The sequence below is a fragment of the Sphingomonas qilianensis genome (genome assembly GCF_039614825.1).
GTDB classification, from domain to species: domain Bacteria; phylum Pseudomonadota; class Alphaproteobacteria; order Sphingomonadales; family Sphingomonadaceae; genus Sphingomonas; species Sphingomonas qilianensis.
The window spans coordinates 288,358-745,410 of sequence record NZ_JBDIMF010000001.1; the positions used below are offsets into that span (position 1 = coordinate 288,358).

General features: G+C 64.8%; 450 protein-coding genes, 9 tRNA genes, 2 other RNA genes and 2 pseudogenes (2 of these 463 cut by a window edge). 205 read left to right on the forward strand and 258 right to left on the reverse strand.

The genetic code is table 11. The annotated features are described in order from the left end of the window. From ABC969_RS01300 to ABC969_RS01320, 5 genes are all read left to right on the forward strand, one after another. Positions 1–527 carry the final stretch of a dicarboxylate/amino acid:cation symporter gene (locus tag ABC969_RS01300; RefSeq protein WP_345862427.1) on the forward strand. Its footprint begins 814 nt before the window's first position, so only the last 527 of its 1,341 coding nucleotides appear in the window; its start codon lies off the left edge, out of view; the stop codon is at positions 525–527. 1 nt (position 528) lies between these two features. Then, complete coding sequence (locus ABC969_RS01305; protein WP_345862429.1) at positions 529–2,001, forward strand: alginate export family protein; 1,473 nt, start codon at positions 529–531, stop codon at positions 1,999–2,001. A 96-nt stretch (positions 2,002–2,097) separates the two neighbouring features. Then, positions 2,098–2,928, forward strand: coding sequence for an aldo/keto reductase (locus tag ABC969_RS01310; protein WP_345863782.1), 831 nt, complete (start codon positions 2,098–2,100; stop codon positions 2,926–2,928). 9 nt (positions 2,929–2,937) lie between these two features. After that, a complete protein-coding gene (locus tag ABC969_RS01315; protein ID WP_345862430.1) occupies positions 2,938–3,207 on the forward strand; it encodes a DUF3253 domain-containing protein in 270 nt (89 codons plus the stop codon). Positions 3,208–3,367: 160 nt separating this feature from the next. Next, the gene (locus ABC969_RS01320; protein WP_345862431.1) at positions 3,368–4,939 is read left to right on the forward strand and encodes a GH39 family glycosyl hydrolase; all 1,572 of its coding nucleotides are present in this window, start codon (positions 3,368–3,370) and stop codon (positions 4,937–4,939) included. 108 nt (positions 4,940–5,047) lie between these two features. On the opposite strand, the gene ABC969_RS01325 is transcribed toward ABC969_RS01320, so the two are convergent. Beyond that, positions 5,048–7,591 (reverse strand): sensor domain-containing protein, encoded by a 2,544-nt coding sequence (locus ABC969_RS01325; protein WP_345862433.1) that lies wholly within the window; start codon positions 7,589–7,591, stop codon positions 5,048–5,050. Between the two features lie 350 nt (positions 7,592–7,941). Between ABC969_RS01325 and ABC969_RS01330 the strand changes: the two genes are divergently transcribed. Further along, a complete protein-coding gene (locus ABC969_RS01330; protein WP_345862435.1) occupies positions 7,942–9,003 on the forward strand; it encodes a serine hydrolase in 1,062 nt (353 codons plus the stop codon). A 51-nt stretch (positions 9,004–9,054) separates the two neighbouring features. Here ABC969_RS01330 and ABC969_RS01335 read toward each other — a convergent pair whose 3' ends face one another. The 5 genes from ABC969_RS01335 to ABC969_RS01355 form a co-directional block, all read right to left on the reverse strand. Further along, positions 9,055–9,795 (reverse strand): energy transducer TonB, encoded by a 741-nt coding sequence (locus ABC969_RS01335; protein WP_345862436.1) that lies wholly within the window; start codon positions 9,793–9,795, stop codon positions 9,055–9,057. A 159-nt stretch (positions 9,796–9,954) separates the two neighbouring features. Then, a complete protein-coding gene (gene rplS / locus ABC969_RS01340; RefSeq protein ID WP_345862437.1) occupies positions 9,955–10,344 on the reverse strand; it encodes a 50S ribosomal protein L19 in 390 nt (129 codons plus the stop codon). Position 10,345: 1 nt separating this feature from the next. Continuing rightward, positions 10,346–11,074 (reverse strand): tRNA (guanosine(37)-N1)-methyltransferase TrmD, encoded by a 729-nt coding sequence (trmD, locus tag ABC969_RS01345; RefSeq protein ID WP_345862438.1) that lies wholly within the window; start codon positions 11,072–11,074, stop codon positions 10,346–10,348. After that, positions 11,071–11,448, reverse strand: coding sequence for a type II toxin-antitoxin system VapC family toxin (locus ABC969_RS01350; RefSeq protein WP_345862439.1), 378 nt, complete (start codon positions 11,446–11,448; stop codon positions 11,071–11,073). The genes trmD and ABC969_RS01350 overlap by 4 nt, the downstream gene beginning before the upstream one ends. Beyond that, positions 11,445–11,720, reverse strand: a complete 276-nt coding sequence (locus ABC969_RS01355) for an AbrB/MazE/SpoVT family DNA-binding domain-containing protein (RefSeq protein WP_345862441.1) — start codon at positions 11,718–11,720, stop codon at positions 11,445–11,447. Before ABC969_RS01355 ends, ABC969_RS01350 begins: the two co-directional genes overlap by 4 nt. 82 nt (positions 11,721–11,802) lie before the next feature. Between ABC969_RS01355 and ABC969_RS01360 the strand changes: the two genes are divergently transcribed. Both ABC969_RS01360 and ABC969_RS01365 read left to right on the forward strand, forming a co-directional pair. Next, positions 11,803–12,708: an NAD(P)/FAD-dependent oxidoreductase gene (locus ABC969_RS01360; RefSeq protein WP_345862443.1), complete on the forward strand. Its 906-nt coding sequence runs from the start codon at positions 11,803–11,805 to the stop codon at positions 12,706–12,708. 248 nt (positions 12,709–12,956) lie between these two features. Beyond that, positions 12,957–13,655: an acyl carrier protein gene (locus ABC969_RS01365; protein ID WP_345862445.1), complete on the forward strand. Its 699-nt coding sequence runs from the start codon at positions 12,957–12,959 to the stop codon at positions 13,653–13,655. 170 nt (positions 13,656–13,825) lie between these two features. Here ABC969_RS01365 and ABC969_RS01370 read toward each other — a convergent pair whose 3' ends face one another. Further along, positions 13,826–14,596: a toll/interleukin-1 receptor domain-containing protein gene (locus ABC969_RS01370; protein WP_345862447.1), complete on the reverse strand. Its 771-nt coding sequence runs from the start codon at positions 14,594–14,596 to the stop codon at positions 13,826–13,828. Between the two features lie 423 nt (positions 14,597–15,019). On the opposite strand from ABC969_RS01370, the gene ABC969_RS01375 reads away from it, so the two are divergent. Beyond that, positions 15,020–15,244 carry a hypothetical protein gene (locus ABC969_RS01375; RefSeq protein WP_345862449.1) on the forward strand — a complete coding sequence of 75 codons (225 nt, stop codon included), beginning with the start codon at positions 15,020–15,022 and terminating at the stop codon, positions 15,242–15,244. 169 nt (positions 15,245–15,413) lie between these two features. Here ABC969_RS01375 and rimM read toward each other — a convergent pair whose 3' ends face one another. The 5 genes from rimM to ABC969_RS01400 form a co-directional block, all read right to left on the reverse strand. Then, on the reverse strand, positions 15,414–15,926 hold the full coding sequence (gene rimM / locus ABC969_RS01380) for a ribosome maturation factor RimM (protein ID WP_345862450.1): 513 nt from the start codon (positions 15,924–15,926) through the stop codon (positions 15,414–15,416). Next, entirely contained in the window at positions 15,889–16,029 is a 141-nt protein-coding gene (locus tag ABC969_RS01385; RefSeq protein ID WP_345862451.1) for a hypothetical protein, read from the reverse strand. The genes rimM and ABC969_RS01385 overlap by 38 nt, the downstream gene beginning before the upstream one ends. A 57-nt stretch (positions 16,030–16,086) precedes the next feature. Further along, positions 16,087–16,599: a 30S ribosomal protein S16 gene (gene rpsP / locus ABC969_RS01390; RefSeq protein ID WP_345862452.1), complete on the reverse strand. Its 513-nt coding sequence runs from the start codon at positions 16,597–16,599 to the stop codon at positions 16,087–16,089. Positions 16,600–16,712: 113 nt separating this feature from the next. After that, complete coding sequence (gene ffh / locus ABC969_RS01395) at positions 16,713–18,221, reverse strand: signal recognition particle protein (protein ID WP_345863783.1); 1,509 nt, start codon at positions 18,219–18,221, stop codon at positions 16,713–16,715. 331 nt (positions 18,222–18,552) lie between these two features. Next, positions 18,553–19,131 (reverse strand): DUF924 family protein, encoded by a 579-nt coding sequence (locus ABC969_RS01400; RefSeq protein ID WP_345862453.1) that lies wholly within the window; start codon positions 19,129–19,131, stop codon positions 18,553–18,555. On the opposite strand from ABC969_RS01400, the gene mtaB reads away from it, so the two are divergent. Genes mtaB through ABC969_RS01415 form a run of 3 tightly spaced genes read left to right on the forward strand, consistent with a single transcriptional unit; the run spans position 19,130 to position 21,983 of the window. Further along, a complete protein-coding gene (mtaB, locus tag ABC969_RS01405) occupies positions 19,130–20,401 on the forward strand; it encodes a tRNA (N(6)-L-threonylcarbamoyladenosine(37)-C(2))-methylthiotransferase MtaB (protein ID WP_345862454.1) in 1,272 nt (423 codons plus the stop codon). The two genes, ABC969_RS01400 and mtaB, sit on opposite strands and share 2 nt — an antisense overlap. Further along, entirely contained in the window at positions 20,398–21,327 is a 930-nt protein-coding gene (ftsY, locus tag ABC969_RS01410) for a signal recognition particle-docking protein FtsY (protein ID WP_345862455.1), read from the forward strand. Before mtaB ends, ftsY begins: the two co-directional genes overlap by 4 nt. Beyond that, complete coding sequence (locus ABC969_RS01415) at positions 21,324–21,983, forward strand: inner membrane-spanning protein YciB (protein ID WP_345862456.1); 660 nt, start codon at positions 21,324–21,326, stop codon at positions 21,981–21,983. The genes ftsY and ABC969_RS01415 overlap by 4 nt, the downstream gene beginning before the upstream one ends. Positions 21,984–22,190: 207 nt before the next feature. Here the strand turns inward: ABC969_RS01415 and ABC969_RS01420 are convergent, their stop codons facing one another. Continuing rightward, positions 22,191–22,802 carry a superoxide dismutase gene (locus ABC969_RS01420; protein WP_345862457.1) on the reverse strand — a complete coding sequence of 204 codons (612 nt, stop codon included), beginning with the start codon at positions 22,800–22,802 and terminating at the stop codon, positions 22,191–22,193. Between the two features lie 63 nt (positions 22,803–22,865). After that, on the reverse strand, positions 22,866–23,915 hold the full coding sequence (pspF, locus tag ABC969_RS01425; protein WP_345862458.1) for a phage shock protein operon transcriptional activator: 1,050 nt from the start codon (positions 23,913–23,915) through the stop codon (positions 22,866–22,868). 173 nt (positions 23,916–24,088) lie between these two features. Here pspF and ABC969_RS01430 point away from each other — a divergent pair, with 173 nt between their 5' ends. From ABC969_RS01430 to ABC969_RS01470, 9 genes are all read left to right on the forward strand, one after another. Further along, a complete protein-coding gene (locus tag ABC969_RS01430; protein WP_345862460.1) occupies positions 24,089–24,220 on the forward strand; it encodes a hypothetical protein in 132 nt (43 codons plus the stop codon). A gap of 79 nt (positions 24,221–24,299) precedes the next feature. After that, positions 24,300–24,968, forward strand: coding sequence for a phage shock protein PspA (gene pspA / locus ABC969_RS01435; protein ID WP_345862461.1), 669 nt, complete (start codon positions 24,300–24,302; stop codon positions 24,966–24,968). A gap of 1 nt (position 24,969) precedes the next feature. Beyond that, the gene (gene pspB, locus ABC969_RS01440; protein ID WP_345862462.1) at positions 24,970–25,236 is read left to right on the forward strand and encodes an envelope stress response membrane protein PspB; all 267 of its coding nucleotides are present in this window, start codon (positions 24,970–24,972) and stop codon (positions 25,234–25,236) included. Position 25,237: 1 nt separating this feature from the next. Next, positions 25,238–25,618: an envelope stress response membrane protein PspC gene (gene pspC, locus ABC969_RS01445; RefSeq protein WP_345862463.1), complete on the forward strand. Its 381-nt coding sequence runs from the start codon at positions 25,238–25,240 to the stop codon at positions 25,616–25,618. Between the two features lie 30 nt (positions 25,619–25,648). After that, the gene (locus ABC969_RS01450) at positions 25,649–25,954 is read left to right on the forward strand and encodes a hypothetical protein (protein ID WP_345862464.1); all 306 of its coding nucleotides are present in this window, start codon (positions 25,649–25,651) and stop codon (positions 25,952–25,954) included. Between the two features lie 10 nt (positions 25,955–25,964). Then, entirely contained in the window at positions 25,965–26,234 is a 270-nt protein-coding gene (locus tag ABC969_RS01455; protein ID WP_345862466.1) for a hypothetical protein, read from the forward strand. A 13-nt stretch (positions 26,235–26,247) separates the two neighbouring features. After that, positions 26,248–26,517, forward strand: coding sequence for a hypothetical protein (locus ABC969_RS01460; RefSeq protein ID WP_345862467.1), 270 nt, complete (start codon positions 26,248–26,250; stop codon positions 26,515–26,517). A gap of 13 nt (positions 26,518–26,530) precedes the next feature. Continuing rightward, complete coding sequence (locus ABC969_RS01465; RefSeq protein WP_345862468.1) at positions 26,531–26,773, forward strand: hypothetical protein; 243 nt, start codon at positions 26,531–26,533, stop codon at positions 26,771–26,773. 23 nt (positions 26,774–26,796) lie between these two features. Then, positions 26,797–27,201: a SufE family protein gene (locus ABC969_RS01470; protein ID WP_345862469.1), complete on the forward strand. Its 405-nt coding sequence runs from the start codon at positions 26,797–26,799 to the stop codon at positions 27,199–27,201. A gap of 3 nt (positions 27,202–27,204) precedes the next feature. Here the strand turns inward: ABC969_RS01470 and ABC969_RS01475 are convergent, their stop codons facing one another. The 13 genes from ABC969_RS01475 to ABC969_RS01535 form a co-directional block, all read right to left on the reverse strand. Continuing rightward, positions 27,205–27,597 carry a hypothetical protein gene (locus tag ABC969_RS01475; RefSeq protein ID WP_345862470.1) on the reverse strand — a complete coding sequence of 131 codons (393 nt, stop codon included), beginning with the start codon at positions 27,595–27,597 and terminating at the stop codon, positions 27,205–27,207. A gap of 69 nt (positions 27,598–27,666) precedes the next feature. Next, positions 27,667–27,969: a hypothetical protein gene (locus tag ABC969_RS01480; RefSeq protein WP_345862472.1), complete on the reverse strand. Its 303-nt coding sequence runs from the start codon at positions 27,967–27,969 to the stop codon at positions 27,667–27,669. Then, positions 27,966–28,511 carry a J domain-containing protein gene (locus ABC969_RS01485; protein WP_345862473.1) on the reverse strand — a complete coding sequence of 182 codons (546 nt, stop codon included), beginning with the start codon at positions 28,509–28,511 and terminating at the stop codon, positions 27,966–27,968. The genes ABC969_RS01480 and ABC969_RS01485 overlap by 4 nt, the downstream gene beginning before the upstream one ends. A gap of 46 nt (positions 28,512–28,557) precedes the next feature. Beyond that, positions 28,558–30,519 (reverse strand): hypothetical protein, encoded by a 1,962-nt coding sequence (locus ABC969_RS01490; protein WP_345862475.1) that lies wholly within the window; start codon positions 30,517–30,519, stop codon positions 28,558–28,560. A 45-nt stretch (positions 30,520–30,564) separates the two neighbouring features. Then, positions 30,565–30,946: RNase P RNA component class A (rnpB, locus tag ABC969_RS01495), an RNA gene on the reverse strand. A gap of 71 nt (positions 30,947–31,017) precedes the next feature. Beyond that, positions 31,018–31,707 (reverse strand): N-acetylmuramoyl-L-alanine amidase, encoded by a 690-nt coding sequence (locus tag ABC969_RS01500; RefSeq protein ID WP_345862477.1) that lies wholly within the window; start codon positions 31,705–31,707, stop codon positions 31,018–31,020. A gap of 86 nt (positions 31,708–31,793) precedes the next feature. Beyond that, a complete protein-coding gene (locus tag ABC969_RS01505) occupies positions 31,794–32,666 on the reverse strand; it encodes a CheR family methyltransferase (RefSeq protein WP_345862479.1) in 873 nt (290 codons plus the stop codon). Further along, positions 32,663–33,730 (reverse strand): chemotaxis protein CheB, encoded by a 1,068-nt coding sequence (locus tag ABC969_RS01510; protein ID WP_345862481.1) that lies wholly within the window; start codon positions 33,728–33,730, stop codon positions 32,663–32,665. Before ABC969_RS01510 ends, ABC969_RS01505 begins: the two co-directional genes overlap by 4 nt. A gap of 12 nt (positions 33,731–33,742) precedes the next feature. Next, positions 33,743–34,108 carry a response regulator gene (locus ABC969_RS01515; protein ID WP_345862482.1) on the reverse strand — a complete coding sequence of 122 codons (366 nt, stop codon included), beginning with the start codon at positions 34,106–34,108 and terminating at the stop codon, positions 33,743–33,745. A 69-nt stretch (positions 34,109–34,177) separates the two neighbouring features. Continuing rightward, positions 34,178–34,597: a chemotaxis protein CheW gene (locus ABC969_RS01520; RefSeq protein WP_345862484.1), complete on the reverse strand. Its 420-nt coding sequence runs from the start codon at positions 34,595–34,597 to the stop codon at positions 34,178–34,180. Then, on the reverse strand, positions 34,597–36,903 hold the full coding sequence (locus tag ABC969_RS01525; RefSeq protein WP_345862486.1) for a chemotaxis protein CheA: 2,307 nt from the start codon (positions 36,901–36,903) through the stop codon (positions 34,597–34,599). Before ABC969_RS01525 ends, ABC969_RS01520 begins: the two co-directional genes overlap by 1 nt. Before the next feature lie 49 nt (positions 36,904–36,952). Then, complete coding sequence (locus tag ABC969_RS01530; protein ID WP_345862487.1) at positions 36,953–37,597, reverse strand: histidine phosphotransferase family protein; 645 nt, start codon at positions 37,595–37,597, stop codon at positions 36,953–36,955. 104 nt (positions 37,598–37,701) lie between these two features. Beyond that, a complete protein-coding gene (locus tag ABC969_RS01535) occupies positions 37,702–38,121 on the reverse strand; it encodes a M67 family metallopeptidase (RefSeq protein ID WP_345862488.1) in 420 nt (139 codons plus the stop codon). A gap of 17 nt (positions 38,122–38,138) precedes the next feature. Here ABC969_RS01535 and ABC969_RS01540 point away from each other — a divergent pair, with 17 nt between their 5' ends. The 3 genes from ABC969_RS01540 (at position 38,139) to mtgA (ending at position 40,990) form a co-directional block, all read left to right on the forward strand. Further along, on the forward strand, positions 38,139–39,089 hold the full coding sequence (locus ABC969_RS01540; protein WP_345862490.1) for an RluA family pseudouridine synthase: 951 nt from the start codon (positions 38,139–38,141) through the stop codon (positions 39,087–39,089). 52 nt (positions 39,090–39,141) lie between these two features. Continuing rightward, entirely contained in the window at positions 39,142–40,044 is a 903-nt protein-coding gene (gene rpoH / locus ABC969_RS01545) for an RNA polymerase sigma factor RpoH (protein WP_345862491.1), read from the forward strand. Positions 40,045–40,297: 253 nt separating this feature from the next. Continuing rightward, on the forward strand, positions 40,298–40,990 hold the full coding sequence (gene mtgA / locus ABC969_RS01550; protein ID WP_345863784.1) for a monofunctional biosynthetic peptidoglycan transglycosylase: 693 nt from the start codon (positions 40,298–40,300) through the stop codon (positions 40,988–40,990). Positions 40,991–41,033: 43 nt separating this feature from the next. Here the strand turns inward: mtgA and ABC969_RS01555 are convergent, their stop codons facing one another. The 7 genes from ABC969_RS01555 to ABC969_RS01585 form a co-directional block, all read right to left on the reverse strand. Then, entirely contained in the window at positions 41,034–41,357 is a 324-nt protein-coding gene (locus ABC969_RS01555; RefSeq protein WP_345862494.1) for a YbaB/EbfC family nucleoid-associated protein, read from the reverse strand. Between the two features lie 13 nt (positions 41,358–41,370). After that, on the reverse strand, positions 41,371–43,074 hold the full coding sequence (locus ABC969_RS01560; RefSeq protein WP_345862495.1) for a DNA polymerase III subunit gamma/tau: 1,704 nt from the start codon (positions 43,072–43,074) through the stop codon (positions 41,371–41,373). A 236-nt stretch (positions 43,075–43,310) separates the two neighbouring features. Then, positions 43,311–43,406: signal recognition particle sRNA small type (gene ffs / locus ABC969_RS01565), an RNA gene on the reverse strand. A gap of 43 nt (positions 43,407–43,449) precedes the next feature. Then, positions 43,450–43,749, reverse strand: a complete 300-nt coding sequence (locus tag ABC969_RS01570; protein WP_345862496.1) for a hypothetical protein — start codon at positions 43,747–43,749, stop codon at positions 43,450–43,452. A 66-nt stretch (positions 43,750–43,815) separates the two neighbouring features. Further along, complete coding sequence (locus tag ABC969_RS01575) at positions 43,816–44,124, reverse strand: 2Fe-2S iron-sulfur cluster-binding family protein (RefSeq protein ID WP_345862497.1); 309 nt, start codon at positions 44,122–44,124, stop codon at positions 43,816–43,818. A gap of 148 nt (positions 44,125–44,272) precedes the next feature. Continuing rightward, positions 44,273–45,466, reverse strand: coding sequence for a cysteine desulfurase family protein (locus tag ABC969_RS01580; protein ID WP_345862498.1), 1,194 nt, complete (start codon positions 45,464–45,466; stop codon positions 44,273–44,275). Then, positions 45,463–46,563, reverse strand: a complete 1,101-nt coding sequence (locus ABC969_RS01585; RefSeq protein ID WP_345862500.1) for a cysteine desulfurase family protein — start codon at positions 46,561–46,563, stop codon at positions 45,463–45,465. Before ABC969_RS01585 ends, ABC969_RS01580 begins: the two co-directional genes overlap by 4 nt. A gap of 91 nt (positions 46,564–46,654) precedes the next feature. Between ABC969_RS01585 and ABC969_RS01590 the strand changes: the two genes are divergently transcribed. Further along, a complete protein-coding gene (locus ABC969_RS01590) occupies positions 46,655–47,311 on the forward strand; it encodes an alpha/beta hydrolase (RefSeq protein ID WP_261294859.1) in 657 nt (218 codons plus the stop codon). 60 nt (positions 47,312–47,371) lie between these two features. Here ABC969_RS01590 and ABC969_RS01595 read toward each other — a convergent pair whose 3' ends face one another. Beyond that, complete coding sequence (locus ABC969_RS01595; RefSeq protein ID WP_345862505.1) at positions 47,372–47,554, reverse strand: hypothetical protein; 183 nt, start codon at positions 47,552–47,554, stop codon at positions 47,372–47,374. Positions 47,555–47,571: 17 nt separating this feature from the next. Further along, positions 47,572–48,540, reverse strand: coding sequence for a threonine ammonia-lyase (locus ABC969_RS01600; RefSeq protein ID WP_345862507.1), 969 nt, complete (start codon positions 48,538–48,540; stop codon positions 47,572–47,574). Between the two features lie 137 nt (positions 48,541–48,677). On the opposite strand from ABC969_RS01600, the gene ABC969_RS01605 reads away from it, so the two are divergent. Then, on the forward strand, positions 48,678–49,901 hold the full coding sequence (locus tag ABC969_RS01605; protein WP_345862508.1) for a type III PLP-dependent enzyme: 1,224 nt from the start codon (positions 48,678–48,680) through the stop codon (positions 49,899–49,901). 107 nt (positions 49,902–50,008) lie between these two features. Next, complete coding sequence (locus tag ABC969_RS01610; protein ID WP_345862510.1) at positions 50,009–51,058, forward strand: 1,9-bis(guanidino)-5-aza-nonane synthase; 1,050 nt, start codon at positions 50,009–50,011, stop codon at positions 51,056–51,058. An 18-nt stretch (positions 51,059–51,076) separates the two neighbouring features. Here the strand turns inward: ABC969_RS01610 and ABC969_RS01615 are convergent, their stop codons facing one another. Next, a complete protein-coding gene (locus ABC969_RS01615) occupies positions 51,077–52,387 on the reverse strand; it encodes a methyl-accepting chemotaxis protein (RefSeq protein WP_345862512.1) in 1,311 nt (436 codons plus the stop codon). 143 nt (positions 52,388–52,530) lie between these two features. Here ABC969_RS01615 and ABC969_RS01620 point away from each other — a divergent pair, with 143 nt between their 5' ends. Next, positions 52,531–52,971 carry an MAPEG family protein gene (locus ABC969_RS01620; protein WP_345862515.1) on the forward strand — a complete coding sequence of 147 codons (441 nt, stop codon included), beginning with the start codon at positions 52,531–52,533 and terminating at the stop codon, positions 52,969–52,971. Positions 52,972–53,040: 69 nt separating this feature from the next. Here ABC969_RS01620 and ABC969_RS01625 read toward each other — a convergent pair whose 3' ends face one another. The 5 genes from ABC969_RS01625 to ABC969_RS01645 form a co-directional block, all read right to left on the reverse strand. Further along, entirely contained in the window at positions 53,041–53,997 is a 957-nt protein-coding gene (locus ABC969_RS01625; protein ID WP_345862517.1) for a manganese catalase family protein, read from the reverse strand. Positions 53,998–54,120: 123 nt separating this feature from the next. After that, positions 54,121–56,007, reverse strand: a complete 1,887-nt coding sequence (gene asnB, locus ABC969_RS01630; protein ID WP_345862518.1) for an asparagine synthase (glutamine-hydrolyzing) — start codon at positions 56,005–56,007, stop codon at positions 54,121–54,123. A gap of 180 nt (positions 56,008–56,187) precedes the next feature. Beyond that, positions 56,188–57,354, reverse strand: coding sequence for an ExeA family protein (locus tag ABC969_RS01635; protein WP_345863785.1), 1,167 nt, complete (start codon positions 57,352–57,354; stop codon positions 56,188–56,190). Between the two features lie 328 nt (positions 57,355–57,682). Then, positions 57,683–58,909, reverse strand: a complete 1,227-nt coding sequence (locus ABC969_RS01640) for a pyridoxal-dependent decarboxylase, exosortase A system-associated (RefSeq protein WP_345862519.1) — start codon at positions 58,907–58,909, stop codon at positions 57,683–57,685. Positions 58,910–59,102: 193 nt separating this feature from the next. Next, the gene (locus ABC969_RS01645) at positions 59,103–60,596 is read right to left on the reverse strand and encodes an AMP-binding protein (RefSeq protein WP_345862520.1); all 1,494 of its coding nucleotides are present in this window, start codon (positions 60,594–60,596) and stop codon (positions 59,103–59,105) included. A 160-nt stretch (positions 60,597–60,756) separates the two neighbouring features. Here ABC969_RS01645 and ABC969_RS01650 point away from each other — a divergent pair, with 160 nt between their 5' ends. After that, the gene (locus ABC969_RS01650; protein WP_345862522.1) at positions 60,757–61,029 is read left to right on the forward strand and encodes an acyl carrier protein; all 273 of its coding nucleotides are present in this window, start codon (positions 60,757–60,759) and stop codon (positions 61,027–61,029) included. Between the two features lie 53 nt (positions 61,030–61,082). Here ABC969_RS01650 and trxB read toward each other — a convergent pair whose 3' ends face one another. Then, positions 61,083–62,051, reverse strand: coding sequence for a thioredoxin-disulfide reductase (gene trxB / locus ABC969_RS01655; protein ID WP_345862523.1), 969 nt, complete (start codon positions 62,049–62,051; stop codon positions 61,083–61,085). 454 nt (positions 62,052–62,505) lie between these two features. Here trxB and ABC969_RS01660 point away from each other — a divergent pair, with 454 nt between their 5' ends. Continuing rightward, on the forward strand, positions 62,506–63,108 hold the full coding sequence (locus tag ABC969_RS01660; RefSeq protein ID WP_345863786.1) for a peptidylprolyl isomerase: 603 nt from the start codon (positions 62,506–62,508) through the stop codon (positions 63,106–63,108). A 134-nt stretch (positions 63,109–63,242) separates the two neighbouring features. On the opposite strand, the gene ABC969_RS01665 is transcribed toward ABC969_RS01660, so the two are convergent. The 4 genes from ABC969_RS01665 to ABC969_RS01680 form a co-directional block, all read right to left on the reverse strand. After that, complete coding sequence (locus tag ABC969_RS01665) at positions 63,243–63,548, reverse strand: GIY-YIG nuclease family protein (protein WP_345863787.1); 306 nt, start codon at positions 63,546–63,548, stop codon at positions 63,243–63,245. Positions 63,549–63,687: 139 nt separating this feature from the next. Next, positions 63,688–63,764 (reverse strand) — tRNA-Met (locus ABC969_RS01670). 56 nt (positions 63,765–63,820) lie between these two features. Next, positions 63,821–64,354 carry a 2'-5' RNA ligase family protein gene (locus ABC969_RS01675; RefSeq protein ID WP_345862526.1) on the reverse strand — a complete coding sequence of 178 codons (534 nt, stop codon included), beginning with the start codon at positions 64,352–64,354 and terminating at the stop codon, positions 63,821–63,823. Continuing rightward, positions 64,351–66,252 carry a potassium transporter Kup gene (locus tag ABC969_RS01680; protein WP_345862527.1) on the reverse strand — a complete coding sequence of 634 codons (1,902 nt, stop codon included), beginning with the start codon at positions 66,250–66,252 and terminating at the stop codon, positions 64,351–64,353. Before ABC969_RS01680 ends, ABC969_RS01675 begins: the two co-directional genes overlap by 4 nt. 159 nt (positions 66,253–66,411) lie before the next feature. Here ABC969_RS01680 and ald point away from each other — a divergent pair, with 159 nt between their 5' ends. Both ald and ABC969_RS01690 read left to right on the forward strand, forming a co-directional pair. Then, positions 66,412–67,521, forward strand: a complete 1,110-nt coding sequence (ald, locus tag ABC969_RS01685; RefSeq protein ID WP_345862528.1) for an alanine dehydrogenase — start codon at positions 66,412–66,414, stop codon at positions 67,519–67,521. A 156-nt stretch (positions 67,522–67,677) separates the two neighbouring features. Further along, positions 67,678–67,896 (forward strand): DUF3072 domain-containing protein, encoded by a 219-nt coding sequence (locus ABC969_RS01690; RefSeq protein WP_345862529.1) that lies wholly within the window; start codon positions 67,678–67,680, stop codon positions 67,894–67,896. A 9-nt stretch (positions 67,897–67,905) separates the two neighbouring features. On the opposite strand, the gene ABC969_RS01695 is transcribed toward ABC969_RS01690, so the two are convergent. The 6 genes from ABC969_RS01695 to ccmC form a co-directional block, all read right to left on the reverse strand. Continuing rightward, positions 67,906–68,586: a tetratricopeptide repeat protein gene (locus tag ABC969_RS01695; RefSeq protein WP_345862530.1), complete on the reverse strand. Its 681-nt coding sequence runs from the start codon at positions 68,584–68,586 to the stop codon at positions 67,906–67,908. After that, positions 68,547–68,951 carry a cytochrome c-type biogenesis protein gene (locus tag ABC969_RS01700; RefSeq protein WP_345862531.1) on the reverse strand — a complete coding sequence of 135 codons (405 nt, stop codon included), beginning with the start codon at positions 68,949–68,951 and terminating at the stop codon, positions 68,547–68,549. The genes ABC969_RS01695 and ABC969_RS01700 overlap by 40 nt, the downstream gene beginning before the upstream one ends. A gap of 104 nt (positions 68,952–69,055) precedes the next feature. Continuing rightward, on the reverse strand, positions 69,056–69,583 hold the full coding sequence (locus ABC969_RS01705; protein WP_345862532.1) for a DsbE family thiol:disulfide interchange protein: 528 nt from the start codon (positions 69,581–69,583) through the stop codon (positions 69,056–69,058). After that, a complete protein-coding gene (locus ABC969_RS01710) occupies positions 69,580–71,538 on the reverse strand; it encodes a heme lyase CcmF/NrfE family subunit (RefSeq protein WP_345862534.1) in 1,959 nt (652 codons plus the stop codon). Before ABC969_RS01710 ends, ABC969_RS01705 begins: the two co-directional genes overlap by 4 nt. Next, the gene (ccmE, locus tag ABC969_RS01715) at positions 71,535–71,981 is read right to left on the reverse strand and encodes a cytochrome c maturation protein CcmE (RefSeq protein ID WP_345862536.1); all 447 of its coding nucleotides are present in this window, start codon (positions 71,979–71,981) and stop codon (positions 71,535–71,537) included. The genes ABC969_RS01710 and ccmE overlap by 4 nt, the downstream gene beginning before the upstream one ends. A 100-nt stretch (positions 71,982–72,081) precedes the next feature. Then, a complete protein-coding gene (gene ccmC, locus ABC969_RS01720) occupies positions 72,082–72,804 on the reverse strand; it encodes a heme ABC transporter permease CcmC (protein ID WP_345862538.1) in 723 nt (240 codons plus the stop codon). 97 nt (positions 72,805–72,901) lie between these two features. Between ccmC and ABC969_RS01725 the strand changes: the two genes are divergently transcribed. Beyond that, complete coding sequence (locus tag ABC969_RS01725) at positions 72,902–73,648, forward strand: HAD-IIB family hydrolase (RefSeq protein WP_345862540.1); 747 nt, start codon at positions 72,902–72,904, stop codon at positions 73,646–73,648. A gap of 117 nt (positions 73,649–73,765) precedes the next feature. Here ABC969_RS01725 and ABC969_RS01730 read toward each other — a convergent pair whose 3' ends face one another. From ABC969_RS01730 to ABC969_RS01800, 15 genes are all read right to left on the reverse strand, one after another. Then, positions 73,766–74,818, reverse strand: coding sequence for a Glu/Leu/Phe/Val family dehydrogenase (locus ABC969_RS01730; RefSeq protein WP_345862541.1), 1,053 nt, complete (start codon positions 74,816–74,818; stop codon positions 73,766–73,768). A gap of 22 nt (positions 74,819–74,840) precedes the next feature. Next, positions 74,841–74,917, reverse strand: a tRNA-His gene (locus ABC969_RS01735). Positions 74,918–74,975: 58 nt separating this feature from the next. Next, on the reverse strand, positions 74,976–75,518 hold the full coding sequence (locus ABC969_RS01740; RefSeq protein WP_345862542.1) for a phosphatase PAP2 family protein: 543 nt from the start codon (positions 75,516–75,518) through the stop codon (positions 74,976–74,978). A gap of 17 nt (positions 75,519–75,535) precedes the next feature. Next, positions 75,536–76,255, reverse strand: coding sequence for a type II secretion system protein N (locus ABC969_RS01745; protein ID WP_345862543.1), 720 nt, complete (start codon positions 76,253–76,255; stop codon positions 75,536–75,538). Beyond that, positions 76,252–76,731 (reverse strand): type II secretion system protein GspM, encoded by a 480-nt coding sequence (gene gspM / locus ABC969_RS01750; protein WP_345862544.1) that lies wholly within the window; start codon positions 76,729–76,731, stop codon positions 76,252–76,254. The genes ABC969_RS01745 and gspM overlap by 4 nt, the downstream gene beginning before the upstream one ends. Continuing rightward, a complete protein-coding gene (gspL, locus tag ABC969_RS01755; RefSeq protein ID WP_345862545.1) occupies positions 76,728–77,822 on the reverse strand; it encodes a type II secretion system protein GspL in 1,095 nt (364 codons plus the stop codon). The genes gspM and gspL overlap by 4 nt, the downstream gene beginning before the upstream one ends. After that, the gene (gene gspK / locus ABC969_RS01760; RefSeq protein ID WP_345862546.1) at positions 77,819–78,808 is read right to left on the reverse strand and encodes a type II secretion system minor pseudopilin GspK; all 990 of its coding nucleotides are present in this window, start codon (positions 78,806–78,808) and stop codon (positions 77,819–77,821) included. Before gspK ends, gspL begins: the two co-directional genes overlap by 4 nt. After that, positions 78,798–79,418 (reverse strand): type II secretion system minor pseudopilin GspJ, encoded by a 621-nt coding sequence (gspJ, locus tag ABC969_RS01765; RefSeq protein WP_345862547.1) that lies wholly within the window; start codon positions 79,416–79,418, stop codon positions 78,798–78,800. Before gspJ ends, gspK begins: the two co-directional genes overlap by 11 nt. Next, entirely contained in the window at positions 79,415–79,798 is a 384-nt protein-coding gene (gene gspI / locus ABC969_RS01770) for a type II secretion system minor pseudopilin GspI (protein WP_345862548.1), read from the reverse strand. The genes gspJ and gspI overlap by 4 nt, the downstream gene beginning before the upstream one ends. Then, a complete protein-coding gene (locus ABC969_RS01775; protein ID WP_345862549.1) occupies positions 79,791–80,258 on the reverse strand; it encodes a GspH/FimT family pseudopilin in 468 nt (155 codons plus the stop codon). The genes gspI and ABC969_RS01775 overlap by 8 nt, the downstream gene beginning before the upstream one ends. Before the next feature lies 1 nt (position 80,259). After that, positions 80,260–80,727 carry a type II secretion system major pseudopilin GspG gene (gspG, locus tag ABC969_RS01780; protein ID WP_345862550.1) on the reverse strand — a complete coding sequence of 156 codons (468 nt, stop codon included), beginning with the start codon at positions 80,725–80,727 and terminating at the stop codon, positions 80,260–80,262. Between the two features lie 8 nt (positions 80,728–80,735). Next, positions 80,736–81,962: a type II secretion system inner membrane protein GspF gene (gspF, locus tag ABC969_RS01785; protein WP_345862551.1), complete on the reverse strand. Its 1,227-nt coding sequence runs from the start codon at positions 81,960–81,962 to the stop codon at positions 80,736–80,738. Next, positions 81,955–83,469: a GspE/PulE family protein gene (locus tag ABC969_RS01790; RefSeq protein ID WP_380808974.1), complete on the reverse strand. Its 1,515-nt coding sequence runs from the start codon at positions 83,467–83,469 to the stop codon at positions 81,955–81,957. The genes gspF and ABC969_RS01790 overlap by 8 nt, the downstream gene beginning before the upstream one ends. A 294-nt stretch (positions 83,470–83,763) precedes the next feature. After that, the gene (gspD, locus tag ABC969_RS01795; RefSeq protein ID WP_345862552.1) at positions 83,764–85,971 is read right to left on the reverse strand and encodes a type II secretion system secretin GspD; all 2,208 of its coding nucleotides are present in this window, start codon (positions 85,969–85,971) and stop codon (positions 83,764–83,766) included. Then, complete coding sequence (locus ABC969_RS01800; protein WP_345862553.1) at positions 85,968–86,816, reverse strand: type II secretion system protein N; 849 nt, start codon at positions 86,814–86,816, stop codon at positions 85,968–85,970. Before ABC969_RS01800 ends, gspD begins: the two co-directional genes overlap by 4 nt. A 122-nt stretch (positions 86,817–86,938) precedes the next feature. Between ABC969_RS01800 and ABC969_RS01805 the strand changes: the two genes are divergently transcribed. Next, the gene (locus ABC969_RS01805; RefSeq protein WP_345862555.1) at positions 86,939–87,598 is read left to right on the forward strand and encodes a prolyl hydroxylase family protein; all 660 of its coding nucleotides are present in this window, start codon (positions 86,939–86,941) and stop codon (positions 87,596–87,598) included. Between the two features lie 122 nt (positions 87,599–87,720). Here ABC969_RS01805 and ABC969_RS01810 read toward each other — a convergent pair whose 3' ends face one another. From ABC969_RS01810 to lon, 5 genes are all read right to left on the reverse strand, one after another. Beyond that, positions 87,721–90,444 carry a TonB-dependent receptor domain-containing protein gene (locus ABC969_RS01810; protein ID WP_345862556.1) on the reverse strand — a complete coding sequence of 908 codons (2,724 nt, stop codon included), beginning with the start codon at positions 90,442–90,444 and terminating at the stop codon, positions 87,721–87,723. Positions 90,445–90,530: 86 nt separating this feature from the next. Beyond that, positions 90,531–92,153: a hypothetical protein gene (locus ABC969_RS01815; RefSeq protein WP_345862557.1), complete on the reverse strand. Its 1,623-nt coding sequence runs from the start codon at positions 92,151–92,153 to the stop codon at positions 90,531–90,533. Positions 92,154–92,438: 285 nt separating this feature from the next. Continuing rightward, a tRNA-Val gene (locus tag ABC969_RS01820) sits at positions 92,439–92,513 on the reverse strand. A gap of 124 nt (positions 92,514–92,637) precedes the next feature. Next, positions 92,638–92,910, reverse strand: a complete 273-nt coding sequence (locus tag ABC969_RS01825; RefSeq protein WP_345862558.1) for an HU family DNA-binding protein — start codon at positions 92,908–92,910, stop codon at positions 92,638–92,640. Between the two features lie 162 nt (positions 92,911–93,072). Then, positions 93,073–95,469, reverse strand: a complete 2,397-nt coding sequence (gene lon / locus ABC969_RS01830; RefSeq protein ID WP_345862559.1) for an endopeptidase La — start codon at positions 95,467–95,469, stop codon at positions 93,073–93,075. Between lon and ABC969_RS01835 the strand changes: the two genes are divergently transcribed. From ABC969_RS01835 to ABC969_RS01845, 3 genes are all read left to right on the forward strand, one after another. Continuing rightward, positions 95,468–97,288, forward strand: a complete 1,821-nt coding sequence (locus tag ABC969_RS01835) for a M1 family metallopeptidase (RefSeq protein WP_345862560.1) — start codon at positions 95,468–95,470, stop codon at positions 97,286–97,288. The two genes, lon and ABC969_RS01835, sit on opposite strands and share 2 nt — an antisense overlap. Continuing rightward, positions 97,285–97,530 carry a hypothetical protein gene (locus tag ABC969_RS01840; RefSeq protein ID WP_345862561.1) on the forward strand — a complete coding sequence of 82 codons (246 nt, stop codon included), beginning with the start codon at positions 97,285–97,287 and terminating at the stop codon, positions 97,528–97,530. Before ABC969_RS01835 ends, ABC969_RS01840 begins: the two co-directional genes overlap by 4 nt. Positions 97,531–97,607: 77 nt before the next feature. Next, positions 97,608–97,955: a hypothetical protein gene (locus ABC969_RS01845; RefSeq protein ID WP_345862562.1), complete on the forward strand. Its 348-nt coding sequence runs from the start codon at positions 97,608–97,610 to the stop codon at positions 97,953–97,955. Positions 97,956–98,076: 121 nt separating this feature from the next. On the opposite strand, the gene clpX is transcribed toward ABC969_RS01845, so the two are convergent. The 5 genes from clpX to ABC969_RS01870 form a co-directional block, all read right to left on the reverse strand. Then, positions 98,077–99,339, reverse strand: a complete 1,263-nt coding sequence (gene clpX / locus ABC969_RS01850; RefSeq protein WP_345862563.1) for an ATP-dependent Clp protease ATP-binding subunit ClpX — start codon at positions 99,337–99,339, stop codon at positions 98,077–98,079. 88 nt (positions 99,340–99,427) lie between these two features. Then, a complete protein-coding gene (locus ABC969_RS01855) occupies positions 99,428–100,120 on the reverse strand; it encodes an ATP-dependent Clp protease proteolytic subunit (protein WP_345862565.1) in 693 nt (230 codons plus the stop codon). Between the two features lie 72 nt (positions 100,121–100,192). Beyond that, positions 100,193–101,131, reverse strand: coding sequence for a glycosyltransferase family 2 protein (locus ABC969_RS01860; protein ID WP_345862567.1), 939 nt, complete (start codon positions 101,129–101,131; stop codon positions 100,193–100,195). Positions 101,132–101,257: 126 nt separating this feature from the next. Further along, on the reverse strand, positions 101,258–102,958 hold the full coding sequence (gene tig, locus ABC969_RS01865; protein ID WP_345862568.1) for a trigger factor: 1,701 nt from the start codon (positions 102,956–102,958) through the stop codon (positions 101,258–101,260). A 66-nt stretch (positions 102,959–103,024) separates the two neighbouring features. Next, positions 103,025–103,109, reverse strand: a tRNA-Leu gene (locus ABC969_RS01870). Positions 103,110–103,243: 134 nt separating this feature from the next. Between ABC969_RS01870 and ABC969_RS01875 the strand changes: the two genes are divergently transcribed. Continuing rightward, on the forward strand, positions 103,244–103,417 hold the full coding sequence (locus ABC969_RS01875) for a hypothetical protein (protein WP_345862569.1): 174 nt from the start codon (positions 103,244–103,246) through the stop codon (positions 103,415–103,417). A 10-nt stretch (positions 103,418–103,427) separates the two neighbouring features. Then, complete coding sequence (locus ABC969_RS01880) at positions 103,428–103,622, forward strand: hypothetical protein (RefSeq protein WP_345862570.1); 195 nt, start codon at positions 103,428–103,430, stop codon at positions 103,620–103,622. A gap of 3 nt (positions 103,623–103,625) precedes the next feature. Here ABC969_RS01880 and ABC969_RS01885 read toward each other — a convergent pair whose 3' ends face one another. From ABC969_RS01885 to gatC, 8 genes are all read right to left on the reverse strand, one after another. Beyond that, complete coding sequence (locus tag ABC969_RS01885; protein WP_345862571.1) at positions 103,626–104,246, reverse strand: hypothetical protein; 621 nt, start codon at positions 104,244–104,246, stop codon at positions 103,626–103,628. A gap of 8 nt (positions 104,247–104,254) precedes the next feature. Continuing rightward, positions 104,255–105,439 carry a M48 family metallopeptidase gene (locus tag ABC969_RS01890; RefSeq protein WP_345862573.1) on the reverse strand — a complete coding sequence of 395 codons (1,185 nt, stop codon included), beginning with the start codon at positions 105,437–105,439 and terminating at the stop codon, positions 104,255–104,257. Beyond that, positions 105,436–106,179, reverse strand: coding sequence for a hypothetical protein (locus tag ABC969_RS01895; RefSeq protein WP_345862574.1), 744 nt, complete (start codon positions 106,177–106,179; stop codon positions 105,436–105,438). The genes ABC969_RS01890 and ABC969_RS01895 overlap by 4 nt, the downstream gene beginning before the upstream one ends. Before the next feature lie 102 nt (positions 106,180–106,281). Continuing rightward, the gene (gene gatB / locus ABC969_RS01900; RefSeq protein ID WP_345862575.1) at positions 106,282–107,757 is read right to left on the reverse strand and encodes an Asp-tRNA(Asn)/Glu-tRNA(Gln) amidotransferase subunit GatB; all 1,476 of its coding nucleotides are present in this window, start codon (positions 107,755–107,757) and stop codon (positions 106,282–106,284) included. After that, positions 107,754–108,155, reverse strand: a complete 402-nt coding sequence (locus ABC969_RS01905; RefSeq protein WP_345862576.1) for a type II toxin-antitoxin system VapC family toxin — start codon at positions 108,153–108,155, stop codon at positions 107,754–107,756. The genes gatB and ABC969_RS01905 overlap by 4 nt, the downstream gene beginning before the upstream one ends. Next, positions 108,152–108,430 carry an AbrB/MazE/SpoVT family DNA-binding domain-containing protein gene (locus tag ABC969_RS01910; protein ID WP_345862577.1) on the reverse strand — a complete coding sequence of 93 codons (279 nt, stop codon included), beginning with the start codon at positions 108,428–108,430 and terminating at the stop codon, positions 108,152–108,154. Before ABC969_RS01910 ends, ABC969_RS01905 begins: the two co-directional genes overlap by 4 nt. Before the next feature lie 32 nt (positions 108,431–108,462). Then, the gene (gene gatA, locus ABC969_RS01915; RefSeq protein ID WP_345862578.1) at positions 108,463–109,944 is read right to left on the reverse strand and encodes an Asp-tRNA(Asn)/Glu-tRNA(Gln) amidotransferase subunit GatA; all 1,482 of its coding nucleotides are present in this window, start codon (positions 109,942–109,944) and stop codon (positions 108,463–108,465) included. Positions 109,945–110,047: 103 nt separating this feature from the next. Continuing rightward, on the reverse strand, positions 110,048–110,335 hold the full coding sequence (gatC, locus tag ABC969_RS01920) for an Asp-tRNA(Asn)/Glu-tRNA(Gln) amidotransferase subunit GatC (RefSeq protein WP_345862580.1): 288 nt from the start codon (positions 110,333–110,335) through the stop codon (positions 110,048–110,050). Positions 110,336–110,476: 141 nt separating this feature from the next. Between gatC and ABC969_RS01925 the strand changes: the two genes are divergently transcribed. Genes ABC969_RS01925 through ABC969_RS01940 form a run of 4 tightly spaced genes read left to right on the forward strand, consistent with a single transcriptional unit; the run spans position 110,477 to position 114,302 of the window. Next, a complete protein-coding gene (locus ABC969_RS01925; protein ID WP_345862582.1) occupies positions 110,477–111,580 on the forward strand; it encodes a DUF3089 domain-containing protein in 1,104 nt (367 codons plus the stop codon). Further along, positions 111,577–112,038 (forward strand): Holliday junction resolvase RuvX, encoded by a 462-nt coding sequence (gene ruvX, locus ABC969_RS01930; protein ID WP_345862584.1) that lies wholly within the window; start codon positions 111,577–111,579, stop codon positions 112,036–112,038. Before ABC969_RS01925 ends, ruvX begins: the two co-directional genes overlap by 4 nt. A 57-nt stretch (positions 112,039–112,095) precedes the next feature. Beyond that, entirely contained in the window at positions 112,096–113,085 is a 990-nt protein-coding gene (locus ABC969_RS01935; RefSeq protein ID WP_345862585.1) for an aspartate carbamoyltransferase catalytic subunit, read from the forward strand. Continuing rightward, complete coding sequence (locus ABC969_RS01940) at positions 113,082–114,302, forward strand: dihydroorotase (protein WP_345862586.1); 1,221 nt, start codon at positions 113,082–113,084, stop codon at positions 114,300–114,302. The genes ABC969_RS01935 and ABC969_RS01940 overlap by 4 nt, the downstream gene beginning before the upstream one ends. Here ABC969_RS01940 and ABC969_RS01945 read toward each other — a convergent pair. The 4 genes from ABC969_RS01945 to serB all read right to left on the reverse strand — a co-directional run bounded on the left by ABC969_RS01945 (position 114,299) and on the right by serB (position 118,142). Next, complete coding sequence (locus tag ABC969_RS01945; protein WP_345862588.1) at positions 114,299–114,754, reverse strand: hypothetical protein; 456 nt, start codon at positions 114,752–114,754, stop codon at positions 114,299–114,301. The two genes, ABC969_RS01940 and ABC969_RS01945, sit on opposite strands and share 4 nt — an antisense overlap. A 105-nt stretch (positions 114,755–114,859) precedes the next feature. After that, entirely contained in the window at positions 114,860–116,182 is a 1,323-nt protein-coding gene (locus tag ABC969_RS01950) for an SPOR domain-containing protein (protein ID WP_345862590.1), read from the reverse strand. A gap of 165 nt (positions 116,183–116,347) precedes the next feature. Further along, a complete protein-coding gene (locus tag ABC969_RS01955; RefSeq protein ID WP_345862592.1) occupies positions 116,348–117,064 on the reverse strand; it encodes an AAA family ATPase in 717 nt (238 codons plus the stop codon). Between the two features lie 196 nt (positions 117,065–117,260). After that, entirely contained in the window at positions 117,261–118,142 is an 882-nt protein-coding gene (gene serB, locus ABC969_RS01960; RefSeq protein ID WP_345862593.1) for a phosphoserine phosphatase SerB, read from the reverse strand. On the opposite strand from serB, the gene miaA reads away from it, so the two are divergent. The 5 genes from miaA to ABC969_RS01985 all read left to right on the forward strand — a co-directional run bounded on the left by miaA (position 118,135) and on the right by ABC969_RS01985 (position 123,585). Next, a complete protein-coding gene (miaA, locus tag ABC969_RS01965) occupies positions 118,135–119,067 on the forward strand; it encodes a tRNA (adenosine(37)-N6)-dimethylallyltransferase MiaA (RefSeq protein WP_345862594.1) in 933 nt (310 codons plus the stop codon). The two genes, serB and miaA, sit on opposite strands and share 8 nt — an antisense overlap. A 64-nt stretch (positions 119,068–119,131) precedes the next feature. Beyond that, the gene (locus ABC969_RS01970; protein WP_345862596.1) at positions 119,132–120,880 is read left to right on the forward strand and encodes an acetolactate synthase 3 large subunit; all 1,749 of its coding nucleotides are present in this window, start codon (positions 119,132–119,134) and stop codon (positions 120,878–120,880) included. Positions 120,881–121,073: 193 nt separating this feature from the next. Further along, entirely contained in the window at positions 121,074–121,589 is a 516-nt protein-coding gene (gene ilvN / locus ABC969_RS01975; RefSeq protein ID WP_345862597.1) for an acetolactate synthase small subunit, read from the forward strand. Positions 121,590–121,727: 138 nt separating this feature from the next. Beyond that, positions 121,728–122,747: a ketol-acid reductoisomerase gene (gene ilvC, locus ABC969_RS01980; protein WP_345862599.1), complete on the forward strand. Its 1,020-nt coding sequence runs from the start codon at positions 121,728–121,730 to the stop codon at positions 122,745–122,747. 205 nt (positions 122,748–122,952) lie between these two features. Continuing rightward, positions 122,953–123,585, forward strand: a complete 633-nt coding sequence (locus ABC969_RS01985) for a YceI family protein (protein WP_345862600.1) — start codon at positions 122,953–122,955, stop codon at positions 123,583–123,585. A gap of 46 nt (positions 123,586–123,631) precedes the next feature. Here the strand turns inward: ABC969_RS01985 and ABC969_RS01990 are convergent, their stop codons facing one another. Then, positions 123,632–124,045: a BLUF domain-containing protein gene (locus tag ABC969_RS01990; protein ID WP_345862601.1), complete on the reverse strand. Its 414-nt coding sequence runs from the start codon at positions 124,043–124,045 to the stop codon at positions 123,632–123,634. 258 nt (positions 124,046–124,303) lie between these two features. Between ABC969_RS01990 and leuA the strand changes: the two genes are divergently transcribed. Beyond that, a complete protein-coding gene (gene leuA, locus ABC969_RS01995; protein ID WP_345862603.1) occupies positions 124,304–125,968 on the forward strand; it encodes a 2-isopropylmalate synthase in 1,665 nt (554 codons plus the stop codon). 44 nt (positions 125,969–126,012) lie between these two features. On the opposite strand, the gene ABC969_RS02000 is transcribed toward leuA, so the two are convergent. From ABC969_RS02000 to folE, 3 genes are read right to left on the reverse strand one after another with little or no spacing between them, the layout of a single operon-like run. Further along, the gene (locus ABC969_RS02000; protein ID WP_345862604.1) at positions 126,013–126,375 is read right to left on the reverse strand and encodes a dihydroneopterin aldolase; all 363 of its coding nucleotides are present in this window, start codon (positions 126,373–126,375) and stop codon (positions 126,013–126,015) included. After that, the gene (locus ABC969_RS02005) at positions 126,368–127,120 is read right to left on the reverse strand and encodes an SDR family oxidoreductase (RefSeq protein WP_345862606.1); all 753 of its coding nucleotides are present in this window, start codon (positions 127,118–127,120) and stop codon (positions 126,368–126,370) included. Before ABC969_RS02005 ends, ABC969_RS02000 begins: the two co-directional genes overlap by 8 nt. Beyond that, the gene (gene folE, locus ABC969_RS02010) at positions 127,117–127,680 is read right to left on the reverse strand and encodes a GTP cyclohydrolase I FolE (protein WP_345863789.1); all 564 of its coding nucleotides are present in this window, start codon (positions 127,678–127,680) and stop codon (positions 127,117–127,119) included. The genes ABC969_RS02005 and folE overlap by 4 nt, the downstream gene beginning before the upstream one ends. A 285-nt stretch (positions 127,681–127,965) precedes the next feature. Here folE and ABC969_RS02015 point away from each other — a divergent pair, with 285 nt between their 5' ends. The 3 genes from ABC969_RS02015 (at position 127,966) to ABC969_RS02025 (ending at position 131,157) form a co-directional block, all read left to right on the forward strand. Continuing rightward, on the forward strand, positions 127,966–130,500 hold the full coding sequence (locus tag ABC969_RS02015) for a TonB-dependent receptor (protein ID WP_345862608.1): 2,535 nt from the start codon (positions 127,966–127,968) through the stop codon (positions 130,498–130,500). 107 nt (positions 130,501–130,607) lie between these two features. Continuing rightward, positions 130,608–130,811, forward strand: a complete 204-nt coding sequence (locus tag ABC969_RS02020) for a hypervirulence associated TUDOR domain-containing protein (RefSeq protein WP_345862610.1) — start codon at positions 130,608–130,610, stop codon at positions 130,809–130,811. 40 nt (positions 130,812–130,851) lie between these two features. Continuing rightward, a complete protein-coding gene (locus ABC969_RS02025) occupies positions 130,852–131,157 on the forward strand; it encodes an SWIB/MDM2 domain-containing protein (protein WP_345862612.1) in 306 nt (101 codons plus the stop codon). A 48-nt stretch (positions 131,158–131,205) separates the two neighbouring features. On the opposite strand, the gene ABC969_RS02030 is transcribed toward ABC969_RS02025, so the two are convergent. The 6 genes from ABC969_RS02030 to ABC969_RS02055 form a co-directional block, all read right to left on the reverse strand. Next, positions 131,206–131,282: transfer RNA gene (locus tag ABC969_RS02030), tRNA-Arg, on the reverse strand. Positions 131,283–131,355: 73 nt separating this feature from the next. Continuing rightward, entirely contained in the window at positions 131,356–131,595 is a 240-nt protein-coding gene (locus ABC969_RS02035) for a hypothetical protein (protein WP_345862614.1), read from the reverse strand. A 99-nt stretch (positions 131,596–131,694) separates the two neighbouring features. Continuing rightward, the gene (locus tag ABC969_RS02040; protein WP_345862615.1) at positions 131,695–132,156 is read right to left on the reverse strand and encodes a DUF1178 family protein; all 462 of its coding nucleotides are present in this window, start codon (positions 132,154–132,156) and stop codon (positions 131,695–131,697) included. Continuing rightward, entirely contained in the window at positions 132,153–132,974 is an 822-nt protein-coding gene (locus tag ABC969_RS02045; protein ID WP_345862616.1) for a carbon-nitrogen hydrolase family protein, read from the reverse strand. Before ABC969_RS02045 ends, ABC969_RS02040 begins: the two co-directional genes overlap by 4 nt. Continuing rightward, a complete protein-coding gene (gene grxC, locus ABC969_RS02050; protein ID WP_345862617.1) occupies positions 132,971–133,228 on the reverse strand; it encodes a glutaredoxin 3 in 258 nt (85 codons plus the stop codon). Before grxC ends, ABC969_RS02045 begins: the two co-directional genes overlap by 4 nt. 31 nt (positions 133,229–133,259) lie before the next feature. Beyond that, the gene (locus ABC969_RS02055) at positions 133,260–133,994 is read right to left on the reverse strand and encodes a ComF family protein (RefSeq protein WP_345862618.1); all 735 of its coding nucleotides are present in this window, start codon (positions 133,992–133,994) and stop codon (positions 133,260–133,262) included. 43 nt (positions 133,995–134,037) lie between these two features. On the opposite strand from ABC969_RS02055, the gene ABC969_RS02060 reads away from it, so the two are divergent. After that, entirely contained in the window at positions 134,038–134,874 is an 837-nt protein-coding gene (locus tag ABC969_RS02060) for a methyltransferase domain-containing protein (RefSeq protein WP_345862620.1), read from the forward strand. A 14-nt stretch (positions 134,875–134,888) separates the two neighbouring features. On the opposite strand, the gene ABC969_RS02065 is transcribed toward ABC969_RS02060, so the two are convergent. From ABC969_RS02065 to ABC969_RS16455, 3 genes and pseudogenes are all read right to left on the reverse strand, one after another. Further along, the gene (locus ABC969_RS02065; protein WP_345862622.1) at positions 134,889–135,278 is read right to left on the reverse strand and encodes a response regulator; all 390 of its coding nucleotides are present in this window, start codon (positions 135,276–135,278) and stop codon (positions 134,889–134,891) included. 54 nt (positions 135,279–135,332) lie between these two features. Further along, positions 135,333–136,892, reverse strand: a complete 1,560-nt coding sequence (locus tag ABC969_RS02070; protein ID WP_345862623.1) for an ATP-binding protein — start codon at positions 136,890–136,892, stop codon at positions 135,333–135,335. A 219-nt stretch (positions 136,893–137,111) separates the two neighbouring features. Further along, positions 137,112–137,384, reverse strand: a pseudogene (locus ABC969_RS16455) (tetratricopeptide repeat protein); the annotation flags it as partial. On the opposite strand from ABC969_RS16455, the gene ABC969_RS02075 reads away from it, so the two are divergent. Continuing rightward, a complete protein-coding gene (locus ABC969_RS02075; RefSeq protein WP_345862624.1) occupies positions 137,313–137,789 on the forward strand; it encodes a hypothetical protein in 477 nt (158 codons plus the stop codon). The pseudogene ABC969_RS16455 and the gene ABC969_RS02075 sit on opposite strands and share 72 nt — an antisense overlap. Before the next feature lie 77 nt (positions 137,790–137,866). Here ABC969_RS02075 and ABC969_RS02080 read toward each other — a convergent pair whose 3' ends face one another. The 7 genes from ABC969_RS02080 to ABC969_RS02110 all read right to left on the reverse strand — a co-directional run bounded on the left by ABC969_RS02080 (position 137,867) and on the right by ABC969_RS02110 (position 151,197). Beyond that, positions 137,867–139,213: an EAL domain-containing protein gene (locus tag ABC969_RS02080; RefSeq protein ID WP_345862625.1), complete on the reverse strand. Its 1,347-nt coding sequence runs from the start codon at positions 139,211–139,213 to the stop codon at positions 137,867–137,869. A gap of 485 nt (positions 139,214–139,698) precedes the next feature. Further along, on the reverse strand, positions 139,699–141,195 hold the full coding sequence (locus ABC969_RS02085) for a flavin-containing monooxygenase (RefSeq protein ID WP_345862627.1): 1,497 nt from the start codon (positions 141,193–141,195) through the stop codon (positions 139,699–139,701). Positions 141,196–141,269: 74 nt separating this feature from the next. Further along, positions 141,270–145,535: a translocation/assembly module TamB domain-containing protein gene (locus tag ABC969_RS02090; protein WP_345862628.1), complete on the reverse strand. Its 4,266-nt coding sequence runs from the start codon at positions 145,533–145,535 to the stop codon at positions 141,270–141,272. After that, the gene (locus tag ABC969_RS02095) at positions 145,535–147,574 is read right to left on the reverse strand and encodes a BamA/TamA family outer membrane protein (protein ID WP_345862629.1); all 2,040 of its coding nucleotides are present in this window, start codon (positions 147,572–147,574) and stop codon (positions 145,535–145,537) included. The genes ABC969_RS02090 and ABC969_RS02095 overlap by 1 nt, the downstream gene beginning before the upstream one ends. A 162-nt stretch (positions 147,575–147,736) precedes the next feature. Then, on the reverse strand, positions 147,737–149,881 hold the full coding sequence (locus ABC969_RS02100; protein WP_345862631.1) for a malate synthase G: 2,145 nt from the start codon (positions 149,879–149,881) through the stop codon (positions 147,737–147,739). A gap of 207 nt (positions 149,882–150,088) precedes the next feature. Continuing rightward, positions 150,089–150,547 (reverse strand): MarR family winged helix-turn-helix transcriptional regulator, encoded by a 459-nt coding sequence (locus tag ABC969_RS02105; protein ID WP_345862632.1) that lies wholly within the window; start codon positions 150,545–150,547, stop codon positions 150,089–150,091. Next, positions 150,544–151,197, reverse strand: coding sequence for a YoaK family protein (locus ABC969_RS02110; RefSeq protein ID WP_345862633.1), 654 nt, complete (start codon positions 151,195–151,197; stop codon positions 150,544–150,546). Before ABC969_RS02110 ends, ABC969_RS02105 begins: the two co-directional genes overlap by 4 nt. A 109-nt stretch (positions 151,198–151,306) precedes the next feature. On the opposite strand from ABC969_RS02110, the gene hppD reads away from it, so the two are divergent. From hppD to ABC969_RS02130, 4 genes are all read left to right on the forward strand, one after another. After that, positions 151,307–152,380 (forward strand): 4-hydroxyphenylpyruvate dioxygenase, encoded by a 1,074-nt coding sequence (gene hppD, locus ABC969_RS02115; protein WP_345862634.1) that lies wholly within the window; start codon positions 151,307–151,309, stop codon positions 152,378–152,380. Between the two features lie 48 nt (positions 152,381–152,428). Then, positions 152,429–153,712 carry a homogentisate 1,2-dioxygenase gene (gene hmgA, locus ABC969_RS02120; RefSeq protein WP_345862635.1) on the forward strand — a complete coding sequence of 428 codons (1,284 nt, stop codon included), beginning with the start codon at positions 152,429–152,431 and terminating at the stop codon, positions 153,710–153,712. A gap of 193 nt (positions 153,713–153,905) precedes the next feature. Then, positions 153,906–154,613: a guanitoxin biosynthesis heme-dependent pre-guanitoxin N-hydroxylase GntA gene (gene gntA, locus ABC969_RS02125; RefSeq protein ID WP_345862636.1), complete on the forward strand. Its 708-nt coding sequence runs from the start codon at positions 153,906–153,908 to the stop codon at positions 154,611–154,613. Next, complete coding sequence (locus ABC969_RS02130) at positions 154,580–155,203, forward strand: DUF1989 domain-containing protein (RefSeq protein ID WP_345862637.1); 624 nt, start codon at positions 154,580–154,582, stop codon at positions 155,201–155,203. Before gntA ends, ABC969_RS02130 begins: the two co-directional genes overlap by 34 nt. On the opposite strand, the gene ABC969_RS02135 is transcribed toward ABC969_RS02130, so the two are convergent. The 5 genes from ABC969_RS02135 to ABC969_RS02155 all read right to left on the reverse strand — a co-directional run bounded on the left by ABC969_RS02135 (position 155,204) and on the right by ABC969_RS02155 (position 160,586). After that, positions 155,204–156,085 (reverse strand): ATP-grasp fold amidoligase family protein, encoded by an 882-nt coding sequence (locus ABC969_RS02135; RefSeq protein WP_345862638.1) that lies wholly within the window; start codon positions 156,083–156,085, stop codon positions 155,204–155,206. A gap of 63 nt (positions 156,086–156,148) precedes the next feature. After that, positions 156,149–157,570: a coniferyl aldehyde dehydrogenase gene (locus ABC969_RS02140; protein WP_345862639.1), complete on the reverse strand. Its 1,422-nt coding sequence runs from the start codon at positions 157,568–157,570 to the stop codon at positions 156,149–156,151. A 7-nt stretch (positions 157,571–157,577) separates the two neighbouring features. Then, positions 157,578–158,006 (reverse strand): hypothetical protein, encoded by a 429-nt coding sequence (locus ABC969_RS02145; protein ID WP_345862640.1) that lies wholly within the window; start codon positions 158,004–158,006, stop codon positions 157,578–157,580. Next, entirely contained in the window at positions 158,003–158,758 is a 756-nt protein-coding gene (locus ABC969_RS02150) for a prepilin peptidase (protein ID WP_345862641.1), read from the reverse strand. The genes ABC969_RS02145 and ABC969_RS02150 overlap by 4 nt, the downstream gene beginning before the upstream one ends. Before the next feature lie 55 nt (positions 158,759–158,813). Next, entirely contained in the window at positions 158,814–160,586 is a 1,773-nt protein-coding gene (locus tag ABC969_RS02155; protein ID WP_345862643.1) for a putative bifunctional diguanylate cyclase/phosphodiesterase, read from the reverse strand. A 204-nt stretch (positions 160,587–160,790) separates the two neighbouring features. On the opposite strand from ABC969_RS02155, the gene ABC969_RS02160 reads away from it, so the two are divergent. Beyond that, positions 160,791–161,987 (forward strand): acetyl-CoA C-acyltransferase, encoded by a 1,197-nt coding sequence (locus tag ABC969_RS02160; RefSeq protein ID WP_345862644.1) that lies wholly within the window; start codon positions 160,791–160,793, stop codon positions 161,985–161,987. A 39-nt stretch (positions 161,988–162,026) separates the two neighbouring features. Here the strand turns inward: ABC969_RS02160 and ABC969_RS02165 are convergent, their stop codons facing one another. Beyond that, the gene (locus ABC969_RS02165; protein ID WP_345862646.1) at positions 162,027–162,482 is read right to left on the reverse strand and encodes a GNAT family N-acetyltransferase; all 456 of its coding nucleotides are present in this window, start codon (positions 162,480–162,482) and stop codon (positions 162,027–162,029) included. After that, positions 162,482–162,985, reverse strand: coding sequence for an SH3 domain-containing protein (locus ABC969_RS02170; RefSeq protein ID WP_345862648.1), 504 nt, complete (start codon positions 162,983–162,985; stop codon positions 162,482–162,484). Before ABC969_RS02170 ends, ABC969_RS02165 begins: the two co-directional genes overlap by 1 nt. Before the next feature lie 97 nt (positions 162,986–163,082). On the opposite strand from ABC969_RS02170, the gene ABC969_RS02175 reads away from it, so the two are divergent. The 4 genes from ABC969_RS02175 (at position 163,083) to ABC969_RS02190 (ending at position 166,298) form a co-directional block, all read left to right on the forward strand. Then, on the forward strand, positions 163,083–164,078 hold the full coding sequence (locus ABC969_RS02175; protein WP_345862650.1) for a 2-hydroxyacid dehydrogenase: 996 nt from the start codon (positions 163,083–163,085) through the stop codon (positions 164,076–164,078). 3 nt (positions 164,079–164,081) lie between these two features. Further along, the gene (locus ABC969_RS02180; protein WP_345862651.1) at positions 164,082–164,621 is read left to right on the forward strand and encodes a (2Fe-2S)-binding protein; all 540 of its coding nucleotides are present in this window, start codon (positions 164,082–164,084) and stop codon (positions 164,619–164,621) included. A 113-nt stretch (positions 164,622–164,734) separates the two neighbouring features. Beyond that, positions 164,735–165,541, forward strand: a complete 807-nt coding sequence (locus ABC969_RS02185) for an RcnB family protein (protein WP_345862652.1) — start codon at positions 164,735–164,737, stop codon at positions 165,539–165,541. 76 nt (positions 165,542–165,617) lie between these two features. Continuing rightward, a complete protein-coding gene (locus tag ABC969_RS02190) occupies positions 165,618–166,298 on the forward strand; it encodes a prolyl hydroxylase family protein (RefSeq protein ID WP_345862653.1) in 681 nt (226 codons plus the stop codon). Here the strand turns inward: ABC969_RS02190 and ABC969_RS02195 are convergent. Continuing rightward, complete coding sequence (locus ABC969_RS02195; RefSeq protein ID WP_345862654.1) at positions 166,295–167,173, reverse strand: 5'-methylthioadenosine/S-adenosylhomocysteine nucleosidase; 879 nt, start codon at positions 167,171–167,173, stop codon at positions 166,295–166,297. The two genes, ABC969_RS02190 and ABC969_RS02195, sit on opposite strands and share 4 nt — an antisense overlap. A gap of 104 nt (positions 167,174–167,277) precedes the next feature. Here ABC969_RS02195 and ABC969_RS02200 point away from each other — a divergent pair, with 104 nt between their 5' ends. Then, entirely contained in the window at positions 167,278–167,802 is a 525-nt protein-coding gene (locus ABC969_RS02200) for a gamma carbonic anhydrase family protein (protein WP_345862655.1), read from the forward strand. Positions 167,803–167,840: 38 nt separating this feature from the next. Next, entirely contained in the window at positions 167,841–168,812 is a 972-nt protein-coding gene (locus ABC969_RS02205) for an NAD(P)H-dependent flavin oxidoreductase (protein ID WP_345862657.1), read from the forward strand. Positions 168,813–168,818: 6 nt separating this feature from the next. On the opposite strand, the gene thiE is transcribed toward ABC969_RS02205, so the two are convergent. The 8 genes from thiE to gap all read right to left on the reverse strand — a co-directional run bounded on the left by thiE (position 168,819) and on the right by gap (position 174,277). After that, positions 168,819–169,505, reverse strand: coding sequence for a thiamine phosphate synthase (gene thiE / locus ABC969_RS02210; RefSeq protein WP_345862659.1), 687 nt, complete (start codon positions 169,503–169,505; stop codon positions 168,819–168,821). Next, positions 169,495–169,977 (reverse strand): hypothetical protein, encoded by a 483-nt coding sequence (locus tag ABC969_RS02215; protein ID WP_345862661.1) that lies wholly within the window; start codon positions 169,975–169,977, stop codon positions 169,495–169,497. The genes thiE and ABC969_RS02215 overlap by 11 nt, the downstream gene beginning before the upstream one ends. 9 nt (positions 169,978–169,986) lie before the next feature. After that, a complete protein-coding gene (locus ABC969_RS02220) occupies positions 169,987–170,895 on the reverse strand; it encodes a class I fructose-bisphosphate aldolase (RefSeq protein WP_345862662.1) in 909 nt (302 codons plus the stop codon). Between the two features lie 21 nt (positions 170,896–170,916). Further along, positions 170,917–171,249: a type II toxin-antitoxin system PemK/MazF family toxin gene (locus ABC969_RS02225; RefSeq protein ID WP_345862663.1), complete on the reverse strand. Its 333-nt coding sequence runs from the start codon at positions 171,247–171,249 to the stop codon at positions 170,917–170,919. Then, entirely contained in the window at positions 171,240–171,476 is a 237-nt protein-coding gene (gene relB / locus ABC969_RS02230; RefSeq protein WP_345862664.1) for a type II toxin-antitoxin system RelB family antitoxin, read from the reverse strand. The genes ABC969_RS02225 and relB overlap by 10 nt, the downstream gene beginning before the upstream one ends. A gap of 49 nt (positions 171,477–171,525) precedes the next feature. Continuing rightward, positions 171,526–172,719: a phosphoglycerate kinase gene (locus ABC969_RS02235; RefSeq protein WP_345862666.1), complete on the reverse strand. Its 1,194-nt coding sequence runs from the start codon at positions 172,717–172,719 to the stop codon at positions 171,526–171,528. Then, positions 172,716–173,120: an MOSC domain-containing protein gene (locus ABC969_RS02240; protein WP_345863790.1), complete on the reverse strand. Its 405-nt coding sequence runs from the start codon at positions 173,118–173,120 to the stop codon at positions 172,716–172,718. The genes ABC969_RS02235 and ABC969_RS02240 overlap by 4 nt, the downstream gene beginning before the upstream one ends. A gap of 146 nt (positions 173,121–173,266) precedes the next feature. Further along, positions 173,267–174,277: a type I glyceraldehyde-3-phosphate dehydrogenase gene (gap, locus tag ABC969_RS02245; protein WP_345862667.1), complete on the reverse strand. Its 1,011-nt coding sequence runs from the start codon at positions 174,275–174,277 to the stop codon at positions 173,267–173,269. Between gap and ABC969_RS02250 the strand changes: the two genes are divergently transcribed. The 4 genes from ABC969_RS02250 to ABC969_RS02265 all read left to right on the forward strand — a co-directional run bounded on the left by ABC969_RS02250 (position 174,267) and on the right by ABC969_RS02265 (position 176,175). Further along, positions 174,267–174,746 (forward strand): hypothetical protein, encoded by a 480-nt coding sequence (locus ABC969_RS02250; RefSeq protein WP_345862668.1) that lies wholly within the window; start codon positions 174,267–174,269, stop codon positions 174,744–174,746. The two genes, gap and ABC969_RS02250, sit on opposite strands and share 11 nt — an antisense overlap. Further along, positions 174,746–175,045, forward strand: a complete 300-nt coding sequence (locus ABC969_RS02255) for a cell division protein ZapA (RefSeq protein WP_345862670.1) — start codon at positions 174,746–174,748, stop codon at positions 175,043–175,045. The genes ABC969_RS02250 and ABC969_RS02255 overlap by 1 nt, the downstream gene beginning before the upstream one ends. Positions 175,046–175,423: 378 nt before the next feature. Next, positions 175,424–175,954 carry a 5-formyltetrahydrofolate cyclo-ligase gene (locus ABC969_RS02260; protein WP_427916124.1) on the forward strand — a complete coding sequence of 177 codons (531 nt, stop codon included), beginning with the start codon at positions 175,424–175,426 and terminating at the stop codon, positions 175,952–175,954. Then, positions 175,951–176,175 carry a DUF2842 domain-containing protein gene (locus ABC969_RS02265; protein WP_345862672.1) on the forward strand — a complete coding sequence of 75 codons (225 nt, stop codon included), beginning with the start codon at positions 175,951–175,953 and terminating at the stop codon, positions 176,173–176,175. The genes ABC969_RS02260 and ABC969_RS02265 overlap by 4 nt, the downstream gene beginning before the upstream one ends. Positions 176,176–176,336: 161 nt before the next feature. Here the strand turns inward: ABC969_RS02265 and ABC969_RS02270 are convergent. Together ABC969_RS02270 and ABC969_RS02275 are read right to left on the reverse strand one after the other, a co-directional pair. Next, a tRNA-Asp gene (locus tag ABC969_RS02270) sits at positions 176,337–176,413 on the reverse strand. A gap of 67 nt (positions 176,414–176,480) precedes the next feature. Then, on the reverse strand, positions 176,481–177,722 hold the full coding sequence (locus tag ABC969_RS02275) for an AI-2E family transporter (RefSeq protein ID WP_345863791.1): 1,242 nt from the start codon (positions 177,720–177,722) through the stop codon (positions 176,481–176,483). A gap of 102 nt (positions 177,723–177,824) precedes the next feature. On the opposite strand from ABC969_RS02275, the gene ABC969_RS02280 reads away from it, so the two are divergent. After that, positions 177,825–179,312, forward strand: coding sequence for an FGGY family carbohydrate kinase (locus ABC969_RS02280; protein ID WP_345862673.1), 1,488 nt, complete (start codon positions 177,825–177,827; stop codon positions 179,310–179,312). Between the two features lie 8 nt (positions 179,313–179,320). Here ABC969_RS02280 and ABC969_RS02285 read toward each other — a convergent pair whose 3' ends face one another. Then, positions 179,321–181,072: a class I adenylate-forming enzyme family protein gene (locus ABC969_RS02285; RefSeq protein ID WP_345862674.1), complete on the reverse strand. Its 1,752-nt coding sequence runs from the start codon at positions 181,070–181,072 to the stop codon at positions 179,321–179,323. 128 nt (positions 181,073–181,200) lie between these two features. Between ABC969_RS02285 and ABC969_RS02290 the strand changes: the two genes are divergently transcribed. The 6 genes from ABC969_RS02290 to ABC969_RS02315 all read left to right on the forward strand — a co-directional run bounded on the left by ABC969_RS02290 (position 181,201) and on the right by ABC969_RS02315 (position 189,514). Beyond that, positions 181,201–182,421, forward strand: a complete 1,221-nt coding sequence (locus tag ABC969_RS02290) for a serine hydrolase domain-containing protein (RefSeq protein ID WP_345862676.1) — start codon at positions 181,201–181,203, stop codon at positions 182,419–182,421. Between the two features lie 114 nt (positions 182,422–182,535). After that, complete coding sequence (locus ABC969_RS02295; protein WP_345862677.1) at positions 182,536–184,569, forward strand: 3-hydroxyacyl-CoA dehydrogenase NAD-binding domain-containing protein; 2,034 nt, start codon at positions 182,536–182,538, stop codon at positions 184,567–184,569. Between the two features lie 141 nt (positions 184,570–184,710). Then, complete coding sequence (locus ABC969_RS02300) at positions 184,711–185,901, forward strand: acyl-CoA dehydrogenase family protein (protein WP_345862679.1); 1,191 nt, start codon at positions 184,711–184,713, stop codon at positions 185,899–185,901. 102 nt (positions 185,902–186,003) lie between these two features. Further along, complete coding sequence (locus tag ABC969_RS02305) at positions 186,004–187,131, forward strand: acyl-CoA dehydrogenase family protein (protein ID WP_345862681.1); 1,128 nt, start codon at positions 186,004–186,006, stop codon at positions 187,129–187,131. Positions 187,132–187,135: 4 nt separating this feature from the next. Further along, positions 187,136–188,014 (forward strand): acyl-CoA thioesterase, encoded by an 879-nt coding sequence (locus ABC969_RS02310; RefSeq protein ID WP_345862682.1) that lies wholly within the window; start codon positions 187,136–187,138, stop codon positions 188,012–188,014. A 228-nt stretch (positions 188,015–188,242) separates the two neighbouring features. Continuing rightward, positions 188,243–189,514 (forward strand): NRAMP family divalent metal transporter, encoded by a 1,272-nt coding sequence (locus tag ABC969_RS02315; RefSeq protein WP_345862683.1) that lies wholly within the window; start codon positions 188,243–188,245, stop codon positions 189,512–189,514. Between the two features lie 7 nt (positions 189,515–189,521). Here the strand turns inward: ABC969_RS02315 and ABC969_RS02320 are convergent, their stop codons facing one another. The 6 genes from ABC969_RS02320 to ABC969_RS02345 form a co-directional block, all read right to left on the reverse strand. Further along, positions 189,522–189,695, reverse strand: coding sequence for a hypothetical protein (locus tag ABC969_RS02320; RefSeq protein WP_345862684.1), 174 nt, complete (start codon positions 189,693–189,695; stop codon positions 189,522–189,524). Between the two features lie 24 nt (positions 189,696–189,719). Then, on the reverse strand, positions 189,720–190,517 hold the full coding sequence (locus ABC969_RS02325) for an SDR family NAD(P)-dependent oxidoreductase (protein ID WP_345862685.1): 798 nt from the start codon (positions 190,515–190,517) through the stop codon (positions 189,720–189,722). A gap of 109 nt (positions 190,518–190,626) precedes the next feature. Then, on the reverse strand, positions 190,627–191,391 hold the full coding sequence (locus tag ABC969_RS02330; RefSeq protein ID WP_345862686.1) for an SDR family NAD(P)-dependent oxidoreductase: 765 nt from the start codon (positions 191,389–191,391) through the stop codon (positions 190,627–190,629). 131 nt (positions 191,392–191,522) lie between these two features. Next, positions 191,523–192,575: a phosphotransferase family protein gene (locus ABC969_RS02335; protein ID WP_345862687.1), complete on the reverse strand. Its 1,053-nt coding sequence runs from the start codon at positions 192,573–192,575 to the stop codon at positions 191,523–191,525. Beyond that, complete coding sequence (locus ABC969_RS02340; protein WP_345862689.1) at positions 192,575–193,660, reverse strand: Zn-dependent alcohol dehydrogenase; 1,086 nt, start codon at positions 193,658–193,660, stop codon at positions 192,575–192,577. The genes ABC969_RS02335 and ABC969_RS02340 overlap by 1 nt, the downstream gene beginning before the upstream one ends. 97 nt (positions 193,661–193,757) lie before the next feature. After that, positions 193,758–195,035, reverse strand: a complete 1,278-nt coding sequence (locus ABC969_RS02345; RefSeq protein ID WP_345862690.1) for an acyl-CoA dehydrogenase family protein — start codon at positions 195,033–195,035, stop codon at positions 193,758–193,760. Positions 195,036–195,192: 157 nt separating this feature from the next. Here ABC969_RS02345 and ABC969_RS02350 point away from each other — a divergent pair, with 157 nt between their 5' ends. The 6 genes from ABC969_RS02350 (at position 195,193) to ABC969_RS02375 (ending at position 201,719) form a co-directional block, all read left to right on the forward strand. Beyond that, entirely contained in the window at positions 195,193–196,434 is a 1,242-nt protein-coding gene (locus ABC969_RS02350; RefSeq protein ID WP_345862691.1) for a TetR/AcrR family transcriptional regulator, read from the forward strand. A 39-nt stretch (positions 196,435–196,473) separates the two neighbouring features. After that, complete coding sequence (locus tag ABC969_RS02355; protein ID WP_345862692.1) at positions 196,474–197,658, forward strand: acyl-CoA dehydrogenase; 1,185 nt, start codon at positions 196,474–196,476, stop codon at positions 197,656–197,658. Positions 197,659–197,790: 132 nt separating this feature from the next. Next, positions 197,791–198,903 (forward strand): CaiB/BaiF CoA transferase family protein, encoded by a 1,113-nt coding sequence (locus ABC969_RS02360; RefSeq protein WP_345862693.1) that lies wholly within the window; start codon positions 197,791–197,793, stop codon positions 198,901–198,903. A gap of 20 nt (positions 198,904–198,923) precedes the next feature. Next, entirely contained in the window at positions 198,924–200,027 is a 1,104-nt protein-coding gene (locus ABC969_RS02365) for a CaiB/BaiF CoA transferase family protein (protein WP_345862694.1), read from the forward strand. A 50-nt stretch (positions 200,028–200,077) separates the two neighbouring features. Further along, complete coding sequence (locus ABC969_RS02370) at positions 200,078–200,836, forward strand: class II aldolase/adducin family protein (RefSeq protein WP_345862696.1); 759 nt, start codon at positions 200,078–200,080, stop codon at positions 200,834–200,836. 373 nt (positions 200,837–201,209) lie between these two features. Next, positions 201,210–201,719, forward strand: a complete 510-nt coding sequence (locus ABC969_RS02375; protein WP_345863792.1) for a Ros/MucR family transcriptional regulator — start codon at positions 201,210–201,212, stop codon at positions 201,717–201,719. 39 nt (positions 201,720–201,758) lie between these two features. Here ABC969_RS02375 and ABC969_RS02380 read toward each other — a convergent pair whose 3' ends face one another. The 8 genes from ABC969_RS02380 to ABC969_RS02415 all read right to left on the reverse strand — a co-directional run bounded on the left by ABC969_RS02380 (position 201,759) and on the right by ABC969_RS02415 (position 208,006). Further along, positions 201,759–202,112 (reverse strand): HesB/IscA family protein, encoded by a 354-nt coding sequence (locus ABC969_RS02380; protein ID WP_345862697.1) that lies wholly within the window; start codon positions 202,110–202,112, stop codon positions 201,759–201,761. Next, positions 202,112–202,582 (reverse strand): SUF system Fe-S cluster assembly protein, encoded by a 471-nt coding sequence (locus tag ABC969_RS02385; protein ID WP_345862698.1) that lies wholly within the window; start codon positions 202,580–202,582, stop codon positions 202,112–202,114. The genes ABC969_RS02380 and ABC969_RS02385 overlap by 1 nt, the downstream gene beginning before the upstream one ends. 10 nt (positions 202,583–202,592) lie before the next feature. Next, positions 202,593–203,852, reverse strand: coding sequence for an aminotransferase class V-fold PLP-dependent enzyme (locus ABC969_RS02390; RefSeq protein ID WP_345862699.1), 1,260 nt, complete (start codon positions 203,850–203,852; stop codon positions 202,593–202,595). After that, positions 203,849–204,643 (reverse strand): SufD family Fe-S cluster assembly protein, encoded by a 795-nt coding sequence (locus tag ABC969_RS02395; protein ID WP_345863793.1) that lies wholly within the window; start codon positions 204,641–204,643, stop codon positions 203,849–203,851. Before ABC969_RS02395 ends, ABC969_RS02390 begins: the two co-directional genes overlap by 4 nt. A gap of 112 nt (positions 204,644–204,755) precedes the next feature. Further along, complete coding sequence (gene sufC / locus ABC969_RS02400; protein WP_345862700.1) at positions 204,756–205,499, reverse strand: Fe-S cluster assembly ATPase SufC; 744 nt, start codon at positions 205,497–205,499, stop codon at positions 204,756–204,758. Next, positions 205,492–206,022 carry an endonuclease domain-containing protein gene (locus tag ABC969_RS02405; RefSeq protein WP_345862701.1) on the reverse strand — a complete coding sequence of 177 codons (531 nt, stop codon included), beginning with the start codon at positions 206,020–206,022 and terminating at the stop codon, positions 205,492–205,494. Before ABC969_RS02405 ends, sufC begins: the two co-directional genes overlap by 8 nt. Beyond that, positions 206,019–207,503 (reverse strand): Fe-S cluster assembly protein SufB, encoded by a 1,485-nt coding sequence (gene sufB / locus ABC969_RS02410; protein WP_345862703.1) that lies wholly within the window; start codon positions 207,501–207,503, stop codon positions 206,019–206,021. Before sufB ends, ABC969_RS02405 begins: the two co-directional genes overlap by 4 nt. Beyond that, positions 207,503–208,006: an SUF system Fe-S cluster assembly regulator gene (locus ABC969_RS02415; RefSeq protein WP_345862704.1), complete on the reverse strand. Its 504-nt coding sequence runs from the start codon at positions 208,004–208,006 to the stop codon at positions 207,503–207,505. The genes sufB and ABC969_RS02415 overlap by 1 nt, the downstream gene beginning before the upstream one ends. A 164-nt stretch (positions 208,007–208,170) precedes the next feature. Between ABC969_RS02415 and ABC969_RS02420 the strand changes: the two genes are divergently transcribed. The 3 genes from ABC969_RS02420 (at position 208,171) to ABC969_RS02430 (ending at position 212,886) form a co-directional block, all read left to right on the forward strand. After that, a complete protein-coding gene (locus tag ABC969_RS02420; RefSeq protein ID WP_345862706.1) occupies positions 208,171–209,208 on the forward strand; it encodes a quinone-dependent dihydroorotate dehydrogenase in 1,038 nt (345 codons plus the stop codon). Positions 209,209–209,365: 157 nt separating this feature from the next. Beyond that, positions 209,366–211,030: a gamma-glutamyltransferase gene (ggt, locus tag ABC969_RS02425; protein ID WP_345862707.1), complete on the forward strand. Its 1,665-nt coding sequence runs from the start codon at positions 209,366–209,368 to the stop codon at positions 211,028–211,030. 71 nt (positions 211,031–211,101) lie between these two features. Beyond that, entirely contained in the window at positions 211,102–212,886 is a 1,785-nt protein-coding gene (locus ABC969_RS02430; RefSeq protein ID WP_345862709.1) for an AMP-dependent synthetase/ligase, read from the forward strand. A gap of 37 nt (positions 212,887–212,923) precedes the next feature. On the opposite strand, the gene ABC969_RS02435 is transcribed toward ABC969_RS02430, so the two are convergent. Further along, on the reverse strand, positions 212,924–215,881 hold the full coding sequence (locus ABC969_RS02435) for a M16 family metallopeptidase (RefSeq protein ID WP_345862711.1): 2,958 nt from the start codon (positions 215,879–215,881) through the stop codon (positions 212,924–212,926). 147 nt (positions 215,882–216,028) lie between these two features. On the opposite strand from ABC969_RS02435, the gene ABC969_RS02440 reads away from it, so the two are divergent. From ABC969_RS02440 to miaB, 8 genes are all read left to right on the forward strand, one after another. Then, positions 216,029–216,601 (forward strand): NifU family protein, encoded by a 573-nt coding sequence (locus tag ABC969_RS02440; RefSeq protein WP_345862712.1) that lies wholly within the window; start codon positions 216,029–216,031, stop codon positions 216,599–216,601. A gap of 23 nt (positions 216,602–216,624) precedes the next feature. Then, positions 216,625–217,218: a malonic semialdehyde reductase gene (locus tag ABC969_RS02445; RefSeq protein WP_345862714.1), complete on the forward strand. Its 594-nt coding sequence runs from the start codon at positions 216,625–216,627 to the stop codon at positions 217,216–217,218. 75 nt (positions 217,219–217,293) lie between these two features. After that, the gene (gene tsaB, locus ABC969_RS02450; protein ID WP_345862716.1) at positions 217,294–217,926 is read left to right on the forward strand and encodes a tRNA (adenosine(37)-N6)-threonylcarbamoyltransferase complex dimerization subunit type 1 TsaB; all 633 of its coding nucleotides are present in this window, start codon (positions 217,294–217,296) and stop codon (positions 217,924–217,926) included. Then, positions 217,923–218,399: a GNAT family N-acetyltransferase gene (locus tag ABC969_RS02455; protein ID WP_345862718.1), complete on the forward strand. Its 477-nt coding sequence runs from the start codon at positions 217,923–217,925 to the stop codon at positions 218,397–218,399. The genes tsaB and ABC969_RS02455 overlap by 4 nt, the downstream gene beginning before the upstream one ends. Before the next feature lie 109 nt (positions 218,400–218,508). Then, the gene (locus ABC969_RS02460; RefSeq protein WP_345862720.1) at positions 218,509–218,934 is read left to right on the forward strand and encodes a Ros/MucR family transcriptional regulator; all 426 of its coding nucleotides are present in this window, start codon (positions 218,509–218,511) and stop codon (positions 218,932–218,934) included. A gap of 160 nt (positions 218,935–219,094) precedes the next feature. After that, positions 219,095–219,517 carry a Fur family transcriptional regulator gene (locus tag ABC969_RS02465; RefSeq protein WP_345862721.1) on the forward strand — a complete coding sequence of 141 codons (423 nt, stop codon included), beginning with the start codon at positions 219,095–219,097 and terminating at the stop codon, positions 219,515–219,517. A gap of 90 nt (positions 219,518–219,607) precedes the next feature. Next, complete coding sequence (locus ABC969_RS02470; RefSeq protein ID WP_345863794.1) at positions 219,608–220,459, forward strand: lysophospholipid acyltransferase family protein; 852 nt, start codon at positions 219,608–219,610, stop codon at positions 220,457–220,459. Positions 220,460–220,626: 167 nt separating this feature from the next. Further along, positions 220,627–221,961, forward strand: coding sequence for a tRNA (N6-isopentenyl adenosine(37)-C2)-methylthiotransferase MiaB (gene miaB, locus ABC969_RS02475; protein ID WP_345862722.1), 1,335 nt, complete (start codon positions 220,627–220,629; stop codon positions 221,959–221,961). Here the strand turns inward: miaB and ABC969_RS02480 are convergent. Then, on the reverse strand, positions 221,954–222,460 hold the full coding sequence (locus tag ABC969_RS02480; protein ID WP_345862723.1) for a PilZ domain-containing protein: 507 nt from the start codon (positions 222,458–222,460) through the stop codon (positions 221,954–221,956). The two genes, miaB and ABC969_RS02480, sit on opposite strands and share 8 nt — an antisense overlap. A 316-nt stretch (positions 222,461–222,776) precedes the next feature. On the opposite strand from ABC969_RS02480, the gene ABC969_RS02485 reads away from it, so the two are divergent. The 7 genes from ABC969_RS02485 (at position 222,777) to ABC969_RS02515 (ending at position 229,752) form a co-directional block, all read left to right on the forward strand. Further along, positions 222,777–223,775 carry a PhoH family protein gene (locus ABC969_RS02485; protein ID WP_345862724.1) on the forward strand — a complete coding sequence of 333 codons (999 nt, stop codon included), beginning with the start codon at positions 222,777–222,779 and terminating at the stop codon, positions 223,773–223,775. A 44-nt stretch (positions 223,776–223,819) separates the two neighbouring features. After that, entirely contained in the window at positions 223,820–224,074 is a 255-nt protein-coding gene (locus ABC969_RS02490; protein ID WP_345862726.1) for a type II toxin-antitoxin system VapB family antitoxin, read from the forward strand. After that, complete coding sequence (locus ABC969_RS02495; RefSeq protein ID WP_345862727.1) at positions 224,071–224,466, forward strand: type II toxin-antitoxin system VapC family toxin; 396 nt, start codon at positions 224,071–224,073, stop codon at positions 224,464–224,466. The genes ABC969_RS02490 and ABC969_RS02495 overlap by 4 nt, the downstream gene beginning before the upstream one ends. Continuing rightward, the gene (gene ybeY, locus ABC969_RS02500; protein ID WP_345862729.1) at positions 224,466–224,978 is read left to right on the forward strand and encodes an rRNA maturation RNase YbeY; all 513 of its coding nucleotides are present in this window, start codon (positions 224,466–224,468) and stop codon (positions 224,976–224,978) included. Before ABC969_RS02495 ends, ybeY begins: the two co-directional genes overlap by 1 nt. 8 nt (positions 224,979–224,986) lie before the next feature. Further along, positions 224,987–225,907 (forward strand): hemolysin family protein, encoded by a 921-nt coding sequence (locus tag ABC969_RS02505; RefSeq protein ID WP_345862731.1) that lies wholly within the window; start codon positions 224,987–224,989, stop codon positions 225,905–225,907. A 124-nt stretch (positions 225,908–226,031) separates the two neighbouring features. After that, complete coding sequence (gene katG / locus ABC969_RS02510) at positions 226,032–228,278, forward strand: catalase/peroxidase HPI (RefSeq protein ID WP_345862732.1); 2,247 nt, start codon at positions 226,032–226,034, stop codon at positions 228,276–228,278. A 145-nt stretch (positions 228,279–228,423) separates the two neighbouring features. Further along, entirely contained in the window at positions 228,424–229,752 is a 1,329-nt protein-coding gene (locus tag ABC969_RS02515; protein ID WP_345862733.1) for a PQQ-dependent sugar dehydrogenase, read from the forward strand. A 162-nt stretch (positions 229,753–229,914) separates the two neighbouring features. On the opposite strand, the gene ABC969_RS02520 is transcribed toward ABC969_RS02515, so the two are convergent. Together ABC969_RS02520 and ABC969_RS02525 are read right to left on the reverse strand one after the other, a co-directional pair. Next, on the reverse strand, positions 229,915–230,217 hold the full coding sequence (locus ABC969_RS02520) for a polyhydroxyalkanoic acid system family protein (protein WP_345862735.1): 303 nt from the start codon (positions 230,215–230,217) through the stop codon (positions 229,915–229,917). Between the two features lie 10 nt (positions 230,218–230,227). Continuing rightward, positions 230,228–230,644: a VOC family protein gene (locus ABC969_RS02525; RefSeq protein WP_345862736.1), complete on the reverse strand. Its 417-nt coding sequence runs from the start codon at positions 230,642–230,644 to the stop codon at positions 230,228–230,230. A gap of 219 nt (positions 230,645–230,863) precedes the next feature. Between ABC969_RS02525 and lnt the strand changes: the two genes are divergently transcribed. Beyond that, on the forward strand, positions 230,864–232,435 hold the full coding sequence (gene lnt / locus ABC969_RS02530) for an apolipoprotein N-acyltransferase (protein ID WP_345862737.1): 1,572 nt from the start codon (positions 230,864–230,866) through the stop codon (positions 232,433–232,435). 74 nt (positions 232,436–232,509) lie between these two features. Next, the gene (gene metK, locus ABC969_RS02535; protein WP_345862739.1) at positions 232,510–233,727 is read left to right on the forward strand and encodes a methionine adenosyltransferase; all 1,218 of its coding nucleotides are present in this window, start codon (positions 232,510–232,512) and stop codon (positions 233,725–233,727) included. Here metK and ABC969_RS02540 read toward each other — a convergent pair. Further along, a complete protein-coding gene (locus ABC969_RS02540; RefSeq protein ID WP_345862741.1) occupies positions 233,675–234,310 on the reverse strand; it encodes a phosphatase PAP2 family protein in 636 nt (211 codons plus the stop codon). The two genes, metK and ABC969_RS02540, sit on opposite strands and share 53 nt — an antisense overlap. A 74-nt stretch (positions 234,311–234,384) precedes the next feature. On the opposite strand from ABC969_RS02540, the gene trmB reads away from it, so the two are divergent. Further along, positions 234,385–235,065, forward strand: a complete 681-nt coding sequence (gene trmB, locus ABC969_RS02545; protein ID WP_345862743.1) for a tRNA (guanosine(46)-N7)-methyltransferase TrmB — start codon at positions 234,385–234,387, stop codon at positions 235,063–235,065. A gap of 19 nt (positions 235,066–235,084) precedes the next feature. On the opposite strand, the gene ABC969_RS02550 is transcribed toward trmB, so the two are convergent. Continuing rightward, the gene (locus ABC969_RS02550) at positions 235,085–235,798 is read right to left on the reverse strand and encodes an arylesterase (RefSeq protein WP_345862745.1); all 714 of its coding nucleotides are present in this window, start codon (positions 235,796–235,798) and stop codon (positions 235,085–235,087) included. 15 nt (positions 235,799–235,813) lie between these two features. On the opposite strand from ABC969_RS02550, the gene ABC969_RS02555 reads away from it, so the two are divergent. The 3 genes from ABC969_RS02555 to ABC969_RS02565 all read left to right on the forward strand — a co-directional run bounded on the left by ABC969_RS02555 (position 235,814) and on the right by ABC969_RS02565 (position 239,628). Beyond that, positions 235,814–236,512 carry an ABC transporter ATP-binding protein gene (locus ABC969_RS02555; RefSeq protein ID WP_345862746.1) on the forward strand — a complete coding sequence of 233 codons (699 nt, stop codon included), beginning with the start codon at positions 235,814–235,816 and terminating at the stop codon, positions 236,510–236,512. After that, positions 236,509–239,040: an ABC transporter permease gene (locus ABC969_RS02560; protein WP_345862747.1), complete on the forward strand. Its 2,532-nt coding sequence runs from the start codon at positions 236,509–236,511 to the stop codon at positions 239,038–239,040. Before ABC969_RS02555 ends, ABC969_RS02560 begins: the two co-directional genes overlap by 4 nt. 147 nt (positions 239,041–239,187) lie before the next feature. Further along, positions 239,188–239,628, forward strand: a complete 441-nt coding sequence (locus ABC969_RS02565) for a DUF2721 domain-containing protein (protein WP_345862748.1) — start codon at positions 239,188–239,190, stop codon at positions 239,626–239,628. On the opposite strand, the gene ABC969_RS02570 is transcribed toward ABC969_RS02565, so the two are convergent. Both ABC969_RS02570 and ABC969_RS02575 read right to left on the reverse strand, forming a co-directional pair. Then, positions 239,625–241,214: an amidase gene (locus ABC969_RS02570; RefSeq protein WP_345862749.1), complete on the reverse strand. Its 1,590-nt coding sequence runs from the start codon at positions 241,212–241,214 to the stop codon at positions 239,625–239,627. The two genes, ABC969_RS02565 and ABC969_RS02570, sit on opposite strands and share 4 nt — an antisense overlap. Positions 241,215–242,061: 847 nt before the next feature. After that, positions 242,062–242,577 carry a hypothetical protein gene (locus ABC969_RS02575; RefSeq protein WP_345862751.1) on the reverse strand — a complete coding sequence of 172 codons (516 nt, stop codon included), beginning with the start codon at positions 242,575–242,577 and terminating at the stop codon, positions 242,062–242,064. Between the two features lie 114 nt (positions 242,578–242,691). Here ABC969_RS02575 and ABC969_RS02580 point away from each other — a divergent pair, with 114 nt between their 5' ends. Together ABC969_RS02580 and ABC969_RS02585 are read left to right on the forward strand one after the other, a co-directional pair. Beyond that, a complete protein-coding gene (locus ABC969_RS02580; protein WP_345862753.1) occupies positions 242,692–243,960 on the forward strand; it encodes an MFS transporter in 1,269 nt (422 codons plus the stop codon). Positions 243,961–244,010: 50 nt separating this feature from the next. After that, the gene (locus tag ABC969_RS02585) at positions 244,011–244,418 is read left to right on the forward strand and encodes a PRC-barrel domain-containing protein (protein ID WP_345862754.1); all 408 of its coding nucleotides are present in this window, start codon (positions 244,011–244,013) and stop codon (positions 244,416–244,418) included. A gap of 141 nt (positions 244,419–244,559) precedes the next feature. Here ABC969_RS02585 and ABC969_RS02590 read toward each other — a convergent pair whose 3' ends face one another. The 3 genes from ABC969_RS02590 to uvrB form a co-directional block, all read right to left on the reverse strand. After that, positions 244,560–244,781, reverse strand: a complete 222-nt coding sequence (locus ABC969_RS02590; RefSeq protein WP_345862755.1) for a type II toxin-antitoxin system HicB family antitoxin — start codon at positions 244,779–244,781, stop codon at positions 244,560–244,562. Next, positions 244,778–245,032 (reverse strand): type II toxin-antitoxin system HicA family toxin, encoded by a 255-nt coding sequence (locus tag ABC969_RS02595; RefSeq protein ID WP_345862757.1) that lies wholly within the window; start codon positions 245,030–245,032, stop codon positions 244,778–244,780. The genes ABC969_RS02590 and ABC969_RS02595 overlap by 4 nt, the downstream gene beginning before the upstream one ends. Positions 245,033–245,146: 114 nt before the next feature. Beyond that, positions 245,147–247,348 carry an excinuclease ABC subunit UvrB gene (uvrB, locus tag ABC969_RS02600; protein ID WP_345862759.1) on the reverse strand — a complete coding sequence of 734 codons (2,202 nt, stop codon included), beginning with the start codon at positions 247,346–247,348 and terminating at the stop codon, positions 245,147–245,149. A 232-nt stretch (positions 247,349–247,580) separates the two neighbouring features. Here uvrB and ABC969_RS02605 point away from each other — a divergent pair, with 232 nt between their 5' ends. From ABC969_RS02605 to ABC969_RS02615, 3 genes are all read left to right on the forward strand, one after another. Beyond that, positions 247,581–248,399 (forward strand): ferredoxin--NADP reductase, encoded by an 819-nt coding sequence (locus ABC969_RS02605; RefSeq protein WP_345862761.1) that lies wholly within the window; start codon positions 247,581–247,583, stop codon positions 248,397–248,399. Positions 248,400–248,485: 86 nt separating this feature from the next. Then, entirely contained in the window at positions 248,486–249,028 is a 543-nt protein-coding gene (locus ABC969_RS02610; protein ID WP_345862762.1) for a DUF3617 domain-containing protein, read from the forward strand. Then, positions 249,025–249,420, forward strand: coding sequence for a VOC family protein (locus tag ABC969_RS02615; RefSeq protein ID WP_345862763.1), 396 nt, complete (start codon positions 249,025–249,027; stop codon positions 249,418–249,420). Before ABC969_RS02610 ends, ABC969_RS02615 begins: the two co-directional genes overlap by 4 nt. Before the next feature lie 148 nt (positions 249,421–249,568). On the opposite strand, the gene hisN is transcribed toward ABC969_RS02615, so the two are convergent. From hisN to ABC969_RS02635, 4 genes are all read right to left on the reverse strand, one after another. Beyond that, positions 249,569–250,381: a histidinol-phosphatase gene (gene hisN / locus ABC969_RS02620; protein ID WP_345862764.1), complete on the reverse strand. Its 813-nt coding sequence runs from the start codon at positions 250,379–250,381 to the stop codon at positions 249,569–249,571. Then, complete coding sequence (locus ABC969_RS02625) at positions 250,345–251,484, reverse strand: MFS transporter (protein WP_345862765.1); 1,140 nt, start codon at positions 251,482–251,484, stop codon at positions 250,345–250,347. Before ABC969_RS02625 ends, hisN begins: the two co-directional genes overlap by 37 nt. 15 nt (positions 251,485–251,499) lie before the next feature. Next, a complete protein-coding gene (locus tag ABC969_RS02630) occupies positions 251,500–252,291 on the reverse strand; it encodes a DeoR/GlpR family DNA-binding transcription regulator (protein WP_345862766.1) in 792 nt (263 codons plus the stop codon). Positions 252,292–252,573: 282 nt separating this feature from the next. Next, positions 252,574–253,116, reverse strand: coding sequence for a CAP domain-containing protein (locus tag ABC969_RS02635; RefSeq protein ID WP_345862767.1), 543 nt, complete (start codon positions 253,114–253,116; stop codon positions 252,574–252,576). 38 nt (positions 253,117–253,154) lie between these two features. On the opposite strand from ABC969_RS02635, the gene hemW reads away from it, so the two are divergent. After that, positions 253,155–254,327 carry a radical SAM family heme chaperone HemW gene (hemW, locus tag ABC969_RS02640; protein WP_345862768.1) on the forward strand — a complete coding sequence of 391 codons (1,173 nt, stop codon included), beginning with the start codon at positions 253,155–253,157 and terminating at the stop codon, positions 254,325–254,327. A gap of 36 nt (positions 254,328–254,363) precedes the next feature. Here hemW and ABC969_RS02645 read toward each other — a convergent pair whose 3' ends face one another. Next, a complete protein-coding gene (locus ABC969_RS02645) occupies positions 254,364–255,566 on the reverse strand; it encodes a penicillin-binding protein activator (protein ID WP_345862769.1) in 1,203 nt (400 codons plus the stop codon). An 11-nt stretch (positions 255,567–255,577) separates the two neighbouring features. Between ABC969_RS02645 and rsmI the strand changes: the two genes are divergently transcribed. From rsmI to ABC969_RS02665, 4 genes are all read left to right on the forward strand, one after another. After that, the gene (gene rsmI / locus ABC969_RS02650; RefSeq protein ID WP_345862771.1) at positions 255,578–256,411 is read left to right on the forward strand and encodes a 16S rRNA (cytidine(1402)-2'-O)-methyltransferase; all 834 of its coding nucleotides are present in this window, start codon (positions 255,578–255,580) and stop codon (positions 256,409–256,411) included. Further along, positions 256,408–256,761: a YraN family protein gene (locus ABC969_RS02655; protein WP_345862773.1), complete on the forward strand. Its 354-nt coding sequence runs from the start codon at positions 256,408–256,410 to the stop codon at positions 256,759–256,761. Before rsmI ends, ABC969_RS02655 begins: the two co-directional genes overlap by 4 nt. Before the next feature lie 139 nt (positions 256,762–256,900). Next, positions 256,901–257,854, forward strand: a complete 954-nt coding sequence (gene gshB / locus ABC969_RS02660; RefSeq protein ID WP_345862774.1) for a glutathione synthase — start codon at positions 256,901–256,903, stop codon at positions 257,852–257,854. A 113-nt stretch (positions 257,855–257,967) separates the two neighbouring features. Then, positions 257,968–258,570: a DedA family protein gene (locus ABC969_RS02665; protein ID WP_345862776.1), complete on the forward strand. Its 603-nt coding sequence runs from the start codon at positions 257,968–257,970 to the stop codon at positions 258,568–258,570. Positions 258,571–258,578: 8 nt separating this feature from the next. On the opposite strand, the gene ABC969_RS02670 is transcribed toward ABC969_RS02665, so the two are convergent. Then, complete coding sequence (locus tag ABC969_RS02670) at positions 258,579–259,460, reverse strand: tyrosine recombinase XerC (RefSeq protein ID WP_345862777.1); 882 nt, start codon at positions 259,458–259,460, stop codon at positions 258,579–258,581. Positions 259,461–259,592: 132 nt separating this feature from the next. Here ABC969_RS02670 and ABC969_RS02675 point away from each other — a divergent pair, with 132 nt between their 5' ends. The 5 genes from ABC969_RS02675 to ABC969_RS02695 are packed head-to-tail and all read left to right on the forward strand — an operon-like array spanning position 259,593 to position 265,410. Then, a complete protein-coding gene (locus ABC969_RS02675) occupies positions 259,593–261,047 on the forward strand; it encodes a diguanylate cyclase domain-containing protein (RefSeq protein ID WP_345862778.1) in 1,455 nt (484 codons plus the stop codon). Positions 261,048–261,095: 48 nt separating this feature from the next. After that, on the forward strand, positions 261,096–263,267 hold the full coding sequence (locus tag ABC969_RS02680) for a primosomal protein N' (protein WP_345862780.1): 2,172 nt from the start codon (positions 261,096–261,098) through the stop codon (positions 263,265–263,267). A gap of 48 nt (positions 263,268–263,315) precedes the next feature. Then, on the forward strand, positions 263,316–263,507 hold the full coding sequence (locus ABC969_RS02685; protein ID WP_345862781.1) for a type II toxin-antitoxin system VapB family antitoxin: 192 nt from the start codon (positions 263,316–263,318) through the stop codon (positions 263,505–263,507). Further along, positions 263,504–263,905, forward strand: a complete 402-nt coding sequence (gene vapC, locus ABC969_RS02690; protein WP_345862782.1) for a type II toxin-antitoxin system VapC family toxin — start codon at positions 263,504–263,506, stop codon at positions 263,903–263,905. The genes ABC969_RS02685 and vapC overlap by 4 nt, the downstream gene beginning before the upstream one ends. Next, on the forward strand, positions 263,902–265,410 hold the full coding sequence (locus ABC969_RS02695) for a S1C family serine protease (RefSeq protein WP_345862784.1): 1,509 nt from the start codon (positions 263,902–263,904) through the stop codon (positions 265,408–265,410). The genes vapC and ABC969_RS02695 overlap by 4 nt, the downstream gene beginning before the upstream one ends. Before the next feature lie 274 nt (positions 265,411–265,684). Here the strand turns inward: ABC969_RS02695 and ABC969_RS02700 are convergent. The 28 genes and pseudogenes from ABC969_RS02700 to ABC969_RS02835 all read right to left on the reverse strand — a co-directional run. After that, positions 265,685–266,284: pseudogene (locus ABC969_RS02700) on the reverse strand (CPBP family glutamic-type intramembrane protease); the annotation flags it as partial. Positions 266,285–266,338: 54 nt separating this feature from the next. After that, on the reverse strand, positions 266,339–267,394 hold the full coding sequence (gene ada, locus ABC969_RS02705; protein WP_345862785.1) for a bifunctional DNA-binding transcriptional regulator/O6-methylguanine-DNA methyltransferase Ada: 1,056 nt from the start codon (positions 267,392–267,394) through the stop codon (positions 266,339–266,341). A gap of 171 nt (positions 267,395–267,565) precedes the next feature. Continuing rightward, positions 267,566–267,844 carry a DUF1467 family protein gene (locus ABC969_RS02710; protein WP_345862786.1) on the reverse strand — a complete coding sequence of 93 codons (279 nt, stop codon included), beginning with the start codon at positions 267,842–267,844 and terminating at the stop codon, positions 267,566–267,568. Between the two features lie 7 nt (positions 267,845–267,851). Then, positions 267,852–269,492, reverse strand: a complete 1,641-nt coding sequence (locus ABC969_RS02715; protein WP_345862788.1) for a ribonuclease J — start codon at positions 269,490–269,492, stop codon at positions 267,852–267,854. A 118-nt stretch (positions 269,493–269,610) separates the two neighbouring features. After that, on the reverse strand, positions 269,611–270,393 hold the full coding sequence (locus ABC969_RS02720; RefSeq protein WP_345862789.1) for a type III pantothenate kinase: 783 nt from the start codon (positions 270,391–270,393) through the stop codon (positions 269,611–269,613). 9 nt (positions 270,394–270,402) lie between these two features. Then, positions 270,403–271,236, reverse strand: coding sequence for a biotin--[acetyl-CoA-carboxylase] ligase (locus ABC969_RS02725; RefSeq protein WP_345862791.1), 834 nt, complete (start codon positions 271,234–271,236; stop codon positions 270,403–270,405). Next, positions 271,233–272,690 (reverse strand): NADH-quinone oxidoreductase subunit NuoN, encoded by a 1,458-nt coding sequence (gene nuoN, locus ABC969_RS02730; protein WP_345862794.1) that lies wholly within the window; start codon positions 272,688–272,690, stop codon positions 271,233–271,235. Before nuoN ends, ABC969_RS02725 begins: the two co-directional genes overlap by 4 nt. Next, positions 272,687–274,213: an NADH-quinone oxidoreductase subunit M gene (locus tag ABC969_RS02735; protein WP_345862795.1), complete on the reverse strand. Its 1,527-nt coding sequence runs from the start codon at positions 274,211–274,213 to the stop codon at positions 272,687–272,689. Before ABC969_RS02735 ends, nuoN begins: the two co-directional genes overlap by 4 nt. A 109-nt stretch (positions 274,214–274,322) precedes the next feature. Next, positions 274,323–276,419: an NADH-quinone oxidoreductase subunit L gene (gene nuoL / locus ABC969_RS02740; protein WP_345862797.1), complete on the reverse strand. Its 2,097-nt coding sequence runs from the start codon at positions 276,417–276,419 to the stop codon at positions 274,323–274,325. Positions 276,420–276,423: 4 nt separating this feature from the next. Next, complete coding sequence (gene nuoK / locus ABC969_RS02745) at positions 276,424–276,729, reverse strand: NADH-quinone oxidoreductase subunit NuoK (protein ID WP_345862800.1); 306 nt, start codon at positions 276,727–276,729, stop codon at positions 276,424–276,426. After that, positions 276,726–277,337, reverse strand: a complete 612-nt coding sequence (locus ABC969_RS02750; protein WP_345862801.1) for an NADH-quinone oxidoreductase subunit J — start codon at positions 277,335–277,337, stop codon at positions 276,726–276,728. The genes nuoK and ABC969_RS02750 overlap by 4 nt, the downstream gene beginning before the upstream one ends. 147 nt (positions 277,338–277,484) lie before the next feature. Further along, positions 277,485–277,970: an NADH-quinone oxidoreductase subunit NuoI gene (gene nuoI / locus ABC969_RS02755; RefSeq protein ID WP_345862803.1), complete on the reverse strand. Its 486-nt coding sequence runs from the start codon at positions 277,968–277,970 to the stop codon at positions 277,485–277,487. After that, positions 277,967–279,148: an NADH-quinone oxidoreductase subunit NuoH gene (nuoH, locus tag ABC969_RS02760; protein WP_345862804.1), complete on the reverse strand. Its 1,182-nt coding sequence runs from the start codon at positions 279,146–279,148 to the stop codon at positions 277,967–277,969. The genes nuoI and nuoH overlap by 4 nt, the downstream gene beginning before the upstream one ends. A 118-nt stretch (positions 279,149–279,266) precedes the next feature. Then, complete coding sequence (gene nuoG, locus ABC969_RS02765) at positions 279,267–281,285, reverse strand: NADH-quinone oxidoreductase subunit NuoG (RefSeq protein WP_345862805.1); 2,019 nt, start codon at positions 281,283–281,285, stop codon at positions 279,267–279,269. A gap of 1 nt (position 281,286) precedes the next feature. Continuing rightward, entirely contained in the window at positions 281,287–281,517 is a 231-nt protein-coding gene (locus tag ABC969_RS02770) for a hypothetical protein (protein WP_345862806.1), read from the reverse strand. After that, positions 281,514–282,818, reverse strand: a complete 1,305-nt coding sequence (gene nuoF, locus ABC969_RS02775) for an NADH-quinone oxidoreductase subunit NuoF (RefSeq protein WP_345862807.1) — start codon at positions 282,816–282,818, stop codon at positions 281,514–281,516. The genes ABC969_RS02770 and nuoF overlap by 4 nt, the downstream gene beginning before the upstream one ends. Beyond that, positions 282,819–282,983 (reverse strand): hypothetical protein, encoded by a 165-nt coding sequence (locus tag ABC969_RS02780; RefSeq protein ID WP_345862808.1) that lies wholly within the window; start codon positions 282,981–282,983, stop codon positions 282,819–282,821. Beyond that, positions 282,980–283,210 carry a hypothetical protein gene (locus tag ABC969_RS02785; RefSeq protein WP_345862809.1) on the reverse strand — a complete coding sequence of 77 codons (231 nt, stop codon included), beginning with the start codon at positions 283,208–283,210 and terminating at the stop codon, positions 282,980–282,982. Before ABC969_RS02785 ends, ABC969_RS02780 begins: the two co-directional genes overlap by 4 nt. Next, entirely contained in the window at positions 283,207–283,875 is a 669-nt protein-coding gene (locus ABC969_RS02790) for a complex I 24 kDa subunit family protein (protein ID WP_345862810.1), read from the reverse strand. The genes ABC969_RS02785 and ABC969_RS02790 overlap by 4 nt, the downstream gene beginning before the upstream one ends. Then, positions 283,875–284,105, reverse strand: a complete 231-nt coding sequence (locus ABC969_RS02795) for a hypothetical protein (RefSeq protein WP_345862811.1) — start codon at positions 284,103–284,105, stop codon at positions 283,875–283,877. The genes ABC969_RS02790 and ABC969_RS02795 overlap by 1 nt, the downstream gene beginning before the upstream one ends. Then, the gene (locus tag ABC969_RS02800) at positions 284,102–285,316 is read right to left on the reverse strand and encodes an NADH-quinone oxidoreductase subunit D (RefSeq protein ID WP_380808969.1); all 1,215 of its coding nucleotides are present in this window, start codon (positions 285,314–285,316) and stop codon (positions 284,102–284,104) included. The genes ABC969_RS02795 and ABC969_RS02800 overlap by 4 nt, the downstream gene beginning before the upstream one ends. A gap of 17 nt (positions 285,317–285,333) precedes the next feature. Continuing rightward, a complete protein-coding gene (locus tag ABC969_RS02805) occupies positions 285,334–286,182 on the reverse strand; it encodes an NADH-quinone oxidoreductase subunit C (protein ID WP_345862814.1) in 849 nt (282 codons plus the stop codon). After that, positions 286,179–286,727 (reverse strand): NuoB/complex I 20 kDa subunit family protein, encoded by a 549-nt coding sequence (locus ABC969_RS02810; RefSeq protein ID WP_345862815.1) that lies wholly within the window; start codon positions 286,725–286,727, stop codon positions 286,179–286,181. The genes ABC969_RS02805 and ABC969_RS02810 overlap by 4 nt, the downstream gene beginning before the upstream one ends. Further along, positions 286,718–287,092, reverse strand: coding sequence for an NADH-quinone oxidoreductase subunit A (gene ndhC, locus ABC969_RS02815; protein ID WP_345862816.1), 375 nt, complete (start codon positions 287,090–287,092; stop codon positions 286,718–286,720). The genes ABC969_RS02810 and ndhC overlap by 10 nt, the downstream gene beginning before the upstream one ends. Before the next feature lie 230 nt (positions 287,093–287,322). After that, entirely contained in the window at positions 287,323–288,135 is an 813-nt protein-coding gene (locus ABC969_RS02820; protein WP_345862817.1) for an inositol monophosphatase family protein, read from the reverse strand. A 129-nt stretch (positions 288,136–288,264) separates the two neighbouring features. Beyond that, on the reverse strand, positions 288,265–288,828 hold the full coding sequence (efp, locus tag ABC969_RS02825) for an elongation factor P (RefSeq protein ID WP_345862818.1): 564 nt from the start codon (positions 288,826–288,828) through the stop codon (positions 288,265–288,267). Positions 288,829–288,864: 36 nt separating this feature from the next. Then, a complete protein-coding gene (locus ABC969_RS02830) occupies positions 288,865–289,461 on the reverse strand; it encodes a M23 family metallopeptidase (protein ID WP_345862819.1) in 597 nt (198 codons plus the stop codon). Positions 289,462–289,469: 8 nt separating this feature from the next. Then, positions 289,470–290,429 carry a L,D-transpeptidase family protein gene (locus ABC969_RS02835; protein ID WP_345863795.1) on the reverse strand — a complete coding sequence of 320 codons (960 nt, stop codon included), beginning with the start codon at positions 290,427–290,429 and terminating at the stop codon, positions 289,470–289,472. 76 nt (positions 290,430–290,505) lie between these two features. Here ABC969_RS02835 and ABC969_RS02840 point away from each other — a divergent pair, with 76 nt between their 5' ends. Continuing rightward, positions 290,506–291,099: a YcbK family protein gene (locus ABC969_RS02840; RefSeq protein WP_345862821.1), complete on the forward strand. Its 594-nt coding sequence runs from the start codon at positions 290,506–290,508 to the stop codon at positions 291,097–291,099. 10 nt (positions 291,100–291,109) lie between these two features. Here ABC969_RS02840 and ABC969_RS02845 read toward each other — a convergent pair whose 3' ends face one another. Together ABC969_RS02845 and ABC969_RS02850 are read right to left on the reverse strand one after the other, a co-directional pair. Then, a complete protein-coding gene (locus tag ABC969_RS02845) occupies positions 291,110–291,553 on the reverse strand; it encodes a DUF1465 family protein (protein WP_345862822.1) in 444 nt (147 codons plus the stop codon). A 79-nt stretch (positions 291,554–291,632) separates the two neighbouring features. Further along, positions 291,633–291,830, reverse strand: coding sequence for a YdcH family protein (locus ABC969_RS02850; RefSeq protein WP_345862824.1), 198 nt, complete (start codon positions 291,828–291,830; stop codon positions 291,633–291,635). Positions 291,831–292,006: 176 nt separating this feature from the next. Here ABC969_RS02850 and ABC969_RS02855 point away from each other — a divergent pair, with 176 nt between their 5' ends. Next, on the forward strand, positions 292,007–292,162 hold the full coding sequence (locus tag ABC969_RS02855) for a YdcH family protein (RefSeq protein WP_345862826.1): 156 nt from the start codon (positions 292,007–292,009) through the stop codon (positions 292,160–292,162). 39 nt (positions 292,163–292,201) lie between these two features. Here ABC969_RS02855 and ABC969_RS02860 read toward each other — a convergent pair whose 3' ends face one another. From ABC969_RS02860 to ABC969_RS02870, 3 genes are all read right to left on the reverse strand, one after another. Beyond that, entirely contained in the window at positions 292,202–292,597 is a 396-nt protein-coding gene (locus ABC969_RS02860) for a PilZ domain-containing protein (protein WP_345862828.1), read from the reverse strand. An 82-nt stretch (positions 292,598–292,679) separates the two neighbouring features. Then, positions 292,680–293,141: an RNA polymerase-binding protein DksA gene (dksA, locus tag ABC969_RS02865; protein WP_345862829.1), complete on the reverse strand. Its 462-nt coding sequence runs from the start codon at positions 293,139–293,141 to the stop codon at positions 292,680–292,682. Positions 293,142–293,345: 204 nt separating this feature from the next. Next, positions 293,346–293,786, reverse strand: coding sequence for a host attachment family protein (locus ABC969_RS02870; RefSeq protein ID WP_345862831.1), 441 nt, complete (start codon positions 293,784–293,786; stop codon positions 293,346–293,348). 121 nt (positions 293,787–293,907) lie between these two features. On the opposite strand from ABC969_RS02870, the gene serS reads away from it, so the two are divergent. The 6 genes from serS to ABC969_RS02900 all read left to right on the forward strand — a co-directional run bounded on the left by serS (position 293,908) and on the right by ABC969_RS02900 (position 298,818). Further along, on the forward strand, positions 293,908–295,188 hold the full coding sequence (gene serS, locus ABC969_RS02875) for a serine--tRNA ligase (RefSeq protein WP_345862832.1): 1,281 nt from the start codon (positions 293,908–293,910) through the stop codon (positions 295,186–295,188). Continuing rightward, positions 295,188–295,952, forward strand: a complete 765-nt coding sequence (gene surE, locus ABC969_RS02880) for a 5'/3'-nucleotidase SurE (RefSeq protein WP_345862833.1) — start codon at positions 295,188–295,190, stop codon at positions 295,950–295,952. Before serS ends, surE begins: the two co-directional genes overlap by 1 nt. Before the next feature lie 39 nt (positions 295,953–295,991). Further along, positions 295,992–297,065 carry a peptidoglycan DD-metalloendopeptidase family protein gene (locus ABC969_RS02885; RefSeq protein ID WP_380808967.1) on the forward strand — a complete coding sequence of 358 codons (1,074 nt, stop codon included), beginning with the start codon at positions 295,992–295,994 and terminating at the stop codon, positions 297,063–297,065. 78 nt (positions 297,066–297,143) lie between these two features. Beyond that, positions 297,144–298,370 (forward strand): tyrosine--tRNA ligase, encoded by a 1,227-nt coding sequence (gene tyrS / locus ABC969_RS02890; protein ID WP_345862835.1) that lies wholly within the window; start codon positions 297,144–297,146, stop codon positions 298,368–298,370. Between the two features lie 133 nt (positions 298,371–298,503). Next, a complete protein-coding gene (locus ABC969_RS02895) occupies positions 298,504–298,632 on the forward strand; it encodes a hypothetical protein (RefSeq protein ID WP_345862836.1) in 129 nt (42 codons plus the stop codon). 6 nt (positions 298,633–298,638) lie between these two features. Continuing rightward, the gene (locus tag ABC969_RS02900) at positions 298,639–298,818 is read left to right on the forward strand and encodes a hypothetical protein (RefSeq protein WP_345862837.1); all 180 of its coding nucleotides are present in this window, start codon (positions 298,639–298,641) and stop codon (positions 298,816–298,818) included. A gap of 3 nt (positions 298,819–298,821) precedes the next feature. Here the strand turns inward: ABC969_RS02900 and recG are convergent, their stop codons facing one another. Further along, positions 298,822–300,882 (reverse strand): ATP-dependent DNA helicase RecG, encoded by a 2,061-nt coding sequence (gene recG, locus ABC969_RS02905; protein WP_345862838.1) that lies wholly within the window; start codon positions 300,880–300,882, stop codon positions 298,822–298,824. A 113-nt stretch (positions 300,883–300,995) separates the two neighbouring features. Between recG and ABC969_RS02910 the strand changes: the two genes are divergently transcribed. Together ABC969_RS02910 and mfd are read left to right on the forward strand one after the other, a co-directional pair. Next, on the forward strand, positions 300,996–301,262 hold the full coding sequence (locus tag ABC969_RS02910) for an FAD assembly factor SdhE (RefSeq protein ID WP_345862840.1): 267 nt from the start codon (positions 300,996–300,998) through the stop codon (positions 301,260–301,262). Positions 301,263–301,392: 130 nt separating this feature from the next. Continuing rightward, a complete protein-coding gene (gene mfd / locus ABC969_RS02915) occupies positions 301,393–304,857 on the forward strand; it encodes a transcription-repair coupling factor (RefSeq protein ID WP_345862841.1) in 3,465 nt (1,154 codons plus the stop codon). A gap of 46 nt (positions 304,858–304,903) precedes the next feature. Here mfd and ABC969_RS02920 read toward each other — a convergent pair whose 3' ends face one another. After that, positions 304,904–306,886 (reverse strand): putative bifunctional diguanylate cyclase/phosphodiesterase, encoded by a 1,983-nt coding sequence (locus ABC969_RS02920; RefSeq protein ID WP_345862842.1) that lies wholly within the window; start codon positions 306,884–306,886, stop codon positions 304,904–304,906. Between the two features lie 124 nt (positions 306,887–307,010). Between ABC969_RS02920 and moaA the strand changes: the two genes are divergently transcribed. The 3 genes from moaA (at position 307,011) to ABC969_RS02935 (ending at position 308,965) form a co-directional block, all read left to right on the forward strand. Beyond that, positions 307,011–308,021, forward strand: a complete 1,011-nt coding sequence (moaA, locus tag ABC969_RS02925; protein ID WP_345862843.1) for a GTP 3',8-cyclase MoaA — start codon at positions 307,011–307,013, stop codon at positions 308,019–308,021. A 24-nt stretch (positions 308,022–308,045) separates the two neighbouring features. Continuing rightward, on the forward strand, positions 308,046–308,822 hold the full coding sequence (locus tag ABC969_RS02930) for an NAD kinase (RefSeq protein WP_345862845.1): 777 nt from the start codon (positions 308,046–308,048) through the stop codon (positions 308,820–308,822). Positions 308,823–308,890: 68 nt separating this feature from the next. Next, positions 308,891–308,965: transfer RNA gene (locus ABC969_RS02935), tRNA-Asn, on the forward strand. Positions 308,966–309,023: 58 nt separating this feature from the next. On the opposite strand, the gene mgrA is transcribed toward ABC969_RS02935, so the two are convergent. Together mgrA and ABC969_RS02945 are read right to left on the reverse strand one after the other, a co-directional pair. Continuing rightward, the gene (gene mgrA / locus ABC969_RS02940) at positions 309,024–310,079 is read right to left on the reverse strand and encodes an L-glyceraldehyde 3-phosphate reductase (protein WP_345862846.1); all 1,056 of its coding nucleotides are present in this window, start codon (positions 310,077–310,079) and stop codon (positions 309,024–309,026) included. Positions 310,080–310,248: 169 nt separating this feature from the next. Then, positions 310,249–311,328 (reverse strand): glycoside hydrolase family 43 protein, encoded by a 1,080-nt coding sequence (locus ABC969_RS02945; protein WP_345862848.1) that lies wholly within the window; start codon positions 311,326–311,328, stop codon positions 310,249–310,251. A gap of 583 nt (positions 311,329–311,911) precedes the next feature. Here ABC969_RS02945 and ABC969_RS02950 point away from each other — a divergent pair. From ABC969_RS02950 to ABC969_RS02965, 4 genes are all read left to right on the forward strand, one after another. Continuing rightward, positions 311,912–315,058 carry a TonB-dependent receptor gene (locus tag ABC969_RS02950; RefSeq protein ID WP_345862849.1) on the forward strand — a complete coding sequence of 1,049 codons (3,147 nt, stop codon included), beginning with the start codon at positions 311,912–311,914 and terminating at the stop codon, positions 315,056–315,058. Between the two features lie 128 nt (positions 315,059–315,186). Then, a complete protein-coding gene (locus ABC969_RS02955) occupies positions 315,187–315,906 on the forward strand; it encodes a SapC family protein (RefSeq protein WP_345862850.1) in 720 nt (239 codons plus the stop codon). Between the two features lie 5 nt (positions 315,907–315,911). After that, positions 315,912–316,943 (forward strand): cupin-like domain-containing protein, encoded by a 1,032-nt coding sequence (locus ABC969_RS02960; RefSeq protein WP_345862851.1) that lies wholly within the window; start codon positions 315,912–315,914, stop codon positions 316,941–316,943. Between the two features lie 13 nt (positions 316,944–316,956). Then, positions 316,957–318,435, forward strand: a complete 1,479-nt coding sequence (locus ABC969_RS02965) for a tryptophan halogenase family protein (RefSeq protein ID WP_345862852.1) — start codon at positions 316,957–316,959, stop codon at positions 318,433–318,435. Positions 318,436–318,443: 8 nt separating this feature from the next. On the opposite strand, the gene ABC969_RS02970 is transcribed toward ABC969_RS02965, so the two are convergent. Beyond that, positions 318,444–319,742 (reverse strand): glycoside hydrolase family 130 protein, encoded by a 1,299-nt coding sequence (locus ABC969_RS02970; protein WP_345862854.1) that lies wholly within the window; start codon positions 319,740–319,742, stop codon positions 318,444–318,446. A 211-nt stretch (positions 319,743–319,953) separates the two neighbouring features. Here ABC969_RS02970 and ABC969_RS02975 point away from each other — a divergent pair, with 211 nt between their 5' ends. Then, entirely contained in the window at positions 319,954–320,553 is a 600-nt protein-coding gene (locus ABC969_RS02975; protein WP_345862856.1) for a CC0125/CC1285 family lipoprotein, read from the forward strand. A gap of 133 nt (positions 320,554–320,686) precedes the next feature. On the opposite strand, the gene ABC969_RS02980 is transcribed toward ABC969_RS02975, so the two are convergent. Further along, positions 320,687–320,863, reverse strand: a complete 177-nt coding sequence (locus ABC969_RS02980) for a hypothetical protein (RefSeq protein WP_345862858.1) — start codon at positions 320,861–320,863, stop codon at positions 320,687–320,689. Positions 320,864–321,217: 354 nt separating this feature from the next. On the opposite strand from ABC969_RS02980, the gene ABC969_RS02985 reads away from it, so the two are divergent. Next, the gene (locus ABC969_RS02985) at positions 321,218–321,712 is read left to right on the forward strand and encodes a hypothetical protein (protein WP_345862859.1); all 495 of its coding nucleotides are present in this window, start codon (positions 321,218–321,220) and stop codon (positions 321,710–321,712) included. Positions 321,713–321,850: 138 nt separating this feature from the next. Here ABC969_RS02985 and secA read toward each other — a convergent pair whose 3' ends face one another. Together secA and ABC969_RS02995 are read right to left on the reverse strand one after the other, a co-directional pair. Continuing rightward, positions 321,851–324,586, reverse strand: a complete 2,736-nt coding sequence (gene secA / locus ABC969_RS02990) for a preprotein translocase subunit SecA (protein WP_345863796.1) — start codon at positions 324,584–324,586, stop codon at positions 321,851–321,853. A 96-nt stretch (positions 324,587–324,682) separates the two neighbouring features. Continuing rightward, positions 324,683–324,955, reverse strand: a complete 273-nt coding sequence (locus ABC969_RS02995) for a hypothetical protein (RefSeq protein WP_345862860.1) — start codon at positions 324,953–324,955, stop codon at positions 324,683–324,685. 326 nt (positions 324,956–325,281) lie between these two features. On the opposite strand from ABC969_RS02995, the gene ABC969_RS03000 reads away from it, so the two are divergent. After that, positions 325,282–326,409, forward strand: a complete 1,128-nt coding sequence (locus ABC969_RS03000; RefSeq protein WP_345862861.1) for a zinc-binding dehydrogenase — start codon at positions 325,282–325,284, stop codon at positions 326,407–326,409. A 41-nt stretch (positions 326,410–326,450) separates the two neighbouring features. On the opposite strand, the gene ABC969_RS03005 is transcribed toward ABC969_RS03000, so the two are convergent. Continuing rightward, the gene (locus ABC969_RS03005; protein WP_345862863.1) at positions 326,451–327,197 is read right to left on the reverse strand and encodes an SDR family oxidoreductase; all 747 of its coding nucleotides are present in this window, start codon (positions 327,195–327,197) and stop codon (positions 326,451–326,453) included. A gap of 114 nt (positions 327,198–327,311) precedes the next feature. Here ABC969_RS03005 and ABC969_RS03010 point away from each other — a divergent pair, with 114 nt between their 5' ends. Both ABC969_RS03010 and argJ read left to right on the forward strand, forming a co-directional pair. Continuing rightward, positions 327,312–327,701: a winged helix-turn-helix transcriptional regulator gene (locus tag ABC969_RS03010; protein ID WP_345862865.1), complete on the forward strand. Its 390-nt coding sequence runs from the start codon at positions 327,312–327,314 to the stop codon at positions 327,699–327,701. A gap of 38 nt (positions 327,702–327,739) precedes the next feature. Next, on the forward strand, positions 327,740–328,960 hold the full coding sequence (gene argJ / locus ABC969_RS03015; protein ID WP_345862867.1) for a bifunctional glutamate N-acetyltransferase/amino-acid acetyltransferase ArgJ: 1,221 nt from the start codon (positions 327,740–327,742) through the stop codon (positions 328,958–328,960). A gap of 100 nt (positions 328,961–329,060) precedes the next feature. On the opposite strand, the gene trxA is transcribed toward argJ, so the two are convergent. The 10 genes from trxA to ABC969_RS03065 form a co-directional block, all read right to left on the reverse strand. Then, positions 329,061–329,384 (reverse strand): thioredoxin TrxA, encoded by a 324-nt coding sequence (gene trxA, locus ABC969_RS03020; RefSeq protein ID WP_345862868.1) that lies wholly within the window; start codon positions 329,382–329,384, stop codon positions 329,061–329,063. Between the two features lie 80 nt (positions 329,385–329,464). Continuing rightward, positions 329,465–332,872: a double-strand break repair helicase AddA gene (gene addA / locus ABC969_RS03025; RefSeq protein WP_345862870.1), complete on the reverse strand. Its 3,408-nt coding sequence runs from the start codon at positions 332,870–332,872 to the stop codon at positions 329,465–329,467. Between the two features lie 282 nt (positions 332,873–333,154). Further along, positions 333,155–336,247, reverse strand: coding sequence for a double-strand break repair protein AddB (gene addB, locus ABC969_RS03030; RefSeq protein ID WP_345862872.1), 3,093 nt, complete (start codon positions 336,245–336,247; stop codon positions 333,155–333,157). Next, entirely contained in the window at positions 336,240–336,992 is a 753-nt protein-coding gene (locus ABC969_RS03035) for a nucleotidyltransferase family protein (protein WP_345862874.1), read from the reverse strand. Before ABC969_RS03035 ends, addB begins: the two co-directional genes overlap by 8 nt. After that, positions 336,989–337,957, reverse strand: a complete 969-nt coding sequence (locus tag ABC969_RS03040; protein WP_345863797.1) for an aminoglycoside phosphotransferase family protein — start codon at positions 337,955–337,957, stop codon at positions 336,989–336,991. Before ABC969_RS03040 ends, ABC969_RS03035 begins: the two co-directional genes overlap by 4 nt. Continuing rightward, a complete protein-coding gene (tsaE, locus tag ABC969_RS03045; RefSeq protein WP_345863798.1) occupies positions 337,954–338,394 on the reverse strand; it encodes a tRNA (adenosine(37)-N6)-threonylcarbamoyltransferase complex ATPase subunit type 1 TsaE in 441 nt (146 codons plus the stop codon). Before tsaE ends, ABC969_RS03040 begins: the two co-directional genes overlap by 4 nt. Further along, a complete protein-coding gene (locus ABC969_RS03050) occupies positions 338,394–340,673 on the reverse strand; it encodes a sensor histidine kinase (RefSeq protein ID WP_345863799.1) in 2,280 nt (759 codons plus the stop codon). Before ABC969_RS03050 ends, tsaE begins: the two co-directional genes overlap by 1 nt. A 501-nt stretch (positions 340,674–341,174) precedes the next feature. Further along, positions 341,175–344,108: a TonB-dependent receptor domain-containing protein gene (locus ABC969_RS03055; protein ID WP_345862875.1), complete on the reverse strand. Its 2,934-nt coding sequence runs from the start codon at positions 344,106–344,108 to the stop codon at positions 341,175–341,177. Between the two features lie 432 nt (positions 344,109–344,540). Continuing rightward, positions 344,541–345,962: an adenosylhomocysteinase gene (gene ahcY / locus ABC969_RS03060; RefSeq protein WP_345862876.1), complete on the reverse strand. Its 1,422-nt coding sequence runs from the start codon at positions 345,960–345,962 to the stop codon at positions 344,541–344,543. 113 nt (positions 345,963–346,075) lie between these two features. Continuing rightward, positions 346,076–346,636, reverse strand: coding sequence for a YqgE/AlgH family protein (locus ABC969_RS03065; protein WP_345862877.1), 561 nt, complete (start codon positions 346,634–346,636; stop codon positions 346,076–346,078). 108 nt (positions 346,637–346,744) lie between these two features. Between ABC969_RS03065 and ABC969_RS03070 the strand changes: the two genes are divergently transcribed. From ABC969_RS03070 to ABC969_RS03085, 4 genes are all read left to right on the forward strand, one after another. Then, positions 346,745–347,224: a peroxiredoxin gene (locus tag ABC969_RS03070; protein WP_345862878.1), complete on the forward strand. Its 480-nt coding sequence runs from the start codon at positions 346,745–346,747 to the stop codon at positions 347,222–347,224. Between the two features lie 106 nt (positions 347,225–347,330). Continuing rightward, positions 347,331–347,636: a hypothetical protein gene (locus ABC969_RS03075; protein ID WP_345862880.1), complete on the forward strand. Its 306-nt coding sequence runs from the start codon at positions 347,331–347,333 to the stop codon at positions 347,634–347,636. A gap of 90 nt (positions 347,637–347,726) precedes the next feature. Next, positions 347,727–349,178, forward strand: a complete 1,452-nt coding sequence (locus tag ABC969_RS03080) for an AMP nucleosidase (protein ID WP_345862881.1) — start codon at positions 347,727–347,729, stop codon at positions 349,176–349,178. A 128-nt stretch (positions 349,179–349,306) separates the two neighbouring features. Further along, positions 349,307–349,831, forward strand: a complete 525-nt coding sequence (locus tag ABC969_RS03085) for a hypothetical protein (protein WP_345862882.1) — start codon at positions 349,307–349,309, stop codon at positions 349,829–349,831. A 48-nt stretch (positions 349,832–349,879) separates the two neighbouring features. On the opposite strand, the gene ABC969_RS03090 is transcribed toward ABC969_RS03085, so the two are convergent. The 10 genes from ABC969_RS03090 to ABC969_RS03130 all read right to left on the reverse strand — a co-directional run bounded on the left by ABC969_RS03090 (position 349,880) and on the right by ABC969_RS03130 (position 358,556). Beyond that, positions 349,880–351,712 carry a M2 family metallopeptidase gene (locus ABC969_RS03090; RefSeq protein ID WP_345862883.1) on the reverse strand — a complete coding sequence of 611 codons (1,833 nt, stop codon included), beginning with the start codon at positions 351,710–351,712 and terminating at the stop codon, positions 349,880–349,882. Between the two features lie 56 nt (positions 351,713–351,768). Continuing rightward, the gene (locus ABC969_RS03095) at positions 351,769–352,533 is read right to left on the reverse strand and encodes an alpha/beta fold hydrolase (RefSeq protein ID WP_345862884.1); all 765 of its coding nucleotides are present in this window, start codon (positions 352,531–352,533) and stop codon (positions 351,769–351,771) included. Then, positions 352,514–352,963 carry a GFA family protein gene (locus tag ABC969_RS03100; protein WP_345862885.1) on the reverse strand — a complete coding sequence of 150 codons (450 nt, stop codon included), beginning with the start codon at positions 352,961–352,963 and terminating at the stop codon, positions 352,514–352,516. The genes ABC969_RS03095 and ABC969_RS03100 overlap by 20 nt, the downstream gene beginning before the upstream one ends. A gap of 15 nt (positions 352,964–352,978) precedes the next feature. After that, positions 352,979–353,179, reverse strand: a complete 201-nt coding sequence (locus ABC969_RS03105; RefSeq protein WP_345862886.1) for a GFA family protein — start codon at positions 353,177–353,179, stop codon at positions 352,979–352,981. Between the two features lie 27 nt (positions 353,180–353,206). Further along, entirely contained in the window at positions 353,207–353,416 is a 210-nt protein-coding gene (locus ABC969_RS16535; RefSeq protein ID WP_452652466.1) for a GFA family protein, read from the reverse strand. After that, a complete protein-coding gene (locus tag ABC969_RS03115; RefSeq protein ID WP_345862888.1) occupies positions 353,413–353,817 on the reverse strand; it encodes a type II toxin-antitoxin system VapC family toxin in 405 nt (134 codons plus the stop codon). Before ABC969_RS03115 ends, ABC969_RS16535 begins: the two co-directional genes overlap by 4 nt. 19 nt (positions 353,818–353,836) lie before the next feature. Next, entirely contained in the window at positions 353,837–354,058 is a 222-nt protein-coding gene (locus ABC969_RS16460) for a FitA-like ribbon-helix-helix domain-containing protein (protein ID WP_380808729.1), read from the reverse strand. 43 nt (positions 354,059–354,101) lie between these two features. After that, positions 354,102–355,130, reverse strand: coding sequence for an aspartate-semialdehyde dehydrogenase (locus ABC969_RS03120; RefSeq protein WP_345862889.1), 1,029 nt, complete (start codon positions 355,128–355,130; stop codon positions 354,102–354,104). A 234-nt stretch (positions 355,131–355,364) separates the two neighbouring features. After that, positions 355,365–357,032 (reverse strand): MFS transporter, encoded by a 1,668-nt coding sequence (locus ABC969_RS03125; RefSeq protein WP_345862890.1) that lies wholly within the window; start codon positions 357,030–357,032, stop codon positions 355,365–355,367. A gap of 18 nt (positions 357,033–357,050) precedes the next feature. After that, positions 357,051–358,556 (reverse strand): DcaP family trimeric outer membrane transporter, encoded by a 1,506-nt coding sequence (locus ABC969_RS03130; protein WP_345862891.1) that lies wholly within the window; start codon positions 358,554–358,556, stop codon positions 357,051–357,053. A gap of 192 nt (positions 358,557–358,748) precedes the next feature. On the opposite strand from ABC969_RS03130, the gene acs reads away from it, so the two are divergent. Then, positions 358,749–360,638 carry an acetate--CoA ligase gene (gene acs, locus ABC969_RS03135; RefSeq protein WP_345863800.1) on the forward strand — a complete coding sequence of 630 codons (1,890 nt, stop codon included), beginning with the start codon at positions 358,749–358,751 and terminating at the stop codon, positions 360,636–360,638. Beyond that, the gene (locus ABC969_RS03140; protein ID WP_345863801.1) at positions 360,635–361,285 is read left to right on the forward strand and encodes a response regulator; all 651 of its coding nucleotides are present in this window, start codon (positions 360,635–360,637) and stop codon (positions 361,283–361,285) included. The genes acs and ABC969_RS03140 overlap by 4 nt, the downstream gene beginning before the upstream one ends. Here the strand turns inward: ABC969_RS03140 and ABC969_RS03145 are convergent. Beyond that, the gene (locus ABC969_RS03145) at positions 361,275–364,538 is read right to left on the reverse strand and encodes a PAS-domain containing protein (protein WP_345862892.1); all 3,264 of its coding nucleotides are present in this window, start codon (positions 364,536–364,538) and stop codon (positions 361,275–361,277) included. The genes ABC969_RS03140 and ABC969_RS03145 overlap by 11 nt on opposite strands. Before the next feature lie 362 nt (positions 364,539–364,900). Here ABC969_RS03145 and dut point away from each other — a divergent pair, with 362 nt between their 5' ends. The 19 genes from dut to ABC969_RS03240 all read left to right on the forward strand — a co-directional run bounded on the left by dut (position 364,901) and on the right by ABC969_RS03240 (position 384,732). Further along, positions 364,901–365,371, forward strand: coding sequence for a dUTP diphosphatase (dut, locus tag ABC969_RS03150; RefSeq protein ID WP_345862893.1), 471 nt, complete (start codon positions 364,901–364,903; stop codon positions 365,369–365,371). 245 nt (positions 365,372–365,616) lie between these two features. Further along, positions 365,617–366,015 (forward strand): hypothetical protein, encoded by a 399-nt coding sequence (locus ABC969_RS03155; RefSeq protein WP_345862894.1) that lies wholly within the window; start codon positions 365,617–365,619, stop codon positions 366,013–366,015. Then, entirely contained in the window at positions 366,012–366,782 is a 771-nt protein-coding gene (locus tag ABC969_RS03160) for a HesA/MoeB/ThiF family protein (protein ID WP_345863803.1), read from the forward strand. Before ABC969_RS03155 ends, ABC969_RS03160 begins: the two co-directional genes overlap by 4 nt. Positions 366,783–366,814: 32 nt before the next feature. Further along, positions 366,815–367,960 (forward strand): non-hydrolyzing UDP-N-acetylglucosamine 2-epimerase, encoded by a 1,146-nt coding sequence (gene wecB / locus ABC969_RS03165; RefSeq protein ID WP_345862895.1) that lies wholly within the window; start codon positions 366,815–366,817, stop codon positions 367,958–367,960. Continuing rightward, the gene (locus ABC969_RS03170; protein ID WP_345862896.1) at positions 367,938–368,060 is read left to right on the forward strand and encodes a hypothetical protein; all 123 of its coding nucleotides are present in this window, start codon (positions 367,938–367,940) and stop codon (positions 368,058–368,060) included. Before wecB ends, ABC969_RS03170 begins: the two co-directional genes overlap by 23 nt. Before the next feature lie 146 nt (positions 368,061–368,206). Continuing rightward, positions 368,207–369,307, forward strand: a complete 1,101-nt coding sequence (gene gmd / locus ABC969_RS03175; RefSeq protein WP_345862897.1) for a GDP-mannose 4,6-dehydratase — start codon at positions 368,207–368,209, stop codon at positions 369,305–369,307. A 5-nt stretch (positions 369,308–369,312) separates the two neighbouring features. After that, the gene (locus ABC969_RS03180) at positions 369,313–369,945 is read left to right on the forward strand and encodes a class I SAM-dependent methyltransferase (protein WP_345862898.1); all 633 of its coding nucleotides are present in this window, start codon (positions 369,313–369,315) and stop codon (positions 369,943–369,945) included. Beyond that, positions 369,946–370,926, forward strand: a complete 981-nt coding sequence (locus ABC969_RS03185; protein WP_345862899.1) for a GDP-L-fucose synthase family protein — start codon at positions 369,946–369,948, stop codon at positions 370,924–370,926. Between the two features lies 1 nt (position 370,927). Next, positions 370,928–371,884 (forward strand): UDP-glucuronic acid decarboxylase family protein, encoded by a 957-nt coding sequence (locus ABC969_RS03190; RefSeq protein WP_345862900.1) that lies wholly within the window; start codon positions 370,928–370,930, stop codon positions 371,882–371,884. A gap of 10 nt (positions 371,885–371,894) precedes the next feature. Then, entirely contained in the window at positions 371,895–372,596 is a 702-nt protein-coding gene (locus ABC969_RS03195) for a class I SAM-dependent methyltransferase (RefSeq protein WP_345862901.1), read from the forward strand. Next, entirely contained in the window at positions 372,593–373,681 is a 1,089-nt protein-coding gene (locus tag ABC969_RS03200; RefSeq protein ID WP_345862902.1) for a glycosyltransferase family 4 protein, read from the forward strand. Before ABC969_RS03195 ends, ABC969_RS03200 begins: the two co-directional genes overlap by 4 nt. A 100-nt stretch (positions 373,682–373,781) precedes the next feature. Then, positions 373,782–375,605 carry an asparagine synthase (glutamine-hydrolyzing) gene (gene asnB / locus ABC969_RS03205; RefSeq protein WP_345862903.1) on the forward strand — a complete coding sequence of 608 codons (1,824 nt, stop codon included), beginning with the start codon at positions 373,782–373,784 and terminating at the stop codon, positions 375,603–375,605. A 98-nt stretch (positions 375,606–375,703) separates the two neighbouring features. After that, the gene (locus ABC969_RS03210; RefSeq protein WP_345862904.1) at positions 375,704–376,675 is read left to right on the forward strand and encodes a GDP-mannose 4,6-dehydratase; all 972 of its coding nucleotides are present in this window, start codon (positions 375,704–375,706) and stop codon (positions 376,673–376,675) included. An 8-nt stretch (positions 376,676–376,683) separates the two neighbouring features. After that, the gene (locus ABC969_RS03215; protein WP_345862906.1) at positions 376,684–377,958 is read left to right on the forward strand and encodes a lipopolysaccharide biosynthesis protein; all 1,275 of its coding nucleotides are present in this window, start codon (positions 376,684–376,686) and stop codon (positions 377,956–377,958) included. Further along, positions 377,955–379,076, forward strand: a complete 1,122-nt coding sequence (locus ABC969_RS03220; RefSeq protein WP_345862908.1) for a hypothetical protein — start codon at positions 377,955–377,957, stop codon at positions 379,074–379,076. The genes ABC969_RS03215 and ABC969_RS03220 overlap by 4 nt, the downstream gene beginning before the upstream one ends. A 65-nt stretch (positions 379,077–379,141) precedes the next feature. Next, complete coding sequence (locus tag ABC969_RS03225; RefSeq protein ID WP_345862911.1) at positions 379,142–380,500, forward strand: O-antigen ligase family protein; 1,359 nt, start codon at positions 379,142–379,144, stop codon at positions 380,498–380,500. After that, on the forward strand, positions 380,493–382,406 hold the full coding sequence (locus tag ABC969_RS03230) for an acyltransferase family protein (protein WP_345862912.1): 1,914 nt from the start codon (positions 380,493–380,495) through the stop codon (positions 382,404–382,406). Before ABC969_RS03225 ends, ABC969_RS03230 begins: the two co-directional genes overlap by 8 nt. Further along, positions 382,397–383,566, forward strand: a complete 1,170-nt coding sequence (locus ABC969_RS03235) for a glycosyltransferase family 4 protein (RefSeq protein WP_345862914.1) — start codon at positions 382,397–382,399, stop codon at positions 383,564–383,566. The genes ABC969_RS03230 and ABC969_RS03235 overlap by 10 nt, the downstream gene beginning before the upstream one ends. Then, entirely contained in the window at positions 383,563–384,732 is a 1,170-nt protein-coding gene (locus tag ABC969_RS03240; protein ID WP_345862916.1) for a glycosyltransferase, read from the forward strand. The genes ABC969_RS03235 and ABC969_RS03240 overlap by 4 nt, the downstream gene beginning before the upstream one ends. A gap of 30 nt (positions 384,733–384,762) precedes the next feature. Here ABC969_RS03240 and ABC969_RS03245 read toward each other — a convergent pair whose 3' ends face one another. Both ABC969_RS03245 and galE read right to left on the reverse strand, forming a co-directional pair. Then, positions 384,763–385,536, reverse strand: coding sequence for a glycosyltransferase family 2 protein (locus ABC969_RS03245; RefSeq protein WP_345862918.1), 774 nt, complete (start codon positions 385,534–385,536; stop codon positions 384,763–384,765). Further along, complete coding sequence (galE, locus tag ABC969_RS03250) at positions 385,529–386,539, reverse strand: UDP-glucose 4-epimerase GalE (protein WP_345862919.1); 1,011 nt, start codon at positions 386,537–386,539, stop codon at positions 385,529–385,531. Before galE ends, ABC969_RS03245 begins: the two co-directional genes overlap by 8 nt. Before the next feature lie 150 nt (positions 386,540–386,689). On the opposite strand from galE, the gene ABC969_RS03255 reads away from it, so the two are divergent. From ABC969_RS03255 to ABC969_RS03280, 6 genes are all read left to right on the forward strand, one after another. Further along, a complete protein-coding gene (locus ABC969_RS03255) occupies positions 386,690–387,793 on the forward strand; it encodes an acyltransferase family protein (RefSeq protein ID WP_345863805.1) in 1,104 nt (367 codons plus the stop codon). A gap of 46 nt (positions 387,794–387,839) precedes the next feature. Beyond that, on the forward strand, positions 387,840–389,588 hold the full coding sequence (locus tag ABC969_RS03260; protein WP_345862920.1) for a carbamoyltransferase family protein: 1,749 nt from the start codon (positions 387,840–387,842) through the stop codon (positions 389,586–389,588). 22 nt (positions 389,589–389,610) lie between these two features. After that, a complete protein-coding gene (locus ABC969_RS03265; protein WP_345862921.1) occupies positions 389,611–390,345 on the forward strand; it encodes an FkbM family methyltransferase in 735 nt (244 codons plus the stop codon). 43 nt (positions 390,346–390,388) lie between these two features. Next, positions 390,389–391,219 carry a methyltransferase domain-containing protein gene (locus ABC969_RS03270; RefSeq protein ID WP_345862922.1) on the forward strand — a complete coding sequence of 277 codons (831 nt, stop codon included), beginning with the start codon at positions 390,389–390,391 and terminating at the stop codon, positions 391,217–391,219. 143 nt (positions 391,220–391,362) lie between these two features. After that, the gene (locus tag ABC969_RS03275) at positions 391,363–392,385 is read left to right on the forward strand and encodes an SGNH/GDSL hydrolase family protein (RefSeq protein ID WP_345862924.1); all 1,023 of its coding nucleotides are present in this window, start codon (positions 391,363–391,365) and stop codon (positions 392,383–392,385) included. Between the two features lie 3 nt (positions 392,386–392,388). Continuing rightward, complete coding sequence (locus tag ABC969_RS03280) at positions 392,389–393,873, forward strand: MBOAT family O-acyltransferase (protein ID WP_345862925.1); 1,485 nt, start codon at positions 392,389–392,391, stop codon at positions 393,871–393,873. Here ABC969_RS03280 and ABC969_RS03285 read toward each other — a convergent pair. The 5 genes from ABC969_RS03285 to ABC969_RS03305 all read right to left on the reverse strand — a co-directional run bounded on the left by ABC969_RS03285 (position 393,870) and on the right by ABC969_RS03305 (position 401,037). Beyond that, a complete protein-coding gene (locus ABC969_RS03285) occupies positions 393,870–395,189 on the reverse strand; it encodes an O-antigen ligase family protein (protein ID WP_345862926.1) in 1,320 nt (439 codons plus the stop codon). The genes ABC969_RS03280 and ABC969_RS03285 overlap by 4 nt on opposite strands. Before the next feature lie 20 nt (positions 395,190–395,209). Continuing rightward, positions 395,210–396,478 carry a tetratricopeptide repeat protein gene (locus ABC969_RS03290; protein WP_345862929.1) on the reverse strand — a complete coding sequence of 423 codons (1,269 nt, stop codon included), beginning with the start codon at positions 396,476–396,478 and terminating at the stop codon, positions 395,210–395,212. A 6-nt stretch (positions 396,479–396,484) separates the two neighbouring features. Then, the gene (locus tag ABC969_RS03295; protein WP_345862931.1) at positions 396,485–398,722 is read right to left on the reverse strand and encodes a GumC family protein; all 2,238 of its coding nucleotides are present in this window, start codon (positions 398,720–398,722) and stop codon (positions 396,485–396,487) included. Positions 398,723–398,771: 49 nt separating this feature from the next. After that, positions 398,772–399,437 (reverse strand): polysaccharide biosynthesis/export family protein, encoded by a 666-nt coding sequence (locus tag ABC969_RS03300; protein WP_345862932.1) that lies wholly within the window; start codon positions 399,435–399,437, stop codon positions 398,772–398,774. A 205-nt stretch (positions 399,438–399,642) separates the two neighbouring features. Next, a complete protein-coding gene (locus ABC969_RS03305) occupies positions 399,643–401,037 on the reverse strand; it encodes a sugar transferase (protein ID WP_345862934.1) in 1,395 nt (464 codons plus the stop codon). Between the two features lie 196 nt (positions 401,038–401,233). On the opposite strand from ABC969_RS03305, the gene ABC969_RS03310 reads away from it, so the two are divergent. The 4 genes from ABC969_RS03310 (at position 401,234) to ABC969_RS03325 (ending at position 404,115) form a co-directional block, all read left to right on the forward strand. Beyond that, positions 401,234–402,427, forward strand: a complete 1,194-nt coding sequence (locus ABC969_RS03310; RefSeq protein ID WP_345862936.1) for a glycosyltransferase family 4 protein — start codon at positions 401,234–401,236, stop codon at positions 402,425–402,427. A gap of 4 nt (positions 402,428–402,431) precedes the next feature. Further along, on the forward strand, positions 402,432–403,235 hold the full coding sequence (locus ABC969_RS03315) for a metallophosphoesterase family protein (protein ID WP_345862937.1): 804 nt from the start codon (positions 402,432–402,434) through the stop codon (positions 403,233–403,235). Positions 403,236–403,375: 140 nt separating this feature from the next. After that, on the forward strand, positions 403,376–403,816 hold the full coding sequence (locus ABC969_RS03320; protein ID WP_345862938.1) for a hypothetical protein: 441 nt from the start codon (positions 403,376–403,378) through the stop codon (positions 403,814–403,816). An 80-nt stretch (positions 403,817–403,896) separates the two neighbouring features. Then, positions 403,897–404,115, forward strand: a complete 219-nt coding sequence (locus ABC969_RS03325; protein ID WP_345862939.1) for a hypothetical protein — start codon at positions 403,897–403,899, stop codon at positions 404,113–404,115. 103 nt (positions 404,116–404,218) lie between these two features. Here ABC969_RS03325 and ABC969_RS03330 read toward each other — a convergent pair whose 3' ends face one another. Next, complete coding sequence (locus tag ABC969_RS03330) at positions 404,219–404,860, reverse strand: FKBP-type peptidyl-prolyl cis-trans isomerase (protein WP_345862940.1); 642 nt, start codon at positions 404,858–404,860, stop codon at positions 404,219–404,221. 84 nt (positions 404,861–404,944) lie between these two features. After that, the gene (rpsU, locus tag ABC969_RS03335; protein WP_069203433.1) at positions 404,945–405,151 is read right to left on the reverse strand and encodes a 30S ribosomal protein S21; all 207 of its coding nucleotides are present in this window, start codon (positions 405,149–405,151) and stop codon (positions 404,945–404,947) included. 199 nt (positions 405,152–405,350) lie between these two features. Here rpsU and cysS point away from each other — a divergent pair, with 199 nt between their 5' ends. After that, a complete protein-coding gene (gene cysS / locus ABC969_RS03340) occupies positions 405,351–406,775 on the forward strand; it encodes a cysteine--tRNA ligase (RefSeq protein WP_345862945.1) in 1,425 nt (474 codons plus the stop codon). A 67-nt stretch (positions 406,776–406,842) separates the two neighbouring features. Here cysS and ABC969_RS03345 read toward each other — a convergent pair whose 3' ends face one another. From ABC969_RS03345 to ABC969_RS03360, 4 genes are all read right to left on the reverse strand, one after another. After that, positions 406,843–407,352: a tetratricopeptide repeat protein gene (locus ABC969_RS03345; protein ID WP_345862946.1), complete on the reverse strand. Its 510-nt coding sequence runs from the start codon at positions 407,350–407,352 to the stop codon at positions 406,843–406,845. Next, the gene (locus tag ABC969_RS03350) at positions 407,321–409,267 is read right to left on the reverse strand and encodes a hybrid sensor histidine kinase/response regulator (RefSeq protein ID WP_345862948.1); all 1,947 of its coding nucleotides are present in this window, start codon (positions 409,265–409,267) and stop codon (positions 407,321–407,323) included. Before ABC969_RS03350 ends, ABC969_RS03345 begins: the two co-directional genes overlap by 32 nt. Positions 409,268–409,707: 440 nt before the next feature. Next, on the reverse strand, positions 409,708–410,370 hold the full coding sequence (locus ABC969_RS03355; protein ID WP_345862949.1) for a hypothetical protein: 663 nt from the start codon (positions 410,368–410,370) through the stop codon (positions 409,708–409,710). A 513-nt stretch (positions 410,371–410,883) separates the two neighbouring features. Further along, on the reverse strand, positions 410,884–411,231 hold the full coding sequence (locus ABC969_RS03360) for a hypothetical protein (protein WP_345862950.1): 348 nt from the start codon (positions 411,229–411,231) through the stop codon (positions 410,884–410,886). Between the two features lie 209 nt (positions 411,232–411,440). Between ABC969_RS03360 and ABC969_RS03365 the strand changes: the two genes are divergently transcribed. Then, positions 411,441–412,304: an alpha/beta fold hydrolase gene (locus tag ABC969_RS03365; protein ID WP_345862951.1), complete on the forward strand. Its 864-nt coding sequence runs from the start codon at positions 411,441–411,443 to the stop codon at positions 412,302–412,304. 299 nt (positions 412,305–412,603) lie between these two features. Here ABC969_RS03365 and ABC969_RS03370 read toward each other — a convergent pair whose 3' ends face one another. Together ABC969_RS03370 and eno are read right to left on the reverse strand one after the other, a co-directional pair. Beyond that, positions 412,604–412,915 (reverse strand): FtsB family cell division protein, encoded by a 312-nt coding sequence (locus ABC969_RS03370; protein WP_345862952.1) that lies wholly within the window; start codon positions 412,913–412,915, stop codon positions 412,604–412,606. A 62-nt stretch (positions 412,916–412,977) separates the two neighbouring features. Beyond that, positions 412,978–414,255, reverse strand: coding sequence for a phosphopyruvate hydratase (eno, locus tag ABC969_RS03375; protein WP_345862953.1), 1,278 nt, complete (start codon positions 414,253–414,255; stop codon positions 412,978–412,980). A gap of 141 nt (positions 414,256–414,396) precedes the next feature. Between eno and ABC969_RS03380 the strand changes: the two genes are divergently transcribed. From ABC969_RS03380 to ABC969_RS03405, 6 genes are all read left to right on the forward strand, one after another. Continuing rightward, positions 414,397–414,930 (forward strand): hypothetical protein, encoded by a 534-nt coding sequence (locus ABC969_RS03380; RefSeq protein ID WP_345862955.1) that lies wholly within the window; start codon positions 414,397–414,399, stop codon positions 414,928–414,930. Then, entirely contained in the window at positions 414,908–415,291 is a 384-nt protein-coding gene (locus ABC969_RS03385; RefSeq protein WP_345862957.1) for a phage holin family protein, read from the forward strand. The genes ABC969_RS03380 and ABC969_RS03385 overlap by 23 nt, the downstream gene beginning before the upstream one ends. After that, positions 415,288–415,626 carry a DUF3618 domain-containing protein gene (locus ABC969_RS03390; protein WP_345862958.1) on the forward strand — a complete coding sequence of 113 codons (339 nt, stop codon included), beginning with the start codon at positions 415,288–415,290 and terminating at the stop codon, positions 415,624–415,626. The genes ABC969_RS03385 and ABC969_RS03390 overlap by 4 nt, the downstream gene beginning before the upstream one ends. Then, entirely contained in the window at positions 415,623–416,090 is a 468-nt protein-coding gene (locus tag ABC969_RS03395) for a hypothetical protein (protein WP_345862959.1), read from the forward strand. Before ABC969_RS03390 ends, ABC969_RS03395 begins: the two co-directional genes overlap by 4 nt. Before the next feature lie 61 nt (positions 416,091–416,151). Then, entirely contained in the window at positions 416,152–416,382 is a 231-nt protein-coding gene (locus tag ABC969_RS03400; protein WP_345862960.1) for a DUF4170 domain-containing protein, read from the forward strand. 182 nt (positions 416,383–416,564) lie between these two features. Beyond that, positions 416,565–417,251 (forward strand): PEPxxWA-CTERM sorting domain-containing protein, encoded by a 687-nt coding sequence (locus ABC969_RS03405; protein ID WP_345862961.1) that lies wholly within the window; start codon positions 416,565–416,567, stop codon positions 417,249–417,251. A gap of 69 nt (positions 417,252–417,320) precedes the next feature. Here ABC969_RS03405 and ABC969_RS03410 read toward each other — a convergent pair whose 3' ends face one another. The 3 genes from ABC969_RS03410 to carB form a co-directional block, all read right to left on the reverse strand. Beyond that, positions 417,321–417,959 (reverse strand): rhomboid family intramembrane serine protease, encoded by a 639-nt coding sequence (locus ABC969_RS03410; RefSeq protein WP_345862962.1) that lies wholly within the window; start codon positions 417,957–417,959, stop codon positions 417,321–417,323. A gap of 5 nt (positions 417,960–417,964) precedes the next feature. Then, on the reverse strand, positions 417,965–418,441 hold the full coding sequence (gene greA, locus ABC969_RS03415) for a transcription elongation factor GreA (protein WP_345862964.1): 477 nt from the start codon (positions 418,439–418,441) through the stop codon (positions 417,965–417,967). Positions 418,442–418,517: 76 nt separating this feature from the next. Beyond that, positions 418,518–421,850, reverse strand: coding sequence for a carbamoyl-phosphate synthase large subunit (gene carB, locus ABC969_RS03420; RefSeq protein WP_345862965.1), 3,333 nt, complete (start codon positions 421,848–421,850; stop codon positions 418,518–418,520). Positions 421,851–421,907: 57 nt separating this feature from the next. Between carB and ABC969_RS03425 the strand changes: the two genes are divergently transcribed. Then, complete coding sequence (locus ABC969_RS03425; protein WP_345862967.1) at positions 421,908–422,150, forward strand: FitA-like ribbon-helix-helix domain-containing protein; 243 nt, start codon at positions 421,908–421,910, stop codon at positions 422,148–422,150. Beyond that, positions 422,150–422,563 (forward strand): PIN domain-containing protein, encoded by a 414-nt coding sequence (locus ABC969_RS03430; protein ID WP_345862970.1) that lies wholly within the window; start codon positions 422,150–422,152, stop codon positions 422,561–422,563. Before ABC969_RS03425 ends, ABC969_RS03430 begins: the two co-directional genes overlap by 1 nt. 6 nt (positions 422,564–422,569) lie before the next feature. Here ABC969_RS03430 and ABC969_RS03435 read toward each other — a convergent pair whose 3' ends face one another. Continuing rightward, the gene (locus ABC969_RS03435) at positions 422,570–422,944 is read right to left on the reverse strand and encodes a ribonuclease E inhibitor RraB (protein ID WP_345862972.1); all 375 of its coding nucleotides are present in this window, start codon (positions 422,942–422,944) and stop codon (positions 422,570–422,572) included. Beyond that, complete coding sequence (gene carA, locus ABC969_RS03440; RefSeq protein ID WP_345862973.1) at positions 422,941–424,137, reverse strand: glutamine-hydrolyzing carbamoyl-phosphate synthase small subunit; 1,197 nt, start codon at positions 424,135–424,137, stop codon at positions 422,941–422,943. Before carA ends, ABC969_RS03435 begins: the two co-directional genes overlap by 4 nt. Before the next feature lie 117 nt (positions 424,138–424,254). Between carA and ABC969_RS03445 the strand changes: the two genes are divergently transcribed. The 8 genes from ABC969_RS03445 to ABC969_RS03480 all read left to right on the forward strand — a co-directional run bounded on the left by ABC969_RS03445 (position 424,255) and on the right by ABC969_RS03480 (position 433,109). After that, positions 424,255–424,722 (forward strand): GatB/YqeY domain-containing protein, encoded by a 468-nt coding sequence (locus ABC969_RS03445; RefSeq protein ID WP_345862974.1) that lies wholly within the window; start codon positions 424,255–424,257, stop codon positions 424,720–424,722. Between the two features lie 51 nt (positions 424,723–424,773). Beyond that, on the forward strand, positions 424,774–426,669 hold the full coding sequence (dnaG, locus tag ABC969_RS03450) for a DNA primase (RefSeq protein ID WP_345862976.1): 1,896 nt from the start codon (positions 424,774–424,776) through the stop codon (positions 426,667–426,669). After that, positions 426,669–428,696: an RNA polymerase sigma factor RpoD gene (rpoD, locus tag ABC969_RS03455; RefSeq protein WP_345862978.1), complete on the forward strand. Its 2,028-nt coding sequence runs from the start codon at positions 426,669–426,671 to the stop codon at positions 428,694–428,696. Before dnaG ends, rpoD begins: the two co-directional genes overlap by 1 nt. Before the next feature lie 229 nt (positions 428,697–428,925). Beyond that, positions 428,926–429,477 (forward strand): hypothetical protein, encoded by a 552-nt coding sequence (locus tag ABC969_RS03460; RefSeq protein ID WP_345862979.1) that lies wholly within the window; start codon positions 428,926–428,928, stop codon positions 429,475–429,477. Between the two features lie 158 nt (positions 429,478–429,635). Next, on the forward strand, positions 429,636–430,301 hold the full coding sequence (locus ABC969_RS03465; protein ID WP_345862981.1) for a DUF6975 family protein: 666 nt from the start codon (positions 429,636–429,638) through the stop codon (positions 430,299–430,301). Positions 430,302–430,379: 78 nt separating this feature from the next. Continuing rightward, positions 430,380–431,231, forward strand: a complete 852-nt coding sequence (locus ABC969_RS03470; RefSeq protein WP_345862982.1) for an AAA family ATPase — start codon at positions 430,380–430,382, stop codon at positions 431,229–431,231. 100 nt (positions 431,232–431,331) lie between these two features. After that, positions 431,332–431,892 carry a CHAP domain-containing protein gene (locus tag ABC969_RS03475; protein ID WP_380808962.1) on the forward strand — a complete coding sequence of 187 codons (561 nt, stop codon included), beginning with the start codon at positions 431,332–431,334 and terminating at the stop codon, positions 431,890–431,892. A gap of 38 nt (positions 431,893–431,930) precedes the next feature. Then, complete coding sequence (locus tag ABC969_RS03480; protein WP_345862983.1) at positions 431,931–433,109, forward strand: vWA domain-containing protein; 1,179 nt, start codon at positions 431,931–431,933, stop codon at positions 433,107–433,109. On the opposite strand, the gene ABC969_RS03485 is transcribed toward ABC969_RS03480, so the two are convergent. The 4 genes from ABC969_RS03485 to ABC969_RS03500 all read right to left on the reverse strand — a co-directional run bounded on the left by ABC969_RS03485 (position 433,110) and on the right by ABC969_RS03500 (position 435,567). Further along, a complete protein-coding gene (locus ABC969_RS03485) occupies positions 433,110–433,442 on the reverse strand; it encodes a PilZ domain-containing protein (RefSeq protein ID WP_345862984.1) in 333 nt (110 codons plus the stop codon). 130 nt (positions 433,443–433,572) lie between these two features. Then, on the reverse strand, positions 433,573–433,716 hold the full coding sequence (locus ABC969_RS03490) for a hypothetical protein (RefSeq protein ID WP_345862985.1): 144 nt from the start codon (positions 433,714–433,716) through the stop codon (positions 433,573–433,575). A 148-nt stretch (positions 433,717–433,864) separates the two neighbouring features. Beyond that, complete coding sequence (locus ABC969_RS03495; RefSeq protein ID WP_345862986.1) at positions 433,865–435,061, reverse strand: exo-beta-N-acetylmuramidase NamZ family protein; 1,197 nt, start codon at positions 435,059–435,061, stop codon at positions 433,865–433,867. After that, a complete protein-coding gene (locus ABC969_RS03500) occupies positions 435,058–435,567 on the reverse strand; it encodes a DOMON-like domain-containing protein (RefSeq protein WP_345862987.1) in 510 nt (169 codons plus the stop codon). Before ABC969_RS03500 ends, ABC969_RS03495 begins: the two co-directional genes overlap by 4 nt. 155 nt (positions 435,568–435,722) lie before the next feature. Here ABC969_RS03500 and rimO point away from each other — a divergent pair, with 155 nt between their 5' ends. Then, positions 435,723–437,048, forward strand: a complete 1,326-nt coding sequence (gene rimO, locus ABC969_RS03505) for a 30S ribosomal protein S12 methylthiotransferase RimO (RefSeq protein ID WP_345862988.1) — start codon at positions 435,723–435,725, stop codon at positions 437,046–437,048. A 59-nt stretch (positions 437,049–437,107) separates the two neighbouring features. Beyond that, positions 437,108–438,076: a magnesium/cobalt transporter CorA gene (gene corA / locus ABC969_RS03510; protein ID WP_345862990.1), complete on the forward strand. Its 969-nt coding sequence runs from the start codon at positions 437,108–437,110 to the stop codon at positions 438,074–438,076. Positions 438,077–438,130: 54 nt separating this feature from the next. Here corA and ABC969_RS03515 read toward each other — a convergent pair whose 3' ends face one another. From ABC969_RS03515 to ABC969_RS03525, 3 genes are all read right to left on the reverse strand, one after another. Next, positions 438,131–438,502, reverse strand: a complete 372-nt coding sequence (locus ABC969_RS03515) for a response regulator (RefSeq protein WP_345862991.1) — start codon at positions 438,500–438,502, stop codon at positions 438,131–438,133. A gap of 39 nt (positions 438,503–438,541) precedes the next feature. Continuing rightward, the gene (locus ABC969_RS03520) at positions 438,542–440,596 is read right to left on the reverse strand and encodes a PAS domain-containing protein (RefSeq protein ID WP_345862992.1); all 2,055 of its coding nucleotides are present in this window, start codon (positions 440,594–440,596) and stop codon (positions 438,542–438,544) included. A gap of 256 nt (positions 440,597–440,852) precedes the next feature. Next, positions 440,853–440,929, reverse strand: a tRNA-Arg gene (locus ABC969_RS03525). Between the two features lie 77 nt (positions 440,930–441,006). Here ABC969_RS03525 and ABC969_RS03530 point away from each other — a divergent pair. Beyond that, positions 441,007–441,534, forward strand: coding sequence for a hypothetical protein (locus tag ABC969_RS03530; protein ID WP_345862993.1), 528 nt, complete (start codon positions 441,007–441,009; stop codon positions 441,532–441,534). A 3-nt stretch (positions 441,535–441,537) separates the two neighbouring features. Here the strand turns inward: ABC969_RS03530 and ABC969_RS03535 are convergent, their stop codons facing one another. Beyond that, on the reverse strand, positions 441,538–442,065 hold the full coding sequence (locus ABC969_RS03535) for a GNAT family N-acetyltransferase (protein WP_345862996.1): 528 nt from the start codon (positions 442,063–442,065) through the stop codon (positions 441,538–441,540). A 1-nt stretch (position 442,066) separates the two neighbouring features. After that, positions 442,067–443,059 (reverse strand): porphobilinogen synthase, encoded by a 993-nt coding sequence (hemB, locus tag ABC969_RS03540; RefSeq protein ID WP_345862997.1) that lies wholly within the window; start codon positions 443,057–443,059, stop codon positions 442,067–442,069. Between the two features lie 76 nt (positions 443,060–443,135). Between hemB and ABC969_RS03545 the strand changes: the two genes are divergently transcribed. Further along, positions 443,136–444,029: a diacylglycerol/lipid kinase family protein gene (locus tag ABC969_RS03545; RefSeq protein WP_345862998.1), complete on the forward strand. Its 894-nt coding sequence runs from the start codon at positions 443,136–443,138 to the stop codon at positions 444,027–444,029. Between the two features lie 133 nt (positions 444,030–444,162). Here the strand turns inward: ABC969_RS03545 and ABC969_RS03550 are convergent, their stop codons facing one another. Together ABC969_RS03550 and ABC969_RS03555 are read right to left on the reverse strand one after the other, a co-directional pair. Continuing rightward, positions 444,163–445,617, reverse strand: coding sequence for an MATE family efflux transporter (locus ABC969_RS03550; protein ID WP_345863000.1), 1,455 nt, complete (start codon positions 445,615–445,617; stop codon positions 444,163–444,165). Positions 445,618–445,759: 142 nt separating this feature from the next. After that, positions 445,760–448,657, reverse strand: coding sequence for a valine--tRNA ligase (locus ABC969_RS03555; protein WP_345863002.1), 2,898 nt, complete (start codon positions 448,655–448,657; stop codon positions 445,760–445,762). 251 nt (positions 448,658–448,908) lie between these two features. Here ABC969_RS03555 and ABC969_RS03560 point away from each other — a divergent pair, with 251 nt between their 5' ends. Both ABC969_RS03560 and ABC969_RS03565 read left to right on the forward strand, forming a co-directional pair. Beyond that, positions 448,909–450,444: a GNAT family N-acetyltransferase gene (locus tag ABC969_RS03560; RefSeq protein ID WP_345863809.1), complete on the forward strand. Its 1,536-nt coding sequence runs from the start codon at positions 448,909–448,911 to the stop codon at positions 450,442–450,444. Between the two features lie 93 nt (positions 450,445–450,537). Further along, positions 450,538–450,611, forward strand: a tRNA-Gly gene (locus ABC969_RS03565). Between the two features lie 6 nt (positions 450,612–450,617). Here the strand turns inward: ABC969_RS03565 and ABC969_RS03570 are convergent. Both ABC969_RS03570 and ABC969_RS03575 read right to left on the reverse strand, forming a co-directional pair. Continuing rightward, complete coding sequence (locus ABC969_RS03570) at positions 450,618–450,956, reverse strand: hypothetical protein (RefSeq protein ID WP_345863004.1); 339 nt, start codon at positions 450,954–450,956, stop codon at positions 450,618–450,620. A gap of 14 nt (positions 450,957–450,970) precedes the next feature. Further along, entirely contained in the window at positions 450,971–451,726 is a 756-nt protein-coding gene (locus ABC969_RS03575) for a competence/damage-inducible protein A (protein WP_345863005.1), read from the reverse strand. Between the two features lie 64 nt (positions 451,727–451,790). Here ABC969_RS03575 and map point away from each other — a divergent pair, with 64 nt between their 5' ends. The 3 genes from map to glnA all read left to right on the forward strand — a co-directional run bounded on the left by map (position 451,791) and on the right by glnA (position 454,730). Next, complete coding sequence (gene map, locus ABC969_RS03580; RefSeq protein ID WP_345863007.1) at positions 451,791–452,615, forward strand: type I methionyl aminopeptidase; 825 nt, start codon at positions 451,791–451,793, stop codon at positions 452,613–452,615. A gap of 237 nt (positions 452,616–452,852) precedes the next feature. After that, entirely contained in the window at positions 452,853–453,191 is a 339-nt protein-coding gene (locus ABC969_RS03585) for a P-II family nitrogen regulator (RefSeq protein WP_345863008.1), read from the forward strand. Between the two features lie 126 nt (positions 453,192–453,317). Continuing rightward, entirely contained in the window at positions 453,318–454,730 is a 1,413-nt protein-coding gene (gene glnA, locus ABC969_RS03590) for a type I glutamate--ammonia ligase (RefSeq protein ID WP_345863009.1), read from the forward strand. Positions 454,731–454,912: 182 nt separating this feature from the next. Here glnA and ABC969_RS03595 read toward each other — a convergent pair whose 3' ends face one another. Together ABC969_RS03595 and ABC969_RS03600 are read right to left on the reverse strand one after the other, a co-directional pair. Next, positions 454,913–455,887, reverse strand: a complete 975-nt coding sequence (locus ABC969_RS03595) for a quinone oxidoreductase family protein (RefSeq protein ID WP_345863010.1) — start codon at positions 455,885–455,887, stop codon at positions 454,913–454,915. Positions 455,888–455,925: 38 nt separating this feature from the next. After that, positions 455,926–457,053: the 3' portion of an SLC13 family permease gene (locus tag ABC969_RS03600; protein WP_345863011.1), read on the reverse strand. It continues 648 nt past the right edge of the window; only the last 1,128 of its 1,776 coding nucleotides appear in the window; its start codon lies beyond the right edge, outside the window — the gene reads right to left on this strand; its stop codon occupies positions 455,926–455,928.

Here is a 457,053-nt window from a genome sequence, read left to right on the forward strand (position 1 = left end):
CGGAGCTGCTGCTCGTGCTCGGCACGTCGAGCTCGGAAAGCGCGTTGCCCAGCCTGATCGAGAAGATGGAGCGCGCCGGCTGCCCCAAATCGGTTGTCGGGCTGGTCGTGCCGACCGGCTATTCCTTCAATCTCGATGGCACCAATATCTATATGACGCTGGCGGCGTTGTTCATCGCGCAGGCGTGCAACGTCGATCTCACGCTGGGGCAGCAATTGTTGCTGCTCGGCGTGGCGATGCTGTCGTCGAAGGGCGCGGCGGGCGTAACCGGCGCGGGCTTCATCACGCTCGCCGCCACGCTCTCGATCATGCCGAGCGTGCCGATCGCGGGCATGGCGCTGATCCTCGGCGTCGATCGCTTCATGAGCGAATGCCGGAGCCTCACCAACTTCATCGGCAATGCCGTGGCGACGGTGGTCGTCTCACGTTGGGAGGGGCGGATGGATATGGAGCAGTTCCGTCGCGCCATCTGCGGGCAAAGCCCGCGCGTCGACGAAATGGCGGCCGACGCTGTACCGGCCGAATAATATGGCCCTCCAGCACCCGTTCCGCGCTTTCGGCGCCACGGCCCCGATCGCTTTGCTTTTCGCCGCGCCCGCTCAGGCGCAGACCGCGGCCGCCGCCAGCCCCGCCGCCAACGACTATCCCGCCGCGGCGGCCGGCGATGGCGCGACGAGCAACGGCTATAACCTCTCGCGCTGGGCCGAGGATTGGAGCGCGCTGCGCGATCCGGCCAAGCGCGACGATCCGCTCGACCGGCTCAAATTCCTGCCGCTCGACGGTGATGGCGATGTCTATGTCACGCTGTCGGGTGAGGCCCGGTTCCGCGTCAACATGACCAGCAACCCCAATCTGCGCGAGACGCCGCACCAGCGGCAGGACATCAACCGCGTGTTCGTCGGTGCCGATCTACATGTCGGCCCGCACCTGCGCTTCTTCGGCGAAGTGGCGCATGGCGGAATCAGCGGGCGGCAACTCGGCGCCCCTGCCGCGACGCTGCGCAACGATCTCGTCTTCCAGCAATATTTTGCCGAGGCGGACGCGGAGGTCGGCGGCGTCGCGATCGGCGCGCGTTATGGGCGGCAGGAGTTTACCGACGGCTCGAACCTGCTGCTGTCGCAGCGCGACAACAATACGATCCGCTATACGCTGAACGGCATCCGCGCCTGGGCGCGGGGCCACACGGTGCGCGTCGACGTGTTCGATCTCAAGCCCACCGCTTATGGCGATCTGGGCACCGATGACGACGTCAACGATCCGGCGCGGCGCTTTTCCGGCGTCACCCTGGGCGCCGTCGTGCCGACCACTTGGTTCGGCGGCTCGAAACTCTATTTCGATCCCTTCCTGTGGCGCCGGCGCAACGATGTCGGCGCATGGGGTGGCCGCATCGGCCCGGCGCGGCGTTATTATGGCGGCGCGCGCTTGTGGGGCGATGCCGGGCCGCTGACGATCGACTGGTCGGTGAACCATCAATGGGGCAGCTATATCGATCAGGATATCAATGCCTGGCACGGCTTTTTCGCGCAGACCTACCGCATCGGCAAAGGCGCCACCGCGCCGCGTATCGGCTTCCATGCCGATTATGCCAGCGGTGGCGGGGGTTATGGCGGGCGTACGTTGCGCAACGCTTATGCGCCGTTCGGCAACAACATCTATTACAGTTATCAATTGTCGCTGACGCCCTCCAATCTGATCGCGCTGGCGCCCAATGTCAGCTTCACGCCGATCAAGAAGGTGCGGCTCACTGCGGAATATCAGCTCGCCTGGCGGGATGCCGCGGACGACGCGGTCTACCGCGCCAACGGCCAGCCGTTCGCCGGCACGCAGAATGTCGCCAATCGCAAGATCGGCAATGTCAGCCGGCTGCAACTGGTCTGGTCGATCGCCTCGCGGCTGTCGTTCACCGGTCGCTACGAACATCTCGAGGCCGGCCCGTCGCTGACCCAGGCGGGCTACAGCAGTTCAGACTTTTTGGCGGGATGGCTAAGCTTCCGCTTCTAGGGCGATGTTGCCAGCACGGAGTGATTAAATCCGCCGGTCGATGCGTCGGAAGCGCCGACCCCGCGTTCAGCCTCCGTTCGTTTGGCGAGGTGGATGATGAAAAGCGTGATGTTGCCCAGTGGCGAAAAGCTGCCCGCGCTGGGTCAGGGCAGCTGGATGATGGGCGAACGCGCTGACCGGCGCGCCGCCGAGATCGCTGCGCTGCGCACCGGTGTTGAGCTTGGCATGACGGTTATCGATACCGCCGAAATGTATGGCGAAGGCGCCGCGGAGCGGTTGATTGGCGAAGCACTGGGTGCGGTGCGCGAGCGCCTGTTCCTGGTGAGCAAGGCCTATCCGCAAAACGCGTCGCGCGCGCGCCTGGCCAGCGCTTGCGAGGCGAGCCTGAAGCGGCTGGGGACCGATCGGCTCGATCTGTATCTGCTGCACTGGCGCGGATCGGTGCCGCTTGCGGAGACGGTCGAGGCGATGGAGGCACTCAAGGCGGCGGGCAAAATCCGCCACTGGGGCGTCAGCAATCTCGATACCGATGACATGATCGAGCTCGCCGCAGCGGGCGGTGGGGGCTGCGCAACGAACCAGATCCTGTACAATCTCACGCGCCGCGGCCCGGAACACGCCTTGCTGCCATGGCTGCACGATCATGCCATCCCGGTGATGGCCTATAGCCCGGTCGAACAAGGCCGGCTGCTCGGGCACCCCGCGCTGGCGGACGTGGCGCGCAACATCAATGCCACGCCGGCGCAGGTCGCGCTGGCCTGGACGATGCACCGCGGCAGCGTGATCGCCATCCCCAAGGCCGGGACGGTCGATCATGTCCACGAAAACCGCGCAGCAACCGATCTCGACCTGGCGGACACCGATCTGGCGGCGCTCGACGCGGCCTTCCCGCGGCCTTCCCGCCCTCGCCCGCTCGAAATGCTGTGAGCCCCCGCCATGAACGTTGATGATGCCGCGCGTGATGCGACGCTCGCGTTGCTGGCCGGCCGATCATCGGGAGCGACCGTCTGCCCCAGCGAGGTGGCTCGCACGCTTACGCCCACGGATGCGACATCGACCGCCGGGGCCTGGCGCAGTGCCATGCCGCTGGTGCATGCGGCAGTCGACCGATTGCTGGCAGACGGGCGCGTGCAGCTGAGCTGGAAAGGACGCGTGCTCGCGGCGCGCGCCGGGCCGTATCGCATTGGCCGACCGCCGCGCGGCTGAGCATGGCCGCGGTGCAGCGAGGCATCGGGGCAATGTGGCCGCTGGCGGCACGATTACCCTCAGGAAAGCCGACGCAGGCGTTGCCCCACGGCGTTCGGCCTGTATGGTAGCGGTACCGCAAAACGCCGTCGGCGAGAATGTGGATTGGGGAGGAATAAGAATGCGGACGAAATCGCTCAAGATGCTCGGCCTGCTGCTGGCGGCCACTGTTTTGCCCACCGGGCTTCACGCGCAACAGGCGGCACAGCCCGGCCAGCGCACGATCGCGCTGGATGCACACGGCGCGAGCAAGACACGCGATCGGATGGCGCAGATGTCGGTCGGGGCGGACTTTCCCGGCACGCTCGAGCGGGCCGATAGCCTTGCGCAATTGCGCATCGCCGCGCGCGAGCTCGGATTTCGCTACATTCGCTTTCATAACATCTTTGCCGATCAGCTCGGCGTCTATCGCGAGGTAAACGGCAAGCCGCAATACGATTGGACCCGGACCGACGCGCTGTACGACAAGCTGCTCGCCATGAAGATCAAGCCGTTCGTCGAGCTCGGCTTCACCCCGGATGCTATGAAGACGTCCGATCAGACGATCTTCTACTGGAAGGGCAACACTTCGCATCCGCAGCCGGAGAAATGGACCGCTTTGGTCGATGCCTTTGTCCGCCATGTGATCAAGCGTTATGGTGCGGCGGAAGTGCGCAGCTGGTATTTCGAATTCTGGAACGAGCCCAATCTCGCCGGCTTTTGGGAAGGTGCCGACCAGAAGGCCTATTTCGAATATTACGGTCGCACCGTGCGCACCATCAAGGCGATCGACCCTGCGCTGCGCGTCGGCGGCCCCGCCTCGGCCGGTGCGGCTTGGGTGCCCGAATTGCTCGCTTATGCCGCAGCCAACAAGCTGCCGGTCGATTTCATCGCCACGCACACTTACGGCGTCGAGGGCGGCTTCCTCGATGAGAAGGGCGAGGGCGACAACAAGCTCTCGCGCAATCCGGACGCAGTGGTTCAGGACGTCCGCGCCGTGCGCGCGCAGATCGATGCGGCGCGGCCCGGGCTGCCGCTGTTCTTCACCGAATGGAGCACGAGCTACAGCCCGCGCGATCCGATCCACGACGATTATTTCAGCGCCGCCTATATCCTCTCCAAGCTGCGCGGCAGTGAGGGGCTGGCGCAGGGGATGAGCTATTGGACCTATAGCGATCTGTTCGAGGAGCCTGGCCCGCAGACCAAACCGTTCGAGGGCGGCTTCGGGCTGATGACGCCGCAGGGCATCCGCAAGGCCTCGTGGTTCGCGTTCAAATATTTGAACGAACTTGGCGACCGTGAACTGCCGACGGGCGACGCGCAGAGCATCGCCGCGCTCAAGGGCCAGACCGTACAAGTGCTGGCGTGGCGCGACGTGCTCCCCGATCAGCCCGTCAGCAACCGGCCTTTCTTCACCAAGGTCCGCGCGCCCGCCGCCGCGGCCCCCTTGGCGCTACGCGTTGGTGGCTTGAAGCCTGGCCGGTATCGCGCCGCCATCCGCCGGACCGGCTTCCGGCAAAACGACGCCTATACCGTTTATCTCGAAATGGGGCGTCCGGCGCAGTTGAGCGCAGCGCAGGTTCAGCAGCTTCAGGCGCTGACCAGCGACGCGCCGGTCATCAGCACTGTGTCTGTCACCGCCGGCGGCATTGCCACGCTGGACCTCCCGATGCGCGATCATGATGTCGTGATGGTCGAGCTGACGCCGTCCTAACGCCCCCTGCAAGCGCGTTTGCGGGTCCGGCACGGCATGTCGGGCCCGCTGGCGCGCAAGCGCCGGTCATCGCGGCCCGCGTCAGCCGGAACCGCAATGTCGGCGACCTCAGCTCCAGCTGAGCAATTTTGCGATGGCGTCTGCCGGAACGGCCCGCCCGAACAGATAGCCCTGCCCGTACGTGCAGCCCAGCGCGGCAAGATACTCGGCCTGTGCTTCACGTTCGACGCCCTCGGCAACGATTTCCAGCTGCAGTCGATGCGCCAGCCCAATGATCGCTTCGACGATCGCGGCATCGTGGGGCTGCTCGCACACCCTTGCCACGAAACTTCGGTCGATCTTGATAACGTCGACGGGAAACATTTTGAGGTGCGTGAGCGAGGCATAGCCAGTGCCGAAATCATCGAGCGCAATCGTCACGCCCTGATCGTGGAAAACCGCCAGCGTCGCCGCCACCTTGTCGGTGTCGCGCCCCAGCAGCACTGTCTCGGTGATCTCGAGCTCGATCCGCGCCGGCGGCACGCCGTGTCTTTTGAGCGGCTCCAGCACGCGCTCCACCAGCCGGTCATGACGAAAGTCTGCCGGCGACAGATTGATCGCCACCCGTCCCGGATCGAAACCTTGGTCCAGCCAGCACCGCAGATCGCGCGCAACGCTGTCGATCATGCGGTCGCTCAACGCCGCGGCCAGCCGCAGATCGTCGAAAGCGGCCGCGATCGTGTCCGGCCCCTGCACGCCGAGCGCCTCGTGTCGCCACCGCAGCAACGCCTCAAACCCGACGACACGGCCATCTGACAGCGCGATCTTGGGCTGGTAATATGGCATCACTAGATCATCGCGCACCGCGATGCGCGCCACGTTCAGCATCGAGGCGCGTCGTTGCATCCCGGCGCGCATAACGGGTTCGAAGACCGATACTTCTCCGCGCCGTCCCGCCTTGCCCGCATATAACGCGATGTCGGCGGATTTGAGCAGTTCGGCGGCTGTCGCGCCATGCGCCGGGTATAGCGAAAGGCCCGCCGTAGCCTGCGTCTCGCAGGCATACCCGTCATATTCGACTAATTCCCCGAGCACCTCCAGCCCTGCACTCACGCGCTGCGCCAGGTCCTCGTGCAGCCCACCCTCGAGCAGCACGGCAAATTCATCTCCGCCGAGCCGGCCGGTGACGGCGCACGGCGCAAAGGCGCGGTCGAGCCTGCGGGCAAAGGTCTCCAGCAGCACATCGCCCGCATCGTGCCCGATCGTGTCGTTGATCTCCTTCAACCGATCGACATCGAGCAGCACCAGCGCGAGTTGGCGGCCGGGCGTTGCCCGGGCAATCGCCTGTTCTAGCTGATCGGTGAAAAATGCCCGGTTGGCGACGCCCGTCAACGCGTCATGCGTGGCCGTCCAGCGGATGTGATCCTGTGCGTTCCGCTCTTCGGTCACGTCGCGGATAGTCACGAGCACGCGGGTCAATCGCCCGGACGACGCATGCATGCGCCAACCCGCAGTGCGCATCCAGCGTTCCGCCCCGTCGCTGGCGCGACGGATCCGTAAGGTGACTTCAAAGCGCGTGCTGCTGTCCCCGGCTTGGGCCGCCTCGACCAACGCGGTCAGCAGATGTCGGTCGGCTGGAACGACCAGCTCCAGCGCCAGCGCCACATCCGGCCTGGCGTCTGCCGAGAGGCCAAGCATCGTCTTGAAATCATCGGACCACTCGCGCTCATTGCTGACCGCGTCATAGTCCCAGATGCCCAGCTCCGCCGCCTGCGCGGCGAGCCGGAACCGCGCTTCACTCTCGCGCAGGTCATCCTTGGCCAGCCGACGATCATGCACATCTTCCAACGTTCCGTACCAGCGGACCACACGGCCTTCAGCGTCGGTTCTGGCCGCCGCCCGCGCACGGAACCAGCGGAACGATCCCGCGCCGGTCCTCAGCCGATACTCAATATCGATCGGCAGTCCGCTCGCCACCGAGATCGCCCATTGTGCGCGCACTTGTGCAACATCGTCTGGGTGCAGCGCGGATACCCAATATTCCCCCAGCGCGTGCTCGCGCGGAATGCCCGTCACTTCGCACCATCGGGCGCTCACCTCCAGCACCGCGCCGGCCGGCGAAGCGGTCCAGGTGATCTGCGGGTTCAGCTCGACTGTATGGCGAAGATGTTCCTCGCTTTCGCGCAGCTCCTGTTCGGCCGTCCGGCGCGCGCTGATGTCCGATGCGATGACGATGGTGGATTGGGGCTGGCCAGCCGCGTCGACCACAAAGGACACGTGGACCGAACACCACACCACCGAACCATCCGGCCGAATATAGCGTTTCTCGATCTCGAAAGGTTGGGCGGTCGCCAGATGATCGCCATAGATGCGGATTGAGCTTTCTCTGTCCGCAGGATACGTGAACTGTTCGAACGGCAAATACTCAAGCGTCTCGGCGCTTCGCCCGACTAGCGCGCAATATGCCTCGTTGACCACCAGCACATGGCCATCCAGCGCCCGATGCAGGATGCCGACCCGCGCACGCGCCAATACGGTTTCGAGTTCGTCGCGCGCCATCGGCAGGTCGCGACGACGCGACACGGCGGCGATCCTCTCGCGCTCCCCCTCTGCCGGAGAGTCGCGCCCGGTCGACCGCTTGGCAAACGCGTCTTTGGTCAGCAAATGGCGCATAGCTTTGGCCCCTGTACACGCGCTGCACCATAGCGCGTCGTAAGCCTTCCACTGCGCGGATTAAGCGCCGATTAAAGACCCAAAACGGCGCATTTAATGCCAGTCCCGCCGCCGGGCGGCCGGTAATCAAAGCGAAATAGCGACGGCGTATGGGGGGCGAGAGCACATTCGGCTGAGCACCAAAGAAGTGACCGCAGACGGCAATTTCGCCCAATGCGCTTGAATACGCGGTAAAGCGAGCGTGGCACGCTGGTCAGCTCGAGGCGCTATTGGCTAGAACGGCATGGGATGAATGGGGTCGATGTTTGCGTAAATTTGCAGTGAACCGGGCGGCGCTTGCTGGCCTCGGCATGAGTCTTCTGCTCGCGGCCTGCGTGCCGAGCAATGCGCCGCCACGGCCCAGCGCGCCGCCGCCCCGGCCGCTGCCCGCTGCCCCGCCCTTGTCCGTCAGCGCCCAGCCACCCGTTCGCCCGCTGGCCCGGCGCGATCAGCCGCCGGCGGATTTGCTCAACGCCGTCCAGGCGCTGGGCGTCAGTTTCGCCGGACAGGTGGGAATCTCCATCCGCGACGTGGATGATGGCTGGGCGGTTGGCTACAACGCCGATTTGCCGATGCCGCAGCAAAGCGTGAGCAAGCTGTGGGTGGCGATCGCAGTGATGGACGCGATCGATCGCGGAACGCTGTCATTATCCGATTCGGTCACCGTGCGTCGATCCGATCTGACCGTATTCCATCAGCCGATCCGCCCCCTGGTCGGCGCCGAGGGATACCGCACCACGGTCGCCGCCCTGCTCGAAGGCGCGATGACGCGCAGCGACAATACCTGCAACGACGTGTTGTTGTGGAAGGTCGGTGGCCCGGCCACCATCCGCCGCGTGCTGGCGCAAAAGGGCGTGGCTGGTGTTGGCTTCGGCCCGGGCGAGCGCGTGCTCCAGGCCAAAACCGCGGGGCTCGAGTGGCGCCCCGAATGGGCCGGCGGCGCCGGCTTCCTGCAGGCGCGCGCCAACATGAGCTTCGAGGCGCGGGACAAGGCGCTGCAGCGCTATCTCGCCGCGCCTTATGATGGCGCCTCGGCCAACGGCATCACGCTCGGCCTGGCCCTGCTGCAAAAGGGCGCGCTGCTCAGCAATGCCTCGACCGTGCACCTGTTGACGCTGATGCGCGCCAGCAAGACCGGGCCGTTGCGCCTCAAATCGGGTCTTCGCCCGGGCTGGACCTTCGCGCACAAGACCGGCACCGGTCAGGAACTTGGCAGTCTGGCGACCGGCTATAACGATGTCGGGCTGCTGCGCTCGCCCAGCGGCCACAATTACGCTGTCGCGGTGATGATCTCCAGCACGCGCCGCCCGATCCCCGCGCGGATGCAGTTGATGGGCGACGTGACCCGCGCGCTCATCCAGGCGGTCGACTAACCCCCGCCTCGCCCCGCGCATGGCCCCATTATGGGCCATGCGCGGGCGACATCATTGGTTGATGCCGTTCACCCAATCGTGGTTCTGGATGATCATCGACTCCACCGCTCGGCCCGCGGCGTCGAGCGACGGCTTGAAGCGGAAGCGCTCCTCGATGAGCCGACAGGTCAGCAGATCCAGCTGCCGACTGCCGCTGGAGCGCGCAATCTCGCAATCGGTCGCGCGGCCATCTACGGTCACCACGTACCGCACCGATACGCGCCCGCCGATCCCTTCATCGGCAAGATTGTGCGGCCAATCCGAATCCTTCAGCCGCCCGTTGATCTGGCGCGGCGGAGTTTCGCGCCCGCCATCGCCGTCACCATCGCCGGCGCGCCCACTCCCGGTGCCATTGCCGACCCCGCCGCTGCCCGTACCCGGGCCGGGCATGTCGGCATTGCCGGAGGTCGCCTGATGGCCCACGCCCGGCTGCTCCGCCGCCACGATCAAAGGCGGCACCGGCGGCGGCACGATCGGCGGTGGCGCCACCAGCTCGGTGGCCCTGGAGCGCAGATTGGGCGGTGAGGCGGCGCCTTCGGCTTTCTTGCTTACCACACGGTGCGGCACGATCCTTTCGGGCGGCGGCGGTGCTGGCGGCGGCAGCACGGTGAAGGTCTGCAGCGTTTCGGTCACCGCCTGCGGGAAGCCGACCGCCAGCCCGGCGATCAGCGCATAACCAATCACCCCTTGCAGCACGATCGCAATGATCGCGCCCCGAATGCGATCTGCCCGCGATGATTGAACGAACGCCATGTGTACCTTCCGGCCGCTCAACGCGGTGACGCGCGTTTAGGCTGCAGAGGATGAACGCAAGCCTATCCGTAGGCGTGAACAGGCGGCGCCACTCCCAACAAAGAAGGGCGCGGAGACCATCGCCTCCACGCCCTCTTTCCAGCCGTACAGCCCGTCCGATTACTCGGCGACGGTGCCCTTGGCCGGACGCATGTCGCGGCGCTCGGCGATACGCGCCGACTTGCCGGTGCGGCCACGCAGATAATACAGTTTGGCACGACGCACGGCGCCCTTGCGGACCACGTCGATGCTGTCGATGTTCGGCGAATACAGCGGGAACACACGCTCCACGCCTTCACCGAACGAAATCTTGCGCACGGTGAAGTTGCTGCCCATGCCCTTGTTCGAGCGCGCGATGCACACGCCCTCATAGTTCTGCACGCGGGTGCGCTCGCCTTCGACCACCTTCACGCCGACCTTCAGCGTATCGCCCGGGCGGAATTCGGGAATTTTCTTGTTCTCGAGAAACTTGGCAATGTTCTCGGCTTCGATCGTCTGGATGAGATTCATCTCATTCGTCCTTCTTTTGTCGCGCGCCAGAGGGCGACTGGACCCGAGCACCGATATGGCGCTCCCAAAGATCCGGCCGCCTTAGCCGTGTGTCGGTCTCGGCCATCTGCTTGCGCCAGGCCGCGATCCTCGCATGATCCCCCGATCGCAACACTTCAGGGATCGTGCGCCCTTCCCATTCTACTGGTCGGGTGTACTGCGGATATTCGAGCAAGCCTCCTTCGAAGCTCTCGTCCACGCCGCTATAAGCCGCGCCCATTACGCCGGGCAGCAGCCGAATGCAAGCATCGAGCAGCACCAGCGCGCCCATCTCGCCCCCCGACAGGATGTAATCGCCGATCGACACTTCCTCGACGGCACGCCCGTCGAAGATGCGCTCGTCGAACCCCTCGAAGCGACCACACAGGATCGTCACCCCCGGCCCGTCCGCCAACGCCCGCACGCGGGCCTGCGTCAGCGGTGCCCCCCTGGGCGTCATCGCCAGGATCGGGCGCCCGACCGGCACGCTGTCGATCGCCGCCGCCAGCACGTCGGCGCGCAACACCATCCCGGCCCCGCCCCCGGCCGGTGTGCTATCCACCGTGCTGTGCTTGTCGGTGGCGAACTCGCGGATGTTGCGGGCGTCGAGGCTCCACGTCCCCTCGCCCAGCGCCCGCCCGGCCAGCGAGATGCCGAGCGGCCCGGGGAACATCTCGGGATAGAGCGTCAGGACGGTAGCGGCGAAGGTCATAACGTCCAGTTCTCCAGGCGCAGGCCGGGGACGTCGGCAAAGTCAGCCTCATTGTTTGTTATGACGGCAGCACCGAGACTGAGCGCATGCGCCGCGAGCAGCCGATCGAACCGCGCGCGCTTGAACGGCAGCCGCGCATAGTCGCGCGCCGCGCGCTCGTCGAATGGCAGGATCGGGATCACGCGAACGAAGGCATCGAGCACGTCGGGCGTCGGGGGTTTACCCACGAACGTGCCGACCGCGATCTCCGCAAAACTGACCGCGGAGATCGCCACGTCGCCCGGGTGGCACGCCGCCAGCCTGTCGTTCAGCGGCGAGCGCAATGCCGCCATCGCATAGATCGCCATGTCAGCATCGATGAGAAATTTCGTCACGCGTCGCTAGCTGCCTGCCGCTTGGCAATCGTGCTAGGCCGCTCGTCGAAATCGCCATGCGGCACCAGCTTGGCCCCGGGTGCTTTCCCCGCAAAGCCGCTAATGTCGATCGTGCGCCGCGGCGCCGCGATCGCCTCGACCCTGAACGACATGGGCGCTTCCTTGATCATGCGCACCTCGGTGCCTTCGGGAATGCCCATGCCCTTGGGCAGCCGCAAGGCAACCGAGTTGCCCGACTTGAACGTCGTCCCGTGATAAGCGTCGTCGTCCATCTCAGCCTCCGTATACACATGATGTATATACGCCTTCTCCTCCCGTCAAGGAACAACCCCGCGCGCCACGCGTAGCGCGACCATGGACGATTGCATCATTATCGGCGCCGGCCCTGCCGGGCTCACCGCCGCCATCTATCTCGCGCGCTTTCACCTTTCGATCCGGCTGTTCGATTGCGGCAGCAGTCGCGCGGCGCTGATCCCGTGCACGCACAATCATGCCGGCTACCCTGAGGGTGTCGAAGGCACCGAACTGCTCCGCTTGATGTTGGAGCAGGCCGAGAAATACGGCGCGACGCGCGAGCATGCCGAAGTCACCGCGATCGTGCCGGTCGAGGGCGGGTTCGAGGTTCATGTCGGGACGCGCATCGCCAAAGCGCGCACCGTGCTGCTCGCCACCGGCGTGGTCAACAACCGCCCCGAGATGGACCCCGCCGAGCATGACACCGCGCTGCAGCGCGGCCTGCTGCGCTACTGCCCGATCTGCGACGGCTATGAAGTCACCGACAAGCGCGTCGGGGTGATCGGCACCGGCGATCACGGCATGCGCGAAGCGATCTTCCTGCGCGGCTTCACCGCCGACGTAACGCTGATCGCCCCTGGCGCGGCGCACGATCTGGACGACGCCTGCCGCGCCAAGCTGGCCGAGGCCGGGATCACGCATGTCGATGGCCCAAGCGCGCCGATCCACATCGCCGGCGACAAGCTGGCCGTATCGACGCCCTCGGGTACGCTGGAGTTCGACAGCGTCTATCCGGCGCTGGGCTCGGTGATCCGCTCGAAGCTGGCGGTTGCGGCAGGCGCTAGCGCCTCGGATGATGGCTGTCTTGAAGTCGACGCGCATCAGCGCACCACCATCCCCGGCCTGTTCGCGGCGGGCGACGTGGTCAAAGGCCTCGACCAGATCAGCCATGCGATGGGCGAAGCCGGCGTCGCCGCGACGACGATCCGCAATTTGCTCGCGGAGCAACGCCCGATCCGGCGGTAATTCACCAGCGACAGCAATTCTTACTATTCTCACTCCGGACTTGGTCCTGGGTCCACCGGGCCGCGCATGCTGTGGTCACGCCGCTATGCTGTCGCCAGCCGCCTGGTGCACCCCGGACCAGGTCCGGGGTGACGATACATTGATGGCGCGCGTCTCCGGACCAGTGTCTTCCCCGCGATGAGCGGACAGGCTGGAAGCGCCCAATCGCGGACATTGCGCTAGGCTAAGGCTGGAGGCATGATTGCAGGATGCTGACTACCCTCGACCTCGATCCTGAATGGGGAGCAATCGACCTGATTGAAGAGGTTGAGACATTATTCAGCTTCACGATTACCAAAGATGAAGCCGAACGGTGCGCCACCATTGGCGATCTATACGCCGTCCTCTGCGCCCATACGCCCGGTTGGGATACGCAAGGCGGCAAATGCGGCTCTTCCATGACCTTCTATCGGATCAGGCGGTCGCTCGACCCTGATAGATCGCAAGGGGTCAGCCCCGGAACGACTTTGACAGTTTATGGCAGGCCGCTCGATCTGTTTAAGAGAATCGGGCGCGACACCGGCCTCCGCCTTCCATCGGCTCGGCTGACGCCGGTCGGGATGGTCGGCGGATTCCTTCTAACTGGTGGTCTGCTTGCGGCGGTCGTGACACTACTTATTGGTCAGTGGTTATTTAGCTGCGTCGCATTCGGAATTGCGATGTTTGGCATTCTCCCGATGTGGGCGGATCGCGGCAGATTGCCAGCCGGTGTTGAGACAGTTGGCGATCTTGTTCGACGCACCGCTCCGCTGAACGCACGCCAGCTTCAGGCTGACGGTGGACGACCATCCGATCGCTGGGCAATCCTCGTCTCTCTCGCATCGGAGCATGGTTCGTTGATGCCGGATGAGATTGCCCCAGAGACTTTCCTTCACCGGAAAAGCATGGAGCTGGCGGCCGCTGCTTGAACGGCAGCTATCACCAACTTCAGACATGGCGTATGCAATGCCGCAGAAAACGAAAGGTACGACGTAGCTTCTGGCGCGGCGCACGTCGATTATGAGAGAGAACTGTTAAAGCGCGGCGGAGGGGGTTCCGCGGCGCGCAGAAGCCTGAAATATAGTTGTAACGGACACTGCTAAGCTTTCTGAATCCCCTCGTGGAGAGACCGCGACAATTTTAGTGTGAGCAAGCCTCGCGTTCCGCTATAAGGCGACCCGTCCACGATAATCCCTCCGACTGCCCACGAGTATTGCAAATTTTTATTCTCTTGTAATGCATCTAGGGCAGGCTTTACCCGTTCAAAATAAGTTTGAGGGAATGCGTCTATTGGAACGACAGTATCTGCGGGCACCTTTTTTAGGATAGAGAAAAGATGTTCGTCGAGACCGCGCTTGATAAGAACGACATAATTTCCGACCGAAAGGTCGGTGACGTAGCGCTCCGAAAATGCTGCAGCCCGATCGGTGAGAGCCCTTTGGTCAATCGTAGGCGCCCTCGATCCTAACTTTTTAGCGACCATCTCAAAGACCTGCTGGAGGCCCGGCCCGTCAGTCGCCTCGACGCCTTGAAGCAAGCTGATCGGTATCGGTAGATCAACTGGCCGAAGGCCGGAATGACAAACTGGTACCACCTCTATAGCGCGCCCCCAACCAGCACCGCACTCGAAGTTGATCCACGGCCGATTTACACTGTTTGGACTGCAAAAAAGCAAGATAGCTTGGCAATCACGCAAAGCTTTTGTGATATTATCAAGCCAATTTGTACCTATAGGCATACTTTTAGGATAAGATGACTGAAAAACGTCTACCAACCCCAAGAAAGATTCCTCGATTGCCGCGCGAAAAGCGCCCGCAAGATCGGCTTCTTCGTTGATATGACTAAGAAAAATAGTAGGTTTGGCCATCATGTACCCCCGCTTAGCGTTTTTCATTTTAAGCCTGCCGCAAGAGCCGAGGCTACGGCAGAGCGCCACCAGCCTGCTATTGCGGCGGACCGCATTGCAGCAAGTTCGATATTGATATTCCCACCAGCCTGGAGGGCAGATAACGCCCGATTCTGTTGAAAAACTCGGGCTGCGAGATTTTCGGACAGATCAGCGCAGCAGTCGAATACCATCGACGTGAGAATTGAATCAATCGTTCGCCGCAAAAGTAATCAAAGTTCGTGAATTTCGCGGCGCTCGAAACAGCGGCCTTTTTCAACAAAATCGCCCACTAGCAGACATTGCGCGGGCAGAAGATTTAGGCACAATCTTTCAATGAGCATTTCGCCGCCAGCTTTCCGGCCCTTTGTACCACCAACTTCTCCTAATCGATTCGTTGAACGGGTAATGGCGGCTTTCAGCATCATTTTGTTCGGCGCATTTATAGCCCTGTGGTTCTACGTTGCTTTTCCCCTGGACCTACCGCAGGCGCTACCGGCCTTTCTGCCGATGTTGATCATGCCGCTTGGTCTTGCGTGGGCATGGCAAGATGCAAAGAAAAAGCGCCTTGCTGCCGAGGCAGAGGTTGAGCGCTATCGGGCCGGTTTGCAGCAAGCGTTCGCCGAACAATAGACGACCGTTTTCCTCCACCTTTCGCCGTTCAGAACGTGCTGGGGCGATCAAAATGCCCGAAAGCCGACCGGCAGCTAACGGGGCGAAAATCAATCTGGCCGCTCACGCCAATATCCGACGTTAGCGAACTTCCGGCCAGCCGAAAAAGCAGACCGTCAGGCTGGCGATGTCACACGATCCACGCCGGATCGACCAGCATCCGTTCGCCATTCCAGTCCGGCACGGCGTCGGCCGTCATCGGCACCATGAAGCGCTTGCTGTCGGGCCGCTCGACCTCGATCACGTCGCCAGCGCCGAAATCGTCGATCGCGACGACCACGCCAAGCGGCTCGCCCTCGGTCGAGATCACGGGCAGGCCGAGCAGGTCGGTGTGATAATATTCCCCCTCCCCCAGCGGCGGTAGCGCCGAGCGGGGGACGGTCAGTTCGGTGCCGCGCATCGCCTCGGCCGCATTGCGGTCGGTCACTTCGGCGATGCGCGCGATCGTGCCGTTGCTGCCGTGCCGCGTCGATTTGAGCGTCAGCGTGCCGTTGTTGAAAATCGTGTAGGCACCGAGATCCTCGCTGAACACTTTCAGCCGGACCTCGCCCGTCACGCCATGCGCGCCGATCACCACGGCCAGCGTGACCGGCGCTTCAGCGCGTTCAACCGGCTGGCGAGCCGTCGTCTTCGGCGGGGACATTGTCGGATCCTTCAGCGGGATCGGTGGCGGAGACACCTTGATTGGTCGCGTCGCCATCATCTTTGGCATCGGTATCGGTGGTTTCTGGATCGACGATGGGCATCACGCACTCCTGCACTGTTGAAGGTCCTGGAACGCGTGATGCCCATGTTCGTGCCGTTTAGGCCTGGGTCGTCGTCGGCTCGGCTTCAGCAGCGGCAGCAACGGCTTCGCCTTCGGGCGAAGGCGTCTCGGTCGCTGCTTCGACTTCCGATGCCATCACGGCCTCGGTCTCGGCCTGCGCTTCTGGCTCCGGTGCCGGTTGAGCAGCAGCCTCGGCAGCGGCAGCGGCAGCCGCCTCGGCCTTAGTCGCCCGCTCGTCGGCGCGCTCGACGGCCTTCTCGCCGGGCTTGCCCTTGTTCGGGTTGTTGCGGGCTTCGCGCTCGCGCACGCCAGCCACGTCGAGGAAGCGCGCGACACGATCAGTCGGCTGCGCGCCGACGCTCAGCCAATGCTTGGCGCGATCGCTGTCGAGCACGACACGCTTCTCGTCATCCTTGGCGAGCAGCGGGTTATACGTGCCGATCTTCTCGATGAACTTGCCGTCGCGCGGGGCGCGGGCATCGGCCACGACGATCTTGTAATAAGGACGCTTCTTCGAACCGCCACGGGTAAGGCGAATGCTGACTGCCATTGGTATTTCCTTCTTCTCTATTCGTCACCCCAGCGAACGCTGGGGTCTTTTGGTTGTTAGGGTCCGCCCTTGCCGCTTGAGATCCCAGCTTTCGCTGGGATGACGGCGCGGGGTTATTTCTTCTTGAGAAGATTCTCGAAGCCGGGGGGAAGCTTGGCCTGACCGCCACCGAGGCCGGGAAGACCGCCCCCACCGGCGCCGCCCAGCATGTCGCCAAGGCCAGCGAGGCTGCCCGCACCGCCGCCCCCGCCGCCCAGTGCGCCGCCGAGGCCGCCCTTGCCGAACATCGCTCCCAGGCCTTTCAATCCGCCCATCTTGCGAATCTTCTTCATCGCCGATGCCATTTCCATGTGCATCTTGAGCAATTTGTTGACGTCCTGCACGGTCGTGCCGCTGCCCTTGGCGATGCGGATCTTGCGCTTGGCGTTGATCAGCTCGGGCTTGGTGCGTTCCTTCTTGGTCATCGAGGTGATCATCGCGTCCATACGCAGCAGGATCTTCTCGTCGACATTGCCCGCGGCCATGGCCTGTTGGGCCTTTTTCATGCCCGGGATCATGCCGGCCAGCGCGCCAAGCCCACCCATGCGGCGCATCTGGCCCAGTTGCGCGCGCAGATCGTTCATGTCGAACTGACCCTTGGCCATCTTGGCGGCCATCGCCTCGGCTTCGCCTTGCTCAACGGCTTCCGCCGCGCGCTCGACCAGCCCGACCACGTCGCCCATGCCGAGGATGCGCCCGGCGACCCGCCCGGGATGAAACGCCTCGAGCGCCTCGAGCTTCTCGCCGACACCGGCAAACTTGATCGGCTTGCCCGTCACCGCGCGCATCGACAGCGCCGCACCACCGCGCGCATCGCCATCCATGCGCGTCAGCACGACGCCGGTCAGCGGCACCTGGTCGGAGAAATTCTGCGCGACGTTGACCGCGTCCTGCCCGGTCAGCGCATCGACCACGAGCAGGATTTCGGCCGGCTGCGCGACCTCGGCGACGGCGCGCATCTCGTCCATCAGCGCCTGATCGACGTGCAGGCGGCCTGCCGTATCGAGCATCAGGACATCATAGCCCTGCAGCTTGGCGGCCTGCAACGCGCGCCGCGCGATATCCACCGGCTGTTGCCCGGCGACGATCGGCAGTGTCTGCACGTCCGCCTGCGTGCCCAGCACCGCGAGCTGTTCCTGCGCATTGGGGCGATTGACGTCGAGCGACGCCATCAGCACTTTCTTGCGCTCGCGCCCGCCGCGGCCACCGCTCAGCCGCAATGCGATCTTGGCGGTAGTCGTGGTCTTGCCCGAGCCCTGCAGGCCGACCATCATGATCACTGCCGGCGGCGTGACGCCCAGTTCCAGCTCGGACGCCTCGGCGCCAAGCATCTCGACCAGCGCATCATTGACGATCTTGACGACCTGCTGCCCCGGCGTAACCGAACGCAACACGTTCTGCCCAATCGCCTGTTCGGTCACCTTGTCGACGAAATCGCGCGCCACCGGCAGCGCGACGTCGGCTTCGAGCAAGGCGACCCGCACCTCGCGCATCGCCGCACGTACGTCCGCTTCTACGAGTGCCCCACGCCCCCGCAACCGATCGAACACACCGCCAAGGCGATCACTCAGGCTATCGAACAATTCAAAACCTTTCTTTGCGACCACCGCGCCTTTGCCTAAACGCAAAACACGCCGGCGGACGAAACCTCGTCGGCCGGCGTAGCCCTTGGGCTGCCTTTGCGCTTCGTCGGGGACGAGCGATCGCTCAGATCGGTAGCTAATGATTGATGACTTTGCAACCTGACATCGTCACCGTTGCCGCGATCTTAGTCTTCGTTGGTACGGGCAGCAGCGTGCTGTCCCGCGCGCTTACGCCCCCGCGCGACGTTGCCCGCTGCCCGCTGCCCCGCTCGAAAACTACTGGATAAACTTGCCGCAGCCATCGCAGCCCGAGCGAGCACCGCAGCACGGATTACCAATCGCTCCCCCCTTGAGCGAGAAACTCCGCTTCGTCAGCCGTCGTGATTCGTCCCAGCGCCACGTTGCGCCCCGGGAAGCGGCCGAAACGCGCGATCACCGCGGCGTGATCCCGCGCAAAGGCGAGATTGGTCGGATCGCCCAGCGCGGTAAACGCGGCGACGCTTTCCGCCTGCACCTCCGCGTCCTCGGCATGCATCAGCGGCATATACAGAAACGTCCGCTGTGCCGACGGCAAATCCCGATCCCAGCCTTTGCCGATCACTTCCCGGGCCAATTCCAACGCAAGTGCATCGCCGGCAAAGGCTTCGGCGTTGCCGCGAAACAGATTACGCGAGAATTGATCCGCGGCGACGATCGCCGCCAACATTGTCTCGACATCGCCGCGCCAGCCCGCAGCCTGGCTGGCGACCACGTCATCGCGAATCCGAGCAAAGCGATCGGCGATCGCCGCATCGAGCGCGTGATCCCGCGCGAACCATTTCTCCGGCGGCACTTCCTCGAACCAGAAGGTCAGCACTTCCTGGGCGTCGTCGTGGACTTCGTGTGGCTTCGCTTCTAGATCACCGCTCATGTCCATCCCTCCGGCTGTCATCCGCGCCGATCCAGATATTATCAGCCTCGGCTGTCGCCTGAACATCGCGGAAAGCGAAACGATCCGCGCGCTCGTCGCCGGGCGTGACCTGGTGGTGGTCAACAGCTGCGCGGTGACCAACAATGCGGTGCGCGAAACGCGCGATCGCATCCGCAAGGCGCGGCGCGAGCGGCCCAGCGCGGAAATCGTCGTTACGGGGTGCGCGGCGCAGATCGATCCCGCCGCCTTCGCCGCCATGCCCGAGGTGGATCGCGTGATCGGCAATGCCGAGAAGCTCACCGCCCCCGCCTGGCAGACGCATGCGCCGCTGCTGGTCGGCGATATCATGGCCACGCGCGATACCGCGGCGCAGCCCGTTACCGTCTTTGCCGCGCATGTCCGCGCCTTTATCGAGGTGCAGAATGGCTGCGATCACCGCTGCACGTTCTGCGTTATCCCCTATGGCCGCGGCAACAGCCGCTCGGTGCCGGCCGAGGCGGTGATCGAGCACGTGGCTGCCTCGGTCGATGCCGGGCACCGCGAGATCGTGCTGACCGGCGTCGATCTGACCAGCTATGGCCCCGATCTTCCCGGCGCGCCGACGCTCGGCATCCTGGTCGAGCGCATCTTACGGCACGTGCCGCAGCTCGAGCGGCTGCGGCTCTCTTCGCTCGACGGCATTGAGATCGACGACCGCTTGTTCACGCTGCTGACGCAGGAATTACGCATCATGCCGCATGTGCATCTGTCGCTGCAGGCGGGCGACGACATGATCCTCAAACGCATGAAACGCCGGCATACGCGCGCGCAATCCGTCGCCCTGGCCGCGCGGCTGAAAGCGGCGCGCCCCGGCATCGCCATCGGCGCCGACCTTATCGCTGGCTTCCCCACCGAGGACGACGCCATGGCCGCCAACACGCTGGCGCTGATCGACGATTGCGACATCGTCCATGCGCACATCTTCCCGTACTCGCCCCGTGACGACACCCCCGCCGCGCGCATGCCGCAAGTTTCGCCCGCGTTGCGCAAGGCGCGTGCGGCGCAACTGCGCGCAGCAGCCGCACAGCGCCGCGCGGCGTGGCTCGGCGGCATGATCGGCACCACGCAGTCGATCCTCGTCGAACACCCCGGCACGCGTGGCCACTCCGCCAATTTCGCCGAAATACGCTGCGATGCGTTACCCGTCGGCAGCATCCAGGAAGTAAGCATCACCGGCATGACCGATTCCGTTCTCCACGCCACCCCCCTCGCCTTGGCAGCCGCGGCATGAGCACCGCCTGGCACGACAAGCTGCTCGGCGGCTTCAAGCGCACCTCCGATCGGCTGATCGGCAATCTCGCCGGGCTCGGCACGGGGCGACTCGATGAGGCCACGCTTGACGACATCGAGGAAGCGCTGATCGCCTCCGATCTTGGCCCGCACACCGCCGCGCGCATCCGCGCACGCCTCGCGGAAGGCAGTTTCGAGCGCAACATGGAGGAGCTCGGCATCCGCCTGATCGTGGCCGAGGAAATCGAAAAGGTGCTGGCCACGGTGGCCAAGCCGCTCGAGATCGAGGCTTTTCCGCGCCCGCAGGTGATCCTGGTGATCGGCGTCAACGGATCGGGCAAGACGACCACCATCGCCAAGCTGGCGCATCTGCTGATGGAGCAGGATTATGCCGTGATGCTGGCGGCCGGCGACACGTTCCGCGCCGCCGCGATCGGCCAGCTCGCCACCTGGGCCGAGCGTGTCGGCGTGCCGATCATCTCGGGCAAGGAAGGCGGCGACGCGGCGGGGATCGTCTACGAAGCGGTCAAGCAGGCGACCGCGATCGGCACCGACGTGCTCATCGTCGACACCGCCGGCCGCTTGCAGAACAAGCGCGAGTTGATGGACGAACTCAGCAAGATTCGCCGCGTGCTTGGCCGGCTCAACCCCGCGGCGCCGCACGACGTAGTGCTGGTGCTCGATGCCACCACCGGGCAGAACGCGCTGAGCCAGATCGAGGTGTTCAGCAAGGATGCCGGCGTTACGGGCCTCGTGATGACCAAGCTGGACGGCACGGCGCGTGGCGGCGTGCTGGTTGCGGCGGCAGAGAAATATGGCCTGCCGATCCACGCCATCGGCGTCGGCGAGCAGATGGGCGATCTCCGGCCGTTCGATCCCAACGAGGTTGCGCGCATCATCGCCGGCGTGGAAGAGGCGCTTAAATGACCCCGGCCCCCCCAGCCCCTGCCCCGACCGCCCCCGCCCGCCCGCCGATTTCGACCGGCTTGCGGCTTGCCATCGATATCGGCCCGCTGGCCGTCTTTTTCTTGGTCAACATGTTCGCGCCGGGTATCGCGCTGACCAAATTGCTCGCCGCCACCGTCGCGTTCATGATCGCCAGCGCGACCGCGATGATCGTGTCCAAGCTGAAAGCCGGGCATATCTCGCCGATGCTGTGGATTTCGGGGACGCTGGTGCTCGTGTTCGGCGGGCTGACGCTGTATTTTCACGACGGCACCTTCATCAAGATGAAGCCGACCTTCGTTTACACGATGTTCGCTGCGATCCTGGCGTACGGTCTGGCGACGCGCAAACCGCTGCTGCAGATGCTGCTCGATACCGCCTATCCCGGCGTCAACGCAGCGGGCTGGCGCAAGCTGACACGCAACTGGGCGATCTTCTTCGTACTGATGGCGCTGCTCAACGAATATGTCTGGCGGACTTATGCGCCGCTGCCTGACTCAGACACCAAAATATGGGCCGGGTTCAAGCTGTGGGGCGCGGTGCCGCTGACGCTGATCTTTGCCTTCGCCAATGTGCCGATGCTCTTGAAGCACGGGCTGAAGGTGGGGGAAGAGCCGCCGGTGCCACCCGAGGGCTGATGATCGCGTTTGGTCGGCCAACGCGCTGCTCGCTTCGGCGTTAAACGGGCTGCTCATCCTGTCCCCAGCAGTTACGTTGAGCCTCTGCCATGGGCTCAATCGCCCCCCGCGGGACCCAAGATTTTCTCGCAATTGCAGATCAGGTGTGGGGCGGGCGCCGCGCCCGCCCCACGGAAATCCCAGCTTCCGCCAGGATGACGGGGATCGTTACCCGACGGCCTTATCGTACAGCTGGCCGGCGACGTCCCAGTTGACCACGTTCCACCATGCCTTGAGATAGCCCGGGCGGTCATTCTTATAGGTCAGGTAATAAGCGTGCTCCCACACGTCGTTACCGAGGATCGGCGTGCCCTTGTCCTTGGCATCATCCATCAGCGGGTTATCCTGATTGGGCGTCGAGACGACCTTGAGTGCGCCGCTCTCGTCCGCAATCACCCAGGCCCAACCCGAGCCAAACTGACCCGCGCCTTTGGTGTTGAAATCTTCCTTGAGCTTGTCGAGCCCGCCATACGTTTCGATCGCTTGCGCGAGCTTGCCCGACGGCTGGGTCGAGCCCTCTGGCCCCATTATCTTCCAGAAAAAGTCGTGGTTCCAGAACCCGCCGCCATTGTTGCGCACCAGCGGCGGCAGCGTCGAGATCATCGCAAAGATTTCCTCGATCGTCTTGCCTTCCAGCTTGGGATCGGCGGCGACGCCTTCGTTGAGCTTGGCGGTATACGCAGCATGATGCTTATCGTGATGGTAGGTCATCGTCTCCTTGGAGATCGTTGGTTCCAGCGCATCATACGCATAAGGCAGCGGGGGAAGTTCGAAAGCCATGGGAATCCTCCATTATGGTCGGTTGGGCAACGCCTGCCCGCGGAAATGGGTCCGGCGCAATCGTTACGCAACCGATTCGGGTGCGCCGGCGGAAATTAGCCCGTGACGCTTCAGGGCATGACGCAATTGATCGTAGCTGAGGCCCAAAGCTTCCGCGGTCGAGCGCTGGTTGAAGCGGTTTTCGGCCAGCGCCTTTTCCAGCAGATCGCATTCGAATCGGGCAATGCGGGTCTTGAAATCGCCCGTTGGCGGCGCGACAACCGACGTGGGCGCTGCCACAGCTGGCTGTGCGGACGGCACCGCCGCGGCATCGCCGGTCGGGCTGCCCGGGCTGGCCGGCTGATAGGGCGAATAAAACGGATCGAACTCGATCTGTTCGATCGGCCCGACACGCTCCCACCGATATACCGCGCGCTCGACCACGTTGCGCAGCTCACGCACATTGCCCGGCCATTGATAGGCGACCAACGCCTCGATCGCGCCCGGCCCGAAACCGTCCCAATCGTCTCGCCCCAGCTCGGCGGCCATGCGGCGCCCGAAATGATCCGCCAGCACCATCACGTCGCCCGGCCGCGCGCGTAAGGGGGGCAGCGTCACCACCTCGAAGCTCAGCCGATCGAGCAGATCGGCGCGAAATTGATGCCGCTCCACCTTGGCCGGCAGATGTTCGTTGGTGGCGGCAACGATGCGCACATCGACCCGGATCGGGCGTGACGATCCGATCCGCGTGATCTCGCCATATTCCACCGCGCGCAGCAGCCGCTCTTGCGCGCCCATCGAGAGCGTGCCGAGTTCATCGAGAAACAGCGTGCCGCCATGCGCTTCCTCGAACCGACCGACGCGCGCCTTGGTCGCCCCGGTAAACGCGCCCGCCTCATGCCCGAACAATTCCGCCTCGATCAGCGTTTCGGGCAGCGCGGCGCAGTTCATGATGACAAGCGGCTGATCCCAGCGCGGGCTCAGCCGGTGCAGGCGCTCGGCGACCAGTTCCTTGCCCGTGCCGCGCTCGCCGATGACTAGCACGGGGCGGTCAAGCGCGGCGGCGCGACTGGCCCGCTCGAGCACGTCGAGAAAGGCGTTCGACTGACCGATGACCTGCGTGGTGCGCTCCATTCCCAAAGCTTGGCGTATTATCCCAAGCGTTCGCAAGTCGAAAATGGTCGACACTCCGCAGCGCGTTCAAAAACCACGCATTTCAGCCATTTTCGAAACTGGCACGGTCCCTGCAGAGCTGTGGGCAATCGTCGCAAAGACGGGCCGCAACAGTCTTTCAAGGGAGTAATATCATGTTCAGCAAGACCGATCTCCGCCGCAACGTCGCCGCACTTTTCTTCGCCGTCCTGTTCAGCGCCGTCACGGTGGGGGCAGCGGTCGGTCCGGCCAATGTTTCGGCGCCCAGCATCGCCGCCGTCGCCTGACCGCACGGCGAGCGCCCAGGGCGGGCAGCACCCCTATAGCCCGCCCCGGTTTCCCGCGTTTCCTTGAAGGAGTTTTTCAATGGGTATTTTCTCCCGCACCCGCGATATCGTCGCCGCCAATTTTACCGATCTGCTCGACAAGGCGGAGGATCCCTCGAAGATGATCCGCATGATCATCCTCGAAATGGAGGAGACGCTGGTCGAGGTGCGCGCCTCCGCCGCCCGCACCATCGCCGATCAGAAGGAAATGCGCCGCCACATCGACAAGCTCGACAAGCTGCAGGACAGCTGGACCGAGAAGGCTGAACTGGCGCTGAGCAAGGATCGCGAGGATCTCGCCAAGGCCGCATTAGTCGAAAAGCAGAAGGCCGCCGATATGGGCAGCCAGCTGGTCGCAGAGATCACCGTGCTGGATGATGCGCTGCGCGCCGCCGAGGAGGATATCGCCAAGCTGCAGAAGAAGCTCAGCGAAGCCCGCACGCGACAGAACCAGATTTCGACCCGGCTGGAGACGGCGCACAACCGCTTCAAGCTGCGCGAAATGTATGCCGGGCAGAAGGTTGAGGATGCGTTCTCGCGCTTCGACATTCTCGATCGCCGCGTCGATCTGGCCGAGGGCCGCGCCGATGCCGCCGCGCTCGGCGGCCCGCCCAAGTCGCTCGACGAGGAAATCGCGGAACTCAAATCGGCCGAAAAGGTCGATGCTGAGCTCGCCGCGATGAAGGCACGCATCGGAAGGGACAGCTAAGATGGAAGACATCTTTGTCCCGCTGATCGCGATCACCTCGCTGTTCATCGGCATGCCCTGGATCATCCTCCACTACATCACCAAGTGGAAGCAGGCGCCGAAGATCACGCAGGAAGACGAAGGCCTGCTCGACGAGCTCTACTCGCTCGCCCGCCGGCTGGAGGATCGCCTGAACACGGTGGAGCGCATCGTCGCCGCCGACAACCCCGACTGGCAGCCGCGGATCAAATCCGACCAGCCAGACGACTATCTCTCGAGGAGGAACTGAAATGTCCGCCAGCCGCACAAAATTCTATCTCGACAAGCAGAACCGCAAATATCTCGGCGTCTGCTCGGGGATTGCCGATTACACCGGCGTCGATGTCACCTGGGTCCGTGTCGGCACCGTGGTGCTGACGCTGGCCGGGGGCTTCCCCTGGACGATGATCGCCTATTGGCTGGTCGCGTGGATGGCCGACAACAAGCCCGCCGGGCTTTATGAAAGCCGCGAAGAACAGAAGTTCTGGCAGGGCGTGCGCTCCAACCCGAAGCGCTCGACCGCGGAGATCCGATCCAGCTTCCGCGACATCGATCGCCGGCTGGCCGACATCGAAATGCATTACACCAGCCGCAACAGCCGCCTGGCCAATGAAATTGACAGCCTGCGCTAAGGCGCAGGCGGTCAACCGGGGAGAAGAACAATGAATTGGGGTGGACCAAGTTTCGTGATCGCGATCATCGCGATGTCCTATGCCGGGTGGATCATCAACAGCTGGATCCGGGCCAAGCATGGCTATCCACTGGAAGACGAATGGACCGGCAAAAGCCATCGCAGCGACCTGGATGTAGATGCCAAACGCAAGATCGGTCTGCTGTCCTCCGAAAACGAGCGACTGACCGGGCAGATCTCCCGGCTCGAGGAACGCATCGCGGTGCTCGAACGCATCGCTACCGACCCCGCCGAACGCACCGCCCGCGAGATCGACGCGCTGCGCAACACCCACTGAGGAGCAGACCATGAGCCCCTTGCTAATCCCGATCCTCGGCATCTCCTGCGGCCTGCTGGCGATCTTCGGCGGCGTCTTCGTCCGGCCCTGGTTCGCCTACAAAAACCGTCAGATGGAATTGAACGCCAGCATGGTCGCCGAAAAGGCCGCGCAATATGCCGCGCAGACCGAACGGCTCGAACAGCGCGTCCGCGTGCTTGAACGGATCCTCACCGATCGCGGCATGGATCTTAGCGATGAAATCGACCGGTTGCGCGACGACCGCGCGCCGCTCAATTAAGAGGGGCAGCACGATGGACAATCCATTCGCCATGGTCGTCGCGATCATCCTGATCGTCACCATCGGCCGCGTCTTCACAGCGCGCTACCGCCACGAGAAGCGCGACAGTGACGACACGTTCGGCCCGGTCAGCGCAGCTTCGGCAATCGAAACCCAGCGGCTGCGCGACGAACTGAAGGCAATGAAGGAGCGCCTGGCGGTGCTCGAACGACTCGCCACCGACACTAACGATAGCGGCGCCCGGCTCGATCGCGAGATCGAACGCCTGCGCGACCGCAGCTAAAGGAGCAGGGATCATGACCGACCCCAATCTCTATCTGACCCTCGCCACCACCGCCCTTGCTGGTCTCGCCATGCTCACCTTCGCCGCGCTCACCGGCTGGCGTGGCTGGCTGCAGCTTAAGACGCAGGAATTGCATGGCCATGGCGACCTCCCGCTGCAGCAGACCATGCCTAATGCCAGTGCGCGCATCGAGATCGCTGATCTGAAGGAGCGCATCCGCAAACTGGAAGCAATCGCCGCCGGGGTGGACCTCTGAGGTCTACCCGCCTACCGCGAGCCATGCCGAATCTCGCCGATCTGCAAGACGAATACAGCTTCCTCGATTCTGACGATCGCTATCGCCTGTTGATCGAGCTTGGCCGCGAGCTGGAACTGATGCCGGACGCGCTCAAAACCGAGACCACCTTGGTCCGCGGCTGCTCCGCATCGGTGTGGGTCTATCCGATGACCCGGGATGACGGCACGCTGCATTTCCTCGCCGACAGCAACGCCGCTATCACCAAAGGGATTATCGCGCTGGTGCTCCTGACGGTGCAGGATCAGCCCGCCGCCACCATCCTGGCCACCGATATCACCGAGGCGCTTGCCCCGTTCGATCTCAGGAACCAGCTGAGCTCGAACCGCACGCAAGGCATTCCCAACATGATTGCACTGATCCGCGAGACCGCGCAGCGTTACGCCTAAGCCTTATTTAGGCTTGGTGTAGGGTACGAACTGGCCGAGCGAGACGAAGCCGCGTTGGAATTGCGTGTTACGATCGATCAGATTGACCGTGTCGATCGAGCACAGGCTGCCGGTATAGGTCCTGGTCAGCAGAACGTCGTTGCCGTCGAGCGATTCCGCCCCGCCGCGCGGGCGATTGACGTAGAGCGTACGCCCCATGCGATAGACAATCGCCGTATCGTCGATGATCTCGCTCGACCGGATATCGCGCAGGTTGAGGCAGTTGACGGGTTTCCCAGCGACGCGCCCGTCGAGCAGTTTGGCGAGCTTCGCTTCCGGGGTCAGCCGGGTGCGGGCTTCGGTTGCGCCCGCGCCGAACAGCAGGGCGGCACCGATGATGAGATGGATCGATCGCATGGCAATCTCCTTTGGATACCGCGCCATACCACGCGGAGGCTGAACAGTCGCTGACCGGTGGAGCGCCATTCAGTGCGGTGCACGCGCCAGCGCCGCCGCCACCTCGTCGAGCGGCATGCCTCGGTCAATCAACATCCATTCGGCGGGGCGCGCGCCATCCACTACCGTCACGGCGTTTTTCGGGCAGATGCCCAGGCATTTGACCTCGACCACGCCAAGGCTGCTCTTGCGCCCCTTGCCTAGAGCCAGAAAGCGCCGCAGTGCCTTGGCCAGCGGGGTCTTGCCCTTTGGCCCGAACCCGCCATCCAGCTTCTTCGAGCATTTGCGGCACACCAGCACCGTGCCCGCCCAGTCCGCGCGCACCGTCCTCAAGCAGCCGGCTTCCACTCGCGCTGTTCCTCGGCCATGCGCAGCACCTCATAGGCGGTCTGCACCGCCTGGAAGCGCTTGGCCGCTTCGGCATCGCCCGGGCGCAGATCGGGATGGCTGTCCTTGGCCAGCTTGCGCCAGGCGAGCTTGACCGCGGCAAACTCGACATCGGGATCCAGCCCCAATACTTCCAGCGCGCGCATCTCATCGCGCGAGCGGCTGCCATCGCCCGGCCCGGCCCAGCTATTGTGCTTCGATTCGGTATAGCCCTCGGCGGTCTGCGTCTCGGCGCGCTCGCGCTCGGCCGCTTCCTCCGCGGTCAGGCCTTCGAAATAATTCCAGCCACGATTATATTCGCCGGCATGAAGCTGGCAGAAATACCAGCGCTCCGGGCTGTTGGGCGATTTGGGCGCGGGGCAATCGCCCTTTTCCTGGCAGCCATGCCGGTCGCACAGCCGCACCGTTGCCGCAGCGGAGCCCGCCTCGCCATAACCGCGCCATCGCGGGAAGCCCCAATCTGCCGAACGTGAAGATGTACGCGCCATGCGCCCGACATAGGCCGCAGCGCCCAGAGCGCAAGCGCGCGCGGCCTTACGGCATGCGGAACGCGACCCGCTGTACGTTGCCCCCACACCCCAGCCCGCCATCGGGTCGATAGCTTTTTTCGTAGCGGCCACTTTTCATGACCTTGGTCCCCGCATCGGTGAAGACGAACGGTGGATAGGCGATCACGGCGCGCTCATTGACCACGTTGCCGTCAGCGGAAACATCGAATTGCGTGGTGGTGAACCCTTCAAAACCCCATTGCTGTGCTTCCTGCGGAAAATCCTTTGCGCCGGCGCTCACGCCCAAGAAGCGGGGCGCGGAATCCACCAAAGCGCATTGCCGCGCCGACAAACCTGATTGCGCGAAAGCGGCAGCGGCAGCGGCAGCATTGCCGGCATCCTGTTCCAGCGAGGCAAGCCGAACCAGCGCTCCGACGCGCAGCGGATGATTATCCGGCAGACCCACGTCAGAACCGACCGCGAGCAACAATCGCCGCGCCCGAGCTTCATCCTTGCGCACGGCATCGGCCACCAGCAATCGCAGCGCGGATCGCGCCACTGGGTCGCCAGCATAAGGCGCTGCCGTCAATGCCGGTATCAGCAAGCGCGCATAAGCCTCGGGCTTCCAGCTTTCGGCGCCGGCGGTCTGCCACACCGTCGTCTCGACCGCCAACCGCGCGGCCGGTGGCGCGCCATTGGCGATAACGATGGCCAGTTCTCGCTGCGCGGACATGCGGACCTCCTCGCGCCCGACCACGCTGTTCGTCGTCAATTGATGCAGGATCGGCACCAACGCCAAGGCCTCCCGCCCTTGTGCCGCTTCGACGGCGGCAAGCTGAGCGCGCAACATCGGCAGCGTCGTCGCATCGGAGCCGCTCAACAGCGGCGGTAACGCGACCTTTTTGTCCGCCAGCCAGTTACCCAATTCGCCATCCAGATACGTGCCGATGGATGGTCGCTCGAACGCGGTCGAGCAGCGCAATTCGACACGGACGCGATTGCGGAAGAACAACGGCATTTGCTTGACCTGTTCGGCAGTCCACGACCAGTTTCGTGCAGCCCGCGCAAAGTCCAACGCCACGCGCCCACCGCCCGCTGCATAAACTGGCGCACTGCTGCGCACTGCGCCGTCATCGTCGATGGTGAATTCGACCACCGCCATATCGCTCGGTTTCAGCCCGGCTTCCCCCCCACATTCCGGCACTTTCATCTGCGCGCCTGGATTGAAGCTGCCTTTGCTCAGCCGCCCTGCCCCGGTCATCGCCATATAACGCCGTGCATCGTCTTTCCTGCCCGCCAACAGGGCAGCAATGGCATAGTTGGAGCGTACCGGGACGTCGTTGATCTGCGTCCGTGCGGTCAGCCCGCCCAATAATTTGATGGCATCGCCACTGGCGAGGCGCGATGCGTCGAAGGCGCCCTGATTGAGCAATAACTGCCCCTTCAGTCGTTTGATCACCGCTTGGAGTTGGGTGTCCAGTGCATTGCCAGCTATCAGCGCCTCGGCGCGCGTCATGGCTTGCTCGGCGGTCGCGGGATCGATGAATGTATCGGCCTGGATCAAGCCGCGCAGCGCAATCAGGCGCTCGCCTGGCGTATCAGCGATCCTTTCAGCATCGGCATAAGCTTGTGCCGCGCTGGCATAATCCAGCGCCTGCTCGGCGACGCTACCGAGCGTGACGTACGCAATGAAGCGGTCGCCGCGAAGACTGGCATCACTGGCCGGCAAATTGGCGAGCCCCGATCGTGCCGCCGCCACGGCCTCGTCCTTGCGGTCGAGCGCGAACAACGTTTGGCTCTTGCGCACCTGCACCAGCGCTTGGCTGCGCACATTTTTGGTGGCTCGCGCCTGCAACGCCTGCCAGCGGGCCAGCGCGCCGGCAAAATCACCCTTATCGTGCAGCGCCGTTGCCGCCTCGAAATCCTGCTGAACCGTGGTGACGGGCTGTTGCCCCGTCGCCGGCGTGCCCACCGCCGCCACCGCTACCAAAATGACCTGCGCCCGCATCGATTCGCCCCCCGTTTCCGGTAGGTTATGATCCACCACGCGAGAAACGCCAGAGGGTCTGTAAGCCGGGTTCTGTCCCCCCGTTTGACCGGGATGGGCGACCATTCCTCTAGGCCCGCACTTGCATGCGGGCTCAAGCAACCAACCCGGGCGACGAGCAGCAACGATGCTCATATGCCGCCCCTATTCGGTTTTGCTCCCGGTGGGGTTTGCCGTGCCGCCCTTGTTGCCAAGCGCGCGGTGCGCTCTTGCCGCACCCTTTCACCGTGGCGCTGCCGAAGCACTAGGCCGAAGCCGGACGCCGTCTACTCTCTGTGGCACTTTCCCTGGGGTCACCCCCGCCGGGCGTTACCCGGCACCGTCGTTACGTGGAGCCCGGACTTTCCTCGCGGGTGCCAGGCACCCCCGCGGTCGCCCGACCCTCTGGCGAGCGCGGTGCTTAGCGTGGCTGTGCGGTTCCTGCTACCCCCGCTGCGCGCAAGAGAGGAGCGCGCACCGTTAATCGTCCCCTTGCGGTTTCGGCAGCAACAGGCCGAGCAGGATGCAGCGACATTCCATATCGATTTCGCCATCGATCAGCTCGGGCCGGAAACGGCGCTGAAACGCCACCACCGCGGCCAGTTTGTCCGCCACATCATAGCCGAACCGTTCGAGTGCCAGCAGAAAGCCGCCATCGGTCCAGCGCGGATCCATCAAATTCTTCGTCGGGCGGGGCAGCGCCAGGCGACGCTTGGCCAGTTCTGCCCAGGGAAACAGCTCGCCCGGATCCTGTTTGCGCGTCGGGGCGATGTCGGAATGGCCGACCACGTTGCCGCGCTTGATCTCGTGCCGGTCCTTGATCGCGGCGACCAAGGGCAGCAGCGCCGCGATCTGTTGCTCCGGGAACGGGCGATAGCCGAACTCATGCCCCGGATTGACCAGCTCGATGCCCACGCTGGCGCTGTTGACATCGGTGATGCCGCGCCAATGCGACCGCCCCGCGTGCCAGGCACGCTTGGCCTCACCGACCATCTTCAGCACCGTGCCATCCTCGGCGATCAGATAATGCGCCGAGACTTTGGCCTCGGGATCGATCAGCCGCCGGATCGCCGATTCGGCATCCTGCATGCCGGTATAGTGCAACACGATCATCGACACCGGCAGCAACCGTTCGTCGAAATTGGGCGACGGCGTATCGATCAGGGTCATGGCGGCTCCTCGGCGGCATCGCGCCTCCTGCCATGCCGACTAGCATAGCGCGCGTCCGCTGCGAAACGTGGCGATGCGCCGGCTGCTCAGACCCCGGTCGGCTCGTAAAACCCGCGATAGGTCGGGGATGGCCGAAACGCATCGGTCTGCCCGATCACCGTTTCGCCCGCCCCCAGCACGAGCAGCCCGTCAGGCCGCAGCACGCCGGCCAGCCGCGCCAGCACTTCCGCGCGGCGCGGTGGCGACAGATACATCAGCACGTTGCGGCACAGGATCACATCGAAGCGCCCGACCGGCAGTTCATCACCGATCAGGTTTGCCCGGCGAAACGCGATTGTGCGCACCAGATCGGGCTTGGCCATCCAGTCCGATCCCACCGCATCAAACCAGCGCACCATGCGCCGTACGGAGAGCCCCCTTTGGATTTCGAACTGCGTAAACATGCCGCTCCTGGCGCGCGCGAGCGCCGCGCCGGACACGTCGCTGGCCACGATCTCGGGCGCCCGCCCGGCCGCGCCCGACGCTGGCCCCACTTCGGTCTGTTCGGCCACCATCATGGCCAGCGACAAGGGCTCCTGCCCGGTCGAGCACCCCGCCGACCACAGCCGCACGCTGCGTGTCGGAGATGCGATGCGCCGCGCCTGTACCGCCGCGCCGATCAACTCCATCACTGCGGGATCGCGAAAAAACGAGCTTTCCTGATTGAGTAGGGCATCGACGATGTGATCCGCCAGAGCAGGGTCTTCATCGGCCCCGACGCGGGCGGCGAGGTGTTCCAACGTATCGATTCCCCGGTCGCGCAGCACAGGTCCGAGCGCGGTTTCGATCCGCCAGGCGCGGCTGGCGGCGATGATCTGACCGGTGCGTTGCTGCAGCAGCGTCGCAAAAACGGTGAGCGCGTCGACCGGATGCATTGGCGCGGCGGTGGCTGTCCGGCGTGGCGGTGGCGGCAAGGTCATGTCGGGCGTTGCCGCGTGGCGATCAGACGGCCGATTTCCGGCGGCGTCAGCACCGCGCTGGCATCCCCCGCCGCCGCCACCGCGCCGGGCATGCCCCAGACCACGGAACTGTCGCGATCCTGCACGACGATGCAGCCGCCTGCCGCTGCCGCGCGGTGCGCCCCCACGCTGCCGTCACGCCCCATCCCGCTCAGCACGATGCACAAGGCCCGCGCCCCAAACACCTCGGCGACGCTTTCAAACATCGGATCGACTGAGGGCATGCAGCCGCTGCGAGTTGCTTCCCGCGTCAGCCGCACGGCCGCCGCGCCGTCTCCCAGAGCGACGATTCGCAGGTGGCCATCGCCGGGCGCGATAAGCACGCGCCCCGGGACAATGCGCATGCGGTCCGTCGCGACCTCGCATGGGCGCTGCGCCAGCAAGGTCGTTTGCTGCGCGAAATATGGCATGAACGCGCTTGGCAGGTGCTGCGTGATCAGGATCGGCTGGCGGAAACTGGCGGGGATTTCGCGAAGCACCTGGCTCAAGGCATGGATGCCGCCGGTTGAGGCGCCGATCGCGACGATATCGAAGCTCTCGCTGCGATCCGGCGCAATCTTCCGTCGTCGCGCGGCTGGCGCGCCGGCCGTCTCGGACGCCAGTAGAAGACGCAGTTTATCGATCAGATCATCGGCAAAGCGCCCGGCCAGCGCACCATTGGGGGGCTTTTCCAGCGTATCCGCCGCCCCCAGTGCCAGCGCCTGAACGGCCGCCGGGCCGCCCGCTGCGCAGGAGGACGATATTACCAGGATCGGCGCCCCGCCGCCCGCCGCGATCAGATCGGGCAGCGCGCTCAGCCCGTTCGCACCGGGAATATCGATATCGAGCAGAATGAGATCGACCGGCGACCGACGCAGGAACTCGGTCGCCTGCCCTGCCTCGGCCACGGCGGCCACCACTACGAAATTGCTTTTGGCGGCAAGCATGCGGGCGATCACCGCGCGCGCCACGGCCGAATCGTCGACGATCAGCAAGCGAGCATCGCGTCCGTTGGCGGTAACGCGCGTGGTGGATCGGGCGCTCATCGTGGCTAGTCGCTAGGCCATCCCGACGATCAGCAATTTGCTTTCCAGCGTTTCGCGGTCGAACGGTTTCATGACATATTCGTCGGCCCCTGCTTCGATCGCGGCGCGGATATGGGCAATGCCGTTTTCGGTCGTGCAAAAAACGACCTTTGGCCGCGGTGCTACCGCGCTCGAGCGCAGCGCACGCAGGAAATCCATCCCCGACATCACCGGCATGTTCCAATCGAGCAGCACCACATCCGGCGCGGAGGCCAGGCAAGCATCCAGCGCTTCCTTGCCATCGCATGCCTCGGTGACGCTGAAATCGAGCGTTTCGAGGATATGGCGCGCCACTTTGCGGATCACTTTGGAATCATCGACTACCAGGCAAGTCTTCATCAGTTCGTCCCGTATTGTGGCGTCGCAATTGTGACGGGGATGAATGAGCGTCGCGTTAATGGCGCCAAGTCAGGCTGATACGGGCAACAGCGCGCGCAAATTGAGCGCCAGAATCGGCTTTCCATCGCGTGCAACGATGCCGCATCCGGCGGCCCGCCACCCGCCCTCGAGAGCGATCCCCGCCGCCAGCGGCACCAGATCGAACGGCTCCACATCCTCGAGCGAATCGACCAGCACCGCGTAATGCTGCCCTTCCACCACCGTGATCACCGCACGCCCGGCGGGGCGCGAAGGCGCGGTAAGGCCGAGCGCCACATGGGCGTCGATCACGGTCACCACCCGGCTGCGCAGGGCCGCCAAGCCCCGCACCTGCGCCACCGCGCGGGGCACGGGCACTATGGTACCGATATCGACCACCGATTCGACCTGCCCCGACTCGATCGCCACGGGGCGGCCAGCGATCGTCGCGATCAGAAACAAGCTGCTCATCAGCCGGCCCGCCCCGAATGGTACGCCAACGCAGCGAGCAGACCCGGCCGATCGTAACGATAAATGCTGTCGTCATCGCTGCCGCGGATGGGCCGATCCTGGCGCAGCCGGATCACCGAAGCCGCATTCAGCGACAGCGTGGGTTCAGCGTCCATCGTCAGCACGATGGCAGGCGGGTCGCCCTGCTGCAGTTCGGTAGCCACGGTATAACCGGCGTTTTCGAGGGTCGGTTTCAAGAACGTGGTCATCCACGGCGAGCCGCTGCCATCGATCAGCACCAACGGCGCGGGTTCGTCAGTCAAGGCGTCTCCATGCACCGCGAACAGCCAATATACATCGACAATTTCGATCTGGTGGCCATCGACAGTGACGACGCCAGCGACCGGCCCCGCTGTGCGACTGCCGACCCTGACTTCGGGCACGGTGATGATGTCGACCGCGCCATCGATCGCATAGGCAATCTCGCTTCGTCCATCCCGCAATCGGAGCACGGATACGCTCTGGCCCTGGGAAATTTCCGCCATCGCCGCCAAGGGCACGATGCGATCCTCGACGACCAGCCTCAGACGCCCTGCCGCGAATCGAATGTCATGGGGCTGCACGGGCTCGATGCGATCGATAGCAGCCAGCGGCATTGCCCGTCGCACGCCATCGAGATCATCGAACAGCAGCGCCGCTATCCCCTCGATGCGTGCCTCCACGTCGTCATCGTTCGCCAACTCATGGCGGCAAAATTCAAGCCCCGCCACTGCCGCGATCCCTGCGCCATCGAGCAAGAGCATCGGCAAGCCACTGTCGGGCAATGCCTGGCCGGCATAAATTCCGGTGGCCATTACGGCAGGCGTGGCCGGCTTGATGACCAGTTCCTCGTGATCGAGCACGGCGTCGACCGCCAGCGCATAACTGCCACCCGCCACGCCAACGATCACCAGCATCATCGGATCGGCACTGGACGGGCGCATGCGCATGAGGTCGCCAAGATCCACCAGTGGCATGCGCCTGTCCCGTACCGTCGCCGCGGGGCGATCCCCCAGCATATCGACACGGACCTGCGGCGCGCGCACCATCACGATCTCCTGGATCGCTTGACGCGAAATGGCAAAGCGCTGCGCGGCGACGGTAATGATGATGGTGGGGATGATCGACAGGGTCAGCGGCACGTGGAGCGCGATACGCAGGCCCGCGCCCGGCCGGTTGTCTATTTCGATGCGTCCGCCGATTTGCTCGACATTGGTGCGAACGACATCCATCCCCACGCCGCGCCCCGAAATGCCGGTGGCCACATCCTTCGCCGACAGCCCCGGTTGGAAAATCAGATCGAGCCTGGCCTTCGGGCTCAACGCGCGCAGCTCAGGCTCGGGCCGACCAGCGAGCACCAGCTTCGCGATCAGCCGATCGACGTCGATGCCGCGCCCGTCATCAGCAATCTCGATGATAATCTGATTGCCGGATTGCCGCGCCGCCACTGTCAACCGGCCACTTTCGCGCTTTCCAACCCCAATTCGCTCAGCCGGTGTTTCAAGCCCGTGATCGATGGCATTGCGCACCATATGCGTCAGTGGATCACGCATCATCTCGATCATCTCGCGATCGAGTTCGACATCCGATCCTTCGATCGTCAACTTCACCGTTTTGCCGAGTTCTACCGCGATATCCCGCACCATGCGCGGCAGCGCGGAAAAGAGCGCATCGACCTTCTGCATCCGCGTGCGCGTCACCGTATCGCGCATCTCTGCGACCGTCAGCGACAGACGCTCCAACGCGGCCTCGACCGCGGGATCGGCATCTTCGTCGCGCAGCCGGCGGGCGAGCTCGTTGCGCGCCAGCACCATATCCGACATGCCCGACATCATCCGGTCGAGCAGATCGACGCCGAGCCGCACGCTGCGCGCTGGCTGACGCTGCGCTGCCGGATTGGCGCTGAGATCGGCCCCGACAGCGCCTTGGGCGAGCGCGGCGATCAGCTGATCTTCGCCGCTATCATCCAACGACTGACCGCCATCGATGGCCTCGACCAGCGCCCCAATGCGATCGACGATGGCCAGCACGGCATTAACCAATGCTGTGTCCGGCACGCGGGCACCATCGCGCACCGCGGCAAGCGCATCCTCAGCGGCGTGGCTCAGGCGCGCGAGCCGCGGCAGATCGAGGAAACCGCAGCTCCCCTTTACGGTGTGAACAAAGCGGAAGATCGCATCGAGCCGCTGACCGTCCGCCGGAGCGCTTTCCCACGCGACGATCTCCCCGGAAAGCGCATCAAGCGTATCCCGGGTTTCAGCGATGAATTCCTGCAATAGATCGTCCATGGGCCCCCGCGTCGGCGCCAGCTTGGACGATCACTGATTAAGGGGTGGTTTACCCGGCGCGAAAAGCTGCGCCAAACAACAACACCGGCGCATCGGGCGGGGATACCTGAACGGTGCCGCCGCCTTCGGCGACCAAGGCCTGCACCAGATATGCCGCTGCCGCCCGCGGCGTGATCACCGCATCGCCCTGCGTCCCGGCCAGCGCGCCGCGCAGCTCCTGATCGAGCACGATGCGCGGGCCATCGGCGCGCACCACGATCTCCACGGCGCCATCGATGCTTTCTGCGCCGACATCGAGCTGCCCGCCGCGGATCAGCGCGTCTCCCGCAATCAGCGCCAGGTTCAGCAGCACCTTGATCGCCGGCTTGGGCAGGGTCGCATCCTCCACCAGCCAGCCGAACTTGAGCCGTTGGTTGTCGCCGAACAGCCCCTCGATTGCCGCCCGCGCCTCACGTGCATCGACCATTTCGCCAAAACCGCCCGCGGCGCCAAAGGCCAGGCGGAAGAATTTCAGTTTGTTCGCCGAAGCGCGCGCGCTTTCGTTGAGCAGCTCAAGGCAGCGCGCGCGCATTTCGGGATCATGCTCATCGGCAAGCAGTTCAAGCCCGTTGTTGAGCGCACCTACGGGGGAGAGCAGATCATGGCACAGGCGCGAGCAGAGCAGGCTGGCGAAATCGACCGAGGAAATGGTCATTTGATGGGGTCCGCTTCGGGGAAAAGGATGTGATCGCTCTTCTGGCGAGGTGGGGGCGGCTGCGCAACCCACTGCGACCGGCATTCGCCTACCCTACCCGTCCGTCATCCGGAACTCGGTCCGGATGACGATGAAGTCGTAACGAGCGCCACGCCCTCAAACGCCCCAGCCCGCGCTGTCCGCCAGGCGCGCGCCTCATGCCCCGCCAAGATCAACCACACCGCCCCGTCCCCCATCGCGCTTGCCGCGTCGGTCGCCGAGGGCTCGGCGCGGCCCGACGGATGCGAGTGATAGTGACCGATCACTGCCGGCCCGCCTGCCCGGGCGCGACGATGCGCCGCGAACAAGGCGACCGGATCGATCTCGAACGCGCGCGCCGGCGCCGGCGCCACGTTGGCGCACGCTGCCGCCGCTTCGATCCTGTACGTAGTGCCGAACAACAGCCCGCAGATCTCCCGATCAGGCGTGGCTCGCACCTCGGCGAGCAGGCCGGCCAGCAGCGCGCTTGAAATCTCCAACCTCATGCCCACATCGCTAAAGCATGTGCCGGGGGGTTTCCATCATCGAAGCAAGGATCGCGGAGGCCGCGGATGGCTGGCGGCTGGATCGTGCCTTGGCCGACGCGGTCCCGACGCTGTCACGTGAGCGGCTGAAAGTCTTGATCAACAGTGGGGCGGTGAGCGACCCAAGTGGTGCGCTGGCGCGCGATCCGTCGCGCAAGGCGGCGGCGGGCGCCTTGTTCAACGTCGCCGTGCCGGCGCCGACGCCGGCGCACAATGAACCGCAGGATATCGCGCTCAACGTGGTGTTCGAGGACGAGCATCTGATCGTGATCGATAAACAGGCCGGGCTCGTCGTCCACCCCGCGGCAGGCAATCTGGATGGTACCCTGGTCAATGCGCTGCTGCACCATTGCGGCGGCAGCCTGTCCGGCATCGGTGGCGTCGCGCGGCCGGGCATTGTGCACCGCATCGACAAGGACACGTCGGGGCTGATGCTCGCGGCCAAGACAGATCGCGCGCACGAAGGCTTGGCGCGGCAGTTTCACGATCACAGCATCGACCGGCGCTACAAGGCGATCGTTGCAGGCCGCCCCGCGCCGCCCGCCGGCAAGATCGACAAGCCACTGGCGCGCTCGGCGACCAATCGCAAAAAGGTCGCGATCGTCGAGGGCGGCAAACGTGCAGTGACGCATTTTTCGACGCTCAAGTCTCTGAAAAACGCCGCATTGGTTGAGTGCCGCTTGGAGACCGGGCGGACCCATCAGGTGCGCGTGCACATGGCCTCGATCGGCCATGCCTTGCTGGGAGACCCGGTTTATGGTAGAACAAAACAAGCTCATCGGGAGCTTTTGGAAACGCTGAATTTCCACCGCCAGGCGTTGCACGCCGCGCGCTTGGGGTTCATTCATCCAGTGAAAAATACCGTTCTGGCGTTCGACAGTGAAATGCCTGCCGATATGCAGGAACTGTTCAACTTTCTTAACGTATAGCTATCAGGCTTCGCTGCGTTGCGGCATGCCTATTTGAAAGGGAGATCATTACATGGCCAAAAGCAACTTGCCGGCCACGGTCCCCGCTCTTGGCGGAGAGGCCAGCCTCAACCGCTATCTGTCGGAAATCAAAAAATTCCCCATCCTCGCGCCCGAGCAGGAATATATGCTCGCTAAGCGCTTTGAGGAACATGGCGACACCGATGCTGCGGCGCAGTTGGTCACCTCGCATCTGCGCCTCGTGGCCAAGATCGCGATGGGCTATCGCGGCTACGGCCTGCCCACGTCCGAGCTCATTTCAGAAGGCAATATCGGCCTGATGCAGGGCGTGAAGAAGTTCGAGGCGGATCGCGGCTTCCGCCTCGCCACCTACGCCATGTGGTGGATCCGCGCCTCGATCCAGGAATATATCCTGCGCAGCTGGTCGCTGGTGAAAATGGGCACTACCGCCGCACAGAAGAAATTGTTCTTCAATTTGCGCCGGATGAAATCCAAGCTCGATGCGTTCGAGGATGGCGATCTCACGCCCGAGCATCTGACGAAGATCGCCACCGATCTTGGCGTGACCGAGGCAGAAGTCACCAGCATGAACCGCCGCATGGCGATGGGCGGGGATACCTCGCTCAACGTGCCAATGCGCGAGGACGGCGATGGCCAGTGGCAGGACTGGCTGCAGGACGACGCCCCTTTGCAGGACACGGTCGTTGCCGAAGCGCAGGAGGCCGACGTGCGGCATGAGATGCTGACCTCCGCGATGGAGGATCTTAACGAGCGTGAGCAGCATATCCTGACCGAGCGCCGGCTGACCGACGATCCTAAGACGCTGGAAGAACTGAGCCAGGTTTACGGCGTGAGCCGCGAGCGCGTCCGCCAGATCGAAGTGCGTGCGTTCGAGAAGCTGCAAAAAGCGATGATGCGGCTGGCGGGTGATCGCCGACTGGTGACGGCTGCCTGAGAAGAAAAGATTTTTCGCGCGAAGACGCTAAGACGCGAAGAGAAGAAGGTCCACGCCGGCCTTTACCAGCTTTTTGCGCCTTAGCGTCTTCGTGCGAATTACCCTTGTTCTTTCTTCACACGCGGCTCCAGCGGTAACCCCTCGGCGGCGCTCGCGACGAAGGCTCTTTCCCCGTCGCGGCTAATCCGGCACTCCTGCCGAAATGAACGACCGCCCTTTCTCGGCGCGACGGCGCACCGCCGTCCGCGATGCCATGCCCCGCCGCCAGCTCCCACGCCGTATTCTCGGCTGGATTGCAAAGTCGGTGATCGGCTTCGTTTTGCTCTCTGTGCTGTGGGTGGTGATCTATCGCTTCGTGCCGCCACCAATCACGCTGACGATGGTCGGCGATATGCTGGGCGGGCATAGCGTCACCAAGAAATGGGTGCCGCTCTCGGCGATCGATAGCGATATGCCCCGCGCCGCGATCGCTGGCGAGGATGCTCGGTTCTGCACGCATCACGGCTTTGATTTCACCGCGATCGCCAATGCCGCCTATCGCAACGCCAAGGGCGGGCGCATCCGCGGCGGATCGACGATCAGCCAGCAGACTGCCAAGAACGCCTTCCTGTTCCAGGGGGGCGGCTACCTGCGCAAGGCGCTGGAGGCCTATTTCACGGTGCTGATCGAGAATATCTGGGGCAAGCGCCGGATCATGGAAGTCTATCTCAACGTCGCCGAGACGGGCATCGGCACCTACGGCGTGGAGGCCGGCGCGATCCGCTATTTCGGGCATAGCGCGGCACGGCTCTCGCCCTCGGAGGCCGGCCGCATCGCGGCGATCCTGCCGCTGCCCAAGAAGCGCGCCGCCAAAGCCCCGCGCGGCTTCACGCGGCGGCATGGCAACGCCATCACGCGGCGTGTGGGCGTGGTGCGTAATGGCGGGCTGGATGGCTGCCTGAGCTAACGAAAAATGTCACCCCGGATCACATTCGGGGTGACGACACGACTTAGAACGGCAGTTTGAACCCCGGCGGCAACGGCATCCCGCTGGTCATCTTGCTCATCTCGGTATTGGACGCCGTGTCCGCCCGCGCGCGGGCATCGTTGAAGGCGGCGACGATCAGATCTTCGAGCATCTGTTTGTCCGTAGGTACGATCAGCGAATCATCGATGGAAATGCCGATGATGCGGCCCTTGGCGGACGCCCTGACCTTGACCAGCCCGCCGCCGGCGACGCCCTCGACCTCGATCACGTCGAGATTGGCCTGGGCCTTTTCCAGTTCGGCCTGGACGTTCTGCGCCATGGCCATGATGTCTTCGATGCTCTTCATGCGATCTTCCTCGTTACATTTTGGACTGCGCGGCGATCAGCCGATCAAGCTCTTCCTCGGGCAGCACTGCCTCGGGAAACGCCTCGAACGCCGCTTTGACCACCGGGCTGGCAAGAATATCCGCGCGCAGCCCCGCGCGCGCTTCGCCGCGGCGCTCCTTGATCGTTGGCGCGCCGGGCGCATCTTCGGTGGTCACTTTCCACGCGCGACCGGTGCAATTCTTGAGCTCGACGGTCAAATCGCGCACGAGATCGGCGGGCAAGGGCCGCGCCGCGCTCAGCACCAGTTCGGGCGGCGCGAGGCGGATCACGCTGGCGCTGCGCTCCAGCTTCACCGCCAGCCCGAATTCGCCGCTCCGCTCGATCGCCGCGATGATCTCCTCGATCGTGCCGGGCAAGGCCGGTTCGGCAGACGCGGCAGGGGCCGATGCCGGGGCAGCCGGCCCGGCTGCAGGCGCCGCGACCGGCACCGGCCCGCCCGCCGCCAACTGCCGGGCAAGCTCGCCCGGATCGGGCAGCTGCGAGGCATGGACCACGCGCAGCAACGCCATTTCGCACGCCTCGATCGGCAGTGCCGCGCGCGCCACCTCGTCATGCCCCTTGAGCAGCAATTGCCACAAACGGTGCAACGCGGCGAACGACAAGGCGGAAGCCCAGCCCTGCTGCGCCTCGCGCTCCTCATTGGCCTGCCCCGCCTCGGGCGGCGTGCCGAGCTTGACCAGCGTTACGCCGTGGACCGTTTCAAGCAACGCGCGCAGCACCGCCTGCGGATCGACGCCGAGATCATATTGCCGCCGGAGCGCGCCCAGCGCGCCAAGCCCGTCCCCTGCGAGCAACAGCCCGAGCAGGTCACGCACTGCGCCGCGATCGGACAGGCCGAGCATGTCGCGCACCGCGCCGGCCTTCACGCCGCCGCCTTCGATCCCGGCATGCGCGATGGCCTGATCGAGGATCGACAGCCCGTCGCGCGCGCTGCCTTCCGCCGCACGCGCGATCAGCCCGAGCGCTTCGGGCTCCGCTTCGACCCCCTCGGCTTCGGAAACGCGCGCGAAATGCGCCGCCAGCATCTCGGCCGAGATGCGCCGCAAATCGAAGCGCTGGCAGCGCGACAGCACCGTTACCGGCACCTTGTTGACCTCGGTCGTCGCGAACAGGAATTTCACATGCGCCGGCGGCTCCTCCAGCGTCTTGAGCAACGCGTTGAACGCGTTCTTCGACAGCATGTGGACTTCGTCGATGATGTAGATCTTGAACCGCGCCGACACCGCGGCATAACGCGAGGCATCGATGATCTCGCGCACGTCGTCGACGCCGGTATGGCTGGCGGCATCCATCTCGATCACGTCGATATGCCGCCCCTCGGCGATCGCACGACACGGTTCGCATACCCCGCACGGATCGATCGTCGGCCCGCCCTTCCCGTCCGGTCCGATGCAGTTGAGCGCCTTGGCGATCAGCCGCGCGGTGGAGGTCTTGCCGACCCCGCGCACCCCGGTGAGCAGGAAGGCATGCGCCAGGCGTCCGCGCTTGATCGCGTTGCCAAGCGTGGTGACCATTGCATCCTGGCCGATCAACTCGGCAAAGGTCTGCGGGCGATATTTGCGGGCGAGCACGCGATATGCCTCGGGCCTGGCCGGCTGCGCGGGCTCGCCCAAGTCGAAGCTCGGGAGGTCGAGGCTCGGAAGGTCGAGGCTGGGGAGATCGTGGGAGTCGGACATTACCGACTATCTAGGCGGCGATCGCGCCGGATGGTAGGAAAAGGTTTCGCAAGCCCAACGTCATGTGCACCGTCATCCCGGACTTGGTCCGGTATCCGCCGTGCCGCAGGCGATGCGGTGCGCGGAAGAAAGTGGACATAGCAACAAGAGGACTGGCAATAGCGCCGCGGCAAAGCCACGTCGTCGGACGGGGCCCTGCCCCGCCGGCCGCGCTCACCGCAGCTTTGCTGCGGCTCGCGGTGGAAGCCGGAACGACCCGTGGCGAAATCGTTGTGGCTGCTTCCTTCCGGATCTGACCAGGTTGGCGACGACCACGTCCGCCCGACTTCCAAGAGCGCCTCTAGGGAAATCGGGCGGGGTGATCAATCCCCGCGATTAGCGGCGATAGCGCACTGAACGGCAGGTGCGGACCTTGCGACCGTTGCGCCAGCGATTATTGCAGACGCGGCGCGTGCCCCAACGGTTGCGGTTGTTGCGATAACCACGATTATTGCGATAGCCGCGATTGTCACGGCGCACCACGGTGCGCTCGCGCACGACGACTGCCTGCGTGGCGACGGCAGCGCCGGCCACGGCAACGGTGGCAGCGGACGGTGCGGCAGCGGCGCTGGCCGATACCGGGGCCAGGCTCAGCGCGCCGAGCATGCCGGCGGCGATCAATCCCAGAAACTTCATGTTCATCTCCTGTGAGCGCCGTATTCGGCACGGAAGCGGAACGGTCGCTCGCTTTTACTGTTCCGATCAGCCCGGCATTTTTACGGTTAAGCTGGCGGTTACCGCGTCGAGCCGGATCTGGCAGGCCAGCCGGCTGGTCCGCGTCGCGCCGGTGGCGAAATCGAGCATGTCCTCCTCGTCAGCGCTCGCCGGCGGCAGCAGCGCGAAATCTTCGGGCGCGATGATGACATGGCAGGTACAACACGCCATCTGGCCGTCGCACGTGCCTTCCAGCGGCTGGCCGTCGGCCTGGGCAAGATCCAGCAGGCGGTCACCGGGGCGCCCCTCCACCTCGCGGATCGTCCCGTCGGTGGCGATGAAACGGATAAGGATCACTGACAGCCTGCCCTCACATGCGCTTCCCCGACAAAGACCCGGGGCCAGTCGGAAAGGTCGCGACGCTGCGTAGCGCCTATCGCCCGCCGTTTCGCAGCTGGGGCCCGGCCCTCGCCTGGAAAGCTGCGTGTTGATGAAGGCAATACGCTCACCCCGCCACCCGCTGCGCTTCCGCCGCGGTAACGATGCGGTCGATGGCCTCCCGCACCTCCGCTTCCGTCGTGTAGCGCCCGAACCCCAGCCGGATGCTCGACCGTGCTTCCGCCTCGCTCAGCCCGATCGCGCGCAACACGTGGCTGGAGCGCCCCGACCCGCTGGCGCAGGCCGAGCCGGCGGAGAAGGCGATGTCGCGCAATTCGGACATCAGGCGAGCAACATCGAGCCCGTCGCGGCGGATGTTGAGGTTACCTAGGTAACGGTCAGCGATCGAGCCATTCACCAACCACTCTCCGTCACCCCGGACTTGGTCCGGGGTCCAACCCTCCATGGACGCTGGCGTCTGGGGCGCGTTGGCCCCCGGACCAAGCCCGGGGTGACGGCGCAAGGCAGTCGTCGCGGTTTCCCACAAGCGCGCCACATGCGCCGCATCCGCCGCGCGCCGCGCGCCCATCAGCTGCGCCGCGACGCCAAACCCCACACACAGAGCCGGCGACAGCGTTCCCGATCGGCCGCCCGCCTCCTGCCCACCGCCATGCAGCAGCGGTGCCAGCGTCACGCCATCGCGCATCCACAACGCCCCCACGCCCTTCGGCCCGTAAATCTTGTGCCCCGACACCGCGATCAGATCGCACGTCGCCGGAAGTTCGACCCGCCCGTAACCCTGCACCGCATCGCACAGCATCAGCGCCCCCGCGGCATGCGCCCGCGCCGCCAGCGCCGCGATCGGCTGCACCACGCCGATTTCGTTATTGACCAGCATCGCCGCGACCAAGGCAGTACCCGGCACGATCGCCGCCCGTGCCATATCGAGATCAACCAGCCCATCCGCCCCCACCGGCAATACGACGATCTCGCGTCCCTGCCCGGCCAGCGCTTCCACCGTATCGAGGACCGCGGCATGCTCGGTGGCCAGCGTCACGATCCGCCCCGGGGGCCCGTTCACGTTGACCCCCTTGATCGCCCAATTGAGCGCCTCGGTCGCGCCGCTGGTAAAGGCGATGCGGCCGTTCGCGGGCAGCAGCGCGGCGACCTGCGCCCGCGCGACCTGCACCGCCGCCTTGGCCTTGCGCCCGGCGGCATGCGGCGAATGCGGGTTGGCGAAATTGTCGCGCAGCCACGGCAACATCGCCTCGAACGCTTGCGGGGCCAGCGGCGTGGTCGCCTGGTAATCAAGATAGATCATGCCACGAAACGCTGCTTGGCGCGCGCAATGGACCGCCACGCGGCGATTAACGCGCGCACCTCCTCTTCGGTCGTCGCCCGGCCGAAGCTGGCGCGTACCACTTCGCGCTTGGCCGCATCGGGCAGGCCGATCGCGCCCAGCACGTGGCTCGGCTTCATGCTGCCCGAGGCGCAGGCACTTCCTGCCGAGACGGCAAAGCCCGCCGCATCGAAATCGATCAGCTGCACGAAGCTCGCCACGCCCGGCATTCGATACGCGCCGATCGCGGCATGGCGCGGCGATCCCGCGCCGATCACCTCCCCGCCCGAACGCAGCACCGCATCGTCGAGCAACGCGCGCAGCCGCTGATGCTCCGCCAGCGCTTCCGGCTCGGCCAGCGCGGCGGCATAACCGAGTATGGCGGGCACATTCTCCGTCCCCGCCCGATAGCCGCGCTCCTGCCCCCCGGTGGGCGTCAACGTGCCGAGATCGCGCACCAGCAACGCGCCCACGCCCGGTGGCCCGCCGCGCTTATGCGCCGACAGCGCGACGAAATCGGCCTGCGCGGCGACATCCTGATCAGCGCCGGCCGGCATCTGCGCGGCATCGACCAGCAGCAACGAGCCGGCGGCATGCACCGCCGCGGCGATCACCGCGATCGGCTGGCGCACCCCCGTCTCGCTATTGGCCCATTGCACGGTGACCAGCGCCGGCACCCCCGCCAGCGCTTCGGCCAGCGCCTCCACTGAGACGATGCCATCCGCCCCCACCGGCAGCACCACCGTCTCCGGCCCGGCCCAGCGCATCACCGCATCATGCTCCACCGCCGTGATGATCCGCCGCGCCGGCAGCGCGCGCTGCGCGGCGATGGCGAGCGATTCGCTGGCCCCGCTGGTGAACAGCGTTTCCCCTGCCCAGCCATAAGCCGCCGCCACCGCGCGCCGCGCCTCTTCCAGCGCCGCCCTGGCCGCGCGCCCCTCGGCATGCGGCGACGACGGGTTGGCCCAGCGCGCCATCGCCTCGATCATCGCGGCCCGCGCGGCGGGCAGGATCGGCGTGGTCGCCGCATGGTCGAGATACACTCGATCGGGGGAAGAAGCGGTCAGGAGTCGTTCCAATTGCGAAAGTAAGCCGGTTTCTTATATAGCGCGCACATTCCAGCGCTCCACGTCCGTCTGAGGTGGGGCCCCAGATTAGTCAGCAGGTCCCATGCCAGAAGTCATTTTCCCCGGCCCCGAAGGCCGTCTCGAAGGTCGTTTTTCCCCGGGACCGCGCCCGCGCGCGCCGGTCGCCATGATCCTCCATCCGCACCCGACCGCGGGCGGCACGATGAACAACAAGATCGTGCAGGAGCTGTACAAGACCTTCCAGCGCCGCGGCTTCGCCACGCTCCGCTTCAATTTCCGTGGCGTCGGCAAGAGCCAGGGTACGTTCGACAACGGCATTGGCGAGCTCTCCGATGCGGCCTCGGCGCTCGATTGGGTGCAGAGCTTTCACCCCGAAGCCTCGACCACCTGGATCGCCGGATTCAGCTTCGGTGCCTGGATCGGCATGCAATTGCTGATGCGCCGCCCGGAAATCCGCGGCTTCATCTCGGTCGCTCCGCCCGCCAACATGTATGATTTCACGTTCCTCGCGCCGTGCCCGGCCAGCGGCATCATCATCCAGGGCGAGAATGACGAAGTCTCGCCCCCGCTCGCCACGCAGAAGCTGGTCGACAAGCTGCGCACGCAGAAGCACATCACCATCCACCACGACACGATTCCGAAGGCCAACCATTTCTTCGAGCACGAGATGCCCGAGCTGATGGGCAGCGTGGACAAATATCTGGATATGCGGCTCGATCCCAACTCGCCGATCCGCTGACTTTCCCCGTCATCCCGGGCTTGTCCCGGGGTGACGATCGGACGGGTCGGCCAACGCGCGTCACATCGTCCAGATCAGCACGTTGGCGAGCAACACACCCGCCATCACCAGCATCAGCACCGCGCGTTTGCGCTCGCGCCCCGTGGCCAGCAGATACACGCCGCCCACCACACAGGCGAACACGCCAAGCATGGCAATGGCAGGCGCGGCGGCACCGATCCCGGTGAGTGTGTCCGTGTTCATGACGCCCCCTTAGCCGATCAATCCGCGCCGGCCAGCACCCGGCCATAGGCCAGGCGATCGACATTGCCGCCGGACAACACCACCAGCATCCCGGCATGCGGCGCGACCTTGCCCGCCAGCAGCGCCGCCAGCGCCACCGCCCCGCCCGGCTCGACCACCAGCCGCAAGCGCTCCGCCGCCCAGCGTTGCGCGGTGCGAATCTCCGCCTCGCTGACCGCCACGCCGCGCGCGTCGCGCCGCGCCAGCACATCGAAGGTCAGCGGCGAGACGCGAATCGTCTGCAACGCGTCGCACGCCGTCGGCGGGGGATTGGGCTCGACCGGTTCGATCCACCCCGCCTCGAGCGAGCGGCGCATATCGTCCCAGCCTGCCGGCTCGACCACGGTGATCGCGGCATCCGGCAGGCCCAGCGCAATCCCCGCCGCCAGCCCCCCGCCGCCGCATGGCACCACGGCGTGCACCACCGGCCCCAGCCCCAGTGCGTCCATCTGCGCCGCCGCCTCGATCCCGGCGCTGCCCTGCCCCTCGATCACCCAGGGATCATCGAAGCTCGGCACCAGCACCGCGCCGCGCGCCGCGGCGAGCTGCGCGGCGATCGATTCGCGGCTTTCGGTGGCGCGATCGTAACTGACGATTTCGGCCCCCAAGGCGAGCGTACCGTCGCGTTTCGACACGGGCGCATCGGCCGGCATGACGATCACCGCGGGCATGCCCAGCCGCTTGGCCGCCCAGGCCACGCCCTGCGCATGATTGCCCGAGGAGAAGGCGACAACGCCTTTGCGGCGCTGTTCCGGGTCAATCGCGGTGAGCCGATGCCATGCACCGCGCAGCTTGAACGCGCCAACGGGTTGCACACACTCGCACTTGAAAGCGATCTTTATACCGTTGATTTCGCAGGTTAATAATGGGCTTACCGGGACCACCGCGGCGATCTTGGCGGTGGCATCGCGCACCCCGGCGCGCGTCGGCTGTCTTATAAATGTCACTTTTTGCCTCCGGGGGTCCATTACCGCTTTACATCGCCGAAGCACGACCCTATTTCGCCCTTCCGCTGCCCCATGGGACTTCCAACCGCAAGGCAGTGTTTCGTGAACTTGTCTACGGACATTGGAGGTCCCTTGAATTGCACAAGCATCATAACGCGCTGGGGTTAGCGACCACCCATTCGACCGGGTCCCGCTCGGTCATCGAGATCGCCAACACCAAGCCGGTCCAGCCGGTGACCCTGATTCGCCCGCACGCCGCGGCGCGCGCCGCCCGCTTCTTCGTCGAGAAGTTTCCGGGCCGGTCGCTCTATGCCGTGAAGGCCAATCCCTCGCCGGGCCTGCTGCAGGTTCTGTGGGACAACGGCATTACGCATTACGACGTTGCCTCGATTGGCGAGGTACGGCTCGTGGCGCGCACGCTGCCCGAGGCGACGCTGTGCTTCATGCATCCGGTGAAAGCGTCGGAAGCAATCGAAGAAGCGTATTTCACGCACGGCTGCCGCACCTTCAGCCTCGACTCGCTCGAGGAACTGGAAAAGATCCAGATCGCCACGCGGTACGCGGAGGATCTGACGCTGTGCGTTCGCCTGCGCGTATCGTCGGAGCATTCCATGCTCAGCCTGGCCTCGAAGTTCGGCGCCGCGCCGCACGAGACCAAGGAGCTTTTGTTCGCCGCGCGCCAGGCGGCGGATGCGCTGGGCATCTGCTTCCATGTCGGCTCGCAGGCCATGACGCCGGAGGCGTATGCCAACGCGCTGGAGCGCGTCCGCGCGGCGATCGTCGAAGCGGCGGTCACGGTCGACGTGATCGACGTCGGTGGTGGTTTTCCGTCATCCTATCCGGGCATGGAACCGCCCCCGCTGGAGCGCTATTTCGAGACGATCCACCGTGCGTTCGAATCGCTGCCGGTCAGCTATTCGTCTGAATTGTGGGCTGAACCGGGCCGTGCGTTGTGCGCTGAATACAGCTCGTTGATCGTGCGCGTCGAACGACGCCGCGGCGACGAATTGTACATCAACGATGGCGCTTACGGCGCGTTGTTCGATGCCGCGCATATCGGCTGGCGCTTCCCGGTGCAGCTGCTGCGCGAGCCCGACAGCCGCGCGCGCGATATGGCGTTCAGCTTTTACGGGCCGACCTGCGACGATATGGATCACATGGTCGGTCCCTTCATGCTGCCCGCCGATACCGGCGCCGGCGATTATATCGAAATCGGCATGCTCGGTGCCTATGGCTGCGCGATGCGCACCGCGTTCAATGGCTTCGGCTCGGACGAGACGGTGATCATGCAGGACGAACCGATGGTGTCGCTGTACCTCGATGCCGAAGACGAGGTCGCGTCGAACGTCGTTACGCTGTAACAGGCGTCTCCTAAGCTTTACGAATACCGGGCGGCCCAGCACTGGGCCGCCCGTTCACGGGTTCCCGCGTCCCCTCAACGACGGCGGCTCTTGAAGACGGAACTCCCATGACCGAAACCACACTCTCCAACCGCAAGGCGGAACTGCTCTCGACGCCGGTCGAGCATATCGACATCACCAGCTTCGACGCGCGCCCGATCGTCGACGCGATGAAAAAGATGAGCTTCACCAGCCGCGACCTCGGCCGCGCGACCGACATCTACAACCAGATGCTGGCCGATCCCGATTGCTCGATCTTCCTCGTCATCGCCGGCTCGACCTCGGCCGGTGGCTGCATGGATCTGTATGCCGAGCTGCTGCGCAACAACATGATCGACGGCATCGTCGCCACCGGCGCCACGATCGTCGACATGGATTTCTTCGAGGGCCTCGGCCACAAGCATTATCAGGCATTGGAAGTGCCGGATGATGATACGCTGCGGTCGCTGCTGATCGACAGGATCTACGACACCTATATCGACGAAGAGCAGCTCCAGCACGTCGATCACACGATCTTCGAGATCGCCGAGACGCTTGAGCCACGGCCATATTCGAGCCGCGAGTTCATCCGTGAGATGGGCAAGTATCTCACGCAGCACGGCAAAAAGGAGAACAGCCTCGTCAAGCTCGCCTACGAGCATGACGTGCCGATCTTCTGCCCCGCATTCGTCGACAGCTCGGCAGGGTTCGGCCTCGTCAAGCATCAGGTCGATGCCGTGAAGGCGGGCAAGCCTTACATGGTGCTCGACGCGATCGCCGATTTCCGGGAGCTTACCGAGATCAAGATCAAGGCGGGCACGACGGGCCTGCTGATGATCGGCGGCGGCGTGCCCAAGAACTTCATCCAAGACACCGTGGTCTGCGCCGAAATCCTCGGCCATGACGACGTTCAGGTGCACAAGTACGCCGTGCAGATAACCGTCGCCGACGTGCGCGATGGCGCCTGCTCATCATCGACGCTGCAGGAAGCGGCCTCGTGGGGCAAGGTGAACACCGGCATCGAGCAGATGGTGTTTGCCGAGGCAGGCAGCGTGATGCCGCTGCTGGCATCGGACGCGTATCATCGCGGCTTGTGGAAAAACCGCGTCAAGCGTCGCTGGGGTGCCAGCTTCGACTGATCACGCAAGTTTGGCTTATCACTGAGCGGCGGCGACCTCCACAAAGGTCGCCGCCCGCTGGTGCAGCCGCGCGGCTGAGCCAGCCAGCGTATGCGACATGGCGTGCAGCGCTTCGGCATCGCCGCCGATGGCGGTCGCGCCTTCACTGATCTGGCGAATCCGCATCACCATATCGGCGCCCGCCTCGACCGACTGATCGACGCTTGCGGCGATGATCCGTGTGGCATCGTGCTGCTGATCGAGCGCCTGATCGATCAGCAACGAAATGTCCGCGATAGCGGCAATCGCCTGCTCGATGCCGCGATGCCCATCAACGACATGATCAAGCACACCGTGCACTTGCGTGACATGGCCCGCAATATCGCGCGCCGCGACGCTCGTCTGCATGGCGAGCATCTTCACCTCGTTGGCGACCACGGCGAAGCCACGCCCGGCCTCGCCCGCGCGCGCGGCCTCGATACTGGCATTCAGCGCGAGCATATTGGTCTGCGCAGCAATCCGCTGGATAAGCGCCAGCATATCGTTGATTGATTGCGCGGTGGTGCTCAGCGCAACCATTCGTGCGCCCGCCGTTCCGACAGCGCTTTGCGCATCGCGCCGAATCCGCCGCGCCTCGGCGGTCTGCGCGACGATTCCATCGAGCGAGGTAGCCAGTCGCCGCCCGCCGCGGGCAATGTCATCCATCGCGTCGGCCGTCTGGCCTTGCGCAATGGCAACGGAGGTGGCTTCCTGGCTGGTATCCTCGGCGCGCCCGGACAGTTGCCGTGCAACCTGCTGCACCGTGGCGGCGACGCCGCTCAGTTCGCTCGATAGCGCCGCGATATCGGCGGTGAACGCGCGGCTGGCGATATCCAGACGCTCGGCGCGCGCCACCCGCTCACTCGCCAAGGCGAGATCGCGATCGGCGGCGAGGCGCACATAATCACGGTGGTCGATGATCTCGTGAAAAACGCCATGGCGCGTCAGGATCAACCCATCATCGCTGCCCGATTCTGCATAGATGCTCAGCAAACGCTGAACCGACAGCCCCTTATCCGCGCTGGGGCATGGTCGCACCAAGGTATGCAGCGATCCACCGATGGCCGGGTTTTGCATCAGCGCGTGGCCGTAGGGATTGAACAATATCCCCCGCACATCGAGCTCGCGAATGATGCCGACGGGACGGCCGTCGGTGGCGATTACGGGTAAGGAGCGCATATCGGGATGCCGGCGGAACATCTCGATCACCGCTGACAATGCCGCGCCATGCTGGACCGTGGCGAAACGGCCGCTCCCCGTGCCCAGCGATGGCAAAGAGGTGGGGCGCAGGACAGCGGGGTCGAATTTCATGGGGGTCGTTTATGCCGCACAGAGTTAACGGCGGGTTTGGCTTTGATGACGGTTTGATGACCAACGTCATTTTATCTGGCGCGCCCGATCATGATCAACCAAGTTAAAACACGTTCGGAAAGCGCGGCGAAAAGGGGAGCGACATGCACAGCGAAATCTTGAAGCCAATGGTAGCCTTGATCGCCTGGACACTCCTAATGCTGCTGTGGACGATGGCAACACGACTACCAGCGATGAAAGCAGCCGGCGTTGATCTAGGTCGACTGGTCGGTTCCAAACCGGCCGATGCCGACCAGGCACTACCCCGCGAAGTGCAGTGGAAGGCGCATAATTACAATCATCTGATGGAACAACCTACGTTGTTCTATGCCGTGTGCCTGATCATCGCGTTGACCGGCACGGGCAACGGCATCAATGCTTGGATCGCCTGGGCTTATGTCGCGCTGCGCATCGCGCACAGCATCTGGCAGGCCATGATCAACAAGGTATCGGTGCGCTTCGCGTTGTTCCTCGGCTCGTCACTCGCCCTGGTCGCGCTAACGCTCCACGCCGCGATGGCCGTTTTCCAGACGCATAGCGGCTGACACAACTAACGGCGCGGACTCTCGCCCGCGCCGCCATGCCGTCGATCTTTCGGGTTCGCGCCCAAATGATTACTTGACGGTCATCTTATCGGCCATGGCCACGGCATCGTCGATGTCCGCAGCACCGCCCTGATCGCCATCGCTGGTCAAGCCAGCGCCGGGACCGGCACCGAGATCAACACCAGTGCGCGGATCGCTCGTCGGATCGGACATGGTGCGTGCTGCCAATTGCGCCGCAACCTTGGTGTCGTCACTGTCCAGCCCGACGGTCGCCGTGCCGTCACCGCCGTCGATCGGCATGGTCTCGGCCAGATCGTCGATGCGCTGCCACTGATCGCCCGAATTCCACGGGCCTTCCATGTCGCCCTCACCCTGCGAGGTGTTAACGTAAATGTTGGCATATTTCTCGATCGCCGGCAGCTTGCCGGTCGGGAAGTTGTTCTCGATCGCGTACAACGCCTTTTCAAATGACTTCTGATGCGCCACTTCGCGCGTCATCAGGAAGCCCAAGGCGTCCTTGATGCCGGGATCGTCCGTGATCGCGATCAGACGTTCGTAAACGATCTTGGCGCGCGCCTCGGCCGCGATATTTGAACGCAAATCTGCAGTCGGTTCACCGCGGCTGTCGATATAGGCGGCGGTCCATGGCACGCCTGCGGAGTCGCACAGCGCCGGGCCGCCGCCGAACAGCAACGCGCCCTTGGCGGAACTGCCCGATGCACCGATCATGCGATACAGCTCGACTTCATTCTTGGCCGCTTCGGACAATTGCGCTTTCACGCCCTTGTTGAGCATGGCGACGATCGAACCGATCACTTCGAGGTGGCTCAATTCTTCCGTGGCGATATCGAGCAGCAAATCCTTGCGACCCGCATCGTCTTCGCCAAGCCCTTGCGTGAAATAGCGCATTGCCGCGGCCAATTCGCCATCGGCCCCGCCGAACTGCTCAAGCATCATTGTTGCAAGATGCGGATTTGGTTCCGAAACGCGAACGGTATATTGTAACCGCTTATTGTGCATGAACATGGTAAAATCTCCGTGAAGCTCGAATGTCCCAACCGGCCGACGGCCGTTACGTTCCTGCCACCGGCGCCACTACTGACCTAGATCAGCGTGATTTGGCTGTTTCGCAATTCGAGCTGAGCGAGATCAGCCAAAAATGCGGCGCGTGGCGCGATCGAGCATGACCAATTGCCACAGCGTATGCCCATGATCGCCATGGCCGGCACGGTGGTCAGCCGCCAACGTTGCGATGACGGACGGATCGAACCAGTTGGAGAGAATACGCGACTTGGTTAACGCGGCTGCTTCGCCCGCCAGCGGCCCCCGGAACCACGCGCTGATCGGCGTAACAAAGCCCTTCTGGCCCCGCTGCGGGATGTCGGCGGGCAGATAGCAAGCCATGCTCTGCTTCAGAAGCCAATTGCCCTGCCCGCGGCGCACGCGCATCGACACCGGCAGCCGCTGGGCGAATTCGATCAGACGATGATCGAGCAGCGGCGCGCGCGCTGCCAAGCTCACCGCCATGCTCGTGCGGTCGGCCTTGGCAAGAACGTTGCCGGGCAGCCAATGCTGAAAATCGGCATATTGCGCGCGATCGAGCGCGTCGCGCGCCGGCGCGTCGTGCATGCTGCGGACATAGCGATCCTCGGCCCGATGGCCGCCCAGCGCGCGCTTCGCCGCATCGGAGAACAGCCGCGCGCGCAGCGCCGGCGTGGTGACCCCTACCGCATGGGCATAAGCCTCAGCGCCGTCTTCGGCCAGCGCCAGCAAGGTGGATCTGGCGCGGAGCGGCGGCGGCGCCCAATCGGCCTTGGGGTAATGCCGACCAAGCGCGCCGAACACGCGCACCCGCAGCGCCGCTGGCAGTAGCGCGCGGACCCGCTCCTCGGCCCGTTGGAAGCGATAGCGACGATGCCCGGCAAAGCCCTCATCCGCGCCATCGCCCGACAACGCAACCGTCATCTCCTCGCGTGCCAGCTCACACAGACGGTAAATGGCCAGCGCCGAGGCATCGGCAAACGGTTCGTCGAACGCTGTGACCAATGGATCGATCAGCGCGACGTCATCCGCCGCGACAACGCGCGCGCGGTGATCGGTGGCAAAGCGCCGTGCCACCTGCGCGGCGTGGCTACGCTCATCATGCCCCGCCCTGCCATACCCGACCGTGCAGGTCTTGACGGCCTTGGACGACGCCTCGGCCATCAACGCGACCACCGCTGCGCTATCGACGCCGCCGGACAGCAACGCCCCCAGCGGCACGTCCGCGACCATCCGCGATCGCACCGCATCGCGCAGCAACGAGACGAGTTCCTCCTCCAGCGCCTTGGCCGATCCGGTGGCGCGGTTGGAGAAATCCGCGCCCCACCAGCGCGATGGCGCCGGCACCGGTTTGCCGCGTTCGATCAGCAGCGCATGGCCGGCAGCGAGCTTGCGGACCCCGGCGACGATGCACGCGTCATCCGGCACGTACCCCAAGGCCATATAATCTTCGATCGCGCGGATATCGGGTTCGCGCCGCAGCAGAGGATGCGCGAGCAAACCCTTGAGTTCAGACGAAAAGGCGACTGCGCCATCGGATAGCTCGGCATAATGGAGCGGCTTTACGCCCAGTCGGTCGCGCGCCAGGAACAAGCACTGGCGACGGCTGTCATGCAGCGCGAAGGCGATTTCGCCATTGAGCCGATCAAGCATTGCCGGGCCCCATAGCGTCCAACCGTGCAACAACACCTCGGTATCGCCGGTGGTGGCGAACACCGCGCCGCGCGCCTGCAATTCCGCCCGCAGCGCGATGTAATTATAGATCTCGCCATCGCACGTGACGGTCAACGCGCCATCCGCGCTGGACATGGGTTGCGGCGATCCGGCAAGGTCGATGATCGCCAAGCGACGATGGCCGAGCCCGACCCCCGGCGCGGTCCACACGCCCGATCCATCCGGCCCGCGATGCGCCTGCGCATCGGCCATCGCACGAATCCTCGCCGGGTCGACCGGTTTGGGTGTGGCGGGATAGTAAAGACCGGCAAGGCCGCTCATTGATCAGGTTCCAGCACTAGCCATCGTCATCCCGAACGCGCTCCGGAATGCCAGCGCCGTCAGCCGCACCGCGCCATCATCGGTTGGGCTAATGACCGCGCCGGACGCGGGAAACAAGCATGACATGCCCAAACGCGCCAACCTGCATTCAGTTATCGAAGGAGCGCGGATGCCGCTCGATCAGCCCGCCGCGACGGCGCGCACCGCCTTGGCATCGGGGCGCAAGTCTACCTCCACCCAGTGGACCAGCAGCGTCAACACGCGGCGCAGCGCTGCTTCCTGCTCGGCGATCCGTGCTTCGAGCGCCGCGATACGCTCGATCAGGGCGGATTCGTTGCCCGCCGGCTCGGGTGCAGGGACGCGTGCTGGAGTCGCGTGAACCGATGGCGGTTCGCTGGGCGGCGGAGCAGGGAATAGCGGCCGTGGCCCCTGCCCTGGCAAAGGAACGTCCGCGGCCCGCCTCGACGTGTCGGTCGACGCGGCTGGCGGCGATGGCGGGGGCGTTTCGCGCATCACCGGCGCGAGCGGCGGGCGGGCATGCCCGGCAATCTCGGCCAGGACCGCCTCGATCACCTTGCGATCGATGACCTCGATCTGCTCGACCGCCCCAAACAGCAGCACGCGCGCGACCAATTGGTTGAGCCGGCGCGGCACGCCGGCCGAGGCCTCATAGAATGCGCGATAGGCATCTTCGGTAAAGTGTGGATTGCCCCGCCAGCCGACCAGCGACAAGCGATGCACCATATAGGGCTGCACTTCCTCGGCAGCCATCGGATCAAGATGATGCATCGCGATAACGCGCTGGCGCAATTGCTCGAGCCGATCCGAACCGTGCAGGCGTTCGCGAAATTCGGGCTGACCGAGCAGCAATATCTGCAGCAGCGCCTGGCCGCCGGCCTGGAAATTGGAGAGCATGCGCAGTTCTTCGAGGCTTGATACCGGCAGCGCCTGCGCTTCATCGACGATCAACAGGGTGCGCTTGCCCGCGCGCGCCATCGCGTGCAGCGCGCGCTCGATCGCGGTAAGCAAGTGCGATTTGGTCAGCGTTGCCGTCTCGATGCCGAGCCCGCCGGCGCACAACCGCAGCAGATCATCCGCCTCGATCTGCGTCGAAACAATCTTGATGACGTGCAGCCGCTCACGATCGATGGTTGCCATCAGATGGCCGACCAAGGTGGTCTTGCCCGCGCCGACATCACCGGTGATGACGATAAAGCCCTCGCCCTGGCTTAACCCGTAGCCCAGATACGCCATCGCCTTGCGGTGCGTGGCCGTTTCGAACCAGAAGCGCGGGTCCGGCGTTAGCTGGAACGGGCGACCGCTCAATCCATAATGGTCGTCGTACATCGTCACCACCTTGCGCAGGCGGGGGCCATGCCACGCCGACTTGTTAAGATCACGAATCAAGCAAACGCTCACCGATTGCGACGCTGTCGCGACCCCGACCGGGCGCGGGCCGAAGCCTGATCCTATTCGCACTGTCGCATAAAATTATAGGATGCCGAGCGACGCCGTGGGGCCGGTCCTGCCAAATTACGCTATTATAGTCAGTCGTACTGACTGATTTGATGACCAGCTTTGGTACAAGCCGTTTTCACAATGATTGGCAAACACATAGTGTTGTTGGCCGATCTGCTCAAGATTCTGGTCACGCTGCGCTCGAGCTCAGCAAGCGTCAGGACCGCCGAGCAGCGATCAGTTCGAGCGGCCGGGGGTGACCGAGAAAGCCGATAGGGCTCGCGGACAGTCCATAGGCACCGGCGAGGAATACCGCGATCAGATCGCCCGGGCGCGCGACGGGGAGCGTGACCCGGTCGGCAAGCCGGTCGAGTGGGGTGCACAGGCAACCGACGATACTGACGGTCTCCGTCGGGGTGCCGGCAACGGCAGTCGCGACCGCTACCGGATAATTGCGCTTCACCACGGTGCCGAAATTGCCCGATGCGGCCAATTGATGATGCAGCCCGCCATCGACGACGAGGAATGTCTCCCCCCGGCTTTCTTTGCGCTCGATCACCCGTGTCAGATACACGCCGCATTCGCCGACGATGTAGCGCCCGAGCTCGATCGCGAACCTCGCGTCAGCCAAGATGGCCGCACGCGCCTGCAGCGCCGACGCCAACCCCGCGCCGATCGCCGTCAGGTCAATCGGCGTGTCACCGGCAAAATAGGGAATGCCGAACCCGCCGCCGAGATTTACCAGCGGTGGCGGAGCGCCGACCTCTTCGGACAATCGCGCCGCCAGCGCGATGGTCGCCGCCTGCGTCTCAATGATGGCGGCGCTATCGAGCGATTGCGACCCGGCAAAAATGTGCCAGCCGCGCCAATCCGCGCCAGCGGCGCGCAATCGCACCACCACACCGGCCGCCGCGCCGGCATCGATGCCAAACGGCGAGGCGCGCCCGCCCATCTTCATGCCCGAGCCACGAAGCTCAAAATCGGGGTTGACCCGTACCGCCAGCCGGGGCGGCACGCCAAGTCGCGCGCCCGCCGCCAGCGCCCGATCGCACTCGCCGGACGATTCCAGGTTGATTGTTGCCCCGGCACGGATCGCCGCCTCGAGTTCCCGATCCTTCTTGCCCGGCCCGGCAAAGCTGATCGATGATGCCGCCTTGCTTTTCAACGCAATGGCCAGTTCGCCGCCCGATGCGACATCGAGGCCATGGAACAACGGCGCCACCGCCGCCACCATAACAGGGAGCGGATTGGCTTTGATGGCATAATGGATGTCCACGCCGGGCAGTGCCGATCGCAGCGCCGCGGCCTGCGCCGCCACTACCTCAAGATCATAAACGAACAGCGGCGTATCGCCTTCCGCCGCCCAGGCATCCGCCGAACGACCACCAATCATTAGTGGTCCCTCGCCCGAAAACGCGGCCGGGATGGTCCCCATCGGCTTCATGTCGCCAACCCAGCCGTCGCGACGATCGCAGTGCGATAGCGGGTTCTTGCCAAGCTGGCGCCAAATAACCTGCCGCCGACCATTGCGTGCAGCTTGGTTACACGATCCAGGCGCCCGGCGCGCGCGCGCTCGGCAACTCCGCATCGCGGCGCCAACGGTTCTGCGCCGCCGCCCATAACCATATCGCCGATCACTAAACTTCTCCTTTCAAAACAGCGCGATCGAGCTTGCCATTGGCATTACGTGGCAGCTCCGCCCGCCACACATACCGCCCGGGTTGCATGAAGCTCGGCAGTTCGCGCCGCAACCGCGCGCGTAGCGCGTCCTCGGCCGTGCCGTCCCCACGCGCCACGACGACGATGGCCTGCCCAAGTCGCGGATCGGGCACTCCCAAGGCCACTGCCTCGGCCACTTCGCCGCCGGCCAGCACAGCTTCCTCGATCTCGGTGGGGCTGATTCGGTTGCCGGCGGATTTGATCATCTCGTCATCACGCCCGACAAAACGAAACAGCCCGTCCGTTCCCTCGATCACCGTGTCGCCGGACCACACCGCCTTGCCACCCATCGTTGCCCAAACCGGCGCATCGCGAAATCGCGCCGCCGTCCGCTCGGCATCGCGCCAATAGCCTTGCGCAACCAATGGGCCGGCATGGACCAGCTCGCCCGCCTCGCCGGGGCTGGCGCGCGATCCATCCGCCCGCGCGACCATCACGTCGGCAAAGGGGATCGCTTGACCCATCGCATCGGGATGCGCCGCCACCAGATGCGGCGCCAGATAAGTCGAGCGGAACGCCTCGGTCAGCCCGTACATCGGATACAGGTCTGCCACCGGAAAGCGTTCCCGCATCCGGCCAATGAGCCGGGGCGTCAGGGCGCCACCCGAATTGGTCAGGCGGCGCAGGCGGGCCGCGGTCTGCGCGGGCCAGTCCGTCTCCAGCAGTTGCAGCCACAGCGGCGGAACACCGGCCAGCGTGGTCGCCTCGACACGCTCGACCGCTTTCACGACGTCGCGGGCAGTGAGATAATCGAGCGGCGCATAGCAAGCGCCCGCCGCCCAAGTGGAGAAAAGCTGGTTCTGCCCGTAATCGAAGCTCAGCGGCAGCACGCCGAGCACGCGATCCATCGGCGTCAGCTTGAGATAATGCGCGACCGAAATCGCCCCGAGCCACAGATTGGCATGGCTTAGCATCACGCCCTTGGGCCGCCCGGTGGATCCGGATGTATACAGGATCGCGGCCAAAGCGGCAGGATCGGACGACGAGGGCGGGAGCATATCGTCCGAAACGATATGCTCCTCAAGCATCACCTGGCACCCCGCCGGCACGTCACCCGTCTCCAGCGTCGTTGCCCGCCCCGCTTGCGACACCAGGATCGACGCGCCGCTATCGGCGAGGATATGCGCGACCTGGGTGCGCTTGAGCATCGGATTGATCGGCACATGGATCAATCCGGCGCGGGGGACCGCCATTGGCAGCACACAGGCGATCCGCGTCTTGGGCAGCCAGGAGGCGATACGCGCCCCCGGCGGCAGACCGAGCCCGGCGAGCCATGCCGCGGTACGCCCGACCAGCGCCTCAAGCGCTGCGAAATCGAGGCTTCCGGCCTTGTCGAGCACCGCAATGTCGGTCGCGGTGCCGCGGCGCGGCAGATGGTCGATGGGCAGCGGCAGGGGATCTAGCGGGATCATGCGGCCTTGATACGCATGATCCGCGACAATCCAAGCCGTCGTCGGCAAACGACCGATGGCGACGCACAGCCTGCTGCACCGCGACCGCAAGCCTTGGCATCCACCTCGCCAGGCTCTAACGGCGATTCGGAAAAGCGCCGCATCATTAAGGGTTACCCACTTGCTGCCAGACGATATCGACCAGATCGACGCCACCGTGCGCGCCGTGCTCCGTGACGTGCTTGGCCTGTCGCAAGACCGCGTCGATGCATTTCGCAGCGAAACCCCGTTGTTCGGCGCGCTGCCCGAACTCGATTCGATGGCAGTTGCGGGCCTGCTGACCGAGCTGGAAGAGCGGCTCGCCATCCTGATCGAAGACGATGAGGTGGATGGCGAAATGCTCGAAAGCTTCGGCGCGCTGGTGCGCTTTGCGGGCGCCAAGGCGATCCACTAGCCCGCGCTGGCGCCCGCCCCGATGCGGGCCGGACGCCAAGCCAATCCCGCCGATTACTCCGCCGCGACGGCGAGATGATCGAACTCCGCCGCCGCGAGGAAGCGCTCGGCATCGAGCGCGGCCATGCAGCCGGTGCCCGCCGCGGTGACCGCCTGACGGTAGACCTTGTCCATCACATCGCCGCAGGCGAACACGCCGGGCACGCTGGTGCGCGTGCTGCCCGGCTCGACGGCGATATAATGATCCTCGTCGAGCGCGATGTGGCCACGGAACAGCTCGGTCGCCGGATGGTGGCCGATGGCGACGAACCCGCCCTCGACATCGACGCGCGACATTTCGCCCGTCACGGTATCGCGCAACTCCAGCGCGACAAGGCCGCTGGTGCCGCCGCCATCGACGAATTCGACGACTTCCTTGTTCCACAGCACGGTCACGCCCTTATGCGCGAACAGCCGCTCCTGCAGGATCTTCTCGGCGCGGAAACTGTCGCGACGGTGGATCAGCACCACATCGGGCGAATGGTTGGTGAGGTACAGCGCCTCCTCCACCGCGGTATTGCCGCCGCCGATCACGGCGACCTTCTTGCCACGATAGAAGAAGCCGTCGCACGTGGCGCAGGCGCTGACGCCCTTGCCCTTCAAAGCCTCCTCGCTGTCGAGGCCAAGCCATTTGGCCTGCGCGCCGGTGGCGATGACCAACGTGTCGCCTTCATACACGTCGCCGCCATCGCCGATCAGGCGGAACGGCCGGCGGCTGACATCGACCTCGACGATCGTATCCCACATCATGCGCGTGCCGACATGCTCGGCCTGCGCCTGCATCTCCTGCATCAGCCACGGGCCCTGGATAACCTCACGGAAGCCGGGATAATTCTCGACATCGGTGGTGGTGGTGAGCTGACCGCCCGGCTGGATGCCCTGCACGACGATCGGCTCCATGCCCGCACGCGCGGCATAAATGGCGGCGGACAGGCCGGCCGGGCCGGAGCCGAGGATGAGCATCTTGGTCTTGTGCGTGGTCATGAACATTTCCGTGGTAACGAAGCGGCGCTTCTAGGGCGCGGTGGGGTTGGCAGCAACATGGGAGCGGCGGGGCCAAGGTTAAAGCGCCGCGCCGTGCGACGGGCGGGCGATTCGCGCCTCGGGGTGGTGGGACTTGCGCTGGTTAAGTGACTGATTCCGTGTGAGCGACCCGCGCGAATGTTGACAATGTTGAGACGCTGGCGCGGTTTTTCGGGGGGCGTCTCAACATTGGCCGTAGCGGGGCATGGGGCGGGATCGATCGGCATTGTGCTGAGAATAATTGGTGCGCGGCGTGTAGGACAGCATTCTTTCGCGCGCCGCCTCACCCCCGATCATCACCCCGGACTTGTTCCGGGGTCTGCCGTGCCGCACACATCATCTTGTCAATCGTGCGGCACGTGGATCCCGGACCAAGTCCGGGATGACGGCAATAGGGTGGGAAACGATGCTCAATATGATTTTCACGCTGGCAATGGCCGCTCAGGCAGCACCGACCTTAGCGCCCCCGCCCCCGCCCGTGCCCCCACCCCCCGCCACCGTGCGTGTTGCGCTCGATACCGCCGCGGGGCGTATCGTGCTCGCGCTGGAAAAAGAGCGCGCGCCGATCACCACCGCCAATTTCCTGAAATATGTCGATCAGAAACGGCTCGACGGGATCGGCTTCTATCGTACCGCCAAGGGCGGGCCGGCGTTCGGCTTCGTCCAGTTCGGCGTGCAGAATGCGCCCAAGCGCGTGCTGCCGCCGATCAAGCACGAGCCGACCACGCAGACCGGGATCAGGCATCTGAGCGGCACGATCTCGATCGCGCGTTATGCCCCCGGCACGGCCAGCGGCGATTTCACCATCATGGTCGGCGATCAGCCGGCGCTCGACGCCGACCCCGCGGCGCCGGGCGACAATCTCGGCTATGCCGCGTTCGGGCATGTGGTGGAGGGGATGGAAGTGATCCAGCGCATCCTCGACGCGCCGACCTCGGCCACCGCGGGCGAGGGCATGATGAAGGGACAGATGATCGTGCCGCCGATCCTGATCCGGAGTGCCCGGCGGTTGCCGTGACGGGATGGTGGTGGATTGGGCATATTTTTGCCCGTCGCTCCGGTCCAAGCCGAGGGCAGCGAACCCAGACAGCAGGTATGCGGCTGCCCACCCCTTCGTCACCCCGGGCCTGACCCGGGGTCCCGCTTTTTGCCTTATGCAATCGTGTCGAAAAGGTCTCGCCATTCGGGATTGCCCCGTTCGATCAAGGTGATCTTCCACGCACGCCGCCAGCGTTTGAGACGTTTTTCGTGCGCGATGGCATCGTTGATCGATGGTGTATGGTCGGCCCAGACCAGCCGGTGCAGGCCGTAGCGCCGGCAGAAGTCCGACCCATCGCCCCCCCGATGCTGGTTAATTCGTGCCGCCAGATCGGCGGTGACGCCGACATACATGGCGCCACGATACCGATCGGCCATAATATATACCCAGCCGCCGCGATTCCCATCGCGGTAGAGAATTAGAAGCGGGACCCCGGGTCAAGCCCGGGGTGACGTTAGGAGAGGTCTGCTCGTCGCGGATCGAGGGGTTTTGCGCCGTCTGGGGACAGTCTGGTCCCGCCCACGGGACCGAGCCAAAACATCGATCGCAGAAGAAGAATGGTAGCGAAGGAGGGACTTGAACCCCCGACCCCAGGATTATGATTCCCGTGCTCTAACCAGCTGAGCTACTTCGCCACGACAAGCCGTTGTTGCTTGCGAGGCGCGGGCTATAGGAAGCGGTTATCGGGCGGTCAAGCGAACATATGCCGCGACAGCGGCTCCCACGGGCCACCGCGATACCACCAGCTGGCCAGACCGGCGACGGCGACGCTGCGGGGGCGGAAATCCGTGGCCAATTCGGCCTGCAGCGCCTTGGCCTGATACGGCTCGACCTTGTTCTGGATCGTCACGTGCGGCCGCCAGCCGGCGGCGTCCTGCGGGGTCAGCATCGCGGCAAAGGCATCGCGCAGGCGATCGCGGATATCCTCCAGTTCGGGCGATTCGATGCGGAAGGCGACGCCGCGGCCGAGCGACATCAGCCCGGCGATGCGCGCCTGCGGCGCGGGCACGCCGCGCGTTTCCCCCGCCAGGCGTTGCTTGAGCTCGGCCTCCAGCGAGGGCGGGAGATGGTGGAACATGGTGAGGTGCGCGGCGAGCTGGTTGCGCTCGGGCGGGAAATGCGCCTTGCGCAGGCCATCGAAATAGGCGGTGTCCGCCTTGCCGAACACGGCGGTGACGATAATCGGCGCGGGGATCGGCGCGGGTATCGCGGCCGGCGGACTCAAATCTCGACCTGGCTGCCCAGCTCGACCACGCGGTTGGTGGGCAAGCGGAAGAATTCCATCGCGCTTTCGGCGTTACGCAGCATCCAGGCGAACAGTTTCTCGCGCCATACCATCATGCCCGGCCGCTCGGAGGCCAGCAAAGTCTGCCGCGAGAGGAAGAAGCTGGTATCCATCATGCGGAAGTCGGCGCCACATTGGTGAATGCGGGCCAGCGCGGCGGGCACGTCCGGTTCCTGCATGAAGCCGTATTTGAGCACCATGCGATGGAAGCCCTGCCCCAGATCCTCGAGATGGCAGCGCCCGTCATCGGCCTGATACGGCACATCCATGATCTTCACGGTGAGCAGGATGATGCGATCGTGCAGCACCTTGTTATGCTTGAGATTGTGCAGCAGCGCGTGCGGCACGCCCTCGGGCGTCGAGGTCATGAACACCGCGGTGCCGGGCACGCGCGTGGCCGCAGTGGCGGCGGACTGGATGAACACCTTGATCGGCATGGCGCCTTCGCGCAGCCGATCGATCATCAATTTGCGCCCCTTCGACCAGGTGGTCAGGAACGTGAAGATGATGAAGCCGACGAGCAGCGGGAACCAGCCGCCATCGGGCACCTTGGTGAGATTCGCGGCGAGATAGGCGCCATCGACCAGGAACAGGACGCCGAGCAGGGGCACGGCAAAATAAGTCGGCCAGTTCCACAGGCGGAACAGCACGACCGCCAACAGGCACGTATCGATCATCATCGCGCCGGTGACCGCGATGCCATAGGCCGAAGTAAGATTGGACGAGGAGCGGAATGCCAGCACCAGCAGCACCACCATGACCATCAGCAGCCAATTGACGAGCGGAATATAGATCTGCCCGGCGGTGGCGGCGCTGGTATGCTCGATGCGCAGGCGCGGCACGAAGCCCAGCTGGATCGCCTGCTGCGTGACCGAGAAGGCGCCGGTAATCACCGCTTGCGAGGCGATCACCGCCGCCGCGGTGGCGAGGATGACGAGCGGCAGCTGCAGCGATTCGGGCGCGAGCAGATAGAACGGGCTTTCCAGCGCGGACGCACCGACGCGCGACAGCAAGGCGCCCTGCCCCATATAATTGAGGATCAAGGCCGGCAGCACGAAGAACAGCCAGGACACGCGGATCGGATTGCGCCCGAAATGCCCCATATCGGCATACAGGGCCTCGGCGCCGGTGACTGCCAGCACGACCGAGCCCAACGCTAGGAAAGCGCGGAACGGATCGAGATAGAAAAACGCCACGGCATAATGCGGCGACAGCGACCAGAGGATTTCCGGCGTCTGCCATACGCTGATCACGCCCAATGTGGCGATCACCGCGAAATAGAGCAGCATGACGGGGCCGAAGAACAATCCGATCTTGGACGTACCGCTGCGCTGGATCGAGAACAGGCCGATCAGGATCACGACGGCGATCGGCAAGACCAACCCCGCCAGCGCCGGCTGCGCCACCGCCAGCCCTTCGACCGCGGACAGCACGGTGACCGCCGGGGTGATCATCGAATCGCCGTAGAACAAGGCTGTCGCGAAGACGCCGAGCAGGATGATGCCGCGCGTCCAGCGCCGGGTCGTCGTCTTGCCCGAGACGAGCGCGAGCAACGCCAGGCTGCCGCCCTCGCCCTTATTGTCCGCGCGCATGATGATGCTGACATATTTGACCGTGACGACGATCATCATCGACCAGAACATCAGGCTGACCACGCCCATGATGTGCAGCGGATCGAGCGCGAGCTTATGATGCCCGGCAAACGTCTCGCGGAACGCATAAAGCGGGCTGGTGCCGATATCGCCGAACACCACGCCGATCGCGCCGACCGAAAGCTTGATCAGCCCGTCATGATGGTGGCCATGGCCGCAATCTTCAGGCGTCAGGTCGCTGGGCATAGTAGCGCTCTGGCTGCTCACGATGCACGCGCCCCTTTGGCTGATCGACATTGCTGGCCCATGTGGAGCCGCGCCTAGCACCACGCCCCGGCACCCGCAACGGGACAAGTGGCTCGCGCGTTGCTATGATCGTATCATTCGAAACCGGAGTTTACCCACATGCGCGTCGGCGTTCCCAAGGAAATCAAGAATCACGAATATCGCGTCGGGCTGACCCCGCCCTCGGTGGTCGAACTGGTGGCGCAGGGGCATAGCGTGGTCGTGCAGACCGGCGCGGGGCTGGGCATAGACTTCGAGGACCAGGATTATATCGACGCGGGGGCGACGATCGTGGCCGACGCGCCGGCCGTGTTCACGCAGAGCGACATGATCGTGAAGGTGAAGGAGCCGCAGCCGAGCGAGATCGCCTTGCTGGAAGCGCGGCATCTGCTGTTCACCTATCTGCACCTCGCCGCGGACAAGCCGCAGGCGGAGGGGCTGATCCGCTCCGGCGCGACGTGCATCGCCTATGAGACGGTGACGGCGAACGATCGCTCGCTGCCGCTGTTGAAGCCGATGAGCGAAGTGGCCGGGCGCATGTCGATCCAGGTCGGCGCGCATTATCTGGAGAAGGAACAAGGCGGGCGCGGCGTGTTGCTGGGCGGCGTGCCGGGCGTGGCGCCGGCGCGGGTGGCGATTCTCGGCGGCGGCGTATCCGGCGTCAACGCCGCGCAGATGGCGGTGGGGATGCGCGCCGATGTCACGATCTACGACATTTCCAACGCGCGGCTGGCCGAGCTCGACATGTTTTTCGGCAGCCAGATCAAGACCGCTTATGCCAGCAAGGCGGCGATCGCCGCGGCAGTGAAGAATGCGCATCTGGTGATCGGCGCGGTGCTGGTGCCGGGCGCGGCGGCACCCAAATTGGTCACGCGCGAGATGCTCAAGACGATGAAGCGCGGCTCGGTGCTGGTGGATATCGCGATCGACCAGGGCGGCTGTTTCGAGACCAGCCATGCCACGACGCATGAGGACCCGGTGTTCGAAGTTGACGGCGTGATCCATTATTGCGTCGCCAACATGCCGGGCGCAGTGGCGCGGACCAGCACGTTTGCGCTCAACAACGCGACCTTGCCGTTCGTGATCAAACTGGCCAATCTGGGTGCCGAAGCGGCGATGGCGGCGGACGCGCATCTCGCCAACGGGCTCAACGTATCGGCGGGGAAGATCCGGCATGTCGCCGTGGCGGAAGCGCTGGACCTGCCGTTCGAGGCTTGGTCGGCGGGCTGAACAACGGGCGCCCGCTCCGCGTCACCCCAGCGCAGGCTGGGGTCTTCGTGGGGCGGTGGACGCGCCAACCCATTGAGATCCCAGCTTTCGCTGGGATGACAGTATGGAACATATAAGGAACATGGTCGTTCAGCCCTGGCAACCAGGAGATCACCGATGACCGACCAGAACCCCAAGGACCACCCGACCGGCAACGCGCAGAAGGACCCCGACGACTGGACCACCGGGGACGAGCCGATGACCGGCGCGCAGGCGAGCTATCTCAAGACGCTGAGCGAAGAGGCGCATGAAGAGTTCGACGATACGCTGAGCAAGGCGGAAGCCTCGAAGCATATCGATGCGCTGCAAGCGCAAACCGGGCGCGGGGCCGACTGAACCGGAGCGTTACGGCGGGGGCGGCGCCCCTGCCGTTTCGGCCAAAAACTGATCGAGCAGCGCCAGGCGAAGGGCGATCTGCGGCCGATAGGATACACTTTGCGGCGTCAGCGCCAGCGCGCGCGCCCAATAGGGCCGCGCCTTGGCGAACTCGCCGGCGCGGACATAAGCGAGGCCGAGGAAGAAGGGTGGTGCCGGATGCAGCGGGGCGAGCTGCCCGGCGCGGCGGAACGCGAACAGCGCCGTCGGCGAGACCTGCCCGCCGTCATGCGTGGCGAGCGCCGTGCCGAGCCCCGTCCACAAGGCCAGTGAGTCAGGATGATGGCGGATGCCGCCGAGGATCGCGCTGACCGCATAGCCGGGATTGCCGATGCGCGTCATCGCGTCCCCCGCGACGAGATAGGCGGTGTCGGCGCGGAAGCGGCCGAGCATGTCATCGCGCAGCGCGGTAAGCTCGGGATCGACCGGGATCGGATCGGCGTTGGCGCGCACGGGACGGCCGGCGAGCGACGGTTCGCCCTGCAAGGCATAGCCCGCCGCCCCCAGCATCAGCGCCGCGCCGACGAACGACCACAGACCGCGGGCAAGCCCGATGCGCCACAGCAACGCCGCCGTTGCCGCGCCGATGATGGCGAGCGCCGCCCAGCCCATCAGCCGCGCCGCCGCTTGAACAAGCCGCGCGCCAGCCACGCGCCGATGCCGAGCAGGATCAGCGGCAGCAGCCACAGCGGCGCGGTGAGCGCGTTGAACGGCGGATCATAGGTGACGTAATCGCCGTAGCTGGCGATCAGCGACTGGCGAATCTGCTGCGGGCTTTCGCCGGCGGCGATCCGCGTGCGCACCAGCGAACGCATGTCGCCGGCCATTTCCGCATCGCTATCCGAAATCGCCTGCCCCTGGCAGACGAGGCAGCGCAGCGTGGCCATCAGCGCGCGCGCCTGCGCTTCCTGCGCGGGATCGCGGAGTTGCGTATTGGCGTAGCGCGCGGGGGGGAGATTGCTGTCGGCCAGCGCGGGCATGGCGATGGCGAGCATCAGCCCCGCAATCGCCGTCATCCCGGACTTGGTCCGGGATCCAACGGCCCGCAAGCCAACCGTCCGTTGCTCATGCGGCACGGTGGATCCCGGACTGAATCCGGGATGACGGATGTGGACGGAGGTCACCGCGCCTGCTCCAGCGCGGCGAGGATCGCGGGCACGTCATCCTCGCGGATATCGCCGACATGTTGCAGCACGATGCGGCCCTTGCCGTCGATCACGAACGTCTCCGGCACGCCCGACGAGCCGAGCGCCAGCTGCACCGAACTTTCGCGATCATTTCCGATGCGGGCATAGGGATCGCCGTTGCGCTTGAGGAAGCCCTGCACCGCCGCGGGCGTATCGCGGATCGCGACGGCATCGATCGGCACGCCCATGCGCTTCAGCCGCATCAGCATCGGCGCCTCGGCGATGCACGGGATGCACCAGCTGGCGAACACGTTGAGCAAGCGCGGCTGGCCCTGTTGGAACGTGGCACTGCCGAGGCCGGGCTTGCCCGGCACGATCGCGCCCAGCGAAAAGGCAGGCAGCGGCTTGCCTATCAGCGCCGAGCGCACCGTGCGATCGGCCGGCCGCACCAAGGCCATCGCCACGACGGCGAAGACGAGCGCGAAGCCGAGCAAGGGCAGCCAGACGGTCGAGCGCCTCATGCATATCTCTCCCGCAGCACGGTCTTGCGGTCACGCCGGACGCGGCCGAGCAGCGACAACAGGCCGCCGAGCGCGATCAGCCCACCGCCGAACCAGATAAACGTCACGAACGGCTTCCACCAGAGGCGCAGCTGCCAGCGCCCCTGCCCGTCGGGTGCGCCCAGCACCGTGTAAAGCTGGCCGTCGAGCCGCGTGGCGATGGCGGATTCGCTCGTTGTGGTAGGAGGCGAGGAGAAGAAGCGCGATTGCGGGCGCAGCACGAACCAGTCGCCATCGTCGCCGCGGCGCACGCTGAGCCGCGCTTGCAGCGCCGACCAGTTGGCGCCGATCACCGGGGCAATGCCATCCAGCCGCACGGTATAGGGCCCGACCTTGTGTGGTTCGCCGACGCGCGCGGCGACCAGTGTTTCCTGAGTAAAGGCGCTGTCCGAGGCCATGCCGGCGAGGCTGACGGCGATGCCGAGATGCGCGATGACCATGCCCCAGGTGAACAAGGGCGTGCGGCGCAGATTGCGCTTCCACAGCGGCGCAAGGCTGGCAGCGGCCAGACCGGCGGCAAGCCCAAGACCGAGAAACGGCAGGATGCCGATCCCGCCGGTGATCATGAAGATGCCGGCCATGGCCAAGGCGGCAACGGCGATCGGCAGCATCATGCGCTCGAGCGCAGCCTGGCCATCATCGCGGCGCCAGCGCAGCAGCGGGCCGACCGCCATGACGGCGACGAGCAGCAACGCCACCGGCCCCGCCGCCTTGTCGAAGAAAGGTGGGCCGACCGAGAGCTGCACGCCGAACGCGGACGCGACGATGGGGTAGAGCGTGCCGATCAGCACGATGCCGAGGATGACCGAGAGCAACAGATTGTTGGCGACCAGCGCACCTTCGCGGCTGACCAGTTCGAACGTCGAGCCCTGCCGCACCGTGCCGATGCGCAGACCGAACAGCAGCAGCGCGCCGCCGATATAGAGGAGCAGCAAAGCGAGGATGAAGCTGCCGCGCGTCGGATCGACCGCGAAGGCATGGACGCTGGTCAGGATGCCCGAGCGGACGAGGAACGTGCCGACCATCGACATCGAGAAGGCGACCACGGCGAGCATCACCGTCCAGGCGCGCAGGCCATCGCGCGTGGCCAGCACGCTGACCGAGTGGAGCAAGGCGGTGGCCGCGAGCCACGGCATCAGCGAGGCATTCTCGACCGGATCCCAGAACCACCAGCCGCCCCAGCCGAGCTCGTAATAAGCCCAGTAGCTGCCGGCAGTGATGCCGAGCGTCAGGAATATCCACGCACCCAGCACCCAGGGCCGCATCGCGCGGGCAAAGGCCGGGCCGACATCGCGCGTGACCAGCGCCCCGACGGCAAAGGAGAAGGCCACCGAGATGCCGACATAGCCGATGTACAACGTCGGCGGGTGGAAGGCTAAGCCTGGATCCTGCAGCAGCGGATTGAGCCCCTGCCCGTCTTCCGCCGCGGGGATGAGCCGGGCGAACGGGTTCGAGGAGAACAGCAGGAAAGCATAGAAGCCGAGCGCGATCGCCGCCTGCGCCCCGAGCGTGGCGATCAGCGTGGCACGCTGCAGGCTGCGTTCGATAATAGCGATGGTCGTGCCGGAGAGGCCGAGGATCGTCACCCACAGCAGCATCGAGCCTTCGTGATTGCCCCAGGCGCCGGAGAATTTGTACAACAGGGGCTTATCCGAGTGGCTGTTGGCGGCGACCAGCTGGACCGACATATCGGAGCGCACGAAGAGCGTGATCAGCAGCGCCATCGCCAGCAAGGCGAGCAACCCCTGCACCACCGCCACCGGGCGCACCGCCGCCAGGATGTCCGCGCCGATCCCCTCGTCTTCGACTGGCTCAGCGCCGGAAGACAGGCGCAACCCGACGATCGCGAGCAGCAATTGCAATCCCGCCAAGGCGGCGGCAAGCCACAATGCCGCAAGACCTGCCTCGGCGATCACGGCTCGAGCGTCTTCGTCTCGTGCATGGCACCTTGTGCGGTCTTGGCGACCTGCGGCGGCATGTAACGCTCGTCATGCTTGGCGAGCAGATTGCTGGCGGTGAAGCTCCTATCGGCGTTGAACATGCCTTCGGCGACCACGCCCGATCCCTCGCGGAACAGATCGGGGGTCACGCCGCGGAAGCTGACCGGCACGGTGGCCGTGCCATCGGTGACGACGAAGCGTATGGAAACGCCATCGGCCTGGCGGACCAGCGACCCCTGCGCGACCATGCCGCCCAGTCGCACCGCGCGGCCGACCGGCGGGCCGGCCTTGGCGACATCGCCCGGCGCGTAGAAGAACGCGGCCTGATCCTTGAGCGCGGAGAGCGCCAGCCCACTCGCGCCGAGCACGGCGACGAGCGCGAGCAGCGCGAGCGTGAGGCGTTGATGTTTGGGCTTCATGGGCGCTCCGCCCGGCGCATCGCGGCATAGCTGAGCAGCGCGAGCAGCGCGCCCGCGCCGAGCACCACGGCATAAGCGGCGATGACGAACGGCCAGGGGTTCATGCCGCCATCCGCCGCATCCGCGCCTCGGCCTTGGCCAGCGCCAGCATCGTGCGCATGCGCATCAGCACGATCGCGGCGAAAAATAGCGTGAAGCCGATCAGCGTGAGCCACAGCGGCCACAAAATCGATGCGTCGATGCTCGATTGAGTCAGGCCGATGCTCTGGCCCTGATGCAGCGTGTTCCACCATATGACCGAATAGCGGATGATGGGGAGCAATACCGAACCCGCCACGCCGTATAAAGCGGGGATACGCCCATCACCGCCGCGATCGGCATCCGCGCGGGCCAGCGCCATATAGCCGAGATAGACGAAGAACAGCAGCAGCATGCTGGTCAGCCGCCCATCCCATTGCCACCACGTGCCCCAGGTCGGGCGGCCCCAGATCGATCCGGTGGCAAGGCACAGCGCGGCAAATACCGCGCCGGGCAGCGCGATGGCGCGCGCGGCGACGGCGGCCAGCGGATGCCGCCAGACGAGAAAGACGATGCTGGAAATGGCGATGCCGCTCCACCCGCTCATGCCGAGCCATGCGGCCGGCACATGGATATACATGATGCGTACCGTCTCGCCCTGCAGATAATCGGGCGGGGTCAGCGTCAGCCCGGCCCAGCTGCCGAGCAGAATCAGCGCCGCGCCGGCGAGCAACAGCGCCGGGGTCAGCGGGCGCGCGATCTTGAGGAAGCGCGCAGGATTGGCAAGGGCATGAATACTGGGCACTGCGCGCACGTTAGAGCGAGTTTCGATGCTACTCAACTGTGCGCTACGCAATAAGCTGCGCCCCCGAGCATGACGATGATTTGCCGAGGGATGACGCATGAAACGATTGGTCGCGTTCGATCTGGATGGCACGCTGGCCGAGAGCAAGCAGGCGCTGGCGCCGGACATGGCGGCGCTGCTCGCCGATCTGGCGGGCCATGTCGCGGTGGCGGTGATTTCGGGCGGTGACTGGCCACAGTTCGAAAAGCAGATCGTCGCCCGGCTGCCGTTGGGCGCCGATCTCACCAACCTGTTCATCATGCCGACCACGGGGACCAAGCTGTATCGCTGCACCGACGGCGTCTGGCGGCAGATCTATGCTGATAACTTCACGCCCGCGGAGCGCGATCGCATCCTGACGGCGCTGGACGATGCGCGGCAGCAAGCGGGCCTGGCCAACGAAAAGATCTGGGGCGAACAGATCGAGGATCGCGGCAGCCAGATCACCTTTTCCGGGCTCGGCCAGGAAGCGCCGATCGACGCCAAGAAGGCGTGGGATCCCGATTTCGCCAAGCGCAAGACGATGCAGCGCATCGTGCAGGGGCAGCTCAGGGGCTTTGCCATCAATGTGGGCGGATCGACCTCGATCGACATCACGCGCCAGGGCACGGACAAGGCGAGCGCGATGCGGGCACTCGCCGCTCATTCGGGCATTGCCACCGCGGACATGCTGTTCCTCGGCGACGCGATCTATGAGGGCGGGAATGATTATGCCGTGAAGGCGGCGGGGATCGATACGATCACGGTGCGCGATCCGGCCGAGACGATGACCGCGATCGCGGCGATGCTGGCGTTCTTGGGATGATAGCTCCCCTCCCTGCAAGGGAGGGGCTGGGGGTGGGTAGGACCTTTCCGGCCCCCTGGCGTCAGCGCGGGCGTCGACCCACCCCCTGCCCCCTCCCTTTCAGGGAGGGGAATAGGCTTAGCCGCGCCCGATCAGGCGCTGGGCGATCTGGTCGGCGACGTCCGAGCTCGGTGCGCCGCTGCGGTCCGCCTCGTCCCACACTTCGCTGAGGCGCGCCGGGATACGTTCGATGCGCGCGAGCACTTCGGCCTCGTCGCCCTGACCGAGATATTCGAGCCCGACATTGATGATGCCGCCGGCGTTGATCACATAATCCGGCGCATAGAGAATGCCGCGCGCGGCGAGCCGCGCGCCATCTTCGCGAGTCGCCAGCTGGTTGTTGGCGCCGCCGGCGATGATCCGGGTGTTGAGCGCGTCGATCGACTGTTCGGTGAGGATCGCGCCCAAGGCGTTGGGGCTGACCACGTCCGCCTCGACCGCGAGAATGGCGTCGGCCGCCACCGTCTCGGCGCCGAGTTCGGCGGCCAAAGCGGCGGCGCGATCGGCGTTGACGTCCGCCAGCGTGAGCCGCGCGCCATCCTTGGCGAGCAATTTGGCGAGCCCGCCGCCGACGCTGCCGACGCCCTGGATCGCGACATGCACGCCCTGCATCGTATCGGCGCCGAGGCCGCGCTTGGCCGCCGCCTTGACGCCGAGATAGATACCGTACGCGGTGTACGGCCCGGGATCGCCACCCGCGCTGCCCGCCGCGACCGGCAGGCCGGAGACGTGGCGCGTCTGCGTGGCGATGACCTTCATGCGCGCTTCGGACATGCCGACATCTTCCGCCGTCACATATTTGCCGCCGAGCGATTCGACCGCGCGGCCGAACGCCTCGAGCTGACCTTGCGTGATCGTGTCGCCGGGATTGGCGGCGAGCACGACGCCCTTGCCGCCGCCCATCGGCAGCCCAGCCATGGCATTCTTGAAGCTCATCCCGCGCGACAGACGCAGCGCATCGGTGATCGCCTGATCGCTATTGGCATAATGCCAGAAGCGCACGCCGCCGGCGGCGGGGCCAAGATTGGTCGAATGCACCGCAATCACCGCCTGCAGCCCGGACGCGGCATCGGTAAACAGGTGCACGCCTTCGTGCGCGTCGAAGTCGGGGAAGCCCCAATTGGCGGTCATGATATGATCTCTGCGAAAAGAATGGGGCGACCGACGGGACTTGAACCCGCAACATCCGGCATCACAAGCCGACGCTCTAACCAATTGAACTACGATCGCCGCAGAGCGAGCGCCCCTAGCGGGTACGGGGTGGCGGCGTCAAGATTGCGCGGCGTGTTTAGAAGCGCATCGCCACAGAAACACCGCCAGACCTGGTATCGCCCCACGGCACGACGCGGATGTTGGGGTTGAGTTTTTTGGTCAGCAGCAGGCCGGACGCCTCGCCGATCGCCGCGCCGGCCAGCACATCACCCCAGTGGTGACGTTTGGCCTCGACGCGGGAGATGCCGACGAACGCTGCCAGCGCCTGCGCCGGCAGGCCGATTTTCCAGCCGTAGCGATTATGCAGCGTCGCCGCCGCAGCAAACGAGGCGGAGGTGTGGCCCGAGGGGAAGCTGCGCTGATCGCTGCCATCGGGACGGCGGGCTTTTACGGTTTCCTTGAACACGGTGGTGATCAGGAACGCGCTGCCGAGGCTAGCCAGCGCCTGCACATCGCCCTTCCAGTCCCCCTTGACGGCGGGGAGCGCCAGCGCGGTGACGACCAGCGCGTCGCGGGCGATGCTGCCGCTTTTGTCCCAGCCATCCGTGTCGCGCGCTGCGGTGGGGGTTGCCGACATCATGCTCGCCGCGCAGGCCATGATTGTTACCGATGCGCGCATGCCGTATCTTCCGCTTGTTAAAATGTGCCTTCGACAGCCAGCGTATAGCCAGCGGCGGTCGGACGGAAGCCGCTCAGCACCAATTTGGCGCCGGCCGCGGGGTCGCTGGGTTGCACCGAGATTTCGGCGCGAAAGCGGCCGGTTTGCCACAGGCGGATGGTGGCCGCTTCGGTGCCCGACTGGCTAGCGAGCGGGAGCAGCAGCGCGCCCGAATCGCATTTGGCGGTGCCGCTCATGCCCTGGCTGAGCGCAATGCCGCCGATATCGCCTGACAAGGTTGCACGCACCCTGCCCTCGGCACGCGCGCAATTGCCATCCTGAAAACGCACGCTGACATCATCGAGATCGATGCCGGTGACCGGGACCGGCGCAAACACCGTGCCGGCAGAGAGCGACGCCGTCATGTCGTCCAGCCCGATGCTGTGGCGGCTGATGCCGATCGCGCCGTGCAGCGGACGGACGTCTTCGCGCCCGTCGAGCGTGACGCGCGCGCGCCCGACGAGCAACTGCACCGGCGAGAGCTGCGCGCGCAGATCGCCGACCGCGAGATCGCCGAAGCGCGCCTCGCTGAGCGATCCCCACCATACGCTGCCCTCCACCGCCCGCGCGGTGAGGCCCTGTTCGCCAACGCCGATCCAGCCGAGCACCAGCCGCATCGGCAAAAACGCCAGCAGCGCCATGACAAAGGCGGCGGCAAACAGCAGCCCCGGGCCGGTGGTCAGACGAATGCGTCTCATATGCCCCGCGCTCTCAGCGTCATCTGTGCGGCGACGGTCTGATCGCCATTGTTGGTCATGTTGAGCGAATCGACCAGGATGCCGGCGCGCTCAAGCTCGCCGATCCAGCCAAGCAAGGCGCCGGGCTTGGCCGAGGTGATGGCGATCTGCACGCGATCATTACCCATCGGCGTGGCCAGCGAGAGCGGGAAGCCCGCCTCGTTGGCGCGCAGCCGGATCACCGTATCAAGCGGCGCGCCGAGCGCCGCGGGGCGATCGCGCTGCAGATCCTGCAGCACCGCGAGCCGCGCCTGCGTTTCGCCCAGCCGCACCACCGCGCCGGCGTGGCGCTCCCTGGCCGAGGACAAGGCGTCGGTCACGGGCAGGATGATCCCCGCCCAGATCACCGTCAGCAGCGCCAACCCGGCCATGGCGAGCAGCATGCGTTTCTCACGCAACGAGCGCCCATCAAACCAGGTGCGGAATTGTGCAATCATGGCGTGCTCACCGTCAGCGTTCCCGAAACGCGGCCATTGGCGGCCTCCAGCGTGCTCAGCCGGGCCACGAAGCCCTGCGCAATCACGCGGTTGCGCAGATCGGTCGCCGGCCCCTCGCCCGGCGCGGAGATCGTCGCGCGGACGTCGCCATTGGGATCGAAGGCCAGCGCCGTCACTTCGCTGCCCGGCACGGCGCGCACCGCCGAGAGCAAGGCCGCTGCGGTGCGGCTGAACCCTAGCCCCCCGCCGCGCAGCCGCGACAGCCGCTCGGTCAGCTGGCGATCGGCATCGTTGACCGTCTCGCCGCGCGGCAGACCCTGGCGGGCGAGCTGATCGGCGCGCTGCTCCAGAATGTCGGCGGCGACATTGTACTTGAGGATCGACACCAGGCTGATGATCAACGTGACGGTGAGGATGGCCAGCGATAGCCAGCCGAGCCGGCGGATCAGCCCCCAATCGATGGCGAAGCGCCGCCGCCGCGCGAATTGCCCCTGCCGCAGATCGAGCGCGGGATCGGCCACCGCGGCGACGATGGCCGCTTCCAGCGCGTCGCGCTCCAGCACCGTCGGGGCGACGCCGCCGGTGATCAGCTCGGTCAGCCGTGCTTCGTCGGCGAAACCGCTGGTGGGCCCGCGCACGACGCCCTCGCCGCCAAGATCGGCGCGCAGATAGCCATCCTCAGGGCGCGGCAACAGCATGGGCGCGGGCAGGACAGCGGCCGGATCGACGCCTTTGGCGGCCAGCGCGGCGAGCCAATGATGCATCTGCCGCGCCGAGACGACGCCGATCGGACGCTCGGCATTATCGCCCTCGCGCCCGACCGCGACGTGCAACTCGGTGATCGGCGTGGCGCTGGCATCCGCCGCGAGCAGCCGCGCCGCAGCGACCGATTGCGCCGGGGAACGATCCGGCAGCTCTGCCCAATGCAGCGTTACCGCATCGGCCGGCACGACGGCGACGGGCGGCGGCGCATCGGGATCGAGCCCCTCGGGGAAGCCCTCGCCCCGCGCCTGTACGACATCGTCCGCGATGCGCAGCCAGCGCCACGGCAACTCCGCGGCGGGCAGGAACAGGACCAGCGTGTCGCTCATGACGGCTCCCCCCAGGAGCGCGACACCAAACGTGCCGGTAAGATAGTGGCATCGATCATCGAATGTTGCTCAAGCTCGGTGCTGCCCAGCGCGACATCGACCTGCAGCGCAAACCAGCGCGTTGTCACGCTGGTCTGCGCTGTGGCATCAGGCGAAGGCGTGATGGCGCTTTGCGCGGGCAGCTTCCAGAAAGCTTCAGTGCTTTCGAAGCCTTGCGGTGGGCGCTTGAGCAAGAACTGACGCGCGGCTTCCACGCTCAACGTATCGGGAAGCAGCATTGCGAACAAAGGGGCCTGCTCCGGCAAGAGAGTGTTGACGTTGATTTCGGCGGGCTTTGCCACGGGCAACGCGCACAGCCAAGGGCGCAGCCGTGCGTACGTCTCGGGCGTGACGCCGGCGACCGCGCGCAACTCGCTGATATCGGCCATCAGCGTGTTGGCGGTACGATAGGGCACGGCCGCGCCGGTATAGGCATTGTCCTCGGCGCCGGCGGCAAGCGGCGCGGTGTCGCTGTCGATCCAGTCGGTCGCGGCATCGGCAATGCCATCGGTGAGCGATGCTGGCACGCCGACAAGCCGCATCAGGCGCGAGAACTGCACCTGTGCACCGGGATTCATGATATAAGTGCCAGCCTCCGCTTGGCGTACTAAGCCATTGAGATTAAAACAATTTCCGCCATCGCGCACGCGCGCGGTAGCGCGCCCGCCGGGGATCGGCAGGCCGAACGGCTTGCCGCTCCACCCGCCCACCAGGGTCACGCGTTTGCCGGCCTGGCCCAGCATCGTGGTGACGCGCGCGGCGGCCAGCGTTTCCGCGGCGTAGCCATAAGCGCGTGCCTGTTCGATGGCGGCGGCATTGCCGGCGAGGCGCGTGGACAGGCGCAATTTCTCCAGCGCGGTGGCCGCCAGAACGGAGATCACCGCGACGAGCAGCAGCACCATCAGCAGCGCCGCGCCGCGTTCGCGCGGGGGATGATCAGCCGGCATTGGGCGTTACCGTCGGGCGATACCCCGAGCCGACCAGAAAGAGCTGGCGGAATTCGATGCCGTCGCTGCGCAGGATGCGCAGTTCGAGCGCCTGGGGCAGCGGGGCGCGCGGCGTTCCTTGCCAGCGATCGGCCCAGGCCCCGTCGATGCGATAGCGCAGCGCGACCTGGCGGACATTGCCGAGCAACGCGGCTGGCGGCAGGGGCTCGGCGCCATCGAGCATGGGATATGCGATGCGCTCGAGCATAGTGTCGGTCAGTCGATATTCGACCTTTTGCTCGCTGGCGCGGCGAGCATCATCGAGATTGCTCCAGCCGCCACGCACAAAGCGCAGCATCGGCACGGCAGTCGACCCGGATTCGCCGGTGAAGGCGGGGAGCAGATCGCCGGCCTCGTTGCGCGTCTGGCGCAAGCTCGCTTGGGCAAGATCGGCGGACAGCGCCGAGGACAGGCGGTTGAGCGCGGAGACATCGTCGAGCTTGTCGCCGGTGGCACCCTGCGCCCGCACGCTGAACGCCAGGATCGCGACCCCGGCGGCGGAGAGGATGCCGAAGATCATCAGCGAGATGAGCATCTCGACCAGCGTGAAGCCGCGCTCGCCCCGGATCATGACGTGGTGACCGAGGCGGGTTGCGTCGCCGGGCGCACTACGGTGAGGCGGCCCTGCACGGTACCGCTGGCGTCGGCGACGGCGACTTCGATGCGCAGGATGCGGATGTCGCCGGTCGGCGTGGTGACGCGCGTCCACGCCCAGCTGCGGCCGCCATTGGTTTCCTGGCCGCTGGCCTTGCCGATCGCCGGCGGGCCAGTGTCGGTCAGCGCTTCGATCGCCACGTTGCGCGCGACCATCTGCGCTGTGAGCGTGGAATCGAGCATCGTCGCGCCGCGGATCGTGGCACCTTCCAGGCGGATCAGCGCCATTGCAGCCAGGCTGAACACGGCGAGCGCGACCATCATTTCGATCAGGGTGAAGCCGTTTCGCCTAACCACCGACGCGGACCGATCCGTCGATGCCGATATGGACGATCTCGCTCTGATCATCGCGCGTCAGCCGCACATCGAGCGGTTTATCGGCAAGACCGGTGGAATCGAACACGACGCGGTCGCGCTCGGCGGTGAGCGTCGGAATGACGCCCTTGCCCCATTGCGACACGCGCAGCGGCTTTTCGGAAATCGGCTGCCATTGGCCACGGGTGCGCTGATCAAAGCCGTAACCGCCAAGCGACACCCACACACTGACCGGGCGTGCCTCGACGATCGCCGAATCGTGCGCCGCGCGCGTGCGCGCCGCGAATGTCGTCGCCTCGTCGAACAGCCGACCGCGTGGATCAGGCATCGTCAGCACCGCGATCGCCGAGGCGAGGCCGATAATGGTGACGACCACCATCAGCTCGATCAGCGTGAAGCCGCGCTCGGCCCGGCGCATGGATATGGCGCGGCGTTCGTTCACCTTACTGCCAGCTGGTGATATCGGCGTCGGTGCCCTCGCCGCCATCCTTGCCGTCGGCGCCGAGCGACCAGATATCGACCGCGCCGTGCGTGCCGGGCGAGGCATAGAGATAGGGACGATCCCATGGATCGTTGGGCAGCTTCTTGAGATAGCCGCCCTTCTGGAAGCGCGACGGATCGGCCAGCCCCGCGGGCGGCGTGATCAGCGCCTGCAGACCATCCGAGGTGCTGGGATAATTGAAGTTCTGCAGCTTGTACATTTCGAGGCCACTCTCGATCGTGGCGATATCGGTGCGCGCCTTTTCGACACGCGCGCGGTCACCGCTCGGCAATACGTTGATCGCAACGATCGTGGCGAGGAGCCCCAGGATGACGATGACGACCATCAGCTCGACGAGCGTAAAGCCCTCCTCCTGATGGCGACGGCAACGGCGCTGCTGACGATCGGGCGTGGTGGTATCGGTAAGCATGACTAACCTCATTGGCCGGCGAGAGTGTTGAGCTGCAGGATCGGCAGCAGAATGGCGAGCACGATGGTGGCGACGATGCCGCCCATCAGCACGATGATCGCGGGCTCGAGCAGCGACAGCGCGGTGGCGGTGAAGCGATCGAATTCGCGTTCGAGATAATCGGCCGCCTTTTCGAGCATCTCGTCGAGCCGCCCCGCCGCCTCGCCCGAGGCGGCGAGATAGGTCAGCAGCGGCGGGAAGACGCTGGTGCGGCGCATCGCGGCGGAGAGACTGCCGCCGCCACGAATGGCATCGACGATCTCGTCGGACGCGGCGCGCAACCGGCGATTATGGATCGTGCCGGCGGTCAGCGTCAGGCCTTCCAGCAGTGGCAGGCGGCTGGCGACCATCGTCGAGAGAGTGCGCGCCATGCGCGCGGCATGCAGATCGCGGATCAGGCGACCGAGCAAGGGGATGCGCAGCAGCCGCGTGTCGAAGGCCAAGCGGATAGCGGGCTGCTTGAGCGCCTGCCAGGCGAGCAGCCCCCCCGCCACGATGCCGAGCAGCAGCACCCACCAGTAGCCGACCAGGAAATCGGACAGGCCGATGACGAGGCGCGTGAGCAACGGAAGCTCCTGCCCGACCGTGTCGAACTGCTCGACCACCTGCGGCACGACGAACGCCATCAGCGCGGTGACCACGGCGGTGGCGACGAGCGACAGTACGGCCGGATACGCGAGCGTGGTGATGACCTTGCCATTGATCTCCGCCTGCCGCTCCAACAGGATCGACAGCCGTTCGAGGATGATCGGCAGCGACCCCGAGCGTTCGCCGGCCGAGACCATGGCGCGGTACAGTGGCGGGAAGCTCTTCGGTTCACGGCCCATGGCCTCGGCCAGGCGACGGCCTTCCATCACGCCGCTATGCACCGTGGCGACGATCGCGCGGACACGCTCCTGCTCGGTCTGCCGGGTGATGGTGCGGAGCGATTCCTCGAGCGGCGAGACCTGGTTCAGCGTGGCGAGCTGACGCGTGAACAGTGTCAGATCCTTGACGCTCATCTTGTTGCGGCGGAACGACAGGCCGGTGACGAGGGGCTGGCCGCGCGCCGGCGCGCCGGAGCCGGGTTCGATCCTGACCACATACAGCTTACGCCGATCGAGCGCGCTGCGCGCGGCATCGATCGACTCCGCCGCGATATGCCCGCGCTTTTCGGCGCCGGCGGTGTCGATCACGAGATAATCGAAGTCAGCCACCGGCCCCGTCCTCGGGCACCACGATCAGCGGCGCTTCGATATCCGCCATGTCGCGCCGGGACACGCGCACCGCCTCTTCCGGCGTGGTCTGGCCATCGCGGACCAGTTGCCGCGCGGCCGAACCGAGATTGGGCGAATGGAGGAAAGCGTGCCGCGCGATGATCGATTCGTCGCCGCCATCGTTGATCAGGCGGCGGATCGTCTCGTCGATGCGGATTGCCTCGAACACGCCGATGCGGCCCTTGAACCCGGAATGCGAACACTGCTCGCAGCCGACCGGTTCGTACACCACGGTGCCGGGATCGAAACCGAGCAACGCCGATACCGAACCTTCGGCCTGGACCGGCCTGCGGCAATGCTCGCACAACCGGCGCACCAGCCGCTGCGCGATCACCGCGCGGAGCGTGGAGGCGAGCAGGAACGGCTCGATCTTCATGTCGCGCATGCGCGTGATCGCGCCGACCGCGTCGTTGGTGTGGACGGTGGAGAGCACGAGATGGCCGGTGAGCGAGGCCTGCACGGCGATCTCGGCGGTCTCGCGATCGCGAATTTCGCCGACCATCACGACATCGGGATCCTGGCGCAGGATCGCGCGCAAGCCGGCGGCAAACGTCAGCCCGACCTTGGGATTGACCTGCGTCTGGCCGACGCCGTCCATCGCGTACTCGACCGGGTCTTCGACCGTCAGGATATTGCTGCTGCCGTCATTGAGCGTGCGCAGCGCGGCGTACAAGGTGGTCGTCTTGCCCGAGCCGGTCGGGCCGGTGACGAGCACGATGCCGTTGGGCTCGGCCAGCGCTTCCTTGAGTATCTTGTTGATCGCCGGGGACAGGCCCAGCACGTCCATGTCGATCCCGGCATGGTCCTTGTCGAGGATACGCAGCACGACGCGTTCGCCGGCGCGGCTGGGCAAGGTCGAGACGCGGACGTCGAGCAATTTGCCGCCGAGCGTGAGGCCGATGCGGCCATCCTGCGGCACGCGGCGCTCGGCGATATCGAGCCGCGCCATGACCTTGATACGGCTGACCACGACCGGCGCGACATGCGGCGGCATGCGCAGCGTTTCGCGCAGCACACCATCGATGCGCATGCGCACGACGAGGCCGCTTTCATACGGCTCGACGTGGATGTCGGACACGCCGTTGCGCGCGGCATCGGCGATGATGCCGTTGATCAACCGGATCGCCGGGGCATCATCCGCCGTATCGAGCAGATCGTCTGCGGTGGGCATATCGCTGGCGAGCATATCGAGTTCATCGCCCAGCCCCAGCGTGCCCGCGGCGACCGCCGCGGCCTGGCCGTCCATCGCGTATCGATCCGAGAGCAGGCGATCGAATTCTTCTGCGGCGACGAATTCCACGTCGAAGGGGCGCGCGAGATGGCGGCGCAGCTCCAGTAACACCTTGGGATCGGAGCCGGCGCGCATGGCGATCGCCGCATGGCTGCCTTCATGGTCTTGCAGCACGACGCCGAAGCGGCGCGCGAAGGCGTAGGGAATAGCGAGCATTTCGAGCGGAAGGACGAGCGGTTCGGGGATAACGATCGGATCGAGCACCGGAGTGTCAATAAGAGCAGTGGCCGCCCCCATGCTGAGCGCGTCGTTATGCGACGCTGCGATATCTCCGGCGACACTCATGAGACGGCCTTTCTCATCAACGCTTCCCCGGCGCAGGCCGGGGCCCAGTCGTGGAACAGAAATGGGCTGGCGTTGCGCATCTTTACAGCACCCTTACCGACTGGGCCCCGGCCTTCGCCGGAGAAGCGTACCAGGGGCAAGCGCTGCAGGCGATTGCGCATCATGTCACTGCCCCTTCGGACGGATGATCTTAGTCGAATTGCGCTGGATCGGCACGGCAATGCGCGGATCCTCGATCGCGCCATCGCGGCCAGCAGGCGGCAGCGGGGCCGCGGCACCCAGATAATCGCGCACCAACTGATCGATGCTCGGCTCAACATCGGGGTTCTGCCCCGCCTGCTGCAAGCGCAAATAGCCATAGCGCTGTTCGGTCACGCGGCGCTGATCCTCGGCCGAGCGCAGGATCGTCGGACGAATGAACACCATCAGATTGGTCTTGTTGCGTTCCTTGGCCTTGGACCGGAACAGCGCACCGATCCCCGGCAGATCACCGAGCAGGGGGATCTTCTCGATCGTGCGCCGCTCGCTGTCGCTGAGCAGCCCGCCGATCACCGCGATCTGGCCATCGTCGACGGTGAGCGTGGTTTCCACCTCGCGCTTGTTGAGGATCAGATCGCTATTGTCGCTGGAGACGGGACCGGCGATGCTGCTGACCTGCTGATGCAGGAACAATTTGATCGCGCCGGACGAATTGACCTGCGGCTTGACCTCCAGCTGGATGCCGACATTCTCCCGCTGCACGGTGCGGAAGGCATTGTCGAAATTGTCGGACAGCGCCTGGCCCGTGGTGATCGGGATTTCCTGCCCGACCAGGATGCGCGCTTCCTGATTGTCCAGCGTCGTGACCGAGGGCGCCTGCAGCAGGTTGGATGTCGTATCACTTTTGATCGCGTTGATGATCGCGCCGAAAATGGCATCCTTGCCGATGTTGAACGCGCCGCCGCCAAAGCCGCCGGTGGCGCCCAGAATCGAGCTGATCGCCGATTGCGCGAGGGAATCGCTGACCGCCGAGTTGGTGCTGGTGGTGACGGTCCCGCCATTGATCGTCGTCGTCGTGGTGTTGAGCGAGCGGGCGCCAAGCGCGCCGGCGATGGTCAGCAGGTTCGGTGCCGAATTGCTGTAAGTGCTGGCAAAGCTCGGGATACCGCTGCCGGGGAGCCCGGCGAGCAGGAATTGCACGCCCAATTTGCTGGCGGTGGAATCCGACACTTCGGCGACGATCGCCTCGACGAGCACCTGTTCGCGCCGCGTGTCGAGCTGGCGGATGACATCGGCCAATTGCCGCTGCACTTCGGCGGGCGCGGCAATGACGATCGCGTTGGCACCGGCAAAGCGCGTAACGACGGAAGCGGTGCGGCCGCCATCAGCGACAATCGCCGCCTGGCCCGTGCCGCCGCTCGCCGCCTGCTGCTGCGGTTGCGGCTGCGCTTGTTGCTGGATGACGCTTGGCTGATTGGCGGCGCTGTTGCCGGTGCCGCCGAAGTTGGAGCGCGACAGCTGGTTGCCGCCGCTGGTTGGCTGCGTCGGCGTCTGGCCGACGAGCTGCTGCAACACGGGCAGCAACTGCTCGGCATCGGCATTTTCGAGGAACTGCACCTTGATCTCGGTGCCGTTCTTGGCGCGGGCATCGAGATCCTGCGCGACAGCGGCGAGCCTGGCGACGCTCTGGGCATCGCCGCGCAGCGCGATTGCGTTGGAGCTGGTGACGGCCACGACGCTGACGCTGCCGGTGCTGCCGCCCTGCCCGCCCGATTGCCCGCCGGCGCCGGCCAGCGCCGTTAGCGCGGTGGCGATTTCGCGCGCGCCGGCATTTTTCAGCGCGATCACCCGCGTTGCCGCATTATCGGTATCGATGCGGCGCACGACTTCGCGCACGCGCCGCACGTTATCGGCGAAATCGACCACGACGAGACTGTTGCCGCCGCGATTTGCGGTGACCGAGCCTTGCGCGCTGACCAGCGGCCGCACCGTATCCAGCGCCGAGCTGGCATCGATCGCGCGCAGGCGGATGATTTCCGTCACATAGCTGTTGCGCGCGGCACCGCGCGAGCCGATCCGGCTCGGCTGCGCCGCGGCATTATCGGTCGGCTGGATTCGGAACGCGCCGCCCGACGTGGGCACCGCGATGAGCCCGTTGGAGCGCAAGGTGGAGAGGAATATCTCGAAATATTCCGAGCGACTGAGCGGCCGATCGGTAACGACGGTGACCTTGCCGGTTACCCTGCTGTCGATGATGAACGTCCGCCCGGTGACCTTGGCAGCATCAGCAATGAAGGCGCGAATATCCGCATCGCGCACGTTGAGCGTGGTCTGCGCGAGCACCGGCCCGGCCAGCAATACGGCCAGCACCGGTGCCAAAATCAGTTTTTTCATTGGCCCGCTATCGTAAGGGAGAGAGGAAGTGTGTCGGTGCCGCGCTCTACCGTCATCGCCAGCGTGCCGCCATTGCCGAATTGCGCGGCGAGCCGCTCGATATCGCCGGGGCCGCTGACCGCGCGACCACCGATCGCGGTGACGACATCGCCGTCACGCAGGCCGGCGGCGCGGAACGCTGCCCCGGACCCTTGCGAGCGCACGACGAGGCCGCTGACCCGCCCGCCATCGACTCGCGGGATAAAGCCGATATCGCTTTGTAGCTGGCTCAGTTTGACGCCTGCATCCCCCGCCGGCGCACCCGCCGACGCGGGCAGCGCGCCGCCGGCGGGCAGCGCGCCCGGCGCCGGCGGCGTGACCGGCGTGGCCCCGCCCGACTGATCGAGGAACAAATCCTCCGCCACGCCGCCGCGATCCACGGTGACATGATCGAAGGCCACCGCTTTAAGCCGCACGCCGGGGACAATCTCGTCGCCCACCGCGACGCTCATCTGCACGCCATCCGGGCCGGCGATGATCGCCGAGCCGCCGCCCACCGCCTCGTCGATGCGCGTGCCGTACAGCGTCAATTGCAGCGAGGTGACCACGGTTGCCTGGCCGGTGGCAGGCGCCGAGCGGAAGAACGGATCGAAGCCGCGCAGGATCTCGATCGGCGAGCCGGCCACGCCGGGCTGCGCCGGACGCCACGCGCCAAGCGGCCCGACCGGCGTGACAATCACCCACAACAACCGCGCGCATTGCACCGCCAGCACGCCGAGCAACACCAGCTCGAGCGCGCTATACAGATTGGTGCGCGGCCACCGCCGGAGCAGGCGGCGCGCGCGGGCGTCAAGAGCGAGGCGCATGGCGAGAAAAACCCTTCGGAGACGCTGCTACGGGCCGAGTGTTACAATCGCGCGGCAAAAGTGTGAAGCTAATGCGGCACCTGTCTACACTGGCCAGTGCCCGCGCGATTTGGCAGACTGTGATGATGGCAATTGTTCCCGATCATGGCTGCGGCCATCCGAGCGACGAGATGGTCGCGCATCTGCGTGCGCAGCCTGGCATACAGCGCGTGCCCAGCCCGAAACTCGTGCTGTTCGTGCGCAAGGCGTTCCTTGAGCCCGATCTGTGCGCGACCATCGCGGGCCTGGTCGATGCGCAGCGGCGCCCCTCGACGATCGCGGACGCCAATGGCGATCCGACCTTTCGCACCAGCGAGACGTGCGATCTCGATCCCACGCATCCCGCGGTGATCGAGGTGGAAGCGCGGATCCGCGCGCTGACCGGGCTGGCGCCCACGCATGGCGAACCGATGCAGGGCCAGCGCTACGCCGTGGGCCAGGAGTTCAAGGGCCACACCGATTATTTCGATCCCGGCGGCGCGGATTTCGCACGCTATTGCAGCGTGGCGGGGCAACGCACCTGGACGGTGATGATCTATCTGAACGAACCCGAAGCGGGCGGCGCAACGCGCTTCAAGACGATCGACAAGATCGTCCAGCCCGAAACGGGCAAGTTGCTCGCGTGGAATAATCTGCGGCCGGATGGCTCGCCCAATCCGGCAACGATTCATCAGGGGATGAAGGTGCGCAGCGGAGCAAAATACGTGATCACAAAATGGTTTCGCGAGCGCGAATGGGGGTGATGCGCCGATAGCGAAGCGGTTTCGCGCCATTGCTTGCGGCAAAAAGCCCGTCACCATGAATGCGGTTCAGGATGACGGTGGGGGGAGAGGAAGTGCCCCCGCCCCCGCCCCCGCCATCTTTCTTACAGCTTGGTGCTCAGCCCGATCGTGAAGGTACGGCCCAGGCGATAGGTGTTGACGTCGACGCGCGTGCCATTGTCGAACTTCTGAAATTCCTGGAACTTGGTGCCGCTCAGGTTGCGACCTTCCAGCTTCAGTTCGAATTCCGCCCCGCGCAGCTTGAAGCCCTGGCGTGCGACGATGTCGAACTTGACGCCCGGCTTTTCGACGATGTCGGGCAGGAAGCCACCGGCGATCGGGCCACGATTGGTGACACGTTCGCTGGCATACGTGAACAGGAAGGTGAGCTGTGAAACGGTGCCGACCTTGCGGTCGATGCCGATCTGCGCGTTGACAAGGTGATCCGACTGGCCCGTCAGCGGCGCGCCATCGCGGAACAGTTCGTTGGCCGGCAGGAATACCGGCACGCCGCTGCCATTCTGGATCGGGCTCGGCACGAGCTCGGTGCCGACCTTCAATTTCGACTGCGTGTAGGTGTAGTTCGCGATCAGCAGCAGGCGGCGACCGGCGAAGAAATCGCTGCCGAACGCGTCGTCGAGCGGGATATATTTCTGCGCTTCGAATTCAGCACCGTAGAGATCGGCCGCCGGCGCCGAGGAGAAGCCGGTCTGCAGCGGCGACGTATCGTTGGGGAAGAAGCCGATCTGCTCGATCGGGTTCTTGATGTGCTTGTAAAAGCCTGCCGCCGTGAAGCGCTGATCACGCCCGAAGAACCATTCGTAGCGCGCCTCGGCACTGGTCAGCTGCGAATCCTTCAGCTGCGGGTTGCCGAAGAATTGCCGATCGGAATCGAAATCGCGGTACAATTGTGGGGCGAGCTCGCGGAACTGCGGGCGCGCGATCGTCTTGGAGCCATGCACGCGAAACTGCATGTCGGGGGCGAAATTCCACGTCACCGTGGCGGCCGGCAGGAAATAGTCGTTGTCGAGCGTGGTGCCCTGGAACGACGTGCTGCTGGTCGTTACTTCTTCCTTCGCGGTTTCGTAGCGCACGCCGACCGTGGCGCGCAGCCCGTCGGCGATTTCGCCTTCGAGCTGGCCGTAGCCGGCATGGATGCGGAGCGATGCATCATATTGTGCCGCGCCGTCAGCGCCCGATAGGTTGAACAGACGGATGCAGCCGCCGCCATCATTGGCTGCGCAGGCACCGTTGATCGATCCGCTGCTCAGCAGATAATCCGGCCGCTGATAGCTGTACGGCGCCGGCAGCGCGGACTGATCGAACGTGCGATACTGGAAGTTGAGACGGGTCGAGGTACGGTCGCTATCGCTGTAATAATAGCCGGCGGACGCCGTGATCGGGCGCGCGGTGGGCAATTTATAGCTGAAATCGGCCTGTCCGCTGTACAGATCCTCGTTGAGCGAGCTGAACGCGACAAAGGCGCTTTCGCCAAGCCCGTTGAGGTTGTTTTGAAACAGCTGCGCATTTTGATCGAAGCGATAGCTGAACGACCGCTCGTATGGCGAATCTCGCTTGGTATTGGCATAGGAACCACGCAGATCGACGCCGAAATCGCCGAACTTAAACTCGCCGGTCAATTGCGTGTCGATCAGCTGGCGCGCGAACCAGTTGGTATTCTGCTGCATGATGCGATCGCCGCTGCTGTTCGGATAGACCGTGGCAGTGGCGAGGCGGCCCTGCTTCAGCGTGTCGTGCAGATAGATGTTGGTCCAGCGCACCTTGTGCTCGCCGAAATCGGCGCCGAGCCCGAGCAGCGCATTGGCGACGATGCGGTTATCGGTCAGGATCGTGCGGAAATCGCTGCGCAATGCCCCGTTGGCGTCGACCGTGTCCTGCTGCGTCGATTCACGCGTGCGGAAGCCGTTGCTGACGCTGCCCGAGGCGATCACGCCAATGCGCGCGCCACGAAGATCGAAGCTGTGGCCCAGATTGAGCTCGCCCGAAAAGTTCGGCGGCAAATCGTCGCTCTGCTGCAGCAAGGTGGTCGGCGCGCCGGACATCGTGGCGATCTGCGCCGAGCTATATTGCGGTGCCTGCGCGCCGCCCGCCTTGATGAAGCCCGGCACGGTGCGTTCACCGCTATCGAAACCGATGAAATCCAGGCTGCCGCCATCATAGACGTAGCCCAACTGGCCGGTGCTCGCGCTGTCATAGCCGACCGACGCACCGAACGAGAGGAAGCTCTCATCGGGCACGCCCTTGGTCGTCAAATTGATCACGCCGCCGCCGAATTCGCCGGGATAATTGACCGAATAGCTCTTCTGCACCAGTGCGCTGGCGACGATGCTGGTCGGGAAGATGTCGAGCGGCACGGTACGGCGCAGCGGCTCGGGCGACGGCAAGGGCGATCCGTTGAGCAGCGACGACGAGTACCGATCGCCGAGCCCGCGCACGAACACGAAGCCGCTGCCGACGACGCTGAGGCCGGTGACGCGCTGCAGCGCGCCGGCGATGTCGCCTTCACCGGTACGCGCGATATCCGCGGTGGAGAGAACCGAGATCACTTCCGGCGTGGCGCGAATGGCGTTCGGAATATTGCGACCGACGACGACGATGTCAGCGCCGATATCATCGCCCGCCCCCGGCGTGGAGATCTCGACCTGCTCTTCCTGCGTTTCCGGTGTCTGCCCAGCGGCAGGATCGACCGTGACGGTGGCCGGCGGCGATGCCGTCTGCCCGCCAGGGGAGGCCTGCGCGAGCGCCGCTGGCGCCACCAGGCTGGAGGAAAGAAGCAGCAGCGATCCGAATGCGAGAGGCTTGGCCATCGTTAATATCCCGATTGGGTAGATACGGCGAATGCCGGGGCGTGGTGTTCGCCCCGGCATCCACTGGTCGGCTGGGCGCTAGAGGCTCAGGCGTTGTTGCAGGCGAAGTATACCGAGCGGAATACGGGCGGGCCGTCCTCCTCGATCGTCGTCGGCACCGCACCCGTGCCGCCGGCCGGGCGGATGGTCGATTTGCCGCCATTGGCCTCCGTACCGGCAACCATGTTGAGGCACGGCACGACCGATTTCACGATGCCGTTCATGAAGGTATAATCCGCGCCGCCGCGCAGGCGGATCGCCGCCGGGGCATTTGCCGTCTGGATGAAGGTGAAGTTGGCGAGCTTGCCCTTCTGACGCGGGATGAAGTCTTCATTGCCGTTCGAGTCGATCTCGCTTGAGAACGAGTCGGTGGTGGCGCCGCCGACCTTCTGCGCGACGATGGCGAACTGCACCATGCCCTGCCAGCCGACATCGGTATCCAGACCATCATCATCCGAACCGGTCAGCGCCAGATATTTCAGATTGCTGCGGCCGCCGAAAATCTCGATGCCATCGTCCGAGCTGTTGTGCACCTGGATGTGATCCAGCGTGGTGCCCGAACCGGTACCGCCGAGCGTCAGACCCTGCAGCTCGTTGCCTTCGGAAATCGCGATGCCCGAATAGCGAATCTGGACATATTGCAGCGTGCCGCTGTTGTCTGCCGCCGTGGCGCCGCCGTACAGCGCGTTGCCCGTGCCTTCGACGACGTTCTGGCAATTGGCCGCACCGCCGGCGATGCCGGTGGCATTACAGTTCGAAATCTGCGCCTTGCCGGTGAGGATGATCCCGCCCCACTGGCCCTGCGTCGCATCACCATTGGAAGCCGAGTTCAGGTTCTGCTGCGAGGTGAAGATGATCGGGGCGGTTGCCGTGCCGATCGCATTCAGCCGCGAACCGCGATTGACCACGAGGTAATCATTGGCCGCGTCGCTCGAGTTCGACACGATCAGGCTGCCCGCCGCAAAGGTCAGCGTCGCGGCGGCGCCGCCAGCGGCCGTGCCGTCACCACCCGTATCGACACCGACATCAACGCGACCGTTGATCTGATACGCGATGCCCGCAATCGCCGGGAGCGACAAATTGCCGCTGACCAGAGCCGGGAGGACGCAGAGGCGATAATTGGTGTTGGTGCCGGCTGCGGTCGTGCCTGCCGGGCAAGCGGTTGCCGCCGGCGTAGCTGTCGCAGCGATGGTTGGCACGGCCGAGCACGACCCGCTGGTGCTGCCGAAATTGGCAGTCGAGGAATTGCAGGTCCAGCCCTGGTACCAGGTATCGCCGGCCGGGTTGACCGCGCCGATATAGCTGGTCGCCACGAAGAACGGATTGATCGTTGAGGCGTTGAACGCGGTTGCCGTGGCGGCCGCACCGATTGGCAGGAAGCCGTTCAGCGGGTTCACGCCGCTCAGATTGTTGTTGGTGCCAGCGTTGACGACCGCCAGCTGCTCGTCACGCGTAACGGTGATGCCGCTCTGCGCCGTCTCGGCGAAAGCCGCGATCGCCGATGGGGCGGGCGTTGGCGTGGGCGTGGGCGTCGGGGTCGGCGACGGTGCTGGCGTGCCGCCGATCACGCCACCGGGCGAAGCAACGCCGTCTGCGCCATCGCAAGCGGCAAGCGCGAGTGCGGCAGTGCCGGTCAACAAAGCGAGGCTGATGCGCGTAAAGCTGGCCATGAAAATCTCCGAGTCCGGCGCTGCCGGGTTAAACCTGCGGGCGGATGCCCTTGCGGCCGACTCGGTTATCCCCCTGTCGCCCCGCAATGTTGCGCCTAGGCGGCATTCGTGACGGGCGGACGCGGTTTCCAAGACGATATGATTGCGGTGCAATGACGGATTTGTGACATCCGTTACAGAATCATGACGATTGCGCACCTCGCAGTGGCAAGATTGACCAGAACGCAAGCCACCCAGATCAAATGCAAAAACCCGCCGGCCTTGCAGCCGACGGGTTTTGAAAAATGGTGGGCGCGACAGGGATTGAACCTGTGACCCCACCCGTGTGAAGGGTGTGCTCTACCGCTGAGCTACGCGCCCGCTGACGGCCAGCTCCATTAAGAGGGGGCCATCAACGCAACGGGGCGACGTTACCGCCGCCCCGATGTCATCGCCTTAGAGCGCCGGCGGAGGCTTTGTCCACCCCCAGCGCGACGAAAACCGCTTAGTTGACCGCGTCTTTTAGGCCCTTGCCGGCCTTGAACTTGGGCTGGGTCGAGGCCTTGATCGTCATTGGCTCACCGGTGCGGGGGTTGCGGCCGGTCGATGCCTTGCGCTTGCTTACGGAAAACGTGCCGAAGCCGACCAGGCGGACTTCATCGCCCTTCTTAAGCGATGCGGAGATGGCTTCGAACACAGCCTCCACCGACTTGGTCGCGTCGTTCTTGCTCAGCCCGGACGCATCCGCGACCGTGCCGATCAATTCCTGCTTGTTCATGCCCAAAACCCCCGCTTACATAACTACGAAAAATGATTCCCGGCGCATAGCCGGTGGTTCAGTAAGGCCGTACTTACCGAGCCTGTCAAAGCAAAATGACGTGGCGGCGCCGCAATATGCCAGGAAAACGGCGGGCTGCGCGGCGCAGCCCGCCAATCCTCATCAATGGTGCAGCTCGCCCCCCGCAGGGGTAACGCCCGGCGGCGGCAAGGCGGCAAGCTCGTCGGCGTCGGTCCAGTCGATCGCCACCAATGGCTCGGTCAACGCCAGCTTGAGCACTTCATCGACATGCTTGACGGGCACGATATGCAAACCGTTCAGGATGTTGGCGGGAATTTCCGCCAGATCCTTCTCGTTATCGTGCGGGATCAGCACCGTCTTGATCCCGCCTCGCAGCGCCGCGAGCAGCTTTTCCTTCAAGCCGCCGATCGGCAGTACCCGGCCCCGGAGCGTCACTTCGCCGGTCATGGCGATTTCGCGGCGTACCGGAACGCCGGTCAACGTCGAAACGATCGCGGTGACCATACCGATGCCGGCCGATGGACCATCCTTGGGCACCGCGCCTTCAGGCAGATGGATATGGATATCCTTGCGGTTGAACAGCGAGGGCTTGATGCCGTAGCTCGGGCTGCGTGCCTTGACGAAGCTGAGCGCGGTATCGATCGATTCCTTCATCACATCGCCGAGCGTGCCGGTAACCTTGGCCGCGCCCTTGCCGGGCACGGTGACGCTTTCGATGGTCAGCAGTTCGCCACCCACCTCGGTCCACGCCAGCCCAGTGACGGCGCCGATCTGATTCTCCTCCTCGCCCAGCTCGTGGCGATATTTCTTAACGCCGGCGAACTCGCCGAGATTGTCCGGCGTGATGACCACGCTGGTTACCTTGCCTTCGAGAATCTGGCGCAGCGCCTTGCGTGCCAGCCGCGCGATTTCGCGCTCCAGCGTGCGCACGCCGGCTTCACGCGTGTAGAACTGGATCAGCGCGCGCAGGCCCTCCGTGGTGAGCTCGAACTCGCCCTTTTTCAGCCCATGCGCCTCGATCTGCTTCTCGATCAGATGGCGCCGCGCGATTTCTACCTTCTCGTCCTCGGTATAACCCTCCAGCCGGATGATCTCCATGCGGTCGAGCAACGCCTGCGGCAGATTGAGCGAGTTGGCCGTGCACACGAACATCACATCCGAAAGATCGTAATCGACCTCCAGATAGTGATCCTGGAACTTCGCATTCTGCTCCGGATCGAGGACCTCGAGCAGAGCGGAAGCCGGATCACCGCGGAAATCCTGCCCGAGCTTGTCGATCTCGTCGAGCAGGAACAGCGGGTTGCTGGTGCCCGCCTTCTTCAAGTTGGTCACGATCTTGCCCGGCAGCGAGCCGATATAGGTGCGGCGATGCCCGCGGATTTCGGCTTCATCGCGCACACCGCCAAGCGACTGGCGGATAAACTCGCGGCCCGTCGCCTTGGCGATCGACTTGCCCAGGCTGGTCTTGCCCACGCCCGGCGGGCCGACTAGGCACAGGATCGGCCCCTTCAGCTTGTTGATGCGCGCCTGCACGCCGAGATATTCGATGATCCGGTCCTTGACCTTTTCCAGCGCATAATGATCCTCGTCGAGCACGCCTTGCGCTGCGGCGATATCCTTCTTGACCTTCGATTTCTTGCCCCAGGGCAGACCCAGCAGCACATCGAGATAATTGCGGATCACCGTCGCCTCGGCGCTCATCGGCGCCATCGTCTTGAGCTTCTTGAGCTCGGCAGTGGCCTTGGAACGCGCTTCCTTGGACATTTTCAGCGAAGCGATCTTCTGCGTCAACTCGGCGATCTCATCGCCCTCGCCTTCCTCGCTCTCATTGCCCAACTCGCGCTGGATCGCCTTCAACTGCTCGTTGAGATAATATTCGCGCTGCGTCTTTTCCATCTGGCGTTTGACGCGGCTCTTGATCTTCTTTTCGACGCGCAGCACGCCAAGCTCGCCTTCCATGAAGGCAAAGGCCATCTCCAGCCGCTTGGCGGGATCGGACTCGACCAGCAGCGTCTGCTTGTCCGCTACCTTGACCGAGATGTTGGCGGCGATCGCATCGGACAGGCGCGAGGCATCCTCGATTTCACCCATCTGCACGGTGGCTTCGGCCGGCAGCTTACGGTTCAGCTTGGCATAATTTTCGAACTGATCGATCACCGAGCGCATCAGCGCCTCGACCTCGGTGCCCTCGGCAGCGAGATCCTCGACCGGCAGCACGGTGGCGGTGAGATAATTGTCGGTTTCGCTCAGCACATCGAGCGTGGCGCGCGTTTTGCCCTCGACCAGCACGCGAACCGTGCCATCGGGAAGTTTGAGCAATTGCAGCACGGTGGCGGTGACGCCGAGATCGTACAGATCCTCGCGTGCGGGATCGTCCTCGGCGGGATCGAGTTGCGCGACGAGAAAAATTTCCTTGTCGGCGTTCATCGCCGCTTCCAGCGCCGCGACGGACTTGTCGCGGCCCACGAACAACGGCACGATCATGTGCGGAAACACAACAATATCGCGCAGCGGCAAGACGGGGTAAGATTGCATCATGAATGCTCCGGAGGCACCAAAACGCGGTGCGTTACTGACCTTATATGGTGATCCTTGCCGATCCATCAATCGGCGCGCGCATTGGTCGCTTTTAACGGCGGTCGCTTTGGTCGCCGCGCCGCTGCTGATCGCGGCCGGCCCGATTGAAAACGGCGCGCCGCCGCTGACGGCGCAGACCAAGCGATCCGGCGGCCCGATCGATCCCGACCAAGCCAATGTGCGCTTCGATTTCGCCGATCTGCGCTTTGAAGTGCTGCCTGAAACGCAGCGGCTTGAAGGCGTGGCGACGCTGCGGTTCACCGCACTGCGGCGGATGGCGAGGCTGCCGATCGATCTCGATCGCAACCTGCCGGTCAGCGCGATCGCCCTTAACGGGCGCGCGCTGAAAGCTTCGGCGTGGCGCAATCCCGATGGCCGATTGCTGATCACGCTGCCGCGCCCGATCGCGGCCGGGCGCACCGTGGTGGTCACGATCCGCTATGGCGGCGCGCCACACATCGCGGTGCGCGCGCCGTGGGATGATGGCGTGGTCTGGGCGAAAACCAAAGACGGCAAGACGTGGTTCGGCACCACCGCGGAAGGCTATGGCTGCGATCTGTTCTGGCCGTGCCTCGATTTCCCCACTGGAGAACCGGCGGCGGTCGATCTGCACATCACCGTGCCCAGGGGATTGAAGGCGCCGAGCAATGGAAGATTGTTGCGGGTCGACACGCTGCCCGATGGCCGCACGACCTGGCATTGGCGCGCGCGGCAACCCAATACGTATGGCATCGCGCTCAACGTCGGCCCCTATGAGGAAGTGCGCGAAACGTATCACAGCCGCTTCGGTAACCGCATCCCGATGCATTATTGGTATTTGCCGGGGGAAGAGCCGCAGGCGCGCGCCCTGTTCGCCGAGTTCGCGTCCACGCTCGATTTTTTCGAAAGCGTGATCGGCCCCTACCCGTTCGGCGACGAGAAACTGGGCGTGGTGGAGACGCCGTACAAGGGCATGGAGCACCAGACGATCAACGCTTATGGCAACGATTATGCCAAGGCGCCCGAGGGATTCGACTGGCTGTTCCACCACGAATTTGCGCACGAATATTTTGGCAACCAGCTGACCGCGGCGAACTGGGACGATTACTGGCTGCACGAAGGCTATGCCAGCTACATGCAGCCGCTCTACGGCCGCTGGCGCGAGGGCGAAGCGCGCTATGCGACGATGCTCGACGATCAGCGCAACAAGATCGTCAACGCACAGCCGATCGTCTCAGGGCGGGTGCGCACCGAGGAGGAAGTATACGAGACCAAGCTGGGCGGGCCGGGCACGGACATCTATTACAAGGGCTCGTGGATCCTGCACACGCTGCGCGGGCTGATCGGCGATGCCGCTTTCTTTGAGGTCACGCGGCGCGCCGTTTTCGGACAGACCGATCCCAAGCCGGGCAGTTTTCGCCCGCGCTTCGGTACAACGACCGAGTATGAGGCGCTGGTAAGATCGGTGACCGGTCGGGATTACGGCTGGTTCTTTGAGACCTATCTGCGCCAGGCCGCGTTGCCCGAGCTGATCGCCACGCGCCGCAAGGGCGTGATAGCATTGCAATGGTCGGCGCCCGACGGGCGCGTCTTTCCCATGCCGATCGAGCTGCAGATCGATGGGCGGATTGAAAAATTGGCGATGACCGGCGGGCGCGGCACGCTGACGGTGGCAGACGGCGCGCATATCGTGCTCGATCCTCATGCCCGCGTGCTAAAACGTTCCACGGCCGTCGAGGCGTATCAGGCGGATCAGGCCCGGCGGCGCGCCGCGGCAAAACCGGAAGGAATGTCACAATGAGCCGATGGACCAAGCGGGGGGCGGAAATGGCGGCGATGTTCATGATCGGCGACGGGTTGCTAGGGCTCCTCCAGCCGCGCCGCCACGTCGCCTTGTGGGCGGAAGACGCGCTTGGCTCCGAAGCACTGGTCGCGCCGTTCCGTGGGCGACCGGGTCGCCGCCGGGCCTATGCGCTGGTACAGATCGCTGCCGGCCTGGCGCTCGCGGCGCGGCAGCGGACAGATGCCAACAGGCGAGCGTAAGTCGCGTAATGTCGACGGCTCGATTTTACGCCTCCTGACGGCGCCGTTATGGCATGGGCCACGCAAAGGATATTATCATGGCCAAAGCCGCCCGCCTCGAACAGACCGATCTCCGCCGCGCTGAACTCGAGACCGAATATCTCGGCATTCTCACCGCCGCGCTGGAAACCTGTGCCGCCGGGCGCTGGGGGTTGTTCGGCCATCGCCCCGATAAACAAAGCATCGCCAAATTCGCGCCGTTGATCGACGAGCTGGACGACCTGGCCGCGGCGATCGACAAATTGCGGGATCAGCTCGATGTGGCGCCGTTCACATTGCACAGCGACTTTATCGCAGCACGCGGCGTGGCGAGCCCAAGCGCGGTGGGCGAACCCAAACAGGCCAAGGCCTGGCTGGAGCGGCTGGCAAAGGAAGCCGCGGAATAAAGTCCTCGGCGCGGACTGCCTCGCAATGGCGCCACAGGTCATACCGCTGGTACGAGCCTAGAGCGCCCAAGACCCCAGCTTTGCCGGGGTAACGGGGAGGACCGAAGCCCTCCCCCTTTGCTTATGCGGCGCCCGACTTTTCTTTCTTGGCATAGACGCGGATCGGCTCCTTGCGGCCCTCGATCACGTCGCCATCGATCATCACCTCATCGACCGAGTCCATTCCGGGCAGATCGAACATCGTATCAAGCAGGATGCTCTCCAGGATCGAGCGCAAACCGCGCGCACCGGTCTTTCGATCGATCGCCTTCTTGGCCACTGTTACCAGCGCGTCGTCGGTGAAGCCGAGCTTCACGTCCTCCATGTCGAACAGCTTCTGATACTGCTTCACCAAGGCGTTCTTCGGCTCCGTCAGAATCATCACCAGCGCCGGCACGTCGAGATCTTCCAGCGTCGCGATGACGGGAAGACGGCCGACGAACTCAGGAATGAGCCCAAACTTGAGCAGATCCTCGGGCTCGACCGATTTCAGCGTCTCGCCGGTCTTGCGCTCTTCCGGGCTCGCCACATAGGCGCCAAAGCCGATCGACTTGCCCTGCAAACGATCGCCGATGATCTTCTCGAGCCCCGAGAACGCGCCGCCGCAAATGAACAGGATGTTGGTCGTGTCGACCTGCAGGAATTCCTGCTGCGGATGCTTGCGCCCGCCCTGCGGCGGCACGCTCGCGGTGGTGCCTTCCATCAGCTTGAGCAGCGCCTGCTGCACGCCCTCGCCCGACACGTCGCGCGTGATCGATGGATTCTCCGCCTTGCGGCTGATCTTATCGATCTCGTCGATATAGACGATCCCGCGCTGCGCCCGCTCGACATTATAGTCCGACGCTTGAAGCAGCTTGAGGATGATGTTCTCGACATCCTCGCCCACATAACCGGCCTCCGTCAGCGTGGTCGCATCGGCCATCGTGAAGGGCACATCGAGGATGCGCGCCAGCGTCTGCGCCAGCAGCGTCTTGCCGCAGCCGGTTGGGCCGACGAGCAGGATGTTGCTCTTGGCGAGCTCGACATCGGCGCCCTTCTGGCCGTGGTTGAGGCGCTTGTAATGGTTGTGCACCGCCACCGACAGCACGCGCTTGGCGCGCTTCTGGCCGATCACATAATCATCGAGCACGTCGCAGATTTCCTGCGGCGTGGGCACGCCGCCATCCTTCTTGGACACCAATGCGGATTTGGTTTCCTCGCGGATGATATCGTTGCACAGCTCGACGCATTCGTCGCAGATGAACACGGTCGGCCCGGCAATCAGCTTGCGCACCTCGTGCTGCGACTTGCCGCAGAACGAGCAATACAGGGTGCTTTTCGAATCGCCGCCGCTCAACTTGGTCATTCAATCCATCCTTCGCATCCAAGGGATGCGCTAGTGCGGGCAACCACCTTAGGCCGCCCGCCTGCAATCCTACAATACAAATACGCGCTTACGACGCCGGCAACACCGGTGTCGCGCCCGTCTCATCGATAACCGCGGGCCGCTTGTCGAACACTTCATCGATCAGGCCGAACGCCTTGGCTTCGTGCGCCTCGAGGAAGGTATCGCGATCCATCGCCTTTTCGATCTCCTCGATCGGCTTGCCGGTATATTGCGCATACAAGGCGTTCATCCGGTTCTTGATGCGCTGGATTTCCTGCGCCTGGATCTGGATGTCGCTGGCCATGCCCTGCGCGCCACCCGACGGCTGGTGGATCATGATACGCGAATTGGTCAGCGCGACGCGCATCCCGGGCTCGCCGGCGGCAAGCAGGAAGCTGCCCATCGAGGCGGCCTGGCCGATGCACACCGTGCCGACGCGCGGACGGATATATTGCATCGTGTCATGGATCGCCATGCCCGCCGTGACGACACCGCCCGGCGAGTTGATGTACATGAAGATGTCCTTCTTGGGGTTTTCCGACTCCAGGAAGAGCAACTGCGCGGTGATCACCGAGGCCATATGGTCCTCGACGCCGCCGGTGATGAAGATGATGCGCTCGCGCAACAGACGCGAATAGATGTCGAAGCTGCGCTCGCCGCGGTTCGACTGCTCGATCACGATCGGCACGAGGCCACCGGTGATCGGGTCTGCGCGGAACCCCGGAGGGGCGAAATTACCGGTCTCGAACGGATTATGCATGGGAGTATTCAGTCCTTATGCCCCAGAAGCCTTGTCGGCGAGCCACATACATCGGCGCTGGGAGAAACGAGTTCAACCCCCGTTGCCGGGAGCCTTGTGGGCGAGATAGGCCAGCCGCCGCATCTCGCGCCGGCCGCGCACCACCGTATCGAGGATCAATCCGGCGAACACATTGAGCGCGGCGAGGATGCCGAGCCCGGTGATCAGGATTGCAGTCGGGAAGCGCGGCACCAGATGCGTCTGCATATAGGTGATCGCCAGCGGAATCGCCAGAACCACGGCGACAGCGGCCAACAGCGCCGCGATGACGCCGAAAAACAGGATTGGCCGTTCGATGCGATACAGCGTGGCAATCGTGTTGAGAATGCGCAGACCATCGCCATAGGTGTTGAGTTTTGATTCCGACCCTTCCGGCCGCGCGAAATAGCGCGTCTCGATCTCGCCGACCGGCATCTTGAGCTCCAGGGCGTGCACGCTGATCTCGGTCTCGATCTCGAACCCGGCCGAGAGCACCGGAAAGCTCTTCACGAAACGCTGCGAAAACACGCGGTAGCCGGAAAAGATATCGGTGAAGCTGCGGCCAAACAGTTGCGCCAGCAGCCCGGTCATCGCCTTGTTGCCGAGCTGGTGCCCGCGGCGGTAGGCGGCGGTGACCTCGGTCACGCGGCTACCGACCACCATGTCGAGCTGTTCTTCCAGCATGCGCGCGATCAGCGCCGGCGCGGCGCTCGCGTCGTAGGTCGCGTCGCCATCGGCCATGACATAAATGTCGGCGTCCACATCGGCGAACATGCGCCGCACCACCGCGCCTTTGCCCTGGATGCGCTCGATCCGCACAATCGCACCGGCAGCGCGCGCTGCCTCGATCGTTCGATCGGTGGAATTGTTGTCGTACACATAGATCCGCGCGGTCGGCAGCGCGGCGCGGAAGCTCGCCACCGTCTGCGCGATGGCGGCTTCCTCGTTATAGCAGGGTAGCAGGACGGCGATGCTGGGGCCGATATCACTCATGCTTGCCCTGCCTCCGCTCGTCCGCCGCCAGACCGTCACCCCAGCGTACGCTGGGGCTTCAATCGGTTCCCGTCTCGCGCCAACCGCTTGAGATCCCAGCCTGCGCTGGGATGACGCTCGGTAGAATTACGCCTGATCCGCCGCCGGCTTCTTGGCGCGCGGCTTCTTCACCGGCGCATCCGCCGCTTCGGTGCCCTGGGCCGCTTCCGCCGCCGCCGGTGACGACGTCGTCAACTCGGTTGCCACATCCGCCGGTGCCGCCTTGGCCTTCTTGGTCGCCGCCTTCTTCACCGGCTCGGCCTGGACCAGCTCGTCGCCGGGCGCTGCCGGCTCGATATCGGCGTCTTCCATCTGCTTGGCGGCGGCCTTCTTGGCCGGCTTGGGCTGTGCCGCATCGGCAGTCACCTCTGCTGCGCCGTCAGCGGCCTCGCCCTTCTTGGCCTTCTTCGCCTTGGGCTTGTGATTGTCATGATCGTGGCTGTGCGTGCCGGTCGAGAAACCCTCGTCGCTCTCGATCGCCGCTTCCAGTTCCTCGCGCGTCACTTCGCGATCGCTGATTTCGGCCTTCTCGAACAGGAAATCGACCACCTTGTCCTCATACAGCGGTGCGCGCAGCTGGGCGGCGGCCATCGGCTCCTGCTGGACATAATCCATGAAGCGCTTGCGATCTTCCGGGCCATATTGCTGCGCGGCCTGCGCGACCAGACGCTGCATTTCCTGATTGGAGACTTCGATGCCGTTGGCCTGGCCGATTTCCGAAAGCAACAGCCCGAGACGGACGCGGCGCTCCGCGATCTTCTGGTAATCGTCGCGCTCGCCTTCCATCTCGGCCAAAGCAGCGGCGGGATCTTCCTCGTGCGTCGCTTCATGCTCCAGCTGCGACCAGATCTGGCCGAATTCGGCTTCGACCATCGACGGCGGCACCGGGAAATCATGACCTTCGGCGAGCTGATCGAGCAGCTTGCGCTTCATATAGGTGCGCGTGAGACCATTCAGCTCCTGCTCGATCTGGCCTTTCAGCAGACCGGACAGCTGCTCCAGGCTTTCGAGCCCGAGCGAGGTGGCCAGCGTATCGTCGATCACCGTCTCGCCGGCGACCTTAACAGCCTTGATCTTGAGATCGAACGTGGCGGGCTGGCCGGCCAGTTCCTTGACCTGATAATCGATCGGGAAGGTCACTTCGATCTGCGTCTCGTCACCGACGTTCACGCCGACCAGCTGATCCTCGAAACCGGGGATCAGACGCCCCGTGCCGATCTCGACCGACATGTCCTGGCCGGTGCCGCCATCGAAGGCGACGCCACCCACCTTGCCGACGAAATCCATCTCGACCAGATCGCCGGTCGCCGCGGCATGGCCTTCCGGCGCGTCTTCGAAACGCTTCTGTTGGTCAGCAAACTTCTGCAGCTGCTCCTGCACCTTGGCTTCGTCCGCCGGCACGGTCAGGCGCTCCAGCTTGAGGCTATCGATCGATCGGGTGGGCACGTCGGGGAGCACTTCCAGCTCGACCTTCACTTCGGCGTCCTGGCCCGGCGCATACTCGCCCAGGCTGACCGACGGCTGCATTGCCGGACGGATGCGCTGCTCGGTGATGAGCTGCTGCACGCCCTGCTGGATCGAGCTGTTCAGCGCATCCTGCATCAGCGATTCGCCGTGCATCTTGCGCACCAGGTTCGCCGGCACCTTGCCGGGGCGGAAACCGGGCATGCGGACCTGCGGCGCCACGCGCTTCAGCTCGGCATCGACCTTGGATTCGATATCCTTGGCGGTGATCATCAGCGTGTAGGCGCGCTTCAGGCCTTCGTTCAACGTCTCGACAGTCTGCATTTCAACTCACGCCTTTTCAGGAATCTATCTTGTTCGCGGCCACCCTCGCGGCGAAGCGCGAAGGACTGGTGCGGGCGAAGGGACTCGAACCCCCACATCTTGCGATACTTGGACCTAAACCAAGCGCGTCTACCAGTTCCGCCACGCCCGCACGTTGGACACCGCAGGTCGGCGGCGTCTATACCAGTCACGGCCCCCGGGGCAAGCCACGTCGCACATCATCCGCGCCCGGCCCACGCAACCGTGCCCCGGCTGGCGCGTTGGATAGCGCGAAGGAGAATGATCATGGCATCCACGCCCCCCGAACTTCCCCCGCAGCCGAGCCAGCCGGCGCAGCCCGATCCCGTGCCGACCGAGCTGCCCTCGCCGCAGCCCGATGTCGATTTCCCCGACACCACCCCGGATGTCGGTCCCGACATCGCCCCCGGCCAGCCCTATGGCGGCGCAACCTACGCTTGAAGGAGCCGACATGGCGGACGACCCTGATCTGAAGATCAACGAAGACCCCCGCAGCGACCTCCAGCAGATGGTCGAGGCGCGCAAGGATGCGGTCGAGCGCGGCGAAGGCGGCGAAGAGCCCGAGACCTTCACGTCGGCCGGCGAGCATGACGGCGTCGGTGGCACCGGCGGCGTGGTGAAGAACCAGGACGATACCGCGCAATAACGGCTACCGCGCAGCCATCGTGGTTGCACCCAGCTTGGCGCTGGCCACGATGGCGCGGTAGCCGCCAATGTCGCGGTCGAAATAATAGACGTTCGGGGCTTCGAACGTGATCATGTACAGCTTGCCGCCAATGATCGCCGTTGAAGCCTCGCCCTTGCGCCGCACTTCCTCATCCGCTCGCGAAAACGAATAGCTGAAATGCACGCCGCGGGTGCCGAGCAACGTCGTCGGCGTGACGCTGTCGATCTTCATCAGCCGCGTGTCGAGCGCGATGCTGTAGCTTGCCTCGAACAATGCCGGAATGTCGGTCAGCAGCATCGTCGCGGCGAAACGCGGCAGCGGTTTGGTCTTCTTGCTGACCTCGCGAAACAGTGTCCGTCCGGATTCAATGCCGCCATAAAAGGTAACGTCGTTGAGCCCGTCGCCATCCAGCGTCCAGGTCTCGGAATTGCGCCCGGGCCGCGCGCCCATCTTGTTCCACTCGTGATCGGGCGTGATCGTCAGCGGTGACTTCGCCACCGTGACCGACTGGCCCTGGGGGATCAGCTTGTTGCCCGCCACGGCGGGCGCGGCCAGCGCCAGCGAGACGATGGCGGCCAGCACGAGGCGATTGCGTTTGGTCATGTCGTTTCTCACTGCACCAGGGTGGAAATCATTGCGCCGTCGGGCGCATCGGGCCGCATTGCGAGGTATTTCCGGAGCGCATCGCCCCCCGCCGGATCACGGCTGCGCAATTGCGCCAGGCCGAGGCCGCGATAGGCCTCGGCATTGGCCGGATCTTGCCCGATCGCATCGCGATAAAAGCTGGCGGCGGCAACAAGATCACGCGGATTGCCGCGTGCGCGATAGAGTTCGCCGCGCGCGAAGAGCAGATCCGCCGTCCAGCCCGATCGCGCCAGTTCGCCAAGCAGATAGTCGGTGCCCTCAAAATCATTGAGCTTGAGCTGATCGGCGAGGAATTGCCTGCGCCACGCGGCCAGCTTGGCGTCGTAGCGCGGCGCATCGTCTTCGCCCGGCTTGTTCATCACGGTGGCCAGATCGCGCAGATAGGTGGCGCGTTCGAGCGTCGGCGGATGCGTGGCGAAGAAGGCGGTGCGATCGTAGCGCTTGCTGCGCTGCCGCCGCCCGCGCGCGGTGGCGTCCGCTTCATCCATCAGCCGCAGCCAGATGTCGGCAAAACAGCGCGGATCATATGGCGATGCCTTGAGATAGGCCATCGATAGCAGATCGGCCTGCCGCTCCTGATCACGGTTGAACGAAAAGATCGAGCCGATCGCGGACAACTGGATCATCTGATAGCTCTGCGCCGTGCCGTAGGTGCGCGCGCCGGCGGCGAGGAGCCCGGCCCAGGCGCCGATATCCGTCGCCGAGCGGGTGTGCTGGAAGCCGCGCAGCGTGTGGCGCAGTTCGAAATGCGCGAATTCGTGCCCCAGCACCGCCGCCAGTTCGGCCTCGTCGCGCACGCGCAGCAACAGCCCGGAATAGACCACCATCGTGCCATTGGGCGTCATGAAGGCATTGAACAGCGCCTGACGCACGACATACAGGCGCACCCCGCCGCAGCGATCCGCCCCCACCGTGCGGCACAGCACATCGCGCAGATAAGCGTTGAGCGCTGTATCGCCGATCAGCGTCTTCGAATCGCGCAGGCTGCGCTCGGCCTCGTCGGCGATCATCCACACGCCGCGTTCGTCGACGCCCTGGGGCTGATACGCCGCGACATAGGGCGGCACAGCAGGAATGGCGTCCTTGGCCACCGCCTGCACCGTAGATACCAGGCAGACCGCGGCGCACGACGCGCGCAGCCAGAAGGTCATCTTGCCGCCACCTTGGTGGCGTCTTTGGCAAACGCCGAGCTGCCCGGAAAATCCTCCAGCAATTGCGCCACGCGCTTCTGCGCCCCCTCCGGCGTGCGCACGTCGCCGCCCATGGCGAGATCGGCGTTCAGCCAGACGAGATCGCCACTACGCAGGTCGACCAGCCCGGCAAAACCGCGATGCTCGCCCGATTTGACCGAGACATACGCCATGGCGGCGAAAAGCTGCAGAATCTTGCGCCCCGTGGAGCCGTATTGATCCTCGTTGAAGATGAAGAGCGCATAGTCCGCACCGGAGCCCTTGGCGATCTCGGCGACGCCCGGCCCCATGGTCCAGTCAAACTCGCCCTTGCGCTTCTTGGTCGGCAGCCGATTGCCGGGAAAGAACTGATAGCGGATCACCGAATCCGCCAGCACCGAAAAAAGCGCGCGATAATCCGCCATCGTTTCAGCCGCGGGGCCGATCGGCTCGTCGGCCACGATCACCGCGTTGCCGAGCTTCGATTGCGCCGCATTCAGCGCCGTACCGAGATATTCCTTGGCTTGCGCGGTCCAATCCGCATTCGGCTCAAACATGCCGCCGGTCGATTGCGCGCCGACCTTGATCGTCGGGCGGATCAACAGAATCTTGGCCGAGCCTTGTTTCAAAGCGAAACCGGGTTTGATGCCGGATTTCTCCTGCGCCTGTGCGGCCTGAACGCCCCCAACGAGCAACAAAAGCGCCAGAAGCGGCCTGAACATCACGCCCATCATGCGAATCCCCCCATGCCGCATCGTCCCCCGACGCGCGACCTGGCAGGTCTAAGGCAGGCTATTCAGTCAACGCAAGATCAATTTAGTATATTATCCAAGCGCTTTCTTGAGCAGATCATTGACCACGCCGGGATTGGCCTTGCCGCCCATCGCCTTCATCGTCTGCCCGACGAAGAAGCCGAACAACTTGTCCTTTCCGCCGCGATAATCGGCCACCTTGTCTGCGTTGGCGGCCATCACACCGGCAATGATCTTCTCGATTTCGCCGGTATCGCTGGTCTGTTTCAACCCGCGTTCTTCGACAACTTCGGAAGCCCCCTGCCCGGTCTCATGCATGATCTCGAAGACCTGCTTGGCAAGACTGCCAGACAACGTGCCATCGGCCACCAGCCCGAGCAGTTCCGCCGCTCCCGCCGGCGTGATCGGCGAATTGGCGATGTCCTTGCCCAGCCGGTTGAGCGCGCCGAACAGCTCCGACGTCACCCAATTGGCCGCCGCGACCGGCTTGGTGCCGGTATCGAGCAGCGCGTCGAACCAACGTGCATGCTCGACCTCGGCGGTCAGCACTGCCGCGCCATACGCGGTGATGCCCAGCGCCTCGTAGCGCTTGCGCTTGGCATCGGGCAGTTCGGGCAGGCTCGCGCGGCACTCCTCCAGAAACGCCTCGTCCAGCTCCAGCGGGAGCAGATCGGGATCGGGGAAGTAGCGATAATCGTGCGCATCTTCCTTCGAGCGCATCGATCGCGTCTCGTTACGATCGGGATCGTACAGCCGCGTTTCCTGGACGATGCGACCACCATCCTCCAGCACCTCGACCTGGCGCTTGGCCTCCTGCTCGACCACCGCCATCACGAAGCGCACCGAATTGACGTTCTTCGTCTCGGTCCGCGTGCCCAGCGGGTCGCCGGCCTTGCGCACGCTGACGTTCACGTCGGCGCGCATCGAGCCTTCTTCCATATTGCCGTCGCACGAGCCGACATAGCGCAGGATCGAGCGCAGCTTGCGCAGATAGGCGCCCGCCTCGGCCGGCGAGGCCAGATCGGGCTTGGACACGATCTCCATCAGCGCGACGCCCGAGCGATTGAGATCGACGTAACTGCGCGTGGGATGCTGATCGTGCATCAATTTGCCGGCATCCTGCTCGACATGGATGCGCTCGACGCCGATGCGCTTGCCACTGGCATCGGGGTTCTTGTCGTCGAGGCTGATATCGATCGCGCCTTCGCCGACCAGCGGATGGTACAGCTGGCTGATCTGATAGCCCTGCGGCAGATCGGCATAGAAGTAATTCTTGCGATCGAACCGCGACCAGCGGTTGATCTGCGCGTCGATCGCCATGCCGGTGCGCACTGCCTGGCGGATGCACTCGCGGTTCGGCACGGGCAGCATGCCCGGCATGGCCGCATCGACCAGAGATACCTGCGTGTTAGGCTCAGCGCCGAACGCGGTGGCGGCGCCCGAGAACAATTTGGCGTTGGACGTCACCTGCGCATGGACTTCGAGGCCGACGACGACCTCCCAGTCACCGGTATTGCCGCGGATGGTGTAAGTGGAGGCATCAGTCATGCGTCGGTCTCGGGTGTGATGAGGGTAAGGTCGGGAAAATAGGTACGGTAATGCCGGGGATCACGCGTGAGAAGTGGCTGGCCCGAGGTTTCGGCATGGGCACCGATGAGAAAGTCACCGAGCAATTTGTCGCGGCCACCGCCGGCGGCACGATAGGCATGCTGCGCGGCGCCGGCACGATGACTGGTGCCGGCATCGAACACCGCCACGCCCAAGCCGATCCCGGCCAGCATAGCGAGGATATCGCGCTGCGTCCCGCCCCGCATCGCGAGCTCGCCGACAACGATCGCACTAACCTGAACCGGCGCGCGGGCGCGGACGATCGAGCGCATCGCCCATTCGAACCAGCGCGGATCCTGTTCGCGCAAATCGATCACGACGTTGGTATCCAGCATCATGGCGGGAAAGGATCATCTCCGCGAATATCGCGCATGATGTCGTCGGTCGGCCGGCCTTCGCGCAGATGCGGCAGACGCTGCATCGTTTCCCGTACGCGTGCCCTCAATCGCTCGACCTCGGCATCGAGATCGCGGCGCGGCTTGCGGATGACGGCCGTATCCCGGCCGAGCATGGCAATCTCGACCGGCTCGTTCGCCACGAGGCCGAGCGCGTCGCGCACGTCCTTGGGGATCGTCACCTGGCCCTTGACCGTCAGATTGGTAAGCTTCGCCATGCCGAGGTATTACCGAAAATCGGTAATACTGTCTACCACCACGGCTCCGCCCGTGCCGTAAAGCCGGCGCGCTGCTCGAGCGCCAGCCCGGCGTTGAGCACGCCCTGCTCATCGAGCGCCTTGCCGATGATTTGCAGGCCGAGCGGCAGGCCGGCGGCATCGACGCCACCGGGTACCGACATTGCCGGCAACCCGGCGAGCGACGAGGGCACGGTGAACACGTCGTTGAGATACATGGCCAGCGGATCGGTCTTGTCGCCCAGCGCGAACGCCGCCGATGGCGCGGTCGGCGTCAGCAGCAAATCGCAACTGGCCCAAGCATTATCGAAATCGCGCGCGATCAGCGTGCGGATCTTCGATGCCTGCGTGAAATAGGCATCGTAAAAGCCGGCCGAGAGCACATAGGTGCCGATCATGATGCGGCGCTTCACTTCCGGCCCGAACCCGGCGGCGCGCGTCGCGGCATACATATCCTGCAGCCCCGCGCCCTCGGGCAGATCGCGCAGACCATAGCGAACGCCATCATAGCGCGCGAGATTGGACGACGCCTCGGCGGGCGCGATGATGTAATAAGCCGGCAGCGCATATTTGGTATGCGGCAGCGAAACCTCGACGATCTCCGCGCCGGCATCCTTCAGCCAGGCAATACCCTGCTGCCACAAAGCATCGATCTCGGCGGGCATGTTATCGACGCGATATTCCTTGGGAATACCGACGCGCTTGCCCCTGAGATCGCTCGACAAACCCGCTTCCCACTGGGGCACGTCGAGCTGCAGCGAGGTGGCATCCCTGGCATCGAAGCCGGCCATATTCTCCAGCATGATGGCGCAATCGCGCACATCGCGCGCCATCGGCCCGGCCTGATCGAGCGACGAGGCGAAGGCGATCGTGCCCCAGCGCGAGCAGCGGCCATAAGTCGGCTTGATCCCCGATATGCCGGTAAAAGCGGCCGGCTGGCGGATCGAGCCGCCCGTATCGGTGCCGGTCGCCGCCGGGCACAGTCGCGCCGCAATCGCGGCCGACGAGCCGCCGGACGAGCCGCCCGGGGTCAGTGCGGCATTGCCGCCATCATTGCGGCGCCACGGCGAGATGACGTTGCCAAACGCGCTGGTCTCGTTGGACGAGCCCATGGCAAACTGGTCCATGTTGAGCTTGCCCAGCATGCCGGCGCCCGCATCCCACAGCTTGCCGGAAACGGTGGACTCATACGGCGGGGTGAAGCCTTCGAGGATCAGGCTGGCCGCAGTCGCCGGCACACCCTTGGTGCAGAACAGATCCTTCATGCCGATCGGCACGCCGGCCAGCGGCTTGAGCGTCTCGCCCGCCGCGCGCGCAGCATCGGCGGCATCCGCCGCCGCCAGCGCATGGTCCGGCGTTTCGACCAGGAAGGCGTTGAGCGTCTTGGCCTTGGCGACATTCGCCACGAATGCTTCTGCTACTTCACGGGCAGAGAAGGCGCCGTCGCGTACGCCATCGCGGATTGCGGCTACGCCGAGGTTGGTGAGTTCAGTCATACGCCCATTCCCGTCACCCCAGCGAACGCTGGGGTCTTACTGTAACGAAGCGTGCCCTTGCGGCACGAGATCCCAGCTTTCGCTGGGACGACAATCGGGCCGATCATTCGATCACCTTGGGTACGGTGAAGAAGCCATGCTCGGCCTGCGGGGCATTGGCGAGCACGGCATCGCGCACCCCGCCATCGGTCACCACATCATCGCGCAGGCGCAGATGATTGGGGATTACCGCGGTCATCGGCGCAACGCCGGTCGTGTCGACCTCGCCCAATTGCTCGATCCAGTGCATGATATTGTCGAGCTCGGGCGCGATGCGCGCGGCTTCGTCTTCGGTAATCGCGATCCGGGCTAGGCTCGCGATCTTCTTCACGGTGGGGATATCTACTGGCATGCGCTGCGGCTAGCAGAGCGTGGCCGACCGGCGCAAGGATCACTTGCCGTGCAAGATTGCACGCGCGGCGATGATCGTGCAGTCAGCGGCCGATCGGCCCCGAGCAGCGACCAGGCTGCGCTGCCGCCTGGAGTTCGCCACTTGGCCCGCAAGTTTCTCTACGTCATTTCCGTCCTCATCGTCCTCGCGATCGCCGCCGCCTTTGCCTATCGCATCTGGGGCGCGCAGATCATCCGCTGGTGGGCAGTGCCGAGCGCGCAGTTCGAGCCGCAACCCAAGGTAGCCGCCAACGCTTATGCCGACGCCAAGATGTGGATCGCGCATCCGGGCCGGCGCGCCGATCCGGCGCGCTGGACCCCGCCGGGCTATGCCGCGGCGGCCAGGCCGACCGCCGCCGTCTTCTACATCCATCCGACCTCGCTGCTCGGCACGCAGCACTGGAACGCCGCGCTCGACGATGCCGAAACCAATGCCCGCGCCGAACTGTTCCTGCGCGGCCAGGCCAGTGCGTTCAACGAAGTCGGCGTGATCTGGGCGCCGCGCTATCGCCAGGCGACGTTCGGTGCGTTCCTCACCAATGCCGCCGCTGCCAACCAGGCGCTCGATCTCGCTTATGGCGATGTGGTGGCGGCGTTCGACCAGTTTTTGAAGGAAGCGGGCCACCGCCCGATCATCCTTGCAGGTCACAGCCAGGGCGCGCTGCATCTCACCCGCCTGCTGCGCGATCGTGTGGCGGGCACGCCGCTCGCCCGCCGCATCGTCGCGGCCTATGTCATCGGCTGGCCCATTTCACGCAGCACCGATCTCGCCGCGCTGGGCTTGCCCGAATGCGCGCGCGCCGATCAGGCCGGGTGCCTGCTCTCCTGGCAGAGCTTCGCCGAACCCGCCGATCCCGCGATGATCCTCGATCAATATGATCTCACCACCGGGCTGAACGGCGAGCCGCGCCGCGGCACGCCGATGGTGTGCACCAATCCGCTGACCGGCACGCCGGACGCCGCGGCACCCGCCACTGCCAATCTCGGCACGCTCGTCCCCTCCGCCGATCTCGCCAGCGCGACGATCATCGTCGGCAGCGTGCCCGCGCGCTGCGACGCGCAGGGCTTTCTGCTGATCGGCGAACCGCCGACGATCGGCAGCTATGTGCTGCCGGGCAACAATTACCATGTGTACGATTACGCGCTGTTCTGGGCCAATGTCCGCGCCGACGCCGCGCGGCGCCTGACGACGTTCTCCGGCAAATGATCACCGCTGACCGCATCCTGTACCGCGAGGCGCTTCCCGCCGCCGGCCGCCTCATCGGGCTGGACGTCGGCACCAAGACGATCGGCACGGCGATCTGCGATGCCGGCTGGAGCTTCGCCTCCCCCGCCACCCTGATCCGCCGCACCAAATTCCAGAAGGACAAATTGGCCCTGATCGCGCTGATCACAGAACAGCGCATCGCCGGAATCGTCATCGGCCTGCCGCTGCATCTCGATGGCAATGAAAGCCCGCGCAGCCAATCGAGTCGCGCCTTTGCACGCAATATGGAGGATCTCGACCTGCCGATCCTGCTGTGGGACGAACGCCTGTCCACCCAGGCCGTCACGCGCACGCTGATCGAACAGGACGCCAGTCGCGCCAAACGCGCCGAGCTGGTCGACAAGATGGCCGCGGCCTATATTCTGCAAGGCGCGATCGACGCGCTGGTCGCGGTCTGACGGCCGACGGACACCTGCCTTGCGCCGCCGTAACGGGGGCGCTACCGGACGACTTTAATGCAACCATCAGACCACAGCCCCGCTGCCTCGCTCCCGGGCAGCGCCGTCTTCCCGCACCGGCACCTAACCGGCATCGCCGGATTGAAGCCGCATGAGATCACCTTTCTGCTCGACGAAGCCGAGCAGTGGGTGGCGGCCAATCGCGGCTCGAAGAAGAACGACAAGCGCCTGCGCGGCCTCACCCAGATCAACGCCTTTTTCGAGAACAGCACGCGCACCCTGTTGTCGTTCGAGATCGCGGGAAAACGGCTGCGCGCCGATGTCGTCAACGTGCATGCCGCGCAATCCAGCGTGAAGAAGGGCGAAACGCTGATCGACACGGCGATGACGCTGAACGCGATGCGCGCCGATGTGATCGTCATCCGCCACGGCTCGTCGGGCGCAGTGCGGCTGATCGCCGACAAGGTCGATTGCCCGGTGCTCAATGCCGGGGACGGCAGCCATGAACATCCCACGCAAGCACTGCTCGACGCGCTGACCATCCGCCGCCGGCGCGGCACGATCCACAACCAGCGCGTGGTGATCTGCGGCGATGTGCTGCACAGCCGTGTGGCGCGCTCGAACATCCTCGCGCTGACCTCGCTGGCCGCCGACGTGCGCGTCTGCGCGCCCTCCACGCTGATGCCCGCCGCGATCGAGCGCATGGGCGTGACGCCGTTTACCGATTTCGACCAGGCGCTGGAGGGCGCCGATGTGGTGATGATGCTGCGGCTGCAGAACGAGCGCATGGCCGGCGGCTTCGTCCCCTCCAATCGTGAGTTCCACCTGCGCTACGGGCTGACGCTGAAGCGGCTGGCCAAGGCGCAGCCGGGCGCGCTGGTGATGCATCCCGGGCCGATGAACCGCGGCGTCGAGATCGACAGCGCGGTGGCCGATCATGTCGATCAATCGGCGATTACCGAACAGGTCGAAATGGGCGTCGCGGTGCGCATGGCCTGTCTCGACGTGCTGACGCGCCGGTCGCGCGGCGTAAAGGGCTGGGCATGACGATCGCACTTCTCAACGCGCAGCTCGTCTGCCCGGTGGCCGGTACGAGCAGCGGCGGCGTGCTGATCGAGGGCAAGCATATCGCCGCGGTCGGCACCTTCGCGGTGCCCGAGGGCGCCGACGTCATCGATTGCCGCGGCAAGATCCTGAGCCCCGCGATCGTCGATCTCGGCGTGTTCACGATCGACGTGCCCGCCTGCCATGCCGGCGGCATCGTCCGCGTCGGGCTGATGCCCGATCAGACGCCGGTGCTGGATGATCCCGGTATCGTCCAGCGCGCCGCGCTGATCGGCCGCCCCGGTTTGTGGATCCACCCGATCGCCGCCGCCACGCGCGCGCTGGCCGGCAAGGATCTGGCCGAGATGGCGATCAACCGCGATGCCGGCGCGGTCGCGATCGGCACCGGCGAGCGCTGGATCGCCGATTCAGGCGTGATGCGCAAAGTGCTGGCCTATGCCGGCGATCTCGGTCTGACGCTGATTGCCGAAGCGCAGGATGGCGGCATCGTCGGGACTGCCGTGGCCACCGCCGGCGAGACCGCGACGCGCATGGGGCTCCCTTCGGCGCCGTCGATTGCCGAGCCACTGGCGATCGCGCGTGACCTGATGCTGGCCGAGGAAACCGGCGCCAAGCTGCATTTCCGCGCCGTCACCACCACCGCCGGGTTCGATCTGATCCGCGCCGCCAAGCGGCGCGGCGTGCGTGTGACCTGCGGGATCACCCCGGCGCATCTGATGCTCTCGGACATTGCGATGAGCGATTTCCGCACCTTCACGCACCTGTCGCCTCCGTTGCGTGACGAAAGCGATCGGCAGGCGTGCCTCGCCGCGCTCGCCGATGGCACCATCGACATCTTATGTTCGGGTCACGACCCGCGCGGCCCCGAGGAAAAGCGCCTGCCCTTTGCCGATTCGGCGCATGGCATGGCCGGCGCGGAGACGCTGCTGGCGCTCGCGCTGGGCATGGTGCGCGATGAACGCATCACGCTGCAGCGGATGATCGCCATGCTGTCGGCCGGCCCGGCGGCGATCCTCGGGCTCGATACCGGCACGCTCACCCCCGGCGCGCCCGCCGATCTGATGCTGTTCGACGATGGCGCCCCGTGGCTGATAGATGCCGACAAGATGGTCGCCATTGCCGGCAACACGCCGTTTGACGGGTTGCCGGTGCAGGGCAAGGTGCTGCGCCTGTGGAAGGGCGGCGCAGCGCTTATTTAGCGTCGGCAGCCGCGCGCGCTCTGCAACCCGCGCAGATAGCCGCGGCGGGCATGGCCGGCGCTGATCGCCTGTTCGAGCCGGCGCTGTGCGCCCGCCGCACCAGATACTTCACGCACGACGCCGCGGAACGGGATCAGTGAATTGACCACTGCCGATCCGCCCAGTTCGGCGATCCCGGCGCGCTTGGCGCTTTCGCCCGAGCCGAAATCGGGGCCGAGCGCACCGTTCAGCTCGGTTATGCCGGCAGAAAGCTGGGTGCAGCTTTTCAGCGGCGCGTAGGTATTTTCATTGGCGCGCTGCAGTACCGGCGGGATCTTGGTCTTGGCGATGCCGACATCGCGCACCGGCTGGCTGGCGATGCGACCGGCCACGTCGACCGTGTCGTCCTTTTGCGCGTCCTGCGCGTGCGCGGTGACGGAGAAAGCTAACGCAAGACCTGCAATAAGGGGCATTTTAAGAGAGATCATGTGAACATTTTCCGATAATCGTTGAGCCTGCGTAACGCACAACTTGGGGACTAGTCGCATCGTCGCGGCGCGGCGCATGGACGACATGGCTCAGCGCGACGCCAAGTGCGCCCCCGGGGTTACCCAGGCCGCGACCTTGTCGCCAGCGTCGGCGCGCACGAAACAAGCGCCGCCGGTCGTTTTGTAGTTCTGGCACAGCGTGACTGCAGCGCTGCGCGCAAAACCACCGACGGACAGGCGATAAAAAGCGCCTGCCTTGGTTCGCACCGAGACGCCCGAGGGGATCTTGCCGGCCAGCGCGCCGTGTTTGCGCGACAGGCGGCGCCACGCGGCCTGCGCGGCATCGGCGTTATCGAACGCGCCCAGCTGGACGAAGAAATCGCCGTTGCCCGGCATCCTTGCCGCCGTCGTGACGGTCACCGCCGGCTTGGCCGCCACCGCCTTGCTTTTGCGCTTTATGTCGGCGCTCACCGTCGGCACCGCGCGCGCCGGGCGCGGCGGCAGCATCTGCACGACTTCGCGCCGCGCGGCAAAGCTGACATGGACCGGGGCGCCAGCCGGCGGCGGCGCTTCCACAACGTCCGCGGTTTCCACCTGCGCCTCCGGCGGGTGGGCGGCCTGCGCGCCGGGCATATAGGCATCGATCGGTGTCGTGGTCGCCAGCACCGCCACACGGTCGTGCAGCGCCAACCGCATGGGCTGGCCGGGATCCAACACCGGCGTCACCCCCAGCAGATTCGCAACCTGATCCGAGGCGGATGTCGGTTTGGCGAAACGCGCCCATTCCAGCATCCGCGCGTCGAGCAGGTCGGGCCCCACGTCGATCGCGGCAACGGTGCGCGCATCCGCCCAGCGCCCGGCCAGCGCCAGCGCCAGTGCATAATTCTGCCGTGTTTTGGCATCCGCATCGGGCGCGCGCGCGGCGCCGTCGAGCAGCGCGACCGCCGCGACCGGATCCCCGGCCAAGGCCATCGCCAAGCCGCGATCGCGCACCGCGATCGTCGCGGCATGGGCATCAAGCGTTTGCCGCGCGCCCTCCCAATCGCCCTCGCCGATCTCGGTCAGCGCGAGATGGAGCGCTGCCTTGCCATTGCCCGGTTCCAGCGCCAACGCGTCGCCAAAGGCGGTCCGCGCCGAGCCGAACCGGCCGGCCTTCAGATATGCCTGGCCCAGCACCACGCGATAATCGGCCATCAAGGGCGCATAACCAACGGCGCGCTCGGCCTGCTCGACCGCCGCTTCCGCCCTGCCCCTGGCAAGGTTCTTGCGGGCCAGCTCGATCTGTTTGGCGGCATTGCCGGCGGCGTCCCGCACCCCGGCAACGGCGATCCCGCCATTGCCGGCATGGCCCGCCATGGCGCCACCCAGCACCAGCGCCGAAAGACCGAAAGTAATGATCGTTCGGTTCTTCATCGGAAAATCCCCGCGTGGTGCCCGATCGTACAACTGGCGGACCAGCGCGCCGACTGCGGGCAATGTTTCGAAAAGGGCATCCAGCGCCTCCGTGCCGAGGCGCTGGGCCGATTTGTGCTGCGCAGTAACGCGAGGGGCAGGAGGCTTCGCGTCATGATCATGGCCTCAGCTCACGCCCCGGCGGCCGAAGCCCGAACTGGCGGCGCGCTGCGGAACTTGACCTGGCACGGTACCGGGAGCGCTGAACACGGTGCGGCGGAAATTCATTTCCAGGCGATCCGACACGTATGACCATAAGGCGGCGATTTCTTCGGCCGAGCGACAGTTCGGATCGCATTCCATCACCGTGCGGCCATCGATCATCGATGCGGCGAAATCGGTGCGATGATGCACCGTGATCGGCGCCACCGCGCCGTGCTGCGCCAGCGCGACCGCAGCATCGGCGGTGATTCGCGCCTTGGGCGTGCCGCCGTTGACGACGAACAGGAACGGCTTGCCTACGCGTTCGCACAGATCGACGGTCGCGCCAACGGCGCGGAGATCATGTGGGCTCGGACGCGTCGGAATAACGATCAGTTCGGCCACCGCGATAACGCTCTGGATCGCCACCGTCAGTGCCGGCGGCGTATCGATCATGGCCAGTTTAAAGCCTTGCTGGCGCAGCGTTTCGAGATTGGCAGCAAGCTTCGCGGCAGTGGTATGGGCGAAGGCGGGATATTCCGCGGTACGCTCGTTCCACCAATCGGATAGCGACCCCTGCGGATCGATGTCGATCAGCACCACCGGCCCGGCGCCGGCAATTTGCGCCTGGACGGCCAGATGCCCCGACAGCGTCGTCTTGCCCGATCCGCCTTTCTGTGATGCCATCGCCAGAACGCGCATGTGCCGAAACTCCCGATGTCGCGATGCGGCATCGCACGGTTGCGTCAAGAACAGGTTAATGGCGGCAGATCGGGTCGGGCCGCAGGCTCGCTACCGCAATCCTTGCGGCATTTCGGCATGTATCACTGACAATCAAAAAACCAAGGCAAGCCCATGTTATACAAGCAAAGACTTTCGCTAAGAAGGTTCCAGCTGCTCAGCCCACGACCCACTCCGCCGTCCTAATTCCCTGCGCATATAACAACGCGGTCAGATCGCCGTGATCGACCCGCGCAGCGGCGGCCTGCGCCACGATCGGCTTGGCGTGATACGCCACCCCGAGCCCGGCGCGCTCGATCATCGCCAGATCGTTTGCGCCGTCGCCCACCGCCAGCGTTTGGGACGCCGCCAGCCCGCGCTCGGCGCTCGCCGCCAGCAACGTTTCCAGCTTGGTCGCCGATCCCACGATCGGCTTGGCCACCCTGCCGGTAAGCACGCCGCGCTCGACCAGCAGCCGATTGGCAATGGCGCGATCGAATCCGATCATCGCCGCCACAGGATCGGCAAAGCGCGTAAAGCCCCCCGACACCAGCACGGTGAGCGCGCCGCGCGCCTTCATCGTCCGCACCAGAGTTACCGCGCCCGGCATGATCGTCACGCGTTCGTTGAGGCATTGTTCGATCACCGCATCGTCCAGCCCGGCGAGCAAGGCGACACGCGCATCGAGCGCGGCCTCGAATTCCAGCTCGCCCCGCATCGCGCGCTCGGTGATCGCCGCGATCTGCGGCTTGATCCCGGCATAATCGGCCAGTTCGTCGATGCACTCGACCGTGATCATGGTCGAATCCATGTCCGCGATCAGCAGCTTCTTGGCGCGCCTCGCAGCCGGCTGCACGACGATATCGGTCGCCGCGAACGCGCCCTCCAGCGCGGCGCGCGCGGCATCCGGCAACGCCTCGAACGGCACATCAGCGGCACAGCCGTCTTCCAGCCACACCCCCTCGCGCGGCGCGCAGCCCGCGTCGGCCAGCCGGTCGCGCGCGGCGGAAATATCGCCCCCGGCTAGCGTTCCCGGTGCTATCAACGTCGCGATGAACATGGCTCAACCCCTTCCTAGACTGGCGCTCATCGCAGGGCCGACCGCCAGCGGCAAGTCTGCGCTGGCGATGGATCTCGCCGAGCGGCACGACGGCGTGGTGATCAACGCCGACAGCGCGCAGGTCTATGCCAATCTGCGCATCCTCTCCGCCCGCCCCAGCATAGCGGACGAAGCACGCGTGCCGCACCGGCTGTTCGGCTATATCGACGGCGCGGAAAGCTGCTCCGCCGCGCGCTGGGCGGACGACGCGCGCGCCGCCATCGCCGCGGTGCACGCGCATGGCCAGCTGCCCATTCTGGTGGGCGGCACCGGCCTCTATATCCGCACGTTGCTGGACGGCATCGCCCCCATTCCCGACATCGACCCCGCGATCCGCGAAGAGGTCCGCGCGCTTCCCGTGGCCGAGGCGCACACGCAGTTGCAGCAGGCCGACCCCCAGGCCGCCGCGCGCCTCGCCCCCGCCGACACCACCCGCGTCGCCCGCGCGCTCGAAGTGGTGCGCTCGACCGGCCGCACGCTCGCTGACTGGCAGGCGCACCGCGAGGGCGGCATTGCCGGCCAGGTCGATCTTTACCCTGCGATCCTGCTGCCAGACCGCGATTGGTTGCTAACGCGCTGCGACCAGCGTGCCGCGCAGATGCTCGAGCAAGGCGCCGTTGCCGAAGTGGAGGCGCTGCTCGCCCGCGCTGACATCCCCCCCAACCTCTCCGTGCGCCGCGCCATCGGCGTCGCCGAGATCGCCGACTGGCGCGCTGGGATGACCACGCGCGACGAGGCGCTGGGCGCGCTAGCGCTTGCCACGCGGCAATATGCCAAGCGCCAGTTCACCTGGTTTCGCAATCAATCGCCGAAAGACTGGCCGCGCTTGAACGAAAGAAACGAAATACCTCCTGCAATTGATATAATAATGCGTGCCAAGGGTTGACCGCAGTGCTCACCTCCCCTAGCAGCCCCCTTCCCGTATATCTTTACCTGCATCGAGACCGATCATGACGCCTGAGAAAAGTGGAGCCGATATCCTCGTCGACGCGCTGTGCGATCTCGGTGTCGAGGTCGTGTTCGGCTATCCCGGCGGCGCGGTGCTGCCGATCTATGATGCGCTGTTCCGTTCCAAGCGGATCAAGCACGTCCTCGTCCGCCACGAACAGGCGGCGACGCATGCCGCCGAGGGTTATGCCCGCTCGACCGGCAAATGCGGTGTTGTGCTGGTCACCTCGGGGCCCGGCGCGACCAATGCGGTCACCGGCATCACCGATGCGCTGATGGATTCGATTCCCATGGTGGTGATCACCGGCCAGGTGCCGACCGCGTTGATCGGCTCGGACGCGTTCCAGGAAGCCGATACCGTCGGCATCACGCGGCATTGCTCGAAGCACAATTATCTCGTGAAGGATCCGGCCAAGCTCGGTGACGTGGTGCACGAGGCGTTCCATATCGCCACCTCGGGCCGCCCCGGTCCGGTGGTGGTGGACATCCCCAAGGATGTGCAGATCGCCACCGCGGCCTATACCAAGCCCGGCCCGATCCAGCACAAGACCTATCGCCCACAGATCAAGGCCGATCGTGCCCTGATCGAGCGCGCGGTGGATCTGATGGCGGCCGCCGAACGCCCGATCTTCTATACCGGCGGCGGGATCATCAATTCCGGCCCGGCGGCCAGCCAGATGCTGCGCGAACTGGCGCGGATCACCGGCGCGCCCGTCACCTCGACGCTGATGGGTCTGGGCGCGCTGCCGGCCTCGTCCGATCAGTGGCTCGGCATGCTCGGCATGCACGGCACGTACGAAGCCAATTTCGCCATGAACGAGGCCGATCTGGTGATCTGCCTCGGCGCGCGCTTCGATGATCGCGTGACCGGCCGGCTCGATGCGTTCAGCCCCAAGAGCATCAAGATCCATGTCGATATCGATCGCAGCTCGATCAACAAGACGGTGCGCGTCGATCTGCCGATCGTTGGCGATGTCGGCCATGCCATGGAAGACATGATCAAGATCTGGAAATCGCGCCAGCATCCCAAGCCCGATCTGACCGAGTGGTGGCAGCGCATCGCCGGCTGGCGGGCGAAGCAGAGCCTGGGCTTCACCGATCTGCCGTCGGACATCATGCCGCAGCGCGCGGTGCGCGCGTTGTGGGAGGCGACGCACGCGCGCAATCCGATCATCACCACCGAGGTCGGGCAGCATCAGATGTGGGCGGCGCAGCATTTCGGCTTCGAGGCGCCCAACAAGTGGCTGACGAGCGGCGGTCTGGGCACGATGGGTTACGGCCTGCCCGCGGCGATCGGCGCGCAGCTGGGCAATCCCAATGCCTTGGTGATCGACATTGCCGGTGAAGCCTCGATCCAGATGAATATCCAGGAGCTCGCCACGGCGACGCAATATCGCCTGCCGGTCAAGATCTTCATCCTCAACAATCAATATATGGGCATGGTCCGCCAGTGGCAGGAACTGACCTATTCAAGCCGCTATGCCGAGAGCTATTCGGATTCGCTGCCCGATTTCGTCAAGCTCGCCGAAGCCTATGGCTGGAAGGGCATCCGCATCGAAACTATGGGCCAGCTGGAGGGCGGCATCGCCGACATGCTGGCCTATGACGGCCCGGTGCTGGTCGATTGCATGGTCTCGCAGCTGGCCAACTGCTTCCCGATGATCCCCTCGGGCGCGGCGCATACCGAAATGATCCTGCAGGGCGCGGAAGTGTCCGGCGAGATGGATGATGCGGCGAAGGCGCTGGTGTGATGATGCAAGCGCCGAAAAAACTCCCCTCCCGCTTGCGGGAGGGGTCGGGGGAGGGCCTGTCCAATATTGTCAGGCCATGCTGGGGGACACGCCCTCCCCTAGCCCAGTTTGGGGTAAACGACGCCCCGCGTCGTTCAGGTCATGCCGGGGGCATGACCGACCCCAAACTCGCAAGCGGGAGGGGGATCAAGTAATGCATATCCAAACCGAAGCCGCCAAGCGCCACACGCTGGCGATCATGGTCGATAACGAACCGGGCATCCTCGCCCGCATCGCCGGCCTGTTCACCGCGCGCGGCTATAATATCGAGAGCCTGACCGTGTCGGACGTCACCGCCGACAAGGCGGTCAGCCGCATCACCATCGTCACCTCGGCGTCGGATCATGTGATCGAGCAGATCCTGTCGCAGCTCGATCGGCTGGTGCCGGTGCATTCGGTGAGCGATCTCACCGCACTCGGGCCGCATGTCGAGCGCGAGCTGGCGCTGGTCAAGGTGCGCGGCATGGGCGATCACCGTATCGAGGCGTTGCGCCTCGCCGATGTGTACCGCGCCCGCGTGGTCGATGCGACGACCTCGAGCTTCGTATTCGAAGTCACCGGCGGTCCGGACAAGATCGACACGTTCATCACGCTGATGCGCGAAGTCGGGCTGATCGAGGTCGCGCGCACCGGCATCGTCGCGATGGCGCGCGGGAAAGAGCCGGCTTAGTTTCGCTTATCCAGTCTCACCACAACCACCACCGTCACCCCAGCGAAGGCTGGGGTCTCATGGCAACCGGCACCACGCCGCCGCATAAGATGCCAGCCTGCGCTGGCATGACGGATTAGTTTTCGAAGGAGCAACATCATGCGTGTCTATTACGATCGCGACGCCGATCTGAACCTCATCAGCGACAAGAAGATCGCCATCGTCGGCTATGGCTCGCAGGGCCACGCGCATGCGCAGAACCTGCGCGACAGCGGCGTGAAAGACGTGGCGATCGCGCTGCGCGAGGGCTCGGCCACCGCCAGGAAGGTCATCGACGCCGGTTTCGCAGTGAAATCGAACAAGGAAGCCGCGGCCTGGGCCGACATCGTCATGATCCTGGCCCCCGACGAGCATCAGGCGGCGATTTATGCCGAGGACCTGCACGATCATCTCAAGCAGGGCGCGACCATCGCCTTCGCGCACGGCCTCAACGTGCATTTCGGGCTGATCGAGCCGCGCGAGGATCTCGACGTGATTATGATCGCGCCCAAGGGCCCGGGCCACACCGTGCGCTCCGAATATGTCCGCGGCGGCGGCGTCCCCTGCCTGATCGCGATCCACCAGGACAAGAGCGGCAACGCGCATGATATCGGCCTGGCCTATGCCTCGGGCGTCGGCGGCGGCCGCTCGGGCATCATCGAGACGAACTTCAAGGAAGAGTGCGAGACCGATCTGTTCGGCGAGCAGGCCGTGCTGTGCGGCGGCATCACGCATCTGATCCAGGCGGGATTCGAAACGCTGGTCGAGGCCGGATACGCGCCAGAAATGGCCTATTTCGAATGCCTGCATGAAACCAAGCTGATCGTCGATCTGCTGTATGAAGGGGGCATCGCCAACATGCGCTATTCGATCAGCAACACCGCCGAATATGGCGACATCACCACCGGGCCACGGATCATCACCGCGGAGACCAAGGCGGAGATGAAACGCGTGCTGGAGGACATCCAGTCGGGCCGGTTCGTCAAGAATTTCATCCTCGACAACCGCGCCGGCCAGCCCGAGCTCAAGGCCTCGCGCAAGCAGGCGCTTGCCCATCCGATCGAGAAGATCGGCAGCGAATTGCGCGCGATGATGCCGTGGATCGGCAAGAACGCGCTGGTCGATAAAGCCAAGAACTGACGCACGCACGCCCACATCGTCGCCCCAGCGCAGGCTGGGGTCTCCCCGGTAACAAGGAGGCATCCGCCCCGGGGAGATGCCGGCTTTCGCTGGCCTGACGGCTGTGTGGCAGGGCGCCGCACGCGCGAAACGATGCGTTGCCGTTCCAACATTTGACCCCGCGTGCTGGCTGCGTCAGCATCGCGGGATCAACAGGAGAACCATCATGCGCCTCATCCTTCTCGCCGCCGCTGCGCTCGTCGCGACCCCGCTGATCGCCCAGCAAGCATCGCAATTCCCTGGCCAAAAGAATGCCAGCTTCGTCACCGGCGGTGCCTACACCGCCGATCCGGGCCACACGCTGATCAGCTGGGAAGTCGATCACATCGGCTTCACGCCTTATTTCGGCCTGTTCGGCGATATTACCGGCACGCTCAACCTCGATCCCAAAAAGCCGACTGCAGCGACTGTCGACATCACCATCCCGGTCTCCAAGGTGATCACCACCAGCGGCGGGCTCAACGCCCATCTGCTCCGCGAGGGCAAGGATGGCGGCAAGCCGGACTTCTTCGGCCCCGCCCCCGCCGATGCGCATTTCGTCTCTACCTCGGTCAAGCCCACGGGCACGGACAAGGCGCTGGTCACCGGCAACCTGACGCTGAACGGCGTGACCAAGCCCGTCACGCTGGACGTCGCTTTCTATGGCGCGGGCAAGATGCCGGCCACGATGGGCGGCAAGGAAACGGTCGGCTTCGAGGCCACCACCACCGTAACGCGTAGCCAGTTCGGCATCAACGGCGCGCTGCCCGTCGTGTCGGATGCGGTAAAGCTCAAGATCGCCGCGGCGTTCGTCAAATAAACGGAACAAGGCCCCTCCCACCGCGGGAGGGGCTTTCCCAGCGCATCTATGGGCGCGCGGCGATCAGCCCGAGGAAGTTCCCGCGCACCGTTTGCGAAGCGCCCTCCAGCAGACGACGCATCTTTCGATCTAACGCATCCGGATCATCACCCGGTCGGCGCTGCACCATCGTCCAATTGCCGAATTCGCGGGCCTCGATGTTGCGCTCGTGCAGCACGACGATCGCGTGATGCCGCGGGTCCGCCCTGATCCGCGCGAACGTCGTCATCACGCTATCCGCCGCGCCTTCCAGCACCTGCAGGAAGCGTTTGCCGTCGCTCCACAACAACCCGGTCACACCATCCAGGGCATTATTGTGCCGCGATTGCTCCACCACCGTGGGAACGTCGATCTTGGCGCCACTCGGATTGCTCGAGCTAACGTAAAGAAGCTGGCGGAGGGGGGTTACGATGGAATCCATACCCCTCAGTACGCCACTTTGCCGTCAGGCGAATTGAGTGAGATCAAGCGACCGGGCGCGCGCGCCAAATGCCTGCTGGACAGCCCGCCGCATGGCGCGCTAGGCTCGCGCCAATGACGCAAGGCCTGCTCCTTCCGCTGCTGCGACTTACGCGCCCTTAGGCGCGTACCCTCGCCGCGTGCGCCGATCGGCCATGCGCGACCCCGCCTAAGGGACCTTCGCCCCGACCGACGCTATCGAGCCCCGAGCGAGACCATCATGCTGCGCGACCCTTCCACCAAATACCGCCCCTTCCCCCAGATCGACCTGCCGGATCGGCAATGGCCCTCCAGGACGATCACCCGCCCGCCGCGTTGGCTGTCGACCGATCTGCGCGATGGCAATCAGGCGCTGATCGATCCGATGGACGCCGAGAAGAAGACGCGGCTGTTCGATCTGCTGGTCAAGGTCGGGCTCAAGGAGATCGAAGTAGGCTTCCCCTCCGCCGGCGCGACCGAATTCGATTTTATCTCGGGGCTGGTGCGCGGCGAGCATGTGCCGGAGGACGTCACGATCCAGGTGCTGACGCAATCGCGCCGCGACCTCATCGAGAAGAGCTTCGAAAGCCTGCGCGGCAGCCCGCAGGCGATCGTCCATCTCTACAATGCGGTCAGCCCGGCGTGGCGCAAGATCGTGTTCGGCATGACGCGCGACGAGGTGCGCGGTATCGCCATCGAAGGCGCCAAGATCCTGCGCGATTGCGCCGCCGCGCAGCCGGATACTGCGTGGACGTTCGAATATTCGCCCGAGACCTTCTCTACCGCCGAGCTCGATTTCTCGGTCGAGGTGTGCGCGGCGGTGATGGACGTGCTGCGCCCGACCCCGGACAAGCCGATCATCTTCAATCTCCCCGCCACGGTCGAATGCGCTACGCCCAATATCTATGCCGACCAGATCGAATGGTTCGCGCGGAGCATCCCGAACCGCGACAGCGTCGTGATCTCCTTGCACACGCACAATGATCGCGGCACCGGCGTGGCCGCGGCAGAACTGGGCCTGATGGCCGGCGCGGACCGCGTGGAGGGCTGTTTATTGGGCAATGGCGAGCGCACGGGCAATTGCGACCTCGTCACCGTGGCCCTCAACATGTACACGCAAGGCGTTGATCCAGCACTGGACTTTTCCGACATCGACGGCATCGTCAACACCATCAATTACTGCACCAATATTCCGGTCCATCCGCGTACGCCATACGCTGGCGATCTGGTGTTCACCGCCTTTTCGGGCAGCCATCAGGACGCGATCAAGAAGGGCTTCGCGGCGCAGGAGGCGAAGAACGATCCACTGTGGGAAGTGCCGTACCTGCCGATCGACCCGGCCGATCTCGGGCGCAGCTACGAAGCGGTGATCCGGGTCAATTCGCAGTCGGGCAAGGGCGGCGTCGCCTGGGTCATCGAGCAGGATAAGGGATTGAAGCTGCCCAAGCGTCTGCAGGCCGATTTCAGCCGCCACGTCCAGGCGATGGCGGATGAGACCAGCCGCGAACTCAACGCCGCCGATATCTGGGGCCGGTTCGAAGCGACCTATCTGCCCACCGGACTCGATCGCTTCGCGCTGATCGATTATCAGGAAAGCCACGCCCCCGGCGGCCCGCCGCGCATTTTCACCGGCAAGGTCCGGCTGGACGGCGAGGAACGCTCGATCAGCGGCCGCGGCAACGGATTGATCTCGAGCGTGCTCGATGCCTTGCACGAGGATTGCGGCGTGGTGCTCGAAGTGGTCGATTATAATGAACATGCCATCGGCCACGGCGCCGATGCGCAGGCCGCCGCTTATGTCGAATGTCGCACGGGCGAAGGGCGGACGGTGTTCGGCGTCGGGCTCGATACCGATATCGCCACCGCCAGCGTGCGCGCCATGCTCAGCGCGGCCAACCGGGCATGAAGCTTCTTACTTGAGGCCCTCTACCAAGAAGATGGGATAGGGTCTTAAGAGAACTTCGCCCGCTCCCTGACAATCTCGCAGCCGATCCCGGCATCGGGATAGATATCGGTCTTCATCGTCCGCACTCGCACCCGCATCACGCGCGCATCGTCCAGGCACAACGCGGCAATCGTCTCGCATAACGTTTCCTGCAAGGCGAAGCGGCGCTGCGCGGCGAGCGTCAGGATGCCCGTGCGGACGAAATCATAATCCAGCACCTGGTCGATCGCGTCCTCGCCCAGCGGCGCTGGATAATCGACCGTCATCTCGACCGACACGATCACTCGCTGCGGCTCGGCCTCGTGCGCGTAGATGCCCAGCCGGATCATCACCGCCAGGCGATCGAGGAGCGTGGTGAACTCAGCCACGCGCACGTTCGAACATCACGTCCCGCTCCCTTGGCAATAGCCGCTGGCCACCATCGACATATACCGTCTGCCCGGTGATCCCGCGCGCGCCGAGCAGAAAGCCGACCGCCGCTGCCACGTCTGCCGGATCGACCAGTCGCCGCAATGCATTCTCGGCGGCCACCGCGGCAAACTCCGCGTCGGTCTGGTCGCCGCTGGGCAGGCAGAGCCCCGGCGCCACCGCGTTGACGCGGACCCGCGGGCCCAGCGCCTGCGCGAGCATCACCGTCGCGCCGGCCAGCGCCAGCTTGCCGCCGGTATAAGAGAAGAAATCCGGGTTCAGGTTCACCACCTTCTGGTCGAGCACGTTGACCACCGCCGCATCGGGCACATCATCCTGCCGCGCCAGCGCCGAGGCGAGCAGCACCGGCGCGGAATGCCCGATCGCGTAAAGCCGCGCGAGCAATGCAGGATCGAGCGCCGGTGGCGTGTCATAGTCGAACGCCGACGCGCTGTTGACCAGCCCGTCGATCGCCCCGCCCGCCACGGCGCGCGCACGCGCAAACAGATCGTCGATGCCAGCAGTGTCGGCCAGATCGCCCTGCACCACCCCGACGGCCCCGATCTCCGCCGCCAGCGCCTCCGCCGCGCCCCGCGACGCGCCGTAATGGATCACCACGCGCTGCCCATCTGCGGCCAGCGCCCGCGCGATAATCGCGCCAAGCCGCTTCGCCCCGCCAGTGACCAGAACGGTGCGCAACGTCACACGCCCATCAGCGCGAGCACTTCCTTGCGGCTGCGCTCGTCATCACGGAACACGCCCATCATGCGGCTGGTGACCATCTTCACGCCGGGCGTCCGCACGCCGCGCGCGGTCATGCAGCCATGGCTGGCCTGGATCACCACTGCCACGCCGTGCGGCTTGAGATTGTCCCAGATGCAATCCGCCACTTGCGCGGTCAGCCGCTCCTGGACCTGCAGCCGACGCGCAAAGGCGTTGAGCACGCGCGCCAGCTTGGAAATGCCCACGACATGGTCACGCGGCAGATAGGCGATATGCGCGGTGCCGATGATCGGCGCCATGTGATGTTCGCAATGCGACTGAAACGGAATGTCTTTCAACAGCACGATTTCGTCATAGCCGCCCACTTCGTCGAACACGCGCGCGAGATGATGCGCCGGATCATCGCCATAGCCGCTGCAATATTCCTTCCAGGCGCGTGCCACCCGCGCCGGCGTGTCGAGCAGCCCCTCGCGCGCGGGATCGTCACCGGACCAGCGGATCAGCGTCCGGATCGCCTCCTGAACATGCTCCGGCACCGCCATCTTTGCCAGTGGCGTAATAAGATCGCCGCCAACCGGCGCGTCGGGAAGATCGGTCAATGCACCATCCTTGAACAGAGTCGCCCGCATGACGCTACGGCAAGCATCATCTGGCGTACTTTCGTCTTGTCCCGGCTCCTGTCTCATCTGAGCAACTGTCCCGCAACCCCACAGTTTCGCACGCAATTCCGATTGACGGCGTTGCTCGGCGGGCGCAGCCTTGGCTTGTTAAACAGAGAACCTTGCCAGACGGCCAACAGAGCTGCGGCAATATAGGAGGGGATCACCATGAAGAAATGCGAACTGATCGCTGCGTCCGTACTCGCCTTGGTCATGTCCATGCCGGCTTACGCCCAAGAGCTGTCCTCGGCATCGACCACCAGCGCGGGGCAAGACACGCCGGGCGCCGGACCGTCCGACTATAACCAGGACGAGGATATCATCGTTACCGCCACGAAGCGCGCGCAAACACTGCAGGATGTGCCGATCTCGGTGTCGGTGACTGCATTGGAAACAATCGAGCGCGCGCAGATCCGCGATTTGATAGATCTCCAGTCGATTGTACCGTCGCTCAAGGTGACGCAGTTCAACGCGGTCGGCCAGACCAACTTCATTATTCGCGGTTTTGGCAACGGCAACGGTAATGACGGCATTGAAAGCTCGGTCGGCGTGTTTATCGATGGCGTGTATCGCTCGCGCTCCGCCGCCGCACTGGACGATCTGCCTGAAGTAGAACGCATCGAGGTGTTGCGTGGGCCGCAATCCACCTTGTTCGGCAAAAACGTGTCCGCCGGCGCGATCAGCATCGTCACCAAGCGCCCCCAATTCGAATGGGGCGGCAAGGCCGAGATCAGCTACGGCAATTATCATCAGATGCAGGGCAAGGCGACGATCACGGGACCGCTGACCTCGACCGTCGCCGTGCGGCTGTCGGGCAGCTTCAATTTCCGCGACGGCTATTTCGATAACGTGACGACGGGCTCGGATATCAATAATCGCGACCGCCAATCGGTGCGCGGCGATGTCTTGTGGGAGCCGTCCTCCGATTTCTCGCTGCGCGTCATCGCCGATTACAACGTGATCAAGGAGGTTTGCTGCGGCGTGCAGACCATCTTCAACGGGCCGGCGACGCAGTTCATCGGCGCGCCGGCGCCCTTCGGCCTGGGCAAAAACATCGGCGATCCGGCGGCAATCTATGATCGCAACGTGATCTTTAATACCGATCCCAGCAATCGGGTGCGCGGCAAGGGCGTCTCGGCGCAGGCCGACTACGATCTGGGCGGCGCCAAGCTGACCTCGATCACCGCGTATCGTAACCAGATCAACGAATCGCAGCAGGATATTGATTTCACGGCGGCGGACATTTCGAACAATACCACCGCCAACGAGATCAAGACCTTCACGCAGGAATTGCGGCTGGCGTCGCAGGGCGATGGCCCGTTCAGCTATTTGATCGGTGGCTTCTATCAGGACGAGAAGCTCGATACCGGGCGTGACATTCGCTACGGCAGCGATATTCGCGGCTTTGCCAACGGTTTGTCGCAAAACGCGCTGATCCAACTTGAAACGTTGCAATCCTTGGTCAATCCCGCGGTGCGCCCCGGGCTGACCTATTTCCAGCCCGGCCAGGGTATTTCCGATCGCTACAAGCTTAAGCAGCGCTCCTATTCGGTCTTCGGGCAGGCGGATTACCGCATCACCAATCGCCTGACCGTCACCGGCGGCCTCGCCTATCTCAACGATCGCAAGGAGGCGCGGTCCTCGGTCGTGATGCAGGATCCATTCTCGGCGCTCAATCTGCAGAACGTGCCCGAGCTCGGCTTCCTGCCGCTGACGATCCTCAACCCGGCAGCGCCAGCCGGGGCGCGCATCCCGACCAACCTGTTCGGTGCGCTCGGCGCGTTGCAATTCTTCTACGGCGATTCGCCGACGCACGGGCCGGTCAATTTTCCCAACGCCGCGGAGAGTGGCGTGCTGAAGGGCGACAAATTCACCTATGCCGCCCGCATCGCTTATGATCTCGATCTGCTCAACGTCTATGCCAGTTATTCCACCGGCTGGAAGGCAGGCGCCTTCAACTTGTCGTCGGATAGCCGCCCGCCCGACGTGAACGGCGCCGGCCGCACCGCCGATCCCGAAGATGTCGCGGTGTATGAAGTGGGTGCCAAGGCCAAGTTCCGCGGCGGATATGTCAACCTCGCGCTATTCCAGCAGACCATCAAGGGCTTCCAGTCGAATGCCTTTACCGGGCTGGGCTACAGCCTGGTGAATGCCGGCGAGCAATCGGTGCGCGGGTTCGAAGTGGACGCCGCATATCGCCCCATCTCGTTCCTGTCGTTGACCGCGGCGGCCACCTATCTCGATCCGAAATACGATTCCTTTATCGGAGCACCTTGCGTCAATTACGATAGCGAGCGTTGCCCGGTCGATCCCGCCACCGGTCGCCGTCCGAATTTCCGTGATTTGTCGGGCGATCGTCCGGCCGGCATCCCGACCTGGAGCCTGGCTGTGGCGGCAACCATTTCCCACGATCTGGCCGAGGGCATCAACGGCTATGTCCGCGGCGAATACGATTACACCAGCAAATTCCAGCTGATCGAAACGACGCCGCCCGAATTGTCGACCGTCGGATCGCAGGCGCTCAACGCCAGCGCCGGGCTGACCTTTGCCAACCAGCAGCTCGAGGTAATGGTATGGGGCCGTAACCTGACGAATTACAACACGCTGATCAGCAGTTTTCCTACGGTCGCGCAGGATGGCAGCTATAGCGGCTACCCCAATCAGCCGCGCACCTATGGCGTTACTTTGCGCAAGACCTTCTGACGTCCCGGCGTCATCGGACCACCTCAGCTCCCGGCCTGGGCCGGGAGCTGAGGTGGGTGCAACCATTCAGGCCGTCCTGCGCTGATCCCCGGCAAAGGAGAGCGGTTATGACGACGCTGAAGAAGGGCGACGAGGTTACCTGGAAATCCCCCGGCGGCACGGCGCACGGCACGGTCGAAAAGAAGCAAACCACCCCGACCACGATTAAGGGCCATAAAGTCGCGGCATCACCCGACAATCCGGAATTCATTGTTAGGAGTGACAATGGCGGCAAGGCGGCGCACAAGGAGAGCGCGCTGAAGAAAGCGTGAACCGATGTCGGCTTGAACGGCACATCAGGAAGGAATTTTTATGGCTAAGACTCCCACGGCTGCCAAGAAGGAAGCAGCTCCCAAGAAGGATGCGGCTCCCAAAACGGGTGGCATCCACGCCCCCGTGCAGCCGTCGCCCGAGCTTGGCGCGATCGTTGGCAACGACAAGCTGCCGCGCAGCGAAGTGATCAGCAAGGTCTGGGTCTATATCAAGGAGCACAATCTCCAGAACCCGGAGAACAAGCGCGAAATCCTGGCCGACGAAAAGCTGAAGAAGGTGTTCGGTCGCGACAAGTGCACCATGTTCGAGATGAACAAGTATATCTCGCAGCACGTCAAAGCATAACTCTGGCCCTCGCTGGGGGCGGCCCGCATTGGTTTACCAATGCCGGAATGGTGCCCCCGGCGAGATTCGAACACGCGGCCTACGGTTTAGGAAACCGTCGCTCTATCCGGCTGAGCTACGGGGGCACTGGCAGTTTCCTAGGTTTGCGCATCCGGCAGGTCAACGACCAACCTGCGCTGCAATTACCGCCAGCAAGCCTCAGACAGCGGTGGGAGGCGCCGGATCAGCCGGGCCGCCCTCGGCCGGCGCGATCAGCTGAATGTCGATCGTGCCGTCGTCGAACGGCTCCTCGAGCACCCAGCCTGCCGATGTACGCCACAGCTGTACGCCGCATCCCGAACACACCGAGGTATAAACACCGGTGGTGGCGCGATGGACTCGGCGCCCATCGCGATGATGCGCGCCGAACCGGCACTTCATTTGCTGAACGATGTCCACGTGGATCTCCAACGCTAACGCTGGCAGCTCTATATCACGCGCGCTGTCGCCCAACCGCTTTGCGTTTTGTACAATTCGACCGCGCGCGCGATCGGCGCGTCAGTTGAGCACCTCGGGCGGCACCACGGGCAGCAATAACGGCGCGATCTCCACGCCTTCCTCGATCAACGCGATCGCTTCCGCGCGGGTCGATTGCCCGTGGATCGGCGCGGCGATTTCTTCCCCGGCATGCATCGCACGGGCACGATCAGCGAAAGTTCGCCCTACCCACTGGGATTTTTCCAGCGCTTTGGCCTGCGCGTCGGCCAGCGCACACAGCGCCACCTTGATCGCCTCCGGCGCGATCGTCGCATCTGGGGTAGTTGTCGGCGTGCGCGCACCGGACTGGCGGTTGCCCTTGGCCGCGATATTGGGCGCCATCAGCGCCTTGCCAACTTGCGTATCACCGCACAGCGGGCACGCGACCAGCCCCCGAGCGCGCTGCTCTTCAAACGCTGTGCTCGAGCCAAACCATGCTTCGAACACATGCTGCGCGCCGCAAGTCAGATCGAACACGATCATGATCGTTCCACCGGCGGGATAGCGCGGCGATGTGCCACCACCGGGATGCGGCTCCGCACGGCGGGCACGCGCGCCGGATCGATCTCGGCAAAGCCCAGCCCCGCCGCCATGTCCATATCCAGCACGATCTGACCCCATGGGTCGACCACCAAGGAATGGCCGTATGTCTGGCGGCCATCCTCATGCATCCCCGTCTGCGCCGCCGCGATCACCCAGGCGCCGGCCTCGATCGCGCGTGCCCGCAGCAGCACCTGCCAATGCGCTTCTCCCGTCTCCGCGGTAAACGCTGCCGGTATGCTGAGCACCATCGCCCCCGCATCGCTCAGCGCGCGATAGAGATCGGCGAAGCGCAGGTCATAGCAGATCGACAACCCTACTGGCCCAAGCGGGCTGTCGATCACACAGCTGCGCTCGCCAGGCGCATAGCTGGCGGATTCACGCCAGCTGCCACCCCCCGGCAGATCGACATCGAATAAATGGAGTTTGTCGTAACGCGCGCGGATCGCGCCGCGATCATCGATCATGAAGCTGCGATTGGCCAACTTGCCATCGGGGCGCCGCACCGCCAGCGATCCCAGCTGCACCCAGATGCGATGCGCTGCCGCCCCCGCCTGGACGGCGGCAAGCACCATATCGTCCTCTTCGGCGACGATATGCGCCGCGCTGCGGGCGCGGTCACGATCGAGCAAACCCGACATTTCCGGTGTGAACAGCATGGCCGCGCCGCCGGCAGCGGCGTCGGCGATAGCGGTCTGCAACGTGACGGCATTGACGGCGGGATCGATCCCGCTCGTCATCTGCAGCACGGCGGCCTTCATGCCGCGAGCAGCGCATCCAGCTTGCCACCACGCTCGAGCGCGGCGAGATCGTCGGAGCCGCCGACATGTTTGCCGTTGATGAACACCTGCGGCACGGTCGTCCCACCATTGGCGCGCGACAGCATCTCGGCGCGCTTGGGGCCACCCATGGTGATGTCGAATTCCTCGACCTCAACGTTCTTGGACGACAACAGCTTCAGCGCGCGCGTGCAATACGGGCAGAAGGCTTTGGTATAAATTTCGACTTTGGCCATCGCGTTGAGATGTGGTGCGGAACGCAGCTTGTCAATCCGCCGGCGCCTCGCCCAGCACCCTCGCCCAGCACAGGATCGTGACGTTTGCCGCCCCAGCGCGCAGCAATAGGCGGGTGCAGCCGTCGCTGGTCGCGCCGCTCGTATGCACATCGTCGATCAGCACGACCGCTTTGCCACGCAGCCGCGGCCGGGCGGCGGGTGGCACCGCGAACGCGCCCGAAACGGCGCGCGCGCGATCGCGCGCGCCCAGACCGCGCAACAACGGCGTGGCCTTGCGCCGCACGACTGCCGTGAGATCGGTCGGCACCCCGCTGGTGCGGGACAGCGCCTGCGCGATCAGCCCGGCCTGATTGAATCCGCGCGACCAAATGCGCCAGCGATGCAGCGGCACGGGCACCAGCAGATCGGCATCCTCGGGCAGCCAGCGCGCCATTTGCCGCGCCACCGTCGTAGCAAACGCCGTCCGCCCGCCATATTTGAGCCGCAACGCGACGGTGCGGGCGACCGCACCATAGGCCACCGCCGCGCGCACCCCGGCATGCCGCGGAGGGTAGGCAAGGCAGGCACCGCACACCGCCCCCTCCCCTCGGTCATACTCGAATGGTACATGGCACGCCGCGCACCAGGGCGGCCCCAGAAAGCGCAGCGCGCCAAAGCAGGCGGCGCAAAAGACATGATCCTCCGCCATCACCGTCCCGCATCCGGGGCAGCGCGGCGGCAGCGCAAGGCCGGCGACAAAGTGTAAAGGCCGAAGCAAGGGCGACATGTACATCTTGTCCTACCCGCGCCGACGCGGCACAAGCCCGGGCGTGACCCCACCCGACATCTTCGACCGCCGCCTGCGCCGCCTTCGCCGTGACCGCGCCGCGCCGGGCTATGCCGGGTTCGATTTTCTGCGTGCGCACATGCTGGAGGGAATCGGCGATCGGCTGGACAGCGTCACCCGCCCCTTCACCGACGTGCTCGATTTGGGGTGCTTCGATGCCTCCTTCGCGCCGCCGCCGGGCGCGCGCATCACCCGGCTGGATCCCGGCGCCGCCTTTGCCACCGCCGCCGGTGCCGTGCAGGCCGAGGAGGATCAAGCCAATTTCCCCGACGCCTCGTTCGATCTGATCGTGGCCGCCGGAACGCTCGACACCGTCAGCGATCTCCCGGGAGCACTGGTGCTCGCGCGCCGCGCGCTGCGCCCCGACGGGCTGTTCATCGCCGCCTTTACCGGCGGCAGCACGCTTTCTGCCTTGCGCGCCACGTTACGCGAGGCCGAAGGCGATGCCCCGGCAGCGCGTATTCATCCTCAGGTTGAGGTGCGCGCCGCGGGGGATCTGTTGTCGCGGGCCGGGTTTGCCTTGCCCGTCGCCGATGTCGAAACGCTGTCGGTGCGCTACCGCGATCTATGGAGCTTGCTTCGCGATCTGCGCGGCATGGCGGCCACCAATCTGCTGCCCGGCACACCACCGCTCAGCCGCACGACGCTGGCGCGCGCCGCGCAAATCTTCGCCGATCGTGCCGATCCCGATGGCCGGACACCCGAACGGTTCGACATCATCTATCTCACCGGCTGGGCGCCGGCCCCGACCCAGCCCCAGCCCGCGCGCCGTGGCAGCGCGACGGCATCGCTGACCGACGCGTTGGCCCGCCGCGACTAAGCGGTTCGATCGGCCTAGCCGATCATCCCGTCGCCAGCCGCCTTGGCGAGCATCCGGCCCATCGTGTCGAACAGCGAATCCATCGCCACCGGCTTGAACAGCACTTCATCCGCGCCCTGAGCAATGCACCGCTCGCGCAGGTCCACCGCGGTGTCGGCGGTCACCACGATGATCGGCAGTTTGGCCTTGGCGTCGGGTCGCGCGCGAATATGCTTGATCGCGGTGATGCCATCCATTCCGGGCATGCGCAGATCGACCAGAATGATGGCATAATCATGCTGGTCGATCAGCTGCAGCCCGATCTCGGCGCTTTCCGCGCCCGTCATCGTCGCGCCCGCGACGTCGAGCATATCGCTGACGACACGACGGTTCATCGTGTCATCCTCGATAAACAGGACGTTCATGAGCGCAGCGCCCGGATAGTCTCGATAATCGGCATGATGGCGGTGCCTATCGTCTCATGTCGCGGGCGAAACAAGGCGATCGCCCGACAAATTGTAAGAATTGAACAATTTCGCAATCAAAGTGGCTGCCGTAATCGGTTTGGCGATGACCTGCCCGATCCCGGTGGCCAGCAATGCCGCTTGGCACTGCTCATCGGGTGCGGCCCATAACAGGCTGGTCGCCACGCCATGCGCCGCCGCCGCGTCGGCGATGGCAGCCAGCGCTGCCTCGCCATCCGGCTCGCCGGCAATCGTGGCATCGTCGATCAGCACTTGCGCCACACGGCCGCCACGGATCTTGCCCACCGCCTCCTCGGCCGACGACGCAAAATCGACCGCCCCGGCATGCGGCTCCAGCACGGCGCGCAGCATGCTGCGCGTGATCGGGCTGCGGTCCACGATCAGCAATGCCGTCTGATCCTGTCGCGTCGACACCACATGTGGCGCGACCGCGGCGATCAGCGGAAGATCGATCGTGAAAGTTGCGCCTTCTCCCGGCCGGCTGGCCACGCGCACGTCGCCATCCATTGCCCGCGCCAGATTACGGCAAATCGCCAGCCCCAGCCCGGTCCCGCCAAATTGCCGCGTCGTCCCGGCATCGACCTGGCGGAACGATTCGAAAATCAGTTCATGCTTGGCCGCGGGAATGCCGATTCCGCTATCGCTGACGGCGATCACCACGCGGCCGCCATCGCTGCCCGCGCGCAGCGCGATCGTGCCGCGCTCCGTGAACTTGAGCGCGTTGGACAACAGATTGAACACGATCTGCCGCAGCCGCGCCGGATCGCCCAGGATCCAGTTCGGGCTCTGCGCAACGTCGAGCACGAAGCCGATCCCGCGCGCCTCGGCCTGTTCGCGCCACAATTTGGCGACCTCCTCCAGCGTCACACGCAAATCGAACGGCGTCTGCTCGATCGTCAGATTGCCGGTCTCGATCTTGGCGACATCCAGAATATCATCGACCAGCGCGCGCATCGTCAGTCCGGCGCCGTGCACGATTCCGATCCGCTCGCGCAGCGCTGCGCTCAGCGTGCGATCGGTCAGCATCACTTGCGTCATGCCAAGAATGCCGTTGAGCGGCGTGCGAATCTCATGACTTGTCGTGGCGAGGAATTCGGTCTTCGCTGCCAGCGCCTTGGCCAAGGCGGTATTGGTCGCGGCAAGATCGATATTCGCGACGCGCACCTGATCACGGCTGCGCCGCAGCGTGAAGATGCCGAAGGCCAGCAAGGTGACGATCGTCATCACCACCAGCGCGATGCCAATGGCGATATTCTGCCGCGTGACGGCCTGCGCCTGCTGGAAATCGATATTGCGCTGCAATTCGTCCGCCTTGAGCTGTGCGATGCGCAATTCCTGATTGGCAAAGTCGAACCTTGCCGCGGCCAGCGAGGTATTGGCCGAGGCGGCGAGACGCGATGTCTGATCGTCCAGCCGCTTTAGCGTTTCTAAATGGACCAGCGCCTTACTGTCCTGTCCCGACTGCCGGAAAATCTCATAGGCAGCCTTATGACCCTCGCGCATATCCAACGTGGTCTTGCCAAGATCTACGCCATCGAAGCTGCGATCGATCAATTTTATAGCGCCTGTAATATCGCCACGATGAAATGCTGACGTTGCCGCGAGAACCCAAAATTGGTTGCGAGCCTCCGCGGCCTGACCAGATCGGGTTAACGCCACTCCCCGAGCGATGGTCCGATCGGCCTTATCAAACTGGCCGGCAACCAGTTGGCCCCGCGCAATATTGCTCAGCACGCGAGCCTCCATGGCAGGGCTCTTTTGCGCACGTGCTAGCTCCAGCGCCTTGCCTAGCTGCTCCTCCGCCGCAGCGATCCGACCAAGCTCCTTAAGTGCGTTAGCTCTATTATTGTATATCGCATATAATATTTGAGAATCGCCTCGATAGACGTCTATTGCTTGTTTGTAGTATTTTAGAGAATTATTATAATCTTCCGCTTCTTGATACAGTAAGGCAATACTTAGCAAAGACACCGCTTGACTACGCTGATCACCAATATCTCTAAAGATATTGTGTGCCCGCTGGTAATCGGCCAGCGCCGCCGCCACGTTCCCGGTAGACGTGCGCAAGCCGCCCCGCGATACCAAAAGGTCACCATTGAGCTTCGTCGCTCGCCCCGTACGCATTGCGATGGCAATGGCCCGGTCAATAAGGGGGGCCGCTTTCGCCGAGTTATTAAGGCGCAAATAGGCTTCGCCCTCAAGCCATTGAGCAGTGGCCAATCCAATCATGCGGCGTCTGCCGTCCAAACGGCTCGCCCATTGCGCCGCACGTCTCGCGCTCAGCAGCGTTTTGGCCGGGTCGATGAGCATCATCGCTTTGGCATCAGCGATGGCCGCGTCGAATTGCGCGCCGTGTTTGATTTGCGCTGCGCCGGTGGCGGGTGTGGGTTGCTCGGCCACAGCCACACTGCTGGTAGCAGTCACCCAACATGCGGCAGTGACGATCAGTAAGGCGAAACGACGAAAGCTCATTTGAGCTTGGTAGACGGCAATTCTTAAATCCGTGCTAACCGAACAACCCCAAGGAATCAGGCGCTTTTCCAGAAACTTGCGGGCCGGCTAAACATGGATTTGACGTTATTTTCCCCCAGCTCGAGGTGATCCTCGAGCAGAAACTTTCGAAACGCGTCGATCGCGATCGGGCGGCTGATAAGATAGCCTTGGACCATATCGCACCCCATGACGGTCAACAACGCAAGCGCCGCCTGCGTTTCCACGCCTTCCGCCGTTACCTCCATCTCCAGCGCATGCGCCAAATCAATCGTCGATCGTACAATCAGCGGATCGCGATGGCTGCTGGTGAGCTGCATCACGAACAATTTGTCGATTTTCAACTCGCGTGCTGGCAGCTGTTTCAAATAGGCTAGCGACGACAGTCCGGCGCCGTAGTCATCGATGGCGATCGTGATGCCGACATCGGCGAAGATCTGCAGATGCGCGATCGCCACCTGCGGATCGCGGATAACCGAGGTCTCGGTAATCTCGAACCCGATCTTTGCCTCGCCGGCGCGCACCAACGCGCAGGCACGATCCACGAACGCCGCGTCACCGAGCAGTTGCCCCGAAATATTGATAAAGATCGTCAGGTCGTGGCCGTCGGCAGCAATGATATTCTGGTCGGCAATCACGCGCTCGAGCGTCCACAACGTCAACGGGCCGATCTGCCGGATTTCCTCCGCCAGCGGGATGAAATCACCCGGATAGACCAGCCCGCGGGTTGGGTGCTGCCACCGCACCAGCGCTTCAGCGCTGGCGATCTCGCGGCGCCGAACATGCACTTTGGGCTGATAATGCAAAAACATTTCACGATTAGCGATTGCTTCGCCCAGCTCACGCGCCAGCGTTAACTTGTCGAAGGCCGGTGAGCCAACCGAAAGGTCACGAACCACCGAGCGTTGTTCGATCCGCGCCTGCTCCATCGTGGACTCGGCTTCCTCGATCAATCGCACCTCTGCGGTATGACCAAGCGGCGCCGATGCGACCGCAAATAACATCGTAACAGTGTGTGGCTCGCCCGCGACTTCGACCGGCACTGCAAATAATCGGCCTAATTGGTCGACCGCATCTTGCGCCTCCGCCAACGCATCGCCGTCAAAGGCGATCTCGATCGAGGCGCGCCCGATAACCTGCAGGCGCGCCGCTGGCAGTGCAGCGGCAATGCGACCGACAACTTCTGCAACCATTTGAGCGACCTGCGCACGGCCAATGCGACGGCGCAACGCATCGAAATTACTAAGTTCGGCCAAACCGAGAAACGTCCATCCACTAGTGGCAAATCTGATTGGATCATTTTTGGGGGGCGGCAGCGTTGCGTCCACAAGCGATTTGTTGCTCACAACGTCATGTGCATCCGCATTGGCAGCAAGCAGTGGCATGGTAGCAAGCTCCACCGTGGAAAGCTGACCGGACAGGCACTTGGTTGTCGAAGCGCTGACCATAGCCGCCGTTAGCGGCGGAGACCTAAACGAACCGTTAATCGCACCGGCCGGACTCAGCAGATCGGCCTAAAACCAATTGAATCATCGTTAAAATCTCGTTAACGACTCCTTGCACTCAACTGAGTGCGTTAAGGGAGAAAACCCATGCTGAAGTTCCTGCTTTCGCTGATTTACGGCGACAACGTTCGCCCCTGGTAAATTCAGGTGATCGATCCGGTCCCGAGCTAATTTCACAGTATTAGAAGCGTTTAGCACCGGGATCGGAAAGATCTCGATAGCCTTCCCGAGGATCCTGCGCGCGACAATAGACAATCTATCGCAAGCGTTGTCGCGTTATCGACATTGTACGAATCGCCGTTAACGATGCCGTATCACCCTTGCAGCTTCGGCCTCCGTGGCGCCCCGGCATGCTGGCTGGTCGATCAGGCCCCTGCCGCAGCAATCGCCACGTCGGAAGACACCGTTTTGGGCGCCGGATTGGTGAAATCCATTTCCGTATCCACGGAGCCATATTTCAGCGTCACCAGATCCTTCGCGTAATTCTGATATAGCTTCCAGGGATGGCGGTCCCCCTGTTTGGGGAACTTCGCCATGGCACGCATCACATAGCCCGATGTGAAATCGAGGAACGGCGCGGGCTGCAGTGCTTCTCCGCCGATACGCGGCGTCGCCTGGCGTAGCCCGCGCTTGCGCATCGTGTTGAGCAAGCGGCAGACATAGGCTGCGGTCAGATCCGCCTTCAGGGTCCAGGAGGCGTTGGTATAGCCGAACGACGCGGCGAGATTGGGCACGCCCGAATACATCATGCCTTTGTAATTGTACGTTTGGGCCAGATCGATCGAGGCGCCATCCACGCTGAACGCGACACCGCTGAGCAGTTGCAGCTCCAGCCCCGTCGCCGTCACGATCACATCCGCGGGAAGCTCGCGCCCGCTCTCCAGCACGATACCGGTCGGGGTGAACCGCGCGATCCGGTCGGTCACGACATCGGATGTCCCGGCCTTGATCGAGTCGAACAGGTCGGCATCCGGCACCAGGCAAAGCCGCTGATCCCACGGATTGTAGCGCGGCGTGAAATGCGTTGCCACGTCATACTCCGGCCCGAGCTGCTCGCGCACCATGCCCAGCAGGCGCTGCTTGACCTTCTCCGGCTTTTTGCGCGCGAGATTGAAGAAGAACATGCTGAACAGCACGTTTTTCCACCGTGTAATGCCATAGGCGGCCTTGGCGGGCAGCCGGGCGCGCAGCCAGTTGGCCAGCTTGTCCTCGCTCGGCCGCGACACGACATAGGTCGGCGAGCGCTGCAGCATCGTCACGTGCGCTGCGGTCTTGGCCATCTCCGGCACCAAGGTGACCGCGGTCGCGCCGCTGCCGATCACCACGACCTGCTTGCCGGCATATTCCAGATCGCTCGGCCAATGCTGTGGATGCACGATCCGTCCGGCAAAATCGGCTGCGCCGGGAAAGTCCGGCGTGTGGCCCTGGGCGTAGTTGTAATAGCCCGAGCACATGAAGAGGAAGTTGCAGGTGTAGCGCGCCGTTCCCTCCGGATGCTCGACGCTGACCGTCCAGCGCGCCTCCTTGCTCGACCAGGCCGCCGTCTTCACGTGCTGCCCGTAGCGGATGTGCCGGTCGATGCCGTTTTCCCGTGCGGTTTCCTGCAGATAGTGCAAAATCGACGGGCCATCCGCGATCGCTTTCGCCGCGGTCCACGGCTTGAACGAATAGCCCAATGTATACATGTCGGAATCTGAGCGGATGCCGGGATAGCGAAACAGATCCCAGGTGCCGCCGAGCTGCGGCCGCCCCTCAAGGACGACGTAGCTGCGATCCGGGCACAGCGTCTGCAAATGATACCCGGCGCCAATACCCGAAATGCCCGCGCCGACAATCACGACATCGAAATGTTCTAGCGACATTTGTCTCTCCTGCCGCGACGATAGGATATCTATCGGTTGCAGAAAAGGACTGTTCGCGGCGGCGGGCGTGTCTCTCAGAAGTCCTTCGAGTAACGCACGCTCACGTTCGATCCGCCGAACGACCCCGCCTGCGAGAGAATGCTGATGCTCTTGGTCAGCGCCACCTGCAGCTGCGTGGCGGCAAAGCCCCGCGAGTCGGTGATGATCTCGATATAGATATCATCGGTCAGATATTTGCCCGCCGCCAGCGCCGTGCCGCGCCCGCTTGCCTCGTCCGCCCCCAGGATGCGCAGGCGATCGATGCCCGTTGCCGAGCGCAATTTGCCCAGCGGATTGAGCCCGCCGCCCGAACCGCGCAGCGAATTGAGCGCCGAGGCCAGTTGCAGCGCCTCGGTGGCCGACAGGTTGGTGACCGACGAGCCGAACAGCAAGCGGCTCAGCACCTCGTCCTGCGGCAGCGACGGCGTCGACGAGAAGGCGATCTGCGGGTTCTGCCCGGTGCCCGTCACGTTGATGTTGACGGTGATGCCGTTGGTCGTCGTGCTCGCGGTGATCGCAATCTCGGGATCGGAGAGCAGCCCGCCGTTGAAGCGCACATCGCCCTTGGTGATCTCGAAGCGCTTACCCGAGAAGCTGTAGGTGCCGCGGACGATCTGAATCCGCCCAACCACCCTGGGTGCCGCCGAGGTGCCGCCGACGCGCAGGTCCATCTCCCATTCGGATTCGAGCCCCATGCCCGACACGAACAGCTGATTGTCCGCGCGCACCCGCAGATCCAGCTTGAACAGGCCGGCAGAGGCCACCGCGGGCCGATCCGTCGGCCGGGTCACGGCATCGCTCTTGCGGCGCACACCGGTCAGTTCGGCGACGTCGGCCTGCCCCTGACGGATAATCTCGTAGCGCGCGTCGGGGATCGTCAGATCGCCCTTGATCAGCCCACCCGCGGCCTTGCTGTTGGTGATCGCGATCGTGCCGCTGGCGGTGGCGCCGAGCGCATCGCTTTTGGCCAGCCGCGCATTGTTCAGGCGCGCACGGATATCGATCGGGAAGCCCTCGGCGGCGGCAAAGCCCACCGAGCCCTGCGCCTGCACCGTGCCGTCGCCGGCCCTGGCCTGCAATTGCGTGATCTCCAGCCGCGAATTGTTGAACCGCCCGGCCAGCCGGATGTTCGACAGCCGCGTGCCATAGGTCTCGTTTTCATAAGCGAGCTTATCGGCGCGGATCACGCCGTTGAGCGTCGGATTCTGCAATCGCCCGCCGAAATCGGCGGCAATGGCGATCCCGCCGGTCAGCGACTGGTCGGGCTGCGCCGCCAGGCTGAACAGCACGCCGGCCGGGCCGTTATAGCGGATGCCGCCCGAGAGCGGTGCGGCGAGCAGTCGCTCGCTCCACGAGGTGCCGCCCGGGATCGGCTGCAACGTCGCCACCATCCGCCCTACGGTGTTGGCCCCACGCTTGACCAGAGCACGACCCTCGCCGCCACTTTGCGCCAGCTTGCCGGCGAACACGATATCGACCGGATCGGATACAGCCGAGAGGCTCGACCGGGTGAAATTGGTCACCGTCAGCCGCCCGTCTGCCACCGGGAAAGCGGCGGCGTTGGCCTGGCTGAAGTCGAGACTGCCCGTCGCCGTGCCGCCCAGCCCGAGATTCGGGATCAGCGCATTGGCCACCGACAGATCGAGCCGATCGAGCCGCAGCTGCGCGGTCGTGCCGCGGCCATAGGTGCCGGCAATGCGCGCGGTCCCCTTGTCGAAGTCGAGCCGCGTCGGCAGCAGACGATAGCCCGCACCCTCAAGCTGGATGCGCGCTGGCGCTGCGGTGCGGAAGCCGATGCCATTGGCGCGCCCCTGAATCGCCGCCAGCCACAATTTGGGGCTTAGCCGCGCATTGATCGCGATGTTGAACGGCACGCCGTTGGAGCCGGTCGCCACGGCCTGCGCGGTGCCGCTGCCCCCGGCATAATTGATCTTCACGCGCGCCGAGGACAGCACCGTCGGGCCATACCGCATGTCGGCGATCTGCACATCGGCGCGCACCTGTGGCTGATCGTACAGCACGATATTGGCGGCGATGATGGCGCGCCCGATGGTAAAGTCGGCGGCGCCCGGGATCTTCGCGGCATAAGCACGCGCGGCGATATCAGCGCGCTGATACTGGCCCTGCGCGGCGAGATTGGCCGCACCGGTGATGCCGGAGCCAGCGAACTGCACGCGCCCGACGAATGGCCCCGCCGGCGCCTGTTGCACGCGCCCGCTGAAATTCATCCCGGCAAATCGGCCGCTGCGGATATCCACCGCCAGCACCGGGCTTGGCCGCACGATCACATCGGCGCTGAACGGACCGTAATCGGTCCCGCCGCTCGCCACGATGGCGTATGACGTACCGTTGCCGCGCACCCGCGCTTCGAGATTGACCAGCCCCACGCCGACGCCCGGCCGCGGCGCGCGCAGCACCACGATTGGCGCGGTCGCGCTGCCGCTGACACGCGCGGTCAGCGGGCCATAGGCAGTCGAATAGGCATCGGCATTGACCAGCAACGCGCCGCTCGGATCGTACCGCCCCGAACCGCCCGTCACGCGGAACTGTGGCGCGTTCATGCGCAGGTTGCGGAAGGTGATCACGCCGCTCGGATCATAGCCGATATCGGTGCGCACCACGGCATTGCCGCCCAGGAAATCGCGCACGCCCGCATTGAAGATCTGCGAGGTCCGCGCGACCACACGCCCCATGATGCCGAACCCGCCGCTCGGCACCGTTACCAGTTTGGCATCCGTCGTGATGTTCAGGATACCGATGCTCTCCAGCCGATAGCCGTTTACCGTGCCGTTCAGCGCGCCGGTATAGCGCCCGGTCTGCATATTGGCGGCGACGATCGCAGTCGCATTGATGCGGCGCGAGCGGATCTTGAGATTGTCGGACAGGATGTTGACACCGGAGATCGCCAGATCGCCGTTGATCGTGACGTTGTCGAGCAGATCGCCCGCCGCCGCATTCAGCCCGGCGATGCGCCGCGCGCGCGCCGCGATCGGCACCATGATGTGATCGGCATCCACCGTGGCCAGCCCAGAGGCATACAGATCGTCGACGCGCGTCTCACCGAAGCCGATGCTTGCCGCCTTGATCACGTAATTGACCGTCGGCGTGGCAAACGCGCCATCCAGCACGACGCTCGCCGCCACATCGCGGCCGTTGAGATTGGGCAGAATCGCGCCCGGTGTCAGCAGCCGCGCGTCGACCTTGAGGTTGCCGAAGCGGCTCGTCGCCAGATCGATCAGGCCCTGCCCGGCCACCGCCAGCGCGTCGGATTTGAGCTGGAACCGCGTATTGACCTTGCGCGCGTCAAGCGTGGCATCGATCGCCAGATCGAGCTGCGGCGCGGTGAGCGCGGCAAGCGGATTGCCGGCATCGGGCTGCTGCCCGCGCCCGGCACGGACCTGCGCCACGCCTTCGGCGGGTGTGTCGGCGTACAGCGCCGGATGCGCGGTGCCGCGCACCTTGAACGCGCCGTCATTCGCCGCGAGGTTGAGATCGGCGAGCGACTTGCCACCGAGCGTGGCAACCGCCTTGCCTGTCCATGCCTGCCACGTGCCGTTGCCCATCACCGTGGCGTCCAGCGGCTGCTTCAGCCCCGCCATGGTCGAGACGACGCCATCGGCTGGCGCGGTCAGCCGCGCATCGACGGTCAAGCGGTTCTGGTCCGGCACCGCATCGAGCTTGAGCAGCAGCCGATCGCCACCGGCGATGCCGGGGCCGGTCAGCGCCAGCGCGTTGGCGGAAATCTGCGCGCGCGCATCGGCGATATGCACGGCGCTGTCGAAACGCAGGATGTGCGGCGCGCCCGACACGGCCTTGGCGATGACGAACCGATCGACCGTCAGCCGGTCGATATCGATATCCAGGTCAGGCAGCAGTGGCGCGTTGGGATCGCTCGGCACGGCCTTGAGCTCGGGCGACCGCGCCAGCGTGATCAGCTTGGCGCTGGCCGACGTCACATCGACATGATTGTTGGCGAATGCGAACGGCCGCCAATCGACATCCAGCCGTGGGGAGGTCAGAAACACGCCTTTGGGATCGCTGACGCGCACATCGCTCAGCACCATCTTGCCGTAAATAGATCCGTCGATCCGCCCGACCTTGATGTTCAGCCCGGAGGCAGTGTTATACCCGCCGATATAATTGGCGATGATCCGCCGCCCCGGCCCGGTATCCACGCCGAAGAACAACAAGGCGATCAGCACGGCCAAACTGAGCACGGCAATGCCGAGCCATTTCAGGATGCGCTGCCACAGCGGGCGCGGCGCGACCACGACGGTTTCAGTAGTCGGCTCGTCGGCCATCAGAATGCCTGCCCGATCGAGATATAAAGCGCGACCTTGCCGTCGCCTTCACGCGGGTTGAGCGGCGTGGCGACATCGACACGCATCGGCCCGAAATTGGTGTAAAATCGCCCGCCGATCCCGGCGCCGTAGCGCAGATCCTGCCCCTTGGGCATGATGCCTTCATAGGCATTGCCGCCATCGATAAAAGGCACGATGCCATAATCGCCGAAGCGATAACGTGCCTCCAGCGAGAATTCGTTGATGCTGCGCCCGCCGACGGGATCACCATTGGGATCGAACGGCCCCAGCCGTTGATAGCCATAGCCGCGCACCGAGCCGCCACCGCCGCCATAGTACCGCCTGGACGGCGCCAGATCGTCGCGATCGATGCCCGGGATCGTGCCCGCGCGGATGCGGCCAGCGAGCACGATGCTGTCGCTCACCGCCTGATAGATACTCCCTTCGACCAGCACCCGGGCATAGGGCTTCACGCCACCGCTGACCGCGGTTTCCGGGCTGACGCTGAGCTTCAGGCGATAGCCCTTGGTAGGATTGAGCAGGCTGTCCGATCGATCGAACAGCACCTGGCCCGGCAACGCGAAAATGCCATAGGTGCGGCGTTCGCGTTGCAGCGTGCTGAAATCGTAGACGCTTTCGTTCGTGCCGGTCAGCTCGAAGCCATAGGCATAGCTGAACTTCTTCTGCCAGATCGGCGTCGAATCATAGCTGATCCGCCCGGATACCGTCCCCGTAAACGCATCGAACGCATCGTAATTGGAATGATTGGCCGATGCGGTCAGCGTGACCGTGCGATCGCGCTTGCCGGCGTTCATGCGGCGGAACGTGCCGCTCGCGCCCTGCGCCTGCGTACCGGCAATGATCGTGCCGATCAGCGCGCCTTCCGGGCGGAATGCGTTGCGATGCGTGAACGACCCTTCTGCGGTGAAGCCCTGCCCCGTGCTGTAGCCCAGGCTTCCGGCCAGCGAGCGCGGCGGCCCTGCTTGCTGGCGCACGAGCAGATTGACCTGCTCGGTGCCATCCGGCCCCGGCGTGCCTGTGCGCACCGGCTCGACCGAGACGGTGGAGAACAATCCTGTCGCGACCAAAGCCTGGCGCAGATCGTCGACCTTGCGATTGTCGTACAGCTCGCCTTGCTTGAAGCGCGCGAGCACGCCGACATGCTCGGCATCGAACGCCAGCTTGCCCTCGGTCGAATAGCTGCCGAACGACGAGCGCGGGCCGGTATCCACCGGCAGCGTATAGTCGCCGGTCCATTTGGCATCGTCGAGCAGGATGTCGCGCTGGCCGAGCGTGATGAACGGATAGCCCTGTTGCGGCAGCTTGAGCGCCAGATTGGCCTCCGCTCCCTGCACGCGATCCGCCTCGATCCGGTCGCCCACCACCAGCGGCAGCTCGCGGCGCAGCAGATCGGGCGGCGTCACCGGATCGGCGGTGATCGTCACCGAGGACAGCGTGTAGACCTTGCCCGGCGTGGCGGAGACGATTGCCTTGATCCGGCCGTTCGTATCGCCCGCGGCCGGCTGCTCGATCGTCGAGATCGCCGTACCGTCATAATAGCCTTTGGATTTCATCAGCCGCACCGCCAGCGCTTCATCCTCGCGCCCGCGTGCCGCTACCATCGCCGCATTGGCCGCCTCGCCATCGCCTTCCTTGAGCGCGGACAGGCCGTTGAACAGCCCCGTCGCCTCGATCGCGTCGAGCCCGCGGACGTCGGTATCGTAGCGGATCACCACCGTTTTCTCGTCGTCGGTATCGGCCAGCTCGATCGGCGGCGTGGTGTCGTAGGATCCCAACGTCGGCAGCGGCGCGACCAGATCGGGCTCGGCCTGCGCAACCGGGGTCAATACGTCATCCGGCGTCGCCTGTGCGGTGTCGGCGGGTGCCGGCATCGCCTCGAGCGGCGCATTGATGTCATCGGACAAGGCCGGCAGCGCGGCGTCGAATTCGGCATCGGACACGATCGGCTGATCGGTCGCGGCGTCGGCGGGCGGCACCTCGACCGGCGGCGCCCCGGGCGTCTGTTGCGCCGGTGCCATGCCCGCCAACGCCAACACTGCCCAACTCGACGTAAGCCACAAACCAGTCAAAACGCTTACTTTCTTTTGGGCGCGGCCGGCACCGCCTATGCTCCCACCCGCCGCACCTATTGCACGGGTGTCGCGCTGGTTCCTAGCCCGTTTACCGGTTTGGTGCCACCGTCATCCGGCCTTTACGCGCAAGCGATAGGCATGCAGCAACGGCTCGGTATAGCCGCTCGGCTGCGTCACGCCGTCGAACACTAGCGCGCGCGCCGCCTGATAGGCCAGGCTGGTAGCTTCATTGCCCGCCATCGGCCGATACAGCGGATCGCCGGCATTCTGCGCATCCACCTTCACCGCCATCCGCGCGAAGGCGGCGTCGATATCGTCCGCGGTGGCCACGCCGTGCAGCAGCCAGTTGGCCATATGCTGCGATGAAATGCGCAGCGTCGCGCGATCCTCCATCAGCCCGATATCGTGGATGTCGGGCACTTTCGAGCAGCCGACCCCCTGATCGATCCAGCGCACGACATAGCCCAGAATCCCCTGCGCATTATTGTCCAGCTCGGCGCGCACCTCCTCCGCGGTCCAATTGCGCCCGCGCGCTACCGGCACGGCAAGCAATGCGTCCAGTGCCGGCACGGCTTCCGAAGCGATCTCCCGCTGCCGCGCAAACACGTCGACGCTGTGATAGTGCATCGCGTGCAGCGTCGCCGCGGTGGGCGATGGCACCCACGCAGTATTGGCGCCCGCGAGCGGATGCGCGATCTTCTCCCGGATCATGTCGGCCATGCGATCGGGCGCCGCCCACATGCCCTTGCCGATCTGCGCCCGGCCTGACAGCCCGGCGGCCAGCCCGATACGCACGTTGCGATCCTCATACGCCTTGATCCAGCCGCTGGCCTTCATCTCGGCCTTGGGGATCATCGGCCCGGCGCGCATCGCGGTGTGCATCTCGTCCCCCGTGCGATCGAGAAAGCCGGTGTTGATGAACACGATACGGTCCTTCACCGCCTGGATGCACGCCGCGAGATTGGCCGAGGTCCGCCGCTCCTCGTCCATCACGCCGACCTTGATAGTGTGCCGCGCCAGCCCGAGCAGATCCTCCACCGCATCGAACAGATCATCGGTGAACGCGCACTCGCCCGGCCCGTGCATCTTGGGCTTGACGATATACACCGATCTCGCGCGACTGTTGCGAAACCGCCCCAGCCCGCGCAGGTCATACAATGCGATCGTGCTGGTCAGCAGCGCATCGAGTATCCCCTCCGGCGCCGCGCTGCCGTCGGCGAGCAGCAACGCCGGCGTGGTCATCAGATGCCCCACATTGCGCACGAACAGCACGCTGCGCCCCGGCAGCGTCAACGCAGCGCCATCGGGCGTGCTATACTCACGATCCGCCGCCAGCCTGCGCGTGATCGTGCGGCCGCCCTTGTCGAAGCTTTCCTCCAGATCGCCCTTCATCAGCCCCAGCCAGTTGGCATAGGCCGCCACCTTGTCCTCGGCATCCACCGCGGCGATCGAATCTTCCAGATCCACGATCGTGGTCAGCGCCGATTCGAGCACCACATCGGCAATGCCAGCCGGATCCTCGCGCCCTACCGTCGTGGCGCGATCGATCATCACCGCGATATGCAGCCCGTGATGCCGGAACAGCAGCGCCGATGGTGCCGCCGGTGCGCCGTCATAGCCGACGAACGCGGAAGGATCGGCCAGCGCCGGCGTCGGCGCACCGAGCAGCCCCGCCACCAGCAGCTCACCATGCTCCACGCCGAACCCGGCCACCTCGTCCCAGCGCCGCCCGATCAGCGGCACAGCCTGATCGAGAAACGCCTTAGCCGCGGCGACCACCTGCGCACCGCGCGCTTGATCATAGCCGCCCGCGGCCGCCTTGCCCGGCAATGCATCGGTGCCATAAAAGGCGTCGTACAGACTGCCCCAGCGCGCATTCGCCGCGTTCAGCACGAACCGCGCGTTGAGCACCGGCACGACCAGTTGCGGCCCCGCCATCGTCGCCAGTTCGGCATCGACGTCATGCGTGCCGATCGTGAACGGTACCGGTTCGGGCACGAGATAGCCGATCTCGCGCAGAAACGCTTCGTCCACCGGCTCCCCGGCAACGTAGCGCGCGTCGATCGCCGTCTGCAGCCTGTCGCGCTCTGCCAGCAGCGCACGGTTGACCGGCGCGAACCGCGCAAAAATATCCGCCGCCCCCTGCCACCAGCCCGCCGCGTCGATCGCCAGGCCAGGCAGCACTGCCTCCTCGACGAAGCGCACCAACGGTTCGGCGACGGACAATCCGGCACGATCGAGCATTGCGGGCATGATATCTCCTTGGGGTTCGAACCGAACGACGCCTGGGGAGGACAATACGCGCTTAAGCAGCGCGCAGCGCAGCATCAACCCCGAACCTTCGAGGCGCAGCATTCAAACGAACTTCGTGTTCTTCGTGGCTTCGTGCGAGCATGATCTTCGCACGAAGCCACGAAGGACACGAAGAGGATTGACACGTCGGCGCTTCGCGCAATCAAGTCACTCGGGGTCCAGCGCCGCTGCCGATGCTTCCAGCCGATCGAGCACGGCGCGAAATGCCGCCAGTTCCTTCGCCCCGAAGCCGGCAAAGATCCGCGCCTCCAGCTCCAGCGCCTTGGGCGCGACGCTCTCGTACAGATCCTGCCCCGCCGGCGTCAGCGACAGCAGATGCGAGCGCTGGTCGTCCGGATTGGGGCGCCGCGCGATCAGCCCGCGCTCGACCAGCGCGATCGCCGCGCGGCTCACCGTCACCTTGTCCATCCGCGTTGCCGCGCCCAGCGCCTGCTGCGTCATCCCCTGCCCTTCCGCGATTACCGCCACCAGCCGCCATTCCGGAATCCGCAGCCCGAACAGCGCCTGATACGCCGTGGCAATGGCCGAGGACACGCGGTTCGAGGCGATCGACAAACGATAAGGCAGAAAGTCGTCGAGCTTGAGCGTCGTGTTGCCGTCCGTCACGCGAGACTCTCCCGCGCCCGCAACGGGCCGAGCGTTACCAGCAACACGAGCAAGGCCATGCCCGCCGCAACGATCCACAACGCATCCAGCCCCCATGCCGCAAAGCACGCCGCGCCCGCCGCGCCGCCGGTGATCAGCCCCGACCATAACAGGGCATGCGGCACCCAGCCCCAGCGATCCTCGCCCGCCAGCGCCGCCGCCAGCCGCTGCCCGACCTTGACCAGCCGCCCGGTCATATAGGTCAGCCCGATCCGCACCTCGCCATCCTGTTCGAACACCGTATTCTCCATCCCCATGGCGATCGCCATCGCCGCGCAGGCCGGCCACAGCAGCCCCGCATCCCCGAGCATCGCGGCCAGCGCCAGCAGCGCAGCGATCGTCGCCAGCACCCAGCCGCGGCGCTGCGCGCGTGCCACGCGCCCGATCAGCGATCCCGCCGTCACCCCGCCGACGAACAGCAGGATCAGCCCCCCGGCGATCGCCGCCGCGGCGGTTCCCGCCGCCAGCCCGACACCCAGCCGGGTCGAATTGCCGCTCATGAAAGACATGAAATAGCCGCCGCTCGCGAGAAACCCGACCGCATCGACAAAGCCAGCCGCCGCCGAGAGCAGCACGGCCAGCACGCGTTCGGGATGATCGATCGTCGTCACCACGCCAGCCTAGCCGCGCGATGCGCGCTTGGCGAGCAGCGCTGGACGCCCACCCAAAGTTCGCGTAGCTAGTTTCATCTGTTACCAGTTGAGTCCCCGGAGAGAGATCATGACCGAGCTGCCAGCGACCGCCAATCCAATGGGCCTGAACGGCTTCGAATTCGTCGAATTCACCTCGCCCGATCCCGATGCGCTGGCCGATCTGTTCGTCAAGATGGGCTTCACGCATGTCGGCAATCATCGGTCGAAGAACGTGCGCCGCTATGCCCAGGGCGACATCAATTTCCTGCTCAACATGGATGACGCCGGCCAGGTCGCCGGTTTTCGCAACGCGCATGGCCCCAGCGCCAACGCCATGGCGTTCCGCGTCGCCGACGGCGCCGCCGCGCTCAAACTGGCGGTCGAGCGCGGCGCGCAGGCGGTGCGCGGCGAACCCGGCCCGGGCGAGCTCGATATCCCGGCGATCGAGGGCATTGGCGGCGCCAACCTGTATCTGGTCGATGAACAGTCGCGCATCTACGAAACCGATTTCGCGCCGGTCGAAGGCGCCACGCCCGAAGATCATAGCGTCGGGCTGCACACGCTCGATCATCTCACGCACAATCTGCAGCGCGGCCGGATGGCCTATTGGGCGGATTATTACGAGCGTATCTTCAATTTCCGTCAGATCCGCTATTTCGACATCGAAGGCCAGTCGACCGGCCTGTTCAGCAAGGCTATGACCGCGCCCGACGACAAGATCCGGATCCCCTTGAACGAAAGCCAGGACGAGCATTCGCAGATCGAGGAATTCATCAAGGATTATAAGGGGGAAGGCATCCAGCATCTGGCGCTGGCGACCGACGACATCTTCCTCACGGTCGATACGCTGCGCGCCAACGGCGTGCGCTTCCAGACCGCGCCCTCGACCTATTTCGATCTGATCGACAAACGCCTGCCCGGCCACGACCATGACGTGGAAGAAATGCGCAAGCGCAACATCCTGATCGACGGCGCGCCGGAAACGGGTGGCGGTCTGCTGCTGCAGATCTTTACCGAGAATATGGTCGGCCCGATCTTCTTCGAAATCATCCAGCGCAAGGGCAATGACGGCTTCGGCGAGGGCAATTTCAAGGCGCTGTTCGAAAGCATCGAGCTCGATCAGATTCGCCGCGGCGTCGTGCCGGGCGCGGTGGAGGCCTAAGCTTTTAAGCCCCTCCCCTGAAGGGGAGGGGCTAAGTAAGGACAAGCCATGACCGTTTATATGACCGGCTTCGGCAACCATTTCGCCAGCGAAGCCATCTCCGGCGCGCTCCCGATCGGCCGCAATTCGCCCCAGAAGCCTCCGTTCGGGCTTTACACCGAGCAGTTGAGCGGCACCGCCTTCACCGCCCCCCGGCACGAAAATCACCGGTCGTGGCTTTATCGGCTGCGCCCCAGCGCCGCGCACCCCGCTTTCACCCGTTACGCTGGCGCCAAACTCTTCGCCCCAGGCACGATCGAGCAGCCCTTCGCGCCCAACCGCCTGCGCTGGGGCCCGCTCGAAATCGAACCGCAGGATTGGCTCGACAGCCTCACCACAATGGTCGTCGCGGGCGACGGACCCGCCACGCAAACCGGCGTCGCGATGCACCTCTACCGCGCAGACAAGGACATGCAGAACCGCGCGTTCGTCAGCGGCGATGGCGAATTGCTCATCCTGCCCGAACAGGGCGCGCTCACTTTGTTCACCGAATTTGGCCGGATCGACGTCAAGCCCGGCGAAATCGCGCTGATCCCGCGTGGGGTCCGCTTCCGCGTTACGCTCACGGACGGCGCTGCCCGCGGCTATGTCGCGGAGAATCACGGCGCCCCGTTCCGCCTGCCCGATCTCGGCCCGATCGGCGCCAACGGCCTTGCCAATCCGCGCGATTTCGAGACCCCGGTGGCCTGGTTCGAGGATGTCGAGGGCGAGTACGAACTGGTGCAGAAATTCCTCGGCCATCTGTGGACCACGCAGCTTGGCCGCTCGCCGCTCGACGTGGTTGCCTGGCACGGCAATTATGCGCCGTGGAAATATGATCTCGCCCGCTTCAACACGATCGGCAGCGTCAGCTTCGATCATCCCGATCCGTCGATTTTCACCGTGGTGACCTCGCCCAGCGACGTGCCCGGCACCGCCAACGTCGATTTCGCGATCTTCCCGCCGCGCTGGATGGTGGCGGAGGACACGTTCCGCCCGCCCTGGTTCCATCGCAACACGATGAGCGAATGTATGGGGCTGATCACCGGCCAGTATGATGCCAAGGCCGAGGGCTTCCGCCCCGGCGCGCTCTCGCTGCACAATCAGATGAGCGGCCACGGCCCCGACGTCGCGACGTGGACGGCGGCGAGCAATGCCGAACTGAAGCCGCACAAGATCGACGGCACGATGGCCTTCATGATCGAAAGCCGCTGGGTCTTCCGCCCCACCAACTTCGCGCTGCAAACCAGCGCGCTCGACGAGGATTACGACCAGGCCTGGACCGGTTTCCCCAAAGCGCAACTGCCCCGCTAATCCTCCCACGCAGGGGAAGTGGCGCCGAAGGCGACGGAGGGGGCGGTACACGAAACAGACGTCCTTCCTATCGCCCCCCTCCGTCAGACGGCGCCCGCCATCTCCCCCCTGGCGGGGGAGGATAACCTGCAACTGATCCCGATCAGCCATATTCCCGGGAACACTCCGCTCCCCCACGCGTCTCTTCCCGACCATGCCAGCACCCCACACCCCGCTGTTCAAATGGCAGCACGAAGCCCAGGCCGAACTCGAAGCGATGATGCACGCGCGCGTCGCCGAGATGGACTTCCCCTGCGTCGGTGCCAAGGCCGCGCTCGCCAAGGGCACGCTTCACGTGCTCGCCTGTAATCGTATCGACAGTAGCTGGGACGATCTGCGCATCCATGACGGTCTGTTACGCTTCGCCGAAGCGTATAAGGAAGAGCCGGCGCTGTTCCGCAGCTTCGCCGTCGTGTTTGAAGGCCCCGACGATCTCAGCGAGGCCGAGTTCGAAAAGCAGCTGTGGAAGCGCGCGCAATCCATTTCTGACAAGGATGTGTGGCGCGGCCAGAGCTACGACGATGCCGTCAGCCCCGATCCGGAGAGCCCGCATTTCTCGCTCAGCTTCGGCGGCGAGGCGTTCTTCATCGTCGGGCTGCACCCCAACGCCAGCCGCCCCGCGCGCCGCTTCCCGCGCCCGACCATGGTGTTCAACCTGCACGACCAGTTCGAAACGCTGCGCGCGCAGAACAAATACGAGAACATGCGCGAGAAGATCATGGTGCGCGACGAGGCTTATGCCGGCAGTCGCAACCCGATGCTGGCGCGTCACGGCGATGCCAGCGAAGCGCGGCAATATTCCGGTCGCGTCGTCGATGCCGATTGGAAATGCCCGTTCAGCTATTCGGGCCCGTCCAAGTGAGCGATACGGTCGAAATTCCCGAACGCAGCGGCACGGCGTTCACATTGGAGCAGGGTGATACGCTGATCGTGATCGATCCGCGTGGCGAACAGGTAGCCGATCTGCTCGCGTTCAATGCCGAGGATGTCGCCGAGATCATCTCCTCCGGCCGCACGTTCGATTATGCCGAGACGATATACCTGACGACCGGCCACGAACTATATTCGAACCGCAGCCGCCCAATGCTCGGCATCATCGAGGATACGGTCGGTCGGCACGATTTCCTGCTCACGCCGTGTTCCTATGACACGTTTCACCATTTCTATCCCAAATTGCAGCCGCACCGCGGCTGTTTCGGCAATCTCGCGGCTGCGCTCGAGCCATATGGCATCGCGCCCGATATGGTCCCGACCGCGTTCAATTGCTTCATGAACGTCCCCGTCGATGGCGCGACGGGCAAGCTGCGCGTGCTCCCGCCGATCAGCAAGGCGGGCGATCACATCGCCTTCCGTGCCCACATGGATCTGATCATCGGCCTCACCGCCTGCTCCGCGCCGGATTCGAACGGCGGCACGTTCAAACCGATCCACTACCGTATCGAACGCGGCTGATCAGACGCGGGCTTCGATCGGTATGCCACGTGTGCCGCGCCGCACCAGCCGATGCCCTCCGGCGCGCAGCCACAATGCCCCCATCGCGCCATCCATTTCCGGCGGATCGAAACGATCGAGCCCCGAGCCCGGGTAGAAGCTGATCTCGCCAAATAATGGTCGGCCAGCCGGTTGATAGAGGTCGACGCGGGCGAAGTCGAAGCCACCGGCAAGTGCCTCCGCCGCCGCGATCATCTCGCGCAACGCCGATGGTCGCGGAGTCACTGCTCCGCCTGGCGTGATCATCGCCCAGTCAGGGTCGTACAACGCCCAATGATGATCTCCGCCTCGATCGCGGTGCACCTGCACATGCGTCACGCACCCACCGAATACATAGAATTTATAATCCACCGGCAAGCGCCCGGCAGCGCCGATAAACGGCTCGATCAGCAGGCCGCGCGGGATCTGCGTGTACAGCCATTCGTCGAGCCACCCGCCATAGCTCGAGCGCACCCAGCGCGCGGCGCGTGCCCGCGTCGCCGGCCAATCCGCGGCGCCGCCATCCTGCAGAAATGCGTTCTGATTGCAGCCATGCCGCGATTTCAGCACGATCGGCTGCGTCCAATGCGATCGCATCGGCAAGCTGCCGCCCGCCCATAAAGTCGGCACCACCCATTCCAGGCCGAGCCGATCGGCCACCAGCGCCTTTATCGCCACCTTGTCTGCCATCGCCGGAAGCCGTCGGTCACGATCATGCAGCTTGCGGAGTTGCACGAGTTCCGTGAACAGGGTCGGCGCGCTCAGCTTGGGTAATCGGCGATGCCGCCACCAATAGGTCAGATTGATCCGCAGCAACGCCGCAGCATCGGTATCGGCCACGCGATCGGGGAAGGCTGTATCCATCGCCTGTAAAGCTATTGCCGGGGCCAATGTTCCAGCTGCGAACCAACCGCAACTAAACCTGCATCAACCCATCTGACGCTTAACGCTCGCCAGCGTCGCCTTGCCATAAGGCGGTTTGAGCCCGGCCAGCTTGGCGACATCGAATCGCGCCTGCTTGAACACCGCCTTGGCGTGGCTGAAGGTGCGAAAGCCGTCGCGCCCGTGATACGATCCCATGCCGGAAGGGCCGACTCCACCGAACGGCAGTTCCTCCATCGAGATGTGGAAGATCACGTCGTCCAGCGTCACGCCCCCCGCGATCGTGCGATCCAGCACACGCCGACGCTCGCCGGCATCCGGCCCGAAATAATAGAGCCCGAGCGGGCGGTCGCGCCGGTTGATCTGCTGAATCGCATCCTCGATCCCGGCATAGCGCCGCACCGGCAGCAGCGGCCCGAAAATCTCCTCCTGCATCACCCGCATGTCATCGGTCACATCGGTGATGATGTGCAGCGGCATTTTGCGCGCATTGGACGCGCCGAAATCCTCGTTCGCCGGATTGACCACCTCCACGCGCGCTCCCTTGGCGCGCGCATCCTCGATCAGACCGGTCAGCCGCTCGAAATGCCGATCGTTGACGATTGCCGTATAATCGGGATTGGCCAGCAACGTCGGATACATTGCGGATGCCGCCCCCCGCAGCCCATCGACCACCGCCGCCTCGTCGCCCGCCTCGACCAGCATATAATCCGGCGCCAAGCAGATCTGCCCGGCGTTGAGCATCTTGCCCAGTGCCACGCGCTCGCTCGCCTGCCGGATATCGGCGCCCTTGCCCACGATCACCGGCGATTTGCCGCCCAGCTCCAGCGTCACCGGCACCAGATTGTCCGCCGCGGCATGCAGGATGTGCTTGCCCACCGCGGTCGCGCCGGTGAACAGCAGATGATCGAACGGCAGCTCGGCGAAGGCCTGCCCCACCTCCGGCCCCCCGGTCACGAACACCAATTCGTCGGCGGCGAAATATTTGCCCACCAGTTCTTCGAACAACGCCGCCACGCGCGGCGTATATTCGCTGGTCTTGACCATCGCGCGGTTGCCCGCTGCAAACACGCCGGCGAGCGGCGCCATCACCAGCTGCACCGGGAAATTCCACGGCGCGATCACGCCGATCACGCCCTTGGGCTGATATTCGACCCACGCCTTCGCGCCCAGCAGACCCAACGGAAACTGCACCGGGCGCTTGTCGCGCTTGGCCCAGCCGTCGAGCGACTTGATCGCGTGGCGGATCGGCGCCACCGAGGAAGCGATATCGGTGAGCAGCGATTGCTCGCGGCTGCGATGCCCGAAATCCTCCGACAGCGCATCGCAGAAAAGTTCGGTGTTATCGCTCAGCAGCGCTGCGGCGCGTTTCAGGCGATCTTTGCGCGTATCGAGCGGAACGGGCAGCTCCGCCATGAATGCCTCGCGCTGCACCGCCAGCATCGCCGCCAAATCCACCATCGCCATTCCTCCCCTATTTTGCGCAGGCAACGATCCCCGCCAGCGGCACGACAACGCCGTCCTGACCCGCACGCTCTATCCTCAGCGTCGCATCCTTGATCGCCGCGCCATCCTTGAGATCGGCACGTGTCTCGATCGTCATGTCGAGCACCGCCTTCACCCCGCCCGCCTCATACTCGGTCACGCCGCCAAAACCAAAGCCCCCCGCGCCGCTCTGCGCGGCGCGCGGCAGATCGGTCACCGTGCCGCCCAGCGCCACGCGTAGCTGTGCCGGATCCGCGCTGGCCATCGCCATGAACAGCGGCTTGTCGCCGGGCGCGAACAGAAACGCGGCACAGCCCCTGATGGGCAGGCTCTGCCCGGGAAGCGGCGCGATCGGTGACGCGTCGGTGGCCGGGCTGGCCGCCTGGGCCAGCATCATCACAAGGGTCAGCATGATCATCGCGAAAATCCTAGCAGGAACAACCAGGCCGGGTAAGCCGCGATCGCCAGCAGCGCGCCAAACGGCGCCTTGTCGTCCATCCGCGCCGCCCGCCCGCGCAGCATGCCGACCAGCACCAGCGCCAGCCCGGTCAGCGCCGCCAACAGCAACACCGCCGGCAGCATCGCCCAGCCCAGCCACAGCCCGATCGCGCCGAGCAGTTTCGGGTCGCCCCCGCCCAGCCCCTCGCGCCCCCGCCACGCCTGATAGCCAGCGCCGATCGCCCACAACGCGGCGAACCCGGCAACGCCGCCGATCAGCCGATCGATCATCCCCGGTTCCACACCCAGCAACCCCGTCGCCAATCCGGCCAGCGCCAGCGTCGCGGTCAGCCTGTCGGGCAACCAGAATTCAGTAACATCAAGCGCCGCCAGCGTCAGCAGCAGCCAGCCGAACACCGCCCCCGCCAGCGCCACCGGCCCGGGCACCACCAGTCCCGCCATCAGCCCGATCCACAATGCGGTCAGCTCGATCTGCCAATGCAACGGGTCGATCCGCGCGCCGCACGCCCGGCACCGTCCCCGCGCCAGTGCCGCGCTCAGCAGCGGCACGAGATCACGCGCGGTGAGCGTCACGCCGCACGAATCGCACTGCGATCGCCCCCGCGCGACCGATCGCCCCGCCGGCCAGCGGATCACCAATGCCGCGATAAAGCTGCCCAGGATCACGCCCAGCAGCCCCAACATCACGAGCCAGAAAATCACTATCGCCATCGCATCGCGCTAGGCGAGCAACACGCCCGCGTCACCTGCTCGTTATCGCCAGCGCTCAGGCGACCCGCACCACGCCCGCCACCGCTGCGTCGTTGCCCGCGATCCACCCGGCCAGATCCATCGCCTCCATCGGCCGCGCGAAGAAATAGCCCTGCGCCTCCTCGCAGCCGAGCTCGCGCAGGATCGCCGCAGCGGCCGGCGTCTCGACCCCCTCGGCCACCACGCGGTAGCCCAGCCCGTGCGACAGCCCGATCATCGATTGGACCAGCATCCGATCGCTGGCTTTGTCTGCCAGGTCACGCACGAACGACTGGTCGATCTTGACCACTTTGGTGGGCAGGCGCTGCAAATAGGCCAGGCTGCTATAGCCCGTCCCGAAATCGTCGATCGCCAGCCGCACGCCGCACGCCGCCAGCGTTTCGAGCTGCGTTTGCGCCATCGCGGAATTGCCCAGTACCGCGCTCTCGGTAATTTCGAGTTCGAGCCGATCCGCGGCAACGCGATGTCGGAGCAACGTCAGCTGCACGCGCGCGGCGAAATCCGGCTCGTCCAGATTGGCGGCCGAGATGTTCACCGACAGTTGCAGCGCCACATTGGCCTTGCCCCACGCCGCCAGCTGCGCGATCGCGGTGTTCAACACCCAGCGCGTGGTTTGCCGCACGATCGACGTCTGCTCGACGATCGGGATGAATTCGGACGGCGGCACGTCCCCCAGCCGCGGGTGCTGCCAGCGCAGCAACGCCTCCGCGCCCAGGCATTGGCCCGAGGCAAGATCGATGCGCGGCTGATACACCAGGCGCAACTGATCCGATTGGCCCAGCGCCTCTTCAAAGGCATGCAGCAGGCTGAAGCGGCGCGCCTGCGCGGCGTCGCTGGCGGTCGAATGCAAGCGCACCGCCACGTTATCGCTGCGCGCGTCCTGCGCCGCAGCGAAAGCCGCCCGCAGCACGTCGTTCGGCCGCGTCACGCCGGCCAGGAACGGCGCCACCCCGATCGCCGAGGTCATTACGAAGCGCGCGCGCGCCGTGCTCATGATGGCCTTGAGCCGGCTGCCGAGATGCAGCGCATAAACCTCGTCATCGACATCCGCCGGCGCCAGAAACGCGAATTGCGTGGCGCCGACGTGATAGGCGGTGCGCTGTTTGCCTAACGCGGCATACAATTGGCGTGCCGATTCGATCACCAGATCGTCGACGAACACCGATCCCATCACCCGCCGCCCCTGGTTGAGCTGGTCGTCGCGCGCAATGTCCACCAGCACGAGCAAGCGACGCTGCCCACCATGGTCACGGGCAAAATCGTCGAGATCCTCGATCAACTGCCGACGGTTGGGCAATCCGCTGACCGGATCGATCCGCCCCAGCGCATGTTGCAGCTCGATCTGCACCATGACCATCGCCGCGAGGTCGTCGAGCGCGCGCATTTCCGGCGCGGTAACCGTGCGCCGGCTGTAACCCAGCACGCACAACGCGCCCAGACCATGGCCCGCCGGGGTCACCAGCGGCACGCCGGCATAAAAGCGGACGCCCTGCGCGGCGAGCGGCGAGGCGGCATAGGACGGGTCCTCGGCAAGATCGACCACGACCAGCGCCGCATTGGTTTCGGCCACGTGCGTGCACGGCGCGCCCTCGCGCGGCAATGTCTGGTGCTCGACGCCAACGCGCGATTTGAACCATTGCCGATCGCTGTCGGTCAGGGAAATGGCGGCGATCGGCAAATCAAAAATCTGCGCAGCCATCCGGGTGATGCGATCAAAGGCCTCGCTCGCGGGCGTATCGAGCAACTTTAGCTGGTGAAGCGCGCGCAGGCGCTCGGTTTCATCATGCACGGCGGTTTCCTCAGGCCAGCCAATATGACCTGTCGCGGCTAATAAATTCATAACTGCACGACTGTTGACCTGGATCAATATCTTGGGAGACCGCACCGGCGCCTCATGCGCGCCCCCTCGGTCAGCCGAGTTGAACATCGGCCCTTCCACGCCTAGTTCGGATCACAATTCGCCATAGCTCCCGCTCTCGCCAAAGGTTTCAACATGCCTGTCGCCGCTGCCGATCCCGTCGTGATCCTGTCCTATGCCCGCACGCCGATGGGCAGCTTCCAGGGGGTGCTGGCCGGCGCCTCTGCAACCGAGCTCGGCGCGACGGCGGTCAAGGCCGCGGTCGAACGCGCCGGCGTCGATGGGGCGTCCGTCGAGCGCATCTATATGGGCTGCGTGCTGCCCGCCGGATTGGGTCAGGCGCCCGCCCGCCAGGCCGCGCTCAAGGCGGGGCTGCCGCTGTCGGTCGAGGCCACCACCGTCAACAAGATGTGCGGTTCGGGGATGCAGGCGGCAATCATGGGTGCCGAGGCGCTTGCCGCCGGTTCGGTCGATCTGCTTGTCGTCGGCGGGATGGAGAGCATGACCAACGCGCCGTATATCCTCGCCAAGCATCGTGGCGGCGCGCGCATGGGGCATGATCGCGTGATGGATTCGATGTTCCTCGATGGCCTCGAAGACGCCTACGAGCCGGGCCGTGCGATGGGCAGCTTCGCCGAGGAAACCGCCACCGATTACCAGTTCACCCGCGCCGCGCAGGATGACTATGCCATCGCGTCGCTATCCCGCGCGCAGGCCGCGCAGGCATCCGGCGCGTTCGATCGCGAGCTCGTCGCCGTCGAAATCACCGGGCGCAAGGGCACCGAGACGATCGCGACGGACGAGCAGCCCCCCAAGGGCAATGCGCAAAAGATTCCGACTTTGAAGCCCGCCTTCGCCAAGGACGGCACGATCACCGCCGCCAATGCGTCGTCGATCTCGGACGGTGCCGCGGCCTTGGTGCTGACGCGCCAGAGCGTCGCCGCAGCCGCCGGGCTTACCCCGCTGGCGCGCATCGTCGGCCACGCTGCACACGCGCACGCGCCGGCGAAATTCACCACCGCACCGGTTCATGCCATCCGGAAGGTGCTCGATCAGACCGGCTGGAGCGTGGCCGATGTCGATTTGTTCGAGATCAACGAGGCCTTTGCCGTCGTCTCGATGATCGCCATGCGCGATCTCGCCATCCCGCACGACAAGGTCAATGTGAACGGCGGGGCGACCGCGCTCGGCCATCCGATCGGCGCCAGCGGCGCGCGCATCCTCGCCACGCTGGTCGCCGCGCTGCAAAATCGCGGGCTTAAGAAAGGCGTTGCGGCGCTGTGCATCGGCGGTGGCGAGGCCACCGCCGTGGCTGTCGAACTGATCGATTGATCCGGAACGCCCCTTCCTTGCAAGGAAGGGGCCCGGACATCACAATTCCATCGCGTAACATTTGTTGAACTCGGTCAGCGCGTAGTCGCCAAACGGCCCGCACGGGGCGAAGCCCGTGCGCTCATATAACGCCCGCGCCGGTGCGAACGCATCCCCCGTCCCCGTCTCCAGGTTCAGCCGCCGATAGCCCCGCGCCCGCGCCTCCGCGATCAGATGCGTCAGCATTGCTGCCGCAACGCCTTTGCGCACGTGCCCCGGCGCGGTGCGCATCGATTTCACCTCGCCCTGCCCCGCATCCAGCTCCTTGAGCGCGACCAGCCCGAGCAAAGCCACGCCGTCCCACGCGGACCACAGCGTGACTGCCGGGTCACGCAATCCGCTGAGATCGAGCACGAACGCCGCTCCGGGCGGCGAATTATCCAGCGCGGCGCGGACATGCAGATCGAGCAGCGCGATCACCTGCGGATCGGTCAGGTCATCACGCACGATCCGCATCACAAACGCTCGTCCCCCGCCACGCCCCACAAGCTGCGCGTTTCGACAAAACCGCCGCGCCCCTTTACGTCGAAATAGCACCAGCCGAGCGCGCACTTGCTCACCCGCCCCACCACGCCGGGCGCGGCGCGCCACGTCACCCGCCCGCCGATCTGCGGCGCATCGCGCAATTCGGCCACTCCACCGGTGACCAGCGCGGTCCGCGTCTGGCTGATCAGCGCGCCGAGGATCCAGCCCTGCGTGCCATCCGGATCCTCGACCTTGTACCAGCGGCCCTTTTCGAACACCGCGACGATCTTCACCGGCAGATCGGCGCGCTGATACAGCCAGCTCGCCGGATAGGTCCGCCCGGGACCGCTGCGCATGCGCGCCTTGCCTGCCGCGATCGAGGCAAAATACGGCACCGGCTTGTCGGCCGCGGCGGCCAGCGCCGGCACGTTCAGCGCCGGCACGCTCAGCGCGACCGCGACCCCGGCGAGCAACACTCTCGCTCCATTACGCATACACGCCTCCCATTAATTCAGCGCCACACCTAGCCCGCCCGGCCCGCCCGCTTCAACCATTGTTGACGCGCCCGCGCCCCTCCGCCAAGCCACCGCCATGCCCGATACGAGACGCCCTACCCCCAAGGTCATCGTCACCCGTCAGCTGGCCGATGCGGTGATGGACCGGATGGAGCTGTTGTTCGATACGCAGCACAACCGCAGCGATGCCGCGTTGACCCGCGCCGAGCTCACCGCCGCGGTGCAGGAATGCGACGTGCTGGTCCCCACCGTTACCGATGAGATCGATGCCGCGTTGATTGCAGCCGCCGGCCCGCGGCTCAAGCTGATCGCCAATTACGGCGCCGGCGTGAACCATATCGATCTCACGGCGGCGCGCGCGCGGGGCATCATCGTTACCAACACGCCGGGCGTGCTGACCGAAGACACTGCCGACATGACCATGGCGCTGATCCTTTCCGTCCCCCGCCGCCTTGCCGAGGGCGAGAAACTGGTCCGCTCGGGCCAATGGACCGGCTGGAGCCCCGGCGGGATGCTCGGCCATCGCATCGGCGGCAAGGCGCTCGGCATCATCGGCATGGGCCGCATCGGTCAGGCCGTGGCGCTCCGCGCCCGCGCCTTCGGCCTCTCGGTCCATTACCACAACCGCCATCGCCTGCCGTCGGTGCTCGAGGCGCAGCTCGCCGCCACCTGGCACGAAGATCTGGATGAGATGCTCGGCAGCATCGACATCCTGACCATCCACACGCCCCTGAACGCCGATAGCCGCGGGCTGCTCGATGCACGCCGCATCGCCTTGCTCCGCCCGCACGTCTATCTGATCAACGCGGCGCGCGGCGGCATCGTCGATGAAGATGCCATGACCGACGCGCTCGAAGCCGGCCGGCTCGCCGGCGCCGGGCTCGACGTGTGGAAGCATGAACCGCAGATCGATCCGCGGCTGCTCGCGCTGCCCGGCGTCGTGATGCTGCCGCACATGGGCTCGGCCACGCTCGAAGGCCGCATGGCGACGGGTGACAAGGTCATCCAGAACATCCGCATGTGGGCCGATGGCCACCGCCCGCCCGATCAGGTGCTCGAAGGCTGGGCCTGAGCGATGACCAGCTTCACGGTTAACAACAACCCGGTCCAGTATCGCATGGATCCGCAGACGCCGCTGTTGTGGGCGCTGCGCGATGGCTCGAATCTCACCGGCACCAAATATGGCTGTGGCAACGGCCAGTGTGGCGCCTGCACGGTCGATATCGACGGCGCCGCGGTACTGGCCTGCCAGGTGCCGATCGGCGCGATCGAGGGCAGTTTCGTGACCACCATAGAAGGGCTGTCGCGCGAGCGCGATCATCCGGTGCAACTCGCCTTCATCGCCGGGAACGTGCCGCAATGCGGCTTCTGCATCCCCGGCATGATCATGGCCGCAGCGGTGCTGATCAAGAAGAACCGCAACCCGTCCGAAGACGATATCCGCGCCGGCATCACCAATCTGTGCCGCTGCGGCGTTTATCCCCGCATCATCGATGCCGTGCTCGCCGCCGCGGGCGTGCAGCGCGGCGATGGCGAGATCGCGGTCGGCGCGCCACCCGGCACCACGCCGGCCGAAGCGGCGCGCCGCGTCCCCGCTTTGGTGGCTCCGCAATAGCGCGATTCCTGTCGATTTGCTGACATATCAATTCAGCATCGCCTCATCGACCGACCGGCATAGCACGGTTATCGACCGGGCACTCTCAGCGCCGGCGTTTCGAGGAAACGTTCATGCGTACGTCCATACTTGCGGCCCTGATGGCCGCCACCGCCCTCATCCCCGGCGCAGCGATGGCGCAGCGCGGCGAACGGGACGGTAATCCCGGCTGGCAGCGCAGCGAAGGCCGCGCGCAGGGCGGCCGTGAGGCCCGCCTGTCGCGCCAGCAAAACGAGGCCCGGCCCGAGCGCGTCCGTCCCCAGCAACAACAGCCGCAACAGGTTGCCGCTCCCGTCCAGGCCCAGCCGCAATTGCAGCAACAGGCCCGCCCCCAGCGCGCCGACGGCCGCACTTGGGGCGGCAACGGTCAGCGCGGCGATCGTGGCCAGAATGGCTATCAGCGCGGTGCCCAGGCGCAGCCGCAGGCCATCCAGCAAAACCGCTCCAACGGCGTGTATCGCGGCACCAACGATCGCGGCCAATGGGGCGCCAATGGCGGCATCCGCAACGAACGCCGCGGCAACGACAATCGCGGCGGGCAGTGGCGCGGCAACGATAATCGCGGTGGCAATTGGAACCGCAATTGGCGGCAGGATAACCGTTACGACTGGACCAGCCGCCGCCAGTATAACCGCAACGCCTATCACCTGCCGCGCTACTATGCACCGAGCGGCTGGCGCTACGGCTACCGCCGCTTCGATATCGGCTTTACGCTGAGCGCGCTGCTGTTCAACCGGAACTACTGGATCGACAACGCCAATTATTATGGCTTGCCAGAGGCTTACGGCGAATATCGCTGGGTGCGTTATTATAACGATGCGCTGCTCGTCGATGTCTATTCCGGCCAGGTGGTCGATACGGTGTACGACATCTTCTGGTAACGCTTGAGCGCTTCAAGACCCGCCGCTCCCCCCGGCGGGTCTTGTTTTTTGCCGCGTACGCAGCGATTTGAGCGGTGTGACCACAGCAACCCGCAAAGCCGGATCGGCCTCGCCCGCCCGCCACGCCGCCGGCAAGCACGTTGCCGAGCGCCTCGCCGCAAACCCCGCGATCAAGCGCGCCAACACCGATGCGGCGCAAATCTATCAGCACCGCGATTTTCTCAGTGGCGCGCAATGTGCCGCGCTGATCCGCATGATCGACGCCAATCGGCGCCCCTCAACCTTGCTCAGCGGCAAGCCGGATACGCAATTCCGTACCAGCGAAAGCTGCGACATGGATCGCTGGTCACCCGATGTGCGCCCCACCGATGAAGCGATTGCGGCGTTGCTCGGCATCGAGCCCAGCCATGGTGAGACGATGCAGGGCCAGCGCTACGCCCCCGGTCAGCACTTCCGCGCGCATCACGATTATTTCCACGAAGCCGAAAGCTATTATGCCGAGGTCACCCAGGCCGGCGGCCAGCGCACCTGGACGGCGATGATCTATCTCAACGAGGTGGAGGAAGGCGGCGCGACCTGGTTTCCCCAGGCCGGCATCCGCGTCGCGCCCAGGCGCGGCTTGCTGCTCGCCTGGAACAATATGAACCCCGATGGCAGCCCCAATCTCGCCACGCTGCACGAAGGCATGCCGGTGGTGCGCGGCACCAAATATATCGTCACCAAATGGTTTCGCGAACGCAACTGGCTGCGCGACTAGCCCGGCATCGCGGCAACGAAGGCGCGTACCAGATGCGCCGAATTGGTCGCCGCCAGCCCCATGAAGGTCAGCATCTGGTTCGCGGCGGCATCGCCCCCGGCCAGATCGGAGACGCTGCGGAACACCACGAACGGCACCTGATTGACATAAGCGACCTGCGCCACCGCCGCGCTCTCCATATCCACCACGCGCGCCGCATAGGTCGCGGCCAGATACTCGCGATACGCCGCGTTATCGACAAACGCCGAACCGCTTACCCCGACACCGCCCGTCACGACCGCGGGCTGATGCTCCAGGCAATGCGGCTGGCCGCCGTCCTCGGCAGGCAAGCAGCGCTCCAGCGCAATATCCGCGCCCACGCGCCCGGCCAGCGCTACCAATTCGGCATCGGCCGCGAACCAGCGCCGCTCCGCCACCGCATCATCGGCATTGCCGACGATCACATCGCGCGGAAACAGCGCGCCATGCCCCGGCAGCTCGGTGCCGCCGGGAATCCCGGTTGGCGGCGCAAAGCCGTCCGCCGTCTGCCGGGCGAAGGCGAGCTCGAAATTCTGCCCCCATTTGTCCGGCACGCACACATCCCCGATCAGCAGCGCGGGATCGACACCGCCGGCAATGCCTGAAAAGACGATGCTGCGCAGCGCGAAGCGATCGATCAGCAGCTGCGTGTTCATCGCCGCATTGACCATCGAAATGCCGCTCTGCATCAGCACCACCGGCTTGCCCGCCAGCATGCCGGTGAGGATCGTCAGCCCGTTGACGCGGTGTTCGCAGGCCTCGGTCACGCTATCTACCAGCGCCGCCCATTCCGGCGGGAAAGCGGTCATCACGGCGATGCGGGGAAGCGTATCGAATTTCTGTGGGGCGACGGTCATGCCGCCCGCGATGGCGGGTAAATCGCGCCGCATCAAGCCGGTGTGGCGCGGGGAACGCTGGCCTTGCCCCCCGCCCATGCTACGCAACATCAAAGGAGCACCCGATGCCGCAATACGAACTGAACGACCAACGCCCGCAGCTCGCCGCCGGCGTCTGGATCGCGCCCAGCGCCGATCTGATCGGCGACGTGCATCTGGCCGAGCACGCCAATGTCTGGTTCGGCGCCGTGATCCGCGCCGACAACACGCCGATCCTGGTCGGCCCGCGCAGCAATATCCAGGAAGGCGCGATGTGCCATTCCGATCCGGGCGCGCCGCTCACCATCGGCGCCGATTGCACGATCGGGCATCATGCCATCCTGCATGGCTGCACGATCGAGGATCGCGTGCTGATCGGCATGGGCGCGATCATCCTCAATCGCGCGGTCATCTCCGCCGGGTCGATCGTCGGCGCCGGCGCCCTGGTCACCGAAGGCAAGACCTTCCCGCCCGGCAGCCTGATCGTCGGCAGCCCGGCGCGCGTCATGCGTCCGCTCGATGATGCGGCGCAGGCGATGCTGCTGGTCTCCGCGCAGCACTACGTCGCCAAGGCGCAGGCCTGCGCCACCGGGCTCAAGCGTATCGACTGACTGGACAGCCATATCGGTTGCGCTATGAAACGTGATCTATGACCCTGCCCGCCATCCTGCAAAATCTGCGGCTGCCGATCATCGGCTCGCCGCTGTTCATCATCTCCGGTCCCGATCTGGTGATCGCGCAGTGCAAGGCGGGGATCGTCGGCTCCTTCCCCGCGCTCAACGCGCGCCCCCAGGCGCTGCTCGACGAATGGCTGCACCGCATCACCGAGGAACTGGCGGCGTGGAACCGTGATAACCCGGATCGGCCCGCGGCGCCGTTCGCGGTCAACCAGATCGTGCATAAATCCAACGCCCGGCTGGAGGCGGATCTCGCCACCTGCGCGAAGTGGCAGGTGCCGATCGTTATCACGTCGCTCGGCGCGCGCGAGGATCTCAACACCGCGGTGCACGGCTGGGGCGGCATCACGCTGCATGACGTGATCGACGATCGGTTCGCGCGCAAGGCGATCGAAAAGGGCGCCGACGGGCTGATCGCGGTCGCGGCCGGTGCCGGCGGGCATGCCGGGCGGCTGTCGCCATTCGCGCTGATCCAGGAAATCCGCCAGTGGTTCGATGGGCCGCTTGCCTTGTCGGGCTCGATCGCCACCGGCGACGCCGTGCTCGCCGCGCTCGCGATGGGCGCGGACCTCGCTTATATCGGCTCGCCGTTCATCGCCACCACCGAGGCGAATGCCGAGCCGGCGTATAAAGACTCGATCGTCGCCTCGAAGGCGGCGGACATCGTCTATTCCAATCTGTTCACCGGCGTACACGGCAATTATCTGCGCAGTTCGATCGCCGCGGCGGGGATGGATCCGGACAACCTGCCCGAAGGTGATCTCAAGACGATGGATTTCGGCGCCGGTGGCAATGACGGTGGCGGCAGCAAGCCCAAGGCGTGGAAGGAAATCTGGGGCTCGGGCCAGGGCATCGGCGCGGTCACCGCGATCGAGTCGGTGGCCGCGCGCGTCGATCGCATGGAGCGCGAATATCTCGCGGCACGCGCGCGGCTGGCGCTCTGATCGCCGTTACTTGGGCCGCGCCATCACCTCGGCAAAGGCCCGCACCGCCGCCGCCTCGTCACCGCCCCACACCGCGTTGGATGCGGCAAGGAAATCCGCCCCCGCCGCCACCAAGGGCGCGGCATTGGCCGGCGTGATCCCGCCGATCGCCACGCAGGGGATTTCGAACACGGTCGACCACCAGCTGAGCAGCACCGGCTCGGCGACATGCGACACCGCCTTGGTAGTCGTCGGGTAAAAGGCGCCGAACGCAACATAATCCGCGCCGCCCTCGCCTGCTTCCATCGCCAGATGGCGGCTGTCGTGGCAGGTCACGCCGACCTGTGCTGTCGGCCCGAGCAGATCGCGCGCCTCGCGCGGATCGCCATCGCCTTGCCCCAGATGCACGCCATCCGCGCCCAGCCGCTTGGCCAAAGAGATGCTGTCATTGACGATGAACGCCACATCCGCGTCAGCGCAAATGCGCTGCAGCGGCTCGGCCAGCGCCGCCGCGACATGCTGATCGACATCCTTCACGCGAAACTGGAACGCCGCCACCGGCCCCGCGTCGAGTGCGCGCCTGAGCCGATCCGGAAAGGCACCATCCACCTCCAGCGGTGAGATCAGATAGAGCTGGCACGGTGGCCGGCGCATGTCGCGCGTGAATTGGGCGGCAAAATTGGGGTCGAGCGGGCCGAGCGGGTCAATATCCATCCGCGCGCGATAGCGCCGCGATCGCGGCATGGAAAGCCGCCGGATCGTCGAGCTTGTGCGCCACCGCGCGCACCTGTCGGCCCCGCCGCGGCGCGATCGGCGCTTTGAGGTCGATCACCACGCTGGGCCAGGCGATCAGCGCCAGATTGAGCAGGCCGCGATCCTTGATCGCCGCTGCGTCCCACGTCGCGCGCAGCCCGGCGATCTGATCGACCGGTACGGCGATCGATTGCAGATAGCCGGCATGCAGCGTCAGGACGCCATCACGGAGCGTCACCGGGCGGCGGCGGAACGACCGGATCAGCCAGACCAGCCCGATCACCGCCGAGAGATCGACCATGCCGATCACCAGCGCCGCCCATCCGCCGAGCCAGGCGACGACCACCAGATGCACCACCAGCATCTCGATGATCGCCAGCCCCAGCAGCACGCCCATCATCGGCCCAAGGCTGCGATGATAGGCGAACTGCATGGGAGACGCTTATTCTTCGTTCTTGTAGATCGCGATGATTCGCTCGAGCATGGCCAGCGCTTCGTCACGCGGGCGCTGGAACGTGTTGCGGCCGATGATCGAGCCATTGCCACCGCCATCGCGAATGTCGCGCGCGTCCTGGAATACGGCATCGGTGCCCTTCGAGGCACCGCCCGAGAACACCACGATGCGCCGCCCGGCAAAGCTCGACTGCACGACATGACGCACGCGATCCGCCTGGTTCGACCAGTCGGTGCCCTCGTACATCGGCTTGGCTTCCTTCTGCTCGATATGATCGCCGGGCAGCTTCACCTTGATGATATGCGCGCCGAGCAATGCCGCCATGTGCGCGGCATAGGCGCCCACGTCCAACGCCAGTTCACCCGATTTGGGCAGCATGCCGCCACGCGGATACGACCAGATCACGGTCGCGATGCCGACCGACTTGGCTTCAGCCGACATCTCGCGGATCTGCCCGATCATGTCGAACAGATCGTCCGATCCCGGATAGATGGTGAAGCCGATCGCCGCGCAGCCGAGCCGGACGGCATCCTCGACCGAGCCGGTGACCGCCTGGTTGGCGCCCTGCGCCCAGCTGTTCGAGCTGTTGACCTTGAGGATCGTGGGAATCTGCCCCGCAAACGTCGCGGCGCCCGCCTCGATCATGCCGAGCGGCGCGGCAAAGGCGCTGAGCCCCGCATCGATCGCCAGCTGGAAATGATAGTGCGGATCATAGGCCGCCGGATTGATCGCAAAGCTGCGCGCCGGGCCATGTTCGAAGCCCTGATCGACGGGCAGGATCACCAGCTTGCCCGTGCCACCCAATTTGCCCTGCATCAGGATGCGGCCGATATTGGTCTTGGTCGCGGGCGAATCGGATTCGTATTTGTCGAGAATGGCCTGGACGGTTGGCGTCATTTTAATCTCCTTAGCGCTGTTTCAAAGTGCCAACCAGCGCCGCAGCGCCTGATCGACTTGTTCCATGGTCGTGGCCGGGGCGTACCCCAGTAGCTTGACGATCCGTTCGCGGCGCAGCGACTGCACCTTGTCGATCTGCGCCTCGCTTTCTCCGGCAAGGCCGGTAGCGTCAGACGGGGCAAACGGTACGCGAAACAGCGTTTCGCCACCGACGTTGCCGGTCATCGGGCACAGGGTGACGGAAGCGTGCGTCTCGTTGAACATATCGGACTGAACGATAAGGAAGGGCCGCGGCTTGCCCGAGTAATCGCCCGGGCCAGCGGCGAGCACGATCGCACCCCGCCTCAGCTCCACGCACCGTCCTCGCTCTCGACAGCTTCCAAAAACGCCCAGTCCTCACCGCCGTCTCGCGCTGCCGCGCGCAACGACTGGCGACGCGCTTCCGCGCGATAGGCCTCATCATGCAATTCGACATAGCGGCGCACGGCATCGCGCGCGATATCGCTCTTGCTGCGGCCCTGCGTTCGCGCCACTGCCGTCAGGCGCTGTTCCAGATCGGTATCGAGACGAACGCCCAGCATGTCCATGCTCCGTTTAACACGTTTAACATAGCAAGCCGGGCGCGGTTAATCAACGCGTCAACGCGGCCACCCCCGGCAAATCCTTGCCTTCCATCCATTCCAGAAACGCGCCGCCCGCGGTCGACACGAACGTGAAGTCGTCGCCCACGCCGGCCTGGTTGAGCGCGGCGACGGTATCCCCGCCGCCGGCCACCGACACCAGCGAACCGTCGCGCGTCAGCGCCGCCGCGGTCCGGGCCAGCGCCACCGTCGCGGCATCGAACGGCGGCGTCTCGAACGCGCCCAACGGCCCGTTCCACACGAGGGTGCGGCAGTTCTTGAGCACATCGCCCAGCGCCTCGACCGCCGCCGGCCCGACATCCAGGATCATCTCGTCCGCCGCCACTTCATGCACGTTGCAGGTCCGCAAGCTTGGCGGGTTGGCGGCGAATTCCTTCGACACCACCACGTCGTACGGCAAATGGATCGTGCAATTGGCGCGCTCGGCGGCATCGAAGATCTCGTCCGCGGTACCGGTCAGGTCATGCTCGCACAAGGACTTGCCGACGTTCACGCCGCGCGCGGCAAGAAACGTGTTGGCCATCCCCCCGCCGATGATCAGATGATCCACCTTGGTCACCAGATGCTTGAGCACGTCGAGCTTGGACGACACTTTCGCTCCACCGACGACGGCGGCGACGGGATGCTCGGGATTGCCCAGCGCCTTGTCCAGCGCATCGAGTTCGGCCTCCATCGCGCGCCCGGCAAAGGCCGGCAGGACATGCGCCAGCCCCTCGGTCGAGGCGTGCGCGCGGTGCGCCGCGGAGAACGCGTCGTTGACGTAGAAATCGCCAAGTTCGGCCATCATTGCAACGAGTTGGGGATCGTTCTGCTCTTCCCCTGCGAAGAAGCGCGTATTCTCGACGATGGCGATATCGCCCGGCTGCATCATCGCCGCCGCTTCCGCCGCGCCATCCCAATCGACAAACCGCACCGGCCGCCCCAGCACCGTCTCATACGGCCGCGTGACCAGCGCCAGCGACATCGTCGCATCGCGCATCCCCTTGGGCCGCCCGAAATGCGCCAGGATCAGCACGATCGCGCCCTTGTCGGCCAGCTCGCTGACCGTCGGCACGGTACTGCGCAGCCGCGTATCGTCGCTCACCGCGCCGTCGATCATCGGCACGTTGAGATCCTCGCGCACCAGCACGCGCTTGCCGTGCACATCGCCCATATCGTCGAGTGTCTTGAAGCTCCGGGTCATGTCTCGATCCTGATTGCATCGCCGACGGCAATCGTGCCGCCCTGTATCACCATCGCGCAGGCGCCGCCGCGCCAATCGGGCAGCAAAGCGCGCTCCAGCCCCGGGGCGAGCGTGTCCATTCGCTCGCACGGATCGGTCTCGCGCGTAATTTCCAGCACGACATCGTCGCCGATGCGCAGCCGGACACCCCGGGTCTGCGGCAGATCCAGCCCGTCAATCAACAGGTTGGCGCGCCGTTCCTGCCACGGAATATCAGCATCGATCTCGGCCAGCGCAGCCGTCCAATCACCGCGCTCGATCAACGTCACCTGCCGCCGATACGGCTTGCCCTTCATGCCGCCGCGATAGTCGCCGGCAATCCCGCCCTCGAGCGTGACGAGCACGCGATCCAGCGTCTCCATCGCCGCGCGCGGGCGCGCATGCCGCGCGATCCCGCCGAGCGCGCCGACCGGTCCGTCACCCCGGCGCACGCCGGGATCTCCCTGGGACGCGCCCAGCGGCCCGAACGAGGAGATGCCGGCATCCGCCGGCATGACGGAACGGTGCATCAGAGGAACTGGCCCATCGCGCGCGCCGTATCCACCATGCGGTTGGAGAAGCCCCATTCATTGTCATACCAGCTCAGCACGCGCACCAGCTTGCCGTCGATCACCGCGGTTTCCAGGCTGTCGACGGTCGAGCTTGCCGGCGTGTGCATCAGATCGATCGAGACCAGCGGCTCATCGGTATAAGCCAGAATGCCCTTGAGCGGGCCGCTTTCCGACGCGGCTTTCAGCACCGCATTGACTTCCTCGACGGTCGTATCGCGCACCGGGGTGAAGGTCAGATCGATCAGCGACACGTCCGGCACCGGCACGCGGATCGCCGAGCCGTCCAGCTTGCCCTTCAGCTCGGGCAGCACTTCCGCCACGGCGCGGGCAGCACCGGTGGTGGTCGGGATCATCGACATCGCCGCCGCGCGCGCCCGGCGCAGATCGGGATGGATCTGATCGAGGATCTTCTGATCGTTGGTATAGGCATGCACCGTGGTCATCAGCCCGCGCTCGATGCCGATCGCGTCGTTCAACACCTTGGCCACCGGAGCCAGGCAGTTGGTCGTGCACGACGCGTTGGAGACGATATTGTGCCCGGCCTCGAGCTTGTCGTTATTGACGCCGTAGACGACCGTCAGATCGACGCCCTTGCCCGGTGCCGAGATCAGCACCTTCTTGGCACCGGCATCGATATGCTTCTGCGCGCTCGCGCGATCGGTGAAGAAGCCGGTGCATTCCAGCACGATGTCCACGCCCATTTCGCCATGCGGCAGATTGGCCGGATCGCGCTCGGCGGTGACGCGGATGCGCTTGCCATCGACCACTAGATCATTGCCCTCGGCCGAGACCTGGCCGGGATATTTGCCGTGCACGCTGTCGCGGCTGAACAGCCAGGCGTTCGATTTGGCATCGGCCAGATCGTTGATCGCCACCAGTTCCAGCCCCGTGTCGCCCTGTTCCAGCACCGCGCGCGCGACGAGCCGACCGATCCGCCCGAACCCGTTGATCGCTACCTTGATCGTCATGCTCATTCTCCTGAAGCTGCCGGCCGCCTTCGGCCAGGGATGTGGACGCGCCGGGCGGTGCCCCAAGCCTGAGGCAACGGCGACGGTGATGAAAGGAATATGGTGGCCGCGTGAGGCCGGTCGTCGGAAATCTCCACCGGTTTGCGGGGATCCGTGCCCCATCGGGTCGATAATATCCGCGGTCTTTGCGGTGGAGCGGGCGCTGCGTCAACCGGGCTGTGGCGAATGCATGTTGTTGCCTTCGCCAACCATGCTATCCGCTAAAACCATGCCCGATACCCCCATCGACCGGCCCATCGGCCGGCCAATCGACCGGATCGACGCAGCGATTGCCCGCATCGCTGCGGCCGCCGCACGCCGCGCGCAGGCCAGTGACGCGCTTGCCAAACGCCACGCCGCCCTGCGCACGCGCATGACCGAGGCGGTCGCCGCGCTTGACGAGGTGATCGCCCGCGGGAAGCAGGAATAATGGTCGATGTCACGCTGACCATCGGCAGTCGCCGCCATATCGTCGCCTGTCGCGCGGGGGAGGAGCATCAGTTGCATCGTCTCGGCACGATGCTTGATGCGCGCTGGCCCGCCGCGGCGCGCGCCGCCGGCAGCCTCAACGCAGAACGCACGATGCTGCTGATCGCGCTGATGCTCGCCGATTCGCTCGACGAAGCCGAGCGCCGCCCCCTTGCGGATGCCGCAGAAGTGATCGGCGCCGATCTGCTGGAAAAGCTCGCCGACCGCCTCGAAGCGCTCGCCGAGAGTATTGAGAAATAGCGTGATGCCCGCTATATACCTGCGTGGCGGGCACTGCCCGGTACGAGCCTTACCGATTATCCCTGAGGCGATTCTTCTTCCTAGGGGGTTGTCCCTGCGCAGATCCTGGTCTGTCGTACATGATCCCCACCTGATGCTTTTGGCGTCAGAGGATATTCAGGAAAACGGCCATGGTGGTCCCGCCACCCCATCTGGCGCGATATGCTAGACAAGCAGACGCTGCGCACGCAGATGCGCGCCGCGCGGCTCGCCTTCGTGGAAGGCGATGCGGATCGACAAGTTCAGTCTCGCCAGAGCATGGCGGCGGATCCATCCCCCGTTCGTCACCCCGGACTTGGTCCGGGGTCCACCGCGCCGCAAAATCAACCGCCCGGGCAGATGCCGAGCGATGAACCCCGGAACGGGTCCGGGGTGACGCATAGTGTTGCAAAGCCACCCAAGATTCTCGTCCCCCAGGCCTTTCTCGATCGCCTGGAGCACGGCCTGACCGTCGCCTCCTACGTGCCCATGCCCGGCGAGGCCGACCCCAGCCCCCTCGCCCGCGCCGCGGTCGAGGCGGGGTGCGAGATCGTCCTCCCGCACGTCGTCGATCGCGCCACGCCGCTGCGCTTTCTTGCCTGGGATACCGAAGCCGCGTTGATCGCCGGCCCCTTCGGGTTGCACCAGCCCGCGCACGATGCCGCCGAGCGCGAACCCGATATCATCCTCACCCCGCTGGTCGCGTTCGATGCCATGCTCAACCGGCTGGGCCAGGGCGCCGGCTATTATGACCGCGCCTTCGTCACCTTTCCGAACGCGTGGCGCATCGGCGTCGCCTGGAGCATCCAGCAGGTCGAGGCGCTTCCCGCCGATGCGTGGGACGTCCCGCTCCACGCCATCGTCACTGAAACCGATTGGATCACGCCATGACCCCCAGCTGGCGCAAACCCGCAGGCATGCTGCTCATCCTGCTGCTGCTGACGGTCTGGGTGGTCGGCGTGGCCAGCCTGTCGAACATGGTCGGCGGCTGGCACTGGCTGCTGCAACTGGCCTTCTACGTCTTCACCGGCGTGATCTGGCTGTGGGTGCTCCCCATGCGCCGCCTGCTGCAGTGGATGGAAACCGGCACCTGGCGCGCGCCCACCCCCTAACCCACCGTCATCCCGGACTTGGTCCGGGATCCAGGCTGCCGCCTACGGAGCACATGCAAATAAAACGCTGCGAAAGCCGCGCGTTGGATCCCGGATCAAGCCCGGGATGACGGAAGTATGTGTGGATAACCACCTTCAAAACACCCTCCCAAATCAGGGAGTGGCGCGAGTGACGGGGCTCGAACCCGCGACCTCCGGCGTGACAGGCCGGCGCTCTAACCAACTGAGCTACACCCGCTTGTAAAGCGTGGAGGCGGCTCACTATGCGCGGCGCCGCACCCTGTCAACGCGCTTTTTACAACAAATCAACTTCCGGTCTCGGAACGGGTGTCGATCGAGGCATCGTCGCGCCGGCGTTGCGTCAGCGTGCCATGCTCGAACAGGAAGCCGGCAATGTCCGGCTTGCCCGCCGCGCCGATCACCGTCTGGATGATGATCAGCAGCGGCACCGCCAGCAGCGCGCCCGTCGTGCCCCACACCCAGCCCCAGAAGCTGATCGAGATGAGGATCATGATCGGGTTGATCGTCAGCCGGTGCCCGACGATCAGCGGCGTCACCACATTGGCCTCGACCAGATGCAGGCCATACATGATCGCGGGCGGCGCCAGCGCCACCCACACGTCGGAAAAGGTCATCAGCCCGCCGATCGCCAGCAGCAAAGCCGCCACCACCGGGCCGAAATACGGCACGTAATTGAGCAGGGCGACGATCCCGCCCCACATCAGCGGGAACGGCATGCCCAGCGCATAGAGCGCCCCGGCAATGCACAGCCCGAGCACGATGTTGATCGCGGTGATCGTGCCGAGATACGAGGACACGTCATCGACGACGTCCTGGATCACCCGCGCCGTCGCCATCGCGCCGCCGAAGCTCTGCCGGCTGGTGATGGTGCGCTGGCGCATTCGCGTCCAGCCCGAGAGGAAGAAGAAGGCGGTGAGGATACCGAAGAAGATCTGGATGATCACCCCCGGCGCCGAGGTCGCGGCCAGCTCTAGGATCGAGCTCGGTGGCGCCACGCCCGCCGTCGGCGCCTGGCGAATCGGCGTCGAGGCGATCTGCCGGAGCGTGCGGTTGGCGTACTTCTCCAGGCTCGAATACAGATCGAGCAGCGGCGCGAGATTGTTCTGGATGCGATCGATCCGCGTCGGCAGCAGGCGGAAGAATTCGGTCGCCGGCACGACGATCGCGGCCAGCGCGATATTCGCCACGATGAGGAACAGCAACACGCAGAACAACGCCGCCAGCGGCGATGGCACGCGCCGCCGCTCCAGCCATTCGAGCAACGGGATCAGCGCCACGGCGATCACCAGCGCGGTCGTCGTCGGCAGGAAAAACTCTGCACCGGCCTTCAGCGCGAAGGGCGTGGCCAGCGCCAGCCCCAAGCCGGCGGTCAGCGTCAGCGCCGCCAGCAGTCGATCGCGCCGGAGCGCGATCGGCGCCAGATCCTCGACGCTTTCGCCGCTCTCCAGCGGCAGCCCGAACGCGCCCGGTACGGCAGCGGCAGCAGGAGCGGCAGCGGCCGGATCGAGCGCCAGCGCCACCGGCATTTCAGTCTCGTCGCTCACCGCCATTCGCTTTGTCCTCAACGCTCACCATCGCCAAACCCTAGCGGCATTCCCAGCGCTTGTAATCCCGGCTAGCACGGCGAGATGCGCGACCAGATTCTTGTCATCGACGAAGGCACCACCTCGACCCGCGCGATGCTGTTTGGCCCGGACGGCCAATGCCGCCACACCGCGCAGCAACAGCTGACGCAGCATTATCCCGAGCCTGGCCGCGTCGAGCATGATGCCGCCGAAATCTGGCAGCGCACGCTCGCCGTGGCGCACGAGGTGGTCGCCGAAGCCGGGGGCGCCGAGGCGATTGCCGCGATCGGCATCACCAACCAGCGCGAGACGATCGTGTTCTGGAGCCGCCGCACCGGCGAGCCGCTGGCCCCCGCTATCGTCTGGCAGGATCGCCGCACCGCCGCCACGTGCCGCGCGCTCAAGGAGCAGGGCTATGAGCCCGCGGTGCAGACCAAGACCGGGCTGGTGCTCGATCCCTATTTCTCGGGCTCCAAGATCGGCTGGGCGATGGCGCATTGGCCGCAGCTGCGCGAGGCGGGCGACGATCTGGCCATCGGCACGATCGATTCGTGGCTGATCTGGAAGCTGACCGCCAATGACGAACGGGGCGGGCTGCATATCACCGATGCGACCAACGCCAGCCGCACCGCCCTGATGGCGATCGGCAGCGGGCATTGGGATGACGGCCTGATCGAATTGTTCGGCGCGCCGCGCAAGGCGCTGCCCGAGATTGTCGATTGCGCCGGCCGCTTCGGCGAGACCACCTTGTTCGGCGCGCCGATCCCGATCTGCGGCATCGCCGGTGATCAGCAGGCGGCCACGATCGGTCAGTCATGCCTGCAGGTCGGTGAGACCAAGGCGACATTCGGCACCGGCGCGTTCGTCCTCACCCAGGCCGGCCCGACGCCCCCCACCTCGCGTCACCGCTTGCTATCCACGATCGCCTGGCAGCTCGATGGGCGGCGCTCCTACGCGCTCGAAGGATCGGTGTTCGTCGCCGGCAGCCTGATCCAATGGCTGCGCGACACGCTCGGCCTGATCGGCACGGCCGCCGAGACCGAGGCGCTGGCGCGCAGCGTAACCGACAATGGCGGCACTTATCTCGTCCCCGCCCTGTCGGGGCTGGGCGCGCCGTGGTGGGAGCCGGATGCGCGCGGCAGCATTTCCGGGCTCAGTTTCTCCACCACCCGCGCGCACATCGTCCGCGCCGCGCTCGAAGCGATGGCGCACCAGGCGCACGATCTGGAGGCTGCGTTCGCCGCCGACGGCATCAACTGGAATTGCGTGCGCATCGATGGCGGCATGGTCGCCAACAACTGGATGGCGCAGGATATGGCGGACATGCTCGGCATTCCCGTCGAGCGCCCCCGCTTCGCCGAGACCACTGCGCTGGGCGCCGCCATGCTGGCCGGCGTCGGCAGCGGGCTGTTCGCGGATCTCGCCGCCGCCGGCGTGATGCGCGGCGCGGTGGAAACCTTCACCCCGGCGATCGACGCCGATGCCCGCGCCGCGCGGCTGGCCGGCTGGCAAAAGGCGGTCGCCAGCGTGGTCACGCTCGCAGCCGCCTGATCACCCGTTCACGCCGCGGCGCTCGCCCGATCCTCGAACAACGCCTTCAGATCCTTCTTCAGGATCTTGCCATTGGCGTTGCGTGGCAGCGTCTGATCGACGAAGCGGATCGCCACCGGCGTCTTGAACACCGCCAGCCGCGCGCGCACCCACGCCTGCAGCTCCGCCTCGCTCGCCGTCAGGCCCGGCGCCAGATGCACCACCGCCGCCGGTTCCTCGCCCAGCACGCGGTGCGGCAACCCGATCAGCGCGCAATCGGTCACCGCGGGATGCGCGTACAGCACGTTTTCCACCTCGCTCGAATAGATGTTCTCGCCGCCACGGATGATCATGTCCTTGGCGCGATCGACGATATAGACGAACCCCTCGTCATCCAGCCGCGCCAGATCGCCGGTGCGCACCCAGCCGTCGACGAATGTCTCCGCGGTCGCCTCGGGCTTGTTCCAATAGCCCTTCACCACCATCGGCCCGCGCGCCCACAATTCGCCGACCTGCCCCACCGGCACTTCGCGCGCGCCATCCTCGTCCATGATCTTGAGATCGGCCACCGCCACCGGCGGCCCGGCGCTGGTCGGGCGGTTGAGATAATCTTCCGCGGCATGGCTCGTCACCGTCGCCATCGTCTCGGTCATGCCCCAGCCATTGCCGGGCAGCGCGCCGAATTCCTCATGGATGCGCCGCACCAGTTCGGGCGCGGACGGCGCGCCGCCATAAGCGATCACCTCCAGTGACGAGAGATCGTAACGCGACCGTTCGGGATGCTCCAGCAACTGCCAGGCGATCGTCGGCACGCCGCCGGTCATATGCACCTGCTCGCGCTCGATCAGCTCCATCGCGCGCACCACATCCCATTTGCGCATGAAGATCGCGGTCGATCCACTCGCCACCATGCCCATCAGCCCCGCGCTGCACGCCGTAACGTGAAACAACGGAATCACGGTCAGCGAGGTGCGCGGCACCGGATCGGGCACCGGCTCGCCGCGCCGCAGCAGCGCGCGCGCCGCGCCGTAACCGCTCGACATGATATTGGTCATCAGGTTGCGATGCGTGCCGAGCGCGCCCTTGGGGCTCCCCGTGGTGCCGCTGGTATAGAAGATCGTCGCATCGTCATCGGGCGCGATCGGCACCTGCGGGAAGGGCACCTCCTCCAGCGCGGCATAATCGTGCGGCGTGCCGATCAGATCCTCCAGCCGCGACGCCCGCCCCTCCAGCGGCGACGAGGCGCGCGCCACGATCAGCCGCTCCACCGCGGGCAATGCCGGCGCCGCCTCAATAAAGCGCTGATGCCGCTCGTCATCGACGAACAGGACGCGCGCACCCGAATCATCCACGCCATATTCCAGCTCGCCGGCGGTCCACCAGGCGTTGAGCGGCACCACGATCGCGCCGATGCTGGCGGCGGCAAAGAAGATCACCGGCCATTCGGGCAGATTGCGCATCGCCAGCGCCACGCGGTCGCCCTTCGCCACGCCCATCGCCTGCAGTCTGGTCGCCAGCATCGCCACCGCGCGATACTGCGCCTCGAACGTCACGCGCTCGTCCTCATAGATGGTGAACACGCGCGCGCCATGCGCCCGCGCCGCCTGCGCCAGCCACGCCAGGCTCGGCGGCGCATTCTTCCACACCCGCGTCGGCACGCCCCGCAGCGTGATCGTCTCCATCTCGAATTTCGCCCCAGGCGCGGTCAGCAACGCCTCGGCGTCGGCCAGTGACAGCGCCGGCCACGACGGATCAAGCGTGACAAGTGGTTGGTCCTGCAAGGCGTCTCTCCGGTAATCTGAACATCGGGTTTGGCTTATCTGCCGATATTCGCCCGTTTAGAGTTGATTCACGCTTCACTCAAGGCAATAGGAAGCCATCCGTTTCGAAACTGGGGTATGGGCAGAGCATGAACACCGCCAAGCCTGGAGATCATGGCTTCAGCGCCGCGCGGCTGGCGCGGATCGATACGCTGCTCAAGGAGCGCTATATCGACAGCGGGCTGCTCGCGCACACGCAGCTGCTGGTCGCGCGCGATGGCGAGATCGTCCATTTCGCCAGCCAGGGGCGTGCGCGCGAAGGTGGCGCGCCGCTCGATCAAAGCGCCTTGTTCCGCATCGCCAGCATGACCAAGCCGATCACTTCGATCGCCTTCATGATGCTGGTCGAGGAAGGCAAGGTCGCGCTGGACACGCCGGTCCATCACGTCCTGCCCGAATTCAAGGGGCTCGGCGTGTACGTGGCCGGCGGCGGCTCCGTCCCGTTCCAGACCCGCCCCACCGCGCAGCCGATGCGCATGGTCGATCTGCTGCGGCACACGTCGGGCCTCACTTACGGCTTTCAATATCGCACCAGCGTCGATGCCGCGTACCGCGCGAACAAGCTGGAGCATTGGCACGGCGATTATGATCTCGATGGCTTCGTCGCGCAGCTCGCCCGGATCCCGCTCGAATTCTCCCCCGGCGAGGCGTGGAATTATTCCGTCTCCACCGATGTGCTCGGCGCGGTGATCCAGCGCCTCTCCGGCCTGCCGCTCGACGCGTTTTTCCAAACGCGCATCTTCGTGCCCCTTGGTATGCACGATACCTTCTTCAACGTGCCCGAAGACAAGATCGATCGCCTCACCGATTGCTACACCTTCGCGCCCGGAAAGGGCCGCGTGATGTACGATCGCGGCGCCGACAGCGCCTGGGGCCGCAAACCCAAATTCCTGTCGGGCGGCGGCGGCCTCGTTTCCTCCGCGCTGGATTATCACCGTTTCTGCCAGATGTGCCTGAACGGCGGCACGCTCGATGGCCAGCGCATCATCGGCCGCAAGACGCTGGAGCTGATGACGCTTAACCATTTGCCCGGCGGCCGCGATCTCACGCAGATGTCGCGCTCGCTGTTCAGCGAAGCCGCGCTCGCCGGCACCGGCTTCGGGCTCGGCTTCGCGGTCAACCAGGATCTCGCGCCCGGCATGGTTCCCGGCTCGGTCGGCGAATATTATTGGGGTGGCATGTTCTCCACCGCCTTCTTCATCGATCCGGTCGAGCGGCTGAGCATGGTATTCATGACGCAGCTCTCGCCCAGCAGCCAATATCCGATCCGAAGAGAATTGAAGACGTTGATTTATTCGGCCCTGACTTAACCCACAACCGTCACCCCAGCGAAAGCTGGGGTCTCAACGAGGCGCGTGCAGCGCCCGCCCCACAAAGATCCCAGCTTGCGCTGGGATGACGCATTCCGACTAGGAGAGACCACAATGACCAGCCCGATCACCACCGAAATCCATGACGACATCCTCGTCATCATCTCCAACAACCCGCCGGTCAACGCGCTCGGCGCCGCCGTCCGCCAGGGGCTCGCCGCCGGCATCGCGCAGGGTCTGGCCGATCCGGCGATCAAGGCGATGGTCATCCGCTGCGACGGCCGCACCTTCTTCGCCGGCGCCGACATCACCGAATTCGGCAAGCCGATGGAGGAGCCGGGCCTGCCCGCCGTCGTCGATCAGATCGAAGCCTCGACCAAGCCGGTCGTCGCCGCGATCCACGGCACCGCGCTTGGCGGCGGCTGCGAAGTCACGCTCGGCTGCCATTACCGCATCGCCGTCCCGAGCGCGAAGATCGGCACCCCCGAGGTCAAGCTCGGGCTGCTCCCCGGCGCCGGCGGCACGCAGCGTATCCCGCGCATCGCCGGCGTTTCGCTGGCGCTGGAAATGACCGCCAAGGGCGATCCGATCTCGGCCAGGAAAGCGCTCGACGCCGGGCTGATCGATCGCCTCGCGGGTGAAGACAGCCTCGCCGCCGACGCCATCGCCTTCGCGCGCGAGATCGCCGCCGTGCAGCCACTGCCCCGCGCCAGCGAAAAGGCCGCGACCGCCGATCCGGACGCCGTCGCCGCGTTCAAGAAAGAGAATGCCCGCAAGTTCCGCGGCTTCGATGCGCCCGCCGCCAACATCGCCTGTGTCGAGAAAGCCGCCGACGGGTCGAGCTTCGCCGAGGGCATCGCCTTCGAACGCGAACAGTTCATGAAGCTGATGATGGGCGTACAATCTGCCGCGCAGCGCCACATTTTCTTCGCCGAACGCCAGGCTGCCAAGATCGACGGCATCGCCGCCGATATCGCGCTCCGGCCGATCAACAAGGTCGGCGTGATCGGCGCCGGCACGATGGGCGGCGGGATCAGCATGAATTTCCTGTCCGCCGGCATCCCCGTCACCATCGTCGAAATGGCGCAGGACGCGCTGGATCGCGGCACCGGCGTGATCCGCAAGAATTACGAGGCCAGCGCCGCCAAGGGGCGCCTCAAGCCCGAGCAGGTCGAGCAGGCGATGGGCGCGCTCACCCCCACGCTCGATTTCAATGCGCTGGCCGATTGCGACCTGATCATCGAAGCGGTCTATGAGGAAATGAGCGTCAAGAAGGAGATTTTCGCCAGGCTCGATGCCATCGCCAAGCCCGGCGCGATCCTCGCCTCCAACACCAGCTATCTGAATGTCGATGAGATCGCCACCGCCACCAGCCGTCCAGGCGATGTGCTGGGCATGCACTTCTTCTCCCCCGCCAACGTGATGAAGCTACTGGAGGTCGTGCGCGGCGCCAAGACCGCGGACGACGTGCTAGCCACCGTCATGGCGCTTGCCAAGAAGATCAAGAAAGTCGCGGTGGTCGCCGGCGTGTGCGATGGCTTCATCGGCAATCGCATGCTTAAGCCCCGTCAGGTCGAGGCGATGAAGCTGCTGATGGAAGGCGCCACCCCGGAGCAGATCGATCGCGTCCATGTCGACTTCGGCATGCCGATGGGGCCGTTCCAGATGAGCGATCTCGCCGGCGTCGATATCGGCTGGCATCGCGATCCGACGCGCATCGAGAATATCCGCGACGCGCTCGCCGCCGAAGGCCGCTGGGGCCAGAAGAAGCAGGCGGGCTTCTACGATTATGACGAGAAAAGAAACCCCACCCCCTCTCCCCGCGTGGCCGAGATCATCGAGGATTTCCGCAGCAAATCGAACCTGCAGAAGCGCGAGATCAGCGATCAGGAGATTATCGAAAAGACGCTGTACACGATGGTCAACGAAGGCGCGCTGATCCTCGAGGAGAAGATGGCGCAGCGCGCGTCCGACATCGATGTGGTGTGGATCTATGGCTATGGCTGGCCGGTCTATCGCGGCGGCCCGATGTTCTGGGCCGACACCGAAGGACTGGCGAAGATCGTGGGCGGTCTGGAGAAGCACGGCTTCCAGGTGGCCGGATTGCTCAAGAGCAAGGCTGAGAACGGTGGCGGGTTTAATAAATAACCCGGGGATGGGGGGAGCGGCACCCCGCTCCCCCAGCCGTCATCCCAGCGAACGCTGGGATCTCAGCGGGGCGAGCGCGGCCCCAGCCCACAAAGACCCCAGCGTTCGCTGGGGTGACGACATGAGGTGAGGAGCCACGACATGACCGACACCAATCTCGACACCTTCCGCACCGAAACCCGGCGCTGGCTCGCCGAAAACTGCCCGCCCGAAATGCGCGAGCCCGTCCGTTCCGAAAAGGACGCCGTCTGGGGCGGCCGCGATCAATCCATGCTCACGCCGGCGCAGAAAACGTGGATGGACCGGATGGCGGCGAAAGGCTGGACCGTGCCCGATTGGCCCAAGGCTTATGGCGGCGGTGGCCTCAGCCCGGCCGAAACCAAGATCCTGCGCGAAGAAATGGCCGCGATCCGCGCGCGCAATCCGCTCAACTCGTTCGGCATCTCGATGCTCGGCCCGGCCCTGCTCAAATACGGCACCGAGGAACAGAAGCTCAACCACCTGACCAAGATCGCGCGCGGCGAAATCCGCTGGTGCCAGGGCTATAGCGAGCCGAACGCCGGCTCCGATCTCGCCGCGCTCGCCACCTCGGCCGAGGACAAGGGCGATCACTATCTCGTCAACGGCCAGAAAGTCTGGACCTCGTATGCCGACAAGGCGGACTGGATCTTCTGCCTCGTCCGCACCGACAAGACCAATAAGCAGGGCGGGATCAGCTTCGTCTTGTTCGACATGGCCAGCGAAGGCGTCTCGACCAAGCCGATCCTGCTGATCAGCGGCTACTCGCCCTTCTGCGAGACCTTCATGGATAACGTGAAGGTGCCCAAGGAAAATCGCGTCCACGAGGAGAACAAGGGCTGGGACGTGGCCAAATATCTGCTCGGGCACGAACGCGAGATGATCTCCGGCATGGGGCTCGCCTCCACCGGCGGCAATCCGCTGATCGACGGCGCCATCGCCACCGTCGGGCTCGATCATGACGGCCGCCTCGCCGATCCGCTGCTTCGCGCCAGCATCGCGCTGTTCGAGGTCCGCAGCAAAGCGTTCGGCATGATGAGCGAGCGCTTCATTGATGAGCTGAAAGCCGGTCGCGCGCACCCCGCGCAGCCCAGCATGATGAAATATTACGGCACCGAGCTCAACAAGAGCCGCTACGAACTGATGATGTCCGCCGGTGGCTCCAACGCGCTGGAATGGGAAAGCGCGTCCTCCTCGGGCGGCGCGATGCCGCGCGCCTGGCTGCGCACCAAGGCCAATTCGATCGAGGGCGGCACGAGCGAAGTCCAGCTCAACATCATCGCCAAGCGGATTTTGGAACTGCCCTCGGCCTAGCCGTCCCGTCACCCCAGCGAACGCTGGGGTCTCCCTGAGGCGCGCGCCGCGCCAGCCCCACAAAGATCCCAGCGTTCGCTGGGATGACGAAAGCGATCAAAAATGCCCCTCTACCTCAACGACGAACAGCAGATGCTCCGCGACACCGCGCGCGACTTCATCGCCGAACACGCCCCCGTCGCCCACCTCCGCAAACTGCGCGACGAGCAGAACCCGGACGGCCTCTCCCGCGACCTGTGGAAAAGCTTCGCCGATATGGGCTTCACCGGCATGCTGATGAGCGAAGCTGATGGCGGCCTGGGCCTCGGCCATGTCGAAGCCGGCGTCGTCCTGGAAGAAATCGGCCGCAACCTCTCGCCCTCTCCCTTCCTCACCACCGCCGTCGCCGCGGTCGAGGCATTGAAGGGCACGCCGCACGCCGCGCGCTATTTCCCCGGCATCCTGTCGGGCGATTCCATCGCCGCGCTGGCCATCGATGAAGGCCCCAAGCATCGTGACACAATCGCGCTCAAGGCCAAGCGCTCGGGCAACGGCTTCACGCTGTCGGGGCGCAAACAGTTCGTCACGCACGGTCACATCGCCGATCTCATCATCCTCGCCGCCCGCACCGCCGGCGCGGCGCACGAACGAGACGGCATCACCCTGTTCGCGGTAGATCCAACATCGCCCGGAATTCAAATAGATAGCGAACGCCTGGCGGATTCCAGCATCGCCGCAACGGTCACTTTAGTCTCCTTCGACGTCGATGCCGACGCGGTGATCGGCGAGATCGACGCCGGCGCCGATCCGCTCGCGCGCCTGCTCCGCGCCGGCCGCACCGGCGCCGCCGCCGAATCGCTCGGCGTCGGCGCCGGCGCAATGGATATGACGATCGGCTATCTCAAGGAGCGCCGTCAGTTCGGCGCGACGATCGGCAGTTTCCAGGCGCTGCAGCACCGCGCCGCTCATCTCTACAGCGAAATGGAAGTCGCCCGCGCCGCAGTGATCAAGGCCGCGCAATTGCTCGACGCCGGCTCAGATAAGGCAGATGACGCCGTCTCGGTCGCCAAGGCGATGACCGCGCTCGCCACCACGCTCAGCGTCCAGGAAGGCATCCAGATGCACGGCGGCATCGGCATGACCGACGAATACGATATCGGTTTCTACATGAAGCGCGCCCGCGTCCTCGCCGAAATGTTCGGCGACGCCAATTACCACGCCGACAAGCTCGCCCGCGCCGCCGGCTACTGAGGCGATGACCGAACTGCCAAGCCCCGCCGCGCTTGCCGCCGATCTCTGCGATCTGCTCGACATCGAGGAACTCGATACCGATCTCTATCGCGGCAAACGCGGCAAGGACGGCTTCGGCCGCGTGTTCGGCGGCCAGGTCATCGCCCAGGCGCTGCAGGCCGCGCAACGCTCGACCGAGGCGCCCAAGATCGCGCATTCGCTACACGCCAATTTCATGCGCCCGGGCAATGAGGATTTCCCCATCCTCTACCGCGTCGTGCGCGATTTCGAGGGCAAGAGCTTCGCCACGCGCCGCGTCATCGCGCTGCAGAAGGGGCAACCCATCCTGACGCTGACTTGCTCGCTGCAAACGCCCGAGGAAGGCCTGCATCATCAGGACACGATGCCCGATGCGCCGCCGCCGGATGCCCTGCAACCTGATACCGAACTTCGCGCCGCAATGGCCGATCGCGTTCCCGAACGCTTCCGCCGCACGTTCCTCAAGCCCCGCCCGATCGAGATCCGTCCGGTCTCGCCACGTTCCTGGCTCGACCCGGTTAAAAGCGCGCCCCGCCAGCAAAGCTGGTTCCGCATCTGCTCGGCCGTTGGCGACGATCCCGTCCTCCACCGCGCCATTCTGGCCTACGCCTCTGACATGTCGCTGCTCGGCACCGGCACGCTGCCGCACGGCATCAACTGGCTGACGCATAACCTGCAGACCGCCAGCCTGGATCACGCGCTATGGCTGCATGCGCCATTCCGCGCCGACCAATGGCTGCTGTACGCCTGCGACAGCCCCTGGGCCGGCCATGCGCGCAGCTTCAACCGCGGCCAGATTTTCACGCAGGACGGCCGCCTCGTCGCCAGCGTCGCGCAGGAAGGGCTGATGCGGCTGCGCCAATAGTCTGCTGCGCGGGCGGCATTCTGAGTAGTGAGCCCTGACGGCGAGGCCCGCTCTCTCGCGCGCGCGTCGAAGGGGACCGCGCGGCGCAAGCGATTCCAAACCGCGCGGACCCCGGGGAACTGCGTAGAGCCTGTGCCCCGCTATGCGCTATAATCGCGGCGCATATTCCGGGGAGGAGCGACGCGCCGATGATCAGACAGTGCGGCCCACGCCTTGCGTAGCGACACGGTGGCTGTGGCCGCACCCCGCGCCGTAAAGCGCGGCTTCCTGCGCACGCTGGGGCCCGGGCTGGTCACCGGGGCGGCCGATGACGATCCCAGCGGCATCGGCACGCACAGCCAGGTCGGTGCGCAATTCGGCTATGGCCTGGCCTGGACATTCGTCCTGAGCTTCCCGCTGATGGTCGTGATCCAGCAAGTCGCTGCCGAGATCGGCCGCGTGACCGGCGCGGGCATCGCGCGCAATTTGCGTCGCCATTATCCGCGGCCCGTGCTGTGGACGATGGTCACGCTGCTGCTGATCGCCAACATCATCAATCTCGGCGCTGATCTGAGCGCGATGGGCGCCGCTCTGGTGTTGCTGACGGGCGGCAATGCCGTGCTGTATACGCTGCTGTTCGGGATCCTGTGCGTCGTGCTGGAAGTGACGCTCAGCTATCCGCGCTACGCCGCGATCCTCAAATGGACCACGCTGTCGCTGTTTACCTATGTGGCGGTGGTCGCGGTGGCGGGCGTCCCCTGGGGCCGCGCACTGGCCTCGCTGGTCGTGCCCGAAGTGCAATGGAATGCGGCCTATGCAACGGCGTTCGTCGCCATCCTCGGCACGACGATCAGCCCTTATCTGTTCTTCTGGCAGGCCGGGCAGGAAATCGAGGAGCAGCACCGCCACCACGCCAAGCCGCTATGTATCGCGCCACGCGAGGCCGGCCCCGAGCTCGCCCGCGTGCGCATGGACACGCTGGTCGGCATGGCGTTCAGCTCGATCGTGTCGCTGGCGATTGTCTTTGCCACCGCGGCGACGCTCAACGCTAACGGCGTGACGGATATCGCCACGTCGGCGCAGGCGGCCGAGGCGTTGCGGCCGATTGCCGGACGGTTCGCCTTCGCGATGTTCGCGCTCGGCATCATCGGCACTGGCTTGCTCGCCGTACCGGTGCTGGCCGGTTCGGCAGCCTATGCGGTGACGGAAATGACCGGCAAGTCTGGCAGCCTCGACGCCAAACCGCTGCAGGCGCGGCTTTTCTATACCACGATCGCGGTGACCACGCTGGCCGGCGCGGCGCTTACCTCGGTGGCGATCGATCCGGTCCGCGCCTTATATTGGGCGGCGGTGGTCAACGGCGTGCTGGCTGCGCCGCTCATGGCGATGATGATGCTGATCGTCCGCAACAAGCGCGCGATGGGGCAATTGACCTTGCCGCTCGGGGCGACGGTATTGGGTTGGGTCGCCACCCTGGTGATGGCCGCGGCCACGGCCATCTTCTTCGCCTTCACGCTGTAGCTGCGCGTCAGCCCTCTTGGCGCGTCAGGCGTGGGCGCTTCGCTTCACGGATGGCAACCCCGGTCACGACCGCGCTGGCGAGCACGATCGCGGCGATCGCCAGCAGCCCGGCGGGCGATATTTCCGTTTGCAGGTCGAATTCGAATCGTCTGCCCCGCACACGGACGCGCGTCTTCGCCATGCTCCTTGCCCTTCGCGTTGGCGTTCATACCGCCGTCTTACCATATTCCTGTTTGGTCACGGGATGGCTCGACGATAGCCCGCCATCCACCGCGATCGCCTGCCCGTTGACATAGCTCGCATCGTCCGACGCCAGGAACGCGGCGACCTTGGCCAGCTCCTCCGGCTGCGCGCCGCGGCGCAACGGATTGAGCCGCCCGACGCGATCCATCTTGTCGGCCGAGCGGGCATAATCGAATGTCGGCTTGGTCATCCCCGTCTCGGTCAGCCCCGGGCAGATCGCGTTGACGCGCACGTTGGAGCCGGACAATTGCTGCGCCGCGACCATCGCCAGGTTGATCACCCCCGCCTTGGACGCGGAATAGGCGGGCGACCCCGCGCCGGAACGGATTCCCGCGACCGAAGCCGTCAGCACGATGGCGCCGCCCCCCCGTTCGGCAATTTTGGGCGCGGCGTGCTTGATCGCCAGATACGGCCCGATCAGATTGACGCGCAGCACCTCGGTGATCAGCGCCACATCGGTATCGAAGATATTGGCCATGCCGCCGGAAATGCCGGCATTGGCGAACATCACGTCAAGCCCGCCATAATATTCGCCAGCGACCGCCACCGCGCGGATCACGTCCTCCTCGTTCCCCGCGTCCATGATGATGTCGTGCGCCGCGCCGCCCGCGGCAACGATCATGTCCGCGGTTTCCTCCGCCGCCGCGGTGATATCCCCACAGATTACCGAGCCGCCTTCGCTGGCGAACAATCGCGCCGCCGCGCGCCCGATGCCCGAGCCCGCTCCGGTCACGATGATCGATTTGCCGCTGAACCGCATGTCCGTCTCCCTCACCCCACCGTCATCCCAGCGACAGCTGGGATCTCAAGCCACAAACCGCGCCCTCCCGGCACGAGGCCCCAGCCTCCGCTGGGGCGACGGCATGGACCTAGATCGTCACCCCGCCGTCGATCACGATCGACTGCCCGGTCATGAACGCGCTCGCCGGCGACGCCAGAAACACCACCGCCCCGGCGATCTCTTCGGGCACGCCGATCCGGCGCAGTGGCACCGTCTCGTTTGCCGCGGCGATCCGCGCGGGATCTTCCCACAGGGCGCGCGCGAAATCGGTCTTGATCAGCCCCGGCGCGATGCAGTTGATGCGCACATTATCCGGCCCGAATTCATGCGCCAGGTTGCGCGCCAGCTGCATGTCCGCCGCCTTGGAGATGCAATAGGCGCCGATGACGCTCGAGCCGCGCAGGCCGCCGATCGACGACACGATGACGATCGAACCCGATTGCCGCGCGCACATCTCGGGCGCGACCATGGCGATCAGCCAGTGGTTGGAGACGATATTGTTGTCGAGGATCTTGCGAAACTGATCGTCGGAGATCCCCGCCTGCGGCCCGTAATAGGGGTTAGACGCGGCATTGCAGACTAAAACGTCGATCTGCCCGAACGCCGCGCGCGTCTCGTCGACCAGATGCTGCAACGCCGCCTTGTCGGAGATGTTGGCCGCCACCGCGATCGCCGTGCCCGCGCCGAACCGCGCATTGAGCTCGGCGGCGACGGCATCGCAGGCATCCTGCTTGCGGCTGGAAATCACCACCCGGGCGCCGTGTTCGGCCAGTTCGACCGCGCTTGCCTTGCCGATGCCCTTGGTCGAGCCGGTGATGATCGCGACTTTGCCGGTCAGATCGAATAACGACATATTTGGTCATCCCATTTCAAATAGCCGTCACCCCAGCGGGGGCTGGGGTCTCGACGAGGCGAGCGGCGCGCCCGCCCCATAAAGATCACAGCTTGCGCTGGGATGACGTTGGAGGCGCGCGTGCGCGGTGATCACGCCCCCGCCTTCACCGCAAAATCCCAAGCCGCATCGGCCAGCCGGTACACCCCCGCCGCCGATTTCTCCGCCTGCGCGCTGGATGCCGTGCCCTCGACGATGCGCTTCTTGATCCCCTGCACGATCCCGGTCAGCCGAAAGAGATTGTACGAGAAATACCAGTTGAGATCCGGCACCCCGTCGCGCCCGGTCGCCGCGCAATAGCGCGACACCATCGCCTCGATCGTCGGAATCCCCGTCTCGGTGCCCGTCATGCCCAGCACCCCGGATCGCCCCTCGGGCGCCGTCACCCAGCTCATCAGGAAATAGGAGAAGTCGGCCAGCGGATCGCCGAGCGTCGACAATTCCCAATCGAGCAACGCGATCACGCGCGGATTGGTCTTATGAAAGATCATGTTGTCGATGCGGAAATCGCCATGCACCACCGACGTCCGCGTCTGCTCGGGCACGGTGCGCCCAAGATAGTCGATCAACCGCTCGACCGATTCCATATGCTCGGTCTCGGAGGCGCGATATTGCTTGGTCCAGCGCGCCACCTGGCGTTCGAAATAATTGCCCGGCCGGCCATAATCGCCCAGCCCCGCGGCCTCCACATCGGTGTTGTGCAGCGCCGCCAGCGTGTCGCACATCGCTTCATAGATGCCCGTGCGCTCGGCGGGAGCATAATCGGGGAGCGTCCCGTCCCACAGGTTGCGCCCGTCGGCGAAGCCCATGACATAGAAATCGGTCCCCACCACCTCCGGATCGGTACACAGCCCATAAGGCCGCGCGACGGGAAACCCGGTCGGGTACAGGCCCGCAATCACACGATATTCGCGGTCCACCGCATGCGCCGAGGGGAGCAGATGGCCGAACGGCTTGCGCCGCAGCACATAGGTGCCCGATGGTGAGGTGATCTTGAACGTCGGGTTGGATTGCCCGCCGGAGAATTTCGAGTAGCTGAGCGGCCCCTCGAACCCCGTGACATTGGCCTCCATCCACGCGGTCAGCTTGGCCTCGTCGAGCCGATCCTTTTCCGGCACGGCGATGGTCTGTGGCGATTCATCCATCACGCGAACTCGATCACCGAGCGCACCGTATCCCCGGTGCGCAATTTGCCCATCGCCTCGTTGACTTGCTGCAGCCCGATCCGCTCCGCCACCATCGTGTCGAGATCGAGCTTGCCATCGAGATAGAGCTGCACGAGCCGCGGCATGTCGATCGGGAAGCGCGTCGAGCCCAGAAGCGAGCCCTGCAATTTCTTGCCCGTCAGGAAGGTCGGCCCCGGTATCTTCACCTCGCCGCCGGGCGCGATCATGCCGAGGATCGTCGCCGTCCCGCCACGCCGCAGGATATTCCAGGCGAGCTCCGCGGTATTCGGCCGACCCACCGCCTCGATGGCATAATGCACGCCCCCCTCGGTCAGCGCGATGACCTTCTTGGTCAGATCGGGGTCCATCGCATCGAACCCATGTGTCGCGCCCAGTTTCTCGGCCAGCGCCAATTTGTCCGCCACCGGATCGATCGCGATGATCTGTCCCGCGCCGGCGATCTTGGCGGCATTGATCGCCGCCAGCCCGATGCCGCCGCAGCCGATCACTGCCACCGTCTCGCCCGGCCTGAGTTGGCTGTCGTTGAAGATCGCCCCCGCGCCGGTAATCACCGCGCAGCCGAGCAAGGCCGCACGATCCATCGGCATTTCTTTCGAGATTGCCACGCAGGCATTCTCATGCACCAGCATCATCTCGGCAAAGGCCGAGAGATTGAGGAACGGCGCCAGCGGCGTGCCGTCGTCCAAGGATAACCGTGGCGGCGCGCCCTTCGCCCGCCGCGTCGATGGATCCACACACAGGCTCGGCCGCCCGGACACGCAGAATTCGCACGCGCCGCAGAACACGGTGAAGAAGGTGATGACATGATCGCCGACCTTGAGATGCGCGACATCCGATCCCACCGCCTCGACCACGCCCGCCGCCTCGTGTCCCGGCACCGTCGGCATCGGATGCGGAAAGGCGCCATCGATGAAATGCAGGTCCGATCGACACACGCCGACCGCCATGGTGCGGATCAGCACTTCGCGCGGGCCGGGATCGGACACACGGATGTCCTCGATCACGAGATCGGTCTTGGGGGCGTAAAGGACTGCTGCTTTCATTCTAACCTCGTCATCCCAGCGAAAGCTGGGAGCTCAAGCCGCCACCGCGCGCTTCGTTACCAGGAGACCCCAGCTTTCGCTGGGGTGACAGCTGCATTTACCGCCGCATCGCATCCTTCGCCGCGACCGCCGCCGGCAGCTCGGCATATTTGCCGAACTCATGCCGCGCGATCGCGCGGTTGTGCACTTCGTCGGGCCCGTCAGCGAAGCGCAGCGTGCGCATATGCGCCCAATCATGCGCCAGCCGGAAATCACCCGACACGCCGCCGCCGCCATGCGCCTGCACTGCATCGTCAAGGATCTTAAGCGCCATGTTGGGCGCCTGCACCTTGATCATCGCGATCTCCTGCTGTGCGCTCTTGTTGCCCGCACGGTCCATCATGTCCGCCGCCTTGAGGCACAGCAGTCGCGTCATCTCGATATCGATCCGCGCGCGCGCAATGCGCTCTTCCCACACCGACTGATCGGCAATCCGCTTGCCGAACGCGACGCGCGTCAGCAGCCGTTTGGCCATCGCCTCGATCCCGGTCTCCGCCACACCGATGGTGCGCATGCAGTGATGGATGCGCCCCGGCCCCAAACGCCCCTGCGCAATCTCGAACCCGCGCCCTTCGCCAAGCAGCAGATTGTCCACCGGCACGCGAACGTCCTTCAGCACCACCTCGCCATGCCCGTGCGGGGCATGATCATAGCCATAGACGCTCAACATGCGTTTGATCGTCACGCCGGGCGCGTCCATCGGCACCAGGATCTGGCTCTGCTGGCTGTGCCGCGCGCCTTCCGGGTTGGTCTTGCCCATCACGATGGCGACGGCGCAGCGCGGATCGCCCACCCCGCTCGACCACCATTTGGTGCCGTTGATCACATAGTGATCGCCATCGCGCACCATGCTGGTTTCGATATTAGTGGCGTCCGACGAGGCCACCGCCGGCTCGGTCATCAAAAAGGCCGAGCGAATCTCGCCGTGCATCAACGGTTTGAGCCAGCGTTCCTTCTGATCACGCGTACCGTAACGATGAAACACTTCCATATTGCCGGTGTCGGGTGCCGAACAGTTGAACACTTCCGAGGCCCAGCCGACCTTGCCCATTTCCTCCGCGCACAAGGCATATTCGAGATTGCTCAGCTGCGTGCCTTCAAACTCGAACGTGTCGTCGACATGATTCTGCCCCGAATGCGGCGGCATGAAGAAATTCCACAAGCCGGCCTCCTTGGCCTTCTGCTTCATGTCCTCGATCACCTGGATCACCTTCCAGCGCTCGCCTTCATGCGCCTGCTGGTCATAGTCGGCCTGGCGCGGGCGGATATGCTGATCGATGAAATCGCGCACCCGATCCCGGAAATATGTCTCGCGCTCGCTCAGCGTGAAATCCATGATCGCTCTCCCACAAGATGCCCGGCCAGAGGCCCGTTCGATTGCTGGGTAGACCGTACCGCGTTTTCGGTAAAGCCGCGCGGCGAGATATTTCGGCCCCTGCAAGCGCACGGCAAAAAAGACTGTTTCTTCTAAAGGAACTTGATAGACAGGGCCGATGGCGACTGACCAGACCCTGATCGACGACGAAAGCGGCACCAAAAGGTTCCGCGCCAAGCGCGATGCGATCTTGGCCGCCGCCGCGCAGGCGATCAACGAGCAAAGCGCCAAGGGCATGACCTTTGCCGATGTCGCGCGCCGCGTCGGGCTCAATACCACCAGCGTCACTTATTATTTCAAGCGCAAGGAAGATCTCGCCACCTCCTGCTTCGAGAACACGCTGGAGAAGCTCCAGGCGATGCTCGACGAAGCGCTGCGGGAGGCCACCCCGCAAGCGCGCGTGGCCAAATATCTCTCGATCAACATGGCTCGGCTGGCGGCGATCGACCGCGGCACGGAGACGCCGTTCGCCGTCCTGTCCGATCTGCGCGCGATGGAAGAGCCCGCACGCGGCCACTTGATGACCGCATGGCGCGACGTATTCCGCAAGACGCGGACGCTATGGGGCCCGGCCAAGACGCGCGCGGAAACCGATCTGCGCGGCGCCCGTGCGCACGTGCTGCTCGAAAACACGTTCTGGCTGCCCGTCTGGCTGACTCGCTACGACGCCGATCAATATGATCGCGTCGAGGCGCGGCTGATGCACGTGTTCGAACACGGCATCGCGGCCCCCGGCCAGAAATGGGCGCCAGCGTTGATCGATCTCGATCACAACAGCGCCGAGCCCGGTCGTGCCGCCTTTCTGCTCGCCGCCACGCGGCTGATCAATGAACTCGGCTATCGCGGCGCCTCGGTGCAGAAGATCGCCTCCGAGCTGAACGTCACCAAGGGCAGCTTTTATCACCACCTCGATGCCAAGGATGATCTGGTCATCGCTTGCTACAAGCGCAGCTTCGATACCATTGCCGACGCGCAGCGCCTGGCAGACGAGACCGGCGGCGATCACTGGCAGCGCTTATCGAGCACCATCGCCACGCTGCTCGATGTGCAATTCTCGCAGCGCGGTCCACTGCTGCGCACCACGGCCTTGTCCGGCCTGCCGCTGGGTGTGCGCGCGGAGATGCTCGAACGCTCGAACCGTATTGCCCGCCGTTATGCCGGCACGATGAGCGACGGTATCGCCGAAGGCTCGATCCGCCCGGTCGATACGTTGGTGGCGGCGCAGGCGTTGATGGCGCTGCAGAACGCCGCGTTCGACATGCGCAAATGGGCCGCCACCATGCCGCGCGACAAGGCGGTGGCGGTCTACGCCTCCACGCTGGCGTTCGGTCTGTTCGACGATCGGGTACTGAGCCTGTAATTTACGCCGGTAACGGCAGCTACGACAGTGGAGCACAACATGACCGGCATGGGCCAATTCGACTGGGCCGACCCCTTCCTTCTCGACGATCAGCTCGAGGAAGACGAACGCATGATCCGCGACAGCGCGCGGGCTTATGCGCAGGAAAAGCTCGCGCCGCGCATCGTCGATGCCTTTCAGAATGAAGTTACCGACGTGGCGATCTTCCGCGAGATGGGCGCGCTCGGCCTGCTCGGGCCGACCGTACCGGAACAATATGGCGGCGTCGGCGCGAGCTATGTCGCCTACGGCCTGGTCGCGCGCGAAGTCGAGCGGATCGATAGCGGCTATCGCTCGATGATGAGCGTGCAGTCGAGCCTCGTCATGTACCCGATCTACGCCTTCGGCTCCGAAGCGCAGAAGATGAAATACCTGCCCAAGCTGGCATCGGGCGAGTTCATCGGCTGCTTCGGCCTGACCGAGCCCGATGCCGGCTCCGATCCCGGCGGCATGACGACGCGCGCCACCAAGGTCGACGGCGGATACCTGCTTTCGGGTGCCAAGACCTGGATCAGCAACTCCCCCATCGCCGATGTGTTCGTCGTCTGGGCCAAATCCGATGCGCATGGCGGCGGCATTCGCGGCTTCATTCTCGACAAGGGCATGAAGGGCCTCGAAACGCCCAAGATCGAAGGCAAGCTCTCCTTACGCGCCTCGATCACCGGCATGATCATGATGGACGAGGTCGAGGTCAGCGAGGACGCGCTGCTCCCCGACGTCCAGGGCCTCAAGGGTCCGTTCGGCTGCCTTAATCGGGCGCGCTACGGGATCAGCTGGGGTGCACTCGGCGCCGCCGAATTCTGCCTGCATGCGGCACGGCAATATGGCCTGGATCGCCACCAGTTCGGCAAGCCGCTCGCGGCCAACCAGCTGTACCAGAAGAAGCTCGCCGACATGCAGACCGAAATCGCGCTCGGGCTGCAAGCGTCCCTGCGCGTTGGTCGCCTCATGGACGAGGGCCGCTTCGCGCCCGAGATGGTCTCGATCGTCAAGCGCAACAATGTCGGCAAGGCGCTCGATATCGCGCGGATGAGCCGCGATATGCATGGCGGCAACGGCATCAGTGGCGAATATCAGATCATGCGCCACATGATGAACCTGGAGACGGTCAATACCTATGAGGGTGCGCACGACGTACACGCGCTGATCCTGGGCCGCGCGATCACGGGGATCGCAGCGTTCTGAACATGCCGCCCGTCGCCGCATTATCCACCGGTCACCCCCGCGAAAGCTGGAGTCTCGAGCGGTGGGCACCCGCTTCCCAACCGGGAGATCCCAGCTTCCGCTGGGATGACGCTCGTGGCTTGATTCGCGCCGATGCCTGACAAACCCCTCGCCGGCATCAAAGTCCTCGAACTCGCCCGTATCCTCGCCGGCCCCTGGTGCGGCCAGTTGCTCGCCGATCTCGGCGCGGAAGTCACAAAGATCGAGCGCCCGGGCGCCGGCGACGACACGCGCCACTGGGGCCCGCCCTTCATGACCGGCCCGAACGGCGACAACCTCGACGCGGCCTATTACCACTCGACCAACCGCGGCAAGACCAGCCGCGCGGTCGACATCGCCAGCGCCGAGGGCCAGGCCGAGATCCGCGCGCTCGCCGCCGAGTCCGATGTGGTGATCGAAAACTACAAGGTCGGCGGGCTGGTCAAATACGGCCTCGACCACGCCAGCCTTTCGCAACTCAACCCGCGCCTGATTACCTGCTCGATCACCGGCTTCGGCCAGACCGGCCCCTATGCCGCGCGCGCCGGCTATGATTTCATCATCCAGGGAATGGGCGGGATCATGTCGCTGACCGGCGAGCCCGACGGTCGCCCGCAGAAATCCGGCATTGCGTATGCCGACATCTTCACCGGCGTGTATTCAGCCGTCGCCATCCTCGCCGCCTTGCGCACCCGCGATCGCGATGGCACCGGCGCACATATCGATATGGCGCTGCTCGATACGCAGGTCGCGGTGCTCGCCAATCAGGCGCTCAACTGGATGGCATCGGGCCATGTGCCGCACCGCATGGGCAACGGCCACGCGAACCTTGCTCCCTATCAGGCCTTTGCCGCATCGGATGGCGATCTGATCATCGCGGTCGGCAATGACCGCCAGTTCGCCAAGCTCTGCGCGATCCTCGACCTTCCCCTGGCTAACGACGAGCGTTTCGCCACCAACCCCGCCCGTGTGCAGCACCGTGCCGAGATGATCCCGCTGCTCACCGCCGCCATTGGCGGCTGGCGCAAGGCCGATCTCGCCTGGGCGCTAGACGAAGCGGGCGTGCCCGCCGGCCCGATCAACCGCGTCGACGAAGTGTTCGCCGATGCGCAGGTTGTCGCGCGCGGCATGGCGATTACACGGGGCGGCATCCCGGGCGTCGCCTCCCCCATCGTCATCGATGGCATCCGCATGGTCTCCGACTCGCCCAGCCCACCCCGCCCCTGAGGACAGCCCCGAGGACCGCCATGACCACCGCCCCGCTCCACGGCATCCGTATCGTCGAAATCGCCGGCATCGGCCCCGGCCCGTTCTGCGGCATGATGCTCGCCGATCACGGCGCCGAGGTGATCCGCATCGAGCGCCCCGGCGACGCCGCCAACCCCAAGGACCCGCTGCTGCGCTCGCGTCGCACGATCGCGCTCGATCTCAAGAACCCCGTGGCGATCGACGCGGTCAGGCGCATCGTCGCCACCGCCGACGGCCTGATCGAAGGCTTCCGCCCCGGCGTGATGGAGCGGCTCGGGCTCGGCCCCGATATCCTCCTCGCCGCCAACCCGCGCCTCGTCTACGGCCGTATGACCGGCTGGGGGCAGACCGGCCCGTTGGCCCCGCAACCCGGCCACGACATCAATTACATCGCCCAATCCGGCGTGCTCCACGCGCTAGGCCCGGCCGGTGGCAAGCCGCACTTCCCGATCAACCTGGTCGGCGATTTCGGGGGCGGTGGCATGATGCTCGCCTTTGGCATGCTTGCCGCGATCCTGCAGGCCAAAGCGACCGGCCAGGGCCAGGTGGTGGATTGCGCAATGACCGAAGGCTCGTCCGTGCTCATGAGCATGATCTGGGGCTTCCGGGCCATGGGCCGGTGGAGCGATACGCGCGGCACGAATCTGCTCGATGGCGGCGCCCACTTCTACGATACTTATGAGACGGCAGACGGCAAATACGTTGCGATCGGCGCGATCGAGCCACAATTCTATGCCGCATTGCGCAGCGTGCTCGCGCTCGACGGTGCCGAATGGGCGGCACAGTTCGATCCGCGCCAGTGGCCGGCGCTGAAGCAACGTCTGACCGAGCAGTTCAGGACGAGGACCCGCGACCAATGGTGCGTCGCCTTTGACGGCCACGAAGTCTGCTTCGCCCCCGTCCTGTCGTTCGAGGAAGCCGTCGTCGATCCGCACAACGTTGCTCGCGGCGCGTTCGTCGAGGCCGGCGGCGTCACCCAGCCCGCCCCCGCGCCGCGCTATTCGGCCAGTGCGACCATCGCCCCGATCATGGCCTCGGCGCACGACGACACGGTGCTTGCCGAACTTGGCTTCAGCGACGCCGAAATCGCCGCTTTGCGCTAACCTATCGCTCGTGCGATAATCGTACCGACAGTTCAGATTTGGAGAGCATCATGGCTACGGCAATCCTTCGCAACGCGCAAATGAGCGAAGCCGAATGGGAAGCGCGGCAACAACTCGCCGCCTGTTACCGCGTGTTCGATATGCTCGGCTGGTCGGAAATGATCTACAACCACATCACGGTGAAGCTCGACGAAGAAGGCGCTTTTCTGATCAACCCGTTCGGGCTGCACTTCAGCGAGGTCACCGCGTCCAGCCTGGTCAAGATCGATATCGACGGCAACAAGCTCGACGACAGCCCCTATCCCGTCAACCGCGCCGGCTTCGTCCAGCACGCGCTGTTCCACCGCCATCTGCCCGACGCGCATTGCATCATGCACACGCACACCACTGCGGGCATGGCGGTCAGTTCGGTCGAGGGTGGGTTACAGCCGAGCAACTTCTATGCCTGCAACTTCGCCGGGCAGATCGCATACCATGATTTCGAGGGTGTCACCGTACGCGACGAAGAAGGCGAACGGCTGCTCGCGCATCTCGGCAGCAAGCGCGTCATGCTCCTCAAGAATCACGGCATCCTGGTCATGGGCCGCACGCTCCCCGAAGCATTCATCAAGCATTGGTCGCTGCAGCGCGCCTGCGAAATCCAGGTTGCCACGATGAGCATGGGCAAGCCGCTGCTGGTCGATGAGGCGGTCGTCGCGGTGCATCAGCGCGATCTGCATATGGCGCAAGTGCCCGGCGGCCCCGGCGCGGCCGACTTTGCAGCGATGGTACGCAAGGTCGATAAGATCGACACAAGCTGGCGCAGCTGACGCCCGCGGGCGCACGGCACAATGGTGATAATCATCTCTAAATGGGAAATTGGTGCCAACGAGCATTAAATCAAAAGCGACAGTTTAAGCGCGCACGTGATCCATCATGATCGCTGACATCGATCAAGTCTTTATCGGCATCCATCTGCCGCCTGCTCTGCCGTGACGATTACGCCGTGACTTGCGCGACAAGTTGCGGCTTCATGCCAAGACGACCGGGCTGCGATGATCCGCTTGAGTTGCTTTCGCGCTAGCAACACTGCTCTCGAAAATTGTCAAGCATCATTGGTCGACATCGGAATGTCATAGTTGTATGGGGCAAAAAGAAGAGGCGTGATCAGCGTTGGCCGCCCTTCGGGTCGAAGGAGCTACCATGACTGAAGATACAACACTGAACACCGTTGAACTTGCCACCGAACTCACCATCGCCTGGCTCAGCAATCAGAATAATCGCGTTGCCGCAGAAGATGTTCCGGCATTTCTGCGTACCATGTATGCAACCGTTAGCGAGCTTTCGGGTGATCCGGCAGCGACGGCGGCAGCGAGCGAAGAAGCTCCCTCAGCGCCTGACTATACGCCGGCGGTGAGCTCGCGTAAATCACTGGCATCCAAAGATTTCATCATCTCGATGATCGATGGCAAGCCGTACAAGACATTGCGCCGGCATCTTTCCACGCACGGGATGACCCCCGAGCAATATCGCGAACGCTATAATCTGAAGTCGGATTATCCGATGGTCGCCGAGACCTATTCGGAGCAGCGCCGCGCCATGGCGCATCGCATCGGTCTTGGCCAAAAGGGCCGCGCCGCGCGTGCCGCCGCAAGCGCCACACCGGCCGACAAGCCCAAGCGCGGCCGTCGCCCCGCAGCCGCGGCGGAATAAGCTCGTGCCGCGCGGTTCCTGCGGGGATCGCGCGGCGGGTTACACGGTGAAGCTCTCGCCGCAGCCGCACGCACCCTTCGCGTTCGGATTAGCGAACACGAAGCCGGCGGCGAAATCGTCTTCCACCCAGTCCATCGTGCTGCCGATCAGATACAGGATCGAGCCGCCATCGACGAACAACGTGCCGCCGGGCGTGTCGATACGCTCGTCGAACGCCTTGGCCTCGGTGACGTAGTCGACCGAATAGGCCAGCCCTGAACAGCCGCGCCGCGGCGTCGACAGCTTCACGCCGATCGCCTCGGCGGGCGCCTTGCCCATCAGTTCGGCGATGCGCGCATGGGCGGAGGGCGTGAGGTTCAGCGCCGCAGGGCGCGGACGGGCAATCGTCGCCATTATAGCATTCCCAATTCGAGCTTCGCGTCATCGCTCATCTTCTGCGGGTCCCAGGCGGGATCCCAGACGAGATTGACCTCCGACGTGCCGACCCCCGGCACCGCGCCGACGCGCAATTCGACCTCCATCGGCATGGATTCCGCCACAGGGCAATTGGGCGTGGTCAGCGTCATCGTCACCACGGCATGGCCGTCGCTGGTGACGTCGACACCATAGATCAGCCCGAGATCATAGATATTCACCGGAATTTCGGGATCATAGATCTGCTTCAGCGCATCGACCACCGCCTCATAAAGCGCGCCCCCGGGCTCGCCCGGGGCATCGCCCACCGGCTTTTGCGCCAGAAAGCCTTCGAGATAATCGCGTTTACGCTCGGTCGGCGCTGCCACTGGCGCCGCATCGACGCGCGCGCGCGGTGGCGCTTCCACGGCACTTACTTCTTCGATCGCAATGCTGTGTTCTTCGTTCATCCGAAGATCCTTATTTAAAAATTCGCGTTACGCGTTGAATGCCTGCCACCAACGCATCCACATCAGCGGCCGAATTATACACTCCGAAGCTGGCCCGTGCGGTCGCATCCACGCCGAGCACCTGCATCAGCGGCTGCGCGCAATGATGCCCGGCGCGGATCGCCACCTTCGCTTCATCCAGGATTGTGCCGATGTCATGCGGGTGCACGCCTTCGATGCTGAACGACACGATCCCGGCGCTGTCCTCCGGCCCGTACAAGGTGACCGAATTGATCTGCGCGAGTGCCGCGCGCGTCTTGGTCACCAGCGCGGTTTCATGCGCATGGATCGCCGCCAGCCCGATCTCCTCGACATAATCGATCGCGGCATGCAACCCGAGCACGCCGACGATATGCGGCGTCCCCGCTTCGAACCGGCCCGGCGGCGGGGCGTAGGTAGTCTTCTCGAACGTCACCCGATCGATCATCGCGCCGCCGCCCTGATACGGCGGCATCGCTTCGAGCAGTTCGGCCTTGCCCCACAGCACACCGATGCCCGTCGGGCCATAAAGCTTATGGCCCGAAAAGACGTAAAAGTCGCAATCAAGCGCAGCGACATCGACGCTTAAGCGCGGCACCGCTTGGCAACCGTCGAGCAGGATTTTCGCGCCGACCGAATGCGCGATTGCAGCCGCCCGCGAGCCATCCAGCACCGAGCCGAGCACGTTCGAGACGTGCGCCAGCGCGACCAATTTGTGTGCAGGGGTAATCATCGCCTGCATCGCATCGAGATCGATGCAGTGATCGGCGGTCAGCGGAATCACATCGATATGCGCGCCGATGCGCTCGGCGATCATCTGCCAGGGCACGATGTTGGAATGATGTTCGAGCTGCGACAGCAGGATACGATCGCCGGCTTTGAGCTGCGTGCCCGCCCAGCACTGCGCGACGAGATTGATCCCTTCCGTCGCGCCGCGGACGAAGACGATCTCGTCGGGCGTCGTCGCGCCGATAAACCCGGCGACCCGCTTCCGCGCGGCCTCATAGGTCAGCGTCATGTCGGCGGAGCGCTGATACACGCCGCGATGCACCGTGGCGTAATCGCAAGCATAGCCCCGCGTAATCGCATCGATCACGGCGTGCGGCTTCTGCGCAGTGGCGGCGGTGTCAAGATAGGCCCAGCCAGCGGGGATGGCGGGGAAATCAACGACGTGGTCGAGCGGCTTCGTCTCCCCTCCCGCTTGCGGGAGGGGTCGGGGGAGGGCCGGTTCGGAAAGAATCGCGCTCGTCATGTGACAGGCCCTCCAGCCCCTCCAGCAAGCGGGAGGGGAGAGAGCATCCGCTCCAGCGCCGTCTGCGCCGCCGCCTCGACACGCTCGCGCTCGCTCGCATCCTCGATGCCCTCGAACACGCTGGCGATAAACGCGCGCAGCAGCAGCGCCTTCGCCTCGGCCGGCGCAATCCCGCGCGAGGCGAGATAGAATAACGCGTTCGCATCCAACTCGCCGACGGTCGCCCCATGCGCGCACTTCACGTCATCGGCGTATATTTCCAGCTCGGGCTTGGCGTTGGCGGTCGCCGTGCGCGACAGCAGCATGGCTTTCACGCTCTGCGACGCATCGGTCTTTTGCGCATGCCGCGCCACCGCGACCTTGCCCAGATACGATCCCGTCGCCTTGCCCGCCAGCACCGCGCGCACGACCTGGTTGGACGTCGCATTGGGCGCAATATGGTTGAGCGTGGTGACGATCTCCAGCGTCTGATCGCCGCCGCCGAGCATCGCCCCGCCAAGCTCGAAATGCGCGCCCTCATGGCACGTCACATCGATCGTCACACGGCCAAGCCTGCCGCCGATGTTGAGCACGTGGAACGTCGCCGTCGCGCCGGGATGCAGCACGACACGATAATCGCGGACCGCCACCGCATCGAGCGCCGCATCCTGCAGAATGACGCGTGAGATAGAGGTGCCGGCGGGCACGTCGATCAGTTCCGGTGCGGGTACGGGCCAAACCGAGGCGACAGCCTCCAGATCGCTATAGCGCCAGCCTTCATCCCGGCGTGTGGGGAGTGTTGCAACGTCCATCACCGGCACACCATCTCTGCGCTCACAGCGCCTCTGCGCGAACCAATCTTCTCTGTGCGCGCAGAGGCGCTGAGGACGTCGAGAAAAAGGGCAGAATTTTTGCCTTCGGCGGTCATGCCATCACCCCGGCATAGCCTTCGCTCTCCAGTTCCAGCGCCAGTTCGGCGCCACCACTGCGAATAATCCGCCCGCCGGCCAGCACGTGCACGAAATCCGGCTTCACATAATCGAGCAGCCGCTGGTAATGCGTGATCAGGATCACCGCCTTGTCGGGCTGGCGCATGATGCGGTTGATGCCGTCGCCGACGACGCGCAGCGCATCGATGTCTAGCCCGCTATCCGTCTCGTCGAGGATCGCCAGCTTGGGGCCGATGATGCCCATCTGCACCATCTCGTTGCGCTTCTTCTCGCCGCCCGAGAAGCCGACATTCACCGGCCGCTTGAGCATCTCCTGGTCCATGCTCAGCGCATCCGCCTGCGCGCGGGCGAGCTTGAGGAACTCGGCGCCGGACAGCGGCTTTTCATCCCGCAAGCGGCGCTGCGCGTTGAGCGCCTCGCGCAAAAACTGCACGTTGGACACGCCGGGAATTTCGACGGGATATTGGAAGCCGAGGAACAGCCCGGCGGCGGCGCGCTCGTGCGGCGCCATGTCGAGCAGGTCCTGCCCGGCGAACGCGACCGAGCCCGCAGTGACCTCATAGCCCGGGCGGCCGCCGAGCACATAGCCCAGCGTCGACTTGCCCGCGCCATTCGGCCCCATGATCGCATGGACCTCGCCCGCATTGACGCTGAGCGACAGGCCCTTGAGGATTTCCTTGCCGTCGATTTCGGCGTGGAGGTCGGTGATTTTAAGCATGGTCAGCCTTCGAATTCGATGATGCGCCGATAGACGGCATGGTTCCTTCAAGCCCCTCCCCTTCAGGGGAGGGGTTGGGGTGGGGGCGTGCCCAGCGCAACGACGCCTGATCAAGCGAGATCCGGATCGCCCTGAACACGCCTTCCAGGTTCGTCATCACCTCGTAATTGGTGACGCGCAAAACACGAAAGCCGTGGCCAGCAAGAATATCGTCGCGCAGGCGATCCTTGCCTGCGTCATGCGTATCGCCATCGACCTCCACGATCAGCGCCTTTTGCGCACAGGCGAAATCGGCGATGAAACGGCCCACAACGGCTTGGCGGCGAAACTTATGCCCGTCCAGCTGACCGTTGGAGAGCACACGCCACAGGCGCTTTTCCGGCTCGGTTGGGTTGCGGCGCATGTCGGCAGCGCGCTTGTGCAACAGCGCCAGGTACTCTGCGGAGAGCCCCCACCCCCGGCCCCTCCCCTGAAGGGGAGGGGAGTTTTCGCGCCGGTCATTGTCTTGCGGCGACAGGATCATCCGACCGAGCCTTCCAGCGAAATCCCCAGCAGCTTCTGCGCCTCGACCGCAAACTCCATCGGCAATTGCTGCAGCACCTCGCGCGCAAAGCCATTCACGATCAGCGCCACCGCGCTCTCCGAATCGAGCCCGCGCTGCATCGCGTAAAACATCTGGTCGTCGGAAATCTTCGAGGTCGTCGCCTCATGCTCGATCTGCGCGCTCGGGTTGCGCACCTCGATATACGGAATGGTATGCGCGCCACACTGATCGCCGAGCAGCAGGCTGTCGCACTGCGTAAAGTTGCGCACGCCTTCCGCGGTCGGCGCGACGCGCACCAGCCCGCGATAGGTGTTGTCAGACCGCCCCGCCGAAATGCCCTTCGCGACGATCGTCGAACGCGAACCCTTGCCGAGATGGATCATCTTGGTGCCGGTATCGGCCTGCTGGCGATTGTTGGTCACCGCCACTGAATAGAATTCGCCGACGCTGTTCTCGCCCGAAAGCACGCAGGACGGGTATTTCCAGGTGATCGCGCTGCCCGTCTCGACCTGCGTCCAGCTGACCTTCGAATTCTTGCCCGAACAAAGCGCGCGCTTGGTGACGAAATTATAGATCCCGCCCTTGCCGTTCTCGTCGCCCGGATACCAGTTCTGCACGGTCGAATATTTGATCTCGGCATCGTCCAGCGCGACCAGTTCGACCACCGCGGCGTGCAACTGGTTCTCGTCGCGCATCGGCGCGGTACAGCCCTCGAGATAGGAGACGTAGCTGCCCTTGTCGGCCACGATCAGCGTGCGTTCGAACTGGCCCGTATTCTCGGCATTGATGCGGAAATAGGTACTGAGCTCCATCGGGCAGCGCACGCCCTCAGGGATGTACACGAACGTACCGTCGCTGAACACGGCAGCATTTAACGCTGCGAAATAGTTATCATGGATCGGCACGACGCGGCCGAGCCACTTGCGCACCAGATCGGGATATTCCTTGATCGCCTCGGAGATCGACCGGAAGATCACACCAGCCGCCTCCAGCTCCTTGCGGAACGTGGTCGCCACGGAAACGCTGTCGAACACCGCATCCACCGCCACGCGGCGCTTGGGGGTGCCATCCGCCTCGGTCTCGACGACGCCGGCAAGCATCTTCTGCTCCGAAATCGGGATGCCGAGCTTCTCATAAACACGCAGGATTTCGGGATCGACCTCGTCGAGCGAGCCGAGTTTGGGCTTGGCCTTCGGCTCGGCATAATAATAGGCATCCTGGTAATCGATCGGATCGATCTGCAGCTTGGACCAGTCCGGCGCTTCCAGCGTCAGCCACAGGCGATACGCCTTCAGCCGCCAGTCGAGCATCCACTGCGGCTCGCCCTTCTTGGCCGAAATGAACCGCACGGTATCTTCGTTCAGCCCCTTAGGGGCGAATTCCTGCTCGATATCCGAATGGAAACCCCATTCGTACGTCTTGTTCGCGGCCTCATAGGCTTCGGCGTTCTTGGTGGCCATTATGCCAATATTCCTTCTACCGTTTCCCCGCGCACGCGGGGATCCAGAGTTTCAAGCACTTCGTCCGGGGCCTTTGCCCCCGCGCCGTCGCGGGGCAAGGATGTTGCCAAGCTCGCCAGCGAAACACTCGCCAGCGCCCCGCGCACCGCGCCATTCACCACATTCCAGTGCGGCTTCACGCGGCACGTCTCCTCCGCCTTGCAGTCGCGCGGGGCATGCTCGGTACACGCGGTCAGCGCGATCGGCCCCTCGATTGCCTCGATGATCTCGGCAAGGTTGATCGCCGAGGGCGGGCGCGACAGGCGAAAGCCGCCGCCCGTCCCCCGTGCGCTCTCGATCAGCCCCGCGGCCGATAGCCGGCTGACCAGCTTCTGCACCGTCGGCAACGGAATTGCCGTCTCCTCGGCCAGCAACGTCGCGTTGAGCCGCGCCACGCCGCCGCAATGGCGCGCAGCGGCGGACATCATCACCACGGCATAATCGGCAAGGCTGGATAAACGCATAGTTGCGAAGCATTCTCAAATCGGACCAAATCGTTCCGATTGCTTATTTGGGGAGTAAAGCGGTCGTGTCAACCGCGGGCTGCAGCACGGCGGCCTGTTTGGAGCATCATCTCTGCGTTTCGTACAACTTTGACCGCAAGCCCGCACAATGTCATGGGCGCCGGATGGTCTTTTCGCTGCTCCGCCCTGCATTGTTCGCTCTCGATGCCGAACGCGCGCACGCGCTGACGATCACCGCGCTGGCCGCCTGGGGCGGGCGCGGCGGCGGCCCGGTCGCCGATCCTGTGCTGCACAACCACGTCGCGGGGCTGGACTTCGCCAATCCCGTTGGGCTGGCAGCCGGCGTGGACAAGGACGGCCATGCCATCGATGGATTTTTCGGGCTCGGCTTCGGCAGCGTCGAGATCGGCACGCTCACCCCATTACCGCAACCCGGCAACCCCAAGCCCCGCATCTTCCGGCTGCGCGAGGATCGCGCGATCATCAACCGGCTGGGCTTCAACAATGGCGGCATCGACGCGGCACTGCCGCGTGCGATCGCGGCCCGGCGCAAGGGCCGGCTCGGCATCAATGTCGGCGCGAACAAGGATGCGGCCGATCGCGTGCAGGATTACGTCACCGGGGTCGAGCGCGCTGCGGCGATCGCCGATTATGTCACGATCAACATTTCCAGCCCCAACACGCCCGGCTTGCGCGATCTGCAACACGGCACCGCGCTGACCGAATTGCTTGCCGCCGCCGATGCCGCGCGCGGGCGCGGCAAACAACGGCGGCCCCTGTTCCTCAAGGTCGCGCCCGATCTCAATCCGCGCGAGATTGACGGCATCGCGCGCGCCGCGATCGAGCGCGGCGTGGATGCCCTGATCGTCAGCAACACCACGCTGTCGCGCCCGGCCCTGCGATCGATCAAGTGCCGCGAAACCGGCGGCCTGTCGGGGGCGCCGCTGGCGCGACTGGCGCGCGCCCGACTGGTCGATTTCCGCACCGCCACCGACGCGGCGTTGCCGTTGATCTCGGTCGGCGGGATCGACAGCGCCGACGAAGCCTTTGCCCGCATCCGCGCCGGCGCGAGCCTGGTGCAGCTCTATTCGGCCCTGGTATTCGAAGGCCCCGGCCTGCCCCGCCGCATCGCCCAGGGTCTCACCGGCCTGCTCAAGCGCGACGGCTTCGCCTCGGTGGCCGAGGCGATCGGCACCAAATAGCCTGATCGCTCGCCCAACCCCGTCATCCCAGCGAACGCTGGGATCTTAGGGAAGTATGGCGATCCGCAGCCACACGAGACCCAGCGTTCGCTGGGCGACGGGCAGGAAACACGTCGGCATCTTGCACCCCCCGGCCACCGCGTTACGGTCGTCGCCAATGAAAAAGCTCCTTCTCGCGCTCACCGCGCTCACCCTGCCCGCCACCGCCTCGGCACAGGGCATGGTCACCTCCGCCGATCCCCGCGCCACGCTTGCCGGGCAACAAATCCTGCGCGACGGCGGCACGGCGGCGGATGCGGCGATGGCCATGCTGCTCGCGCTGACGGTGGTGGAGCCACAATCTTCCGGCATCGGCGGCGGCGGTTTCCTGCTGTATCATGATGGCACCACCGGCCTGATCGACACGATCGACGGCCGCGAAACCGCCCCCGCCGCCGCGACGCCCGATCGCTTCGTCCGGCCCGACGGCACGCCCAGGCCGTTTTTCGAAGCCGTTGCGGGCGGCAGGTCGGTCGGCGTGCCCGGCAATGTCCGGCTCATGGCGATGACGCATGCGCGCTGGGGCAAATTGCCCTGGAAGGCGCTGTTCGCGCCCGCGATCAAGCTGGCGCAAGACGGCTATCAGGTCACCCGGCCGATGAACGCCGGCATCACCGCGACATCGCGGCTGTGGAGCAACTTCCCTGAGATCGCCAAGCTCTACACCATTGATAGCCGGCCGCTCCCGATCGGCGCCACGGTCAAGAACCCCAACCTCGCCAAATACCTGAAGAAACTCGCCAATGGCGGCCCGGCAGCATTCTACACGGGCGACAATGCCCGGACGATCGTCGGCGCCGCCACGGGCAGCAAGCTCGCCCCCAGTGACATCACGCTTGCCGATCTCGCCGCATATCAGGCCAAGCCGCGCGCCGCCGTGTGCGGCAAGTATCGCGTCTACAAGATCTGCGGCATGGGCCCGCCCTCCTCGGGCGCGACCACCGTGTTGCAGATCCTCGGCATGCTCGAGCGCTTCGACATGACTAAGCTGGGCAAGGACTCGCCCACCGCCTGGCATCTTATCGGTGAGGCGATGCAGCTCGCTTATGCCGATCGCGACAAATATCTCGGCGACAGCGATTTTGTTTCCGTGCCGCTCGCCGGGCTGATCGACCCCGCCTATATCGAGTCGCGCTCCCGCCTGATCTCGACCGACAAGGCGCTGGCGACATACGAGGCCGGCACGCCCCCCGGCGCCGAGCCGCGCACCGCCGCGCCCTCCGCCGAAGTGCCCAGCACGACACACTTCATCGCCATCGACGCCAAGGGCGATATCGCCACGATGACCTCCACGGTCGAGGGGCCGTTCGGCAGCCAGCTCATCGCCAACGGCTATGTGCTCAACAACGAGCTGACCGATTTTACCTTCGTGCCGGAAAAGAATGGCATGCCGGTCGCCAATCGCGTGCAAGGCGGCAAGCGCCCGCTTTCCTCCATGTCGCCGACGATCGTCTATGATGCGGCCGGCACGCCCATCTTCACGGTCGGCGCGGCGGGCGGCAAGACCATCATCATGCAGGTCGCCAAGGCGCTGATCGCGCATCTCGATTGGCACCAATCGGCGCGCGATGCGATCGGCGAAGGGCTGGTGTTCTTTAACGCCCGCGGCCTGGTGCTCGAACAGGGCACCGCGCGCGAAACGCTGCTCGCGCCGCTCGAAAAGCTGGGTCACAAGGTCGTCGTCGCCAAACTCGGGCTGAAGGCCAATGCGGCCGAACGGACCCCCGCCGGCTGGGTCGGTGCCGCCGACCCGCGCAGTGTCGGCACCGCGCTCGCGCAATGATCTCCCGCTGACAAACCCCGCGCGCCGGGTGTAGAGAACAGCCAAGGCCGCCAGAGCCGCTTGGAGAGATGATGCGCAAACTCGAACACTTCCCCAATCTCGTCACGATGTTCTTCACGCGCGCCGCCGCCGAGGGGGACAAGCCGTTCCTGTGGCACAAGCAGAACGGCGCCTGGGTATCACTCAGCTGGCGCGAGACGGCGGACAAGGTCGCCAGCCTCGCCGCCGGGCTGACCGCGATCGGCCTGACGCCGGGCGACCGCGTCATGCTGGTCAGCGAAAACCGCCCCGAATGGTGCATCAGCGATCTCGCCATCATGGCCGCCGGCTGCGTGACCGTGCCGACCTACGTCACCAATACCGAGCGCGATCACGCGCACATCATCGAAAATTCCGGCGCCCGCGCGGTGATCGTGTCCAATGCCAAGCTGGCCAGGACGCTGCTCCCCGCCGCGATCCGCTCGAGCGAGGCCAAGATCGTCATCGGCATCGACGATCTGCGGCTGACCCAGGGGCTCGAAGGCCATAGCTGGCACGCGCTGATCGCCGATCACCCGACCAAGGCCGAGACCGCCGCCACCAAGGCGACGTTCGGGCGCGATGATCTCGCCTGCATCATCTACACCAGCGGCACCGGCGGCAGCCCGCGCGGCGTGATGCAGCATCACGGCGCGATCCTGCACAACGTCAACGGTTGCTGCGTGGTGATCGAAGAGGATTTCGGCTGGGCCGACGAGATCTTCCTCTCCTTCCTGCCGCTCAGCCATGCATATGAACATACCGGCGGGCAGTTCTTCCCGATCGGCCTCGGCGCGCAAATCTATTATTCCGAGGGGCTCGATAAGCTTGCCGCCAATATCGAGGAGGTCCGCCCGACGATGATGATCGTCGTGCCGCGTCTGTTCGAGGTGCTGCGCCAGCGCATCGTCAAGGCGGTCGAGAAGCAGGGCAAGCTATCCAATTATCTGCTCGGCCGTGCGCAGGCGCTGGGCGCCAAGGAGGCGGCCGGCGGGCTGTCGCTGGCCGACAAGCCGATGAACCTGCTGCTGAAGGCCACGCTGCGCCCCAAGATCCAGAAGAAGTTCGGCGGGCGCATCAAGGCGTTGGTGTCGGGCGGCGCGCCGCTCACGCCCGAGGTCGGCGTGTTCTTCCAGGCGATCGGCATCACCGTGCTGCAAGGCTATGGTCAGACCGAGTCTGCGCCGGTGATCTCGTGCAACCGCCCCAAGGCCGGGCTCAAGATGGATACGGTCGGGCCGGTGCTGGAGGGCACCGAGGTGCGCATTGCCGAGGATGGCGAAATTCTGGTGCGGGGCGAGCTTGTCATGCACGGTTATTGGCGCAACGAGGTGGAAACCGCGCGTGTGCTGAAAGAGGGCTGGCTGCACACTGGCGATATCGGGCTGATCGACGAACGGGGCCGCATCCAGATCACCGATCGCAAGAAGGACATCATCGTCAACGACAAGGGCGAGAATGTCGCCCCCCAAAAGGTCGAAGGCATGCTCACGCTGCAGAACGAAATCGCCCAGGCGATGATCTATGGCGATCGCAAACCCTATATGGTGGCGGTGATCGTGCCTGATTCCGAATGGACGCAGGAATGGTGCGCGCGCAATGGCGATGCGTGCAATTTCAAGCGCCTGGCGGAAAACAGCGAATATCGCACGGCGATTGGCCACGCCGTCGAACGCGTCAACAAAGAGCTGGCCGTCACCGAGCGCGTGCGCCGTTTCATCCTGGCGGATAATGCTTTTGAAATCGAGAACGAACAGCTGACGCCATCGATGAAGATCCGCCGCCACGTGCTCAAGCAGGTCTACGGGGCGAGGCTGGACGGTCTGTACAAGAGCTGATCAATTCCTCCCCGAGCTTGCTCGGGGAGGAATTGGCTTACCGACCGGTCTTCTTCGCCGCTGGTGCGGGTGCCGACGGCGCCTCGGCCAGGCTCACCGGCTTGCCATCCTTGCCGCGCGGCACCACCGCCATCGTCCAGTCCGCGTCGGGCCGCAGATATTTCGCCGCAATGGCTTGCAGCTTGACGGCGGTCATCCCGCCGATGCCACGAAACATGTTGCGCACCGCATCGATCCGCCGCAGGTCGTATGTGCCGCCCTGCAACTGGTTGAGCCAGAAAGTATTGCCCGTCGCCTGGCGCAGGATCAGCTCCTTCATCGGCGTCAGCGTGCGCTGCAATTCGTCGTCGCCGATCGGTTTGGCGACGAGATCGGCGGCGATTTCGCGCGACATTTTGAAGAACAGCCCGACATTGTTCGGCGCGACCTGCCCGATCGCGAACAGCCGCCCGCCCGCGCTCATGCCCTCGGGCCACTGGCTCTGGACGCTCGGCGAATAGCTTGCCCCCGCTTCGGAGCGCAGCCGATCAAACAGCCGATCGCTGAACACCGCCGCCAGCACGTCGAGCGCATTGCTATCGGCGATCTGGTCGAGCCCGCCGCCCGTCGGCCACACGATCACCGCCGCCGCCTGATTGTCGGGGCCCCCATGCGTCAGGATCAGCGGGCTGGCATTGTGCGCCGGAAACTTAACCGGCGGGGTAGGCCTGGCGGGCGCGGCGCGCGGCGGCAGCGCACCGATGCTGGCGCCAACGGCCTGGATCGCCGCCTCGGCGTTGATATCCCCGAACACCTGCACTTCGATCGGCCCCTCGGCCAGCACCGGCTCCCACAGGCTGCGGAAATTGGCCGGATTGGTCGCGGCCACCTGCTCGCGCGTCGGCGTGCCCCAGCGCGGATCGCCATCGTGCAGCAACCCTTCCAGGTCGCGCGCCAACACGCCATCGGGCGACGCGTCGAACCCGGCAAAACCGGCCAGCGCCATCGATTTGGCGCGCGTCACCGGATTGGGATCCCAGCCCGGCGCCGCCATCCGCGCCGCGATCAGTTTCATCTGATCGGCCAGATCGGCGGGCGACGTCATCGCGCCATAAACGAAGGCGTCCTCGCCAACATCGAAATCGAGCCCAATGCGCCGCCCGGCGGTCAGTTGCTCGAGATCGCCCTGCCCCAGCTTGCCGATGCCGCCCGCAACCAGCGCCATGTCACCAGCCCAGACCGGCGTCTCGCGGTCCGCCGGCAGCGCATTATACCCGCCGCCAAAGCGCACGCGCACATAAACGCGCGTCGATTCTGCCGGGCTGACGCGCAGCATCAGCCGCACGCCATTGGAAAACACGACCTTTTCGGCATCGAATTCAGGAATCTTTTCGCGACTCACGACCGTCGCCGGTTTGCCCAGCTTGGGCAGATTGGCGAACGTCACCTTGCCCTGCGTGTTGCGCTTGCCGGCCAGCCCGGAAACGTCGCTCTGCAGCGCCGCCGCCAATTTGGTCACCGCGCCTTCTTCGGGGGTCTGGATATTAACGAGCGCGCGCGTCGCATCGCCCGAAAAGATCCGCCGCGTCGAGGCGAGCACGGTTTGCGGCGTGAACATTTTCTTGGCGATGGCGTCCTTCAGCACCGCATAGATCGTTGCGGGCGCGGTCGTCGTCTCGCGGATATCCAGCGCCTGGACCATATCGTCAGCCTGGCTCGCGCCCGGCTCGGCGCCTTGTGTTTCCACGCTGGTGCGCATGATAGTGTCGAAATCGGCCAGTTCGCGCTGCACTTCGGCCTCGCTCGGGGCATTCTTCTGCGCATCGGCGATCACCGCGCGGACATCTTTCAGCGCCGCTTCCCAATCATTGCCGATCGGCAGAATCGACACGAAGGTGAGGCTTGCCGAACGCGATTCGTCGCTCGTGCTCACACTCGCCCGAATGAAGCTGCCGCCTGCACGGGCGCGCGTCTCCAGCCGCCGGCTGATCACGCGCGCTGCCACCGAATCGACCAGCCGATTCTGGTTCATCACGATCGTGTCGCTTTGATATTTCCACGGTTTGACCACCGCCATCGTCACCACGGGTGGCAACGAGGGCTCGCTGATCACCGCGGTCGTCGGCTGCTTGGGGTCTGGCTTGCCGAAATCAGGATCTGCCGGGTTCTTGCCCACGCCTTGCCAACCAGAGAAATTCTTGATCACCAGCCGCTCGAACATCGCCGGATCGAAATCGCCCGAAATCACGACCACGGCGCGCTCGGGGCGATACCAGCGGTCGTGGAATGCCTTTACCTTGCCGGCATTGGCGGCGCTGAGCGTGTCGATCGTGCCGATCGGCGAGCGATCGGCGAGCGGCTGCCCTGCGAAGAAAGTTTTGAGCTGCGCCTCGCTGAAACGCACCTGGGGGCCCGGTGCCTCGCGCTGCTCGGCCAGCACGGCGGGCCGCTCGGCGCCGAGCGCGGCATCGGTGATGTTAGGCTTGCTAACCATCCCCGCCATGATCTTGAGGCTCTCGTCGAGCCGCACCTCGCTCGCGCTGGGCAGATCGAGCTTGTACACCGTCTGTGTCGCGGTGGTCTGGGCATTGGTGTCGGAGCCGAACGTCGTGCCCATGCGCTGCCAGATGCGCTTGGCCTCGCCATCGGGGACAAACGCCGAGCCGCGGAACGACAGATGCTCGATCAGGTGCGCATAGCCGCGCTCGCTGTCAGTCTCCATCAGCGAGCCGGCATCGATCCGCACGCGGACCGAAACCTGCCCGGGCGGGACGCCATTCTTGCGCACAGCATAGCGCAGCCCGTTGGGCAACGTTCCATAATGCCACTCGGGATCGGGCTTGATATCGCTATCGACGAACAGCCAGTTGCGGCGATCGACTTGTGCCGCGGTGGGGGACTGCGCCGCGGCGACCGCGGTCTGCGGCGCGGCATCCTGCCCCTGCGCGGGGAGGGCAAGACCGAGCAACAAGGCAAGGATTAGCGGACGGCGCGATGCGCCAAAGGGGACATGCATGGTACAGGTGGTAGCGCGTGAAAGCTGAACCCGCCAGTAACGACGTCGCTTCGCGAGCCTGGCTTCGCCGGTCCGGGCCAAGCGCGGCAACCGAGCGTTTCACTCCCAAACCTTGCGTCCCCCGGCGCAGCGGCCCACATGCACAGCATGCTGATAGAAACCGAAACCACGCCCAACCCGGCAACGCTCAAATTTCTCCCCGGCCGCACCGTAATGGATGCCGGCACGCGCGATTTCGCGACGCCCGAGGAAGCCGAAGCCAGCCCGCTCGCCGAGCAATTGTTCGATCTCGGCGATGTCACCGGCGTGTTTTTCGGCCGTGATTTCATCTCGGTCACCGCGGCGCCCGGCGTCGAATGGGCGTTCCTCAAGGGCGATGTACTCGCACTGTTGCTCGATCATTTCAGCGCGCAGATTCCGTTGTTCAAGCCGGGCAATGCCGGCGGCTTCAGCGTTCCTGCCGATGAGACTTTCGCTGAAAATCCCGAATATGCGGATATCGTCGCGCAGATCAAGGAATTGATCGATACCCGCGTCCGCCCTGCTGTCGCCAACGATGGCGGCGATATCATCTATCGCGGGTTCGATCAGGGCAAAGTGTTCCTGCGGATGCAGGGCGCGTGCGCCGGCTGCCCCTCGTCGACGGCAACGCTGAAAAACGGCATCGAGCAATTGCTCAAATATTATGTGCCGGAAGTCACCGAAGTCCGCGCCGTTTAATTCCGACCATCAGAGGGTTTGTCATGACCGAGAAGCTGTCCGATGCGGCGCTCGATACGATCTTTCGTGCCGCGCGTTCGTATAATGGATATACCGATCAGCCTGTCACCGAGGCCGAGCTGCACGCCATCTGGGAATTGCTCAAATGGGGCCCGACCTCCGCCAATCAGCTGCCCGCGCGATTGATCTGGTGCGTGTCCGATGAGGCCAAGCAGAAGCTCGCCGATTGCACCAGTCCCGCCAACGCGCCCAAAATCCTTAAGGCGCCGGTCAGCGTGATCATCGGCATGGACACCAATTTCCACGAATATCTGCCGGAACTGTTCCCGCATACCGATGCCAAGGCATGGTTCGATGGCAATGCCGAGCTCCGTGCCGTCTCGGCGATGCGCAATTCGACGTTGCAGGGCGCCTACCTGATCATTGCGGCGCGTGCGTTGGGGCTCGACACCGGGCCGATGTCGGGATTCGATAATGGCAAGGTCGACGCCGCGTTCTTCAGCGACGGGCAGGCGGTGCGCAGCAACTTTATCGCCACGCTCGGCCATGGCGATCCGGCATCGATTCATGATCGCCTGCCGCGCCCGGCATTCGAGAAGTTCAATACGATTGCTTGACCTTTACCCGTCACCGCGGCGAAGGCAGCATCTCCCCTTAGAGATGCCGCCCGCCGGCTGGACGGAAAGACCGCGTTGCGTACCCTGATCATCGAAACCGCCACCGCCGCCTGCTCGGTCGCTCTGATCGAGACCGGGGTGGTGATCGCTGCGGCGCATGAGGTGGTCGGGCGCGGCCATGCCGAGCGGCTCGTGCCGATGATCGCCGAATTGCCCGATGGCGGCCGCGCGCAGCGCATCCTGGTCGATTGTGGGCCGGGCAGCTTTACCGGCGTGCGCGTCGGCATCGCCGCCGCGCGCGGCCTGGCCTTTGGCTGGGGCGCCGAGATTTACGGTTTCTCCTCGCTTCCGCTGATCGCCGCCGCCGCGTTCTCCGCCGATCCGGTGCTCGCGCAGCTTGCCGTGGTGCTCGAAGGCGGCCACGGCGAGGTTTTCTTGCAAGGCTTTACCGCCACACCCTTCGCGGAAACAGAGCCCTTCGCCTCGCTCAAGCCGGCGGCGGCGCGCGATGCGCTCGGCGCCCGCCACGCTTTCGGCAGCGGCGTCCGCCATCTCACCGCGCTGGAGGCCACGCTGCCGGTGGCGGATCGGTTGCCCAACGCCGCCGACGCAGCCTTGCTGCCGCCTGCGTTCACTGCGCTCCCCCCCCGCCCGATCTATGGCCGCGCCCCCGATGCCACCCCGCCACGGCCCCGGGTGCGGCCATGAGCACGGTCCTCAACATGATCGAGCTTCGCGCCGGGTCCACAGCCGATCTCGCGATGGTCGAATCGCTGATGGCGGATGCTTTCGATCCGCGCTTCGGCGAGGCGTGGACGCGCGGCCAATGCCTCGGAATCATGGCGCTTCCCGGCGTCTGGCTAACCGTCGCCACGCTGGATGGTCAGCCCGCCGGATTTACGTTGGCGCGACAAACGCTGGACGAAGTGGAGCTGTTGTTGCTCGCTACCGCGCCGTCGTTCCGCCGCCGTGGTGTCGGCGCAGCGTTGCTGCGCGCGACAATCGCCGATGCCCGCGACCGCCAGGCAGTGACGCTTCATCTCGAGGTGCGCGACGGCAACGAAGCGATAAAATTGTATAGTAAGGCTGGGTTCATAAAGGTCGGCGAGCGGCGAGGTTATTATCGCGGTAACAATGGCCAAGTCTCCGATGCATTCACTTTCCGCCACGCATTAGCCTGATCTCGAATTAATCTCACAATTGTTACTTGCGATCCTTTGCATCTGGGGCGATATGCACCGTAGCGGCTGGAATTCCAATCCATCCGGCTAATGGGTCGAAGGAACTACAATGGATATTGATACCGATATGGGTGATTCCCTAATCACCCTCACCGCGGATATTGTCGCGGCGCATGTCAGCAACAATAGTGTGGCCGTGTCGGACCTTGCCGTCCTAATTGGCAACGTTCATGGCGCGCTGGCCAATCTTGGCGGTCCGATCGCGGAGCCGGAAGTCAAACAGGAGCCCGCCGTTTCGGTTCGTTCGTCAATCAAGCCGGACTTTATCGTCTGCTTGGAAGACGGCAAAAAGCTCAAGATGCTGAAGCGTCATCTCATGACGCACTATCAAATGACCCCGGAACAGTATCGCTCGAAGTGGAATCTTCCTGCTGATTATCCGATGGTTGCACCGAATTACGCCGAACAGCGCCGGACGCTGGCGAAGAAGATCGGCCTCGGCACCAAGCGTCGCAAAGTCGCGCCGGCACGCTGAGCGCGCTGAGCGCGCACGCGCCTCAGGCGATACAGACCAGCACGATATCACGGCGGCCGGGGCATCCCGGTCGCCGTTTTGGCGAGCAGTTTGCGAACGCTATGTTATTGAGAATCACTCTCCCCTTTATCAATAAGCACGGAGCGCCTACATCGTCGGCATGGCCCGTAAGATCGATCTCGAAGCTCTCTGTAATGAAAAGGGACTGCGCATCACCGAGCAGCGCCGCGTCATCGCGCGCGTGCTCTCCGAAGCGGAGGACCATCCCGATGTCGAAAAGGTCTATGCCCGCGCCTCGGCCATTGATCCGGGCATCTCGATCGCCACTGTGTACCGCACGGTGCGGTTATTCGAAGAAGCGGGGATCCTGGATCGCCACGATTTCGGCGATGGCCGCGCGCGCTACGAGCCTGCTCCCGAAGCGCATCACGATCATCTCATCGATGTCGAAACCGGCAAGGTGATCGAGTTCGTCGATCCTGAACTTGAACAATTGCAAAAGGCGATCGCCGAACGCCTGGGCTTCCGGCTGGTCGATCATCGCATGGAATTGTACGGCGTGGCGCTCGACCGCAAGAACTGACGGGCAGCCCGCCGCTTCCCCACACGGTCGGGGATGATGCCGTGGGACATGGGGCTTAATCGCATCGGAGGGCATAATGTCGGTTCGCTCATGCTGACGGCCGAGCAGCGTGCCGCCGCCGCCGCTGGTAGCCCGCCCCCGATCGACGCGCTCGGCCGCTTGCGTATCACGTGGCGCGCTGCCGGCCTCGTGCTTGCGCTCGCGCTGACGGTGCCGCTCCATTATTTCTGGCGACTGCTGCGCCAATCCTCGCCCTGGCCGCGCATCTTTCTCGGCTGGGCCGCGCGCCTCGCGGGCGCGCGTGTCAGCCGCGTCGGCACGCCGCTCAAGCGCGACGTCTTCTATATTGCCAATCATCTCAGCTGGATCGATATTCTCGGCATCGCCGGGCAAAGCGGCACTGCATTCGTCGCCAAACAGGAAATCCGCGACGCGCCCGTGGTCGGCTGGCTGTCGACGCTCAACCGCACCGTATTCGTCAAGCGCGAGAACCGACTTGGCGTGGCCGAGCAGATCAATCAGTTGCGCGACGCGCTGGAAGATAACTGGTCGGTCACCGTGTTCCCCGAAGGCACGACCACCGACGGCCAATCGCTGCTGCCCTTCAAGACGCCGATGCTGCGCGTGCTCGAACCGCCGCCCCCGGGCGTGCTCGTCCAGCCGGTCCTGCTCGATTATGGCGCGGTGGCCGAGGAGATCGGCTGGATCGGCGTGGAAAGCGGCGTGGACAACGCCAAGCGGCTGCTTGCCCGCAAGGGCAGTTTTCCGCTCAAGGTGCATTTTCTCGAGCCCTTCTTCCCGGCCGACTATCCCGGGCGCAAGGCCATCGCGGCGGAAAGCCGGCGGCGCATCGAGGAAGCGCTGATCGAGAGCTTAGGCAAGCCGCTGCGGCCGTTCGCTTATAACGTCGATGCGCTTCAATATGAGGCGCCTCGTCTATAAATCCTCGCCCGCTTGCCGGGGAGGAACCGCTCGGCCTTTCAGCCGCGCGACTGAGGGGGCCGGCGATGCCGCGTGCCGCCCCCCCTCCGTAACGCTGCATGCCACCGCCGGAGACAGCGCGGGGAAGATTTGAGGTTACGCGCGTGGCAGCCTATAGCGCCCGCATCATGAAACCCGCCCCCCAGAAGCTGCCGCGCACCTTTGCCGTCAAATCGTTCGGCTGCCAGATGAACATGTATGATGGCGATCGCATGGCCGAGCTGATGCTGGCGCAAGGGCTCACCCCCGCCGACACCGCCGATGCCGATCTGATCGTGCTCAACACCTGCCATATTCGCGAAAAGGCCACCGAAAAGGTTTATTCCGATATCGGCCGGCTGCGGAAGGATGCGCGCAAGAAGCATGGCGGCGATCCGATGATCGCCATCGCCGGCTGCGTCGCGCAGGCCGAGGGCGCCGAGATCGTGACCCGCGCAAACGTCGATATCGTGGTCGGCCCGCAAGCCTATCACAATCTGCCCGAGCTGGTCGCCAAGGCGGCGCGCGGCGAAAGCGCGCTCGATACCGGTATGCCGGTCGAAACCAAGTTTGGCGCCTTGCCCAGCCGCCGCCGCGTGCCGCCCTGCGCCTTTCTCACCGTGCAGGAAGGCTGCGACAAATTCTGCACCTATTGCGTGGTGCCCTATACGCGCGGCGCCGAAGTCAGCCGCGGCTGGCAGCAGATCGTCGATGAAGCCAAGGCGCTGGTCGATGCCGGCGCGCGCGAACTGACGCTGCTCGGGCAGAACGTCAATGCCTGGAGCGATGGGCCGCGCGGGCTGCATCATCTGATTGCCGAGCTCGACAAGATTTCCGGCCTGGCGCGTATCCGCTACACCACAAGCCACCCGAACGACATGACGCAGGGCCTGATCGACGCGCATCGCGATATCGAGAAATTGATGCCGTTTCTGCATCTGCCCGTGCAATCGGGCAGCGATCGCATCCTGAAAGCGATGAACCGCAGCCACAGCCGCGATTCGTATCTGCGGCTGCTGGAGCGTGTCGTCGCGGCGCGGCCCGATATCGCGTTGTCGGGCGATTTCATTGTCGGCTTTCCGGGCGAAACCGAAGCCGATTTCCGCGATACGCTGAGCCTGATCGACGAAGTCGGCTATGCCCAGGCATTCAGCTTCAAGTACAGTCCCCGCCCCGGCACCCCCGCCGCCGGGATGGACGATCAGATCGCGCCCGAGGAGATGGACGAACGGCTACAGCGCCTGCAAGCCGCGCTCAACCGCGATCAGGCCGCGTTCAACGCGCGGACGCTGGGCCGCCGCTGCTCGGTGTTGATCGAGCGCAAGGGTAAGCTTCCCGGCCAGATGCTTGGTAAATCGCCCTGGCTACAATCGGTTCATCTGCTCACCGATGCCGCGATCGGCGATCTTGTCGCGGTCGATATCGCGCGGGCCGATCCCAATTCGCTGTCGGGCGTACAGCGGATCCCAGAACTGGTCAGCTGACCAGCGCGCGGACCCCGAGGACCGCAGCGATCACAGCGCCCCACGCCGTAACGGCGCTGCCGACAATCAACAGCACGCGGCTGCGGATCGACAGGCGCACCTGCTCGGGCAGCGCCTGTTCTGCGGGCGCCGGCGTCGGCAGTGCCGATGCGCTGAGCGGTACGACCGTCTCCACCGCGCGCGCTGCGGCTACCGCCGCTGCGGTCAGCGGTTCGATAAACGCGCAGCCGTAGCGATCTCCGTCGCGCCGCACGACGCAGGCGTCGATCCGGCCAATTCCGGCAACGCCGATCGTCACCATCGATGGCACGACCAGCTCGCCCTGAAGCGCCACTTGGCACCCACTGGTCGATAAATCGATCAGTTCGGCATCGATGGGTGCTTCGTTGTCGTCGCGTAGCGTGGCGCCGGCCTGTACCGCGCGCCGTTCGGCCTGGCGATTGTCGCCATCGAGCGCGCCGCCCTTGTCCACATACACTGTCGCCGTCAGCACCATCATCATTCTCCGCAGATACGGGAGACTAGAAAAATAGTCTTAATATTTGGTAAGACTCGGCCGCTGGAACAAGAGCGGATAGGCGACTATTCTGGGCGGCGTGAAGATATATGCTGTTCGCGCCGCGATCGCTCTGCCAATCTCTCGCCTGGATGCAGCCGACTCGTCTCTTCCTCGCGCATGACGGCCTTGACCGCCCGTTGTCGCGTCAATTCGGTTTCTTATATGGCATTTCAGCCGCATCGTTCCGTCGGCCGCGATCCGCCGTCCCCGGCCTAGCCTTAACGACCCGCAGCCCCCACCCAAGCGAAGGAATTGCATGAGCCGCAAGCCCGTCCCCGCCCGATCGGGCGAGCCTAGCCGCGCCGAATTGATCTTCGATCGCCCGCAATTGATGTCGCAATTGTTCGGCGAGTTCGATCAGAACCTGTTGCAGCTCGAAAGCCGGCTGGGCGTGTACATCACCGCACGCGGCAACAAGATCCAGCTCGAGGGCCGCGCCGAAGCGGTGGCGGAAGCGCGCGACGTGTTGCAGGGGCTCTACAACCGCATCACGCGTGGCGAGCGCGTCGATCAGGGCATGGTCGATGCGGTGATCGCCATGTCGGCCGAACCGACGCTTGCCGGGATCATCTCGGCGGATAGCGGCGGCGCCCCCAGCATCATGATTCGCACGCGCAAGAAAACGATCGTCCCGCGCACGCTGGCGCAGGCGCATTACATGCGCGAACTGGTCAATAACGACATCATCTTCGCGCTCGGGCCGGCAGGCACGGGCAAGACCTACATCGCGGTTGCACAGGCCGTCGCCCAACTGATCACCGGCAGCGTGCAGCGGCTGATCCTGTCGCGCCCCGCAGTCGAGGCAGGCGAGAAGCTGGGCTTCCTCCCCGGTGACATGAAGGACAAGGTCGATCCCTATCTGCGCCCGCTATACGATGCGCTGAATGATTGCCTCCCCGCCGAGCAGGTCGAGCGCCGCATCGCGAGCGGCGAAATCGAGATCGCGCCGATCGCCTTCATGCGCGGGCGCACGCTGGCCGACGCCTTCATCATCCTGGATGAAGCGCAGAACACCACGCCAAGCCAGATGAAGATGTTCCTCACCCGCTTTGGCGAGAACAGCCGCATGGTGGTGTGCGGCGATCCCAAGCAGACCGATCTCCCCGGCGGCATGAACGCCAGCGGGCTCAACGACGCGGTGGTGCGGTTGGAGGGCGTGGAAAGCATCTCGATGTGCCGCTTCGGCTCGGGGGATGTCGTGCGCCATCCGATCGTCGGGCGCATCGTCGAAGCCTATGAGGGGGTGGATGCTTGATGTGGGATATCCCCGATTTATATCCGGGATATCCGGAGACGATAATGGCATCTCTCTACATCAAGAACAGCGACACGGCCGCACTGGCGCGCGGGATCGCGGAACGGTTGGGCACGAGCAAGACCGCCGCAGTCCACGATGCGCTGTTGCGTCGCAAGCGTACGCTGGACGCCGAACATGGCGGTGACATCCACGAGCGCCTGCGCGCTTGGCGCGCAGCGCATCCCCTGGGGGAGCCGACGGGATTGGAAGCTGACAAGGCCTTCTATGACTCGCTGAACGATGAGGATGACGATTGATCCTGTTTCTCGATGCATCCGCGATGGTTGCGATGATGACCGACGAACCGGACGGATTCGACATCGCACAGCGCTTCGGCGCAGCAGACGAGGTCCTGTATTCTGCCATGTCATTGTGGGAGACGGTCCGCGCGGTAGCGAGGAAACGGCGAGTGCCGATCTCTCTGGCGCAGACCGAGGCGGAATGCTTCGTTAAAGAGTTTAGCCTGCGGGTCGTGACGATTGGCGATGCAGAAGCGCGTGCAGCAATCGGCGCTCACGAGCGATATGGCAAAGGTATGCACCGCGCCAATCTCAAAATGGGTGACTGCTTCGCCTATGCCTGCGCCAAGACGAACAATGCCCAGTTGCTCTACAAGGGAACCGATTTTGCCCAGACCGATCTCGCCTGATGCTTGAAACCGCCCTGTCCATCGAATCGCCGTGGGACGACAGCGTTGACTGGGAAGCCCTCGCCCTTCGCGCCGCGACTGCCGCGGTCGAGCGAACGCCGCACGGCGAACTCGCCACCAGCGCCGCGACGGTGGAAATCTCCGTGCGCCTCACCAGCGACGACGAAGTGCAGACGCTCAACGCGCAATATCGCCACAAGGACAAGCCGACCAACGTGTTGAGCTTCCCGATGGTGCAGGCCGATCTGCTCGATACGGTCGGGCAGAATTCCGACGATGGCGAAGTTCTGCTCGGCGATATCGTCCTTGCGCATGGCGTGTGCAGCGCCGAAGCGGCCGAAAAAGGCATCACGGTCGCGGCACATGCGACACATTTGATCGTGCACGGCACGCTGCACCTGCTAGGCTATGATCATCTGGACGACGACGAGGGCGAAGCGATGGAGGCGATCGAAGTCGATGCGCTCAAATCGCTCGGTCTGGCCGACCCCTATCTGATACGTGAGGACTGATCACTTTTATGCCCGAGGGCCAAAGTACCACCGACGCCGGGGACGCCGGTACCACGAACGAAGGATCGATATGGCGCTCGCTGCGCGCCATGATCTTCGGCGAACAGGGCGACGATTCGCTGCGCCACCAGCTCGAAGAAGCGATCGACGCGCACGAGGATGATCCCGCGCCCGACGCCAAGGGCGATCTCTCGCCGCTCGAGCGCACGATGGTGCGCAATCTGCTCCATTTCGGCGAGCGCGATGCCGGCGATGTCGGCGTCCCTCGCGCCGATATCGTCGCGATCGAGGAGCAGACCTCGTTTGCCGAACTGGTCAAGATCTTCGCCGATGCCGGGCACAGCCGCCTGCCCGTCTATCGCGAAAAACTCGATACGATCATCGGCATGGTCCATATCAAGGATGTGTTCGCGATCCTGGCGACCGGTGCGGAGCATCCCGCGACGCTCGATAACCTGATCCGCCAGCCGCTGTTCGTGCCGATGTCGCGCGGCGTGCTCGATCTGCTCGCGGACATGCGCGCCAGCCGCGTCCATCTGGCCGTGGTGCTCGATGAATATTTCGGTACCGAGGGCCTGGTGACGATCGAAGATCTGATCGAAGAAATCGTCGGCGATATCGAAGACGAACACGACGAAGCGGCCGAGGCGATGCTGGTCCCGCTGGATGGCGGCGCCTGGGATGCCGATGCCCGCGCCGAGCTCGAAGATGTCGGCGAGACGATCGATCCGCGACTGGCCGAGGTGGACGAGGACATCGATACGCTCGGCGGCCTCGCAGCCTTGCTCGCCGGTCATGTGCCGCAACAGGGCGAGTGCCTGGATCACCCCAGCGGCTGGAAACTGGAGGTGGTCGCCGCCGATACGCGGCGTGTCACCAAATTGCGTCTGCACCCGCCCCGCCCCGAGCCCGAGGATGTCGAGAGCTGACGGATTGGTGATCGATCTACTCACTTTCTCAGATCATTTTAACTCATGGAGTAAATGATTGCGGATTGGCCGGCCGAGGTTCACAACACTGGTCAAGACCACAGAGATCTGAGGAGATCAGGATATGGACGCCATTACCGAAGGCAGCCCGCTAAGCGATCCGAACAAGGAACCCGCAGCGCTGCGCAACCTGCTTGGCCGGACCAATCGCGATTGGTGGCCCAATCAGCTGAGCCTGGAAATCCTCCAGCAAAATGGCCTGTCGGGCAATCCGATGGGTGATGATTTCGATTATGCCGCGGCGTTCAACAGCCTCGATTATGCCGCCGTAAAGGCTGATCTCACCGCGCTGATGAACGACAGCCAGCCGTGGTGGCCGGCCGATTACGGGCATTACGGCCCCTTCTTCATCCGCATGGCCTGGCACAGCGCCGGCACCTATCGCACCGGCGATGGCCGCGGCGGCTCGTCCTCGGGGTCGCAGCGCTTCGCCCCGCTCAACAGCTGGCCGGACAACGGCAATCTCGATAAGGCGCGCCGCCTGCTGTGGCCGATCAAGGCGAAGTACGGCCAGAAGCTCAGCTGGGCCGATCTGTTCATCATGGCCGGCAACGTCGCGATCGAATCGATGGGCGGCCCGGTGTTCGGCTTCGGCGGCGGACGCCAGGACGTGTTCGAGCCGATGAAGGACATCTACTGGGGCACCGAGCAGGAATGGCTCGGCGACACGCGCATCGAGGAGGAATCGGGCCGCGCGCTCGAAAATCCGCTCGCCGCGATCCAGATGGGCCTCATCTACGTCAACCCGGAAGGCCCGGGCGGTTGCCCGAACCCGCTGGGCTCGGCACGCGACATGCGTGAGACGTTCGCCCGCATGGGTATGAACGACGAGGAAACCGTCGCGCTCACCGCCGGCGGCCACACTTTCGGCAAGGCGCACGGCGCGGGTGATGCCAAGCTGGTCGGTGTCGAGCCGGAAGGCGCGGACATCGCCACGCAGGGCCTCGGCTGGGTCTCGACGCACGAGAGCGGCATGGGCGATCACACGATCACCAGCGGCATCGAAGGCGCCTGGACGCCGACCCCGATCACGTGGGACATGACCTATTGGGAAATGCTGCTCGATCACGAATATGAACTCGTGAAGAGCCCCGCCGGCGCGCACCAGTGGCAACCGGTCGGCAACCCCGAGGAGACGCTTGCGCCCGCCGCGCACACCGCCGGCAAGCGCGTCCCGACGATGATGACCACCGCGGATATGGCGCTCAAGAAGGATCCGAAATATCTCGAGATCAGCAAGCGCTTCCGCGACAATCCCGATCTGTTTGCCGATGCCTTCGCCCGCGCCTGGTTCAAGCTGACGCACCGCGACATGGGCCCCAAGGTCCGCTATCTCGGGCCGGAAGTGCCATCGGAAGACCTGATCTGGCAGGATCCGATCCCCGCCGCCGATTATCCGCAGATCGACGCGAGCGATGTGCCCGCGCTGAAGCAGGCGATCACCGCGTCGGGCCTCGGCATTGCCGAGCTGGTCACCACCGCCTGGGCCTCGGCCTCGACCTATCGCCAGTCGGATCACCGCGGCGGCGCCAATGGCGGGCGCATCCGGCTGGCCCCGCAAAAGGATTGGGAGGTCAACAATCCGTCGCAGCTCGCCCGCGTGCTGCAGGTCTATGAAGGCATCAAGGCCGAGTTCGACGGCCGCGGCGCCAAGAAGGTATCGATCGCCGATCTGATCGTGCTTGGCGGTTCGGTCGGGATCGAAGCGGCGGCCAAGGCGGCCGGTCGCGCGATCGAAGTGCCGTTCGCACCCGGTCGCACCGATGCCTCGGCCGAGCAGACCGATGCCGCAAGCTTCGATGTGCTCGAGCCCCAGGCCGACGGCTTCCGCAATTATCTCTCGGTCAAGTTCAGCGTGCCGACCGAGGAACTGCTGGTCGATCGCGCGCAATTGCTGGGCCTCAGCCCGCCGGAAATGGCGGTGCTGGTGGGTGGTCTGCGCGTGCTTGGGGCCAATCACCCCAAGGCCGAGAAGCACGGTGTGTTCACCGATCGCATGGGCCAGCTGACCAACGACTTCTTCGTCAATCTGCTCGACATGCAGACGGCGTGGAAGCAGCTGAGCGACGAAAGCGACGAGGAATATCTCGGCACGCTGCGCGAGACCGGCGAGCAGAAATGGACCGCTTCACGCACCGATCTGGTGTTCGGCGCCAATTCGCAGCTCCGCGCGCTGGCCGAAGTCTATGCCTCGGCGGACGCCGGTGACAAGTTCGTGCGAGATTTCGTCACGGCCTGGACGAAGGTGATGAACGCCGATCGCTTCGATCTGGCCTCAGGCCACGTCCGCGACGAGCCGGCGGTAGCATAAGGCAAGCCGCCCTTATCCGTCATCCCAGCGGAAGCTGGGATCTCCTGGTTCTGGTTGCAACACCCGCCCCATGGAGACCCCGGCTTTCGCCGGGGTGACGGATGGGGCCATTGCCCCTTCCCGCTGCGCCGTTTACCTAGCGCTGATGCGCAAACACATTCTCATCGTCCTGCTGCTGATCGTGCTGATCATCGGTGCCGGCCTGTTCTGGCTCAGCCGTCCCGACGTCGCCAAGCTCGATCTCGCCGCGGTCACTGGCCCTCGTCCCACCATCACGGAGCCGCGCAAGCAGCTGATCCCGACCATCGCCGTCGCCGATGCGATCGGCTGGCCACAAGGCGCGAAGCCTGTGCCCGCCGCCGGGCTGGCCGTCGATGCTTTTGCCACCGGGCTCGATCATCCGCGCTGGCTATACCGTCTGCCCAATGGCGACGTGCTCGTCGCGGAAAGCAATTCGCCGCCGCGTGACGGCGGCGGGATCGTCGGCTGGGTAATGGGTCTGCTGATGAACAAGGCGGGCGCCGGCGTGCCCTCGGCCAATCGCATCACTTTGCTGCGCGATGCCAATAACGATGGCGTGGCGGAGCAGAAGACCGCGTTCATGACCGGGCTCAACTCGCCCTTCGGCATGGCCCTGCAAGGCGACTGGCTGTACATCGCCAACACCGACGCGCTGGTCCGTGTGCCCTACAAGTCCGGCGACACCAGGATCACCGCCAAGCCGGAACTGGTCGTCAAGCTGCAGCGCGGCGGCAACCATTGGGCGCGCAACGTGATCGCCGATCCGGCGAGCAACACGCTGTATGTCAGCGTCGGATCGGCCAGCAACATTGCCGAAAACGGCATCGAGCGCGAGAAATTCCGCGCCAATATCCTCGAAGTGTTCCCCGACGCCAAGACCTTCCGCGTCTTCGCCGCCGGCCTGCGCAACCCTAACGGTATGGCGCTGGAGCCGCACAGCAAGCGGCTATGGACCGTGGTCAACGAGCGCGACATGCTCGGCTCCGATCTTGCCCCCGATTATCTCACCCAGATCGAGATGGGCGATCACTTCGGCTGGCCGTGGTATTATTGGGGCGGCTATCCCGATCAGCGCGTCGAGCCGCAGAATCCGGCGTTGCAGGAATATTCCAAGCGACCGGATTATGCGCTGGGGCCGCACGTCGCCGCGCTGGGCCTGACTTTTGCCGGCGACGCCAAACTTGGCGGCGGCTTCACCAACGGCGCGTTCATCGGCGAGCACGGCTCGTGGAACCGCAAGCCCGTATCGGGTTACAAGGTCGTCTATGTGCCGTTCGGCGATAACGGCTATCCCGCCAAGGGCGCCAAGCCCGTCGATGTGCTCACCGGCTTCCTCGACAAGGACGGCAAGGCGCAGGGCCGCCCCGTCGGCGTGATTACCGACCGGACGGGCGCGCTGCTGGTGGCGGACGATGTCGGCAACGTCATCTGGCGCGTGCGGGCAGCACGCTAAGCTCGGGCCTGAAGCCCTCTCCCGCCTTCGCGGGAGAGGGTTGGGTGAGGGTCTTCTTCTTCTCTACGGTGGAGAAAAAGAAGACCCTCACCGCTGCGACTAGGCCCGCCTGAAGTAGGCGGACCAAGTCTCGCTCCTCTCCCGCAAGCGGGAGAGGAAATTTCACTTCAACAGCTTCGGCGCTTCCTTGTTGAGCTTGGCGCGGATCTTGTCGGCGAACAGCGCCAGGAACGGCGGCAGGTCGATCGTCGCACGCACCTTGTCGTCGAACAGCTCGACCTTGCTGGCCACGCGCTGCCCCAGCCCCTCGATCGTGAAATGCAGCGTGTCGCCATCCCAGCGGTGATCCTTGACCACCCCGCCCGGCACCACGCCGGCGATCTTGTTGACCCCGCCATCAAGCTTGGCACGCACGCCTTCGCGGCCATATTTGTGCGGGATATCCATCGTGATCGGCTCGGTCATGTGTCAGTCCTCAGGTCGCAAAAAGCATCGCATCATCGGCAAACGCCTTGAACTCGAGTGCGTTGCCCGATGGATCGCGAAAGAACATCGTCGCCTGCTCGCCCGGCTGCCCCTTGAAGCGCACATAGGGCGCGATGCCAAACGGTACGCCCGCGGCGGCCACGCGGTCAGCCAATTTCTGCCAGTCCGGCATCGTCAGCACCACGCCGAAATGCGGCACCGGCACGCTATGCCCGTCGACCGCATTCTCCACCGCGACGGGCTTCGCCGCCGGATCGAGATGCGCGACGATCTGATGCCCGAACAGATCGAAATCGATCCAGCTGTCGCTGCTCCGCCCCTCCGCGCAGCCCATCGTGCCGCCGTAGAAGGCACGCGCGGCAGCAAGATCATGAACCGGAAAAGCGAGGTGGAAGGGCCTGATCATGGGGGCATGATAGCCGCTAATCCCCCGCCCCGTCACCTCAATCCTTCCCGGCAAAGGCCGGCCAGTGGCAAAGGCTGCTGTGGCGTCGCGCACCGCTCACCTCCCCTGGTATCTGACCGGCCCCCGATCTCCGCCGGGCAAAGCGTGAAGGATCAACGGCTTGTTCCGCACCGCGCTGCATCGCATATGCGGCGTCTGCCAGCGACCATGACGAACAGGGTGAAAGTGATTCAAGAACGACCCCGCGCAGCCTCGCGCTACGCTCCCCTGTTCTCGCTTGTGCTGGGCACGATCGCCGCGACGGGCTTCGCGCCGCTTGAGTGGTGGCCCGTCGCCTTGGTCTGCCTCGCTGCCTGGATGTGGTTGATCCACGACTCACTCACGCTCCGTCAGGCCCTGTTTAGCGGTTGGGCGTTCGGCGTCGGGCATTTCACGCTGGGTAATAACTGGATCCAGCATGCCTTTGTTTTTCAAGATAATATGCCGCACTGGCTGGGCTATATCGCCGTGCTCCTGCTGGCGCTGGTCCTGGCGCTATACCCCATGGCCGCCGCTGGGCTGGCGTGGCGATATGGTCGCCGCCCCGGCCAAGCGCCCGGCGCGGCGTATGCGTTGCTGTTCGCCGCTGCGTGGATCGTCACCGAATGGCTGCGCGCCACGCTGTTCACCGGCTATCCGTGGAACCCGTTGGCCGCGTTGTGGCTGCCGCTGCCCGGCGTGGCGCATGTCGCCGCCTGGGTCGGCACATATGCAATGTCCGGGCTGACCATGGTGGTGGCCGGCGCGCTGTCTGTCGCCGCTGGTCGCGCATGGCGCTATCCCGCCGTCACGCTGGCCGCCGTCGTGTTGCTTGCCTTGTTCGGCGCACCAAGCCCACCGCCCACGCCAACCGATCCCGTGGCCCCCCGAGTCCGCGTGGTGCAACCCGATCTCGGGCAAGAGGAGCGCCCGCAGGACGACTATGCCGAGGCCAACCTGCAGGCTCTGCTGGCGCTGAACGGCACGCCCGGCCCTGCGCCGCGGCTGATCGTCTGGCCCGAGGGCGCGGTGCGCTACATGCTCGAGGATGGCTATCCGGCGTCCGCTTACTGGCGTGGCTATGCGCCATTCACCCGGATGCGCATCGCCAGACCACTCGGCCCGAACGACGTCGTGCTGACCGGCGGCAATGCCGCGCAATTCGACGCGGCGGGCGAGATGACCACCGCGACCAACTCGATCTTCGCCATCGACGCTCAGGCGCGGATTCTTGGTCGCTACGACAAGGCGCATCTTGTGCCGTACGGCGAATATCTCCCTGCCCGCCCGATCCTGTCGCGGCTCGGGCTCAATCGCCTGGTGCCGGGCAATATCGATTTCCTCGACGGCCCCGGCCCCAGCGCAATCGACATTCCGCAATTCGGCGCTGTCGGTATGCAGATCTGCTACGAGATCATCTTTTCGGGGCAGGTGGTCGATCGCGCGCATCGCCCGGCCTTCATCTTCAACCCCTCCAACGATGCCTGGTACGGCAGCTGGGGTCCCCCACAGCATCTGGCGCAGGCGCGGCTGCGCGCGATCGAGGAAGGGCTGCCGATCCTGCGCGCCACGCCGACCGGCATTTCCGCGATCATCGGCGCCGATGGCGCGCTGCTCGCAACCATCCCGCTCAACCAGGCGGGGGCGATCGAATTGCCGCTGCCCGCGCCCTATCCCCCCACCCTGTTCGCGCGAATCGGCAACCTGCTGGCCGGCGCGGTGGCACTGGCGCTGCTGTTGATGGCAATTGCCATTCGGCGGCGCGCTCGCTAGGCAGGGATATAAGGAAAGCTTTATATCAGGCATGGCAACGGCCGAAGCTCTCCTCAACCATTGAGGATAACCACATGCGTTCCAGTTTTCTCTTCACCTCCGAATCGGTTTCTGAAGGTCATCCGGACAAGGTCGCCGATCAGATCAGCGACACGATCGTCGATCTGTTTCTCGCCAAGGACAGCCAGGCGCGCATCGCCTGCGAGACCCTGACCACCACGCAGCTCGTCGTGCTCGCGGGCGAGATTCGCGGCAAGGGCATCTACGAGGACGGTCAATGGGCGCCGGGCGTGCTCGACGAGATCGAAGCCGCGGTGCGCCAGACGGTGAAGGAAATCGGTTACGAGCAGAGCGGCTTCCATTGGGAGACCTTCGCGTTCCACAACAATCTTCATGGCCAGTCGGCGGAGATCGCGATGGGCGTGGACGAAACCGGCAACAAGGACGAAGGCGCGGGCGATCAGGGCATCATGTTCGGTTACGCGACTGACGAGACGCCCGGCCTGATGCCCGCCACCCTGTATTACAGCCACAAGATCCTCGAGCGCATGGCCGCCGATCGCCATTCGGGTGCCGCGCCGTTCTTGCAGCCTGACGCCAAGAGCCAGGTCACGCTCGAATATCGCGACGAGAAGCCGGTTGCGGCAACCGCCTTGGTTGTCTCCACGCAGCATGCGCCGGGCTATTCGGAAAAGGGTCAGAACCCCGATCCGGTAAAGTATGCCGAGCTACGTGATTATGTGATGGGCGTGTTCAACGATGTGCTGCCCGCAGGCTTCATCTCGGATACCACCCAGATCTACATCAACCCGACCGGCGCGTTCGAAATCGGCGGACCTGATGGCGATGCCGGCGTCACCGGGCGCAAGATCATCGTCGACACGTACGGCGGTGCGGCGCCGCACGGTGGCGGCGCGTTCAGCGGCAAGGATCCGACGAAGGTCGATCGTTCGGCCGCTTATGTCGCGCGCTATCTCGCCAAGAATGTCGTTGCCGCCGGCCTCGCGCGTCGCTGCACGATCCAGCTGAGCTATGCCATCGGCATTGCCGAGCCGCTGTCGGTCTATGTCGATACGCATGGCACCGGCTCGGTCTCCGAAGCCAGGCTTGAGGAAGTGCTGCCAAAGCTGGTCCGCCTGACCCCCAGGGGCATTCGCGAACATCTCAAGCTCAACGCGCCGATCTACAAGAAGACCGCCGCGTACGGCCATTTCGGTCGGGAGCCCGAGGGCGACAGCTTTACGTGGGAGAAGACCGATCTGGTCGATGCGCTGAAGGCTGCCGTCGCCTGATTCCGTCGAGCGCCGCCTCCGCAGCATGGAGCGCGGCGCTCGCCACCTTTTCACCGATATAGCCGACCACCGCGCCGGCCAGCGTATCGAGCAGATAATGTTTGCCGCTGGGCAATTGCGCCGCCGCCGCCGCCCCTGCCACGGCGTAAGCCGGTAACGCCGCGCCCGGCGCATCGTGCGCTACCGCACTGGCGATCGCCACCGCGCCTGCCGTATGCCCCGAGGGGAACGACGTCTGGTCGTGATCGCGGCTCTCGCCCTTCTTGAAGCGGTGCTCGCCACTGTCGATCGCCTTGGCCGGCCGCGTCCGGTCGACCGAATGTTTGACGACATTCTTCAGCCCCGTCGCCACCAGATGGCTCGCCAGCATGCGCACGCCGTTTTTGGCCACTGCGGGCCGGCTCAGCACCGCCCCTACCAGGATCGTGACCACGCTGAGCACGATCAGCGGCGGTTGGTCCGCCAGATCCCCCGCCGCCTCGATGCGCTTGACCGCCGGCGTTTCGCGATGCGCCGCCGTCTTGTGGCTTAATTCGCGATCCGCTTTGACGACCGCGGCCGCCGCTTTCTTGGTTTTGCTCATCGCCCTCCAACCAACGCGAGATCAATTGGCTCCGGCGACTGGACGCACGACGTGTGTTCGCTAGAGCAGCGGCGATGAACGATCCGATGACCACCCGCCGCCTCTATGGCCGCCGCCAGGGGCACAAATTGCGTCTGGGCCAAGCCGAGCTCGTCGAGGAATTGCTACCGCGCATCAGCGTCCCCGATAGCGGCGCGCTCAATGCGCCAACCTTGTTTGGCGACGACCGCCCGCTGCAGCTCGAAATCGGCTTTGGCGCCGGAGAGCATCTCGCCGGGCAAGCCGCCGCGCACCCGGAAACTGGATTTATTGGCTGCGAACCGTTCCTCAACGGCGTGGTCGGCGCGCTGGCGCATGTCCGCGATGGCGATCTGGCTAATGTGCGGCTGTACATGGGCGACGCGCTCGATGTGGTGGAGCGTTTGCCCGATCAATCGTTGGACCGCCTGTATCTGCTGCACCCGGATCCGTGGCGCAAGGCGCGGCATGCCAAGCGCCGCATGGTCAATCATGGGCCGCTCGATCTGATCCAGCGCAAACTGAAGCCGGGCGCCGAATTTCGCCTTGGCACGGACGATCCGACCTATTGCCGCTGGTCAATGATGGTGATGAACCAGCGCCGCGATTTCGTGTGGCAGGCGGGAACGCCGACGGATTTCCTGACGCGACCAGATGACTGGCCTGAGACGCGCTACGAGCGCAAGGCGCGGCGCCAGGGGCATGAGGTCTGGTATTTCCGCTATATCCGGGTGTGATTTCGCGGGCTGATCCGATTCAATCCTCCGTCAACTGTTTTGCCACCAATGGCGCGACCCTATCGGCAATCCGCGCCACGCCCTGCGCCGTCGGATGCACGTGATCGCGCTGCATCAGTGCTGGATTGCTGATCACGCCATCGAGGATGAACGGATAGAGCGCGGCATCATATTGCGCCGCCAAATCTGGCCAGATGCTATTGAATGCCTTGGCAAAATCTGGCCCAAGGTTGGGTGGCGCGACCATCCCCGTCAGCATCACCGGGATGCCGCGTTTCTGTAGCTCAGCAAGCATCGCGCCCATGTTGGCGCGTGTTTCCGCGGGCGAGATCTGCCGCAGCACATCGTTGCCGCCCAGCCCGAGCAGCACCAGATCGGGCGTGCGCGGCAGATTGTTCAGCGAGAAAGCCAATCGCTGGCGGCCCGCCGCCGAGGTGTCGCCCGATACGCCCGCATTGACGATCTTGGCGTTGATGCCCTGCGCGCGCAGCCGCGCCTGCACCGCATCGGGCAGGCTTTGCCCGCGCTGCAGGCCGTAACCGGCATACAGGCTATCGCCGAACGCCAGCACCAGTCGCTCCTCCCCCGCCACTGGCACGGGCGTGGTTGGCGCAGGCGCCGCCTCATTCACCGCGACGAGCGCCGGCGTTGCCGGCTCGCTGTCGCACCCGCTCAGCAACATCGCTTGGAGAACCAACGCTGCCGCCCCATATTCATAGCCACCACGTTCCAACGCGATATTTCCTTCATGACCAAGACCATCCAGCACGATATGGTGATCGCGGCCCAGGGTGTCACCCTGACGCTGGGCACAAGTGATGCCAGCACCGATATCTTGCGCGGCATCGATCTGGAGGTAGCGCGCGGCACCAGCCTCGCGCTCCTGGGACCATCGGGCTCGGGCAAGTCCTCCTTGATGGCGGTGCTGTCCGGACTGGAGCGCGCGAGCGGCGGCCAGGTTCAGGTCGCCGGACTGGATTTCACCACGCTTGACGAGGACGCGCTGGCGCGGGCGCGGCGCGGCCGCATCGGCATCGTGCTGCAGGCGTTTCACTTGCTGCCGACGATGACCGCGCGCGAGAATGTCGCCGTGCCGATGGAGCTCGCCGGCATGGCGGATGCGTTTGCGCGCGCCGATGCCGAGCTGATCGCGGTCGGGCTTGGTCACCGGTTGCATCATTATCCGACCCAGCTTTCCGGCGGGGAGCAGCAACGCGTTGCCATTGCGCGCGCGCTCGGGCCACGGCCGGCGCTGGTGTTCGCCGACGAGCCGACCGGCAATCTCGATACGACCACCGGGGCAGCGATCATGGATTTGCTGTTTGAACGCCAGGCCGCCGCCGGCGCGACATTGATCATCATCACGCACGATGCCGGGCTGGCGGCACGCTGCGATCGCATCATCGAGCTGGCCGACGGGCAGATCGCCGCGGACCGCCGCCGATGAGCGACTGGCGCATGGCATGGCGGCTGGCGCGGCGCGAGCTCGATCTCAAATTTCGAGGCTTGCGGCTGTTGCTGGCGTGCCTGTTTCTCGGGGTCGGTGCGCTGGCGGCGATCGGCAGCCTGACGCAGGCGATCGAGCGCGAGCTCGCTGCCCGTGGCGCGCTGATTCTCGGTGGCGATGTCGAATTCGCCGTGTCGCAGCGGTCGGCGGCGGCGGACGAGCGCGCGGCGATGGCGGCGCTCGGCACCGTATCGGAAACCGCTAGCATGCAGGCGACGGCGGTCGGCGGCAGCGCAGCGGAGCCGCTGATCGTGCCGATCGAACTGAAGGCGGTGGACGCGCGGTATCCGCTGTACGGACAGCTGACGTTGCAGCTCGCTTCTCAAAACCGCACCTTCTCCGGCAACGGCCGGATCAACAATGCGGGCACGGTTTGGATCGCCCCCGCGCTTGCCGAACGGCTCGCCCTCAAGCCAGGTGGTCGCTTCAAGATCGGCAGTGCCGGCTTCACCATCGGCGGGATCATCGACAATGAACCCGATCGGTTGGGCGAAGGCTTTACGCTCGGCCCTGTGGCGATCGTCACCACCGAAGGTCTGGCGCGCACCGGTCTGATTCAGCCGGGCAGCATGTACACGGCAAAGTATCGCGTGAAGTTGACCAACGCGGCCGCCCCGCGCGCCTCCATGGCGCGGTTCATGGAGCGATTTCCGACCGGTGGCTGGGTGGCCAAGGCAAGTGATCGCGCCGCGCCCAGCGCCGCACGCTTCGTGGACCGCATGGGACAGTTCCTGATGCTGGTCGCATTGTCCGCCTTGGTGATAGCGGGGATTGGCGTCGGCAACGGCGTCACCTCGTATCTCGCAAGCCGCCGCGGCAGCATCGCGGCGCTGAAAGTGCTCGGCGCGACGTCCGGCACGATCGCCAGGATCTACATTCTGCAGATCGGCGCGGTGGCGTTGCTCGGCATCCTTGCCGGGTTGCTTGCCGGCGTCGTCGCCGTTCCCGCGATCGTTGCTCTGGCGGGCGACGTGCTGCCGGTGGCACCGCGCTTCGCGATTGAATGGCTGCCGCTCGCGCTGGCCGCGGCATACGGCCTGCTGATCGCCTTCGCTTTCACCGCGCCGCCGCTGGTCGCCGCCGGGACGATCCCCGCTGCCGGATTGCTGCGCGGCGTGTTCGATCAGCGCCGCGCGCCGTGGCGTCGCACCGTACCGTGGATGGGTGGTGCCGGCCTCGCGGTCGTGGCGCTGGCCTTGCTCACCGCCGAGCAGCCCGGACTGACCGCCGGCTTCCTTGCCGCCGTTGCCGCCACGTTGCTGCTGCTCGCCGGGTTCGGCTGGCTGGTACGCCGGGGCGCCGCTGCGCTGCCCCGCGCGCGCCGCCCACTGCTGCGGCTGGCCGTGGCCGCGCTGCACCGGCCGGGCGCGCGCACCGGTACGTTGGTGGTAGCGCTGGGACTGGGCCTGACCTTGTTCGTGCTGCTGGCGGCAATCCGCACCAGCATCGAGGCCAATATCGACCGCACCGTGCCGCAACGCGCGCCGGCATTGTTCGCGCTCGACGTGCCGCCCGATCGGGAGGCGGAATTTCGCCGCGTCATCACGCAGGCCGCACCGCAAGCGGCTATCGCGACCGTGCCCGCGCTGCGCGGCACGATCACCGGCTATGGCACGACGCGCGTCGCGGAGCTGAAAACGGTGCCCGAAGGCGCCTGGGCACTGCGCGGCGAGCGGGGCATCACCTATTCGGCGACGTTGCCCGAGGCCAGCGAGCTGACCGCCGGCCGCTGGTGGCCGAAAGACTATGCCGGCCCGCCGCTCGTGTCGCTCGACGAGCGACTCGGCACCGCGCTCGATCTCAAGCTTGGCGATCCGATCAGCTATAGCCTGCTCGGTGTGGAGCGTACCGCGCGGATCGCCTCGTTCCGGCGCATCAACTGGGATACGTTGGGCTTCAATTACGTGATGGTGTTTTCCCCCAACGCCATTTCGGACGCGCCGCATAATCTGGCCGCGACGATCGATCTGCCGCCGGGCGCAGAGGGCAAGGTGATGCGGGCGTTGCTCAAGCCGTTCCCGTCCGTCTCGGTGATCGAGGTGCGCGGCGTGATCGGGCAAGTGCGCGATATCGTCAGCCAGATGGCGGCGGCGATCACCGCCGCCACCTCGGTTGCGGTATTTGCCGGCATCGCCGTGCTGATCGGCGCGATCGCCGCAGCGCGCGAGGCGCGGACGTACGACAGCGTGATCCTGCGCACGCTGGGCGCCACGCGCGCGCAGGTGCTGGCCAGCCAGGCGCTCGAATATGCCTTTTTGAGCGCGGCGCTGGCGGTGCTGGCGCTGGCCCTGGGGCTGGGCGGCGCATGGTACGTGGTGGTCGAATTGTTCGAGTTCGAATGGCTGCCCGATTACGGCGCGGTTGCAGCCACGCTGGCGATCGGCGTGGCCAGCGTGATGACTCTGGGGCTGCTGGGCGCCTGGCCGATCCTCAGCGTCCGGCCGGCGCGGGCACTGCGGCAGCTTTAGCATCGTGCCCGCTCTGCGCACCCGTGTTTTGCGCAACGGCAGCATTGGCCTCGCCATCACGTCCTCCCGTACCATCAAGGCGTTACTGCCGGTTGGTGCTTGACCAGCGCGCGTCGCCCCCGCCACAACGCGCTGATGTATTCGTATATGACCATCGCGCAGGCCATCCAGCTGTCGCTGAGCCCTGTCTTCATGCTCGCCGGCATCTGCCAGTTGCTCAATGTGCTGGCCGGTCGGCTGTCCCGCGTGGTCGATCGCGCGCGCGCGGTGGAGGCGCTGCACCCGCGATCATCGGGCCCTGAACATGATCGCCACGTGTGGGAATTGCGGCTGCTCGATCGGCGCATGACCGTGATCAACGCCGCTTTGGTGCTCGCCGTATCGAGCGCGGTGATGACCTGCCTGGTGGTGGCCATGCTGTTCGTCGCCAAGCTGGTGCAGCTGCACATCGCCACGATGGTGGCCGTCGCCTTCGTGCTGGCGATGGCGCTGCTGATTTCCGCCTTTGCCGCGTTCCTGATCGAAGTGCGCATGTCGCTGATCGCTACGCATATCCGCCCCGAAGTGCTGGAAATCGACGCGCGCTAGCGCGCGCCCTCCAGCCCCGGCCCCACGTCCGCTGCGGGCAGATAGCGCGGCGCGACGCGGGCCTTGCTCGCTTGTTCATAGGCGTAGCCCGCCGCCAGCACGCGTTCATCGCCATAGGCCGTGGCGATGAACGACAACCCGACCGGCAAGCCCTTGACCAGCCCCATCGGCACGGTGAGATGCGGATAGCCGGCCACGGCGGGCAAGGTGCTCGCGCTCGGCCCCTCGGCATGATCGCCGCTCACGCTGTCGCTGAGCCACGGCAGGCCATAGGTAGGCGCGACGAGGAGCGTCGCCTTGGCCGTCTTGAGCATCGCATCGATGCCCTCCGCGCCCGCCAGCCGCCGGGATTTGGCGCGCAGCCCGAGATATTCGGCATCGGCAAGCCCGCGCGTCGTTGCCGCCATGTCGAAAATCTCCTGCCCGAAGAAGGGCATTTCCGTTGTCGCATTGGCCGCGTTGAAGGCGATGACCTGATCCAGCGTGCGCGTCGTCACCGCGGCCGGCGTCGTGGCCAAATAGGCGTTGAGATCGGCCTTGAGTTCGGTCTTCAACACCTCGAACTCGGCCTCGCCCAGCCCCTCCAGCTTGCGCTGCTCGACATCGACGAGCACCGCGCCGGCGCGCTTCAGCACCAGCAACTGCGCGTCATAGGTGGCCTTGAGCGCGGCCGACATTTCGGGCCGCAACACGCCGATGCGCACGCCGCGCAGCGCACCCGCCGATAACCCCTTCGTATAATCGCTGGCGTAGCGCGCGGCATCTTTGGTCGCCGGATCGGCGGGATCGGCGCCGACCATCGCCGAGAACAGGATCGCTGCATCGCGCACGCTGCGCGCCATCGGCCCCGGCGTATCCTGGCTATGGCTGATCGGCACGACATGGGTGCGGCTGACCAGCCCGATCGTCGGCTTGAAGCCGACCAGCCCGTTCATTGCCGCCGGGCACACGACCGAGCCATCCGTCTCGGTGCCCAGCGCGGCCGCGGCAAAGCTCGCCGCCACCGCCGCGCCCGAGCCGCTCGACGAGCCACAGGCGGTGCGATCGAGCGCATAGGGGTTACGCACCAGCCCGCCGACCGCGCTCCACCCGCTCATCGACGCGGTCGAGCGGATATTGGCCCATTCGCTGAGATTGGTCTTGCCCAGGATGACCGCCCCCTGCGCGCGCAGCCGCGCCACGACGGGCGCGTCGCGCCGCGTGACATTGTTCTTGAGCGCGAGGCTGCCGGCGGTGGTCGCGATCGGATCGCGCGTTTCGATATTGTCCTTGATCAGCAGCGGGATGCCATCGAGCGGCCCGAGCGCTGTGCCGCTTTTCCGCCGCGCATCGCTGGCGCGCGCCTGATCCAGCGCATCGGGATTGGTGGCGATGACCGCCCGCAAGGTAGGGCCAGTGCGATCCATCGCCGCGATACGCGCGAGATACGCGGCGGTGATCGCCGCGCTGCTGGTGCCCCTGCCCAACGCAGCCTGCAGATCCGTAATCGAGCGCTCCTCAACCTGCGGCGCGGTTTGCGCCGTGGCGGGCGCGGCGAGCGTTATTGTGCTGGCGATAAAGGCGGTGACTCGGATCGAACGGCTCATGATGTACCTTTGCGCGCGTGTTTGGCGGATGCCGACGGTGGCATGATGCCCGCGAATGTTGAGAATGTTGAGACGCTAGCGATGTTTTTCGGGCGACGCGCCGACGACGCGACGGTGTGTAACGCCTGGGCGACGGCAATGCGCCGGCAGCGCGACGATGAAGCGCGCGCACCATAGCGCCGTGTTGGGCAGGGCGGGGCGGCGCGGCGGGCAGGATCGCAGGAATACCTGAAGAACATGCCATGAAGGCGCGGTTGTAGGACAGCATAATCGCGCGGTATCGCCAGTTCAGGGAGCGCTGTTGACGGCAGCGGTGTTCCACCGGGCTCTGCGCAGCGCAGCAGAGAGACGCTAAAGTAGAAGCCGGGTGCCGGGCCGTGCCCGGATGACGATGGCGGCGGCGGCACGTGGCCCTAGAGCAGATATGAAAAGAGGCTGCCGGGGGTCTCACGACACCCCGGCAACCTCCTGACATGGTCAGCGGCCGGAAGCTCCAGCTGGGAGGACCATGCGAACCGCTAAATTCCGATAAAGGCGACGTTGTCTGGGGGAGAATACCCCCCGCCCCTGTTACCTACGGGTGACCCCGAAGAATTTAGCGGTGCGTCCTCCGAACGAACCGAACCGACCCCATTGCTGAACCATGAGACATCGGATCACCTCCTTTCGCATTGTTGAAACACCGTACCCGTGCGGTGGGTACGCATCGGAATGTGAGTCATCTTGCAGTGCGATACAAGGCTTGTTTTTCAATTGTTTTTGGACGACATTCCTGGGCTGCCGGACGCGCCTGACGATGGGCCGGCACGCTCCCCAAATCGCCTTTTGGATGATGTCGCGACGGGCATCAGCGGCGGCAATCCTCCGTCACGCGCCCGATCTCCGCCCAGGACGGCAGCACGAGCCGTGGCGCCCCCGTCTGCTCGATAATGAAACGGCCGCGGCTGAAGCCCATTGCCTCCAGCAGCGGATCGCGCGGGGCGAGCGTTGCGGTCAGCGTGTCGGCGCTGTCCTGCAGCGGCAACGCGCGCAGCAGCGTGGAGGTGCGGATGGTCATCGTCGCGGGGCCCGCGGCAGTGCCGGGGCGCGACAGCGTCACCGCGCCCGCCGCCAGATCGCAGCGGATCGTGAAGACGGGTGCACCGCCCGCGCCGAACGCGGCGATCGAGCCGCGCGCCTCCTGGCGATAGCGCCAGTCGCCCGGCGTATAAGGCCAATCGCGCCAATCGCTGCTCAACGGCCTGGGCGGCGGCGGCGGCGGGGTGTAGCTGGGCACCGGGCGGGGCGCGGCGGGCTGGGGCTTGGGCACGGCGGCGCAACTGGCGAGCACGAGCGTGACGGCGAGGAGGGGAAGCAAACGCATGGCGGGTGCTATGCGCGTTTGGGCGGCGCGGCTCAACCACGAGCGCCGACAAAATCCTTCCCTTCATCGCGCGCATCGGCAAGGCTGAAGGCCAACAAGGAGAGGCAACGCCCCATGGATGGCAAACGGCTGAAGGCGATCGTCGGCGGATCGGCGGGCAATCTGGTCGAATGGTATGACTGGTATGCCTATTCCTCGCTGTCGCTGGTGTTCGCCGCGACCTTCTTTCCCAAAGGCGATCTGACCGCGCAATTGCTCGGCACCGCAGCGGTCTTCGCGGTCGGCTTTCTGATGCGCCCGATCGGCGCGTACATCATGGGCCGCTATGCCGATACGCATGGCCGCAAGGCGGGGCTGGCGCTGTCCGTCGGGCTGATGTTCGGCGGATCGATGATGATCGCGATCGTGCCGGGCTATAATACGATCGGCATTGCCGCGCCCGCCATCCTGCTGCTGGCGCGGATGCTGCAGGGCCTGTCGGTCGGCGGCGAATATGGCGCCAGCGCGACCTATCTGTCGGAAATGGCCACGCGCAAGAATCGTGGTTTCTGGTCGAGCTTCCAATATGTCACGCTGATCGGCGGGCAGCTCTCGGCGCTGGCGGTCACGCTGGCGCTGCACGCGCTGCTGAATGATCAGGACATGGCCGCCTGGGGCTGGCGCATCGCGTTCGTCATCGGCGCGCTGCTCGCCTTGCTGGTCTATGTGCTGCGCCGTCGGCTGGCGGAGACGCCGTCCTTCACCAACATGGCGGCCGATCGGCCCAAATCGGGGCTGGCCGCGCTGTGGAAGGCGCGTCCGCGCGAATTCCTGCTGGTTGCGGTGATCAGCGCGGGCGGCGGGCTGACTTTTTATGCCTATACCACCTATCTGCAGAAGTTCCTGGTCAACACCAGCGGCTTTGCCGTGCAGACCGCGACGCAGATCATGACCGCGGCGCTGATCCTGTTCATGCTGGCCCAGCCGCTGTTCGGCCATCTGGCCGATCGCTTCGGGCGGCGGCCGATGCTGCTCTTCTTCGGCATCGGCGGGATGATCGTCTCGGTGCCGGTATTCAGCGCGCTGGCGGTGGAGAAAAGTGCGCTGGTGGCGTTCGCCATCATCCTGATCCCGCTGACCTTGCTCAGCGCCTATACCTCGATCAGCGCGCTGGTGAAGGCGGAGCTGTTCCCTGCGCATATCCGCGCGCTGGGCGTCGCCCTGCCCTATGCGCTGGGCAATGCGGCGTTTGGCGGCACGGCGGAATATGTTGCCTTGTGGTTCAAACAGGCCGGCGTCGAGGCGGGCTTCTACTGGTACGTCACCGCCTTTCTAGGGCTCGCCACGATCGCCTTCCTGCTGCTGCCCGAAACCAAGCGCACCAGCCTGATCGAGGAAGATTAGGAACCGCGCGGCGCTTCGCCTGTTACGATAGCGATATAAAGGACATCATCATGGCTACCTCCGCAGAACCCACCCAGTTGCTGATCCAGTCGAACAAGGCCGACACGATGGCGGTGAAGAGCCGCGATGGCGACAAACTTGGCCATGTCTATGCCTTCATGGTCAACAAGCGCACGGGCCAGGCGATGTATGCGGTGCTGACGATCGGTGGCTTTCTGGGCATGGGCAAGGCTTATTACCCGCTGCCGTTCAGCCTGTTGTCATTCGATCCCGCGGCCGATGCCTATGTCGTGACGATCGACCGCCGCGTGCTGGAAGGCGGCCCGAGCTGGGCCAACAGCGCGCCGGTGTTCGACCAGGCCTATGCCGACCGCGTGGCGAGCTATTATGGCTCGGCCAAGGAAGATCTGAGCATCGACGGCTTCATCTCGGACGCGCCACCGCCGTCGAGCTACTGATCGATCCCTCGGAGCGTTTCCAGAGCGTCCAAGCGCTGCGCCTTGCGTTCCGCCTTCCAGAATACACGCTTTTGTGAACGCAGATGGACCCACCATTCGGGCGATGGCGTCAGCTGACCTATACGGACGCGCGCCATAGCATCACGCAGCGAATTTGGCTGGACGATAGCGGGGCTGCGGAATGGCAAAGCCCATGTCGTTTGCGATCTCCAGCCAGCCCTGCATTGCAACCTGTACTTCGGCCAGCGCCTGCTCCGGCGTATCGCCGTGCGCCGAACAAGTTTTGAGATCGGGCACGTTAGCGATCCAGCATTCATCCGGATCATGCCAAAAAAGATCAATGTGGTATCGAGGCGACATCATTCATCCAGTGTCAGCTTGTACTCGCGGCATATAGCGATGAACTGCCCGATTTGATAGCTTTTGGCATCCTTGCCACGCGGCTGAACAGTGATCGTGTAGGGGACGTCAGGCCGTGCGTATTGCCTGTGGCTGCCGGTGGTGCGGACGTGCGTGAAGCCGAATGCAATAATTATCCGCTCAAAATCGCGAAAAAGTATCGATGCCCGGGGGTTGGCAATTATCCACGCGTAGAGCTTGGCGGTCTTCGTCATTCCGCCGATTTAGCAGTTTGAATTCCGAGTCGTAAGCCTGACCGCCCGTCGTGTCGGCTCGGCTCGGCTCGGCAAGCCATTATTTGAAACGATATTTCGACCAGGGTAACAACATCACGACGCCGCGCCATTGCGGCGGCTACTTTTGAACTTCTGGCTCTTGCCATAGCGCGTCTTGCGCGTGCCCGGTTTGCCCTCGTTGCTGCGCCCCATCACCGGCGGTTTCTGCTGATCGACCGGTAGGCCCAGCTCCTCCTGTTCCAGATTGCGGATCTCGTCGCGCAGCCGCCCGGCGGTTTCGAACTCCAGATCGGCCGCCGCCGCGCGCATCTGCTTTTCCAGATCCTCGATATAGGCGCGCAGATTGTGCCCGACCATGTGCGGGCGATCCTCGTCGATCTCGATCGTCACCTGATCGCGGTTCGACACGTCCTTGATGATGTCGCCGATATTGCGCTTGATCGTCGTCGGCGTGATGCCGTGCGCTTCGTTATGGGCGCGCTGCTTCTCGCGGCGGCGCTCCGTCTCGTTCATCGCGCGCTCCATCGAGCCGGTGATGCGATCGGCATAGAGGATGACGCGGCCATCGACGTTGCGCGCGGCGCGGCCGATCGTCTGGATCAGCGAGGTTTCGGAGCGCAGGAAACCTTCCTTGTCGGCATCGAGGATCGCGACCAGCCCGCATTCGGGAATATCGAGCCCCTCGCGCAGCAGATTGATGCCGATCAGCACGTCGTACACGCCCAGGCGCAGATCCCGGATCAGCTCGATACGCTCGAGCGTCTCGACATCGCTGTGCATGTAGCGGACCTTCAATCCCGCCTCGTGCATGAATTCGGTGAGATCCTCGGCCATGCGCTTGGTCAGCGTGGTGACGAGCGTGCGATAGCCGGCCTCGGCGGTCTTGCGCGCCTCGACGATCAGATCCTGCACCTGTTCCTCGACCGGCTTGATCTCGATCGGCGGGTCGATCAGCCCGGTGGGGCGGATGACCTGTTCGGCGAACACGCCGCCGGCCTGCTCCATCTCCCACGGCCCCGGCGTCGCCGAGACATAGGTGGTCTGCGGGCGCATCGCGTCCCATTCGTTGAAGCGTAAGGGGCGGTTGTCGATCGCCGAGGGCAAGCGGAAGCCGTATTCGGCCAGCGTCATCTTGCGGCGGTGATCGCCACGCGACATGCCGTTGATCTGGCCGATCGTCTGATGGCTTTCATCGACGAACAGCAAGGCGTTCTCGGGCAGATATTCGAACAATGTGGGCGGCGGCTCGCCGGGCATGCGGCCGGTGAGGAAGCGCGAATAATTCTCAATGCCGGCGCAGCTGCCGGTGGCGGCGATCATCTCGAGATCGAAATTGGTGCGCTGCTCGAGCCGCTGCGCTTCCAGCAACTTGCCCTCCGGCACCAGTTCCTTGAGCCGCTCGGCGAGTTCGAACTTGATCGCCTCCATCGCCTGCTTGAGCGTCGGCCCCGGCGTCACATAATGGGAATTGGCGAACACGCGGACGTATTCGAGCGTGGCGATCTTCTTGCCGGTCAGCGGATCGAACTCGACGATCTCCTCGATATCGTCGCCGAAGAACGACACGCGCCACGCGGTGTCCTCGTAATGCGACGGGAAGATTTCGAGATTGTCGCCCTTCACGCGGAAATTGCCGCGCTGGAACGCCATGTCGTTGCGCTTGTATTGCAGCGCGACGAGCTTGCGCACGATCTCGCGCTGATCGACCACCTGGCCCTTCTTCAGATCGAAGATCATCGCCGAATAGGTTTCGACCGAGCCGATGCCGTACAGGCACGAGACGGACGCGACGATGATCACGTCGTCGCGCTCGAGCAGCGCACGTGTCGCCGAATGGCGCATGCGATCGATCGACTCGTTGGTCGAGCTTTCCTTCTCGATATAGGTGTCCGAGCGCGCGACATAGGCTTCGGGCTGATAGTAATCGTAATACGAGACGAAATATTCGACCGCGTTTTCGGGGAAGAAGCTTTTCATCTCGCCGTACAGCTGCGCGGCGAGGATCTTGTTCGGCGCGAGAATAAGCGCAGGGCGCTGCACCGCCTCGATCACCTTGGCCATGGTGAAGGTCTTGCCCGACCCCGTGACCCCCAGCAGCACCTGATCACGCTCGCCGCCTTCGGTCTGCGCGACTAGTTCGGCGATCGCGGTCGGCTGATCGCCGGCGGCGGTATATTCGCTGACCAGCTTAAACGCCTTGCCGCCTTCGACCTTGTCGGGGCGGTTGGGGCGATGCGGGATAAAGGCCTGGTCGGTTTCGGGTTCGTCCAGGTTGGTGCGGATCTGAATTGCCATGGTCGGAATATGGGGCGGAGACCGATCGCCGACAACATGCCTTTGGGCCATCCCTCCCCCAAGCGTCGCCCCAGCGAAAGCTGGGGTCTTGGTGGGGCGGTCGCGGCGCCCCCCCCATCAAGATCCCAGCTTGCGCCGGGATGACGGCAAGAGGGGCGCGACTGCCAATCTATCCCGGCCCCCACATAAAATATCTTGCAGAGGCGCACACCCTCGCGGCAGGGGACGCCACATGACAACGCTCGAACGCCCCCCCGTCACGATTCCCGATCATACCGCCTTCAACACCGTCGACGTCCGCTGGGTGAAGCATTGGAACGAACATCTGTTCAGTTTCGCGGTCGATCGCCCGGCCAGCTTCCGCTTCCGCTCGGGCGAATTCGTCATGGTCGGGCTGCCCACCGAGACGGGCAAGCCGCTGATGCGCGCCTATTCGATCTCCAGCCCGGATTATGCCGAGGAGCTCGAATTTCTCTCGATCAAGGTGCAGGATGGCCCGCTGACCAGCCGGCTGCAGCTGATCCAGCCGGGCGATCAGATGTATCTCGGGCGCAAGCCGGTCGGCACGCTCGTCACCGATGCGCTGCTGCCGGGCAAACGGCTGTTCATGTTCTCCACCGGCACCGGCCTGGCCCCGTTCCTCAGCCTCATGCGCGATCCGCAGGTCTATGATCTGTTCGAGCAGGTGGTGGTGGTGCACAGCGTGCGCCGCGTCAGCGATCTGGCCTATCATGACGAGATGGTCGCGCTTCTGGCGGATGATCCGCTGGTCTCCGAGCAAGCGGCGCAGCAATTCCATTATATCCCGACCGTGACGCGCGAGCCCTTCCACACCAGCGGGCGGATCGGCGCGCTGATCGAGGATGGCACGATGTTCTCGCATCCCTTGGGCGGCGCCAACCAGCTCGATCCGGCGACCGATCGCGCGATGATGTGCGGCAGCTCGGCGATGATCCACGAGCTTGGCGCACGGCTCGAGGGTCTGGGCTTTGTCGAGGGATCGAATTCCAACCCCGGCACCTATGTGATCGAGCGCGCCTTCGTCGATTGATCCCCAGCGCCCGGCGCGACCCGAAACGGGGTTGCGCCGGTCGCCGGAACACGGGACACTCCCTCCCCTAGGGGAGTTCAACAACCATGCGTATCGCCGCCACCGTCACTGCCACCGCCGCCCTGCTGCTCGCCGGGTGCGGGGAAAGCAGCTCTGCACCGCCCAAGCGCCAGCCGGGCAGCTGGAGCCAGAAGATCGAGATCGTCGATTTCGCCGGCCCGGGAGTCACCGCGGCGCAAAAGACGCAGATGCAGCAGATGATGAACATGGTGTCCGCGATGACCGTGTGCGTCACGCCCGAGGCCTCGGCCCAGGAAGACATCGAGAAAAAGCTGACCGACATGGGCGGTCAGGCCGGCAATTGCACCGTCGCCGACAAGACCATCTCCGGCTCCAGCCTGGCCTTCAACGCCAATTGCAAGAACAAGGGCAAGGACGTGAAAATCTCCGCCGCGGGCAGCAACACCGCGACCGAGCAGAACATCAAGCTGACGATCGAATCGGTCGGCGCCACCTCGGATGGCGGCAAGCTCGTGATGAACGTGGCGGCGAAACGCAACGGCGAATGCAAGCCCGGCGAATTCACCCCGCCGCAGCCCGGCACCGCGCCGGCCAAGAGCAGGACATGATCGGCTACACCACGCTCGGCAGCAACGATCTCGATCGCGCGCTGGTCTTCTACGACGGGCTGACCGCGGTGATGGGCGGCAAGCGACTGACGACGCTGCCGGATGCCCGCGGCTTTACATTGTACGGCGCCGGGCGCGACAAGCCGATGCTCGCGATCACCCGGCCGTATAACGGCGGGCCGGCCAATCCCGGCAACGGCACGATGGTCGCGCTGATCGCCGACAGCCGCGCACAGGTCGATGCGCTTCACGCCAGGGCGCTGGCGCTGGGCGGCAGCGACGAAGGCGCGCCGGGTGCGCGCGGCGGGCTGGCCGGGCAGACCTTCTACGGCGCCTATTTCCGCGATCTGGATGGCAACAAATTTTGCGTCTATCGCATCGGGGATGAATAGCGCCGGCCACCAAGATGCTCCCCCTCCCATGGGGAGAGGTATGAAGGCTTAGCGGAGCGAATCGCTACTTAGGCGGGTTGATGAAGCGGCTCGCAATGATCATCGCCCGGAACTGCAATTGAGGGTTCTTTCCCGTTCAAGGAAGCGGCTAAATCAAAATGCGCAACGCTTCGGCATGTAGCGCTGAAGTGGCCGCTACCACCACCGCACCTCCCTCTTCGGCCGGACCGCCGTCCAAGCGTGTGACAATGCCGCCTGCGCGCTTGATGATCGGGATCAGTGCGACAATGTCATACGGTTGAAGTGAGGGTTCGATCGCCAGGTCGATACGTCCCGCGGCGATCATCGCCATCGCGTAGCATTCGCCACCATAGCGGGTCATCCGCACCGCCGCTTTCAACCGCTCGAAACCATTGGCGAGGCCCTCGCCGATTTGCTCGGGCGAGGTGGTGTGCAGGATGGCACGATCAAGGCTGCCAACGTCACGCGTTGTCAGCTGTCGGCGGATACCATCACGCTGCGTCCAGGCACCCTCGCGATCGGCCCAGAAGCGTTCGCGCGTGAAAGGCTGGCTCATCATCCCCAGCTCGGCACGTCCGTCGACCGTCAGCCCGATCAACGTGCCCCAGACAGGCAAACCGCAGATGAACGGGCGGGTACCGTCGACCGGATCGAGCACCCAGCGAAAGCGCCCGCTCCCGGTCAGCCCCAGTTCCTCGCCGAGGATGGCGTGATCGGGAAAATGCGCGCTAATTTCTGCGCGGATCGCGGCCTCCGCCGCACGATCCGCCTCGGTCACGGGGTCGAAGGTGTAACCCTCCTTCGGTTTGTTATCGACCGCGATGTCGGCGCGGTAGCGGGGCATCGTCTCGGCATCGGCAAGATCGGCGAGACGGTGCAGGAAAGCAGCGTCAGGAAGTGTCATCACTTGCACCCGTGTGAGGTGGCGGCCTTCGCGCACAGCGGCACGAGGGACAGGAGGGCGGTGAGCAACCAGAAGGCGGCGGGCAGCCCGATGACCTCGGCGAGGAAACCGATACCTGCGGGGCCGGCGAGGATCCCGGCGTACCCGATCGTCGTGACCGAGGCGATCGCGAGGCCCGCCGGCATCACGGTTTGCGAGCCGGCCTGGCGGAAAAGGATGGGTACGACGTTCGAGGCGCCAAGACCGATCAGCAGGAACCCGAACAGGGCCACCGGTGCGACCGGTGCCAGCAGCATGACGACATAGCCGACGATCGACAGCAGGCCGCCCCACAGCATCGTCCGCCGATCCCCCAGCTTGGCGATCATCGCGTCGCCGGTCAGGCGACCGACGGTCATCGCCACCGCAAAGACACTGTAGCCCAGCCCCGCCTGCGTCACCGGCAGCAAGCCCTTACTACTCAGCAGCAACGCCCCCCAGTCCAGCATCGCGCCTTCGGTCAGGAAGGTTATAGCAGCAAGCGCCGCGAGCAGGATCACGATGCCGCACGGGACCACGATCAGCGGAGCCTGCTCGGTCCTGGGGGTCGGGATCAGCTGCGGCGCGGCCAACGCAAGCGTCGCGATCATCAGGACCGATGCCGTGACGGCCCCGGTGATCGGACTGATCCCCATCGACAGGACTGCCGTCAGCAGCATTGATCCGACGAAGCCGCCTACGCTGAACAACCCATGGAACCCGGACATCAGCGGCCGGGCGGCCTGTTTTTCCACTTCGACCGCGTGCACGTTCATGCCGACTTCGATCACGCCGAGGAACGCGCCGAACAGCAGCAGCGCGACCGCCATGGTGGGCACCGTAGGCATGAAGGCAAGAAAGGGCAGTAGGATCGCCTGCCCGATGCCGCCGACGAGGATCGCGGGTCGCGCGCCGAGCTTGGACGTCAGCGGCCCGGCAAGCTGCATCGCGGCGACGGAGCCAAGCCCGAGACAGAGGAGCAGGAGCCCGAGCGATCCGTCCCCGATGGCCAGTCTCTCCTTGGCAAGCGGAACGAGTGGCGCCCAGCAAGCGAGCCCGAAACCAGACACGAGAAAGGCCTGGCGCGTCGCAAGGCGCGCGCCGGAACGCGAATTGGTCATTGATGAATCCTCGGATTAGGGCTGGCCGCTGGGGCCTTGCGGGTCGGCGTGCGCAATGGTCGCGCCGGCTTCCGTCAGATCGCGCACCATGCCGACATCCGCGTCATGCTCGATAACAATATGGGTAACGGCATCGACACCGAGGATCCGATGTGGGGCTTGTTGACCGAGCTTGTCGTTCGTCGCGAGGACGATCGTCTTGCGGCTACGTGCAACCAATGCCCGCTTGAAGTTGGCATCGGCCATGTCGAACGCACTAACGCCCCCCTCGACGGACAGTGCGCACGCGCCGAGGACACACAAATCGATGTTGAGCCGCAAGATCGCCTCGATCGCCGTGCCATCGACGGCACCGCCAACCATGCGATCGATAACCCCGCCCACCATCAGCAGATCAATGTCGTCGCGATGCTGGAGCCCGGCAGCGATCGTAATCGAACTTGTGCCGATGGTAAAATTCAAGTCTGGAGGCAGCGTCTCGACGAGTGCGAGCGTGGAACTGCCGTTATCCAGGAAGACGAAGCTGCCAGATTCTATGAATTGAGCGGCGGCGGCGGCAAGCGCCTGCTTTCTGTGCACGTCTTCGCCAACGCGCTCGGCCATTGGGGTGGCCCCCTCGACGACAGGCAATGCGCCACCATAAACTCGGCGGCATAAGCCTTCAGCGGCAAGGCCGCGCAGATCTCTGCGGATCGCATCCTCGGAAAGGCCGAACTCTTCAGCAAGCGCGCCTGAACGAACTGCGTGCCCAGCGGAGAGACGGGCAAGGATCATTTCGCGACGGTTCGACGGGATGTCATTTGGCATCCGCTCTCCCTAGCTCCATGAACGTGCACAAACAAGAATATAATATTAACAACGTGCAGAAACGCGCACCCGCTGATCCAGGGGCGAAGAATGAACATCGGCGTCCGTCGCACCGATCTTGGCTTGGGTTTCAACGCTCGTGCGTCTGCTGCGTTGAGACCATCTACGGAGTGTGAGCCGAAAACTGCCCTGGGTTGCAGTTCCGGGCGATCATCATGGCGAGCCAAGCCTTACTATCCTCTCCCCATGAGAGAGGTGTCACCGGGCGCTAGCGTTGCCCGCTCACGGCACTTCCCCCACCACGTTCCCCGGCGGGGTATAGCGGCACACCAGATAGTCGTCCGACGCGTTGCGCGCCATCGCACAGCCGAAGCGCGTGGTGCGTGACCAGATGATCTCGGTGTAATGCGATACATCCTGCCACTTGCCGGTGGTGCTGAAATCGGGCGTGATGCCGCGGCGATAGAAGCGCCGCTCGGCCAGCCAATGGCCGATCATCTCGGCATAGGTGTAGGCGCCGCGCGTGCCGGTCCATAGATTCTCGCCCTCGGGCACCGCCCCGCGCACGCCGGTGGAATGCGCGAAGCGGCGCGTGCGCGCGAGCTCCAGCGCATAGAGTTGCGCGTCCGCCGCGAGCATCGCATCCCAGGCCAGCGGCGCCGCGCCGACCGCGGCGCGCGCGCGATTATGCGCCTCGATCATCGTGGTGCGCAGCAGCGCATCGCCGCGCGGCGCATCGCCGGCGAAGGCACGTTCCTCAACCACGCGCCGGGGCCCGTTCGAGCAACCGGCGAGCAGCAGCAGCGCCAGTAATAGCGGTCGCATCTTTATTCTCCTTGCCGAGGCGAGCATAGGGCGCCCCCATGAACCCCGCCGAAACACCGCTGGCGCTGTACGTCCATTGGCCGTTCTGCGTGTCCAAATGCCCCTATTGCGATTTCAACAGCCATGTCCGCGACGGCGTCGATCAGCAAGCCTGGCGCGCGGCGCTGCTGACCGATCTGGCGCATGAGGCCGCCGCTTTGCCCGGCCGCACGCTGGGCTCGATTTTCTTCGGCGGCGGCACGCCCTCGCTGATGCCGCCCGCAACGACCGCGGCGATCATCGACGCAGCGGCCAAGGCGTGGACCTTTGCCGATGATATCGAGATCACGCTGGAGGCCAATCCCTCCTCGGTGGAGGCGGCGCGCTTTGCCGATATCGCGGCCGCTGGCGTCAATCGCGTGTCGCTCGGGCTGCAGGCGCTGGATAACACGGCGCTGAAATTTCTCGGCCGCGCGCACGACGTGGCGGAAGGGCTGGCCGCGCTCGACACGGCGCAGGCGGCGTTCGAGCGGGTCAGTTTCGATCTGATCTATGCCCGTCCCGATCAAACGCTGCTCGATTGGGAAGCCGAGCTGAGCCGTGCGCTATCGTTCGGCACCGAGCATCTGTCGCTGTATCAGCTGACCATCGAGCCGGGCACGCGCTTCGCCACCGAAGCCGCCGCCGGCCGCATCGTCATCCCCGATGGCGATCGCGGCGCCGATCTGTTCGAAGCGACGCGCGCGATCACCGCCGCCGCCGGGCTGCCCGCCTACGAGATCTCGAACCATGCGCGGCTGGGATCGGAGAGCCGGCACAATCTCGTTTACTGGCGCTATCAGGATTATGCCGGGATCGGCCCCGGCGCGCATGGCCGGCGCGGCGGGCTGGCCACCGCGCGGCGCAAGAAGCCGGAGAATTTCCTGGCCGCCGTGGCGCGCAACCAGCACGGCATGGAGCTGGAAGAGCCGCTGACCCCGGCGGCGCGCGCCACCGAGGCGCTGCTGATGGGGCTACGCCTGCGCGAAGGCGTCGATCTGGCGCGCATCGCGCGGCTAGGGGAAACAACGATCCCCGAGCTGATCGATCTGCCCGCGCTGGAGAAGCTAGCGGCACAGGGCCTGGCCCGGCGCGCGGGCGATCGCCTGATCGTGACCGAGGCGGGCATGCTGCTGCTCGACGCAATCCTGCCGATCGTCGTGAAGATAAACGAGGTTGCAAAAGCATCTTAAGCCCCTCCCCTGACGGGGAGGGGCATTTCTATCTCGTTACTTCGCGAAGCCGCCCGGTGCCGGCGATACCGTCACGGTCGTGCCGCCGCGGATTTCCTGCACTTCCAGCGCACGCTCGGCGATATTGTCTCGGCCGAAGCGGAACGCGCCGTCGATCCCGCCGAACCCGCCGCGATCATGCAAGCGATCCTCGGGGAAGCGCGTATCGAGCGGCCAATCGCGCGCGATGCGCACCGCGAGCAGCACCGCATCATAGCCGAGACTCGACAGCCGGAACGGCGCGGTGCCGAAGCGGGCGCGGTATTTCGCGGCATATTGGCGGTACAGAGTATCCGGCACGCTGGCGAACCAGGCGCCGTTCAGCGCCGGCTTGGCCGTGACCGACGAATCGGAATTCCACAATTCGGTGCCGAGCACCTTGGCGCTCGCCCCGCCGCCCCGGCGCAGCAACGGCACCGCCGCAGCGGCATTGTTGCCACCATCGGCGATCAGCACCGCCTGATAGGGCGAATTGCGCGCCATGCGCGAGACCGCCGCGGCGATCGATCCGGTGGCGCGATCATAGGTCTGCAGCGTCACGACCTGGCCGCCCGCGCCTTCCACACTGCGCAAGAACGAGGTCGAGGCGCGTTCGCCATACAGGCCGTTGGGCACCAGCCCGGCAAACGCGCTGATCCCCTGCCCGCGCGCATAATCGACCACGCGGGCGATCGACTGGCCCGGCACATAGCCCATCAGATACGCGCCGTTGCCCGCCGCGCTGGCATCGTTGGAAAAGCTCACCACGGGCACGTCCGCGCGCTTGGCGATCGGCGCCACCGCCTTGACGTCTTCGGCGAGCAGCGGCCCGAGGATCAGCCGGTTGCCCTCGGCAATGGCGCGCTGCGCCGCGCCGGCCGCGCCCAGCGCGGCGGTGTCATAAGTGGTGATGCGGATGCGCTCGTTGCGCGTATCGAGCAGCGCCAGCTGCGTCGCGTTGTTCAGGCTCTGCCCGACGCCGGCGTTCGCTCCGCTCATCGGCACGAGCAAGGCAATGCGATGCCGCGCGGTATCCGCCGGAATGCCTTGGTCGATTGGTGCCGGTCCCGTCTGGGCCGGGCGTGACACGGGCGGGCGCTTGATCGGCGCGGGACCGCGCGGGACGACCGATTGGCAGGCCCCCAACGCCAAGGCGCTCGCCAGCGCGACGATGCGAAACAGCACGCTGCCCCGTTGCGGTATCGATGCGGCCTCTGCCATGACTATTCCCTATGAACCCTGACCTAACACCCGGCCTCTACATCGTCGCCACCCCGATCGGCAATCTCGGCGATCTCTCGCCGCGCGCTGCCGCAGTATTGGCCGGCGCGGCCGTCATCGCGGTGGAGGACAGCCGCGTGACGGCCAAGCTGCTGCGCCATATCGGCGTCAAACGCCCGATGACGCCGTATCACGATCACAATGCCGAGGGCGTCCGCCCCGGGCTGATCGCGCGCATGGGCACCGAGGCGGTGGCGCTGGTGTCGGACGCGGGGACACCGCTGATCTCCGATCCCGGCTACAAACTGGTCCGCGATGCACGCGCCGCGGGGCATAACGTGGTGACGATTCCCGGGCCGTGCGCCGCGGTGGCCGCGCTGACGCTGGCGGGGCTGCCCACCGATCGCTTTCTCTATCTCGGCTTCCTGCCGCCCAAGGCGCAGGCGCGCGCCGCCGCGATCGCCGAGGTGGCGGCGATTCGCGCGACGTTGGTGCTATACGAATCGGGGCCGCGGCTGGGCGCGACGCTGGCCGCGCTGGCCGAGGAGCTGGGCGCGCGCGAAGCGGCGGTGACGCGCGAGATCACCAAGCGGTTCGAGGAAGCGGTAACCGGCACGCTGGTCGAGCTGGCGGCGCGCTATGCCGATGCGCCGCCCAAGGGCGAAATCGTGGTGGTCATCGCCCCGCCCGGCGAGGCCGCGCCGGCCAGCGCCGATGATGCCGACAGCGCGCTGAGCGAAGCGCTGACGCGACTGCCGATGGCCAAGGCGGTGAGCGAAGTGGCCAAGAAGCTCGGCGTCGATCGCAAGGCGCTCTATGCCCGGGCGCTGGAGTTGAAGGGATGAGAGACCGTCGCGTCGCCGAAGCCTCGGGCCGCCGCGGCGAGCGTTTGGCCGGATGGTGGTTGCGGCTCAAGGGCTGGCGCATTCTGGATCGCCGCGTGCGCACGCCGGCAGGCGAGGTCGATCTGGTCGCGCGCAAGGGCAATCTCGTCGCGTTCGTCGAGGTGAAGTTGCGCAAGACCGCCGCCGAACTCGATTTCGCGATCGACGAACGCCGCTTGTCGCGCGTCGCCGCTGCGGCCGAGGTGCTGATGCCGCGTTATGCCGGGCCGGGCGATGACATCCGCGTCGATGTCATCCTGATCGCGCCGGGCACGCGCCCACGGCATATCGAGAATGCCTGGATCGGGTGACAATCGCCACCGGCGCTCCTACATCGCCTCCAACAAATCCGTCACCCCAGCGCAAGCTGGGGTCTCTCGGGGGCGAGCGTCCGGCTCGAACTGGAAGACCCCAGCCTGCGCTGGGGTGACGCGCAGATGGGGAAATCGCATGCCGCTTACCGTCGCCGTCCAGATGGACCCCATCGCTTCAATCAATATTGCCGGCGATTCGACTTTCGCGCTGATGCTGTCGGCGCAGACGCGCGGCCACGCCTTGTTTCATTATTCAGCCGAAGACCTGAACTATGCCGACGGCCGCGTCTGGGCCAGGGCGCATCCGGTGACCGTGCAGAACGTGGTCGGGGATCATTTCAGCTTCCGGACCCCGCGCAACCTCGATCTCGGCGACGAGGCGGATGTCGTGCTGATGCGGCAGGATCCGCCGTTCGACCTCGGCTATATCACCGCGACGCATCTGCTCGAGCGCATCGCGCACAAGACATTGGTGGTGAACGACCCGGCCAGCGTGCGCAACGCGCCCGAAAAGGTCTTCGTGCTCGATTATCCGCAGTTCATGCCGCCCACGCTCGTCACGCGCAGCCTGGACGAGGCCCGCCTGTTCCTCGCCAAGCACCGCGAAATCGTCATCAAACCGCTGCACGGCAATGGCGGCAAGGCGATCTTCAAGATCGGCGCGGACGGCGCCAACCTCTCCGCGCTGATCGAAGTATTCAACATGACGTGGCGCGAGCCGCACATGATCCAGGCGTTCCTCCCCGATGTGGCGCAGGGCGACAAGCGCATCGTGCTGATCGATGGCGAGATCGCCGGCGCGATCAATCGTCTGCCCGGCGAAGGCGAAATCCGCTCCAATCTCGCGGTCGGCGGCTCGGCGGTAAAGACCGACCTCACCGACACCGAAATCGAGATCTGCCGCGTGCTCGGGCCGGAACTCAAACGCCGCGGGCTGCTGTTCGTCGGCATCGACGTGATCGGCGGCAAATGGCTGACCGAGATCAACGTCACCTCGCCCACCGGCATCGTCGCGATCGATCGCTTCAACCGGACGGATACGGCCGCGCTGATCTGGGCGGCGATCGAGGCGAAAGTGGCGAGCAACTGACCGTCACCCCGGACCTGGTCCGGGGTCTAACGTGCCGCGAACCACGCCGCTGGTGCGTGCGCGGCACGTTGGATGCCGGAACAAGTCCGGCATGACGGGGGTAGTGTCTTTTCATGACCGAACTCATCATCAATCTGATCGCCTGGGGTGGCTATCTCGGCATCTTCCTGCTCATGGCGGCGGAGAATATTTTCCCGCCAATTCCCTCTGAAGTGATCATGGGGCTGGGCGGCCTGGCCGTGGCGCGCGGGCAGATGGAGCTCGTACCGCTGATCCTGTGGGGCACCGCCGGCACCGTGGTGGGCAATTATTTCTGGTACGAGATCGGGCGGCGGCTGGGCTATCAGCGGCTCAAGCCGTTCGTCAATCGTCATGGCCGCTGGCTGACGATGGATTGGGAAGAGGTCGAAAAGCTCCACCGCTTCTTTCAGCGCCACGGGCAATGGGTGGTGTTCTTCATGCGCTTCATGCCCGCCGGGCGCACGATCATCTCGCTCCCCGCGGGCATGGCGTGCATGCCGCACTGGCGCTTCACCCTGGCCACCGCCGCGGGCAGCGTGATCTGGAACTGTATTCTGGCCGGCGCCGGCTATTATCTCGGGACCAATTTCGAGCAGTTGGATCGCTATGTCGGGCCATCGGCGGTGGCGCTGACCGTCGTGATCATCGGCTATTATTTCTACCGCGTGTTCACCTGGAAACCGCGCGCCAGCTGATCACGCCGTTACGCCCGGGGATGCGCATTCCGGTAGACGTCGAGCAGGTGCGCCGCATCCACCGCCGTATAGATCTGCGTCGAGCTCAGACTGGCATGCCCCAGCAACTCCTGCAGGGCGCGCAGATCCGCCCCGCGCCCCAATAAATGCGTCGCGAAGCTGTGTCGCAGGGCATGCGGCGTGGTGCGATCGCCCAGCCCCAGCCGCCCCCGCGCCGCCTGGACCGAACGGCGGATCAGCGCCGCATCCAGCGTGCCGCCCTTGGCCCCCCGAAACAACGGCACGTTGCGCTCGATCGGCCACGGGCAGAGCGCGACATAGGTCTCGATCCCTTCGCGCACTTGCGGCAGCAGGGGCACGATGCGCGTCTTGGCGCGCTTGCCGGTCACGCTGAGCGTGGCGCCCAATGGCAGCACCGCGCCGGTCAGCGCGAGCGCCTCGCCGATGCGCAGGCCGGCACCATAAAGCAGCATCAACACCGCCCAATCGCGCGCCGCGAGCCAGGGTTCGGCGGCGCTTTCCGCGACGTCCTCCGCCAACGCCACTGCTTCATCCGGGGACACGGGCCGCGGCACGCCCCGCTTGACGCGTGGCCCCCTGAGCCGCGGCGTTGCCCCCACGCCCACCGCAAAATCGAGAAACCCGCGCACCGCCGACAGTTCACGCGCGGCGGAAGTGTTGCCCAAAGCGGTGCGCCGAAACGCCAAAAAGGCGCGCAGATCTGCCGCCGTCACCCCGGCCAGCTGCTCGGTCGATACCGCGCCCCCCCAATGCTCGCCCAGAAAGACGACCAACCGATGAGCCGTCGCGACGTAAGCGCGCACGGTATGGACCGAACGACGGCGGTTGTGGGCGAGATGCTGCTCCCAGGCTAAAATGGTCGGTATCATGCCTCATGGTAGCAGCGCGCCATCGACAGTGCGAGCCGCACGCGCGGCAGGAAGAGAAGGTCAAAACGTCATCGAAACGAAATAATGACCGAAAATTAACCTTAGTATCATAGTTATACGGTGATGAACGCCGTGTCCGACATCTCCACATTCTATCCTACCGATGAGGAACGCCGTCTCAGTGCGCTTCACGCGCTGGATTTGCTCGACAGCGAGCCGGAGAAGGCCTTCGACGCATTGGTGGGGCTGGCCGCACAACGCTTTGATTGCCCCGTATCGCTAATCACCCTGGTCGATCGCGATCGCCAATGGATCAAGGCCAAGGTTGGCATCGAGTGCACGCAGACCGGTCGCGACGTGGCGTTTTGCGATTATGCAATCCGCGGCGACGACGCGTTTGTCGTTACCGATGCCGCCAACGACCCGCGCTTCGCCGACAATCCCCTGGTCGCTGGCCAGGTGGGGATCCGCTTCTACGCCGGCGCCCCGATCCGAGTTTCGGACGCGTATGGCACTCATGCCATCGGTGCGCTGTGCATTGTCGACACCAAGCCGCGCACGCTGTGCGCCGCGCAGATCGCGGCGCTCATGCATATGGCGTCGATTGCCGAAGCGTTGATCGCCGCGCGCGGCACGGCGCTGGAAGCAGTATCAATCGCCGAAAGCGCGCAGCGCCAATCACGCGTCCTGCGCCGCCAAGAGCGCGTCTTCGGACAGGCCGAGCGACTGGCCAAGATCGGATCGTGGCGGCTCGAATTGGCCAGCCAGACCTTGGATTGGTCGGATGGCATGTATCGCATCCACGAACTGGATCGCGGCGCGCGCCCCGATCTTACCGCCGCGCTCGATTTCTATCCGCCACGCGATCGCGCCATCGCCAGCGATGCGCTGGCACGCACGATCGAGACCGGCGAGGCGTTCGACATCGAGCTGGATTTTGTCACGGCACGCGGTCGTCGCCGGCGCATGCGCGCCTCAGGTGAGCTGGAAATCGAACAGGGCCGCCCGGCCGCCGTCGCTGGCGTCTTCCAGGATATTTCCGACAGTTATCATGTCGAACGCAAGCTCCGCCGCTCCGCCAGCACGGACGAAGTCACGCAAATCGCCAATCGCGCGGAATTCAATCGTGTGCTGAAAGCCGCGCTGCGCGATGCGCGCGGCGGCAGCCCACTGGTGCTGTTGCTTATCGACCTCGACGATTTCAAAGCGACCAACGATACGTTCGGCCATCTCGCCGGCGACGACGTGCTGCGCGCGGTTGGGCAGCGACTTAACGCGCCGTTTCTCAAAGACAGCTTCGCCGCGCGGCTTGGCGGCGACGAATTCGCACTGTTGCTGACCGATCCGGAACTGGTCGCCGACGCGCCGGCGGTGATCGCACAATTGCTCGAGCAGCTCGGTGCCCCGGTCGAGTTGAGCGAAGTCCTCCTGCCTGTCTCGGGGACGATCGGCTCGGCCAGCCCCGGCCCGAGTGTCGATACATTTCGCGAGCTGATGCACGCCGCCGATATGGCACTGTATGCTGCCAAACGCGCGCGGCGCGGCACGGCCCAGCCCTTTGCCTCGCCGACCGCAATGGCCGTCTGACGCTCCGCTCCCTTCCCTCCGGCCACTGGCAAAGCCATATACGGCGGCATGTCCTCCCGCGCCCGTGTCCTCGTCCTCAATTCCGCGCTCGGGCCGCTGGATTACCGCGTGCCGCACGGCATGGCGGTCCAGCCCGGCTCGATCGTGATCGCCCCGCTCGGGCCCCGGCAGTTGCTCGGCGTGGTGTGGGAGCCCGACCGCATGCCCTCCGATGCCGAGGTAGGGGATAATCGGCTGCGCAATCTGGTCGGGCGGGTCGATGTGCCGCCGCTGGCCGATCCGTTGCGCCGGCTGATCGAATGGACCGCTGATTATTATCTCGCGCCCGCCGCGGCGGTGGTGCGCATGGCGATGCCCTCCTCCTCCGCGCTGGAGGGCGTCAAGACGATCACCGAATATCGTGCCACGGGGGAGCTGCCCGATCGGCTGACGCCGCAGCGCGAACAGGCGCTGGAGCGGATCGGCGATCGGCAGGGCTTGATCCGCGAACTCGCCACCGTCGCCGACGTGTCCGACGCGGTGATCCGCGGGCTGGTCAAGGTCGGCGCGCTGGAGGCGCTGCAGGTCGATATCGACAGCCCCTATCCGCTGCCCGATCCCGATCATCACCAGCCCGCGCTGTCGCCCGATCAGCGGGCCGCATCCGCCACGCTCGTCGCCGCCGTCACCGCGCATGAATTCCACCCCACCCTGCTCGATGGGGTGACCGGCTCGGGCAAGACCGAAGTCTATTTCGAGGCGGTCGCCGCCGCCATCCGCGCGGGCAAGCAGACGCTGGTCCTGCTGCCGGAGATCGCGCTGACGGAGCCGTTTCTCAAGCGCTTCACCGCGCGCTTCGGGTGCGAGCCGATCGCCTGGCATTCCGGGCTGAGAAGTTCGCAACGCCGCCGCGCCTGGCGCGCGATTTCCACCGGGCAGGCGTTGGTCACGGTCGGCGCGCGCTCGTCGCTGTTCCTGCCTTATGCCAATCTCGGCCTGATCATCGTCGACGAAGCGCATGAAACCAGCTTCAAACAGGAAGAAGGCGTGCATTATCACGCGCGCGACGTTGCCGTGATGCGCGGCAAGTTCGAAAGCTGCCCGGTGATCCTTGCCTCCGCCACGCCGGCGATCGAGACGCGCCAGCAAGTCGCGCTGGGCCGCTATGCCGAGCTCAAGCTGCCCGGCCGCTGGGGCGCCGCCGAAATGCCCGCGATCGAGCCGATCGATCTGATCCAGACCCCGCCCGATCGCGGCCGCTGGATCGCGCCGACATTGGTCAAGGCGATGGAAGAGACGCTCGGCCGGCGCGAACAGGTGCTGCTGTTTCTCAACCGCCGCGGTTATGCCCCGCTGACCTTGTGCCGCACCTGCGGGCATCGCTTCCAATGCCCCAATTGCACCGCCTGGATGGTCGAGCACCGGCTGATCCAGCGCATCACCTGCCATCATTGCGGGCATCTCGAGCCGACCCCGCGCGCCTGCCCGGAGTGCGGCAACGAGGATACGCTGGTGGCCGTCGGCCCGGGCGTGGAGCGCATCGCCGACGAGGTCAAGGCGCTGTTCCCGGACGCGCGCACCGCGGTGATCACCTCGGATACGATCTGGTCGCCGGCCAAGGCGGCGGAGTTCGTCGCGCGGATGGAAGCGCACGATATCGATATCGTCGTCGGCACGCAGCTCGTCACCAAGGGCTATCACTTTCCCAATCTCACCCTGGTCGGCGTGATCGATGCCGATCTCGGCCTGAACGGCGGCGATCTGCGCGCCAGCGAGCGGACCTTTCAGCAGATCATGCAGGTGGCCGGGCGTGCCGGGCGCGGCGCCAAGCCGGGCCATGTCTATATCCAGACGCACAGCCCCGACGCGCCCGTCATGCGCGCGCTGATCACCGGCGATGCCGAAGCGTTCTACGCCGCCGAGACCGAATCGCGCCGCGAGGCCGGCGCGCCGCCGTTCGGCCGCTTCGCCGGCATCGTCGTATCGAGCGAGGACAAAACGGCGGCGCACGAGACCGCCACGCTGATCGGGCGCACTGCGCCGCAGCTGGAGGGGATGGAAACCTATGGCCCCGCCCCCGCCCCGCTCGCCATGCTGCGCGGCCGCCATCGATTCCGACTGCTGATCCACGCGCGCCGCGCGCTCGACGTGCAGGACGTGATCCGCGCCTGGCTCGGCAAGCTCGATTGGTCGAATAAGGTGCGGGTTACGGTGGACGTGGATCCGTACAGTTTCTTGTGAGCTGTCACCCACGGTGCTATATTCTTGGTTCACGCTTGGATGGATATCATGCTTTCCGATATGGTAATCGATCAGCAACTCGTTGAAGAAGCACGCAAAGGCTTTGGTGTGGAGACTCAGCGAGAAGCCGTTGAACTGGCGCTTCGTCAAGCCGTGCAGCTCCAGCGACAGGAGGGCCTGTTGTCGCTCCGCGGCATCGGCTGGGAAGGTGATCTGGACGCAATGCGAACTGATGGATGATCCTGGTCGACTCGAGCGTATGGATCGATTTCTTTCGCGACAAGGATACCCCGCAGACCGATCTACTCATCCAAGTCATTCGCTCGAATCGTCTCGCTACGGGTGACCTCATCCTGGCTGAGGTATTGCAGGGCATATCGGACGACCGAACATTCGATCGTGCGCTATTTCAACTCGGTGCCTGGCCGATCGTCGATATCGTCGGCGAGGCGGTCGCCGTTCAGGCGGCCCGCAATTATCGCGCGCTGCGCGGGCTCGGTATCACCGTCCGCAAGAGCATCGATACGCTGATCGCCACCCGCTGCATCATGGACCAGCACCACCTGCTCTACAGTGACCGAGATTTCGATCCATTCGTTGCGCATCTGGGCCTTATTTCGGCTATGGACGCGGCATGACGATCCGCTGGCTGCTGCCGCTTCTCCTGCTCCTCGGCTTGGCCGCCCCCGCCCGCGCCGACGACATTTCGGCCTCCGCGCGCGGCGTGGTGCGCGTGGTCACCATCGCGGTGGTGGATGACGAGGTGGTCGGCTTTGGCCATGGCAGCGGCTTTGCCGTCGCGCCCAATCGCATCGTCACCAATGCGCATGTCGTCGAGTTGGCCGCGCGCCATCCCGACAATGTCGTGATCGGCATAGTGCCTTCGGAGGGCGAGAAATCCTTTCAGGGCAAGGTGATCGCGATCGATGCCGCGCGTGATCTGGCGCTGATCGAATTCGAGGGCATCAGCCTTCCCCCGCTCGCGCTGTATACCGGCCCGTTCGACGAGGGCAGTTCGGTCACCGCGCTCGGCTATCCCGGCAATGTCGATCTCGCCACCGCGCGCTCCTCGGCCGATTATATCCGCCCGCTCTCCCCGATCCGCTCGGAAGGCGTGTTCTCCGGCCGCCGCGCGATGGCCGACGCGCAGGTGCTGCTGCATACTGCGGGAATCGCGCGCGGCAATTCGGGCGGGCCGTTGCTCGATCCCTGCGGCCGCGTGATCGGGGTCAACTCCGCGCTGACCCGCGGCGAGGAGGGCGATACCAGCTTCGGCTTTGCCATCGCCGATGTCGAGCTCAGCACCTTTCTGCGCGCCGCCGGCCAGCCGTTCGCCGCCGTCGGCACGCCGTGCACCAGCATCGCCGATCAGTTGCGCCAGGATAATGACGCCGAGGCGATGGCCGCTGCCGAGGCCACGCGCGCGCGCAACGATGCGGTCGCGAAGGCCGCCGAGCAGCGCGCCGCCGCGCTGATCAAGGCGCGCGACGAGGCGCAGCGCACACGCGAGAATTTCATCGCGCTGGCCGCGGTGCTGCTCGCCATCGCCGTGCTGGCGCTGGGGGCTGCGGGTTTCTTCGAGCTGCGCGGGCATCGCCCGGCGGCGTTGTGGGTCGCCGGCGGCAGCGCGCTGGCCTTCGTCGCCGCGCTCGCCATCTTCGTCACGCGCCCGAGCGGCGAGCCGATGCTGCCCCCCGCTGCCTCACCCATCGCGCCGACCGTCAACAGCGATGCCGCGCTCGGCAAGCTGGTGTGCACCGTGCTGCCGCAGCGCAGCCGCGTCACCGTCTCCTCGCTCGCCGACGTCAACCTCGATTGGCAGGAAGACGGCTGCATGAACGGGCGCACGCAATATGCCGAGAATGGCAGCAAATGGGATCGCATCCTGGTGCCGTCGCAGGATCAGACCGTCTCCGTGCTGCAATTCGATCCGGCGACCAAGCTTTACACCAACACGCGCTATCTGCTCAGTTCGGCCCAGATGGACGCCGCGCGGAAGATCCGCAGCCAGGTGACGGTCAAGACCTGCGTGCCCGATATCGCCGCGCGCGCCAATCTCGCCACGCAACAGGCGGCGATCCGCGCCGCGCTGCCGCCCTTGCCCAACGAACGGATCGTTTATTCCTGCAAATCGGCGCCTTGACGCCGGCGCACCATAGCGGCGCGACGACGCGCCCGCGGCGGTGCGCCACCACCAGCAGGAAGATGCCGAACGCGGTGCACACGATGATCGCGGGCAGCGACGCCTCCGCGCCAAAGCGGCCGCCGGTCAACAGATCCGGCCCGGTGATCATCGGGCGTAACAGCCCGCCCATGGCAAAGCCCGATACCGCCACGCCGTAAATCCCGCCCTGCGCCAAATTCCACGCCGCGTGCAGCCCGATCGCCGCCCATAACCGCCGCGTCACCATATACAGCGCCGCCAGCATCACCCCGGCCTCCAGCGCGATCGCCACGCCGGCAAACCAGGTGGCATTGGCGTTGAGCAGATGCAGCGCGCCGAACAACGCGGCCGACAGGGCCACCGCAATCCAGCTCCCCGCCAGCTGTTCGATCAGGCGAAAGAACAACCCCCGCAGCACGATCTCCTCGATCACCCCCGAAGAGATGGCGATCGCCAGCGCGGGATACAGCACGGTCGCCGGATTGGTGCCGATCACGCGGTAGCCGCCCAGCGCCGCGATGATCGCGAGCACGATCGAGAACAGCACCAGCCCGGCCAGCACCCCGGCCCCCAGTTCGCACCACCAGCCGCGCCCGTTAAACTCGGAAACAGGTCGCCGCTCGATCCAGCGCACGAACAGCGTATAGACGCCGATGAAGATCCCCGCGACGAGCAGCGCGAAGACGATCGCCAGCGGCCCCGATTGCTCGGCGGGAAACAGCGGCCGGATCGCGCTTGCCAGGGTGCTCGCCGCCGCAACCGTCACCAGGCCCAGCACGAGCAGCACGAGCGGAAAATGAATGATGCGCCAGACGAGGCTGTTGGGCGGCGTGGTCGGTTCGGACGGTAGCATCGCATTCCCCTTTGGAAACCGTGCCGTAGGACGCTGCCCTGCCGATTTGAACCGCTAATTTCGCCCCGTCTCGCCCGCCTTGCCCCGCTCGCGCGTGCGCAGCGCCGCCTTGCGATCCGCGCCGTAGGCATAGCCGCCGATCGCGCCATCGCCGCGCTGCACGCGGTGGCATGGCACCACCACCGCCACCGGATTGGCGCCGCACGCCGTGCCCGCCGCGCGCACCGCGCCGGGCGAGCCCGCTGCCGCCGCCAGCTCGGCATAGGACAGGCTCTCGCCGATCGGGATACGCCGCAGCGCCTGCCACACCGCTTCCTGAAACGCCGTGCCCTGCACATCGAGCGGCAGATCGAGATCGCGCTCGGGCGATTCCACGCTGGCCACCACGCGCGCCGCCAGATCGGCCAGCGCCGCCCCGCCGGCGACGATCTCCGCCTTGGGGAAGCGCGCCGCCAGCGCCAGCGCATCCTCGTCAAAGGCGATCCGGCACAGCCCCTTGTCGGTCGCCGCGATCAGCAGCGGCCCCAGGCTGGTATCCGCCAATGTCCAGCGGATCGTCACCCCCGCCCCGCCCCGCCGCCACGCCGAGGGCGTCATGCCCAGCCGCGGCGCGCCATCGGCATAAAAGCGGCTCGGCGCGGCATAGCCCGCCTCGTAGATCGCCGTCGTGACGCTGACGTCGGCGGTCAAGGCCCGCGCCGCCGCGCGCGCCTTCAGCCCGCGCGCATAGGCCGCCGGCGTCACCCCGGTGGCGCGCTTGAACAGCCGGTGAAAATGATGCGGCGCATAGCCCACCGCGGCGGCCAGCGCGTCCAGCCCGAGCGGATCCTCCGCCGCCTCCAGCAACGCCACCGCGCGCGCCACGGCGATGCGATCGCGCCCGATATCGTCGGGCAGGCAGCGCAGGCACGCGCGAAACCCCGCCGCGCGCGCCGAGGCCGAATCGGGGTGGAAGGCGACATTTTCACGGCGCGGGTGCCGCGCTGCGCAACTCGGTTTGCAATAGATACCAGTGGTCTTCACCGCGATCACCAACCGCCCATCGAACGCCCGGTCGCGCGCGGCGAATGCCGCCCAGGCCACTTCAGGATCGATCAAGCCGTTCGTCATGTGATGGGTATACGGCCTCAGCGGGTCGCCGCCACCCCGCGGCTTGCGCTCAAAGCGTCACCGAGCCCGCTCCCGACGGCGATCCGACGAAGCTTGATATGCGTTCATCCGCGGGGCCCGGCCTATCGTGTGGGTCAGGCTCGATCCGCTGACGTCTGCCCGGCTCCAGGCCTATTCAAGCCCTGCCATCGCCCCAAACAGATCGAGATCCTTGGCCAGCACCCAGCCGTTTACGTAATTCAGCATGAATACCGTAAACAGCACCGTTGCCACGATCGTCACGCGCAGCGCGATCTTGCCCGCGGCAAAGGTGTGCGGGGCGCTTTCCGATTGGCCGGGCACACGGGGCACCCCGGCCTCGTCCGACGTGCGCACCCCGAAGGGCAGCACGAAGAACACCGAAAAGGCCCAGAACAGAATGTAGATCGCAAGGGCCGAGGTCCAGCGCATGCGCCGATCAGGCCTCGATCAGCAGCACGTCGACGATCGGCTTCTTGCCGGTCCAGCGCGTCGCCACCTTGCGCACAGCTAGACGCAGCGCCTCGCGCAGCTTGGCGCGATCGCGACCGCCCTGCCGCACAGCCTGGACCAGCGCGCCGGCCACCTCTGCGACGAACGGATCGCGATCCTCCTCGACCGGGATGCCCTGCAGACGCACCTGCGGCTGGCCAAGCATGCGGCCACCCTTGTCGACCGCCACCGCCACCGAAATCTGGCCGTTCACCGCCAGCTTGCGGCGCTCGTTGATGGTGCCGCCGTCGCCGGGCAAAATCACATCGCCATCCAGCACCAGACGGCCGTGATGCGCGTGGCCGATCTTGGTCGGCTCGCCCGGCGCCAGCCGCACGATATCGCCATTGGTCTGCACCAGCGCGCGCTCGACGCCTTCGGCCAGCGCGAAGCGCGCCTGCTCCATCAGATGGCGCATTTCACCGTGCACCGGGATCAGCACCTCGGGACGCATCCAGCGATACATCTGCGCCAGCTCCGGACGGCCCGGATGGCCCGACACATGGACCAGCGCCTGACGATCATTGACCATCATCACGCCCTTGGCCGCCAGCTTGTTCTGAATGAGGCCGATGGCGACTTCGTTGCCCGGAATCTGCTTGGACGAGAAGATCACCGTATCACCCGCATCGAGCGAGATTGGGTGCGACCCGGCGGCGACGCGGCCGAGCGCGGCGCGCTCCTCGCCTTGCCCGCCCGTGGCGATCACCAGCACCTTGTCCCGCGGCAGGCGCATCGCCGCCTCGGGCGAGATCAGCTCGGGGAAATCCTTCAGATACCCAGTCGCGCGCGCCACCTTGATGATGCGATCGAGCGAGCGGCCGGCAACGCAGAGCTGACGCCCGGTTTCGCGCGCCACTTCACCCAGCGTGTGCAGGCGCGAGGCATTGGACGCGAACGACGTGACCATCACCCGGCCCGGCGCCTTGGCGACCTGCTCCATCAGCCCGGCGCGCACGTCGCGCTCGGAGCCCGAGGCGTCCATGTTGAACACGTTGGTCGAATCGCACACCAACGCCAGGATACCGGCATCGCCGATTGCCGACAGCTGCTCGGCGGTGGCCGGGCTGCCGATCACGGGCGTGGCATCGAGCTTCCAGTCGCCGGTGTGGAAGATGTTGCCGTAGGGCGTGTCGATCAGCAGCGCGCTGGATTCTGGGATCGAGTGCGACATCGGCACGAAGGTGAAGTGGAACGGCCCCAGATCGAAACCCTCGCCGACCTGGATCGTCTTGAGCTTGACGCGCGATGCGTTGCCTTCTTCTTCCAGCTTGCCGCGGATCAGCCCGGCGGTGAACGGCGTGGCGAACAGCGGCACGCCTAGATCTTCGGCGAGATACGGCAGCGCGCCGATATGATCCTCATGCCCGTGCGTCAGCACGATGCCGACGAGATCGCCGAGGCGCTCCTCGATAAAGGCGAGATCGGGCAGGATCAGATCGATGCCGGGATATTGCGGATCGGCGAAGGTTACGCCGCAATCGACCATCACCCATTTGCCGTTACAGCCATAGAGATTGACGTTCATGCCGATTTCGCCGGAGCCACCCAGGGCGACGTAGAGAAGTTCGTTCTTAGGATTGGTCACGTAGGTCTTTCTTAAAACAGCCGCTCGCCCTCCGGCGGGCGACATAGGGATGCGCGGTGAAGCGCGAATGATCTGGTTGAGGAAGGGGCGCCGCCGTACAGGCGCGCACTCGAGACTCTCAGGCTTCTATATGGGCGCGATCGTACAACATCGCCAGCCCCTGAATGGTCAGATCGGCTTCGATCACGTCAAACACGCGGGTTTGCTTCTCAAACAGCGTGGCAAGACCACCCGTGGCGATGACCTTTACCGGCCGCCCGACCTCCGCCTTCATGCGCGCGACGAGCCCCTCGATCATCGCCACATAGCCCCAATAAATGCCGATATGCATCTGGCTGACGGTATCGCGCCCGATCACGCTGGTGCCGTCGGGCGCCTCGATCGCGATGCGCGGCAGCTTGGCCGCGGCGGTAACCAAAGCGTCCAGCGACAGGTTGATCCCCGGCGCGATGATCCCGCCTTTATAGGCGCCGGAATAATCGACCAGATCGAAGGTGGTCGCCGTGCCGAAATCGATCACGATGAGATCGCCGGCGTGAAGTTTGTGCGCCGCGATCATCGTCACCGCGCGATCCGCGCCGACCGAGCGCGGCTCATCGACATCGAGCGCCATGCCCCATTCGACCGGCGGCTCGCCCGCGATCAGCGGTTCGCCGCCGAAATATTTGCGGGCCAGCACCTGCAGATTGTGTAGCGCGCGGGGCACGACGGTGGCGATGATCACGCCGGTGACCGCCTGGCGATCATAACCCTCCAGCGTCAGCAACTGGCTGAGCCACACGGCATATTCGTCGGCCGTCCGCCTGGGATCGGTGGCGATGCGCCAACGCGCCTTGATTGTGCCGCGCTCGACCAGCGCGAACACGACATTGGTATTGCCGGCATCGATGGCGAGCAGCATGGCGACCTTTCAGATCAGAAATATGTCGGCGGCGTGAATGACACGGCGCTGGCCGTCCGCCAAGCGCAGGATCAGCGCGCCGTCCGCATCCAGCCCGTCGAACAGCCCGTCTGCCGCGTCGCCATCCGGCAGTCGCGCGGTGAGCGCCGTGCCGATCGGGTGCGCGCGCTCCAGCCAGCGGGTCCGGATCGGGGCCAGGCCCTCGCCGCGCCAGCGCGCGAGCCAGCGGGCAAAGGCTTCGGCTAGCGTTTCGAGAAACTCGGCGGGATCGGGGCTGGCGCCGTGCGCGGCGAGACTGGTGGTGGGGCGTTCGAGATCGTCAGGATGCGCGGCGAGATTGACGCCGATGCCGACCACGACCGCGTCGTCGGCGCGTTCGAGCAGGATGCCGGAAATCTTGGCGCCGGCGATGAGGAGATCGTTGGGCCATTTTAGCATGGCGCGCGCCGCACTCCCCCCGTCACCCCACACTTGTTCCGGGGTCCACTGTGCCGCACGCTCCCCGCTCGATCCCGACATGCGGAGCAAGCCGCCTGGTGGCCCCCGGAACAAGTCCGGGGTGACGTCGTGATTCTGGGGATCGGGCAGATACACCTCGACCGCCTCCTGCAGCGCCACCGCCGCCACCAGCGCCAGCGTCGCCGCCTGCGGATCCGTGGCCCGCAATCTCACCAGGGTAGATGCCGACAAGTTGCCGGCCGGTGCCACCCAGGCCCGGCCCTGCCGTCCGCGACCGCTGACCTGCCGCTCGGCGCGCAACCATAGCCCCTCGGCCGCCCCGCTGCGCGCCAGCTCCAGCATGTCGGCGTTGGTCGATCCCGTCTCCGCGACGGTGCGGATCACGCGTTCAGGAACAGCGCGTGCGCCGCGTTCAGCGTCATCAGCCCGAGCGGCGCGAGCAATACCCAGCCGATCGGCGAGACGAACACCGCCGCCGCAGCGATCAAGCCACCTTCAACGATATTGGGCTCTTTCTGATATTCCGGCGCCGGATCGTCGAAATACATCACCTTGACGACGCGCAGATAATAATAAGCGCCGATCACCGAAGCGACGAAGCCGACCACCGCCAGCGGATACAGGCCAGCACCCACCGCGGCATTGAACACCGCCAGCTTGGCGTTGAAGCCGAGCAACGGCGGAATCCCCGCCAGCGAGAACATGAAGATCGCCATCGCCAGCGCCAGCAACGGCCGCGTCTGCGACAGGCCGGACAGGCTGGCGATCGTCTCGACCGGTTGCCCGTTAACGTCGCGCATCTGCAGCACGACGATGAAGCTGCCCAAAGTCATCACGACATAGACGGTGAGATAGAACAGCACCGACGCGATCCCCGCCTCGGTGCCCGCCGCCAGCCCGACCAGCACGAAGCCGACATTGTTGATCGACGAATAGGCCAGCAGCCGCTTGATATTGCTCTGCCCGATCGCCGCCACGGCGCCGAGGATGATCGAGGCCAAGGCGGCGAAGATTACGATCTGGCGCCACTGGTCGGTGGCCGAGCCCATCGCCTCGATCGCGACGCGCACCGCGATCGCCATCGCCGCCACCTTTTGCGCGCTGGCGAAGAAGGCGGTGACCGGCGTCGGCGCGCCTTCGTACACGTCGGGGGTCCACATGTGGAACGGCACGGCGGCTAGCTTGAAGGCGATGCCGGCGAACACGAACACCAGGCCGAAGGTGAGCCCGAGCGATTGGCCGCCAGTGGTATAGGCCGTGGCGATCTGATCGAACGTCGTCGATCCGCTGAAGCCGTAGATCAGCGAGATACCGTACAGCAGAATGCCGCTGGCCAGCGCGCCGAGCACGAAATATTTAAGCCCCGCTTCGGCCGAGCGCGTATCCTGCCGCATGAAGCTGGCGAGCACATAGGCGGCAAGGCTCTGCAGCTCGAGCCCGACATAGAGCGGCAGCAGATCGCTGGCCGAGGCCATCATGCCCATGCCGACGCACGAAAGCAGAATCAGCACCGGATATTCGGGGCGCAGATCATCGCCCGCGGTGCGCGCGAAGAAGCGCGGCGCTATCAGGATGCACACCGCGCTGGTGGCATAGATCAGCACCTTGCAGAACGCACCGAACACATCCGCCCGGTACAGCCCGTCAAACGCCATGCCGCCGCTCGATGCCGGTCCGATCAGCGCGATCGCCGCGCCGATCAGCACGGCGACGCTGGCCCACGATACGGCACGCGTCACCGCCTGGCCGCCCCAAGCGGCGACCAGCATCAGCGCGAGCGCGCCCAATGCCAGCACGATCTCCGGCAGCGTCATCAACAGATTGGCGGAAGTGGTCATTCGTGGCCCCCGGCATGCGCGGCTGCAGGAGCCGGTGCCTTGCCCATGGTTGGATTGGAATCGCTGGGCGGCGTGGCACGGGCAACGCGCGCGACGAGCGTCGCCACGTCACTGCGCATCGGCGCCATGAAGCTTTCCGGATACACGCCCATCCACAGCACGACGGCCGCGATCGGCGCCAGCAGCGCGAATTCCCGCAGCGAAATATCGGGCATCGCGCGGACATCGTCCTTAGTGAGCTCCCCGAATACGACGCGGCGATAGAGATACAGCATGTAGGCCGCGCCCAGGATGATACTGGTGGTGCACAGCAAGGCAGCCCAGGTCGAGACCTGATACACGCCCATCAGGGCCAAGAATTCGGCGACGAACCCGCTGGTGCCCGGCAGGCCGATCGAGGCCATCGTGAACAACAGGAAGAACAAGGCGTAGCGCGGCATGTTGATCGCCAAACCGCCGTACCGGTCGATCTCGCGCGTGTGCAGCCGATCGTAGATCACGCCGACGCACAGGAACAGCGCGCCGGATACGAGTCCGTGGCTCAGCATCATCATCATCGCGCCTTCGATGCCCTGCTGGTTGAAGGCGAACAGACCGATCGTCACGATCGCCATGTGCGCCACCGAGGAATAGGCGATCAGCTTCTTCATGTCGGACTGCACCAGCGCGACCAGCGACGTGTAGATCACCGCCACGGCGGACAGGCCGAGGATCAGCCAGGTCAGCTCGCCGCTCGCTTCGGGGAACATCGGCAGCGAGAAGCGCAGGAAGCCGTAACCGCCAAGCTTGAGCAACACACCGGCCAGGATCACCGAGCCCGCGGTCGGCGCCTGGACGTGCGCATCGGGCAGCCAGGTGTGCACCGGCCACATCGGCATCTTCACCGCAAACGAAGCGAAGAAGGCGAGCCACAGCCAGGTTTGCGCCTGCACGGGGAAATCGTAGTTGAGCAGGGTCGGGATGTCGCTGGTGCCGGCATGGTGCACCATCCACAGCATTGCGACCAGCATCAGCACCGAGCCAAGCAGCGTATACAGGAAGAACTTATACGACGCGTAGATGCGGTTCACGCCGCCCCAGATGCCGATGATCAGATACATCGGGATCAGGCCGGCCTCGAAGAAGATGTAGAACAGGAACAGATCCTGCGCGGCGAACGTGCCGATCATCAGCGTTTCGGTGACGAGGAATGCCGCCATATATTCGGGCACGCGCTTGGTGATCGCGCTGCTGGCACCAATGCAGATCGGCATCAGGAACACGCTGAGCATGATCAGCATCAGCGCGATGCCATCGATGCCGAGCTTCCAGCTGAACACGCCGAGCGACCCGCCATCCTCGACGAACTGCCACTGGGCGCCGCCGACATCGAATTGTGCCCACAGACCGATGCCGAGCACCAGATCGATCAGCGTGGCAGCGAGCGCCAGCCAGCGCGCGTTGGTCGCGCCGACGAACAGGCAGCTCACGGCAGCGATCACCGGGATCGCCAGCATCACGGAGAGAATGGGAAAGCCGCTCACAAAGCCACTCCCGTCACCCCAGCGAACGCTGGGGTCTCAAGGGTGAACGCGGGACACGAGCCGCATGAGATCCCAGCTTGCGCTGGGATGACGATGTTTGGTGTAGCGCTCACTTCGAAATCGCCCAGGTAATCGCGGCGGTCAGGCCGACCAGCATGACGAACGCATAGCTATAAAGGTATCCCGTCTGGACCCGCGCGGTGACGCGCGTGCCTTGCTGCACCAGCCAGGCCGAGCCGTTGGGCCCAAACCGGTCGATCGTCTTTTCGTCGCCGCGATGCCAGAAGAAGCGGCCGATGGCGAAGGCAGGACGGACGAACAGCAGATTATACAGTTCGTCGAAATACCATTTGTGCAGCAGGAAATCGTAGATCACGCTGAACTGCGTCGACACTGCCCTGGGGATCGCCGGGTTGCGGATATAGGCCGTCCACGCGCCCCACAGCCCGAGCAGCATGGCGATCGTCGCCGACAGCTTGATCAGCGTCGGCACCCCGTGCATTTCGTGCATCAGATGCTCGCGGAAGGCGATCGCGCCCTTCCAATAATGCTCGCCCGCCTCTGGCTCGATGAAGAAGCCGTGAAACGCGAAGCCGGCGGCAATAGCGCCTATCGACAGCACGATGAGCGGGATCAGCATCGGCAGCGGGCTCTCGTGCGGGTGATAGCCTCCCGTGCCTTCCGGCAGCGCATGCGCATCAGCGGCGTGCGCATCCGGCGTATGCCCGGCGTCTTCCGCCGCCGGATGCGCATCGTGCGCCGCGGCGTGGTGATCGTCATGGCCATGGCCATGCGCGTCATGAATGGCGTGCTGGATATGCTCCGACTGCGCCCAGCGCGGGCTCCCGTAGAAGGTCAGGAACATGAGGCGCCACGAATAGAAGCTGGTCAGCAAGGCAACGAGCACGCCGACGAACCAAACGCCGGGCTGGCCCGCGGCCCAGGCCGCCTCGATGATGCCGTCCTTCGAGTGGAAGCCGGCAAAGCCGATCGCCAGTTCGTTACCGAACACCGCCGGCAGGCCAACGCCGGTGATGGCCAGCGTGCCCATCATCATCGCCCAGAAGGTGACTGGGATGCTTTTGCGCAGGCCGCCATAGAAGCGCATGTCCTGCTCGTGGTGCATCGCATGGATCACCGAACCGGCGCCCAGGAACAGCAACGCCTTGAAGAAGGCGTGCGTGAAGAGGTGGAACATCGCCGCGCCATAGGCGCCGATGCCTGCGGCAAAGAACATGTAGCCGAGCTGCGAGCAGGTCGAATAAGCGATCACGCGCTTGATGTCGGTCTGCACCAGACCGACGGTGGCGGCGAACAGGCACGTCGCCGCGCCGATCGTCGTCACCACGCCCAGGGCGACCGGCGACGTCTCGAACATCGGCGACAAGCGGCAGACCATGAAAACGCCGGCGGTGACCATCGTCGCGGCATGGATCAGCGCCGACACCGGGGTCGGGCCTTCCATCGCGTCGGGCAGCCAGGTGTGCAGCCCAAGCTGCGCGGACTTGCCCATCGCGCCGACGAACAGCAGCAGGCACAGCACTGTCATCGTATCGAGCCGGTAGCCAAGGAAGCCGATCGTCGATCCGGTCATGCCCGGTGCTGCGGCGAGGATTTCCGGAATGGAGACCGTGCCGAACACCAGGAACGTGCCGAAGATTCCGAGCATGAAGCCGAGATCGCCGACGCGGTTGACGACGAACGCCTTGATCGCCGCAGCGTTGGCCGATGGTTTGCGGAACCAGAAACCGATCAGCAGGTACGAGGCGAGCCCGACGCCTTCCCAGCCGAAGAACATCTGCACGAGGTTGTTGGCGGTCACCAGCATCAGCATCGCGAAAGTGAACAGCGACAGATACGCGAAGAAGCGCGGCTGGCTATCGTCCTCCGCCATATAGCCCCAGCTATACAGGTGAACGAGCGCCGACACCGAGGTGATCACCACCAGCATCACCGCGGTGAGCGAATCCACCCGCAATGCCCAGGACACGTCCATCGTGCCCGATCGGATGAAGTGCAGCACCTGCACCACCTGCGGCTCGGCGCTGCCGCCGATATACGAGAAGAACACCGGCCAGCTGAGCGCCGCCGAGACGAACAACGCCGCGGTGGTGACGATCTTCGCCGGACCGTTGCCAATCGCGCGATTACCGAACCCGGCGACGATGGCCGCGAGCAGCGGCAGGAATACGATAAGGAGGATCACCAAATCACCCCTTCATCCGGTTGACGTCGTCGACCGAGATCGTACCGCGCCCACGGAAATAGATTACCAGAATGGCCAGCCCGATGGCCGCCTCGCCCGCCGCGACGGTCAGCACGAACATCGCGAAAACCTGGCCGACCAGATCCTGCAGGTAGCTGGAGAAGGCCACGAAATTGATATTCACGCTGAGCAGGATCAGCTCGACCGCCATCAGCATGACGATCAGGTTCTTGCGGTTGGCAATGATGCCCACCACGCCCAGCGCGAAGAGGATCGCCGCGACGACCAGATAATGCGTCAGCCCAATCACAGTTCGATCCCCTGCCCGATCACGGGCTGCGTGTTGCGCGTCGCATCTTGCGGACGCCGTGCGATCTGGCGCGAGATATTCTGCCCGCGCACGCCGCCGCGCTCACGATGCGTCAGCACGATCGCGCCGATCATCGCCACCAGCAGCACCAGCCCGGCGCCTTCGAAGACGAACAGATAGCGCGTGTAGAGCAGCTGCCCGATCGCGGCGATATTGGACACGCCCGGATCGATCGGCGCGGCGCGGCGGGCAAGCTCGATCCCGCCCGCGCTCCAGGCGCCGAACGCGATCATCACTTCCGCGGCCAGCGCGATGGCCAGCGCCAGGCCGATCGCGGCATAGCGCGCAAAGCCCGCCCGCAACTCGGCAAAGTCGACATTGAGCATCATCACGACGAACAGGAACAGCACCGCGACCGCACCGACATAAACGATGACAAGCAGCATCGCGATGAACTCGGCGCCGACCAACACCATCAGCCCCGCGGCGTTGAAAAAGGCCAGGATCAGCCACAACACGGCGTGCACCGGATTGCGCGACGTGATCGTCAGCGCGCCCGAGACGATCACCATGATGGCGAACAGATAAAAGGCGATGGCCTGGATCATGCTGCGTGCATCCAACCGATACCCGTCACCCCAGCGCAAGCCGGGGTCTCCAGGTAACTAAGCGCGCCCTTGCGGCACGAGATCCCAGCGTGCGCTGGGATGACGGGAAAGGTGTGAATCATCGGATGCCCAACTGTTGTCGCGCGCTTAACGGTACGGCGCATCGGCGGCAAGGTTCGCGGCGATGGCGCGCTCCCACCGATCGCCATTGGCGAGCAGTTTCGCCTTATCGTAGATCAGTTCCTCACGCGTCTCGGTCGAGAATTCGAGGTTCGGCCCCTCGACCACCGCGTCGACCGGGCAGGCTTCCTGACACAGACCGCAATAGATGCACTTGGTCATGTCGATGTCGTAGCGCGTGGTGCGGCGGCTGCCATCCTCGCGCGGCTCGGCCTCGATGGTGATCGCTTGCGCCGGGCACACCGCCTCGCACAATTTGCACGCGATGCAGCGTTCTTCGCCATTGGGATAACGGCGCAGCACATGCTCGCCGCGGAAGCGCGGGCTCAGCGGGTTCTTCTCGAACGGATAGTTGATCGTCGCCTTCGCCTTGAAGAAGTATTTCAAGGTCAGTGCATGCGCCTTGACGAACTCCCACAGCGTAAACGCCTTGATATATTGCGCGACGCTCACGGGCGCTTCTCCGGGGAAAGGACCTTGTCACGGCACACGCCGTCGGTCGGGTAAACGGGGCGTTGCGCCTGATACAGCGCGCTCGCGGTGCCATATTGCTTGAGATAGACGCGCTCGGAGGCGTCGCACTCGGTGCCGACGCGGGTCAGCATCAGAAAGCCCGAGACCAGGAACACCCAGAAGAGTGACACCGGCAGGAACACCTTCCACCCCAGCCGCATCAGCTGATCGTAGCGATAGCGCGGCACGGTCGCCTTCACCCAGCTGAACAGGAAGAAGAAGAACAGCATCTTGGCGAACAGCCAGATGATCCCCGGCACCCAGTAAAGCGGCGCCCAGTCGAACGGCGGCAGATACCCGCCCCAGAACAGGATCGCGTTCAGCGCGCACATCAGGATGACGTTGGCGTACTCGCCGAGCCAGAACAGCGCGAACGACATGGACGAATATTCGGTCTGGTACCCGGCGACGAGCTCGCTCTCCGCCTCGGTCAGATCGAACGGCGCGCGCTGCGTCTCGGCCAGCGACGAGATGAAGAACATGATCGCCATCGGGAAGAGCAGCGGATTGAAGATGAAACCGTTGACCGGCAGCCACGGATAGATCGCGCGCTGTGCGTTGACGATGTCCGACAGGTTAAAGCTGCCGCTCCACAACACCACCGAGATCAGGATGAAGCCGATCGCGACTTCATAGCTGACCATCTGCGCCGCGGCGCGGATCGCCGAGAAAAACGGATATTTGGAGTTTGACGACCAGCCCGCCAGGATGATGCCGTATACGCCGAGCGACGACGCCGCGAGCACGTAGAGCAAGCCGACATTGATGTCGGCCAGCACTACGCCGACACCGAACGGCACCACCGCCCACACGATCAGCGCCACCGTGAAGGTGATGATCGGGGCCAGGAGGAACAGCCCCTTGTTCGCCGCCGTCGGCACGATGGTTTCCTGCAGGAACACCTTCAGGCCATCGGCAAAGCTCTGCAGCAGCCCGAAGGGGCCAACCACGTTGGGCCCACGGCGCAGCGCCATCGCCGCCCAGATCTTGCGATCGGCATAGATGATCATGGCGACGGCCAACATCAGCGGCAGCGCGATGACGAGGATGCCGATGATCGTGGAAAGGAACCACGCCCAGCCGTAATCCATGCCGTGCGACGTAAAGAAAGCGGTCATGCACCCGCTCCCAGAATAACCGTCACCCCAGCGCACGCTGGGGTTTCAGCCGATGGCGCGGGACAGGAGCCGCACGAGATCCCGTCTTGCGCTGGGATGACGAAAGTTGCGAAGAAGGTCATTCCGCAGCCTCTGCAAATTCCTGGCCATGGACCAGTTCAGCCGAGCAACGCTGCATTGTCGGGCTCGCCCGGCAAATCGCATTGGTCAGATAGAAATCCTTGATCGGATAGCCCGTGATCGTGCCCATGGCTGTCGCGTCGAGCGCCGGCGGGTTCCACGCGAACGTCTTGAGGCCCAGGCTGCCAAGCTCTGGCACGGCCGCGCCCATCGCTGCGCGCAACTCGTCGATCGTGTCGAACGGGAGCGTCTGGCCCAGCACCGCAGAGAGCGCGCGCAGGATCGTCCAGTCCTCGCGCGCATCGCCGGGCGGGAACACCGCCCGCTCGCCGCGCTGCACGCGCCCTTCGAGATTGACCCAGGTGCCCGATTTCTCGGCATAGCTGGCGCCCGGCAGGATCACATCGGCATGCCGCGCGCCCACGTCACCGTGATGCCCGACATACACTTTGAAGCTCTCAGCGAACGCCGCATAATCAAGCTCATCCGCGCCGAGGAAGAAGGCCAGCTTCGGCTTGGCTGCGGCGACATCGGCGATGCCGCCCGGCTGCGCCCAGCCGAGCATCAGCCCGCCCATCCGCGATGCCGCCATATGCACCACGTTGAAGCCGTTCCACGCCCCCCCGTCTTCAAGCGTGCGCACCAGATTGAGCGACCCGGCCAGCGCCAAGACGGCGCCCTGCCCGCCCTTGAGCGCCGCCCCGCCGACGATGACCATCGGCTTGGCTGCACCGGCAAACGCATCGCGCACCACCTGCGGCAGATTGCCCAGCAGCGCCAGATCGTCACCGAGCCACTCGACGCGGTACGTCAGGTCCGTCTCCGGGCCGATCGCGAAGACCTTCGCGCCCTTCTTGATCGCCTTGCGCACGCGGGTGTTCACCAGCGGTGCTTCCCAGCGCAGATTGGTGCCGACCAGCAGGATCACATCGGCGTCTTCGGTGCCGGCGATCGTGGTGTTGAAGTTGACCGCCGCCAGCGAGGTGGCGTCGTAATCCATCCCCGTCTGCCGCCCCTCGATCAGCGTCGAGCCCATCGCGCCGAGCAACGCCTTGGCCGCGAACAGCGTTTCGCAATCGACCAGATCGCCATGCACTGCGGCAACACTGCTGCCGGCATCAACCGCCGCGATGGCGCGGAACGCGTCATCCCAGCTGGCCTTTTGCAGCTTGCCGTTCACCCGCACATAGGGCGAATCGAGCCGCCCGCGCACAAGCCCGTCGACCGCATGCCGCGTCTTGTCGCTGGCCCACTCCTCGTTGACGTCCTCGTTGATCACGGGGAGCGCACGCAGCACCTGGCGACCGCGGCTGTCGAGCCGGATATTGGTGCCAACCGCATCCATCACGTCGATCGACAGCGTCTTCTTGAGTTCCCACGGCCGCGCTTCGAACGAGTACGGCTTGCTGGTCAGTGCGCCCACCGGACACAGATCGACCACGTTGCCGGACAATTCGCTGGTCACCGCGCCTTCGAGATACGAGGTGATCTGCATATCCTCGCCGCGCCCGATCGCGCCGATTTCCTCGACCCCGGCGACTTCCTCGGCAAACCGGATGCAGCGCGTGCACTGGATGCAGCGCGTCATCACCGTCTTGACGATCGGCCCCATATATTTCTCGGTCACCGCGCGCTTGTTCTCGTCATAGCGCGAGTGACCGCGGCCATAGGCCAGGCTCTGATCCTGCAGATCGCATTCGCCGCCCTGATCGCAGATCGGGCAATCCAGCGGATGGTTGATCAGCAGGAATTCCATCACGCCTTCGCGTGCATTCTTCACCATCGGCGAATTGGTGAACACTTCCTGATTGTCCGCCGCCGGCAGCGCGCACGACGCCTGCGGCTTGGGCGGACCGGGCTTCACCTCGACCAGGCACATGCGGCAATTGCCCGCAATGCTGAGCCGCTCGTGATAGCAAAAACGCGGGATTTCCTTACCGGCGATCTCGCACGCCTGCAGCACGGTGGCACCGGCGGGTACTTCGACCTCGACGCCGTCTACTTTCAGTTTTGGCATTTCAGTGTTCCGTATCGCGCAGCCCGATGCGCTCCTCGATCCGGTCAACCCGGACCTTGAGATGCGCTACATCGGCTTGGATGCTGTAAAGCGTGGTCAGCGTACCACGAAAATGGTCCTCAAGCGCCGAGATGCGCATCGACTGGACAGCCAGCTCATGCTTCATCTCAGCGACATCGCTCTGCATCTTTTTCAGGATTTCGAGGATTAGATCGCCCTGTTCCAGCGTCATTCCGCCGCCTCCATCATCGGGCTGAGCCCACCACCATTCTTCTCGATGATGCGCCGCTCCATCTCGGGGCGGAAATGCTTGATCAGCCCCTGGATCGGCCAGGCCGCAGCATCGCCGAGCGCGCAGATCGTGTGGCCCTCGACCTGCTTGGTCACCTGATAGAGCGTATCGATCTCGGAAATATCCGCGTCACCGGTGCGCATCCGCTCCATCACGCGCCACATCCAGCCGGTGCCTTCGCGGCACGGGGTGCACTGGCCGCAGCTCTCATGCTTGTAGAAGTAGCTGAGCCGGCTGATCGCACGAACGATATCGGTCGACTTGTCCATCACGATCACCGCCGCGGTGCCGAGCCCGGAGCCGAGCGCCTTCAACCCGTCGAAATCCATCGGCGCGTCCATGATCTGCGCTGCCGGCACCAGCGGCACCGAGGAGCCACCCGGGATCACCGCGAGCAGATTGTCCCACCCGCCGCGAATGCCGCCGCAATGCACTTCGATCAACTCGCGGAACGAGATGCTCATCGCCTCTTCCACGACGCACGGCTTGTTCACATGGCCGCTGATCTGGAACAGCTTGGTGCCTTCGTTCTTCTCGCGCCCGAAGCTGGCAAACCATTCCGGCGAGCGGCGCAGGATCGTCGGCACCACGGCGATCGATTCGACATTGTTGACCGTCGTCGGGCAGCCATAAAGGCCCGCGCCGGCGGGGAATGGCGGCTTCAGCCGCGGCTGGCCCTTCTTGCCCTCCAGGCTCTCGAGCATCGCGGTCTCTTCGCCGCAGATGTACGCGCCGGCGCCACGATGCACGAACACGTCGAAATCATAGCCCGAGCCGCAGGCGTTCTTGCCGATCAGCCCGGCTTCATACGCCTCGGCCACCGCCGCAAACAGCGTCTCGGCCTCGCGGATGTACTCACCGCGAATATAGATATAGGCGGCGCGCGCGCGCATCGCGAAGCCTGCGATCAGCGCGCCTTCGATCAGCTTATGCGGATCATGCCGGATGATCTCGCGATCCTTGCAGCTGCCCGGTTCGGATTCGTCGGCGTTGATGACCAGGAAGTTCGGGCGATCGGCCTTGGGCTCCTTGGGCATGAAGCTCCACTTCATGCCGGTCGGGAAGCCCGCGCCGCCGCGCCCGCGCAGGCCAGAGGCCTTCACCTTGTCGATGATGCCGTCCTGCCCGAGCACCATCAGGTCCTTGGTCTTGTCCCAATCGCCACGTGCCATGGCGCTCTGCAGGTTCCACGGCTGGAACCCGTAAACGTTGGTGAAGATACGATCTTTATCAGCGAGCATTTACTTGCCGCCTCCCAGAAGCTTCCGGCCGCCGGCCAGCACGGCGACGACGATCGCCACGCCAATGGCGAGGCCCAGCAGCTTGAAGCTGATTTTCAGCACCCAACCGAGCACGACGATGCCGCCGATAATGGCGAGCAACGTAACGAGCACATTCTTGCTCATGCTACACCATCGACGAGATCAAGCCGCTGCTTCACACGCCGCATGTCTGACGACAGCCCATCGATGCCGTGCTGAAGCGCAGCAAGATGCGTATCAATACCTAGCAACCGATGCTCGACCGCCGTCTGACGCAGTTCGATATTCAATAGCCGATCCTTCACGTCGCCCATGTCGCCACGGATGCCGCGTAGCATTTCAGTGATGAACCGGGTCTCTTCGACCGTCATGCCCATTCGCCCCGATAATCGTGATTCTCATCGACCATCGCCTTCAGCGCCACCGGACCGCCGGCAGGCTCGCTCGACTTGCGCCCGATCGTCGATCCCGGCGTCGGGCTCTGCCCGGCGGCGAGCGCCTCGAGGATCGCGGTGGTGCGATCGTAATCGAGATCCTCGAAATTGTCGTCGTTGATCTGCACCATCGGCGCGTTGGCGCAGGTGCCGAGGCACTCCACTTCGGTGAGCGTGAACAGGCCGTCCGGCGTGGTCGCGCCCTTGACGAGCCCACGGTTCTTGCATGCCGCCAGCACGTCGTCGCTGCCGCCCAGCAGGCACGGTGTCGTACCGCACACCTGCACGTGATAGCGGCCGACCGGGGCCATATTGAACATCGTATAGAAGGTCGCGACTTCGTACACGCGCATGTACGGCTGGCCGATCACGCGCGCGACGAACTCGATCACGGGCACCGGCAGCCAGCCTTGCGTCTGCGTTTCCGCACCGACCTGGCGCTGCGCGAGATCGAGCAGGGGCAGCGAGGCAGATTGCTCGCGCCCCTTGGGATAGCGGCCGAGAATCTCGTTCGTTTTCTTCTGGTTTTCTTCCGTCCACGCGAACGCGCCCCAGCGTGCGCGGGTCTCGGCCTCGTCGGGGATTTGGGGTGCTTCAGCCATCAGTGGGTATCCGTGAGATCAAGGCGGGTTTCGATCCGCTCGACGCGGTCGGTTAGCCGGTCCAACCGGCTGTTCACGCCCGAAAGTGCGATGATCGTGCTACCGAGATGCTCTTCGACCATCGTCATGCGAACCTTTAAATCGCGCACGTCGAATTTTACCTCGGCGAGGTCGCCCTGCATCTTCTGTAGGACGGAGTAGATCAGATCATTGCTGACGGGCTCGCTCACCGGTCACACTCCCCGAACACGATATCCATCGCGCCAAGAATCGCGGTCGTATCGGCCAGCATGTGCCCCTTGGCCATGAAGTCCATCGCCTGCAGATGGCTGAACGCGGTGGGCCGGATCTTGCAGCGATACGGCTTGTTCGAGCCGTCGGCGACGAGATACACGCCGAACTCGCCCTTGGGGCTTTCGGTCGCGACATAGACGTCGCCCGCCGGGACATGGAAGCCCTCGGTATACAGCTTGAAGTGATGGATCAGCGCTTCCATCGACCGCTTCATTTCGCCGCGCTTGGGCGGCACGACCTTGCGATCGAGCGACGAGATCGGCCCATCGGGCATCTCGTTCAGGCACTGCTTCATGATCCGCGCCGATTGCTTCACTTCCTCGACGCGCACCATGAACCGATCATAGCAATCGCCGCGCGTGCCAACCGGCACGTCGAAGTCCATCTTGGCATAGGCATCGTAGGGCTGCGACTTGCGCAGATCCCAGGCGATACCCGAACCGCGGATCATCGGCCCCGAAAAGCCCCATTTGATCGCATCGTCACGGCTGACCACGCCGATATCGACATTGCGCTGCTTGAAGATGCGGTTGTCGGCAACGAGCGAAATGGCATCGTCGAACAGCCGCGGCAGGCGCGTGTCGAGCCAGTCACCGATATCGGTGAGCAGCTTGAGCGGCACGTCCTGGTGCACCCCGCCGGGCCGGAAATAGGCCGCATGCATGCGTGCGCCGCTCGCCCGCTCGTAGAAACCCATCGTGTCTTCGCGCAGCTCGAACAGCCACAGATTCGGCGTCATCGCGCCGACATCCATCACGTGCGACCCGAGATTGAGCAGATGATTCATGATCCGCGTCAGCTCGGCGAAAAACACCCGCAGATATTGCGCACGGACCGGCACTTCCAGATCGAGCAACTTCTCGACCGCGAGCACATAGGTGTGCTCCATGCACATCGGCGAGCAATAATCGAGCCGGTCGAAATAGGGCAACGCCTGTAGATACGTCTTGTATTCGATCAGCTTCTCGGTGCCGCGGTGCAGCAGCCCGACATGCGGATCCACGCGCTCGACTAGCTCGCCGTCCAGCTCCATCACGAGGCGCAACACGCCATGCGCGGCGGGATGCTGCGGGCCGAAATTGATCGTATAGTTCTGGATCTCCACGTCGCCGACGGTGGGATCGGCGCGGTCGCGGTCGCCAAGCACGGCTTCGAGATGATCGCTCACTGGTTTTGTCCCTTGCCCGGCGTCGGCACGACATCGGGATCAGCCGGCTTGTCCTTAGCAAGATTCCCGGCATTCTTGTCGCCCGCGCCGGTCTCGGCGCGGCTCTCAGCAGTCTTGCCATACGGCTCGCTCGGCGCGCGCGCCGGCGCCGTCGCGCTTTGCGCGGCATCGGCCTTGACGATATCGTCGGCCTTTAGCGGCGTCGGCGCGCCCTTGGCTTCCGGCAAAGCCGCCTTTTCGTCACCCGGCAGCGTATATTCCGCGCCTTCCCACGGCGACTGGAAGTCGAACGTGCGGAAGTCCTGCGCCAGCTTCACCGGCTCGTACACGACGCGCTTGGCTTCTTCCGAATAGCGCAGCTCGACAAACCCGGTGAGCGGGAAATCCTTACGTTGCGGATGCCCGCGGAAGCCATAATCGGTCAAAATGCGGCGCAGATCCGGGTTGCCGGAAAACAGTACGCCATACATGTCGTACACTTCGCGCTCGAGCCAGCCGGCGACCGGCCAGATACCGGTCACCGATGGCACCGGATTCTCCTCATCGGCCTGCACATGCACTCGGAGGCGATGATTACGCGTCAGCGATAACAGGCAATAGACCACTTCGAAGCGCTCGGCGCCACGCTCAGGATAGTCGACGCCGGCGATTTCCATCAGCTGCTGATATTCAAGCCCGGGCGTATCGCGCAGCGCGATCATCGTCGCGATTAGACTGTCACGGTCAACCGTCAGCGCCACTTCGCCCACGGCGTCGCGCGAGGAGAGCAGACTGCCGCCCAACGCCGCCGTGGCCGCATCGATCACGCCATCATTGGCGGCATAGGCCGGTGCGGGCGCCCTCACCGTTCGATCGTCCCGACGCGGCGGATCTTCCGCTGCAGCTGCATGATGCCATACAGCAAGGCCTCCGCGGTCGGCGGGCAACCCGGCACATAGATGTCGACCGGCACGACACGATCACACCCGCGCACAACGCTGTAGCTGTAATGGTAATAGCCGCCACCGTTGGCGCAGCTGCCCATCGAGATGACGTATTTGGGCTCGCTCATCTGGTCATAGACCTTGCGCAGCGCCGGGGCCATCTTGTTGCACAGCGTGCCCGCGACGATCATCACGTCCGACTGGCGCGGCGACGCGCGTGGCGCGGCACCAAAGCGCTCGAGATCATAGCGCGGCATGTTGACGTGGATCATTTCGACCGCGCAGCAGGCCAGCCCGAACGTCATCCACCAGAGCGAGCCGGTGCGCGCCCACTGGAACAGTTCCTCGGTCGAGGTGACCAGGAAGCCCTTGTCGTTCAACTCGCCGTTGATGTCGTTGAGGAATGCCACGTCCGGCAGGGTTCCGGCAGCGACGGGGGCCGTCGGATGCGTGAGTTCTACTCCCATTCGAGCGCTCCCTTCTTCCAGGCATAGACAAGGCCGAGCGCCAATTCGGCGATGAAGATCATCATCGAGAACCATGCCGTCCAGCCGAGCGTGAACACGCTCACTGCCCATGGATATAAGAACGCCGCCTCCAGATCGAAGATGATGAACAGGATAGCGACGAGATAAAAGCGCACGTCGAACTGGCTGCGGCTATCCTCGAAGGCCGGGAAACCACATTCATATTCGGTGAGCTTTTCCGCCGTCGGCTTGTGTGCGCCGGTGAACCGCGCGGCGATCATCGGCAGGAACACGAACGCGCTCGACAGCACCAAGGCAACGCCCAGGAACAGCAGGATCGGGAGATATTGCGACAGGTCGACCAAGGTTATCTCGCATGTGCGAAGTGGGAAGCCCGGGCTTTAGGCCGATGGCCCGAGCCGGGCAAGGCTTGGGGATGTGAGAATGACTCGCAACTCACGGTGGGCGCGCCACAGCAAACAGCCGTCACCCCGGACCCGGTCCGGGGTCCACCGGGCGGCAGACGATGAGCAGGGGCTCAACGCGCAGCACGCGCGGCTTGGCGGACCCCGGACCAAGTCCGGGGTGACGACGATTATCGCAGCGCGTTCGCCACCAGCTTGTGCATTTTCGATTGCAGCACGTCGTTCGCCGCCAGCACTTCCTTGCGCGCGATCATCTGATCGCCGCCGCGATAGTCGGTCACGAAGCCGCCCGCTTCTTTGATCAGCAAGATCCCCGCCGCCACGTCCCACGCTTGCAGATCCGATTCCCAGAACCCGTCGAACCGCCCGGCGGCCACCCAGGCCAGATCGAGCGACGCCGCGCCAAAACGGCGAATCCCGGCTACTTCCGGCGCGATCGCACCGAAAATGCGGCTCCACTGGCCAAAATTGCCATGCCCTAGGAAGGGAATGCCCGTGGCGATCAGCGCATCCGCCATGTCGCGCCGCGCCGACACGCGCAACCGCTCGGACTGGACCCAGGCGCCCTTGCCCTTTTCGGCCCAGAAACTCTCATCGGTGAGCGGCTGGTACACGAGCGCCGCGGTCACCTCGCGCTTGCCGTTAGCCAGTGTCTCTTCCACCGCGATCGAAATCGCGAAATGCGGGATGCCGTGGAGGAAGTTGGACGTGCCATCAAGCGGATCGACGATGAAGCGGGGCTTGTTGGGATCGCCTGCCACTTCGCCGCGCTCTTCCATCAGGAAGCCCCAATCGGGGCGGCCGTGCGACAGCTCCTCGAATAACGTCTGCTCGGCGCGCTGGTCGGCCATGGAGACGAAGTCGGCCGGGCCCTTGCGGCTGACCTGGAGCTGCTGCACCTCGTTAAAGTCCCGACGCAGCCGCGGCCCCGCCTTGCGCGCGGCGCGATCCATGACCGTCATCAAACCAGAATGCGAAACCATATTCAAACTCCTCCCCTCCCGCTCGCGGGAGGGGCTGGGGGAGGGCATGTCCGCAAGTCGCGAACGTCAAAAACGAGGGAGGACTGCCCCTCCCCCAGCCCCTCCCGCAAAGCGGGAGGGGAGCAGGCATCAGTCCGCCCGCTTCACATAAGTCTGTTCATACACATCGACGACGATCCGCGTCCCCGCGCCGATATGCGGCGGCACCATCACGCGGACGCCATTTTCGAGAATGGCGGGCTTGAACGACGACGACGCCGTCTGCCCCTTCACCACGGCGTCGGCCTCGACGATCAGCGCCTCGATCGTGTCGGGCAGCTGCACCGAGATCGGGCGCTCCTCCCACAATTCCATTACCACATCCATGCCGTCCTGCAGGAACGCCGCAGCATCGCCCAGGATGCCCGCATCCAGCGTGATCTGCTCGTAATTCTGCTTGTCCATGAAGGTCAGCGTGTCACCTTCGCGGAACAGATACTGGAAATCGACCGTATCCAGCCGGACGCGCTCGACGCTTTCGGCGGAGCGGAAGCGCACGTTGGTTTTGCGCCCATCGATCAGGTTCTTCATCTCGACCTGCATATAGGCCCCGCCTTTGCCCGGCTGGGTATGCTGGATCTTGACGGTCTTCCAGATGCCGCCTTCATATTCGAGGATGTTGCCGGGACGAATTTCGACCGCATTGATCTTCATGGGAAACCTGTAGCTGGAAATAGCGAAGCGCGCGCCTTAGCGGGATGCGGGCTTTCCGGCAAGGTATGGGTAGGGATCGACCGGCCGCCCTTCATACCAATGCTGTTCCGGCGCGGTTCGGGTCAACCCAAAATGCAGGTGATAATTCCCTGCCCCGGCATTGCCGGTGTCACCCACATACCCGATCGGATCACCGACCTTAATAACCTGCCCTTCGCGCAACCCTGAGGCATAGCCACTGAGATGGGCATAATAATACGTCCAGGTCCGCTTCGGTGAGCGCACGTACACCGTCATGCCGCCCGCCGCGCTGCTCCAGAGCTTTTCCACCCTACCCGCTGCCGCCGCCACCACCGGCGTGCTCGCCGGCGCTGCGATGTCAGTGCCATGATGCTCGCGCAGACCATTGTCGCGCGGATCGCCCCAGCTCTCGGTCACCGCCTCGCGCGGCATCCCAGCCACCGGCATCGCGAGCGGCGCGCCTTCAACAATCGTTTCCACAGCTACCGGCGCAACGACAGGCTTTGCCGGCGCCCCGCGCGGGGCATCGGGGAGGAACACCAGCATGGCGATCCAGATGCCGATGACCAACGCGACGGCGCCGAGCGCAATCAAACCGAGCCTGCGCAGCATCGCCACGGTTACTGCTGGAATACCGCCGGCGTCCCCGGCTTGACCATCATCGACAACCGCGCGGCGTCCCAATTGGTCAGGCGGATGCAGCCATGGCTTTCCGCGCGACCAATCGTCTCCGGCGATGGCGTGCCGTGAATACCATAATGCGGCTTGGAGAGATCAAGCCAGATCACGCCGACCGGGCCGTTAGGCCCAGGCGGCAGCTTGGCTTCCTTTGAACTCTCCTTGGCGTCCCAGAACAGATCGGGATTGTAATGGAACGGCGGGTTGTATGATGCCCCCTTGATGGTCCATTTGCCGATCGGCAGTGGATCGTGGCCGCTGCCCATCGTGGCCATGAACTGCGCGACCAGTTTTCCGTTTTTGTCATACACGCGCAGCACTTCGTCAGACTTGTCGACCACGACCTTAGCGCCCTGCGGCTGGGTCGCATCGACGTTGAGATCAGTCAGCGTCTTGCGCCATCCTTCGGGGAATTTTGCGTCATATTCACGCGACGCCGGCACAGCGTTTGGGAAGACGACCTTCGTGCCCGGCGCGAGCCTGGTCTGCGCGCTGTTGAGTTCGATCAGCACCTCGGGCCGGGTGTGAAACATTTCGGCCAGCTTCTCCATCGCATTGCGATAACCGAGCTGCGGCAGCTTGGCCTGCTCCGCCGGATCCTTGGGCAGCGGATTGGTATAAGGGCCAGCCAGCATGGCCTCGGTCAGCGCGATCGTCTGGGTCGGGCGTTGCGCGCGATATTGGTACAAGGCCTGCAACGTCGGCTTGTCGATCGCACCCGTGGTTTTCAGGCCGCGCGTTTCCTGGAAGCCCTTGAGCGCCGCGGTCAGCGATTTGCCTGGACGCCCGTCCAGCACACCTGGGGAAAAGCCCAGATGATCGAGAATCACTTGCACATGCAGAATCGAGCGATTGAGGCCGGCGGCAGCCGTTTTCGTTCCCTGCGCCGACGCAGAGATCAGACCAAGTGAGGCAACTGCCAGACAAGCCGCGCCGAGTACCGTTTTCCTCACCAATTCAAACTCCTACATATGCACTATGCAGACAACGACGAACTCACGGCTTGTTTCCCACCCGTCACGATTGCCAGAACTTTCCCGGCGTTCGCTGATCGGGGGTGCCGCGCTCGGCGGTATGGCGGCAATGATGCCACTTCCCGCGATGGCTGCTGGCAGCGAATGGCGCCTTGCGATCCGCAATGTCCACAATAATGAGACGGTCGATGCCGTATTTGCTCGATCTGGCCAATTTCTTGCCTCCGGCCTGGCCGAACTGAACCACGGGCTGCGCGACTGGCGCACCGGCGAAACCACCCAGATGGACCGCCGCCTGCTCGCGCTATTGGTGCAATTGCGCGACAAGCTTGATCTGTCCGGGCGCAACAAGATCGAATTAATTTCGGGTTATCGCTCGCCTAAGACCAACGCTGCACTGCGCGCGCGCGGCGGCGAAAACACGGGTGTCGCTTCCACCAGCCAGCACATGCTTGGCAAAGCGACCGACATCGTGGTCCCCGGTGTCACGCTGGACAAGCTGCGCGGCGCGGCGCTGGCGCTCGGCGGCGGCGGCGTCGGCTATTATCCGCGCGACGGCTTCGTGCATGTTGATACCGGCCGTGTACGGCACTGGTAAGCAACCAGACCTAAAAAGCGATCGCCGGACGATCGAGCATCGAGCGCGCCGGGCTGGCGTGCTCTAACTCGCCGGCGATGAGCGCATCCAGCCGCGCCACGCGCCAATAGAGCTCCAGACTCGCGTGGATCAGGATTTGCGCCTGCGCGGGCATGGCCGCGATCGCCGACGTTTCGCTCACCGCCGCCCGGCCCAAACGCCGGGCCGCTTCGAGCTCGCCTGTCTCGACCGCTCGCTGCGTAAGAAGCCATGCGATGACATGCATCAGCCGTGTAGTCACCATCAACGCTTCGCACGAGAATGCGACTCGTGCCATCGGCCCGAGCACTTCACGCTCCAAGCGTCCCACGCCGTCGAAATAGCTCCTTCCCTCGTCCGCAAGTAACATGGCATCTACATACCACCGGTCGATCAAGCGCTGATGCAGGCGGGTTTCGATGGAGCGTCCTTTCATGCGACGGCGAGTGCCATGGGCACGGATGTGGCAACAGTGGCCAGCATATTTTCCTTGCCGATTTTTGTGCCAGCGTGGGTCAGGCGATGATGTCGGGTACGAGTTGATCTTCCAGCATGCCAATTTCGTCGCGCAGGCGCAGTTTGCGTTTTTTAAGCCGCGCCAACTGCAGTTGATCAGTCGATCCCGCTTCAACCAGGGCAGCGATGGCCGAATCGAGATCGCGGTGCTCCATGCGCCGAAGCTCGAGCCGTTTGACAGTCTGCGTTTCGTCCATCGATACCCCGCTTGCCGATCGACCTTAGCGCATTGCGCCGTGCTGGCGAGCGCCCAAAACGGTTCGACACGAAAAACTGCTCAGACTGGCGACCGGCCGCATTTTGTATGGATACAATTAACCGTCAGCATGGTTCATTCGAGTCCCAGTACAGGACTTGTAGGAGGATTGCTTCGATGCAGACCGCACATTTCTCAGCTCTTGAAGCCAAGCATGCCGGGCTCGATCGCAAGATTGCCGCCGAGGCGCAGCGCCCGTTGCCCGATGCCGTGACGTTGGCCGCGCTGAAGAAACAGAAGCTCAGATTGAAAGAGGAAATGATCCAGCAGTAAGCGCTGGGCCGCTCACGCGGGCAAGGCCCGCGTGAGCAATTATCGCTTCCGCAGACGGGGCGGCAACTGCACCGGCGCAGACGTATAATAGGGAGCCTTCTCGCCCGCCACCACAGGCTTACGGGCCAACAAGGGATCGATTGGGCTTACGAAGGCCACTCCCACTCGGCCCGCAGCCGACCAGGCGATATGGCCCACCACCCAACCGATGCCGCGCACGTCGATCTCCACGGTCGCCCCCTGCTCCAGCCCGGGGGGATATTCCGCCATTAGGCCGCCCGCGGACAAATTGCGCACTCGCACCGGTTGGCTGCGATCGCTGCCGGCGACGCGAAACTCAGCCATCAGAAACAGGCTGTCGCGCGAAGCATTGCGATTATGCGCGGCGCCATCCGCTGAGGCGTCATCCAGGGAATCGTCGGGAAACTCGTCCATTATACTGCTCGCACCGCCTCGCTACCGGAGGATTAGCGTCGAAATCCTACTCAATCGTTTACCGACTTGGCGCCGCCAGCCGTCAATCTTCGCGAGAAATCTTTTCGTTGCGCTCATGCCGCTCCTGCGCCTCGACCGTCATCGTGGCGATCGGCCTGGCTTCCAGTCGCGCCAGGCTGATCGGCTCGCCGGTCACTTCGCAATAGCCATATTCACCCTCATCAAGACGGCGGATGGCAGCATCAATTTTGGAGATCAGCTTGCGCTGCCGGTCGCGCGTGCGCAGCTCTATCGACCAGTCGGTCTCGCTCGATGCCCGGTCGGTCAGATCGGCCTCGCGCAGTGAATCCACCTGCAGCTGCGACAGCGTTTCCGCTGCTTCGCGCAGGATCGCTTCTTTCCACGATTGCAACTTTTCGCGGAAATATTGCTGCTGTCGCGGGTTCATGAATTCTTCGTCGGCCCCGGGGCGATAGCCGCCAGGATCACTGGCCGGAGCCACCGCGTTTTCGGATTCGTCCAATCGATTCAAGACCGTCGCCATCCCACTCTCCCCGACAGTGAAGCGGGCGCTGTACGCCTCTCGTCCACCGTGCTTGCCCTACCCCTTGATGCACGGGCCTATAACCGGGCGCCGCGCAGTCTACAAGCAGGCCAATGCATCGGTGGTGATCGGCGCTGGGCGGGGCTTAAGCAGCGCGATGTTTCGTTTTAATGAAACGACATGCGCGCCGCTCCAGCTAAATGATCAGGCTGCGGCGAGCAGCTTCTCGATCTGGTCGATCGGGTGCCCCGTCAAATCCTTGTCGAGTTCACCCGACAGCCGATCGCTGACTTCCTTGTGATAATGTTTGCGCAGTTCGCCGAGTGTGCGCGGCGGCGCGACGATGATCAGCGAATCGAAATCCTTTTTGAGCGCACGGCGCTTGAGCAGATCGGCGGTGTTCGCGGCGAAGCGGTCCTCCTCCTGTTGATGAAAATCGACCTCGCCCATCGAATTCTGCCCACTGCCGACGCTGGACGACGAGCGCCCGGCGAGATCGGTCTTCTGATCGCCGTCGCTGGGATTATCGTTTTCGACCGCGCGCTCGACCTTGAGATTGAGATGCACGTCATCCCCCTCGTTGCGCAGGAATAGCATCTTGCGCCCGTCGGTAACGACAACGACGGAATTGTGCGGAACCTGCATGGAGATATCCTTTCGTGGTGATCTGGAACAAGGGTAACGCCCTGTACCGTACATGGGTTGCGCCGTGCGGGCGCGGCGGGCGGGTTGCGCGGTTCCGGCGGCGGCGGCATAGCCTGCCGCCATGCATGATATTCGGCTCATCCGCGAAAATCCCGACGCCTTCGATACGGCGCTGGCCAAGCGCGGCCTTGCGCCCGCCGCCGCCGAACTGGTGTCACTCGACGAACGAAGGCGCGCGCTGATCACCGAGGCGCAGATCGGCCAGGCGCGGCGCAACGAGGTCTCGAAGGCGATCGGCGCGGCCAAGGCGCAAAAGGACGATGCCACGGCAAGCGCGCTGATGGCCGAGGTCGCCGCGCTCAAGGAACGGCTGCCGGCGATCGAGGCCGAGGAAAAGGATGTTGCGGTAAAGTTGAAGGCAGCATTGGAAATCATACCCAATCTGCCCGCCGACGATGTGCCGGGTGGCGCAGGGGAGGAAGACAATGTCGAGGTCGCCCGCTGGGGCACGCCGCGCGCGTTTGATTTCACGCCCAGGGAACATGCCGATCTCGCCCCGGCCCTCGGCATGGATTTCGAGACCGGCGCGCGGCTGTCGGGCGCGCGCTTCACTTTCCTGCGCGGCGATATGGCGCGGCTGCACCGCGCGCTCGGCCAGTTCATGCTCGACGTTCAGACACGCGAGCATGGCTATGAGGAATGCAACCCGCCGGTGCTCGTTCGGGACGAGGCGATGTACGGCACCGACAAACTGCCGAAATTTGCCGAGGATAGCTTTCGTACGACCGACGACCGTTTTTTGATCCCCACCAGCGAAGTCTCGCTCACCGCCAGCGTGATGGGCGAATTGCTCGACGAAAGCGCGCTCCCGCTGCGCCTCACCGCGCTCACCCTGTGCTTCCGCTCCGAAGCGGGCGCCGCGGGGCGCGACACGCGCGGTTTCATCCGCCAGCACCAGTTCGAGAAGTGCGAGCTGGTCAGCGTCGTGCGGCCCGAAGACAGCGAAGCGGAGCATGAGCGCATGACCCGCGCGGCCGGGACGATCCTCGAGCGCCTGGATCTCCCCTATCGTAAGCTGCTGCTGTGCACCGGCGACATGGGCTTCGGCGCGCGCAAGACCTACGATCTGGAGGTCTGGCTGCCCGGCCAGGGCGCGTTCCGCGAGATCAGCTCCTGCTCGAACACCGGCGCGTTCCAGGCGCGGCGGATGAACACGCGCTATCGTGTCGCCGCCGAGAAGACGACCGAGTTCGTTCACACGCTCAACGGCTCCGGCCTCGCGGTTGGCCGCACCTTGGTCGCGGTGATCGAGAATTATCAGAATGCAGACGGCAGCGTCACCGTGCCGAACGCACTATTGCCCTATATGGGTGGCATCCACCGGCTCGAGCCCAGACGCTGATGCGCATCCTGCTGACCAACGACGATGGCTATCACGCCCCCGGGCTCAAGATCCTCGAGACGATCGCCGCCGCCTTCTCCGATGACATCTGGGTGGTCGCCCCGGCCGAGGAGCAATCCGGCGCGGGCCATTCGCTGACGCTGACCCGCCCGATCCGCGTGCGCCGGCACGGCGACAAGCGCTTCGCCGTCGCCGGCACGCCGACCGATGCGGTGATGATGGCGCTGGCGCGGATTATGAAAGACAGCCCGCCCGATCTCATCCTGTCAGGGGTCAATCGCGGTGCCAATCTGGCTGAGGACGTGACCTATTCGGGCACCGTTTCCGCTGCGATGGAAGGCGCGCTGGCCGGCGTGCGCTCGATCGCGCTGAGCCAGGTCTATGCCCGCGAAGGCATGGGCGACACCGTGCCGTTCGAGGCTGCCGCAGCGTGGGGCGAGCGTGTGCTGCGTCCGCTGATCGCTGCGCCGCTCGCCCCGCGCACGCTGGTCAACGTCAATTTCCCCGCCGGCCCCGCGAGTGCCGTGAAGGGCATCCGTGTCGCGCACCAGGGTTTGCGCGATTATGGGCGCCTCGCTGTCGACACGCGGCGCGATCCGCGCGGCTATGAATATCACTGGTTCTCGCTGGGGCCGGTGATCCACACGCCGGCGCACTCGACCGATCTGGAAGCGATCGACGATGGCTATGTCGCGGTGACGCCGTTGCATCTGGATCTGACGCATTATCCCTCGTTCGACCTGCTTAACGCCGCATATCGCTAGGAACAAATTGTGGGCGTAGCGGGCAGGATCGTGGGGCTGATGGCGGCGCTGCCGGTATGCGCCTGCATCCCCGGCGGCGGCGAGCGCCCCGCGCCACCAACGACGCCGCCCAGCGATCTTGCGCTACGCTACGATCCGCCGCGCGACGCCACCCTGCCCCGCCGTGCCGCGCCCAACGCGGCGCCGGAGGCGGCAGTTGTCAGCTTGCCCAGCACGCCGCCCGCCTGGCAGGCGCGCCCTGTGGTGGCCAACGCGCGCGCAGTCGCCGCGAGCAGCTATACCGTGCGCCCCGGTGATACGCTGCGCGCGGTGGCCGAGCGCAGCGGCGCGGGATCGGAGGCGATCGCGCGCGCCAATGCGCTGCCCCCGCCATATACGATCCGTGCTGGGCAGCGGCTGGAGATCCCTGCGGGCCGTTATCATCTGGTACGCGTCGGCGAGACGGGTATCGCCATTGCGCGAGCCTATGGCATCGATTGGTCGCGGATCGTTTCCGCCAATGATTTGCGCGAACCTTATGTGCTGCGCGTCGGCATGCGCGTGCTGATCCCCGGTTCAACGCCCGGGCGCACCAGCATGGAGGAGCGCGCCAGTGCGTTTCGTCTTGATGTCGGTGATCTGGTCACGGGCAGCAGCCCGGCGATTGCGGTTACCCAGCGGCCAGCCAAAGCCATCGCTTCGGCGCGGCGCGTGTTGCCGGCGACGATGCCGGTGGCCGAACCGGCGCGGCTGAGCGGCGCGTTCGTCTGGCCAGTGCGCGGCAAGCTGGTCGGCAGGTTCGGCCCGGGGGCCAGCGGGCAGAAAAATAACGGCATCAAGATCGCCGTGCCGCTCGATACGCCGATCAAGGCCGCTGCCGACGGGATCGTGGCTTATGCCGGAGAGGAGATTGCCGCTCTGGGCGGGCTAGTAATCCTCAAGCACGGCGATGGCTGGGCGACGGTCTACGGCCACGCCAGCAAGCTGCTGGTACGCCGCGGCCAGGCCGTGAAGCGCGGCCAGACGATCGCGCAATCGGGCGAGACGGGATTTGCCGAGCACCCGGAAGTGCATTTCGAGATGCGCAAAGGGCGCAACCCGGTCAATCCGTTACTGCAGCTGCCGGGAGTTTGAACCTCATTGGTCACCCCGGACTTGGCCCGGGTGACGGGTAGTGCATTTTGCACGCTACATGGTAAGCGCTTCGCCACCATGACCGAGCACACCTCCCCCCTCCTGCGCACGCTGGCCGAGCGCGGCTATATCCACCAGACCACCGACGCTGCGGCACTCGATGCGCTCGCCAACAAGCAGATCGTGCCCGGCTATATCGGTTTCGATCCCACCGCGCCGTCGCTGCACGTGGGCAGCCTGGTGCAGATCATGCTGCTGCGCCGGCTGCAGCAAAGCGGGCATAAGCCGATCGTTCTGATGGGCGGCGGGACCGGCAAGATCGGCGATCCGAGCTTCAAGGACGAAGCGCGCAAGCTGCTCGGCGAGGATGGCATCAAGGCCAATGTCACCTCGATCAAGCGCATCTTCGAGCGCTTCCTGACCTTCGGAGACGGCGCCACCGATGCGGTGATGCTCGACAATGCCGAATGGCTCGACCAGCTCGAATATATTCCGTTCCTGCGTGACGTCGGCCAGCATTTCTCGGTCAACCGCATGCTGAGCTTTGATTCGGTCAAGCTGCGGCTGGACCGAGAGCAATCGTTGAGCTTCCTCGAATTCAATTACATGATCCTGCAGGCGTACGACTTCCTCGAACTGTCGCGCCGCACCGGTTGCCGCCTGCAGATGGGCGGCAGCGATCAATGGGGCAATATCGTCAACGGCATCGAGCTGTCGCGGCGCATGGACAGCACAGAAGTCTACGGCATCACCACGCCACTGATCACCACCGCGGACGGCGGCAAGATGGGCAAGACGATGTCGGGCGCCGTCTGGCTGCACGAGGATCAATTGCCGCATTTCGATTATTGGCAATTCTGGCGCAACACCGACGATCGGGATGTCGGGCGGTTCCTGCGGCTGTTCACCGATCTGCCGCTGGATGAGATTGCGCGGCTGGAAGCATTGCCCGGCGCCGAGATCAACGAGGCGAAGAAAGTGCTCGCCAATGCCGCGACCGCGATGTGCCGCGGGCAGGCGGCGGCGGATGAGGCGGCGGAGACCGCCCGGCGCACCTTCGAGGAAGGCAGCGCGGGCGGCGCGCTGCCGACGCTGGCGGTGACGGGCGAAATCACCGTGATCGACGCGCTGATCGGCATCGGCTTTGCCAAATCGAAGGGCGAGGCGCGGCGGCTGATCCAGGGCGGCGGGGCGCGGATTGGCGGCGAGAAGGTTGAGAACGAGACTAAAGTGATCGTTGTCGGCGCCGATCCGGTTGCGATCGCGGCGGGCAAGAAGAACCACGGATTGCTGGTGGCCGGCTAAAGCGGCGCGATCTGACAGCATATCTGGGCGCTTTTTGGTGTTTTATGCGTGATTTACGCCGTTAAGCAGGTTCTTTTACATCCGATTAACCGCGCCCGCGTTAACGGTCCCTTAGTTATTGGGGGACCGCGTCATGGCCGGCTTGGGAATGGCTTTTGCCGACAACCGCGCGTCACCGCGTGATGAGGTGTATCACCGCGCGCAGGCGATCGGCCCTGATGGCGGCGGCATCGTGCTGTTGATCGTCAATCTCTCCGCGTAGGGGCTGATGGCACGCTATGACGACGGCCTGCCCGTGGGGGCACGGCTGCAGATCGACCTGCCGGTGATCGGGATGGTCGACGCCGACGTGCGCTGGTCGCTCGGCGGGCGGATCGGTTGCGCGCTGGAGCGGGCGATCGACCAGGCAACATATTACGAATTGCTGAGCGTGATGGCGCCGCGCTGACGCCTATCCGCTCCGCAACAGCGCGACGCCCGCGTCTCGTTCGAACAGATACAAGGCGGTGCGCGCTGCCTGGCCACGCGCGCCATCGAGCCCGCCATCACGATCGATCAGCAGCCGCGCGTCGTCCGTCGCGATCGGCAGCAGCTCGCTCAACATCTCGGGCGTAGCAATGCGGAACGCAGCCTCGCCCGATTGCTTGGTGCCGAGCAATTCGCCCGCCCCGCGCAGCCTGAGATCCTCCTCGGCGATGCGAAACCCGTCATTGGTTTCGCGCATCAAAGCCAGCCGCGCGCGCGATGTTTCGCTCAGCGCATTGCCGCGGATCAGCAGGCAATTCGATTTGCCCGACCCCCGGCCGACGCGCCCGCGAAGCTGGTGAAGCTGCGCCAGCCCGAAGCGATCGGCCGCCTCGATCACGATCAATGTCGCGTTGGGCACGTCGACGCCGACCTCGATCACCGTCGTCGCGACCAGAACGCCGATGCGCCCGGCAGCGAATTCGCCCATGACGGCATCCTTCTCCGCCCCCTTCATGCGGCCATGGACCAGCCCGACACGATCGCCGAAGCGCGCGCGCAGCGTTTCCGCGCGATCCTCGGCGGCGGCGAGATCGCTCTTGGCGCTTTCCTCGACCAGCGGACACACCCAATAGGCCTGCCCGCCATCGGACAGATGCCGCGCCAGCGCCTCGACCATGTCGGGCAGGCGATCCTCGGAGATCACGCGCGTCTCGATCGGCTGGCGGCCCGGTGGCATTTCATCGAGCATGCTGACATCCATTTCGCCATAATTGGCCAGCGTCAGCGTGCGCGGGATCGGCGTGGCGGTCATCGCCAGCAAATGCGGCGCGGCGCGTGCCTTGGCCTGTAGCATCATGCGCTGCGCGACGCCGAAGCGGTGCTGCTCGTCGACCACGACGAGGCCGAGATCCTTGTAGGTCACCGTATCCTGGAAAATGGCGTGCGTGCCGATCAGGATGTCGATCGCGCCCGAGGCCAGCCCCATCAGCGTCGCCTCACGTACCTTGCCCTTGTCGCGCCCGGTGAGGATGGCGATTTCGACCGGCAGGCCGGCGAGCTGGCGGCGCAACGTCTCGTAATGCTGCCGCGCGAGGATTTCGGTCGGCGCGAGCAAGGCACCTTGCGCGCCCGCCTCCACCGCCATCAGCAAGGCCATCGCCGCGACGAGCGTCTTGCCCGAGCCGACATCGCCTTGCAGCAGCCGCAGCATCGGCTGCTCCTGCGCGAGATCGCCCTCGACCTCGCGCACCGTGCGCGCCTGCGCGCCGGTCAATTGATAGGGCAGTTTCAGCGCATCGCGCAGGCGGCCGTCGCCGGCGAGCGCCCTGCCCCGCCGCGCGCGCGACGACTGGCGCACCAATGTCAGCGCCAGCTGGTTGGCGAACACCTCGTCATAAGCAAGCCGTTCGCGCGCCATCGCGTCGGACGAATCGGCATGGATGCGCGCCAGCGCCTCACGCCAGCCCGGCCAGCCACGCTTGGCGAGCAGCCCGGGCTCGATCCATTCGGGCAGATCGGGCGCACGCTCCAGCACCTGCTCGACGAGCTGGCCCATCCGCCGGGAGGTGATGCCTTCCGACAAGGGATAGATCGATTCGCGCGTCGCGACATCCGGCGCTTCCTCGAGCGGCAGGCAATAATCGGGATGCACGATCTGCAATTCCTGGCCGTACAGCTCCAGCCGGCCGGACACGAGGCGTGGCTCGCCGATCGGCGCGAGCTTCCTGGCCCAGCCGGGATGCCCGCCGAAATAGACCAGGCTGACGAAATTGCCGTGCGCGTCGCTGGCCTGCACGCGCGTCGGGCCGCGGCCATTGCCCGAGCGATAGCTTTGCGCGGTCAGCGTGATGACGATGGTGCGCCCGGCGTCGGCCATGTCGAGCTCGGCCCGCGGCACGCGATCGATCCAGCCGGTGGGCAAATGAAAGGCCAGATCGACGATGCGCGCGAGGTGCAGCCGTTCCAAGGGTTTGGCCAGGCCCGGGCCAATGCCCTTCAGCGCCGTGACTTCGGCGAACAATGGATTGAGGATATCGGGCCGCATGACTATCTGTGTCCTCTAGCCTCACCCGACAGTCGCCGCGAGGGGTCCCGGAAAAGTAATGCTTTTCTGGGTTCCCGATCAGCGCCTGCCGGGCAATTGCTGTTGGAGTGAGCATGGACCGCGAAACCCGTTTGAAACGCCTGCATTATCGCGCCCACCATCGCGGCGTGAAGGAAGCCGATCTGCTGATCGGCGGGTTCTTCGATGCGCACTGGCGGAGCTGGGACGAAGCCGAGATGGTGCTGTTCGAGCACCTGTTGGAGGAGCAGGACGTGGATATCATGGCCTGGGCGATCGGCACCGAAGTGGCGCCGGAACGGTATCAGGGCTCGATCATCGCGGCGCTGAAGACGCTGAATTACGTGCCGATCGCCACCTAACCCCATAACATGACCGTCACCCCGGACTTGTTCCGGGGTCCACTCATCCGCGCGCGCCGCAATCCTTTTGGCACGGTGGCCCCCGGAACAAGTCCGGGGTGACGGATGGGTGGGCTAATATGGAAACCGAATGCCTGATCTGAAGAAAATCCTCGCCGCCAAGCAGCCGCTGACGCTCTCCGGTGTTCCCACCGGGTTCGAGCCGTGGCTGCTCGCCGATCTCGCGCGCACCGCGCCGGCGCGCGCGGTGTTCATCGCGCCCGACGAGCTGGCGATGCGCGCGATCGCGGCGACCGCCCAGGTGTTTGCGCCCGAGCTGGAAGTGCTTACCTTCCCGGCCTGGGATTGCCTGCCTTATGACCGCGCCAGCCCGACGCTGAACGTGATGGCCGAGCGCATGGCGACGCTGCACCGCTTGCAGCAACTGAAGAAAAAGCCGCAACTGCTCATCACCACCGCCAACGCCGCGGCGCAGCGCACGCTGACCCCGTTCCGCATCCGCCAGCTCGTCACCACGCTGGCGCCCAAGGCGCGGATCGATCGCGACAAGCTGGCCATGATGCTGCAGGCCAATGGTTATGTCCGCGTCGAGACGGTGGCGGATTCGGGCGAATTCGCGGTGCGCGGCGGGCTGGTCGATCTGTTCCCGAGCGGTGAGGAACATGCGCTCAGGCTCGATTTCTTCGGCGACGAAATCGAATCGGTGCGGACGTTCGATCCGCAGGACCAGCGCACCACGGGCCGCGTGGAGGGTTTCACCTTGCTGCCCGCCTCCGAGACATTGCTCGACGAGGACAGCATCAAGCGCTTCCGCACGCGTTACCGCGAGCGCTTCGGCGCCACCGCGACGGGCGATCCGCTGTATCAGGCGATCAGCGAAGGCCGGCGGCTGGCGGGGATGGAACATTGGCTGCCCTTGTTCGAGGACAAGATGGCGACCCTGTTCGATCACCTGGGCGCCAATGAATCCGGGGGCGCGGTCGTGCTGCGCGATGGCGGGGTGATCGCGGCGGCGGAGCAACGCTTCGAGGCGATCACCGATTATCACGGCAATCGCGTCAAGGCGCAGGTCAGTGATCCGGGCAGCTATCGCCCGTTGCCGGCGGATGCGCTGTATCTGACGGCCAAGGAGTTCGCCGAGCGCGCGCAAGGGATGCCGACGCACCAGACGTCGCAATTCCACGAGCCCGAGAGCGCCACCGTGCTCGATTTCAACGTCGATGGGCCGCGCGATTTCGGCGCCGAGCGCTCGGCCGGGGCGAACGTGTATGAGGCGGTGGTGCATCATCTGCGCACCGTGCAGCGCGATGGCAAGAAGCCGATCCTGGCGAGCTATTCAATCGGCGCGCGCGAGCGGCTGGCCTCGTTGCTGGCGGATCATGGGCTGACCGGCGCGGTCAAGGTGGATACGTGGCAGGAGGCGCTGGGCGTCGGCAGCAAAAGCGTCGCCCTGCTCGTGCTGCAGCTCGATCACGGCTTTGCGACACCCGACGTCGCATTGCTCACCGAGCAGGACATGCTTGGCGACCGGCTGGTGCGTCGCAAGAAGCGCAAGAAATCGGCCGACGCGTTTCTCGCCGAGCTGGCGATGCTCACGCCGGGCGATCTCGTCGTGCATGCCGATCATGGCATCGGGCGCTATGAGGGGCTGACCTCGATTCCCGTGGGGCAAAGCCCGCACGATTGCGTCGCGCTGACCTATGCCGGCGGCGACAAGCTGTTCGTGCCGGTGGAAAATCTCGAAGTGCTGTCGCGCTATGGCTCGGACAGCGACGGGGCGAACCTCGATCGCCTGGGCGGCGAAGCATGGCAGCGCCGCAAATCGAAGATGAAGGAGCGCATCCGCGAGATTGCCGGCGAGCTGATCGCGACGGCAGCGGAACGCGCGACACGGCCCGCCGACGTGATCGAGGCGGACAGCAGCTATACGCAGTTCGTCGATCGCTTCCCTTATGAGGAAACCGAGGATCAGGATCGTGCGATCAATGATGTGCTCGGCGATCTGAGCAAGGGCACGCCGATGGACCGGCTGGTGGTCGGCGATGTCGGCTTCGGCAAGACCGAGGTGGCGCTGCGTGCGGCGTTCGCCGCGGCGATGGGCGGGCTGCAGGTGGCGATCGTCTGCCCCACCACGCTGCTCGCGCGGCAGCATTTCAACAATTTCACCGCACGCTTCGAAGGCTTTCCGATCAATGTCGGCCGCCTCTCCCGCCTGGTCCCCGCCGCGGAAGCCAAGGCGACCAAGGAGAAGCTTGCCGACGGGCAGATGGACGTGGTGGTCGGCACGCACGCCATCCTGGCCAAGTCGATCGATTTCAAGCGGCTGGGGCTGGTGGTGGTCGACGAGGAGCAGCGCTTTGGCGTGACGCACAAGGAGCGGCTGAAATCGCTCAAGACCGACGTCCACGTGCTGACGCTGACCGCCACGCCGATCCCGCGCACGCTGCAGATGGCCATGTCGGGCCTGCGCGAGCTATCGGTGATCCAGACGCCGCCGGTCGATCGCCTGGCGGTGCGCACCTATATCATGCCGTGGGATCCGGTGGTGCTGCGCGAGGCGCTGCTGCGCGAACATTATCGCGGCGGGCAGAGCTTCTTCGTCACGCCGCGCGTCGCCGACGTGCAGGAGATCGAGGATTTCATGCGCGATCACGTGCCCGAGGTGCGCGCGGTCGTCGCGCACGGGCAGATGTCGGCGACCGAGGTCGAGGAGCGCATGTCGGCCTTCTATGACAAGAAGTTCGAGGTGCTGATCTCCACCACGATCGTGGAAAGCGGGCTCGATATTCCGAGCGCCAATACGATGATCATCCACCGCGCCGATCGCTTCGGCCTCGCCCAGCTCTATCAGCTGCGCGGGCGGGTGGGCCGCGCGAAGACGCGCGCGTACGCCTATCTGACCACGCCGCCCAACCGCATCGTTACCGAGACGGCGGAGAAGCGCCTCAAGGTCCTGTCCGATCTCGACAGCCTGGGCGCCGGGTTCCAGCTGGCCAGCCATGATCTGGACATTCGTGGCGCGGGCAATCTGCTTGGCGACGAGCAATCCGGGCATATCAAGGAAGTGGGCTACGAACTCTACCAGTCGATGCTGGAAGAGGCGATCATGGAGGCCAAGGCGGGCGGGCAGCGGCTGCGCCCGAAGGACTTCAGCCCACAGATCACGATCGACGCGCCGATCCTCATCCCGGAGGAGTATGTCCCCGATCTCGACCTGCGCATGGGCCTGTATCGCCGCTTGAACGATGTCGAGGACCAGGACGGCGTGGAGGCGTTCGCCGCCGAGCTGATCGATCGCTTCGGCCCGCTGCCGAGCGCGACCGAGAACCTGATCCGCATCATCGAGATCAAGATGCACGCCAAGAAAGCGTGCGTGTCGAAGATCGATGTCGGGCCGAAGGGGGCGCTGGTGACGTTCCAGAACGACACGCCGCCCAATATCGAGGGGCTGCTGGCCTGGGTGCAGAAGCTCGATGGCGTCGCGCGGCTGCGGCCCGACAGCAAGCTGGTGGTCAACCGCGTGTGGGGCGATCCCAAGGCGCGGCTGCACGGCGCGCTGCAGTTATCGAAGGGGCTGGCGCGGGCGGCCGGGTAGCCTCCTGCCCCCGCTCTCGTCAGCTCGAATCCCGGGATGACGGGAGTTAGGAGGCGGGGCGCGCCATCAGTTCGACCAGCGCCACGCTGGAGATGGCTTCGGAACACAGGAAGCCCTGATAATATTGGCAGCCCTCCTTGGCCAATAACTCAAGCTGCTCCTGCGTCTCCACGCCTTCCGCGATCACCGACAGACCAAGCGAGCGCGCCATATCGATAACGCCGCGCACCACGACGCGGTCGCGCGCCGTGCCGGTAATGTCCTGCGCCAGTTTCTTGTCGATCTTGAGATAATCGAGCGGCAGTGATTTGAGATAGGCAAGGCTGGAATAGCCGGTGCCGAAATCGTCGATCGCCACGCGGCAACCGGCAGCACGCAGCGTGGTGAGCAAGGTCGCGGCGATGTTGAGATCCTCGATCAGCCCGCTTTCGGTGATCTCCAGCGTCAGCCGCGTGCGCGCAAAGCCGCTGCGGCCGATGCGGTCCAGAAACAGATCGGCAAAACCGGGGCGCGCGATATCGCCCGCGGTGAGATTGAGCGACAGCCGCAACCGGGCCAGCGCCAGCGGCCAGGCGGCGGCACGCGCCAGCACGATATGCTGGATATGATCGGACAAGGCGATTTCGAGATCGGCGCGTGCCGCTGCGGCGAACAGCAGATCCGCGCCGATCGTGCCGAGCGTGGCATGTTCCCACCGCGCCAGCGCCTCGACCCCGACGATGCGGCCATCCGCCATCGCCACTTGCGGCTGGAACAGGATGTCGATCTCGCCGCGATCGATCGCCGGCCCGAGTTCGGCGGCGAGGCGATCGATCGGCGCTTCCTGCTCGCCCGACGCCGCCACGCGCAGCGTCGCGCTGTCCGAGGCCTTGGCATCGGCCAGCGCGGTGCCGGCGCGGCGCAGCAATGCCGTGGCATCATCGGCGGGGCCGCGCACCGCCATGCCGATGCGACAGCCGAGCACGGCGATGGCATCGCCGACGACATAGGGCCGGCCCATCGCGCCGACGATGCGCTCGATCGCCAGATCAATCCGCGCCCGGGGGCGTTCCGTGGCGACGAGGAATTCCGATCCCCCCATCCGCGCCACCAGCGCGCCCTTTTCCAGCGTTTCGCGCGCGGCCTGCGCGATGCGGCGATGCGCGCCGCGCAGCAACGCATCCCCCGCCGCGCGGCCATAAGCGGTGTTGACCATCTCGAAGCGATTGAGCGCAATCAGGATCACCGATAACGGCGCGCCGGTAGCCAAACGGCGATCGAGCCAGCGCCTGGCCCCGCCGCTGTCGCGCGCGCCGGCCAGCGCATCGCGCATCGCTGCGGTGGAATCGGGCACGCTGCCCAGCGGCTCGACCAGCGCATCGATACGCTGTGCCTGCGCATCGTGCTGCAAATGCTGCACCACGCGGCCAACACCGGTGATGTCATGCGCAAATGCGGTGGCCGGGCGCGTCGCAACGCGCCGCAGGGCGTCGAGCGCAGTGCGCCGCTCACCCGGATCGAGCGTGCGCAGCAAGGCGCGCGGCGCGCTATCTTCGGCGATGGCCAGCAACCGCGCCAATGCCGGCGTGATCTGCAGCGCCCGCTCCCGCAGATCTAGCCGCCAGCCGAGCGGATCGGCCGGCGCGGTGGCGCGCCATTCGCCCGCCATGCGCGTCGCATGACGCCCGGCAAAACGCACCGATTGGATGAATTCCGCCTCGCTGAACGGACTGGCGAGAAAATGCGTCGCGCCCGCATCGTAAAACCGCGGGATCGCGTCCGTATCGCCGCGCGACACCAGCACCAGCATCGCCCCCCCGTTCGAGCCGACGGCGCCATCCAGCGCCACGGCCGCGGCCAGCCCGTCGCTCAACGCGCCACGTGCATCGATCACCGCCACCGCCGATCCGCTGGCCAAAAAGCGGCGTTCGGCCCCTTCTGCGCGGCGCGCGGCAACCACCTGCCAACCCGCGCGCGCGCCCAGCGCGGCGAGTTCATCACGCTGCCGGAACGATAGAATGTAGAGGGGGGCGGGATCTACATCACTCACCCATAATCCCCCGCCCGAAATAGTCCTGCCACCTTTCGGCTCTTTCCGACGTTTACGGTACAAGAACAAGGCCTCCTGCGCCCCGCCCTTGTTACACACGCATCAAAGGCTTAGCTCTTCACCCATGACCTGCGCGCCCAATTTGATCGACAGCCCCCTGATCGACGGGCACGGTCGCACCATCAGCTATCTGCGCATTTCGGTCACCGACCGCTGCGATCTGCGCTGCCGCTATTGCATGGCAGAGCATATGACGTTCCTGCCCAAGGCAGCCGTCCTCAGCCTCGATGAAATGGCCATCATCGCCGAACGCTTTATTGCCCGCGGCATCCGCAAGATCCGGCTGACCGGGGGCGAACCCTTGGTTCGCCGCGATGTCGAGCAGCTGGTGCGCCGGCTCGGCAGCCATGTCGGCAGCGATCTCGACGAGCTGACCATGACCACCAATGGCAACCATCTCGTGGAGCATGCGGCAGCGCTGGTGGATGCCGGCATGCGCCGCATCAACGTCAGCCTCGATACGCGAGACCCTGAGCTGTTTCGCTACATCACGCGGCATGGCGATGTCGCGCGCGTGATCGGCGGCATTTATGCCGCGCGCGACGCCGGGCTGCGGGTGAAAATCAACATGGTCGCGCTGAAAGGGCAGAATGATGGCGAAATCGCCTCCATGCTCGCCTGGTGCCGTGACGAAGGCCTCGATCTGACGCTGATCGAGACGATGCCGCTCGGCGCGATCGACGAGGATCGCACCGATCGCTTTCTGCCGCTGACCGCAGTGATGGACGAGCTCAAGGCCGACTTTCCTCTGGTGCGCGATATGCATGATAGCGGTGGCCCCGCACGCTATTGGCGCGTCGATGGCTCGAGCACGCGGCTCGGGTTGATCTCACCGCTGACGGCCAATTTCTGCAGCACCTGCAATCGCGTGCGGCTGACCACCGAAGGCATTCTCTATACCTGCCTCGGGCATGACGATCAGGTCGATCTTAAGGCGATCCTGCGTGCCGAGGGCGTGGCCGGGCTGGATGCCGCGCTGGATTCAGCAATGGGCACCAAGCCCGCACGCCATGATTTCGATATCGCGGCTGCCGCGCCCGCCGTCAGCCGCCACATGAGCGTCACCGGTGGTTGAGGCGGCCTGCTCGAGGCCACACCGATGAGCGCGCAACGCCGCGCGTTGGTCGCCTCCCCCACCCCGCCGGCACAAGCCGCGGCGCGCGCGCTTGCCGATGCGCATGAGTGGGTACCGGTTGAAGACGCTGAGCTGATCGTCGCGCTGGGCGGCGATGGCTTTATGCTGCAAACGCTGCACGCGATGCTGGAGCGGCGCAAACCCGTGGTGCCGGTGTTTGGCATGAACCTCGGCACCGTCGGCTTCCTGATGAACGAATGGCGCCAGCACGATTTGCACGATCGGCTCGCGCGCACCAAATCGTTCAAGGTTGTGCCGCTGGCGATGACCGCCGAGACGATGGACGGCGAGATCGTCACGTTGCCGGCGATCAACGAAGTCTCGCTGCTGCGCGAGACGCGCCAGACGGCCAATCTCGAAGTCACCCTCAACGATCGCGTCGTCCTGCCTGAGCTGGCGTGCGATGGGATTCTCGTCGCCACACCCGCCGGCTCCACTGCGTATAATTTCTCGGCGCAGGGCCCGATCCTCCCGCTCGGCTCGGCCTTGCTCGCGCTGACCCCGATCAGCCCGTTCCGCCCGCGGCGCTGGCGCGGCGCGATCCTGCCGGACAAGGCGCGGATCGGCATCCGCGTGCTGGACGCCGCGAAGCGCCCGGTCAGCGCCGTGGCCGATCAGCGCGAGGTGCGCGATGTCGCGCGCGTCGACATCATGATCGATCGCGCGCGTGAGCTGACGCTGTTGTTCGATCCCGAACACGCCCTCGATGATCGCATCACGATGGAGCAATTTGTCGCTTGATGTGGATAACCGTCGGAACGGGGTTGCATCCTCGTTTCAGCCAGTTATAGAGCCGCCCTCGGCTTCATTCCCTGATAGCTCAGCGGTAGAGCTCTCGACTGTTAATCGAGCGGCCGTAGGTTCGAATCCTACTCAGGGAGCCACCGACACCCGCAGAAATGCGCGGTTATCGGTGACGGGATGAAGCGATCCCCCTTATCGTTACGGTAGTGCGGTCATCTGCGATGATACCGCCCACAGATTGATCCCGCCTTCGCTGGCGTGACGATCGATGGCGGCCAGTTCGTCTGCCGAAAAGTCGAGCCGCTGCACCGCATCGAGCGATTCGTCGAGCTGCGCGACAGTGCGCGCGCCGATCAGCGCCGAAGTGACGCGAGGATCGCGCAGCACCCAGGCGATGGCCATCTGCGCCAGTGATTGCCCGCGCGCCGCCGCGAGCGCGTTGAGGGCCTGGATCCGGGCCAGATTCTCCTCGGTCAGCAGATCGGGCGAGAAGGAGCCATCGCGCGCCGCGCGGGCATCCTGCGGCACGCCGTTCAGATATTTGCGTGTCAGCATGCCCTGCGCCAGCGGGGAAAAAGCGATGCAGCCCGTGCCCAGCGCCTCGAGCATATCGAGCAGGCCCTGCTCGACCCAGCGATTGAGCATCGAATAGCTCGGCTGATGGATCAGCAGGGGCACCCGCTCCTCGCGCAGGATCGCCGCCGCCTGCTCGGTCAATTCGGGCGAATAAGACGAGATGCCGATATACAGCGCCTTGCCCTGGCGATGCAGCTGCGCCAGCGCGCCCATCGTCTCCTCGAGCGGTGTCTTGGGATCGACGCGGTGCGAATAGAAGATATCGACATAATCGAGCCCTATGCGCTTGAGGCTCTGATCACAGCTGGCGATGAGATATTTGCGGCTGCCGCCGATATCACCATAGGGCCCGGGCCACATGTCCCACCCCGCCTTGGTCGAGATTACCAGCTCGTCGCGCAGCCCGGCGAAATCGGTTGCCAGCATGCGGCCGAAATTCTCCTCGGCCGAGCCGTAGGGAGGGCCGTAATTATTGGCCAGATCGAAATGCGTAACACCGCGATCAAAGGCACGACGCAACATTGCCCGCCCCGTCTCGAACACGTCCGCGCCGCCGAAATTCTGCCACAGGCCCAGGCTGATCGCGGGGAGATCGAGCCCGCTGCGGCCGCAGCGGCGATACGGCATACGCCCGTCATAGCGATTCTGATCAGGCGCATAGGGGGCGGAAAACGGCATGGTCAGTGACTCCAAAGGGCAGTGAATCAAGCGCGAACGCACGAACCGGGCAGCTGGATCGCAGGACGCGCGAATTCCATCATGTGGCCAAGCAGAGGGCCAGTGACGACGCGGCCTGCGTGCCCGCGCGAAAACGCCGCCCGCGGGGTCCGCAGGCAGCGCCGGGCGATCATTTTTTGAACGGGTCCAGCTGTCGGATCGTGCCGTCAGCGTTGAAGAACATTTCCGTCATCTTGGCTGAACGCAGATGATTTTTGTTCGACAATTGCGTGTCATGGTAAAACAGCCACCAGCGATCGCTGAACTGGATGATCGAATGGTGCGTCGTCCAGCCCTGCACCGGCGACATGATGTGGCCGGTATAGCGGAACGGGCCATACGGGCTGTCGCCGATGGCATAATTCAGGAAATGCGTATCGCCGGTCGAATAGGTGAAATAATATTTGCCGCCGCGCTTGAACAGCCATGACGCCTCAAAGAAGCGCCGTTCGTGATCGCCGCCGAGGATCGGATTGCCCGCCTCGTCAACGATCTGCACGTCGCGCGACGGCTCGGCGAACTGCTTCATGTCGGCGCTCATCCGCGCGACTTTGGGCGCCAGCGCCGGCTTGTCATCCTGGCGCAGATCGGTGTCGCCTGCGGTCGCATCGAACCTGCCGGTCGCCCAGCGCTGTAGCTGGCCGCCCCAGATGCCGCCGAAATACATATAGCTCTGGCCGTCGCTGTCGCTGAATACCGCCGGATCGATCGAGAAGCTGCCGCTGATCGGGGTCGGCTCGGCCTTGAACGGCCCGGTCGGCGAGGTCGACGTGGCGACGCCGATGCGGAACACGCCGGCTTTGTCGCGCGCCGGCATGTAGAGATAATAGGTGCCGTTCTTATACGCCGCATCGGGCGCCCAGGTCTGCTTCGATGCCCAGGGGATCTGCTTCACGTCGATAGCCACCGGATGGACGGTGACCGGGCCGCCGGGCCGATCCATGCTCAGCACGCGATAATCGTGCATGGCATATTGATTGCCGAGATCGTCATCGGGAATGCCGGCATCGACATCATGGCTGGGATAGACATAGATCCGGCCATTGAAGACGTGCGCGGACGGATCCGCGACGTACAGATCCGTGACCAGCGGCTGGGCGAGATACGCACGCCCGTCCGGCGCGCGCGGTTCGTTCGCCTGGGCAAAAGCCAGCGTGCCGGCCAAGGCGAGCGGCGCTGCCGCGAGCGTGGCGATAGTGTAAAAGCGCATATGGCCCGTCATCCCAAAAGCGATCTTCTGCGAGATCCGTTGTCAGATAGCGCTACCATATTGCTGCACGAGCCCGCGGGCAAGCGCGCGCCTGGCAGGCACGGCCCCGGAAACTTGCAAAATAGGCCTTTAAAATCAAGATGCTCAAGTCGGCCGATCGGCCAGGCCAAGACAGATCGCCGTGGGCCGTGGCCGCTCGTGGGCGCGCTTACGTTTCCACCCAAGCAATCTATCAGTAATACTGACGTATTCGCTGTGAGCGACAGGCATGCGGACCAGTGTTTTAGCTGCAATGCAGCATTATCGCGATGCGCAGGGGGGATGGGAAGGACAGTGGGCCCTCCGGGGGCTCGCGCAACCTGCTGCGCGAGTAGCGAAGAGCTTCGTATACAATAATGTAGGCCGGCAAGCTGCCTCGTGCCTGTTGTATCCGTGCCACTATTGCGACGTTATTTTTATACAGCGGGCCCCGTCCCGTTGACATTAACTGCCAACTTGATAGCGATACCACCGGAACGGTTTTCGATCTCGCAAAGAGGTGACGGCCGACGGCAACGACCGCGATTCAACAGGAGGGGACATTATGAAGGCCACCAATTTGCTCGTTGCGCTTGCGCGCTCGACGTCGGGATTTGCGCTTGCCGCGGGGCTTGCTTTGCCCGCCGCGGCGCAAACCGCATCGACCGGGCCCGCCACCGCGGCACAGGCGGACGCCGATTCCCAGGCGGCGACCGAAGAGCAAGAAATTGTCGTCACCGGCATCCGCGCCAGCCTTAACCGCGCGATCGACATCAAGCGCAATTCGGCCGGCGTCGTCGATGCCATCTCGGCCGAGGATATCGGCAAATTCCCCGACACCAACCTGGCCGAATCGCTGCAGCGCATCACCGGCGTATCGATCAGCCGCGCCAACGGCGAAGGTTCGACGGTTGCCGTTCGGGGCTTCAGCGGCAACTTCAATCTAGTCACGCTAAACGGCCGCCAACTGGCTTCGACCAACATCGATCTGAGCACCGGCAACGCTTTCGCCACGGGCACTGGTCGCTCGTTCGACTTCCAGAACCTCGCGTCGGAAGGCGTCGCCACGCTGGAGGTCTACAAGACCGGCCGCGCCAGCATCCCATCGGGCGGGATCGGCGCCGCGATCAACGTCGTCACTCGCCGGCCGCTGGATGCGCGCGAAGACGGCCTGTCGGGCTCGATCGGCGCCAAGGCGCTGTATGATAGCTCGGTGGAGAAGGCAGAGGCCGACCTGAAGAAGATCACGCCCGAACTGTCGGGTCTGATCAACTGGAAAAACGCCGATGAAACTTTCGGCGTCAACATCTTCGGCAGCTATCAATTGCGCGAGTCCGCGTCGGTCCAGTCCAACCCGAACTATTGGAACATCATACCGACGGCCACGTTCCTGAACCCGGGCACGTACATCACCCCGACGACGAACATCACGAACCGCCCCACCACCGCCTTCGTGCAGATCCCGAACGACAGCCGCTACCAGTTCTCTGAGAACCGCCGCGAGCGGATGAACGCCCAGGCGAACATCCAGTTCAAGCCAACCGACCGGCTCGAGATCACGATCGACGGCCTGTATGCGCGCAACAAGCTTAGCGACGAGCGCAGCGAGCAGACCAACTGGTTCCAGCGGCCGTTCAGCGATGTCACGTTCGACGACAACGATCAGATGCAGACCGCGATCATCCTGGCCGAGGCCAAGCAGGCGGACAAGGGCTACGAGCAGCAGCGTTTTGCGACCAAGACCGAGCTGTATTCGGTCGGCGGCAATCTGAAGTGGAACTTCACCGATGCGCTGTCGCTGAAGCTCGATGCGAACCATTCGAAATCGACCACCGATCCGGACAATGCCAACGGCACGTCGGCCACGACGATCTCGATTGGCGCTCCCGTCCGTGCGACCCACCGCGTAGATTTCTCCAACGGTTTCCCGCAGCAGTCGGAAACACTGAACGATTGCAACGCGACCAACGGTGGCCGCGGTGGCAACTGCAACAACCTGCTCGACATCGGCGATCTCGGTACGCAGATCGCACGCGAGATAACCTCGCAGCAGGAGTCTAGGATCAATCAGTACGGCGCCGAACTGGGTTGGGACCTGGGCAACGAGAGCCGTTTCGTGTTCGGCGGCAACTATATCGATGCGAAGACCCGCTCGGCCAGTTCCAACACCCAGCAGCTGCTGGGTGACTGGGGCATCACCGACACCGGTATCGTCAACCAGCTTGCGGGCGATCTCGTCAGCACGTTCTGCATGACCTGCAAGTTCGATAAATATAATCCGAACTCGACGGGGTCGGCGCTGGTCGCGTTCCGGGCGGATGCGGTCGACCTGCTTAACATCTTCTCGCCCTATTATGAGCCCGTGACAGGACGCGAACGGCGACTCCAGGGTTCGTCGGATGACACGGTCGGCGAGAAGACCTGGGCGCTCTATGGTCAGCTGGCCTGGGGCGGCGAAATCGCTGGCCGTCGCGCCAACGCTCTGATCGGCGTGCGCTACGAGCAGACCAGGGTCAATTCGGTCGCGCTTCAGTCGATCCCGGTCGCGCTGGAATGGCAATCGGACAATGACTTTGCCGTCCTCGGCGGCCCGGCCGGTGGCGCGGTGACCGTGAAGTCGAAATATGACAATCTTCTGCCATCGCTCGATTTCAACGTCGAAGTGGTCGACAATCTGGTGGCGCGTACATCGTTCAGCCGGACGCTGGCGCGTGCGGATTATGGCAATCTGTTCGCCTCCGTTGCGGCCAATGCGCCGAACCGCCCGACCGCGCTGGGCTCGGGGACGGCCCCCGCAACCCGGCAGAATCCGGCGCTGCTGCCGTTGGTGTCGGACAATTTCGACGTGTCCGTCGAGTGGTACTACAAGCCCACCAGCTTCGTGTCGGTCGGCTTCTTCAACAAGGACGTGCGTAACTTCGTCGGCAATCAGGTCACCAACGGCAACCTGTTCGGGTTGCGCGATCCAGGCTCGGGCGCGGCGGGGTCGCGGTCCGGCACGGCGCTTGCCTATCTGCGGACCAACAATATCGCCACGACCGATGAAAATCTGTTCGCCTACTCCGCGTTGTTGCAACAGAATGGCGGCAACCAGGCGGCGGCAACCGCGGCGTTCCAGAACGCGTTCAACCCTGCCACGGGGCAGTTCAACGGGACGTTTTATAACGACCTCGCGCTTGCCGTGAACCTCGTGGGCGATTCCAACGATCCGCTGGTCAATTTCGCTATCAGCGAACCGATCAACAATCGTGAGGCCAACATCCACGGCTTCGAAATCGCCTGGACCAACTTCTTCGGTCAGTCGGGCTTTGGCTTCGCTGCCTCGTACACCAAGGTCAGCGGCGACGTGAACGTCGATCCCTACGCTAGTCCGAACGTCAACATCTTTGCGTTGACCGGCCTGGGCGACAGCGCCAACTTGACCGGCATCTACGAAAAGAATGGTCTTTCGGCCCGCGTCTCGTACAATTGGCGCGACAAATATCTCGCCGCTACCAACCAGGGCGACAACCGCAACCCGCTGTTCACCGCGGCGTTCGGCACGCTGGATGCCAGCATTAGCTACGACGTCACGCAGAACATGTCGGTATCGCTGGAAGCGGTCAATTTGACGAGCGAAGCGTTCCGCCAATATGCCCGCACCGAGACCAATCTGGTCTTTGTGCAGGAGCTCAAGCCACGCTTCTACCTTGGCGCGCGCTACCGCTTCTGATCCCGATCGGGGGGCGGGCCGATGCCCCGCCCCCGGATTATCGAAAAGCCGCCGCGCATTGCGGCGGCTTTTTCTTTGTCCGTCGATGGCGGGCTGATAGACCTGATGCATCAACAGGACCGGAGCGGATGAACCCCGTACAGATCAACAATATCGACCACGCCGATCTGCGCGTCAGCGCGCGGGCAGGCGCGGCGTTCGGCGACGCCGCCAATCAAGCGTTAGTGTTTCCGGCCGAATTCGAGGAGGTGCAGCGCGAATTCGCCATCATCTTCCGTCGCCGTGAGGAGGGCCTGCAAGCCTATGCCTTGCTCGGCCTGGACCGCGACGAAAACCTGTTCCTGGCGGACGCCCACTGGACGAGCCGCTACGTGCCCGCCAGCCACCAGCGCGGCCCCTTCTCGATCGGGATGGTACGCCCCGCCGGCGCCGACGTTGGCCAGCCGATGCTGCAGGTCGATTTCGACGATCCCCGCGTCGGCGATGACGCCGGCCTGCCGCTGTTCCTCGAACATGGCGGGAATACGCCCTATCTCGACCGTATCACCGGCGTACTGCGGCTGCTGTACGAGGGAATGGAAAACGCGCCGCCCGCTTATGCCGCGCTCGACGACGCCGGCTTGCTGGCCCCGGTTACGCTCACCATCGATGTCAGCGAGGAACGCCGCTACACCGTGCCCGACGTGCTCGTGGTGGACATCGAACGGCTCGCCGCACTGACCGGCGAACCGCTCGAACGGCTGCATCGCTCAGGCATCCTCCGGCTTGCCACCCTCGCCGCGGCGTCGCTCGGCAACGTCCAGCAGCTGATTGCCCGCAAGCAGCAACAGCCAGGCACGGGCGGCTGAGCGCGATGACCGCCATCACCCGCCGCACGCGCGTGATCGAGGCAGCGGACGCGCGTACCTTGCCCGTCGCCGAGCTGATCGCCGAAGGCCGCCCGACGGTCCTGCGCGGCATCGCGCGCGATGTGCCGCTGGTCGTCGCCGGCCGGCAAGGTGCCGGTGCCGCCATCGCCTGGCTCAAGCAGTTCGATGGCGGCCGCCCGGTCACCGCCTATATCGGCGATCCCGCCATCGGCGGCCGGTTCGGCTACACGGCGGATGGCACCGCGCTCAATTTCAGCCGGGAGCGCGGATCGCTCTCGGCCTATCTCGATCAGCTGCTCGCCGGGCTGGACGATCCCGCCGCGCCCGCCATCTATATCGGCTCCACCGATATAGATCAGTATCTGCCGGGCCTGAGGGCGCTGGCCGCGCTGCCGTTCGGGGATGCCGAACTGGTGGAGCATCCCCCGCTGGTCAGCATCTGGATCGGCAACCGGACGACGGCGGCGGCGCATTATGACATGTCGAACAACATCGCGGTCACGCTGGTCGGGCGCCGCCGCTTCACCTTGTTCCCGCCCGATCAGGTCGCCAATCTGTATCCCGGCCCGCTGGATCCGACACCCGCCGGCCAGGTCATCTCGATGGTCGATTTCGACGCACCCGATCTGGCACGCCATCCGGGCTTCGCCGATGCGTGCGCGGTGGCCGAAGTGGCGGAGATGGAGCCCGGCGATGCGCTGATCTATCCCGCTTTGTGGTGGCATCGGGTCGAGGCGCTCGATCCGTTCAACGCGATGATCAATTACTGGTGGAACACATCGCCACGCTTCATGGACACGCCGCAGAACACGCTGCTGCACGGCCTGCTCAGCCTGCGCGACCGCCCGCCGCACGAGAAAGCGGGATGGCAGGCGCTGTTCGACTATTACGTGTTCGGCGATGCCGCGCGCGCCGGCGCGCATCTGCCCGCCCCTGCCCGCGGCGCGCTGGCCCCGCTGGAGGCCACCGCGGCACGCCGGCTGCGCGCCACCTTGTTACAACGGCTCAACCGCTGACGAAGGACGTTCGATGAACCCCTCCCCCAAGACGCGCGTGGTAATCGCCGGTGGCGGCACTGCCGGCTGGCTGGCCGCAGCATTGCTGACTCGCCAATTGGGGCCGCTGATCGATGTCACGCTGGTGGAATCCGAAGAGATCGGCACGGTCGGCGTGGGCGAGGCGACGATCCCCACGATCCGCGGCTTCCATGCCCTGCTGGGGCTCGACGAGGAAGAATTCGTCCGCGCGACCGGCGCCACGTTCAAGCTCGGCATTGCCTTCGAAGGCTGGACCCGCCCGGGTTCGCGCTATCTCCACTCGTTCGGCGATGTCGGCAAATCGACCTGGATGGGCGATTTCCAACATTTCTGGCTGGCCGCGCGCGCCGATGGCAATGCCGGGTCGCTCGGGGATTATTGCTATGAGGCGCAAGCGGCGGAAGCGGGAAGATTCGCCACCGGCGCCGACGCGCAGCTCAATTACGCCTATCATTTCGATGCCGGCCGTTATGCGCGCTATCTGCGCGCACGTTGCGAGGCGGCGGGGCTGCGGCGCGTCGAGGGGCGTATCGCGCGGGTCGAACAGGATGGCGAGAGCGGCGATCTGACGGCGCTGGTGCTCGAATCGGGGGAGCGCGTCGAGGGCGATCTGTTCCTCGATTGCACCGGGTTCCGCGGCTTGCTGATCGGCGAGACATTGGGCATCGGTTATGAGGATTGGAGCCACTGGCTGCCGATGAACCGTGCGCTGGCGGTGCAGACTGCCGCCGTCGGCCCTGCCTTGCCCTACACCCGCGCGATCGCGCATGAGGCGGGCTGGCAATGGCGCATCCCGCTGCAGCACCGCGTCGGCAACGGCATCGTCTATGCCGCCGAGCATCTTAGCGACGATGCGGCGCGCGCGCTGCTGCTGGGATCGGTCGAGGGCGAAACGCTGATCGAGCCGCGGCCGCTCCGCTTCACCACGGGCCGCCGCAAGCGCGCGTGGGAGAAGAACTGCATCGCGCTCAGCCTGTCCTCGGGCTTTATCGAGCCGCTCGAATCGACCAGCATCCATCTGATGATGATCGCGCTCACCCGGCTGGTGCAGCTGTTTCCCTTCGGCGGCGCGACGGCGGCGGTGGCGGCGCGGTTCAACGACATGGCGCAGCGCGAACTGGAAGGCGTGCGCGATTTCGTCATCCTGCATTATCATCTCAACGCGCGCGACGAGCCGTTCTGGCGCCAGTGTCGCGAGATGAGCATTCCGGATTCGCTGGCCGCGCGCCTGGCGTTGTTCAAGGAGGAGGCACAGGCCTATCAGGGGGCGGAGGAACTGTTCCGCGTCAGTTCGTGGTTACAGGTGATGCTTGGTCAGGGTCTTACGCCAGACCGTCACCACCAGATGGCGCGGCTGATGCCGCCGACGCAACTGGCCGAGGCCTTGCGCAATCTCTCGGGCGGGATCGCCGCGCGCGTCGCCACGCTGCCGTCGCATCAGCAGTTCGTCGATTCGCTCGCGCTTGCCTGAGCGCAGGATCACGCCATCACGGCGAGCAGATCGTCGAGCCCGACGGTCGCGAAGGTCGCGAAATCATCCGCCACGCCGTACGGCAGCAGCAGCGTCCGTTCCCGCACCAGCGCGCCGCAGCTATAGACGACGTTGGGCACATAACCGTCGCGTTCCTTGGCGCTGGGATGAATCAGCGGCAGCGGCGTGCGCGCGAGCACCCTGGATGGATCATCGCGATCGAGCAGGCACGCGCCGATGCAGTAATTACGCACCGTGCCAACGCCATGCGTCAGCACCAGCCAGCCTTCTTCGATCTCGATCGGCGATCCGCAATTGCCCAGCTGGACGAATTCCCACGGGTAATACGGCATCACGATGCGCCGGCCGGCGTTCCAGGTGTACAGATCGTCGGATTCGAGCAGCCAGATATTCTCGTTATCGTGCCGCCCGAGCATCGCGTAACGCCCGTTCACACGGCGCGGGAACAACGCCATGCCCTTACCCCGCGTGGCATCGCCGTGCAGCGCGCGCATCTCGAAGCTGCGAAAGTCGCTCGACGACAACAGTTCCGATCGCGCGGCCGCACCGCTGAACGCGGTATACGTGCCGTAATAGCATTGCGTGCCGTCCTGTTCGGTGAATTGCACCAGCCGCAGGTCCTCGATGCCCTGCTGCTGGCTCGGCGTGATCGGGAACAGCACGGATTCGGAGACGTCGCGGCTGCCGCCGCAATCGATCCGGATCGTGGTCGCGCCGCCATCGTCGCCGCGCTGCTCGATGATCGGCGACACCGCGGTCGGGCTGACCGGATCCATATTGGGCATCCGGCCCGGTCGCCACGTGCCGGTGCGGAAAGTAACCGACGAGACATGCCCTTCGCCGATCCCCCGCAGCGACAGGATGAAGCGCAGCGCGCCATCGGCCAGGCCCGATTGATCGGGATGCGGCACGATGCTGGGATTGAACAAAGCGGCCGCCTCGAACGAGTATTCGGCGCAAAAATAGGCCCCGATCAGCAACGCCCGCGGTCTGTCGATCGCCAGCGGATCCAGCGCCAGTTGCTTGGCTACCTGCTCGAAGCGCCGCATCAGCACGGCATCCACATCGCGGTGGCGTTCGTCGAGCGAATCGGTCGCCCGGCGGCGATCGCGTGCGAGTTGCTCGCCAGTCATGCCCAGCACGCGCGCCACGATCCGCCCCGCGCGGGGATGGCCGGGCACGACGAAGCCGATCGGATCTTCGGGCGCGAATGGCCGGATGACGGTGCGCGCGGGATCGGGGCGGAGCAGGATATCGCTATACGTCTTTATGTCCGCACCGCGCACGCCAGTCCCTTTCGACAATGCCGTTTGCGGCTGCCCGAGCCAACGCAGTCCGTCGCGACCCGTCGCAGCCAGGCAACGGTTCGTCAGCCATTGTTCATCCCTAATAGCTGATAAGGCCGGAGTCTCTCACGGACACTTGTGCCCCATCGTTCGTTGCCCTCTCATAATGGATACCGGCGGTCGCCACGGCCTGCCGCCCTCGGAGAAAGCCATGTTGCAGTCCAAATTGAAATTCGCCGGGGCGCTGCTTGCCGCCACGGGCACGCTGGCGCTCGGTGCCTGCGCGACGGAGACCGCCTACCGCCCGGCGACCGGATCGGGCTTTGCCCGCACTGGTTATAGCGATCGCCAGATCGAGCCCAACCGCTACCTCGTGAGCTTTGCCGGCAACAGCTATACGTCGCGCGACACGGTCGAGCGCTATCTGCTGTTCCGCGCGGCCGAGCTGACGCTGTCGCGCGGCTATGACAATTTCATCCTGGTCGACAAGGATACCGATCTGCGCACGCGCACCTATAGCACGCCGGGCATCGGCGGTTATGGCGGCTTTGGCTATGGCGGGTTCGGTGGCTTTGGCGGCTGGGGCCCGAGCTGGCGCTATCGCGGCCGTGGCTTCGGCTGGCGCTCGTGGAATGGCTTTGGCGGCGACCCGTTCTGGGATAGCGGCGTCGACATCCGCACGATCGACAAGTTCGAGGCCAATGCCGAGATCGTGCTCGGCAAGGGCCCCAAGCCCAAGGACAACATCCGCGCCTTCGACGCCCGCGCGGTGGTCGACAGCATCGGGCCGAGCGTCGTGGTGCCGAAGTAACGGCTCCGCCTTTGCGACAATCGGAAGGCCTCCCTGCCGCATGGCGGGGAGGCCTTTTCGTATCCACGGCTCGTCACCCGCGCGAGCGCACCCCGAACTCACTGCAGGGGCTCCGGACGCAACGAGCCGTCCCTCAGTCGCCACTGACCTCGCCATCTTCGTCAGTTTCCTTTGCCTGCACGCGCCTGGACCGGACGGACTGGATGATGTCCTCGATCTCGTACAGCAAAGCGATCCCTTGGTTGGTCTTCCCATTATCGTCGGCGGGGTCTTCGGCAAAAAGCGTCTTGGCACGCCTCGCCAGGTCCATCAGCGCAGCGTACCGCTCCTCGCCGAGCTTTTTGCGGACCTTACCGAAGCCTTCGGTCAGTTGGTGAAAGCGTGATTCAATATCTTGCGTGGGGAAAAGCCTGATTGATCAACGAAGGTAGGAGCTTCGGCCACGAGAGAGGCAAGGAGTTCATATATCTCGCTCAAGGAGGCAGGAATGTAGGGCTCGGGATTATAGTATGAATTGTTCATCAATTTGCCTCCGGGCAATGATGCACGATTAATTCTCCACTTTTTCCCGCGCGGCATCGATACTCCAGCTTGGTACCTGCGCTAATGGCTATGACCGGTCAAATATGTTAATAGGCATTGGTCGCGTTGTGGGTATTTTATAATGCACGCCACTTTGAGATTGGCGCGGGTCCATTGGTTCTATCTTTTGCTTCCCATTTTGCTCAGTGCTTCACTGGGCTTTCGCGCCACACACTCATGGTCAGACAAGCCACGACTCGGTGAGTTCACGACTCTGTTCGACTGGTGCGTTTTTGCACCTCTACTGTATGGCATTTGCTACCGGACCATGGCGCCCCGCGTGCTCGCGTTAAGAACATTGGCGATGGTCTGCGGTGGGATTTGGATTACAGCTCAGGTCGTTCCAGCCTCCGCTCAAGCGATCGTCAATCAGTGGCGCTGGTTACGAGACGTCGCCATTGTCGTGTTGGTAGCTTTTGAAGGGATCGCTCTCGTCGCCGTCATGCGTGTGACGTTTAGCGCAACACCAGACCCGACGCAGTTGGAGCGGCACGGTATCCCACCCTTGCTCGTCAAGCTGATGTTGGCCGAAGCGCGCTTTTGGCGCTGGTTATGGGGCCGGTTACGCAAGCATTAGTTCGGCGGAGCGTGGACCAAGCTCATACCGCGCGACCGTACCCCAGCCAGATGTCTCCGATAAATTCTCAACTCAAAGGACGCAGCATAACGGAGCCCCATTCCCGGCCAAGCGGGAATGGGAGACGTGAGCCGCAGCTCAAACCGCGCCGTGGCAATGCTTGTACTTGTTCCCCGAGCCGCACGGGCACGGCGCATTGCGGCTGACCACGCCGGCCCAGTCGGCCGGATCCTCGCCGATATTGCTGCCATCGGGCTGCGGGATCGATAGCGGCGGCAGCCGCGTCTGGATCAGCCCCAGCGAGCCGGCATCCACATCGTTGCTGTCGTCGAGCCCGGTGAACGGATCGAAATGCGTGGTGATGAAATCGGGCAGATCGGGCAAAGCCGGCTGCTCGGTCGCGCGGAACTCGGCATAAGCGATGGTGCGCGTGACGTCCTCGCGGATATTGTCGAGCATCCGTTCGAACAGCGAGAAGGCTTCCTGCTTATACTCGTTGATCGGCGTTTTCTGGGCATAAGCGCGCAGATGGACGACCTGGCGCAGCGCATCGAGCGTGGCGAGATGCTCCTTCCAGTGATGATCGAGATTCTGCAGCAGGATCGATTTCTCGACCGAAATCCACACGTCCGGCTCCAATTGCGCCGCCTTCTCGCCGACCTGCGCATCGGCCAGTTCGCGCACGCGCTCCTCGACCAGCTCGGGATCGACCGCGTCTTCCTTCACCCACTCCTCGATCGGCGCATCCACCGCCAGCGTGGCCAGCAGCTTATCCTTGAGGCCCTCGATATCCCATTGTTCGGGATAAGAATTGGGCGGGCAGGCCGCGCCGACGATGGCGTTGACCGTCTCGCTGCGCATATCGTGCACCACATCGCCGACTGTCTCGGCATCCATGATGTCGCTGCGCTGCTCGTACACCACCTTGCGCTGATCGTTCATCACGTCGTCATATTCGACGACCTGCTTGCGCACGTCATAATTGCGCGCCTCGACCTTGCGCTGCGCGGTCTCAATGGCCTTGGACAGCCACTTGCTGCCGATCGCCTCGCCATCGCCGATATTGTTGCGCATCATCTTGGCGAACAACGTGTCCGGCCCGAAGATGCGCAACAGATCGTCATCGAGACTGAGATAGAAACGCGACAGGCCGGGATCGCCCTGGCGCCCGGCGCGGCCGCGCAGCTGATTATCGATGCGGCGGCTTTCATGCCGCTCGGTGCCCAGCACGAACAGGCCGCCGGCCGCCAACACGGCGGCCTTTTCGGCGGCGATCTGCGCCTTGATGCGCGCGATCGCGGCATCGCGCTCGGGCCCCTCGGGCATGTCGGCGAGCTCGTCCTCGACCATGAATTCGAGATTGCCGCCAAGCTGGATGTCGGTGCCGCGCCCGGCCATATTGGTGGCGATGGTCACCGCCGATTTGCGCCCGGCCTGCGCCACGATATGCGCCTCCATCTCGTGGAAGCGCGCGTTCAGCACCTTATGCTCGACGCCTTCCTTGACGAGGAATTCGCTGAGCAGTTCGGACTTTTCGATCGACACGGTGCCGACCAGCACGGGCTGGCCGAGATCGGCGTGATGCTTGATCTTCTTGGCGATGGCAGCGAACTTGTCCGCCGTATCCTTGTAGAATTCGTCTTCCTCGTCGACGCGCTTGATGTCGACATTGGTCGGGATGGTCACCACGTTCATCTTGTAGATGTCGTAGAATTCCGCCGCCTCGGTCGCCGCCGTGCCGGTCATGCCGGCGAGCTTGGGATACATGCGGAAATAGTTCTGGAAGGTGATCGAGGCCATCGTCTGGTTCTCGGGCTCGATCTCGACGCCTTCCTTGGCCTCGACCGCCTGGTGCAGGCCATCCGACCAGCGCCGGCCATCCATCATGCGGCCGGTGAATTCATCGATGATGATGACCTTGCCGTCCTTGACGATATAATCGGTATCGCGCTTGAACATCACGATCGCGCGCAGCGCCTGATTGAGATGATGCACGACCTGCGTGTTTTCGAAATCGTACAGATTGTCGCCCTGCAACAGCCCGGCATCCTCGAGCATGCGCTCGACCTTTTCGGTGCCATCCTCGGTCAGGATGATCGTCTTCTGCTTTTCGTCCTTCTCGTAATCACCCGGATCGAGCCGCTTCACGACCAGATCGACCGAGCGATACAGATCGGATTTGTCATCGGTCGGGCCGGAGATGATCAGCGGGGTCCGCGCTTCATCGATCAGCACCGAATCGACCTCGTCGACGATCGCCATGGCGAACGGACGCTGGACCATCGAGCTGCGCTCATACTTCATGTTGTCGCGCAGATAATCGAAGCCGAATTCGTTGTTCGTGCCGTAGGTGATGTCCGCGGCATAAGCTTCGCGGCGCTGCTGATCGGTTAGATTGGGCACGATCGTGCCCGTGGTGAGCCCCAGGAAATTATACACCTGGCCCATCCACTCGGCATCGCGCGCGGCGAGATAATCGTTGACGGTGATCACGTGGACGCCGTCGCCGGGCAGCGCGTTGAGATAGGTGGCCAGCGTCGCGACGAGCGTCTTGCCTTCGCCGGTGCGCATCTCGGCGATCTCGCCGCGATGAAGCACGATGCCGCCGACCAGCTGCACGTCATAATGGCGCTGCCCGAGCACGCGCTTGGCCGCCTCGCGCACCGTGGCGAAGGCTTCGGGGAGCAGATCATCGAGCTTGGCGCCATCGGCGAGGCGGGCACGGAACTTCACCGTCTGATCGGCCAGTTCCTCGTCCGACATGGCGGAGACGGCGGGCTCGAACGACCCGATCTTGTTGACGATGGTGCCAAGCGATTTGACATAGCGATCGTTGGACGATCCGAAGAGCGATTTGGCAAAGCCGCCGAGCATGGAGAATTCCTGTACGTTCAGATGGGGCGCGCGCGCAGGGCACGGCGACGGAAAGATCGACATGGGGGAGCGCGCCGGACGGCGTCGCTCGGGCGCTTACCGGCGCAAGCGGCTCAGATAGAGCGGCGCCGGCGCGGCCAGAGCCCAGCGCGTGGCGCCGATCGGCGCTGCAGCTTGGACGGTCATCGTCGGTCGTGCGGCGAGGCTCAGCCACGCGCGCAACCGCTGCACCGCGACGCGCGCCGCACTGGCGACCGCGCTCGGCGCCAGCGTCGCGCGCTGCTGAAACTGCGCCTCGGCCACGCGCACGCCCGAGATCGCGCCGGTCAGCGCGCTCAGCATGGCGGAGAGGAACAGTAACAGTTGCACGTTTGACCTTATGACGACGCCGTGTTGCCCAAGGCTGAACACGGACCCGCCGGACATAGAAGCTGCCCGCGGCTTCGCCTAGGGGCAATCGACATGCGTCATTGGGTTGCCTCACCAGATCGTCACCCCGGACTTGGTCCGGGGTCTACCAAGCCGCTTCTGCTGCCGTGGAGCGATAAACGCGGTGCGTCCGGCCCAGTGGACCCGGACCAAGTCCGGGGTGTCGGGGGCTTAATGGTTGCACATCGCAACCCACTAGCCAAATCCGGCCCCTGCCGATACGCATCGCACACACCGCCCGTAAGCAGGCACAGATGGAGCAGGACATGACCGACACGATCCCCACGCAGGCGAAACAGCTTTTCTCCACCGTCACCGACGACGGTCGGCTCGAGCTTGCGCTACGCACCGTGCCCGTCACAGCGCCCGGCGATGACGAGGTGCTGATCCGCGTCGACGCGGCGCCGATCAACCCCTCCGATCTCGGCGTGATGCTGACGGTCGCCGACAGCGACGCGTTCGAAGCGGGCGATAACGCCGCCTCGGCGGTCATTCCCGAGGCGATGCGCCGCCACGTCGCCGCGCGCCAAGGCATCTCGATCCCGATCGGCAATGAAGGCGCGGGGCTGGTCGTCGCAGCGGGCGCGTCGCCCGCCGCGCAGGCCTTGCTCGGCAAGACCGTCGCGCTGGCCGGGGGCGGCATGTACGCCACCTATCGCACTGCCAAGGCGGTCGCCTGCATGATCGTGCCCGAAGGCACCTCCGCCGAGGAAGGCGCCTCGTCGTTCGTCAATCCGCTGACCGCCTTGTCGATGATCGGCACGATGCGGCTGGATGGGTATAAGGCGCTGATCCACACCGCCGCCGCCTCCAATCTCGGGCAGATGCTGGTCAAGCTTTGCCTCGCCGAGGGCGTCGAACTGGTCAATATCGTGCGCAGCGCGGAGCAGGTGGCGTTGCTGCAGTCGCTCGGCGCCAAATATGTCGTCGATTCGTCGCAGCCCGATTTCATGAAGGCGCTGACCGAGGCGATCGCCGAGACGCAGGCGTTCCTCGCCTTCGATGCGATCGGCGGCGGGCGGCTGGCCGGGCAGATCCTGACCGCGATGGAAGCCGCCGCGCTGAAGACGCAGAAGGCCAATGGCCCTTATGGCTCCACGCAGTACAAGCAGGTGTATCTGTATGGCGGGCTCAACACCGCGCCGACCGAGCTCAACCGCGGCTTTGGCATGTCATGGGGTATCGGCGGTTATCTGCTGACCTATTTCCTCCAGCGCGTCGGCCAGGAAGAGACGACCAAGCTGCGCGACCGCGTGGCGCGCGAACTCAAAACGACGTTCGCCAGCGCCTATACCAGCCGCATCACGCTGCAACAGGCGATCGAACCGGCGACGATCGCGGCGTATAATCGGCGCGCGACGGGGGCGAAGTACCTGATCACGCCGCAGGGGTGAAGCTTGCTGCTCCCCTCCCTGCAAGGGAGGGGAGTGAAGGCTCACCCGTTCAGCATTGTGAACACTTCGTCATACGTGCCGCTGGCTTCCGCACGCCGCAGGAACTGCACGCGTTCCACGCCGTTTTCCGGGCCCGTCGGATGGGCCTTCAGAACGGAGACGGTCTCGGCGATATAGGCGTCCAGTGGCATCGATTGCGGGTTCTCGGCATGGCCGGGCATCAGATCGGTCGCCACCGCAGGCGGCGAAATTTCGATCACATCGATGTTCGTATCGCGCAATTGGTGGCGCAGCGACTGGCTGTAGGAATGGATCGCCGCCTTGGTCGCGCTATAGGTCGGCGTGGCGGTCAGCGGCACGAAGGCGAGCCCCGACGATACCATCATCACCGTGGCGCGCGGCTGCTGGCGCAGATGCGGCAGCAGCGCTGCGGTGAGCCGGATCGGGCCGAGCAGATTGGTGGTGATCATCCCCTCGGCCACGGCCAGATCGAACGGCTCGGCGAGCAGATCCTCCGCCACCATGACCCCGGCATTATTGATCACCACGTTGAGCGCGGGGTGCTCCGTCATCACCTGTGCGGCGAAAGCGGTGATCGCCTGCGCATCGCTGACGTCAAGGACGGCATAGGCCATGCCCGGATTAGCGGCGACGACCTCCTTGAGCAGGCCTTCGCGCCGGCCGGTGACAATGATCGTGTTGCCTTCCGCCTGCAGCGCTTCGGCCAAAGCGCGGCCGATGCCGGTGCCGCCGCCGGTGATGAGAATGGTATTGCCGCTGATGTTCATCGTTCGTGTCCTATCAGATCTGCCGCGTTGCTCGGGCAGTACGCGTGATATAGCGTGGCACTTACCCATCGAAAGTAGGCACCCAAAAGTTCAGTAGTTACCGCAGGGAAACCAATGACCGCCGTTGCATTCCAGAGCTATCCACAAGCCGATCCCCGGGTCGATGCGCTGGTGACTGATGTGATCGGGCGCGTGGCTGATAAATGGACGATGCTGGTGCTCGAAGTGCTGGTTGAGCATGGCGAAGTGCGCTTTACGCAACTCGGGCGGCTGACCGGCAAGATCAGCCAGAAGATGCTGACGCAGACGGTGCGCGCGATGGAACGCGACGGGCTGATCATCCGCACCGTCCATCCTGTCGTGCCGCCCAAGGTGGAATACCGCCTGACCGATCTCGGCTACACGCTCGCCGGGGCGTTTTGCGGCGTCTGGACCTGGGCCGAGGCCAATATCGAGCGGATCGAGGCGGCGCGCGCCGCCTTCGATGCACGCGTGCCCTGCTGAGCATTTGCTTGGCGCCCGGCGCCCTCTAAGAGAGCGACATGACCATTTCCCCGCTCGCCTCGCCCTTCCCCGTCCTGCCCGCGATCGCCGGCGTCACGCCACGGGTGGCGCGCGCGCACTACAAGAACTGGGATCGCTGCGACCTGACCTTCGTCACCTTCGCCGAGGGCACGACTGCCGCCGGCGTGCTGACGCAGAGCAAATGCCCCTCCCCCGAAGTGGAATGGTGCCGCAAGGCGCTGATCCTCGGCAATGCCCGCGCATTGGTCGTGAATGCGGGCAATTCGAACGCCTTTACCGGCGCGCGCGGGCGCACCGCGGTCGAGGCGATTGCCGCGCGCACCGCGCAGACATTGGGCTGCCAGCCCTCCGACGTGTATGTCGCCTCGACCGGCGTGATCGGCGTACCGCTGCCGATCGACAAGGCTGAGGCGGGGCTCGATGCCGCGTTCGTCGCCGACGTGTGCAGCTGGCAGGACGCGACCGACACGATCGGCACCACCGACACGTTCCCCAAGGCCGCGACCACCAGCGCGATCGTGGATGGCAAGACGGTCAATCTGGTCGGCATCATCAAGGGTTCGGGGATGATCGCACCCGACATGGCGACGATGCTCGGCTTCATCTTCACCGACGCGGCGGTGGATGGCGCTTTCCTGCAAGGGTGTCTGGCGGCGGCCAACGAGAAGACCTTCTCGTGCATCACGGTGGATAGCGACACCTCGACCAGCGACACCGTGCTGGCCTTCGCCACCGGGCGCGCGGGCAATGCGCCGCTGACCTCGTCGGACGATGACGGCGCCGATGCGTTTGCCGCCGCGCTCGCCGATCTGTGCCGCCAGCTCGCGCATCTCGTCGTGCGTGATGGCGAGGGCGCGACCAAGTTCATCCGCATCGATGTGGAGGGCGCGGAAAGCGACCGCAGCGCGCACCGCATCGCCATGTCGGTGGCCAATTCGCCGCTGGTAAAGACCGCGATCGCCGGCGAGGACGCCAATTGGGGACGCGTGGTGATGGCGGTGGGCAAGGCGGGCGAACCGGCCGAACGCGACCAGCTGGCGATCCGCTTCGGCACCACGCAGGTGGCCGAGGGCGGGCTGGCGGTGGCGGGCTATGACGAGGCGCCGGTGGCGGCGCATCTCAAGGGGAGCGACGTGGAAATCGGCGTCGACCTCGGGCTGGGTGAAGGCCGCGCGACGGTGTGGACGTGCGATCTGACGCACGGGTATATCTCGATCAACGCGGATTATCGCAGCTGATCTCGCGGAGCGTCACCCTGGCGAACGCTGGGGTCTCCATGGGGCGAGCGCCGCGCCCGCCCCACAAATATCCCAGCTTCCGCTGGGATGACGCGGAAACTTACGCCAGCTCGCCCTCGAGCCACGCCTTCAACCGGCCCTTGGGCTCCGCGCCGACCTTGGTCGCCGCCGGCACGCCGGCTTTGAACAGGATCATCGTCGGGATGCCGCGCACACCGTAACGGCCCGGCGCATCGGGATTCTCGTCGATATTGAGCTTGGCGATCGTCACCTGCTCGCCCAGCTCTTCCGAAATCTCTTCCAGGCTCGGCCCGATCATCTTGCACGGGCCGCACCATTCCGCCCAGAAATCGACCAGCACCGGGCCATCGGCCTTGACCACGTCATTGTCCCAGCTGCCGTCGGTGATCTTCTTGGTCGCCATGTCGAATTCTCCTTAAGTTAACCGCAATCTAGGGACGCGGGGGACGGTCCTCAAGCGCGCGAGGCCAAGCTTTGCTCCCGTCACGCAAAGCCGGGCTTGTGCCGGGCAAGCAAATCGGCCGGCAAATCGAACAGCGCCGGCCCTGCTGTGTAGAGCAACGCCGCCTCGATCGCGCGATCGGGGAAGATGACGCCGAGCGCCTCAACATAGGCCGCCATCTGCCGCACATGATAGGGCGGCAGCTCGGCGAGCGATGCGGGGGCGTGCCGCCCGGTCTTGAAATCGACCACGCGGACCAGATCATCGGTAACCAGCAAACGATCGACCGTGCCGGACACCACGACGCCGTCGCCGACCACCGCCGCGATCGGCGCCTCGGCCAGCGCGTCCGCGCCGAACAACGCGGCGTGCGCCGGAGCATCCAGCACCGCGAGCACGGTTGCCACGATCTCCGCGCGCAGCGGGGCGTCGGCGACGCCGCCCGCGCCGGCCAGCCAGCGGGCGCCCGCCGCCGCCCGCGCTTCCGGTGCCACTGCCGGCAACCGCTCGAACAGAGCATGGATCAGCCGCCCGCGCTCCGCCGCCAGCCGCATGGCGGGCGACGGCGGCGGATCAGCGACCTCGTCCTCGCCCAGCGACGACGGTGCCAGCGGCCGCGGCGGCTTCGCCTCGATCGGTGCAGCCTCACGTGCCCAGTCCGGCACCGCGCCCGGCCCAGCGTCGGGCGCTCCCGATGCCGCACGCAACGGCACCGCTTTCTGCACCTCGCGCCCGCCGAACGCGCGCGCTTCCTCCGATGCCGTCACGCCCAGCGCCCCAAACGCGCGATCGGCGGCGGAGTACCAGCTCTGCTCGGGCGGCACGCCCCGGGCCATCGGGCCGAGCGCGCCGGCGACCACCAGCCGCTCCTCGGCGCGCGTCGCGGCGACATAGAATAGCCGCCAATGCTCCTCCAGCTCGCGCGCCGCCGCCGTCTCGATCACGTCGACCAGCGGCCCGCCAATCTCTTCCTTGCGCGGGCGGAAAATGGGGATCGCCTCGCCGCCTTCGGGCGTCCATTTCAGCACGCGGGACGGCGTCCGCGTCGGGTCCGCCGTGGCGTCGGCGAGGATCACCAGCGGCGCCTGCAAGCCCTTCGCGCCATGCGCCGTCATCACGCGCACGGCATCCAGGGGCGCGGACGGATCGCGCACGATCTCGACATCGCCGCGATCGAACCAGTCGAGGAAGCGCTGCAGCGACGGCGTCGATTGCGTCTCGAAATCCAGGGCGGCGTTGAGCAACTCCTCGATCGGATCGCGCGCTTCCTGCCCCAGCCGGCGCAGCATCTTGGCCCGCCCGCCCAAGGGCCCGGTGAGCAATTCCTCGAGAAAGCGATACGGCGTGGCGATATCCGCGCGCGCCAGCATCGCGCGTAATGGGGCCAGTCGTTCGGGCGGCTGCGTCTTGCCGAGATGCGCCCACAGGCTCCCCGAGCCACGCGGCGCGGCGTGCATCAGCTCGTCCTGCGTCCAGCCGATCAGCGGCGAGACGAGCAACGACGCCAGCGACAGGTCATCCCCCGGCTGCAGCACGAAGCGGATCGCGGCGAGCAGATCCTGCACGCTGAGCGGCGCATTGAGCTTGAGCCGATCCACCCCCGCCACCGGCACGCCCTCGGCATAGAGCCGCGCGACGATCAGCGAGGCGAGCTCACCGCGGCGCTTCACCAGGATCATCACATCCTCGGGGCGCAGCGCACGCCCCTTGCTCTCCAGCATCAGCGGCGTCGGGCCATACAGCCAATCGCGGATCTGCCGCGCGATCTGCCGCGCCAGCGCGCGCGTCGCATCGGGCACCCAGCCTTCGGCATCCTCGTCCGATCCGCCCGTCACCACCGGCGGCCACAGCTCCACTGCGCCCGGGCCCGGCACCTCGCTGGCGTGCACGTCGACCGCCGCAGCGCCCATCGCCGGCGCGCCGATCGCGGCGATCGCGGCATCGACGAATTCGAGCACCGGGCGGGTCGAGCGGAACGACTGGGTCAGCGACAATTGCGCCATGGGCAGTCCGCGATCTTCCGGCGAGGTATCCTCGTCGCCCAGCGCCTCTTCCGCGCGCCGGCTGAAATACAGCTCGGCCGCCTCGAAATTGCGCGGATCGGTGCCCTGAAAGCCGAAGATGGCCTGCTTTTGATCCCCCACAGTAAACAGCGTGCGCGTCTTGGGCGCATGGATACCCTGCCCCGAAAAGAACTCGTCGGAGAGCGCGCGGACGATGCGCCATTGATGCGCGTTGGTATCCTGCGCTTCGTCGATCAGCACATGTTCGGTCACCTGATCGAGCTTGTAGCGGATCCACTCGCCCATACCGGGCTGGTCGAACAGATCGACCGTCGCGCGGATCAGATCGTCGAAATCCACCGCGCCGACGCGGCGCTTGGCCATGGCATAATCCGCGGCATAGATCCGCCCGACGCTCAGCGCATCGGCGAGCAGATCGGCATAAGCCGCGCGGGTGCGCATCGACAGCAGTTCCGCACAGGTCGCGTGAAGGCCGCCGGCCAGCTCGGCATAATCCGGATGCTGCGGTGCCTGGCCCTTGCCGAACGATCGCACATCGCCATCCGCCTTGGCCCAGATGCGGTGCAACTCGTGCAGCGTCGCCGCGCGTTCCGCGGGCGTGCGCTCGAGCCAGGCGGAGACGAGCGCGGCGCGTTCCTTGCCGCTTTTGGTGGCCCAGGAGGCATTGTGCCCGCCGACCGCATCGAGCGATTCATGATCGAACACGTCATCGTGGCAGGCGCTGCCGATCTCCGCCTCGATATCGCCCAGTGGCAGATCCATCGCCTGGCGCAGATACGGCCCGATCTCGCTCGGCAGCATGGCCATCGCCTCTGGCGCGCGGGCGCAAGCGCGCAGGAAATTCTCCGCCTCGCCTTCGCCCAATCGCAGGCTGAGCGCTCCGACGATCTCGATCTCGCGCGGCTTGGCGGCAACCAGCATTTCGGCCAGCGCCTCCCGCGCCAGCAAAGATTCCTCGCGCGCCTCCAGCGGCCGGAAGCCGGGCACCAGCCCCGCCTCGATCGGGAACGCCGCGAGCAGCCCCTGGCAGAAGCCGTGGATCGTCTGGATGCGGATGCCCCCGCCCGGCGCATCGAGCACCTTTGCGAACAGCGTGCGCGCGAAGGCGACCTGCGCGGGATCGAGATGATCCTCGCCCAGCGCGAACAGATCCTTTTTCAGCTCGGGCTCGGGCATGCGCACCCACGCCGCCAGCCGCGCGCTGATTCGCCCCGCCATTTCCGCCGCGCCCGCCTTGGTGAAGGTCAGGCACAGGATCGCGCCGGGATCGGTGCCGCGCAGCAGCAGCCGGAACACGCGCGCGGCGAGCACCTGCGTCTTGCCCGTGCCGGCCGAGGCGGAAAGCCACACATGGCTGTCCGGCGCGCTGGCGCGGGCCTGATTGTCCTTGAGGATCGGCAGGCCGCCTTTGTGCTGGGCGGACATCAAGTGGCTCGTATCGGAAGACGGTTTGCTCGCGCGGAGTCGCGAAGGCGCGGAGGTGTTGCGCGTGGGGCAGTTGACGCCCCACCCCCACCCGTCACCCCGGACTTGTTCCGGGGTCTGCTGTGCGGCTTTCGATGCGTGACGTGACGAGCTTCCGCGATTGCGGCACGGCGGACCCCGGAACAAGTCCGGGGTGACGAACGATCAGACGCCAGCGCATTGCACGCAGCGCGTAACCCAGACGCACCCCCTCCGCGCCTCCGCGCCTCCGCGCGAAAAGCATCAACCCTCACGGCCATACCATTCATCCAGCCGCATCAACTGATCATATTCCGCATAGGGCGCGAACTCGGGATGCAGCTTGGCCTCGAACGGCGCATCCCCGGTCAGCCAGGTGCGCACCGCCTCGGCAAAGTGATGCGCCGCGGTCTGCGTAAACTCGGCGGTCGGGATGCGATCGCGCTTGCCCTCGGGATCGACCGGCGTGGTGACATAGCCAAAGCCATCCCCCTTGCGCCCCAGCGACCAATATTCGAACGCCGTCGCCGTGCCCTTGATGCCCTCATAACCGCCATATTCGGCGATCAGCCCGAGCAATCCCAATTGCAGGCTGAACCCGGCACGGAGCGCCGCTGCCGAGGGCGGCTGCCCGGTTTTGTAATCGATCACCCCCAGCCCGCCATCTGGCATGCGATCGATGCGATCGAACTTGCCGGTCAGCGTGACGCCGGCGATCTGCATCTTGCCCTCCTGCTCCACCGCCAGCACGCTGCGCCCGACCTCGGCACCCTCGATGATCTTCGCCGAAATCCAGTCGATCGCCTCCATCAGCCGCGGCTGCCACAAGGCGCGCATCATCGGATGCGTGCGCTCATCCTCCAGCATGGTCAGCGCGCGTTCGCGCAACGCGGCGGGATCGCACTGGTCCTCGCGCGCCCACGCCTCCAGCACGTCATGCACCGCCGTCCCGCGCCATGCCGCGCTGGGATCGGCATCGACCGGATCGAGCGACGCCAGCCGCAGGATGCGCTTGGCATAGAAGGCGTAGGGATCGGCCTTGAGCCGATCGACATCGGTCACCGCGATGCGCGTCGGGCGCAGTTCGGCGGCGGGCGACGGCTTGGGATGCGCAACGGGCTCGTGCACGCCGGGATCATCCAGCGCGCGCGTCCAGCCCTCCAGCGCGCGCGCGCGCTCGAACCGCTCGCCCGCCAGCGCCTGCAGTCGCAGCCAGAAGCGCGAGGCGATCGCCGGCGATTTGGCATCGCGGCGCGCGCGCGTGAGCAACGCCGCCGGCGCGCCCAGCGCGCCCGCCAGATCATGCGCCGAAATGCCGACGCGGCGCTCCAGCCCCGGCAGGCCAAGCTCGCTGCGAATGCGCGGCGCAAGCCACGGATCGGGCGCGGGCTGGCCGGGCCAGGTGCCTTCGTTCAGGCCGCCGAGGATCATTACGTCGGCGGTCTGCAGGCGCGCTTCGATCAGCCCGTAAATGGCCAGCCGCGGATGCCCGCCCTGCGCCGGCCGCACCGCAACCTCGTCCATCAGCGTCTTGAGCAGGGGCGCGAGGCTGTCGGGGTCGACTGTCGCGGGGCCGCTCGCCGCTTGTACTTCCAGTTCCGCCAGCAGTTCCGCCGCCGCGCGCCCCGCCGGCCCGCCCCATAAGGCATCGCCGCATAACGCCTGCGCGGTCTCGCGCAACGCCGCGATCATCGCTGGTAACGGCTGTGCGCCGCCATCGAACACGGCTTCGATCGGGGCGAGCAGCGCGCGCGCCTCCGGCCACCAGGCGGCGGCTTCGGCGCGCCTGACGTCGGTGCGCCGCGACGGTCCCGCGCGGTCAAGCCCCTCCCCTTCAGGGGAGGGGTTGGGGTGGGGGCTCTCCGGGAACCCACCGCTAAGCGTTTGCGGCACGCCCCCACCCCCAACCCCTCCCCTAAAGGGGAGGGGGGCCTTTAGATGCGCATCCACACCCGCCAGCCCCGCCGCCGGCCTTGGGCCCCGCAGCACACGATCCAGCGCGCGCGCGCCATCCAGCCAGGCGATCCGGCCCTCGCCCGCGCGCACCAGCGGATGTTTGAGCAGCGCCAGCAAGGCCAGCGGGGCAAAGCGCTGCACCGCCGCCTCGGCCAGCGCGGTCAGCAGCGTGCCGCTGGGCAGGATGGAGAGCGGCCGCCCCGCGGTATCGTCGATCTCCACGCCCCAGCGCTGCATATGCGCCGCCACGCGCCGCGCAAGCCCGCGATCGGGCGTCACCAGTGCGGCCGTCCGCCCCTCGCTCTCCAGCGCCTCGCGCAACGCCAACGCGATCGCCTGCGCCTCTTCGCCCGGCGTCGCCAGTTCCGCCGCAGCGATGCCCGTCAAACGTCGCTGATCCGCCTCAAGACCGGTCCATTTACCGGTGAATTCCGCCGGTGCCAGCGCATTGGCCACGGCGCGGCCGCGCGCGATCGTCGCGTCATGCCCGCCGCCCTCGCGCCACACGGCAAACTCTGCGCGATTGACGCTCATCCGCTCGAGCAGCAGCTTGAGATGGAATTGCGGGTGCGTCTCGATCGAGCGCTTGCGCCGCCCCGTCACCGGATCGGGCGCATGCGGCCCGAGCGCCAGCCACTCGGCCTCGTCCATCCCGGTCGCCAGATCGGCCAGCACCACCAGCCCCTCAGGCAGTTCGGAGACGCAGCGCAGCAGGCGCGCCACCGCCGGCGCGCTATCGGTGATCCCAGCCGCGCAGGCGAACCCGGCGGGGGGCGTCGCCTTCCACCGTGCGGTCAGCCGATCGAGCAGCAGCGCACGCCTGGTCGCCAGATCGATGCGCTTGAGCCGCTCCAGCTCCCCCGGCCAGCGATCGAGCACGATGCCGAACAGCGCCAGCGACTTCTGCCAATGGTTAGACAGTTCTTCGGTCAGTTCCAGTTCGCGCAGCCGCGCCGGGCGCACTTCCTCGACCAGCAGCTGATCCAGCGTACGCGCCAGTTCGCCCGCCAGCCGCACCGCTTCCGCCGCATCGACCGGCTGCCCGGCCTTGGCGCGCTCCTCCGATACCAGCCGCGCCAGGATCATGCGGCGCTGCAACGGCGCTACCGCCGGCAGCACCGGATCGGCGTCATCCGCCGGATCGATCGCCGCGCCCGCCGCCTCGTCCAGTTCGGGATCGCCGATCGCCACCAATCGCGGCAGCAGCAGCCCGCCATCGCTCGCCCGCACGAACGCATCAGTCACCGCGCGTTTGGCGCGATTGTTGGGCAGCAGCACAAGGCCCCGCGCCAGCCGCATGCGGTCCCCCCCGGCGCGGCGGATCAGCCCGGCGGCCAGCGCATCGGCGAACGCGCGGTGCGCCGGGATCGTGTAGAGCGCGGGCTTGCCCGGCTCAGCCATCCGCCATCATCATTTCGGCATAGGGGATGGCCTGCGGCGTGCCGACATCGAACCACAAGCCCTGATGCACCAGGCCGTAAGCGCGCCCCGCGGCGATCGCGCGCTCCCAGAAGACCATCGTCGAGAACGGCCCCTCGGGCCATTCCCGGATCACTCGCGGCGACAGGATCTGCACCCCGGTATAGACGAACGGCGCGACCCGCCCCGGCTGCCGCCGCCCGGTGATCCGCCCGTCCGGCGCGAGGCGGAAATCGCCCTGCCCGTTATGGCAATGCGCGCGCGCGAGCGGCACCATCAGCAGCAGCGCGTCCATCCTGTCATCGTTCCATGCCGCGCCCAGCGCCCGAATCGCATCGGTCGGCCCGTCGATCCACAGATTGTCCGAATTGACCACGATGAACGGCGCGTCGCCGATCAGCGCGCGCGCCTGCACGATCCCGCCGCCTGTCTCCATCAGCGCCGCCCGCTCGTCCGACACGACCAGATCGAGACCCTTCACGCGGTGCGCCAGATGCGCCTCGAGCGCGTCCGCCAGATAATGCACGTTGACCACGGCGCGCTTCACGCCCGCCGCGCGCAACCGATCGAAGGCATGATCGATCAGCGCCTTGCCGCCCACCTCGACCAGCGGCTTGGGCCGCGTCGCGGTCAGCGGGCGCATGCGCTTGCCCAGCCCCGCCGCCATCACCATCGCCGTTTCGGGCACCGCCCCGCCCGGATCGGGCCGGATCGCCAGCATGTTCATGGCATCAGCACCATCGGATCGCCGCGCCTGTCGGCAGGAATATTGGCGTCGAACCAGGCTTTGACCGGGGCCAGCGCCGGATGCGCCAGATCGCGTTCGAGATAGGCCCATACGCGCGGGCACAGCGCGGCGTAGCGCGGCTTGCCGTCGCGCCGCCACAGCCGCGTGAAGATGCCGACGATCTTGGCGTTCCGCTGCGCGCCGAGCACGTGATAAGCGGCGTCGAAATCGTCGCCCTCGCCGGTGAGGCGGCGATAGCGCGCGAGCATCGCCGCCTCCAGCGCCGGATCGACATCACGCCTGGCATCCTGCAGCAGCGAGACGAGATCATAAGCCGGGTGCCCGGCCAGCGCGTCCTGGAAATCGAGCAGCCCGAGCTTCTTGTCGCTGCCAATCAGCATCAGATTTTCGGCATGATAATCGCGCAGCACGGTAACCTTCGGCCCGGCCAGCGCGACATCGAACACCGCATCCCACGCCGCGTCATAACCTGTCTGGTAGGGCGTGATGCCGATCGCCGGGCAATACCATTCGGTCAGCAGATTGGCCTCGCGGTGCAGCACGGCGGCGTCGTACGGCGGCACCTCGCCCACGGCATGATCGCGCAGCCGAATCAGCACATCGATCGCCGTTTCGTACAGCCCCAGCGCGCGATCCGGGGCGGCGTCCACCGTCTCGCGCATGCGAACATCGCCGAAATCGTCGATCAGCACCAATCCTTGCGTCAAATCGACCGCATGGATCGCCGGCGCCGCAAAACCGCGCTGCACCAGCCACTCGGCTATCGCGATGAACGGGCGGGGATTTTCCTCGGGCGGCGGCGCATCCATCAGAATTGCGCTGCGCGCGCCGTCGCTCGCACGAAAATAGCGCCGGAACGAGGCATCGCCGGCCACCGGCGAGATCACCGCCCCGCCCCAGCCGTGTGCCTTCAGAAAATCGGCTGCACCAGCCGGCGGGTTCATATCTGCTGCCATCTGGCCTTCCATGCCGCCGGCACCTCGGCTGTCAAGCCGCGCGTCCCATCGGGCAGGATCTGCAGCGTCAGCGCAAGCGCCTCGGGCCAGTGATCCGGCGCCCGCTCCGGCCATTCAACGACCAACACGGAATCATACGCCGCCTCGTCCAGCCCCAGCTCCTCCAGCTCGTCTGGATCATCGATCCGGTACAGATCGATATGCAGCACCGGCAGCCGCACTTCAGGGGGGGCGTAAGGCTGCACGATGGCGAAGCTCGGGCTCGGCGCCTCGCCGGCCAGTCCAAGCGCTGCGAGCAAACCGCGCGCGATGCTCGTTTTCCCGGCGCCCAGCGGCCCGGCCAGCGTGATGACGTCGCTGGGCAGGACGACATCAGCCAACCGGCGGCCGAATGCCTCCGTCGCCTGGGCCTCGCGCAAGATGATCACCGTCGCGGCATCTCGACGGTGATCAGCATCCCCTGCCCCGGCTCCGATTCAAGCTTGATCGTCCCGCCGTGCGCCTCGACGAACTGCTTGGCCAGCGGCAGATCGAGCCCCAGCGCGCGCTCACCGTCACGGCAGGCATCGGGCTCGGCAAAGCGATCGAACGCGCGCGCCACTGCCGCCGCGCCCATGCCGCTGCCATTGTCCGAAACGAGAATGCGCGCGATCGCTGCCGTGCCGTCGGTATGCAGCAGCACGCGCCCGCCTGCGGCCGTGCCCGCCAGCGCATGTTTGAGCAGATGTGCGATGATCTGGTGAAGCCGATCGCCATCGCCCATGACCAGACCGGTAGAGGGCAGGATTTCCACACCGAAATCAACCCCCTTGCGCTGCATGGCCGCGGTCGCGGCGGCGGCGGCGGTGCGCGCCACGCGCACCAGATCGACTTCGCTTCGGTCGAGTTTGGTCGTTTGGCCATCGTTCTGCGTCAGATCGAGCACATCGTCGACAAGCATGCCAAGCCGATCGACCGATTCCAAAATCGCCGCGACATAGCCGCCGGCCTCCTCGCTGAGCGTACCGGCATAGCCTTCGCGCAGCATTTCGGCGAAGCCGCTGATCGAGGTCAGCGGCGTGCGCAATTCATAGCTCATATTGGCGACAAACGCCGTCTTGACCGCGTCGGCGGCTTCCAGCGCCTCGTTGCGATCGCGCAGCGCGCGCTCGATCCGCCGGCTGTCCGAGATATCGAGCATCGTGAACAGGCCATTGCCATCGGGCAGCGGCACCGCGGCAAATTCGAAATGCCGCCCATCGGCAAAGTCGACCCGCCCGGCGCGTTGCTCACGATCCACCGTGGCCGCGCGCACCAGATCACCGATCATCACAGCATGCGTCGGATTGGCGAGCTTGTCCGCCGCCGCCTGCGCCAGCGCATCGACGCGCGGATGTTTTGACAGGAACTCCTCGTCCAGCCCCCATAGCGCCCTGAACTTGTTGTTCCAGATCTGCAGCCGCCCGTCCGCCGCGAACACGCCCAGCGCTTCATACAGATTGTCGAACGTGGCGGTGCGGACGCGTAGCAGCGTATCGCGCGCGCTGGCCAGCTGCACCTGTTCGGTGCGATCCTCGAAAATCAGCAACAGCCCGCCATCGGGCAACGGCTGCGCCACCACGCGCAGATGCACGCCGCCGGGCAAATGCCAATTCTCCTCGATCGCGCCTTCGGTGGCGCGAAACCAGTCGCGCCGCTCCGCCTTCCAGCCGGGAAAATCGCGCACTTCGGGCAACCGGTTGGCCTCGCGCATCCGTTCCAGCACGCGATCGAATTCGGGGCGATCGGACAGCCATTCCTTGCGCATCGCGAACAGCCGGCGGAACGGCTGATTGCAAAAGATCAGCGTCCGATCGCTGCCGAATTGCACCACCCCGGCGGACAAGCGATCGAGCATCGCGCGCTGCGCCGCGCCAAAGCGCCGCATCCCGCCGCGCGCCTGTTCGAGATCTTCGATATCCACGGCAAAGCCCGCCACCCCGCCGGTTGCGAGGGGCACATCATGTACCTGCAGCATGCGCCGGGTGCCGCGGATCGTTGCCGGCATCGCCTGCATCTGGGGGCGATCATTATCGCGCGCGCGCACCGCATTGGCGAGCGGCCCGCCACGGCCCGATCCCTCGACCAGTTCCAGCCCGCGGCGCACGACATCCGCCGCATTGCTGCCTTCCACCGCCGCGACATAAGCCGAATTGACCATCGCCAGCCGCAGATCGGGGCCGCGATACCACATCGGCAGCGGCGCCGCCTCGATCAGCCCGGTCAGCGCATCGAACGCGGTAGTCGCAGCGGCATTTTCTTCGACCAAGCGGGCGATCTCGGCCCCGCTGTCGGTGGCGTCGAACACCCATAAAACGACCCCGCCAGGCGCTTGCAGGTCGCGCGGCGCGCGCGTGCCATGAACCATCAGTGACCGGGTCGATCCCTGCACGCTCAGCGGGCGCGAAAACGGCCGTCCGGCTTTCTGCGCGCCCACGATATCGTCGCTTAACAGGGCGAGATCCTCCGCCGTCAGCCCGCTCATATCGCTGTGCAGATCGGCGAGGTAGCGCGGCACCGGTGATAGCCCGAACCAATCCGCCAGCCGCTCGGGCAGCTCAATCCGTCCATCGGTGCGGACCACCATGGCCAGCGCCGGAGAGGATGACAGCAATGCCGCCAGCCGCGCATTGGACTGTGCCGTCCCGCGCGCCGCGCGCCGCGCGCGCAGCCCGAAATACAGCATCCCACCCGCGCTGGCGATCAGCACGGCAAGCACGACGCCGGCCAGCACGGGCGGCAAATCACCGGTCACAATGTGCCATCGCGCAGAGGAGGACGGGAAAGACAGGCTGGCGACATGCGCCTCTCTTATGCCAGCACCTGCCCACGGGGGAAGCGGTGATCGTGCACGGCGGACCGACGCGGCACGCGCGCGCTTGGTAAATCACTGACGCCGTCGCGCGCCCGCACCGCGCACCGGCGACCTCTTGGACCAGCACCGCTGAACGCCGCCGTCACAGCGTACCATACCAATAATACACATCATTCAAGTTCCATCGGCGGGACAGCCGCCATGATCTTGGCCAGACCATGCCCGATGCCGCTCCTACATCGTGGCGCTCACGGCCTGCCTGCCTCAGCACAAAGCCCGCATTTTGTCAGGCGGATCGGGCAAGCAGCAAAAAAAGGGGCGGGTTCGACCATGTCGAACCCGCCCGATCGTGCGCTCAGCCTAAGGGTAAGCTCAAAGCTTAACGGTGGCCCCCACGTACATGAAGCGCCCGACATTGTCGTAAATGGCATCGTCGCCATTGCCGAGCAGACCGTAGGGGGGCTTCTTGTCGGTCAGGTTGTCGACACCGCCGTAGAACGTGAAGCGTTTGTCGACGTCCACCGACGCGCGCAGCGCGTGATAGACTACCGACGGGTAGTAGACGCGATCGGCATAATAGGGATCGAGTGCCGGGACACCATTGGTGTCGTGCTGCGATTCCCAATCGGTGATCGACTGACGCCCGATATAGCGCAGCTGATAACCGAGCGTGACGGGCCCGTGCGTGTAATCGGCCGAAGCGTTGAAGCTGTAGACCGGATCACCCAATTCACCCTTTACGCGCTCCTTCTGCGTCGGGTTGTCGAGGTACGGGTAATCCGTACGATCGCGCACCCAGGTGCCGATGAAGCGCAGCGCCAATTTGTCCTCGCCGAACACGCGACGATTGTACGACACATCGACGTCGACGCCCTTGGCGCGCAGCGCGGCAAAATTGACCGTGCTCTGCAGCAGCGCGCTCTGCGCGAATTCGCCATTGGCCTGGCGCGGGTTGATCAGGCCGCAGAACTGATTGTCCAGCGATGCTGCGTCGTAGCAGGCATCGAGGATCGTCTGCGCGCCCACCGCGGCAATCACGTTGCTGATTTTGATGTCGTAATAATCGGCCGTGATCGCCAGTCCGGGCAGGAAGGACGGCTGGAAGACGACACCATAGGTCCAGCTACGCGAGGTCTCGGCATCCAGATTAGGATTGCCGCCCGAGAGGAACTCGGTGCTGCCGCCGCGTGCCGCATTGTTGATGAAGCCCGCCGGGACACCGGCTGCCGCGCAATTCGCCGCCCGGGTGGAACGGCCCGTGCCGATGAAATTCACATCGCACGGATCGTCCAGCAGATCGAAGTTCTGCGAGGCCGACGAATAGAGATCGCTCAGCGTTGGCGCGCGCACGGCCTTGGCATAGCTCACGCGGAACTTGATGTCGCGCACCGGCGCATAGAGCGCACCGGCGTTCCACGTCCACACCGTGCCCGCCGAGCCCTTATAGTCGGCGACGCGCACCGCCGCGTTGGCCGAAAGCTCCTCGGCAAAGCGCATGTTCTTGAGCAACGGCAAGTTGATCTCGCCATATGCTTCCTTCACCGCGAAGGACGGCGGATTAAAATCGGGAATGGCGTTGAGGAATGTCGCGCCCGATTTGACCAGATCGTCATACGAATAGGAGGCGGTCTCACGACGATATTCACCGCCGAGCGCGAACTGCACGGGGCCACCCGGGAGCTCGAACAGCTGCGAGCTGTCGCCCACGACGTTGGCGGTCACGTCGAATTCGGTCGCCTTGCCGGTGCGGCGCGAGTTGGTGTTGATATAGTTCAGCGCCGCCTGGCTCGGCGCACCATCGCCCAGCACGTTGAGCGGCACGCAGTTCGGATCGGTCACCGCGGTCTGGTTGATGCGGCACACGATCTGGCCTGCGGGGTTCCGCACGGCATCCACCGCATTGTAGAAATTCTGGTTGATGCGGTTGTTGAAGAAGGTCGAACGCGTCCGGAATTCACCGTAATTGACCGAAACGTCATATTTCCAGTCGGTATTGAACGTGCCCTCGACGCCACCGACGATGCGGTAGGTGTCGCGACGGTCATATTCGTCGCGCGTGCCGAAATCGTTGTTGTTGCGGTTCAGACGGAAGAAGTCTGCGCCGGCCGGCAGCAGCGAGCGGATCGTCGCTGCGTCGCCGGGCTGCAGATAAGCGTTATCGAACGCCACCGGGATGCCGATTGATTGACGGCTGAACCCGCCGGCTGCGGCGCGGCGGCCGATCACGTTGCCCTCGTCATCGGTCACCGCGACGGTGCCTTGCTCACCACCCTGGGCAAACGTCGGCGTGCCCTGGTTGAAGCTCTCGACGCGCACGAACTTCGCCTCGATGAACGGCTTGAACGCGTCCGACACATCGAAATGACCAAGCAGATTGGCGACGTAGCGCTTCAGCGACGGCTGCAGCGTGCCGCGATCGTTGAGGATGCCGCCATCGCCGCCATTATTGTTGTTCGAACCGGCCGGGCGGAAATCGGTGCCGTAATTATACTCGTACAATGCGCCGTTCGGATTGAAGCCGAACACGCGCGGGTAGCCGTTGGCAAGGCACCCTGCCGCAACCGAAGCCGCATCGCACGCGCCGATGCCTGCCCCGTTATAGGCAATGAAGTTGCCGCCATTGTCGTAACCAAAGCTGCGGACGTTGTTCAGCAAGGTCCGGTTCGGGATCGTGTTGTCGAGCGCCGGGCTGTCGACGAGCTGAAACTGTTTGCGGCCGGTATAGGCGCCGGTCAGCTCCGGACGGTCCGAATAGGTGACCAGATTCGACTGGTTATATTCCAGGTTCAGCGCGATGTTGCCGCGGCCATCGGCGAAGTTCTTGCCGTAGGTGCCGCTGAGGCGATACGTGCCGTGATCGCCCTTGTCGCTGATCCCGCTCTGCGCATTGAGCGACAGACCCTCGAAATTGCGCTTGAGCACGAAATTGACGACGCCTGCCATCGCGTCCGAGCCGTACACGGCCGACTGCCCGCCGGTGACGATATCCACGCGGTCAATCAGATCGGTCGGGATGGTGTTGGTATCGACCAGGAAATCACCCTCGGACGAGGTGATGTGGCGACGGCCATTGACCAGCACCAGCGTGCGCGTGACGCCCAGGCCGCGCAGATCGAGAAAGTTGAGCCCCGACGTGCCAATAAACTGCGTCGAATTCGCCTGGCTGTAGGACGAGCGAAGCGACGGGAGGTCGTTGAGCACGTCACCGACGGTGATCCCGCCGGTGCGCGTCAGATCGGCGAGGCGGATCGTCGTCACCGGTGCTGCGGAATCCAGACCCGGCCGCGCGATGCGCGATCCCGTCACGACGATATCCGCGCCCGCGTCGGTCGATTGAGCAGTGGTTTCAGCGATGGCGCCCGTCGGGCCCGCTGCGCCGATTGCAGCGTCTTGCGGGGATCCAACCGCAGGCTGGCTCGCGTCGACTGGGGTGGTCGTCTGGGCCGATGCGGGCAACGCCGCGATGATGAAGGCAGCAGTAGAAGCAGTAAGAAAAAGTCCGGACTTGCGGACGGTCGATACGACCATAACGGTTCTAACCCTTTGATTACACGAGCATCAAGCTCAACGGGCGGCCCCGATGCGCCGTCACATGGGTGTCACACAACCCCGAATGATCAATTGATTTCAAATGTTGCAACGCAGCAACACTGCTGCGCAACGGGCGCACAAAAAAGCCGTGCCATCCCCCTCTCGAGGGCTGACACGGCTTCTGCGGCCGCCAAAGACGAACGTTACTTAATAACGATAATGATCCGGCTTGAACGGGCCTTCGACCGGCACGCCGATATAGCCCGCCTGCTTCTCGGTCAGCTGCGACAGCTTAACACCGAGCTTGGCAAGATGCAGCGACGCGACCTTCTCGTCGAGATGCTTCGGCAGCACGTAGACTTCGTTCTTGTACTTCTCACCCGCGGTCCACAACTCGATCTGCGCCAGCGTCTGGTTGGTGAAGCTCGCCGACATCACGAACGAGGGATGGCCGGTCGCGCAGCCCAGATTGACCAAACGACCCTTGGCGAGAATGATGATCTGCTTGCCGTCCGGGAACTTCACCAGATCGGTGCCCGGCTTCACTTCGGTCCACTCATAGTTGCTGAGCGCAGCGATCTGAATTTCCGAATCGAAGTGACCGATGTTGCACACGATCGACATCGGCTTCATCGCCTTCATGTGATCGGCGGTGATCACATCGGCATTGCCCGTCGCGGTGCAGAAGATGTCGGCGCGGGTCACGGCCTCTTCCATCGTCACGACTTCGAAGCCCTCCATCGCCGCCTGCAGCGCGCAGATCGGATCGACTTCGGTGACCATCACGCGTGCGCCGCCATTGCGCAGCGACTGCGCCGAGCCCTTGCCGACGTCACCGAACCCGGCGACGACCGCGACCTTGCCGGCCAGCATCACGTCGGTGGCGCGACGGATCGCGTCGACCAGCGACTCTTTGCAACCGTAGAGATTGTCGAACTTCGACTTGGTGACCGAGTCGTTGACGTTGATCGCCGGGAACGGCAGCTCGCCCTTCTTCGCGATCTCGTACAGGCGGTGGACGCCGGTGGTGGTCTCTTCCGACACGCCCTTCAGGTTCTTGACCGTCTCGGTCAGATAGCCCGGATACTTGGCCACGAACGCCTTGAGCGCGCGCTGGAATTCGACTTCCTCGTCATTCTCCGGCTCGCCCAGCGTGTGGCCGGCCTCGAGCTTGGCGCCCCACAGCGCGAACATCGTCGCGTCGCCGCCGTCATCGAGGATGATGTTGGCGGTGGTGCCGTCGGTGTCAGCACCCCAGTTGAAAATGTCGCCGACATAATCCCAATAATCGGCCAGGCTCTCGCCCTTGATCGCGAACACGGGCACGCCGGTGGCGGCGATCGCGGCGGCAGCGTGATCCTGCGTCGAGAAGATGTTGCACGTCGCCCAGCGGACGTCGGCGCCGAGCGCGGTGAGCGTCTCGATCAGCACCGCGGTCTGGATCGTCATGTGCAGCGACCCCGTGATGCGCGCGCCCTTCAGCGGCTGCGACGGGCCGAATTCCTCGCGCAAGCTCATCAGGCCGGGCATTTCCGTCTCGGCGATGTTGATCTCGGCGCGGCCGAAATCGGCCAGGCTGATGTCGGCGACGACATAATCTTTGGTATCAAGTACGGGGGCGGTGGCCACGGGGCGTCTCCAGATCGTTGGATCGATCAAGACGGTCAGCGCCGATCGACATGGCCGCGCCATAGCCGCGACGGCGCCCCAAATCAAATATAAAGATATCCTTATATGTTTGCTCAGGCGGTTCCGGCCCCGCTCGTCAGCAGCCGTGTATCTACACCTGCTTCAGCAAAGCTGCGGGTCCAGCGCGCCTCAGCCGGCGTATCGTACAGCAGGTCCAGCGCGCCCGGCGTGGTGAACCAGCCGGGGCGCGTGAGTTCTTCGTCGAGCTGCCCGCCGCCCCAGCCGGCATAGCCCAAGGCGACCACGAAGCGGCTCGGCCCGGTGCCCGCCGCGATCGCCCGCAGCACGTCGATCGTGCTCGACAACGCCCAGCGGCCAGCGACGTCGATCGTGTCCTGCCCGCCCCAATCGGTCGAGTGGATGACAAAGCCCCGCCGTGGCTCGATCGGACCGCCGAGATGCACCGGCGCATCGGGCGCGACCCCCGGGTCGATGGCGAATTGCTCGAGCAAGGTATGCAGCCCGAGCCCCGGGAGGAGCTCGCCGAGGCCGATGCCGATCGCGCCTTCGGCGTCATGCGCGCAGACCGCGATCACCGCGCGTTCAAAGCGTGGGTCGCCGATGCCCGGCATGGCGAGCAGAAACTGCCCGGTGAGATACGTCGCGCTATCCATAATTTCCCTAATGTACAGTGCGCGGGTTTGCGCCGCCATGCTTGAAATCAGTGCGCTGCCGTACGAGGTACAGCGTGCCGCGCAGGTGCGGCGACCAGGAGAGAATTCATGACGATCAGCGTCGGCGACCGCATTCCCAGCACCACCCTCACCAAGGTGACCGACGGCGGCCCCGATCAGGTCAGTTCGGACGATTTCTTCAAGGGCCGCACGGTCGCGCTGGTCGCAGTGCCAGGCGCTTTTACCCCGACCTGCTCGGCACGGCACTTGCCGGGCTTTGTCGACCATGCGGCAGCGATCAAGGCCAAGGGCGTCGACGAGATCGCGTTCACCTCAGTCAACGATGCGTTCGTGATGGGTGCATGGCGCAAGAGCGCGGATGCCGATGGCATCACCATGCTGGCCGATGGCAATGGCGATTTTGCCGAAGCGGTGGGGCTGACCATGGACGGCTCGAAGTTCGGCATGGGCACGCGCAGCCAGCGTTATTCGATGCTGGTCAAAGACGGCGTCGTCGCGCAGCTCAATGTCGAGGCACCGGGGGAGTTCAACGTGTCTTCGGCCGAACACCTGCTGAGCGAAATCTGACGCTAGCCAATCCGTTCCGCGCGCGCGGCCAGTGGCATCAGCGGCGCGGAACGCCGCGGCCCCGGTTGCGTTAGTGTAACGATCTTTAACCCATGAGGAGCGACCCATGAGCGATACCGCAGAAAACAGCAGCAAAGGCACCACCGGCGCCACTGACGAAAAGACGATCTACGATCAGGCGCAGGAAGCCGTGACCGCAGCGATCGAGAGCGCGACCAAGTCGGTCACTGCCGCATTCGAAACCGCGCTCGACGCGGCCAAGGAAAATCCCAAGACGGCAGCGGCGATTGCGGCTGGCGCAGCAGCGGCGGTGGCCGGCGCAGCGTTCGGGGTGAGCAAGCTGCTCGAGGACAGCAAGCCCGCCGCGTCCAAGAATTCCGGCACGAAAAGCGCGAGCGCCAAGAAGAACTAAACTTCTCCGGGCCCCTCCCCTTGCAAGGGAGGGGCTTTCGCGTTCCGCCACCGTCTTGCCAGCTTAACAATCCTGCCTTAGCCCCGGCAGATGACAACCGCCTCCGACATCGTCGCCCAACTCGACACCCTGTACCGCGCCTCGGTTAAGCGTCTGCAAGCCGCGCTTACTGCCTATATCGCCGATGGCACCACGCCCGATCCGGCATCGCGCCGCGATGGCAGCTTCGCTTATCCAGAGATCCGCCTCAGTTATCGCGGCGGCAGCGATCGCCCCGCGCCGATGCGCTCCTTCGGCCGTCTGGTCACCGAAGGCGAGTACCGCATCAGCGTTACCAAACCCGCCATTTTCGCCGATTATCTGACCGAACAGCTGACGCTGCTGATGGAGGATTACGACGTCGAGGTGCAGGCCGTCGCCGGGCGCCAGGAAATCCCTTTCCCCTATGTCATCGATCCCGGCCACGCGCTGAGCCTCGACGAGATCTCCGCCGCCGATCTGGCCCGCTTCTTCCCCGCCACAGAACTTGCGCATATCGGCGACGAGATCGCCGATGGGCTGTGGGTCGCCAGCGACGATACGCGCCCGCTGGCGCTGTTCGATGGGCTGCGCACCGATTTCAGCCTTGCCCGCCTGCGCCATTATATGGGCACGCCCGCCGAGCACACGCAGCGCTTCATCCTGTTCACCAACTATCATCGCTATGTCGATGAATTCGTCCGCTGGGGCGCGAGCCAGCTCGCCCCCGCCGCGGACGGCACGCCGAGCCGCTTCACCGGCCTGTCCGGCGCGGGCGGGATCATGATCCGGCATGGCGACGATGCCGACAAGATCGTCAGCGACAGCGCGTGGCGGCGGCACCAGATGCCTGCTTATCATTTGATGGCGGACGACCGCACCGGCATCACGCTCGTCAATATCGGCGTCGGCCCGTCCAACGCCAAGACGATCACCGATCACCTGGCCGTGCTGCGCCCCGAGGCCTGGCTGATGATCGGCCATTGCGGCGGGCTGCGTCCGAGCCAGCGGATCGGCGACTACGTGCTCGCGCACGCCTATCTGCGCGACGATCACGTGCTGGATGACGTGCTGCCACCCGAAATCCCCGTGCCGGCGATCGCCGAAGTGCAGGTGGCGATGGCGCGCGCGGCGGAGACGATATCGGGGCAGTCGGGCGAAGAGCTCAAGCGCCGCCTGCGCACCGGCACGATCGTCACCACCGATGATCGCAACTGGGAATTGCGCTATTCGAAATCGGCGCTGCGCTTCTCGCTCAGCCGTGCGGTCGGCATCGATATGGAAAGCGCGACGATCGCCGCGCAGGGCTATCGCTTCCGCGTGCCCTACGGCACGCTCCTGTGCGTGTCGGACAAGCCGCTGCACGGGGAATTGAAGCTCCCCGGCCAGGCCAACCGCTTTTACGAGCGCGCGATCAACGAACATATGCGTATCGGCATCGAAACCTGCGAGGAACTGCGCCGCGAAGGCGCCAAGCTTCACAGCCGCAAGCTGCGCGCGTTCAACGAGCCGCCGTTCAGGTAACGTCAGGGTAGCGCCGTTCCAGGGGGCGGGGCCAGCCCGACGCGGCGCGCAACTTTGCCTTGCGCTACGGAAACCCTTACGCGTTGATGCGTTACGCTTGCTCAACGATCTCAGGGAGTCCCTCCGCGATGGCCACGCCACCCAAAGACCCGACCGACACGCCCCCAACGCCACCCCTGCCCCCCGCGCCGCGCAAGCCGGCGACGCCACGCAAGGCCGCCGCTCCTCGCAAATCCGCGCGCAAGACCGCCGCAAGCTCGGCGCCGGCAGCCAAGACCGCAACCAAACCCCCGCGCAAGGCGACCGTTGCCGCCAGCCCCGTGTCCAAGCCGGCGACGTCGCCGAAGCCTGCCAAGGCGCCCAAGCCAAAAATCGCGACCGCCAAGCCCGCTGCGCGCCGCGCCGCGGCAACGCCTAAGGCCGCCAGCACGAACACCGGCACCAGCAAATGGGGCATTGCCGCCGTCATCGGCGGCGTCGGCGCGGCGCTTACCGCAGGCTTGCTCGCGCTGCGCGGCAGCACGCCCGTGCCAGTCGCACCGCAAGACCCAATCGACCCCAAGGGGGGGCACAAGGCGCATCAGGCCGACGGCACCGACTCCTCGGCGTCGTTCGAAGCCGGCATCGCCGACGAAGGCACGATCCCCGAATGATCCCGCCCGCCATCCCCGCCCTGCGGCGGGGATGGCGGCGAGGCCGGATTACCAGCCGCTCGGCTTGCCCTTGTTCTGCGCATCGAGCCACGTCTTGAGCGGCGCGAAATAGGCGACCATCGCCTTGCCAGACATCTCGCGGCTGCCGGTGAACTTCTCCAGCGCATCCGGCCAGGGCTTGGACTGGCCCATTTCCAGCATCGCGTTCAGCTTCGCGCCGACTTCCTTATTGCCGTAGAACGAGCAGCGATGCAGCGGCCCCGTCCACCCGGCCTGCTTGCATGCCGCCTGGTAGAACTGGAACTGCAGCAGCCGCGCGAGGAAGTAGCGGGTATAGGGCACGCTCGCGGGCACGTGATATTTGGCGCCGGGATCGAACTTGCTTTCGTCGCGCGCCACCGGCGGCACGATGCCCTGATATTTCAGCCGCAGATCGTCCCAGCCCTTTTCATAGCCGGTCGTGGGGATGGTGCCGGCGAACACGCCCCAGCGCCACTTATCGATCAGCAAGCCAAACGGCAGGAACGCCACCTTGTCCATCGCCTGGCGCAGCAACAGCCCGACATCCTTGTCTGCGCTCGGCACCCTGGCCTGATCGAGCAGCCCGATCTGCACGAGATAATTGGGCGTGATCGAGAGGGCTACGAAATCGCCGATCGCCTCGTGGAAGCCGTCATTGGCCCCGTTCAGATAGAGTGGCGGCTGTTTCTGATACGCGCGCTGGTAATAATTATGCCCCAGCTCGTGATGGATGGTGACGAAATCGTCGCCGTTCACCTTGGTGCACATCTTGATGCGAATGTCGTTCTTGTTGTCGAGATCCCAGGCCGAGGCGTGGCAGATCACTTCGCGATCGGCCGGCTTGGTGATCTGCGATCGCGTCCAGAACGTGTCCGGCAGCGCCGCGAAACCCAGCGAGGAATAAAACGCCTCGCCCGTCTTGACCATCTTCAGCGCGTCGTAATTCTTGGCTTTGAGCAGGTCAGTCGTATCGAAGCCGAGATCGCCCGCCCCCTTGGGCGCGACCACGTCATAGATGTTGCCCCATTCCTGCGCCCACATATTGCCCAGCAGATCGCTGCGGATCGGCCCCGTCTTGGCCTGAACGGCATCGCCATATTTCTCGTTGAGCTTCCAGCGTACATAAGTGTGCAGCGACTTGTACAGCGGCTCGACCTCAAGCCACAATTTGTCGGTCAACTGCTCGAACGCCGCCGGGCTCATGTCATACCCTGCGCGCCACATCGAGCCGACATCCTGATAGCCGAGCTCGGCCGCGCCCCTGTTGGCGATCTCGACCGTGCGGGCATAATCTTGCCGCATCGGTGCACCGACATTGTCGTGCCAGCTGACCCACATTTCCTTCAATTTGGCGGGATCGCGCTCGGTGCCCATCGCCGCCTCGATATCGCTGCCGTTGATCGGCTTGCCATCCAGCGTGCCCTTGCCCTTGCCGTAGAAAGACGACATCTTGGTCACCAGGGTGGATAGTTCGGTCGCCGCGCCCGGCGTGGTCGGGGCCGGCAGCGTGATGCCGCCGCGCAGCAGATCAAGCTTGCGCCGCGTATCGAACGACAGGCCCGCCACTTTGTCGTACCTGGCGGCTTCCAGCGCGAGCTTGACCGAGAGTTCAGTGCCCTCAGCGTTGATCCGCGCGGCCATCGCATCGGTATCGTCGGTAATATATGTCGCGTTGACCCAATTGACCTGGCTCGATTGGATGCCGAAATCGAACAGCGTCTTTTCGGACGCGGCGATGAACGCATCGGCGTCCGCCGCGGTCGGGGCGGCGGTGGCGACGGCAGGCGCGGTCTGCGCCAGGCCGGGAGTGGCAAGCATCGCGAGCGACAGCGCCAGGCACGAAATACCGGTACGGATCATGAAAACCTCAGGTTGAACGGTGGGATGCCGCAACCTGTCCTTCGCGTGCGCCCGGGTCAAGCGGCGGCAAGGAACTCGGCAATGGCGTGGCCCAGCTCTGGCTTGGTCACCGCGCTCATATGCCCGCCCGGCGTTTCCACCAGCACGGCGTCCGACAGCAGCGCCGCCAGCTCGGCATGCGAGCCATTATCGTCATCGTCCACGCCCGCCACCACCAGGGTGCGTTGCTCGATCGCGCGCAGCGCTTCGACAGACGTATCGACGAACGTGTCGAGGATATGCAGCAACGCCACCGGATCGCCGCCGGTGGTCTTGAGAAACGCCTCGGCGAGCCATTCCGGGCTGCCTTGCGCGAAGCTGCCGAGATTGCTCAGGATCTTGCGGAAGTGGCCGCCGCGACCCGCCGTATCGGTCAGCCCGCTCAGCCCCATGCCGGCGATCACCACGCGCCGCGGCGTCGCGCCACCCGCCATCATCCGTGCCGTCGTCCGCGCGCCGAGCGAATAGCCGCCAAGATCGTAATCGGTCAGCCCCAAATGCTCGATCAGCGCGAAGCCATCGCGCATCAGCACGTCGGGCGGATAGGCGGCGGCGTCATGCGGTTTGGCACTGTCCCCATGCGCGCGCATATCCGGCATAATCACCCGGAAACCCTTCGCTGCCACCGCCGCGGCATGGCCGTAACGCACCCAATTGGTCGATGCGTTGGAGAAAAAGCCGTGAATCAGGACGACCGGCCGCCCCTCGCCCAGCTCGCGAAACGCCAGCTTCGTGCCGTCGAAACTGTCGAAAAACTGCGGTTCAATCGGGGATTTTGCCAACGGCCTTGATCCAGCGGTCACGAGTGGAAGGATTATCGTCCGCCCGCGTAGCAGGAAGATGGCGCGTGTCGAGCCAGTCTTCGTGCCACGTCTCGGGCGAAAAATGGCTGGTGGGTTTGAAACGATACGGTTCGTCGAAGCTGCCGACCGTCAGATCCATCGTCTTGCCGGGCTCGAGAAACTCGAACGTCAGCGACGTGCCGCAGGCGGCGCAAAACCCGCGCTCGGCGATCGGCGAGGATTGGAAGCGATCCGGCTCCCGTGTCGTCCAGGCCAGCTCGGCGATCGTGACGTTCTTGAACGCGATCGACACCCCGCCCGTCGCGCGCTGACACATCCGGCAATGGCAGAGATATGACTCGTCGCTGTCGATCGCCGCGCTGTAGCGCACCTCGCCGCACTGGCAGCCCCCGGTCACCGTCTCAGTCACGCCATCCTCCAACCTTTACCGAGCAAACAGCTTGAAGAGCACCTCCATCGTCGACGCATCTTCGAACATCTCTGCGTCTTTCGGAAGAACGAGCCAGGGCTGTTTGCGTTTTACCCAGGCATGAACCGGCACGTCCAGCTCATCGCTGCGATCGAGCGACCCCGCGCGGATCACCGCGACCCCAGCACGCGCCGTATTCGTATTGAACAGCCGCACATGACACACGCCGCACATGCGCTTCAGCTATTGCGTCCCGCTCGGCGACTGGAAACCGTATTCCACAACCGGCCCGGGGGTGATCGATCGCGCACTTTCCGGCAGCAACACCTGCTCGCTGAATGCGCTGCCGGACCAAGTCTGCCAGGTCCGACAATGGCAGGCGTAAGCCAGGGGTAGCTCGGTCAGCGCGAGTTCGTATCGGCAGGCGCCGCAATGGCATCCGCCCTTGATCATTGCATCAGCCCCCTCACTCGCGCGCGCCCTCGATACGCCGATAGTCGCGAGGCGAAACGGTGATCGGCGGTTACCAGTTCTTGATCCAATGCCTCTGCAACCGCGAGATAGACACAATCATAGACCGGGTGGTCCATCTCGATCGCGAGCGAAAGTGCGCGATCCATCATCGGGGTTTCATCGATCGTTCGCAGGATGAAAGCCAGCAGTCCGGGAAGCGAAGCAAGCTCCGCATCGTCGCCCAACTCGCCACGCCGCCGCTTTTTCCAGATCGCATTGCCGACTTCGGCATGGATCAATATCGGCGCCCATAGCTCAACGCCGCCCAGCAAAGCGCGAGCGACATCGCTATCCTCTTCTTCGACCAGCCATTTCAGCGCGACCGAAGCGTCGACGATCATCGATCGCGATCTTCCCTGATCAGATCCACGCCGGGCGTTTGCCGAACCCCCGGCACGGTCGCGCGTTTGGTGATCGCCTGCATTCGACGGACCACCGAGACTTTTCATCGGCCGTCAGCGTCGCTGCGGCTTGGATCGCGGCGCGCGCGAGCGCTTCTACCGAAGTATTGCGCTCGCGCGCAGCAATCTCCAATCGCGTGATCGTAGCATCATCCAGCTGGCGAACGAGTATCTGACCCATAAGCGGATATTAGCATCACGCCGACACCCGCTCAAGCATGGGCTCAGCCGCCCTTGCGCAGGTGGCGGCGCCCGAGCAATTCCGCGATTTGCACCGCGTTCAGCGCCGCGCCCTTGCGCAGATTATCGCTCACGCACCACAGGTTGATGCCGTTTTCGATCGTCGAATCCTCGCGCACGCGGCTGACGAAGGTCGCGAATTCGCCGACGCATTCCACCGGCGTGATATAGCCGCCGTCCTCGCGCTTGTCGTACAGCATCACGCCCGGCGCCTCGCGCAGGATATCCTGCGCTTCCTTGGCCGAAATTTCGTCCTCGAACTCGATATTGATCGCTTCCGAATGGCCGACGAACACCGGCACGCGCACGCACGTCGCCGTCACCTTGATCTTGGGATCGAGGATTTTCTTGGTCTCGACCACCATCTTCCACTCTTCCTTGGTCGATCCATCGTCGAGGAAGCTGTCGATATGCGGGATCACATTAAAGGCGATCTGCTTGGTGAATTTCTTGGGCTCGGCCGGATCGCCGACGAAAATGTTGCGGCTCTGCTCGAACAGCTCGTCCATGCCCTGTTTGCCCGCCCCGGATACCGACTGATAGGTCGCGACGACCACGCGCGTGATCTTGGCCTTGTCGTGCAGCGGCTTCAGCACCACCACCATCTGCGCGGTCGAGCAGTTCGGGTTGGCGATGATGTTGCGCGCCTTGTACCCGTCAATCGCTTCCGGATTCACTTCCGGTACGATCAGCGGCACGTCCGGATCCATGCGGTACAGCGAGGAATTGTCGATCACCGTGCAGCCCGCGGCGGCGGCGATCGGCGCGTATTTGGCGGTCGCCTCTGAGCCGATCGCGAACAGCGCCATGTCCCAGCCGGCCCAATCGAAATTGTCGATATTCTGGACCTTGAACTGCTTCCCCGTGTCGCCGTAATCGACCATCAGCCCCTGGCTGCGCGACGAGGCGACGACAGCGATCTCATCGGCCGGGAATTCGCGCTCCGCCAGAATGTTGAGCATCTCGCGCCCGACATTGCCCGTCGCGCCCGCGACCACGATCCGATAGCCCATAGATAATTCCCGCATTAAAGTCGTCGAGCGCGCGATACCAGAAACGTGCCGGCTGGGAAGCGCGTAAATCGCGGCTGCGGCAGGAATACGGCACCCGCACCTCGCCTTGCGACAGCGTCGATCATTGGCAAGGTGACGGGCGACTTGCGACCTTGGCGTTCGTGTTCGTGACGGCCGTTGGACATAATTGAAAGGGAATGACGCCCGCTGCGAATGCAACGGGCGTCATTATGATCAGGCTTCGATATCGCGCTTGAACGTCTCCGGCAGGAACAGCAGCCCGAGCACCAAGGTGATCGTCGCCAGCACCACGGGATACCACAACCCGTAGTAAATATCGCCGGTCGCCGCGACCATCGCGAACGCCGTGGTCGGCAGGAACCCGCCGAACCAGCCATTGCCGATATGATAGGGCAGCGACATCGACGTGTAGCGGATGTTGGTCGGGAACAGTTCGACCAGCAGCGCGGCGATCGGGCCGTAGACCGCGGTCACCAGCAGCACCATGAAGAACAGGATGGCGATGACGAGCGGCGTATTCATCCCCGCCGGATCATATTTGGCCGGATAGCCCGCGGTGGCGATCGCACCCTTCAGTTCCGTCTGAAAGGCAGTGATGGCGGCCTTGCGCGCGTCGCCCGTCACTTGCGACGGATCGGGCGCGACGAAGGTCTGTCCACCGACGCGGACCTGCGCGATCGTTCCCGCAGGCGCCTCGACATTGTCATAGTTGACGCCGCTCTTGGCCAGGAACGACTTGGCGATGTCGCAGCTCTTGGCGTCGAACTTGTTACGGCCGACGGGGTCGAACTGCACCGAGCAGTCGTCGTCATGGCTGACCACGGTGATCGGCGACGCCGCCTGCGCCGCGGCGAGCGCGGGGTTGGCGGCCTGAGTCAGCGCGCCGAACAGCGGGAAGTAGGTCAGCGCCGCCAGCGCGCACCCGGTCATGATGATCGGCTTGCGGCCGATCTTGTCCGACAGCCAGCCGAAGATGACGAAGAACGGCGTGCCCAGCGCCAGCGCCACTGCCATCAGCACGTTGGTCGTCGCGCCATCCACCTTGAGCATCTTTTCGAGGAAGAACAACGCGTAGAACTGGCCGGTATACCAGACCACCGCCTGCCCCATCGCCGCGCCGAACAGGGCGATCAGCACGATCTTCAGATTGCCCCAGCGTGCGAACGCTTCGGTCAACGGCGCCTTGGAGGTCTTGCCCTCGTCCTTCATGCGCTGGAACGCGGGGCTTTCGGCGAGCTGCAGGCGGATCCACAGCGACACGCCGAGCAGCAGGATCGAGATGATGAACGGCATGCGCCAGCCCCACGATGCGAACGCCTCCTCACCCAGCAGGTAGCGCAGCCCGATCACGACCAGCAACGCCGCGAACAGCCCGAGCGTCGCGGTCGTCTGGATGAAGCTGGTATATAGGCCGCGGCGGTTGCGCGGCGCATGCTCCGCGACATAGGTCGCGGCACCACCATATTCGCCACCGAGCGCGAGGCCCTGCAACAGGCGCAGGAACACGAGAAGCAACGGCGCTGCCACGCCGATCGAGGTGTAGGACGGCAACAGGCCGACCGCGAAGGTCGACAGGCCCATGATGCCCATCGTGACGAGGAACGTGTTCTTGCGCCCGACCAGATCGCCGATCCGCCCGAACACCAGCGCGCCGAACGGCCGCACCGCAAAGCCCGCGGCAAACGCGCCGAGCGCCAGGATAAACCCGGTCGTCTCGTTGACGCCCGAGAAGAATTGCGCCGAGATATAGGTGGCCAGCAGCCCGTAGAGATAGAAATCATACCATTCGAACACGGTGCCCAGCGACGAGGCGATGATGACCTTCTTGTCGCTCTGGAATGTTGCGGCCGGATCGCCCGCCTCGTCATATGTCGTCGCCATTGCGTCCGTCCCTCCTGATCAGAACCCGTATTTGATTGCGAATTCGATGCGATCGAGCGCGCCGGTATCCCCCGACAGCAGCTCACGCACCGCGTGACGATATTCGATGCCGAGATCGAAGCCCTTGGCCGGCGTCCAGAAGACGTTGGCCGCGCCGCCATAGGATTTGGCGTTGGCCAGGCCCGTGACGGGGAGCCCATCGGGATAGCTGGCCGACTGGTAGCTGCCCATGAACGTGCTGCGCACCGTATCCGTCCAGCCCAGCCGTAACGCCGCGAAAGCGGCAAAATTGTCGATCCGTTCCAGCTGCTGCGCCGTGCCGCCATACAGCGCATCGGGAACATAGCCGAGCCCGAGATAGCGACCGATGCCCTGCCCGTAGGTGGCCATGAAGCGCAGATCGTGGCGCGTGCCGATCGGGATCTTGCCCGAGCCGGAGACGCCCCAGCCGAACGCGGTGTCGCCGGTGCCGAGTGTATCGGTGCGCAGCTCGCGCGCGATCCCGGCGAGCGCGAACTGGCCGAGCGGCATCTTCCAGTTCAGCCGCGCGACGATATCGGGCAGCCGATCGTCATCGGTGTCGACCAATGCGGCATTGGTGGGCAGCGCGGTTTCCGTCTCGGGATTTTCCGCGGCCAGCTGCAGCGTGAGATCGGGCCGAAGCGTTGTCGTGTAGCGGATCAGCGCCTGCCGGTTGAACACTGTGCCATCCAGCGGCCCGACGAAATCGGTCGTCTCCGGCAGCACGGCGAGGTTCTGGAAGGTCGACCATTCCTGCCCGACCAGCCAGTTGCCATATTCGATAAAGCCGCGCCGGAACGTCGGCGTATAGGGGTTGGTCGCACGCTGCGCGCCGACCGGCGCGGTGGCCAGCGCGAAATCGAACTCGATCAGGGTCTTGGCTTCGGTGCCGTTGACCGGGGTGGAGGTGCTGAACACGAGCCTGGTCTGGCGCGCGGAGAATAGCAGGTCTTCGCTGGAAAACCCGCCGCCAACGGGGATCTGCTGCGGCAGGAAGAATTCTTTGCCCAGGCCGCCGACCGCGACTTCACCGTCATTGTAGCGGCTGGCGATGACGTTCAGACGGACAAAGCCACCAAGCTTCACGGTCGTGTTGCCGATGCGGAAGCCGTCGCCCGAGGGAGTGGCGGCCGTGCCCGAGGCGGCGCTGTTGGCGGTTGCCCCGCCCGCCGTGCCGCTGCTCGCGACTTGCGTATTAATCCCGCGCCCCGACACGCCTGCCAACGCTGTGGCCGGCGAACCCGCGGCGGCGGGCGGCGGGGAAGATGCCAGCGCGGCGGGCACCGCTGCCTGGCTTTGCGCGCGCGTTTGCGACAGTTCGGAACGCAGATCGGAAACCGCCTGCTCGAGCATTTTCAGCCGAGCCTCCAATGCGGCCTCGCGCGCGCTCACCGGCACCGACGCGCCGGCCGACTGCGCGTTGGCGGGGCTGGCTACCAGCGCCAGCGCGGTCGATCCTGAAAGCGCCAACACGCGCGATGCGCGACGTTTGATACTGCTCATTCGCCTCTCCCCAACGACCCGCGGGTCGGCCCGCTTATGTCTTGGATCATCATTACGCAGTGCTCGGCGGGCGTTAACCGCGATAAACGTCGTATACCGCCTGCCGCCGTCCTTCCGTAAGGAGTGGGCAAAGCCGTAAGCAAGGGAGAGACGATGAGCGCGATCCAAGAAGCTAGTGGCGTTCAGGGCGCGATGTCGGCGCCGGCAGGCGCCTTGCAGCAACGTCGCAATATGGCTGCCGCGGATCCGGAGCACTATTGGCGGGAGCGCGGGCAGGTCCTCGACTGGATCGAGCCGTACACCGTGGTCAAGGACACGTCGTTTGATGCCGACGACTTCCACATCCGCTGGTTCGCCGATGGCAAGCTCAACGTCTCGGCCAATTGCCTCGATCGGCATCTGGCGACCCGCGGTGACCAGGTCGCGATCATCTGGGAAGGCGACGAGCCTGGCGAAACCGAGCGCGTCACCTATCGCGATCTGCACGCTCGCGTGTGCAAGTTCGCCAACGTGCTCAAAAGCGAGGGCGTCGCCAAGGGGGACCGTGTCACGCTGTATCTGCCGATGATCGTCGAGGCGGCGGTGGCGATGCTGGCGTGCGCGCGGATCGGCGCGGTCCATTCGGTGGTGTTCGGCGGCTTCTCGCCCGACAGCCTGGCGGGGCGGATCGAGGATTGCGGATCGACCTTCGTCATCACCGCCGACGAGGGCTGCCGCGGCGGCAAGCGGATCCCACTCAAGGCCAACGTCGATGCGGCCTTGGAGAAATGCTCGGGCGTCGCGCGCGTCGTCGTCGTCCGCCGAACCGGCGGTGCCGTCACGATGACCCCGGGCCGCGACATCTGGTACGATGCGGCGATGGCCGAGGCCTCGCCGGATTGCCCGCCCGAACCAATGGACGCCGAGGACCCGCTGTTCATCCTCTATACCTCCGGATCGACGGGCAAGCCCAAGGGCGTTGTGCACACCAGCGGTGGCTATCTGGTGTGGACCGCGGTCACCTTCCGCGAGGTGTTCGATTACCGCGACGGCGATCTGTTCTGGTGCACCGCCGATGTCGGCTGGGTCACCGGGCACAGCTATGTCGTCTATGGCCCGCTGGCCAATGGCGCGACCACCGTAATGTTCGATGGTGTGCCCAATTATCCGGACCACAGCCGTTTGTGGGAAACGATCGACCGGCTCGGCGTGACCATCTTCTATACCGCGCCCACCGCGATCCGAGCGCTGATGCGCGAGGGCGATGCCTGGGTGGCGCGATCGTCGCGCGCCTCGCTGCGCCTGCTCGGCAGCGTCGGCGAACCGATCAACCCCGAGGCGTGGCGCTGGTATCACGAAGTGGTCGGCGACAAACGCTGCCCGATCGTCGATACCTGGTGGCAAACCGAAACCGGCGGCATCATGATCGCGCCTTCGCCGCATATCACGCAGCCAAAGCCCGGCAGCGCGACCAAGCCCCTGCCCGGCGTGCAGCCCGAACTGGTCGATGCCGAGGGCATCGTGCTTGACGGGGCGACCGAGGGCAATCTGGTCATCGCAGACAGCTGGCCGGGGCAGATGCGCACCGTGTGGGGCGATCACGAACGTTTCTTCCAGACCTATTTCAGCACTTATCCGGGCAAATATTTCACGGGTGACGGCGCCCGCCGCGATGACGATGGCGATTACTGGATCACCGGCCGGGTCGACGACGTGATCAACGTCTCGGGCCACCGCATGGGCACGGCGGAGGTCGAAAGCGCGCTGGTCGGCCATCCGCGCGTCGCCGAGGCGGCGGTCGTCGGCATGCCGCACGACGTGAAAGGCCAGGGCATCTATGCCTATGTCACGCTCAACGCGGACGACAGCGGCGATGACGCCACCCGGGAGGAACTGCGCGCCTGGGTGCGGCGCGAGATTGGGCCGATCGCCACGCCCGATGCGCTGCAATTCGCGCCAGCTTTGCCCAAGACGCGCTCGGGCAAGATCATGCGCCGCATCCTGCGCAAGATCGCCGAAGGCGATACCGGCAATCTCGGCGATATTTCGACGCTTGCCGATCCGTCGGTCGTCGAGCTGCTGGTGCGGGAGCGGATCGGCTGAGCGGATCGATCCTGATCGCGGATGATCATCCGCTGTTTCGCCAGGCGCTGGGATTGGCGGTGGCTGCCGTGCGCCCCGCCGCGCGCGTGCTCGAAGCGGGCACGCTGGCGCGCGCGGCAACCCTGGCCGCAGAGACGAACGATCTCGAACTCATCCTGCTCGATCTCAAGATGCCCGGTGCCAGCGGCTATGCCGGTGTCGCGTTGATCCATGCCGAGCGCCCGCTCGTTCCGATCCTCGTCGTGTCCAGCGCCGATGCCGCGCAGGCGCTGCCCGAAGTGCGCCGCTTCGGCGCGATCGGCTTCCTCAGCAAAGGCGCCGATCTCGCCGCCATCGAGCGCGCCATCGCCGCGGCGCTCGATGGCACGGTGGCACCGCCACCCAGCGCCGATGACGCGCCGATCGATCCGATCGACGAGGTCGCCGCGCGCGTCGCCTCGCTCACCCCAACGCAGCTCAAGGTTCTGCTTGGCGTGCTCGACGGGCGCTACAACAAGGAGATCGCCTTTGATCTCGGCATCAGCGAACCCACCGTCCGCGCGCATATGACCGCGGTGTTGCGCAAGCTCGACGTCACCAGTCGCACGCAGGCGGCGCTGGCCGCGCGCGCGCTCGGGCTTGGCGCTCCTACCCCGATCAAGCGCTAAGCGCCCCCGCCAGCCAGGCATCGAACGCGTCGGGATCGAGCGGCTTGGTCAGCAGCGCGATGCCGCGCCGGGCAGCACGGGGGGCGAGCTGCGGGTCCGGCTCGGCCGTGACCAGCGCGGCGGGAACGGAGGGCAATGCGGCGATCAGCGCGAGCCCATCGATCTCGCCGCCAAGATGGAAATCGATCAGCGCGACGTCGTAAGGCGCGCGGATGGCCTGCGCCGCCGCCGCGCTGCCCGCGACGAGCACGTGATGGCCGCGTGCCGCGAGCATCGCGCCCATCGCTTCGCAAACGCGCGCATCATCGTCGACCACCAGGATAGTAGCGGCGCGCGCGACGGTGGTGGGCCGCACCAGTGGCGCCGCCAGCGGCGCCTCGGCAGCAAGTGCCAGCGTAAAGGCGAAGCGGCTGCCGCGCCCGACCTGGCTGGTCAGCGTCACCGGCGCGCCGAGCAGCCGCGCGGTGCGATCGACGATGGCGAGCCCCAGCCCGACGCCGACATCATCGCTGCTTTCGAGCCGTTCGAATTCGCCGAAGATCCGCTGCCGCTCGGCCGCCGGGATGCCCATCCCGCTATCCCACACTTCGATCACGACAGCCCCGCCGCGCCGCCGCGCGCCCACCAGCACGCCGCCTTGCGCGGTGTAGCGCACCGCGTTGGAGATCAGGTTCTGCACGATCGAGCGCACCATCGTGGCATCGCTTGCCACCACCACGTCGCCCGCGGCGAGCCGCAGCGACAGGCCCTTTTCTGCCGCAGGCAGCGCAAACCCGTCGAGCAATTCCCGCAGCAGCGGACGCAGCGCAAATGGCTGCACCACCGGCACGATTCCGCCCGAATCAAGCCGTGAAATATCCAGCAGCGCGCGCAACAACCGTTCCGCCGCGACGATCGACTGATCCACCTTGGCCGCGAGCGGATGCCCCCCCACCGCGCGGTCCAGCGCGGCGGTGAATAACCGCGCGGCGTGCAGCGGCTGGATCAGATCGTGGCTGGCCGCGGCCAGGAAGCGCGTCTTGTCCGCCGTCGCGCGCGCCAGATCGGCATTGACGGCGGACAGTTCGGCGGTGCGTTGTTCGACGCGCGCCTCCAGCTCGATCCGCGCCGTCTCCAGCACGTCGCGCGCGCGCGCCTCCGCGGTAACGTCGGAGAAGCACATCACATACCCACCGCCCGGCATCGGCCCGCCGACCGTCTTCAGCACGCGGCCGTCGCTGCGCGTCCGCTCGAAACTGTGCCGCCGCCCACGCCGGATATTGGCAAGCCGGCGTTCGACATGGCGATCGACCTCGCCCGGGCCGCATTCGCCGCGCATCGCATTGAACGCGATGGCATCGGCCACCGGGGCGCCGACGCGGATCATCCCCGGCGGAAAGCCGAACATCTCCAGATAGCGCGTATTCCAGGCGACCAGCGCCAGATCGTGATCGACCACGCTGACCGCCGGATCGATATTCTCCAGCGTGGCGGCAAGCAGCCCCTGCGAGAATTGCAGGCTCTGCCCGCTTTCATCGAGCATCCGCGCCACCTCGATCGCCGACAGCGACGTGCCCGACAAGGCCGAGGCGACCAGCGCACGCGCCGAGGGCGCGCCCACCGCGCTGGCGATCAGTCGTTCGGCGATGCGGGCCTGCGCGCGCGACACCGCAATGGCCGTCGCGCCGCCCAGCGCCGCCCGGGCCTTGTCCATGCCCACGAAGCGCGCGACGAAATCGATCAGCTCCACCGAGGTCATCGCGCGTCCTTCGATGCCGTCGACGGGCGACCAAATGACGCTGCGCTCGCCCCGCGCCTGTCGTGCGGCGACCAGCGCATGAATGCCAATATTGGCGGCCAGGCTGACCACCGCGCCCGTGGCAAAAGCACTGAGGCCGCTCGCCGCGGCCAGCGCGCGCAGCGGAGCCGCAATTCCCAACGCCGGAATAAGAACGAATGCCGCCCACAGCACCAATCCGGTGACCAGCCCCGCCTTGGCGGCCAGCGCATCACGACCGTCGCGCTGCACCGCCAGGATGAGCGCCGGCGCGAATTGCGCCATCGCCGCGAAGGCCACCAGCCCGGTCTGCGCCAGCGTGACCCCCGCCGGCAAGGCGGCTGCATAGCCGAGCGCGATTGCCATCAGCACCGCGATCACCGTGCGGCGCACGCGCAGCAGGATCACGCCGGCATCGGCCTCGCTCCCGCGCGCCAGCCGGCGGATCAGCAAGGGCGCGAGCAGATCGTTCGACACCATCGTCGACAGCGCGATCATCTCGACGACCGCCATGCCGGTGGCGGCCGAAAAGCCACCGACGAACACCAGCAGCGCGAGCGGAAAGCTGCCCGCTTGTAGCGGCAGCGTGATGACCAGCATGTCGGCGGCGCCGCGCGGCTGAGACACCAGCCCGGCCAGCGTGATTGGCAGCACCGTCAGGCTGAACACCGCCAGCGCGCCGATAAACACCCAGCGCGCGCGGCGGATATCCGACACACCATCGGCTTGCGTAACGGCGATGTGGAATTGGCGCGGCAGGCTGATCGCCGCCATCCCGGCCAGCACGGTGGTAACAAGGAAATCAGCGCTGAGCGTGCTCGGTGCGAACAAGCCCGCCAGGCGATCGACGGCAATTGCGCGGTTGGCGGCGGGCGCCGCCGCGATCAGCAGCACCGCAAAGATCCCGATGGCGAGGAAGGCGATCAGCTTCACGCTGGCTTCGAGCGCGATCGCGAACACGACGCCGGGATTTTTCCCTGCCGCCTCGTAGCGCCGCGTGCCGAACAGCATCGCGAACACCGCCAGCATCACCGCGGTGGTCGCCATCGGCAGCAAGGTCGACCGGTGATCGGAAAGCAGCGCATAGGTGGTGCCAACCGACCGCAACTGCAGTGCCAGATACGGCACCGTGCCGGCGAGCGCGAGCGATGTCACCAGCGCCGCCACCCCCCGGCTTTTACCAAACCGGGTGCCGATAAAGTCCGAGATCGATGTCGCACCGACCTCTTTTGCCACGACGAGCAAGCGTTCGAGCCAGCGAATGCCGAAGGCATATAGCAGGATCGGCCCGACATAGATCGGTAAATAGGCCCACCCTCCGACGCTTGCGCTGCCGACCGCGCCGTAGAACGTCCAGCTGGTGCAATAGACGGTGAGCGACAGCGCGTAGGCGGTTCCCCGCCAACGCGCGGGATGCCCGCCCGCCTTGGCCCCGTCGATACGATAGGCAAAGAGAAACAACAGGCTGGCATAGGCCAGCGCGACTGCAAACAACATCAGTGGTTCTCGATACGTCGGACCGCACGTTCCCCTGGCGACGGACTAGCGATGCTCCGCTTACCGTATTGACCTGAAGGAGTCATGCCACTGGATTACAAGGTCGCCAGAAGGCAGCATTGCCTTGGCGCGGCCGGTTGCTTCGGATCGGCACTATCTCGGCAATTGCCCTAACCTTAGCATCTCGATGGCCCCCAGATTGACCTAAAAGCGGATGAAGGCGGCCGGCCCCGTCTAGGGGATTGAACCGACGCCTGGCGGCAAGCAATCCCCCAGCGCGTAGACACAGGCCTCTTTATAGGCATCGGACATTCGGCTAGCCCTGCCGGAAGCGCAAGGCATGCGAACGTAAGGGAATCCAATTGAGCAATCCGCAGTTTGAATTGAAAATTCTTGACGACCGTGTCCGTGAATGGGGGCTACCCGATTTCCAGACCGCCATGTCTGCGGGCATCGACATGTACGCCTGCATTGACGGACCATTAGAACTGCGCCCCCAAGCCGACGCCGTGCTGGTTCCGACCGGTATTGCAATCTTAATGAACGATCCAAATGTTGTTGCCTTCCTGCTTGCCCGTTCGGGGCTAGGGCACAAAAAGGGCGTTATCCTCGGGCAATCGGTCGGCACGATTGATGCTGACTATGCAAACCAGATATTCGTTAGCACTTGGCTTAGAACACCGCCCGGGAGCGAGCCGGTAGTGATCAATCCTGGCGACCGCATCGCACAACTCGTCTTTCTCCCGATCCTGCGGCCGACCTTCCTGGTGGTAGAAGAGTTTTCCGCCACCACATCGAGAGGTATCGGGGGGTTCGGCTCGACTGGGGTATGACGGGCCGGCAGCAAGGCTGCCGTAAACGACGGCAGCGGAAGATGCGCTGCAAAGGACATGAAAATGGATGATCGCGGCGAGATGAAAGCAATTGAGGCCGATCTCGGCGGCGCGTTCGTTATCGCGCGCCGCGCTCGTCTCCCTCAGCTCGTTCCGGCCCCGGTCCAACGCGCCATACTGGACCAGCTCGCCACGTTGGATAAGGCAGACCGCTGTAGCGGGGGTTTCCGGTCCACGGGGCGTTGATGATGAATGTTTTGATCCTGCTGGCCGCGGCGCAGGCCACAGTCGTGCCCGCCCCGGCCCCCGCCGTGCCCATCGACTGGTCAGTGCTCGCGCCGCTGCCCTATGTCGTCGCCCCGCAGCAATCCCGCGCGCTTGCCGGCTTCGTGGCGGGCGAAATCGCCGCAGGGCGCTGCCCGATCGCGCGCCCCGCCGACGGTCGCTATAGCGTCAAGGTCGAGGTCGCGACGCTGGTCGGCGCGGATGGCGTCATCCGTCGTACGGTGCCGCGCGCGATCAATTGCCCGACGGTCGAGCAATATAGCGCCGGGCTGGTGCTGAGCTTTGCACGCGGCAATCTGCACCGTGCGACGACCGATCAATGGTATCGCGCGACCATCGTGTTCGATTGGAACGGCTGATTCTCACCAACGCTGATCTCGATCGCTATGCGCGCCATATCGTGCTGAAGGAAGTCGGCGGCGCCGGGCAGATGGCGCTGCGCCGCGCCACCGTCGCAGTGATTGGCGCCGGCGGCATCGGCAGCCCGGCGCTGCAATATCTCGCCGCGGCCGGGATCGGCCGGCTGATCGTGATCGACGACGACCATGTCGATCTTTCCAACCTGCAACGCCAGACGATCTTCGCCACCGACGATATCGGCCAGCCTAAGGTCGCCGCCGCGGCGCTGGCCATCGCCGGGCTCAATCCCACGGTCGATGTCGTGATGCACCGCGCGCGGATCGATGCCGGCAACGCCCCAAAATTGCTGGCGGGCGCGGATGTGGTGCTCGACGGTTGCGACAATTTCGCCACCCGCCTCGCGGTCGCGGATGCCGCGCTGGCCGCCCGCGTTCCGCTCATCTCCGCCGCGGTCGGTCAGTTCGAGGGCCAGCTCGCCACCTTTCGCGGCTGGGAGGCGGACAAACCGTGTTACCGCTGCTTCGTCGGCGGCGATCCGGACCGCGCCGAGGCGAGCTGCGCCGAACAAGGCGTGCTCGGCGCGATGACCGGCGTGCTGGGCAGCCTCGCCGCGCTGGAAGTGATGCGCCAGATCGTCGGCTTCGGCGATGACAGCGCAGGCAAGCTGCTGCTGGTGGACGCGCTGGCGTTCCGCTTCCGCACCCTCACGCTGCCAAAGGATCCGGGGTGTCGCTGCGCCGTGCCCCACGCTTACCCAGCCGGTTAGCCCCCTCGATAGAACCGCGCGGAGCCCGCCCCATGACCACCCCCGCTCCGCGCAAAGTCCTCGTCATCTTCGGCACGCGTCCCGAAGCGATCAAGCTCTTCCCGGTCATCGCTGCGCTGAGAGCCACGCCGGGCCTCGATGTGCGCACCTGCGTCACCGCCCAGCATCGCGGCCTGCTCGATCAGGTGCTCGCCATCGCCGGCCTCACCCCCGATATCGATCTCGACATCATGGCGCCCGGCCAGAGCCTCGATCGGCTCACGGCGCGCCTGCTCACTGCGCTCGGCGAGGTGATGGACGCGGAAAAGCCTGATCGCGTGGTTGTTCAGGGCGATACCGCGACGGCGATGGTCGGCGCGCTCAGCGCCTATTATCGCCAAATTCCGATCTCCCATGTCGAAGCCGGGCTGCGCTCGGGCGATATCTATCAGCCCTGGCCCGAGGAGGTGAACCGCCGCATCGTTGCGCCGATCGCCGATCAGCATTTCGCCCCGACCGACACCGCCGCGCAGGCGCTGATCCGCGAGAATATTGATCCCGCCACGATCCACGTCACCGGCAACACGGTCATCGACGCGCTTTATGCCACACAGGCCAGGCTCGCCGCCGATCCGGCGCTAGCATTGGGCCTCGACGCCATCGCCGCGCGCTTTGCCGACAAGCGCATCATCCTCGTCACCACGCATCGGCGCGAAAATTTCGGCGAGGGCATGGCCAATATCGCTCGCGCGATCCAGGCGATCGCCGATCGCCCCGATACCGCCATCCTCTTCCCCTGCCACCCCAATCCCAATGTCGTGTCGGTGATGGACGCTTTGCTCGGCGACCATGCCAATGTCGCCCGGATCGAACCGCTCGATTACCCGCATTTCGTCCGCGCGCTGGGCCTGTGCCAGATCGCGTTGACCGATTCCGGCGGCGTGCAGGAGGAAGCACCCGCGCTCGGCAAGCCGGTGCTGGTCATGCGCGAGACGACCGAGCGCCCCGAAGGCGTCGCCGCCGGCACCGCCAAGCTGATCGGCACCGATGCCGCGCGCATCGTTGCCGAAATATCAACGCTCCTCGACGACAAGGCGGCTTATTCGGCCATGGCCCGCGCCCACAATCCGTTTGGCGACGGTCATGCCTCGATCAGGATCGCAAAGGTAATTGCCGATGGTTTCGCCGCTTCGCCCTGATGCCGGGCCGCAGACCTGCGGCAGCATGATCGTGTCGGTCGATCACCCCGCGTTCACATCGCTGTACAAGCGCGCCGAACCGATGCGACTGGCGAGCTAGGCGATCTTGCTGGCCAATTCGCCGCGCCCTTGCCAGGCAACGTGGCGCGTCGCGTCCGCTTGGCACTGGACGGCAAAGCGCAGCCTGCTATTGCTGAAGTCATCCGCCAAGGCCGCCGCGGTCAACATGAACAGCCGGAGCGCGATATGACGAAAACGGCGTTGATCACTGGGATAACCGGGCAGGACGGCGCCTATCTCGCCGAATTGCTGCTGTCCAAGGGCTATGAAGTTCATGGCATCAAGCGGCGGTCATCGTCGTTCAATACGGCGCGCATCGATCACATCTACGAAGATCCACACGAATCCGGGGCACGACTGCATCTTCATTATGGCGATATGACGGATTCGATGAATCTGACACGCATCGTGCAGGAAGTGCAGCCTGATGAAATCTACAATCTGGCCGCGATGAGCCATGTTGCGGTCAGCTTCGAGACGCCGGAATATACCGCCAATGCCGATGGCATCGGCACGCTGCGTCTGCTGGAGGCGCTGCGGTTGCTCAAGATGACGGAAAAGACGCGGATCTATCAGGCCTCGACCAGCGAACTGTACGGCAAGGTGCAGCAGATCCCGCAATCGGAGACCACGCCCTTCTATCCGCGCTCGCCTTATGCCGCGGCCAAGATGTACGCCTATTGGATGACGGTGAACTATCGCGAGGCCTATGGCATGCACGCCTCGAACGGCATCCTGTTCAATCACGAAAGCCCGCGGCGTGGCGAAACCTTCGTTACGCGCAAGATCACCCGCGCGGTTGCCGCGATCCATCTCGGGCTGCAGGACGTGCTGTATCTCGGCAATCTCGATGCGCAGCGCGATTGGGGCCATGCGCGCGATTATGTCGAGGGCATGTGGCGCATCGTGCAGCACGAACGGGGCGATGATTTCGTGCTGGCAACGGGCGTGACGCACAGCGTGCGCTCGTTCGTCGAGAAAGCCTTTGCCGAAGTCGATACGCAGATTGATTGGGCGGGCACCGGCGTCGACGAAGTCGGCAAATGCCGCACCACCGGTCGAGCGCTGGTCGAGGTCGATCCGCGGTATTTCCGCCCCACCGAGGTTGATCTGCTGATCGGCGATCCGAGCAAGGCCAAACGGCTGCTCGGCTGGCAAGCGACCACCACGCTCGACGCGCTCTGCGCCGAGATGGTGCGCGAGGATCTCAAGGTGATGGCGCGCGAGGCGGAGACGCGACGCCCTGACGAAGAGCGCGCCGTCGCGCTCCACGTGGTCAAACATTGATCGTCATGACGGAGGCAGCGCCGATCGTTGATTACGGCTTCCACAACGAAGCGGTGTCGCACACGCATGCCTATCTCTATCCCGCTGTTAAAGCCGCGCTTCACGCGCATGCCGGCGGCAGGAAGCTGTTCGAGCTGGGCTGCGGCAATGGATCGATGGCAGCGGACCTGGCAGCGTTGGGCTATCACGTGGCGGGGGTGGATCCGGCGGCCAGCGGCATCGCCATCGCGCGTGCCAATTTCCCGCAATGCCAGCTCGAAATCGGCTCTACCGAGGAGGATCTCGTCGCGCGTTTCGGCCAGTTTGATGTACTGGTCAGCCTGGAAGTCGCCGAACACGTCTTTTCACCGCACCGCTACGCTGAAGCGATTGCCGAATTACTGATCCCCGGCGGGATCGCCATCCTCTCCACGCCCTACCATTCCTATCTCAAGAATCTCGCAATGGCGGCCACCGGCAAGCTGGACAACCATTTCACTGCCTTGTGGGAAGGCGGCCATATCAAGTTCTGGAGCCGATCGACGCTCGGCACGCTGATGGCGCGCGCCGGCTTTGAAGAAATCCGCTTCGATCGTGTCGGGCGCATCCCCGCGCTCGCCAAGTCGATGGTCGCCACGTATCGCAAGAAGGGCGACTAGGTGTTCGATCTGCACGGCAAGAAAGTCTGGGTGGCGGGCGCAAGCGGCATGGTCGGCCGCGCTATTGTCCGGCGCTTGGCCGGCGAAGGGTGCTCCATCGTCTCGCCCGAGCACCGCATCGATCTGCGCGATCAGGCCGCGACGTTCGCCTGGATGGCCGCCAACCCGGTCGATCTGATCTTCCTCGCTGCCGCCAAGGTCGGCGGAATCGCCGCCAATATGGCCGCGCCGGCGGCGTTTCTCTACGACAATCTGGCAATCGAAACCAACGTGATCGAGGGCGCGCGCCGCGCCGGCGCGGCGAAGCTGGTATTCCTCGGTTCGTCGTGCATCTTTCCCAAACTCGCGTCGCAACCGATGCCCGAAAGCGCGTTGCTCACCGGTCCGCTGGAGCCCACTAATCAATATTATGCCATCGCCAAGATTGCCGGGCTGAAACTGTGCGAGGCCTATCGCAAACAATATGGCTGCGACTTCATCGCCGCCCAGCCAACCAATTTATACGGCCCGTTCGACAATTTCGATCTCGAATCGAGCCACGTGCTCCCAGCCCTCATGCGCAAGGCGCATGAGGCGAAGATCGCCGGTGCCGATACTTTGTCAGTGTGGGGCAGCGGCACGTCGCTGCGCGAATTTCTCCACGTCGATGATCTCGCCGATGCGCTGATCTTTCTGGCGCAGCATTATTCCGACGACGGCTTCGTCAATATCGGCACTGGCGACGAAGTCAGCATCGGTGATCTCGCGCATCTCGTCGCCCAGACGGTCGGCTTTGAGGGCCGCCTGGCATTCGATGCGACCCGCCCGGACGGCACGCCGCGCAAGCTGGTCGACACGCGCAAATTGACCGCTCTGGGCTGGAGCGCATCGGTGCCGCTCGCAACGGGGATTGCCAGTGTCTATCGCTGGTTTGTCGATCATGCAGATGGTGTTGGGTCACCAGCCTCGGCGGGCGCGCCCTCGCCTTTACAAAGGAACTGACGTGGTACGCCTCTACGATGACCGGAAGCGGATTCTCGTCACCGGCGGCGCCGGGTTCGTCGGCTCGCATCTCATCGATCGCCTGCTCGAACAGGGCCATGAAGTGCTCTGCGTGGACAATCTGTTCACCGGATCGAAGCGCAATATCGAGCATCTGCACAATCACCCGCGGCTCGAATTCCAGCGTCACGACGTGTGCCTGCCGCTCTATGTCGAGGTCGACGAGATCTACAATCTCGCCTGCCCCGCCTCGCCGATCCATTATCAGCACGATCCGGTGCAAACCACCAAGACCTCGGTGCATGGCGCGATCAACATGCTCGGGCTGGCCAAGCGGGTAAAGGCCAAGATCTTCCAGGCCTCGACCAGTGAAGTATATGGCGATCCCGCGGTTCATCCACAGCCGGAGGAATATTGGGGCAACGTCAACCCGATCGGCACGCGCTCCTGCTACGACGAGGGCAAACGCTGCGCCGAGACCTTGTTCTTCGATTATCACCGCCAACATGGGCTCGACATCAAGGTCGCGCGCATCTTCAACACTTATGGCCCGCGCATGCATCCGGCCGACGGCCGCGTCGTCTCCAACTTCATCGTCCAGGCGCTAAGCGGGGAACCGATCACCATTTATGGCGACGGGGCGCAAACGCGCAGCTTCTGTTACGTCGACGATCTGGTCGCCGGCATCATCACCATGATGGAAACGGGGCCCGACATCACCGGCCCGATCAATCTCGGCAACCCGATCGAATTCACCATGATCGAGCTCGCCGAGCTGGTCCTCCAGCTCACCGGTTCGCGCTCCGAATTGATCCGCCTGCCGCTGCCCGCCGACGATCCCCGCCAACGCAAACCCGATATCGCCAAGGCCCGGGATATTCTCGGCTGGCAACCGAGCGTGGCGCTGGCCGACGGCCTGAAATCAACCATCGACTATTTCGCCCATCGCGTGCGTTGAGGAAGCGGTCATGTCCGAGATCGATGTCCAGCGCGCTTATTATGCCGACACTGCGGCGCGTTACGACGACATGCACGTCGCCGAAGGTGACGAACATTATCGCGCGCTCGATTGGTTGTCCGATCTGATCCGCCAGCACGACATCCGCTCGATCCTCGATATCGGCAGCGGCACCGGGCGCGGCATCCTCTATCTACGCGAGCGTCACGCGATCCGTTATGTCGGCATCGAGCCGGTCGCGGCGCTGCGCGATCAGGGCCATGCCAAGGGCCTCGGCCCAGACGAGCTGATCGATGGCGACGCGCTCAATCTCGCTTTCGCCGATAACAGTTTCGATCTGGTCTGCGAATTCGGCGTGCTGCATCATATCAAGGATCATCGTCGCGCGGTGGCGGAGATGTGTCGCGTCGCCCGCAAAGGCGTGTTCCTGTCGGATTCCAACAATTTCGGGCAGGGCGCGCCGCTGACCCGCGCAATCAAGCAGGCGATCAATGCGCTCGGGCTCTGGCGGTTGGCCGATCTCGCGTTAACCCGCGGCAAGGGTTACCATTATTCCGACGGCGACGGTGTGTTCTACAGTTACTCGCTGTTCAGCGACGTGCCCGTGCTGCGTGGCAAATTTCCTGCGCTCCGCCTGATGAACACGATGCCGAGCAGCGGCCCCAATCTCTATCGCCAGGCACCGCATCTGGCCGTGTTTGCCGCACGATGAGCAAACCGGCGCACGTACTGATGCTGCTCTCCGATGCTTATGGCGGTTTCGGCGGAATTTCGCAGTATAATCGCGATTTCCTTGAAGCATTGTGCAGTCTGCCGGAGATCGGCGCGGTGGACGCGATGCCGCGCCTGGCCGAGGCGCCGCTCGGCCCGTTGCCCGCCAAGCTGACGTTCGATCTGACCGGGTTGGGCGGCATCGCGCGCTTTGTCGGTGCCGCGCTGCGGCGCGGATTGTTCGGCGCGCGGATCGACGTCGTCATCTGCGGACATATCAACTTGCTCCCGCTTTGCGCGTTGATCGCACGCGTACGCGGCGCGAAACTGGTGTTGCTGATTTTTGGCGTCGAGGCGTGGCGGCCGACGGGGCGCTCCCTGGTCGATTACGCCACGCGCAGGATCGACACCCTCATTTCCATCAGCCGTATCACGCTGCAACGGTATCTCGCCTGGGCACCTGCGCCGCGGCTGGCCAGCCATCTGTTGCCCAACGCGGTGCGTCTCGAGGATTATGGCGCGGGGCCCAAGGCGCCCGATCTGGTGACGCGCTATGGCCTGCAGGACCGTAAGGTGCTGATGACTTTCGGCCGCATGGCGGGGGAGGAACGTGCCAAGGGTTTCGACGAAATGATCGAGCTCCTGCCGCGGTTGCGCCAGCGCGATCCCGCGATCGTCTATATCGCCGCGGGCAAGGGCGATGACATGAATCGGCTCAAGGCCAAGGCCGCCGCGCTCGGCGTCGCCGATCACGTCATCTTCACCGGCATGGTCCCCGAAGAACGCAAAGCGGATTATTTTCGCCTGGCCGACGTGTACGCCATGCCCAGCCGCGGAGAAGGCTTCGGCTTTGTCATCATCGAAGCGCTGGCCTGCGGCATACCGGCCATCGCCAGCCGTTACGACGGCGGATTCGAGGCTATCCGTGACGGCGCGCTCGGTATCGCGGTGGATCCCAGCAATGCCGATGAACTAGAACAGGCGCTCTTCGCGGCCATGGCCGCCCCACGCCAAGTACCCGACGGCCTCGCCTATTTCGGATTCCCTAACTTTGTTATCCGATTGAGGCGCATGCTCTTTGGTTAGCATTGGATAAACTACTCTATCCCTGTATTACGGATGTGGCCGTAATTCTGCCGCTGCGGGGGCAGGCGGATCGGCGTCCGGGGGATCCATTGTGTGTGGTTTGAACGGGATATTCGGCTACGCCGCCACCGCACCCTCCCCTTCTCGCGAGGAAGCCGCGCGGGTGCGCGATGTGATGGCAGCGCGCGGCCCAGATGGGCACGGCTTGTGGTCCAGTAGTGACGGCCGGTGCGTGCTGGCGCACCGCCGGCTAGCGATCCTTGATCTGTCCGATCGCGCGCTGCAGCCGATGCGTTGCCGCGATGGTCGGTACACAATCGTTTTCAATGGCGAGATTTACAATTATCCCGAGCTGCGTCGCGCCGCCGTCGCGGCTGGCCACGTTTTCGAAACAACGTCCGATACCGAAATTCTGCTCTATCTGTTCGCGCGTCACGGCGCCGAGATGCTCAGCCACTTGCGCGGCATGTTCGCCTTCGCGATCTGGGATGATCACGCGCGCAGCTTGTTTCTCGCGCGCGATCCGTTTGGCATCAAGCCACTGTTCCTCGCCGATCGCCACGGCACGTTGCGCTTCGCATCGCAGGTTCGCGCATTGCGGGCCGGCCAGGGCATCCGCGACGAGCGCGATCCAGCCGGGGTGATCGGCTTCATGCTGCTGGGCAGCGTACCCGAACCATTTACCTGGTACCAAGACATTAGCGCGCTTCCGGCGGGCCACTGCATGTCGGTGGACGCCAGCGGCGTGCGCCAATGGCGCTATACCGATCTGACCGCGATCTTGTCTGCCGCGGGCGGGCGCCGGGGCGATCGTCACGCCGCATTGGCCGATGCCCGCGCGGCGATCCGCGACAGCGTGAAAGCGCATTTGCTGTCCGATGTGCCGGTCGGTTTGTTCTTGTCGAGCGGGATTGATTCGGCCGCCGTGCTGGGCATTGCGATGGAACAGGCCAAGCACCCGATCCACGCGATCACGCTGGGGTTCGACGACTTTGCCGGCACCACCAATGATGAAGTGCCGGTCGCGCGGCGCATCGCCGAATATTATGGCGCGCCCCACAATGTGCGGCGGATCGACCGCGCCGAGTTTCTCGAAGATTTGCGAGCAATCCTCACGACGATGGACCAGCCCTCGATCGACGGCATCAATACCTGGTTCGTCGCTAAAGCAGCGCGCGAAAACGGGCTCAAGGTGGCGCTGTCGGGGATTGGCGGTGACGAGATGCTTGGCGGCTATCCGAGCTTCGTCGATGTGCCTCGCTGGGTGCGGCGTTATGGGCGTTTGGCGCGACTGCCGGGGCTCGGCGCGGGGCTGGCGCGGCTGATGCGCACGGTGGTGCCGTGGTATATCGCCGCGCATCCCAAGGCGCCCGGCCTGCTGCGTCATACCAGCACGATCGGCGGCAGCTATCTCGTGCGCCGCTCGCTGCGCCTGCCCGACGATCTGGCCGACGTCCAGGATCCAGCCGTGGTCAAGGCCGGACTGGCGCGGCTGGAAATCGTCGCACGAATGAACGCGACCTTGAATCCCATGCCCGATACGCCGCAGGCTGCGGTCAGCTTGCTCGAGCTTAGCTTCTACATGCGCAACCAATTGCTGCGCGATGCCGATTGGGCGGGCATGCAGCATAGTGTGGAAATCCGCACGCCGATGATCGACATTGATCTGTTCACGCGGCTGGCGCCGCTGATCGGCGGCCTGCCGGCGGGCATCGGCAAGCAATTGCTCGCCGACGCCCCCAATAAAGTGCTGCCCGATTGGCACCGGCATCGGCCGAAAACCGGCTTCAGCATTCCCTATGCCGGCTGGATGGCCGGCATTCGGGATCTGGACCAACGCAACGGCAAGGCCGCGAGCAGCAATGGTTTGTTGTCGCGCACCTGGTCCAATTACGTTTTTCAACAATATCCCGCCGGGGCCTGATCCTCCGCTGGTCCTTGCACGGTGCGCATCGGGCACATGTTTAGTCTTTCCCCGGTCCGCTAAACATGCTTTCGGAGGGACGGAAAACGGGGCAATTTTTGACGAAAAGCGCACTCATCTGCGGCATATCCGGCCAGGACGGCGCGCTGCTCGCCAAGCTGCTGTTGGGCAAGGGTTACCGCGTGTTCGGCACATCGCGCGATGCCGAGATGTCGCGCTTCGCTAACCTCGTGCAGCTCGGCATCCGCGATCAGGTGACGACCCTGTCGATGACGCTCACCGATTTCCGCAGCGTCCTGCAGGTTTTTTCCGAAGCCCGGCCGGACGAAGTCTATAATCTTGCCGGCCAGACGTCGGTCGGCCTGTCCTTTGCCCAACCTGTCGAGACGCTCGAAAGCATTGCTTTCGGCACGCTCACCCTGCTTGAGGTGCTGCGCTTCATGGGCGGCAAGACACGGCTCTACAACGCCGCCTCCAGCGAGTGTTTCGGCGAAACCACCAGCGACGCGCCAGCCACCGAGCGCACGCCGTTTCACCCGCGCAGTCCGTACGGCGTGGCCAAGGCCACGGCCTTTTGGGAAGTCGCCAATTACCGCGAGGCGTATGGCCTGTTCGCCAGCTCGGGCATCCTGTTCAATCACGAAAGCCCATTGCGCCCGGCGCGTTTCGTCACCCGCAAAGTCGTGCGCGCGGCGACGCGCATTGCTGCGGGATCAGGCGAGACGCTCAGGCTCGGCGCGCTGCACGTGGTACGCGATTGGGGATGGGCAGAGGATTATGTCGAGGCGATGTGGCGCATGTTGCAGCTCGACGAAGCAAGCGATTTCGTCGTCGCCACTGGTACCAGTCATAGTCTGGAATATTTCGTGGCGCGTTGTTTCGACTTGCTTGGGCTCGATTGGCAGCGCCATGTCGAGATCGATCCGGGCTTGATGCGCGCGACCGATATCGCCACCAGCCACGGCGATCCGGGAAAGGCGGCGCGGCTGCTTGGCTGGCGCTACACGGTCGATTTCGATCAACTGCTCCGCCGCCTGATCGCCGCGGAAGTTGCCAGCGCCCCGGCCTGATCGCCGCCATGTTGCGGCGACGCCTCACCTCCTGGCTTCGGTTGCTGATCGAATTCGGCCTGTCGAGCGGTGCGGCGCAGGCAATCGGCATGATCTCGGGGCTCGTCTATGTCCGTTACATGCCGGTCAGCGATTACGCGCTCTACGCGCTGGCCGCGACCACGCTCACCTTCATCAGCCTGTCCAGCGATCTTGGGCTCAACAGCGCGACCACCTATTTCTGGCGCCGCTCGCGATCCGGCGGCCCAGCCTTTGGCGATTGCCTCGCCGGCATCCGCCGCCTGCGGCTGCTGTTGTTCGTGGGCGTTGGCGCGATCGCCGCGGTGATCTTCCCCAGCGTCGGTGCGCGCGCGCACTACGATCTCGGCACGCTGCTTATCGCGCTGGGGCTGGTTCTGGCCAGCGCGCTGGCGCTGATGAGCGCGGGGATCAATCTGCAGGTGATGCGTCTGTTTGGTTGGTTTCGCCGCTCCTATCTGTGCGATGTCGCCGGGCAAATGATGCGCGTGGTCGCCGCGGCGCTGATGGTGCTGGGCGTTTCGCGCTCGTATTGGATGGCGCTGCTGGGTGGATTGATGTGCTCGACCGTGACGTTCGCGGCGAGTCGCTGGATGCTGCGCGGCCAGATCCGCGCCGATCATGTCGCCGTCCCCGGCTTGCTCCGCGCCATCGTTCAATATGTCGCGCCCACCGCCCCGGCGGTGCTCGCCTTTGCCTTGCAGGATAGCGTGATCCTGTGGCTGGCCTCCCGGCTGGGCGGCCCGCAGGTGGTTGCCGCCGTCTTCGCGGTGGGGCGGATCAGCGCGATCGTCGGGGTGCTGTCCGCCTTCTCGATCGTCGTGATCGTGCCGCGGCTGGCCGGCATCGCCGATCTCAAACGTTTCATTGTCGCCGGCTGGATCGTGAAGGCGGCGTTGGCCGTGGTCGGCGCGACCATTGTTCTCATTGCCTTGCTGATGCCAGGGCCGATCCTGTGGCTGCTCGGCCCGCAATATGCGCGGCTCGATGCGGAGCTGTTGATCGCGCTCACCACCGCGGCCATCACGCTGGTATCGACGGCCACCATCCTGCTCAACCGTGCCAAGGGCTGGGTGCGGCTCGATCCGCTGATCGCGGTGGTGCAACTCGCGCTGCTGCTCGCGCTTGCGCCATGGTGGGATTATACACGGCCGACATCGGTATTGCTGCTGAGCCTGATCCTCAGCGCATCCCTGCTGCTGCAGGCGCTGGTGATCAGTCTGCTTGGACCGCGCCAGCCAGGCTGGGTCTCGGCGCGGACATGACCACGACGCTCATTCAGATCGTGCCGCAACGCAGCATCGCACCGGAGGGTGTCGGCGATTATGCGCGATTGCTCGCCGAACAGCTGTGGCAGCATCACGGCCGGCGCACGATCTTCGTCGCAGGCAGCCCGCTGCAGCCTGAGCAGCGCCTGATCGACGAATGGGAAACGCATGAGCTCATCAAGCGCAGCGCCAGCGCGTTGCTCGGGCAGTTGGCGTCGCTTGGAGGCGACACGCCCATTCTGCTGCACCTGTCCGCGTACGGTTATCACCGCAAAGGGGTGCCGTTATGGCTGGCGACCGCGCTGGAACACTGGCGCCAGGCCAATCCCGAGACCCCGCTCGTTACCGTGTTTCACGAATTATACGTCACGGGCCCGCCATGGCGGCGCGCCTTTTGGTGGGGCAAACTCCAGGCGCGGATCGCGCGGCGCATCCAGCGCATCAGCACCGGTGCCACCACCACCACCGCTCCTTATGCCGCCATGCTCGGCCATTGGTCCCGCGATCGAACGGTAGCGGTTGCCCCGCTACCGGTCTTCTCCACCATCGGTGAGTCAGACACGCTGATCCCCGCCACGGCGCGCCCGCGCACGCTCATTCTGTTCGGGCGGGACGGCATGGCGCAGGCGCTGTATCGGGATCGTCGCGCGCAGATCGCCGCCATCGTGGCGGAAAATGACATCGCCGAGATCATCGATGTCGGCCAGCGCAGCGCGCCCCCGCCCGCCATGATCGGCCGCACCAAGGTGCGCCCGCTCGGGCAATTACCCAGCGGGCCATTGCAGGCGGCACTGTCGCAGGCGTTATTCGGGCTGATCGCCTATGATGCGGACCGACTGGCCAAATCCACGCTGTTCGCCGCCTATTGCGCCAATGGGGTGATCCCCGTCTGCCTGGACGACGCCCCCGGCATGAACGATGGGCTGCGGCCAGGCAAAAACTATCTCAAACTGGGCATCGCCGAAACGCCGGCGTCCCTGCCCGGCCCGATGCTCGATGCATTGCAGCGACACGCGCACGCATGGTACCAACCGCATAACGCGCAGCGGAGCGCCGATCTGGTCAGCGGCCTTCTCGGTGCTTCAGTGGCGGGGGAGCAATACCGACCATGTTGATGAAGTTCCTGCCGCTGCTGCCGATTATGCTGATCGTCTGCCTGGCGGCGATCCGCTTTTGGAGCGTGGCGATCATCGGCGTGCTGGTCTGGGCCATGCTCGAAGGCGCAGTGCGCAAATGGATTCTCCCCGAATTTCAGTCGCAGATCCTGCTGGTCAAGGATTTCGTGCTGTTCTGCGCCTATGGCGGCTACCTGATCGCCGGCCGCAAGCATCTCGCGCTTGGGACGAAAAGCGGCACGTTGCTGATCCTGGTGCTGCTCGAAGCGATATTCTGCAGCCTGCAATTGCTCAATCCCAACGCGCCATCCAAATTGCTGTCGCTGTTCGGGTTGAAGAACTACCTGATCTACATCCCGCTTGCCTTCATCCTGCCCGAGATCATCACCGACCGCGCGAAGCTGGATCGCCTGCTGCTCTGGACCTGCTATCTGGCGATCCCGATCAGCCTGCTCGGTCTGTACCAATTCTCGCAGCCGCCCTCGTCCTGGGTGAACCAATATGTCAGCCACGAGGAAGGCGTTCAGGCGCTCGTGTCTGTGTTCGGGGAGCGGGGCGAAGGCGACTTTAAATATGGCCGCGCCCGCACGTCGGGCACCTTCTCCTATATCGGCGGCTTCACCACTTTCCTGATGATGGCCGTGCCGCTCGCTGCCGCGCTGCTGCTGGCCTCGGTGCCAAAGCGCCGCACCTTGCTGCTGGTCACTGCCGCGCTGGCGCTGTCGATCGGCGCCGCGGCGACGACGGGATCGCGCACGCCCATCTTCGTGTTCGCCGCCAGTATACCGCTTATGCTGATAATCGCGGCGTGGAAGCGGTTGCTGCCGCCGCGCATCATCTTGCGTATCGTCATCGGGTCGACAATCGCGGGGATATTGACGGTCTTTGCCTTTGGCGGCGCCTTTTCTGCATTGCAATATCGTGCAAACAACGCAGACAGCACCATGACTCGTCTGGCCTCCCCGTTTGTTGAAACGGCTGCGGCCTATGCAACTTCTCCGTTCATTGGCACAGGGCTAGGATCAAACTCTAACGCATCGACCACATTTATGGGTTCGGATCCTTGGTGGCTTAACGGTTATGCTTATGAAATGGAGTCTGCCCGCATCATGCAGGAGTTGGGCGTCATCGGCTTCATTGTCGTGTATTTGCCCAAGATCTTCATCATTATCTTGATCCTGCTGCAATTACACAGAGCGCGGGCGCGATTGATGATCGCGACGCAAACGGCGGCTCTGATCTTCGTCCTCTCCCACCTTGTGTTGTTTACCGTCAACAATCCCACGGGCGGATTGCTGTACTGGTCGATCGTCGGCATCGCCATCGCGGCCCGGCGGATCGAGCGCTTCGAACAGCGCATAGCATTGGAAGAGCAGCATTATCTCGCGCACGGTTTCCCGGTGCGAGAGGTCGCCTTTGCCTGACGCGCCGGCAGTTCGGGCCGCCGGTGGATCGGCATCGGCCCCGCCGACCGCGACTCTCCGGGCATCGCGCTATCGCCCGGAAATAGATGGGCTGCGCGCGATCGCGGTATGGGCGGTGATCCTCTACCATGCCGACGTGCCGTTCCTGCCGGCCGGTTTTCTCGGCGTCGACATCTTCTTCGTGATCAGCGGCTACCTGATTTCGCGCATGCTGATCGGCGATCTTGAGGCGGGTCGCTTCTCGATCCTGCGCTTTTACGAGCGCCGCATACGACGCATCATCCCGGCTTTGGTCGTGATGACCCTGATCTTCACGCCCGTCGCCTTCCTGCTGATGATCCCGGGCAACCTCAAATCCTTCGGACAATCGCTGGTCGCGACGACGCTGTCGGCCAACAACGTGCTGCTATATCTCACCGTCAGTTATTTCGACATGGCCGCCGATTTCAAGCCGCTGATCCACACCTGGAGCCTCGGCGTCGAAGAGCAATATTACCTCGCCGTGCCGTTGCTGATGCTGGTAGCCTATCGCTGGCGCGCACGCCGTGGCGCGCTGATCGCCTTGCTCGTCATCGCCGCCCTCAGCTTGGCCTATTGCCTATGGGCATCGCGCCACGCGCCAGCGGCCAATTTCTACCTGATCTTCTCGCGCGCCTGGGAACTGGCCGCTGGCGCGATCGTCGCCCTCGGTGAGCCGCGCTGGCGCCGCACGATCCTGCTACCGCCGATGACTAGCGAGGCGCTGGCCGGCGCAGCCCTGGCGCTGACGATCCTTCCGCTGGCGCTGCTCGACCCCGATGCCGCAAGTCCCAACGCACGAACATTGCTGCCAGTCAGCGGCGTCTGCGCGCTCTTGCTGGTCGCTACCCCCCCGACGCTGATCGGGCGCCTGCTCGGCAGCGGGCCAATGGTCGGCTTCGGCCTGCTCAGTTACAGCGCCTATCTTTATCACCAGCCGCTATTCGCCTTCGCTCGGCTGACTGCACTAACCACCCCCAGCGCGATGGAAATGGCCGCCTTGATCGTCGCCAGCTTCGCCTGCGCCTATCTGTCGTGGCGCTTCATCGAAAAGCCGTTCCGCGATCGCGCGCGCACCAGCACGCGGCGCCTGCTGATGTTCTGCGCCGGCGCTTCCGCGCTGGTGCTCGCCGCCGGCATGGCGATGCAGTTTGGCAACGGCTTCCCCCAGGCCTGGCCGGCCGACATTCGCGCCGATGACGGGCTGAACGCCGCACGCAATGCGCGCTATGTCGATGGACCGCGCCGTTTCACGGACCGCCCGTTCAATGCCGCCAACCCCCGGCCCAACGTGCTGGTACTCGGTGACTCGTTCGCACGCGACGTGATCAATATGGGGGTGGAAAGCGGCTATCTGGCCGACAAGGAAATCAGCTATTCCGAAGGCACTGGCTGCGGCCAGGCGCTCGACGCCGCCGTGGTACAGCGCGCACGCCAGGCCGATCTGATCGTGCTCACCGCCGCGTTTGAGAACAACACCAGCGCCTGCCTGCTGGCTTTGCACGCCGCTGTGGCACGGCATAGCCAGGCGCGCGTCGTGATCGTTGGCACGAAGAATTTCGGATTAAGCAACAATGCCGTGATGCTGCTCCCGCCGGCCCAGCGCTACACCTACCGGACCGCGCCGTTACCGAAGACAACAAGCGCCAATGCGATCGCCGAAAGAGCCATTCCACCGGCGATGTTCGTCAACATCCTAAAATTGATCGCCGATCGCACCGGACGGGTGCCGGTATTTACGCCCGATCGTCGTCTAATCAGTCAGGATACGCATCATCTCACCAGGGCGGGCGCGCGCTACATCGGCGGTATCGTCTTCCATCAACCGGTCTTCGCCGCGTTCGATCCTGAACGGGCCAAGCTCTGCCCGCCATCGTCATGTCGCTAGCAGCACCTCGCACTATCCTGATCGCGACCCCTGGCCGCCAGCATGCCGATCATCTTGCCGCCGCGCTTCTTGAGGCCGGCTTTGCTGCCACGCTCCATTACGGCACACCAATCCGGCCTGGCTTGTCGAACGTGCTCGCCGCGCACAGCGGCCGCCATACTTTGCTCGCCTTCGTGTTCCGCACCGCCAATCGGCTGCTGCCGCTTGCCATGTCCGCACGGATCAGTGCGCGACTGTACGATCTGTTCGACCGACGGATTGCCCGTCAGCTGAGGCACACCGGCCCGCGCGCGGTCATCGGCTATGAAAGCGCTGCACTGCATCTGTTCACCGCCGCGCGCCGCCGCGGCGTTACGACGATCCTCGACGCCGCCAGCGTTCATCATCGGCTCCAAGCCGAGGCAGGCCTTGCCGATGCTGGCTCGGTGTTTCGCGGTCAGGTGAACGCGCGCAAGGACGCCGAAATTGCCCTTGCCGATCATATCCTGTGCTGCTCGACGCTCGCTGCGCAAAGTTATCTCGCTGCCGGCGTGCCGGTAGAACGCGTTCATATCGTGCCGCTCGGATTCGAGCCGCGTGCCTTTGCGCCCGATCCCACCGCCGCCTCTCATACTGGCCCGCTGCGGATCGCCTTTGTGGGGCGGTTCACCACCGTGAAGGGCGCCGATCTGCTCGCCACCGCGCTCCAACGGCTAACCGCGGACGGCATCGCATATGACTGCCGCGTCGCCGCGCTGCGGGCGGACGGCGATCAACAATTGGTTGCACGGCTTGCGCTGCGCGCCACCTTGCTCGGCAAGGTGCCGCACGAGCGGCTGGCCGATCTTTATCGCTGGGCCGATCTGCTCGTCATGCCCTCCCGCTTCGACTCGTTTGGCTTAGTCGTCCCCGAAGCACTGGCTTGCGGGCTGCCGGTGCTCGCCTCCGATCGCGTCGGGGCGGGCGATCTGATCACGCCGGGCGTCAACGGCGATATCGTACCGTTCAACGACGCTGACGCGCTCACCGCGAAGCTCGCGCTGTTCGCCGCCGACCCGGAGCTGGTACGCGTGATGCGCCCCGCCGCCGCGGCCTCTGTGCGAGGGGCGGAATGGATGCACTATCGAGCGCACGCCGCCGCCACCGTCGCCGCGATCCTTGAAGCCGCCCCCCGGCCATGAAGATCCTCCATGTCGTGCCGAGCTATTTCCCTGCCATACGTTATGGCGGGCCGATTTATTCGGTGCACGGGCTCGCGGCGGGCCAGGCGGCGCTTGGCCATCAGGTCAGCGTGTTCACCACCAATGCCGATGGCGGCGGTGTGTCGGATGTGCCGGTCGCCACGCAAGTCGATCTGGACGGCGTGATGGTGACCTATTTCGCCACCGGCGTGCCCCACCACTTCAACCGCCGCCTGTACCGCGCGCCCGCCATGGCGCACGCGCTTCGCGCCCAGGCGGCAGCGTTCGACATGGTCCATCTCCATTCGGTATTCCTGTGGCCGACGCTCGCCGCCGCGCGCGCGGCGAGCAGCGCCGGCACCCCCTATGTGTTGTCGCCCCGCGGCATGCTCGTCGGCAATCTGATCCGCGCCAAATCCAGCCTGATCAAGCGCGCCTGGCTCGCGCTGTTCGAGCGGCGCACGATCGCGGGCGCCGCCGCACTGCACTTCACCGCAGCCCGCGAGGCGGAGGATTTCGCCGCGCTGGGGCTGCGGGCTGCGCGCACGATCATCCTCCCCAACGGTGTCGAGCCACCACGCGCCGGCCCGGCGCCGCTCTCCCCCAATATTGCCGCCGCCACCGCCACGCCCGGTTACGCGCTGTATCTCGGCCGGCTCAGCTGGAAGAAGAACCTCGTCGCCCTGATCGACGCGCTGGGCATGACGCCCGCGCTGCGGCTGGTGATCGCCGGCACCGATGATGAGCAGCTTGCGGCCAAGCTGCGTGGTGCGATCGCCGCTGCTGGCGCGACCGACCGCGTCGTGCTGATCGACCGCAATGTCGAGGGCGCGGATAAAGAAGCGCTGTTCGCGCGCTGCGCGCTGTTTGTGCTCCCCTCCCTCAACGAAAATTTCGGCAACACCGTGCTGGAGGCGATGGTGCGCGGCAAACCGGTGCTGGTATCGAGTGGCGCAGGTGTCGCGGAGATCGTCCGCGAGGCGCGCTGCGGGTTGATCGCCGCGCCCACCGCGGCGGCGCTGAGCGCGGCGCTGCACGATCTGGTCGCCGACCCCCGCGCCGCCGACGAGATGGGTCAACGCGGCGCCCAAGCAGCGCGCGATCATTTCGGCTGGCCGGCGATCGCCGCACAAATGGTGGCCGCATACGAAACCATAAAGCGATAGCTCACCCACCCCCCCTTGAGAGGGGAAGTCTCACTCACCCCGCTTGGCCAGCTTCCGGTCGATCAGCTCGATCGCCAGCAGCAATTCCGCATAGGTGCGCTGCAAGGCGTAAAACCAGCCCGGCCAGCCATCGAACAGGCAGCCTTTGATGATCAGCGTGTAAAATAATGCCGCGAACGGCGCAGGCCAGGCCATCGCGCGCAGCCGCTCGATCCGCGTGCGCTCGCTTGGGTTCATCGCCAGCAAGTGATCCGCCTCGCGCACAATGTATTTATCCTGCGAGGCGAGCCAGCGGCGCAGCGATTTGCGGTCGTCATGATCGATCGTGGCGTGCAGATCCGCGACACGGCCCTCGATCGCCAATTTATGGCCATGCCCAAAATCGGCATATTCCGCGCGCTCGGGTCGATAGAGCGTCACGCGCGCGGGATACAGCGTGCCGCGTAGCCGGTGGCCATAGATGCAGTATCGAAACGCGGTGCGATAGCCCGACATCGCCATGGCAGGATCGAGCGCGGCGATCTCGGCGACCAAATCGGCCGAAAGCACGTAATCAGCATCGATCGAGAGCACGAACGGCGTCTCGATCAGGCTCAAACCGAAATTGCATTGCCCGGCAAAGGTATCGAATGCGCGCGTCACCACCTGCGCCTGCGGATAACGCGCGATGATCTCCAGCGTCGCGTCATTGCTGCCGCTGTCGATCACGAGGATGCGCCGCGCCCAGCGCAACCGATCGAGCACGCGGGCGATATTGGGCGCTTCGTTATACGTAATCACCATCGGCGTGATGCGATCAAGCACGCAGGCGTGCGTCCTGCTTGAGTGTGCCCTGTCGCTTGAATTGTAACCAGTCCCAGGCGGTGCCGAGGATCGTATCGAGATCGGAATACCGCGCGGCCCAGCCGAGCGCCGCGTGCGCCGCACTGGGATCGGCGACCAACGCCGCCGGATCCCCCTCGCGCCGCGCCGCCATGGTCACCGGAATGTCACAGCCGGTGACGCGCTTGGCGGCGTCGATGATCTCGCGCACGCTGGTGCCTGCGCCCGTGCCCAGGTTGAGCGCAAGGAAGCGCCCGGGCAATCCCAGTTTCTGCAGCGCCGCGACATGCGCGTCGGCGAGATCGGTGACGTGCAGGTAATCGCGAATACAGGTGCCGTCGGGCGTATCGTAATCGTCGCCGAACACGGTGATGTTCGGGCGCATTCCTGCCGCGGCCTGCAGCACCAGCGGGATAAGGTGCGTCTCGGGATCATGATCCTCACCGATTTCCCCCGCGGCATCCGATCCCGCCGCGTTGAAATAGCGCAAGGCGATGCAATCGAAGCCGTAGGCCTGGGCATAATCGCGCGCGATCTGTTCGCCGATCAGCTTGGTGCGGCCATAGGGATTGATCGGCGTTTGCCGCTGCGTCTCCAGGATCGGAATCGTCTCGGCCATGCCATAGGTCGCGCAACTGCTGGAAAAGATCAGCTGGCGGACATCCGCTTGGCGCATCGCGCGCAGCAGGCTCGCCGTGCCTTCCACGTTGTTGCGATAATATTTCTCCGGATCGGTCACCGATTCGCCGACATAGGCAAAGGCGGCGAAATGCATCACCGCTACCGGCTGATACTGTGCGAAAACCGCCGCCAGCCGCGCCTCGTCGAGGATATCGCCTTGCTCGAACGGCCCCCATTGCACGGCCGAACGATGCCCGTAGACGAGATTATCATAGACGACCGGCTCGAACCCGGCCGCCCGCAGCGCTTTGCAGGCGTGCGCGCCGATAAACCCCGCCCCGCCCGTTACGATCACGCGTTTCATGAGGTTGCCCCTTCGCTGCTACGGTTATAGCAATAGTGGCGCCCGGCAAAGTCCAGTCGTGCCCAGCGAAAGGCCGCCAGGCTGGTAAGCCCCGATCAGCGATCCCCAGACACCACCCCCCACGGACGGCGCTTCGAGCATCTCGATCTGCTGCGCGGGGGCGCGGCTTTGCTCGTGTTGCTGGGCCATGTCCGCGGCTTCGTGTTCGTCGATTACGCGCCCACCGGGGGCCACTGGGCGGCACCGTTTTACGCGCTCACCAGCCTTGGCCACCAGGCGGTCATCCTGTTCTTCGCGCTGAGCGGCTTCCTGGTCGGCGGTCGCGCGCTCGCCGAGATCGGCGCGGGGCGCTGGAGCCTGCCCAATTACGCCGTCCACCGCTTGGCGCGGCTATGGACCGCTCTGATCCCCGCGCTGATCGCCACCGCTGTGCTCGACGCGCTCGGTCGCGACGTGCTGCACTTGGCCGGTTATACCGGCGAGTATGCCACGATCCTCTCCAGCGGCCCTGCCCCCGGCACCGATCCCACCACGCTCGCGGCCTTCTTCGGCAACATCTTCTTTCTGCAAACCATCGCCGTGCCCGTATTCGGCACCAACGGACCGCTCTGGAGCCTGGCCAACGAATTCTGGTATTATGTCCTCGTGCCTGCCGCTTGGCTCGCGCTTGCCAGAAGCAGCACGCCCAGCGCCCGCACCGCCGCCGCCCTGACCGTCCTCGGCATCCTCATAATGCTCCCTTTGCCAATCCTCGCTTTGGCCAGCATCTGGCTTGCCGGCGCGCTCGCCTGGCAGATGAGCGACCGCATCGCCGCTCTACCCCGCCGGCGGTTCACCATGCTCCTCGCGCTGATCATCGCCGCCACGCTGGCCGCGATCGTCATCGCGCGTGCGCACGCCGATCTCACCAGCGATATCATGCTCGGGCTCGCCTGCGCCGCCGCGCTGCCCTGCCTGGCGCGCCTGCCCAACCTTGGCGGCGTCTACGGCCGCCTGACCTTTTATAGCTCGGAGATCTCGTTCACGCTCTATGTCGGGCATTTCCCGTTGATCGCGCTGTTATGGTTCGCCACGCTTGCGCCAACGCAATTCCCGGTCGGCTTCCCCGGCTTTGCCGCCTTCGCCGCGCTGGTGATCGCTGCGCTGGCATACGCCACCGTGATGTGGTGGGCGTTCGAGCGCCACACGGCGGGCGTTCGCTGCCTGATGCAGCGTCCCTTCCGCGCCGCCCGCTTTAACGATAGACCAGCGTAACGCGGTTACTTGCGTTAGTGTCGATAACGGTCGTGGGGGCGCGCGCTTGATCATCCTGGGCTTGAATGCGTTTCACGGTGATTCTGCCGCTTGTCTGGTCAAGGACGGCGTGTTGATCGCCGCCGCCGAAGAAGAACGCTTCCGCCGCATCAAGCATTGGGCCGGCTTTCCCGCGCAGGCGATCCGCTACTGCCTGGACGAGGCCGGGCTAAAACTCGCCGATGTCGATATCATCGCGGTCAATCAGGACAGCCGGGCAAACCTCGCGCGCAAAATCGCCTATGTGGCGACGAAGCGCCCCGATCTTGGCTTCGTGCTCGATCGCCTCAAGAACCGCCGCGCGCGGCGGGGCATCGCCGAATATCTCGCCGAAGCCTTCCTCGGCGACACGTTCAAGGGGCTGCACGCGCCGATCGAGCATCACCTCGCGCATCTTTCCTCCGCCTTCCACGTCTCGCCGTTCCGCGATGCCAGCATCGTCTCGGTCGATGGGTTCGGTGATTTCAGCAGCGCGGCCTGGGCGCGCGGGCATGATGCGGAGATCGACATTGAAGGCCGGGTCTATTTCCCGCATTCGCTCGGCATCTTCTATCAGGCGCTGACGCAATATCTCGGTTTTCCGCATTATGGCGACGAGTATAAGGTCATGGGCCTCGCTCCTTACGGCGCGCCCACCTATCTCGATAAGATGCGCCGCATCGTGGCGCTGGAGGGCGATGGTGGCTTCAAGCTCAATCTCGATTTCTTCAATCATCACCGCCAGGGCACCGCCTATCAATGGACCGACGGCATCCCGGACATTGACGAGCTGTTCTCCCCCGCGCTGGTCGATCTGCTCGGGCCCCGGCGCCATCCCGCCAGCGAACTGACGCAGGAGCATCGCGATCTCGCCCGCTCGGTCCAGGCGATGTACGAGGAAGCGTTCTTCAACCTGCTCGACACGCTCTATGCCCGCCACCAGCTCCCCGCGCTCACCATCGCCGGCGGCTGCGGCAATAACAGCGTCGCCAACGGCAAGGTGCGCCGCCAGACCGGGTATCAGCACGTTTATGTGCAGTCCGCCGCGGGTGATGCCGGCGGCGCGATCGGCGCGGCCTTCGCCTACTGGCATCAGCAGGGCAGCCCACGCGGCTTCGTCATGGATCATGCCTATTGGGGGCCCGGCGCCAGCGACCGCGAAATCGAAGCGTTGATGATCGCGCGCGATGCCGAGATTGAGGCCGCCGGCTGCTCGATCCGCCACATCGCCGACGAGGCCGAGCTGACCCGCCACACCGCCACCGCGATCAGCGACGGCAAGGTGATCGGCTGGTATCAGGGCCGCATGGAATGGGGCCCGCGCGCGCTGGGCAATCGCTCGATCCTCGGTGATCCCCGGCGGGCCGATATGAAGGACATCCTCAACCGCAAGATCAAGCGGCGCGAGAGCTTCCGTCCCTTCGCCCCCTCGGTGCTGGATCGCGCCGTGCCGGACTGGTTCGAGGAGGACGATGCCGTGCCCTTCATGATGCAGGTGTTCCAGATCCGCGAGGAACAGCGCGTGCGGATACCTGCGGTCGCGCATGTCGATGGCTCGGGGCGGCTGCAGACGGTCAGCGCCAGCACCAACCCGCGCTACTTCCAGCTGATCGAAGCGTTCGAGGCGATCACCGGCGTGCCGATGCTGCTCAACACCTCGTTCAACGAGAACGAACCCGTCGTATGCCGGCCGGGCGAAGCGCTCGATTGCTTCCTGCGCACCAAGATGGACCTGCTCGTGCTGGGCGACGTGCTGATCGAACGCCGGCCGGTCTGATGCAGCGGCGGCGGACCATGCGATGAGCCCGATCGTCGTCCTCCATAAAGTCGCGGCGCACGTGCAACGGCGCTCCCCCTGGCTCGGCAGTCGTATGATGCTGGCGCTCGAACGGCGTCGCGGCGAGCCCGAATATGCCATCCTCGATCAACTGGTCGATCGCCGGCGCAGGGCGCTTGATATCGGCGCCAATGCCGGCATGTATACCGGCGCATTGCTACCGCTGGTCACCGGCGTGATCGCGTTCGAGCCCAATCCGGCGCTTGCCGCGCAGGCCCGCCGCGCCTGGCCACGCGCGCGGATCGAGCAATGCGCGCTGGGCGACGCCACGGGCGAAGCCGAATTGCGCATGCCGGTCAGTGAGGCGGGCGTGGTGATGAGTGGCTACGCCTCGATCGCCGCGGGCAAGCAGTGGGCGCGTGAACAGCGCGTCACCGTGCCCGTCCGCCGGCTCGATGATTTCCATCTCACCGCTATCGGCTTCATCAAGATCGATGTCGAAGGCCACGAACTGGCCACGGTGCGCGGCGGCTGGGACACGATCACGCGCGAGCGGCCGACCATGCTGATCGAAAGCGAAGCCGATCATGCCCCCGGCTGCCCGCAGGCGCTGGTCGATCTGCTCGCCACGATCGGCTATTCGGCGCAGTTCTACGATGGCACCGTGGTCCGTCCCTTCGCCGATTGGAGCCCGGCCCGCCGGGCGCGTCATTATGACGGCCCGATCAATAACTTTATCTTCCGACCTGCGCCGTAACGCCGTGCCCGGTGGCGCGAACATCGAGGGGGGAGTGCCGGCCATGACTCACACGTTCGAAACAACGCGGCTGGACGCGCAGCCCGGCTGGCCGGAAAGCTGGCGGGTGTCGCAGCATCATGACGATGTCGAGATCTGGGGCCGCAAGAGCAATCCCGGGTACACCCGCATGTATCATCAGCGCCGCGATCGCGTGCTGTCCGCGTTGCGCAGCGTTGCCGCGCCGGGCGCCCGCGTGCTCGATCTGGCCGCCGCGCAAGGCAATTTCTCGCTCGCCGCCGCCGCCATGGGCTATGACGTCACCTGGAATGATCTGCGGGCCGATCTGATCGACTATGTGAAGCTCAAATCGCCGCTCGCCGCCCGCTTGCATTTCCATCCCGGCAATATCTTCGATGTCAGCGACGATGTCGCCGGCACCTTCGATGTCGCGCTCGCGCTGGAGGTGGTCGAGCATGTCGCGCATCCCGACGCGTTTCTGGCGCAGCTTGCCAAGGTGGTGCGCCCCGGCGGGCACATCATCATCTCCACCCCCAATGGCGGCTATTTCCTCAACACGCTGCCGCGCTTCTCCGATTGCCCCGACGCCGCGATCTTTGAAGATCAGCAGTTCAAGCCCGATTCCGACGGGCATATCTTTTTGCTGCATCAGGACGAGATCGCGGCGCTGTCGGCGCGCGCAGGGCTGGAACTCGTGCGGCATGAGATGTTCACCACCCCGCTCTCCGCCGGCCACGCCAAGACGCGCCACTTGCTGCCCTTTCTGCCTGCCGCCGTGATCGAGGCCGCGGAGAGGCTGACTACGTTGCTGCCGCTGGCGGCACGCCGCAAATTGTCCAGCGCCTCGATCACGCTGCTGCGCCGCCCCGCCTGACGACGCCCGCATGAGCGCCCGGATCGACCCGCCGATGATCGGCCAAACGGCGCAGCCACCGCCGCCGTCCCGCTTCCGCGCCTGGCTGCCGCTGATCGTCGGCCCTCCTGGCCCTGCTCGCGCTGGATTACGCGCGCACGCACGTGCTGATCAAACTTGCCGAACCCGGGTTCGGCGCGGAGACCGCCAACTTCCGCCAAACCGGCACCAGGACGCAGTGCGCCGATGCCAGCGACAGTGCGTATTGCCTCGCTTCGTGGCGCAAGGCTGGCGCGCCGCCCGCGGTGTTGTGGTTCGGCAATTCGCAGCTCACCGGCATCAACCGCTACGGGCCGGGCGATCTCAACGCGCCCGAACTGCTGCGCCGCACGCTTGCCCAGCGCGGCCACTATCTCGTCACCTACAGCCAGCCCAATGCCGATCTCACTGAACAGACGATCGTGTGGAATGCCACCGCGCCGGCCTATCGCCCCAAATTGCTCATCCTGCCGATCTGCTACGATGATATTCGCGAGCTTGGCGTGCGCGATACGGTGGCCGATTTCGTCGATCGGCCCGCGGTGATGGCGCGGCTCAGGGCGCAATCCTATTGGCCGCTGATCGCGGGCGCCGTGCAGCAAAGCGCCAAGGCGGGAGCCCCGCCGGCCACCGGCCATGCCTCGATACAAACCACCGTCGACGCGGCCGCCACCCGCTTCCTCCGCGACCATTGGGCGTTATGGCGCGATCGCGACGCGTTGCGCGGCGCGCTCGGCTTCGTCACGCATATCCTGCGCAATGAATTGCTCGGCATCCACTCGACTAGCAAGCGCCCCGTCGACACCAGCATCTATGCCGATCGCCTGGCATTGCTCGACGGTCTGGTTGCCGATGCCCGCGCGCACGGCACCGACGTGTTGCTTTATGTGCCGCCCTATCGCCAGGATATCGACGGCCCCTATCCGATGGCCCAATATCGCGGCTTCAAGCGCGATCTGCAGCAATTGGCGATGCGCCACGGCGCCGGCTTCGCGGATCTCGATCCGATCGTGCCCGGCCCCGAATGGGCCACCGTCACCGATGCTGTGTTTGGCTTCAAGGAGCCCGATTTCATGCATTTCACCGCCGCCGGCCACCGGCGGCTCGCCGCCGATGTCGACCGCGCGACGCGCCGCCTGGGCTATTGAGCGATGCTGTTCAATTCGGTCACCTTCCTGTTCCTGTTCCTGCCGATCATCTGTGTCCTCTACTGGCAATTGCGCGCCACGGCGCGGCTATGGCTGCTGCTGATCGCCAGCACGATCTTCTACGGCTTCTGGCGCATCGAATTCGTGCCGCTGATGCTGGGCAGCGCAATCATGGATTATTATCTCGCACTGGCGATCGACCGGCAGGAGGATCCGCGCCGGCGTAAACGGCTGATGCAGGTGAGTATCGTCGTGAACCTCGCCATCCTCGGCTTCTTCAAATATTTCCTGTTCGTCCGTGACAGTCTCTTCTCGGCCAGCGAACTGCTCGGTTTTCACCCCAGCTTCACCACGCTCAACATCATCCTCCCGCTCGGCATCAGTTTCTATATCTTCCAGACGCTGAGCTACACGATCGACGTCTATCGCCGCGATATCGCGCCCGAGCGCAGCCTGCTGCGCTACATGACCTTCGTCACCTTTTATCCGCATCTCGTCGCCGGCCCGATCATGCGGCCGGACATCCTCATCCCGCAACTGAAAGACCCTGCGCCGTTCTATGGCCAGCAGGTGCGCCGCGGTATCGAGCGGATCATCGCCGGGCTGTTCCTCAAGGTCGTGCTCGCCGATACCATCGCCGGCTTCGTCGATCAGGGCTTCGCCGGCAGCCTCGCGCAGATAAGCGCGTTCGATGCCTGGACGCTCGCTTTCCTGTTCGGCTTCCAGATCTATTTCGATTTTGCCGGCTATTCCTCGATCGCGATCGGCGCGGCGATGATCATGAACATCTATGTGCCGGAAAATTTCAACTTTCCCTATGTCGCCACGTCCCCCCGCGAATTCTGGAAGCGCTGGCATATCTCGCTGTCCACCTGGATCCGCGATTATGTCTATATCCCGCTGATCGGCCGCTATCGCGCGCCGGGTCATGGCGCCTGGGATACGCTGGCCGAGCGTTCGGAGACCGTCGCCGGCCAGCCGCCGGTGAGCGACGCCAAGCGCACGCGCGCGCTATTCTCCACCTGGGCGATCATGGGGCTGTGGCACGGTGCCAACTGGACCTTCGTACTGTGGGGACTGTATCACGCGGTGATGGTCTGGGCGCAGCGGCTGCTGGCGCCGCGGCTGCGCTTCCCGGGTGGCGCGATCGGCGCGCTGCTGGGTGTGGCGATAACCTTGCCGTTGATGATGGCGGCGTGGATCCCGTTCCGCGCCAAATCGCTTGGCGATACCTTCATCCTGTGGGGCAAGATGCTCGATCCGCGCCAATATCATGCCTTCGGGCTGGCCCCGAACAGCTATATCATGGCGGCGGCGCTGACGCTGGCGATGTTCGCGGTGTGGTTCGTGCGCGATCGCCTGGTGCCCCGCTTGGCGGTCGATAGCGCGGCGTTGCTGGCCGCCAAGTCGCTGTATCTGACCATCACGATCGCCCTTGTGTTCGTCATGCTCGAAGTCAAAAGCACCTTTATCTACTTCCAGTTCTAGGCCGAGACGTGGCGGCTGGCGCGGGTGTCGCTGCCGTTGTCGCGCGGCTCGGTCACTCGGTTCGGGCGCGCCATGATGCCGCAGCACAAACCAAAAACAACGCCGATCGCGGCCGTCCGCAGCGGGTAATCGACGATCTCGTGCAGCAAAACGATTGCGGTAACCACCGTCGCAGCCTCCGCCAGCGCGTCGCGCACGGGGGCGGTCCAGACACCGATGGTCGTGCGCATCCACCAATAGGCAAAAGCCAGCATCAGGATCAGCGCTGGTGCCCCGCCGCCCAACAGAGTCTCGAGATAATCGTTATGCGCATGATTGGCGAACACGTTGGTCACCGTCATGGGGTTCTCATAGGCCGGATATACCACGGCAAAACTCCCGAGTCCGGTGCCCCAGGGCGCGCTGTCGCCGATCGCCCTGAGCGTACGCTCCCACAGCACCAACCGCCCCATCCCGTCGCCGCCCGCCCCGCCGGTCTGGCTTGCCACGAGCACGACGCCGGCACCCAATACCGCCGCGGCGATCGCCAATATGGCGAACGCGCCGCGCTTGCTGGCGCCGCGACGCCACCGGCTGATCGCATAAATCGAAACGAGCCCGATCAGCGACAGGCCCAAACCGGCGATGGAGCTGGTAAAGGCCACGCCGAGCAACGCAAACAGGACGATGGGCACCAGCAGCAGCCAGGCGCCGTTCGTGCGTCCGCCCCCCCGTCGCGCCACCAGCCACGCCGTGGCGATCGGTATCGACAGTGCGCACAGCGTCGCCAGATGATTGCTGTTGGCGAAAAAGCCGACGGCCAGGCCCCGGTTGGTGACCGCGTAAAGATAGAGAGCGGAGTCCAGCCCTGTGGCTCGTTGCGTGAGCCCCAGCATTACCGACAGCATCATGATCGCCGTAATCGTCGCATATAGCGCGATCAGCTGTTGCCGCGGCGCGCGCATCCCGATCAACAGCGCGGCGATCGCGGGGAGCAGCGCCAGCGCGGCGCCCAGCGTCGCCGCAGGCGCAAGGCTGAACGGACGCCAGCCGGGCGCGATACCGGCAAGCCGGAGTGTCTCGATCGCGAGCCGACGACCCGGCAGATTGGTCCAGATTTCCGGCGGCAGCGGCAGCAATTGCACAATCGCCAACCCGCTCGCGGCGATCAGCAACCACAAAACACGGCGCGGCGGACCTTCGGTAGCGTCGGTGCGCGTGACGAGAGCTGCCGCGATCGCCACGGCCGCCATCATCTGGATCGCGGCATTCCCATAGATTCCGCCTTGCGACGCCCCACCCATCAGCAGCGCGGCGCAAAACAGGAGGTAGGTCAACAAACTCTGCGCCGCACGCGTCATTGCTGAACCGCAGGTCCGGTGGCGGGCGCGGGCAACGCTGGCCCTGCGCCGTCATCCTGCTGCAGCGCAACCGATGCGATGCGCGCGCTCAACCGCACGGGAAATGCCGAGGCCGTGCCGATCAGTGCCAACGATACCGCAGCGCAGTCTTGCCCCGGCACGATGAAATCGGGCGATCGCTGCGGACGCCCGATCACCGCGGGATCGAGCGTCAGTTCGCCCAGCACGCCCCGCGCCGGCAGGCAGGTCACCCGCCATGTCAATGCGCTGCCGGTGCTTCCCGGCGTGGCGCTCGATGCCTCGTCGAGGGTGCTCGCTAGGCGATAGCTGCCCGGTGCCAGCATCACCACCTGGCTTGCCAGGGTGCTGACCTGCCGCCCCGCATAGGAGACGTTCAACGCCCCCTCACCAATCGTCGCATGGTCACTCCCGGCATCAATCAATTGCCAGTTGAATGGCGCCGCACCGGGCAGTCCGGCGAAATTCGCATCATAGGGAGCGCCGACCGCCCCCAGCGCGTCATCGGGCAGCATCGACACCCAGGCGAGATAGGCGCGCTCAATATCCCCTTTATTGACGAGATCAGTGACGAACGCCGTATCGTCACCCGCAATCCCCGTCGGGCGCGTCCGGTCGAGCGGGTTCATCAACGCATAGCGCACCGCCGGATCATATTTGTGTTGCGCCAGCAGACTGAGAAACGGTGCGCGCCACGGCGGATTGATGCTGAGCGCGGCGGCGATCGGCGCGATCGCTTGGCGGTCGCGCGCCGCCGCCGCGAGCATCGGCAAATAGGTGAGATATTGCGGCGGATCCACGGCGAGTAACCGCAAGACGCTGATCGCGGCATCGCCATTGTGCGCCATGCGCATTTGCCGATCGACCCGCGCGAGCCAGCCCAGCCTGGTGCGGGGCTCGACGCGGAGCGCCTGCTCGGCCAGTGCGGCGGCGCCGCTGGCGTCGCCCCGCGCGTTGCGGTCCAGCGCGGCCAATGCGATCGCGGTGCCATCCAGCGGATTACCGGCCAGGGCGTGACGGAGTACGGAGCGTTGCGCGTCGTTGAGGCGCAGGCTCAGCCCGGTTGATCCCATGGCAAGACGTGAAGCAGTGCCAGTGCCCGCCCCGCCCAACAAAGCGGTCAATTGGGCGTCGCGCGCCAGATTGTCCCTCGCTTGCATCGCGATAAGCGCGGCACAAACGACCAGCAACGCGCCCGCGCCCGCCCATCGCGCCAGGCCGCCGTACAGGAGGGGACGCGCTGCCATCTGGCGTCAGTTGATGTTGATCGACAATTGGCGCTGAGGATCGGTCTTGCCCCGCGCGGTGCCGTTGTCCTCGTGGCCATAGCCGTAGCCATAGCCATATCCGTACCCATAGCCATATTCATAGCCCGAGCGGCGCGTGTCGAGTTTCGTCAGCACCACGCCGATCAGATGCGCGCCTGCCTCCTGCAGGCGCGCGACCGAGCGCTTGAAGATCGGACGACGGATTCGCCCCGCCTGGGTGATCATGATCGTGGCTTCGCACATCGACGCCAGCAACGGCGCATCGGCCAAGCCCAGGATGGGTGGAGAGTCGACGATCACGATGTCAACGATGCCTTCCGCCTCGGTCAGCAAGTCTCGCATCCGCCGCCCGGCGAGCAATTCCGCCGGGTTGGGCGGGATCGGCCCCGACGGCACGATATAAAGCTCGGCGAAATTCGTCGGGGCGAGATGATTGCGGATGCTGTCGCGGCTCGCCAGTAGCGACGACAGGCCATATTGCTCGTCCAGCTTCACCTTGAACGTCGGCTTGCGCATATCGGCGTCGATCAGCAGCACGCTGCGCCCCGATTTGGCGAACTTCTGCGCCAGTGCGAACGAAGTGACCGATTTTCCCTCGCCCGGGGCACAACTGGTGATGAGGATCGATTTCGCGATTCCACCGGGCGTGGCGAACGCGATCGAGTTGCGCGCCGACGAATAGGCTTCGGATTGCTCGGAGGTCGGATCGATCAGCGATTCCGCCACCGACCGTCCCTTGGGCGCGGTGGGAATCACACCGAGCAGCGATAGTTTGAGCTTGTCCTTGATATCGTCCGGGTTCTTGATCGTATCATCGATGAACTCGATGGCGAATGCGATGCCCGTGCCCAGCAACAGCCCCAAGAACAGTGCGAACGCCATATTCTCCGGGATCGACGGCGCGTATGGCGCGCCGGGCTGTTTGGCGCGATCGATGATCGAAACGAGACTGTTGGCCACGCCCCCGGCCACGCCCACTTCCTTGTAGCGCTGCAACAGCCCGTCATACAGCTGGCGGTTGGTATCGACCTCGCGCTGCAGGATGGTGTATTGAATGCTGCGCCCCCGCAAATCCATCACTGATGATTTCAAGCCACTGACCTTGGCGCGCAATCCGTTTTCGCGGCCCACGGCGGAGAGATAGTCCGCGCGCAAATCCCCCGCGGCGGCGCCCGAAATGCTGCTCGACGAACTGGCAATCTGCCGCTGCAGCGATTGAATGCGCGATCGCAATTGCAACATTTCCGGGAAGTCGGGCTTATAAAGATTGAGCTTGTCGGCATATTCCGCGTCGAGCGCGGCTTTTTGCCCCACCAGCGCTTGTACCGAGGCGCTTTGCGCGACCTGCGATTGCGGGCCGGACCGCAGTGCATTGCGATATTTCTGTTCCGCCGAGATGCGATCGCTCTGCGCCGTGGCGAGCGCTTCGTTCAGCGCGACGAGCGAGGCGCTGTCGAGCGAACTGCTGGTCGTGTCGCTGCCATCCTCGTTGCTCGTTTTGCTGACCACGATAATGCCGGCCTTCTGCGCATAATCGACGAGTTGCCGCTCCGATGTCTCGAGCTGACCTTTGACCTTGGCGATACGATTTTCGAGGAAATTGCGGGCATAGGCAGTCGCACCATATTGGCGCTCGAGGTTGGCCGCGATGAACCCGTCGGCCATCGCATTCGGCACGTCCGCCGCGAGTTTTGCCGACGGGCTCGAATAGGTGATATTGATCAGGCGGCTGGAGGGCACCGGCGCGACCTGGACATTCTGCACGATCGTGCCTGTGGTAACGCGCTTGCCGCCCGTACCGCTGCCCAATCCGAGATCGGCTATGACCCGCTCCGCCAAGGACCGGCTCTTCAACAGGCCGATCTGGGTCGCCAGATATTGCGGGTCCCGCACCGCCGTCTGCCGGCTGCCGCCGCGGTCGTCACTGGTCAGATCATCGTCCTGCAGCGCAATTTCGACTTGCGCGGTGGCGCGGTACATCGGCACCGACAGCAGCGAGACCGCCAATCCGATGAGCAACGCAAACGCGGTGCACCCGAAGATCAGCCACCGCCACTTCCTTAAGACGCGCCAGATTTCATGCGGATCGATCTCGGCGATCGCGCCGTCCGGGGGAGATAAGGGCCGATACGGCGCGACGCCCGCTGATCGCGGATCGACGAGCGCCTGCCGCCCCGCCAGCCGCGGGGCACGATCCTCGGGCGCTGGCGTATAATCGTTCATGAACCCCCCGAATCGTCTTGGCCGATACCGGCAGTCGTGTCGGCCACGCTCAGAACGGCCGGAAAATCGATAGGATCGGCACGGCCGTCAGCGCATCGCGGAAATTCTGCCGCGCCTTGTTGCCATCCACCACGATAACATCGTTGCCGAAGATCGCCGGGTCGGGCGCGCCACCGCGGCGAATATCCGTCAGGTCGAACGACGCCGCCTGGCGCTGTCCGCCAATCACGCGAAACACGATGACGCGACGTGGATTTGCATCCGTATCGGTGCCCCGCGCCAGCGCGATGGCCTGGATCAGCGTGGTCGGCCCGGCGATCGGATAAATCCCGGCCTGTTTGACCGAGCCATCGATCGTCACCCGCTGATTGTTGGCGGTCTTCACCGCCACGCGTACCTCGGGATTCTGCAGATATTTGCTGCCAAGCAGGGCGGCCAGCTCCGTCTGCAACTGGTCCGCCGTCTTGCCCACGGCGCTGACCTGACCGATCAGCGGCATGGTGAGGTTCCCCGTCATGTCCACCGTCACATCGCCGGACATTTCGGGGACGCGAAACACCACGATGGCGAGCTGATCCCCGGGTCCGATATGGTAACTTTCGTCGGTTTTGAGCACGATGGGCGCGTCCGGAGCGCCAAAATTGGGCACATCATATGGCACCGTGCCACCACGCTTGTCGGCGCAGCTCGATAAGCCCAGCGCAGCGACAGCCAACCAGGCAACGCTGCACCACCTCGCAACCCGCCCGCGATCCCGATCACTTCTCATATGTACGCTCACAGCCATTTTCATGCGGCAAGGCTACCCCTCTTGCGTTAACGAAACGGTTTGGCATCCGGGGGGTTTCATTCCCTTATCGACCGTTATCAGTTCCCCGGGACGATGCAAAAAAGCGCCCGTCAGCGTATGACGGCATGATTTACTTGGCTCCTAACCCACCGATAACCGTTCGCACCGTTCTAAACAGAATCAAAGCATCAAGCCAGGCCGACAAGTATTTGATATAGTAAAAATCATAGCAAAGCTTGTAATGAACATCACCTATCTCGGCAACATGCCCTTGATTGACTTGCGCCCAGCCGGTGATGCCCGGCTTGACGACATGACGATAGCTGTAAAACGGCAATTCCCGCTGATACCAGATCGATAACGGAACGGCCTCGGGGCGTGGCCCGATCCAGCTCATCTCTCCCCGCAAAATGTTGACGATCTGCGGCAGTTCGTCGATCCGCAGGCGACGTAACACACGGCCTACGCGGGTCACGCGCAGGTCGTCGTTGAGCGTCATGGCACGCTGGCGTGCGTCATCGTCATGGGTGCCAACCACGCTGGGCTTCATCGTCCGGAATTTGAAAACTGAAAATGGCCGCCCGCGAAAGCCCATCCGCTGCTGCGTGAAGAGGACGGCGCCCGGAGAGTCGATCTTGATGGCGACGGCGACGAGCACGAGCAGCGGGAGCAGCAACGGCAGCAACGTGATGGCGCAGACCAGATCGGCGACCTGTTTGAGTTTGCCGTAACCTTCGTTGGGCGCCAGCGATCCCAGCGTATTCTCGCTGATATGGGCAATTTCCAATTGCCCCGTGATCGATTCGACCAGCTGCTTGAGATGATAGACCGGCACCGCCTCCAGCGCCGCTTCCGCCAGCATGCGCTCCCACGCATCGTCGATATCGGCGCGTAGATCGACCACGATGCCCGAACCTGGCGACGCCGGCAGTGTGGCATCGGTCATCATGACCCATTCGATCTGGGCGAAGCTTTGCAACCGCGATACATCGCCGCATGGCACGACATGAAAAACATACGTGTTGGTGCGCAGGCCCAGATAGCACAAAACGAAAAAGCTCAGGATCGCTGTGCCAAGACTGCCCAGCAGAACAGAAATGATATAATCCAGTCTCAAGATCAGCATCACCGCAACGACCACGCCATAAGACGTGAAAAACGACGGCAGCACGTATTCGTACGTTCGGAAGCCGGGGAAAGCGCGAAAGCGCCGAAACAATAGCGTCCCGCCCACCACGCCTATGGCGGAGGCTATCAGCGAATTCTGGCTATTGGTATAGCCGAGCAAACCCCAATCGAGGCGCAAGCCGACCATCGCCGGTAAGCCCACCGCCAATACCAGCCCCACGAGCAGTTGTACGCGCAGCCGATCCGCCGCTGACCGGGCCATGCGATGATTTTGTAATCGGGATTCGAGCATCGGCTCTGTCCCCCAGCGCGCTAGCGGCATGTTGAGCACACCGGATTCCTCCGCGTCGGTCCTTTTCGGCATTCTGGGCGGTCCGATCAGGATCGGCGCGTTCATACCCAAATTGTCGCCGACGGGCAAAAATAATGTAGTGCTGGCTGCAACGTTCGCGTCCGCGGCAGTCCGCGGCAATGGATTACGACAGGCTGGCCGCGGGCGCGCCGACAGCCATTTCGGGAAAGCCGCAAAGCAGATGCGTCTTGTATTTTTCAATCGTTTCTACGCCCCGGACCACTCGGCCACGGCGCAAATCTTGACCGACCTCGCCGAGCATTTTGCGGCCGCGGGCGATAACGTAACGGTGGTTGCCAGTCGCGCACGCTACGGGGAAACAGGACTATTGCCGCCACGGGAAATACTGGCCGGCGTATCGATCGTGCGGTGCTGGACGCCCGCGTCGCGCCTGGGCATGGTCGGGCGGATCGCCGCATATATCGCTTATTACCTCTCCGCTTTTTGGCATGCCCTGCGGCTTGCTGGGCCGGATGCGATCGTGGTCGTCAAGACCGACCCGCCCTTGCTCTCTGTAGTAGTGGGGTTAGCGGTTCGGGCGCGCGGGGGGCGCTTGGTGCAATGGGTGCAGGATTTGTATCCCGAGATCGCCAGTGCCTATGGCATGACCGCCGCCGACAATCGCGCGCTCCGCGCGATCCGCAATTGGTCATTTCACCGCGCCGACAGGCTCGTGGTAATCGGCGGGCTGATGGCCGCCCGCGTGGCCGCGATGGGAATCCCGCACGACCGCATTACGGTGATCGCCAACTGGTCAGACGATATCGACATCACCCCAGCGGCGACGCGATCGCCCACGCTGCGCGCCGAATGGGGAATCGATGCCGAAGCGTTCGTGCTCGAATATTCCGGCAATCTGGGCCGGGCGCACGAATATGATACGCTGTTGAGCGCAGCCGAGCGTCTTCGCCACCGCGCCGAGATCATCTTCCTGTTCATCGGCGGTGGCCATATGTCAGAGGAGCTTTCCGCCGAAGTCGGCGCGCGCGGGCTGACCAACTTCCGCTTCGTGTCGTACCAGCCGCGCACGCGGCTATCCGAGTCGCTGGGCCTCGGCGACGCGCACTGGATCTCGCTGCGCCCCGCGTTCGAGGGGCTGGTGGTGCCAAGCAAGGTGTTCGGCATCTGCGCCGCGGCGCGCCCGATAATCGCCGTGTGCGACCCCACCGGCGAACTCCCGCGGCTGCTGCCCCCCGGCACCGCCTGCCTGTCCGTCGCGCCGGGCGATGGCGTTGGGCTTGCCGACGCTATCGAGATGCTTGCGGCAAATCCGGCGCGCGGCGCGGCGATTGGCCAAGCCGCCCGCGCGCTGCTCGATCGCAACTATCGCAAAGAACATGCGTTTGCTCGTTGGCACGCAGTTTTTGAAAGCCTTGCCGCCGATCGGGCGCCGCAGGTGCCTGGGCCGCGCGCTGTCGATCGCGACCAAGCATGACAGGATGAAGGTGGGGCTGTTCAAGAAAAAGAAGGCGGTCAGTCCGGAGTATATCGATGCCATGCCCGGCACGCCGCAGTGCGGCACGTCGCGGCGCGGCACATCGGGCGCGCGTGCGTATGCCATTGGCGACGTCCACGGCCGGCTCGATCTGCTCCGCGCGCTGATCGACCAGATCATGGTGGACCGGCGTGATCGCCCCTGCGAGCGCGACTACATCGTGTTTCTGGGTGATCTGATCGATCGCGGACCCGACTCGGCCGGCGTGATCGATTACTTGCTTCAGGCTCGTGCCTTCTTGCCCAATCCGATCTTCCTGATGGGCAATCACGAGGAGATGCTGCTGCATACGCTGGAGCGGGATCCCACCAAAATGCGCGATTGGCTGCGCTTTGGCGGGTACGAATGCGCGCAGAGCTATGGCGTCGAAGTCGGGCGGCTGGCGCTGCTTGATCCGCGTGCGGCCGTGGCGCTGGTCCGCAGCGCGATCCCGGCAGCGCACATCGCCTTTATCGACAGCTTCGTCGACAGCTTCCGCTTCGGCGATTATCTGTTCGTTCATGCCGGTATCCGCCCGGGCATACCGATCGAGCAGCAAAATACCCGCGATCTGCGGTGGATCCGGGAGACATTTCTCGACAGCGTCGTGGAGCATCCCTTGCTGGTCGTGCATGGCCACACGATCACCGACGCACCCGATGAGCGCCCCAACCGCATCGGCATCGACACCGGTGCCTATAGCTCGGGTACGCTGACGGCCTTATGTATCGAAGGCAGCGATCGGAAGTATTTACGGGCCGAAATGTAAGCAAAGCGAGCATCTCGCGGCGCTGCTTCTCCCTGGTTAAATAACGCTATAGTTAATGGAGCGATTTCGATGGACATTCGCGCCGCGACAACGTAGCAAGAGTCCGGGCCGGATTCTAAGTGGGTCACAGGGAGACGGAAATGAAATTTTCCTACGCAACCACCGCCCTCGTGATGGCAAGCCTGTCGGCGCCGTCCTTGGCAGCCTCCGCACAGACGGTCGGCACGCTGACCGCGGCTAGCGCAGGTACGGTCGTCGCGCGTGATGGCAAACTGATCGCTGCTCGCCCGGGTCAAACGCTATATGCTGGTGATCGCGTGATGACGCGCGGCAAGGCCAAGGCCAGGGTTTCGATGTCGGGCTGCAGTTACGCGCTGGGCCTCAGCTCGATCCTGTCGGTTGGCAAGGGCGCATGCACGGCAACCGCGCAATCGCTGGCCGTACAGGACGACGGTAGTGCCCCTGGCGCCGCTGGTGGTAGCGGCAGCGGCGTGGTGGTCGCGGTCGCAGCGCTCGCCGCGGTAGGGCTTGGCATCTATGTGGCGGTCGACGAAAACGATTCGACGCCGGCAAGCCCCTGATCCTATTCGCGCGATCGAGAAGGTAGAGGCCGGGCAGATGCCCGGCTTTTTTTTGGCGTCGCCCCATCACCTATGCTGACGTGACCGCTATTGTCGGAAAGCGGTTCGGCAGCACGCCAACGCGCTATCACCCGCCAGCGACGCGGCAGCGCATCCTGGAATGGTGCGCGCTGCGCATCCCGGAATGGTGCGCGCTGCGCATCCTGGAATGGTGCGCGCTGCGCATCGGCAGAATATCAAACGACATCGGCGACGGGGCGCCACGCGAGGCGTATCGGTTTATTGCGCGGTTAGACTGATGCGCCAGCCAGCCCGCGGCCCGGTGCAGCTGCCGCGGTCGAGCCCGCCCGGTTCCGCATCGCCAGATCGGCCGTCCCCGCGTGGCCGGGACGGCCGGCTGGATTACTGACCAGGCAGCGGCTGCGGCGCGCCGCCCGGGGCGGCCTGGCCCGGTGCGCCCGGAGCGCCCGGTGCGCCGCCCTGTTGCATCATCTGCTGCTGCATCTGCAGGCGGCGGACGGTTTCCTCGGGCAGGAATTCGATCATCTCGACATCGAAGATCAGCACGTTCTTGGCCAGTTCGGCAGCGGGGCCGTCGAGCGGCGGCGCACCGGCCGGGCGCGGCGCACCGTAACCGAGCTCGGGCTTGAGCCAGAAGCGGTATTTGGCGCCCTTCGGCATCAGCTTGAGCGCTTCGGAGAAACCCGGGACGACACCGGAAACCGCCATCGGCGTCGGCTGCTGCGATTTGTCGAACGTGCTGCCATCGGGCAGCTTGCCCTCGTAATTGACCAGCGCGATGTCGCTGTCGGTCGGCTTGGGGCCGGGCGTGCCGGGGGCGAGGATCAGATATTGCAGCCCCGACGGCGTCTCGATCACGCCCTTCTGCCGCTTGTTCTTGGCCAGCAGATCGACCGCCGGGTTGCCCGGCGCAGCGGCGGCAAGCGCAAACGCGCCCAGGGCGGCGGCCAGCACGCCAAGCCAGATCAGCACGAGCACACCGCGCTTGGTCGGCTGCAGGGGAACGGCGGTGATGCTGGACATGGGGCTGCCTTGGGCTCGACGGCGCACCGCCGGTTGTATCAACTCAGGGGTAGAACGGGGCGGCAGCGCGCCGCCCCGGAGGTCTTACCGGGCGCCGTCGCGCTCCAGGCGCTTGCGCTCCAGCTTGCGCGCACGGCGGATTGCCGCGGCGCGCTCACGCGCACGCTTTTCGCTCGGCTTCTCGTAATGCCGGCGCAACTTCATCTCGCGATACACACCTTCGCGCTGCAGCTTCTTCTTGAGGGCGCGCAGCGCCTGGTCGACATTGTTGTCGCGAACGATGATTTGCATGTTGTGTAGACGCTCCGAATGTTGTGGCCGGGGGTTCGACCGAATCAATACCTAAACGCCGTCGCAAACCATAAGGTTCACGCCGCGAAGGCGAGCGCCGTAGCAGTGGGGCGGTGCGCTTTCAAGCCAAAAGCCCCGACCACCGCCCAGCGCGCCCTGCCCTTTGCCGGACGGCTCCGGCTTCGCTAAGGCGGGCGGCATGACCTCGCTGACCCTTTATAACAGTCTCTCGCGCCGCCTCGAGACGTTCACCCCGCTCGATCCCGCCAACGTGCGCGTCTATTCGTGCGGGCCGACCGTCTATAATTACGCGCATATCGGCAATCTGCGCGCCTATGTCTTCACCGATACGCTGAGCCGTGCGCTGACCTGGAAGCGCTATCCGCTGACGCATATCATCAACATCACCGATGTCGGCCACCTCACCTCGGACGCCGATGCCGGCGACGACAAGATGGAGGCCGCGGCAAAGGCCAGCGCGCAGAGCATCTGGGATATCGCCGCGCATTATACCGCGGCGTTCAAGCAGAACCTCAGCGATCTCAACATCCGCGCGCCCAGCGCCTTCCCGCTCGCCACTGATCATATCGCCGAGATGATCGCGTTCGGCGAGCAGATCTCGGCGCATTGCTACCAGCTCGACAGCGGGCTCTATTTCGATACCGGCAGCGTGCCCGATTATGGCCGCCTCGCCGGCACGCATGACGATGAGCGCGAAGGCCGCATCGATCCCGTCGCGGGCAAGCGCCACCCGCAGGATTTCGCGATCTGGCGCAAATCGGCGCCGGGCGAGAACCGCCAGATGGAGTGGGATTCGCCCTGGGGTCGCGGCGCGCCCGGCTGGCATCTCGAATGCTCGGTGATGAGCCAGAAATATCTGGGGGCCAGCTTCGACATTCATACCGGCGGGATCGATCACCGCGAGATCCACCACCCCAACGAGATCGCGCAGAACCAGGCGCATTGCGGCTGCGCGGACACGGGCGCCACCTTCTGGATGCACAACAATTTCCTGGTCGAGCGCTCTGGAAAGATGAGCAAATCGGGCGGCGGCTTCACCACGCTGCAGACGCTGATCGATCTCGGCGTGCATCCGCTCGCCTATCGCCTGATGTGCCTGCAGGCGCATTATCGCAGCGAGCTGGAGTTCAGCCTGGAAAATCTCGCCGCCGCCTTCACCCGGCTCAAGCGGCTGGTGATCGTGGTCCAGGCGCTGCAGGCCAAAGCGGAAGGCGCGATCGAGGAACCGTGGAACAGCCCGTGGCTCGATCAGCTCGACGCGGCGATCTCGGACGATCTGAACACGCCGCGCGCGCTGCCGCTGCTCGACGAGATGCTCGCCGACAAGAAGCTGAAGCCGGGCGAGCGGCTGGCCTTGCTGGCGCGGTTCGATGAGCTGCTCGGGCTGGATCTCGCCACCCTGCCCCGCATCGCGCTGCGCCTGCGCCCGGCCAGCGCGACGCTCAGCGACGCCGAGATCGACGCGCAGCTGGCCGAACGCATCGCGGCGCGCGCGGCAAAGGATTTCGCCCGCTCCGACGCGATCCGCGACGCGCTGGCCGCGGCCGGGGTCGAGGTGATGGATGGCGATCGGCTGGTGTGGGACTGGAAGCTGAGCTTTTAGAGAAGCACCGCTCGGGAGCGCAATCTGCGGAGGGGAACGCTGAACGGCACAATGTGGTGGATAGCGGTCATGCGACCAATTGAGGTTTCAACGCCGCTAGCATCGCCTGCGCCTCTTCACGTTCGTACTCGGCAATGTATTCAGAGGTGCGCGCGACAGCGAGGCACTGCAATGCCGCCTGAACGTCTCTTCGCACCCCTGTGCCGCTAATATAGCATTTTGCCATTTCAAGCTGCGCACTGCCGTCCCCTGCAAGGGCAACACGCTGATACCAGCGGAACATCACACGCTTATTGCCCGTCTCGCGATAGAGTATCGCAATGTTTGTAGCTGCCGCGTGACTGCCGCGCTTCCAAGCCTTCCTGTAAAGTTTCATCGCCAAAGCTTTGTCAGCAGCTACACCTTCGCCCACGTCATACATGTAGCCCAAGGCTTGAAAGCACATGGCACCTACGATCTCGCGCAGCGGTCGTGGAATCAGTCTCGGCACCATTTTGTATGCCTTGACGTCTCCCGGCTCGAAGCTTTGATAGCGGCGGTTAGGTTTACCGAGCGTCTGTTGCTCCCAACATGCCAATCAAACCCTCTACCGAGTATGGCTTGCGCAGCAGCGGAAAGCCATGGTCGCTGTCTTCGGCGAGCACATGGCTATACCCTGTGGTCAGAATAACACCGAGATCGGGCCAACGATCGCTAATATGCCGAGCGAGTTCGAGCCCGTTCATGCCCGGCATAATGACGTCAGTGATAACAAGGTCGATCTTGCTGCGGGCGGTGCTCAAAAGTTCGAGTGCCGCATTGCCATCCTGCACCCAGGTGACGATTTGGCCAAGTTCCTCGAGCAGCCCACGAGCAAGCTGGCCGACCGCTTCGTTGTCCTCGACCAGCAGGACACGCTTGGTCGCAAGCGGATGATTCCGCACGGTGTGGCGCGCGCCACGCTGCTGCCGCTGCGCCGCCGCAAAAGGCAGATAGAGCGTAAAGACGGTGCCAACACCAACCTCGCTCTGTACCTCGATCTCGCCGCCCGATTGCTTGGCAAAGCCGTGGACTTGGCTGAGACCCAGCCCGGTCCCCTTGTTCAGCCCCTTCGTGGAGAAAAACGGTTCGAAAATCTTGCCTATCGTTTCCGGCGCGATGCCGCTGCCCTGGTCAACGATCCGCACGGCGACGAAGCTACCCCCAGCCGCGCTGTGGCCGCGCACGGCCGGCAAGCCCTCAACAACCTGGGTGACGATCGCCAACGTGCCGCCAGCCGGCATGGCGTCGCGCGCGTTTATCACGAGGTTTAACACGGCAGTCTCGAACTGGTTGAGATCGGCATTGACCAAGGCCCCCTCTCCCGCGTCGATCGTCGCCGCGATCGTCGGGCCTACGCTGGTCTCGATCATCTGCTGCATTGCCTTGACGCGCTTTCCCGCATCGAAAATTTCAGGTTTCAACGGCTGACGTCGCGAGAAGGCAAGCAATTGGGACGTGAGTGCGGCAGCACGATCGGCCGTGTCGGAGATCGCCTCGACATAGCGCTCGCGCTTCTCTGGGCTGAGCGCTGGCATCTTCAGCAGATCGGCCGACGAACGGATGATCGTGAGCAGGTTATTGAAGTCGTGCGCCACGCCGCCCGTAAGTTGCCCGACCGCTTCCATCTTCTGCGCCTGCGCCATCGTTTCACGCGCCCGCTCGACCTCTTGGTGTGCATGCCACCGTTCGGTCAGATCGCGTGTCACTTTGGCGAAGCCGATCAGCGCACCGCCTTCGTCGTAGATCGGATCGATCAGTACACCAGCGCGAAATCGCGACCCGTCCTTACGCACGCGCCAGGACTCGACCTCGTATTTGCCCATCTCCGTGGCCACACTGAGCGCTCGCTGGGGCTCGCCGGCCTGGCGATCTTCTTCCGTATAGAAAGTCGAAAAGTGGCGTCCCACGATCTCGTCCGCGCTGTAGCCCTTGATCGCTTGAGCACCCGGGTTCCAGTTGGTCACGTTGCCCGTGGGATCGAGCATGTAGATGGCGTAATCCTTCACACCCTGCACAAGCAGGCGAAAACGCTGTTCGCTTTCCAGAAGCGCGCGCGCCGCCGCCCGCTTATCGGTGACGTCGCGCGTCACCTTGGCAAAGCCAATCACGTTGCCGGCATCATCAAGAACAGGATCGATGACCACGCTCGTCCAGAAGCGCGTTCCGTCCTTGCGGACTCGCCAGCCTTCACATTCGAACGTGCCGAGCTCTGCGGCGGTGTCCAGTGCCCGCTGCGGCAGACCGCTTTCGCGGTCCTCTTCAGTGTAAAACAGGGAGAAGTGCTGCCCAATGATCTCGGCGGCGGTATAGCCCTTGAAGCGCTGCGCGCCCGCATTCCAGGTGGCGACCCGACCCTCTCGATCGAGCAGGTAGATCGCATAATCCTTGATCGCGTTGACCAGGAGCTCGAACCGCCCATCCCCTCTTATATCGTCCAGGTTTCTCCTCTCGGTCACAGGCTCGTCCGTCATACGCTATCATTCCTGCGGTGCGCGGCTTTCCTGATACTTGGGAAAGCTCCGTGGCGCTTTCCCTAGGACAGGATCGCAACTGAGTCGCTGAGTCAACCATGCCGCAGGGGGCGCTCCGGACGATCCGCCAGCTACGCCAACGCGTCGGAGGACGAACAACAGCAACTCTTCCCTCGGCGTTTGCAGGCCGATACCCGCATTGGCACCGCGCCTGCCGGCAGATCGGGCTCTCCCCGCGGCGGCCGCCGGGTCAATCATTGGGCGGCCGATCATACGATGACGCTCGCGGGCGGTACGCCGATCCTGACGGAACATGCCGTAGGCCACAGGCTATGGCGCCAAGGGCGTCCGCATATTCCGATACCCGTGGCGGGCCGTGAATTGGCAATCCGCTGACGCGCGTTTCGCCAAACTTCCCTGACGCCCTGGGTCTAGTGGGCTCATCCGGTTAAACTCTTGGCGAACGCCTGCCAGGCGGGCGTCATATTGAGCAGGATCCGAAGCGCCTGCGTCGCGACAAAGAAGCCGCCGCCCCAGACTGTTGCCGGATGCACCTTGCCGCTTGTCCGCACATCGTAAACCACCAGGGCGCCGAGCAATATATCGGTGAGGATCATCCCCCCGATCGGCGGCGCCAGTCCCATTTCCGTAAAGCGCGTGATGCGCGCGAGCGGGGTCGTCAAGACCGCCGCCGTCCCCAGGAACATCAAGCGCTTGTGCCACGCGGACCGCTTGCGCATCACCACCGCCGCGCCGACCAGCACCGCAAATGTCACGATTGCGCCAAGCGGAAAGATCAGCGGCGGCCCGGGCAGCGGCAGATGGCGGGCCGCGGCGACCCGCTTGGAAATGATCGCCGTCGCGATCCCGAGCGGCACCATCACCACCGCCAGGACCACGGCCACCGGGCCGACGATGCGGTGGATGTCGGCCCGACCGACGGCGACCAGCCCGGTCTGCGCGACGTACAGCCCGACCCATGCGGTAAACACGACACCATGAACATGCAGCAGCAGCGATAGTGGCCGGGCACCGAACAGGGGCGCGAGATAATAACTGGGGGCAAAGCCGACAAAAGTCGCGCTGGCGATGATCCCGGCCATGATAACGAAAAACCATCGCTCGTTACTGAGGCGGGTTGGGCCATGCTTCGCTAGTGTCGCCACGGTTATTTCCTCATCCAATAAGGTGATGCCGCTGTGCAATTAGCTTCTGGTAAAATCCTTTGTTTGAATAGCATTGCGCACGCTACGCAGCGTCGGCGACAAGTCGCCCCCCCTCGGACTCGAAGTGCGCAACGCAGCCGAGCGAGTCTCTATAAAGGCACTTTACGATGCTCTAAATCAATTTCATCTCAGCAAAACATAACGCTCCTGCCGGAAGACGTCTAGTTACACAGGCCGCCAACCACGTCGCCCGGCGCGGAACCACAAAAGGCTCCGGGTCAATCGGGGATGCAACACGCTACGCCGTTGCGCGATCGTTCTCAACGCCGCCCGTATAAGGCTTGGCCGGTCCAATGGAGGACTTCAGCACCGCTAGGTTCTGCCTTGTGATAGGCGGCAAACGACAAAAAGCGGGAGCGCACTCAGAACCCCACCTGCCGTGTCGGCAGATCAGTCGGGTTCGACCGCCATCAGCGTGGTGTCGGCATATTTGAAGCTACCCTGATCGAACAACGGGCTGACCTGGAAAGCGCGCGGCGTGATGCGCAGCGCGGTTAGGCCGATCAGCTTGAACGTACCCATCTTGGCTTCCTTGGGCGGCTTGCCATCGCGCGCCAGCACCTCGGCGTCGATGAACAACTCGTCATGCTTGGTATAAATGACATGCGGCGCAAGCGTCATCTCGACCTTGTTGTAGGTCGCAGCGAGGCACATTTTGCGCACGATCGCCTCGAACACGGTGGGCGTGGTCGTGGGCGTCTGGACGGGCGGCCGCTCAGCGGTCAAAGTCTCTGTCATAACGCTATCATACCAATTGCGCTGCAGTGCAGCAAGAAACTTTACGGTAAACGCTATCTTTCGCAAAAGCGTGTGATCGCATGATCGAGGCCCGCGGCGATCGCCCAGCCCGATCTCGCCCCATCCCATTGGGGCGACGCGGCAGCGGAACTCCGCTGCCCGGCAATCCGTTCACGCTGAACGATTTGCCAGCGTAACGGAGTTTCCCCATGCCCTATATCCAGACGCGCGACGGTACCGATCTCTACGTCAAGGATTGGGGCAGCGGCCGCCCCGTCGTCCTCATCCACGGCTGGCCGCTCTCCGCCGACAGCTGGGACGCGCAGGCCATGGCATTGGCCGAGGCGGGCTTCCGCGCCATTGCTTATGACCGCCGCGGCTTCGGTCGCTCGGCCCAGCCCTGGACCGGCTATGATTACGACACGCTGGCCGACGATCTTGCCGACGTGCTCGAACAGACCGGCGCGGACGACGCGACGCTGGTCGGCTTCTCGATGGGCGGTGGCGAGGTCGCGCGCTACATGAGCCGGCACGAGGGCAAAGGCGTGATCGGTGCCGGGCTGATCTCCTCGGTCGTGCCCTATATGCTGAAGACCGAGGATAACCCGCATGGCGTGCCCGAGGCGCAATTGCAGGCGATCGGCGACGGAATCAAGAAAGACCGCCCGGGCTTCTTCCACAGCTTTTTGCAGGATTTCCTCGGCGTCGGCTTCATCTCCTCGCCGGTCAGCAGCCAGACGGTCGACTGGGCCTGGCGGATGGCGATGCAGGGCGGCCTGAAGCCGATCCTGGCGTGCGCGGAGTCGTTCGGCCACACCGATTTCCGCGGCGACCTGCCCGCTTTCCGCGTGCCGACCCTGGTCGTGCACGGCACCGCCGACAAGACCGTGCCGATCGACCCCACTGGTCGCGCCGCGGCCAACGGCATCGCGCAAGCACAACTGGTGGAATATGATGGCGCGCCGCATGGCCTGACGATCACCGAAAGCGACCGCTTCACGCGGGATCTGCTGACCTTCCTCGGCCGCGGCCGCACCGGCGCCGATCACGAAGCACAGCTCATCGCGGGCTGACCCGCCTTGCCCGCGCAGACGGCCATCATGTCATGCAAGAAGTGAGAGTCGCACGAAGCCACGAAGCCACGAAGAGAAGCACTTCTTCGTGGCTTCGTGGCTTCGTGCGAAATCCGTTTCACAGACGAATGCCGCGGCGCGCGAGCAGCCCACCTTACATTCCATAAGGAAGAGAATTTCGCGCTGAGACGCAAAGACGCGAGGAGAAGGTGTCGTCTTCGTCTTAGCGTCTTAGTGCGAAAAATTCTTTTTGATGGACCGTGCCCACCCGCAAAGCACCGCACCAACACAGCGCTGCCTCATTTCAGCGGGACGATGACCTCGTCCGGATGCACGACGTTCAATTTCTCGCGCGTCAGCTCGTCCACCATGTCGGGATCGGCGCGTTTCGGATCGAGCAACGCCACCTTGTTCTGCCATTCGGCGCGCTTGATCTTCAGCCCCGCCAATTGCACTTCGCGCACGCTCAGCTGCCGCTTCACGTCGCCATAAGCGCGCGCGCCGTTCGGCCCCAGTACGGTGTACGCGGCGAGGCCGGTGATCACGATCACCACCACCGCCGGCACCACCGCGCCACGCAGCATCATCGAAAGGGTCGAACGTTTCGCCATACGCCCGATTCTCGCAGGCTAACCGCCGCGCATCAAGACAATTCAGCCTCGATTCGGGGAGATCATCCGCGCAGCACGCCACGCCCCGCATAAACGGCGGCGTCACCCAGCTCTTCCTCGATGCGGATCAGCTGGTTGTATTTGGCCAACCGGTCGCTGCGCGCCAGGCTACCCGTCTTGATCTGCCCGCAATTGGTCGCCACCGCCAGATCGGCGATCGTCGCATCCTCCGTCTCACCCGAGCGATGCGACATCACTGCGGTATACCCTGCGCGATTGGCCATCGACACCGCTTCCAGCGTCTCGGTCAGCGTGCCGATCTGGTTGACCTTGACGAGGATCGAGTTGGCGATCTTCTCGTCGATGCCACGCTTGAGCCGCTTGGGATTGGTCACGAACAGATCGTCGCCGACCAATTGCACCTTGTCGCCAACCAGATCGGTCAGCGCCTTCCAGCCGGCCCAGTCATCCTCGGCCATGCCGTCCTCGATCGAGAAGATCGGGTAGCGGCGCGTCAGATCGGCGAGATATTCCGCCATCTCGGCGCTTTCGAGAATGCGGTTCTCGCCCGAGATATTGTACTTGCCGTCCTTGAAGAATTCGGTCGCCGCGCAATCCAGCGCGATCATCACGTCATCGCCCGGCGTGTAGCCGGCCTTTTCAATCGACGACATGATGAAATCGAGCGCTGCGCTGGTGCTGGCGATGTTGGGCGCAAAGCCGCCTTCGTCGCCCACCGAGGTTGCCAGCCCCTGATCGTGCAAGCCCTTCTTGAGCGTATGGAATATCTCCGAGCCGCAGCGCACCGCGTCGAACAGATTGTCCGCGCCCACCGGCACGATCATGAATTCCTGGAAATCGATCGGATTGTCGGCATGCTCGCCGCCGTTGATGATGTTCATCATCGGCACCGGCAGCACATGCGCCGAAACGCCGCCGACATAGCGATACAGCGGCAAACCGCGTGCATCCGCCGCCGCCTTGGCCACCGCAAGGCTCACGCCCAAAATCGCGTTGGCGCCCAGCCGGCTTTTATTCTCGGTGCCGTCGAGGTCGATCATCGCATGATCGACGTCGCTCTGGTCCTCGGCATCCATGTCGAGCACGGCATCGGCGATCTCGCCATTCACCGCATCGACCGCGCCCTGCACGCCCTTTCCCAGCCAGCGGCTCTTGTCGCCGTCGCGCCGTTCGACTGCCTCATGTGCCCCGGTCGACGCGCCCGATGGCACGGCCGCACGCCCGAAACTGCCGTCCTCCAGCATTACATCCACCTCGACCGTCGGGTTACCGCGGCTGTCGATGATCTGGCGAGCGTGCAGGTCGATGATTGCGGTCACGAAACGATCCTTCTATTCTGGCCGCCGCGCGGCAATGCGCATGGCCTCTATCGGCTATCGCCGCCTCGGGCAATTCGGCAGCCCGATGGAACCGCGCTGCCCGCGGCCAGTTGGACGGTTAACAACGGAAAGGGCGAGATCATGGCCGACCAGAACGACAAATCATTCACCGCGACAACCAGCAACGCGAGCGAAGACGCAGCGCCGACCGGCACCGGTTTCAGCCCCCAGGGCCAGTCGAGCGGCCAGAACAACGCCTCGGATGACGCGGCCGGGCAGGCGGCGCCCGCTGCCACGAGCACCGCACAGACGCTTAAGGAGGGCGCTGCCAAAATCACGCAAAGCGTCGGTGATCACGCCAAAACTTATGTCGAAGATGGCAAGTCACGCGCCGGTAGCGCACTCGATGAACTCGCCACGATGCTCCAGGATGCGGCCGGAACGGTTGAGGACAAGGTCGGCGCGCAATATGGCCAATACGCCCGCAGTGCGGCCGATGCGGTGACCGGATTTTCCGAATCGCTGAAAGCCAAGAATGTCGACGATTTGATCGCCGACGCAACGGGCTTCGTGCGCAAGAGCCCCGCGATCGCCATCGGCACGGCAGCGGCGATCGGCTTCGTACTGGCGCGTCTCGTCCAGTCGGGGCTAAATGCCGATAACGATCGCGCATGATGCGGCGGCGGCGGAGGCAGATATGATGACGCAGCCGCCGCCCGAGCCAAGCATCGGCGCCTTGGCCGGCGATCTCGTAGCGGACGCCCGCGCTTATGCTTTGGCGGAGGTCGCGGTCTACCGCGCCAAAGCCACCGTCTGGCTGGGCGAGGCCAAGTTCGTTGCGATCTTCGGCGTATCCGCACTGGTGCTGGCCAACGCTGCGGTCATTGCCTTGTTCGTCGGCCTGCTGCTCACGCTGGCGCCGCGCGTCGGCCCGGGCTGGGCCACAGTGATCGTCGTCGGTGGTACGCTGGTGCTGGTCGCGCTGCTCGGCTGGCTCGCGCTGCGCCGTGTGCGCAAGATGAGTGCCGCCAAATGACCGATGCCATCTTTGCCGCCGAAGCGCAGGCTGCTGCGGCCCGCGCGCGGCTCGGCGTAACGCTTGCCACGCTGCAGGCGCGCATTGCGCCCAAGGCACTGGTGCAGGTCGCCGCTCAGGGCCTGAAGGCCAAGGGGCAGGCCGTGGCGCAAGACGGCGCTGAGATCGCGCGCCGTTATCCGCTGACGGTGGCCGGTGCCGTTGCTGCCGTCAGCCTGTTCCTCGCACGCCGGCCCATCGCCCGCCTGTTTGCCCGACCGCCCCATGCAACCTCGCTGGCGCCTGATAGTTTGACCTCCAAACCGCCCCGCGCTGTCAAAAGGAAACTGAAATGACCGATCCCGTTACCCAGAAGGGCGCCAACACCGACTCCTCCCAGCAGAGCACGATCGAGAAGACCCGTGTCGCCGCCGTCCACGCGCTCGATACCGCGCGTGATGGCGCGCGTGACGTCGCCGATCGCACCGTCCAGGTGATTGAAGCCAATCCGCTGCCGATGCTGATCGGTGGCATGGCCGTCGGTGCGCTCGCCGGCGCATTGCTGCCGCGCAGCAATCGCGAAGCGGCGTTGCTTGCTCCCGTCGGCCGCAAACTGCGCACCACTACTACCGATGCGGTGCATAATGCCAAGACCACCGGCCTTGCCGAGCTTGGCGCGCTGGGCCTCAGCAAGGGCGCGCTTAGTGAGCAGGGCGGCAAGCTCGTCGGCGGCATCTTGACCGCGTTGGTCACCGCCGGCACCGCCGCCATGACCGCATCAAAAGAGGCCAAGGCCAAGAGCGACGCCAGCGCGGAATAGACGCGAGGCTGAGGCGAGGCTAAGGCCGTTCGTGACAACCTACCCTGCGGGAATCACGATCATGAGCAAGCTCCACCTCGTCTTCGGCGGTCGCGTCAGCGATCCCCGGACGCTCGATTTCGACGATCTCGACTCGATCGAGATCGTTGGCATGTTTCCGGATTATAAGAGCGCCGAGAAAGCCTGGCGCGCCGCCGCGCAGCGCACGGTGGACGATGCCGAGATGAAATATGTCGTGGTCCACCTGCACCGGCTAGTGCAGCCCGATCTGATCGCCAAATTAGGCAATTAAGGCGCCCCGCGCCGCCAGCGCCCCGGGGACGGACGGACTCGGGGCTAGGTGCCGATGATGCCTGCTGGACCACCGCGATCGGGGCGGACCGGCAAGAAACCTTAATGGAATGCTAACTGTCTCCTGCCCGTCACATGATGTTGCGATATCGGCGCATCATAACGGCATGGGAGATTCGACACATGGCATCCTTATCGCGGGCTGTAACCGCGCTCCTCATTGCGGCAGCAGCGTTTGCCGGATCGCAGGCCTCGGCCGCGACGCTGGAGGTCACATCCGGTTCGCAACGGTCGTTCATCCTGTCGGCGTTCGGTGCCGCGGGACAGAGCTTCACCGCGCTCGACACCGATCTCACGTCTTTCGGGTTTCAATTTAACGCCCTGAATCCCGGCAATGCGAATTTGCCGTTTACGTTCAATCTATACGCTGGCGAAACGCTGACCGGCGTGGCGCTCGCCACGCGCGTCTTCACGCTGCCGACCAGCATCAACACGCGGACCCCAACCTGGTTCGATTTTGATATTACGGGCACCACCGTGGCAATCGGGCAGAAATATACCGCGGTATTGTCGAGCAGCAGTTCGCGTAACGGCGTGGTGATGGGGCCGGACATCAATATCTTCACCGGTGCCGAACTATCGGGCGATGCCTATGCCGGCGGCAAGGCGCTGTTCACGCGCGAAGTGTATCCGAATTGCGCTCGGACTGGCAATTGCGATCTCAATTTCCGAGTTACCGGCACGACGGCTGTCTCCGCCGTGCCCGAACCCGCTACCTGGGCGATGATGCTCGCCGGGTTTGGCATGACCGGCCTGACGCTGCGCCGGCGTCGGGCCAAACGCGCCGGCCGGGTCTCCTACGCGATCTAAACCCGCGCCCGCACTGGACGATAACGATGCCGCCGATCGCACGATCGGCGGCGTCTCACCCGCGCCCGTTCACGCCCCGCGATAGCGCCACAACAGCAACGGCCGCGCCAGCACCAGCCCGACGATGAAGCCACCGATATGCGCGCCGATAGCGATGCGCAGATCGCCGTTCAGCCCCGCCAGCCCGGTGAGCAACTGGATGCCGATCCATGCCGCCGCCAGCCACAGCACGTGCAGCACGCTGGCCGGCACCGGCCCGAGCGGCTTGGCGCGCATCTGCCCGTAATAGAGCGAATAGGCCGCAATCACCGCGGAGATCGCGCCCGAGGCGCCGACCATCGGCGCGGTGCCGGCCGGATCCTGCAGCCACTGCCCCGCCGCCGCGCCATACGCGCCGACCAGATACAGGATGATCAGCCCGCGCGCGCCCACCGCGCGCTCGGTCATCTGCCCACAATAGACCAGCATCACCAGATTGAGCATCAGATGGATAAAATTGGCATGCAGCAGGGCCGAGGTGAGCGGCGTCAGCAGCCACGGCACGCTGGCGCCGAACGCCGCCGGCAGCGCCGCGCCCGAGGCCAGTGCGGGGATGAACCCCGCCACCACCGCGGCATAGCCCGCGCTGCCGGTCATGATGACCAGCCCCGACACGATGATCGTCGCGACCACGAGAACTGTGGTCGCGCGTGCCTGGCGCCAGTCCATGAGGGTTAGATGAACTCGATCTTGGCCACCGAATACCAGCGGTCGCCCGCCGGCACGGTCACTTCGACTTCGTCATCGACACGGCGCCCGATCAGCGCGCGGCCGAGCGGCGAGTTGTACGAGATGCGCCCGCCCTTGGCATCGGCCTCGGTCTGGCCGACGATCTGATAGGTCGATTCCTTCTCGTCCTCATCGATCAGCGTCACGGTGGCGCCGAACACCACCTTGTCGCCGGTCAGATCGCGCGGATCGATAACCTGCGCGCGGCTGAGCTTGTCCTCGATGTCGCTGATCGAGGCTTCGATCTGGCCCTGGCGTTCCTTGGCGGCATGATATTCGGCATTTTCCGAAAGGTCGCCATGCGCGCGCGCTTCCTCGATCGCATCGACGATGGTCGGGCGCTCCGCCTTAAGCCGTTTCAGATCCGCATTCAGCTTTTCATAGCCATCCTGCAGCATCGGCATCTTTTCGACGGTCGCCATCCCTTGTCGTCCTTCGTCAATTACCCCATTCGGCCAGCCCTGAAGGGGCCCGCCCGCACGTTTTATGATTTGGGGGTCAGTTGTGCGAGTGCGAATAATAGGATTGCAGCGGCCGTACTTCAAGGTCGTGGTTGCTTAGCGCCGCAATTGCTCGTGCCGCCTCGACGCTTGCCGCCGCGGTAGTGAAGTGCGGAATCTTCTGCACCAGCGCCGCGGCGCGGATCGGCTGCGAATCCTTGAGCGATTGCCAGCCCTCGGTGGTGTTGAACACCAGATGGATCTGTCCGTCCTTCATCCGGTCGACGATATGCGGCCGCCCCTGCGCCACCTTGTTGACGCGCTCGACGGGCACGCCATTGGCGGTAAGGAATGCCGCTGTCCCATCGGTCGCCACGATGCTGAAGCCTTGCGCCGCCAGCGTCTGCGCCGCGGGGAGGATCACCGGCTTGTCGCTCGGCTTGACCGAAATGAACACCGTGCCCTGGCTTGGCAGAACGGTGCCCGCACCAAGCTCGGCTTTGGCAAAGGCGATGGCGAAATTACTATCGATTCCCATCACTTCGCCGGTTGATTTCATTTCCGGTGAGAGCACTGGATCGACGCCGGGGAAGCGGTTGAACGGAAACACCGCTTCCTTCACGGCATAATAATCGATGTGGCGATCGATCTTGGGCAGATCGGCCAGCTTCTCGCCCGCCATCACGCGCGCCGCAATCTTGGCGATCGGCGCGCCGATCGCTTTGGCCACGAAGGGCACCGTGCGGCTGGCGCGCGGATTGACCTCGATGAGATAGACGAGGCCATCCTTCACCGCGAACTGGATGTTCATGAGGCCCACGACCGACAGTGCATGCGCCAGCGCCACCGTCTGCCGCTCGATCTCGGCGATGATCTCGGGGGAAAGCGAATAAGGCGGGATCGAACAGGCGCTGTCACCCGAATGCACGCCGGCTTCCTCGATATGCTGCAACACGCCGGCGACCGTGACATCCGTCCCGTCGCAGATCGCATCGACATCCACCTCAATCGCATCGCGCAGATATTGATCGATCAGGACCGGCGAGTCGCCCGACACATGCACCGCAGTCGCGATGTAATTATCGAGCTGTTCGAGCGAGTCGACGATCTCCATCGCGCGCCCGCCGAGCACATAGCTCGGCCGCATCAGCACGGGATAACCGATCCGCTCGGCTGCCGCGACTGCCTCGTCGCGGCTGCGGGCCAGGCCATTGGCCGGCTGCAGCAGCTTCAACTTGGTCACCAGCGCGGAGAAGCGCTCGCGATCCTCGGCCAGATCGATTGCGTCGGGCGAGGTGCCGAGGATCGGGATCCCCGCCGCCTCCAGCGCGCGCGCCAGATTGAGCGGCGTCTGCCCGCCAAACTGCACGATCACGCCGACCAGCTCGCCATTCTGCTGCTCGGTATGCAATATCTCCAGCACGTCCTCGGCGGTCAGCGGCTCGAAATACAGCCGATCCGAGGTGTCGTAATCGGTCGACACGGTCTCGGGATTGCAATTGACCATGATCGTCTCATAGCCGGCCTCTTCCAGCGCGAAGCAGGCATGGCAGCAGCAATAATCGAATTCGATGCCCTGCCCGATGCGGTTCGGCCCGCCGCCCAGAATGACGATCTTTCGCCGCGCGCTGGGCTGGCTCTCGCATTCCGGCTCGCCGAAGCTCGGCGCCTCGTAGGTTGAGTACATATACGGCGTCTTGGCATCGAACTCGGCCGCGCAGGTGTCGATGCGCTTGAACACCGGGCGCACGCCAAGCCGGTGGCGCAGCGCGCGCACCTCGTCCTCGGTCACGCCGCCGGTCATCGCCACCACGGCATCGTGGATCAGCCCCGATCCGCGCGCGATGCCGCGCTCCATGCCGCGCAGATTGGCCGATTTGAGCGCCAGATAAGCGAGTCGCTTGTCGCTGAAACCCATCGATTTCAACTTGCGCATGCCCGCAGCGTCGATCGGCAGGCCGTGCTGGCAGACTTGCTCCTCCGCCGCGATAATCTCGGCTATGCGCTCGAGAAACCACGGATCGAACTTGGCGATGGCATGCACCTCGGCCACCGTGAAGCCCTCGCGCAGTGCCTGCGCCGCGACCAGCAGGCGATCCGGTGTGGCGCGCGCCAGTGCCGCCTCGATCTCCGCGCGCGGCGCGCCTTCCAGCGCCTCGATCATGTTGAAGCCGCTGAGCCCGGTTTCCAGCCCGCGCAGCGCCTTTTGCAGGCTCTCGTGAATATTGCGCCCGATCGCCATCACTTCGCCGACCGACTTCATCGCGGTCGACAGGATCGGCTCGGCGCCCTTGAACTTCTCGAACGCGAAGCGCGGAATCTTGGTGACGACGTAATCGATCGTCGGCTCGAACGAGGCCGGCGTGGCGCCGGTAATGTCATTGGTGATCTCGTCCAGCGTATAGCCCACCGCCAGCTTCGCCGCGACCTTGGCGATCGGGAAGCCCGTCGCCTTGGAGGCGAGCGCCGACGAGCGCGACACGCGCGGGTTCATCTCGATCACGATCAGCCGCCCGTCCGCCGGATTGACTGCGAACTGCACGTTCGAGCCCCCCGTCTCCACGCCGATCTCGCGCAGCACCGCGATGCTCGCGTTGCGCATGATCTGATATTCCTTGTCGGTCAGCGTCAGCGCCGGGGCGACGGTGATGCTGTCGCCAGTGTGCACGCCCATCGGATCGATATTCTCGATCGAGCAGATGATGATGCAATTGTCGTTCCGGTCCCGAACGACCTCCATCTCATATTCTTTCCACCCCAACAGCGACTCTTCGATCAGCACTTCGGTGGTCGGCGATGCATCGAGCCCGGAGCGCACGATCGCCTCGAATTCCTCGCGGTTATAGGCGATGCCGCCGCCCGATCCGCCCATCGTGAATGAGGGCCGGATGATCGACGGGAGCCCAGTGCGCTCCAGCACGGCGAATGCCTCGTCGACCGAATGCGCGATGCCCGAGCGCGCGCTTTCCAGCCCGATCCGGTCCATCGCCTCGCGGAATTTCTGCCGGTCCTCGGCCTTGTCGATCGCCTCGGCATCCGCGCCGATCATCTGCACGCCGTATTTCTCCAGCGTGCCGTCATTGAACAGCGCCAGCGCCGTGTTGAGCGCGGTCTGCCCGCCCATCGTCGGCAGCACCGCGTCCGGCCGCTCCTTGGCGATGATCTTGGCCACGATCTCGGGCGTGATCGGCTCGACATAGGTGGCATCGGCGAGGTCAGGATCGGTCATGATCGTTGCCGGGTTCGAATTGACCAGCACGATGCGATAGCCCTCCTCGCGCAACGCCTTGATCGCCTGCGTGCCCGAATAATCGAACTCGCACGCCTGGCCGATAACGATCGGCCCCGCGCCGATGACGAGGATCGAGGAGATGTCAGTACGTTTTGGCATTGCTCAATATGCTCTCATTGAATACGTTGATTGCATTGCAATCACTGGAGGCAGGGTATGGCGAGTGTCACGATCAGAAACCTGCCCGACGACGTGAAGCAGGACTTGCGCGAGCGGGCGGCCAAGAATGGCCGATCGCTCGAAGACGAGGCGCGGCGCGCGCTGATTGCGTTGGTTCGTCCGCCTTCGAGTCCACAGCGGAAATCGATCGGACAGATGCTGTATGACGGAAGCCGTCCAGGTCTCGAACTGCCTATTCCCCCCCGCAGCCGTGCGCGCATTCCGACGTTCGACGATTGATGATTCTCGTCGATACGAATGTCTGGAGTGAGCTTGTCCGCCAGCGCCCGGACAAACGCGTTGTGGCATGGGAACAGGAGCATGCTGAGGAATTGTGGTTGTCGTCGGTCGTGGTCGGCGAGTTTCTGTCAGGCGTGGAAGCGATGCCGCAGGGGACCCGCAAACGCCTGCTGGGCGAAACGTATGAAACGATCCTGGCAATTTACGCCGACCGCCTAATTGGTTTCGATCTGCCTGCGGCCAGGCGCTATGCCGCCGTGCTGACGTTCCAGGAAGCTGCCGGCCGTGACCCTGGGACTGCAGACACGCAGATTGCCGCAACGGCGCTCGCTGCCGGGATGGCGCTTGCGACCCGGAACACCAAGCATTTCGCAGGTCTCGGGCTCGACCTGATAAATCCATGGGAAGCATAAGCGGCATCAATCCTGCCCGTCTTCGCCAGTGCCGTCCTCGGCGGTGCAGCCCCAGCCGTCATATTCCACGTCGTATAGCAGCTCGATCTGCAGGCAGCGCAGCGTCAGCGCCTTGATCGCGGCTTCGTCGGCGGCCTGTTCGCAGCCGAGGAACAGCGAAATCTCGCCGTCTTCATCCTCTTCGCGCTCGATCACCGTAAAGCCCAGCTCCTCGGCATTCTCCTCCAGCCGATCGAGCGCCTCTTCCTCGCCGCGGAAGCTGACATCCACGGGCCGGACGATGTCGGCGACATCGCCATTCTCGGCCAGGCTGGCGAGCACGTCCTTGTCCGCCGCCCATTCGGCATCGAGCCGCGCCTGATCGACTTCGGGAAGAGTCATGCCGCCACCTTCAAACTGCCAACGAATTTCTCGAACAGGTACAGGCTGTCCTGCGGACCCGGGCTGGCCTCGGGGTGATATTGCACGCTGAATGCGGGGCGGTCGGTCAGTTCGAAGCCGGCATTGCTGCCGTCGAACAGCGACACATGCGTCTCGCGCGCGGTCTCCGGCAGGCTCTCGCCGATTACCGCGAAGCCGTGATTCATGCTGGTGATCTCGACCACGCCGTCGGCGAGGCGCTTGACCGGATGATTGGCGCCGCGATGCCCCTGGAACATCTTGGTGGTGCGGCCGCCCACCGCCAGCGCGAGCAATTGGTGGCCAAGGCAGATGCCGAACAGCGGGATGCGCGTCTCCAGCAGCTGCTGGATCACCGGCACGGCATAGTGGCCGGTCGCGGCGGGATCGCCCGGGCCGTTGGACAGGAAAATGCCATCGGGCGCGAGCGCCATCACCTCGTCATAGGTTGCGGTGGCGGGCAGCACGCTGACCTTCGCGCCGGCGGCGGCAAGATTGCGATAGATGTTGCGCTTGGCGCCGTAATCGATCGCCACGACGTGGGGCTTCGTCTCCGCGCCCGACGCCGCACCATAGCCAAACCCCAACTTCCACACGCCGCCTTCCCAGCCATAATGCGTTTCGGTCGTCACATCCTTGGCCAGGTCCATGCCCTCCAGCCCCGGCCAGGCGCGCGCCTTCTCCAGCAGCGCCGGAATATCGAAGTCGCCGCTCGCCGAATGCGCGATCACGCCATTGGGCGCGCCGCCGACGCGGATGCGCTTGGTCAGTGCGCGGGTATCGATCCCGGCCAGACCGATCCGCCCATGCTTGGCCATCCAGGCGTCAAGCCGCTCGACCGAGCGAAAGTTCGACGGCTCGGTCACATCCTCGCGCACGATGATGCCCAGCGCATGCGGATCATCCGCCTCGAGGTCGTCCGGATTGGCCCCGACATTGCCGATATGCGGAAAGGTGAAGGTCACCATCTGCCCGGCGAAGCTCGGATCGGTCATCACTTCCTGATAGCCGGTCATCGCCGTGTGGAAGCACACTTCGCCCACCGCCACGCCTTCCGCGCCGAACCCGCGCCCCCACGCCACGTCCCCGGTCGACAGCACCAGCACGCCGGTCGCGCCGTCTGGAGCCTTGGCCGAAACCTTGGCAGGCATGGCAATAGGTTTGGCGTCGGCCATGTCGGCGGGCACTCCGTTTCGTTATCGATGTCGCTAAGCGGCGTTGGCTAGAGACGCATGTCGGATGCGTCAATCGCTTAAACCGGCTAGACCGCGTTGCGACAAAAAGGACGTAGAATGATTCGAGACGACATCAAGGCCGCACAGATCACCGCAATGAAGGCCGGCGACAAAGTAACCCGGAATGCGGTCAGCCTGATCCAGGCCGCGGTGAAGAACCGCGATATCGAAGCGCGCGCGCCTCAGTCAAGGGATGGCAAGGCCCCCGAGAGCGACGATGCGTTGGTCATCGAAGTGCTGCAGAAGATGGTCAAGCAGCGCCGCGAATCGATCGACATGTATGTGAAGGGCGGGCGCCAGGAACTGGCCGATGCCGAAAGCGCCGAAGTCGCGGTGATCGAACGCTTCCTGCCGCAGCAGATGGACGAAGCGCAGACCGCGGCGGCGATCGAGGCGATCAAGGTCGAGCTGGGTGCTGCCGGCATGAAGGACATGGGCCGCGTGATGGCCGAGCTGAAGGCGCGCCATGCCAGCGAGCTGGACATGAGCAAGGCGAGCGGGCTGGTGAAGGCGGCGCTGGCCTAAGATGAGCCACGGCGCACCTCTTCTTACCCCCTCCTGCGCGCGGGAGGGGGTATGACCCTCTCGCCCCAATTCCTTGACGAGCTCCGCGCGCGCACGCTCCTGTCCACGCTGATCGGCCGCACCACCAAGCTGCAGAAAGCCGGGCGCGAATTCCGCGCCTGCTGCCCGTTCCACAACGAAAAGACCCCGTCCTTCTACGTCAACGACGACAAGGGCTTCTATCACTGCTTCGGCTGCTCGGCGCATGGCGACGCGATCCGCTGGATGACCGATCAGCGCGGCCTGCCGTTCATGGATGCGGTAAAGGAACTGGCGCAGGCCGCCGGCATGGAGCTGCCGGCGCTGGACCCACGCGCGGCGGAAAAGGCCGAAGCAGCCAAGGGCCTGCACGAGGCCTGCGCCGATGCCGCGAGCTGGTTCACCGATCAGCTCAACGGCCTGGCCGGCGCCGAAGCGCGCAGCGTGCTGGAAAAGCGCGGCATCAGGAGCGAGACGGCCCGCGCTTTCGGCCTGGGTTACGCCCCCGATTCGCGCGGCAAACTGAAGGACGCGCTGAAGGATTATGGCGATCCGCTGCTGATCGAAGCCGGTCTGCTCATCTCCGTCGAGCAAAAGACGCCCTATGATCGCTTCCGCGGCCGGCTGATGATCCCGATCCGCGATCCGCGCGGGCGCACCGTCGCGTTCGGCGGGCGCATCATCGGCGAGGGTGAGCCGAAATACCTCAACTCGCCGGAAACCCCGCTCTTCGACAAGGGCCGCACGCTCTACAATCTCGACAAGGCCGCCCCCGCCGCGCGGAAAACCGGCCGCATCCTCGTGGTCGAAGGCTATATGGATGTCATCGCGCTGGCGCAGGCCGGCTTTGAGGAGGCGGTCGCGCCGCTCGGCACCGCGCTCACCGAGGCGCAGCTCGAACGGCTGTGGCGGATGAGCGACGTGCCGATCCTGTGCCTCGATGGCGACAGCGCCGGCCAGAAAGCCGCGATCCGCGCCGCGCACCGCGCGCTGCCGATGCTGGCCCCCGGTCGCAGCCTCGCCTTTGTCACGCTCCCGCAAGGCCAGGACCCGGACGATCTGGTCCGCGCAAAAGGCGCGCCCGCGTTCGAAGCATTGCTTAAAACGCCCGAGCAGCTGGTCGACAAGCTTTGGAAATATGAACTCGAGTTTGAGGCGCATGACACGCCCGAACAAAAGGCCGGGTTGAAGGCCCGACTTAACGAACTTGCGGGCACTATCTCGGATATCTCAGTCCGGAAAGAATACGAGACCGACTTCCGCAATCGGTTTTACGAGTATTTCCAAGCTAAGCGCCGTTCCTCTCTTCAGCCCTTACAAAAAAAGCAGCAGGGCAAGCGAGGAGCCACCGGGCAGTGGAAGCAACCAATTGAACCGCCTTCCCATTTCGCAAAGGCTGTTCGCAATCGCGGCGTCGACACCATTCTTGCTCAGGCCGTCATTGCCGGCCTGCTGCGCCATCCGCCGGAGATCGGGCGCCATATGGCCGAGCTTGGCAGGCTTCAGCTTGCCGATAGCGACCTTGAGCGGATCGCCGAAAAGCTCGTCGATTTGGCGGTAGAAGACGCGCATTCCGGAAAGACGCTTGATAGTGAGGGCCTCCTCACCATATTGGCGGCATCTGGATTTGATATAATCGCGCATGATCTGTTGCGAGCCGATCAATTATCCTGCTCGTTCACACAGAAGGATGCGGAACCGGCTCAGGCGCGCGCGGACCTCGATGAGGCCATCGCAATCCTGGTGTCGCGACCGGAAGTGGATGCGGCGCTGGCCGATGCGACGGCAGAGATGCAAGCGCGCTATTCGGACGAAGCGTTCGAACGGCAGGTGGCGCTGGTGAAGGAACAACAGGCGCTCGACGCTCGGCTTGCCAATCTGGTGCAGGCGAACGAAGACGCCAGGGTATTTAGTGCTGAGGGCAATTGATGGCGAAGACCGACATGGCGGATGCTGCCGACACGACCGAATCCGGCGATGCACCGCTGATCGACTTGAATGATGCCTCGATCAAGAAGGTGATCGCGCGCGCCAAGAAGCGTGGCTACATCACCTATGAGCAGCTCAACGAGGCGCTGCCGCAGGGCGAGATGTCGTCCGACCAGATCGAGGACATCTCCGCGGCGCTCAGCGAAATGGGCATCAACATTGTCGAGAATGACGAAGCCGGCGAGGAAGGCGACGAAAAGCCTGCCGACGAGGACGAGGTCGAATCGGTCGACGCGTCGGACGATGGCCCGCAACAGCTCGACGTAAAGAAAAAAGAAGTCATCGATCGTACCGACGATCCGGTGCGCATGTACCTGCGCGAGATGGGCGCGGTCGAGCTGCTGTCGCGCGAAGGCGAGATCGCCATCGCCAAGCGCATCGAGGCTGGTCGCGACACGATGATCCTCGGCCTGTGCGAATCGCCGATCACCTTCAACGCGATCATCGATTGGTCGACCGCGCTTAACGAAGGCACGATGCAGCTGCGTGAGATCATGGATCTCGATGCCATGCTGTCCAAGGATCCAGCGCCCGAATCGCTCACCGACGACGAAGAAGGCTCGGGCGAGATCAGCGAGAAGACCGCCGGCCCCAGCTTCAAGGAAGAGGAAGAGCCCGAGGAATCCCCCGCTGAAGAGGAAGAGGATTCGATGCAGGAGCGGCGCACGCCGCGCCCGTCCGATGACGAGGAAGAGGATAACACGCTCAGCCTCGCGCAGATGGAGGAGCAGCTCAAGCCGATCGCGCTCGAACGCTTCGCCAGCATCACCGCGCTCTACAAGAAGTTCAGCAAGGTCCAGCAGCAGCGGCTCGATGCGATGAGCGGCGGCGGCGAGCTTTCGGCCGCCGACGAGCGCAAATATCACAAGTTGCGCGAAGAGCTCACCGCCGAGGTCGAAAGCGTCCAGTTCCACAACGCCAAGATCGAATATCTCGTCGATCAGCTTTACGCCTTCAACCGTCGCCTGACGGCGCTGGGTGGCCAGATGCTGCGCCTCGCCGAACGCCACAAGGTGCCGCGCAAGGATTTCCTCGATCGCTATATCGGGCATGAGCTTGATGAGCAGTGGATCGCCAATCTCGGCAAGCTCGACAAGAAATGGACCGCCTTCGTCACCAACGAGAGCGATTCGGTCGATCGTATCCGCAACGAGATTTCGGAGATCAGCCAGGCCACCGGCATGGCGCTCGGCGAGTTCCGTCGCATCGTCAACATGGTCCAGAAGGGCGAGCGCGAGGCGCGCATCGCCAAGAAGGAAATGGTCGAAGCCAACCTGCGGCTGGTGATTTCGATCGCCAAGAAATACACCAATCGCGGCCTGCAGTTCCTGGATCTCATCCAGGAGGGCAATATCGGCCTCATGAAGGCGGTCGATAAATTCGAATATCGCCGCGGTTACAAGTTCAGCACTTATGCCACGTGGTGGATCCGCCAGGCGATCACGCGTTCGATCGCCGATCAGGCACGCACCATCCGTATCCCGGTGCACATGATCGAGACGATCAACAAGCTGGTGCGCACCAGCCGCCAGTTCCTCCATGAGCAGGGCCGCGAGCCCACGCCCGAGGAAATGGCCGAGCGCCTCTCCATGCCCTTGGAGAAGGTGCGCAAGGTGATGAAGATCGCCAAGGAGCCGATCAGCCTCGAAACGCCGATCGGCGACGAGGAAGACAGCCACCTCGGCGATTTCATCGAGGACAAGAACGCGATCATTCCGGTGGATGCCGCGATCCAGGCGAACCTCAAGGAAACCGTCACGCGCGTGCTGGCGTCGCTCACGCCGCGCGAGGAGCGCGTGCTGCGCATGCGCTTCGGCATCGGCATGAACACCGATCACACGCTGGAAGAAGTTGGCCAGCAATTCTCGGTCACGCGCGAGCGTATCCGCCAGATCGAGGCCAAGGCGCTACGCAAATTGAAGCACCCCAGTCGCAGCCGCAAGATGCGCAGCTTTCTCGACCAGTAAGCCCTGCCCTGCCGCCATGCCGAACCGAGGTCGGCCTGGCGGCAGCTTGGCGACCGCGCCAACGCGCCAGCCTTGATCAACTCGGCGCGGCCCCGGCGCAGCCCCGCAGCGTTATGCCCGGTCACGCCGATGCCCCCGTTCCAAGCAATGTGTCGCGAAATTGCCACCGCTCCGGAGGCGCCATCTTGCGCGCCTTGGTCCAAGCGCGCTTCACCGCAGCATGAGTGCCATGCCGCGCCACCCTCCGGATGATCCCGCGGCCGACGCGATCGGCGCGCCTCCGCCCCGCGTCGATATCGTCACCGCGTCGGCGCTCGTCCGCCATTTCGGGCTATGGCAACGGCGCGCCACCACGGCGCCCGTCTATGTGCTGTATCGTGGCCGCCCGCGTCTGGTGCTCACATCGATCGAGGTGATGGAAACGTTGCTCGCGCCGCGTCTCCCCGGCGGGAATTGCCAGGCCCCGGAAATCGCACCGTTGCTGGAGCTGATCCGCGACATGGTGGTGATCGGCGATCACGATCTGCGCATCACTGCGGCCAGCCGCACGGCACGAAACTATTTCGGTCAGGCGGTCGCGATCGGCCTGCCGCTCGATACGGTCGCGCCGGCGCCGGCGCGCGCCGCGCTGCGGCGCACCTTGTGTCACGTCCAGGTCAGCGGCGTGCATCAATATGTCGATATCGCCAGCCCGCATCGCGCCGGGTTGCCGCTGACGATTGCCATCGATCGCTTTGCCGGCGGGCTCGCCATCTCGATCAGCGATCCACCGCCCCGGTAACCCGCCGCCCGGATAACGCGCCGCCAAATCGCCCACTAAATCGGGTGAGTCGAGTTCAAATCGGGCGAGCATAAACCTGCTGTTTACATGCGCTATGCTAGTAGTGCGTGGCATAACACAGATCGATCGCACGATTTTGGGTCGATATACGGGGAATCATGGCGCAAGATTTAACAACACTGGCCAGGTGTCAGGGTAATTGGGGCCTGATTGCTGCGCTGGCCGATGCCGATGGCACGAGCCGGCACCCCATGCCCACGCGGCTCGCGGCGCGCGACGCGGCGGTGCGCGATCTCTCCGATGCCATCCATGCCTGGTGCTGGCTGCACGGCCGCCAGCCGGGGTTGATCGAATATGCGATCCAGACGAACGCGCAGCCGCTGGCGCAGGAATGGCTGATCGAGGCCGCCGCAGGCTTTGCCGCGGAGCGCTCATATCTGGCCAGGCTCGTTGCCGCCGCCGGTCATCAGCCTTCCACGCCAGGCCAGGCAGAATCCGAAGCCGCCGTGCTTGGTCAGCGGCACGCGCTCGATATGCTGGCGCAATCCGAACGCACGGGCTGCGCCACCGGCGCAGCGATTGCGCTGGTGATCGATTGGGCCGCGATCCGCGTGCCGCTCGATGCCGCCGCGCGACGCTTTGGCGTCGAGCCCGCGCCCTTCCCCTTGCCGCTCGATTCGGAAATCGAAACGGTCGTTTTGTCGCTCGGGCAAAGCCCCGCAATCGAACGCGCGATGGCCTTTGGCGCGCAACAATTGCTCGCCCAGCATCGCGGCCTGTGGACCTTGATCGAGGCCCGCGCCAGCGCGCGCGACGCGTTGTAGCATCCACGCCGGCTTGCGCCGCGGCGCGCATTGCTTCTATTCCCCGAACCGATCTTTCAAAATTCGGGATGCGCGACCATGAAACGCTTCGAAGGCACGCAAAGCTACGTCGCCACCGATGACCTGAAGGTCGCGGTCAATGCCGCGGTCACCTTGCGCCGCCCCCTGCTGGTCAAGGGCGAGCCCGGCACCGGCAAGACCGTGCTCGCCTATGAGATCGCCAAGGCGGTTGGCGCCGAATTGATCGAGTGGAACGTCAAATCCACCACCAAGGCGCAGCAGGGGCTGTACGAATATGATGCCGTGGCGCGGCTGCGCGACGGCCAGTTGGGCGACGAACGCGTCCACGATATCGGCAATTACATCCGCCGCGGTAAGTTGTGGGAGGCGTTCACCCGGCCCCGGCCGCCGGTGCTGCTGATCGACGAGATCGACAAAGCCGATATCGAATTCCCCAACGATCTGTTGCAGGAACTCGATCGCATGGAATTCCACGTCTACGAAACTAAGGAAACGGTGCGCGCGGTCGAACGCCCGATCGTCGTGATCACCAGCAATAACGAAAAGGAATTGCCCGACGCGTTCCTGCGCCGTTGCTTCTTCCATTATATCAAATTTCCCGATCGCCAGACGATGCAGGCGATCGTCGACGTGCACTTCCCGGGCATCCAGAAGATCCTCGTCAGCAAGGCGATGGATATTTTCTATGACGTGCGCGACGTGCCGGGGCTGAAAAAGAAGCCGAGCACCAGCGAATTGCTCGATTGGCTCAAGCTGCTGCTGCACGAGGATATGCCGCTCGAGGTGCTGCAGAATCGGGATCCTACCAAGGCGATCCCGCCCCTCCACGGCGCACTGCTCAAGAACGAACAGGATGTGATGCTGTTCGAACGACTCGCCTTCATGGCCAAGCGCCAGCAGAAGGCCTGATCCGATCAGCCCGGGCGCCCTGTCACGGTTTATGCGCCATAAAGCATTCTTGGTGACAGGCCGTTTGCGCAGTGCCGTTAGCCCCGCCGGCAAGATGCGGATGATCGGCCCTGTTCTTGTTGCGCTCGCGACGCTGTGCAGCACGGCTCCTGCCCAGAGCGCTTCGCTGCTCGATTATGTCGGCGAATGCGTGCCGTTCGCGCGTGCCGCCTCCGGGATTCAAATCTACGGCAATGCCTGGACCTGGTGGGATCAGGCGGATGGTCGATACCGGCGCGGGGAAACACCGCGGGTCGGGGCGGTCATCGTGTTTGAGAAATCCGCGCAGCTCCGTCTGGGCCATGTCGCGGTGGTCAGCCGCGTGGTCACCCGCCGCGTCCTGATGATCACCCACGCCAACTGGTCACGCCAGAATGGCGAACGCGGCCATGCGGAGCAGGATGTGACGCTCACCGATGTGTCGCCGAACAATGATTGGACGTCGGTGAAGGTCTGGTACCGCGATCGCGATGGACTCGGCGGCAGCATCTATCCGGTCTATGGCTTTATCTATGGCAATCCCGATGCCGCTGCCCCTCGGGCGCTCGCCAGGGCCGTTCCCGCCCCCGAGCTCACCGGCCGCAATCCTGATTATGTCGGCGCGCTGATCGACGCCTACTGAGCCTCGACAGCGACGCGGCGGGTCGTCACAGTGTCGGCATGTTTCTGAACTTCCTCGATGAGCTCCGGGCCGCGGGCATCCCCGCCAGTCTCAAGGAGCATCTGCTGCTGCTGGAAGCGCTCGACGCCGAGGTGATCGATCGCACGCCCGAGGATTTCTATTATCTCTCGCGCGCGATTTACGTGAAGGATGAAGGCCTGCTCGATAAATTCGATCAGGTGTTCGCCAAAGTCTTTCGCGGCCTCGCCACCACCGCCGGCACGGACCATGCTGATATCCCGGAGGATTGGCTGAAGGCCGTCGCCGCCAAATATCTCACGCCCGAAGAAATGGAAAAGATCACCTCGCTCGGTTCGTGGGACGAGATCATGCAGACGCTCAAGGAGCGGATCGAGGAGCAGAAAGGGCGCCATCAGGGCGGTAATAAATGGGTCGGCACCGGCGGCACCAGCCCGTACGGCAATAGCGGCTACAATCCCGAAGGCGTGAGGATTGGCGGCGAAAGTACGCACAAACGTGCGCTCAAAGTATGGGACCACCGCGCCTTCAAAAACCTCGACAGCACCAAGGAACTGGGCACGCGCAATATCAAGGTGGCGCTGCGCCGGCTGCGCAAGTTCGCGCGCGAGGGCGCTGCCGACGAACTCGATATCGATGCCACGATCGCTGGCACCGCGCGGCAGGGGTGGCTCGATGTCGTGATGCGCGCGGAGCGCCGCAACGCGGTCAAGCTGCTCCTGTTTCTGGATGTCGGCGGCTCGATGGATCCCTGGATCAAGCTGTGCGAGGAATTGTTCTCTGCCGCCACCAGCGAGTTCAAAAACCTTGAATTCTTCTATTTCCACAATTGCCCTTACGAGGGCGTGTGGAAGGACAATAAGCGCCGCTTTACTGACCGGACGCCGATGTGGGACGTGCTCCACAAATACGGTCATGATTATAAGCTCGTCTTTGTCGGCGACGCGGCGATGAGCCCGTACGAGATAACCCATCCCGGTGGCTCAGTGGAGCATTTCAACGAAGAATCCGGGGCGGTGTGGCTGCATCGTCTGACCACCACTTATCCCGCCGCGGTGTGGCTCAATCCCGTGCCGCGCGAGCAATGGGGCTATTCGCAAAGCACGCGCATCATCGCGGAATTGATGACCGACCGCATGTATCCCCTGACGCTGGCGGGACTGGACCAAGCCATGCGCGAACTAACGCGCAAACGCTGATCAGAGCGACGTCAATGTCATCGAACGCAGCAGCGACCGTTCGATCGGCGCATCAAATCGACAAGCAGTAAAGCCATCTCGCGCCCAAACCACCGTCGCCGAGATTGGATTGCTACCGGGAAAGCGCACCCATAGCCGCTCCTGCGCACTGTAATCATTCGGCGATTCAAGGCGGCAGCCATACGCTGAAATGTCGCACAACACCGCATCGTCCGGCAAACTGCCATGGCGGCGTACCGTAGCGGTGGTTATTACTACGGAATGACGTGGCACCGTGCGGTATTCGACTAACGCCGGCTGGACTTTCCTGAATTGCGTGGCGCGCGATGCCATGGTCGTCTCCCGAGAAACTTCGGCTTGGCGCAAAATAGTGAATGAGATGTTACTATTATCACCAGTGTAAATTGAAATATTGGATCAACCTGCTGATCAGGCAGCTTTTTCGCGCGAAAAGTAGCGCTGTTCAGCCGTTCAGCGCGAGCAATTTTGCGCGAAACTGCTCGGCCAGCGCCAGTCGCCGTTCACGCCCGGCTGGCGTCACGGCTGTGCGTGCTGCTGCCTGCTCCTGCACAACGCGCCGTGCATAATAATGCAAATTGGAAGTCATTGGCCCCGTCCCCACAACGATCCCCTGTCATTGTCAGCGTTGCTTCAAATTTAGGTCGAATCCCAATAGTTTGTGAGAGCTCTCTGGACCTTTGCGACCAACCGTTTATTTGCTGCGCCATAGTGATGGCAGCACCATGAAGTGGCCGTCAGTACAATAACGCAGCGCGAGACGACTCGTACCAAGCGCGTTCGTCAGCCGCGGCGGCGTCCTCCAGATCGCGTGCGGCAGCGTTGGAGTCATCGACCCATGCGCGCAGCCCCTCCCCGCCGTTGATCACGTCGATCGCCAGTTTACCGAATTCATACTCATACGGAAAATCGCGCCAAAGATCATAATCGGGATAAAGCGCGCGGATCGCCTTGAACCCCGCCGCTTGCACACGCCACGGCCGGAATGCCACATGATCGTAGCTCGCGCCCTCGGCATGAAGGAACACGCCACTGCACAATTGCCCGACATGCTTGTGAAAGGTCGGCTGGAACCAGAAATCGCGTAGTGTGCATCCCGCCAGCCAGTCGGGCGCGATGCGGTGCATCTCGGCGATCACGGCCTTGGCGTCGATATCAGGCGCACCGAACAGCTCTAGCGGCCGCGTCGTGCCACGGCCTTCGGATAGATTGGTGCCCTCGAGCATCACCGTCCCGGCATAGGCGCGCGCCATGTTGACGTTGGCCGCATTTGGGCTGGGGTTGATCCACACGCGATCCTCTGGCCAGCCGAAGCCCGGCGCCGCGCCGGGCGTCCAGCCCTCCATCGCGATCACGCGGTAATCCACGTCGATGCCATGTTGCGCGATGAACCAGTGTCCCAGCTCACCCAGCGTCAGGCCATGCCGCATCGGCATCGGCCCCGCCCCGACAAAGCTTTCCCATCCCGGCAACAGCGTCAGCCCCTCGATCGGCCGCCCCGCTGGATTGGGCCGATCGAGCACCCATACCGACTTGTGATGCTCGGCGGCAGCCTCGAGCACGTAGAGCAACGTCGTCACGAACGTGTAGATGCGGCACCCGACATCCTGCAGATCAATCAGGATGGTATCGAACGTATCCATCGACGCCGCCGTCGGCCGCCGGACCTCGCCATACAGGCTGAACACCGGAATATTGTACTGAGGATCGGTGAAGTCGGGCGACTCCATCATGTTGTCCTGCAAATCCCCGCGGACACCGTGCTGCGGCCCGAACATGGCCGTGATATTCACCCCGGTCGCGATCAGCGCATCCAGGCTATGCGTCAGATCGGCGGTGACCGAGGCGGGGTGCGCGAGGAGCGCAACGCGCTTGCCCTCCAGCGGCTGGCGCAGGGCGGGGTCGGTGAGCAGGCGATCAATACCGAATTTCATGGCCGCGTTGGTGCCGCCAGGGTGGCGATAAAGCAATCCCGGTTATGGAAATCGGGTGCCCCGGGCGCGTGCCCCAGCGCCCAATAGGATTTGGTCCCGTCGCGTTCTTCGATGACAGCGGAGAGGCCGATCTGCCACGGCGGGGGTGGCAGATGCGACACATCGACGGTCACGCGAATGCCGTTCTCGATCGGCTCGATCTGAGGCGACGCAGCAAGCGGCCATCGCCGCATTCCCCCGCGATAGGCATCGAAGGCGTAGGCCGCCCACCGGGTTGAGGGCGAGAAATTGAATTCGACATAGCCCGGCTCTCCCAACGGCGCGATGAAGAGCTCGAAACAGGTTGTTTTCCACAGGTCATCGGCCCGTTGGCTCATCGCCTTGGCGGGTATGAGCGGAACCGGGCCCGCGACGACGAAGCGCAATGCTGCGGCATCACGACTGATCTCGCCTTGCACCTCGATCGCACGTCCGGCCGGAGCCGGCATGAGCGGGTGCGGCAGCAACGAATATAGCACCAGACCTCCGTTTCGGCTGAGCGTGTCGACGGCCGGCCCGCGTCGCACGGTAAAGAGAAAGACGCCTCTTCCACAAGTACTTCGCCGAAGCTTGGAGGATGGGTGGAAAAATCTTCGCAATGCGCCTACATGCCGCCCTTCCCATGGCAACCATACTCCCCTCCCCGCCGAAGATCGGCATGGTCTCGCTCGGCTGTCCCAAAAACCTGGTCGACAGCGAACGCATCCTCACCAAGCTGCGCAGCGATGGCTATGCCATGTCGCCCGATTATGCCGGCGCAGACGTCGTGCTCGTCAACACCTGCGGCTTTCTCGATTCGGCGAAGGAAGAATCGCTCGAAGCGATTGGTGAAGCGATCGCCGAGAATGGCCGCGTGATTGTCACCGGCTGCATGGGCAAGGAAGCCGAGACGATCCGCGCGCGCTTTCCCGGCATCCTCGCTGTCACCGGCGCGCATCAATATGAGGAAGTCGTCGGCGCGGTGCACGAAGCAGCACCTATGCCGCCCAGCGCGTTCCTCAATCTCGTTCCCGATAGCGGGCTGAAACTCACCCCGCGCCACTACAGCTATCTAAAGATCAGCGAGGGTTGCAACCACCGCTGCTCGTTCTGCATCATCCCCAGCCTGCGCGGCGATCTCGTCAGCCGCCGCCCCGATGCGATCTTGCGCGAAGCCGAAAAGCTTATCGCTGCCGGGACCAAAGAATTGCTGGTGATCAGCCAGGACACCTCGGCCTATGGCGTGGACATCCGCCATCATCCACGCATGTGGCACGGCCATGAAGTCCGCGCGCACATGACCGATCTGTCGCGCGAACTCGGCAAATTAGGCGCCTGGATCCGCCTGCATTACGTTTACCCCTACCCGCATGTCGATCAGGTCATCCCGTTGATGGCGGAGGGCCTGATCCTGCCGTATCTCGACATTCCGTTTCAGCATGCCAGCCGCAACGTGCTGAAATTGATGAAGCGCCCCGCCAACGAGACCAAGGTGCTCGAACGGATCAAGCACTGGCGGACGATCGCGCCCGACATCGCCATTCGCTCGACCTTCGTCGTCGGCTTCCCGGGCGAGACCGAGGACGATTTCGCCTATCTGATGGACTGGCTGCAGGAAGCGCAACTCGATCGGGTCGGCGCGTTCCGCTTCGAGCCGGTCGAAGGCGCGGTGGCCAATCTGCTGCCCGATCACGTGCCCGAAGAGATCAAGGAAGAGCGGTACGCGCGCCTGATGGAGCTGACCGCGCGCATCTCGGCGGAGAAATTGCAGGCCAAGATCGGTCGTACGCTCGACGTGATCATCGACGAGGTCGGTGAAGACGGGGCGACCGGGCGCTCGCAGGCGGACGCGCCCGAGATCGATGGCGAGGTCTTCCTGCGCGATGCCGGGCATCTTCAGCAGGGCGATATCGTGCCGGTGCTGATCGAGGATGCCGACGAGCATGATCTGTATGGCGTGCCGGTCTGATTGTTTACGCCGGCCCTTCTGCGGCCTAGTCAGACCGAAAGTGTCGATGAGGTCCGGTCTTGAGTGTTGTTGCTGCCTACCAATATCGCGACGGCCAGCGCGTCGGCGAAATCTCCATCGACCAGCCCGTGCCGTGCGGCGACAACCCTTCCGAATTCGTCTGGATCGGGCTGCTCGAACCCGCCGACGAGGAATTGCTCAAGCTACAAGAGCAGTTCGGGCTGCACCCGCTGGCGGTCGAGGATGCGCTGAAGGCGCATCAATTGCCCAAGGTCGACGTGTACGGCGATCAATTGTTCGTCATCGCGCGCACCGCGCACCGCGATGCGGACAAGATCGCGTACGGCGAAACGTCGATCTTTGTCGGTCGCCATCACATCATCACCGTGCGGCACGGTTCGGCGCGCGCGCATAGCGATCTGCGCGTCCATCTCGAGGCATCGCCGGTACTGCTGCGCCACGGCGTCGATTATGTCCTGCATGCGATCATCGATTTTATCGTCGATGGCTATCTGCCGATCGTCGACGCGATCGAGGAGGAGGTGCTCCAAATCGAGCAGCGCGCGATGCATTCCTCGCTGCAAATGGAGGAAACCGCGCGGTTGTTTTCGCAACGCCGCGAAGTCATTCGCTTCCAGCGCATCATCGGGCCGATGGGCGAAGTCGCCAACAAACTCGCCAATCTCGATATGCCGTGCATCGATCGCGAAGCGCGGCCGTATTTTCGCGATGTGCTCGATCATGTCCGTCGCGTTGAGAACATGGTCGGCGGGCTGCGCGAAGCACTGACATCGGTGTTCGAAGTCAGCGCGTTGCTCGAACAACAGCGCCAGGGCGGGATCACGCGGCAGTTGGCCGCCTGGGCAGCAATTCTCGCCGTGCCCACCGCCATCGCCGGTATTTACGGCATGAACTTCAAATACATGCCCGAACTGGACATGCGCTATGGCTATCCCACGGTGATTGCCGTGATCGCCACGTTGTGCACCGGCCTGTTCGTCCGATTTAAGCGTGCGCACTGGCTGTAGCACTGCAACGCCATTCAGGGCCAAGGGAGCCTCTAGCTCGGCTAACGGGTAGCGCTAGCCGTGAAGTGCGGACGATGCGGCAATTGCCGCCATGCATTGGCCAAGTTCGGCCTGACGGAACGGCTTGGTCAGCCGGCTTAACAATGGATCGATGCCTTCCGCCTCGGAATAGCCCGAAATGATCAACACCGACAGACCTGGCCGTTTGCGCCGGTCTTCCGCGATCAGCTGCGTGCCGGTCATGCGCGGCATCAGGTGATCGGTCACCAGGAAGTCGATTGGGCTCTGCTGATCGAGCAGACGCAATGCCTCTTCCCCCGATTCTGCTTCGATCACCGAATAGCCCAGCTCGGTCAGCATATCGGCGGTGCTGGATCGCACCAGTGCCTCGTCGTCGACCAGCAGCACGGCACCCGATCCCGGCATGGTCAGTCCGACGGCCTGCTCTTCCGACAGAAACGCTTCCTACGTCGCCAGCGGCAGGCGGATCTCGATCGTCGTCCCGGCACCGGGCGCGCTTTCGATGACAAGTGAGCCGCCGAGTTGCGCCGCCAGCCCATGAACCATCGAGAGCCCCAATCCTGTTCCCTGTCCCACGCCCTTGGTGGAAAAGAACGGCTCGGTCGCCCGAAGCCGGGTCGCCTCGTCCATGCCGACGCCGGTATCCCTGACGCGAATGCGCAACACGCGGCGGGGCGGCGATTCGGGGTCATTCGCGCCGATCTGCTCCGCCGCGACCGCGATCGCCAAGGTACCGCCGTCGGGCATCGCATCGCGCGCGTTCACCGCGAGATTCAACAGCGCCATCTCGACTTGGTTGGCATCGGCAACCGCGGCCGGCAAGCCGGGTGGGACGTCCAGAACGATCTCGGTGCGCGGCCCCATCGTGCTCGAAAGCAGGTCGTCCATGCCCTTGACCAAGGATCCCACGTCGACTGGCTGCGGCTGCAATGGCTGTCGGCGCGCGAAGGCGAGCAAGCGCTGGACGAGCGTCTTCGCGCGCTCCGCCGACTGCAGCGCGCCGTCGATCATGCGCTGCGTCCGTTCGTCGCCGATGCCCTTGCGCTGAAGCAAGTCCATGCTGCCGATGATTGGCGTGAGTAAATTGTTGAAATCATGCGCTACGCCACCGGTGAGTTGCCCGATGGCGTCCATCTTTTGGCTTTGCCGCAACGCCTCCTGGGCCTGCGCCAATTCGGCGTCACGCACCAGCCGCGCCGTGACATCGGTGACGAACTGATATGCTCCCACCTGTTCCCCCGCCGCGCCGAGCAGCGGGCTGAACTTCATCTCATAATATCGCTGCGCTTCCTCGGCACTGCCAAAACGATCGATCGCCGAATAGGCTTCGCCACGAAGCGCCCTTCCCCACACCCGCTCTACGGCAACGCAATGATCCGGCTGTCCGGCGAGCAGCTCCAGCATCGAATCCCCGGCATGCGGGCGTACGCCAAAGATCCGCTCGAACTCGTCCGCGCTGGCCTTGTTGATCGCCAGCCATCGCAGATCCATGTCGACGACCTGAACATACACGTCGGTCGTTTCGACGACTTGGGCCAGGATGCGCCGCTCGGCCAGCGCGTCCGCGACGCGTTGCTCCAAAGTGGCATTGAGATTGCGCAGCCGGGCCTCATTCTCCTCGAGCGCCTTGCGCGCGGTCCACGCTTCGGTAACGTCGTGACCTTCGCAGAAAATGCCCGTAACGGTACCATCCTCGTCGATCACCGGTTCGTAAATAAAGTCCAGATATCGCTCGGTTTCGGGTTCGCTGTCAGAGGGCCTCAGCCGAACCGACACGTTATTGGCGACATAGCGCTCACCGGTCGTATAGGCTTGATCGAGCCATTCGAAGAACCCTTGCCCCTCCAGTTCCGGAAACACTTCCCGTACGTTGCGGCCGATATACTGCCGCTCGCCGAATAGCCGGACGTAGGAGTCGTTGACGAACTCGAACACGTGGTTCGGCTGCCCAAGCACGGTGATGAACCCGGGGGCCTGGGCGAACAATCGCCGCTGGCGATCGATTTCGCGAACACGACGCTCTTCGGCCAGCACCTGCACGGTGGTTTCGGTGCACGCGCAAAACATGCCGGCGATGTCGCCGTCGTCATCGCGCACGGGTGAATAGGAGAAGGTAAACCACGCCTGCTCATCAAAGCCGCGGCGGCGCAACGTCAGCGGCAAATTTTCGTGGTAGGTCGGATTGCCCGACAGCGCGGCGCTCACCAGCGGCTCGATGTCGCGCCAGATTTCCGACCAGACCTCGCGAAAGGGCCGGCCCAGCGCCGCCGGATGCTTCGATCCGAGAATCTCGACGTACGAATCGTTGTACAGGAAGGCGAGATCCTCGCCCCACGCCATGAACATCGGAAAGCGCGACGTGAGCATCAGTCCCACGACGGAGCGCAAAGATTGCGGCCATGCCTCGGGCGGCCCCAGGGGCGTCGCTGCCCAATCGTGCGTGCGCATCATCAGGCCGAGCGCTCCGCCGCCGGAGAGGAAGGGCGGGCCGTCAGCCATGATACATTCCGTTCGTCACGTGGACCAAGAGCATTTGAACGGACCACACGCGGTATAGTTCACGTGGTTGGGGAGCAGGATGGCAAATCTCCGCTTCGATTTTCGGTGACGATCACGTGGCCGGACGTCGCCACTGCCTCGCCCAGCCCTCGCGATGAAGCTGGCCACGCCCTCGCCCCGAGGTGCCTCGGTTGGCGGCTGTCATGATCCATTCTTTCCATCCAAAATCGGATGAAAAGAATGGTCATTAAAATAATGGTGCACCCAGAGCGATTCGAACGCCCGACCCTCAGATTCGTAGTCTGATGCTCTATCCAGCTGAGCTATGGGTGCGTGGAGGCAGTCTCCTAGGGGGGGTTTTTCGCGGGCGCAAGCGTTGCTTGTCACTTTTTTGCGGCATAGAGCGATTGATGATGACCAAATCCGCCATTTCCCCCCGTCTGTGCGCCGTTTCCGGCCTGATCCTTGGCGCGGCGCTGGGCGCCTGCGCGCAGACCGGCACGACGACCTATCCATCGCTGCTGCCGCGCGCGATCGAAACGCGCAGCGATGCCGAGCCGGTGGCGGTTGTCGCGGTGGCCGAGCCGGATCCGGCGCTCGACGCCCTGATCGCCGACAAGACCAGCGCGCTGGACGCCGGCAAGCGCGCCTTTGCCACCGCCGCGACCCGTGCCGACGGCCTAGCCCGCGCGGCCCGGGGGGCAGCCGTCGGCAGCGATCGCTGGCTGGATGCGCAGACCGCCCTGGCGGAGCTCGATTCGTTTCGCGCGGGAAGCTCCGGGCTGGTGACCGATCTCGATGAACTGCTCGTCGCGCGCGCCGCCGACGGCAAGCCGCCCTACCCCGCGCTGCAAACCGCGCGCGATGCCGCCCAGGCCGAGCTGGAGGCCGAAAGCGCCCGCATCGCCACGCTCCAGGCGTCGATGCCCGAGGCCTGATGGCTACGGTCGGGCGATCGCATAGGTGACGCTAGCGCGGAGCGGGTCGCCCTCGGCAAAGGCCGGGTGTTCAAAATCACCCTCCGGCAGCCGTGTCATGCCCAGCCGGGTCATCAGCCCCTGGCTCTTCACATTACGCGCCGCGGCGATCGCCACGATCCGCGCCGCGGCCGTATTGGCCCAGCCCCAGGCGAGGCTCGCCAGCATCGCCTCGCGGGCATAGCCGAGCCGCCAATAGGGTGTCGCCAGCATCCACCCCGCCTCGATCTCACCCTCGATCGGTGTGTCGTTCGCGCCGCGCTTCAGCCCGCAGAAACCAATCACGGCTCGATCGCTGCGTTGCTCCACGACCCGGAACCCCAGGCCTTCATGACGATAGCCGTCGTGCCGCGCGATCGTCGCGTCGCTTTCCTCGGGCGTCTTGAGGGCACCGAGATCTGCCATCACTCGCGGATTTGCCCACATGGCATGCAGCGCAACGCGGTCCGACGGCGTCGGCAAGCGCAGCACCAGCCGCTCGGTCTCGATCACGTCACCCCCTAAGCAGCCGCGCGGCATGCGCCGCATGATAGGTCAGCACGCCCGAACAGCCCGCGCGCTTGAACGCCATCAGCGTCTCCAGCACCACCGCATCGCGTTCCGCCGCGCCCGCCGCCACCGCCGCCTCGATCATCGCATATTCGCCCGACACCTGATACGCGAACACCGGCACCTGGAACTCGGTCTTCACGCGCAGAATGATGTCGAGATACGGCAGCCCCGGCTTGACCATCACGCTGTCCGCGCCCTCGGCCAGATCCAGCGCCACTTCGCGCAGCGCTTCCTCGGCATTGGCCGAATCCATCTGATAGGTCTTCTTGTCGCCTTTCAGCAGCCCGCGCGAGCCGACCGCATCGCGGAACGGGCCGTAAAAGCCGCTGGCATATTTGGCGGCGTAGGACATGATCTGCACGTTGACATGCCCCGCGCCTTCCAGCGCGTCGCGGATCAGCCCGATGCGGCCGTCCATCATGTCCGACGGCGCGATGATATCCGCCCCCGCCGCGGCCTGATTGAGCGCCTGCCCGACCAGCACTTCCGCCGTGCTGTCGTTGAGCACATACCCATCGGCATCGAGCAGCCCGTCATGGCCGTGCGCGGTATAGGGATCGAGCGCCACGTCGGTCAGCACGCCGACCTCGGGCACCGCATCCTTCAGCGCGCGGATCGCGCGGCACATCAGATTGTCGGGATTGAGCGCTTCCTCCCCCGCCGCGGTGCGCAACTGCGGCGGCGTGTTGGGGAACAGGGCGATGCAGGTAATGCCAAGATCGCGCGCTTCGCGCCCCCGCGCGACAATATTGTCGACCGACCAGCGCGACACGCCGGGCAGCGAGGCGATCGGATCCTCGATCCCCTGCCCTTCGGAAATAAACAGCGGCCAGATCAGATCTGCCGGGGTCAGCACGGTTTCGGCGTGTAATCGGCGGCTCCACGGTGAGCTGCGGGTACGGCGAAGGCGAAGCGCGGGATAAGATGCTGTCATGGGCAATATGTGCGCATGCCGGGCAAAAGCTGCAAGCGTTACGGCGCCGAAACCGCTTGCCGCGCGTTCCGCCGCCATGACAGCTGCTCCCACCGCCATTCGCTCCGCCGCAATGATCATCAACACCAAGTCGCGCAAAGGCCAGGCGCAGTTCGAGGCGGCGTGCGGGGCCATGAGCAGCCTGCCCTTCCCGGTCGATGCCCATGCCGTGCCGCATCCCGACAAGCTTGAGGAGACGGTGCACAAGGCGCTGGCCAAGAAGCCCGATCTGATCATCCTAGGCGGCGGCGACGGCACGGTCAGCGGGCTGGTCGATCTGCTGGTCGGCAAGAACGTGATCCTTGGCGTGCTGCCGCTCGGCACGGCCAACAGCTTCGCGCGCACGCTGGGCATTCCGCTCGACATTGCCGGCGCGGTCGAGGTGCTGCGCACCGGCACGCCTAAACGCATTGATCTGGGCATGATCGACGGCGATTATTTCGCCAATTGCGCGGCGCTTGGCATCTCGCCGCAGATTGCCAAGACGATCCCCCATGGCCTTAAGAAAGTCCTCGGCAAGATCGGCTATCTCGGCTGGGCGGCGTGGCAGTTCGTCAGCTTCAAGCCGTTCACCCTGATCATCGGCGAAGGCGCGCAGGCCGAGCGGCTGCGCGTGGTCGAAGTGCGGATCTCCAACGGGCCGTATCATGGCGGCACCGAATTGGTGGATGCCGCATCGGTCGATTCGGGCGAGATCGTCGTGCAGGCGGTGGTCGGCCGCGCGCGCAGCCGGCTGGTCAAGAATTGGGCGGCGAGCTTCTTCAAGCTCGACGCGCGGCACGAGGATACGCGCGACTTTCACGGCAAATCGCTGCGCATCGCGACCGAACCGCCGATGCCGATCTCGATCGACGGCGAAGTGCTGGCCAGGACCCCGGTGACGGCAAAGGTCGCGGCGGGCGTGATCGAGGTAATGGCGCCGGTCGCGTAACTTCCCCGTCATCCCGGACTTGGTCCGGGATCCAATGCGCCGGCAAGGCGATGCTCGCCCCGCTCTTCCTTTCCCCAGCCGCTTGATGGATCCCGGACCAAGTCCGGGATGACGGTGGAGGGTTAGGCTAAGCTCACCCCGTCGGCTGCAACCGCCCCGCCGGCTCGCTGTCGGCTTGGGCATGTTCCTCGCCATCCGCGACCGCCGGCACGATCAGCGCGCCCTTGCGCCACGTGCCCCGCCGATAGAACCACAGCGCACATACCAGCGACACCGCCGAGCCGATCGGAAACGCCCACCACAAGGCATCCGCGCCGATGAAGGGCCGGGCCGCCAGCGCGAACCCGATACGCACCGGGTATAAGGCGATGGCGAGAATAATCAGCGGTGCCAGCGTCGAGCCGTTGGCGCGCACGGTGGAGAATAACACCATCGTCGCGCCGAACATCACGAAGGTCCAGCTGGCGATCAGCTGGATATGCCGCGCGATCGGGATCGCCGCGCTGTCCGCGCCGACGAACAGCGCCATCACCGGGCGATCGAACAGGATGATGGCAGCGATCACCACCAACGTGATGATCGTGTTGTAGAGGATGCCCGAGCGCGTGATCGCATCGACGCGCTCCCATTTGCCCGCGCCGATATTCTGCGCCGCCATGCTGGAGACGGCCACGCCGATCGCCATCGCCGGCATCTGGATATAGGTCCAGAGTTGCTGCGACACGGCATAGGCCGCCGCGGTATCCACGCCCAGCCGATTGACCAGCCCGACCATCGTCAGCCCCGCGGTCGACATGACGAGCATCTGTGCGCCCATCGGCAGGCCCTTGCTCACGATCGTGCGCACCAACGCCGCCGCGGGCAGCAGGAAGCGCAGCTCCGCGCCGCGCAGCCGGATCGGCAGGTCGCGCGCATAGCCATAGGCGATCAGCCCGAAGGTCGAGACCAGGGCGGCGATCAGCGTGGCGGTGGCGGAACCGGCAATGCCCATCTTGGGGAACGGCCCGATGCCGTCGATCAGCAGTGGATTGAGGCTCGAATCGATGATCACGCTGAGCACCATGAACCAGAGCGGCGTGATCGAATCCCCGGTGCCGCGCAGCCCCATCTGGATTAGCACGCCGAGCATCGACAGCGGCAGCCCCAGGAAGATCACGCGCAGATACGCGAGCGCCAGCGGCTCGGCCTCCGGCGGCGTGGCGAGCAGATGCAGGATCTCGGGCGCGAAAATCCAGCCCAGCACGGTGATCACCAGCGCCCCGCCGACCACCAGCCCGACCGCCGAGCCGAACGCGCGCCGCGCCGCCTCGATATCGCCGCGCCCGACCGACTGACCGACCAGAATCGTCGCCGCCATGCCGAAGCCGAACACCGCGGAGAACATCAGGAACATGATGATGTTGGCGTTGGACGTCGCCGCCAGCGCGCCTTCGCCGAGAAAACGCCCGACCCAGATCGAATTGATCGAACCGTTGAGCGACTGGAGAATGTTCGACGCCAGCGTGGGCAGCGCAAAGGCGAGCAACGTCGCCCCGATCGGGCCGGTGGTGAGATCGCGCTGGCGCTTGGATGAGGGGGCCGTCGCCATATCTACTCCGTCGCCCCGCCCCACTGCGTCACCCCACCCCAAACCGTCACCCCAGCGAAAGCTGGGGTATCAACGAGGCGCGCGACCCGCGCACCCCATGAATATCCCAGCGTTCGCTGGGATGACGAAAATAGGGATAGGCTCAACCCAGTCGCACCAGCGCCGCGCCCAAGCGCTCGGCTTCCGCGGCCTTGTCGGCGTGATCGGCCTTGGCCTTGTCCACCGCTTCCGGCTTGGCGCGCTCGACAAAGCTCGCATTGCTTAAGCGCCCGGCCAGCGCATCGCGCTCCTTCTCGACGGCGGCGATCGCCTTGGTCAGCCGCGCCTTTTCGGCATCGAGATCGATCACGCCATCCAGCGGAATGACGAACGTCGCCTCTTCGGCCAACACCTGAATGCCGCCCTGCCCGGCGAACTCGCCGTCCGCCAGATCGACGCGCGCCAGCCGCGCCAGCACCGCCGCGTTGCGCGCCAGACGCTCCTGCGTCAGCGCGCCCGCGCCCTGCACATGCATCGGCAGCTTCGCGCCGGGCGACACGTTGAGCTCGGTCCGCGCCGCACGGATATCGCTGACCAGCGAAATCAGCCAGTCCACTTCCTGCGCCGCCGCCGGATCGATCGCGCGTGCATCCGCCATCGGCCATTTCGCCACGATCAGATCGCTCTCGCGCGGCCCCATCTTGGACCATAATTCTTCGGTGATGAACGGCATGAAGGGGTGCAGCAGCACGAGCAACTGATCGAGCACCCAGCCCGCCACCGCGCGCGTCTCGTCCGCCTCAGCACTCCCCTCCCGCTTGCGGGAGGGGTCGGGGGAGGGCGTGTCCGCAATCGCCCCGCCGTCCGTACCGGCAGGCCCTCCCCCAGCCCCTCCCGCAAGCGGGTGGGGAGAAAGAACCGGCTTGATCAGCTCGATATACCAGTCGCAGAAGCGGCTCCAGCCGAACTGGTAGATCGCGTTGGCCGCGCCGTCGAAGCGGTAATCGGCCAGCGCCAGATCGACCGCCTGCACCGCCTGGATCGTCTCGGCGATGATCCAGCGATTGACCGCCAGCTCGGCTTTCGGTGCTTCCAGCGTCGTGCTGGCGACAATGCCGTTGGCCTGGCAGAAGCGCGCGGCATTCCACAATTTGGTGGCGAAGTTGCGATAGCCCTCGACGCGCTTCTCATCCATCTTGATGTCGCGGCCCTGGCTTTCCATCGCCGCCATGAAGAAGCGCAGCGCATCCGCGCCATATTGATCGATCAGGCCCAGCGGATCGACCGTATTGCCCTTCGATTTGGACATCTTGGCGCCATCCGCCGCGCGCACCAGCCCGTGCAGATACAGCGTCTTGAACGGCACATCCTTCATGAAGTGCATGCCCTGCATCATCATGCGGGCATTCCAGAAGAACAGGATGTCAAAGCCGGAGATGAGCACGTCATTGGGGTAGCGGCCGTGGAGGCTGTTTCTTCTTAGCCCCTCCCCTTCAGGGGAGGGGTTGGGGTGGGGGCTATCCCCACGGGCATCGGTCTCGGTGAGACTGAGAGCCCCCACCCCCTCCCCCTCCCCTGAAGGGGAGGGGCTTGCGCTTGCCTCATCCGGCCAGCCCAGCGTCGCGAACGGCCACAGCGCGGAGGAGAACCACGTATCCAGCACGTCGCTATCCTGCTCCAGCGTCACGCCCGCGCCGGCCTGCGCCTGCGCCTCGGCCTCGCTCAGCGCGACATAGATCTGGCCGTCATCACCAAACCACGCCGGGATCCGGTGCCCCCACCACAATTGCCGCGAGACGCACCACGGCTGGATATTCTCCATCCAGTTGAAGAACGTCTTTTCCCACGTCTTGGGCACAATGCGGATGCGGCCATCACGCACCGCCTCGATCGCCGGCTGCGCCAGCGTCTTGGCATCGACATACCATTGGTCGGTCAACCACGGCTCGATCACCACGCCCGAGCGGTCGCCATAGGGCGTCTGGATCGTGCGCGGCTCGGCGTCGTGCTCCGCGCCGTTCTTGTCGATGTGGGGCACGAGGAAGTCCTCGTCCTTGAGCTGCGCGACCACCGCCTTGCGCGCCTCGGCCGTCGAAAGACCGAGGAACGCCGCCGGAATCAGGCCATCCGAGACCTGCACGACGCGCGCCTTGGCATCGAGCATGTTGAGCATCTCGCCGGCCTTGAGCCCCGCGCGCTTGCCCACCTCGAAATCGTTGAAATCATGCCCCGGGGTGATCTTCACCGCGCCCGAGCCGAGCGCGGGATCGGCATGCTCGTCGGCCACGATCGGGATTAGCCGGCCGGTGATCGGCAGCCGCACCTTCTTGCCGATCAGCGCGGTGTAGCGCTCGTCCGCAGGGTGCACCGCCACCGCCATGTCGGCGAGCATCGTCTCGGGCCGCGTCGTCGCCACCTCGATGAACCCCGAGCCATCCTCCAGCGGATAACGCAGCTTCCAGAAGCTGCCCTTGATCTCGCGCGTTTCCACCTCGAGATCGCTGATCGCGGTGCCGAGGCCCGGATCCCAGTTTACCAGACGCTTGTCGCGGTACAGCAGCCCCTCCTTGTGCAGATCGACGAACACTTTGAGCACGGCCTTGGAAAAGCCCGCATCCATCGTGAAGCGCTCGTTCTGCCAATCCATCGAACAGCCAAGGCGGCGGAGCTGCGCGGTGATCGTGCCGCCGCTCTCTTCCTTCCACGCCCACACTTTCTCGACGAACTGCTCGCGCGTGAGATCGGTACGCTTCTCAGGCGGGGTCATCGCGCCCATTTGCCGCTCGACCACCATCTGCGTGGCGATCCCGGCATGATCGGTGCCGACCACCCACAAAGCATCCTTGCCCTTCAGCCGCGCGTGGCGCGTCAGGATGTCCTGCAGCGTATTGTCCAGCGCATGGCCGATATGCAGGTTGCCCGTCACGTTGGGCGGCGGGTTGACGATCGTCCACGGCTCGGCGCCCGGGCGGTCGGGGCGGAACTGGCCGCTCTCCTCCCAATGCGCATACCAGCGCGATTCGATTTCGGCGGGGTCGAAGGTCTTGGGGAGCTCGGTCATGGCGTGAGGCCATAACCATGCCGCCCGCTTTCGTCACCCCGGCGTGTTGCACCGCGATAGCGCCACGCCCTGTCACAGGCGGCGCGCGCGCGGGTTCTAATCCGCATCAAATGGCGTTAGAGGGGAAGCACGCCCGGTCGCCGCTTCGCGCGTGTGCGGCCAATCCCCGGAGATTTATCTTGCCCGTCGAAAAACGATCCAGCCTGCAGGTTCGGCTTGCCGAACAGCGGGATATTCCCGGCATCCTCGCGATGGTCGGGCGCGTCTATGCCGGCATGGGCACATACAGCGTCGGCATGCTGGTCGGGCAGATCAACAATTTCCCCGAAGGCCAGTTCGTCGCCGAACTGGGCGATCAGATCGTCGGCTATTGCGCCTCGTCGCGGATCGACGAGGCGGTGGCGCTCTCGCCGCACGATTGGGAGACGATCTCGGGCAACGGTTTCGGCAGCCGCCACGATCCGACCGGCGATTGGCTGTACGGCTTCGAACTCGCCGTCGATCCGCTGCATCGGGGCCTGCGCATCGGCAAGCGCTTGTATGAGGCGCGGCGCACGCTGGCCGAGCGGCTCGAACTGCGCGGCATCGCCTTTGGCGGGCGCATGCCCGGCTATCGCCGCGCGCGCTCGAAGGTGGATGGCCCGGTCGATTATCTCGATCAGATCGCCAGCGGCAAGCTGCGCGATCAGGTGATCGGCTTCCAGCTCGCCAACGGCTTCACGCCGATCGGCATCCTCAGCGATTACCTGCCCAAGGACACCGCCTCGGGCGGTTTCGCCGCGCACATGGTGTGGCGCAATCCGTACGTAGATCCGAACGAACCCGCCGCGTTCCGCGTCCCCCGCGACGTCGAAAGCGTCCGTCTGGCAACCGTGCAGCTGCAGGCGCGCGCGGTCCGCGATTTTGATGAATTCATCCGCCACGTCGAATATTTCGTCGATGTCGCGTCGGATTATCGCGCGCATTTCGTCGTCTTCCCGGAACTGTTCACGCTCTCCTTGCTGTCGTTCGAGACCGCGAAACTGTCGCCGATGGAAGCGATCGACCGCCTGACCGAGCATCGTGCGCCGCTCGTCGCCGAGCTGTCGCGCATGGCGCTGCGCTACAATATCAACATCATCGGCGGCTCGCATCCGACGCGCACCGATGACGGCGATATTCAGAACGTCGCCTATGTGTGCCTGCGCGATGGATCGGTCCATGCGCAGGAGAAGATCCACCCCACCCCCAACGAAGCCTATTGGTGGAAGATCAAGGGCGGCGATTCGGTCGATGTGATTCAGACGGATGTCGGGCCAATCGGCGTGCTGATCTGTTACGACAGCGAATTCCCCGAGCTCGCCCGCCGGCTGGTCGATCAGGGCGCGCGCATCCTGTTCGTGCCGTTCTGCACCGATAACCGCCAGGGCTATATGCGCGTGCGCTATTGCGCGCAGGCACGGGCAATCGAGAATCAGTGCTTCGTGGTGATGGCGGGCAATGTCGGCAATCTGCCCGGCGTGGACAATATGGACATTCAATATGCCCAGTCCTGCATCCTGACCCCGTGCGATTTCCCCTTCGCCCGCGACGGCATCGCCGCCGAGGCGAGTGAGAATATCGAGACGCTGACGATCGCCGACGTCAATCTCGCCGATCTCACCTGGGCGCGTGCCGAGGGCACGGTCCGCAATCTCGCCGATCGCCGCTTCGATCTGTATCATATCGATTGGTCGAGCAATCCGCGCCAGGAGCCGGAAATGCCGCATGCGCACAGCAGCCGTGCCAAGGGGCCGGGCGGCGGCTGAGCCGCGCAAACACCGCAAGCCCGACCCGTCGGGTTTGCGTTGACCGCGGCCAGCGACTTGTGGCAACGGCGGCGGATCAGCGGTGTCGCCACTGCGGGTGTAGCTCAATGGTAGAGCAGAAGCTTCCCAAGCTTACGACGAGGGTTCGATTCCCTTCACCCGCTCCAGGCTGATCAGCGCTGCAGGTTTTTCGGCACGCCGCTGACCTGGAACACGCCACCACGTTGCAGCGCGATAACATATTGCGCGCCGGCATTGCATTCCACCGCCCAGGTCTGCTTGCCGTTCACGCGGCCCCTGGCCACGACATTGACGATATTCTGGCAATCATAATCGGCGTCGTTGATCGCGCGGAAGAAGGCGGTGCGCTGCTGCACCGGGCTGAGCTTGGCGATCTGCGCTTCGACGGGATCGGGGCCAGCGGGCGCCGCGGCGGTGTTGCCACTGCCGCCGGTATCGCAGGCGGCCAGCGCCAGCCCGGCCAGCGCCATGGTGAAGGTTTTTGCGGTCATCTGTTGGCTCCTCATCAAATGCCGCCCGCCACGACATCGCGGCCGGCGGCGGTCAGCGCGGTCGTCAGATCAACGATGCAGGTGTCGAGAAGTTCTGCCTCGGTCGCACGGACGACGAAATTGGCGCCGGTGCGGCCATCGCGAAAAAACGGATAGCTGCCGATCGCCACGCCCGGATGCGCTTTTTCCGCGCTGCGCAGCAGATCGGCCACTTCGCTCTCGCCCACCCAGCAACCGATCGTCCGCGACAATACCGGCAGCCCGCCCTCCAGCGTGCCGGTCAGCGCATCGAGCATGCCTGCCGTGATATGCGGCACGCCGGCCATGATGAAGACGTTGCCGATCTTGATTCCCGGCGCGCCCGACATGCGATTCTCGATCAGGCTGGCGCCCGCCGGCACGCGCGCCATGCGCTTGCGCGCCTCGCTCAGCCCGCCGCGGGTTTCGTAATAGCGCTCCAGCACCGCCACCGCCTGCGGGTGGAATTCCACCGCCACGCCCAATGCTGCGGCGATCGCATCCACCGTGATGTCGTCATGCGTCGGCCCGATGCCGCCCGTTGTGAACAGATAATCGTTGCGCGCGCGCAGCGCGTTGACCGCCTCGACGATGGCCTCCGTCGTGTCGGGCACGATGCGCACTTCGGCCAGCCGGATGCCCTGCACGTTGAGCCAAGCCGCGATCTGCGCGACATTCTTGTCCTGCGTGCGGCCGGAAAGGATTTCGTCGCCGATCACCGCCAAAGCGGCCGTCCAGATGCGTGTGGTCATGCAGGCTGGCATAGACCGCGCGGGGCATCTCGCAAAGCCCGCGCAGTGCCGCTATATGATCGCCATGACCGATTATGTAACCGTCACCGCCGACGCCCCGCTGGGCCGCACCGGCGCCATCAAGCTTCATGGCCGTGCGGCGTTCGATGCGATGCACAAAGCGGGCAAATTGGCCGCCGAAACGCTCGACATGGTCGTGCCGCATGTCGTGCCCGGCGTCACCACTGCCGAGCTCGACGATCTGATCCGCAATTTCATCGCCGATCGCGGCGGCGTGCCCGCGACGCTTGGCTATCGCGGCTACACGCATGCCAGCTGTATCTCGATCAATCATGTCGTGTGCCACGGCATCCCCAGCCCCAAGACGCTGAAAAGCGGCGATATCGTCAATATCGACGTGACCCCGATCGTTGATGGCTGGCACGGCGATTCGAGCCGCATGTATCTGGCCGGCGATGTGCCGATCAAGGCGCGGCGGCTGGTCGATGTGACGTACGAATGCCTGATGCTCGGCATTGAGCAGGCGAAGCCGGGCAACACGATGGGCGATGTCGCGCATGCGATCCAGAGCCACGCCGAAAAGCATCGCTACGGCGTGGTGCGCGATTTTTGCGGCCACGGCCTGGGCCAATTATTCCACGACGCGCCGGAAGTGGTGCATGTCGGCCGCCCCGGCACCGGGCCGGAGCTGAAACCCGGCATGATCTTCACGATCGAACCGATGATCAATATCGGCCGCCCCGACGTGAAGCTGCTCGACGACGGCTGGACGGCGGTGACGCGCGATCGCTCGCTCTCGGCACAGTTCGAACATTCGATCGGCATCACCGAGGATGGCTGCGAGATTTTCACGCTGAGCCCGGGCGGGTTCGACCGACCGCCTTATTGATCGCGCCGACCAAGGAACTGGCGACGGAAGACCCGGACGCACTAGCCGCGCCCCACGCTGCTGCGGCGCCAGCTGCCACAAAACAAGGCAGGTACTCCGAGTTGCTGCCCCATTAGGCATGCCGCGCCGCGGAAAAACCACCGCCCCCGCCCTTGCCCGCCCCTCGCGCGACTGGCACGATTGTTGTAGCATGCGGACGCGGGGCGCTGTGTTTCGCGCACCAGTCGGGGGCATACCGTGAAGAAGATCGAAGCGATCATCAAACCGTTCAAGCTGGACGAGGTGAAGGAAGCGCTGCACGAAGTCGGCGTCAGCGGTATCACCGTGACGGAGGCCAAGGGCTTCGGGCGGCAGAAGGGCCATACCGAGCTCTATCGCGGCGCCGAATATGTCGTCGATTTCCTCCCCAAGGTGAAGCTCGAGGTGGTCGTCGAGGATGGCCTGGCCGATCGTGTGGTCGAGGCGATCGCCACCGCCGCGCACACGGGCCGTATCGGCGACGGCAAGATCTTCGTCATCCCGGTCGAAACCGCGCTGCGGATCCGCACCGGCGAGCGCAACGAGGATGCTATTTAACCACGGTATTTTGACGCGGCGTAAATTGACGCGTCGCAGCAATTGGTGAAAGCGTAGCCACGGCACGCAGCAACAATATTCCCGATTCTGTCGGGCGGACTATCGAACACGAAAGGCATGGGCTTTATGGCTAATACGGCGAAAGACGTCCTGAAGATGATCAAGGATGAGGAGATCGAGTGGGTCGATCTGCGCTTCACCGATCCCAAGGGCAAATGGCAGCATCTGACGATGGTCGCCGGCGTGGTCGGCGAAGATGAGCTGGACGACGGCTTCATGTTCGACGGCTCCTCGATCGAGGGCTGGAAGGCGATCAACGAATCCGACATGATCCTGAAGCCCGATCTCGACGCGGTGTGGATCGATCCGTTCTCGGCCACCCCGATGCTGATCCTGGTGTGCGACGTCGTCGAGCCATCCACCGGCGAGCTCTATGCCCGCGATCCGCGCTCGACCGCCAAGCGTTCGGAAGCCTATCTCAAGACCACCGGCATCGGCGACACGATCTATATCGGGCCGGAAGCCGAATTCTTCATGTTCGACAACGTGCAGTTCGAAACGAGCTACGCCACGTCCTACTACAAGATCGACGATATCGAGCTGCCGACGAACACCGGCACTACCTACGAAAGCGGCAATCTCGGCCATCGTCCGCGCGCCAAGGGCGGCTATTTCCCGGTGGCGCCGGTCGATTCCGCCGTCGACATCCGCGGCGAGATGGTCTCCACCATGCTCGAAATGGGCCTGCCGTGCGACAAGCATCACCACGAGGTCGCCGCCGGCCAGCACGAGTTGGGCCTGACCTTCGGCACGCTGACCACCACCGCTGATCGCATGCAGATCTACAAGTACGTCTGCCACAACGTCGCGCAGGCTTACGGCAAGTCGGTCACCTTCATGCCAAAGCCGATCAAGGAAGATAATGGCAGCGGCATGCACACGCATCTGTCGATCTGGGAAGGCGGCAACCCGTTGTTCGCCGGTAACGGCTATGCGGGCCTGAGCGACACCTGCCTGTATTTCATCGGCGGGATCATCAAGCACGCCAAGGCGCTCAACGCCTTCACCAACCCCTCGACCAACAGCTACAAGCGGCTGGTCCCGGGTTATGAAGCCCCCGTGCTGCTGGCCTATTCGGCGCGCAACCGCTCGGCCTCGTGCCGTATCCCCTACGGCACCGGCGCCAAGGCGAAGCGCGTCGAAGTGCGCTTCCCCGATGCAATGGCCAATCCGTATCTCTGCTATGCGGCGCTGCTGATGGCCGGGCTCGACGGGATCCAGAACAAGATCCATCCCGGCGAGGCGATGGACAAGAACCTGTACGATCTGCCGCCGGCAGAACTGGCCGAAGTGCCCACCGTCTGCTCGTCGCTGCGCGAAGCGCTCGAGACGCTGGGCAAGGATCACGACTTCCTGCTCAAGGGCGACGTGTTCACCAAGGACCAGATCGAAAGCTATATCGAACTGAAGATGGAAGAGGTTGCGCGCTGGGAAATGACCCCGAGCCCGGTCGAATTCGATATGTACTACAGCTACTGAGCGCAGCGGCGCGGCGCTGCCGCGGCGCGGGCAAACAGAAGGGCGTCCGGATCATTCCGGGCGCCCTTTTTACGAACCAGCCCCTTTCTCCGCCCCGCACGATTACCGATCGGCACTGCGCGCAACCTCGCTGGCCGCGATGGGCGCAACGCACCGCCCCTAACCACGTGGTCGCCAGGACATCACACCAGCAACACCGTCGCTCCGCGCGTCTCCCCCGCCTCCAGCGCGCGGTGCGCGTCCGCTGCATCCTCCAGCGCAAATGTCTGCCCGATCTCTGGCACGATCGCGCCGCTGCGCACCATCTCGAACAAGCGCGCGACGCCCGCCCCGCGCTCCTCCGCCGTCACGTAATAATGGAACAACGTCGGGCGCGAGACGAACAGCGAGCCCTTGGCGGCCAGCACGCCGAGCGCGACCCCGTCCACCGCCCCGCTGGCATTGCCATAGCTGACGATCAGCCCGCGCCGCGCGGCGCTGTCGAGCGACGCGGCCCAGGTCGCCTTGCCCACGCCATCGAAGATCACTGGCACGCCCGCGCCAGCGGTGATCTCGCGCACCCGCGCGGCGATATCCTCGCTTTTGTGCAGGATGAGATGATCGGCGCCCGCCGCGCGCGCCTGCTGCGCTTTTTCGTCGCTGCCGACGACGCCGATCACATTCGCACCTATCGCCTTTAGCCAGCCGACCATCAGATGCCCCACGCCGCCCGCCGCGGCATGCACGAGCACGGTCTGCCCCGGCTGCACCCTGGCGCAACGTTCGATCAGCGCTTCCGTGGTGCAGCCCTTGAGCAGGATTGCCGCTGCGGTGCGATCGTCGATATCGGCGGGCAACGGCAACAGGCTGGCCGCCGGCACGTTGCGCGCGGTGGCATAGGCGCCGAGCGCCGGCCCGAACGTGCCGACCCGATCGCCAACCTTGAAGCCGTCCACACCCGCGCCCACCGCCTCGATCACGCCCGCCGCTTCCGATCCCAATCCGCTTGGCAGCGCGAGCGGATACAGGCCGGTGCGGTGATAGGTGTCGATATAATTGAGCCCCACGGCGGCGTTGCGCATGCGAACCTCGCCCGGCGCGGGAGCGGGCAGATCAACATCGATCCACTCGATCACTTCGGGTCCGCCGGTGCGGGTGATCTGGGCGGCGCGCGTCATGTCTCTGTCTCCTGTGGCTCGGTCGTTCCTAGCATGGCTCAATGCAGTGGCCAGACCGCCATGATCAGCGGCGTGCCGACCACCAGCACGAGCACCGACAGCGGTGCGCCGAGACGCGCATAATCGCCGAAGCGATAGCCCCCCGGCCCCATCACCAGCGTGTTGCACTGATGCCCGATCGGGGTCAGGAAATCGCATCCGGCGCCGACCGCGGTGGCCATCAGGAACGCCTCGGGGCGGAAGCCGAGATCGCCGGCAAAGGTCGCCGCGATCGGCGCCATCACCAGCACGGTGGCGGCGTTATTGAGGAACGGCGTCACCGCCATCGCCGCGGCCAGAATAAGCGCCACCGCGCCCCACGCCGGCAAGGCGGAAGCGGTCTGCGCCAGCCAGGTGGCGATCACGTCCGACGCGCCGGTGGTGCGCAGCGAATCGCTGACCGGGATCAACGCGCCGAGCATGATCAGGATCGGCCATTCGACATGGTCATAGGCCTCGCGCACCGGCAACACGCCGCTCGCCATCATCAGCCCGGCGGCAGCGAAAAAGGCGACCGCGACCGGCACATAACCGGTCGCGGTTGAGAGCATCGCCGCAGCCAGAATGACGATCGGCAACCAGCCGCGCTTCGATACCCCGAGCCGGAGTTCGCGTTGTGCCAGCGGCAGACAGCCAAGGTTGCGCAGCCGCTCCGGTAACTGTTCGAGCGGCCCCTGCAACACGATCACGTCGCCGCCGCGGAGCTCGGTATTGGCGAGCCGCTTCGACAGATGCTCGCCGCGCCGCGAGATGGCGATGAGATTGACGCCGTGGCGCGCCTGCAGCCCCAGCCGCCCGGCGGTCTGGCCGATCAGCGGGGATCCTAGATTGATCACCGCCTCGATTACGCCGACTTCATCATCGTCGTCGGCATCGACCTTTTCGCGATCCTCGCCCTCCAGCTTCAGGCGATCCTTGGCGATGACGCGTTCGAGTGCGTCCGGTTCGCCCCCCAGGATCAGCGTATCGCCTTCGCGCAACTGGGTATGATCGTGCGGCGCGCTGCGCAGCCCGCCGCGCACCAATTGCGTGATGGTCACTTCGCGGTCGTGCCGATCGAGGAAGGCGGCGACCGTTTCATCCACCGCCGCCGAGCCTTCGACCAGCTCTGCTTCGGTGACATAGCC

Coding starts and splice junctions, on each gene's coding strand:
- dnaG (WP_345862976.1), top strand. CDS start 424,774: ATGACCCTCTCGCCCCAATTCCTTGACGAGCTCCGCGCGCGCACGCTC.
- ABC969_RS02415 (WP_345862704.1), bottom strand. CDS start 208,006: ATGCGTTTATCCAGCCTTGCCGATTATGCCGTGGTGATGATGTCCGCC.
- ABC969_RS02435 (WP_345862711.1), bottom strand. CDS start 215,881: ATGCATGTCCCCTTTGGCGCATCGCGCCGTCCGCTAATCCTTGCCTTG.
- rplS (WP_345862437.1), bottom strand. CDS start 10,344: ATGAATCTCATCCAGACGATCGAAGCCGAGAACATTGCCAAGTTTCTC.
- ABC969_RS01315 (WP_345862430.1), top strand. CDS start 2,938: ATGAACGTTGATGATGCCGCGCGTGATGCGACGCTCGCGTTGCTGGCC.
- ABC969_RS03520 (WP_345862992.1), bottom strand. CDS start 440,596: ATGGCTGACGGCCCGCCCTTCCTCTCCGGCGGCGGAGCGCTCGGCCTG.
- ABC969_RS03065 (WP_345862877.1), bottom strand. CDS start 346,636: ATGGATAGCGCGACGTATCTCACCGGGCAGTTTCTGCTCGCCATGCCG.
- ABC969_RS03475 (WP_380808962.1), top strand. CDS start 431,332: ATGATCGGCCCTGTTCTTGTTGCGCTCGCGACGCTGTGCAGCACGGCT.
- dksA (WP_345862829.1), bottom strand. CDS start 293,141: ATGGCGACGGTCTTGAATCGATTGGACGAATCCGAAAACGCGGTGGCT.
- ABC969_RS03480 (WP_345862983.1), top strand. CDS start 431,931: ATGTTTCTGAACTTCCTCGATGAGCTCCGGGCCGCGGGCATCCCCGCC.
- ABC969_RS01880 (WP_345862570.1), top strand. CDS start 103,428: ATGGCGGACGACCCTGATCTGAAGATCAACGAAGACCCCCGCAGCGAC.
- ABC969_RS01525 (WP_345862486.1), bottom strand. CDS start 36,903: ATGGACGATCTATTGCAGGAATTCATCGCTGAAACCCGGGATACGCTT.
- ABC969_RS02595 (WP_345862757.1), bottom strand. CDS start 245,032: ATGACGAAGACCGCCAAGCTCTACGCGTGGATAATTGCCAACCCCCGG.
- ABC969_RS02930 (WP_345862845.1), top strand. CDS start 308,046: ATGAGCGCGCAACGCCGCGCGTTGGTCGCCTCCCCCACCCCGCCGGCA.
- gmd (WP_345862897.1), top strand. CDS start 368,207: ATGACGAAAACGGCGTTGATCACTGGGATAACCGGGCAGGACGGCGCC.
- ABC969_RS02980 (WP_345862858.1), bottom strand. CDS start 320,863: ATGGACCTGGCGAGGCGTGCCAAGACGCTTTTTGCCGAAGACCCCGCC.
- ABC969_RS01970 (WP_345862596.1), top strand. CDS start 119,132: ATGACGCCTGAGAAAAGTGGAGCCGATATCCTCGTCGACGCGCTGTGC.
- ABC969_RS03195 (WP_345862901.1), top strand. CDS start 371,895: ATGTCCGAGATCGATGTCCAGCGCGCTTATTATGCCGACACTGCGGCG.
- rpoD (WP_345862978.1), top strand. CDS start 426,669: ATGGCGAAGACCGACATGGCGGATGCTGCCGACACGACCGAATCCGGC.
- surE (WP_345862833.1), top strand. CDS start 295,188: ATGCGCATCCTGCTGACCAACGACGATGGCTATCACGCCCCCGGGCTC.
- ABC969_RS01815 (WP_345862557.1), bottom strand. CDS start 92,153: ATGGCCAGCTTTACGCGCATCAGCCTCGCTTTGTTGACCGGCACTGCC.
- ABC969_RS02840 (WP_345862821.1), top strand. CDS start 290,506: ATGCAGACAACGACGAACTCACGGCTTGTTTCCCACCCGTCACGATTG.
- sufB (WP_345862703.1), bottom strand. CDS start 207,503: ATGGCCACCAAGAACGCCGAAGCCTATGAGGCCGCGAACAAGACGTAC.
- ABC969_RS02420 (WP_345862706.1), top strand. CDS start 208,171: ATGGTCTTTTCGCTGCTCCGCCCTGCATTGTTCGCTCTCGATGCCGAA.
- ABC969_RS02460 (WP_345862720.1), top strand. CDS start 218,509: ATGGATATTGATACCGATATGGGTGATTCCCTAATCACCCTCACCGCG.
- ABC969_RS02850 (WP_345862824.1), bottom strand. CDS start 291,830: ATGGACGAAACGCAGACTGTCAAACGGCTCGAGCTTCGGCGCATGGAG.
- ABC969_RS02480 (WP_345862723.1), bottom strand. CDS start 222,460: ATGATGGTGCTGACGGCGACAGTGTATGTGGACAAGGGCGGCGCGCTC.
- ABC969_RS02540 (WP_345862741.1), bottom strand. CDS start 234,310: ATGAGCAAAACCAAGAAAGCGGCGGCCGCGGTCGTCAAAGCGGATCGC.
- gntA (WP_345862636.1), top strand. CDS start 153,906: ATGCCAGCACCCCACACCCCGCTGTTCAAATGGCAGCACGAAGCCCAG.
- ABC969_RS03295 (WP_345862931.1), bottom strand. CDS start 398,722: ATGAACGATTATACGCCAGCGCCCGAGGATCGTGCCCCGCGGCTGGCG.
- ABC969_RS02215 (WP_345862661.1), bottom strand. CDS start 169,977: ATGCAGTTCGCCTATCATCGCAGCCTTGGGCCGATGATGGGCGTGCTG.
- ABC969_RS01455 (WP_345862466.1), top strand. CDS start 25,965: ATGAGCCCCTTGCTAATCCCGATCCTCGGCATCTCCTGCGGCCTGCTG.
- rpsP (WP_345862452.1), bottom strand. CDS start 16,599: ATGGCAGTCAGCATTCGCCTTACCCGTGGCGGTTCGAAGAAGCGTCCT.
- ABC969_RS01535 (WP_345862488.1), bottom strand. CDS start 38,121: ATGAGGTTGGAGATTTCAAGCGCGCTGCTGGCCGGCCTGCTCGCCGAG.
- trmB (WP_345862743.1), top strand. CDS start 234,385: ATGAACGATCCGATGACCACCCGCCGCCTCTATGGCCGCCGCCAGGGG.
- ABC969_RS02580 (WP_345862753.1), top strand. CDS start 242,692: ATGGATGGCAAACGGCTGAAGGCGATCGTCGGCGGATCGGCGGGCAAT.
- ABC969_RS02680 (WP_345862780.1), top strand. CDS start 261,096: ATGTCCTCCCGCGCCCGTGTCCTCGTCCTCAATTCCGCGCTCGGGCCG.
- ABC969_RS03570 (WP_345863004.1), bottom strand. CDS start 450,956: ATGACCGCAAAAACCTTCACCATGGCGCTGGCCGGGCTGGCGCTGGCC.
- ABC969_RS01855 (WP_345862565.1), bottom strand. CDS start 100,120: ATGCATAATCCGTTCGAGACCGGTAATTTCGCCCCTCCGGGGTTCCGC.
- ABC969_RS02770 (WP_345862806.1), bottom strand. CDS start 281,517: ATGACGCTGGAACAGGGCGATCTAATCCTCGAAATCCTGAAAAAGATG.
- ABC969_RS02205 (WP_345862657.1), top strand. CDS start 167,841: ATGACCCTGCCCGCCATCCTGCAAAATCTGCGGCTGCCGATCATCGGC.
- ABC969_RS03465 (WP_345862981.1), top strand. CDS start 429,636: ATGGCGCAAGATTTAACAACACTGGCCAGGTGTCAGGGTAATTGGGGC.
- ABC969_RS03315 (WP_345862937.1), top strand. CDS start 402,432: ATGAAGGTGGGGCTGTTCAAGAAAAAGAAGGCGGTCAGTCCGGAGTAT.
- ggt (WP_345862707.1), top strand. CDS start 209,366: ATGAAAAAGCTCCTTCTCGCGCTCACCGCGCTCACCCTGCCCGCCACC.
- gatA (WP_345862578.1), bottom strand. CDS start 109,944: ATGACTGAACTCACCAACCTCGGCGTAGCCGCAATCCGCGATGGCGTA.
- ABC969_RS03050 (WP_345863799.1), bottom strand. CDS start 340,673: ATGCTGTATTTCGGGCTGCGCGCGCGGCGCGCGGCGCGCGGGACGGCA.
- ABC969_RS02240 (WP_345863790.1), bottom strand. CDS start 173,120: ATGGAGACGCTGGATCGCGTGCTCGTCACGCTCGAGGGCGGGATTGCC.
- ABC969_RS02320 (WP_345862684.1), bottom strand. CDS start 189,695: ATGGCGAAGACGCGCGTCCGTGTGCGGGGCAGACGATTCGAATTCGAC.
- ABC969_RS02590 (WP_345862755.1), bottom strand. CDS start 244,781: ATGATGTCGCCTCGATACCACATTGATCTTTTTTGGCATGATCCGGAT.
- mfd (WP_345862841.1), top strand. CDS start 301,393: ATGCCTGATCTGAAGAAAATCCTCGCCGCCAAGCAGCCGCTGACGCTC.
- ABC969_RS01360 (WP_345862443.1), top strand. CDS start 11,803: ATGGACGATTGCATCATTATCGGCGCCGGCCCTGCCGGGCTCACCGCC.
- ABC969_RS03485 (WP_345862984.1), bottom strand. CDS start 433,442: ATGGCATCGCGCGCCACGCAATTCAGGAAAGTCCAGCCGGCGTTAGTC.
- ABC969_RS03330 (WP_345862940.1), bottom strand. CDS start 404,860: ATGTCCAGCATCACCGCCGTTCCCCTGCAGCCGACCAAGCGCGGTGTG.
- ABC969_RS02295 (WP_345862677.1), top strand. CDS start 182,536: ATGACCAGCCCGATCACCACCGAAATCCATGACGACATCCTCGTCATC.
- ABC969_RS03270 (WP_345862922.1), top strand. CDS start 390,389: ATGACTCACACGTTCGAAACAACGCGGCTGGACGCGCAGCCCGGCTGG.
- ABC969_RS01860 (WP_345862567.1), bottom strand. CDS start 101,131: ATGAGTGATATCGGCCCCAGCATCGCCGTCCTGCTACCCTGCTATAAC.
- ABC969_RS02165 (WP_345862646.1), bottom strand. CDS start 162,482: ATGCGGATCGTGCGTGATGACCTGACCGATCCGCAGGTGATCGCGCTG.
- ABC969_RS01810 (WP_345862556.1), bottom strand. CDS start 90,444: ATGGCCAAGCCTCTCGCATTCGGATCGCTGCTGCTTCTTTCCTCCAGC.
- ABC969_RS03215 (WP_345862906.1), top strand. CDS start 376,684: ATGTTGCGGCGACGCCTCACCTCCTGGCTTCGGTTGCTGATCGAATTC.
- ABC969_RS02150 (WP_345862641.1), bottom strand. CDS start 158,758: ATGGCGATAGTGATTTTCTGGCTCGTGATGTTGGGGCTGCTGGGCGTG.
- addA (WP_345862870.1), bottom strand. CDS start 332,872: ATGTCCGCCCAGCACAAAGGCGGCCTGCCGATCCTCAAGGACAATCAG.
- ABC969_RS02145 (WP_345862640.1), bottom strand. CDS start 158,006: ATGATCATGCTGACCCTTGTGATGATGCTGGCCCAGGCGGCCAGCCCG.
- ABC969_RS02025 (WP_345862612.1), top strand. CDS start 130,852: ATGGCTAAGACTCCCACGGCTGCCAAGAAGGAAGCAGCTCCCAAGAAG.
- ybeY (WP_345862729.1), top strand. CDS start 224,466: ATGCTTGAAACCGCCCTGTCCATCGAATCGCCGTGGGACGACAGCGTT.
- ABC969_RS02375 (WP_345863792.1), top strand. CDS start 201,210: ATGACTGAAGATACAACACTGAACACCGTTGAACTTGCCACCGAACTC.
- ABC969_RS03360 (WP_345862950.1), bottom strand. CDS start 411,231: ATGACAGAGACTTTGACCGCTGAGCGGCCGCCCGTCCAGACGCCCACG.
- ABC969_RS01985 (WP_345862600.1), top strand. CDS start 122,953: ATGCGCCTCATCCTTCTCGCCGCCGCTGCGCTCGTCGCGACCCCGCTG.
- folE (WP_345863789.1), bottom strand. CDS start 127,680: ATGGCGGTGCCGGAGCATGTTCAGGAGGCGATCCGGACGCTGATCCGC.
- recG (WP_345862838.1), bottom strand. CDS start 300,882: ATGCGGCCCGATATCCTCAATCCATTGTTCGCCGAAGTCACGGCGCTG.
- ABC969_RS01305 (WP_345862429.1), top strand. CDS start 529: ATGGCCCTCCAGCACCCGTTCCGCGCTTTCGGCGCCACGGCCCCGATC.
- ABC969_RS01910 (WP_345862577.1), bottom strand. CDS start 108,430: ATGGCGAAGCTTACCAATCTGACGGTCAAGGGCCAGGTGACGATCCCC.
- ABC969_RS01370 (WP_345862447.1), bottom strand. CDS start 14,596: ATGATGGCCAAACCTACTATTTTTCTTAGTCATATCAACGAAGAAGCC.
- ABC969_RS03410 (WP_345862962.1), bottom strand. CDS start 417,959: ATGGACTGGCGCCAGGCACGCGCGACCACAGTTCTCGTGGTCGCGACG.
- ABC969_RS01835 (WP_345862560.1), top strand. CDS start 95,468: ATGAATGCTCCGGAGGCACCAAAACGCGGTGCGTTACTGACCTTATAT.
- ABC969_RS01500 (WP_345862477.1), bottom strand. CDS start 31,707: ATGACCCTGATCGATACGCCGTCGCCCAATTTCGACGAACGGTTGCTG.
- ABC969_RS03515 (WP_345862991.1), bottom strand. CDS start 438,502: ATGCCGGGATCGGGTGCCGTGCTGCTGGTCGACGACGAGGCACTGGTG.
- ABC969_RS03370 (WP_345862952.1), bottom strand. CDS start 412,915: ATGGCGAAACGTTCGACCCTTTCGATGATGCTGCGTGGCGCGGTGGTG.
- nuoN (WP_345862794.1), bottom strand. CDS start 272,690: ATGACCACTTCCGCCAATCTGTTGATGACGCTGCCGGAGATCGTGCTG.
- gspJ (WP_345862547.1), bottom strand. CDS start 79,418: ATGATCCGGGGCGAGCGCGGCTTCACGCTGGTCGAGATGCTCATCTCG.
- asnB (WP_345862518.1), bottom strand. CDS start 56,007: ATGAGCGGCCTTGCCGGTCTTTACTATCCCGCCACACCCAAACCGGTC.
- ABC969_RS02265 (WP_345862672.1), top strand. CDS start 175,951: ATGACCCCCAGCTGGCGCAAACCCGCAGGCATGCTGCTCATCCTGCTG.
- ABC969_RS03305 (WP_345862934.1), bottom strand. CDS start 401,037: ATGAACGCGCCGATCCTGATCGGACCGCCCAGAATGCCGAAAAGGACC.
- ABC969_RS01635 (WP_345863785.1), bottom strand. CDS start 57,354: ATGTACGACGACCATTATGGATTGAGCGGTCGCCCGTTCCAGCTAACG.
- ABC969_RS02750 (WP_345862801.1), bottom strand. CDS start 277,337: ATGATCCAGGCCATCGCCTTTTATCTGTTCGCCATCATGGTGATCGTC.
- ABC969_RS02695 (WP_345862784.1), top strand. CDS start 263,902: ATGACGATCCGCTGGCTGCTGCCGCTTCTCCTGCTCCTCGGCTTGGCC.
- ABC969_RS01415 (WP_345862456.1), top strand. CDS start 21,324: ATGACCCCGGCCCCCCCAGCCCCTGCCCCGACCGCCCCCGCCCGCCCG.
- addB (WP_345862872.1), bottom strand. CDS start 336,247: ATGGCTGAGCCGGGCAAGCCCGCGCTCTACACGATCCCGGCGCACCGC.
- ABC969_RS03560 (WP_345863809.1), top strand. CDS start 448,909: ATGGTCGGGCGCGTCTATGCCGGCATGGGCACATACAGCGTCGGCATG.
- ABC969_RS03405 (WP_345862961.1), top strand. CDS start 416,565: ATGGCATCCTTATCGCGGGCTGTAACCGCGCTCCTCATTGCGGCAGCA.
- ABC969_RS03290 (WP_345862929.1), bottom strand. CDS start 396,478: ATGGCAGCGCGTCCCCTCCTGTACGGCGGCCTGGCGCGATGGGCGGGC.
- ABC969_RS03400 (WP_345862960.1), top strand. CDS start 416,152: ATGAGCAAGCTCCACCTCGTCTTCGGCGGTCGCGTCAGCGATCCCCGG.
- ABC969_RS02820 (WP_345862817.1), bottom strand. CDS start 288,135: ATGGTTTCGCATTCTGGTTTGATGACGGTCATGGATCGCGCCGCGCGC.
- trxB (WP_345862523.1), bottom strand. CDS start 62,051: ATGACCACGCACAAGACCAAGATGCTCATCCTCGGCTCCGGCCCGGCC.
- ABC969_RS02490 (WP_345862726.1), top strand. CDS start 223,820: ATGGCATCTCTCTACATCAAGAACAGCGACACGGCCGCACTGGCGCGC.
- ABC969_RS01885 (WP_345862571.1), bottom strand. CDS start 104,246: ATGACCAAACGCAATCGCCTCGTGCTGGCCGCCATCGTCTCGCTGGCG.
- ABC969_RS01325 (WP_345862433.1), bottom strand. CDS start 7,591: ATGCGCCATTTGCTGACCAAAGACGCGTTTGCCAAGCGGTCGACCGGG.
- ABC969_RS02390 (WP_345862699.1), bottom strand. CDS start 203,852: ATGACGAGCGCGATTCTTTCCGAACCGGCCCTCCCCCGACCCCTCCCG.
- hmgA (WP_345862635.1), top strand. CDS start 152,429: ATGACCGTTTATATGACCGGCTTCGGCAACCATTTCGCCAGCGAAGCC.
- ABC969_RS02615 (WP_345862763.1), top strand. CDS start 249,025: ATGATCGGCTACACCACGCTCGGCAGCAACGATCTCGATCGCGCGCTG.
- ABC969_RS01625 (WP_345862517.1), bottom strand. CDS start 53,997: ATGTTCATGCACAATAAGCGGTTACAATATACCGTTCGCGTTTCGGAA.
- ABC969_RS01790 (WP_380808974.1), bottom strand. CDS start 83,469: ATGCTCGCTATTCCCTACGCCTTCGCGCGCCGCTTCGGCGTCGTGCTG.
- map (WP_345863007.1), top strand. CDS start 451,791: ATGACCGATTATGTAACCGTCACCGCCGACGCCCCGCTGGGCCGCACC.
- ABC969_RS02080 (WP_345862625.1), bottom strand. CDS start 139,213: ATGCCACTGCTTGCTGCCAATGCGGATGCACATGACGTTGTGAGCAAC.
- ABC969_RS02900 (WP_345862837.1), top strand. CDS start 298,639: ATGGCACGCTATGACGACGGCCTGCCCGTGGGGGCACGGCTGCAGATC.
- ABC969_RS03010 (WP_345862865.1), top strand. CDS start 327,312: ATGACCGCCGTTGCATTCCAGAGCTATCCACAAGCCGATCCCCGGGTC.
- ABC969_RS03390 (WP_345862958.1), top strand. CDS start 415,288: ATGACCGATGCCATCTTTGCCGCCGAAGCGCAGGCTGCTGCGGCCCGC.
- ABC969_RS01680 (WP_345862527.1), bottom strand. CDS start 66,252: ATGCCCAGCGACCTGACGCCTGAAGATTGCGGCCATGGCCACCATCAT.
- ABC969_RS03090 (WP_345862883.1), bottom strand. CDS start 351,712: ATGATCCGTACCGGTATTTCGTGCCTGGCGCTGTCGCTCGCGATGCTT.
- ABC969_RS02560 (WP_345862747.1), top strand. CDS start 236,509: ATGAGCGACTGGCGCATGGCATGGCGGCTGGCGCGGCGCGAGCTCGAT.
- ABC969_RS01730 (WP_345862541.1), bottom strand. CDS start 74,818: ATGACCGCCAATTGGGGCTTCCCCGACTTCGACGCGCACGAAGGCGTG.
- ABC969_RS03115 (WP_345862888.1), bottom strand. CDS start 353,817: ATGATCGTCGACGCTTCGGTCGCGCTGAAATGGCTGGTCGAAGAAGAG.
- ABC969_RS03000 (WP_345862861.1), top strand. CDS start 325,282: ATGACCGACACGATCCCCACGCAGGCGAAACAGCTTTTCTCCACCGTC.
- ABC969_RS01465 (WP_345862468.1), top strand. CDS start 26,531: ATGACCGACCCCAATCTCTATCTGACCCTCGCCACCACCGCCCTTGCT.
- ABC969_RS02945 (WP_345862848.1), bottom strand. CDS start 311,328: ATGCGCTTTTACACTATCGCCACGCTCGCGGCAGCGCCGCTCGCCTTG.
- metK (WP_345862739.1), top strand. CDS start 232,510: ATGCGTTCCAGTTTTCTCTTCACCTCCGAATCGGTTTCTGAAGGTCAT.
- gspM (WP_345862544.1), bottom strand. CDS start 76,731: ATGATTGCACAATTCCGCACCTGGTTTGATGGGCGCTCGTTGCGTGAG.
- ABC969_RS16535 (WP_452652466.1), bottom strand. CDS start 353,416: ATGATCAAGGGCGGATGCCATTGCGGCGCCTGCCGATACGAACTCGCG.
- ABC969_RS02275 (WP_345863791.1), bottom strand. CDS start 177,722: ATGCCGGTGGCGCTGGCGCTCGATCCGGCCGCTGCCGCTCCTGCTGCC.
- ABC969_RS02385 (WP_345862698.1), bottom strand. CDS start 202,582: ATGAACGAAGAACACAGCATTGCGATCGAAGAAGTAAGTGCCGTGGAA.
- ABC969_RS02350 (WP_345862691.1), top strand. CDS start 195,193: ATGGCGACTGACCAGACCCTGATCGACGACGAAAGCGGCACCAAAAGG.
- ABC969_RS03435 (WP_345862972.1), bottom strand. CDS start 422,944: ATGACTCTTCCCGAAGTCGATCAGGCGCGGCTCGATGCCGAATGGGCG.
- rimM (WP_345862450.1), bottom strand. CDS start 15,926: ATGTCCCCGCCGAAGACGACGGCTCGCCAGCCGGTTGAACGCGCTGAA.
- carB (WP_345862965.1), bottom strand. CDS start 421,850: ATGCCAAAACGTACTGACATCTCCTCGATCCTCGTCATCGGCGCGGGG.
- ABC969_RS02065 (WP_345862622.1), bottom strand. CDS start 135,278: ATGAACGTCCTGTTTATCGAGGATGACACGATGAACCGTCGTGTCGTC.
- ABC969_RS01450 (WP_345862464.1), top strand. CDS start 25,649: ATGAATTGGGGTGGACCAAGTTTCGTGATCGCGATCATCGCGATGTCC.
- ABC969_RS02485 (WP_345862724.1), top strand. CDS start 222,777: ATGAGCCGCAAGCCCGTCCCCGCCCGATCGGGCGAGCCTAGCCGCGCC.
- ABC969_RS02605 (WP_345862761.1), top strand. CDS start 247,581: ATGACAACGCTCGAACGCCCCCCCGTCACGATTCCCGATCATACCGCC.
- ABC969_RS02710 (WP_345862786.1), bottom strand. CDS start 267,844: ATGCGCTGGACCTCGGCCCTTGCGATCTACATTCTGTTCTGGGCCTTT.
- ABC969_RS01935 (WP_345862585.1), top strand. CDS start 112,096: ATGCAACCATCAGACCACAGCCCCGCTGCCTCGCTCCCGGGCAGCGCC.
- ABC969_RS03355 (WP_345862949.1), bottom strand. CDS start 410,370: ATGGCCGGGATCATCGCCAGCGCGACTTTTGTCGGCTTTGCCCCCAGT.
- ABC969_RS02235 (WP_345862666.1), bottom strand. CDS start 172,719: ATGACCCGGAGCTTCAAGACACTCGACGATATGGGCGATGTGCACGGC.
- ABC969_RS03235 (WP_345862914.1), top strand. CDS start 382,397: ATGTCGCTAGCAGCACCTCGCACTATCCTGATCGCGACCCCTGGCCGC.
- ABC969_RS03530 (WP_345862993.1), top strand. CDS start 441,007: ATGATGACCAAATCCGCCATTTCCCCCCGTCTGTGCGCCGTTTCCGGC.
- ABC969_RS01645 (WP_345862520.1), bottom strand. CDS start 60,596: ATGATCCCGCTAGATCCCCTGCCGCTGCCCATCGACCATCTGCCGCGC.
- ABC969_RS01460 (WP_345862467.1), top strand. CDS start 26,248: ATGGACAATCCATTCGCCATGGTCGTCGCGATCATCCTGATCGTCACC.
- ABC969_RS02280 (WP_345862673.1), top strand. CDS start 177,825: ATGCGCGACCAGATTCTTGTCATCGACGAAGGCACCACCTCGACCCGC.
- uvrB (WP_345862759.1), bottom strand. CDS start 247,348: ATGGCAATTCAGATCCGCACCAACCTGGACGAACCCGAAACCGACCAG.
- ABC969_RS02095 (WP_345862629.1), bottom strand. CDS start 147,574: ATGGCACCGGCGCAACAGACGCCCGGGGCGCCGCCGGTCGAGGTGCCG.
- rpsU (WP_069203433.1), bottom strand. CDS start 405,151: ATGCAAATCATCGTTCGCGACAACAATGTCGACCAGGCGCTGCGCGCC.
- ABC969_RS02440 (WP_345862712.1), top strand. CDS start 216,029: ATGCTGATAGAAACCGAAACCACGCCCAACCCGGCAACGCTCAAATTT.
- ABC969_RS02625 (WP_345862765.1), bottom strand. CDS start 251,484: ATGACCAATTCGCGTTCCGGCGCGCGCCTTGCGACGCGCCAGGCCTTT.
- serB (WP_345862593.1), bottom strand. CDS start 118,142: ATGTTCATCGCGACGTTGATAGCACCGGGAACGCTAGCCGGGGGCGAT.
- ABC969_RS03220 (WP_345862908.1), top strand. CDS start 377,955: ATGACCACGACGCTCATTCAGATCGTGCCGCAACGCAGCATCGCACCG.
- ABC969_RS01615 (WP_345862512.1), bottom strand. CDS start 52,387: ATGAAATTCGACCCCGCTGTCCTGCGCCCCACCTCTTTGCCATCGCTG.
- ABC969_RS01570 (WP_345862496.1), bottom strand. CDS start 43,749: ATGAAGTTTCTGGGATTGATCGCCGCCGGCATGCTCGGCGCGCTGAGC.
- rsmI (WP_345862771.1), top strand. CDS start 255,578: ATGAACCCTGACCTAACACCCGGCCTCTACATCGTCGCCACCCCGATC.
- ABC969_RS02585 (WP_345862754.1), top strand. CDS start 244,011: ATGGCTACCTCCGCAGAACCCACCCAGTTGCTGATCCAGTCGAACAAG.
- ABC969_RS03575 (WP_345863005.1), bottom strand. CDS start 451,726: ATGACCACACGCATCTGGACGGCCGCTTTGGCGGTGATCGGCGACGAA.
- ABC969_RS02100 (WP_345862631.1), bottom strand. CDS start 149,881: ATGCCCGCAATGCTCGATCGTGCCGGATTGTCCGTCGCCGAACCGTTG.
- ABC969_RS02130 (WP_345862637.1), top strand. CDS start 154,580: ATGCCCGTTCAGCTATTCGGGCCCGTCCAAGTGAGCGATACGGTCGAA.
- ABC969_RS02845 (WP_345862822.1), bottom strand. CDS start 291,553: ATGAAAGGACGCTCCATCGAAACCCGCCTGCATCAGCGCTTGATCGAC.
- cysS (WP_345862945.1), top strand. CDS start 405,351: ATGACCTCGCTGACCCTTTATAACAGTCTCTCGCGCCGCCTCGAGACG.
- ABC969_RS01310 (WP_345863782.1), top strand. CDS start 2,098: ATGAAAAGCGTGATGTTGCCCAGTGGCGAAAAGCTGCCCGCGCTGGGT.
- ABC969_RS03595 (WP_345863010.1), bottom strand. CDS start 455,887: ATGACGCGCGCCGCCCAGATCACCCGCACCGGCGGACCCGAAGTGATC.
- ABC969_RS03155 (WP_345862894.1), top strand. CDS start 365,617: ATGATGAATGTTTTGATCCTGCTGGCCGCGGCGCAGGCCACAGTCGTG.
- gspK (WP_345862546.1), bottom strand. CDS start 78,808: ATGCCGGCTGATCATCCCCCGCGCGAACGCGGCGCGGCGCTGCTGATG.
- gspL (WP_345862545.1), bottom strand. CDS start 77,822: ATGAGCGACACGCTGGTCCTGTTCCTGCCCGCCGCGGAGTTGCCGTGG.
- ABC969_RS01375 (WP_345862449.1), top strand. CDS start 15,020: ATGGCGGCTTTCAGCATCATTTTGTTCGGCGCATTTATAGCCCTGTGG.
- ABC969_RS01895 (WP_345862574.1), bottom strand. CDS start 106,179: ATGTTCAGGCCGCTTCTGGCGCTTTTGTTGCTCGTTGGGGGCGTTCAG.
- lon (WP_345862559.1), bottom strand. CDS start 95,469: ATGATGCAATCTTACCCCGTCTTGCCGCTGCGCGATATTGTTGTGTTT.
- ABC969_RS02910 (WP_345862840.1), top strand. CDS start 300,996: ATGGACCGCGAAACCCGTTTGAAACGCCTGCATTATCGCGCCCACCAT.
- ABC969_RS01705 (WP_345862532.1), bottom strand. CDS start 69,583: ATGAGGCGCTCGACCGTCTGGCTGCCCTTGCTCGGCTTCGCGCTCGTC.
- ABC969_RS02810 (WP_345862815.1), bottom strand. CDS start 286,727: ATGGGAGTAGAACTCACGCATCCGACGGCCCCCGTCGCTGCCGGAACC.
- ABC969_RS03040 (WP_345863797.1), bottom strand. CDS start 337,957: ATGAACCCGCCGGCTGGTGCAGCCGATTTTCTGAAGGCACACGGCTGG.
- nuoH (WP_345862804.1), bottom strand. CDS start 279,148: ATGACCGCTTTCTTTACGTCGCACGGCATGGATTACGGCTGGGCGTGG.
- ABC969_RS02960 (WP_345862851.1), top strand. CDS start 315,912: ATGACCGCCATCACCCGCCGCACGCGCGTGATCGAGGCAGCGGACGCG.
- ABC969_RS01640 (WP_345862519.1), bottom strand. CDS start 58,909: ATGAAGCCGATGGGGACCATCCCGGCCGCGTTTTCGGGCGAGGGACCA.
- galE (WP_345862919.1), bottom strand. CDS start 386,539: ATGAAACGCGTGATCGTAACGGGCGGGGCGGGGTTTATCGGCGCGCAC.
- ABC969_RS02160 (WP_345862644.1), top strand. CDS start 160,791: ATGCCTGTCGCCGCTGCCGATCCCGTCGTGATCCTGTCCTATGCCCGC.
- nuoF (WP_345862807.1), bottom strand. CDS start 282,818: ATGCTCGCTGATAAAGATCGTATCTTCACCAACGTTTACGGGTTCCAG.
- ABC969_RS01510 (WP_345862481.1), bottom strand. CDS start 33,730: ATGAGCGCCCGATCCACCACGCGCGTTACCGCCAACGGACGCGATGCT.
- ABC969_RS01840 (WP_345862561.1), top strand. CDS start 97,285: ATGAGCCGATGGACCAAGCGGGGGGCGGAAATGGCGGCGATGTTCATG.
- ABC969_RS03200 (WP_345862902.1), top strand. CDS start 372,593: ATGAGCAAACCGGCGCACGTACTGATGCTGCTCTCCGATGCTTATGGC.
- ABC969_RS02670 (WP_345862777.1), bottom strand. CDS start 259,460: ATGATACCGACCATTTTAGCCTGGGAGCAGCATCTCGCCCACAACCGC.
- ABC969_RS01400 (WP_345862453.1), bottom strand. CDS start 19,131: ATGAGCGGTGATCTAGAAGCGAAGCCACACGAAGTCCACGACGACGCC.
- ABC969_RS01825 (WP_345862558.1), bottom strand. CDS start 92,910: ATGAACAAGCAGGAATTGATCGGCACGGTCGCGGATGCGTCCGGGCTG.
- ABC969_RS01660 (WP_345863786.1), top strand. CDS start 62,506: ATGATTTTCACGCTGGCAATGGCCGCTCAGGCAGCACCGACCTTAGCG.
- gshB (WP_345862774.1), top strand. CDS start 256,901: ATGCCGCTTACCGTCGCCGTCCAGATGGACCCCATCGCTTCAATCAAT.
- grxC (WP_345862617.1), bottom strand. CDS start 133,228: ATGGCCAAAGTCGAAATTTATACCAAAGCCTTCTGCCCGTATTGCACG.
- ABC969_RS01940 (WP_345862586.1), top strand. CDS start 113,082: ATGACGATCGCACTTCTCAACGCGCAGCTCGTCTGCCCGGTGGCCGGT.
- ABC969_RS03430 (WP_345862970.1), top strand. CDS start 422,150: ATGATTCTCGTCGATACGAATGTCTGGAGTGAGCTTGTCCGCCAGCGC.
- ABC969_RS02575 (WP_345862751.1), bottom strand. CDS start 242,577: ATGCGTTTGCTTCCCCTCCTCGCCGTCACGCTCGTGCTCGCCAGTTGC.
- ABC969_RS02045 (WP_345862616.1), bottom strand. CDS start 132,974: ATGAAGGCCGCCGTGCTGCAGATGACGAGCGGGATCGATCCCGCCGTC.
- ABC969_RS02290 (WP_345862676.1), top strand. CDS start 181,201: ATGAACACCGCCAAGCCTGGAGATCATGGCTTCAGCGCCGCGCGGCTG.
- ABC969_RS02525 (WP_345862736.1), bottom strand. CDS start 230,644: ATGATCAGGCCCTTCCACCTCGCTTTTCCGGTTCATGATCTTGCTGCC.
- thiE (WP_345862659.1), bottom strand. CDS start 169,505: ATGGATATTGACCCGCTCGGCCCGCTCGACCCCAATTTTGCCGCCCAA.
- ABC969_RS02505 (WP_345862731.1), top strand. CDS start 224,987: ATGCCCGAGGGCCAAAGTACCACCGACGCCGGGGACGCCGGTACCACG.
- ABC969_RS02895 (WP_345862836.1), top strand. CDS start 298,504: ATGGCCGGCTTGGGAATGGCTTTTGCCGACAACCGCGCGTCACCGCGT.
- ABC969_RS01690 (WP_345862529.1), top strand. CDS start 67,678: ATGACCGACCAGAACCCCAAGGACCACCCGACCGGCAACGCGCAGAAG.
- pspF (WP_345862458.1), bottom strand. CDS start 23,915: ATGGAGCGCACCACGCAGGTCATCGGTCAGTCGAACGCCTTTCTCGAC.
- leuA (WP_345862603.1), top strand. CDS start 124,304: ATGCTGCGCGACCCTTCCACCAAATACCGCCCCTTCCCCCAGATCGAC.
- ccmE (WP_345862536.1), bottom strand. CDS start 71,981: ATGAAGCCCAAACATCAACGCCTCACGCTCGCGCTGCTCGCGCTCGTC.
- ABC969_RS03180 (WP_345862898.1), top strand. CDS start 369,313: ATGACGGAGGCAGCGCCGATCGTTGATTACGGCTTCCACAACGAAGCG.
- ABC969_RS02520 (WP_345862735.1), bottom strand. CDS start 230,217: ATGACCGAGCCGATCACGATGGATATCCCGCACAAATATGGCCGCGAA.
- ABC969_RS01950 (WP_345862590.1), bottom strand. CDS start 116,182: ATGAAGAACCGAACGATCATTACTTTCGGTCTTTCGGCGCTGGTGCTG.
- ABC969_RS01745 (WP_345862543.1), bottom strand. CDS start 76,255: ATGAGACGCATTCGTCTGACCACCGGCCCGGGGCTGCTGTTTGCCGCC.
- ABC969_RS03145 (WP_345862892.1), bottom strand. CDS start 364,538: ATGTTGTTTGCAGTCGCGCTGGCCTATGCCAGCCTGTTGTTTCTCTTT.
- ABC969_RS02355 (WP_345862692.1), top strand. CDS start 196,474: ATGACCGGCATGGGCCAATTCGACTGGGCCGACCCCTTCCTTCTCGAC.
- ABC969_RS03280 (WP_345862925.1), top strand. CDS start 392,389: ATGCTGTTCAATTCGGTCACCTTCCTGTTCCTGTTCCTGCCGATCATC.
- ABC969_RS01740 (WP_345862542.1), bottom strand. CDS start 75,518: ATGCGCGCATCGGTAACAATCATGGCCTGCGCGGCGAGCATGATGTCG.
- ABC969_RS02790 (WP_345862810.1), bottom strand. CDS start 283,875: ATGGCTGAAGCACCCCAAATCCCCGACGAGGCCGAGACCCGCGCACGC.
- ABC969_RS02860 (WP_345862828.1), bottom strand. CDS start 292,597: ATGGACGAGTTTCCCGACGATTCCCTGGATGACGCCTCAGCGGATGGC.
- ABC969_RS01800 (WP_345862553.1), bottom strand. CDS start 86,816: ATGCGCCTCGCTCTTGACGCCCGCGCGCGCCGCCTGCTCCGGCGGTGG.
- ABC969_RS01725 (WP_345862540.1), top strand. CDS start 72,902: ATGAAACGATTGGTCGCGTTCGATCTGGATGGCACGCTGGCCGAGAGC.
- ABC969_RS02195 (WP_345862654.1), bottom strand. CDS start 167,173: ATGACCGTCGCCCCACAGAAATTCGATACGCTTCCCCGCATCGCCGTG.
- ilvC (WP_345862599.1), top strand. CDS start 121,728: ATGCGTGTCTATTACGATCGCGACGCCGATCTGAACCTCATCAGCGAC.
- ABC969_RS01620 (WP_345862515.1), top strand. CDS start 52,531: ATGCACAGCGAAATCTTGAAGCCAATGGTAGCCTTGATCGCCTGGACA.
- ABC969_RS01905 (WP_345862576.1), bottom strand. CDS start 108,155: ATGATGCTGGATACCAACGTCGTGATCGATTTGCGCGAACAGGATCCG.
- pspC (WP_345862463.1), top strand. CDS start 25,238: ATGTCCGCCAGCCGCACAAAATTCTATCTCGACAAGCAGAACCGCAAA.
- ABC969_RS01955 (WP_345862592.1), bottom strand. CDS start 117,064: ATGCGCGTTCTGGCGATGGCATCACAGAAAGGCGGATCGGGCAAGACG.
- moaA (WP_345862843.1), top strand. CDS start 307,011: ATGACCTGCGCGCCCAATTTGATCGACAGCCCCCTGATCGACGGGCAC.
- ABC969_RS02985 (WP_345862859.1), top strand. CDS start 321,218: ATGCACGCCACTTTGAGATTGGCGCGGGTCCATTGGTTCTATCTTTTG.
- ABC969_RS02180 (WP_345862651.1), top strand. CDS start 164,082: ATGACCAGCTTCACGGTTAACAACAACCCGGTCCAGTATCGCATGGAT.
- ABC969_RS03555 (WP_345863002.1), bottom strand. CDS start 448,657: ATGACCGAGCTCCCCAAGACCTTCGACCCCGCCGAAATCGAATCGCGC.
- hemW (WP_345862768.1), top strand. CDS start 253,155: ATGAACCCCGCCGAAACACCGCTGGCGCTGTACGTCCATTGGCCGTTC.
- ABC969_RS03350 (WP_345862948.1), bottom strand. CDS start 409,267: ATGACGGACGAGCCTGTGACCGAGAGGAGAAACCTGGACGATATAAGA.
- ABC969_RS01475 (WP_345862470.1), bottom strand. CDS start 27,597: ATGCGATCGATCCATCTCATCATCGGTGCCGCCCTGCTGTTCGGCGCG.
- ABC969_RS02055 (WP_345862618.1), bottom strand. CDS start 133,994: ATGTCGCCCTTGCTTCGGCCTTTACACTTTGTCGCCGGCCTTGCGCTG.
- hemB (WP_345862997.1), bottom strand. CDS start 443,059: ATGACAGCATCTTATCCCGCGCTTCGCCTTCGCCGTACCCGCAGCTCA.
- ada (WP_345862785.1), bottom strand. CDS start 267,394: ATGACGAACGGCTTGATCGATCCTGAAGTGGCCTGGGCGGCATTCGCC.
- ABC969_RS02330 (WP_345862686.1), bottom strand. CDS start 191,391: ATGTCGTTATTCGATCTGACCGGCAAAGTCGCGATCATCACCGGCTCG.
- ABC969_RS02300 (WP_345862679.1), top strand. CDS start 184,711: ATGACCGACACCAATCTCGACACCTTCCGCACCGAAACCCGGCGCTGG.
- ABC969_RS02975 (WP_345862856.1), top strand. CDS start 319,954: ATGTTGCAGTCCAAATTGAAATTCGCCGGGGCGCTGCTTGCCGCCACG.
- ABC969_RS03470 (WP_345862982.1), top strand. CDS start 430,380: ATGAAACGCTTCGAAGGCACGCAAAGCTACGTCGCCACCGATGACCTG.
- ABC969_RS02515 (WP_345862733.1), top strand. CDS start 228,424: ATGCGCAAACACATTCTCATCGTCCTGCTGCTGATCGTGCTGATCATC.
- ABC969_RS01805 (WP_345862555.1), top strand. CDS start 86,939: ATGATGGCAATTGTTCCCGATCATGGCTGCGGCCATCCGAGCGACGAG.
- ABC969_RS03130 (WP_345862891.1), bottom strand. CDS start 358,556: ATGAGCAGTATCAAACGTCGCGCATCGCGCGTGTTGGCGCTTTCAGGA.
- ABC969_RS03495 (WP_345862986.1), bottom strand. CDS start 435,061: ATGAAATTCGGTATTGATCGCCTGCTCACCGACCCCGCCCTGCGCCAG.
- ABC969_RS02830 (WP_345862819.1), bottom strand. CDS start 289,461: ATGCTGCGCAGGCTCGGTTTGATTGCGCTCGGCGCCGTCGCGTTGGTC.
- ABC969_RS02170 (WP_345862648.1), bottom strand. CDS start 162,985: ATGCGTAATGGAGCGAGAGTGTTGCTCGCCGGGGTCGCGGTCGCGCTG.
- ABC969_RS03005 (WP_345862863.1), bottom strand. CDS start 327,197: ATGAACATCAGCGGCAATACCATTCTCATCACCGGCGGCGGCACCGGC.
- ABC969_RS01320 (WP_345862431.1), top strand. CDS start 3,368: ATGCGGACGAAATCGCTCAAGATGCTCGGCCTGCTGCTGGCGGCCACT.
- clpX (WP_345862563.1), bottom strand. CDS start 99,339: ATGACCAAGTTGAGCGGCGGCGATTCGAAAAGCACCCTGTATTGCTCG.
- ABC969_RS02430 (WP_345862709.1), top strand. CDS start 211,102: ATGCGCAAACTCGAACACTTCCCCAATCTCGTCACGATGTTCTTCACG.
- hppD (WP_345862634.1), top strand. CDS start 151,307: ATGACCGAGCTGCCAGCGACCGCCAATCCAATGGGCCTGAACGGCTTC.
- nuoG (WP_345862805.1), bottom strand. CDS start 281,285: ATGCCAAAACTGAAAGTAGACGGCGTCGAGGTCGAAGTACCCGCCGGT.
- miaA (WP_345862594.1), top strand. CDS start 118,135: ATGAACATGGCTCAACCCCTTCCTAGACTGGCGCTCATCGCAGGGCCG.
- ABC969_RS01490 (WP_345862475.1), bottom strand. CDS start 30,519: ATGCGGGCGCAGGTCATTTTGGTAGCGGTGGCGGCGGTGGGCACGCCG.
- ABC969_RS02720 (WP_345862789.1), bottom strand. CDS start 270,393: ATGCTGCTCGCCATCGATGCCGGCAATACCAATGTCGTGTTCGCGCTG.
- ABC969_RS02630 (WP_345862766.1), bottom strand. CDS start 252,291: ATGCCAAATGACATCCCGTCGAACCGTCGCGAAATGATCCTTGCCCGT.
- ABC969_RS01560 (WP_345862495.1), bottom strand. CDS start 43,074: ATGTCCGACTCCCACGATCTCCCCAGCCTCGACCTTCCGAGCCTCGAC.
- gspD (WP_345862552.1), bottom strand. CDS start 85,971: ATGAAAAAACTGATTTTGGCACCGGTGCTGGCCGTATTGCTGGCCGGG.
- serS (WP_345862832.1), top strand. CDS start 293,908: ATGCATGATATTCGGCTCATCCGCGAAAATCCCGACGCCTTCGATACG.
- secA (WP_345863796.1), bottom strand. CDS start 324,586: ATGCTCGGCGGCTTTGCCAAATCGCTCTTCGGATCGTCCAACGATCGC.
- ABC969_RS02260 (WP_427916124.1), top strand. CDS start 175,424: ATGCCGAGCGATGAACCCCGGAACGGGTCCGGGGTGACGCATAGTGTT.
- ABC969_RS01355 (WP_345862441.1), bottom strand. CDS start 11,720: ATGGACGACGACGCTTATCACGGGACGACGTTCAAGTCGGGCAACTCG.
- relB (WP_345862664.1), bottom strand. CDS start 171,476: ATGCTGGGCGTTCGTCTCGATACCGATCTGGAACAGCGCCTGACGGCA.
- gatC (WP_345862580.1), bottom strand. CDS start 110,335: ATGCCAGTAGATATCCCCACCGTGAAGAAGATCGCGAGCCTAGCCCGG.
- ABC969_RS16460 (WP_380808729.1), bottom strand. CDS start 354,058: ATGGGTCAGATACTCGTTCGCCAGCTGGATGATGCTACGATCACGCGA.
- ABC969_RS02665 (WP_345862776.1), top strand. CDS start 257,968: ATGACCGAACTCATCATCAATCTGATCGCCTGGGGTGGCTATCTCGGC.
- katG (WP_345862732.1), top strand. CDS start 226,032: ATGGACGCCATTACCGAAGGCAGCCCGCTAAGCGATCCGAACAAGGAA.
- ABC969_RS02610 (WP_345862762.1), top strand. CDS start 248,486: ATGCGTATCGCCGCCACCGTCACTGCCACCGCCGCCCTGCTGCTCGCC.
- ABC969_RS02555 (WP_345862746.1), top strand. CDS start 235,814: ATGACCAAGACCATCCAGCACGATATGGTGATCGCGGCCCAGGGTGTC.
- wecB (WP_345862895.1), top strand. CDS start 366,815: ATGACCACCCCCGCTCCGCGCAAAGTCCTCGTCATCTTCGGCACGCGT.
- ABC969_RS02955 (WP_345862850.1), top strand. CDS start 315,187: ATGAACCCCGTACAGATCAACAATATCGACCACGCCGATCTGCGCGTC.
- ABC969_RS02140 (WP_345862639.1), bottom strand. CDS start 157,570: ATGGCGATGGTGGATTTGGCGGCGATGCTGGCGGTGCAGCGCGAGGCA.
- ABC969_RS03170 (WP_345862896.1), top strand. CDS start 367,938: ATGGTTTCGCCGCTTCGCCCTGATGCCGGGCCGCAGACCTGCGGCAGC.
- ABC969_RS02645 (WP_345862769.1), bottom strand. CDS start 255,566: ATGGCAGAGGCCGCATCGATACCGCAACGGGGCAGCGTGCTGTTTCGC.
- trmD (WP_345862438.1), bottom strand. CDS start 11,074: ATGACCTTCGCCGCTACCGTCCTGACGCTCTATCCCGAGATGTTCCCC.
- tyrS (WP_345862835.1), top strand. CDS start 297,144: ATGACCGAGCACACCTCCCCCCTCCTGCGCACGCTGGCCGAGCGCGGC.
- ABC969_RS03240 (WP_345862916.1), top strand. CDS start 383,563: ATGAAGATCCTCCATGTCGTGCCGAGCTATTTCCCTGCCATACGTTAT.
- sufC (WP_345862700.1), bottom strand. CDS start 205,499: ATGCTTAAAATCACCGACCTCCACGCCGAAATCGACGGCAAGGAAATC.
- ABC969_RS01530 (WP_345862487.1), bottom strand. CDS start 37,597: ATGACCATTTCCTCGGTCGATTTCGCCAGCCTGCTCTGCTCGCGCCTG.
- ABC969_RS02175 (WP_345862650.1), top strand. CDS start 163,083: ATGCCCGATACGAGACGCCCTACCCCCAAGGTCATCGTCACCCGTCAG.
- ABC969_RS01590 (WP_261294859.1), top strand. CDS start 46,655: ATGCCAGAAGTCATTTTCCCCGGCCCCGAAGGCCGTCTCGAAGGTCGT.
- ABC969_RS02655 (WP_345862773.1), top strand. CDS start 256,408: ATGAGAGACCGTCGCGTCGCCGAAGCCTCGGGCCGCCGCGGCGAGCGT.
- ABC969_RS03460 (WP_345862979.1), top strand. CDS start 428,926: ATGCCGCGCCACCCTCCGGATGATCCCGCGGCCGACGCGATCGGCGCG.
- ABC969_RS02040 (WP_345862615.1), bottom strand. CDS start 132,156: ATGATCGTGTTCGATCTGACTTGCGGCGCGCAGCATGTGTTCGAAGCA.
- ABC969_RS02965 (WP_345862852.1), top strand. CDS start 316,957: ATGAACCCCTCCCCCAAGACGCGCGTGGTAATCGCCGGTGGCGGCACT.
- ABC969_RS01420 (WP_345862457.1), bottom strand. CDS start 22,802: ATGGCTTTCGAACTTCCCCCGCTGCCTTATGCGTATGATGCGCTGGAA.
- greA (WP_345862964.1), bottom strand. CDS start 418,441: ATGGCGACCGTCGAAAAGATGCCGATGCTGCAGGATGGCTATGAAAAG.
- ABC969_RS03550 (WP_345863000.1), bottom strand. CDS start 445,617: ATGGCGACGGCCCCCTCATCCAAGCGCCAGCGCGATCTCACCACCGGC.
- ABC969_RS02325 (WP_345862685.1), bottom strand. CDS start 190,517: ATGCGGTTCAGCGGCAAATCGATCATCGTGACCGGAGCGGGCTCGGGC.
- ABC969_RS01845 (WP_345862562.1), top strand. CDS start 97,608: ATGGCCAAAGCCGCCCGCCTCGAACAGACCGATCTCCGCCGCGCTGAA.
- ABC969_RS02885 (WP_380808967.1), top strand. CDS start 295,992: ATGGCGGCGCTGCCGGTATGCGCCTGCATCCCCGGCGGCGGCGAGCGC.
- ABC969_RS03035 (WP_345862874.1), bottom strand. CDS start 336,992: ATGAACATGCTGGCGATCCGGCCCGATCCGGGCGGGGCGGTGCCCGAA.
- argJ (WP_345862867.1), top strand. CDS start 327,740: ATGACCATTTCCCCGCTCGCCTCGCCCTTCCCCGTCCTGCCCGCGATC.
- ABC969_RS02685 (WP_345862781.1), top strand. CDS start 263,316: ATGCTTTCCGATATGGTAATCGATCAGCAACTCGTTGAAGAAGCACGC.
- ABC969_RS02370 (WP_345862696.1), top strand. CDS start 200,078: ATGGCTACGGCAATCCTTCGCAACGCGCAAATGAGCGAAGCCGAATGG.
- ABC969_RS01335 (WP_345862436.1), bottom strand. CDS start 9,795: ATGGCGTTCGTTCAATCATCGCGGGCAGATCGCATTCGGGGCGCGATC.
- ABC969_RS03070 (WP_345862878.1), top strand. CDS start 346,745: ATGACGATCAGCGTCGGCGACCGCATTCCCAGCACCACCCTCACCAAG.
- ABC969_RS02855 (WP_345862826.1), top strand. CDS start 292,007: ATGCAGACCGCACATTTCTCAGCTCTTGAAGCCAAGCATGCCGGGCTC.
- ABC969_RS03545 (WP_345862998.1), top strand. CDS start 443,136: ATGACAGCTGCTCCCACCGCCATTCGCTCCGCCGCAATGATCATCAAC.
- ABC969_RS01470 (WP_345862469.1), top strand. CDS start 26,797: ATGCCGAATCTCGCCGATCTGCAAGACGAATACAGCTTCCTCGATTCT.
- ABC969_RS01385 (WP_345862451.1), bottom strand. CDS start 16,029: ATGCCCATCGTCGATCCAGAAACCACCGATACCGATGCCAAAGATGAT.
- ABC969_RS01945 (WP_345862588.1), bottom strand. CDS start 114,754: ATGCCCCTTATTGCAGGTCTTGCGTTAGCTTTCTCCGTCACCGCGCAC.
- ABC969_RS01610 (WP_345862510.1), top strand. CDS start 50,009: ATGACCGAAACCACACTCTCCAACCGCAAGGCGGAACTGCTCTCGACG.
- ABC969_RS03320 (WP_345862938.1), top strand. CDS start 403,376: ATGAAATTTTCCTACGCAACCACCGCCCTCGTGATGGCAAGCCTGTCG.
- ABC969_RS02185 (WP_345862652.1), top strand. CDS start 164,735: ATGCGTACGTCCATACTTGCGGCCCTGATGGCCGCCACCGCCCTCATC.
- mgrA (WP_345862846.1), bottom strand. CDS start 310,079: ATGCCGTTTTCCGCCCCCTATGCGCCTGATCAGAATCGCTATGACGGG.
- glnA (WP_345863009.1), top strand. CDS start 453,318: ATGGCTAATACGGCGAAAGACGTCCTGAAGATGATCAAGGATGAGGAG.
- ABC969_RS02565 (WP_345862748.1), top strand. CDS start 239,188: ATGACCATCGCGCAGGCCATCCAGCTGTCGCTGAGCCCTGTCTTCATG.
- mtaB (WP_345862454.1), top strand. CDS start 19,130: ATGTCCATCCCTCCGGCTGTCATCCGCGCCGATCCAGATATTATCAGC.
- ABC969_RS02305 (WP_345862681.1), top strand. CDS start 186,004: ATGCCCCTCTACCTCAACGACGAACAGCAGATGCTCCGCGACACCGCG.
- rpoH (WP_345862491.1), top strand. CDS start 39,142: ATGGCCAAAAGCAACTTGCCGGCCACGGTCCCCGCTCTTGGCGGAGAG.
- ABC969_RS01595 (WP_345862505.1), bottom strand. CDS start 47,554: ATGAACACGGACACACTCACCGGGATCGGTGCCGCCGCGCCTGCCATT.
- ABC969_RS01890 (WP_345862573.1), bottom strand. CDS start 105,439: ATGACCTTCTGGCTGCGCGCGTCGTGCGCCGCGGTCTGCCTGGTATCT.
- ABC969_RS02015 (WP_345862608.1), top strand. CDS start 127,966: ATGAAGAAATGCGAACTGATCGCTGCGTCCGTACTCGCCTTGGTCATG.
- ABC969_RS03075 (WP_345862880.1), top strand. CDS start 347,331: ATGAGCGATACCGCAGAAAACAGCAGCAAAGGCACCACCGGCGCCACT.
- rimO (WP_345862988.1), top strand. CDS start 435,723: ATGGCAACCATACTCCCCTCCCCGCCGAAGATCGGCATGGTCTCGCTC.
- ABC969_RS03080 (WP_345862881.1), top strand. CDS start 347,727: ATGACAACCGCCTCCGACATCGTCGCCCAACTCGACACCCTGTACCGC.
- ABC969_RS03445 (WP_345862974.1), top strand. CDS start 424,255: ATGATTCGAGACGACATCAAGGCCGCACAGATCACCGCAATGAAGGCC.
- ABC969_RS01330 (WP_345862435.1), top strand. CDS start 7,942: ATGAGTCTTCTGCTCGCGGCCTGCGTGCCGAGCAATGCGCCGCCACGG.
- ABC969_RS01505 (WP_345862479.1), bottom strand. CDS start 32,666: ATGACCTTGCCGCCACCGCCACGCCGGACAGCCACCGCCGCGCCAATG.
- ABC969_RS02020 (WP_345862610.1), top strand. CDS start 130,608: ATGACGACGCTGAAGAAGGGCGACGAGGTTACCTGGAAATCCCCCGGC.
- ABC969_RS03490 (WP_345862985.1), bottom strand. CDS start 433,716: ATGACTTCCAATTTGCATTATTATGCACGGCGCGTTGTGCAGGAGCAG.
- ABC969_RS02135 (WP_345862638.1), bottom strand. CDS start 156,085: ATGGATACAGCCTTCCCCGATCGCGTGGCCGATACCGATGCTGCGGCG.
- pspB (WP_345862462.1), top strand. CDS start 24,970: ATGGAAGACATCTTTGTCCCGCTGATCGCGATCACCTCGCTGTTCATC.
- ABC969_RS03085 (WP_345862882.1), top strand. CDS start 349,307: ATGGCCACGCCACCCAAAGACCCGACCGACACGCCCCCAACGCCACCC.
- ABC969_RS01485 (WP_345862473.1), bottom strand. CDS start 28,511: ATGGCGCGTACATCTTCACGTTCGGCAGATTGGGGCTTCCCGCGATGG.
- ABC969_RS02870 (WP_345862831.1), bottom strand. CDS start 293,786: ATGCAGGTTCCGCACAATTCCGTCGTTGTCGTTACCGACGGGCGCAAG.
- ABC969_RS02365 (WP_345862694.1), top strand. CDS start 198,924: ATGACCACCGCCCCGCTCCACGGCATCCGTATCGTCGAAATCGCCGGC.
- ABC969_RS03120 (WP_345862889.1), bottom strand. CDS start 355,130: ATGGGCTATCGGATCGTGGTCGCGGGCGCGACGGGCAATGTCGGGCGC.
- tig (WP_345862568.1), bottom strand. CDS start 102,958: ATGCAGACTGTCGAGACGTTGAACGAAGGCCTGAAGCGCGCCTACACG.
- ABC969_RS02570 (WP_345862749.1), bottom strand. CDS start 241,214: ATGAGCCGTTCGATCCGAGTCACCGCCTTTATCGCCAGCACAATAACG.
- ABC969_RS01365 (WP_345862445.1), top strand. CDS start 12,957: ATGCTGACTACCCTCGACCTCGATCCTGAATGGGGAGCAATCGACCTG.
- ABC969_RS02380 (WP_345862697.1), bottom strand. CDS start 202,112: ATGGCGACGATTGCCCGTCCGCGCCCTGCGGCGCTGAACCTCACGCCC.
- ABC969_RS02340 (WP_345862689.1), bottom strand. CDS start 193,660: ATGAAAGCAGCAGTCCTTTACGCCCCCAAGACCGATCTCGTGATCGAG.
- ABC969_RS03425 (WP_345862967.1), top strand. CDS start 421,908: ATGGCGAGTGTCACGATCAGAAACCTGCCCGACGACGTGAAGCAGGAC.
- ald (WP_345862528.1), top strand. CDS start 66,412: ATGCGCGTCGGCGTTCCCAAGGAAATCAAGAATCACGAATATCGCGTC.
- trxA (WP_345862868.1), bottom strand. CDS start 329,384: ATGGCGACCAAGAAGATCACCGACGGCAGCTGGGACAATGACGTGGTC.
- miaB (WP_345862722.1), top strand. CDS start 220,627: ATGAAACCCGCCCCCCAGAAGCTGCCGCGCACCTTTGCCGTCAAATCG.
- ABC969_RS02220 (WP_345862662.1), bottom strand. CDS start 170,895: ATGACGCCAACCGTCCAGGCCATTCTCGACAAATACGAATCCGATTCG.
- ABC969_RS01580 (WP_345862498.1), bottom strand. CDS start 45,466: ATGATCTATCTTGATTACCAGGCGACCACGCCGCTGGCCCCGCAAGCG.
- pspA (WP_345862461.1), top strand. CDS start 24,300: ATGGGTATTTTCTCCCGCACCCGCGATATCGTCGCCGCCAATTTTACC.
- ABC969_RS02465 (WP_345862721.1), top strand. CDS start 219,095: ATGGCCCGTAAGATCGATCTCGAAGCTCTCTGTAATGAAAAGGGACTG.
- gap (WP_345862667.1), bottom strand. CDS start 174,277: ATGACGATCAAGGTAGCGATCAACGGGTTCGGGCGGATCGGTCGGCTC.
- ABC969_RS02635 (WP_345862767.1), bottom strand. CDS start 253,116: ATGCGACCGCTATTACTGGCGCTGCTGCTGCTCGCCGGTTGCTCGAAC.
- ilvN (WP_345862597.1), top strand. CDS start 121,074: ATGCATATCCAAACCGAAGCCGCCAAGCGCCACACGCTGGCGATCATG.
- vapC (WP_345862782.1), top strand. CDS start 263,504: ATGATCCTGGTCGACTCGAGCGTATGGATCGATTTCTTTCGCGACAAG.
- ABC969_RS02445 (WP_345862714.1), top strand. CDS start 216,625: ATGACCGAGAAGCTGTCCGATGCGGCGCTCGATACGATCTTTCGTGCC.
- ftsY (WP_345862455.1), top strand. CDS start 20,398: ATGAGCACCGCCTGGCACGACAAGCTGCTCGGCGGCTTCAAGCGCACC.
- ABC969_RS02255 (WP_345862670.1), top strand. CDS start 174,746: ATGGTCGATGTCACGCTGACCATCGGCAGTCGCCGCCATATCGTCGCC.
- ruvX (WP_345862584.1), top strand. CDS start 111,577: ATGATCACCGCTGACCGCATCCTGTACCGCGAGGCGCTTCCCGCCGCC.
- acs (WP_345863800.1), top strand. CDS start 358,749: ATGTCGGCGCCGGCAGGCGCCTTGCAGCAACGTCGCAATATGGCTGCC.
- ABC969_RS02335 (WP_345862687.1), bottom strand. CDS start 192,575: ATGGATGAATCGCCACAGACCATCGCCGTGCCGGAAAAGGATCGGCTC.
- ABC969_RS02455 (WP_345862718.1), top strand. CDS start 217,923: ATGAGCACGGTCCTCAACATGATCGAGCTTCGCGCCGGGTCCACAGCC.
- ABC969_RS02780 (WP_345862808.1), bottom strand. CDS start 282,983: ATGAGCAAGAATGTGCTCGTTACGTTGCTCGCCATTATCGGCGGCATC.
- ABC969_RS01430 (WP_345862460.1), top strand. CDS start 24,089: ATGTTCAGCAAGACCGATCTCCGCCGCAACGTCGCCGCACTTTTCTTC.
- ABC969_RS02200 (WP_345862655.1), top strand. CDS start 167,278: ATGCCGCAATACGAACTGAACGACCAACGCCCGCAGCTCGCCGCCGGC.
- ABC969_RS02470 (WP_345863794.1), top strand. CDS start 219,608: ATGCTGACGGCCGAGCAGCGTGCCGCCGCCGCCGCTGGTAGCCCGCCC.
- ABC969_RS03365 (WP_345862951.1), top strand. CDS start 411,441: ATGCCCTATATCCAGACGCGCGACGGTACCGATCTCTACGTCAAGGAT.
- ABC969_RS02950 (WP_345862849.1), top strand. CDS start 311,912: ATGAAGGCCACCAATTTGCTCGTTGCGCTTGCGCGCTCGACGTCGGGA.
- gspG (WP_345862550.1), bottom strand. CDS start 80,727: ATGCTTACCGATACCACCACGCCCGATCGTCAGCAGCGCCGTTGCCGT.
- ABC969_RS03395 (WP_345862959.1), top strand. CDS start 415,623: ATGACCGATCCCGTTACCCAGAAGGGCGCCAACACCGACTCCTCCCAG.
- ABC969_RS01700 (WP_345862531.1), bottom strand. CDS start 68,951: ATGACGGCGATTGCGGGGCTGATGCTCGCCATCGCCATGCCCGCGCTG.
- ABC969_RS02395 (WP_345863793.1), bottom strand. CDS start 204,643: ATGGACGTTGCAACACTCCCCACACGCCGGGATGAAGGCTGGCGCTAT.
- ABC969_RS03265 (WP_345862921.1), top strand. CDS start 389,611: ATGAGCCCGATCGTCGTCCTCCATAAAGTCGCGGCGCACGTGCAACGG.
- ABC969_RS01990 (WP_345862601.1), bottom strand. CDS start 124,045: ATGGATTCCATCGTAACCCCCCTCCGCCAGCTTCTTTACGTTAGCTCG.
- efp (WP_345862818.1), bottom strand. CDS start 288,828: ATGAAGATCAATGCGGTCGAAATTCGTCCCGGCAACATCCTCGAATAT.
- ABC969_RS02345 (WP_345862690.1), bottom strand. CDS start 195,035: ATGGATTTCACGCTGAGCGAGCGCGAGACATATTTCCGGGATCGGGTG.
- ABC969_RS02085 (WP_345862627.1), bottom strand. CDS start 141,195: ATGTCGCTAGAACATTTCGATGTCGTGATTGTCGGCGCGGGCATTTCG.
- ABC969_RS01875 (WP_345862569.1), top strand. CDS start 103,244: ATGGCATCCACGCCCCCCGAACTTCCCCCGCAGCCGAGCCAGCCGGCG.
- ABC969_RS01520 (WP_345862484.1), bottom strand. CDS start 34,597: ATGAGCAGCTTGTTTCTGATCGCGACGATCGCTGGCCGCCCCGTGGCG.
- ABC969_RS01540 (WP_345862490.1), top strand. CDS start 38,139: ATGTGCCGGGGGGTTTCCATCATCGAAGCAAGGATCGCGGAGGCCGCG.
- ABC969_RS03125 (WP_345862890.1), bottom strand. CDS start 357,032: ATGGCGACGACATATGACGAGGCGGGCGATCCGGCCGCAACATTCCAG.
- ABC969_RS02310 (WP_345862682.1), top strand. CDS start 187,136: ATGACCGAACTGCCAAGCCCCGCCGCGCTTGCCGCCGATCTCTGCGAT.
- ABC969_RS01515 (WP_345862482.1), bottom strand. CDS start 34,108: ATGAAGACTTGCCTGGTAGTCGATGATTCCAAAGTGATCCGCAAAGTG.
- gatB (WP_345862575.1), bottom strand. CDS start 107,757: ATGACTGATGCCTCCACTTACACCATCCGCGGCAATACCGGTGACTGG.
- ABC969_RS02405 (WP_345862701.1), bottom strand. CDS start 206,022: ATGATCCTGTCGCCGCAAGACAATGACCGGCGCGAAAACTCCCCTCCC.
- ABC969_RS02090 (WP_345862628.1), bottom strand. CDS start 145,535: ATGGCCGACGAGCCGACTACTGAAACCGTCGTGGTCGCGCCGCGCCCG.
- ABC969_RS03380 (WP_345862955.1), top strand. CDS start 414,397: ATGGCCGACCAGAACGACAAATCATTCACCGCGACAACCAGCAACGCG.
- ABC969_RS01555 (WP_345862494.1), bottom strand. CDS start 41,357: ATGAAGAGCATCGAAGACATCATGGCCATGGCGCAGAACGTCCAGGCC.
- mtgA (WP_345863784.1), top strand. CDS start 40,298: ATGCCCCGCCGCCAGCTCCCACGCCGTATTCTCGGCTGGATTGCAAAG.
- carA (WP_345862973.1), bottom strand. CDS start 424,137: ATGGCCGACGCCAAACCTATTGCCATGCCTGCCAAGGTTTCGGCCAAG.
- ABC969_RS02785 (WP_345862809.1), bottom strand. CDS start 283,210: ATGACGGTCGAAGAGACCCGGTTCATCACTGAAATGCTACGCGGCATC.
- ABC969_RS03385 (WP_345862957.1), top strand. CDS start 414,908: ATGCCGATAACGATCGCGCATGATGCGGCGGCGGCGGAGGCAGATATG.
- ABC969_RS02360 (WP_345862693.1), top strand. CDS start 197,791: ATGCCTGACAAACCCCTCGCCGGCATCAAAGTCCTCGAACTCGCCCGT.